Source organism: Microbacterium sp. SORGH_AS_0428 (assembly GCF_031453615.1).
Classification (GTDB): domain Bacteria; phylum Actinomycetota; class Actinomycetes; order Actinomycetales; family Microbacteriaceae; genus Microbacterium.
Genome location: NZ_JAVIZT010000001.1, coordinates 451821 through 913193 on the forward strand (window position 1 = coordinate 451821; position 461373 = coordinate 913193).

424 protein-coding genes, 7 tRNA genes, 3 rRNA genes, 6 pseudogenes and 1 riboswitch (2 of these 441 running past the window's edge) are annotated in these 461373 nt (G+C 69.6%); of the genes and pseudogenes, 139 read left to right on the forward strand and 301 right to left on the reverse strand.

Annotated features, from left to right (window positions below; genetic code table 11):
- Positions 1-58, forward strand: partial view of a PKD domain-containing protein gene (locus tag QE374_RS02265; protein ID WP_309731820.1) — the end only. The gene continues 476 nt to the left of window position 1, outside the view; only the last 58 of its 534 coding nucleotides appear in the window; the start codon falls outside the window, past its left edge; its stop codon occupies positions 56-58.
- A gap of 97 nt (positions 59-155) precedes the next feature.
- On the opposite strand, the gene QE374_RS02270 is transcribed toward QE374_RS02265, so the two are convergent.
- Positions 156-228: transfer RNA gene (locus tag QE374_RS02270), tRNA-Val, on the reverse strand.
- Positions 229-398: 170 nt separating this feature from the next.
- Between QE374_RS02270 and aceE the strand changes: the two genes are divergently transcribed.
- The 6 genes from aceE (at position 399) to QE374_RS02300 (ending at position 7969) form a co-directional block, all read left to right on the forward strand.
- Positions 399-3125, forward strand: coding sequence for a pyruvate dehydrogenase (acetyl-transferring), homodimeric type (aceE, locus tag QE374_RS02275; protein ID WP_309731822.1), 2727 nt, complete (start codon positions 399-401; stop codon positions 3123-3125).
- 2 nt (positions 3126-3127) lie between these two features.
- Positions 3128-4351, forward strand: a complete 1224-nt coding sequence (locus QE374_RS02280; RefSeq protein ID WP_137416865.1) for a CdaR family transcriptional regulator — start codon at positions 3128-3130, stop codon at positions 4349-4351.
- 85 nt (positions 4352-4436) lie between these two features.
- On the forward strand, positions 4437-5357 hold the full coding sequence (locus QE374_RS02285; protein ID WP_309731827.1) for an ACP S-malonyltransferase: 921 nt from the start codon (positions 4437-4439) through the stop codon (positions 5355-5357).
- The gene (locus tag QE374_RS02290) at positions 5354-6358 is read left to right on the forward strand and encodes a beta-ketoacyl-ACP synthase III (protein WP_309731829.1); all 1005 of its coding nucleotides are present in this window, start codon (positions 5354-5356) and stop codon (positions 6356-6358) included. The genes QE374_RS02285 and QE374_RS02290 overlap by 4 nt, the downstream gene beginning before the upstream one ends.
- A 68-nt stretch (positions 6359-6426) precedes the next feature.
- Positions 6427-6675, forward strand: coding sequence for an acyl carrier protein (locus QE374_RS02295; protein ID WP_019182110.1), 249 nt, complete (start codon positions 6427-6429; stop codon positions 6673-6675).
- Between the two features lie 55 nt (positions 6676-6730).
- On the forward strand, positions 6731-7969 hold the full coding sequence (locus QE374_RS02300) for a beta-ketoacyl-[acyl-carrier-protein] synthase family protein (protein WP_309731832.1): 1239 nt from the start codon (positions 6731-6733) through the stop codon (positions 7967-7969).
- A 134-nt stretch (positions 7970-8103) separates the two neighbouring features.
- Here QE374_RS02300 and QE374_RS02305 read toward each other — a convergent pair whose 3' ends face one another.
- Positions 8104-8607 (reverse strand): DUF3145 domain-containing protein, encoded by a 504-nt coding sequence (locus tag QE374_RS02305; protein ID WP_274288034.1) that lies wholly within the window; start codon positions 8605-8607, stop codon positions 8104-8106.
- Between the two features lie 241 nt (positions 8608-8848).
- Here QE374_RS02305 and QE374_RS02310 point away from each other — a divergent pair, with 241 nt between their 5' ends.
- The gene (locus QE374_RS02310; RefSeq protein ID WP_309731835.1) at positions 8849-10471 is read left to right on the forward strand and encodes an MFS transporter; all 1623 of its coding nucleotides are present in this window, start codon (positions 8849-8851) and stop codon (positions 10469-10471) included.
- A gap of 52 nt (positions 10472-10523) precedes the next feature.
- Here the strand turns inward: QE374_RS02310 and QE374_RS02315 are convergent, their stop codons facing one another.
- Positions 10524-11483 (reverse strand): ATP-grasp domain-containing protein, encoded by a 960-nt coding sequence (locus tag QE374_RS02315; RefSeq protein ID WP_309731837.1) that lies wholly within the window; start codon positions 11481-11483, stop codon positions 10524-10526.
- Positions 11480-12637, reverse strand: coding sequence for an alanine racemase (gene alr, locus QE374_RS02320; RefSeq protein WP_309731840.1), 1158 nt, complete (start codon positions 12635-12637; stop codon positions 11480-11482). Before alr ends, QE374_RS02315 begins: the two co-directional genes overlap by 4 nt.
- 166 nt (positions 12638-12803) lie before the next feature.
- On the opposite strand from alr, the gene QE374_RS02325 reads away from it, so the two are divergent.
- On the forward strand, positions 12804-13037 hold the full coding sequence (locus QE374_RS02325) for a histidine ammonia-lyase (protein ID WP_309731842.1): 234 nt from the start codon (positions 12804-12806) through the stop codon (positions 13035-13037).
- A 17-nt stretch (positions 13038-13054) separates the two neighbouring features.
- Here the strand turns inward: QE374_RS02325 and QE374_RS02330 are convergent.
- Positions 13055-13128 (reverse strand) — tRNA-Ile (locus tag QE374_RS02330).
- Between the two features lie 14 nt (positions 13129-13142).
- Positions 13143-14138, reverse strand: coding sequence for a DMT family transporter (locus QE374_RS02335; RefSeq protein ID WP_309731844.1), 996 nt, complete (start codon positions 14136-14138; stop codon positions 13143-13145).
- A gap of 44 nt (positions 14139-14182) precedes the next feature.
- On the opposite strand from QE374_RS02335, the gene def (QE374_RS02340) reads away from it, so the two are divergent.
- The gene (def, locus tag QE374_RS02340) at positions 14183-14749 is read left to right on the forward strand and encodes a peptide deformylase (RefSeq protein WP_309731846.1); all 567 of its coding nucleotides are present in this window, start codon (positions 14183-14185) and stop codon (positions 14747-14749) included.
- Positions 14750-14752: 3 nt separating this feature from the next.
- On the opposite strand, the gene QE374_RS02345 is transcribed toward def (QE374_RS02340), so the two are convergent.
- From QE374_RS02345 to dusB, 6 genes are all read right to left on the reverse strand, one after another.
- Positions 14753-16156: an SPFH domain-containing protein gene (locus QE374_RS02345; protein ID WP_309731848.1), complete on the reverse strand. Its 1404-nt coding sequence runs from the start codon at positions 16154-16156 to the stop codon at positions 14753-14755.
- A 190-nt stretch (positions 16157-16346) separates the two neighbouring features.
- A tRNA-Asn gene (locus QE374_RS02350) sits at positions 16347-16419 on the reverse strand.
- A gap of 52 nt (positions 16420-16471) precedes the next feature.
- Positions 16472-17242, reverse strand: a complete 771-nt coding sequence (locus tag QE374_RS02355; RefSeq protein WP_309731849.1) for an ATP-binding cassette domain-containing protein — start codon at positions 17240-17242, stop codon at positions 16472-16474.
- Between the two features lie 32 nt (positions 17243-17274).
- Complete coding sequence (gene dnaG / locus QE374_RS02360) at positions 17275-19128, reverse strand: DNA primase (protein WP_309731851.1); 1854 nt, start codon at positions 19126-19128, stop codon at positions 17275-17277.
- Positions 19128-20471: a deoxyguanosinetriphosphate triphosphohydrolase gene (locus QE374_RS02365; protein WP_309731853.1), complete on the reverse strand. Its 1344-nt coding sequence runs from the start codon at positions 20469-20471 to the stop codon at positions 19128-19130. The genes dnaG and QE374_RS02365 overlap by 1 nt, the downstream gene beginning before the upstream one ends.
- A gap of 7 nt (positions 20472-20478) precedes the next feature.
- Positions 20479-21639, reverse strand: a complete 1161-nt coding sequence (gene dusB, locus QE374_RS02370; protein ID WP_309731854.1) for a tRNA dihydrouridine synthase DusB — start codon at positions 21637-21639, stop codon at positions 20479-20481.
- Positions 21640-21690: 51 nt separating this feature from the next.
- On the opposite strand from dusB, the gene QE374_RS02375 reads away from it, so the two are divergent.
- Entirely contained in the window at positions 21691-22194 is a 504-nt protein-coding gene (locus QE374_RS02375; protein ID WP_309731856.1) for a glutathione peroxidase, read from the forward strand.
- A 1-nt stretch (position 22195) separates the two neighbouring features.
- On the opposite strand, the gene QE374_RS02380 is transcribed toward QE374_RS02375, so the two are convergent.
- Complete coding sequence (locus tag QE374_RS02380) at positions 22196-22870, reverse strand: DsbA family oxidoreductase (RefSeq protein ID WP_309731857.1); 675 nt, start codon at positions 22868-22870, stop codon at positions 22196-22198.
- Positions 22871-23106: 236 nt separating this feature from the next.
- Here QE374_RS02380 and QE374_RS02385 point away from each other — a divergent pair, with 236 nt between their 5' ends.
- Complete coding sequence (locus QE374_RS02385; protein ID WP_309731859.1) at positions 23107-24138, forward strand: PIG-L family deacetylase; 1032 nt, start codon at positions 23107-23109, stop codon at positions 24136-24138.
- 7 nt (positions 24139-24145) lie between these two features.
- On the opposite strand, the gene QE374_RS02390 is transcribed toward QE374_RS02385, so the two are convergent.
- Together QE374_RS02390 and recO are read right to left on the reverse strand one after the other, a co-directional pair.
- A complete protein-coding gene (locus tag QE374_RS02390; RefSeq protein ID WP_309731861.1) occupies positions 24146-24949 on the reverse strand; it encodes an isoprenyl transferase in 804 nt (267 codons plus the stop codon).
- Positions 24946-25674 (reverse strand): DNA repair protein RecO, encoded by a 729-nt coding sequence (gene recO, locus QE374_RS02395; RefSeq protein ID WP_309731863.1) that lies wholly within the window; start codon positions 25672-25674, stop codon positions 24946-24948. The genes QE374_RS02390 and recO overlap by 4 nt, the downstream gene beginning before the upstream one ends.
- 35 nt (positions 25675-25709) lie before the next feature.
- Between recO and QE374_RS02400 the strand changes: the two genes are divergently transcribed.
- Positions 25710-26411 (forward strand): TRIC cation channel family protein, encoded by a 702-nt coding sequence (locus tag QE374_RS02400; RefSeq protein ID WP_309731864.1) that lies wholly within the window; start codon positions 25710-25712, stop codon positions 26409-26411.
- Between the two features lie 92 nt (positions 26412-26503).
- Here the strand turns inward: QE374_RS02400 and leuA are convergent, their stop codons facing one another.
- The 9 genes from leuA to hrcA all read right to left on the reverse strand — a co-directional run bounded on the left by leuA (position 26504) and on the right by hrcA (position 35434).
- Complete coding sequence (gene leuA, locus QE374_RS02405) at positions 26504-28261, reverse strand: 2-isopropylmalate synthase (RefSeq protein ID WP_309731866.1); 1758 nt, start codon at positions 28259-28261, stop codon at positions 26504-26506.
- 132 nt (positions 28262-28393) lie between these two features.
- The gene (gene era / locus QE374_RS02410) at positions 28394-29290 is read right to left on the reverse strand and encodes a GTPase Era (RefSeq protein WP_309731868.1); all 897 of its coding nucleotides are present in this window, start codon (positions 29288-29290) and stop codon (positions 28394-28396) included.
- Positions 29287-30597 carry a hemolysin family protein gene (locus QE374_RS02415; protein ID WP_309731869.1) on the reverse strand — a complete coding sequence of 437 codons (1311 nt, stop codon included), beginning with the start codon at positions 30595-30597 and terminating at the stop codon, positions 29287-29289. The genes era and QE374_RS02415 overlap by 4 nt, the downstream gene beginning before the upstream one ends.
- Positions 30594-31070 carry an rRNA maturation RNase YbeY gene (gene ybeY, locus QE374_RS02420; protein WP_234072993.1) on the reverse strand — a complete coding sequence of 159 codons (477 nt, stop codon included), beginning with the start codon at positions 31068-31070 and terminating at the stop codon, positions 30594-30596. Before ybeY ends, QE374_RS02415 begins: the two co-directional genes overlap by 4 nt.
- Entirely contained in the window at positions 31067-32098 is a 1032-nt protein-coding gene (locus tag QE374_RS02425) for a PhoH family protein (protein ID WP_137419099.1), read from the reverse strand. Before QE374_RS02425 ends, ybeY begins: the two co-directional genes overlap by 4 nt.
- Positions 32099-32129: 31 nt before the next feature.
- The gene (locus tag QE374_RS02430; protein WP_309731872.1) at positions 32130-32477 is read right to left on the reverse strand and encodes an HIT domain-containing protein; all 348 of its coding nucleotides are present in this window, start codon (positions 32475-32477) and stop codon (positions 32130-32132) included.
- 23 nt (positions 32478-32500) lie between these two features.
- Positions 32501-33238: a 16S rRNA (uracil(1498)-N(3))-methyltransferase gene (locus QE374_RS02435; protein ID WP_309731874.1), complete on the reverse strand. Its 738-nt coding sequence runs from the start codon at positions 33236-33238 to the stop codon at positions 32501-32503.
- A 4-nt stretch (positions 33239-33242) separates the two neighbouring features.
- The gene (gene dnaJ / locus QE374_RS02440) at positions 33243-34352 is read right to left on the reverse strand and encodes a molecular chaperone DnaJ (RefSeq protein ID WP_274288012.1); all 1110 of its coding nucleotides are present in this window, start codon (positions 34350-34352) and stop codon (positions 33243-33245) included.
- A gap of 44 nt (positions 34353-34396) precedes the next feature.
- A complete protein-coding gene (gene hrcA, locus QE374_RS02445; protein ID WP_309731875.1) occupies positions 34397-35434 on the reverse strand; it encodes a heat-inducible transcriptional repressor HrcA in 1038 nt (345 codons plus the stop codon).
- A gap of 102 nt (positions 35435-35536) precedes the next feature.
- On the opposite strand from hrcA, the gene QE374_RS02450 reads away from it, so the two are divergent.
- On the forward strand, positions 35537-36952 hold the full coding sequence (locus QE374_RS02450) for a carboxylesterase family protein (RefSeq protein WP_309731877.1): 1416 nt from the start codon (positions 35537-35539) through the stop codon (positions 36950-36952).
- A 1-nt stretch (position 36953) separates the two neighbouring features.
- Here the strand turns inward: QE374_RS02450 and hemW are convergent, their stop codons facing one another.
- The 3 genes from hemW to lepA are packed head-to-tail and all read right to left on the reverse strand — an operon-like array spanning position 36954 to position 40714.
- Positions 36954-38168 (reverse strand): radical SAM family heme chaperone HemW, encoded by a 1215-nt coding sequence (gene hemW / locus QE374_RS02455; RefSeq protein WP_309731878.1) that lies wholly within the window; start codon positions 38166-38168, stop codon positions 36954-36956.
- A complete protein-coding gene (locus tag QE374_RS02460) occupies positions 38168-38818 on the reverse strand; it encodes a DUF1990 family protein (RefSeq protein WP_309731880.1) in 651 nt (216 codons plus the stop codon). The genes hemW and QE374_RS02460 overlap by 1 nt, the downstream gene beginning before the upstream one ends.
- A gap of 51 nt (positions 38819-38869) precedes the next feature.
- On the reverse strand, positions 38870-40714 hold the full coding sequence (gene lepA / locus QE374_RS02465; RefSeq protein WP_234073000.1) for a translation elongation factor 4: 1845 nt from the start codon (positions 40712-40714) through the stop codon (positions 38870-38872).
- Between the two features lie 52 nt (positions 40715-40766).
- On the opposite strand from lepA, the gene QE374_RS02470 reads away from it, so the two are divergent.
- Together QE374_RS02470 and rpsT are read left to right on the forward strand one after the other, a co-directional pair.
- Positions 40767-41504: an alpha/beta hydrolase gene (locus QE374_RS02470; RefSeq protein ID WP_309731882.1), complete on the forward strand. Its 738-nt coding sequence runs from the start codon at positions 40767-40769 to the stop codon at positions 41502-41504.
- A 117-nt stretch (positions 41505-41621) separates the two neighbouring features.
- Positions 41622-41882: a 30S ribosomal protein S20 gene (gene rpsT / locus QE374_RS02475; RefSeq protein WP_309731883.1), complete on the forward strand. Its 261-nt coding sequence runs from the start codon at positions 41622-41624 to the stop codon at positions 41880-41882.
- Positions 41883-41946: 64 nt separating this feature from the next.
- On the opposite strand, the gene holA is transcribed toward rpsT, so the two are convergent.
- The 5 genes from holA to QE374_RS02500 all read right to left on the reverse strand — a co-directional run bounded on the left by holA (position 41947) and on the right by QE374_RS02500 (position 49909).
- Entirely contained in the window at positions 41947-42972 is a 1026-nt protein-coding gene (holA, locus tag QE374_RS02480; protein ID WP_309731885.1) for a DNA polymerase III subunit delta, read from the reverse strand.
- A complete protein-coding gene (locus QE374_RS02485) occupies positions 42888-45290 on the reverse strand; it encodes a ComEC/Rec2 family competence protein (protein ID WP_309731887.1) in 2403 nt (800 codons plus the stop codon). The genes holA and QE374_RS02485 overlap by 85 nt, the downstream gene beginning before the upstream one ends.
- A complete protein-coding gene (locus QE374_RS02490; RefSeq protein WP_309731889.1) occupies positions 45290-45877 on the reverse strand; it encodes a ComEA family DNA-binding protein in 588 nt (195 codons plus the stop codon). Before QE374_RS02490 ends, QE374_RS02485 begins: the two co-directional genes overlap by 1 nt.
- 96 nt (positions 45878-45973) lie before the next feature.
- Entirely contained in the window at positions 45974-48562 is a 2589-nt protein-coding gene (gene leuS / locus QE374_RS02495) for a leucine--tRNA ligase (RefSeq protein WP_309731891.1), read from the reverse strand.
- 63 nt (positions 48563-48625) lie between these two features.
- On the reverse strand, positions 48626-49909 hold the full coding sequence (locus tag QE374_RS02500; protein ID WP_309731892.1) for an anthranilate synthase component I family protein: 1284 nt from the start codon (positions 49907-49909) through the stop codon (positions 48626-48628).
- Positions 49910-49951: 42 nt separating this feature from the next.
- Here QE374_RS02500 and QE374_RS02505 point away from each other — a divergent pair, with 42 nt between their 5' ends.
- From QE374_RS02505 to QE374_RS02540, 8 genes are all read left to right on the forward strand, one after another.
- Positions 49952-50632: a DedA family protein gene (locus QE374_RS02505; RefSeq protein ID WP_309731894.1), complete on the forward strand. Its 681-nt coding sequence runs from the start codon at positions 49952-49954 to the stop codon at positions 50630-50632.
- Positions 50633-50636: 4 nt separating this feature from the next.
- Positions 50637-51677, forward strand: coding sequence for a phosphatase domain-containing protein (locus tag QE374_RS02510; protein ID WP_309731896.1), 1041 nt, complete (start codon positions 50637-50639; stop codon positions 51675-51677).
- A 5-nt stretch (positions 51678-51682) separates the two neighbouring features.
- Positions 51683-52390, forward strand: coding sequence for an SOS response-associated peptidase (locus tag QE374_RS02515; protein ID WP_309731898.1), 708 nt, complete (start codon positions 51683-51685; stop codon positions 52388-52390).
- Between the two features lie 174 nt (positions 52391-52564).
- Entirely contained in the window at positions 52565-52894 is a 330-nt protein-coding gene (locus tag QE374_RS02520; protein ID WP_309731900.1) for a PadR family transcriptional regulator, read from the forward strand.
- Complete coding sequence (locus QE374_RS02525; RefSeq protein ID WP_309731902.1) at positions 52878-53255, forward strand: DUF1048 domain-containing protein; 378 nt, start codon at positions 52878-52880, stop codon at positions 53253-53255. The genes QE374_RS02520 and QE374_RS02525 overlap by 17 nt, the downstream gene beginning before the upstream one ends.
- Before the next feature lie 91 nt (positions 53256-53346).
- Positions 53347-54135 (forward strand): ABC transporter ATP-binding protein, encoded by a 789-nt coding sequence (locus tag QE374_RS02530; protein ID WP_309731904.1) that lies wholly within the window; start codon positions 53347-53349, stop codon positions 54133-54135.
- On the forward strand, positions 54132-54893 hold the full coding sequence (locus QE374_RS02535; RefSeq protein ID WP_309731906.1) for an ABC transporter permease: 762 nt from the start codon (positions 54132-54134) through the stop codon (positions 54891-54893). Before QE374_RS02530 ends, QE374_RS02535 begins: the two co-directional genes overlap by 4 nt.
- A 157-nt stretch (positions 54894-55050) precedes the next feature.
- Positions 55051-55917, forward strand: coding sequence for a 3-methyladenine DNA glycosylase (locus tag QE374_RS02540; RefSeq protein ID WP_309736581.1), 867 nt, complete (start codon positions 55051-55053; stop codon positions 55915-55917).
- A 9-nt stretch (positions 55918-55926) separates the two neighbouring features.
- Here QE374_RS02540 and QE374_RS02545 read toward each other — a convergent pair whose 3' ends face one another.
- The 19 genes from QE374_RS02545 to rplU form a co-directional block, all read right to left on the reverse strand.
- Positions 55927-57237 (reverse strand): GHKL domain-containing protein, encoded by a 1311-nt coding sequence (locus tag QE374_RS02545; protein ID WP_309731907.1) that lies wholly within the window; start codon positions 57235-57237, stop codon positions 55927-55929.
- A complete protein-coding gene (locus tag QE374_RS02550) occupies positions 57234-57956 on the reverse strand; it encodes a LytTR family DNA-binding domain-containing protein (RefSeq protein WP_309731909.1) in 723 nt (240 codons plus the stop codon). The genes QE374_RS02545 and QE374_RS02550 overlap by 4 nt, the downstream gene beginning before the upstream one ends.
- Positions 57957-57981: 25 nt before the next feature.
- Positions 57982-59013, reverse strand: coding sequence for a glycosyltransferase family A protein (locus tag QE374_RS02555; protein ID WP_309731911.1), 1032 nt, complete (start codon positions 59011-59013; stop codon positions 57982-57984).
- A gap of 141 nt (positions 59014-59154) precedes the next feature.
- Complete coding sequence (locus QE374_RS02560) at positions 59155-60195, reverse strand: glycosyltransferase family A protein (RefSeq protein WP_309731913.1); 1041 nt, start codon at positions 60193-60195, stop codon at positions 59155-59157.
- The gene (locus QE374_RS02565) at positions 60192-60827 is read right to left on the reverse strand and encodes a hypothetical protein (protein WP_309731915.1); all 636 of its coding nucleotides are present in this window, start codon (positions 60825-60827) and stop codon (positions 60192-60194) included. The genes QE374_RS02560 and QE374_RS02565 overlap by 4 nt, the downstream gene beginning before the upstream one ends.
- Positions 60824-63244 carry a glycoside hydrolase family 3 C-terminal domain-containing protein gene (locus QE374_RS02570; protein WP_309731917.1) on the reverse strand — a complete coding sequence of 807 codons (2421 nt, stop codon included), beginning with the start codon at positions 63242-63244 and terminating at the stop codon, positions 60824-60826. Before QE374_RS02570 ends, QE374_RS02565 begins: the two co-directional genes overlap by 4 nt.
- 98 nt (positions 63245-63342) lie before the next feature.
- A complete protein-coding gene (locus tag QE374_RS02575; protein WP_309731919.1) occupies positions 63343-66303 on the reverse strand; it encodes a glycoside hydrolase family 3 C-terminal domain-containing protein in 2961 nt (986 codons plus the stop codon).
- A gap of 76 nt (positions 66304-66379) precedes the next feature.
- Positions 66380-66787, reverse strand: coding sequence for a hypothetical protein (locus QE374_RS02580; RefSeq protein WP_309731921.1), 408 nt, complete (start codon positions 66785-66787; stop codon positions 66380-66382).
- Between the two features lie 141 nt (positions 66788-66928).
- Positions 66929-69286, reverse strand: a complete 2358-nt coding sequence (locus QE374_RS02585; protein WP_309731923.1) for a glycoside hydrolase family 3 N-terminal domain-containing protein — start codon at positions 69284-69286, stop codon at positions 66929-66931.
- A gap of 339 nt (positions 69287-69625) precedes the next feature.
- Positions 69626-69701: transfer RNA gene (locus tag QE374_RS02590), tRNA-Ala, on the reverse strand.
- A gap of 67 nt (positions 69702-69768) precedes the next feature.
- A complete protein-coding gene (rsfS, locus tag QE374_RS02595; RefSeq protein ID WP_137416807.1) occupies positions 69769-70146 on the reverse strand; it encodes a ribosome silencing factor in 378 nt (125 codons plus the stop codon).
- The gene (locus QE374_RS02600; protein WP_309731925.1) at positions 70143-71099 is read right to left on the reverse strand and encodes a hypothetical protein; all 957 of its coding nucleotides are present in this window, start codon (positions 71097-71099) and stop codon (positions 70143-70145) included. Before QE374_RS02600 ends, rsfS begins: the two co-directional genes overlap by 4 nt.
- Positions 71096-71692: a nicotinate-nucleotide adenylyltransferase gene (gene nadD / locus QE374_RS02605; protein WP_234073027.1), complete on the reverse strand. Its 597-nt coding sequence runs from the start codon at positions 71690-71692 to the stop codon at positions 71096-71098. The genes QE374_RS02600 and nadD overlap by 4 nt, the downstream gene beginning before the upstream one ends.
- 11 nt (positions 71693-71703) lie before the next feature.
- Positions 71704-71928: a hypothetical protein gene (locus tag QE374_RS02610; RefSeq protein WP_307318542.1), complete on the reverse strand. Its 225-nt coding sequence runs from the start codon at positions 71926-71928 to the stop codon at positions 71704-71706.
- A 50-nt stretch (positions 71929-71978) separates the two neighbouring features.
- A complete protein-coding gene (locus tag QE374_RS02615) occupies positions 71979-73238 on the reverse strand; it encodes a glutamate-5-semialdehyde dehydrogenase (protein WP_309731932.1) in 1260 nt (419 codons plus the stop codon).
- 9 nt (positions 73239-73247) lie between these two features.
- A complete protein-coding gene (gene proB / locus QE374_RS02620; RefSeq protein WP_309731934.1) occupies positions 73248-74075 on the reverse strand; it encodes a glutamate 5-kinase in 828 nt (275 codons plus the stop codon).
- Complete coding sequence (gene obgE / locus QE374_RS02625; protein WP_309731936.1) at positions 74072-75562, reverse strand: GTPase ObgE; 1491 nt, start codon at positions 75560-75562, stop codon at positions 74072-74074. The genes proB and obgE overlap by 4 nt, the downstream gene beginning before the upstream one ends.
- 75 nt (positions 75563-75637) lie before the next feature.
- Positions 75638-75895: a 50S ribosomal protein L27 gene (gene rpmA, locus QE374_RS02630; RefSeq protein WP_137416800.1), complete on the reverse strand. Its 258-nt coding sequence runs from the start codon at positions 75893-75895 to the stop codon at positions 75638-75640.
- Positions 75896-75915: 20 nt separating this feature from the next.
- Positions 75916-76224 (reverse strand): 50S ribosomal protein L21, encoded by a 309-nt coding sequence (rplU, locus tag QE374_RS02635; RefSeq protein ID WP_137416799.1) that lies wholly within the window; start codon positions 76222-76224, stop codon positions 75916-75918.
- A gap of 231 nt (positions 76225-76455) precedes the next feature.
- On the opposite strand from rplU, the gene QE374_RS02640 reads away from it, so the two are divergent.
- Complete coding sequence (locus QE374_RS02640; RefSeq protein ID WP_309731940.1) at positions 76456-76728, forward strand: DUF4031 domain-containing protein; 273 nt, start codon at positions 76456-76458, stop codon at positions 76726-76728.
- Between the two features lie 8 nt (positions 76729-76736).
- On the opposite strand, the gene QE374_RS02645 is transcribed toward QE374_RS02640, so the two are convergent.
- On the reverse strand, positions 76737-79208 hold the full coding sequence (locus QE374_RS02645; protein WP_396653311.1) for an Rne/Rng family ribonuclease: 2472 nt from the start codon (positions 79206-79208) through the stop codon (positions 76737-76739).
- Between the two features lie 282 nt (positions 79209-79490).
- Between QE374_RS02645 and QE374_RS02650 the strand changes: the two genes are divergently transcribed.
- From QE374_RS02650 to QE374_RS02675, 6 genes are all read left to right on the forward strand, one after another.
- Entirely contained in the window at positions 79491-80093 is a 603-nt protein-coding gene (locus tag QE374_RS02650) for a vitamin K epoxide reductase family protein (RefSeq protein ID WP_309731943.1), read from the forward strand.
- A gap of 78 nt (positions 80094-80171) precedes the next feature.
- Entirely contained in the window at positions 80172-80570 is a 399-nt protein-coding gene (locus QE374_RS02655) for a YbaB/EbfC family nucleoid-associated protein (RefSeq protein ID WP_309731945.1), read from the forward strand.
- Positions 80571-80574: 4 nt separating this feature from the next.
- Entirely contained in the window at positions 80575-80874 is a 300-nt protein-coding gene (locus tag QE374_RS02660; RefSeq protein ID WP_309731946.1) for a WXG100 family type VII secretion target, read from the forward strand.
- Positions 80871-81194 carry a hypothetical protein gene (locus tag QE374_RS02665; protein WP_309731948.1) on the forward strand — a complete coding sequence of 108 codons (324 nt, stop codon included), beginning with the start codon at positions 80871-80873 and terminating at the stop codon, positions 81192-81194. The genes QE374_RS02660 and QE374_RS02665 overlap by 4 nt, the downstream gene beginning before the upstream one ends.
- Positions 81191-82747 (forward strand): hypothetical protein, encoded by a 1557-nt coding sequence (locus QE374_RS02670; RefSeq protein ID WP_309731949.1) that lies wholly within the window; start codon positions 81191-81193, stop codon positions 82745-82747. Before QE374_RS02665 ends, QE374_RS02670 begins: the two co-directional genes overlap by 4 nt.
- A 49-nt stretch (positions 82748-82796) precedes the next feature.
- Positions 82797-83249, forward strand: coding sequence for a hypothetical protein (locus tag QE374_RS02675; RefSeq protein WP_309731951.1), 453 nt, complete (start codon positions 82797-82799; stop codon positions 83247-83249).
- 61 nt (positions 83250-83310) lie between these two features.
- Here QE374_RS02675 and ndk read toward each other — a convergent pair whose 3' ends face one another.
- Genes ndk through ileS form a run of 4 tightly spaced genes read right to left on the reverse strand, consistent with a single transcriptional unit; the run spans position 83311 to position 88885 of the window.
- Entirely contained in the window at positions 83311-83727 is a 417-nt protein-coding gene (gene ndk, locus QE374_RS02680; protein WP_243228034.1) for a nucleoside-diphosphate kinase, read from the reverse strand.
- 6 nt (positions 83728-83733) lie between these two features.
- A complete protein-coding gene (locus QE374_RS02685) occupies positions 83734-84141 on the reverse strand; it encodes a DUF4233 domain-containing protein (RefSeq protein WP_309731953.1) in 408 nt (135 codons plus the stop codon).
- Positions 84138-85502, reverse strand: a complete 1365-nt coding sequence (locus QE374_RS02690) for a folylpolyglutamate synthase/dihydrofolate synthase family protein (RefSeq protein ID WP_309731955.1) — start codon at positions 85500-85502, stop codon at positions 84138-84140. Before QE374_RS02690 ends, QE374_RS02685 begins: the two co-directional genes overlap by 4 nt.
- Positions 85499-88885 carry an isoleucine--tRNA ligase gene (ileS, locus tag QE374_RS02695; protein ID WP_309731957.1) on the reverse strand — a complete coding sequence of 1129 codons (3387 nt, stop codon included), beginning with the start codon at positions 88883-88885 and terminating at the stop codon, positions 85499-85501. The genes QE374_RS02690 and ileS overlap by 4 nt, the downstream gene beginning before the upstream one ends.
- 241 nt (positions 88886-89126) lie before the next feature.
- Between ileS and QE374_RS02700 the strand changes: the two genes are divergently transcribed.
- Entirely contained in the window at positions 89127-89651 is a 525-nt protein-coding gene (locus tag QE374_RS02700; RefSeq protein WP_309731959.1) for a GNAT family N-acetyltransferase, read from the forward strand.
- Here QE374_RS02700 and QE374_RS02705 read toward each other — a convergent pair.
- Positions 89648-90109 carry a MarR family transcriptional regulator gene (locus QE374_RS02705; RefSeq protein ID WP_309731960.1) on the reverse strand — a complete coding sequence of 154 codons (462 nt, stop codon included), beginning with the start codon at positions 90107-90109 and terminating at the stop codon, positions 89648-89650. The genes QE374_RS02700 and QE374_RS02705 overlap by 4 nt on opposite strands.
- A 57-nt stretch (positions 90110-90166) precedes the next feature.
- Between QE374_RS02705 and QE374_RS02710 the strand changes: the two genes are divergently transcribed.
- From QE374_RS02710 to QE374_RS02725, 4 genes and pseudogenes are all read left to right on the forward strand, one after another.
- Positions 90167-90535: a VOC family protein gene (locus tag QE374_RS02710; protein WP_309731962.1), complete on the forward strand. Its 369-nt coding sequence runs from the start codon at positions 90167-90169 to the stop codon at positions 90533-90535.
- Positions 90536-90668: 133 nt separating this feature from the next.
- Positions 90669-93255, forward strand: a pseudogene (gene valS / locus QE374_RS02715) (valine--tRNA ligase).
- 1 nt (position 93256) lies between these two features.
- Complete coding sequence (locus QE374_RS02720) at positions 93257-93508, forward strand: hypothetical protein (RefSeq protein ID WP_309731964.1); 252 nt, start codon at positions 93257-93259, stop codon at positions 93506-93508.
- 44 nt (positions 93509-93552) lie between these two features.
- A complete protein-coding gene (locus QE374_RS02725; protein WP_309731966.1) occupies positions 93553-95589 on the forward strand; it encodes a M3 family metallopeptidase in 2037 nt (678 codons plus the stop codon).
- Positions 95590-95593: 4 nt separating this feature from the next.
- Here QE374_RS02725 and QE374_RS02730 read toward each other — a convergent pair whose 3' ends face one another.
- From QE374_RS02730 to QE374_RS02765, 8 genes are all read right to left on the reverse strand, one after another.
- Positions 95594-96166: a hypothetical protein gene (locus tag QE374_RS02730; protein WP_309731968.1), complete on the reverse strand. Its 573-nt coding sequence runs from the start codon at positions 96164-96166 to the stop codon at positions 95594-95596.
- A 185-nt stretch (positions 96167-96351) separates the two neighbouring features.
- Positions 96352-97461: an epoxide hydrolase gene (locus QE374_RS02735; RefSeq protein WP_309731970.1), complete on the reverse strand. Its 1110-nt coding sequence runs from the start codon at positions 97459-97461 to the stop codon at positions 96352-96354.
- 68 nt (positions 97462-97529) lie between these two features.
- Positions 97530-98798 (reverse strand): ATP-dependent Clp protease ATP-binding subunit ClpX, encoded by a 1269-nt coding sequence (gene clpX / locus QE374_RS02740; RefSeq protein ID WP_309731972.1) that lies wholly within the window; start codon positions 98796-98798, stop codon positions 97530-97532.
- 146 nt (positions 98799-98944) lie between these two features.
- Entirely contained in the window at positions 98945-99622 is a 678-nt protein-coding gene (locus QE374_RS02745) for an ATP-dependent Clp protease proteolytic subunit (protein ID WP_137416780.1), read from the reverse strand.
- A 28-nt stretch (positions 99623-99650) separates the two neighbouring features.
- Positions 99651-100235, reverse strand: coding sequence for an ATP-dependent Clp protease proteolytic subunit (locus QE374_RS02750; protein ID WP_137416779.1), 585 nt, complete (start codon positions 100233-100235; stop codon positions 99651-99653).
- A gap of 33 nt (positions 100236-100268) precedes the next feature.
- Entirely contained in the window at positions 100269-100802 is a 534-nt protein-coding gene (locus QE374_RS02755; protein ID WP_309731974.1) for a tetratricopeptide repeat protein, read from the reverse strand.
- A 65-nt stretch (positions 100803-100867) separates the two neighbouring features.
- Complete coding sequence (gene tig, locus QE374_RS02760) at positions 100868-102316, reverse strand: trigger factor (RefSeq protein ID WP_309731976.1); 1449 nt, start codon at positions 102314-102316, stop codon at positions 100868-100870.
- 67 nt (positions 102317-102383) lie between these two features.
- A tRNA-Pro gene (locus QE374_RS02765) sits at positions 102384-102457 on the reverse strand.
- Between the two features lie 123 nt (positions 102458-102580).
- On the opposite strand from QE374_RS02765, the gene QE374_RS02770 reads away from it, so the two are divergent.
- From QE374_RS02770 to QE374_RS02780, 3 genes are all read left to right on the forward strand, one after another.
- Positions 102581-102651 (forward strand) — tRNA-Gly (locus QE374_RS02770).
- A gap of 310 nt (positions 102652-102961) precedes the next feature.
- A complete protein-coding gene (locus tag QE374_RS02775; protein WP_309731978.1) occupies positions 102962-103213 on the forward strand; it encodes a hypothetical protein in 252 nt (83 codons plus the stop codon).
- 503 nt (positions 103214-103716) lie between these two features.
- Complete coding sequence (locus QE374_RS02780; protein ID WP_309731979.1) at positions 103717-105090, forward strand: DUF222 domain-containing protein; 1374 nt, start codon at positions 103717-103719, stop codon at positions 105088-105090.
- 114 nt (positions 105091-105204) lie between these two features.
- On the opposite strand, the gene QE374_RS02785 is transcribed toward QE374_RS02780, so the two are convergent.
- The 4 genes and pseudogenes from QE374_RS02785 to QE374_RS02800 all read right to left on the reverse strand — a co-directional run bounded on the left by QE374_RS02785 (position 105205) and on the right by QE374_RS02800 (position 110336).
- Positions 105205-107391 carry a transglutaminase domain-containing protein gene (locus tag QE374_RS02785; protein ID WP_309736585.1) on the reverse strand — a complete coding sequence of 729 codons (2187 nt, stop codon included), beginning with the start codon at positions 107389-107391 and terminating at the stop codon, positions 105205-105207.
- A gap of 3 nt (positions 107392-107394) precedes the next feature.
- A pseudogene (locus QE374_RS02790) lies at positions 107395-107499 on the reverse strand (DUF2510 domain-containing protein); the annotation flags it as partial.
- A gap of 152 nt (positions 107500-107651) precedes the next feature.
- Positions 107652-108182, reverse strand: coding sequence for a gamma carbonic anhydrase family protein (locus QE374_RS02795; RefSeq protein WP_309731981.1), 531 nt, complete (start codon positions 108180-108182; stop codon positions 107652-107654).
- A 9-nt stretch (positions 108183-108191) separates the two neighbouring features.
- The gene (locus QE374_RS02800; RefSeq protein ID WP_309731983.1) at positions 108192-110336 is read right to left on the reverse strand and encodes an acyltransferase family protein; all 2145 of its coding nucleotides are present in this window, start codon (positions 110334-110336) and stop codon (positions 108192-108194) included.
- Between the two features lie 149 nt (positions 110337-110485).
- On the opposite strand from QE374_RS02800, the gene QE374_RS02805 reads away from it, so the two are divergent.
- Positions 110486-110971 carry a Dps family protein gene (locus tag QE374_RS02805; protein ID WP_274287956.1) on the forward strand — a complete coding sequence of 162 codons (486 nt, stop codon included), beginning with the start codon at positions 110486-110488 and terminating at the stop codon, positions 110969-110971.
- Between the two features lie 63 nt (positions 110972-111034).
- Here QE374_RS02805 and QE374_RS02810 read toward each other — a convergent pair whose 3' ends face one another.
- The 4 genes from QE374_RS02810 to QE374_RS02825 form a co-directional block, all read right to left on the reverse strand.
- Entirely contained in the window at positions 111035-111616 is a 582-nt protein-coding gene (locus QE374_RS02810; protein WP_309731986.1) for a flavin reductase family protein, read from the reverse strand.
- A 61-nt stretch (positions 111617-111677) separates the two neighbouring features.
- Complete coding sequence (locus QE374_RS02815) at positions 111678-112796, reverse strand: NAD(P)-binding domain-containing protein (protein WP_309731988.1); 1119 nt, start codon at positions 112794-112796, stop codon at positions 111678-111680.
- Between the two features lie 39 nt (positions 112797-112835).
- Positions 112836-113480, reverse strand: coding sequence for an SDR family oxidoreductase (locus tag QE374_RS02820; protein WP_309731990.1), 645 nt, complete (start codon positions 113478-113480; stop codon positions 112836-112838).
- A gap of 35 nt (positions 113481-113515) precedes the next feature.
- The gene (locus QE374_RS02825) at positions 113516-113926 is read right to left on the reverse strand and encodes a YchJ family protein (protein ID WP_309731991.1); all 411 of its coding nucleotides are present in this window, start codon (positions 113924-113926) and stop codon (positions 113516-113518) included.
- Between the two features lie 88 nt (positions 113927-114014).
- Between QE374_RS02825 and QE374_RS02830 the strand changes: the two genes are divergently transcribed.
- From QE374_RS02830 to QE374_RS02840, 3 genes are read left to right on the forward strand one after another with little or no spacing between them, the layout of a single operon-like run.
- A complete protein-coding gene (locus QE374_RS02830; RefSeq protein WP_309731993.1) occupies positions 114015-114938 on the forward strand; it encodes a VOC family protein in 924 nt (307 codons plus the stop codon).
- 29 nt (positions 114939-114967) lie between these two features.
- Positions 114968-115456 (forward strand): hypothetical protein, encoded by a 489-nt coding sequence (locus tag QE374_RS02835; protein WP_309731995.1) that lies wholly within the window; start codon positions 114968-114970, stop codon positions 115454-115456.
- Positions 115456-116490 carry an FUSC family protein gene (locus QE374_RS02840; protein ID WP_309731996.1) on the forward strand — a complete coding sequence of 345 codons (1035 nt, stop codon included), beginning with the start codon at positions 115456-115458 and terminating at the stop codon, positions 116488-116490. Before QE374_RS02835 ends, QE374_RS02840 begins: the two co-directional genes overlap by 1 nt.
- A 6-nt stretch (positions 116491-116496) precedes the next feature.
- Here QE374_RS02840 and QE374_RS02845 read toward each other — a convergent pair whose 3' ends face one another.
- The 4 genes and pseudogenes from QE374_RS02845 to QE374_RS02860 form a co-directional block, all read right to left on the reverse strand.
- Positions 116497-116862, reverse strand: a complete 366-nt coding sequence (locus QE374_RS02845; RefSeq protein WP_309731998.1) for a TraR/DksA C4-type zinc finger protein — start codon at positions 116860-116862, stop codon at positions 116497-116499.
- A 4-nt stretch (positions 116863-116866) separates the two neighbouring features.
- Positions 116867-117274 (reverse strand): hypothetical protein, encoded by a 408-nt coding sequence (locus QE374_RS02850; protein WP_309732001.1) that lies wholly within the window; start codon positions 117272-117274, stop codon positions 116867-116869.
- A gap of 52 nt (positions 117275-117326) precedes the next feature.
- Positions 117327-117917: a nucleoside deaminase gene (locus tag QE374_RS02855; RefSeq protein WP_309732003.1), complete on the reverse strand. Its 591-nt coding sequence runs from the start codon at positions 117915-117917 to the stop codon at positions 117327-117329.
- 45 nt (positions 117918-117962) lie between these two features.
- A pseudogene (locus tag QE374_RS02860) lies at positions 117963-118959 on the reverse strand (PHP domain-containing protein).
- An 87-nt stretch (positions 118960-119046) separates the two neighbouring features.
- Here QE374_RS02860 and QE374_RS02865 point away from each other — a divergent pair.
- Positions 119047-119955, forward strand: a complete 909-nt coding sequence (locus QE374_RS02865; protein WP_309736587.1) for a 5'-3' exonuclease — start codon at positions 119047-119049, stop codon at positions 119953-119955.
- On the opposite strand, the gene QE374_RS02870 is transcribed toward QE374_RS02865, so the two are convergent.
- The 3 genes from QE374_RS02870 to trpD form a co-directional block, all read right to left on the reverse strand.
- Positions 119886-121187 carry an MFS transporter gene (locus QE374_RS02870; protein WP_309732005.1) on the reverse strand — a complete coding sequence of 434 codons (1302 nt, stop codon included), beginning with the start codon at positions 121185-121187 and terminating at the stop codon, positions 119886-119888. The genes QE374_RS02865 and QE374_RS02870 overlap by 70 nt on opposite strands.
- 55 nt (positions 121188-121242) lie before the next feature.
- The gene (locus QE374_RS02875) at positions 121243-121731 is read right to left on the reverse strand and encodes an aromatic ring-opening dioxygenase LigA (protein ID WP_309732007.1); all 489 of its coding nucleotides are present in this window, start codon (positions 121729-121731) and stop codon (positions 121243-121245) included.
- 101 nt (positions 121732-121832) lie between these two features.
- Positions 121833-122897 (reverse strand): anthranilate phosphoribosyltransferase, encoded by a 1065-nt coding sequence (gene trpD / locus QE374_RS02880; protein WP_309732009.1) that lies wholly within the window; start codon positions 122895-122897, stop codon positions 121833-121835.
- A gap of 177 nt (positions 122898-123074) precedes the next feature.
- Here trpD and QE374_RS02885 point away from each other — a divergent pair, with 177 nt between their 5' ends.
- The 6 genes from QE374_RS02885 (at position 123075) to QE374_RS02910 (ending at position 129260) form a co-directional block, all read left to right on the forward strand.
- Complete coding sequence (locus QE374_RS02885) at positions 123075-123716, forward strand: heme-copper oxidase subunit III (RefSeq protein WP_137416759.1); 642 nt, start codon at positions 123075-123077, stop codon at positions 123714-123716.
- 19 nt (positions 123717-123735) lie between these two features.
- Positions 123736-124539, forward strand: a complete 804-nt coding sequence (locus QE374_RS02890) for a cytochrome c (protein ID WP_309732012.1) — start codon at positions 123736-123738, stop codon at positions 124537-124539.
- A gap of 37 nt (positions 124540-124576) precedes the next feature.
- Positions 124577-125656: a Rieske 2Fe-2S domain-containing protein gene (locus QE374_RS02895; RefSeq protein WP_309732014.1), complete on the forward strand. Its 1080-nt coding sequence runs from the start codon at positions 124577-124579 to the stop codon at positions 125654-125656.
- A gap of 44 nt (positions 125657-125700) precedes the next feature.
- Complete coding sequence (locus QE374_RS02900) at positions 125701-127485, forward strand: cytochrome bc complex cytochrome b subunit (protein WP_309736589.1); 1785 nt, start codon at positions 125701-125703, stop codon at positions 127483-127485.
- A 116-nt stretch (positions 127486-127601) separates the two neighbouring features.
- Positions 127602-128780, forward strand: coding sequence for an FAD-dependent urate hydroxylase HpxO (gene hpxO, locus QE374_RS02905; RefSeq protein ID WP_309732016.1), 1179 nt, complete (start codon positions 127602-127604; stop codon positions 128778-128780).
- A gap of 72 nt (positions 128781-128852) precedes the next feature.
- On the forward strand, positions 128853-129260 hold the full coding sequence (locus QE374_RS02910; RefSeq protein WP_309732018.1) for a rhodanese-like domain-containing protein: 408 nt from the start codon (positions 128853-128855) through the stop codon (positions 129258-129260).
- A gap of 12 nt (positions 129261-129272) precedes the next feature.
- Here QE374_RS02910 and QE374_RS02915 read toward each other — a convergent pair whose 3' ends face one another.
- The 6 genes from QE374_RS02915 to QE374_RS02940 all read right to left on the reverse strand — a co-directional run bounded on the left by QE374_RS02915 (position 129273) and on the right by QE374_RS02940 (position 135185).
- Entirely contained in the window at positions 129273-130064 is a 792-nt protein-coding gene (locus QE374_RS02915; RefSeq protein ID WP_309732020.1) for a protein phosphatase 2C domain-containing protein, read from the reverse strand.
- 3 nt (positions 130065-130067) lie between these two features.
- The gene (locus tag QE374_RS02920) at positions 130068-130502 is read right to left on the reverse strand and encodes a cytochrome c oxidase subunit 4 (protein WP_309732024.1); all 435 of its coding nucleotides are present in this window, start codon (positions 130500-130502) and stop codon (positions 130068-130070) included.
- Entirely contained in the window at positions 130503-132263 is a 1761-nt protein-coding gene (ctaD, locus tag QE374_RS02925) for a cytochrome c oxidase subunit I (RefSeq protein ID WP_274287935.1), read from the reverse strand.
- 2 nt (positions 132264-132265) lie between these two features.
- Positions 132266-133159 carry a cytochrome c oxidase subunit II gene (gene coxB, locus QE374_RS02930; protein ID WP_309732026.1) on the reverse strand — a complete coding sequence of 298 codons (894 nt, stop codon included), beginning with the start codon at positions 133157-133159 and terminating at the stop codon, positions 132266-132268.
- Positions 133160-133313: 154 nt separating this feature from the next.
- The gene (erpA, locus tag QE374_RS02935; protein ID WP_309732027.1) at positions 133314-133679 is read right to left on the reverse strand and encodes an iron-sulfur cluster insertion protein ErpA; all 366 of its coding nucleotides are present in this window, start codon (positions 133677-133679) and stop codon (positions 133314-133316) included.
- A 114-nt stretch (positions 133680-133793) separates the two neighbouring features.
- On the reverse strand, positions 133794-135185 hold the full coding sequence (locus tag QE374_RS02940; protein WP_309732029.1) for a dipeptidase: 1392 nt from the start codon (positions 135183-135185) through the stop codon (positions 133794-133796).
- A 48-nt stretch (positions 135186-135233) separates the two neighbouring features.
- Here QE374_RS02940 and QE374_RS02945 point away from each other — a divergent pair, with 48 nt between their 5' ends.
- Positions 135234-135800 carry a DUF3043 domain-containing protein gene (locus QE374_RS02945; RefSeq protein ID WP_309732031.1) on the forward strand — a complete coding sequence of 189 codons (567 nt, stop codon included), beginning with the start codon at positions 135234-135236 and terminating at the stop codon, positions 135798-135800.
- 49 nt (positions 135801-135849) lie between these two features.
- Here the strand turns inward: QE374_RS02945 and QE374_RS02950 are convergent, their stop codons facing one another.
- From QE374_RS02950 to dnaE, 5 genes are all read right to left on the reverse strand, one after another.
- Positions 135850-136887: a quinone-dependent dihydroorotate dehydrogenase gene (locus QE374_RS02950; protein ID WP_309732033.1), complete on the reverse strand. Its 1038-nt coding sequence runs from the start codon at positions 136885-136887 to the stop codon at positions 135850-135852.
- Positions 136888-136929: 42 nt separating this feature from the next.
- The gene (gene nrdR / locus QE374_RS02955) at positions 136930-137415 is read right to left on the reverse strand and encodes a transcriptional regulator NrdR (RefSeq protein ID WP_307318660.1); all 486 of its coding nucleotides are present in this window, start codon (positions 137413-137415) and stop codon (positions 136930-136932) included.
- Between the two features lie 12 nt (positions 137416-137427).
- Entirely contained in the window at positions 137428-138729 is a 1302-nt protein-coding gene (gene hisD / locus QE374_RS02960) for a histidinol dehydrogenase (RefSeq protein WP_309732036.1), read from the reverse strand.
- Positions 138730-138771: 42 nt separating this feature from the next.
- Positions 138772-139770, reverse strand: coding sequence for a hypothetical protein (locus tag QE374_RS02965; protein ID WP_309732038.1), 999 nt, complete (start codon positions 139768-139770; stop codon positions 138772-138774).
- 86 nt (positions 139771-139856) lie between these two features.
- On the reverse strand, positions 139857-143327 hold the full coding sequence (gene dnaE, locus QE374_RS02970; protein ID WP_396653342.1) for a DNA polymerase III subunit alpha: 3471 nt from the start codon (positions 143325-143327) through the stop codon (positions 139857-139859).
- Positions 143328-143439: 112 nt separating this feature from the next.
- Here dnaE and QE374_RS02975 point away from each other — a divergent pair, with 112 nt between their 5' ends.
- Complete coding sequence (locus tag QE374_RS02975; protein WP_309732041.1) at positions 143440-143910, forward strand: NUDIX domain-containing protein; 471 nt, start codon at positions 143440-143442, stop codon at positions 143908-143910.
- Positions 143910-144515 carry a cyclodeaminase/cyclohydrolase family protein gene (locus QE374_RS02980; protein WP_309732042.1) on the forward strand — a complete coding sequence of 202 codons (606 nt, stop codon included), beginning with the start codon at positions 143910-143912 and terminating at the stop codon, positions 144513-144515. Before QE374_RS02975 ends, QE374_RS02980 begins: the two co-directional genes overlap by 1 nt.
- Positions 144516-144686: 171 nt before the next feature.
- Here the strand turns inward: QE374_RS02980 and QE374_RS02985 are convergent, their stop codons facing one another.
- From QE374_RS02985 to murC, 9 genes are all read right to left on the reverse strand, one after another.
- Complete coding sequence (locus QE374_RS02985; protein WP_309732044.1) at positions 144687-145607, reverse strand: RluA family pseudouridine synthase; 921 nt, start codon at positions 145605-145607, stop codon at positions 144687-144689.
- The gene (gene lspA, locus QE374_RS02990; RefSeq protein ID WP_309732046.1) at positions 145607-146269 is read right to left on the reverse strand and encodes a signal peptidase II; all 663 of its coding nucleotides are present in this window, start codon (positions 146267-146269) and stop codon (positions 145607-145609) included. Before lspA ends, QE374_RS02985 begins: the two co-directional genes overlap by 1 nt.
- Positions 146270-146277: 8 nt before the next feature.
- Complete coding sequence (locus tag QE374_RS02995) at positions 146278-146883, reverse strand: DivIVA domain-containing protein (RefSeq protein ID WP_309732049.1); 606 nt, start codon at positions 146881-146883, stop codon at positions 146278-146280.
- A gap of 93 nt (positions 146884-146976) precedes the next feature.
- Positions 146977-147276: a YggT family protein gene (locus tag QE374_RS03000; protein ID WP_309732051.1), complete on the reverse strand. Its 300-nt coding sequence runs from the start codon at positions 147274-147276 to the stop codon at positions 146977-146979.
- Positions 147277-147282: 6 nt separating this feature from the next.
- Positions 147283-147753, reverse strand: a complete 471-nt coding sequence (locus QE374_RS03005; protein WP_137416736.1) for a cell division protein SepF — start codon at positions 147751-147753, stop codon at positions 147283-147285.
- A gap of 32 nt (positions 147754-147785) precedes the next feature.
- Complete coding sequence (locus QE374_RS03010; protein ID WP_309732054.1) at positions 147786-148475, reverse strand: YggS family pyridoxal phosphate-dependent enzyme; 690 nt, start codon at positions 148473-148475, stop codon at positions 147786-147788.
- A gap of 65 nt (positions 148476-148540) precedes the next feature.
- Positions 148541-149710: a cell division protein FtsZ gene (gene ftsZ, locus QE374_RS03015; protein WP_309732056.1), complete on the reverse strand. Its 1170-nt coding sequence runs from the start codon at positions 149708-149710 to the stop codon at positions 148541-148543.
- 180 nt (positions 149711-149890) lie between these two features.
- Positions 149891-150895, reverse strand: a complete 1005-nt coding sequence (locus QE374_RS03020) for an FtsQ-type POTRA domain-containing protein (protein ID WP_309732058.1) — start codon at positions 150893-150895, stop codon at positions 149891-149893.
- Positions 150896-150897: 2 nt separating this feature from the next.
- Complete coding sequence (gene murC, locus QE374_RS03025) at positions 150898-152304, reverse strand: UDP-N-acetylmuramate--L-alanine ligase (protein ID WP_309732060.1); 1407 nt, start codon at positions 152302-152304, stop codon at positions 150898-150900.
- 104 nt (positions 152305-152408) lie between these two features.
- Between murC and QE374_RS03030 the strand changes: the two genes are divergently transcribed.
- The gene (locus QE374_RS03030) at positions 152409-152774 is read left to right on the forward strand and encodes a GntR family transcriptional regulator (protein WP_309732062.1); all 366 of its coding nucleotides are present in this window, start codon (positions 152409-152411) and stop codon (positions 152772-152774) included.
- Between the two features lie 6 nt (positions 152775-152780).
- Here QE374_RS03030 and QE374_RS03035 read toward each other — a convergent pair whose 3' ends face one another.
- The 10 genes and pseudogenes from QE374_RS03035 to QE374_RS03080 all read right to left on the reverse strand — a co-directional run bounded on the left by QE374_RS03035 (position 152781) and on the right by QE374_RS03080 (position 163528).
- Positions 152781-153851 carry a glycosyltransferase gene (locus QE374_RS03035; RefSeq protein ID WP_309732064.1) on the reverse strand — a complete coding sequence of 357 codons (1071 nt, stop codon included), beginning with the start codon at positions 153849-153851 and terminating at the stop codon, positions 152781-152783.
- A complete protein-coding gene (gene ftsW / locus QE374_RS03040) occupies positions 153848-155086 on the reverse strand; it encodes a putative lipid II flippase FtsW (RefSeq protein ID WP_309732066.1) in 1239 nt (412 codons plus the stop codon). Before ftsW ends, QE374_RS03035 begins: the two co-directional genes overlap by 4 nt.
- A complete protein-coding gene (murD, locus tag QE374_RS03045) occupies positions 155043-156602 on the reverse strand; it encodes a UDP-N-acetylmuramoyl-L-alanine--D-glutamate ligase (protein ID WP_396653315.1) in 1560 nt (519 codons plus the stop codon). The genes ftsW and murD overlap by 44 nt, the downstream gene beginning before the upstream one ends.
- Positions 156584-157693, reverse strand: coding sequence for a phospho-N-acetylmuramoyl-pentapeptide-transferase (gene mraY, locus QE374_RS03050; RefSeq protein WP_309732070.1), 1110 nt, complete (start codon positions 157691-157693; stop codon positions 156584-156586). Before mraY ends, murD begins: the two co-directional genes overlap by 19 nt.
- Positions 157690-159102 (reverse strand): UDP-N-acetylmuramoyl-tripeptide--D-alanyl-D-alanine ligase, encoded by a 1413-nt coding sequence (gene murF / locus QE374_RS03055; protein ID WP_309732072.1) that lies wholly within the window; start codon positions 159100-159102, stop codon positions 157690-157692. Before murF ends, mraY begins: the two co-directional genes overlap by 4 nt.
- Before the next feature lie 17 nt (positions 159103-159119).
- Positions 159120-160901, reverse strand: a complete 1782-nt coding sequence (locus tag QE374_RS03060) for a penicillin-binding protein 2 (protein ID WP_309732074.1) — start codon at positions 160899-160901, stop codon at positions 159120-159122.
- 4 nt (positions 160902-160905) lie between these two features.
- Positions 160906-161514: a hypothetical protein gene (locus QE374_RS03065; protein WP_309732076.1), complete on the reverse strand. Its 609-nt coding sequence runs from the start codon at positions 161512-161514 to the stop codon at positions 160906-160908.
- Positions 161511-162464, reverse strand: coding sequence for a 16S rRNA (cytosine(1402)-N(4))-methyltransferase RsmH (gene rsmH, locus QE374_RS03070; protein ID WP_309732078.1), 954 nt, complete (start codon positions 162462-162464; stop codon positions 161511-161513). Before rsmH ends, QE374_RS03065 begins: the two co-directional genes overlap by 4 nt.
- Before the next feature lie 100 nt (positions 162465-162564).
- A complete protein-coding gene (gene mraZ / locus QE374_RS03075; RefSeq protein ID WP_234073091.1) occupies positions 162565-162996 on the reverse strand; it encodes a division/cell wall cluster transcriptional repressor MraZ in 432 nt (143 codons plus the stop codon).
- Between the two features lie 165 nt (positions 162997-163161).
- Positions 163162-163528: pseudogene (locus QE374_RS03080) on the reverse strand (DUF3040 domain-containing protein).
- Between the two features lie 65 nt (positions 163529-163593).
- Between QE374_RS03080 and QE374_RS03085 the strand changes: the two are divergent.
- Entirely contained in the window at positions 163594-164682 is a 1089-nt protein-coding gene (locus tag QE374_RS03085; RefSeq protein ID WP_309732081.1) for a polyprenyl synthetase family protein, read from the forward strand.
- A gap of 12 nt (positions 164683-164694) precedes the next feature.
- Here QE374_RS03085 and QE374_RS03090 read toward each other — a convergent pair whose 3' ends face one another.
- A complete protein-coding gene (locus QE374_RS03090; protein WP_309732082.1) occupies positions 164695-165039 on the reverse strand; it encodes an Rv2175c family DNA-binding protein in 345 nt (114 codons plus the stop codon).
- A 154-nt stretch (positions 165040-165193) separates the two neighbouring features.
- Between QE374_RS03090 and QE374_RS03095 the strand changes: the two genes are divergently transcribed.
- The gene (locus QE374_RS03095; protein ID WP_309732084.1) at positions 165194-166138 is read left to right on the forward strand and encodes a LysM domain-containing protein; all 945 of its coding nucleotides are present in this window, start codon (positions 165194-165196) and stop codon (positions 166136-166138) included.
- A gap of 68 nt (positions 166139-166206) precedes the next feature.
- Entirely contained in the window at positions 166207-168147 is a 1941-nt protein-coding gene (gene pknB / locus QE374_RS03100; protein WP_309732086.1) for a Stk1 family PASTA domain-containing Ser/Thr kinase, read from the forward strand.
- Positions 168148-168217: 70 nt separating this feature from the next.
- Here pknB and QE374_RS03105 read toward each other — a convergent pair whose 3' ends face one another.
- From QE374_RS03105 to QE374_RS03115, 3 genes are read right to left on the reverse strand one after another with little or no spacing between them, the layout of a single operon-like run.
- Complete coding sequence (locus QE374_RS03105) at positions 168218-169555, reverse strand: class II 3-deoxy-7-phosphoheptulonate synthase (protein ID WP_137416717.1); 1338 nt, start codon at positions 169553-169555, stop codon at positions 168218-168220.
- 4 nt (positions 169556-169559) lie between these two features.
- Positions 169560-170282 (reverse strand): lysophospholipid acyltransferase family protein, encoded by a 723-nt coding sequence (locus QE374_RS03110; RefSeq protein ID WP_309732088.1) that lies wholly within the window; start codon positions 170280-170282, stop codon positions 169560-169562.
- A gap of 2 nt (positions 170283-170284) precedes the next feature.
- Positions 170285-171235 (reverse strand): ROK family glucokinase, encoded by a 951-nt coding sequence (locus tag QE374_RS03115; protein WP_309732091.1) that lies wholly within the window; start codon positions 171233-171235, stop codon positions 170285-170287.
- 171 nt (positions 171236-171406) lie between these two features.
- Here QE374_RS03115 and QE374_RS03120 point away from each other — a divergent pair, with 171 nt between their 5' ends.
- Positions 171407-173242 (forward strand): AMP-dependent synthetase/ligase, encoded by a 1836-nt coding sequence (locus QE374_RS03120; RefSeq protein WP_309732093.1) that lies wholly within the window; start codon positions 171407-171409, stop codon positions 173240-173242.
- Positions 173243-173298: 56 nt separating this feature from the next.
- Here the strand turns inward: QE374_RS03120 and def (QE374_RS03125) are convergent, their stop codons facing one another.
- Genes def (QE374_RS03125) through QE374_RS03135 form a run of 3 tightly spaced genes read right to left on the reverse strand, consistent with a single transcriptional unit; the run spans position 173299 to position 178701 of the window.
- Positions 173299-173790, reverse strand: a complete 492-nt coding sequence (gene def, locus QE374_RS03125) for a peptide deformylase (RefSeq protein ID WP_309732095.1) — start codon at positions 173788-173790, stop codon at positions 173299-173301.
- Entirely contained in the window at positions 173787-175244 is a 1458-nt protein-coding gene (locus QE374_RS03130; RefSeq protein WP_309732097.1) for an AAA family ATPase, read from the reverse strand. The genes def (QE374_RS03125) and QE374_RS03130 overlap by 4 nt, the downstream gene beginning before the upstream one ends.
- A gap of 49 nt (positions 175245-175293) precedes the next feature.
- The gene (locus QE374_RS03135; protein ID WP_309732099.1) at positions 175294-178701 is read right to left on the reverse strand and encodes a pyruvate carboxylase; all 3408 of its coding nucleotides are present in this window, start codon (positions 178699-178701) and stop codon (positions 175294-175296) included.
- A 106-nt stretch (positions 178702-178807) separates the two neighbouring features.
- Here QE374_RS03135 and QE374_RS03140 point away from each other — a divergent pair, with 106 nt between their 5' ends.
- Positions 178808-179620: a ParA family protein gene (locus QE374_RS03140; protein WP_309732100.1), complete on the forward strand. Its 813-nt coding sequence runs from the start codon at positions 178808-178810 to the stop codon at positions 179618-179620.
- A gap of 96 nt (positions 179621-179716) precedes the next feature.
- Here the strand turns inward: QE374_RS03140 and QE374_RS03145 are convergent, their stop codons facing one another.
- From QE374_RS03145 to QE374_RS03155, 3 genes are all read right to left on the reverse strand, one after another.
- Complete coding sequence (locus QE374_RS03145) at positions 179717-180262, reverse strand: MerR family transcriptional regulator (RefSeq protein ID WP_309732102.1); 546 nt, start codon at positions 180260-180262, stop codon at positions 179717-179719.
- A 97-nt stretch (positions 180263-180359) separates the two neighbouring features.
- Entirely contained in the window at positions 180360-181052 is a 693-nt protein-coding gene (locus QE374_RS03150) for a MerR family transcriptional regulator (RefSeq protein ID WP_307318736.1), read from the reverse strand.
- Positions 181052-181540, reverse strand: a complete 489-nt coding sequence (locus QE374_RS03155) for an FHA domain-containing protein (RefSeq protein ID WP_137416707.1) — start codon at positions 181538-181540, stop codon at positions 181052-181054. Before QE374_RS03155 ends, QE374_RS03150 begins: the two co-directional genes overlap by 1 nt.
- A gap of 148 nt (positions 181541-181688) precedes the next feature.
- Between QE374_RS03155 and QE374_RS03160 the strand changes: the two genes are divergently transcribed.
- Entirely contained in the window at positions 181689-182354 is a 666-nt protein-coding gene (locus tag QE374_RS03160) for a copper resistance protein CopC (protein WP_309732106.1), read from the forward strand.
- 9 nt (positions 182355-182363) lie between these two features.
- Positions 182364-183764 carry a dihydrolipoyl dehydrogenase gene (lpdA, locus tag QE374_RS03165; protein ID WP_309732107.1) on the forward strand — a complete coding sequence of 467 codons (1401 nt, stop codon included), beginning with the start codon at positions 182364-182366 and terminating at the stop codon, positions 183762-183764.
- A 60-nt stretch (positions 183765-183824) separates the two neighbouring features.
- Here lpdA and QE374_RS03170 read toward each other — a convergent pair whose 3' ends face one another.
- Positions 183825-184451 carry a CYTH domain-containing protein gene (locus QE374_RS03170; RefSeq protein ID WP_309732109.1) on the reverse strand — a complete coding sequence of 209 codons (627 nt, stop codon included), beginning with the start codon at positions 184449-184451 and terminating at the stop codon, positions 183825-183827.
- Positions 184448-184666, reverse strand: a complete 219-nt coding sequence (locus QE374_RS03175) for a response regulator (protein ID WP_137416704.1) — start codon at positions 184664-184666, stop codon at positions 184448-184450. The genes QE374_RS03170 and QE374_RS03175 overlap by 4 nt, the downstream gene beginning before the upstream one ends.
- 66 nt (positions 184667-184732) lie before the next feature.
- Between QE374_RS03175 and QE374_RS03180 the strand changes: the two genes are divergently transcribed.
- Positions 184733-185464, forward strand: coding sequence for a glutamine amidotransferase (locus QE374_RS03180; protein ID WP_309732111.1), 732 nt, complete (start codon positions 184733-184735; stop codon positions 185462-185464).
- Here QE374_RS03180 and QE374_RS03185 read toward each other — a convergent pair.
- From QE374_RS03185 to QE374_RS03215, 7 genes are all read right to left on the reverse strand, one after another.
- Positions 185452-186501, reverse strand: a complete 1050-nt coding sequence (locus QE374_RS03185) for a YihY/virulence factor BrkB family protein (protein ID WP_309732112.1) — start codon at positions 186499-186501, stop codon at positions 185452-185454. The two genes, QE374_RS03180 and QE374_RS03185, sit on opposite strands and share 13 nt — an antisense overlap.
- Positions 186502-186562: 61 nt before the next feature.
- Positions 186563-187042 carry an A24 family peptidase gene (locus QE374_RS03190; protein ID WP_309732113.1) on the reverse strand — a complete coding sequence of 160 codons (480 nt, stop codon included), beginning with the start codon at positions 187040-187042 and terminating at the stop codon, positions 186563-186565.
- Position 187043: 1 nt separating this feature from the next.
- A complete protein-coding gene (locus QE374_RS03195; RefSeq protein ID WP_309732115.1) occupies positions 187044-187343 on the reverse strand; it encodes a DUF1905 domain-containing protein in 300 nt (99 codons plus the stop codon).
- The gene (locus QE374_RS03200) at positions 187343-188128 is read right to left on the reverse strand and encodes a glycosyltransferase family A protein (protein WP_309732117.1); all 786 of its coding nucleotides are present in this window, start codon (positions 188126-188128) and stop codon (positions 187343-187345) included. Before QE374_RS03200 ends, QE374_RS03195 begins: the two co-directional genes overlap by 1 nt.
- Before the next feature lie 5 nt (positions 188129-188133).
- Positions 188134-188538, reverse strand: coding sequence for a DUF2809 domain-containing protein (locus tag QE374_RS03205; RefSeq protein WP_309732119.1), 405 nt, complete (start codon positions 188536-188538; stop codon positions 188134-188136).
- Complete coding sequence (locus QE374_RS03210; RefSeq protein ID WP_309732121.1) at positions 188535-189527, reverse strand: aldo/keto reductase; 993 nt, start codon at positions 189525-189527, stop codon at positions 188535-188537. Before QE374_RS03210 ends, QE374_RS03205 begins: the two co-directional genes overlap by 4 nt.
- Positions 189528-189537: 10 nt before the next feature.
- Positions 189538-190563, reverse strand: a complete 1026-nt coding sequence (locus QE374_RS03215) for an FUSC family protein (RefSeq protein WP_309732123.1) — start codon at positions 190561-190563, stop codon at positions 189538-189540.
- A gap of 81 nt (positions 190564-190644) precedes the next feature.
- Here QE374_RS03215 and QE374_RS03220 point away from each other — a divergent pair, with 81 nt between their 5' ends.
- On the forward strand, positions 190645-191106 hold the full coding sequence (locus tag QE374_RS03220; protein WP_309732125.1) for a hypothetical protein: 462 nt from the start codon (positions 190645-190647) through the stop codon (positions 191104-191106).
- Positions 191107-191227: 121 nt separating this feature from the next.
- Here QE374_RS03220 and QE374_RS03225 read toward each other — a convergent pair whose 3' ends face one another.
- Positions 191228-191656, reverse strand: coding sequence for a MarR family transcriptional regulator (locus QE374_RS03225; protein ID WP_309732129.1), 429 nt, complete (start codon positions 191654-191656; stop codon positions 191228-191230).
- 59 nt (positions 191657-191715) lie between these two features.
- Positions 191716-192387, reverse strand: coding sequence for a GTP cyclohydrolase II (gene ribA, locus QE374_RS03230; RefSeq protein WP_309732131.1), 672 nt, complete (start codon positions 192385-192387; stop codon positions 191716-191718).
- A gap of 82 nt (positions 192388-192469) precedes the next feature.
- Between ribA and QE374_RS03235 the strand changes: the two genes are divergently transcribed.
- Positions 192470-192904: a class Ib ribonucleoside-diphosphate reductase assembly flavoprotein NrdI gene (locus tag QE374_RS03235; protein ID WP_309732133.1), complete on the forward strand. Its 435-nt coding sequence runs from the start codon at positions 192470-192472 to the stop codon at positions 192902-192904.
- Between the two features lie 104 nt (positions 192905-193008).
- On the forward strand, positions 193009-194070 hold the full coding sequence (gene gnd, locus QE374_RS03240) for a phosphogluconate dehydrogenase (NAD(+)-dependent, decarboxylating) (RefSeq protein WP_309732135.1): 1062 nt from the start codon (positions 193009-193011) through the stop codon (positions 194068-194070).
- A 45-nt stretch (positions 194071-194115) separates the two neighbouring features.
- On the opposite strand, the gene QE374_RS03245 is transcribed toward gnd, so the two are convergent.
- Positions 194116-194514, reverse strand: coding sequence for an NUDIX domain-containing protein (locus QE374_RS03245; RefSeq protein ID WP_309732137.1), 399 nt, complete (start codon positions 194512-194514; stop codon positions 194116-194118).
- Positions 194515-194561: 47 nt separating this feature from the next.
- Here QE374_RS03245 and QE374_RS03250 point away from each other — a divergent pair, with 47 nt between their 5' ends.
- The 3 genes from QE374_RS03250 (at position 194562) to QE374_RS03260 (ending at position 197127) form a co-directional block, all read left to right on the forward strand.
- Entirely contained in the window at positions 194562-196043 is a 1482-nt protein-coding gene (locus tag QE374_RS03250) for an SDR family NAD(P)-dependent oxidoreductase (RefSeq protein WP_309732139.1), read from the forward strand.
- The gene (locus QE374_RS03255) at positions 196037-196261 is read left to right on the forward strand and encodes a hypothetical protein (protein WP_309732141.1); all 225 of its coding nucleotides are present in this window, start codon (positions 196037-196039) and stop codon (positions 196259-196261) included. Before QE374_RS03250 ends, QE374_RS03255 begins: the two co-directional genes overlap by 7 nt.
- 92 nt (positions 196262-196353) lie before the next feature.
- Complete coding sequence (locus QE374_RS03260) at positions 196354-197127, forward strand: alpha/beta hydrolase (protein WP_309732144.1); 774 nt, start codon at positions 196354-196356, stop codon at positions 197125-197127.
- 15 nt (positions 197128-197142) lie between these two features.
- Here the strand turns inward: QE374_RS03260 and QE374_RS03265 are convergent, their stop codons facing one another.
- From QE374_RS03265 to QE374_RS03290, 6 genes are all read right to left on the reverse strand, one after another.
- On the reverse strand, positions 197143-197793 hold the full coding sequence (locus QE374_RS03265; protein WP_309732146.1) for an NAD(P)H-binding protein: 651 nt from the start codon (positions 197791-197793) through the stop codon (positions 197143-197145).
- A 139-nt stretch (positions 197794-197932) separates the two neighbouring features.
- Positions 197933-198913 carry a phosphotransferase gene (locus QE374_RS03270; protein ID WP_309736593.1) on the reverse strand — a complete coding sequence of 327 codons (981 nt, stop codon included), beginning with the start codon at positions 198911-198913 and terminating at the stop codon, positions 197933-197935.
- Between the two features lie 94 nt (positions 198914-199007).
- Positions 199008-200624 carry an ATP-binding protein gene (locus QE374_RS03275; RefSeq protein WP_309732148.1) on the reverse strand — a complete coding sequence of 539 codons (1617 nt, stop codon included), beginning with the start codon at positions 200622-200624 and terminating at the stop codon, positions 199008-199010.
- A 146-nt stretch (positions 200625-200770) separates the two neighbouring features.
- Positions 200771-201892 carry a VanZ family protein gene (locus QE374_RS03280; protein WP_309732150.1) on the reverse strand — a complete coding sequence of 374 codons (1122 nt, stop codon included), beginning with the start codon at positions 201890-201892 and terminating at the stop codon, positions 200771-200773.
- Between the two features lie 47 nt (positions 201893-201939).
- Entirely contained in the window at positions 201940-202455 is a 516-nt protein-coding gene (locus tag QE374_RS03285; RefSeq protein ID WP_309732151.1) for a hypothetical protein, read from the reverse strand.
- Positions 202452-203114 (reverse strand): TetR/AcrR family transcriptional regulator, encoded by a 663-nt coding sequence (locus QE374_RS03290; protein WP_309732152.1) that lies wholly within the window; start codon positions 203112-203114, stop codon positions 202452-202454. Before QE374_RS03290 ends, QE374_RS03285 begins: the two co-directional genes overlap by 4 nt.
- Before the next feature lie 78 nt (positions 203115-203192).
- On the opposite strand from QE374_RS03290, the gene QE374_RS03295 reads away from it, so the two are divergent.
- The 5 genes from QE374_RS03295 (at position 203193) to QE374_RS03315 (ending at position 207242) form a co-directional block, all read left to right on the forward strand.
- A complete protein-coding gene (locus QE374_RS03295; RefSeq protein WP_309732153.1) occupies positions 203193-204116 on the forward strand; it encodes an ATP-binding cassette domain-containing protein in 924 nt (307 codons plus the stop codon).
- A 1-nt stretch (position 204117) separates the two neighbouring features.
- Complete coding sequence (locus tag QE374_RS03300) at positions 204118-204870, forward strand: ABC transporter permease (protein WP_309732155.1); 753 nt, start codon at positions 204118-204120, stop codon at positions 204868-204870.
- A gap of 73 nt (positions 204871-204943) precedes the next feature.
- The gene (locus QE374_RS03305; protein WP_309732157.1) at positions 204944-205483 is read left to right on the forward strand and encodes a hypothetical protein; all 540 of its coding nucleotides are present in this window, start codon (positions 204944-204946) and stop codon (positions 205481-205483) included.
- Positions 205480-206589 carry a histidine kinase gene (locus tag QE374_RS03310; RefSeq protein WP_309732160.1) on the forward strand — a complete coding sequence of 370 codons (1110 nt, stop codon included), beginning with the start codon at positions 205480-205482 and terminating at the stop codon, positions 206587-206589. Before QE374_RS03305 ends, QE374_RS03310 begins: the two co-directional genes overlap by 4 nt.
- A complete protein-coding gene (locus QE374_RS03315) occupies positions 206586-207242 on the forward strand; it encodes a response regulator transcription factor (protein ID WP_309732162.1) in 657 nt (218 codons plus the stop codon). Before QE374_RS03310 ends, QE374_RS03315 begins: the two co-directional genes overlap by 4 nt.
- Positions 207243-207249: 7 nt before the next feature.
- Here the strand turns inward: QE374_RS03315 and QE374_RS03320 are convergent, their stop codons facing one another.
- Positions 207250-207918, reverse strand: coding sequence for a FadR/GntR family transcriptional regulator (locus QE374_RS03320; protein WP_309732164.1), 669 nt, complete (start codon positions 207916-207918; stop codon positions 207250-207252).
- Positions 207919-208082: 164 nt separating this feature from the next.
- Here QE374_RS03320 and QE374_RS03325 point away from each other — a divergent pair, with 164 nt between their 5' ends.
- Entirely contained in the window at positions 208083-209837 is a 1755-nt protein-coding gene (locus QE374_RS03325) for a 2-isopropylmalate synthase (protein WP_309732166.1), read from the forward strand.
- 8 nt (positions 209838-209845) lie between these two features.
- Here QE374_RS03325 and QE374_RS03330 read toward each other — a convergent pair whose 3' ends face one another.
- The 3 genes from QE374_RS03330 to thiM all read right to left on the reverse strand — a co-directional run bounded on the left by QE374_RS03330 (position 209846) and on the right by thiM (position 212807).
- Positions 209846-211357 carry a bifunctional hydroxymethylpyrimidine kinase/phosphomethylpyrimidine kinase gene (locus QE374_RS03330; RefSeq protein ID WP_309732168.1) on the reverse strand — a complete coding sequence of 504 codons (1512 nt, stop codon included), beginning with the start codon at positions 211355-211357 and terminating at the stop codon, positions 209846-209848.
- Positions 211354-212001 carry a thiamine phosphate synthase gene (gene thiE, locus QE374_RS03335; protein ID WP_309732170.1) on the reverse strand — a complete coding sequence of 216 codons (648 nt, stop codon included), beginning with the start codon at positions 211999-212001 and terminating at the stop codon, positions 211354-211356. Before thiE ends, QE374_RS03330 begins: the two co-directional genes overlap by 4 nt.
- The gene (gene thiM, locus QE374_RS03340) at positions 211998-212807 is read right to left on the reverse strand and encodes a hydroxyethylthiazole kinase (RefSeq protein ID WP_309732172.1); all 810 of its coding nucleotides are present in this window, start codon (positions 212805-212807) and stop codon (positions 211998-212000) included. The genes thiE and thiM overlap by 4 nt, the downstream gene beginning before the upstream one ends.
- Positions 212799-212890, reverse strand: a riboswitch (TPP riboswitch). (Overlaps the previous gene by 9 nt.)
- Before the next feature lie 191 nt (positions 212891-213081).
- Between thiM and QE374_RS03345 the strand changes: the two genes are divergently transcribed.
- Positions 213082-213660 (forward strand): NADPH-dependent F420 reductase, encoded by a 579-nt coding sequence (locus tag QE374_RS03345; protein WP_309732175.1) that lies wholly within the window; start codon positions 213082-213084, stop codon positions 213658-213660.
- 63 nt (positions 213661-213723) lie between these two features.
- On the opposite strand, the gene erm is transcribed toward QE374_RS03345, so the two are convergent.
- Complete coding sequence (gene erm, locus QE374_RS03350) at positions 213724-214491, reverse strand: 23S ribosomal RNA methyltransferase Erm (protein ID WP_309732177.1); 768 nt, start codon at positions 214489-214491, stop codon at positions 213724-213726.
- 297 nt (positions 214492-214788) lie between these two features.
- On the opposite strand from erm, the gene QE374_RS03355 reads away from it, so the two are divergent.
- Positions 214789-215751, forward strand: a complete 963-nt coding sequence (locus QE374_RS03355; protein WP_309732179.1) for a putative zinc-binding metallopeptidase — start codon at positions 214789-214791, stop codon at positions 215749-215751.
- 114 nt (positions 215752-215865) lie between these two features.
- Here the strand turns inward: QE374_RS03355 and QE374_RS03360 are convergent, their stop codons facing one another.
- The 6 genes from QE374_RS03360 to QE374_RS03385 form a co-directional block, all read right to left on the reverse strand.
- Positions 215866-218109, reverse strand: coding sequence for a TIM-barrel domain-containing protein (locus QE374_RS03360; RefSeq protein WP_309732181.1), 2244 nt, complete (start codon positions 218107-218109; stop codon positions 215866-215868).
- Complete coding sequence (locus tag QE374_RS03365) at positions 218106-219230, reverse strand: glycoside hydrolase family 15 protein (RefSeq protein WP_309732182.1); 1125 nt, start codon at positions 219228-219230, stop codon at positions 218106-218108. The genes QE374_RS03360 and QE374_RS03365 overlap by 4 nt, the downstream gene beginning before the upstream one ends.
- Positions 219231-219296: 66 nt before the next feature.
- Positions 219297-220541, reverse strand: coding sequence for a sugar ABC transporter substrate-binding protein (locus tag QE374_RS03370; protein ID WP_309732184.1), 1245 nt, complete (start codon positions 220539-220541; stop codon positions 219297-219299).
- Between the two features lie 43 nt (positions 220542-220584).
- Positions 220585-221400, reverse strand: coding sequence for a carbohydrate ABC transporter permease (locus QE374_RS03375; protein WP_309732186.1), 816 nt, complete (start codon positions 221398-221400; stop codon positions 220585-220587).
- The gene (locus QE374_RS03380) at positions 221393-222340 is read right to left on the reverse strand and encodes a sugar ABC transporter permease (RefSeq protein ID WP_309732188.1); all 948 of its coding nucleotides are present in this window, start codon (positions 222338-222340) and stop codon (positions 221393-221395) included. The genes QE374_RS03375 and QE374_RS03380 overlap by 8 nt, the downstream gene beginning before the upstream one ends.
- Positions 222337-223566 (reverse strand): ROK family protein, encoded by a 1230-nt coding sequence (locus QE374_RS03385; protein WP_309732190.1) that lies wholly within the window; start codon positions 223564-223566, stop codon positions 222337-222339. The genes QE374_RS03380 and QE374_RS03385 overlap by 4 nt, the downstream gene beginning before the upstream one ends.
- 182 nt (positions 223567-223748) lie before the next feature.
- Here QE374_RS03385 and QE374_RS03390 point away from each other — a divergent pair, with 182 nt between their 5' ends.
- From QE374_RS03390 to QE374_RS03405, 4 genes are all read left to right on the forward strand, one after another.
- Complete coding sequence (locus tag QE374_RS03390; protein WP_309732192.1) at positions 223749-224315, forward strand: hypothetical protein; 567 nt, start codon at positions 223749-223751, stop codon at positions 224313-224315.
- On the forward strand, positions 224257-227118 hold the full coding sequence (locus QE374_RS03395; protein WP_309732194.1) for a TIM-barrel domain-containing protein: 2862 nt from the start codon (positions 224257-224259) through the stop codon (positions 227116-227118). Before QE374_RS03390 ends, QE374_RS03395 begins: the two co-directional genes overlap by 59 nt.
- A 23-nt stretch (positions 227119-227141) precedes the next feature.
- On the forward strand, positions 227142-230042 hold the full coding sequence (locus tag QE374_RS03400; protein ID WP_309732196.1) for a TIM-barrel domain-containing protein: 2901 nt from the start codon (positions 227142-227144) through the stop codon (positions 230040-230042).
- A 248-nt stretch (positions 230043-230290) separates the two neighbouring features.
- Positions 230291-234253 (forward strand): helix-turn-helix domain-containing protein, encoded by a 3963-nt coding sequence (locus QE374_RS03405; protein WP_309732197.1) that lies wholly within the window; start codon positions 230291-230293, stop codon positions 234251-234253.
- A 500-nt stretch (positions 234254-234753) separates the two neighbouring features.
- On the opposite strand, the gene QE374_RS03410 is transcribed toward QE374_RS03405, so the two are convergent.
- A tRNA-Pro gene (locus QE374_RS03410) sits at positions 234754-234827 on the reverse strand.
- A gap of 115 nt (positions 234828-234942) precedes the next feature.
- Between QE374_RS03410 and QE374_RS03415 the strand changes: the two genes are divergently transcribed.
- The 3 genes from QE374_RS03415 to QE374_RS03425 are packed head-to-tail and all read left to right on the forward strand — an operon-like array spanning position 234943 to position 237249.
- Complete coding sequence (locus tag QE374_RS03415) at positions 234943-235524, forward strand: GNAT family N-acetyltransferase (protein ID WP_309732199.1); 582 nt, start codon at positions 234943-234945, stop codon at positions 235522-235524.
- Positions 235525-235548: 24 nt separating this feature from the next.
- On the forward strand, positions 235549-235935 hold the full coding sequence (locus tag QE374_RS03420; protein WP_234073156.1) for an RNA-binding S4 domain-containing protein: 387 nt from the start codon (positions 235549-235551) through the stop codon (positions 235933-235935).
- Positions 235936-235977: 42 nt separating this feature from the next.
- Positions 235978-237249 carry a DUF222 domain-containing protein gene (locus QE374_RS03425; protein WP_309732201.1) on the forward strand — a complete coding sequence of 424 codons (1272 nt, stop codon included), beginning with the start codon at positions 235978-235980 and terminating at the stop codon, positions 237247-237249.
- A 6-nt stretch (positions 237250-237255) separates the two neighbouring features.
- Here QE374_RS03425 and QE374_RS03430 read toward each other — a convergent pair whose 3' ends face one another.
- Positions 237256-237945: a YafY family protein gene (locus QE374_RS03430; protein WP_309732203.1), complete on the reverse strand. Its 690-nt coding sequence runs from the start codon at positions 237943-237945 to the stop codon at positions 237256-237258.
- Between the two features lie 90 nt (positions 237946-238035).
- Here QE374_RS03430 and QE374_RS03435 point away from each other — a divergent pair, with 90 nt between their 5' ends.
- Complete coding sequence (locus QE374_RS03435; RefSeq protein ID WP_309732205.1) at positions 238036-238764, forward strand: alpha/beta hydrolase family protein; 729 nt, start codon at positions 238036-238038, stop codon at positions 238762-238764.
- A 67-nt stretch (positions 238765-238831) separates the two neighbouring features.
- On the opposite strand, the gene QE374_RS03440 is transcribed toward QE374_RS03435, so the two are convergent.
- Both QE374_RS03440 and QE374_RS03445 read right to left on the reverse strand, forming a co-directional pair.
- Positions 238832-239248, reverse strand: coding sequence for an SRPBCC domain-containing protein (locus QE374_RS03440; RefSeq protein WP_309732207.1), 417 nt, complete (start codon positions 239246-239248; stop codon positions 238832-238834).
- Between the two features lie 6 nt (positions 239249-239254).
- Positions 239255-240190 (reverse strand): NUDIX hydrolase, encoded by a 936-nt coding sequence (locus QE374_RS03445; RefSeq protein WP_309732209.1) that lies wholly within the window; start codon positions 240188-240190, stop codon positions 239255-239257.
- Between the two features lie 258 nt (positions 240191-240448).
- Here QE374_RS03445 and QE374_RS03450 point away from each other — a divergent pair, with 258 nt between their 5' ends.
- Both QE374_RS03450 and QE374_RS03455 read left to right on the forward strand, forming a co-directional pair.
- A complete protein-coding gene (locus tag QE374_RS03450; RefSeq protein ID WP_309732211.1) occupies positions 240449-242263 on the forward strand; it encodes a ribonucleoside triphosphate reductase in 1815 nt (604 codons plus the stop codon).
- Position 242264: 1 nt separating this feature from the next.
- Positions 242265-242999, forward strand: a complete 735-nt coding sequence (locus QE374_RS03455; RefSeq protein ID WP_309732214.1) for an anaerobic ribonucleoside-triphosphate reductase activating protein — start codon at positions 242265-242267, stop codon at positions 242997-242999.
- Positions 243000-243001: 2 nt separating this feature from the next.
- Here QE374_RS03455 and der read toward each other — a convergent pair whose 3' ends face one another.
- From der to tyrS, 26 genes are all read right to left on the reverse strand, one after another.
- A complete protein-coding gene (der, locus tag QE374_RS03460) occupies positions 243002-244525 on the reverse strand; it encodes a ribosome biogenesis GTPase Der (RefSeq protein ID WP_309732216.1) in 1524 nt (507 codons plus the stop codon).
- Positions 244515-245204, reverse strand: coding sequence for a (d)CMP kinase (cmk, locus tag QE374_RS03465; protein ID WP_309732218.1), 690 nt, complete (start codon positions 245202-245204; stop codon positions 244515-244517). Before cmk ends, der begins: the two co-directional genes overlap by 11 nt.
- On the reverse strand, positions 245197-246324 hold the full coding sequence (locus QE374_RS03470; RefSeq protein ID WP_309732219.1) for a prephenate dehydrogenase: 1128 nt from the start codon (positions 246322-246324) through the stop codon (positions 245197-245199). The genes cmk and QE374_RS03470 overlap by 8 nt, the downstream gene beginning before the upstream one ends.
- Positions 246321-247094, reverse strand: a complete 774-nt coding sequence (locus QE374_RS03475) for a pseudouridine synthase (protein WP_137416647.1) — start codon at positions 247092-247094, stop codon at positions 246321-246323. Before QE374_RS03475 ends, QE374_RS03470 begins: the two co-directional genes overlap by 4 nt.
- Complete coding sequence (scpB, locus tag QE374_RS03480) at positions 247091-247699, reverse strand: SMC-Scp complex subunit ScpB (protein WP_234073166.1); 609 nt, start codon at positions 247697-247699, stop codon at positions 247091-247093. Before scpB ends, QE374_RS03475 begins: the two co-directional genes overlap by 4 nt.
- Positions 247689-248504 carry a ScpA family protein gene (locus QE374_RS03485; RefSeq protein ID WP_137416645.1) on the reverse strand — a complete coding sequence of 272 codons (816 nt, stop codon included), beginning with the start codon at positions 248502-248504 and terminating at the stop codon, positions 247689-247691. Before QE374_RS03485 ends, scpB begins: the two co-directional genes overlap by 11 nt.
- Positions 248488-249375 (reverse strand): ParA family protein, encoded by an 888-nt coding sequence (locus QE374_RS03490; protein ID WP_309732226.1) that lies wholly within the window; start codon positions 249373-249375, stop codon positions 248488-248490. The genes QE374_RS03485 and QE374_RS03490 overlap by 17 nt, the downstream gene beginning before the upstream one ends.
- 94 nt (positions 249376-249469) lie before the next feature.
- Positions 249470-251077: a M20/M25/M40 family metallo-hydrolase gene (locus QE374_RS03495; protein ID WP_309732228.1), complete on the reverse strand. Its 1608-nt coding sequence runs from the start codon at positions 251075-251077 to the stop codon at positions 249470-249472.
- Between the two features lie 121 nt (positions 251078-251198).
- Positions 251199-251795 (reverse strand): vitamin K epoxide reductase family protein, encoded by a 597-nt coding sequence (locus tag QE374_RS03500; protein WP_309732230.1) that lies wholly within the window; start codon positions 251793-251795, stop codon positions 251199-251201.
- Positions 251796-251860: 65 nt separating this feature from the next.
- Entirely contained in the window at positions 251861-252940 is a 1080-nt protein-coding gene (locus QE374_RS03505; RefSeq protein WP_309732231.1) for a hypothetical protein, read from the reverse strand.
- Positions 252941-254155, reverse strand: coding sequence for an aminotransferase class V-fold PLP-dependent enzyme (locus QE374_RS03510; RefSeq protein ID WP_309732233.1), 1215 nt, complete (start codon positions 254153-254155; stop codon positions 252941-252943). It lies immediately after the preceding gene.
- Positions 254156-254243: 88 nt separating this feature from the next.
- On the reverse strand, positions 254244-255167 hold the full coding sequence (gene xerD, locus QE374_RS03515) for a site-specific tyrosine recombinase XerD (protein ID WP_309732235.1): 924 nt from the start codon (positions 255165-255167) through the stop codon (positions 254244-254246).
- 1 nt (position 255168) lies between these two features.
- Positions 255169-255738 carry an NUDIX hydrolase gene (locus tag QE374_RS03520; protein ID WP_309732236.1) on the reverse strand — a complete coding sequence of 190 codons (570 nt, stop codon included), beginning with the start codon at positions 255736-255738 and terminating at the stop codon, positions 255169-255171.
- Positions 255739-255751: 13 nt separating this feature from the next.
- Positions 255752-257461, reverse strand: coding sequence for a CTP synthase (locus tag QE374_RS03525; RefSeq protein WP_309732237.1), 1710 nt, complete (start codon positions 257459-257461; stop codon positions 255752-255754).
- Positions 257462-257475: 14 nt separating this feature from the next.
- A complete protein-coding gene (gene recN / locus QE374_RS03530; protein ID WP_309732238.1) occupies positions 257476-259173 on the reverse strand; it encodes a DNA repair protein RecN in 1698 nt (565 codons plus the stop codon).
- Positions 259170-260093, reverse strand: a complete 924-nt coding sequence (locus tag QE374_RS03535) for an NAD kinase (protein ID WP_137416637.1) — start codon at positions 260091-260093, stop codon at positions 259170-259172. Before QE374_RS03535 ends, recN begins: the two co-directional genes overlap by 4 nt.
- The gene (locus tag QE374_RS03540) at positions 260090-260890 is read right to left on the reverse strand and encodes a TlyA family RNA methyltransferase (RefSeq protein ID WP_309732241.1); all 801 of its coding nucleotides are present in this window, start codon (positions 260888-260890) and stop codon (positions 260090-260092) included. The genes QE374_RS03535 and QE374_RS03540 overlap by 4 nt, the downstream gene beginning before the upstream one ends.
- Complete coding sequence (locus tag QE374_RS03545) at positions 260887-261036, reverse strand: hypothetical protein (RefSeq protein WP_243228166.1); 150 nt, start codon at positions 261034-261036, stop codon at positions 260887-260889. Before QE374_RS03545 ends, QE374_RS03540 begins: the two co-directional genes overlap by 4 nt.
- 39 nt (positions 261037-261075) lie before the next feature.
- Positions 261076-262107, reverse strand: coding sequence for an HAD-IIA family hydrolase (locus QE374_RS03550; protein WP_309732244.1), 1032 nt, complete (start codon positions 262105-262107; stop codon positions 261076-261078).
- On the reverse strand, positions 262107-263924 hold the full coding sequence (locus QE374_RS03555) for a primosomal protein (RefSeq protein WP_309732246.1): 1818 nt from the start codon (positions 263922-263924) through the stop codon (positions 262107-262109). Before QE374_RS03555 ends, QE374_RS03550 begins: the two co-directional genes overlap by 1 nt.
- 79 nt (positions 263925-264003) lie before the next feature.
- A 5S ribosomal RNA gene (gene rrf, locus QE374_RS03560) occupies positions 264004-264120 on the reverse strand.
- Positions 264121-264231: 111 nt separating this feature from the next.
- Positions 264232-267336, reverse strand: a 23S ribosomal RNA gene (locus QE374_RS03565).
- Positions 267337-267727: 391 nt separating this feature from the next.
- Positions 267728-269250, reverse strand: a 16S ribosomal RNA gene (locus QE374_RS03570).
- The 16S, 23S and 5S rRNA genes sit together here, the layout of an rRNA operon.
- Positions 269251-269782: 532 nt before the next feature.
- Positions 269783-270583, reverse strand: coding sequence for an alpha/beta hydrolase (locus QE374_RS03575; RefSeq protein WP_309732248.1), 801 nt, complete (start codon positions 270581-270583; stop codon positions 269783-269785).
- Positions 270584-270599: 16 nt separating this feature from the next.
- Complete coding sequence (locus tag QE374_RS03580; RefSeq protein WP_309732250.1) at positions 270600-271388, reverse strand: DUF4184 family protein; 789 nt, start codon at positions 271386-271388, stop codon at positions 270600-270602.
- 3 nt (positions 271389-271391) lie between these two features.
- Positions 271392-272696 carry a tyrosine--tRNA ligase gene (gene tyrS, locus QE374_RS03585; protein ID WP_309732252.1) on the reverse strand — a complete coding sequence of 435 codons (1305 nt, stop codon included), beginning with the start codon at positions 272694-272696 and terminating at the stop codon, positions 271392-271394.
- Between the two features lie 88 nt (positions 272697-272784).
- Here tyrS and QE374_RS03590 point away from each other — a divergent pair, with 88 nt between their 5' ends.
- Positions 272785-273381 (forward strand): hypothetical protein, encoded by a 597-nt coding sequence (locus QE374_RS03590; protein WP_309732254.1) that lies wholly within the window; start codon positions 272785-272787, stop codon positions 273379-273381.
- A gap of 6 nt (positions 273382-273387) precedes the next feature.
- Here the strand turns inward: QE374_RS03590 and QE374_RS03595 are convergent, their stop codons facing one another.
- The 20 genes from QE374_RS03595 to argC all read right to left on the reverse strand — a co-directional run bounded on the left by QE374_RS03595 (position 273388) and on the right by argC (position 296862).
- Positions 273388-274023 carry a SatD family protein gene (locus QE374_RS03595; protein ID WP_309732256.1) on the reverse strand — a complete coding sequence of 212 codons (636 nt, stop codon included), beginning with the start codon at positions 274021-274023 and terminating at the stop codon, positions 273388-273390.
- A 54-nt stretch (positions 274024-274077) separates the two neighbouring features.
- On the reverse strand, positions 274078-275013 hold the full coding sequence (locus QE374_RS03600; protein ID WP_309736594.1) for a phosphate ABC transporter ATP-binding protein: 936 nt from the start codon (positions 275011-275013) through the stop codon (positions 274078-274080).
- A 148-nt stretch (positions 275014-275161) separates the two neighbouring features.
- Complete coding sequence (locus QE374_RS03605) at positions 275162-276094, reverse strand: sortase domain-bontaining protein (protein ID WP_309732258.1); 933 nt, start codon at positions 276092-276094, stop codon at positions 275162-275164.
- Positions 276091-276789, reverse strand: a complete 699-nt coding sequence (locus QE374_RS03610) for a hypothetical protein (protein ID WP_309732259.1) — start codon at positions 276787-276789, stop codon at positions 276091-276093. Before QE374_RS03610 ends, QE374_RS03605 begins: the two co-directional genes overlap by 4 nt.
- 16 nt (positions 276790-276805) lie before the next feature.
- Entirely contained in the window at positions 276806-277900 is a 1095-nt protein-coding gene (locus QE374_RS03615; RefSeq protein ID WP_309732261.1) for a hypothetical protein, read from the reverse strand.
- A 137-nt stretch (positions 277901-278037) separates the two neighbouring features.
- Positions 278038-279105: a hypothetical protein gene (locus QE374_RS03620; RefSeq protein ID WP_309732263.1), complete on the reverse strand. Its 1068-nt coding sequence runs from the start codon at positions 279103-279105 to the stop codon at positions 278038-278040.
- A gap of 29 nt (positions 279106-279134) precedes the next feature.
- The gene (locus tag QE374_RS03625) at positions 279135-280232 is read right to left on the reverse strand and encodes a hypothetical protein (protein WP_309732265.1); all 1098 of its coding nucleotides are present in this window, start codon (positions 280230-280232) and stop codon (positions 279135-279137) included.
- A 41-nt stretch (positions 280233-280273) separates the two neighbouring features.
- The gene (locus QE374_RS03630; RefSeq protein WP_309732267.1) at positions 280274-282745 is read right to left on the reverse strand and encodes a hypothetical protein; all 2472 of its coding nucleotides are present in this window, start codon (positions 282743-282745) and stop codon (positions 280274-280276) included.
- 142 nt (positions 282746-282887) lie between these two features.
- Positions 282888-284354: a phosphate ABC transporter substrate-binding protein PstS gene (gene pstS, locus QE374_RS03635; protein ID WP_309732269.1), complete on the reverse strand. Its 1467-nt coding sequence runs from the start codon at positions 284352-284354 to the stop codon at positions 282888-282890.
- A complete protein-coding gene (gene pstA / locus QE374_RS03640) occupies positions 284351-285622 on the reverse strand; it encodes a phosphate ABC transporter permease PstA (RefSeq protein WP_309732270.1) in 1272 nt (423 codons plus the stop codon). The genes pstS and pstA overlap by 4 nt, the downstream gene beginning before the upstream one ends.
- On the reverse strand, positions 285619-286653 hold the full coding sequence (gene pstC, locus QE374_RS03645) for a phosphate ABC transporter permease subunit PstC (protein WP_309732272.1): 1035 nt from the start codon (positions 286651-286653) through the stop codon (positions 285619-285621). The genes pstA and pstC overlap by 4 nt, the downstream gene beginning before the upstream one ends.
- A 131-nt stretch (positions 286654-286784) precedes the next feature.
- Positions 286785-288449 (reverse strand): protein kinase domain-containing protein, encoded by a 1665-nt coding sequence (locus QE374_RS03650; RefSeq protein ID WP_309732274.1) that lies wholly within the window; start codon positions 288447-288449, stop codon positions 286785-286787.
- Positions 288450-288460: 11 nt separating this feature from the next.
- Positions 288461-288937: a hypothetical protein gene (locus QE374_RS03655; protein WP_309732275.1), complete on the reverse strand. Its 477-nt coding sequence runs from the start codon at positions 288935-288937 to the stop codon at positions 288461-288463.
- Between the two features lie 120 nt (positions 288938-289057).
- Complete coding sequence (gene argH, locus QE374_RS03660; RefSeq protein ID WP_309732277.1) at positions 289058-290488, reverse strand: argininosuccinate lyase; 1431 nt, start codon at positions 290486-290488, stop codon at positions 289058-289060.
- A 9-nt stretch (positions 290489-290497) separates the two neighbouring features.
- A complete protein-coding gene (locus QE374_RS03665) occupies positions 290498-291586 on the reverse strand; it encodes a heparan-alpha-glucosaminide N-acetyltransferase domain-containing protein (RefSeq protein ID WP_309732279.1) in 1089 nt (362 codons plus the stop codon).
- Positions 291587-291601: 15 nt separating this feature from the next.
- Positions 291602-292525, reverse strand: a complete 924-nt coding sequence (gene argF / locus QE374_RS03670) for an ornithine carbamoyltransferase (protein WP_309732280.1) — start codon at positions 292523-292525, stop codon at positions 291602-291604.
- A complete protein-coding gene (locus QE374_RS03675; RefSeq protein ID WP_309732282.1) occupies positions 292522-293763 on the reverse strand; it encodes an acetylornithine transaminase in 1242 nt (413 codons plus the stop codon). The genes argF and QE374_RS03675 overlap by 4 nt, the downstream gene beginning before the upstream one ends.
- Entirely contained in the window at positions 293763-294665 is a 903-nt protein-coding gene (argB, locus tag QE374_RS03680) for an acetylglutamate kinase (protein ID WP_234073195.1), read from the reverse strand. Before argB ends, QE374_RS03675 begins: the two co-directional genes overlap by 1 nt.
- Positions 294662-295819, reverse strand: coding sequence for a bifunctional glutamate N-acetyltransferase/amino-acid acetyltransferase ArgJ (gene argJ, locus QE374_RS03685; protein ID WP_309732283.1), 1158 nt, complete (start codon positions 295817-295819; stop codon positions 294662-294664). The genes argB and argJ overlap by 4 nt, the downstream gene beginning before the upstream one ends.
- Positions 295816-296862, reverse strand: coding sequence for an N-acetyl-gamma-glutamyl-phosphate reductase (gene argC, locus QE374_RS03690; RefSeq protein ID WP_309732285.1), 1047 nt, complete (start codon positions 296860-296862; stop codon positions 295816-295818). The genes argJ and argC overlap by 4 nt, the downstream gene beginning before the upstream one ends.
- 237 nt (positions 296863-297099) lie before the next feature.
- Between argC and QE374_RS03695 the strand changes: the two genes are divergently transcribed.
- Entirely contained in the window at positions 297100-298230 is a 1131-nt protein-coding gene (locus tag QE374_RS03695) for an AAA family ATPase (protein ID WP_309732287.1), read from the forward strand.
- A 1-nt stretch (position 298231) separates the two neighbouring features.
- Here QE374_RS03695 and QE374_RS03700 read toward each other — a convergent pair whose 3' ends face one another.
- The 5 genes from QE374_RS03700 to QE374_RS03720 form a co-directional block, all read right to left on the reverse strand.
- Positions 298232-300079: a hypothetical protein gene (locus QE374_RS03700; RefSeq protein WP_309732288.1), complete on the reverse strand. Its 1848-nt coding sequence runs from the start codon at positions 300077-300079 to the stop codon at positions 298232-298234.
- Positions 300076-302952 carry an MMPL family transporter gene (locus QE374_RS03705; RefSeq protein ID WP_309732289.1) on the reverse strand — a complete coding sequence of 959 codons (2877 nt, stop codon included), beginning with the start codon at positions 302950-302952 and terminating at the stop codon, positions 300076-300078. The genes QE374_RS03700 and QE374_RS03705 overlap by 4 nt, the downstream gene beginning before the upstream one ends.
- 105 nt (positions 302953-303057) lie before the next feature.
- A complete protein-coding gene (gene pheT / locus QE374_RS03710) occupies positions 303058-305577 on the reverse strand; it encodes a phenylalanine--tRNA ligase subunit beta (protein WP_309732291.1) in 2520 nt (839 codons plus the stop codon).
- A complete protein-coding gene (gene pheS / locus QE374_RS03715; RefSeq protein ID WP_309732294.1) occupies positions 305577-306623 on the reverse strand; it encodes a phenylalanine--tRNA ligase subunit alpha in 1047 nt (348 codons plus the stop codon). Before pheS ends, pheT begins: the two co-directional genes overlap by 1 nt.
- An 11-nt stretch (positions 306624-306634) precedes the next feature.
- Positions 306635-307267 carry a TetR family transcriptional regulator gene (locus QE374_RS03720; RefSeq protein ID WP_309732296.1) on the reverse strand — a complete coding sequence of 211 codons (633 nt, stop codon included), beginning with the start codon at positions 307265-307267 and terminating at the stop codon, positions 306635-306637.
- 51 nt (positions 307268-307318) lie between these two features.
- Between QE374_RS03720 and QE374_RS03725 the strand changes: the two genes are divergently transcribed.
- From QE374_RS03725 to QE374_RS03745, 5 genes are read left to right on the forward strand one after another with little or no spacing between them, the layout of a single operon-like run.
- Complete coding sequence (locus QE374_RS03725) at positions 307319-307924, forward strand: biotin transporter BioY (protein ID WP_309732298.1); 606 nt, start codon at positions 307319-307321, stop codon at positions 307922-307924.
- Entirely contained in the window at positions 307894-309018 is a 1125-nt protein-coding gene (locus tag QE374_RS03730) for a fatty acid--CoA ligase family protein (protein ID WP_309732300.1), read from the forward strand. Before QE374_RS03725 ends, QE374_RS03730 begins: the two co-directional genes overlap by 31 nt.
- Positions 309011-310135: a thiolase family protein gene (locus QE374_RS03735; protein WP_309732301.1), complete on the forward strand. Its 1125-nt coding sequence runs from the start codon at positions 309011-309013 to the stop codon at positions 310133-310135. Before QE374_RS03730 ends, QE374_RS03735 begins: the two co-directional genes overlap by 8 nt.
- Positions 310132-310818 carry an ABC transporter ATP-binding protein gene (locus tag QE374_RS03740; RefSeq protein ID WP_309732303.1) on the forward strand — a complete coding sequence of 229 codons (687 nt, stop codon included), beginning with the start codon at positions 310132-310134 and terminating at the stop codon, positions 310816-310818. The genes QE374_RS03735 and QE374_RS03740 overlap by 4 nt, the downstream gene beginning before the upstream one ends.
- Positions 310812-311408: an energy-coupling factor transporter transmembrane protein EcfT gene (locus QE374_RS03745; RefSeq protein ID WP_309732304.1), complete on the forward strand. Its 597-nt coding sequence runs from the start codon at positions 310812-310814 to the stop codon at positions 311406-311408. The genes QE374_RS03740 and QE374_RS03745 overlap by 7 nt, the downstream gene beginning before the upstream one ends.
- Before the next feature lie 2 nt (positions 311409-311410).
- Here the strand turns inward: QE374_RS03745 and QE374_RS03750 are convergent, their stop codons facing one another.
- The 8 genes from QE374_RS03750 to infC all read right to left on the reverse strand — a co-directional run bounded on the left by QE374_RS03750 (position 311411) and on the right by infC (position 317072).
- Positions 311411-312322: an amino acid ABC transporter permease gene (locus QE374_RS03750; protein ID WP_309732305.1), complete on the reverse strand. Its 912-nt coding sequence runs from the start codon at positions 312320-312322 to the stop codon at positions 311411-311413.
- Positions 312319-312966 (reverse strand): amino acid ABC transporter permease, encoded by a 648-nt coding sequence (locus QE374_RS03755; protein WP_309732306.1) that lies wholly within the window; start codon positions 312964-312966, stop codon positions 312319-312321. Before QE374_RS03755 ends, QE374_RS03750 begins: the two co-directional genes overlap by 4 nt.
- Before the next feature lie 69 nt (positions 312967-313035).
- Positions 313036-313950, reverse strand: a complete 915-nt coding sequence (locus QE374_RS03760) for a glutamate ABC transporter substrate-binding protein (protein ID WP_309732307.1) — start codon at positions 313948-313950, stop codon at positions 313036-313038.
- A 49-nt stretch (positions 313951-313999) separates the two neighbouring features.
- Positions 314000-314788 (reverse strand): amino acid ABC transporter ATP-binding protein, encoded by a 789-nt coding sequence (locus QE374_RS03765; protein WP_309732308.1) that lies wholly within the window; start codon positions 314786-314788, stop codon positions 314000-314002.
- 91 nt (positions 314789-314879) lie between these two features.
- Positions 314880-315680 carry an RNA methyltransferase gene (locus QE374_RS03770; RefSeq protein ID WP_309732309.1) on the reverse strand — a complete coding sequence of 267 codons (801 nt, stop codon included), beginning with the start codon at positions 315678-315680 and terminating at the stop codon, positions 314880-314882.
- Between the two features lie 75 nt (positions 315681-315755).
- A complete protein-coding gene (rplT, locus tag QE374_RS03775; protein WP_137416599.1) occupies positions 315756-316142 on the reverse strand; it encodes a 50S ribosomal protein L20 in 387 nt (128 codons plus the stop codon).
- Between the two features lie 29 nt (positions 316143-316171).
- On the reverse strand, positions 316172-316366 hold the full coding sequence (gene rpmI, locus QE374_RS03780; protein ID WP_055968051.1) for a 50S ribosomal protein L35: 195 nt from the start codon (positions 316364-316366) through the stop codon (positions 316172-316174).
- Positions 316367-316418: 52 nt separating this feature from the next.
- On the reverse strand, positions 316419-317072 hold the full coding sequence (gene infC, locus QE374_RS03785; protein WP_243227224.1) for a translation initiation factor IF-3: 654 nt from the start codon (positions 317070-317072) through the stop codon (positions 316419-316421).
- A 242-nt stretch (positions 317073-317314) separates the two neighbouring features.
- Between infC and QE374_RS03790 the strand changes: the two genes are divergently transcribed.
- Positions 317315-317692, forward strand: coding sequence for a DUF1844 domain-containing protein (locus QE374_RS03790; RefSeq protein ID WP_309736596.1), 378 nt, complete (start codon positions 317315-317317; stop codon positions 317690-317692).
- Between the two features lie 15 nt (positions 317693-317707).
- Here the strand turns inward: QE374_RS03790 and QE374_RS03795 are convergent, their stop codons facing one another.
- The 6 genes from QE374_RS03795 to QE374_RS03820 are packed head-to-tail and all read right to left on the reverse strand — an operon-like array spanning position 317708 to position 321995.
- Positions 317708-318484: an SseB family protein gene (locus QE374_RS03795; RefSeq protein WP_309732310.1), complete on the reverse strand. Its 777-nt coding sequence runs from the start codon at positions 318482-318484 to the stop codon at positions 317708-317710.
- Positions 318468-319214 (reverse strand): bifunctional 1-(5-phosphoribosyl)-5-((5-phosphoribosylamino)methylideneamino)imidazole-4-carboxamide isomerase/phosphoribosylanthranilate isomerase PriA, encoded by a 747-nt coding sequence (priA, locus tag QE374_RS03800; protein WP_309732311.1) that lies wholly within the window; start codon positions 319212-319214, stop codon positions 318468-318470. Before priA ends, QE374_RS03795 begins: the two co-directional genes overlap by 17 nt.
- A 58-nt stretch (positions 319215-319272) precedes the next feature.
- Positions 319273-319917, reverse strand: coding sequence for an imidazole glycerol phosphate synthase subunit HisH (gene hisH / locus QE374_RS03805; protein ID WP_309732312.1), 645 nt, complete (start codon positions 319915-319917; stop codon positions 319273-319275).
- On the reverse strand, positions 319914-320531 hold the full coding sequence (hisB, locus tag QE374_RS03810) for an imidazoleglycerol-phosphate dehydratase HisB (RefSeq protein WP_309732313.1): 618 nt from the start codon (positions 320529-320531) through the stop codon (positions 319914-319916). Before hisB ends, hisH begins: the two co-directional genes overlap by 4 nt.
- Positions 320528-321622, reverse strand: a complete 1095-nt coding sequence (locus QE374_RS03815; protein WP_309732314.1) for a histidinol-phosphate transaminase — start codon at positions 321620-321622, stop codon at positions 320528-320530. Before QE374_RS03815 ends, hisB begins: the two co-directional genes overlap by 4 nt.
- Before the next feature lie 19 nt (positions 321623-321641).
- Positions 321642-321995: a LysM peptidoglycan-binding domain-containing protein gene (locus QE374_RS03820; protein ID WP_309732316.1), complete on the reverse strand. Its 354-nt coding sequence runs from the start codon at positions 321993-321995 to the stop codon at positions 321642-321644.
- Positions 321996-322244: 249 nt separating this feature from the next.
- On the opposite strand from QE374_RS03820, the gene lexA reads away from it, so the two are divergent.
- Complete coding sequence (lexA, locus tag QE374_RS03825) at positions 322245-322916, forward strand: transcriptional repressor LexA (protein ID WP_309732317.1); 672 nt, start codon at positions 322245-322247, stop codon at positions 322914-322916.
- Positions 322917-322975: 59 nt separating this feature from the next.
- A complete protein-coding gene (locus QE374_RS03830) occupies positions 322976-325114 on the forward strand; it encodes a prolyl oligopeptidase family serine peptidase (protein ID WP_309732318.1) in 2139 nt (712 codons plus the stop codon).
- A gap of 4 nt (positions 325115-325118) precedes the next feature.
- Here the strand turns inward: QE374_RS03830 and hflX are convergent, their stop codons facing one another.
- On the reverse strand, positions 325119-326633 hold the full coding sequence (gene hflX, locus QE374_RS03835; protein ID WP_309732319.1) for a GTPase HflX: 1515 nt from the start codon (positions 326631-326633) through the stop codon (positions 325119-325121).
- Positions 326634-326708: 75 nt separating this feature from the next.
- Between hflX and QE374_RS03840 the strand changes: the two genes are divergently transcribed.
- Complete coding sequence (locus QE374_RS03840) at positions 326709-327350, forward strand: methyltransferase (RefSeq protein ID WP_309732321.1); 642 nt, start codon at positions 326709-326711, stop codon at positions 327348-327350.
- Between the two features lie 79 nt (positions 327351-327429).
- Positions 327430-328644 carry an MFS transporter gene (locus QE374_RS03845; protein ID WP_309732323.1) on the forward strand — a complete coding sequence of 405 codons (1215 nt, stop codon included), beginning with the start codon at positions 327430-327432 and terminating at the stop codon, positions 328642-328644.
- Here QE374_RS03845 and dapF read toward each other — a convergent pair.
- From dapF to QE374_RS03880, 7 genes are all read right to left on the reverse strand, one after another.
- The gene (dapF, locus tag QE374_RS03850; protein ID WP_309732325.1) at positions 328641-329498 is read right to left on the reverse strand and encodes a diaminopimelate epimerase; all 858 of its coding nucleotides are present in this window, start codon (positions 329496-329498) and stop codon (positions 328641-328643) included. The two genes, QE374_RS03845 and dapF, sit on opposite strands and share 4 nt — an antisense overlap.
- A gap of 53 nt (positions 329499-329551) precedes the next feature.
- Positions 329552-330463: a tRNA (adenosine(37)-N6)-dimethylallyltransferase MiaA gene (gene miaA / locus QE374_RS03855; protein WP_309732327.1), complete on the reverse strand. Its 912-nt coding sequence runs from the start codon at positions 330461-330463 to the stop codon at positions 329552-329554.
- A complete protein-coding gene (gene miaB, locus QE374_RS03860) occupies positions 330463-332007 on the reverse strand; it encodes a tRNA (N6-isopentenyl adenosine(37)-C2)-methylthiotransferase MiaB (protein ID WP_309732329.1) in 1545 nt (514 codons plus the stop codon). The genes miaA and miaB overlap by 1 nt, the downstream gene beginning before the upstream one ends.
- Positions 332008-332084: 77 nt before the next feature.
- Entirely contained in the window at positions 332085-333863 is a 1779-nt protein-coding gene (locus QE374_RS03865; protein WP_309732331.1) for a choice-of-anchor G family protein, read from the reverse strand.
- Positions 333860-334591 (reverse strand): hypothetical protein, encoded by a 732-nt coding sequence (locus tag QE374_RS03870; protein ID WP_309732332.1) that lies wholly within the window; start codon positions 334589-334591, stop codon positions 333860-333862. Before QE374_RS03870 ends, QE374_RS03865 begins: the two co-directional genes overlap by 4 nt.
- A 10-nt stretch (positions 334592-334601) precedes the next feature.
- Positions 334602-335222 carry a signal peptidase I gene (locus tag QE374_RS03875; RefSeq protein WP_309732334.1) on the reverse strand — a complete coding sequence of 207 codons (621 nt, stop codon included), beginning with the start codon at positions 335220-335222 and terminating at the stop codon, positions 334602-334604.
- A 20-nt stretch (positions 335223-335242) separates the two neighbouring features.
- On the reverse strand, positions 335243-335941 hold the full coding sequence (locus tag QE374_RS03880) for a SipW-dependent-type signal peptide-containing protein (protein WP_309732335.1): 699 nt from the start codon (positions 335939-335941) through the stop codon (positions 335243-335245).
- Positions 335942-336266: 325 nt separating this feature from the next.
- Between QE374_RS03880 and QE374_RS03885 the strand changes: the two genes are divergently transcribed.
- Positions 336267-338861, forward strand: a complete 2595-nt coding sequence (locus tag QE374_RS03885; protein WP_309732337.1) for a LuxR C-terminal-related transcriptional regulator — start codon at positions 336267-336269, stop codon at positions 338859-338861.
- A 10-nt stretch (positions 338862-338871) separates the two neighbouring features.
- On the opposite strand, the gene QE374_RS03890 is transcribed toward QE374_RS03885, so the two are convergent.
- The 11 genes from QE374_RS03890 to QE374_RS03940 form a co-directional block, all read right to left on the reverse strand.
- Entirely contained in the window at positions 338872-339576 is a 705-nt protein-coding gene (locus QE374_RS03890; protein WP_309732339.1) for a regulatory protein RecX, read from the reverse strand.
- Positions 339573-340619 (reverse strand): recombinase RecA, encoded by a 1047-nt coding sequence (recA, locus tag QE374_RS03895; RefSeq protein ID WP_243227207.1) that lies wholly within the window; start codon positions 340617-340619, stop codon positions 339573-339575. The genes QE374_RS03890 and recA overlap by 4 nt, the downstream gene beginning before the upstream one ends.
- 227 nt (positions 340620-340846) lie before the next feature.
- A complete protein-coding gene (locus QE374_RS03900; protein ID WP_309732342.1) occupies positions 340847-341068 on the reverse strand; it encodes a DUF3046 domain-containing protein in 222 nt (73 codons plus the stop codon).
- Positions 341069-341377, reverse strand: a complete 309-nt coding sequence (locus QE374_RS03905) for a helix-turn-helix domain-containing protein (protein WP_137416575.1) — start codon at positions 341375-341377, stop codon at positions 341069-341071.
- 140 nt (positions 341378-341517) lie between these two features.
- Entirely contained in the window at positions 341518-342060 is a 543-nt protein-coding gene (locus QE374_RS03910; RefSeq protein WP_309732346.1) for a CinA family protein, read from the reverse strand.
- A complete protein-coding gene (pgsA, locus tag QE374_RS03915) occupies positions 342050-342634 on the reverse strand; it encodes a CDP-diacylglycerol--glycerol-3-phosphate 3-phosphatidyltransferase (RefSeq protein ID WP_309732348.1) in 585 nt (194 codons plus the stop codon). The genes QE374_RS03910 and pgsA overlap by 11 nt, the downstream gene beginning before the upstream one ends.
- A gap of 27 nt (positions 342635-342661) precedes the next feature.
- Positions 342662-345361: a DNA translocase FtsK gene (locus QE374_RS03920; RefSeq protein ID WP_309732350.1), complete on the reverse strand. Its 2700-nt coding sequence runs from the start codon at positions 345359-345361 to the stop codon at positions 342662-342664.
- A 56-nt stretch (positions 345362-345417) separates the two neighbouring features.
- Positions 345418-345912, reverse strand: a complete 495-nt coding sequence (locus QE374_RS03925) for a GNAT family N-acetyltransferase (protein ID WP_309732351.1) — start codon at positions 345910-345912, stop codon at positions 345418-345420.
- Between the two features lie 24 nt (positions 345913-345936).
- The gene (locus tag QE374_RS03930; protein ID WP_309732352.1) at positions 345937-347613 is read right to left on the reverse strand and encodes a ribonuclease J; all 1677 of its coding nucleotides are present in this window, start codon (positions 347611-347613) and stop codon (positions 345937-345939) included.
- A 94-nt stretch (positions 347614-347707) separates the two neighbouring features.
- On the reverse strand, positions 347708-348685 hold the full coding sequence (gene dapA, locus QE374_RS03935) for a 4-hydroxy-tetrahydrodipicolinate synthase (RefSeq protein ID WP_309732355.1): 978 nt from the start codon (positions 348683-348685) through the stop codon (positions 347708-347710).
- A 166-nt stretch (positions 348686-348851) separates the two neighbouring features.
- Positions 348852-349688 carry a DUF559 domain-containing protein gene (locus tag QE374_RS03940; protein ID WP_309732357.1) on the reverse strand — a complete coding sequence of 279 codons (837 nt, stop codon included), beginning with the start codon at positions 349686-349688 and terminating at the stop codon, positions 348852-348854.
- A gap of 407 nt (positions 349689-350095) precedes the next feature.
- On the opposite strand from QE374_RS03940, the gene QE374_RS03945 reads away from it, so the two are divergent.
- Positions 350096-350635 (forward strand): NUDIX hydrolase, encoded by a 540-nt coding sequence (locus QE374_RS03945; protein ID WP_309732359.1) that lies wholly within the window; start codon positions 350096-350098, stop codon positions 350633-350635.
- A 1-nt stretch (position 350636) separates the two neighbouring features.
- Here the strand turns inward: QE374_RS03945 and QE374_RS03950 are convergent, their stop codons facing one another.
- Positions 350637-351401, reverse strand: coding sequence for an SDR family NAD(P)-dependent oxidoreductase (locus QE374_RS03950; protein ID WP_309732361.1), 765 nt, complete (start codon positions 351399-351401; stop codon positions 350637-350639).
- 36 nt (positions 351402-351437) lie between these two features.
- Here QE374_RS03950 and QE374_RS03955 point away from each other — a divergent pair, with 36 nt between their 5' ends.
- On the forward strand, positions 351438-351929 hold the full coding sequence (locus QE374_RS03955) for a DUF6578 domain-containing protein (protein WP_309732363.1): 492 nt from the start codon (positions 351438-351440) through the stop codon (positions 351927-351929).
- Here the strand turns inward: QE374_RS03955 and thyX are convergent, their stop codons facing one another.
- Positions 351930-352670 (reverse strand): FAD-dependent thymidylate synthase, encoded by a 741-nt coding sequence (gene thyX, locus QE374_RS03960; RefSeq protein WP_309732364.1) that lies wholly within the window; start codon positions 352668-352670, stop codon positions 351930-351932.
- Between the two features lie 93 nt (positions 352671-352763).
- On the opposite strand from thyX, the gene QE374_RS03965 reads away from it, so the two are divergent.
- The 4 genes and pseudogenes from QE374_RS03965 (at position 352764) to QE374_RS03980 (ending at position 355179) form a co-directional block, all read left to right on the forward strand.
- Positions 352764-353201 carry a thioredoxin family protein gene (locus QE374_RS03965; protein ID WP_309732366.1) on the forward strand — a complete coding sequence of 146 codons (438 nt, stop codon included), beginning with the start codon at positions 352764-352766 and terminating at the stop codon, positions 353199-353201.
- On the forward strand, positions 353194-353763 hold the full coding sequence (locus QE374_RS03970) for a DUF4395 domain-containing protein (RefSeq protein WP_309732368.1): 570 nt from the start codon (positions 353194-353196) through the stop codon (positions 353761-353763). The genes QE374_RS03965 and QE374_RS03970 overlap by 8 nt, the downstream gene beginning before the upstream one ends.
- A gap of 91 nt (positions 353764-353854) precedes the next feature.
- Positions 353855-354280: an OsmC family peroxiredoxin gene (locus tag QE374_RS03975; RefSeq protein ID WP_137416563.1), complete on the forward strand. Its 426-nt coding sequence runs from the start codon at positions 353855-353857 to the stop codon at positions 354278-354280.
- A pseudogene (locus QE374_RS03980) lies at positions 354273-355179 on the forward strand (TIGR01777 family oxidoreductase). The gene QE374_RS03975 and the pseudogene QE374_RS03980 overlap by 8 nt, the downstream one beginning before the upstream one ends.
- A 3-nt stretch (positions 355180-355182) precedes the next feature.
- On the opposite strand, the gene QE374_RS03985 reads toward QE374_RS03980, so the two are convergent.
- Positions 355183-355629 (reverse strand): hypothetical protein, encoded by a 447-nt coding sequence (locus QE374_RS03985; protein WP_309732371.1) that lies wholly within the window; start codon positions 355627-355629, stop codon positions 355183-355185.
- The gene (gene dapB / locus QE374_RS03990) at positions 355626-356438 is read right to left on the reverse strand and encodes a 4-hydroxy-tetrahydrodipicolinate reductase (RefSeq protein ID WP_309732373.1); all 813 of its coding nucleotides are present in this window, start codon (positions 356436-356438) and stop codon (positions 355626-355628) included. Before dapB ends, QE374_RS03985 begins: the two co-directional genes overlap by 4 nt.
- A gap of 37 nt (positions 356439-356475) precedes the next feature.
- Between dapB and QE374_RS03995 the strand changes: the two genes are divergently transcribed.
- Positions 356476-356946 carry a GNAT family N-acetyltransferase gene (locus tag QE374_RS03995; RefSeq protein WP_309732375.1) on the forward strand — a complete coding sequence of 157 codons (471 nt, stop codon included), beginning with the start codon at positions 356476-356478 and terminating at the stop codon, positions 356944-356946.
- Positions 356947-356956: 10 nt separating this feature from the next.
- Here the strand turns inward: QE374_RS03995 and QE374_RS04000 are convergent, their stop codons facing one another.
- The 3 genes from QE374_RS04000 to QE374_RS04010 form a co-directional block, all read right to left on the reverse strand.
- Positions 356957-357559, reverse strand: a complete 603-nt coding sequence (locus QE374_RS04000; RefSeq protein ID WP_137416556.1) for a histidine phosphatase family protein — start codon at positions 357557-357559, stop codon at positions 356957-356959.
- 59 nt (positions 357560-357618) lie between these two features.
- On the reverse strand, positions 357619-358644 hold the full coding sequence (locus QE374_RS04005) for an aldo/keto reductase (RefSeq protein WP_396653318.1): 1026 nt from the start codon (positions 358642-358644) through the stop codon (positions 357619-357621).
- Positions 358645-358862: 218 nt separating this feature from the next.
- A complete protein-coding gene (locus QE374_RS04010; RefSeq protein ID WP_309732378.1) occupies positions 358863-361142 on the reverse strand; it encodes a polyribonucleotide nucleotidyltransferase in 2280 nt (759 codons plus the stop codon).
- Positions 361143-361472: 330 nt separating this feature from the next.
- Here QE374_RS04010 and QE374_RS04015 point away from each other — a divergent pair, with 330 nt between their 5' ends.
- Positions 361473-361676 (forward strand): hypothetical protein, encoded by a 204-nt coding sequence (locus QE374_RS04015; protein WP_309732380.1) that lies wholly within the window; start codon positions 361473-361475, stop codon positions 361674-361676.
- Positions 361677-361728: 52 nt separating this feature from the next.
- Here the strand turns inward: QE374_RS04015 and QE374_RS04020 are convergent, their stop codons facing one another.
- On the reverse strand, positions 361729-363141 hold the full coding sequence (locus tag QE374_RS04020; protein WP_309732382.1) for a cation:dicarboxylate symporter family transporter: 1413 nt from the start codon (positions 363139-363141) through the stop codon (positions 361729-361731).
- 106 nt (positions 363142-363247) lie between these two features.
- On the opposite strand from QE374_RS04020, the gene QE374_RS04025 reads away from it, so the two are divergent.
- Genes QE374_RS04025 through QE374_RS04035 form a run of 3 tightly spaced genes read left to right on the forward strand, consistent with a single transcriptional unit; the run spans position 363248 to position 366393 of the window.
- The gene (locus tag QE374_RS04025; RefSeq protein ID WP_309732384.1) at positions 363248-364504 is read left to right on the forward strand and encodes an ATP-binding protein; all 1257 of its coding nucleotides are present in this window, start codon (positions 363248-363250) and stop codon (positions 364502-364504) included.
- The gene (locus tag QE374_RS04030; protein WP_309732385.1) at positions 364501-365181 is read left to right on the forward strand and encodes a response regulator; all 681 of its coding nucleotides are present in this window, start codon (positions 364501-364503) and stop codon (positions 365179-365181) included. The genes QE374_RS04025 and QE374_RS04030 overlap by 4 nt, the downstream gene beginning before the upstream one ends.
- Positions 365182-365226: 45 nt before the next feature.
- A complete protein-coding gene (locus QE374_RS04035; protein ID WP_309732387.1) occupies positions 365227-366393 on the forward strand; it encodes a hypothetical protein in 1167 nt (388 codons plus the stop codon).
- A gap of 79 nt (positions 366394-366472) precedes the next feature.
- Here QE374_RS04035 and QE374_RS04040 read toward each other — a convergent pair whose 3' ends face one another.
- The gene (locus QE374_RS04040; RefSeq protein WP_309732388.1) at positions 366473-368437 is read right to left on the reverse strand and encodes a GDSL-type esterase/lipase family protein; all 1965 of its coding nucleotides are present in this window, start codon (positions 368435-368437) and stop codon (positions 366473-366475) included.
- Positions 368438-368576: 139 nt separating this feature from the next.
- Between QE374_RS04040 and QE374_RS04045 the strand changes: the two genes are divergently transcribed.
- Entirely contained in the window at positions 368577-369170 is a 594-nt protein-coding gene (locus QE374_RS04045; protein WP_309732390.1) for a VTT domain-containing protein, read from the forward strand.
- A gap of 28 nt (positions 369171-369198) precedes the next feature.
- On the opposite strand, the gene QE374_RS04050 is transcribed toward QE374_RS04045, so the two are convergent.
- From QE374_RS04050 to QE374_RS04060, 3 genes are all read right to left on the reverse strand, one after another.
- On the reverse strand, positions 369199-369843 hold the full coding sequence (locus QE374_RS04050; protein ID WP_309732392.1) for an FMN reductase: 645 nt from the start codon (positions 369841-369843) through the stop codon (positions 369199-369201).
- Positions 369843-371045, reverse strand: coding sequence for an LLM class flavin-dependent oxidoreductase (locus tag QE374_RS04055; RefSeq protein ID WP_309736601.1), 1203 nt, complete (start codon positions 371043-371045; stop codon positions 369843-369845). Before QE374_RS04055 ends, QE374_RS04050 begins: the two co-directional genes overlap by 1 nt.
- 111 nt (positions 371046-371156) lie before the next feature.
- Entirely contained in the window at positions 371157-372056 is a 900-nt protein-coding gene (locus QE374_RS04060; RefSeq protein WP_309736603.1) for an alpha/beta fold hydrolase, read from the reverse strand.
- A gap of 85 nt (positions 372057-372141) precedes the next feature.
- Between QE374_RS04060 and QE374_RS04065 the strand changes: the two genes are divergently transcribed.
- Positions 372142-373257, forward strand: coding sequence for an acyltransferase family protein (locus QE374_RS04065; protein ID WP_309732394.1), 1116 nt, complete (start codon positions 372142-372144; stop codon positions 373255-373257).
- 6 nt (positions 373258-373263) lie between these two features.
- On the opposite strand, the gene efeB is transcribed toward QE374_RS04065, so the two are convergent.
- Genes efeB through efeU form a run of 3 tightly spaced genes read right to left on the reverse strand, consistent with a single transcriptional unit; the run spans position 373264 to position 376717 of the window.
- On the reverse strand, positions 373264-374568 hold the full coding sequence (gene efeB / locus QE374_RS04070) for an iron uptake transporter deferrochelatase/peroxidase subunit (RefSeq protein ID WP_309732396.1): 1305 nt from the start codon (positions 374566-374568) through the stop codon (positions 373264-373266).
- Positions 374565-375794: an iron uptake system protein EfeO gene (gene efeO / locus QE374_RS04075; RefSeq protein ID WP_309732398.1), complete on the reverse strand. Its 1230-nt coding sequence runs from the start codon at positions 375792-375794 to the stop codon at positions 374565-374567. The genes efeB and efeO overlap by 4 nt, the downstream gene beginning before the upstream one ends.
- On the reverse strand, positions 375791-376717 hold the full coding sequence (gene efeU / locus QE374_RS04080; RefSeq protein ID WP_309732400.1) for an iron uptake transporter permease EfeU: 927 nt from the start codon (positions 376715-376717) through the stop codon (positions 375791-375793). The genes efeO and efeU overlap by 4 nt, the downstream gene beginning before the upstream one ends.
- Before the next feature lie 141 nt (positions 376718-376858).
- Here efeU and QE374_RS04085 point away from each other — a divergent pair, with 141 nt between their 5' ends.
- A complete protein-coding gene (locus QE374_RS04085; protein ID WP_309732402.1) occupies positions 376859-377866 on the forward strand; it encodes a 2-oxoglutarate and iron-dependent oxygenase domain-containing protein in 1008 nt (335 codons plus the stop codon).
- A gap of 232 nt (positions 377867-378098) precedes the next feature.
- Here QE374_RS04085 and rpsO read toward each other — a convergent pair whose 3' ends face one another.
- Positions 378099-378368: a 30S ribosomal protein S15 gene (gene rpsO, locus QE374_RS04090; protein ID WP_137416542.1), complete on the reverse strand. Its 270-nt coding sequence runs from the start codon at positions 378366-378368 to the stop codon at positions 378099-378101.
- Positions 378369-378516: 148 nt separating this feature from the next.
- On the opposite strand from rpsO, the gene QE374_RS04095 reads away from it, so the two are divergent.
- The 3 genes from QE374_RS04095 to QE374_RS04105 all read left to right on the forward strand — a co-directional run bounded on the left by QE374_RS04095 (position 378517) and on the right by QE374_RS04105 (position 381046).
- Positions 378517-378741, forward strand: coding sequence for a DUF167 domain-containing protein (locus QE374_RS04095; protein ID WP_309732404.1), 225 nt, complete (start codon positions 378517-378519; stop codon positions 378739-378741).
- Between the two features lie 5 nt (positions 378742-378746).
- A complete protein-coding gene (locus QE374_RS04100; protein ID WP_309736606.1) occupies positions 378747-380033 on the forward strand; it encodes an MFS transporter in 1287 nt (428 codons plus the stop codon).
- A gap of 89 nt (positions 380034-380122) precedes the next feature.
- Complete coding sequence (locus tag QE374_RS04105; RefSeq protein WP_309732406.1) at positions 380123-381046, forward strand: DMT family transporter; 924 nt, start codon at positions 380123-380125, stop codon at positions 381044-381046.
- 43 nt (positions 381047-381089) lie between these two features.
- On the opposite strand, the gene QE374_RS04110 is transcribed toward QE374_RS04105, so the two are convergent.
- The 6 genes from QE374_RS04110 to QE374_RS04135 all read right to left on the reverse strand — a co-directional run bounded on the left by QE374_RS04110 (position 381090) and on the right by QE374_RS04135 (position 385964).
- Complete coding sequence (locus QE374_RS04110) at positions 381090-381650, reverse strand: YceI family protein (RefSeq protein WP_243227171.1); 561 nt, start codon at positions 381648-381650, stop codon at positions 381090-381092.
- Between the two features lie 165 nt (positions 381651-381815).
- The gene (locus QE374_RS04115; RefSeq protein WP_137416538.1) at positions 381816-382184 is read right to left on the reverse strand and encodes an FKBP-type peptidyl-prolyl cis-trans isomerase; all 369 of its coding nucleotides are present in this window, start codon (positions 382182-382184) and stop codon (positions 381816-381818) included.
- Positions 382185-382335: 151 nt separating this feature from the next.
- Positions 382336-383688, reverse strand: coding sequence for an NtaA/DmoA family FMN-dependent monooxygenase (locus QE374_RS04120; protein WP_309732407.1), 1353 nt, complete (start codon positions 383686-383688; stop codon positions 382336-382338).
- Positions 383685-384683, reverse strand: a complete 999-nt coding sequence (gene add, locus QE374_RS04125) for an adenosine deaminase (RefSeq protein ID WP_309732408.1) — start codon at positions 384681-384683, stop codon at positions 383685-383687. Before add ends, QE374_RS04120 begins: the two co-directional genes overlap by 4 nt.
- A 74-nt stretch (positions 384684-384757) precedes the next feature.
- Entirely contained in the window at positions 384758-385210 is a 453-nt protein-coding gene (locus QE374_RS04130; protein ID WP_309732410.1) for a hypothetical protein, read from the reverse strand.
- The gene (locus tag QE374_RS04135; protein ID WP_309732412.1) at positions 385128-385964 is read right to left on the reverse strand and encodes a PrsW family intramembrane metalloprotease; all 837 of its coding nucleotides are present in this window, start codon (positions 385962-385964) and stop codon (positions 385128-385130) included. Before QE374_RS04135 ends, QE374_RS04130 begins: the two co-directional genes overlap by 83 nt.
- A gap of 38 nt (positions 385965-386002) precedes the next feature.
- Here QE374_RS04135 and QE374_RS04140 point away from each other — a divergent pair, with 38 nt between their 5' ends.
- Positions 386003-386872, forward strand: a complete 870-nt coding sequence (locus QE374_RS04140; protein ID WP_309732414.1) for a fumarylacetoacetate hydrolase family protein — start codon at positions 386003-386005, stop codon at positions 386870-386872.
- 49 nt (positions 386873-386921) lie between these two features.
- Here QE374_RS04140 and QE374_RS04145 read toward each other — a convergent pair whose 3' ends face one another.
- From QE374_RS04145 to QE374_RS04190, 10 genes are all read right to left on the reverse strand, one after another.
- The gene (locus QE374_RS04145) at positions 386922-387395 is read right to left on the reverse strand and encodes a DUF4190 domain-containing protein (RefSeq protein ID WP_309732415.1); all 474 of its coding nucleotides are present in this window, start codon (positions 387393-387395) and stop codon (positions 386922-386924) included.
- Between the two features lie 77 nt (positions 387396-387472).
- Positions 387473-388936, reverse strand: a complete 1464-nt coding sequence (locus QE374_RS04150; protein WP_309732418.1) for an aspartate ammonia-lyase — start codon at positions 388934-388936, stop codon at positions 387473-387475.
- 115 nt (positions 388937-389051) lie between these two features.
- Positions 389052-389969: a phosphodiesterase gene (locus QE374_RS04155; RefSeq protein ID WP_309732420.1), complete on the reverse strand. Its 918-nt coding sequence runs from the start codon at positions 389967-389969 to the stop codon at positions 389052-389054.
- Positions 389970-390003: 34 nt separating this feature from the next.
- A complete protein-coding gene (locus QE374_RS04160; RefSeq protein WP_307319255.1) occupies positions 390004-390339 on the reverse strand; it encodes a peptidase in 336 nt (111 codons plus the stop codon).
- Positions 390339-391565, reverse strand: coding sequence for an inorganic phosphate transporter (locus tag QE374_RS04165; protein WP_137416529.1), 1227 nt, complete (start codon positions 391563-391565; stop codon positions 390339-390341). The genes QE374_RS04160 and QE374_RS04165 overlap by 1 nt, the downstream gene beginning before the upstream one ends.
- 199 nt (positions 391566-391764) lie before the next feature.
- A complete protein-coding gene (locus QE374_RS04170; RefSeq protein ID WP_309732425.1) occupies positions 391765-392889 on the reverse strand; it encodes a Gfo/Idh/MocA family oxidoreductase in 1125 nt (374 codons plus the stop codon).
- The gene (locus tag QE374_RS04175; protein ID WP_309732426.1) at positions 392886-393836 is read right to left on the reverse strand and encodes a sugar phosphate isomerase/epimerase; all 951 of its coding nucleotides are present in this window, start codon (positions 393834-393836) and stop codon (positions 392886-392888) included. The genes QE374_RS04170 and QE374_RS04175 overlap by 4 nt, the downstream gene beginning before the upstream one ends.
- A gap of 29 nt (positions 393837-393865) precedes the next feature.
- The gene (locus QE374_RS04180) at positions 393866-394690 is read right to left on the reverse strand and encodes a carbohydrate ABC transporter permease (protein WP_309732428.1); all 825 of its coding nucleotides are present in this window, start codon (positions 394688-394690) and stop codon (positions 393866-393868) included.
- Positions 394690-395646, reverse strand: coding sequence for a sugar ABC transporter permease (locus QE374_RS04185; protein ID WP_309732430.1), 957 nt, complete (start codon positions 395644-395646; stop codon positions 394690-394692). Before QE374_RS04185 ends, QE374_RS04180 begins: the two co-directional genes overlap by 1 nt.
- Positions 395647-395659: 13 nt before the next feature.
- Positions 395660-396961, reverse strand: a complete 1302-nt coding sequence (locus QE374_RS04190; RefSeq protein WP_309732432.1) for an extracellular solute-binding protein — start codon at positions 396959-396961, stop codon at positions 395660-395662.
- A 246-nt stretch (positions 396962-397207) separates the two neighbouring features.
- Here QE374_RS04190 and QE374_RS04195 point away from each other — a divergent pair, with 246 nt between their 5' ends.
- From QE374_RS04195 to QE374_RS04205, 3 genes are all read left to right on the forward strand, one after another.
- Positions 397208-398698 (forward strand): GMC oxidoreductase, encoded by a 1491-nt coding sequence (locus QE374_RS04195; RefSeq protein ID WP_309732434.1) that lies wholly within the window; start codon positions 397208-397210, stop codon positions 398696-398698.
- 47 nt (positions 398699-398745) lie between these two features.
- Positions 398746-400848 carry a S9 family peptidase gene (locus QE374_RS04200; RefSeq protein WP_309732436.1) on the forward strand — a complete coding sequence of 701 codons (2103 nt, stop codon included), beginning with the start codon at positions 398746-398748 and terminating at the stop codon, positions 400846-400848.
- Between the two features lie 345 nt (positions 400849-401193).
- Positions 401194-401979, forward strand: a complete 786-nt coding sequence (locus QE374_RS04205; protein ID WP_309732438.1) for a DUF559 domain-containing protein — start codon at positions 401194-401196, stop codon at positions 401977-401979.
- Positions 401980-402203: 224 nt separating this feature from the next.
- Here QE374_RS04205 and QE374_RS04210 read toward each other — a convergent pair whose 3' ends face one another.
- The 3 genes and pseudogenes from QE374_RS04210 to QE374_RS04220 form a co-directional block, all read right to left on the reverse strand.
- The gene (locus tag QE374_RS04210) at positions 402204-403232 is read right to left on the reverse strand and encodes a 6-phosphofructokinase (protein ID WP_137416521.1); all 1029 of its coding nucleotides are present in this window, start codon (positions 403230-403232) and stop codon (positions 402204-402206) included.
- Positions 403233-403350: 118 nt separating this feature from the next.
- Positions 403351-405498: a DEAD/DEAH box helicase gene (locus QE374_RS04215; protein WP_309732440.1), complete on the reverse strand. Its 2148-nt coding sequence runs from the start codon at positions 405496-405498 to the stop codon at positions 403351-403353.
- Between the two features lie 203 nt (positions 405499-405701).
- Positions 405702-407931, reverse strand: a pseudogene (locus QE374_RS04220) (heavy metal translocating P-type ATPase).
- A gap of 254 nt (positions 407932-408185) precedes the next feature.
- Here QE374_RS04220 and QE374_RS04225 point away from each other — a divergent pair.
- A complete protein-coding gene (locus QE374_RS04225) occupies positions 408186-409418 on the forward strand; it encodes an MFS transporter (protein ID WP_309732442.1) in 1233 nt (410 codons plus the stop codon).
- Here the strand turns inward: QE374_RS04225 and QE374_RS04230 are convergent.
- From QE374_RS04230 to QE374_RS04250, 5 genes are read right to left on the reverse strand one after another with little or no spacing between them, the layout of a single operon-like run.
- Positions 409387-410343 (reverse strand): bifunctional riboflavin kinase/FAD synthetase, encoded by a 957-nt coding sequence (locus QE374_RS04230; protein ID WP_309732444.1) that lies wholly within the window; start codon positions 410341-410343, stop codon positions 409387-409389. The two genes, QE374_RS04225 and QE374_RS04230, sit on opposite strands and share 32 nt — an antisense overlap.
- Positions 410340-410792, reverse strand: a complete 453-nt coding sequence (locus QE374_RS04235) for a hypothetical protein (RefSeq protein WP_309732446.1) — start codon at positions 410790-410792, stop codon at positions 410340-410342. Before QE374_RS04235 ends, QE374_RS04230 begins: the two co-directional genes overlap by 4 nt.
- 38 nt (positions 410793-410830) lie before the next feature.
- Entirely contained in the window at positions 410831-411199 is a 369-nt protein-coding gene (locus tag QE374_RS04240) for a hypothetical protein (RefSeq protein WP_309732449.1), read from the reverse strand.
- Positions 411196-412101 (reverse strand): tRNA pseudouridine(55) synthase TruB, encoded by a 906-nt coding sequence (gene truB, locus QE374_RS04245; protein WP_309732451.1) that lies wholly within the window; start codon positions 412099-412101, stop codon positions 411196-411198. Before truB ends, QE374_RS04240 begins: the two co-directional genes overlap by 4 nt.
- A complete protein-coding gene (locus QE374_RS04250; RefSeq protein WP_309732452.1) occupies positions 412101-412772 on the reverse strand; it encodes a uridine kinase in 672 nt (223 codons plus the stop codon). The genes truB and QE374_RS04250 overlap by 1 nt, the downstream gene beginning before the upstream one ends.
- A 22-nt stretch (positions 412773-412794) precedes the next feature.
- Here QE374_RS04250 and QE374_RS04255 point away from each other — a divergent pair, with 22 nt between their 5' ends.
- Positions 412795-413661: an A/G-specific adenine glycosylase gene (locus QE374_RS04255; protein ID WP_309732455.1), complete on the forward strand. Its 867-nt coding sequence runs from the start codon at positions 412795-412797 to the stop codon at positions 413659-413661.
- Positions 413662-413728: 67 nt separating this feature from the next.
- Positions 413729-414226 carry a flavodoxin/nitric oxide synthase gene (locus QE374_RS04260; protein ID WP_309732457.1) on the forward strand — a complete coding sequence of 166 codons (498 nt, stop codon included), beginning with the start codon at positions 413729-413731 and terminating at the stop codon, positions 414224-414226.
- A 4-nt stretch (positions 414227-414230) separates the two neighbouring features.
- On the opposite strand, the gene rbfA is transcribed toward QE374_RS04260, so the two are convergent.
- From rbfA to QE374_RS04285, 5 genes are all read right to left on the reverse strand, one after another.
- The gene (gene rbfA / locus QE374_RS04265) at positions 414231-414659 is read right to left on the reverse strand and encodes a 30S ribosome-binding factor RbfA (protein WP_137416508.1); all 429 of its coding nucleotides are present in this window, start codon (positions 414657-414659) and stop codon (positions 414231-414233) included.
- Between the two features lie 137 nt (positions 414660-414796).
- On the reverse strand, positions 414797-417562 hold the full coding sequence (gene infB / locus QE374_RS04270) for a translation initiation factor IF-2 (protein ID WP_309732459.1): 2766 nt from the start codon (positions 417560-417562) through the stop codon (positions 414797-414799).
- 59 nt (positions 417563-417621) lie between these two features.
- The gene (locus QE374_RS04275) at positions 417622-417894 is read right to left on the reverse strand and encodes a YlxR family protein (RefSeq protein WP_274287697.1); all 273 of its coding nucleotides are present in this window, start codon (positions 417892-417894) and stop codon (positions 417622-417624) included.
- Positions 417895-417928: 34 nt separating this feature from the next.
- The gene (nusA, locus tag QE374_RS04280) at positions 417929-418915 is read right to left on the reverse strand and encodes a transcription termination factor NusA (protein ID WP_309732462.1); all 987 of its coding nucleotides are present in this window, start codon (positions 418913-418915) and stop codon (positions 417929-417931) included.
- Between the two features lie 72 nt (positions 418916-418987).
- A complete protein-coding gene (locus QE374_RS04285) occupies positions 418988-420823 on the reverse strand; it encodes a lipase family protein (RefSeq protein ID WP_309732464.1) in 1836 nt (611 codons plus the stop codon).
- A gap of 86 nt (positions 420824-420909) precedes the next feature.
- On the opposite strand from QE374_RS04285, the gene QE374_RS04290 reads away from it, so the two are divergent.
- Together QE374_RS04290 and QE374_RS04295 are read left to right on the forward strand one after the other, a co-directional pair.
- The gene (locus QE374_RS04290) at positions 420910-421704 is read left to right on the forward strand and encodes a DUF1206 domain-containing protein (protein WP_309732466.1); all 795 of its coding nucleotides are present in this window, start codon (positions 420910-420912) and stop codon (positions 421702-421704) included.
- Between the two features lie 83 nt (positions 421705-421787).
- A complete protein-coding gene (locus QE374_RS04295; RefSeq protein WP_309732468.1) occupies positions 421788-422399 on the forward strand; it encodes a GPR1/FUN34/YaaH family transporter in 612 nt (203 codons plus the stop codon).
- A gap of 2 nt (positions 422400-422401) precedes the next feature.
- On the opposite strand, the gene QE374_RS04300 is transcribed toward QE374_RS04295, so the two are convergent.
- Genes QE374_RS04300 through QE374_RS04310 form a run of 3 tightly spaced genes read right to left on the reverse strand, consistent with a single transcriptional unit; the run spans position 422402 to position 425877 of the window.
- Entirely contained in the window at positions 422402-424159 is a 1758-nt protein-coding gene (locus tag QE374_RS04300) for a proline--tRNA ligase (protein ID WP_309732470.1), read from the reverse strand.
- 60 nt (positions 424160-424219) lie between these two features.
- Entirely contained in the window at positions 424220-425371 is a 1152-nt protein-coding gene (locus QE374_RS04305) for a hypothetical protein (RefSeq protein ID WP_309732472.1), read from the reverse strand.
- A complete protein-coding gene (locus tag QE374_RS04310) occupies positions 425362-425877 on the reverse strand; it encodes an RNA polymerase sigma factor (RefSeq protein WP_309732474.1) in 516 nt (171 codons plus the stop codon). The genes QE374_RS04305 and QE374_RS04310 overlap by 10 nt, the downstream gene beginning before the upstream one ends.
- A 219-nt stretch (positions 425878-426096) precedes the next feature.
- Between QE374_RS04310 and QE374_RS04315 the strand changes: the two genes are divergently transcribed.
- Both QE374_RS04315 and QE374_RS04320 read left to right on the forward strand, forming a co-directional pair.
- Entirely contained in the window at positions 426097-426786 is a 690-nt protein-coding gene (locus QE374_RS04315; RefSeq protein WP_309732476.1) for a GntR family transcriptional regulator, read from the forward strand.
- Complete coding sequence (locus QE374_RS04320; protein WP_309732478.1) at positions 426783-427802, forward strand: 1-aminocyclopropane-1-carboxylate deaminase; 1020 nt, start codon at positions 426783-426785, stop codon at positions 427800-427802. The genes QE374_RS04315 and QE374_RS04320 overlap by 4 nt, the downstream gene beginning before the upstream one ends.
- A gap of 183 nt (positions 427803-427985) precedes the next feature.
- Here QE374_RS04320 and ispG read toward each other — a convergent pair whose 3' ends face one another.
- Positions 427986-429116, reverse strand: a complete 1131-nt coding sequence (gene ispG / locus QE374_RS04325; RefSeq protein ID WP_234075467.1) for a flavodoxin-dependent (E)-4-hydroxy-3-methylbut-2-enyl-diphosphate synthase — start codon at positions 429114-429116, stop codon at positions 427986-427988.
- A gap of 242 nt (positions 429117-429358) precedes the next feature.
- Here ispG and QE374_RS04330 point away from each other — a divergent pair, with 242 nt between their 5' ends.
- Entirely contained in the window at positions 429359-431254 is a 1896-nt protein-coding gene (locus QE374_RS04330) for a chorismate-binding protein (RefSeq protein ID WP_309732480.1), read from the forward strand.
- A 6-nt stretch (positions 431255-431260) separates the two neighbouring features.
- On the opposite strand, the gene QE374_RS04335 is transcribed toward QE374_RS04330, so the two are convergent.
- The gene (locus QE374_RS04335; RefSeq protein WP_309732481.1) at positions 431261-432568 is read right to left on the reverse strand and encodes a site-2 protease family protein; all 1308 of its coding nucleotides are present in this window, start codon (positions 432566-432568) and stop codon (positions 431261-431263) included.
- Positions 432569-432658: 90 nt separating this feature from the next.
- Between QE374_RS04335 and QE374_RS04340 the strand changes: the two genes are divergently transcribed.
- The 3 genes from QE374_RS04340 (at position 432659) to pflA (ending at position 437701) form a co-directional block, all read left to right on the forward strand.
- Positions 432659-434269: a UDP-N-acetylmuramoyl-L-alanyl-D-glutamate--2,6-diaminopimelate ligase gene (locus tag QE374_RS04340; protein WP_309732483.1), complete on the forward strand. Its 1611-nt coding sequence runs from the start codon at positions 432659-432661 to the stop codon at positions 434267-434269.
- Between the two features lie 245 nt (positions 434270-434514).
- Positions 434515-436791, forward strand: coding sequence for a formate C-acetyltransferase (pflB, locus tag QE374_RS04345; RefSeq protein ID WP_309732485.1), 2277 nt, complete (start codon positions 434515-434517; stop codon positions 436789-436791).
- 7 nt (positions 436792-436798) lie between these two features.
- On the forward strand, positions 436799-437701 hold the full coding sequence (pflA, locus tag QE374_RS04350) for a pyruvate formate-lyase-activating protein (protein ID WP_396653319.1): 903 nt from the start codon (positions 436799-436801) through the stop codon (positions 437699-437701).
- On the opposite strand, the gene dxr is transcribed toward pflA, so the two are convergent.
- Together dxr and QE374_RS04360 are read right to left on the reverse strand one after the other, a co-directional pair.
- Positions 437695-438783 carry a 1-deoxy-D-xylulose-5-phosphate reductoisomerase gene (gene dxr, locus QE374_RS04355; RefSeq protein WP_309732487.1) on the reverse strand — a complete coding sequence of 363 codons (1089 nt, stop codon included), beginning with the start codon at positions 438781-438783 and terminating at the stop codon, positions 437695-437697. The genes pflA and dxr overlap by 7 nt on opposite strands.
- A gap of 4 nt (positions 438784-438787) precedes the next feature.
- Positions 438788-439732, reverse strand: a complete 945-nt coding sequence (locus QE374_RS04360; protein ID WP_309732489.1) for an FKBP-type peptidyl-prolyl cis-trans isomerase — start codon at positions 439730-439732, stop codon at positions 438788-438790.
- A 187-nt stretch (positions 439733-439919) separates the two neighbouring features.
- Here QE374_RS04360 and QE374_RS04365 point away from each other — a divergent pair, with 187 nt between their 5' ends.
- The 4 genes from QE374_RS04365 (at position 439920) to dhaM (ending at position 443114) form a co-directional block, all read left to right on the forward strand.
- On the forward strand, positions 439920-440645 hold the full coding sequence (locus QE374_RS04365; RefSeq protein ID WP_238343862.1) for a 1-acyl-sn-glycerol-3-phosphate acyltransferase: 726 nt from the start codon (positions 439920-439922) through the stop codon (positions 440643-440645).
- Positions 440646-440741: 96 nt separating this feature from the next.
- Complete coding sequence (gene dhaK / locus QE374_RS04370) at positions 440742-441737, forward strand: dihydroxyacetone kinase subunit DhaK (protein ID WP_137416488.1); 996 nt, start codon at positions 440742-440744, stop codon at positions 441735-441737.
- Between the two features lie 7 nt (positions 441738-441744).
- Positions 441745-442383 (forward strand): dihydroxyacetone kinase subunit DhaL, encoded by a 639-nt coding sequence (dhaL, locus tag QE374_RS04375; RefSeq protein WP_309732492.1) that lies wholly within the window; start codon positions 441745-441747, stop codon positions 442381-442383.
- Complete coding sequence (gene dhaM / locus QE374_RS04380; protein WP_309732494.1) at positions 442380-443114, forward strand: dihydroxyacetone kinase phosphoryl donor subunit DhaM; 735 nt, start codon at positions 442380-442382, stop codon at positions 443112-443114. Before dhaL ends, dhaM begins: the two co-directional genes overlap by 4 nt.
- Here dhaM and QE374_RS04385 read toward each other — a convergent pair.
- Positions 443057-444094 carry a sugar-binding domain-containing protein gene (locus tag QE374_RS04385; RefSeq protein ID WP_309732496.1) on the reverse strand — a complete coding sequence of 346 codons (1038 nt, stop codon included), beginning with the start codon at positions 444092-444094 and terminating at the stop codon, positions 443057-443059. The genes dhaM and QE374_RS04385 overlap by 58 nt on opposite strands.
- Positions 444095-444208: 114 nt before the next feature.
- Between QE374_RS04385 and QE374_RS04390 the strand changes: the two genes are divergently transcribed.
- The 3 genes from QE374_RS04390 to glpK all read left to right on the forward strand — a co-directional run bounded on the left by QE374_RS04390 (position 444209) and on the right by glpK (position 448393).
- Positions 444209-445918 (forward strand): glycerol-3-phosphate dehydrogenase/oxidase, encoded by a 1710-nt coding sequence (locus tag QE374_RS04390; RefSeq protein WP_309732498.1) that lies wholly within the window; start codon positions 444209-444211, stop codon positions 445916-445918.
- 119 nt (positions 445919-446037) lie between these two features.
- The gene (locus QE374_RS04395; RefSeq protein ID WP_309732500.1) at positions 446038-446796 is read left to right on the forward strand and encodes an MIP/aquaporin family protein; all 759 of its coding nucleotides are present in this window, start codon (positions 446038-446040) and stop codon (positions 446794-446796) included.
- Between the two features lie 85 nt (positions 446797-446881).
- Positions 446882-448393 (forward strand): glycerol kinase GlpK, encoded by a 1512-nt coding sequence (gene glpK, locus QE374_RS04400; RefSeq protein WP_137416482.1) that lies wholly within the window; start codon positions 446882-446884, stop codon positions 448391-448393.
- Positions 448394-448459: 66 nt separating this feature from the next.
- Here the strand turns inward: glpK and QE374_RS04405 are convergent, their stop codons facing one another.
- Positions 448460-448933 carry an OsmC family protein gene (locus QE374_RS04405; protein ID WP_309732503.1) on the reverse strand — a complete coding sequence of 158 codons (474 nt, stop codon included), beginning with the start codon at positions 448931-448933 and terminating at the stop codon, positions 448460-448462.
- Positions 448934-448980: 47 nt separating this feature from the next.
- Here QE374_RS04405 and QE374_RS04410 point away from each other — a divergent pair, with 47 nt between their 5' ends.
- Positions 448981-449970, forward strand: a complete 990-nt coding sequence (locus QE374_RS04410; protein WP_309732506.1) for an asparaginase — start codon at positions 448981-448983, stop codon at positions 449968-449970.
- Here the strand turns inward: QE374_RS04410 and QE374_RS04415 are convergent.
- The 10 genes from QE374_RS04415 to atpA all read right to left on the reverse strand — a co-directional run.
- Positions 449951-451192, reverse strand: a complete 1242-nt coding sequence (locus QE374_RS04415) for a saccharopine dehydrogenase C-terminal domain-containing protein (protein ID WP_309732507.1) — start codon at positions 451190-451192, stop codon at positions 449951-449953. The two genes, QE374_RS04410 and QE374_RS04415, sit on opposite strands and share 20 nt — an antisense overlap.
- 14 nt (positions 451193-451206) lie before the next feature.
- Positions 451207-452745, reverse strand: coding sequence for an APC family permease (locus QE374_RS04420; protein ID WP_309732509.1), 1539 nt, complete (start codon positions 452743-452745; stop codon positions 451207-451209).
- A 32-nt stretch (positions 452746-452777) separates the two neighbouring features.
- On the reverse strand, positions 452778-455555 hold the full coding sequence (locus QE374_RS04425; protein ID WP_309732511.1) for an FtsK/SpoIIIE domain-containing protein: 2778 nt from the start codon (positions 455553-455555) through the stop codon (positions 452778-452780).
- Positions 455556-455643: 88 nt separating this feature from the next.
- Positions 455644-456414 (reverse strand): protein phosphatase 2C domain-containing protein, encoded by a 771-nt coding sequence (locus QE374_RS04430; protein ID WP_309732513.1) that lies wholly within the window; start codon positions 456412-456414, stop codon positions 455644-455646.
- Between the two features lie 145 nt (positions 456415-456559).
- Positions 456560-457435 (reverse strand): DUF5684 domain-containing protein, encoded by an 876-nt coding sequence (locus QE374_RS04435; protein WP_309732515.1) that lies wholly within the window; start codon positions 457433-457435, stop codon positions 456560-456562.
- Between the two features lie 119 nt (positions 457436-457554).
- Positions 457555-458304, reverse strand: a complete 750-nt coding sequence (locus QE374_RS04440; protein WP_309732517.1) for a peroxide stress protein YaaA — start codon at positions 458302-458304, stop codon at positions 457555-457557.
- A 64-nt stretch (positions 458305-458368) separates the two neighbouring features.
- Positions 458369-458629: a F0F1 ATP synthase subunit epsilon gene (locus QE374_RS04445; protein ID WP_137416473.1), complete on the reverse strand. Its 261-nt coding sequence runs from the start codon at positions 458627-458629 to the stop codon at positions 458369-458371.
- A 2-nt stretch (positions 458630-458631) separates the two neighbouring features.
- Complete coding sequence (gene atpD / locus QE374_RS04450) at positions 458632-460086, reverse strand: F0F1 ATP synthase subunit beta (RefSeq protein ID WP_309732520.1); 1455 nt, start codon at positions 460084-460086, stop codon at positions 458632-458634.
- A gap of 17 nt (positions 460087-460103) precedes the next feature.
- Positions 460104-461009, reverse strand: coding sequence for a F0F1 ATP synthase subunit gamma (locus QE374_RS04455; protein WP_309732522.1), 906 nt, complete (start codon positions 461007-461009; stop codon positions 460104-460106).
- Positions 461010-461027: 18 nt separating this feature from the next.
- Positions 461028-461373, reverse strand: the final stretch of a protein-coding gene (atpA, locus tag QE374_RS04460) for a F0F1 ATP synthase subunit alpha (protein ID WP_309732525.1). The gene runs 1295 nt beyond the window's last position; only the last 346 of its 1641 coding nucleotides appear in the window; its start codon lies off the right edge, out of view; the stop codon is at positions 461028-461030.

Below are 461373 nucleotides of genomic sequence, written 5' to 3' on the forward strand. Positions count from 1 at the left end.
TCGCACGGCCCTCGTCGACAAGACCTGCGCACAGAACCCGCGCGGCCCCGGCTGCTGACACGTCGCCTTCGCGACGCGCGGGGCCCCTCGCTCGGTGGGCCTCCCCCGTGCTACCCCACACGTCGCCTTCGCGACGCGCGGGGCCCCTCGCTCGGTGGGCCCTGCCGGGATCGAACCGACGACATCCACGGTGTAAACGTGGCGCTCTACCAGCTGAGCTAAAGGCCCTTCGGGAACAGTCTAGGCGGCAGCAGCCCCGAGCCCGATCCGCCATGTCACCCGGGGGCGTCTACACACTCGCTAAGCTGGACGACGGTGCATTTGTCCACTGCCGACAAGGCTCGCACCAACCCGATGGTTCCTTCCGGCAAGACCTGCCGTGTGATGAAAGGCGTCTCGTGACTGTCAACCAACAGGATCCGTACTCGCAGGGCCCCCTCGACAGCGATCCGGAAGAGACCGCGGAATGGCGTGAGTCGCTGGAGCAGCTCGTCCAGGCCAAGGGCCGCGGGCGCGGTCGCGAGATCATGCTGAGCCTCCTTCAAGACTCGCGTGAACTTCACCTCGGTGTGCCGATGGTTCCCACCACCGACTACATCAACACGATCGCTCCCGAGAACGAGCCCGACTTCCCCGGCGACGAGGAGATCGAGCGCCGCTACCGCGCGTGGATCCGCTGGAACGCTGCCATGACCGTGCACCGCGCGCAGCGCCCGGGCATCGGCGTCGGCGGCCACATCTCGACGTACGCCTCCTCGGCAGCGCTCTACGAGGTCGGCTTCAACCACTTCTTCCGCGGGCTCGACGACCCCCACGGCGGAGACCAGGTCTTCTTCCAGGGCCACGCCTCCCCCGGCATGTACGCGCGCTCGTTCCTCGAGGGTCGCCTCAGCGAGCAGCAGCTCGACGGCTTCCGCCAGGAGAAGTCGGCAGCTCCCCTCGGGCTCCCCTCGTATCCGCACCCGCGCCTGCTGCCCGAGTACTGGCAGTTCCCCACCGTCTCGATGGGTCTCGGACCCATCAACGCCATCTACCAGGCGATGACGAACAAGTACCTCACCAACCGCGGCATGAAGGATCTGTCCGACTCGCACGTCTGGGCGTTCCTCGGCGACGGTGAGATGGATGAGGTCGAGAGCCGCGGTCAGCTCCAGGTCGCCGCGAACGAGGGTCTGGACAACCTGACCTTCGTCGTCAACTGCAACCTGCAGCGCCTCGACGGCCCCGTCCGCGGCAACGGCAAGATCATCCAGGAGCTGGAGAGCTTCTTCCGCGGCGCAGGCTGGAACGTCATCAAGGTCATCTGGGGCCGCGAGTGGGACTCGCTGCTCGCCAACGATGACCAAGGCGCGCTGCTCAACCTCATGAACGTCACCCCCGACGGTGACTTCCAGACGTACAAGGCCGAGAACGGCGCGTACATCCGCGAGAACTTCTTCGGCCGCGACGAGCGCGCCGCCGCCCTGGTCAAGGACTACACCGACGACCAGATCTGGAACCTCAAGCGCGGCGGCCACGACTACCGCAAGGTCTACGCGGCGTTCAAGGCGGCTGTCGAGCACAAGGGGCAGCCGACCGTCATCCTCGCCCACACCATCAAGGGCTACGGCCTGGGTCCGCACTTCGAGGGCCGCAACGCGACCCACCAGATGAAGAAGATGACCCTCGACGACCTGAAGCACTTCCGCGACGCGATGCACATTCCGGTCTCGGACGCGCAGCTCGAGGAGAACCCCTACCAGCCTCCGTACTACAACCCCGGAGCGCAGGACGAGACGATCCAGTACATGGTGGAGCGTCGCCGCAAGCTCGGCGGATTCCTGCCCGAGCGCCGCACCACGCACGTCGGCCTCGAACTGCCGGACGACAAGGCGTATGCGCTGCCGAAGAAGGGTTCGGGAACGCAGGAGATCGCGACGACCATGGCGTTCGTCCGGCTTCTGAAGGACCTGCTGCGGGTCAAGGGATTCGGCGAGCGGATCGTTCCGATCATCCCGGACGAGGCTCGCACGTTCGGTATGGACGCGTACTTCCCGACCGCGAAGATCTACAACCCGAACGGCCAGAACTACACCTCGGTCGACCGCGAGCTGCTCCTGGCCTACAAGGAGAGCCCGCAGGGCCAGATCATGCACGTCGGCATCAACGAGGCCGGCGCCATGGCGGCGTTCACCGCGACGAGCACCGCGTATGCGACGCATGGCCAGCCGCTCATCCCGGTCTACATCTTCTACTCGATGTTCGGCTTCCAGCGCACCGGCGACGCCCAGTGGGCCGTCGGCGACCAGATGGGTCGCGGCTTCATCATCGGCGCGACCGCCGGGCGCACGACGCTGACAGGTGAAGGACTCCAGCACGCCGACGGTCACTCGCACCTGCTCGCCTCGACGAACCCGGCAACCGTCTCCTACGACCCGGCCTACGGATACGAGATCGCCCACATCGTGCGCTCGGGCATCGACCGCATGTACGGCGGCAACCACCCCGACCCGAACGTCATGTACTACATCACGGTCTACAACGAGCCCATCGTGCAGCCGGCCGAGCCGGAGGGTGTCGACGTCGACGGCATCGTGCGCGGCATCCACCGCATCTCGGAGGGCTCCGGCGACGGACACCGCGCGCAGATCCTCGCCTCCGGCGTGGGTGTGCCGTGGGCGCTCGAGGCGCAGAAGCTGCTGAGCGAGGACTGGGGCGTGAGCGCCGACGTCTGGTCGGTGACGTCCTGGTCGGAGCTGCGCAACGACGGCCTCGCCGCCGAGGAGCACAACTTCCTCCACCCGGAGGCGGAACCGCGCACCGCGTACCTGACCGAGAAGCTGCGCGACGCGCAGGGTCCGGTGGTGGGTGTGAGCGACTTCATGCACGCCGTGCAGGACCAGATTCGTCAGTGGGTCCCCGGGCGCTACCTCACCCTGGGCGCCGACGGCTTCGGCTTCTCGGACACCCGCGCGGCCGCACGTCGCTTCTTCAAGATCGACGGTCCTTCGATCGTCGTGCGCACCCTGCAGGGCCTGGTGGATGAGGGACGCCTCGACCGCTCCGTCATCGGTCAGGCGATCGAGAAGTACCGTCTGCACGACGTGAACGCCGGAACGTCCGGCAACGCCGGCGGCGAGAGCTGAGAATGAGCCGATCCCCGGAGTCGTCGTCGGACAAGACGGAGACACTCGCCTGGTTGCGACGCATCTCCGGGGATCTGGCCACGGTCACTCTCAAGCGCCTCGAGGACACGCTGCCCTGGTACGCGGACATGCCGCCGGCCAGGCGGTCGTCGGTGGGCCTCGTGGCACAGGCCGGCATCACCTCGTTCATCCAGTGGTACGACGATCCGACGGCGACACCGTGGATCGCGGCGGACATCTTCGCCGCGGCTCCCCGCGAGCTGCTGCGGTCGGTGAGTCTGCAGCAGACGCTGCAGCTCATCCGCGTCACCGTCGAGGTCACCGAGGAGCGCGTCGCGGGCCGCGGTGAGGACCTGCGCGAGGCGATCCTGCTCTACTCCCGCGAACTCGCCTTCACGGCCGCCGACGTCTACGCGCGTGCCGCAGAGGCGCGCGGGCTCTGGGACGCACGGCTCGAGGCTCTCGTGGTCGACTCGATCCTCACGGGCGAAGCCGACGAAGAGCTCCCGAGCCGCATCGCCGCGCTGGGCTGGCACGGGCACGGCGAGGTCTCCGTCCTCGTCGGTACGACCCCGCCCCAGTTCGACGTCGACCAGCTGCGGCGCATGGCGCGCAAGCTCGGCGTCGACGTCCTGGTGGGCGTGCAGGGATCCCGTCTCGTGCTCGTGATCGGCCGCACCGACGCCGACCACCGCGCCGGTGGCGACGAGCAGTCCGAGCTCCCCTTCCCCGAGATCGCGCGGCGCCTCGAGCCCGGCTTCGGCACCGGCCACCTCGTTCTCGGTCCGACGGTTCCCGCCCTCGTCGACGCGGGTCAGAGCGCCCGCGCCGCCCTCGCCGGCTTCGCCGTCGCCCGCGCCTGGCGCAACGCCCCCCGTCCGGTCGAGGCCGACGACCTGCTGCCCGAGCGCGCGCTCGCGGGCGATCCGCTCGCCAAGCACACGCTCGTCGAGCGCATCTACCGCCCCCTCAAGGCGCACAGCTCCGACCTCGTCACGACCCTGTGGAGCTACCTCGACAACGGCCGGTCGCTCGAGGCGACCGCACGTGAGCTCTTCGTTCATCCCAACACCGTCCGGTACCGGCTGAAGCGCGTGTCCGACGTCATCGGCTGGGATGCGACGGGGCCGCGCGAAGCGTTGATCCTCCAGACCGCCCTCGTACTGGGTGCCATCGGAACGGACAACACGCGCCGCCGCGCGGCCGGGACACGCCGCCCGCGCTGATAATTGGCGGGTATCTGCAAAGGAACCCGCGTTTCTTGTCGCATGACATCCATACCCCCGTCGGGGAGATTGGCAGGATAGAACGGTGATCATCGGTCTTTTCCCCGGGCAGGGCTCCCAGACGCCCGGGTTCCTCTCCCCGTGGCTGGAGCTGGACGGCGTCGCCGCCCGGCTCGACGAGCTTTCCGAAGCCGCACAGGTCGATCTCGCCGCGGCGGGCACCGAGTGGGACGCCGACGCGATCCGTAACACGAAAGTGGCGCAGCCGCTCATCGTCGCCGCCAGCCTGATCTCCTGGCACGCACTCGTCGCGCGCGCGGCGGGCCTTCCCACTGGTGTCGCCGGGCACTCGGTCGGCGAGGTCGCCGCCCTCGCCGCATCCGGTGTGATCGACGACGTCTCCGCTCTGCGCCTGGTCGGGGTGCGCGGACGCGCCATGGCCGATGCCGCAGCGCAGGCCGAGACGGGGATGAGCGCCGTCCTCGGCGGAGACGAGGAAGCCGTCCTCGCCCGCCTGGCCGAGCTGGACCTCACCCCGGCCAACTACAACGGCGGCGGCCAGATCGTCGCGGCCGGCGCCACCCGCGCGCTCGCCGAGCTCGCCGCAGAAGCCCCCCGGGGCACGCGCGTCGTTGCGCTGCAGGTCGCGGGCGCGTTCCACACGCGCTACATGCAGCCCGCCGTCGAGGCGCTCGCGGCTGCGGCGGCGGAACTCACCGCATCCGACCCGACCCTCACCCTCTGGACGAACAAGGACGGCTCCACGGTCACCGACGGCGCGAGAGCGCTGGAGCTGCTGGTAGGCCAGGTCGCGTCCCCGGTGCGCTGGGACCTCGACATGGCCGCCTTCGCAGAGGCGGGTGTCACCGGCCTCATCGAGTTCGCGCCCGCCGGCACCCTCACCGGTCTCGCCAAGCGCGGACTGCGCGGCGTACCCGCCGTCGCCGTCAAAACCCCGGACGACCTGGATGCGGCCGTCGCACTGCTCTCGGAGGAGAACGCATGACCGCCCCCACCCTGCGCCAGACCACGGGTCCGCAGTACACGCGCATCCTCTCCTACGGCGCCGCACGCGGCGAGAACGCCGTTCCCAACGACGACCTCATCGAGCCGATCAACTCGAGCGACGAGTGGATCCGCCAGCGCACCGGCATCGTCACGCGCGTGCGCGCCAATGCGACCACGAGCGCCACCGACCTCGCAACGACCGCCGCGAAAGAGGCTGTCGAGCGCTCGGGCGTGGCTCCCGAGCTGATCGACCTCGTCATCGTCGCGACGATCAGCAACGTCCGACAGACGCCCTCGATGTCGGCAGTCGTCGCCGACCGGATCGGGGCGAACCCCGCGGCGGCGTACGACTCGAACGCCGCGTGCGCGGGCTTCACCTACGGCGTCGCCCAGGCCGATGCGCTCATCCGCGCGGGTGTCGCGCACTACGCCGTCGTGATCGGCGCGGAGAAGCTCTCCGACGTCGTCGATCCCACCGACCGGACCATCTCGTTCCTGCTCGGTGACGGCGCCGGCGCGGTGGTGATCGGGCCGAGCGACACCCCGGCGATCGGACCCACCATCTGGGGATCCGACGGCTCCAAGGCGGATGCGGTGGGCATGGATGCCACGCTCGTCGAGTTTCGCGACGGCACCTCGCCCTGGCCCACGCTCCGCCAAGAGGGCCCGACCGTGTTCCGGTGGGCCGTGTGGGAGATGGTGAAGGTCGCACGTCAGGCCCTCGAGGAGGCCGGCGTCGCCGCATCCGATCTCGCCGCGTTCGTGCCCCACCAGGCCAACATGCGCATCATCGACGAGTTCGCCAAGCAGCTGGGGCTGCCGGACACTGTTCTCATCGGTCGCGACATCGAGACCACGGGCAACACCTCTGCGGCCTCCGTTCCGCTCGCCACCCACCGCCTACTCGAAGAGCACCCCGAACTCAGCGGCGGCCTCGCGCTACAGATCGGCTTCGGCGCCGGTCTCGTGTTCGGCGCACAGGTCGTCGTGCTCCCGTGAGCCGAGACCCCGCGCCTCTAGACTGATTCGCGGTCAACGCCCCCAGCCATATCGAACAAGGAGACATCATGGCTTTCACCACTGACGAGGTCCTCGCAGGACTCGCTGAGCTCATCACCGACGAGACCGGCATCTCGGCCGACGAGGTCGCGCTCGAGAAGTCCTTCACCGACGACCTCGACATCGACTCGATCTCGATGATGACGATCGTCGTCAACGCCGAGGAGAAGTTCGGCGTCACCATCCCCGACGACGAGGTCAAGAACCTCAAGACCGTCGGCGACGCCGTCACCTACATCACCTCGAACCAGGCGTGACCCCCTGCGGTGGGGGCGCCCAGCCCCCACCGCCACCCCGACTCGGAGACCGAACATGAGCACCGCCCGCATCGTCGTCACCGGCATCGGAGCCTCCTCCCCTCTCGGAGGAACGGCCCCCGAGAGCTGGTCCGCCCTGCTGAACGGAGAGTCCGGCACCCGCACTCTCGAACACGACTGGGTGGAGCAGTACTCCCTCCCGGTGACGTTCGCCGCCGAGGCGAAGGTCCGCCCCGAGGAGGTGCTGGAGCGGCCCATCGCCAAGCGGCTCGACCCCTCTTCGCAGTTCGCCCTCATCGCGGCCAAGGAAGCCTGGGCGGATGCCGGTGCGCCGGATGTCGCTCCGGAGCGACTCGGAGTCGACTTCGCCACCGGAATCGGCGGCGTGTGGACACTTCTGGATGCGTGGGACAGCCTGCGGGAGAAGGGCCCCCGTCGCGTCATGCCGATGACGGTCCCGATGCTCATGCCCAACGCGGCGGCCGGCAACCTGTCGCTGCACTTCGGCGCCCGTGCGTTCGCGCGCACCGTCGCGAGCGCGTGCGCCTCCAGCACGGAGTCCATCGTCAACGCGATCGAGCACCTGCGCGACGGCCTCGCCGACGTCGTGATCGCGGGTGGAACCGAATCCGCCATCCACCCGATCACGATCGCTTCGTTCGCCTCCATGCAGGCGCTCTCCAAGCGCAACGACGACCCGGCCACCGCATCGCGCCCGACCAGCATCGACCGCGACGGCTTCGTCATGGGCGAGGGTGCCGCCGCGCTCATCCTCGAGACCGAGGAGCACGCTCGCGCGCGCGGCGCGAAGATCTACGCGTACGTCGCCGGCGGCGGCGTCACAGCCGACTCGTACCACATCACCGCCAACGACCCCGAAGGCGCGGGTGCCGCACGAGCGGTGGGTCTTGCGCTCGCGATGGCCGACGCGTCCGCGGACGACGTGACGCACATCAACGCGCACGCCACCTCGACGCCCGTCGGGGACCCCAACGAGTACACCGCCCTCAAGGCCGTCTTCGGCGACCGCATCGACGACATCCCCGTATCGGCGACCAAGGCGTCCACGGGCCATCTCCTCGGCGGCACCGGCGCTCTCGAGGCGATCTTCACGATCCTCGCGATCAGCGAGCGTCAGGCACCGCCGACGATCAACATCACCGAGCAGGACCCGGCCGTGCCCTTCCGCGTGTCCGGCTCGGCCCAGTCGCTGGGCGCGGGCGACCAGCTCGCGATCAGCAACTCGTTCGGTTTCGGCGGCCACAACGCGGTCGTCGCATTCTCGAACGTCTGAACCCTGACGTCGAAAGGCCCGGAGAGCAATCGCTCTCCGGGCCTTCGTCGTATCGGGCGGCAGTGCGCCTTCCCAGCGCCGGGACGAGGTCGACCGGCATCCGGTAGCAGCGCTCCCGCCGCCCGAGGTCTTGGTCAGCCGACCTTGTGCAGCCACACCACCGGGGCATCGTCGCCGGCTTGACGGAACGGCTCCAGCTCTTCGTCCCACGCGCCGCCCAGGGCGACGCTGAGCTCGCGCTGCAACTCCGCCGCATCCCCCGCCGCGATCTCCATCGCGTAGCGGATGCGGTCCTCCCCGATCACCACGTTGCCGGCGGTATCCGTCTGCGCGAAGTGCACGCCGAGGTCCGGCGTGTGCATCCACCGACCGCCGTCGCTGCGCGCACTCGGGTCTTCGGAAACCTCGAAACGCAGGTGCTCCCAGCCGTGCATTGCACTGGCGAGTGCCGCTCCGGTGCCATTGGGGGCTTCCCAGTAGAACTCGGCACGGCGGCTCCCCGGCAGCACCGGCTGATCGGACCATTCGAAGTTGACGGCGCGCCCGAGGACACGCCCGACAGCCCACTCGAGGTGGGGACACAACGCCCGTGGCGCCGAGTGGATGAACACCACTCCGCGCGCCATGTGTGCAGCCATTCTCTCTCCGATCATCAGGTGCGTCTTCCCCTACGACCTGACTCGGCGAATGAACTACGGGTATGCGGTTGTCCCGGCCATTATCTCCGGCCCACCCGAGAATCACAAGTCTGTAACTCTCTGAATGTCGACGCCGCGCCGAGCGTGTCGAGCGCACTTCCGTCAGCTGTCCTGTCGGCGCGACCGCTCGACGCGCTTTGCTGGAGGAGGCGTTCGTCGTGGGGCGCAAGAACAGGGAGACATGATCGAGGCATCCGACCCGGCCGCCGCAGCTGCCCCACCCAAGAGGGTGGGCGCGCTCGCGCCGCTCACCGTGCCGGCGTTCCGTGCGCTGTGGATCGCCGCCCTCATCAGCAACATCGGCAGCTGGATGCAGACGGTCGGGGCGCAGTGGTTCCTCGTCGAGCAGCACAGTTCCGCTCTGCTCATCGCCCTCGTCCAGACCGCGAGTGCCGCACCCGTCCTCCTGCTCGGGATCCCCGCAGGCGTGATCGGCGAGCTCCTGAATCGACGAACCCTTCTGATCTGGGTGCAGGCCACACAGGTCGTCATCGGGGGCACGCTGGTCGTTCTCACCATGAGCGGCGAGATGTCGCCGTATCTGCTGCTCGCCCTGACGCTCGTCCTCGGGGCGGCTTCGGCCGTGCAGCTGCCCGCGTACGGTGCGATCTCCGCCGAGATCGTGCCGACAGCCTTCATCCCCAATGCGGCGTCTCTCAGCTCGATCTCGGTGAACGTCGCACGGGCGATCGGCCCCGCCATCGCAGGGGCCCTGGTCTCGCTGCTCGGTGTGGCGTTCGTGTTCGCCCTGAATGCCGCATCCTTCGCCGTCTTCCTGGTGGTCCTTCTGACGTGGCGGGGATACCGTCCCTCGCCTCATGGGTTCGAGCCCTTCCTCGATGCCACGCGAGCGGGTGTCCGTTACGTCCGCAACGCGGGGATCATCCGTGCGCTCTATCTGCGCCTGGGGCTCTTCATCGTTCCCGCTTCGGCGCTGTACGCGCTTCTCCCACTTCTCGCGACCCAGCGCCTCGGCCTCGACGCCACCGGCTACGGCGTGCTTCTGGCCGGCGTGGGAGCGGGATCGATCGTGGGCGCGTTCACGATGCCGCGCGTACGGGACACGATCGGCGTGAACCGCACCGTGCTGTTGTGCGCCCTCGCGTTCGGAGCGAGCATGGTCGGGACCGCCGTGTCTTCGTGGGCCGCGCTCAGCGTCGTCATCCTGGCCGTGGGCGGTGCAGGGTGGATCGGCGTGATCGCGACCCTCAACGGTGCCGTGCAGTCCTTCCTCCCCACCTGGGTGCGAACGCGGGGCCTGTCGATCTATCAGATGGTGCTGTTCGGCTCGACCGCGGCGGGATCCGCGCTCGCGGGTGCTGTGGCCGGCTGGATCGGATCGGTGACAGCCTGTCTGGCAGCGGGTGTCGTCGTCGTCCTGGCGGCGCTGACACAGCTCGCTCTCCCGCTCGCGCCGACGGGACACATCGCTCGCGGTCGTGGTGAGCTCCCCCTGCCCGAGCTCGAAGCGGACGCCGACATCGACGAGAGCGCGCAGACGCTGGTCCTCGTGCGATATCGGGTCGAGGACGGGAATCGGACGGAGTTCCTCACCCGGATGGCGCTCGTCGAGCACAGTCGGCGGCGCACCGGCGCCCGCAGCTGGACACTCTACCTCGATCGGGAACAGCCAGGCGTGCTCGTGGAAGCCTTCCACGTCGGCAGTTGGCGCGAGCACCTGAGCCAGCATGCGGAGAGGCTCACCGGGTACGACCAGAAGGTCATCCACGACGCGCAGATGCTCGCACTCTCCGTCGACACCGAGCATCTGATCGCGACCGGTCCAGCATCGCCGTCCATGTGAGCGCGAGGCGCACCGGCACACGCCTCTCGCCGCGGCTCGAGCGGTCGCCCGCTCACCGCGCCACGGCAGCCTGCAGCAGCTGATCGATGAGGGCCGTGTAACCGAGCCCGACGGCCGCGAACATGCGCGGCACCTGCGAGTGCTCGGTCAGGCCCGGCGTGGTGTTCACCTCGTTGAGCACGACGCCTCGCCCGGTGACGAAGAAGTCGAAGCGCGCGACGCCGGCGCATCCGAGCGCGTCGTAGAGACGCACCGCATCCCGCTCCAAGCCCTCCAGCTCGTCCGACGTCACACGCGCGGGGATGATGAACGGTGCGCTGCCGTCGTACTTGGCAGCGTGATCGAACAGGGCCCGCTCCGCGACGGCGATCTCCAACGGCTCACCGACCCGCAATGCGCCCGAGGGGCCGCGGAAGACCGCGATGTCCACCTCTCGCCCGGTGATGAAGGGCTCGACCAGCACGCTGTTGCCGGCGCAGCGCGCTCGTTCGATGGCCACGGCCAGGTCCGCCGCGTCCGAGACCAGGGAGACGCCGTTGCTCGAGCCGCCCGACGTCGGCTTCACCACGAAGGGCGCGGCGAGGGGAACAGCGGTCACCTCATCACCGGGCTCGATCAGGATCCCCGGCGCCGTCGTCACTCCCAGCGCACCTGCGACGAGCTTCATCGCCCACTTGTCCATCGCCAATGCTCCGGCCCGCACCGGCGAGCCCGCGAACGGGACGCCCAGCATGGTCAGAAGGCCGGCGATCGCACCATCCTCGCCGTTCACGCCGTGCAGCGCCGGGAAGACGACGTCGCAGCCGTCGAGAAGACGCACGGCGTCGGCGGGCGTGAGAGATCCGGCGGCGCCGCGCCACTGCCCGCCGCGCTCGATGGTCAGCTCGCAGACGTCGTCGCCGAGCTCTCTCGCCGCCCGCGCCACCGCGGCGGCCGATGCGAGCGACACATCGTGCTCGTCGTTCGCTCCGCCACCGATGACCGCGATCCTTCGCTGCCGGAGTTTCGTCATTCAGGGGTCCTCTCGATGTGTGTCCGGCGCGTCACGCGGGAGACGCGTGCACCGATCCGGGTGACGATCTCGTGCTCGATGGTGTCCGACCATCTCGCCCAGTCGGCCACGGTGGGCTCCCCCTGGTCGCCGGGGCCGAAGATCGTCACGGTCTCCCCCGGGTTCAGAACGTCGTCGCCGGTGTCGATGACCGCCATGTCCATGGAGATCAAGCCGACGATCGGACGACGGCGACCCCGCACGAAGACCTCCGCCCGGTGGGAGGCGGCGCGGGGCAACCCGTCCGCATATCCCAGCGGGAGCAGGGCCAGGTGGGTGGGTCGGTCTGTGGTGAAGCGAGCGCCGTAGCCGACACCGACATCCGCGCCCACTCGACGCGCGCTGATGACCGGAGCGCGGAGGGCGAGGGCGAAGCGCAGCTCGCGCGAGGTCCGGGAGGGGTCGATCCCGTACAGGCCCGCTCCGATGCGATGGAGATCGTGATCGCCACCGACTCCCGTGATCGTCGCGGCCGTCGCCGCGAGGTGGGTGACGGCTGGCGCGAGCCCTCGATGGCGCGCGCTCCGGACGGCCGCATCGAAGCGCAGCCGCTCGCGGAGGTTCTGCGGGTGGTCGGGGCGGTCGGCGCACGACATGTGCCCCATGATCCCGACGATCTGCACATGCCCCTGCCGCTCCGCCGTCCGAGCGAGTTCGCAGAGGCTCCGCCACTCGGATGCGGGTGCGCCGTCACGAGTCATGCCCAGATCGGCATGCAGGTGCAGACGGGCCCGACGACCGAGGCGATGCGCGGCGCGGACGGTGGCGTGCAACGCGTCCGCGCTGGCGACACCGAGGTCTACGCGCTCCGAGACGGCCGACAGGAAGTCGGCGCCGATCGGATTCAGCCAACTCAGGACCGGGACGTCGACACCGCTGCGTCGGAGGGCGAGTGCCTCGTCGATCGACGCAACCCCGAGCGAGGTCGCACCCTCCTCGACCACCGCAGACGCGACAGGACCGTGCCCGAACGCGTCTGCCTTCAGCACCGCCATCAGCCGGCCGCGGGTCAGACGGGTGAAGTACCGCGCGTTGGCTCGAATCGCGTCCTCGTCCACGCTCAGCTCCGGCGTCGAGATGACCGCATCAGCGCGGGGTCGGGAGGCGTACGGCACCCTCAGAGTCAATCCATGCGCCCGTCACAGCGTCGTATCGAGTTCTCGATACGCTCGCGATACACCCGGTCTGTGGAACTCACCAACGCCGGGCGACCCGCCTCCTCTAGGGTGATGACCATCTCGAAGCAGACCGTACCGGTCTGCTACAGAGCGAAGGGACCTCATGGACGTCGCATTCCCGTCGGGATCGATCATGGTGAGGACCGCAGCAGACGAGGTCGTGATCCTGCACATCTGCGATGTGTGCGGTGCCGTCGTCGCGGAAGCAGAGGACACCGACCTGGCATTCCACAAGCGCTGGCACAGGATCACCGGCTCCGGAAGCTGGATCGACCCGTCGACCGGCCGACTCCACGGCTCCGGCAACACCGCCCCGCCGGGCGGGTCGCCGAGTTGAACCGTGGATCAGGCGAGTAGGGCGGGTGGGACTTGAACCCACGATCGTCGGGTTATGAGCCCGCTGCCTTGACCAGCTTGGCCACCGCCCCCTGTGGCGAAAAGCCTATCGCGGCGGCGCCGTGTCGCCGCGGCTGCCTCGCTGCAATGGCAGCTCCTGGCTGTCGCTGATGACCTGCGGGTGGTTTCGGGTGAGCGAGAACACGCCGTAGACCGCGATGAGCCCGGCAACGACGAATCCCGCGATGGCCCAGGCACCCGCGGTGGCCGCTTCCTGGAGGATGACGAGGCCGATCACGACGGCGACGATGGGATCTATCACCGTGAGACCCGCGATGACCAGGTCGGGCGGCCCCACCGAGTACGCGGTCTGCACGAAGTACGCCCCGAGCGTGACCGCGACGAGCAGACCCACGATGCACAGGATCGAGAGCCACCCGAAGTCGCCTTCCTGGATGTTCTTGATCACGACCTTCGCGAGGGTGGCGACGAACGCGTAGAGCACCCCCGCCGCGACGATGTAGAAGAGCGGACGCGCATGCTTGCGCATCCACAGCCACCAGGAGAGGGCGGTCAGGACGACCACGACCGCGAGCAGTCCCAGGATCGTCAAGAGCTCCGACTGCGAGATGGGCTGCTCGGTGGCGACGAACGCGGCGATGGTGACGAAGATGAGGATGCCACCCACGCACGCGATGATCGAGCGCACCGACGCCTTGGTCGGCTTGTGTCCGGAGATCCGAGCGTTCAGCAGCGTCGTGATCACCAGCGACACCGCCCCGAGAGGCTGCACCAGGATCAGCGGCGCGAAGGCGAGAGCTGTCAGCTGGCAGGTGATACCCAAGCCGAGCATCACCGTTCCGGCGACCCATGAGGGCCGCCTCAAGAGCTGGAGGAGCTGACCTCCGCTCAGCCCGCTCGCGCCCGATGCGTTCGCGAGGCGCTCGACCTTGACGACGCCTCGATGCTGATACTGCGCGCCGAGCGACATGAACACCGCACCGAGCAGTGCGATCGGGATGCCGATGAGGATGCCCGGGTCACGGAAGACGCCGACGAGGTCGTTGGCGACATCGTTCAGGATCACTTCCGCTGAGAGCACCTTATGACCCTAACGGCAGGCGTGCGCTGGGTAGGCTCTGACACGTGGCTGTCCTTCCGATTCGCATCATGGGCGATCCCGTCCTCCACTCCCCCGCCGCCCCCGTCGAGGAGGTGACCGACGAGATCCGCACCCTGGTCGCCGACATGTACGAGACCATGGATGCCGCGCCCGGCGTCGGTCTCGCCGCGCCCCAGGTCGGTGTGGGCCTGCGGATCTTCACCTACACGTATCAGGACGACGAGGGCGCCGAGTGGCGCGGCGAGATCATCAACCCGGAGCTGTGGATGACGCCGCTCATCCCCGGCGATCCCGACGAGGACGAGGAGTCCGAGGGCTGCCTCTCGTTCCCGGGCGAGCGATTCCCGCTGCGTCGTTCGGAACACGTCCGCGTGACGGGAACGGACCTCGAGGGCCGTCCGGTGTCGATCGATGTCGAAGGCTGGCGCGCCCGCATCCTGCAGCACGAGTTCGATCACCTCGACGGCATCCTCTACATCGATCGCCTCAGCGACTCGGACTGGAAGACGACGCAGAAGATCGCCCGCAAGCGCGGATGGGGACGCCCGGGAGCGTCCTGGCTCCCGGGCGTCGACGACCTCGAAGGCTGAGGCTCAAGCTCCGTCGGACGACGTCCCGGCTGCCGGCGGTGCGGGCGGGGTGTGCTGAGCCTGGGTGGCCGCCTGAAGCTGCTCCCCCATGGCCTGTCCGACGACACGGCCCTGGATGATCTCAGCGAGGTCGAGGCCCGTTGCGACCTTCACCGCGTCGAAGGTGGCGCGCAGACCCTGCGCGGACTCCGCCGCGAGGTGACTGCTGGCGCCCTCTCCGCCGAGGACCGTGACCGAACCGACCTTGTCGTATCCCTTCGCGAACTCGGCCATCATCGGGACGAGCGCCTCGAGAGCGCGCTGCGCGAGCAGTGCCTGCTGGTTGCGGCTGAGAGCCTCGGCCTCCGCCTCGATCGCCGCAGCGCGCGCCTCACCCTCGGCCCGGACGGCGTCGGCTTCGGCGTTCGCACGAAGGCGCGTCGCGGCCGCATCCTGCTCGGCGATCTGCGCCTGGGCCTGCGCCGCCTTGACCTTGGCGTACGCGTCGGCATCGGCTGCGCGCTCGCGCTCGTAGAGGTTGGCGTCGGCGACCTTCTTGATGTCGGCATCCAGTCGGGCCTGCTTGTTCTCGGCCTCCTGGAGCAGCACCGCCTGCTGACGCTCGGCGCGGGCAAGGGCCTCGGCCTGCTCGGCCTCGGCGTTGGCGCGGCCGACCTCCGCCTGTGCGGCCGCCGTGTTCTTGTCGAGCGCGGTCTGCTCGATCAGGTTCGCCTCCTGTGTGGCGATCTGACGCGCCCGAATCTCGCGCTCCGCGTTGATCTTGGCGACTTCAGCCTCGCGCTTCACGCGCTCCACCTCGGTCGCGCCCAGAGCGGAGATGTAGCCGTTCTGATCGGTGATGCCCTGAATCTGGAACGAGTCGAGGATCAGCCCCTGCGACGACAGATCGCTCTTGATGCCTTCGGCGATCTGGTCCGAGAGGCGCTGGCGATCGCGCATGAGCTCTTCGACCGTCAATGTCGCGACGACGCCGCGGAGGGCGCCTTCGAGCTGTTCGGTCGTGAACTGCTCGATCGCCTTGTCCTGCGAGGCGAAGCGCTCGGCCGCGCGGCGGACGGATTCCGGGTCGGAACCGATCTTGACGAGCGCGACACCGCTCACGTTGACGGTGACGCCGTTGGAGGACTGCGCCGTCGGCTCCATCTTGATCTGACGCGCGCGGAGGGAGATCATCTCACCGCGCTGGGTGAGCGGGTTCACGATCGCACCGCCGCCGGTGATCACCGTGATGCGAGAGTCTCCGCTGGTGCTGCGCTGCTTCTTACCCACGATCACGAGAGCCTCGTCGGCCTTCGCCACCCGGTACCAGGCGCGGATCAGGATCAGCACGATCACCAGGACGACGACGAGCACGATCCCGCCGACGATGGCCAGCAGCCCCATTGCTCCGAGTGCGGCGATATCCATGTGCATCCTTCCGGTCACGGCGACGGACGCCTCACCCCGAAGCGTCTCCCCCTCACCCTATCCAGCGGCTATGTTCATGCCGAGCCGGTTGTGGACGAGCGCAGCGACCGGGTACGCAGGCATGAAAAAAGACCCGGGGTGGAAGCCCGGGTCTCAGGTGAGAGCTGCGGTAGATGACGCAGTACTCTCGCTCCCCGGCTTGGACTCGAACCAAGAACCTATCGGTTAACAGCCGATTGCTCTGCCAATTGAGCTACCGAGGAATGCTGTCCTTCATGCGAAGGCAACCCCACTATCGTAGCAAACTCCGCGGGCTCACGACGACACGAGGCGGCGATCAGCCGACGACGAGGGCGTCCATTGCATCTTCTTCACGCCATGGCCGAATCCGACCGCATGACCACCCTGCATCACGAGCACATCGGCATCGAAGCTCGCGAGCGTCTCTGCCTCGTTCGCGACGAGCAGCAGCGAAGTGCCCCGCTCGCGGCGCCGCGCCTCGAAGGCGGTTCGCACCAGTTCGCGCCCTTCGACGTCGAGATTCGCCATGGGCTCATCGGCGACCACCAGCCGGGGATCGAGCACGAGTGCGCGTGCGATCGCGACACGCTGACGCATCCCCGAGCTCAGCTCGTACGGGAACTTGGATGCCGCGCCGATGCTGAGACCGAGTTCGTCGAGCAGCGTCACCACCCGCAGCTCGAGCGCACGAGCGTTCACCCGCCGCGCACGACTCGTGACGGGCTCCGCGACGATCTCCGCCACCGTCAGCCGCGGTGGCAGCTGGGCGCCGTCCTGCTGCCGCAGGTAGCCCGCGAAGACCGGAAGCGCGCGACGACGGCGACCGCCGTGTCGCACGGACACCCCTTCGACGACGGCATCGCCGCCGACGACGTGGACGCCCTCATCCGACTGCCCGGCCAGGACGGCTGCGAGCGTCGACTTCCCCGAGCCCGTCGAACCGACCAGGATGAGGGCGGCTCCGCGCTCCAGTCGGAAGGAGATCCCGTCGATCACCCTCTCGTCGCTACCTGCGTGAGCCAGCGAGATGTCGCTGCAATCGATGCTGAGCGCGGCCTGATCCATGCAGTCATCCTGCACGCTGAGCGCCCGAATCGCTACTGATCGAGAGTCAGTCGCAGTCGCGCCGCGTCGAGTTCGCGCAGGCGCAGGCGAACCTCGCGCCCCTCAGGCGAATCGGGGGCGAGCCGCTGGATGTCTCCCACCAGCTCCTGCTTCTGGCGGTCGATGGCACGAAGCCGGATGCGCAGCGCGAGGTCACGAGCGGAGATCACGGCGTGTTCTTCATCGCGCGCCGGAAAATCACCCGTGAGCAGTTCGGCCGCGAGCGACCGGTACGGCTCCCTCACGGCGTCGACCGCCGCGGCCGCCCATCCCGGACGGGAGTGATCGGGGACCGCCGCGATGCTCGATCGCACCGCCTCGAGGGCAGGATGCTGAAAGGTCTCATCCAGCGCCGCACGCAGCTCCGCAGGATCGAGGCGGTGCCCGTACTGCAAGAAGCCCATCACCGCGTCGCGCTCCAGATCGGCGGAACGAGGCAGCGAGGCGAGCGAGACGCGCACGGCGGGCTGCTGCGGGGCGTCGAGCGGGGCGGCCGGGGCGGCCGCGGGCTCCGGCGCACCGGCGGCGCGGGCTCGCTGGCGGGCCACTTCGCGGTGGACGTCTTTCAGGTCTTCGCCGAGTCGGCGCGCCAGAACATGCTCGTATCGCCGACGCAGCGGCTCGTCACGGATCTCCGCCAGCAGCGGGGCGGCGAGGTTGAGGCCCGCGAGGCGCCCCTCGACCGTGCGCAGGTCGAGGCCGGCGAGGCGCTGGTCGATGACGAACTCGAACATCGGGACCTTCGTGTCCATCAGCGCGCGCACCGCGCCGTCGCCGCGCGCCAGCCGCAGGTCGCACGGGTCGAGATCCGCAGGCCCCACGGCCACGAAGCTCTGCGCGTTGGCCGTGCGTGTCTCGGCGAAAGCGCGCACCGCGGCCTTCTGGCCTGCCGCATCCGGGTCGAACGTGAAGACGATCTCTGCGGCCGCGTCGTCGCCCATGATGCGACGCAGCACCTTCATGTGCTCGGCGCCGAATGCCGTCCCACAGGTCGCCACAGCGGTGGTCAGCCCGGCCAGGTGGCACGCCATGACATCGGTGTACCCCTCGACGACGATGACGCGGCGCTTCTCGCCACGGGCGATGTCGCGCTTGGCGAGGTCGATGCCGTAAAGGACCTGCGACTTGCGGTAGATCGGCGTCTCGGGCGTGTTGAGGTACTTCGGGCCCTTGTCGTCTTCGAGCAGGCGCCGCGCGCCGAAGCCGAGAACCTGACCGGTGACATCGCGGATGGGCCACACCACCCGACCTCGGAACCGGTCGTACACACCGCGTTGCCCCTGGGACACGAGTCCCGCCGTCAGCAGCTCCTCCTTCGTGAACCCCTTCGCCGTCAGGGCGTCGAGCATGCCCGACCATCCCGGCGGCGCGAAGCCCACACCGAAGTGCGCGGCCGCGCCCGCGTCGAAGCCCCTCTCACCCAGGAAGCGGCGCCCCACTTCGGCCTCGGGGGTCAACAGCTGTGCCCGGAAGAACTCGGCGGCCGCCGCGTTCGCCGCGTAGAGACGGGCGCGTCCGGACGTCTCGGGCGCCGCCCCGCCCTCTTCGTAGTGGAGCGTGTAGCCGATGCGTCCCGCGAGGCGCTCCACCGCCTCGGTGAAGGTCAGATGGTCCATCCGCCGAAGGAACGTGTAGACGTCGCCTGATTCACCGCATCCGAAGCAGTGGTAGAAGCCCACCTGCGGTCGCACATGGAAGCTGGGGCTCTTCTCGTCGTGGAACGGACACAGGCCCTTGAGGGAGCCCACGCCCGCGGACTTGAGCGCGACGCGCTCCCCCACGATGTCGGCGATGTTCGTGCGGGCCTTCACCTCCTCGACGTCGGCCTGCGCGATGCGCCCCGGCATCAGAGCCCCTCAAGAGGCTCGGGAAGGGCGTACAGGGAGCGGGCGATGGTTCGTCCTCCCGGCATCCAGACGTCGAGGGTCTCGGTGTCGATCTCGCCGACCAGACGGTGGTGCCAGCCCAGGGCGAAACGGTCCGTCAGACTCGCCACCTGGTCGACGATCACGCGCCGACGTGCGCCGTCGCTCTCGGCGCGGGCGAAGTCCTCAGCGTGCAGGGCATCGAGATGCTCCGGCGCCTCCCACAGGGCGGTCGCGAGCCGTTTCAGCAGGCGTCGCTGCTCGCGGTAGAGCCCCTTCCGCCCCTCGATCGTGACGACGAACGCTCCGATCGTGCCCTTGAGCACCGCCATCTCGGCCTCGACGACGCGCGGGACGACCACATGGCCGTTGTACCGCGTCAGCGCCGGTGCGTCGTACGCGTCGCGTGTCGCAGCGGTCGCGGCGCGCGCGAAACGGCCGATCAGGTCGGAGGTGAGGTTCTTCAATCTGGCGTGCGCCGCCCGGGTCCCGTCGAACGAGGCGATCCACTCCGGCAGGCTGGTCAGCCGGTAGAGGGCGTCCTCGAGCTCGTCGCGCGTGAAGTCGTAGCCGACCCACGTCTGGATGGCGCTCAACAGCGCCGTGTGCTGACGCGGGTCTGAGAGGCGGCCGGGATCGAGGTATCCGTTGATGACGGCGTCCTCGAAGTCGTGCACCGAGTAGGCGATGTCGTCCGAGAGGTCCATGACCTCGGCCTCGATGCAGCGCACCCGGCCCGGCGCGCCCTGGCGCATCCAGCGGAAGACGGGTTCGTCATCGGGGTAGACGCCGAACTTCAGCCGCCCCCCTGGATCGGGCACCGGGCTGTCGATGGTCCACGGGTACTTGCAGGTCGCGTCGAGGCTGGCGCGTGTCAGATTGAGCCCGTAGCTGCGGCCGTCGTCCGAGATCACCTTCGACTCGAGCCGGGTCAGGATGCGCAGGGTCTGGGCATTGCCCTCGAAACCACCGATGTCCTCGGCCCAGTCGTTGAGCGCACGTTCGCCGTTGTGTCCGAACGGCGGATGACCGAGATCATGGCTCAGGCATGCCGTATCCACGACGTCCGGCGCCAGCTGCAGGGCGGTCGCCAGCTCGCGCCCCACCTGCGCGACCTCGAGAGAGTGCGTCAATCGGTTGCGCGCGAAATCTGCCGGGCTCGCCGGGGAGAGCACCTGCGTCTTGGCCGCCAGCCGGCGCAGCGAGGCCGAGTGGAGGACTCGCGCGCGATCGCGGGCGAAGTCGTCGCGCTGCGAGCGGTGCTGCTCGGCGAAGAAGCGTTCCGCGTCGGTCGCCTCGTACCCGTCGGGGCGCGTCCCCGTCATGGAGTGTTCAGCCGCCACTGTGGTCGAGCTCCGCATCCGCCAGCGCGCCGGCGGCGTCGGTCGCCAGCTCCCGGCTGTCGAGCCAGCCCTCGGGAAGCGCCGGGCGCTTCGGGGTTCCCGCGCGACCGCGCTGACCCTCGGCCGCTTCGCCCGGATAGGGCGCATCGAGCTCCAGCGTGCCGAGGAGGTCGTCGATCTCCTGCAGCGAAGAGGCCGTCGCGAGCCGCGCGCGGATGTCGCCGCCCACGGGATACCCCTTGAAGTACCAGGCCACGTGCTTGCGGATGTCGCGGCATCCGCGATCCTCGTCCTCGAAGAACTCGACCAGAAGCTCCGCGTGACGCCGGAAGGCGCCCGCCACGAAACCGAGCGTCGCATCGACCGGCTGCGTTCCGGCACCGCCGCCGAACGCGCGGGCCAGATCGCCGAAGAGCCACGGACGCCCGAGACAGCCGCGACCCACCACGACGCCGTCGCAGCCGGTCTGCTCGACCATCCGCACGGCGTCCTCCGCCGACCAGATGTCGCCGTTGCCCAGCACCGGCACACTCGTGATGGCCTGCTTCAGCGTCCCGATCGCATCCCAGTCGGCGTTGCCCGAGTAGAACTGCGACGCGGTGCGCGCGTGCAGCGCGATCGCCGCAACCCCCGCATCCTCCGCGATCCGGGCAGCATCGAGATACGTGAGGTGATCGTCATCGATGCCCTTGCGCATCTTCACGGTCACCGGGATGTCGCCCGCGCCGTGCACGGCAGCGCGCACGATGTCGCCGAACAACCCGCTCTTCCACGGCAACGCCGCTCCCCCACCCTTGCGGGTGACCTTGGGGACGGGGCAACCGAAGTTCAGGTCGATGTGGTCGGCGCGATCCTCGTCTGCGAGCAGCCGTGCAGCCGCTCCCACTGTTGCCGGATCGACGCCGTAGAGCTGTACCGAGCGGGGCGTCTCGGACTCGTGATGACGGATCAGCCGCATGGTCGTCTCATTGCGCTCGACCAGGGCGCGCGAGGTGATCATCTCGCTCACGTAGAGGCCCGCGCCGTACTCGCGGCACAACCGACGAAACGCCGTGTTCGTGATGCCCGCCATGGGCGCGAGAACCACCGGCACCTCGACCTCGATGGGGCCGAGCCGCAGGGGGCGCGCGGGGGCGATTGTCGTGGTCACCAAATCATTCTCCCAGACCGAGGGACCGCGCGGCGGCGTACTGTAAGGCTCATGAGCGCGACCACCGCCGAAGACCTCCGCAGCATCCCCTTCACCGCCGCAGACGGCACCCAGAAGACCCTCGCCGAATACGGAGAGAACGTCCTCATGATCGTCAACGTCGCCTCACGCTGCGGGCTCGCCCCGCAGTACGAACAGCTCGAGGAACTGCAGCGCACCTACGGTGAGCGAGGCTTCACCGTCCTCGGATTCCCCTGTAACCAGTTCATGGGCCAGGAGCCGGGATCCGTCGAGGAGATCCTCGAGTACTGCTCGATGACGTGGGGCGTGACGTTCCCCGTGAACGACAAGGTGAAGGTCAACGGCCCCGGCGCCGCTCCCCTGTACAAGGCACTCAAGCGAGCGAAGGACGAAGAGGGCAAGCACGGCCCCATCCTCTGGAACTTCGAGAAGTTCGTGCTCACCCCCGCCGGAGACGTGCACCGGTTCCGCCCGACCACGAAGCCCGACGATCCGGCGATCGTCGAGGTCATCGAGCGGAACCTGCCCGCCTGAGTCAGGCCGTCTCGTCGCCCTGCCGCTCCGCCCACACCTGGCGGGCGATCTGCGCGAACGCCTCCGGCGGCTGCGCCCCGCTCACTCCGTAGCGCTCGTCGATCACGAAGAACGGCACGGCGTTGATCCCGTACGCCGCCGCCTGCGCCTTGTCGGCTTCGACGGCCTCGAGGTAGCGGTTGCTCTGCAGCGCCTCGCGCGCCGCATCCGCATCCAGTCCCACCTCGGCGGCCAGCGCCACGAGATCGTCCACCCGACCCACGTGGTGCCCTTCGACGAAGTAGGCGGCCATCAGGCGCTCGGTCATCTCCCGTTGCAGACCCTGCTCCTTCGCGAAGTGCAGCAGCTGATGAGCGAGCACCGTGTTCGTGTGCTGCAGCTTCTCGAAGTGGTAGTCCAGACCAGCCTCGGCCGCCACACCGGTGACACGGTCCAGCATCTGCCGAACCTGGTCGTGCGGCATCCCCTTGTACTCCGCAAGGAAGTCGACCTCGTTGCCGTGGAAGTCGACGGGCGTATCGGGCGAGAGCTCGTACGAGTGGAAGGTCACCTCCACCTGCGGGGCGTCCTCGTCCGCGGCGGCGGCCTTCAGTCCGGCCTCGAGATTGCGCTTTCCGATGTAACACCACGGGCACGCGATGTCACTCCACACGTCGATACGAATCGGGTCTGTCATGACGGGAGCAACGGCGGCGCTGCCCTCACTATTCCGATGCCCCGCGACCCGCAGCGACGAACGCTGAGAAGGTGTGAAGAATGGCCGCGTAAGCGGAGCGTGCTGTGCGAGACTTCTGGGGGCTGCCGTGGGGGTATGCCGGCACCTGAGCAACATGGGGAAAGAACGTGGGGACCCGAACCCCGGCGCGTGACGCGCGCCACGCACGACGGCGTCGACGCCGCACTGTCATCTGGGTGAGCTCGATCATCGCCGTCTTGGCGGTGGGCGGCACCACGGCTGCGGCCGTGGTCCTGCCGCAGTTGCCGCCGTCCTTCCCGTTCGCCGCGGAACCGACACCCAGCTCGTCGCCGTCGGTGATCCACTCACCGGATCCCGCACCGCTGCCGACCCCGGTGCAGACACCCGACATCCCGCCGCCGCCCCCGGCGCCGGTCTCCCCGCTCGCGCTCGGATGCGACACGACGACAGTGATGTCGGTGTGGGCGCACCAGGACGACGACCTGATCTTCGCGAACCCCTCGCTGCAGGATGCGGTGAGCAACGGCGAATGCGTGCGCACGCTCTACCTGACCGCCGGAGACGCCGGCAAGGGCACGAATTACTCGCGCTCGCGCGAGCTCGGAATCCTGCGCGCCTACAACTCGATGCGCGGCGCACAGGCGTTCTGGGACGAGACCAGCATCACCACGCTGTCGGGCGCACACGTCACCCTGTTCTCCCGGCAGGGCGACCCGAAGCTGAGCGTGGCCTTCCTTCGTCTTCCCGACGGCGGCCTCGATGCGGGCGGGTTCACCGCCACGGGCCACGGCAGCCTCCCGCAGCTGGAGTCCGGCGCGATCCCGGCGCTCGCCCCGATCGACGGTGCGCCGGCCCTCAGCGCGGCGGTGCTGCAGCAGACCGTCGCGGAGGCGATCACGGCGTGGGCGCCCAGCCGGCTGTTCACCCACGTCCCCGCCAACTCGCCCCTGACGCAGGGCGATCACCCCGACCACGGCGCGACGGGCGCGATCGTGCGGGCGGCAGCACAGAGCGTCGGATACCCCACGGATGCCATCCGGTACTTCGTGGGCTATCCCTCGCAGAATCTGCCCGTCAACCTCAGCGGCGATGCCCTCAACCGAAAGGTCGACACATACCGCATCTACGCGAAGGAGGATCCGGTGATCGCCTGCGCCGACAACACCGCCTGCCTCGCCCGCAAGGGGTTCGGCGCGTGGCTGCAGCGTTCCTATCCGAAGACGGACGCGGAGCTCGGAATCGGCTGAGCGCGCCTCACGTCCGCGGCGCGTCCACCGCGCCGCCGAAGCGGCGGTCGCGCCCCAGGTACATGTCGATCGCGCGCCACAGATCGCGGCGGCCGAAGTCGGGCCACAGGGTGTCGAGGAAGACGAACTCGGCGTACGCGGACTCCCACAGCAGGAAGTTCGAGGTGCGCTGCTCCCCGCTGGATCGGACGAACAGGTCCACATCCGGCATGTCGGGCTGGTACAGCCGGCGCTGGACGAGCTTCTCCGTCACGGCGGACGGCCGGAGGCGCCCGGCGGCGACATCATCCGCGATCGATCGCATGGCGTCGACGAGCTCGACCCGGCCGCCGTAGTTGACGCACATCGTCAATGTCAGGACCGTGTTCTCGCGCGTGAGTTCTTCGGCGTACTGGAGCTCTTTGATGACCGAGCCCCACAGCCGTGGTTTGCGTCCGGCCCACCGCACCCGCACACCCCACTCGTTGAGCTGGTCGCGGCGACGGTGCAGCACGTCACGATTGAAGCCCATCAAGAAGCGCACCTCGTCGGGCGAACGACTCCAGTTCTCGGTCGAGAACGCGTAGACCGAGAGGTGGGTGACGCCCGCCTGGATCGCTCCGGCGACCACGTCCAGCAGCGCCGCCTCGCCCGCCTTGTGCCCCTCGACACGGGTGAGTCCGCGGCCGTTCGCCCACCGCCCGTTGCCGTCCATCACGATCGCCACGTGACGGGGAACCGTGCCCCGCTGGTACGCGGGCGGGTACTCGCCCGTCCAGTCGACGGGTCGGTACGGCACCGCGTCCCGGTGCGTGTAGGGCTTCGGACTCATCGGGCTCTTTCCACGTGGGACAACGATCGGATGCCGCGCTCGAGGTGCCACTGCGCGTAGGCGGCGACGAGCCCGGAGGCGGAGGCGTGCGTGCGCTCGGTCGCGGCGTCCACGCTCACCCAGTCGCCGGTGAGCAGCGCACGGAGGTGGCCTGTGGTCTCGACATCCACGCGCGCGGATCCCGCGGGCGCGCATGAGCGGCACACCATGCCGCCGGCCTGGGCGACGAACGCGCTGTGCGGACCCGGGGCGCCGCATCGGGCGCAGTCGTCGAGGCCGGGGGCCCAGCCCGAGAGGGCGAGTGCGCGCAGGAGGTAGGAGTCGAGGATGCTGCGCGGCGCGTGGTCGGCGCGAGCGAGCGAGCGCAGACCTCCCACCAGCAGCAGATAGTGCGATGCGGATGCCTCGGCGTCGCCGAGTCGGTCGGCGGTCTCCGCCATCGCACTCGCGGCGGTGTAGCTGTCGTAGTCGCCGGCGATGTCGGCGCCGTAGGTGCCGAGCGACTCGGCCTGCTGGACGATGTCGAGCGAGCGACCCGCGTAGAGCTGGACGTCGGCCACCATGAACGGTTCCAGCCTCGCGCCCAGCCGGGACGACGTGCGGCGCACGCCCTTCGCGACGGCGCGGATCTTGCCGGTGCGGCGCCCGAGCATGGTGACGATCCGATCCGCTTCACCCAGCTTGTGGGTGCGCAGGACCACGACCTCGTCGCGATAGGTGGGCACACTCGATTATCCCGCCCAGCAGGGACAATGGATGCGTGACCGAGCCGCTCTTCGTGATCCCCCTGTGGGCCGATCTGACCGCCGTCGCCCTCGGAGGCGTGCAGGGCGCGCTCTTCGCGTCCGGTTTCCGCGGACAGCGCCGCCTCGATCTGCTCGGCGTCGCGATCATCGGCATCCTGTTCGGCATGGGGGGCGGTCTGATCCGCGATCTGCTGCTCGGCGTGGCCCCCGCCACCCTGCAGAGCGACTGGTACCTGCTCACGGCGATGGCCGCATCCCTCATCGGCATGCTGCTGGCGGGCCTCTTCCAGCGCCTCAATCGGGTCATCGTCTCGCTCGACGCGTTCGTCATCGGGCTCTTCGGCGCCTTCGGCACGAGCAAGGCGCTGGCCCTGGGACTCCCTGTCGTGCCGGCCGTGTTCGTCGGCGTCTGCGCGGCCGTGGGCGGAGGGGTGCTCCGCGACGTGATCATGGGCCTGCCGGTCGCGATCATGCACGTCGGGTCGCTCTACGCCGTGGCCGCGGCCGCCGGATGCGTCGTCCTCGCCACGCTGGAGGCGTTCGGCGTGAACCTCGTCGCCGCGGCGATCGTCGGCATCGCCGTGACGACCATCATCCGCATCCTGGCCGTGATCTTCGATCTCTCCCTGCCGGAGCAGCGGATGCTCTACCGCCGGAAGGTCGCGGTGGAGACCGCCGCGATCCCGATCGTGCGCCCCGCCGCCGAGCCCGAGTGAACGACCGCGAGACTGCACTCTCGTCACGAGATCACGGGTATTACCCGTGATCTCGTGCGGAAGATGCAGTCTCGCGGGGGCGGGATGCGGGATCAGGCGCTGGCGACCAGCTCGCGCTCGCGGGTGCGGATCGCGCGGTTGACGCTCGAGACGACCGCCTTCAGACTCGCCGTCGAGATGTCGCCGTCGATCCCGACTCCCCAGAGGCGCTCGCCGTCGACCTGCAGCTCGACGTAGGCAGCCGCCTGAGCGTCGCCGCCGGCACTCATCGTGTGCTCGACGTAGTCGTACAGCGAGATGTCGAAGCCACGGGAGCGCAGCACCTCGAGGAAGGCGGCGATGGGACCGTTGCCGTTCGCAGTCGCATCCTCGACGGTGTCGCCGTCGCGCAGGCGCACGTTCAGCTCGACGTCGCCGGTCATCTCGCTCGAGGTCCGCGTGCCGAGGAGCTCGAAACGGCCCCAGCGGGCGTCCTCCGACTCCGAAGGCAGGTATTCGTCGGAGAAGACCGACCAGATCTGGTCGCTCGTGACCTCGCCGCCTTCCGCGTCGGTCTTGGCCTGCACGACACCGGAGAACTCGATCTGGAGCTTGCGGGGCAGATCCAGCGCGTGGTCGGTCTTGAGCAGGTATGCCACCCCGCCCTTGCCCGACTGCGAATTGACACGGATGACCGCCTCGTAGGAGCGGCCCAGGTCCTTGGGATCGATGGGCAGGTACGGCACGGCCCACTCGATCTCGTCGACCGAGACACCGCGCGACGCCGCCTCGGCGGCCATCGCCTCGAAGCCCTTCTTGATGGCGTCCTGGTGCGAGCCGCTGAACGCCGTGAACACGAGGTCGCCGGCCCAAGGGCTGCGCTCGGGCACCGGCAGCTGGTTGCAGTACTCGGCCGTGCGCTTGATCTGGTCGATGTCGCTGAAGTCGATCTGCGGATCGATGCCCTGTGTGAACAGGTTGATGCCCAGCGCGACCAGGTCGACGTTGCCCGTGCGCTCGCCGTTGCCGAACAGGCAGCCCTCGATGCGGTCGGCGCCGGCCATGTAGCCCAGCTCCGCGGCGGCGACGGCCGTGCCGCGGTCGTTGTGCGGGTGCAGCGAGATGATGACGTTCTCACGGTGGTTGAGGTTGCGCCCCATCCACTCGATCGAGTCGGCGTAGACGTTCGGGGTGGCCATCTCGACCGTGGCGGGCAGGTTGATGATGACCTTGCGCTCGGGCGTCGGCTCCAGGACCTCGAGCACGGCGTTGCAGATCTCGGCCGCGAACTCGAGCTCGGTGCCCGTGTAGCTCTCGGGCGAGTACTCGTAGTACACCGCGGTGTCGGGGATGCGCTTCTCGTACTCGCGGCACAGCCGCGCTCCCTCGAGCGCGATGTCGATGATGCCCTGCTTGTCGGTACGGAACACGACCTCGCGCTGCAGCACGCTCGTGGAGTTGTAGAGGTGCACGATCGCCTGCTTCGCGCCGGCGATGGCCTCGTACGTGCGCTCGATGAGGTGCTGGCGCGCCTGCGTCAGCACCTGAATGGTGACGTCGTCGGGGATCAGATCCTTCTCGATCAGTTCCCGCACGAAGTCGAAGTCCGTCTGGCTCGCGCTCGGGAAGCCGACCTCGATCTCCTTGTAGCCCATGCGCACGAGCAGGTCGAACATGACGCGCTTGCGCTCGGGGCTCATCGGGTCGATCAGCGCCTGGTTGCCGTCGCGGAGATCGACCGCGCACCAGCGCGGCGCCTCGGTGATCCGCTTGGCGGGCCAGGTGCGATCGGGCAGATCCACACGGATCTGCTCGTGGAACGGACGGTACTTGTGCGTCGGCATGCCGGACGGCTTCTGAGTGTTCTCCATGGCTGCTTTCCTCGTCGGATGATGGGGGCCGTCGACGAGCTCCGCGACGAGAAGGGCCCTAGATCGAGGTCTCGTCGCGGCGACTAAGGAGAAGCACGGCCGCGCGCATGCGGACAGCTTACACCCGGCACCTCAGAAGCCGAGGCGCCCCAGCTGCTTCGGATCGCGCTGCCACTCCTTGGCCACGCGCACGTGCAGCGACAGGTACACACGGCGCCCGAGCAGCTGCTCGATCCCGGCGCGCGACGCCGCACCCACATCGCGCAGCCGCTGCCCCTTGCGTCCGATGATGATCGCCTTCTGGCTGTCTCGCTCGACGACGATGTCGGCGAACACGTCCGTCAGATCGGAATCCTCGCGCTCGGAGATGTCCTGGACGACGACCGCGATGGAATGCGGGAGCTCCTCGCGGGCATCACCCAGCGCCGCTTCACGGATGATCTCGGCGATGCGGTCCTCGGTGGTCTCGTCCGTCACCACGTCCGCGTCGTACAGCGCAGGGCCAGTCGGCATGAGCGCGAGCAGCTCGTCGGAGAGCACCCCCAGCTGCTCCCCCGTCAGAGCGGACAGCGGGATGACGGCGTCCCAGTCCTCGCGGAGGGAGTCCACCTCGATCAGTCGCTCGGTGATCTGCTCGCGGGATGCGGCATCCGTCTTCGTGACCACGGCGACCTTGCGTGCGCGGGGGTAGCCGTTCAGCGACTCCGCGATGCGGCGATCACCGGGGCCGACCTTCTCGGTCGCCGGCGCACAGAACGCGATGACGTCGACGTCGCCGAGCACGTCCTCGACCAGGTCGTTGAGGCGCTGCCCGAGCAGGGTGCGGGGTCGGTGCAGTCCCGGCGTGTCGACGACGACCAGCTGACCGGCGGGCCGATTCACGATGCCGCGGATGGCACGACGCGTCGTCTGCGGCTTCTCGCTCGTGATGGCGATCTTCTCGCCCACGAGGGCGTTGGTGAGCGTCGACTTGCCGACGTTCGGGCGGCCCACGAATGTCACGAAGCCGCTGCGGTGCTCGTCGGTCATCGTTCTCCCTTCACCGGCACGGGGATCGATCCCGTCCGGGTATCCGTCTGCGGTTCCGGGGCGCGTTCGACGAGGACCGTCGCAAGACCGCGTCCCCGTCCGCGGGAGGCCCCGCCCGTCAGGTTGAGGCCTTCGTACGTGACGCTGGCGCCGGGCTGCGGGACCCGACCCAGCACCTTGCCCAGAAGCCCGCCGATGGAGTCGACCTCGTCGTCGTCGAGTTCGAGGCCGAACAGTTCGCCGACGGCATCCAGGCCCAGGCGAGCGCTCACCCGGTAGCGGTCGGGGCCGAGCTCGACGACCTCCGTCGCCGGGGCGTCGTACTCGTCGGCGATCTCGCCCACGAGCTCCTCGATCACGTCCTCCAGGGTCACGAGGCCCGCGATGCCGCCGTACTCGTCGACGACCATGCACACGTGCACCGCGTCGCGCTGCATCTGCTGCAGCAACGGTTCGACGCGCATCGACTCGGGGACGAAGACGGGCACGCGGGCGAGCTGCGCCACCGACTGCGCACCCCAGTCCTGCTCGTCGCGGAACGCGCGGCGCACGAGGTCCTTGAGATAGAGGATGCCGCTGACGTCCTCGCCGTCGGCGGTGAGGACTGGGATGCGGGACACGCCGGTGTCCAGGAAGATCCGCAGCGCCTCCCGCGCCGTGTCGTCCTCAGCGAGCGTGACGAGGTCGGTGCGCGGCACCATGACCGCTCGGACGTAAGTGCCGGTGAACTCGAAGACCGAGTGGATGAGCTCGCGGTCGTCCTCTTCGATCAGATCGTGCATGGCCGCTTCGTCGACCATGCTGAGCAGCTGTTCCTCGGTGTCGAAGGATGCCCCGCGTGCGCCACCCGGGGTCACCCGGCTGCTCAGCGCGACGAGGCCGTGCGCGAGCGGACCGAGAAGGATGCGGACGCCCCTGATCACCGGCGCGGCTCCGCGTAGCAGACCCTCGGCGTGGCGGCGGCCCACAGAACGGGGGCTGACACCGACCGCCACGAACGAGAGGCCCGTCATGAGCACGACGGCCGCCAGAATCGCCCACCAGACGTTGTCGAACAGCTGGTCGAACGCGGCCGTCACGAGCACGGCGGCGCCGGTCTCCGCCAGCACGCGGATGAAGGCCACCGCGTTGGCGTGCGCTTCCGGGTCGGCGCTGATGCGACCGAGCGGTACGGCGTTGCGCCCGGACCCCGAGAGGTCGACGAGGTCCTGGCGGGAGGTGACGCCGAACGCCGCGTCGATCGCCGCCATGAGAGCGCCGAACGCGATGAGCAGAACGGCCGCGGTCAGCAGCAGAGCAGCGGTCATCCCCGCGCCCTGCGCCGCTCGGCGAGGGTGAAGGCGACGATGAGATCGCGCTGCAGACCGAACATCTCGGCCGCGTCGTCGGGCTCGGCGTGATCGAAGCCGAGCAGGTGCAGCAGCCCGTGCGTGGTGAGCATGATCAGCTCGTCCTGCATCGGATGCGGCGGCTTCGCCTCGCGGGCCTGGGTCTCGGCGACCTGAGGGCACAGCACGATGTCGCCCAGCAGGCCGGGAGGCGTCGGGGCTTCTTCGGAGCCGGGCCGCAGCTCGTCCATCGGGAAGCTCAGCACGTCGGTGGGTCCCGGCTCGTCCATCCACTGCACGTGCAGCGCTTCCATCGCACCCTCGTCGACCAGGAGGATCGCGACGTCGGCGTCCGGGCTGATGTGCAGCTCGGAGAAGTTGCTCTCCATGAGGCGCAGCAGCACGGTCTCGTCGACGTCGATGCCGGACTCGTTGGTGATCTCGATCGTCATGAGCGTCCTCGCTTCGGAAGGTGGTCGCGCGCGCCGCCGCGCCTCTGGGCACGATTGGCGAGCTCGCTGGCCTCGTCCCGCTCGCGCCGCGAGGCGAGGCGTCGCTCGTCGAACTCGGTGTAGGCGTCGACGATCTTGCCCACGAGCGTGTGACGCACCACGTCGTCGCTGGTCAGGTAGGAGAAATGGATGTCGTCGATGTCCTTGAGCACCCGCGTGACCAGGCGGAGGCCGGAGGCACCCTGCGGCAGGTCGATCTGCGTGATGTCGCCGGTGACGACCATGCGCGTCCCGAACCCCAGGCGGGTGAGGAACATCTTCATCTGCTCGGGCGTCGTGTTCTGCGCCTCGTCGAGCACCACGAAGGAGTCGTTGAGCGTGCGCCCGCGCATGTAGGCGAGCGGCGCCACCTCGATGGTTCCACTCGCCATGAGCTTGGGGACGAGCTCCGGGTCGAGCATCTCGTTCAGCGCGTCGTAGAGCGGCCGCAGGTACGGATCGATCTTGTCGGTGAGCGAACCGGGGAGGAAGCCGAGGCGCTCCCCCGCTTCGATCGCCGGCCGGCTGAGGATGATCCGGCTGACCTCCTTGCGCTGCAGGGCTTGGACGGCCTTCGCCATCGCCAGGTAGGTCTTGCCCGTGCCGGCGGGCCCGATGCCGAACACGATCGTGTTCTCTTCGATCGCATCGACATAGGCCTTCTGCCCGAGCGTCTTCGGGCGGATGACCTTCCCTCGCGACGACAGGATCGCCTCGCCCATGACCTCGGAGGGACGCATCCCGCCGTCGGTGTCGAGGATGCGGCGTGACGACGCGACGTCGGCGGGGCCGAGGTCCTGTCCGCGGCGGGTCATGACCAGCAGCTCCTCCACGAGCGTCTTCGCCGCGGCGACCTCGGCGGCCGAACCGGAGAGGGTGATCTCGTTGCCGCGCACGTGGACGTCGACATCCGGATGTTCGCGCTCGACCACGCGCAGGAGGCGATCCTGCGGTCCGAGAAGCTGCACCATGGCGATGCCGTCGGCCATCAGCTTCTCGACGGCTTCGGGCTGGGGCTGCTCAGGCACCGACACTCCCCTCCGAAAGGTCGCCGGCGAGGACGTGCGCGTGCACGTGGAAGACGGTCTGGCCTGCGCCGGCACCGGAGTTGAAGACGAGGCGGAAGTCGCCGTCCGCGTGCTCCGCCGCGACCTTGCCCGCGACCTCGACCATCTCGGCCAGCAGATCGGGCGCATGGGCCGCGAGCGAGACGACATCGCGGTAGTCGGGGCTCTTCGGGATCACCAGGAGGTGCACGGGGGCCTGGGGCGCGATGTCACGGATGACGAACACGCGCTCGGTCTCGACGAGGATCTCCGCGGGGATCTCGCCCTGCAGGATGCGGGTGAACACGGACGGCTCGCTCATTCCCCCAGTCTATGCGTGCGCGTTCACCACCGACCCAGGAGGGCCTCGATGGCGGCGAGGGCGGCCGGCCCCGCGGTGGAGGTGCGCAGGACCCCGGCACCGAGTCGCACCGGGTGCGCGCCCGCCGCGGCGAACGCGTCGAGCTCGGCGGCGTCGATCCCTCCCTCGGGCCCCACGACGAGCAGGATCTCCGGGGCATCCCGCAGCTCCCGCATCCTGGTGCTGAGCGATTCGGATGCACCGGGCTCCAGCACGAGGGTCGGGACGGCGGCGGCGCGCTGCGCGATCTGCGTGCTCGTGCGCACCTCGCCCACCTCCGGAACCCACGCGCGGTGGGCCTGCTTGGCGGCTTCGCGGACGATCTGCGTCCAGCGGGCGCGGCCCTTGACCGCCTTGGCGGCATCCCAGCGCGAGACGCTGCGGGCGGCCTGCCAGGGCACGACCTCGGCCACGCCGAGTTCCGTCGCCGCCTGCACCGCCATCTCGTCACGGTCGCCCTTCGCCAGCGCTTGGACGAGGACGAGGCGCGGCGCGGGCGCAGGGACGTCCTCGCGCCGATGGATCTCGACCGCCACGTCCCGCGGCGCGACCCTGACGCACGTCCCGGTCGCCCAGACTCCTCGCCCGTCGCCGATCGTGACCTCCTCGCCCACGCGCACCCGCCGCACGGTGGCGGCGTGGTGCGCCTCGGCTCCGGTCAGCGTGACCGTGCGGCCGGGATGCGCGTCGGATGCGTCGTCGAGGAGGAAGTGCAGCGCCATCGGATCACCCGTTGCGGAAACGGTCGCGCAGCTTGGCGAACAGGCCCTGCTGGAACTCCGACAGGCGGGGAGCCGGCGCCTTCGTCTTCTTGGCGAACTCCTCGATGAGAGCCCGCTCCTTGTGGTCGAGGCGGGTCGGGGTGACGACGTGCACGCCGATCTTCAGGTCGCCGCGCTGGTTCCCGCGAAGCGGAGTGATGCCGCGTCCCTTGATCGTCAGCACGTCGCCGGCCTGGACCCCGGCTCGCAGCTCGAGGTCGACCGGGCCGTCCAGCGCCTCGATGCGGGTGGTGGTGCCGAGGATCGCGTCGGGCATCGAGACGTCGAGGGTCGCGAGCAGGTCGTCGCCGTCGCGACTGAAGACCTCGTCGGCGGCCACCGTGATCTCCAGATACAGGTCGCCATGGGGACCGCCCGCCGGGCCCACCTCACCGGAACCGGGAAGCTGCAGTCGCAGGCCCGTCTCGACGCCCGCGGGGATGTCGACCGAGACCGTGCGCCGCGCACGCACCCGACCCTGGCCCTGGCACGTCGCGCAGGGGTAGGGGATGGTGGTGCCGTAGCCCTGGCACGTCGCGCAGGGCTGGTTGGTGACGACGTTGCCGAGCAGACTCCGGACCGTACGCTGGACGTGGCCGCTGCCGTGGCAGATGTCGCAGGTGACCGGCGACGTGCCGGGCTGGCAGCAACCGCCCTCGCACGTCTCGCACAGCACGGCGGTGTCCACCTCGATGTCGCGATGGGCGCCGAAGATCACCTCTCGCAACTCGAGCGTGACGCGAACGAGGGCGTCCTGTCCTCGTTCGGTGCGCGAACGAGGGCGCACCCGTCCCGCACCGCCGCCGCCGAAGAACGTGTCGAAGATGTCGCTGAACCCGCCGAAGCCCTGCGCCCCGCCGAATCCGCCGCTGTCGCCGCCCATGTCGTAGCGGCGACGCTGCTCGCTGTCGCTCAGCACGTCGTACGCGTGCGTGACCAGCTTGAACCGCTCCGCCGCATCCTCACCGGGGTTCACGTCGGGATGCAGCTGGCGCGCGAGCTTGCGATACGCCTTCTTGATGTCGTCCTGCGATGCGTCGCGAGGCACCCCGAGTACTTCGTAGTGGTCTGCCACTTCAGCCTTCCCGTCCGCGTGCTGCGGAATCGTCACGCACGCGCTCAGCGCGCGCGTTCGTCGTCTTCCAGCAGACGGCTCAGGTAGTGAGCCACGGCACGGACGGCCGCGAGGTTGCTGGAGTAGTCCATCCGGGTGGGTCCGAGCACGCCCACGCGCGCCTGCCCTCCGGTCGTGTCGTAATCGCTGGCGACCACCGACGCCTCGACGAGCCCGAACGCCTCGTTCTCGCGTCCGATGGATGCCGCGAGCCCCTGCTCGTCGGCCACCATCTCCCCCATCAGGCGCAGCAGAGTCACCTGCTCCTCGATCGCCTCCAGCAGCGGATAGATGCTGCCGCGGAAGTCGCCCTCGGCGCGGGCGAGGTTGGCGGTCCCCGCCATGACCAGCCGATCCTGACGGAACTCGTCGAGCTCCTCGCCGACGGTGCGCAGGAGCGCGCCGAGGGCGCGGTCGGCTCGACTGTCGGTCAGTGCCTCGGCCAGAGCCTGCGCGACGCGCTGCGTGCCCTCGCGCACCGGTTGGCCGGTCACGAGGACCGAGACCTGTGCACGGAGCGTCGCCACATCCGTCTCCTCGAGCGGCTCGGGACCGGCCATCAGACGCTGCGACACGCGACCGGTGTCGGTGACCAGCACGACGACCAGACGCGACCCGCCGAGGTGGACGAGTTCGACGTGGGTGATGCTCGCGCGCTCGAACGACGGATACTGCACGAGTGCGACCTGACCGGTGAGTTGGGTGAGGGCCCGCACCGTGCGTCCGAGCATGTCGTCCAGGTCCGCCGGAGCTCCGAGGAACGCCGTGATCGCCGAGCGCTGGGCGCTCGTGAGCGGGCGGAGCTCGGCGAGGTGGTTCACGAAGACGCGGTACCCCTTGTCGGTCGGCACGCGGCCGGACGAGGTGTGCGGTGCGGTGATGAGCTCCTCGTCCTCGAGCAGCGCCATGTCGTTGCGGATCGTCGCCGCGGACACGCCGAACGAATGACGCTCGACGATCGACTTGCTGCCGACGGGTTCGCGCGTCTCGACGTAGTCCTGGACGATCGCCCGAAGGACGTCAAGTCCCCGATCGCTGACCATGCGCACTCCCTCCTGGCACTCGAGGTCTGGGAGTGCCAATTCTAGCGCGCTCGCGAGGCGAGTCGCCGGACGGCCACCCGTAGACTCTCGAGAGGAGGTCGCATGTCGTATCCCGTCATCCACACCGAGACCGGAGCCGTATCCGGAACCCGCGTCGAGGGGATCGAACGATACCTCGGCATCCCTTACGCCGCGCCCCCGGTCGGAGCGCGACGATTCGCTCTTCCCGAGCCCGTCGCGCCATGGGACGGCGTGCGCGAAGCCACCGCGTTCGGGCCCACATCGCCGCAATCGCCGTACCCGGGTGAGATCGGCAAGCTCCTCCCCTCGACCATCATCCCCGGCGACGACATCCTGACCGTGAACGTGTGGCGCCCGGGCGAGGCCGACGGCGCCGCGGTCATGCTGTGGTTCCACGGCGGGGCACTCGAGCGCGGCACGGCGGCGATCAGCACGTACGACGGCACCCCGTTCGCGCGCGATGGCATCGTGTTCGTCTCGGCGAACTACCGACTGGGCGCAGAGGGGTTCTCGGTGCTCCCCGACGCCCCGCGCAACATCGGGCTGGCGGATGCGGCCGCGGCTCTTCGGTGGACATCTCGCAACATCGCCCGCTTCGGGGGCGATCCCTCGCGGATCACGATCTTCGGCGAGTCCGCCGGCGGTGCCGTCGTCGCCGCGCTCCTGGCCCGCGAGGACCTGCGCCCGCTTCTCGCGGGGGCGATCATCGAGTCGGGGCCGCTGGACGCCGCGACCACGGAGCGCGCGGCCCGACCCGCCCGCGACATCGCGCGCCGGCTCGGGACGACCGCCACCGCCGAGGCCCTGCGCCGCGTCCCGCCTCAGCGGCTGGTCGCGGTGAGGGACGAGCTGACGGCGAGCTCCACCCTGCTGAGGGCGGCACCGGGGTACAACGCGACGATCGATCCCGCGACGCTGCCGGAGAACCCGCGACGCGCCCTCGTCGATGCCGAGCGTCCGGTCATGATCGGCACGAACACCGATGAATACCGTCTGTGGTATCCGCCCGAGGCGCTCGCGAAGCTCTCACGACGTACATACGCTCTCCTCGCTCTCGCCAAGCGCCTCCCTCGCGGCGTGTGGCGCGCGTACCGGGCGGCGTTCCCCGCCGCCTCTCCGGGAGAGATCATCGGACAGGTCCTGACGGATCTGACCGTGCGGCAGCCGGCGATCGCGCTCGCGCGTGCGCGCACGGCACAGACCTTCGTCTACGAGTTCTCCTGGCCGAGTCCCGTGCGCGATCTCCGCGCCGCGCACGCCCTCGAGATCGGCTTCGTCTTCGACGCGCTCGGCGACGAGGGAGCAGTCACGATGGCCGGGACGGGAGCTCCGCAGGAGCTGGCCGCGCGGATGCACGCCGACTGGATCCGCTTCGCCGAGACCGGCGATCCGGGATGGCCCGCCTTCCGCGGCGATTCGCTGGTGCGCCGCTACGACGCCGTGACACAGGACGTGACGCTCCCGCGTGCCGAAGCGCTCGCGGCGCTCACCCGCTGACTCAGTCGGTCAACGCGCGCACGACCGCGTCGGCCAGCAGCCGGCCGCGCCGCGTGAGCACGATGCGCCCGCGCAAAGCGGCCGCGCCCTCGATGAGCCCGTCGGCGATGAGCCCGGCGACCGCACTGCGCCGATCGCTCGGAACAACCTCGATCGGCAGCCCCTCACGGATGCGGGACTCCAGCAGGATCCGCTCGAGCATGCGCGCCTGGTGATCGGGGACCTCCCTCGCCGCCGCCGGCGACGAGCCCAGCGAGAGCCGTTGCGCGTATGCGGCCGGGTGCTTCACGTTCCACCAGCGCACGCCGGCGACATGGCTGTGCGCGCCCGGACCGAACCCCCACCAGTCGGTGCCGCGCCAGTAGGCGAGGTTGTGGCGCGAGCGGTGGTCTGCGCCGCGTGCCCAGTTCGACACCTCGTACCAGTCGTAGCCCGCGTCCGCCATCGCGTCGTCGACGAGCTCGTACATCTCGGCCTGCAGATCGTCATCGGGCGCGGGCACGTCACCGGAGCGGATGCGGCGCGCGAGCTTCGTGCCGTCCTCGATGATGAGCGCGTAGGCGGAGAGATGATCCGGCTCCAGTGCCAGCGCGGCCTCGACCGATGCGCGCCAATCGGACAGGGACTCCCCCGGCGCGCCGTAGATCAGATCGACGCTCACGTCGAGCCCAGCCGCCCGCGCACCGGCCACGGCCGCAGCGACGTTGACGGGATCGTGCGTGCGATCGAGGGCGGCGAGCACGTGCGGCACGCTCGACTGCATGCCGATCGAGACGCGGGTCACTCCCGCCTCGGCCAGTTCGGCGAGGGACTCGTGAGTGACCGAGTCGGGGTTGGCCTCGACCGTGATCTCGGCCCCGTCCGCGATGCCGAAGCCCTCGCGGACGGCCTGCAGCATCCCCCCCAGCGCCCTCGATGACAGCAGCGTCGGCGTGCCCCCGCCGAAGAAGACCGTCTGCGCCGGCCGCGGGGCGCCTGCCAGCACCCGGGTCGCCAATGCGATCTCGCGACTCAGGTCGTCGGGGTAGTCGTCGCGTCGGTGACCGCGCAGCTCCTCGGCCGTGTAGGTGTTGAAGTCGCAGTATCCGCAGCGCACACGGCAGTAGGGGACGTGGATGTAGATTCCGAAGTCGGTGCCGGTATCCACCACCGTGCCCTCGGGGAGAGCTCCGTCGGCGGGCGCGATGTCGCCGTCGGGAAGGACCGATGGGGCCATCAGGCGGGGGTCGTGTACATGGGCGAGATCGCGCGCAGGTACCGGCCGAACAGCTCGCGCCGACGGCGGCGAACGAGCGCGGGGAGGAGGCGGTAGAGCGGCGCCACCGGGCGATCGAACGCGCGCACGGTGAACCAGACCTCGTCGTCGCCGCGCCACTCGATCATGAACGACTCCTCGCCGCTCACCACGGAGTCGCGCACCGTGCCGAGCGCGAACCCGATACGACGCTTCTCCTCGACGACGAAGATCACGCGCAGCTCGGCGTCGACGCGGTAACCGCCGACACGTCCGCGCACGTGCACCGACGATCCGGCTGCCACGTACGGCGTCCCGTCCGCATCGAAGCGCTGATCGGCATCGAGGCGGCTCGGCGCGATGGGCTGACCTTCGTCGTCGAACGAGACACCCGAGTAGCTCGGATCGGATGCGGGGCGCACTTCGGCGATCGAGATGCCCCCGTCGCGCAGGGCACTCCAGGAGAGCAACGCGTCGCCCGCCGAGCGGAAGCGCTCCTCCCCGCTGCCGAGCTTCCACGACTCCTGCGCGGGGATGCTCTTCTCCGGCGGGTATTGGAGGAGGTCGGGAGCCTGCGTCGCCCCGACGGCGGCGTAGTCGACGGTCTCGTCCCGGAAGGTCCCACGGCGCATGGTCTCCAGCGTACCGAGCCGGCCTGGATGCACGATCCGAATGTGAATCCCCTACTTCTTCGTCTCGACGTCGCCCGACAGCGCGGCGATGAACGCCTCCTGGGGCACCTCGACGCGGCCGACCATCTTCATGCGCTTCTTGCCCTCCTTCTGCTTCTCGAGGAGCTTGCGCTTACGCGTGATGTCGCCGCCGTAGCACTTGGCGAGCACGTCCTTGCGGATGGCGCGGATGTTCTCGCGGGCGATGATCCTCGCGCCGATGGCGGCCTGGATCGGAACCTCGAACTGCTGACGAGGGATGAGCTTGCGCAGCCGCTCGGTCATCATCGTGCCGTAGGCGTACGCCTTCTCGCGGTGCACGATCGAGCTGAAGGCGTCGACCTTCTCGCCCTGCAGGAGGATGTCGACCTTCACGAGGTCGGCGGTCTGGGATCCTGCGGGTTCGTAGTCCAGGCTCGCGTAACCCTGCGTACGGCTCTTGAGGTGATCGAAGAAGTCGAAGACGATCTCACCCAGCGGCATGTTGTAGCGCAGCTCGACGCGGTCCTCGCTGAGGTAGTCCATCCCCAGCAGCGTTCCGCGACGTGACTGGCACAGCTCCATCACGGTGCCGACGTAGTCCTTGGGAAGCAGGATGCCGACCTTGACGACCGGCTCGGACACCTCGGCCACGCGGCCGTCCGGGTACTCGCTCGGGTTGGTGACGGTGACCGTCTCGCCGGTGTCCGTCATGACCTCGTACGTCACGGAGGGCGCGGTGGTGATGAGGTCGAGGCCGAACTCGCGCGAGAGGCGCTCGGTGATGATCTCGAGGTGCAGAAGCCCCAGGAATCCGCATCGGAATCCGAAGCCGAGGGCGACGGAGGTCTCCGGCTCGTACTGCAGCGACGCGTCGGAGAGCTTCAGCTTGTCGAGCGCCTCACGCAGCTCCGCGTAGTCGCTGCCGTCGATCGGGTAGATGCCCGAGAAGACCATCGGCTTGGGGTCGGTGTAGCCGGGCAGTGCGTCGGTGGCGGGCTTGCGGTGGTTCGTGATCGTGTCGCCGACCTTCGACTGACGCACGTCCTTCACACCGGTGATCAGGTACCCGACCTCGCCGACGCCCAGGCCCTTGGTGGGGACGGGCTCGGGGCTGGAGACGCCGATCTCGAGCAGTTCGTGGGTGGCCTTCGTCGACATCATCTGGATCCGCTCACGCGGCTCGAGCTTGCCGTCGACCATGCGGACGTACGTGACGACGCCGCGGTACGCGTCATAGACCGAGTCGAAGATCATCGCGCGCGCCGGCGCCGCGGGATCTCCGACAGGTGCCGGGATGCGCTCGACGATCCGATCCAGCAGGGCTTCGACGCCCATGCCCGTCTTGCCGCTGACGCGCAGCACGTCTGCGGGGTCGCCGCCGATGAGTCCCGCGAGTTCGGCCGCGTACTTCTCGGGATCCGCCGCCGGCAGGTCGATCTTGTTCAGCACCGGGATGATCGTCAGGTCGTTCTCGAGTGCGAGATAGAGGTTCGCGAGCGTCTGCGCCTCGATGCCCTGCGCCGCATCCACCAGGAGGATCGCGCCCTCGCACGCGGCGAGCGATCGGCTCACCTCGTAGGTGAAGTCGACGTGCCCGGGGGTGTCGATCATGTTGAGCGCGTACGTGCCGTTCGCGTCGGACCACGGCATCCGCACGGCCTGGCTCTTGATCGTGATGCCGCGCTCGCGCTCGATGTCCATCCGGTCGAGGTACTGCGCGCGCATGTCGCGGTCGGCGACGACGCCGGTGATCTGCAGCATCCGGTCGGCCAGCGTCGACTTGCCGTGGTCGATGTGGGCGATGATGCAGAAGTTGCGGATCAGCTCGGGCGGAGTCGCGGACGGCTGCAGGGGCTTGAGGGCGCGCGGTGACATGTTCCGTCGATTCTACGGGGAGCAGCCGGCCGCCCGAGCCTAGGCTGGAGCGATGACGGTGCAGGTGGTCCTGGTACACGGGATCCGCACGTCCGCGTCGATGTGGCGCGCCCAGCGGGAGAGCCTGACGGCCGCAGGCATCGGCGTGAACGCCCTCGACCTTCCCGGTCACGGCACGCGCATGGCCGAGCCGTTCACGCTCGATGAGGCGTTCGCCACGATCGATCGCGCGGTGCGCGTCGCAGCCGAGCACGGACCCGTGCTGCTGGTCGGCCACTCCATGGGCGGGCTGCTGTGCATCGAGTACGCCGGGCAGGCCGATCCCCCGCCGATCGCCGGGTTCATCGCCGCATCCTGCACCGCGGTACCGCGCGGGCTCGGACTGCGCACGTACCGCACGCTGGCCCGCGCCTTCGACGCACTTCCCGATCGCGGGATGCGGCTCACCCGGTACGTGCTCTCCCGGACGCTTCCCGAGCACACCCGCGCCGACTTCGGGGCGGGCGGCTATGCCCTCGACGCCCAGGACGGGGCGCTCGCACAGCTCGCACAGCTCGACGTGCTGGCCTGCCTCGCCCGCATCCGCGTACCGCTCTGGTTCGTCAACGGGCAGTACGATCAGCTGCGCGTCAACGAGCGTCTCTTCCAGCAGATCGCACCTCACGCAGAACTCATCGTCATCCCCCGCACGAGCCATCTCGTGTCGGCCATGCGCCCCGAGGCCTTCGACGCGGTCATCGCACTGGCCGTCGCCACGATCGAGGCGGGTGCGAAGGACCCGGTCTGGTAGACTCCTTGTTTGGCTTGCGCGTGAAGGGTTTTCCCGCTCTTCACGACCGCCGCGAAGCGCCCCTCTACCGCTGACCGGCAACTTCCGAGCAGACTCCGAAACGAAAGTTCACGACACGTGGCAAACATCAAGTCGCAGATCAAGCGCAACAAGACCAACGAGAAGGCGCACGAGCGCAACAAGGCCGTCAAGAGCGAGCTGAAGACCGCGGTGCGTCGCACCCGCGAGGCCGTCGCCGGCGGCGACAAGGCCGCCGCCGAGAAGGCGCTCGTCGCGGCCACCAAGAAGCTCGACAAGGCCGTCAGCAAGGGCGTCATCCACAAGAACCAGGCCGCGAACCGCAAGTCCGCGATCGCGAAGCAGGTCTCCGCTCTCTGAGCCGCTTCCTCCTCGAAGGCCCGTCGCTGTCGCGGCGGGCCTTCGTCGTTGTCGAGGACGGGGCTCAGGCCGCGTAGGGGGCGCGCGTGGCGATGACCGTGACGAGGCGTTCGAGCGCGAACACGGCATCGCGGGAGCCGCCCTTGACCTCGGCGTCTGCGCGCGCGGTCGCCTGGATCGCCAGACCCAGCGAGTCCTGGGTCCATCCCGACAGGTCGCGGCGGGCGCGATCCACCTGCCAATCCTTCATGCCCAGCCGTGTCGCGAGCTGCCGGGACGGCTCGCGCGTTCCGGCCACCCGGGCCATCGTGCGAAGCTTCATCGCGATCGCGGCGACCATCGGAACCGGGTCGGCGCCCGAGTCGAGCGCCTGCCGCAGCGCGAGGAGCGCCTCTCCGTAGCGACCCGCGATCGCCGTGTCGGCGACGGTGAAGGCCGAGGTCTCCACGCGACCGCCGTAGTACCGCTCGACGATCTGCTCGGTGATGTCGCCGTCGACATCGTTCACGAGCTGCTGGCAGGCCGCGGCGAGTTCCGTCAGGTCGTCCGAGAAAGCGCCGACGAGCGCCCGCAGCGCGGCGGGCACGATGCGCCGGCCCGCTTCGCGGAACTCGCTCGCGGCGAAGTCGTATCGATCCGAATCGCGCTTGATGGCAGGACACGCCACCTCGACGCCGCCACCGGATCCGCTCCGGATCGCTTCCAGGAGCTTTTTGCCCCGTACGCTCGCGCCGGTGTGACGCAGCACGACCGTCGCACCTTCCTGCGGGTTCTCCAGGTAGGCCAACGCCTCCGCGAGGAAGGCGTCGGAGCACTTCTCGACGCTGCGGATGCGCACCAGTCGCGGCTCCCCGAACAGCGAGGGCGCGCTGACGGCCAGAAGCGTGCCGGCCGTGTAGTCGGACGCGTCGATGTCTGAGATCTCGAGGCTCGGGTCTTCGGCGCGCAGGTAGTCGCGGAGCCTGGCTGTGGCGCGCTCCGCGCAGACCTCTTCGGGGCCCGAGATCAGCACGATCGGCGCCGGCTCCGGCGTCCGCCACGATTGCTGCGGGATCGCACTGCGCGTCGGGGTGGACTTTCGGATCGCCATCCTCCCAGCCTACCGAGGGCGGTGGACGTCGCCTCCGCCCGCTCTCGCCACAGCGTCGTGCGCCCGTCGCTCATCCCCACGAGGATGAGGCCGTCGAGGTCGGTGCGCGCCACGGTCGCGCCCTGTGCGGACAGGATGTCGAGGATCTCCGTGCGGGGGTGTCCGTAGTCGTTGCCGGCTCCCACGCCGATCAGCGCGAGAGACGGAGCGACCTGACGCTGCAGTCCCGCATCCTGATCCGCGGAGCCGTGATGCGCGACCTTCAGGACCTCGTACCGCCCGCGCAGCTCTCCGCTCGCGCGCAGCGCCCGCTGCGCATCGGCGCCGAGGTCCCCGAGCATGAGCGTGCGGGGCACCTCGCCTCCTTGGACCTCCACCACGACGCTGGCGTCGTTGCCGGGTGACACGGTGCGGCCCGACGGCCACACGACCCGCCATCGCGCAGCTCCCAGCACGCCACCCATCCCTGCTGCACCGGCGACCACATCCCGCGCGCCGACCGCGAGGACCCGCGCGATGTCGCGCTCGTCGGCGGGACCGTGCATCAGAAGGCCCACGGGTGCAGGCACCGCGTCGAGGCCGCCCACGTGGTCGGCGTCGAAATGGGTCAGCACCAGCAGGTCGATCCGTGTGATCCCCAGCCTCGCGAGACAGGAGGCGAGCGCCTCGGGCTCCGGGCCGGTGTCGACGAGCATGACCGCGCCGGCTGAGCGGACCACGACGGCGTCCCCCTGTCCGACGTCGCACATGGCGATGCTCCAGTCCTGAGGCGTCGTCAGCGGAACGACGAAGGAGTCGACCACGAGGATCCCCGCCATCGCCGCGGCCGCGGCTGCGGTCGTCACCGCAGCGATCGCGCGACCGCCGCGAGCTACGCGCGCTCGTCCCGGCGGGAGCAGGAGCACCGTGCCGGCCGCTGTCACCACGACGAGGCCGACGAGCCCGGGCAGGCCTTCGGCCCACGGGAGGGTGCGCGCGGGCAGCGCGCCGACCACTTCCGCGATGCCCGCGATCCAGGCGGCCGGCAGCCAGGTGAGTGCGGACAGCCCCGCCTGCAGTACGGGAACCGGCCCCGCGAGGCACGCGGCCAGACCGAGCACGGTGGCGACCGGGGCGGCGGGAGCCGCGAGAAGATTCGCCGGCACCCCGTAGACGGCCACCCCGGGACTGACGAGCACGATGAGGGGGCCGCACGCGAGCTGCGCCGACAGCGGCACGGCCAGCGCCAGGGAGAGGGAAGCCGGCAGGAACCTGCCGAGACCCCGCGCGAGGGGCGGGGCGAGCACGAGCAGCGCCGCCGTCGCCGCCACCGACAGCGCGAACCCCAGTGACAGCGCCAGCCACGGATCGGCGGCCAGCAGCACGCACACTGCCAGGGCAAGGAGGGCGAGTCCGCTCCCCCGCCGCCCCAGCAGCAACGCGAACATGGCGATCGCGGACATCGTGGCCGCGCGGACGACACTGGGCTCGGGCGTCACCAGGACGACGAAACCCGCGAGCGCCGACAGCCCGGCGATCACACGCCCCGTGCGACCGAGCCCGCACCGGGCCGCAAGGAGGAACGCGAGCCCGACCACGATGGCGCAGTTCGCACCGGAGACCGCGGTGAGGTGAGTGAGCGATGCGGCGCGCATCTGCTGCTCCAGCTCCGCGTCGACGCCACCGGTGTCGCCGACGGCGAGCCCGGGAATGAGACTCGCGCCGGGCGCGGGCAGGCCCTCGGTCGACGCGGCGAGTCGCTCACGCAGCCAGGCGGATGCGGCCGCGACCCCCGCCGGCTGCTCCATCAGCTCGACCCGCTCCGCACGCACGACCAGCACGGCACGGTCGCCGGGTTCTGCCGCGAAGGCCCCACCGTCGATCCGGACGAGGGCACCGATCTCGGCTCCGCCCGGACGCTCGGACATCAGGACCGTCACCGGCACCCCCGCGGCGACAGGCTCGCGTCCGGCAGACACCGACACCGCCACCGCATCCGCTCGAAAGCCGAGTGAGGTCGTCTCGATCTTGCCGACGATCGAGAACCCACCGCTCACCTGATGACCGTCGCCCACCTCGAGCGCAGCCGCGCGGGGCGGATCCTGCACGGACACCGACACCGCCGGAATCGCCCCCAGCAGCAGGGCGAGCGTCACGAGCGTCCACGAACGCCTGCGCCCCGGTCGCCCGATCAGAGCAGCCGTCAGCGCGGTCGCCACGGCACCTCCGCCGCCGAGCAGAGCCAGGAAGGGCGCTGCCTCCGGCTGCGTGATCGCGAGGGCGGCGACGACCCAGGAGAGAACAGCAGCGGGCACCAACCGCCACGCGCGCCGATCCATCACACCGTCACGAGATCGCGGAGGCCGGCGAGCATCTTCTCGCCGATCCCGGGCACCCCGAGCAGATCGTCCACACTCGAGAACCGGCCGTTCTGCTCCCGCCAGTCCACGATCCGCTGCGCGATGGCCGGTCCGACGCGCGGCAACTCATCGAGCTGTTCCACCCCGGCGGTGTTGAGGTTGATCGGGCCGCCGCCTGCGTTCTCACCCCCCGACGCACCCGCGGGGGGCGCCTGCCCCACCTCGAGCACGACGAGCTGCTCCCCGTCGCTCAGCGGCCGGGCGAGGTTCACCGCCGCCGTATCGGCGCTCTCACCGAATCCGCCCGCCGCCGAGATCGCATCGGCGACCCGCGACCCCGCCGCCAGGACGTAGAGCCCGGGCGCGGCCACCGCACCCGAGACGTGCACATAGACCTCGGCGACCTCTGCCGCCGCAGTGGGCGTCACGATCGGTGCCGGCGGAGGCACCGCTGCGCTCCGGAGCACCCCCACCACGACCGTCACGGCCAACACGAGCAGCGCCAGCACGATGACCGCGCCGACGCCCAGCCGCACACGTCCTGCGGGATCGGATGCGGGCTTCACACGCCCACGCTAGGAACCCGCCTCCCGGCCCGAACAGGGGAACCCCCGCGGTGTGCATGCACCGCGGGGGTTCCTCCGATGGGGAGAGCAGCTCGCTCAGCGCGTGCTGAAGCTCACGACCTTCGGCGGACGAACGATCGCCCGCACGATCTCGCGCTCACCGAGTGCGCGCTGCACGCGGCTGTCCTCGCGCGCCAGCCGCTCGAGTTCCTCGCCGCCGATCTTGGCCGACACCTCCAGCGTCGCCCGCACCTTGCCGTCGATCTGGACGACGGCGGTGATGGTGTCCTCCACCAGCAGCGTGCCGTCGGCCTGACGCCAGGACGCGAGACCGACGGACGGCTCGTAGCCGAGCTGAGACCACATCTCCTCCGCGGTGTGCGGCGCGAAGAGGTCGAGGATCATCGCGGTGGCCTCGGCGGCCTCGCGGACGGCGGGGTCCGCCGCGCCCGCGCCGGAGTCGATCGTCTTGCGGGTCGCGTTGACGAGCTCCATGAGGCGCGCGACGACGACGTTGAACTTCGTCTGCTCGATCAGCGAGGGCGCGTCCGCCCACAGGCGGTGCGTGACGCGCCGCAGGGCCGTGTCGCCCTCGGCCCACACCGCATCCGTGGGGCTGGAGACCTCGCCCGCGATGCGCAGCGCACGCGCGAGGAACTTCGTCGCGCCGGTCGTCGAGACGTCCTTCCAGTCCTTGTCGTCCTCCACGGGGCCCGCGAAGGCCAGTCCGACGCGCAGCGCGTCGGCGCCGTGGGCGTCGAGCTCGTCCTGGAACAGCACGAGGTTGCCCTTGCTCTTGGACATCTTCGCGCCGTCGAGGATGACCATGCCCTGGTTGATCAGGCTGGAGAAGGGCTCGGTGAAGTCGACGTAGCCCATGTCGTAGAGCGCCTTGACGATGAACCGGGCGTACAGCAGGTGCAGGATCGCGTGCTCGACGCCGCCGATGTAGAAGTCCACCGGGGCCCACTTGGAAGCCTCTCGACCCGAGAAGGCGGCATCGGGATCCCCCGGCGACAGGAAGCGCAGGTAGTACCAGGAACTGTCGACGAAGGTGTCCATCGTGTCGGGGTCGCGACGCATGGGCTCGCCGGTCTCCGGGTCGCTCGCCTGGACCCACTCGGTCGCGCCACCGAGCGGTGAGGTTCCCTGCGGCAGAAGGTTGAGCCCCTCCGGGTCGGGCAGACGCACCGGCAGCTGGTCATCGGGCACCGGAACGATGCGGCCGTCGTCGCCGTGCAGCATCGGGATGGGGGTGCCCCAGAACCGCTGGCGCGAGATCAGCCAGTCGCGCAGGCGATAGGTCTTGGCCGCACGGCCCGTCCCCGCGGCCGTGAGCTCCTCGATGGCGCGCGCGATCGCGTTGCGCTTGCTGAGGCCGTTGAGGCTGCCCGAGTTGATCAGGCGACCGTCACCGCTGAGCGCGACACCGGTGCGCACCGGGTCGATGTCGTCGAGGGTGTCGGCGCCCTCGAGCGGGTCGATCGGGTTGCCGTCGGCGTCGAGCTCGATCACCGGCACGGCGCCCGTGATGGGCGCCGTCGTGTCGACGACGATCTTCACGGGCAGATCGAACGCGCGCGCGAAGTCGAGGTCGCGCTGGTCGTGCGCGGGCACGGCCATGACCGCGCCGTGCCCGTAGTCGGCCAGGACGTAGTCGGCGGCCCAGATCGGCAGGCGTTCCCCGTTGATGGGGTTGATCGCGTAGCGATCGAGGAACACGCCCGTCTTCGGCCGGTCGGCGTTCTGACGCTCCACATCCGTCGTCTGCTGCACCTGGGACAGGTACGCCTGGAACCGCTCGCGCGCGGCGGGACCGGCCCCCGCTGCCAACTCCGCAGCGAGGTCGGAGTCGGGCGCGACGACCATGAAGGTGGCGCCGTGCAGCGTGTCGGGGCGCGTGGAGAACACCGTGACCTTCTCGGCACGGCCTTCGATCTCGAAGTCGATATCGGCACCGACCGAACGGCCGATCCAGTTGCGCTGCATCTGGATGACCTTGTGCGGCCAGAAACCCTCGAGCTGGTTGAGGTCGTCGAGCAGACGGTCGGCGTAGTCCGTGATCCGGAAGTACCACTGGGTCAGCTTCTTCTTCACGACCAGGGCGCCGCAGCGCTCGCAGTGCCCGTCGATGACCTGCTCGTTGGCGAGCACCGTCTGATCGTGCGTGCACCAGTTGACCGGGCTCTCCTTGCGGTACGCCAGGCCTCGCTCGTAGAGCTTCTGGAACAGCCACTGGTTCCAGCGGTAGTACTCCGGGTCACTCGTGTGCAGAACGCGGCTCCAGTCGAAGGAGACGCCGTAGGCCTTGAGGCTCTCCTTCTGCTGGGCGATGTTGTCGTACGTCCAGGTGACGGGGTTCGCGCCGCGCTTGATGGCCGCGTTCTCGGCCGGGAGACCGAAGGAGTCCCATCCGATCGGGTGGAGCACGTTGTACCCGCGGTGACGCCAGAATCGGGCGACGATGTCCGAGTAGAGGTAGTTCTCGGCGTGCCCCATGTGCAGGTCGCCGGAAGGATACGGGAACATCGCGAGCACGTACTTGCGCGGGCGGGTGTCGTTCTCGCCGCCGGCGCGGAACGGGTCGCTTTCCGCCCAGCGCTGCTGCCACTTGTCCTGGATGGCGTGGGCGTCGAAGCCGCCGTCGGCGGACGCGCCTGCGGTGTCGGTCGAGGTCGTAGACACAGAGGGACCAATCGTGGAGTGTCGGGAAGGTGCGCAAGGCGCAAATTTCAGGATACCCGACCCCTAACCACCCCAGTCGGCCGGGAGCCTCGCCCCTGCCGCCCGCAGCGGCGCCGTGGCCTTCAGCGCCACCTCCGCGACCTCGGCGGCGACGTCCGAGGACCAGGTGATCCCGCCGCCCGCTCCCACGTAGGCGCCCCCCGGATGCACGACGAGGGTGCGGATCGTCATGGCCAGATCGAAGGCGCCGTCATCGCCCACCCACCCGGCACACCCGGAGAACGCACCCCGGGGTGCGCCCTCGATGTCGTGCAGCAGCGTCATCGCCGACAGCTTGGGCGCCCCCGTCATGCTGCCCGCGGGAAAGACCGCCGCCAGCATCTCCCCCAGCGTGACGCCCGGATGCGGCACCCCGCTGACCGAGCTCACGAGCTGATGCACGCGCGGATAGGTCTCGACCTCCAGCAGACGGTCCACGCTCACCGTCGCCGGATCGCACACACGCGCCAGGTCGTTGCGCATGAGGTCGACGATCATCACGTTCTCGGCCTGCTCCTTGGGGTCGGCCGCGAGCTCGGCCGCGAGCTCGGCATCCGCCTCGGGCGTCGCGCCGCGTGGACGCGTCCCCTTGATCGGGTGCGTGCTGACGCGCCCGTCGCGCGCGAGGAGGAAGCGCTCCGGGCTCGCACCCGCCAGCGCGATCCCGCCGCTTCGCAGCAGGAGTCCGTGATGCGAGGGGCTGTCGGTCCGAAGCGCCGCGTAAGCCTGGAGAGCATCGACCTCGCCGGGCACGTCGAAGCGCGTCGTGAGGCAAAGCAGATAGGCATCCCCGCGACCGATGGCTGCGATGGTGGTGCGGATGTCGTCGGCGTAGCGGACCGCGTCGACCCGCGCGATCGCCGCGCCTCGATCGGCCACCGCAACAGGATCGACCGGAGCCGCCGACGTGATGCGCGCGGCCCAGGCCTCGGCGTCCTCGCCGCTGACCCACGTCACGCCGGCGGCGTGATCGAAGGTCACGAGCGTGCGCACCCGCATCCAGCTCTCGCGCGGCATGTCGTCGGCGGCGACGGGGGCGCCGGCCGCATCCGCGCCGGCCTCGTACGAGAGCCATCCCACCCACCCGCTCCGGAACGGTCCGGCGGGATGCGCAGCGGTGCCACCCGCGGCGACCCGCACCGCACGGACCTGGGCGCCGTCGGCGGGGATGCCGCATCCGATCCAGCTGTAGCCCGCGCCGGCGTCGGGCCCCGCATCGAGCCAGAACGTGTGGTCGCGCTCGGCGAAGAGTGCGTGGACGGCTGCGGGATCGTTCGCGCCGTGCACGCGGACAGGATCAGCGGGCACGCTCCCAGGCTAGCGATACCGCGAGCATCTAGGCTCGACGGCGTGAACGATCTGCTCACCGCGATTCTCGATGCCGTGCGCGAGGTGGATCCGGTGCTGCGCGTCGTTCTCGCCGGCGTGGCCATCATGCTGGAGACGAGCGTGCTGGTCGGGCTCATCGTTCCGGGCGACACGATCGTGATCGTCGCGGGAACCGCGGTCGCCACGCCCCTGGAAGGCGTCCTCCTCGGCGCGGCCGTCGTGCTCGGGTCGCTGATGGGCGAGACGCTCGGGTACGTCCTGGGCCGTTATCTGGGGCCGTGGCTGCGCCGGTCGCGCCTCGGGCGCCGCATCGGCGAGGAGAACTGGGCCAGGTCGGAGCGCTACCTCGAGCGTCGGGGCGGGCCCGCCATCTTCCTGTCCCGCTTCCTGCCCGTGCTCCACTCTCTCGTGCCGTTGACGGTCGGCATGGCGCGCTTCCCCTATCGCCGGTTCCTCGCCTGGACGGCGCCGGCATGCATCATCTGGGCGAGCCTCTACATCGGTGTCGCGGCGGCCGCGGCGGGCACGTACCGCGAGCTGTCCGAGCGCATCCACTACGCGGGTTACATCTTCGTCGCCATCATCGTGGTGTTCGTCGTGTTGGTGTTCATCGGCAAGAAGATCATCGAGCGGGTCGAGCGTCGGCACATGGCAGAGCCCGCGTCCACCCCGGAGCCCCGGGCGACGGACGTGGAAGACTGAGGACGTGGCCGAATCCCGTCGTCCGACCCGTCCCGACAAGATCCTCTGGATCGCCCGACTCGAGCGCCGATTTCACGCGTGGCGTGAACGGGGCGCCCGTCGTCGTGGGCGCACGCCGGCGGTGGCGGCCTTTCCCGGCTACGGTTCCGAGCGCTGGGTGCGGGTGCTCGCACGCGTCGTGATCCCTCCGGTCGGCCGAGACAAGGGCGAGTACGCGGGCATTCGCGGATGGCGCAGCTTCGCCGCGATCCCGGTCGCGTACGGTCAGGTGCGGGTCACCGTGGGCGGTGAGATGCACGACGTCGTCGCCGACCGCGGCGGCGTCGTGGATGTGGTGCTCCCGGTGAGCCTGGAGCCGGGGTGGCAGACGCTCACGGCGCAGGTCGAGGGCGGTCAGACCACCACGCTGCGGGTGTTCATCGTCTCCGACGGTGCCCGGTTCGGTGTCGTGAGCGACATCGACGACACCGTCATGGTCACCGCCATCCCCCGTCCGATGCTCGCCGCCTGGAACTCCTTCGTCCTCAATGAGCACGCCCGGCAGCCGGTCCCCGGGATGTCGGTACTGCTCGAGCGCGTGACGCGCGAGAATCCCGGCGCTCCCCTCGTCTACCTCTCGACGGGCTCGTGGAACGTCGCCCCGACGCTCACTCGTTTCCTTCGCCGGCACCTCTTCCCCTCCGGCGCCATGCTGCTCACCGACTGGGGGCCGACCCACGACCGGTGGTTCCGCAGCGGCCCCGCCCACAAATCGACCAACCTCAACCGGCTGGCACAGGAGTTCCCCGACATCCGCTGGCTGCTGATCGGGGACGACGGACAGGCCGACGACGCGATCTACACGGAGTTCGCGGGGGCGCACCCCGCCAACGTCGCGGCCGTCGCCATCCGCCGCCTGACGCCCGCCGAGGCCGTGCTCGCCGGTGGCCGGACGGCCGTCAACGACCACTCCGCCGCGAGTGTGCCGTGGGTCAGCGGCGACGACGGAGCCGAGCTGCTCGACAGGTTGGAAGAGGCCGGTGTCGTACGCCCCGGCGTAGGCTGACCGGCATGTGTGGTCGGTTCGTCGTCGCCAACGTCGCGTCGGAGCTCGTCGGAGTACTCCGCGTCGACACGATCAACCCCTCGCTGCCGGCACCGTCGTACAACGTCGCACCGATGAGCACGGCGGCGATCGTCCTGGACTCCGCCAAGACCGAGCCGCCCACCCGGCGACTCGAGCCCGCGCGATGGGGTCTGGTGCCCGCGTGGGCGAAGGATCCGAAGATCGGGGCCCGCGCCTTCAACGCCCGTGCCGAGGAACTCGAGGACAAGCCGATGTTCCGCGGTGCGCTCATCAAGCGCCGCGCGGTCGTGCCGACGACCGGTTACTACGAGTGGAAGCAGCTCGCCGACGGAAAAGAGCCGCACTTCATCCACCCCGCCGACGATTCGCCCCTGTTCCTCGCGGGGTTGTACGAGTGGTGGAAGGACCCGAGCAAGGGCGAGGACGACCCCGACCGCTGGCTGCTGAGCTTCACCGTCCTCACCCGCGACGCGATCGGCGCTCTCGGTTCGATCCACGACCGCATGCCCCTGTTCCTCGACGCCGACTTCGCCGATGCATGGCTCGACACCGACACGGAGAACGTCGGTGACATCCTGGATGCCGCGATCGACGCGGCTCCCGAGCTCGCCCAGACCCTCGAGACCCGCGTCGTCTCCGCCGCCGTCGGCAACGTGCGCAACGACTCGCCCGCGCTGATCGAACCCGCGTGAGCGCCGCGATGTCGCGCTAGCAGAAACGCCCACCCGAGGTTCGAGCGCCGGCCCGCGGTCATCCACGCTGCCCCGCGTTGGAGGACAACGGTCGCATCGAATCACTCATCAGTGTTGCTGAGTACCGGTACTCAGTGTTACTTTGTAGTGGTAGTCAGCATTAAGGAGTAGCGCGTGGGCAAGCAAGACACAGAGATGCTCAAGGGCGTTCTCGAGGGCGTCGTTCTCGCCGTGCTCTCGTCGCGCCCCGCCTACGGCTACGAGATCACGGCCGATCTGCGTGAGCGTGGATTCGTCGATCTCTCCGAGGGCACCGTGTACGCCATCCTCGTGCGCATCGAGCAGCGAGGTCTCGTGGACGTGGAGAGAGTGGCCTCGGAGAAAGGGCCGCCCCGCAAAGTCTTCACGCTCAACGAACATGGGCGAGCACAGCTCGAGGAGTTCTGGACGACCTGGGACCTTCTCGCCTCCCGGATCGAAGCCCTCCATGAGAAAGCGAAGTGACATGGCCTGGTACGAGAAGATCATCGGCGATCTGAGCGCCAAGAAGCAGTGGCGTGAGTACCGCCGCCGTCTGGACGCCCTGCCCGAGCCCTACCGCCGCACGGCCGCGGCGCTCGAGCGTTATCTCCTGAATCTCGGACCCACGAACAACACCGAGAGTCTGATGCGCATGGTGACCGACCTCGTCGACCTGCTCGAACAGGGAGCTGCGGATCGGACCCCCGTACGCGACCTCGTCGGAAAGGATCCCGCGGGCTTCGCGGAGGAGTTCATGTCCAACTACGGCGACGACAGCTGGATCGGGCGCGAACGCACCCGACTCGCGCAGGCCGTCGATGAGGCTTCGCGCACCCAGGACTGACTGCCGACTCACGCACGCCCTCCGACACCCGGTCGGTCGGAGGCGATGGTCTCGTGCGCCCTTCGACCGGTCGAATCGGAAGGAACACCCCATGTCGGTCATCGACGCCGCCCCCGCCATCCGCGTGCGGGGACTCTCGAAGTCGTACGGCGCCGTCCACGTCTTGAAAGGCGTCGACCTCGATGTAGCCCCCGGAACGATCGTCGCCCTGCTCGGCTCGAACGGAGCCGGAAAGACGACCATCGTCCGCATCCTGTCGACGCTGCTCACCGCCACCGACGGGACTGCCGAGGTCGCCGGGATCGACGTCGCGACGAACGGCGTGCGCGTGCGACGTTCGATCAGTGTGACGGGACAGTTCGCCGCCGTCGACGAAGCGCTCACAGGTCGAGAGAATCTCCTTCTCATCGCTCGACTCCGCCACATCCCCGAGCCGCGCCGCGCCGCCGACGAGCTGCTGACCCGCTTCTCACTCGTGGAGGCCGGCGACAGGGCGGCATCCACCTACTCGGGCGGCATGCGTCGGCGACTCGACATCGCCATGAGTCTCGTCGGCGACCCTGCCGTCATCTTCCTCGACGAGCCCACCACGGGGCTCGACCCTCACGCACGCATCGACGTATGGGAGGCAGTCCGGGGGCTCGCCGCCTCCGGAACCACCATCCTGCTGACCACGCAGTATCTCGAGGAGGCCGAGAACCTCGCCGACCGCATCGCGATCCTCCATGACGGACGCATCATCGCCGAGGGGACTCTTGCCGATCTCCGCGCCTTGTTGCCCCCGGTCGCCCGGGAGTACGTCGAGCGACAGCCCAGCCTCGAAGAGATCTTCCTCGCCATCGTCGGCTCGGCCGGCGCCACCGCAACGGAGACATCATGACCACTCACGTCCTCACCGACACCGCCGTGCTCACCGGGCGGTCGCTACGTCACATCCTGCGCAGCCCCGACACGATCGTCACGACGGCGGTCATGCCGATCGCGATGATGCTGCTGTTCGTCTTCGTGTTCGGCGGCGCGATCGACACCGGCGGGACGGCCTATGTCGACTATCTCCTGCCCGGCATCCTCCTCATCACCGTGGCGTCCGGAGTCGCCTACACCGCCTACCGGTTGTTCCTCGACATGAAGAGCGGAATCATCGATCGGTTCCGGTCGATGCCGATCGCCTCCACGAGTGTCCTGTGGGGACACGTACTCACTTCGCTTCTCGCCAACGCGGTGTCACTCGTGCTCGTCGTGGGCATCGCTCTGCTGCTGGGATTCCGATCGACAGCCTCACTTGGCGCATGGCTGAGCATCGCGGGGATCCTCATGCTCTTCACGCTCGCGCTCACCTGGATCGCGGTGATCGCGGGCCTGGCGGCGAAGACGATCGATGGCGCGAGCGCCTTCAGCTACCCCCTCATCTTCCTGCCGTTCGTCAGCTCCGCCTTCGTCCCCACGGAAACGATGCCTGGGCCTGTGCGGTGGTTCGCCGAGAACCAGCCGGTGACCGCGATCGTCGACACCATCCGCGCACTGTTCGCGCAGCAGCCCGTCGGCGGCCAGATCTGGACGGCTCTCGCCTGGTGCCTCGGCATTCTGGTGGTCGCAGTGACGATCGCCATCGTCATGTTCCGGGGCACGCGTCGCTGAGCCGCGTGTGTCGAGGCGCCAGAATGGACGATGGCGCAGCAAGAAGGGAGGGCAGATGTCCTCGGGAAATCGGTTTCCGCTCGCCATCGGCACGCGCGGCGCCAGGAAACCCGTCGACACTGCTCGATCCCGTGCGAGATCGACAGCCTCCGTGGACGTGCCGGCGATCACGCTCGAGCGCGACGATTGGCACGGACGTGAACAGCGTCACGCCGAGCGGGCCGACGCACTCACTGCCGGACGTCGCGACCGGGCCGCTCGGGGCCGGACGCACCCGGTCGAGGACTTCCTGTTCACCTATTACGGCTACAAACCGGCGCTGTTGCGTCGCTGGCATCCGGGCACGGCGTATGCGCTGGCTGATGCGGCGCACGAGGCTCGTGCCGAATGGCGCTGGTACGCCCGCGGCGAGAACGGCTGCGTGCGTGTCGATGCGCGCGCCTTCGCCGCCGAGAAGCGCCTGCTGCTGACCGGTGTCGCCGCGATTCTGAAAGGCACCCGTGGGCGCAGCGCGCAGTACGGCTGCTTCGGGATGCACGAGTGGGCGATGCTCTACCGTTCTCCGGCACCACGCCATGCGGTGCCGTTGCGGCTGGGATCGACGGGCACGGACGCCGTGGTCGAGTCGCACGAGCTGCGGTGTACGCATTTCGACGCCTTCCGCTTCTTCACCGACGATGCGGTGCCCCGCAACCGTGCGCCGCTCGCGCGCGACACCCAGGCGGCCCACGAGCAGCCGGGCTGCCTGCACGCGGGCATGGACCTCTACAAATGGGCGGTCAAGCTCGGTCCGCTCGTGCCCGGCGACACCCTGCTGGACGCATTCGAACTCGCCCGCGACATCCGGGCGCTCGACATGCGCGCCTCGCCCTACGATCTGCGCGCCTGGGGCTACGAGCCCGTCGCCGTGGAAACGGCAGAGGGCAAGGCCGTCTACGTCGCCGAACAGCGAGCGTTCACTCGACGGGCGGAGCCGCTGCGCGAGCAGTTGCTCGCCCACATCCACTCGGCGTCGGCCGCCTGAACCGGCGATTCAGCGCGCCGCAGCGGCGACGTCCCGAGGAAGCAGCACCCGGAGCGAGAACCACTCGGCACCCCCGTCGACCGACACCGATCCGCCATAGGTCTCCGCTGCCGCCTCGATGTTGCGCAGCCCGTATCCGTGCCCGTCGCCGACCTTGCGCGTGACGATACGACCGTCGCGTCGACGCAGATGCCCGTCGAAGGTGTTCTCCACTCGCAGCATCACGAAGTCGTCGTGCGCGAAGAGCGAGAACTTCACCATCCGCTGCGACTCGGGAAGTCGCGCCGTCGCCTCGAACGCGTTGTCGAGCGCGTTGCCCGCGATCGCGGTGATGTCCAGCGGTCGCAGTCCCGCCAGCAGCCGCCCATCGGCGACGGTGGCGACGTGGATGCTCTGCTCCCTGGCGTACATGAGCTTGGCCGTCAGCACAGCGTCGAGCACGTCGTTGCCGGTGCGGACCTGCGTCGCGTAGTCGCGGATCGACGTCTCGAGGTCGTCCAGGATGCGCAGGCGCGACTGCGGGTCCTGCTCGGCGCGGATCGCATCGAGGTGGTGCTTCATGTCGTGGTACTTGCGGTTGACCTCGTCGATCGTGCGCCGCGACATCTCGTACTGCTGGTGCTGACTGGTCAGCAACCTCGCCATCGCGTCCGCTTCGCGCCGCGCCTGGAAACCACGACGCACCTCGTGCTGCACGTAGAGCGCGATGTAGCCGCACAGGTCCACGAGGGTGCGGATGTACAGGATCTCGTGACCGATGCGGCCGCTGAACGGCGTCGCGGTGGTCACGAAGCTGAGATTGGAGATGATGAACGTCGCGGTCGCGATCGAGAGCGCGGCGACGAGATCGGCATAGCCCACCTCGACGACCTCTCCTCGCACCAGGTGACGCCGCTCGGCGAGCCACGCGAGCCCCAGCATCCCGCCGTAGATCACGACCGTCATCGCGGCCTTCACCTCGGCGGGCGCATCCAGGTAGAACCGGTCGAGCTGCCAGTTGATGGATGCGGTGAGCTCGGCCAGCACGAAGGCCCGGGCCGTGAGGTAGCCCGCGGTCACCGGCGAGACGCGGAGTGTCGCATACAACATCGCGAACATCACCAGCACGGCGGCCAGCATCCCCGGGATCCACAACGCGAGCGAGAGGCGCCCCGCCGCTTCCTGCACGACCAGCAGCGCCAGAAGTCCCGCGGCGGACGCGGCCGCGGTGATCCACCAGCTCGCCCGCCGCGCCACGATCAGCACGAAGACGAAACAGGCGCCCCATTCCGCGACGGCCGTGAAGCTACGGGGGATGTCGGCGACGTAGAGCTCGTTCATGCCGTGATACCGCGCGTGCCGATGTAGCCGGCCAGGGCGGCGAGGAAGTCCTTCTTCCGCGGTCGGCTGATCTGCAGCCGCACCCCGCCGCGGATGCGGCAGTCGTTGCCCTCCACCCCGGTCACGTGGCGGAGGTTCACGAGGTAGCCGCTGTTGCAGCGGAAGAAGTCCTCGCCCTCCAGCTCCCCCTCCATCGCCTTCAGCGACGTCGCCACGGTGTAGTCGCCGTCGAGCGTGTGGATCAGGACGTTGTGCTTCGCGCTCTCCAGGTACAGGACGTCGGCGATGTCGAGGCGGTGCCGGTCCCCGTCGGCCGCGGTGAAGAGCATGTGCCGGCGTTCCCGCCGACGCAGGCGCACGAGACAGCGTCCGAGCTCCTGGGCGAAGACCGGGTAGGAGACGGGCTTGAGCAGGTAGCTCAGGGCATCCACCTCGTAGCCGCTCACCGCGTACTGCGGCGACGCGGTCACGAAGACGATGAGCACCTCGCTGTCGACCTCGCGGATGCGTCGAGCGGCCGTCATGCCGTCGACACGCGCCATCTGGATGTCCAGCAGCAGGATGTCCCAGTCGGGGCGGTAGTCCTCGATGATGTCGCGCCCGTCGCGGAACGCTCCGATGTGGAAGCGTTCGCCGTGCTCGCGCTGGAACCGATCCAGGTGCGACAGCAGGCGGTCGATGCTTGCCGGATCGTCCTCGACCACGCCGATGCGGATCATGCTCTGTCTCCTTCCCGGTCTGGTCTCAACTGAAGCCGACGTAGCGTCGGGCGAGGTGATACGCGGCCCTCGTCACGTGCCGCCCGGCGTATCCCGGCAGGTTGCTCCCTGCGCAGACGAGGCTCCGCCGCAGATGGCCGTGGATGCGGGGACTCTCCCGCTTGACCTCCCGCCAGAAGGCTCGGCGCACCGCGAGGTGCTGCGCCGTGCCACCCAGCGCGAGAGTGGCGCTGACGGTGGCGCAGAGCGCGCGGACGTAGTGCAGTTGCGCGGCGTAGAGCTGTGCCGGCACCCGTCCGGCCCGCACGTCCTCGACGCTCGGCAGCGTCTCGAGCGCGAGCCGGTTCACACGCAGCTGCTGATCGACGCGGGCGAGCATGACCTCCGGGGCGACCGACTGGCCCGCACGGCCGATGTAGTAGTGGTACAGCGTGACGGGCAGGTAGTACATGCGGCGCACGCGCGCGAGCGGACGCAGGACGTACAGGCTGTCGACGTAGAACGTGTGACGCGGCAGGTGCGGACCCACCTCACGCAGCAGTGCCGTGCGGTAGATGACGGCGTGCATCATGAGGTATTGCCGACGCGCGAAGCGCTGCGTGTCCTCCCAACCGAAGACGCGATCGGCCGGGAAGACGGTGTCGAAACGGGTCGGGCGCGGCACTTTGCCGACGCGATCGTGCACGAAATCGGTGAACAGCGCGTCGACCCCGCCCGACTCCTCCACCCGCTCGAGCACGTCGAGCACCCGTACGAGAGCGGCGGACGACAGCCAGTCGTCGGCGTCGAGCACCTTGACGTAGAGACCCCGCGCGTGGGCGACGCCGGTGTCGATCGCCGCTCCGTGCCCGCCGTTGACCTGGTGCACCACACGGATCCGGTCGGGGTACGTGTGCGCGTACGACGCGGCGAGCAGCCCGGTGGCGTCCGTCGAGCCGTCGTCCACGATGACGACCTCCACGCGCGCGTCGCTCGCGCAGAGCGCGGCGAGAGCTCGACCGAGGAACGCCGCGCAGTTGTAGGCGGGCACGGCCACCGTCAGCAGGGGCGATGACACCGAGGCACCCTCCGTCCGGCACCGCGCGCGGCGACGGAAGGCTGGGCGCACGGCGATGATGACGAGCCGGCCGCGGGGTCGGCCGGTCTCCCCCTCGATCGTAGACGGGACGCCGTTCACGTGCGGAAACCGCGGCTCGCCTCAGCTGAACCCGACGACGCGACGGGCCCAGTCGTACGCGAGGCTCGTCGCGCGGCGGCCCGCCTGGCCGGGGAGGTTGCTCACCGCCCCGAGAAGACTGCGACGCATCCGCGTGTACAGCCAGGGGTTCTCCGCGCGCACCTCTCGCCAGAAGCGATCGCGCTCGACGAGGTGACCCGCGGTCCCGGCACGGGCCAGCGTCGCGCTCGTGACCGCGCACACCCCCTCCACGTGGTGCAGAAGCGCCCGGTACAGCTGCGCCGGCACCTCGCCGCGCGCGACCGCGTGCGGGGAGGGAAGCGCGGCGAGAGCCAGCCTGTTCACCCGCAGCTGCTGTTCCACACGCCGCACCATGACCTCCGGGGCCACGGACTGCCCCGGCCGGCCCACGTGGTAGCGGTAGAGCGGGATCGGCAGATACCGCATCCGACGCACCCGCGCCAACGGCGTCACGACGTAGAGGTTGTCGACGTAGAACGTGTGCTCGGGCAGGCGCAGCCCGCTCGCGCGCACGAGGTCCGTCCGGTACACGATCGCGTGCATCATCAGCACATGACGGCGCCCGAACCGTTCCGTTTCCGCCCACTCGAACACGCCGTCGGACGGGAACACCGAGTCGAAACGAGCCGCACGCGCCGACTTTCCGACCCGTTCGTGCACGAAGTCCGTGAACACCGCATCCACGTCCGCGCCCTCGAGAGCGACGAGTTCGCGCACCAGGAGCGCGAGCGAGGGGATGTCGAGCCAGTCGTCCGCATCCAGGATCTTCACGAACGCACCGCGCGCGTCGGCCAGCCCCGTGGTGATGGCCCCGCCGTGCCCGCGGTTGGGCTGGTGGATCACCCGCCGGGATGCGGGGCGCCGCGCGGCCCAGTCGTCCGCGAGCACCCCGGTGGCATCCGTCGAGCCGTCGTCGACGACGATCACCTCGACGCCGGCGACCGCGTCGAGCTCCGACAGCGCACGCCCCAGATAGTCCGCGGCGTTGTACGCCGGAACCACGATGGACAGCGCCGGCACCACCGGCGGGCGGTCGGTCATCGCTCGACCTTGTCGCCGGGCTCCGCCACCACCTCGATCTCCGTCGGCACCTGGCGGAAGATCACCTTGAAGATCGGGTAGAAGACCCAGAACGAGATCGCGGCGTTGATGATCATCGTCAGAACGTCCGCCACCACGGATCCGCTCGATCCCCAGCCGAGCGTCACCATGAAGAAGTCGTAGATCGGGGCCTTGTAGAAGCCTTGCGCCGCGGCGGCGATGAAGGTGATCGCCACGTAAGCGACCGTGTACCAGCCGGCTGCGACCCACACCGAGGTGTTGGACTTGAAGGTGATGTTGCGCTGCAGGAAGAAGTTGATGACCTGCGCGATGAGGAGCGTGATCTGCACCGCCAGGAAGTACGCCAGCCCGCCTCCGCCGGCAGGAAGCGCGCCGGCCGCGTAGTCGAACATGTAGTACTGGCTGCCGTCGACGTTCGATCCGACGGGCAGCACCTGGAAACCGACGTCCGTGAGACCGGTGAAACTCGCGAAGGCCCAGCGGAAGATCGGCATGAGCGCCAGCTGCAGCACGGTGACGCCGTTGGACAGCAGCAGGAACATGATGAACTTCGACAGTTCCGGACGTGAGGTCTGGAATCGACCCCACCACTTCGAGATGGCGGTGATCATCGTGCACTCCTGTTCCCTGCGGCGGCGTCGAACGCCTTCTTCGTCGCCTTCTCATCGCGTCGACCACCGAAGTAGGCGGCGATCACGCGCCCGAGCCCGCGCAGCGTCTGCCCGTTCACGAGCGTCAGCACGGCTCCGGTGAGCCGGCGGGTGGCGAGCCCGCCGCTCATCTTGGAGATCACCCGGAACGGGCCGTTCAGCAGGAACAGCACGTTCAGATCGGGCGTGCCCGCGTCTTCCGCCTTGCGACGGCGTCCGTCGAGGATGCGGAAGCCGAGCCGCCCGAGCGGACTGCGCGCCTCGGCCAGCCGATCCATGGGGTCGTTCTCCCCTAGCGGGCCGGCGGGCCAGCGCGGGTCGGGGACAGAGCGCCCGAGAAGCGCTGCGAACTCGGCATCGGTCGCGGCCGCGCCCCCACCCGCGTGCGCGGCACCCGTGAGCGCCACACCGTCGCGCTCGACGGTCGCCGTGAGATCCAGGGCTTCCACGTGTGCGCCGACCGCGATCTCGTACGTGCCGCGCTCGACGATCCACGTGTTGGTCGCGACGTCGAAGACACGGAAGGTGCGCTCACCGAACGGCAGCGCGACGCGGAGCGACTGGCCGGGCTCCAGTCGCACCTTCGCGTAGCCCTTCAGCTCGCGACGGGGACGCGCGAGCGCGCTGCCCCCGGTGCGTCCGACATACATCTGGACCACATCGCTCCCGGCGCGAGCCCCGGTGTTGGTGACCGTGACCTCGGCGCCGTCGGCATCCACGACGAGATCGGAGTAGGCGAATCTCGTGTAGCTCAAGCCGTAGCCGAACGGGAAGTCGACCGGCACGCCGAACGTGTCGTAGTGCCGGTAGCCGACGAACGGCCCTTCGCGGTACTCCGCGGTGCGCGCGGCGCTCGGGAACGTCTCGGCCGTGGGGGTGTCCTCGAGGGCGCGGGGCATCGTCTCGGCCAGTCGCCCGCCGGGATCCACGGTGCCGGTGAGCACATCCACGACAGCCTCGGCGCCCGCCTGGCCGCCCAGGTATGTGTGCAGCAGCGCGGCGGTATCCGTCGCCCACGGCATCGAGACCACGCCTCCGGCACTGATCAGCACGACTGTTCGGGGGTTCACCCGGTGCACGTCGCGCAGCAGGCGAACCTGCTCGTCCGGCAGATCGAGAGTCGCGCGGTCCATCCCCTCCGACTCGGCGATCTCGGGGAGGCCGAGGCTCAGCACCACGACATCCGCGCGTCCGGCGAGCGTCAGAGCCTCCGCACGAAGCGCCTCGTCGGCGCGACCGTCGCGGCGGAATCCCTCCGCGACGCCCACGACGTCGAGGGTCGAGTCCGGCAGGACGCCGGCGAGTGTGGGCAACGTCGTGGGATTCACGAGCGAGGATCCGGCGCCCTGGTAGCGGGGCGCGGTGGCGAACGCACCGACGAGAGCCACCTTGGTCCCGGCCGCGAGCGGCAGCAGGTCGCCTTCATTGCGCAGCAGCACGGTGGACTCCGCGGCGGCCCGACGAGCGAGCGCGTGATGCGCGGGGAGATCGACGATCGCGGCCGCGCGCGCGGTCACGCGTCGCACCAGGTCGATCAGCTCCGCGACGCGGGCGTCCAGGTCCGTCACCGCGAGCCGTCCCGACTCGACCGCAGCCACGATCTCGCGCGCGGAGTCGAAGCCCGGCGAGGGCATCTCCAGCGCGGCGCCGGCGGCGACCGCGGCGACCGCATCGTTGGAGCCGCCCCAGTCGGAGATCACGGCACCGTCGAAGCCCCACTCCTCACGGAGGATCTCCGTCAGCAGATGGGCGTTCTCGTGGGCGTAGACGCCGTTGACGAGGTTGTAGGAGGACATGATCGCCCAGGGGGCTGCCTCGCGGACGACGATCTCGAAAGCGGTCAGGTAGATCTCGCGCAGCGTGCGCTCATCGACGACGGAGTCGCTGACCATGCGGCGCAGCTCCTGGCTGTTGACCGCGAAGTGCTTGGGGGTGGCCGCCACTCCCTCGGACTGGATGCCGCGCACGTACGCGGCGGCCAGTCGGCCTGCGAGCTCGGGGTCTTCGGAGAAGTACTCGAAGCTGCGGCCGCCGAGAGGGCTGCGCTTGATGTTGAGACCCGGCCCGAGCAGCACGCCGACGCCCTGCGAGGATGCTTCGCGGCCGAGGGCCGCACCGATCTGCTCGGCCAGCTCGTCGTCCCAGCTGCCGGCGATCGTGGCGGCGGTCGGGAAGCACGTGGCCGGTTCCGAGCCGTTGATGCCGAGGTGGTCGGCGGAACCGACCTGCTTGCGCACACCGTGAGGGCCGTCAGCAAGCCACACGGGCGGCAGCGCGACGCGTTCGATCGCTCGCGTCTGCCACGTGTTGGCGCCGCTCAGCAGGGCCGCTTTCTCGAGCAGCGAGAGACTCGCCACGAGCGAGGGGGTGTCTTTCACAATGGGTCTTTCTTGGTCGTTCGCGTCGCGCGTCGAGCGCGGAAGGGGTGAGTGGCCGCCGGGCCGGCGAGCAGATTCTCCGGCCCGGCGACCACGGCTCATCCGGCCGTCACGGTGCTGCGACGGTGACGACGCACGCGCAGCACGACCATGACGACGGCTCCCAGGATCAGCAGTCCCATCACCGACGTGATGACGATCTGCCAGACGACCCACGCCGGCGGCGTGTAGGCGACGGTCGCGCCAGGAGCGAGGCCGTTCATCGCGTTCGAGTTGGCGACCGTGAACAGGATGTTGTGAGTCGCCTGACGGATGTCCGTCACGGCCTTGGCCGAGCTCGAGTCGTTGAACGACTTGGAGGGCTGGAAGGTCAGCATCAGGTCGGTGCCGCCGGCGATGCCCTCGTTGGGGTTCATGTACGGGTAGAGGTTGAAGTCCGAGATGGCGAAGCCCTCGAAGCCCCACTCCCCCCGCAGAACCGTGTCCATGAGCGCCTCGGAGCCACCCGCCCAATGCGAGCCGATGCGGTTGAACGAGCTCATGATGCCCGCGGCGCCGATCGTCGTGGTGTCCAGCGTTCCCTGATCGTCGGCGAGGTAGGTGACCTCCATGGAGATGTTCTTGACACCGATCTCGAAGGGCTTCAGGTAGATCTCCCGGATCGCCTGCTCGTTCGCCCAGGTGGCGAGACCGTTGTTGACACGGTTCGTCTCCTGCTCGTTCATCGCATAGTGCTTGATGAGCGTGTAGACACCCTTCGTGCCGACACCGTTCGCGACAGCCGTGAGCAACTCGCCCGAGAGCACGGGGTCCTCGGAGTAGTACTCGAAGTTGCGTCCGCCGAACGGCGAGCGATGCAGGTTGACCGCCGGGGCGTACCAGCCGTTGATGTTCTTGAAGATCGCCTCATTGCCGAGCATCACACCCATCGCGCGACCCAGCTCCACATCCCACGTCTGTGCGATGAGCACCTCGGACGGGTAGGCGGTGCCGTTGATCGCGGAGTTGATGAAGGAGGAGAACCCCGCGGGGCCGTCCGGCTCGAGCGTCTGGGGCTTTCCGATCGAACCGATCGCCGCCGTCTGGTACGCGCCGTTCAGGAGCATCGCCGACATGTCGCCGACGCTCAGCGAGTCGAGCAGCTCGTCCCACTTCGGGTCGTCCTTCGCGAGACCGCGCATGTCGATCAGGGACAGGTCGGATGCGGCGCCCGTGGCGGGCATCTCGCCCTCGAACGCCTCAGCCTCGGCGTCGGCATCCCACGCGTCGAACCCTGCGGCGACCGCCTCGTCCGCCACGAGCATGTCGCCCGTCGGAGCGGTCGGGAAGGTGCCCGCGAAGTCGGCACGCGAGAACACGGGGATCTTGCCCGCCTCGCCGTCGGTGGTGAACTGGGCCGACACGTCGTCGAACTGGTTCGTGACCTCGGTCAGGTCGGAGGAGCGGTGATCGTCACCGGAGTAGACGACGTCCTCGGCGACCGTGTAGCGCACGGGCTCGGTCCCTGCGGCGACGGTGTGCGAGTCTGTCCGGACGGTGAGCTCGTACTCCCCCGCCTCGAGCACGTAGGCGCGCTCGTTCAGGTAGTCGTACGAGGCCATGTCCTCGACGGCGACCTCGATCGTCACCTGCTCGCTCGCGCCGGGCTCGATCACTCCGGTCTTGGCGAAGCCGCCGAGCACGACGGCAGACTTCTCGATGCCGCCCGGCGTGTAGGGGGCCGAGTAGTAGAGCTGCACCACGTCGCGGCCGGCGACCGAGCCGGTGTTGGTGACGTCCACGGTGACCGCGATGCTGCCATCCATCTCGCCCGCCTCGGTGCCGGTGATCGCCCACGCGAAGTCGGTGTAGCTCAGTCCGTAGCCGAACGGGTAGACGACGGCCTGGTCGTAGTCGATGAAGCCCTCGACCGCGGCGGTCTCGTAGTAGCGGTAGCCGAAGTAGATGCCCTCTGCGTAGTTGACGAAGGGCGCCTCGTCGGTGACCGTGGCGTTCGAGGTCGCGCTCTCGGTCACGGGAACCGGATACGACGGGGCGACGTTGTCGTAGATGAAGTTGCCGAAGTTGGCGAACGTCGGGTCCGCCGTGAAGTCGTCCGCCCAGAGGTCGACGGTGCGACCGGAGGGATTCACCTCGCCCGAGAGGATGCGTCCGAGCGCGTTGAACGCGGTCGCACCGGGCGAACCCGCCAGCAGCACGGCGTCGATGTCCGCGTCGCGCTGCAGGTCACCGAGCTCGAGCGTGGTCGAGGCGTTCACGACGACGACGACCTTCTCGAAGTTGGCCTGAGCGAGGGCGATCATGTCGCGCTCGTCCTTGTTGAGCTCGAGCTGGTGCTGACCGGGCTCGGCGTTGTCATCCCACGCCGACATGTCCTGGGTCAGGTCGCCGCCCTCGCCGCCGGGCCGGCCGATGAACACGATGGCCGCGTCGTTGAACTGCCCGAACGTGCCCGCCTGCGCCTCGTACTGCCCCACCGGCATCTCGCCGATGTTGTACGTGGAGATGTCAGGGCGGTCCATCTCGATGTGACCGCGCGGGTTCTCCGCGGCGAAGCTCTCGATGGCGCCGTACACGGCGTCGTTCACACCGAAGCCGGCGTTCTCGATGCCCTGACGTGCGGTGATCGCGGAGTTGGTGTCGACCGAGCCCGAACCGGAGCCGCCGTAGACGGGATCGGCGGCCGCGCGACCGAACATCGTCACCTGTGCGCCACCCGCCAGCGGCAGGGCCGCAGCATCGTTCTTTGCGAGCACGATGCCGCCGGCGCCGATCTGCTCGACGAGCTCCAGCGCGGCCGCATCCACCTCGTCGAGGGAGGCATAGTCGGCCGAGTAGTACTCGGTGTCCCACCCCTCGGACTCCTCCGAGTTGGTGAACGTGTAGGTGCCGGATCCGAGCTGCGACGCCACCCATCCGGTCGCGACGTTGAGCGCGACGTTGACGACGACCGTGAGGATCGTCACGAGGGCGAGGATCGGGATCCAGATCGCCAGGTACTTCTTGTTGGACATTCGGGCCTTCACGGCCGCGGCGCCCGAGGATGGGCGTGCGTTCACGACGGTTCTCCTTCGGTGGTGTGACGCGTTATCGGACAGCCCACCCGGCGGCTGAGCCGCCGGGTGGAGCCGGATATCAGTTGGAGGCCTCGGAGATGGTGCCGTCCTGGTCGATCTGGTAGGTCGTGCCCGACTCGGCCGAGACGGCCTCGATGACGTACTTGCCGTCCTTCACGTTGACCGTGCCGGTCACGCGCTCGGCGGCCTCGGACTTGACGAAGGGCATGACGAGCAGACCGTACTTCTCGGTCGGCTGCTTGACGTCGCCGGCGAGCATGATCTGCGTGAGGTTCGCGTTCTCGGAGAGCGCGTCCTCGACGGCCTGACGGGCCGTGGTCAGGTCGTCGGCCACGTCCACGTCGGCCGCCTGGTTCTGAGACGTGGCGGGGGCGGTGTCGCCCGACGAGCACGCGGCGAGCCCGAAGGTGCCGGTGGCGGCGATGAGGGTCGCGAGGACCGCTGCGCGCATCTTGGTGGTGTTCATGTCTGCTCCTTTTGTGTTCCTCCCGGGCGCTTCCACCGCCCGGGTCCTGCTGTGCTGCTCACCTGGGCGCGAAGGATCGGCTCGGGTGCGCATGGTGTCGGATGCGGTCGGCGACATCGGCCGCCGACCGCATCCGGGTTCTCACTCCGAGATCACCCCGGAGTAGTTGAGGCCGAAGCCGTAGTCGTACGCGTTGCCGTCGGCGTCGGTGTAGGGCGTCATGTCCTTCGCGACGTCCTCGAGCTGCGCCTCCACCGTGTCCATGTTCGCGGGGAACTGGATGGGCAGACGACCCTTGGGCTCGTGCAGGCCCAGCGCCACGTCCAGCAGCGCCGCGTCGCTCGTTCCGAACCCGACGATGAGTGCGTCGGAGTCGGCCTCGAACTCGGCCGGGATGGTCGCGTTGCTCGCCTTGAGCACCGTGATGAGCGGGATGTCCTTGCCGGACGCCGCGATGGCGTCGCGGGCACGCTCGAAGGCGTCGAGGTCGGACTCGTTCAGCACCTTGGACGTCTTGCCGTAGTACGAACGGTTCTCCTTGCTGCCGTCGGCCAGCAGGTCACCGCTGATCGAAGTCTGGCGCACGTTCTCGCCGTCCGCCGTGTAGGGGCGGTACTGCAGCGAGAGCGGGTAGAACTCCTTCGTCTCCGGGTCACGACCCGCGTTGGTGAAGGTGCCGCCGTTGTCGGGGCTGTTCAGGCCCACGAGCACCAGGTCGACATCGCTGAGGTCGGGAGCCGTGTAGCTGACGACCTGCTCGTTCTCATCGAGCACGACCTCGTCGGTCAGGACAGTGCCGAAGTACTCCTCGGCGACCTCGAGATCGATGCCGGCGTACTCCTTGTACTCCGCCGGACCGAAGGCGCCGGCGATCCCGACGTTGTAGGAACGCGGGATGTAGACCGTCTTGTCCGACCAGTCCTCGGCGTCGGCCGCGGCAACGGTCTCACCGTTGTTCTTGAGCATGACGACGGAGTCGAGCTGCGCGTCGTAGCCCGCCTTCACCTTGTCGTCGCTCGCGAGGATCTTCTTGGACTCCTCGATGTCGACGAACGGGTTCTCGTAGAGTCCCGGGTTCAGCATGAGCGTCAGGATGCGGGCGCCGGACTCACGGAAGCGGGTCTCCGCGTCGATCTCCTGCTCGCCCGCCTCGAACTCCTGCTGCCACAGGTCGGCGGCCTCGAGGATGTGCGTCGCGTCGTTGACGCCGCCGAACATGTCGTGACCGGTCTCCAGGACCTTCACGTAGCGCTCGGCCGGGGTGAGGTCTTCGGCACCCCACGCCATCGCGATGAAGGCATCCGGGTCGTTGACGCCCGTCATGACGCCCCAGTCGGTGACCACGACGCCGTCGTAGCCGTTCTCCTCGCGGAGGATGGCCATGCGGCCGGCGTCGTACGCCGTTCCCGTGCGGTCGTCGAAGAGCGGCTCGCCGTTCTCATCGAGCGCGATCGAGTACGCGGTCATCACCGCCGCGGAGTCGAGCGATCCGAGGAAGCCCTCGGTGTGCTCGGACAGGTTTCCGCCGGGGTACACGCCGTACTTGCCGGCCTCGGTGTGAGACTCGCGGCCGCCCTCGCCGGGCCCGTCGCCCGCCCAGTGCTTGATCATGGCGTTGACCGACTCGGAGCCCCACGTGTCTTCGCCGCCGGTTCCCTGGAACCCGCGGACGTACGCCGCGGCGAGCTCCTCGTTCTGGGCGACGTCCTCACCGAACGTGCCCGCGACGCGCAGCCAGCGAGGCTCCGTGGCGAGGTCGATCTGCGGGCTGAGGGCGGTCGCGATGCCCAGCGCACGGTACTCCGCGGACGCCATCTCACCGAACTCCTCGGTGTGCGACGCGTCGAAGGTCGCCGCGAGCCCGAGGCTGGACGGCCAGCGCGAGATGTCGGCACCATCGGCGTTGTATCCACCGGAGCCGGCGGTCGAGCGGGGGTCGGAGCTGAAGTTCACCGGCACGTACGGTGTGCCGTCGGTCGCCAGCGTCTCGACGTAGGCCTGCATCTGGTTGACCCACGGCACCGTCTCGTCGACGTTGCTGCCGGCGGCGTTGAGGACGTTGCGCAGGTTCGACTCGGAGAGATACGTCTCCTGCGCCTCGGTGAGTCCGTCACCCGGGCTGCGCTCGTGGGAGCTCACCAGCATGAGACCGGCGATCTGCTCGATCGACATCTCGTCGGCGAGGGCGGCAGCGCGCTCCTTGGAGTCGAGGCGCCAGTCCTCCCACGTGTCGAGCTCGCCGTTGCCGTTCATGTCCTTGAACGCGTAGGTCGCGCCGTCGTCCTTGACCTCGAGGAGCTCGATGGGACCCTCGGCGGAGTACGACAGCGTCTTTCCGCCGCGCGGGTTCTCGACGACCACGAAGTCCGTGGTGCCGTCCGAGACCTCGCGGGTCTTGTACGTGGACGAGTCAGCGTCGCCGAACGTGCAACCGGTCAGGGCGATGGCGAGCCCGAATCCGGTGATCACGGCGATCTGCTTGCGTGGCAGAGCCTTCATTGGCATTTCCCTTTCGTCATCGACGACACCCGCACGCGCCATGCGCGCGAATGCTGGCCCCGCCTCTGGGGCCGCACCGCCGATCTCCGCGACTGCGGGACTCTCGGACGGGTACCGAGAGTCCGTTCAGGGCGGTCTGGTGCTTCTTCGAGGCTGTCACCGAGGAAGTGGCCGGTCCGGGTTTGCGCATGATCGGTCGATTCCGCTGCACAACCTGTCATCCGCACCGGTGCACCGTGACCGGTTCGTTATCCGAGCGACCGGCGTCGACATACGATGCGAGCAACGCTGCCCGGAAATGACTGAAGGCCCCCGCTTCGCGGAGGCCTTCGTTCGTGTTGGTGGACCTGAGGGGACTCGAACCCCTGACCCCCTGCATGCCATGCAGGTGCGCTACCAGCTGCGCCACAGGCCCTCTGTCACCCGTCCGGGCAACTCATTCAGCTTACAACACGGATGAGTCGTGAGCGAAATCAGCCCGGTCACTCCGGGCGCGTCGGCACCGGCAGGTCGATGGGCACGGTCGGGCAGTCCTTCCACAGACGCTCGAGGCCGTAGAAGACGCGCTCCTGCTCGTGGAAGACGTGCACGACCAGGTCGCCGAAGTCGAGCAGGATCCAGCGCGATTCCTCGCGACCCTCGCGACGCAGACGCTTGACTCCGTGCTCGAGCAGCTGCTCCTCGATCTCGTCGGCGATGGCTGCCACATTGCGCTCGTTGCGCCCCGTGACGAGCAGGAAGATGTCGACGAGCGGCAGCGGCTCCGAGACGTCGAGGGCCACGAGGTCCTCGCCGCCCTTCGCGTCGGCGGCGCGCGCGGCGATCTGCAGCACCTCGACGGATGCGTCGGTGAGGGTCATGAGAAGAGTCCTGTCGAAACGGCGAACACCAGCACGCCCACCAGCGCGAGCGCGAGCGCCCCGGCGGTGATGGCGAGCACGAGCATGAGCCGGCTGCCCTTCTCGGGCGCCGGCGGACGGATGATCTCGTCCGCGCTCTTGATGGTGCTGATGGCGGCGCTGGCCGCGATGGGGGTGGGAGAGGATGCGGGCGGCAGCTCGCCGTCGACGAGAACCGCGTCGGCCTCCTTGCCGTCGGTGGTGCCGGGCGCGTGCCCGCGCGAACCGAGCCCCTCCGGCAACGCGAAGGTGCCGGTGATGAGCACCTCGCCGGTCGCCGCGATGGGCGAGGTGAACGCGTCCGCCGACGGCGTCTGCGAGAGGATCAGGGCGTTCGGTGTCGCGATGCTGCCCGTCGAGCCCTCTCGCGTCAGAAGGTGGTCGAACGAGGGCGGAAGCGCGACTTCGGGGACGCCGCCTTCGAGCAGCGCGGAGCCGAGCTGCGGCGACACCACGGGCGCGGGCTCGTCCGCAAGGGCCGCCTCGGCCGTGGCCAGCGGAGTCTCGTCGGCTGGCCGCTCATCCGCGCTGGGGGTGAACAGCGCCGTCATGCCGCCGGTCTCCGGAGCCGACGAGTCCTCGTCGGCAGGCTTCACCGTCGGCGCCTGTGCCTGCGCGGCGGTGTCGGGGGTGATGACCGGCACCGACGCGGTGCGGATGCGCTCCTGCTCACGCGCCTGGCGGCGGGTGAGAGGCGAGACGCCCAGGTCGACGCTGGCATCCGCGCGGGGGGCGGGCGGGACGACGGCCGGCGCGGCGGCGCGCGGAAGCGGGGCGGCCGGCTCCGGCTTCGGCTCGGGTTCGCTCGCGGGAGCGTCCTGCGGGTTCTGGATCGGGGTCGATCCGGTGTTGCGCAGGTCGCGCATCTGGCGCCGGGTCAGCGGCGGAGTGCTGGGCTGGTCAGGGTTGCTCATGCCTTACTCCGGTAGAGGTGATGCTTCGCAATGTACTGGACGACTCCGTCCGGAACGAGGTACCACACCGGTTGTCCGTTGTGCACGCGGTTCCGACAGTCCGTCGAAGAGATGGCCAGGGCCGGGATCTCGAGCAGACTCACGTTCTTGCTCGGCAGACCAGCCGCCGATAACGGGTGCCCGGGCCGGGAGACCGCCACGAAATGGGCGAGGTCCCACAGTTCATCATGGTCCCTCCAGCTGAGAATCTGCGCCACGGCGTCGGCACCCGTGATGAAGAAGAGCTCGGCATCGGGACGCTGCGCCTGCAGGTCCCGGAGGGTGTCGATCGTGTACGTCGGCCCGGAGCGGTCGATGTCGACCCTGCTCACGCTGAAGTCGGGGTTCGAGGCGGTCGCGATCACCGTCATGAGATAGCGATGCTCGCTCTCGGTGACCTGCGACTTCTGCCATGGCTCGCCCGTGGGGACGAAGATGACCTCGTCGAGGTCGAAGGATGCGGCGACTTCGCTCGCCGCGACGAGGTGTCCGTGATGAACCGGGTCGAAGGTGCCGCCCATCACCCCGATGCGCGGCGCTCGACCTGCACTCATCTGCCCGAGAGTCAGTGGCCGTGTCCGCGCGGCTCGAGATCTGCGGCGTGCTTCTTGGCGTACGCCTCGGCCTTGTGCGCGTGACGGTTGGCGACGTTGCGATACGACAGGGTCACGAGCGCGAGGGCGGTGAAGACGAGGAGCGCGAGGATCCCGTATCCGACGGTCTCCGCGGCGACGTTACCGTGGTGCTCGGCCTCCTCGGCGACAAGGGTGAGGAAGGGGGCGAGGCTCATCGGTTCTCCGATCGATCGGTGGGGCGCACGGGCGCTCCCAGCTTAGTCTGTCAGCCGCGTACCTGCCCGGAGCCGCGGACGACCCACTTGGAGCTCGTGAGCTCCCGGAGTCCCATGGGCCCACGGGCGTGGAGCTTCTGGGTGGAGATGCCCACTTCCGCGCCGAAACCGAATTCGCCGCCGTCGGTGAAGCGCGTGGATGCGTTCGCCATCACGACCGCGGAATCCACCTCGGCGAGGAAGCGCTCGGCGCTGACCTCGTCGTCCGTGATGATCGACTCGGTGTGGTGCGTCGAGTAGCGACGGATGTGGTCGAGTGCCGCATCCAGGTCGTCGACCACGCGCATCGCGATGTCGAGACTCAGATACTCCGTCTGCCAGTCCTGCTCGTCGGCGGGGACGACGTCGGGCGCGAGCTGCGCCACCGTCTCGTCACCGTGCACCGTCACACCGGCCTGCTGCAGGGCCGCCACCACCGGCCCGACGACACGCTCCGCCGCGCCCCGGTGCACCAGCACCGTCTCGGCGGCGTTGCAGACGCTGGGACGCTGCGCCTTGGCGTTCACCACGATCGTCTCGGCCCGCTCCAGCGGCGCGCTCTCGTCGAGGTACACGTGCACGACGCCGGCACCGGTCTCGATGACGGGCACGGTGGACTCGGTCACGACCGTCTCGATGAGCTGCGCGCTGCCCCGGGGGACGAGCACGTCCACGACGCCGCGGGCATGCATGAGCTCGGTGGCTCCGGCGCGCCCGAAGGCGTCGAGCGTCTGGATCGCCTCCGGATCGACGCCTTCATCCGCCAGCGCAGCACGCATCGCCCGCACGAGGGCCGCATTGCTGAGCTCGGCGGCGGTTCCGCCGCGCAGCACGACCGCGTTGCCGGATCGCAGCGCGAGCGCAGCGATGTCGACGGTCACGTTGGGCCGCGCTTCGTAGATGGAGCCGACCACGCCGAAGGGGACCGAGATCTTCTGAAGGTTCAGCCCGTTCTCGAGGGTCTTCTCCTCGAGCAGGCGTCCGACGGGATCCGGCAGCTGCGCGACCTCGCGCACGGCCTGCGCCAGAGCGCGTACGCGTGCGACGTCGAGGCTCAGCCGGTCCAGCAGCGCAGCGGAGAGACCCTGCTCGCGCCCGCGATCGAGGTCCTCGCCGTTGGCCGCGACGATCTCGTCCGTCGCCGCCTCCAGCGCGTCGGCGATGCCATCGAGCAGGCGACTCTTCTGTGCGTCCGAGAGCCGTGCGATCTGGCGCGAAGCGGTCTTCGCGAGCAGCATCCGCTCGCCTGCGGTGACGGTCGTCAGACTCATCCGCTCAGTTTAGCGACGCGTCAAGACCGGTCCGGTCAACGGGTGCTCCACCGGATGCGGGTTCGGCGCGAACCACGTGCCCACCTCGTCGCCGCCGAGAGCGGCGTCGACAAGGTCGATGCTCGTCACCAGCACGGCCACACCGGCGGCCGCAGCAAGGCGCGCCGCCGAGACCTTCGTCGCCGCTCCCCCCGTGCCGACGCTGTTGACGACGACGGAGCCGAACTCGTAGCCCGCGAGATCGTCGCCGTAGGGCACCTCGGCGATCGGTCGCGCCCCGGGCTCGTCCGGCGGCCGCGTATACAGGCAGGCGATGTCGCTGAGCAGCACGAGCGCGTCGGCGCTGATCAGCTGGGCCACCAGGGCGGCGAGGCGATCGTTGTCGCCGAAGCGGATCTCGTGGGTGGCGACCGTGTCGTTCTCGTTGACGATCGGCAGGATGCGCAGGCCGAGAAGACGTTCCATGGCCCGACGGGCGTTGGAACGGTGGGTCGGATTCTCGAGGTCGCCCGCCGTCAGCAGCACCTGGCCCGCGACCACGGCGAAGGGGCGCAGCGCCTCCTGGTAGCGATAGACGAGGATGTTCTGGCCCACCGCTGCGGCGGCCTGCTGCGTGGCCAGGTCGGAGGGCCGGGCGTCGAGCGCGAGGAAGGGCATCCCTGTCGCGATCGCTCCCGACGAGACCAGGACGACTTCGGTGCCGCGGCCGTGGGCTGCGGCCAGTGCCTCGACGAGCGGCTGGATGTTCGCCGCGTTCTCACCGCTGATCGACGACGAGCCCACCTTGACGACGAGACGCCTGGCCGCGGGCAGGTCGGCGCGCGAGCTCACGCTCACTCTTCGCCCTCGCGGATGCGCTCCGCCTCCAGCTCGGCGCGTGCAGCCGCCTTGGCGTCCATACGCTCGTGGTAGCGCTCGCGGCGCTGATTGGTCGTCCGGCGCCCGTCGAGATTGAAGCGCGGATCGGTGCCGCGCGGAGCCGTCATCAGCTCCGCGGCCGACGAGAGCGACGGATGCCAGTCGAACACGACGCTGTCGCCTTCGCCGATGACGACGGTCGCGCCGGGTGTCGCTCCAGCGCGGAACAGTTCGTCCTCGACGCCGAGCTTGTCGAGGCGGTCGGCGAGGAAGCCGACGGCCTCTTCGTTCTGGAAGTCGGTCTGCTGCACCCACCGCACCGGCTTCTCGCCGAGAACGCGATACACGGGCCCGTACGTGCCGCCCTCGACCCGCACGGAGAACTCCTTCTCGGAGCCCTTGGGACGGATGATGATGCGTTCGGGGGCGGGCTCGGCGGCGACCTCGGCACGGTGCTTCTCGACGATCTCGCCGAGCGCGAAGGTGAGCTCTCGCAGACCCGCGCGGCTGACCGTGGAGATCTCGAACACGCGGTAGCCGCGCTCCTCGAGATCGGGGCGCACGAGGTCGGCGAGATCGCGCGCCTCGGGCACATCGATCTTGTTCAACGCGACGACCTGCGGGCGATCCAGAAGCGGAACCTGCCCCTCGGGGACCTCGTAGGCTGCGAGCTCGGCGAGGATGACATCGAGATCGGACAGCGGGTCACGGCCGGGCTCCAGGGTGGCGCAGTCGAGCACATGGACCAGCGCGGTGCAGCGTTCGACGTGACGCAGGAACTCGAGTCCGAGTCCGCGACCGTCGCTCGCGCCCTCGATGAGTCCGGGCACATCGGCGACCGTGAAGCGCACGTCACCGGCCTGCACGACGCCCAGGTTCGGATGCAGCGTGGTGAACGGGTAGTCGGCGATCTTCGGCCGCGCGGCGGACACCGCGGCGATCAGGCTCGACTTGCCCGCGGAAGGATAGCCCACGAGTGCGACGTCGGCGACGGTCTTCAGCTCGAGACGGACGTCGCCTTCCCACCCGGGGGTGCCCAGCAGCGCGAAGCCAGGAGCCTTGCGCTTGGTGGTGGCCAGCGCCGCGTTGCCGAGTCCGCCACGTCCGCCGGGCGCCACGACGAAACGGATGCCGGGCTCGACCATGTCAGCGAGGACGGTGCCGTCCTCGTCCTTCACGACGGTGCCGACCGGAACGGGCAGCTCGACGGGCTCGCCCATCGCGCCGGAGCGGTTGTCGCCCATTCCGAAGCCGCCGTTCTCGGCGGTGCGATGCGGCGAGTGGTGATACGACAGGAGCGTGGTCACCTGCGGGTCGGCGACGAGGATGATGTCTCCCCCGTTGCCGCCGTTGCCGCCGTCGGGGCCGGCGAGCGGCTTGAACTTCTCACGGCGCACCGACACGCAGCCGTTGCCGCCCTTGCCCGCGCGCAGGTGAAGCGTCACTCGATCGACGAACGTGACCATGTGTGCGCCCTCCTGGATATGAAGCGAGGGGCGGGCCGAAGCCCGCCCCTCGCCGACGTCTGCGTGTGCGGCGGATTACTCCGCGGCGCCCACGATGTTGACGACCTTGCGGCCGCCCTTGGTGCCGAACTGGACGGCGCCGGCCGACAGTGCGAACAGCGTGTCGTCGCCACCGCGGCCGACATTGGCGCCGGGGTGGAAGTGCGTGCCGCGCTGACGGACGATGATCTCGCCCGCGTTGACGACCTGGCCGCCGAAGCGCTTCACGCCGAGGCGCTGTGCGTTCGAGTCACGACCGTTACGAGTCGAGCTCGCGCCCTTTTTGTGTGCCATTTCTTCGCCTCTTCCTGGACTTACTTGATGCCGGTGACCTTGACGCGCGTGAGGTCCTGACGGTGACCCTGGCGCTTCTTGTAACCGGTCTTGTTCTTGAACTTCTGGATCACGATCTTCGGGCCGCGCTCCTCACCGAGGACCTCGGCGGTGACCGTCACCTTGGCGAGCTTCGCCGCGTCGGTCGTGACCGCGTCGCCGTCGACGAGCAGGACGGCCGGCAGCTCGAGGGTCTCGCCGATCTTCGCCTGCTGGCGGTCGAGAACGACGATCGTGCCGACCTCGACCTTTTCCTGCCGGCCGCCGGCGCGCACAACTGCGTAAACCACTTCACACCTGTTTCGTCTTGGGAGCGCTCGGCTCCGATTGTCTGGAGGGACTCCGCCAGGGGCGGAGAAGTCCGGTGATGCATCGACTCGCACATCGTCAAGCCGGGTGCCCAGCGATAGGGCGACGCACCAAAGGAAGAGTTTACCCGATCGAGGGCCGAGGTGGCAAAAGGAGCCGGAGCGCGTGTCGCGCACGTCCGCACGCCTTCTGCGGCGCCCTACGATCATCGGATGGCGATCCTCATCGACGACCCTCGCTGGCCCGCTCACGGGCGGCTGTGGTCGCACTTGATCAGCGACAGCGATCTGGATGAGCTCCACGCCTTCGCCGCCGCCAACGGCATCCCTCGACGCGGCTTCGACATCGACCACTACGACGTCCCCGACGATGCGCACGAGCGCCTGGTGTCCGCCGGGGCCCACGCCGTGGACGGCCACACGCTCGTCCGAGCGCTGATCGCCTCAGGGCTGCGTGTCACCGCCCGCGAACGTCGCGGACGGTGACACCGGCCTCATTCGCCGTCGGGAACGTGCACGACGGGTGTGCCGGTGAGCGCCGCGGTCGTCACACGGCGACGTCCGCGACCCTGTCCCGGGGCCTTCGGCTCGGGTAGCGCATCCAGGACGGAGTCGAGCAGCAGCTCCTTCTCCGACTTGGGCTTCGCCTCGTGGCGCGGCTTCTTGCGCTTGGCGCGCGGCCGCTCCTCGACCTGCTCGACGACCTCCACCGCTGCGACCGAGACCTCGACGTCGGAGACGATCGCCTCCTCGGAGCCCGGGTGGATCGTGGATGCGGCGATCTGAGCCAGCGCAGACTTCACACCTGCGGTGATGACGTGCGCCTGGCCCGCCGGGGGCTGCGGCTGCGTGTTCTGTCGCGACCGACGTCCGTTGCCGTTGTTCGCGCCGCCGTTGCCGCCGCCGTTCCCGTTCCCGTTGCCCGCGCCGCCGCGGTGCTTGACGACAGGGTCGTGGTGGACGATGACGCCACGCCCGGCGCACACCTCGCAGGCTTCGCTGAAGGTCTCGAGCAAGCCGAGGCCCAGCTTCTTGCGGGTCATCTGTACGAGCCCGAGAGAGGTGACCTCGGCGACCTGGTGCTTCGTGCGGTCGCGACTCAGGCACTCGATCAGGCGGCGCAGCACGAGATCGCGGTTGGACTCCAGCACCATGTCGATGAAGTCGACGACGATGATGCCGCCGATGTCGCGCAGGCGCAGCTGGCGGACGATCTCCTCCGCGGCCTCGAGGTTGTTCTTGGTGACGGTCTCCTCGAGGTTTCCACCCGAGCCGACGAACTTCCCGGTGTTGACATCGACGACGGTCATGGCCTCGGTGCGGTCGATCACGAGGGAACCGCCCGAGGGCAGCCAGACCTTGCGGTCGAGTGCCTTCTCGATCTGTTCCGTGACGCGGAAGTCGTCGAACGGGTCTCCCCCGCCCTCGTATCGCTGGACGCGCTCCAAGAGGTCGGGGGCGACGGCCTCGAGGTACCCCTCGATGGTGTGCTGCGCCTCCTCGCCCTGGATGAGCATCTTCGTGAAGTCCTCGTTGAACACGTCGCGCACGATCTTCACGAGCAGGTCGGGCTCGGAGTGCAGCAACGCCGGTGCCTGGACGGACTCGTTCTGACGGCTGATGTGCTCCCACTGCGCGGTGAGGCGCTGCACGTCGCGCGTCAGCTGCTCCTCGGTCGCGCCTTCGGCCGCGGTGCGGACGATGACGCCCGCGGACTCCGGGAGCACTTCCTTCAGGATGCGCTTGAGGCGCGCGCGCTCGGTGTCGGGGAGCTTGCGGGAGATGCCGTTCATCGCGCCCCCGGGCACGTACACGAGGTACCGGCCGGGGAGCGAGATCTGGCTGGTGAGGCGAGCGCCCTTGTGCCCGACGGGATCCTTCGTGACCTGCACGAGCACCTTGTCGCCGCTCTTGAGCGCCAGCTCGATGCGTCGCGGCTGATTGCCGGTCTCCACCGCATCCCAGTCGACCTCGCCCGAGTAGAGGACGGCGTTGCGCCCGCGACCGATGTCGACGAAGGCCGCCTCCATGCTCGGAAGCACGTTCTGCACACGACCGAGGTAGACGTTGCCGATGAGCGACGCGTCCTGGTTGCGGGCCACGTAGTGCTCGACGAGGACGTTGTCCTCGAGCACGGCGATCTGGATGCGGCCGTTCTTCGAGCGGACGACCATCACGCGGTCGACGGCCTCGCGGCGGGCGAGGAACTCCGCCTCCGTGACCACGGGGCGGCGGCGTCCGGCATCACGACCGTCGCGACGGCGCTGCTTCTTGGCCTCGAGCCGGGTCGAGCCCTTGATGCGCTGCGGCTCGGTGATGACCTCGACGGCGCGCTGACGCGGCGGGCGGGCGGATTCTCCGCTGTCGGCACCGTCGCGCTCGGAGCCACGTCGGCGACCGCGACGGCGGCTCGATGACGACGACGGGGCGTCCTCGTCCTCAGGCTCGGGAAGGGCGGGCAGCGCCACGACCTCGGGAGCGTAGAAGTGCAGCTGGGTGGAGACGGCTGACACGAAGACCTCGGGCAGCAGGCCCAGCGAGACCGCCGTGACGGGACCGGGCTTCTCCGCGGGTTCCTCAGGCTTCGGTTCGACGACGGCGGCGGGCTCCTCGGCGGCGGCGACCGGCTCGTCGGATGCGGGCTCTGCCGCAGCCTCGGTCGGTTCATCCGTCGCGGAGTCGACAGGTGCGTCGTCAGCGGAGGGGGCCGCATCGGCCGTCGCGTCCGGCGTCCCCGCCGACTGCTCGGACACAGGTTCGGCCACCTCGTGCGCATCCGCATCCGCGTCGCCCACCGGCGCTGCATCCTCGGGCGCGGCGGGCGCGTCAACCGCGTCAGCCTCCTGCGAGAGCTCGCCCACCGCGGACTCCTCCGCCGCCGGGGCGGCCTCGTCCACGGGGAACGTCAGCTGCCCGTCGCCCTGCTCATTGCGATCATCGGACTGGTTTGCGTCATCGGCCTTCACCGGCGTACTCCTCACCGGGGCGACACCGCGCGTCGCCCGGCAAAATCTCGTGCGGCGCCGCACCAGCGGTGCCGTCGGCTCATTCGGTCTGCAGCCGGCACACGGCACGGGCTGCGCGGGCGGTCATTGCCCGAAGTCTGCGTCGATGACCCGCGCAGCGCGGCCGCGCAGAGCATCGACAGCCATTATCGCACTTCCGGCGCCGATCCGCGTCAGGCACGATGGCCGCGGCCCGTCGCCGCCCTCAGCGCGCGCATGAGAACGCGGTGCCATAATCCGAACATGTCCGACTCCCAGGCTCCCTCACGCCCGATCGCTCTGGCCGTCTGGCTCATCGTCGCCGGAGTCGTCGGCTGGATCGCAGCGTTCTCGCTCACGATCGAGCGCTTCCACCTCCTCGCCGATCCGAACGCCACCGCATCCTGCGATTTCAGCGTCCTCGTCCAGTGCACCGCGAACCTGCAGTCCTGGCAGGGCAGCGTGTTCGGGTTCCCGAACCCGATCCTGGGGCTGGGCGGTTGGGTCGCGCCCATCGTGGTCGGTGCCGCCCTCCTCGCGGGCGCACGCTTCAACCGCTGGTTCTGGCTGGCGTTCTGGGCCGGCATGGCCTTCGCCTTCGCCTTCGTGTGCTGGCTGATCGCGCAGAGCATCTTCTCGCTCGGGACTCTCTGCCCCTGGTGCATGGTCACGTGGTCGGTGACGATCCCCTCGTTCTTCGCCGTGACCCTGCACGTGTTGCGCAACGGCTCCGTCCCCGTCGGTGCGCGAGTTCGCGACGTCGCCGGCACACTGGCCGCCTGGGTGCCCCTCATGGCGGTCGTGGCCTACGCGATCATCGCCGTGCTGGCCGAGACGCGCCTCCACGTGCTCGCCACGCTTGTCTGATCCGGGCGCTGTCCACAAGGGTTCCCGACGAACTTCTCCGGCTCGCTAGGGTGATGGCGAGTCAGGGGAGGGAACTCGATGTCACTGGAAGCAGACAGCCTGGCCGCGCTCGAAGCGGCGCGGATGCAAGTGATCGCACAGACCGAACGGGCGCGCACCGCGGCCCATGACGCGGCCCGTATGGCCGACGACGTCCGTGACGCGCGGGCGAGCATCAGTTCCGTCGGCCGCGAGGTCGTCGTCAGCGCCCGCGCGGGCGGCGCGATCGAACAGGTCGACATCGCCGAGGGGGCGTTCGATCTGGATGCCCGGACGCTGTCTCGGCTGGTGACCGACACCGTGCGCGAGGCGCAGCGAGCCGCCGCGGAGGCCGCCCTGGCTCGCATGGCGGACTCGCTGGGGGCGGACTCCCCTCTCCTGGCACAGACCCGCGAGCAGGTGCAGGCCCAGTTCGGCGCCGGCACGGATCTGCGGTGACGCGATGCTGGAGCAGCTGACCGTCACGCCCATCCGCCTCGCGGACGCGGCCACCAACATCCGCGACGCGGCACAGGCCATCGACGACATCCTCGAGCGACTCGATGACGAGGCGAAGACCCTTCGCGCCGAATGGTCCGGTGAGGCACAGATCGCCTTCGACGCGTCGCGCCTGCGTTTCTCCGATGCGCTCGAGAGCCGAACGGAGACCGTGCGCAAGATCTGCGCCGCGCTCTCTGCACTCGCTGACGGCTATTCGCAGATCGACCTCGAGAGCGCGCGTGCGCTGGGAGCGGCATCATGACCGGGGCCGCGAACCAGCGGATCGTTCTGGACGGCGACGTCCTCACATCCCAGGTGAACACGCTGCGTGAAGCGTCGAGCACCTTCTCCACGGTGGCCGGCAAGGTCGACTCCCCCCTCTCGGGCGATGCATTCGGTCTGCTGAGCCAGGGAATCCTGGTGCCCGCGGTCCAGGCGCTCGCGGGTCGCTCGCGTGAACTGGTGACCACCGCACGCGAGCTGACCGAGAAGATGGCCGACGGCACCGACACCGCCCTGAAGGCCTTCTCGTCGCTCGAAGAGGATGCGGCGGACGCGTTCAACAAGGGGGACGAATCGTGAGCGGCGCAGCAGCCATCGCGGGCGAGATCCGAAGCGGGAGCTGGGCGGGCGGACTTCCCGCGTCCGGACCCGGCGGCGACGCCTGCGCGCAGATCCCGGGCTTCGCAGGGCTCCTGCTGCAGTACGTCCAGCCGTTGCGGGAGCTGTTCGACCAGCTCCTGGGCAACTCGGCCGAGGTGGCGGGCTTCGCGGCCAACTGGGAGGACTCGGCCAACGAGCTCGCGCAGCTCGCGCCCCAGTTCACGAGCGCTCGCAACGCGCTCGCCGAACTGGACGGGCGCACCGTGCGTGCGCTGCGCGAGCGCTATGAGGATCTGTCGGTGATCGCAACGGATGCGGCGGAGTGGACATCGGCGACCGCCGGCGCCCTCCGGCTCGCCGCCCGTATCGTCGATGCCACGCGCTCGTTCGTCTGCGACCTGCTGGTGCGTCTGTCGCGCTTCGCCGACGAGCTGTTCTCCTTCACCCTCAATCCGTTTGAGGCGGCCGACCGGATCAAGAACTTCGCCGAGGCCGCCTACGAACTCGTCGAGGCCGGCAGCCGCCTCGTCACAGATCTGCTCGAAGCGCTCTTCGCGCTGGCGTCCCTCATCCAGCGCCTCATGCCCCTGGTGGCCGAGGCCCTGGCCGAGTTGAAAGAGATCATCGCTCAGATGCTGCCCGCCATCGGCGGCGCCATCGGGTCCGTTCTGGGCACCGCCTTCGGCCCGTTGGGCCCGCTCGGGGGCAGTCTGGTGGGCTCCATCCTGGGCGGCGCCGGCGAGAACTTCCTCCAGAAGGACGCGGATGTCGAGGAGCTCGACCCGGCGAACATGACCGAGGAGCAACGCAAGGCATGGGAGGAGGCCCAGGGCGTCCGGAAACTGGACTCCCTCTCCGATCTCGTGTCGGTCAACGGGACGACCGACCGCATGGGCGGCGAGGATGCATCCGTCATCGATATCAAGCGTGTCGTCGGCCCGGACGGCAAGGAGCATTGGGTCGTCTCCCTGCCCTCCACACAGGACTGGCAGCTGATGGGAGATACGGGCGCGCTCAACGATCGCGACTCGAACGTCGCACTGATGATGGACAATCCGGCGTTCCGGACCGTCTACGAGCGAGCTGTGCTGGAGGCCATGAAGGACGCGGGCATCTCCCCCGGAGACGACGTCGTGCTCACCGGATTCAGCCAGGGCGGGATCATGGCCGCCAACCTCGCCTCGGACCCGACCTTCCCCTACAACACGGTCGGCGTCGTGACCAACGGATCCCCGATCGACACGTTCAACATCCCGCCGAACATCCCCGTCTACGCGTTCCAGCACGCCAACGACGCGGTGCCGATGCTCGACGGCAACGTGTCCGGCGCGACGGGGACCAACGTGAACCGCGTGATCCTGCCGCCGATGAGCAACCCCATCGAGGCGCACAACAACGAGAACTACACCAACTCCGTGGCGGCCTGGGAGGCGCAGTACCGCGAGATCTACGGCACGGCGCCTCCGGGACTCGACCTGCTCACGGGAGAGGTCGTCGAGCACAGCATGTTCACCGCATCCGAGGGCCGATGACACGGTCCACCGACGACGGCCGGTCGGACGGTCGCGGAGAGGGGGCGCCATGCGCTCGAGATTCCTCCGCCGTGTGACGGCGGCCATGGCGGCCGTCGTGGCGGTCCCCGCGGCACTCACGGGGTGCTTCGCGGCGCCGCCGGCGGATTCGTCCTACGAGCAGAAGATCCCTGCGGCGCTGGAGTCCGCGGATCTCGGACTCTCCGACGTGTGGGCGAGTCGGAGCACCGACGGCTTCGCCGTCGTGCTGAATGTCGGCGGGACGTCCTCACGCGAGGACGTGTCGCCGGACGATCTGCGGGAGATGCTCCAGATCATCCGATCCAACAACACGCTCGGCGGCGACAAGCTCGACTTCTCGTTGCGCACCGCGGACGACAGCGCCTTCGTGGACCTGGACGGCCCCGCGCAGTCGCTCGGCGCGCCGGCGCGGGTGAGTGCGAGCGACGGCCCCCTGGGGATCGTGCTCGACTGGGACCAGGTGAACAGCATCATCGGCTGACCACATTCACGACGAAGCCCGCCCCTCGCTGAAGGGGCGGGCTTCGTCGTGAGCGAGAGGGTCAGCCGAACCAGATGCCGAGCTCGCGCGCGGCGGATTCGGGGCTGTCGCTGCCGTGCACCAGGTTCTGCTGCACCTTGAGACCCCAGTCGCGGCCGAAATCGCCGCGGATCGTGCCGGGAGCAGCAGTGGTCGGGTCTGTGGTGCCGGCGAGGGAACGGAACCCCTCGATGACACGGTCTCCGGCAAGGCGGATCGCCACCGACGGGCCCGACATCATGAACTCGACGAGCGGCTCGTAGAACGGCTTGCCCTCATGTTCGGCGTAGTGCTGCTCGAGCCGCCCACGATCGGGCTCGACCAGACGCAGGTCGACGAGCGCATAGCCCTTCGCCTCGATACGGGCGAGGATGGCGCCGGTGAGCCCGCGGGCCACACCGTCCGGCTTGACGAGGACGAGGGTTTCTTCGATGGCCATGGTGGGTCAATCTCCGTTCGCAGTCGCGGATGCGGCGGCCAGACGCGCGTTGCGGCGGTCCAGCGATGCTCCCTTGATCGTCGCATACGCCCACATGCCACCGAAAATGAACGCGACCAGCAGGATGGCGGGCTCGAGGATCGCAGACGCTGCCAGGAGCACCTGCAGCGCCCATCCGAGAGCGATCCCCCATCGCCAGCGCACCACGCCGCTCGCGGCGATCATCACGACGGCGAAGACGGATCCCACGACGACCGCCCACCACGGCTCGACGCCGTCGGGAGTGGACTTGAGGCCGTAGATGACGAGCCAGGCGAGAAAGACGACGATCGTCTCGAAACCGAGCACGACCTGCGCGAGCGACTCCTGCGCACCGCGCTGACGCCGCACCCGCGGCGGACGCTTCGCGCTCACGCCGACCACCCGTCCTTCCAGGCCTCGGCCTCCGCGAGGGCGAGCGCCTCTCCCGCCAGCACGACGGAACCGGCGATGACCACGGCACGTCGATCGGATGCGGCGGCCCACTGCCGGGCGGCCTCGGCCGCATCCGCGAGGTCGGTGTGGACGGTCACGCGCAGGCCCTGCGCCTCGACGAGGTCTGCGATCGTGTCGGCGTCGTTCGCCCGCTCGGAGTCGGGAGCGGTGGCGAACACATGGGCCGCGACGGGGGCGAGGGTCGCAACGATCCCCTCCGCATCCTTGTCGCCGAGGACGCCGAGCACGACCCCCCACTCGTCGAAGTCGAACGATCCGCGCAGCGCCTCCACGAGGGCCGTGGCCCCGTGGGGGTTGTGGGCCGCATCGACGACGACCGTCGGATGCGCGCCCACCAGCTGGAGACGTCCGGGCGAGGTCGCCTGGCCGAGTCCGTCGGTCACGACGTCCGGGGCGAGCCGCTGGGAGCCCGCGCCGATGAGGGACTCGACGGCGGCGATCGCCAGGGCGGCGTTACGACCCTGGTGCTCGCCGTAGAGCGGCAGGTAGAGCTCCGAGTACTCACCGGCCAATCCCTGCACGTCCAGGAGCTGGCCCCCGACGGCGAGGCGATAGGACCGAAGCGCGAAGTCGGTGCCCTCGACCGCGATCGTCGCTCCCCGAGCAGCGGCGGTCTCGCGCAGAACGCGATCGACCTCGGGCTCCTGCGCGGCGGAGACGACCACGGCGTCCTGCTTGATGATGCCGGCCTTCACGCGCGCGATCTTCTCGATCGTGTCGCCGAGTCGGTCGGCGTGGTCCATGCCGACGGGCGCGATGACGGCGACGTCGCCGTCAGCGGTGTTCGTCGAGTCCCACTCGCCGCCCATGCCGACCTCGATGACGGCCACATCGACGGGGGCGTCGGAGAACGCCACGAACGCCAGCACGGTCAGCACCTCGAAGAACGTGAGCCGTGCACCGCCCTCGGCGACGAGCTCCGCGTCGACCAGCTCGATGAAGGGGAGGATCTCCTCCCATGCCTCGACGACCGCCGCATCCGCGATCGGTTCGCCGTCGACCATGATCCGCTCGGTGAAACGCTCCAGGTGAGGGCTCGTGAACAGCCCGGTGCGCAGCCCCATCGTCCTCAGGAGGCTCTCGATCAGCCGGCTCGTGGACGTCTTCCCGTTGGTGCCGGTCACGTGGACGACGCGGTATGTCCGCTGCGGATCGTCCAGCAACTCGAGCACGCGGCGCGTGCGCTCGATGCGCGGTTGCACCCACTGCTCGCCCTGCCGCTCCAGCAGCGCCGCGTAGACAGCGTCGGCACGATTGCGTTCGCTCTCGGTTCCGCTCATCGTGCGACCTCCACTCGTGCGACGCTCACCGTGAACGGACCCGTGTTCGCATACGCTCCCGCGGCGAACTCCCCGGTGTGCTCGACATCGGCGCTGTCGACGGCTCGTCGGATGCGTTCGACCCCGTCCGCGCCCGTGACCATCGCCTGAACCGCCAGGGTCTCCCCCGCGACGTCCGCCGCGTCGAACGCCGACGCCACGGCGTCCGCGTCGGCCGCATCCGCGAACGTCAGGACGAGCCGGATGCGGTCGCTGACTTCGAAGCCGGCCGCCTTGCGCGTGTCCTGCACGGCGCGGATGACGTCGCGTGCCAGGCCCTCTGCTTCGAGCGCGGGCGTCGTCGCGGTCGCCAGCAGCACGAAGCCGCCGCCACCGAGCACGGCCAGCGCCTCACCCTCCGGGCGCCCACTGGTCTCGAACACGAGGTCGTACTCCGCCGGCTCGAGCGCGATGCCGCCCGCCGTCACGACACCGTCGCGCTCGGACCAGTCACCGTCCTTGGCGGCGCGGATGACCTGCTGCACGAGCTTTCCGAGGCGGGGGCCCGCGGCGCGCGCGTTCACCGTGAGGCGGTGCGTGATGCCGTACTCCGTCGCCGTGTTCTCGCCGAGCTCGACCAGTTCGATCGCCTTCACGTTCAGCTCATCACGCAGGATGTCGTCGAACTGCCCGAGCGCGCCGGCGTGCGGCACGACGACGGTCAGCAGCGGCAGCGGCAGCCGCACCCGCTTGCCTTCACGCTTGCGCAGGGCGTTGGCCACCGAGGAGACCTCGCGCACCGCATCCATCGCCTCGCGGATGTCGGCGGCGTCGGCGAAGGCGGACGCATCCGGCCAGTCGGTCAGGTGCACGCTGCGACCGCCCGTGAGCCCCTGCCAGACGCGCTCGGCGACGAGCGGGATGAGAGGCGCCGCCACACGTGTGAGCGTCTCGAGCACCGTGTAGAGCGTGTCGAACGCCTCCGTCGAGCGAGCGTCGTCGCCGACGCCGACCCAGAAGCGGTCTCGAGAGCGACGGATGTACCAGTTCGTCAGCACCTCCGCGAAGTCGCGCAGGCGCGCGGCGGCCGTCGTCGAGTCGAGCACCTCCAGATCAGCGGCCACATCGCGCACGAGGTCGCCGGTGAGGGCGAGGATGTAGCGGTCCAGGACATCGGTCGAGTCGGTCCGCCACCGCGCCTCGTACCCCGAACCGTCGGGTCCGCCCGCGGCGTTCGCGTACGTGGAGAAGAAGTACCACGTGTTCCACAGCGGCAGCAGGAACTCGCGTACGCCCGCGCGGATGCCTTCCTCGGTCACCACGAGGTTGCCGCCGCGCAGCACCGAGCTCGACATGAGGAACCAACGCATGGCGTCGGAGCCGTCGCGATCGAAGACCTCGCTGACGTCCGGATAGTTGCGCAGCGACTTCGACATCTTCTGACCGTCGCTGCCGAGGACGATGCCGTGGCAGGAGACGCCCGTGAACGCCGGACGGTCGAAGAGCGCGCCCGAGAGCACGTGCATGACGTAGAACCAGCCGCGTGTCTGCCCGATGTACTCGACGATGAAGTCGGCGGGTGCGTGGGTGTCGAACCACTCGCGGTTCTCGAACGGGTAGTGCACCTGGGCGTAGGGCATGGAGCCCGAGTCGAACCAGACGTCGAAGACGTCCTCGATCCGCCGCATGGTCGACGCTCCCGTGGGGTCGTCCGGGTTGGGGCGGGTCAGCTCGTCGATGTACGGGCGGTGCAGGTCGACGTTGCCCTCGGGGTCGCGGGGCAGTCGTCCGAAGTCGCGCTCGAGCTCCTCGAACGAGCCGTACACGTCGATACGCGGATAGGCGGGATCATCGCTCTTCCACACGGGGATGGGCGAACCCCAGTAACGGTTGCGGCTGATCGACCAGTCGCGCGCTCCTTCGACCCACTTGCCGAACTGGCCGTGCTTCACGTTCTCGGGAGCCCACGTGATCTGCTCGTTGAGCTCGACCAGGCGCTCCTTGACGTCGGTGACCCGCACGAACCAGCTGGAGACGGCCTTGTAGATCAGGGGGTTACGGCAGCGCCAGCAGTGCGGGTAGGAGTGCTCGTAGCTGGCCTCGCGCAGCAGACGCCCCTCCTGGCGCAGCAGACGGATGAGGGGGCGATTGGCATCGAGCCACAGCTCGCCGGCGACGTCGGCGACCTGCGGCAGGAACCGTCCGCCGTCGTCGAGGCTCACGATGGTCGGCAGTCCGGCCGCATCCGCGAGACGCTTGTCGTCCTCACCGTAGGCCGGCGCCTGGTGGACGATGCCGGTGCCGTCGGTGGTCGTGACGTAGTCGTCGACCAGGATGCGCCAGGCATCCTGGGTTCCCCACGTCTCGGCGTCCGCGTAGTAGTCGAACAGGCGGTCGTAGGACACACCCGCCAGCTCCGCACCGACGATCCGTCGCTCCACGGCGTCGCGCGCCGCATCCGCCGACTCGTAGCCGAGATCCTTCGCGTGGGCGCCGACGAGGTCCGCGGCGAGCAGGTAACGGTGCGCGCTGGTCTCGAGGGCATCGTCGGGCGTTCCATCGGGGGCCCGGTGGACGTCGGCGGCGCCTGAGGGACCGGCGGGCAGCACGGCGTACTCGATGGCGGGACCGACCGCGAGCGCGAGGTTGGTGGGAAGCGTCCACGGCGTCGTCGTCCACGCGAGCGCGCGCACCCCGGTGAGCCCGAGCGCCTCGGCCTTCGCGCCGACGAGCGGGAACGTGACCGTCACCGAGGGATCCTGGCGCATCTTGTAGACGTCGTCGTCCATGCGCAACTCATGGCTCGACAGCGGCGTCTCGTCGCGCCAGCAGTACGGCAGCACCCGGTAGCCCTCGTACGCGAGACCCTTGTCCCACAGGCTCTTGAACGCCCAGAGAACGGACTCCATGTATCCGGTGTCGAGCGTCTTGTACCCGCGTTCGAAGTCCACCCACCGCGCCTGGCGGGTGACGTAGTCCTGCCACTCGTGCGTGTACGCCAGCACGGATTCGCGGGCCTTCGCGTTGAAGGTCGCCACTCCCATCCGCTCGATCTCGTCCTTCTCGGTGATCCCGAGCTGCTTCATCGCCTCCAGCTCGGCCGGGAGTCCGTGGGTGTCCCAGCCGAAGACGCGGTCGACCTTCTTGCCCCGCATGGTCTGGAAGCGCGGGAAGAGGTCCTTGGCGTACCCGGTGAGCAGGTGACCGTAGTGCGGCAGACCGTTGGCGAACGGGGGGCCGTCGTAGAAGACCCATTCGTCGGCACCCTCACGCTGAGCGATGGATGCACGGAAGGTGTCGTCGGCGGACCAGAAGTCGAGCACCTCGCGCTCGATCTCGGGGAAGCGCGGGCTCGGCGTGACGTCGGCAGCGGGCCCGAAGGCCGAGGAACGGGGGTAGGTCATCGTCATCTCGCAGGGGTCGAAGAACTCTTCCTGCCGGGACGGCCGTAGCCGCGGTACCACCCTGCTTGCCGGAGAAACGACCCCGACCACTTTCACTGCGGCGATGACGGGCCTGCCCCGCTCGGTTCTACTGGGCGCGAACGCCTTTCTTCCGAGAGCTCCCCGGTGATGGCCGGATCCGTGCTTGTACCTGCGATTCTAGCGCGCCGCGAGGTGGATCCAGGTCGACGAAGATGGATGCATGCAGATCGTGACCGACCGTCTGACACTGCGCCCGATGACCGAGGACGATCTTCCTGCGCTGCGGGCGATCCTGGGCGATGGCATCACGATGACCGCCTATGAGGGCGCCTTCGACGAGGACGAGATCCGCGCGTGGCTCTCCGGGCAGTTGCGCCGCTATGCGGAAGACGGCTTCGGTCTCTGGGCAGTCGTGCACGCCGGCGACATGATCGGCCAGGCGGGCATCACCCGGCAGCGGATCGAAGCCGACGAGGTGCACGAGGTGGGCTACCTCTTCCGCCGCGACCAGTGGCATCGGGGTTTCGCTGTCGAGGCCGCGTCCGCCTGCCGTGACTGGGCGTTCGACGAGCTCGGGGTCGACGCCGTCTGGGCGAAGGTCCGGAGCACGAACATCGCGTCCATGAACGTCGCCATCCGGCTCGGGATGCGGGTGCGTCGCGCCTTCACCACGCACTACCGCGGTGTGGACATGCCGCACCTGGGCTTTGCGATCGATCGCGCGCAGGCGCGAGCCACGGTCTAGGCAGACGCGTCGGGAGCGGCCCGCAGAGAGCGCACCATGCTCGTCAGGGCGGTGAAGGCGGCGGACTGCTCGGCGTCGGTCAGTCCCGACAGCATCCGAGCCTCGACCGAACGCACCGCCGCGCTGGCCTCATCGAGGCGCCGCCTCCCCACGGGGGTCAACCGAGTGGGAAGCGCCTTGCCCACGGCAGCATCGGCGGGACGGACGACCTCGCCGTCACGCTCGAGCGCCTGCAGCAGCACGTTCATGGACTGACGGGTCACGAACGTGCCCCGAGCCAGTTCGGAGTTGGTCGAGCCGGGCCGCTGGGCGAGCAGTTCCAGGCATGAGTAGTGCGTGATCGTCATGCCGAGGGGCCGGAGCACATCCTCCATCGCGGTGCGCAGCGCGCTCGCCGCCTGTTTCAGGAGATAGCCCAGAGACGTATCCAGGTGGATCTGCGGACGGGATTGACTCATGTCAGTATTCTGACATAGAGTGCGTGTCAGTTATCTGACATACAGCGAGGAGTTCCCATGCCCGTCACCGGCCCCGACTTCATCTCCCTCCAGGTGCGCGATCTCGATGCGTCGCAAGCCTTCTACGAAACCCACCTCGGACTCGTGCGCTCCCCCGCCGGTCCCCCTCATGCGGTGGTGTTCACGACGACGCCCATCGCGTTCGCACTGCGCGATCTTCTCCCCGACACCGACCTCTCGGGCGTCGATCAACCGGGCATCGGCACGGCCGTCTGGCTGCACGCGACCGGCGTCCGGGAGATCCACGACGGCCTGGTCGCCGCGGGACACACCATCGTCTCGGAGCCGGTCGAGGGCCCGTTCGGACTCACCTTCACCTTCGCAGACCCGGACGGCTACCGCATCACCCTCCACGATCGCGCCTGATACACGACTCGGTGCTCCCAGCACCGACGTGCCGCATCCCTCCTCGGATGCGGCACGTCGGCGTCCCGTTAGACTTGCCGCACCGCACACTCAGGCACGCTCACACGGTGCCGCACATATCGAGGAGACACCCATGGCCATTCCCGACAAGCCCGCACTCGAGGGCCTCGAAGCCAAGTGGGACCAGACCTGGTCCGCCGAGGGCACGTACCTCTTCGATAGAGAGGCCGCGAAGAAGTCCGGCCGCGGCGGCGTCTTCTCCGTCGACACGCCTCCGCCCACCGCATCCGGCTCGCTGCACATCGGTCACGTGTTCAGCTACACGCACACCGACGTGAAGGTGCGCTTCGAGCGGATGCGCGGCAAGACCGTCTTCTACCCCATGGGATGGGACGACAACGGGCTGCCGACCGAGCGGCGCGTGCAGAACTACTACGGCGTGCGCTGCGACACCTCGCTGGCCTACGACCCCGACTTCACTCCCCCGTTTCGCGGCGACGCGAAGAGCCTGAAGCCCGCCGACCAGGTGCCGATCAGCCGCCGCAACTTCATCGACCTGTGCGAAGAGCTCACTCTCGAGGACGAGAAGGCGTTCGAGGCCGTCTTCCGCCAGCTCGGACTCTCCGTGGACTGGACACAGACGTACCGCACGATCTCGAACGACACGATCCGCACGAGCCAGCTGGCGTTCCTCCGCAACCTGGAGCGCGGCGAGGCGTATCAGGCGCTCGCTCCGACGTTGTGGGACATCGACTTCCGCTCGGCCATCGCCCAGGCCGAGCTCGAGGACCGCGAGCAGCAGGCGTCGTACCATCGCCTCGCCTTCCACAAGACCGATGGCTCGGGTGACATCCACATCGAGACCACCCGCCCCGAGTTGCTGGCGGCGTGCGTCGCTCTCGTGGCCAACCCCAACGACGAGCGATACCAGCCGCACTTCGGTCAGACCGTGCGCACGCCCGTGTTCGGTGTCGAGGTGCCCGTGCTCGCCCATCCGTTGGCGCAGCAAGACAAGGGCTCGGGCATCGCGATGGTGTGCACCTTCGGCGACGTCACCGACATCATCTGGTGGCGGGAGCTGGATCTGCCGAACCGCACGATCCTCGGCAAGGACGGCCGCATCCTCCCCGACGCACCCGCGGCCCTTCGACACCGATGCGGCGAAGACCGCGTACGCGGAGCTGGCGGGGCTCACCGTCTTCAGCGCCAAGAAGAAGATGGTCGAGCTTCTGGAAGCATCCGGCGAACTGCTCGAGGTGTCGAAGCCCTTCAACCACCCGGTGAAGTTCTACGAGAAGGGCGACCGCGCTCTCGAGATCGTCTCGACCCGACAGTGGTACCTGCGCAACGGCGCCCGTGACGAAGCCTTCCGCGAGAAACTGCTCGCCCTCGGTGCGGGCATGCAGTGGCATCCCGACTTCATGCGCGTGCGCTACGAGAACTGGACCAACGGACTGACGGGCGACTGGCTCATCAGCCGCCAGCGCTTCTTCGGTGTTCCGATCCCCGTGTGGTACCCGCTGGATGAGAACGGCGAGCGGGTCGAGGGCGGCGTCATCACGGCCGACGTCGCATCCCTTCCCGTCGACCCGACCACCGACACGGCTCCCGGCTACGACGAGTCGCAACGCGGCGTCCCGGGCGGCTTCGAGGGAGAGAAGGACATCTTCGACACGTGGGCGACATCCTCGCTCACCCCGCAGCTGGCCGGCGGCTGGCAGCGCGACGAGGAACTGTGGGATCTCGTCGCGCCGTTCGACCTGCGCCCGCAGGGCCAGGACATCATCCGCACCTGGCTGTTCTCCACGATGGTGCGCTCCGCCCTCGAGGACGACCGCGCGCCGTGGACGGATGCGGCCATCAGCGGCTTCATCGTCGACCCCGACCGCAAGAAGATGTCGAAGTCCAAGGGCAACGTGGTCACGCCCGCCGACATCCTGGACCAGCACGGCACCGACGCAGTGCGCTACTGGGCGGCCTCGAGCCGGCTCGGCGCGGATGCCGCGTTCGACCCGCAGAACCCCACCCAGGTCAAGATCGGCCGACGCCTGGCGATCAAGGTGCTCAACGCGGCGAAGTTCGTGCTGTCGTTCCCCGTCCCCGACGGCGCCCAGGTCACCCATGCGCTGGATGCAGCGATGCTCGCCACGCTCGATCGCGTCGTGCGCGACGCGACGACGGCTTTCGAGGCGTACGACCATGCGCGGGCCCTGGAGATCACCGAGTCGTTCTTCTGGACCTTCTGCGACGACTACCTCGAACTCGTCAAGGAGCGCGCCTACGATCAGGGCGACGTGGGACAGGCATCGGCGGCGTTGGCCCTGCGCACGGCACTGTCGACGCTGCTGCGCCTGCTCGCGCCGGTGCTCTCGTTCGCGACGGAGGAAGCCTGGTCGTGGTTCGAGGACGGCTCCGTGCACACCGCCGCGTGGCCTGTGCCGCTCGCGCCGAACGACGGCGACACCGAGGCCGGCGACCCCGCCGTCCTCGCCGCGGCGAGTTCCGCGCTCATCGCCATCCGGCGCGCCAAGACCGAGGCGAAGGCTTCGCAGAAGACGCCGATCGCGCGCCTGACCCTCGGGGCGCCGTCGGCGATCGCCGCCGCCCTAGCGAGCGCCGAGGGCGATCTCAAGGCCGTGGGCCGCATCACGGATCTCGCTATCGTCGACGCCGAGACGGTGCACGTCGTCGACATCGAGTTCGCCCCGCAGGAGGTCTGATATGCAGCTCGGCACACGTTGGAGCGCCCGCACGGAACCGCCCGCCTCGGTCCCCGCCGCGCTCCGCGAGCAGATCGCCGCCGTGGAATCGGCCATCACGGAGTCGCAGTGGTCGTCGCAACCGACTCCGCGCTGGACGCTGACGTGGCTCGAGGGGCGCCCGGTCGCAGAACTCGACACGGGCGTCATCGTGTCGCTCGATGCCGACGGTGCAGCGGTCGTCCACCACGACGTCGACGACGAATTCGCCTGAGCTCAGACTCTCGGCCCTCCTCCGAGCGCCGATAGTCTGAGCGGATGGCGTCCGTCAATCCGCTGCTCTCCCCGTCCAGCCTGCCCTACGCGCTTCCCGACTACGCCGCGATCGAGCCGGAGCACTATCTGCCCGCGTTCGACGAGGCGTTTCGTCAGCACCGTGCGGAGGTCGAGCGGATCGCTTCCGAGACGGCCCCTCCGACGTTCGAGAACACGCTCGTCGCCCTCGAGCGCGCCGGCGAGACGCTCGACCGCGTGAGCCGCACCTTCTTCACCGTCTCGTCGGCGGATGCCACTCCCGCCATCCAGGCGATCGAGGAGGAGCTCGCGCCTCTGCTCTCCGCTCACGGCGACGCCATCCGACTCGATGAACGTCTCTACGCGCGGGTGAGCGCCCTGCACGAGGTGCGCGAGACTCTGGGACTGGATGCGGAGTCGTTCCGCCTGCTCACGCGGACCCACCGCGAACTCACCCTGGCCGGTGCCGGACTCTCCCCCGACGACAAGCGGCGTCTCGTCGAGATCAACACCCGACTGTCCACACTCACCACGACGTTCGAGAAGCACCTGCTCTCCGACACGAATGAGCTCGCGGTGCATGTGAGCGACGAGCGGGAGCTGGCGGGGCTCGCGGCCGGTGAGCGATCCGCCGCAGCCAGGGCGGCCGAGCAGCGGGGCCTGGACGGCTGGCTGATCACTCTGCCGCTGTTCACAGGGCATCCGTGGCTGGCGTCGATTGCCGGCCGGTCCCTGCGGGAGCGCATCATGAGCGCCTCGCGAGCCCGCGGCGGACGGGGCGGCGACAACGACAACGGCGCGACGGTGCGTGAGATCGTGCGTCTGCGGGCGGAGCGGGCGGCGCTTCTCGGCTTCGCCACGCACGCGGCCGCCGTCACCGCCGACCAGACCGCCGGCTCCCCCGAAGCGGTCGCCGCGTTGCTGCGACGCCTGGCGGAGCCCGCGTCCCGCAACGCCGCCGCGGAGAAGGCGGCTCGCGCGCAGGTCGCCGGCATCACGGACTTCGCGGCGCACGATTGGGCTTACGCGACCGAGCAGGTGCGCGCGGCGCAGCTGGATATCGACACGGCAGAACTGCGTCCCTGGTTCGAGGCGGAACGGGTGCTGCGCGACGGCGTCTTCGCTGCCGCCACCGCGCTCTACGGCATCACCTTCGGCGAGCGGCTCGACCTCGTGGCCTATCACCCCGGCGCCCGTGTCTTCGAGGTCTTCGAAGAGGACGGCGCGGGGCTCGGGCTCTACATCCTCGATCTCTACACGCGCGACACGAAGCGCGGGGGCGCGTGGATGAACTCCATCGTGACACCGTCCGACCTGCGCCGGTCGGCGCCCGTCGTGGTGAACAACCTCAACGTGTCGGACCCCGGCGAGGGACAACCGACCCTCCTGACCCTCGACGAGGTCACGACGCTCTTCCACGAGTTCGGCCATGCGCTTCACGGGCTGTTCGCCCACACGCGGTACCCGCACTTCGCGGGCACGGCCGTCTTCCGCGACTTCGTCGAGTTCCCGAGTCAGGTCAACGAGATGTGGATGCTCGCTCCTGGCGTCGTCGAGAACTACGCCCGCCACATCGAGACCGACGAACCGCTGCCCCCGGACGTGATCGAACGACTGAACGCATCCGGAACGTTCGATCAGGGGTTCGCGACGAGCGAGTACCTCGCCGCCGCCTGGCTCGACCTCGCCTGGCACTCGCTGAGCGTCGATGACGCGTCGGCCGAGATCGACGTCCTGGAGTTCGAGCGACGTGCACTCGAGGACATCGGCCTCACGGAGCCCGCGGTGCCCCCGCGCTACTCGACGACGTACTTCGCCCACATCTTCTCCGGCGGATACAGCGCCGGTTACTACTCCTACATCTGGAGCGAGGTCCTCGACGCGGACACGGTCGAGTGGTTCGGCGAGAACGGCGGCCTGGATCGGGCCGCAGGCGAGCGGTTCCGCCGCCGGCTGCTCGGCGTCGGCGGCGCGAAGGACCCGCTCGAGGCGTACCGCGACTTCCGCGGCCGTGACGCGGCGATCGACCCGCTGCTGCGACGGCGCGGCCTTCACGCCTGAGGGTTCAGCGCCAGCCGAGGAGGTCTCGGACGACCTTCCGCGATGCGGGAGAGCCGTCGTTCTCGATCCGCCAGAGCTTTTCGCGCGAGACGAAGACGCCGTCGGCACGGAAGCGTTCCTCGATTCCGTCCCAAGCACGCCGGAGCAGCGGTGCCGCGTCGTTGCTGTCGGACGCACCCCGCACGGATACGTGGGAGGCGATGAGCAGCTCTGTGGCCTCGGCGCAGGCTCGTGCGCAGACGATGACGAGTGTCGGCGTCACCGCCCGCCGGAAGGGGACGAGGAAGTCGAGCCCGCTGCCCTCAACCAACCACGTCATCGCCCCGCGCTTCCTGGAGATGGTCACATCACCCAGGTACAGGTTCCTGGCGGTCCACTCGGACCCCGATGCGAGCACCTGCTCTTCGAATCCGTCGTCACCGCCGGCGAAGCCTTGCAGTTCCAGCGCCCGCACTGCCGCGTCGCGGGCGCATGCGGCATCCGTCTCGACGACGAAGCGCGCCGCGCGGCCGGGCAGCCCGTTCCACCGCAGCGGACCAACTCGCGCGTCCCTGCCATGCCCGGAGATACCGCTCATCCCCGTCCCCAGAGCTCCCGAGCGACCGGCTGGCGCGAAACGCATGTCAGCGCCGCGACCGACGGTCCTGGTCGTGATTGCGAGTTCTCGCTCATGACGATGTTCCGCTCCCCCGTGCTCATCACGTCAGCCTACAAAGCCGACGTCCACCGGAAGATGCCGCTTGCGCCGAGAATCGGCCCGGCTCACCACACGGTTGCCGCGAAGTCGCGCACCCGTTCCGCCATGGCCGCGGGAACCTCGGCGATCGTGAAATGGCCGCCTTCGGGAAGCCGCTCGAACGTGCGCAGATCGCGGTAGAACCCGCGTGCAAGCGATTCGGGGTAGTCCCATTCATGCCGCTGGATGAAGACGGCGGCGGGAACCTCGACGGCGGGAATGGGACCGGGATCGTCCGCACCCTCGTAGTACGGGCGGAACGAGCTCGCGATGGAGGATGACAGCCAGTACACCATCGCCTCCGTCAGGATGCGCTCACGCGAGATTCGGCGCTCGACGAGCCGCGGATCGGCGTGGGGAGTGTCGCTCCAATCGACGAGCTTCTCGGCGATCCAGGCCAACAGCCCGGCCGGAGAGTCGTTCAGCGCCGCGGCCAGCGTGTCTGGCCGCGTCTCCTGCACCCGGCCGTAGGCTCCCTCGGTCTCATGGAACGCCGCGATACGTGCGAAGAAGGCGCGCTCGAGGGGGTCGGTGAGCGCGGCTCGCTCGGTGCTTGTAGGAAAGTGCGCATGGGTGACGAGGATGCCGGCGACCTGGTCGCGATGGGATGCCGCGATGAGGTCGCTGACGTTGGCCGTGACGTCCTCGCCGTACGTGAGATAGCGGGAGTAGCCGAGCACGTCGGTCATGAGCGTGTGCATCGTCGTGGCGAGCCGTCGCTCCGTGAGCGGGCCCGTCGCCGGCGCCGAGAAGCCGAACCCGGGGATACTCGCGACGACGACGTGCATGTCAGGCAGGAGGTCGGCGAAGTCGAGCTGCAAGGCGAAGGAGTGCGGCCAGCCGTGCATGACCAGAAGCACGGGAGCGTCCGGGGCGGCCGCTCGACGATGCATGAAATGCACGGCAGCGCCGTCGATCTCGGTGAGGAACTGCGGGTGCGAGTTCAGCCAGGCCTCACGTCCGCGCCAATCCCACTCCCGCCAGGAAGCCACTAGCTCGGCGAGATAATCCGCGGTCATCCCCGACCAGCTCCGCCGAGGCGAGTCGGGCAGCAGCCGGGTTCGGGCGAGGCGATCGTCGAGATCCTCGAGCATTTCATCCGACGCGTGGACGGTGAAGGGCTCGATGCGATTCATAACTCGACGCTAGACCGGGCTTAGGACATCCGCCGCGCTCAGCGGCGGGGACGCGTTCGAACGAGCCCTCAGGCGGTCTTGCGCTTCTGTCTCAGCACCAACGTGGGCGCGGCGCCCTCCTCCACTGCTGCGCGGGTGACGACGACCTTGGCGACATCCTCGCTGGAGGGAATCTCGAACATGATCGGACCCAAAACGTCCTCGAGGATCGCGCGGAGGCCGCGGGCGCCGGTCTTGCGGGAGACGGCCAGCTCGGCGATCGACTCGAGCGCGTCGCGCTCGAAGTCGAGTTCCACATCGTCCAGCTCGAACATGCGCTGGTACTGCTTGACGAGGGCGTTCTTGGGCTCCGTGAGGATCTCCATCAGCGCCTCGCGGTCGAGCGGCGAGACCGCAGCCACGACGGGAAGCCGGCCGATGAACTCAGGGATGAGGCCGAACTTGTGCAGGTCTTCCGGCAGCACCTCGCTGAAGAGGTCGGGCGCATCGTCCTTGCGCTGCAGCGGAGCGCCGAAGCCGACCCCGTGCTTGCCCACGCGCGCGGAGATGATCTCTTCGAGGCCGGCGAACGCGCCCGCCACGATGAACAGCACGTTCGTCGTGTCGATCTGGATGAACTCCTGGTGCGGATGCTTACGGCCGCCCTGCGGCGGCACGGACGCAACCGTGCCCTCCAGGATCTTCAGCAGCGCCTGCTGCACGCCTTCGCCCGACACGTCACGCGTGATCGAGGGGTTCTCGGCTTTGCGGGCGATCTTGTCGACCTCGTCGATGTAGATGATGCCCGTCTCGGCGCGCTTCGTGTCGAAGTCGGCGGCCTGCAGAAGCTTGAGCAGGATGTTCTCGACGTCTTCGCCGACGTAGCCCGCCTCGGTCAGCGCGGTGGCATCGGCGACGGCGAAGGGCACGTTGAGGCGCTTGGCGAGCGTCTGAGCGAGGTAGGTCTTGCCGCATCCGGTCGGGCCGAGCATGAGGATGTTGCTCTTGGCGATGTCGACCTCGTCGGCACGCTGATCGGCGGAGATGATCGTGCTCTGCGCTCGCACGCGCTTGTAGTGGTTGTAGACCGCGACGGACAGAGCACGCTTGGCCTGCTCCTGCCCGACGACGTAGTCCTCCAGGAAGGAGAAGATCTCACGCGGCTTGGGCAGATCGAACTCGGCGACCTCGCCGGATGTCTGCTCGGCCATGCGCTCTTCGATGATCTCGTTGCACAGCTCGACGCATTCGTCGCAGATGTACACACCAGGGCCTGCGATGAGCTGCTGCACCTGCTTCTGGCTCTTGCCGCAGAAGGAGCACTTGAACAGGTCGGCGCTCTCACCGATTCGTGCCATGATGCCTCTCTTCCCCCCGGATAGCTGCGCGGTACATCGAGCCTAACCGGAGTCGGGGACAACGGTCGTATTGCGCGTCAGGATGTGTGCAGACAGCACGACGCCCCGGTCCTCGCTCGGACCGGGGCGTCGTCTGTCGCACGATGTCAGCTCGTGAGAGCGGCGGGCGTGCGCTTGCGCGTGGTCAGCACCTGGTCGACGAGACCGTACTCGACGGCGGTCTCGGCGGAGAGGATCTTGTCGCGGTCGATGTCGCGGTTGACCTCCTCCTTGGTGCGGTGCGAGTGCTTCGCGAGGGTCTCCTCGAGCCAGGTGCGCATGCGGAGGATCTCCGCTGCCTGGATCTCGATGTCGGAGGCCTGGCCGTGACCCGCCTCGCCCATCGCCGGCTGGTGGATGAGGATGCGGGCGTTCGGAAGCGCCAGGCGCTTGCCGGGGGCGCCCGCAGCGAGCAGAACGGCCGCGGCCGAGGCGGCCTGACCGAGCACGACCGTCTGGATCTGCGGCGACACGTACTGCATCGTGTCGTAGATCGCCGTCATAGCCGTGAACGAGCCGCCGGGCGAGTTGATGTACATGATGATGTCGCGGTCGGGGTCCTGGGACTCCAGCACGAGCAGCTGTGCCATCACGTCATCCGCCGAGGCATCGTCGACCTGGACGCCCAGGAAGATGACGCGGTCCTCGAACAGCTTGTTGTACGGGTCCTGGCGCTTGTAACCGTAGGCCGTACGCTCCTCGAACTGAGGAAGCACGTAGCGGCTCGACGGCATCTGCAGTCCCTGCGGCGTGTGGGCCGCGGCGCCGAAAGTGGGAATGTTCATTCGGGTTCTCTCTTCTCGCCGTCGCTCGTCAGTTCGCCGTGCCGCCGCCGCCGACGACGTCGGTCGCGGACTCGCGGATGTGGTCGACGAAACCGTACTCGAGCGCCTCGTCGGCCGTGAACCAGCGGTCACGGTCGCCGTCCTCGTTGATCTGCTCGACGGACTTGCCCGTCTGCGCCGCGGTGATCTCCGCCAGGCGGTTCTTCATCGACACGATGAGCTGAGCCTGGGTCTGGATGTCGCTGGCGGTCCCGCCGAATCCGCCGTGCGGCTGGTGGAGCAGCACGCGGGCGTTCGGCGTGATGTAGCGCTTGCCCTTGGTGCCCGCGGTCAGCAGCAACTGGCCCATCGAGGCCGCCATGCCGATGCCGACGGTGACGATGTCGTTGGGCACGAACTGCATGGTGTCGTAGATGGCCATACCGGCCGTGATCGACCCACCGGGCGAGTTGATGTAGAGGTAGATGTCCTTCTGCGAGTCCTCGGCGGCGAGCAGCAGGATCTTCGCGCAGATCTCGTTGGCGTTCTCATCCCGCACCTCGGATCCGAGCCAGATGATGCGGTCCTTCAGCAGCCTGTCGAAGACGCTTGTCGCGACAAGGGGGTCGGCCATGTTCACTCCTGTTCGGTGATCGTGAGAACGAATCTACCGGCGCGGTTCGGACCCCTCGCCCGTGTTCGCCGTCGGCATACGCTCCGGCGCATGAACGAGTTCAGCGGCGTATCCGCGCACCGATCGCTGGTAGCGCGGGAGGTGCGGGGCCAGCGCCTCGAGCACGATGGCGAGGCCCTCCCGCTCCCGATGCGACGACGCCAGCGCGAGCGCGTAGAAGGCTGCTGCCGCTTCCCTCATCCCACCCGAACTGACCGTGCGATACTCCGCCTCGAGCAGCGCCAGGCTCTCGTCGAGCTTGCCGAGGTTGCGGATCGTGCTCGCGAGCTGAATGACGGCCCGGGTGCGCCGCTCGGGGTCGAGCCCCGCCTCGAGCGCCGCCCGGTACAGAGGCTCGGCCTTCTCCTCGCGACCCGCCGAGTCATAGGCTCCGGCCCGCTCGAACAGGGCGACGGCGTCTCCGCCATCCCGCTCGCTCGCAAGCCGTTCGATCGCGTCGATGCGCGCCTCGTCGCTGAGCGACTCGTCGTCCCATACGGCGTCGACACGTGTCTGCCAGTCGGTCATGATTCTTCTCCTCCGGGACGACGAAGGGCGGATGCTCCCGCATCCGCCCTTCGTGCTGGCGCGTCTTACTCGGCGCCGGCCTTCTTGGCCGGGGCCTTCTTCGCGGCGGGCTTCTTGGCCGCAGCCTTCTTCGTGGGCTTGGCCTGCTCGGCGGCAGCCTCGTCCTCGGCGTCGGCGGCAGCGTCGGCGATCTCCTCGGCCTCCTCGACGACGTCGGCCTCGGCGGCCGGCTCGTCCTCGACGGCGATGAAGCCGGTGAGGTCGACGGGCTTGCCGTCGGTGTCGACGACGCTCACGCGACCGAGCGCGATCGCGAGGGCCTTGTTGCGGGCGACCTCACCGATCAGAGCCGGCAGCTGGTTGCCCTGCTGCAGCGCGTTCACGAAGTCCTGGGGAGCCATGCCGTACTGGGCGGCCGACTGGATCAGGTACTGGGTCAGCTCATCCTGCGAGACCTGCACGTCGGCCTCTTCGGCGATCTTGTCGAGCAGAACCTGCGTGCGGAACTGCTTCTCGCTGGCCTCGGTGACCTCGGCGCGGTGCTCGTCGTCCTCGAGACGACCCTCACCCTCGAGGTGGGCGTGGACCTCGTCCTCGACCAGCTTCGGCGGCACGGGGATGTCGACCTTCTCGAGCAGCACCTCGACGAGCTTGTCGCGCGCCGCGGCACCCTGGGTGAAGTTGGACTGCTGGGCGACGCGCTCGGACAGGCTCGCGCGCAGCTCGTCGATCGTGTCGAACTCGCTCGCCATCTGGGCGAAGTCGTCGTCGGCGTCGGGCAGCTCGCGCTCCTTGACGGCCTTGACGCTCACGGAGACCTCGGCCTCTTCGCCGGCGTGGTCGCCACCGACCAGCTTCGAGCGGAACGTGGTGTCCTCACCGGCGGTGAGGGATTCGATGGCCTCGTCGATGCCCTCGAGCAGCTCGCCGGAGCCGACCTCGTAGGAGACGCCCTCGGCGCGGTCGATCTCGTTGCCGTCGATGGTGGCGACGAGATCGAGCTCGACGAAGTCGCCCTTCGCAGCGGGGCGCTCGACGGTCACGAGCGTGCCGAAACGGGCGCGGAGGTTGTCGAGCTCGGCGTCGATGGCCGCCTCGTCGGTGGCGACGGCGTCGACGGTGATCTCGAGGCCCTCGTAGGCGGGGAGGTCGAAGTCGGGACGCACGTCCACCTCGACGGTGACCTTCAGGTCGCCGGAGAAGTCACTGACCTCAGGGAGGGCGACGATGTCGGCCTCGGGGCGACCCACGACGCGCAGGCCCTGCTCGGCGACGGCCGCGCGGTAGAACCCGTCGAGGCCCTCGTTGACGGCGTGCTCGAGCACGGCGCCGCGTCCGATGCGCTGGTCGATGATCGGAGCCGGGACCTTGCCCTTGCGGAAGCCGGGGATCTGGACGTCCTGAGCGATGTGCTCGTACGCGTGAGCGATCGAGGGCTTGAGCTCCTCGGGCGAGACCGAGATCTCGAGCTTCACCCGGGTGGGGGTCAGCTTCTCGACGGTGCTAGTGACCATGCCTGTTGTTCTCCTCTGTTCCGCGCCAACGCACGGTGGCTGAAGGTCTGGGGTCTTGGGGGCCGTGTCGGGGCGACAGGATTTGAACCTGCGGCCTCCCGCTCCCAAAGCGGGCGCTCTACCAAGCTGAGCTACGCCCCGGGCGGGCGGGCACGCGAACGTGCACCGGATTCGGCCCCGAGAAGTCTAGCCGACGCTGCCCGCGCGTCGAATCGACGTTGAGAACTCAGCTATGCTTGCTGAGGTTGCGGCCGATGCCGCTCCGGGGATGTAGCTCAATGGTAGAGCCTCAGTCTTCCAAACTGATTACGCGGGTTCGATTCCCGTCATCCCCTCCGATAAGCGTGAAGGCCCGGCTCGTCCGGGCCTTCACGCTTATGTCGTGTGTGGCCGGGAATCGAAAGCAGGCGAAGCCTGCGTCTTCGATTGGGCCCACGCCGCCACGGGCTCCGCTCGCGGCGCATCTCATGAGCCCCTCTTGTGGATCAGCGCCGGGCCGTCCCGAGTACGGCCACGCGAGCGCGCCTCGCTGGCTGAGCCCTGAATCCTCGTACCAGGCGGGGCCCCAAACCGTAGCGCTCGGCAGAGACCACGAAGACTGAGCACTCGTCATGCTCATCTCCGGCAACCCGCCATACTGACCGCATGGGGTTCTCCGATCCGCACTACCCGCTTGGCCCGTACGGGCGCATCGGCTCCGTCGTGAACGTCGCGATGTCGGCGATCTTTGGTGCGGTGGCCATTGCAGTGGGGTTCGTCACCGGACAGGGCGGCGCGTTCGCGGCCGGCCTCGGCCTCTGGGCCATGTGCGTCTTCGCGTTCGTGCCGGTCATGCGCAGAGCGCTCAAGTACGAACGCGAGCGCCGACACGAATCGTCCCGTCCTTCTCCGGACTGACGTCGTCATACTGCCTCCTCCCTCGCAATAGCAGCCAGCACGGCCTCGAGCGGCTCTGCGGATCGGGCCGCTTCGTGGCTCGTCGGAGCACCTGGGACTCGCGGTCAGCCGAGGCTCCGCTCGCGGCGCATCCGGCGGGGGTGTGGAGAGTGCCGCGTCCACATCCGGCACCCTGCACGATCGGCCTTGCTCTGTCACCGGATGTGCGCGCGGACGCGCGAGAGTTCGGGATCCACTCCCGCGCGGCGCCGCAATGTCATCGAAGTGGCGACAGCGCGACCCCCGGCACGGCCAGTCCCGGCACGGACACTGCAGCGATCGGTCCCGCACTCGTGTCCCCGACAGTCGCAGAGCTGATCCGCGTGCCCCGCACGCCCCGGCGATGTCCGAGGTCGGTGCCACACTGAATCAGGTCGAAATCACCTGGTTCCGACCTGATTCACCCGCCGAGTGCCCCGGCGAAACAGGTCGCGCGAGAGCGCGCCTCGACGAGATGTGGGCACATGCGAGACGACGGAATGATCGGCTTCAGCGACGCGGATGCGGCGGCGCTGGCCGAGGCCGTCGACATGGTGCGCAAGGCCGACGCCGACATCGCTGCGGCGCAGGCTCGCCGGATGACGGCGCTGGCAGACGCCGAGCACCTGGCACGGCGTCTGGCCTCCCACTCGCGCGCGAACGTCCGCGTGCACGACATGGCCCAGCGCGCCGTCGCGTCCGAGATCGGCGCGGCGAACCGCCTCGCCGACAGAACGGTACAGCGGCAGATGAGCGCGGCGGCCGAGCTCGTCGACGACTACCCACAGACGCATGCGGCACTCGCAGCGGGCCGCATCCAACTGAGCCACGCACGCGTGATCGTCGACGCCGGAGCGATCCTCCCCCGCGATCGGCGCGCGCCCTTCGAGCGCGGCGCTCTCGCCATCTGCGAGACCGAGAGCGTCGGACGCGCTCGCGCACGGGTCGAGATCCTCGCCGAGCGGCAGCATCCGAGAACGCTCACCGAGTGCCACGCCACCGCCCGCGAAGGCCGGCGCGTCGTCATCACGCCGCTCCCCCACGGCATGAGCGAGATCATCTCCATCCAACCGGCCGTCATCGCCGACGCGATCCACGACCGCCTCACGCGACAGGCGCGGACCCTGATCGATCTCCGCAAGCAGGCCGCTGACCGCGCGAACGCAGCCCGTCGCGCCGGAGGCGAGCCGGATGCTGGCGACCTCCTGCTCGCGGGCGACACGCGCACCACCGACCAGATCCGCGCCGACCTCCTCGCCGACATGCTGCTCACGACACAGCCCGGTGCCGATCCGACACGCGACGACGACGGCCCGGGCACCCTCGGGGCGATTCGCGCCCACGTGCAGGTCGTGGTTCCCGTCGATGCCCTCACCGGCGGTGACGCCGAAGTGAGTGAGCTTGTCGGCAGCGGCCCGCTCGATACCCAGACCGCCCGGGCCCTCGCCGGCGGCTCCTGCACGGGCTGGGACCGCATCCTCACCGCCCCCGTTTCAGGCCAGGTCGTCGCGGTCGACAGGCGCACCGTCCCGCCTGCGCTACGTCGCACCGTCCACGCACGCGATCGGCGCTGCCGATTCCCCGGATGCCGCGTGCCCGCCATCCGATGCGAAATCGACCACGTCCGCGACTGGGCACGCGGCGGGCCGACCCACCTCGACAACCTGCAATGTCTCTGCCAGCGACATCACTCGATGAAGCAGTTCACGGCATGGCGCGTCCGGCAGTTACCCGGAGGCGTCATCGAATGGACCTCGCCGCTGGGCAGCATCTACATCGACGATCCGCCGCCACCCGTGCAGTTCATCGAATCCCCGGGTGACCCCGGGAACGACGGGTCCGATCGGCCACCCTTCTAGCGCGCCGCGCCTCGAACATCATCACCGCACGCGATCACAATCCTCGCGCTCGAGCGACGACCGTCGTTCAGAACCAGACGCTGCCCGTCACGAGCTCGTCCGGAGGCCTCCTGGTCACTGCGGCGTGGTCGCGTACGAGCTGATGAACGAATCCACCATCCAGTTCGCCTCCTCGGAGCGCGCCGCGCTGCCCTGGAAGCCGGAGTCGGGGATGAGGAGGAAACGGTTGGCGTCCGGCGAGTCGTTCCACGTGGAGTCGACGGCCAGCCACGCCCCATCGATGTTCACCTTGTTCCAGGCGTGCCGACCGGCGGAGTACACGGTGCCGGTGACGACGACGGAGTCCACATCCGCCGCCTGCATGAGCAGGTGATACGCGTCGGCATAGCTCGCGCACACACCCGTCTGCTTGAGCAGCACACCCGCCGCCGTCCACGCATCCTCATACCCGTCGGGGATGACCTCGACCCCCGTCGCGTTCTTCGCCTCGAGCGCCGCGTAGTCGTACTCGGCGTGAGCCGTCAGCCAGTCGTTGAGCGCGACTGCTTTGTCCCGAGCGGACATCTCCGGCGTCGTGACCGCGGCGACGGCCGCGTCCACCGCGGTCTTGATCTCGGCCTGCTGCGCCTCGATCGTGGAGTGGTCCTCGTCGTAGGTGACGTACAACGTCTTGTTGTCGTAGACGGCTGCCCCCTTCACACCGAGCGCATAGGGGTTCTGAGCGAGGGCCTCGTCCAGCGCGTCGTCAGCCTGAGGGGCTCCCGGCGCGGAGGTCAATGCGGAGATGTCCACTGCCTTCGACCCGGCGATCAGGTGCGCGGCGATGAAGCGCGTCAATTCCGTGCTGCCGAACACCGGATACGCCACATCGGGGTAGGTGTCGACCGTCTCGATGTTGGGATCGACCGGTGCCGAGACCAGCTGGAAGCCCGCCGCTCCCGTCGGCGGCGCTGCGGCAAGCGCCGCAGCGTTGAAGGCATCAGCCTCCGCCTGCAGGTCTGTCACCGCCGCCTGCGGCACATACGTCCACGTGCCCAATTGCGTCCCCCGCGCGAACATCGGCACCATGTACCACTCGCGGTAGGGGCGGGCCTTGGACGCGTCCACGTACGTGATAGCGGCGCGCGTCGCACCGTCCAGCGACGTGAACGGGATGGTCTTCGGAAGAGCCGCGACGCTCGGCACCGACGTGCCGATCTCGCCCCGCAGCGTGGCGGTCGCGATCTGGTAGGGCAGCGCGCCGACGCCTTGACCGATCGTGTCGAAGCTCTGGTACGGCGAGAAGCGCTTGCCGTCGGTGGCGATGACGCCGAAGTCCCAGCCCGACGTGCCGTAGTTCGGTCCGGGCAGGTATCCGGCGCCGTCTTCGTCAGCGCTCGATCCCTCGTACGCCTTCAGTGCATCGTTCTGACGCTCGGGCCAGGGCTCGTTCTGGAGGCCGCTCTCCGTCACAACCGACTCGCTGGTCCACGTCGTGTCGGATGTCGACCCGAGCAGCGTGTAGCTGCGCGGTCCGGTCACCTGGGCCTTGGAGGCGACGACCAGGTACTCGGTCGCGCCGTCGACGGCCTGCCAATTGAGGGCGAGGCTACCGTCGCCCGTCGGCGTGCCGAGGCTCGCGACCGGGGTCGCCAGTTCGCGCTTGACCGTGAACATCGTCACGATCGGCTTCGCGAGCGGGTTGCCCTCCCTGTCGGCGCGCTGAACGAGGTAGTACTCGTCGTGCAGAGACCACTCCGAGATCGCCGAGTCGGAGATGTCCCGCTGGCCGTCCCCTGAACGCGCGTAGGTCGAATCATTGGGAACGACGCGGATGCGGCGATCGTCGGACGGGTAGGACGTCGAGCTCGCCGGCTGAACCACCGTCGCGCCTGCCTCATGCGTCAGCGCGGCGTCGTAGTACACCTGGAAAGCCCAGTCGGGCGCCGCCCGGCCCTCCTCTCCCGACTGCTCGGTCTTCGGGCTGTTCGCCGCGTTGACGTCCTCGAGGAGGTAGTCCACGTCGAAGTGGAACTCGTGATCACGATCGAGATCCAGCATCGGGTCGGTGTAGTCATACTGCTCCGAGAGGTCGGTGTGCAGCGCCGCGGGCACGCCGTCGATCGGGCGCAGGAAGGTGAACATCCCGACCACGAGCGTGACCACCGCGACGAGCGCCACGCCGCCGGTCACGCTGAGCCCGATGATGAGGCCCTTGCGGCGCTTTCGCGGCGGACGCGCGGCCGGCGCGGATGCGGGCGCGGCGTGCACCGGGGCGGATGCGGGCGCGGCCGGCTCAGGCGCGGCGGTCGCAGGCTGCATCGAGACGTCAGGACTAACGTGCGACGTCCAGGACGTTCCGTCCCAGTAACGTCGCCCACCGCCGCCCGCGGGATCGGGGTACCAACCGGCCGGTGTCGATTCTGCCATGACGCCCTGATTCTCGAGATGCTGCGGGGACCTCGCACACGCTAACCGAGCAGAGGAAACTCCGTCGGAACCCTTGCGCGCACCAGGGGGTTCCACGCTAAAGGAGTCACCGCCCGCCACCCCGCCGCCACGGCGCGGCTGTGGACAGCTCGTCAGTCGGCCGAGGCGTGACGCTCGCTGTGCGCCAGGTAGGCCGCAGCGTTGCGCACCAGACCCGCGCGCTCCTCATCCGTCAGCGCGCGCCGCACCTTTCCGGGCACGCCCGCCACGAGGGAGCCGTCGGGGATCTCCGCGCCCTCGAGCACGACCGCTCCCCCGGCGATGAGACAGCCGGCGCCGATGCGCGCACCGTTGAGGACGACCGCGCCCATGCCGATCAGACTCCCGTCGCCGATCGTGCAGCCGTGCACGACCGCGTTGTGCCCGATCGACACGTCTTCGCCGACGACGACCGGATGCCCGCCGTCGACGTGCACGCTCACCGAATCCTGCACGTTGCTGCGAGCTCCGACCGTGATGGTGTCGCCGTCGGCGCGCAACACGGCGTTGTACCAGACGCTCGCGTTCTCCCCCAGGCGCACCCCGCCGATCAGGCGGGCACCGGCGGCCACGAATGCGGTTGCCGGCACCTCGGGCGCGGTGTCTCCGAGGGTGATCACGGATGCGGATTCCGAGACGGTCATGCCCCGACCCTAACCGGCGGCGCGTTCCAGTGCGGAGCGGATCGCCTCGGTGTACTGCGGCATGAGCGAGTCGACGAAGGTCACCGTGAGGTGGTCCTGATCCCGGTAGACGTCCGCACCGCCCACGACGGGGAAGCAGGTCGAATCGTCGCAGTACACGTCCGTGAAGTCGAGCAGCGTGACGCCCGGCGTCCCCTCCGCAGCCTCGCGCAGCGGATCCTTGGCGACGAGTACATCCGAGCGGGCGCCGTCGCACGCAGCCGCGTCGCGGGTTCGGAGGCACTTGTTGGGATCGGTCTCCCAGACCGGGTTGTCGACGACGGTGATCACGGGCACACCCGCATCCGTCAGCTTCGACCACGCCGAACGATAGCCCGCCACGGCCGCGTCATAGGACGAGTCGTGTCCGGACGAGGAGTACGGCGTCGTCGCGAGGGCGGAGGTGAAGACCACGTCCGGTTTCGCGTCCACGAGCGCCTGGTCGACCGCGGTGCGCCACTCGGAGCAGGCCGCGCCGAACGCACCCGGCGTCGACAACGGGGTGTCGTTCCACGGACACGCGCCCTTGAAGAAGGTCACCAGGCGCCACCCGTTCTCGTCCGCCATCCGCTGGAACGTCGACAGCAACTGGAACGCGTGGCTGTCGCCGATCAGCGCCACCGTGGGCGCATCCGCCGCATCGGAACCGAAGGTGCAGCTCACGGGCCGCGCATCGTTCAGCTGAACGAAGCACTGCTCGTCGGCGGGCTTGTCGACCCCGGCGAATCCCGGCGCCGGGAGGACGGTGTCGGATGTAGGCGCGCCCTGGCATTCCGGGTCGAGGACGGACTGCGCACCGAAGCAGGACGGCGGGTCGCTGCGCAGCTGTTCGAGCTGCGCCACGCCGTCTCGGTACGCGGGGGCATTCAGCGCCCAGGCCCCGCCCGCGGTGCCGGCCACCAGCACCATCGCGGCGAGTGATGCCCAGAGCGTCACGCGAGGGCGCCGGGAGGTGAGCACACGCCAGGAGCGCGCCGGATCCTCGACGAACTTCTTGGTGAGCCACGCGAGCACGAAGCAGATGGCCAGCAAGGCGACGCGGTGGTAGATGCTCAATCCCCAGAAGGGCACGGAGGGCGCGATGATGATCAACGGCCAGTGCCAGAGATAGAGCGAGTACGAGATGTCACCGGTGAAGCGCATCGGCGCGACCGACAGGATGCGGGTCGGATACCACCATCGGGCGGAGTTGGAGGCTGCGATCACGGCGGCGGCGCCGAGCGCCGGAAGCAGGGCCGCGTAGCCGGGGAACGGCGTCGCGGAGTCGAAGCGGAAGGCCGTGTAGACGAGGGCGATGATGCCGGCCCAGCCGAGCACGAAGCTCGCGGCCGCGTGACGCACACGCAGCGCCGGCACCAGCGCGATCATGGCACCGAGTCCGAACTCCCACATCCGCGTGAAGGTGACGAAGTACGCAGGCGCCGGGTCGTTGAGGGTGAAGACGATGCAGAACACGAGCGACGCGGCGCTCACCGCACCCAGTGCGATCAGGACGGCGCGGCGGCGACGGCCGGCGAAGAATCGCACACCGATCCATGCCGCAAGAAGCATGATCAGCGGCCAGAGCACATAGAACTGCTCCTCGAGCGAGAGCGACCAGTAGTGCTGCACCATCGCCGCTTCCCCGGAGTTGCCGAGGTAGTCGACGGAGGCGACGGCGAGGTACCAGTTCTCGACGTAGAAGGTCGACGCGATGATCTCGCTGACCTCCCGTTGCAGACCCGAGATGGGCATGAGGTACGGGGATGCGGCGACGATCGCGCAGAAGAGCAGAACCAGAAGCGAGGCCGGCAGCAGGCGCCGCGCGCGACGGGCCCAGAACTGCGCCAGGCGCACGGTTCCGGTCGCCGTCAGCTCGCGCATCAGATGCCCCGTGATCAGGAAGCCCGAGATCACGAAGAAGACATCGACACCGACATAGCCCCCGGGGATCCGCCCCGGCCAGAAGTGGTAGAGCACGACCAGCAGCACGGCGATCGCGCGCAGGCCCTGCACGTGCGGGATGAAGCGCGAGGGTTCCGCGTGCTCGGGCGACGCACCGGTCGGCTGACGACGGCGCGGGCGCGCCGGCTCGTCCAGATTCTGCGGAGTCCGGGCGGGGTCTGAGGCTGACACCCTCCGACGTTAGCCGCAGGTCCCCCGGAATCGCGTCTGCGGCACGATCTGCGATCGTGTGAGCCCAGCCTCATCTTGCTTGCGGAATTTCTCCGGCTGGTTAGCGTTTGATTCAGCAGATGCGACTGCCCGAAACGGAAGGCTTTGTCATGACGAAGAACCAGACCATCCCCGCCAGCGCTGCCGACCCGACCGTCGCCGCCGGAGCCGCGCAGTTCCTCACCCCCGTCACGCTGGGCCTGCAGGCCCTTGCCGTCACCGGCAAGCAGGCGCACTGGAACGTGCGCGGCGCGAACTTCATCGCCATCCACGAGCTCCTCGACTCCGTCGTGGAGCACGCACAGGGCTGGGCCGACGAGACCGCCGAGCGCATCGTCGCCCTGGGTCTGCCGGTGGACGCCCGCCTGTCGACGATCGCGGCGAAGGTCGCCCCGTCGTCCGTGCCCGCCGGCTTCACGCAGTGGGACGACATGATCCGCCACATCGTCGCCGACATCGACACGATCATCGTCGATGTCCAGACGGCGATCGACGGCCTCGATGAGATCGACCTCACGAGCCAGGACATCGTCATCGGCATCCGTGCCGGCCTCGAGAAGGACCGCTGGTTCCTCTCGGCCCACCTCGCCGAGTAACCGGAACGCACACCGAAAGACCCCCGTCCTCCGAGGAGGCGGGGGTCTTTCGGTGTGGAAGGGTCAGTCGATGCGCGAGTGGTCGCCGAGACGGTGCCACGAACGGTTGTGGTAAACCAGCGCGTCGCCGTGCTCACCGGGCTGCACGTCGCGGTTGATACCCGACTGCAGGGCGTGAGCGGCGATGACCGTGGATCCTCCCGCGTTCATGCGCTCGATGATGGCGCAGCGCACCCAGGCCCGGACGCCGTTGTACAGAGGCTCCCCGGTGACCAGGCGGCTCCAGCTCTCGGGGTCCGCGAAGCGGTCGATGCCGCTCGTCGACGCGAGCTTAGCGACACCGAGGTCGTCGCTGTCGAGGAGATGGACGACGACCGTGTCGGCCGCGAGGATCGCGGGGGTCGCCGACGACAGGGCGGAGACCGAGAAGATCAGCAGCGGCGGCTCAGCGCTCACCGACGAAACCGAGGTGGCGGTCAGCGCGACCGGGCCGTCCGGCCCCTCGGCCGTGATGACCGCGACGCCGCCCGGGTGGCCGCGGAACAGTGCCTTGAACTCGTCCGGCGACAGCGAGGCGCCGGCGAAACGGTCGCGCTCGGCGCCGTGCTCGTCGAGCGGGTTCGACAGGGGTGCGGGAGTGGTCATACGTCGACGCTACGACTTTCATGTTTCGGGCAGGGCACAGGCCGACACACAGCGCAACGCATCATCCGGCGATCGCCACCTCGGGCGTCTGGAGCACGCCGTCCGCCACGAGCTGACGCACGGCGGATCGGCCGGCCCGGTTGGCGCCGACCGTCGACTGCGAGGGTCCGTAGCCGATGAGGAACAGCCGCGGCTCGTCCAGGGCGCGTGAGTCTTCGACCCGGATGCCGCCGGCCGGCGTCCGCAGCCGGAGCGGCGCGAGGTGGTCCAGGGCGGGGCGGAAGCCCGTCGCCCAGAGGATCACGTCGGCACGCTCGAAGGTGCCGTCCGGCATCCGTACGCCATCGGGTTCGATCGCGCGGAACATCGGATGCCGCACGAGCACACCTCGTCGATCTGCTTCGCGTGCCCACGGCGTCCAGTGCATCCCCGTGACCGAGATGACGCTGCCGGAGGGCAGCCCCTGACGCACTCGCTGCTCGACGCCCGCGATCGCGGCGACACGCGCCGGGATGTCGAACGCGTCGTCGCGCCACTCCGGCTCGCGCCGGGTGACCCAGAACGTGTCCGTCACCCGCGAGATCTCCTCGAGAAGCTGCACACCCGACACGCCTGCTCCGACGATCACCACGCGCTTGCCGGCGAACTCCTCGGCGGAGACGTAATCGTGCACGTGTAGCTGCACACCGCGGAAACTCTCGCGCCCGGGCACAGCCGGCCAGTGCGGTCTCGTCCACGTGCCGGTCGCGTTGATCACGTATCGCGCCGCGAACGTGCCCGCATCCGTCTCGACCCGCAACCGGTCACCGTCACGCGAGACCGCGCGCACCCGCACGGGGCGGCGCACCCGCAGATCGAAACGCTCCTCGTAGGCGGCGAAGTACGGCGGAAGGACGTCGCGGCTCGACGCGGCGGGATCCGCCGGCGGAACGGGAAAACCGGGAAGCTCATGGATGCCGTTGACCGTCGCCATGCGCAGCGACTCCCATCGGTGCTGCCACGCTCCGCCCGGTGCCGATTCTGCGTCGAGCACCACGAACGTCCCCGCATCGGACGCCTGCGCTTCGAGCGGACGGAATCCACGGCGATGCAGGTGATAGGCGGCGGAGAGCCCCGCCTGACCGGCTCCGATCACGACGACATCCACGGGCACGCCGACGGCGGCATCGGATGTGGTCATGTCGCATTCAACGCCCGCGAGACTCGGCGCATTCCGCCCTCAGGCCGACAGCGCCTCAGCGATCGGCGTCTGGCCCGCTCCGAAGCGGATCGTGCGACGCACCGTCGTGGCATCGGCGAGGGTCTCGGCGATCACCGCGGCCACGTCGGCCCTGGCGATCTCTCCCCGCCCCGTCGGGTCGGTGGTGATGCGGCCGGTCGCGTCGTCAGAGGTCAAGGTCCCGGGGCCGAGCACTGTCCACTCGAGCGAGCTGCGCCGCAGGTGCTCGTCGGCCGCCAGCTTCGCGTCGGCGTACGGGAAGAAGGAATCGGAGGGATCGATGCCGTGATCCGGCGAGGAGCCGATCCACGAGACCATCACGAAGCGCGAGACGGAGGCCGTCTCGGCTGCGTCCATCGCTCGGATGGCGGCGTCCCGATCGACGGCGTAGGTGCGTGCCGCGTCACCTCCGCCGGCTCCCGCCGACCATACGACGGCGTCATGACCCGCGACGGCGTCGGACAGTGTCTTCGTGTCCGCGGCGGCGACGTCCAGAACCAGCGCGGTCGCCCCTGCTGCGTGGACGTCGTCGACGTGATCAGGGTTGCGAACGACGGAGGTGACCTCGTCTCCTCGCTCCGCGAGCAGGCGTGCCAGCAGGAGAGCGATCTTGCCGTGTCCACCGATGATGAGGATGCGAGACATGGTCCGTCCTTTCGCGTCGTGAGCGTGCAACCAGCCTACGTACCGCGCCCGGAGGGAGGGCCGGGCGGGTCGAGGATGCCGTCGAGGTACCACCATCTGGCGCTCTGCTTCACGAACCGGCTGCGCTCGTGCAGCACACCCGATGACGAGCCCTCACGCCACGCGGCACGGAACTCCACGGTGCCCTTTCGATCGTCCGGCGACCCTCCGACCGTGTCCAGGATCGTCAGGCCGCGCCAGCGCACGTCATGGTCGATGGTCAGCTCCGTCGGTCGCGTGCCGGGATGCCAGGTCTCGAAGAGGTACTCCGCGTCCTCTCGCACGAACGCCGTGTAGCGCGAACGCATGAGCGCCTCGGCGGTCAGCGGGGGTGTGCCCGCCAGGGCGGGGCCGCAGCATTCGCCGAAGGAGCGCACGCTCCCGCACGGGCACGGCTGGTTGTCCATCCGACGATCCTCACCCGCGGGCCGATCCGACGCAATATTCGCCGAGGAGTCGGCGTTACAGCCGGTGAGACCCCGAGGAACGAGCACCATGAACCGCACCCAGATCCCTGCCACCGGCGAGCTTCTCCCCGACGAGACCGCCATGGACGCGGTGACCCTCCGCGTCGGCGACCTCGAGAAGATGACGGGGTTCTACGGGTCCGCGATCGCGCTGGAGCCCATCGAGGAACGCGCGCGCGGACGCGAGGTCCATCGCGTCCTCGGGCGCGGTGGAGTCTCGATGGTGCGCCTGGTGCACACGCCGGATCTCCCCCTCGCCGCGCCCGGCTCCGCCGGTCTCTTCCACACCGCCTTCCTGTTCGACGACGCTGCCACTCTCGCCGCCACCGTCTACCGGACGGTGCAGGACGCTCGCGCCCGGTTCACGGGGTCGAGCGATCATCTCGTCAGCGAGGCGTTCTACTTCACGGATCCCGAGGGCAACGGAATCGAGTTGTACACCGACCGATCGCGCGATCTCTGGCGCCACGTCGACGGGGAGGTGCAGATGGACACGGTGTTCCTGGACCCGAACGATTACCTCCGCACCCACCTCACACAAGACGCCTTCGATCGGGTGTCCGCCGAGCCCGGCCGGGTCGGACACGTCCATCTCCAAGTGGGCGACATCGCGCCGGCGCGGCGCTTCTACGTCGACGCTCTCGGCTTCGCCCCCTCGTTCACCGCGATCCCGACGGCGCTGTTCGCATCGGCCGGGGGGTATCACCACCACGTCGCCATGAACACCTGGAACAGCGCGGGCGCGGGGCCCCGGGCAGCGAGTCTCGGCCTCGGCGAAGTGGCACTGGCGGTGCCCGATCGCGCGGCGCTGGACGCACTGGCCGACCGGCTGCGCCGCTCGGGCATCCCCTTCGACGACGACGGCCTCACGGTGACGGCCAGCGACCCGTGGGGCACGCGGGTCACCGTCACGGTCGGCGGCACCAGCACGGACGAGCTGCTGACGCGATGAAGCGGCGCGGCGCCCCGTACCCTGAACGGGTGGCCTCCGACACCGAAACTCTCCGCTTCACCACACCGCGCGGTCGCCTGCTCGTGCTCGCCGCCCTGTGCGCCGTCATCACCGCCATGGGCGCGGTCATCATCGCCCTCAACATCGACAACACGCCCAGCCTTCTGCTCGGCGTCGCGGTCGTGGGCATCTTCGGCCTGGGCGGCGGATTCTCACTGATCGGTCAGTTCCGCAACGGGACCGTGCTGCGCGCGGACGCCGACGGCATTCGCGTCGCACGCATGGGCGCCGCGCCCTGGAGCGACGTCGATCGGGTCGCCACCACGGCCAAGGGCGAGCTGGGCATCCGGATGCGTCGCACCGAGGCCCTCCTCTCCGGCGCGCACAACAGCCACACACGCGAGAGCCTGCGGGCGCAGCGGGAGCGCAGCGGCGGCTACGACCTGACCTTCACCGCGCACGATCTCGGGTGTCCTCCGGCAGACGCCGCCCGGGCGTTGCGCGCGCTCCAGCCCTGATGGCACGCCTGTCGCTGCCGGTCACGGTGCGCGCGACGCAGCGCGCACCGCTCCTGCTCGTCCTCAAGTCCGCCGTCGCGACCGTGGGGGCGTGGCTCCTCTCGCAGTGGCTCATCCCCGGCCCGCCGCCGGTGTTCGCGGCGATCGCCGCTGTCCTCGTGGTCCAACCGAGCCTGAACCAGTCGTTCACGCGCGCGATCGAGCGATCCGTCGGCGTCATCGCCGGAGTCCTGCTCGCCTCCGCACTCGGGCTCGCCTTCGGCAACGGCACGTGGGTCGTCCTGCTGGCCGCGTGCGCGGGACTCCTGGTCGCCTGGGCGCTGCGGCTGTCCCCCACCGCGTCCACGCAGATCGCGATCAGCGCGATCCTCGTGCTCTCGCTGGGCCCGGCGACTCCCGATTACGCGCTCGATCGCATCCTGGAGACCCTGCTGGGCGCGGCCATCGGCTTCGTCGTCAACATCGCGATCGTTCCGCCGGTCGCGATCGCACCCGCCCGTGAGGCGACCGATCGGTTGTCGGCAGAGCTCGCCGCATCCTTGGACCGCCTGGCCGACGCTCTCGAGACACAACGCTCCCCGGGCGAGCTGGAGGCGTTGATGGTCGAGGCGCGGCTCCTGCGACCCATGCGGGATGCGGCGGAGCGCGCCATCGGCGGCGGAGCGGAGTCGCTCGCGCTCAACCCCCGCAGCCGGCGCCACCGCACCGAGCTGGCGGAGCTTCGCGACCGTCTGGCCCTGTACACGCCGATCGTCACGCAGGTCACGGGCATGACGCGGGCGGTGTACGACCATTACGCGCCCGAGATCGTCACGGATCCGCAGGTGCGAGCCCTCGCGGAGCAGATGCGCCGCGCCGCGCACGACGTGGAGCGTACGCGCGCGTCGGCGGCCGCACCGGTCGACGAGCCGCCCGCGCTGACCACACCGCTGCAGATCCCGCGGCCGCCCTCTGCGCACTGGGTGCTCATCGGCTCGCTCCTGGAGGATCTGCACCGCATCCATCACAGCCTCGTGGAGCGCGAAGACGCCTAGGCACGCTCAGCGGGCGCGCTCGGCGCACGGCACGCACAGCGTCGCGGTCGGACGCACGAGGAGGCGCCCCACCGGGATGTCCCGACCGCATGACGCGCACACGCCGAACGCGCCCTGCTCCAGTCGCCGCAGCGCGTCGTCGATCTCACCGATCTCAGCGCCCGCCGCACGACGCAGCCCCTCCAGCCGCGACCACTCGTCGCTGAGAGTGGCGCCCTCGGGGTCGTGCTCGTCATCGGCTCCGGCCGGATCGTTGCGCGCCTCCTGCACGCCGCGGATGGCCTCGCCGCGCGCCGTCAGGCGCGCCGACGCGTCGCGGCGCGCCGATGTCAGCAGTTCCGCGAAGACGGCGGGATCGATCTCTTCGTTCACAGCCTCATCGTGCCGTGACGACCACCGTGAACTCGAGGGGCTGGATTCCGCCGTCCTTGTTCGTCATCGTGACACTCGTCGTGCCCGCCGCCAGGGCCCGGACGCCGGGGTTGAAAGTGGCGCTGCCGTCGTCCTTGCCCGCGACGAACTCGGCGACGTCTCCGTCGGCGACCGCGCCGGTGTAGCTGTCGACCGCGAGGTCGCCGGTGTCGATGTTGAGCGTCTGCCCCACCACCAGATCGACGCTCTCCCCCTGGAGCTCGCCCGCCGACATGGTCACGGGTGCGACGATGTCGCCGCCGATCGGTGTCGGATCCCCGGTCGGCGACGACGACGCTGCGGCGGCGCATCCCGCCATCAGAAGGGACGCGGTGACGACGGCTGCACCGGCCACGAGTCTGCTGAACTTCATGTGGTCAGTATCGTGGCGCGGCGGTCCGTCGCCGGTCACGATCGCGCAACGGTCAGTCGACGGCGCCGCGGGCGTTGTACACGACGGAGTCGCTTGCTCCGTACGCCCGGTAGACCTCGACGGCCTCGTCGTGACGGATGCCGATGGTCACGCGGATGCCGCGCCGCTCGAACTGGGCGGCCCAGTCATCGACGACGGGCCCCTCGTCGAAGCCGGTGAGCTCTTCCAAGACCGGGCCTTCGCCGGCGACCACGAGGGAACGCACACCGCTCCACATGGTGGCCCCGTAACACATGACGCACGGGCGCCAGTTGACCACGAGTTCGAGCTCGGCCCCGTCCGCGCCCAGGTCCCAGCGCCCGAGCGCGGTCTGCGCGAGACTCAGCGTCGTCACCTCGGCGTGCATCGAGGTCAGCCCCGAGGCCAGCACCACGTTGACCCCCGCCGAGACGAGGCGTCCGGTCGCAGAATCGACGACGATCGCCGCGAACGGTCCCCCGCTGCCCTCGCGCCAGTTGCGGTCGGCGAGGGCGTTGACGAGGTCCATCCGCTCCTCGGCGGTGGGGAGCACCTCGGGCAGCGAATCGAGCTCGTCGAGGAGCCAGGCGGGCAGGGAGGCGGAGATCGAGGAAGCGAGTGGCATGAGGACATCCTGTCGGGGGCACATGTCGGCTCTGTTACACGACGCTCAGCGCTCGCGCACCAGCCAGGACCGGAGCCGGTCGAGAGGCCACGTCGTGACGATCCTCTCCGCAGGCACGCCCGCGCGCTCGGCGCGTACCGCGCCGTGGTCCAGGAGCGAGAGCTGGCCCGGTGCGTGGGCGTCGCTGTCGATCGCGAACAGGCATCCCGCGTCCAGCGCGATCGCGATGAGCTCGTCCGGCGGGTCCTGGCGTTCGGGTCGGGAGTTGATCTCCACCGCGACACCGCGTTCGGCGCAGGCCGCGAACACGCGCTCCGCGTCGAAGTCGGACGGCGGACGCGTCCCGCGGGAGCCCTCGACGAGACGCCCGGTGCAGTGCCCGAGGACGTCCGTGTGCTCATCCCGCACCGCGCGCAGCATCCGCGCCGTCATCTCGGGACGCCCCATCCTCAGCTTCGAGTGCACGCTCGCCACGACGACGTCCAGCTGCGCGAGCATCTCCGGCGTCTGATCGAGGGCACCGTCCTCGAGGATGTCGACCTCGATCCCGCTCAGCAGCGTGAATCCGCCGCCGGAGTAGAGCGGAAGCTCGTCGAGCTGCCGGGCGAGCCGTTCGGCTGTGAGGCCGTTCGCCACGCGGAGCCGCGGCGAGTGATCCGTGAGCGCGACGTACTCGCGGCCCACGGCACGCGCCGCATCCGCCATCGCGGCGATGGGCGCCTGCCCGTCGGACCAGTTCGAGTGCGCGTGGAGATCGCCGCGAAAGCCGAGAGAACAGCGTGCTCGACTCCTCCGGGGCGACGCGTTCTCTCAGCTCCGCCAGGTAGTCGGGGACGGCGCCCGAGACCGCCTGCAGGATCACCTCGAGCGAGCTCTTGCCGATCCCCTTCGTGCGCCGCAGGGTCTCCGGGTCGCTCCGCGCCGCCGGCGGCAGCGCTGCCACCGCCTCGGCCGCCGCACGGAAAGCCTGCGATCGATAGCGCGACGCCCGCTCGCGCTCGAGCAGCGTGGCGATCTCGCGGAGCGCGTCGATGGGATCCATCGCCCCAGTGTGCCCGCGTCCGCTTCAGGTGTCAGGAGCACTCGCGAAGGCCGACGCACGTGGCAGGATGAGCGCGTGTCCCGCCTCATGCTCCTCGACACCGCGTCGCTGTACTTCCGCGCCTTCTACGGCGTCCCCGATTCGGTGAAGGCGCCCGACGGGCAGCCGGTGAACGCCGCTCGCGGACTGCTCGACATCATCGCCAAGCTCGTCAGCACCTACGAGCCGACGCACGTCGTGGCGTGCTGGGACGACGACTGGCGCCCCGAATGGCGCGTCCAGCTCATCCCGAGCTACAAGACCCACCGTGTGGTCGTCGAGGTGGAGACCGGCCCGGACGTCGAGGAGATGCCCGACCCGTTGGAGGCGCAGATCCCGCTGATCCGCGAGTCCCTCGACCTGCTCGGCATCCCGATCGTCGGTGCCGCCGCGCACGAGGCCGACGACGTCATCGGCACCCTGGCGACGGATGCGGGCATGCCCGTCGACATCGTCACCGGGGACCGCGACCTCTTCCAACTCGTCGACGACGCGGCTGCGGTCCGCGTGGTCTACACGGCGCGCGGCATGAGCAACCTCGAGATCGTGACGGACGACGTCGTCCGCACCAAGTACGGCGTCGCACCGCACCAGTACGCCGACTTCGCTGTGCTCCGCGGCGATGCATCCGACGGCCTTCCGGGGGTCGCGGGCATCGGGGAGAAGACGGCGGCCACGCTGCTCGGCGCACACGGCGACCTCGCGGGCATCGTCGCCGCGGCGGTGACCGGTGAGGGGATGAGCGCCGGGGTGCGCGCGAAGATCGCGGCCGGAGCCGATTACCTGACCGTCGCCCCCACCGTCGTGCGCGTGGTGCGGGACCTGGATCTGCCGATGTTCGACGCGACCCTTCGCGAGGTCTCCCCCGGCGCCGCAGCCTTCGCCGATCAGTGGGGTCTGGGAGCAGCGTTCGCCCGCGCCACGAAGGCCATCGCCGCGAGGATCGCCACCGCGTAACCGACCGCGACGACCAGCATGAGCACCAGCGGACCCTGCCATCCGCCGGTCGCCTCGTGCAGCGCGCCGGCGATCGGGGCGCCGAACGCGCCGATGCCGTAGCCTCCGCCCTGGACGAGCGCGGAGATCGTGGTGGCCTCCGCATCCGTGCGTGCCACGGTGACGACGGCGGAGAAGATCGCGACGAATCCGCCCGCGTGCGCGAGCGCTCCGAAGGACAGCCACACCCACATGAGCTCAGGCGCCCACAGCATGCCCGCGGTCAGCGTCAGCCAGCATGCGCTGATGGTCAACGGAACCACGATGCGCGGGGTGTAGCGGGCGAGCACGGGCACCAGGAACGATCCGGCGATGGCCACCCCCTGGAAGATCGAGGCGAGCGCGCCGGCACCGGATCGGTCCAGCCCCAGCTCGTCGGCGCCGATCGAGGGCAGCCACGTCGAGAGCGCGTAGTAGATGGTCACCTGCAGCGAGAACGCGCCGAGCAGCAACCAGACCACCGGTCGCCGGAACACGCCGCCCCTCGCAGAGACGACCGGGAGCGGGCCCGTCAGAGCGGCGACGTCGTCGACGGCGCGCACGCCGGCGGATGCGGCGGAGGGCGCGCCGGAGAAGCGTTCGCCCCACAGCGCGCCCCGCCGCCGCTCCCTCGCGAGGTGGACGCTCCACACGGCGACCCCGGCGAACGTCAGCACGGACCAACCCACCAGCGCCAGGTTCCAGCCGACGAGCTCTGCGATCGGAGCGGTCAGCAACGAGGTCACCAGCGAGCCGGCGTTGAGGGTCGCCGTGTACGACGCGGTCACGAAGGCGACGCGGTCCGGCGGCACGTCACGACGGATCACGACGGGGATCACGACGTTTCCGATCGTGATCGCCGCGCCGATCACGATCATCCCCGTCAGCACCGCGGGATACCCGGGAAGCGCGCGGATCGCGGTGCCGAGCAGAACGCCGCTCAGCGTCACGAGCAACGCCAGCTCGGCACCCGCGCGACGGATCACGAGGGCCGCGATCGGGGTGAGCAGCGCGAACATGAGCACCGGCGCGGTCGTCAGCAGCCCCGCGGATGCCGCCCCGATGCCCAAATCGTCCTCGATCTGACGGATCACAGGCGTCGGGGCGACGATCGGGCCGCGCAGGCTCAGCGCCGCGACGAGCAGACCGGCGACGACGAGGAACGGGAATGCCCGCCCCGCACCCCCAGCATGGGGCGGGGCGGGCGGGCTCATCCGTCCAGTCTATGAACGCGGGTCGGATCGGGCGTTGCGCCGCCCCGCGACCGGATCAGGCTCCGGAGACGTTCGTGCGGCGAACGACGACCGGAACCGCGGCGAGCCGGTAGATGGCCGAGCCGAACAGGATCGACAGCACGCCGATGCCCATCGCGAACGCGGCGACGCCGAAGGACACGACCGAGGTGAACAGCGAGGCGCGCAGGAACGAGGCGTTCATCATCGTGGCGCGCACCGGGTCGTCGCGGTCGAGTTCGGCGTAGGTGGCACCGTTGGACGCCTCGAGCGCGTGGTGCTGGATGATGTCGGCCTGCACGTAGGCGGTGAAGGGACCGTCGACGACCTGCCCTTGGAAGGCCATCGCGTCGTCGGGGACGACGATGTTCTCGGCACGAAGCTGCGACGAGACCATGACCCAGACGGCGATGCCCACGACGATGAGGGCAACGCCGCCCAGGATTCCCAGGATTGCGGCGATCTTGACGAAGCCGACCTTCTTGGCGGGCGCCTCGATGGTGTCGGCGGTGGTGGCGGTGGACATCTCTGCTCCTCGGTGGGTTCGAACGGTGGTGCTTCGAACCTAGGGGTGCGCTGTGAGCCGCCGATAGACAGGGCGCCGTGAATATCGGCCCGCCAGGACGCTCAGCCCGCCGCGAGCTCCTGTGTCGTCGCCGCCCACGTCGCGAGCGTGCGCTCGGCCGCGCCGCTGTCGATCGCCGCTGCCGCCTCGTCCTTCGCCTCGGCGAGGCGCTCGAGGATCGGTCGCTGCACCTCGGCCGCATCCTGCGACAGGCGGTACGACACGAGCCCGGCCGCCGTATTGAGCAGCACGATGTCGCGCACCGGACCGGACTCGCCCGCCAGCACCCGGCGCACGACCTCGGCGTTGTGGGCGGGCGAGCCGCCGATGAGCTCGGAGATGTCGGCCAGAGGGATGTCGAGATCGCGCGGATCGAGGTCGTGCTCGTGCACGTCTCCGCGCGAGATCTCCCAGATCCGGCTGTGTCCGGTCGTGGTCAGCTCGTCCAGTCCGTCGTCGCCGCGGAACACGAGCGCCGTCGCGCCGCGGGTGCGGAACACGCCAGTGATGAGCGGCACCCGATCCAGATGGGCGACGCCCACGGCGTTGGCCTCCGCGCGCGCCGGGTTGCACAGCGGCCCCAGGAAGTTGAAGACCGTCGGAACACCGAGCTCCGCACGCGTGGGGCCCGCGTGGCGGAATCCCGGGTGGAACGCGGCGGCGAAGGCGAACGTGATGCCGGCGCGCTCGAGGGTCGCGGCGACCGCATCCGGGCTCAGGGTGAGGTCGATGCCCAGTTCGCGCAGCACGTCGGAGGACCCGGAGGAGGAGCTCGCGGCCTTGTTGCCGTGTTTGACGACCGGGACCCCGGCGGAGGCGGCGACGATGGCGGCCGTCGACGAGATGTTCACCGTGCCGAAGCGGTCGCCGCCGGTTCCGACGATGTCGAGCACATCGGCGGGCACGGGAAGCGGGAGGGCGGCCGCGAGGATCGCGTCGCGGAAGCCCACGATCTCGTCCACGGTCTCGCCCTTGGCGCGGAGCGCGATGAGGAATCCGGCCAGCTGAGAGGGTGTCGCCTCGCCGGCCATGATCTGCTGCATCGCCCATGTCGCATCCGACACGCTGAGGTCGCCACCCCCGAGCAGTTCCGTGAGGATGTCGGACCAGGTGCGCGCGGGGAACATGGTTCCCGATCCTACCGAGCGCGTCCGACGGCGACGTAAACGACCCAGCCGGCGAGGATCACCAGATCCCGAGCGTCTTCACGGCGGGCTCGCCCCAATCTCTTAGGTCGCCCTAAGCTGCGACAAGGTCCGTTCGGGGGCGCGAGGTGCAAGAGTCAGCCGTGAATATCGGTCATAATGGTGAGCGTGACGACGCCAGCGACATATAACCAGGCCCTCCGTTCGGTCAAACGGCCAGATCCGGTCGCCGTGGGGACAATCGTCTGGCTCGGCAGCGAGGTCATGTTCTTCGCGGGCCTGTTCGCGATCTACTTCACCCTCCGCAGCACCTCCCCCGACCTGTGGGCTCAGGAGACCGAGCTGCTGAACGTTCCGTTCGCGGCCGTGAACACCATGATCCTGGTGCTGTCCAGCTTCGCGTGCCAGTTCGGCGTCTTCGCGGCCGAGCGCTTCCAGCCATACCGCACCGGTTCGATCTGGAACCTGCGTCGCTGGGGCATGGTCGAGTGGTTCTTCCTCACCTTCTTCATGGGCGCGGTCTTCGTCTCCGGCCAGGTGTGGGAGTACGCCCAGCTCGTCACGGAGGGCATGCCGATCTCGGCGAACGCCTACGCCTCCGCGTTCTACCTGACGACGGGCTTCCACGCCCTGCACGTCACCGGCGGTCTCGTCGCGTTCCTCCTCGTCATCGGCCGCGCCTACGCGGTCAAGAACTTCGGGCGCAAGGAGATGACCACCTCGATCGTCGTGTCCTACTACTGGCACTTCGTCGACGTGGTCTGGATCGCCCTGTTCCTCGTCATCTACTTCCTGAAATAAGAAGCCGGAGTCCAGCACCATGGCACGTGAGAAGAAGCGGCGCACCTCCGGTCGTCGAAGCCCCCTGGCCGCCGCCGCCCTGATCGGCATCGGCCTCCTGATGACCGGTGGCATCTACGCCGGCGCGTCGGCCGCGATGGCAGCGACGACCGAGACGCAGGCGGCTGCGTCCCAGCTCACCGTGGAAGACGGCAAGAAGCTGTTCCAGGCGAACTGCGCCACCTGTCACGGTATGGATCTCCAGGGCACTGAGAACGGCCCGTCGCTCTACGGCGTCGGCGAGCTGTCGGTGCACTTCCAGGTCTCGACCGGCCGTATGCCCCTGCAGGCGCAGGCACCGCAGGCGCCGCAGAAGCCCGTCCAGTTCACAGACGAGCAGACCGAGGCGATCGCCAAGTTCGTCCAGTCGATCGCGCCCGGCCCGACCTACCCGTCGTCCGAGGTCCTCGACGGCGAAGGCGATGTCTCCGCCGGAGCTGAGCTCTTCCGTATCAACTGCGCCATGTGCCACAACGTGGCCGGCGCCGGCGGTGCGCTCACCGAGGGCAAGTACGCCCCCGACCTGCACACGACCAGCGCGCTGAACATGTACGCCGCCATGGTCACCGGCCCGCAGAACATGCCGGTCTTCAACGACATGAACCTCACCCCCGAGGACAAGCGCGACATCATCTCGGCACTGCTGTACATGCAGAAGACCGAGTCCCCCGGTGGCTTCTCGCTCGGCTCACTCGGCCCCGTCTCGGAGGGCCTGTTCATCTGGATCTTCGGCATCGGCACGCTGATCGCCATCACGGTGTGGATCACCGCGAAGTCCAACTGATCTTTTTGACGAACTGACGGAACGTACGAGGAGCACCATGGCACACGAGGACGACGCGCTCGAGCACGAGAGGGCTTCCTGGAAGCCCTCCAGCGGGCTCGCCGTGACGGTGTCCGACCCGGTGAACAACCCCGGTCTGCCGCCCCACCGCGAGCGCGTGACCGACAAGGACCCCGCCGCGCTGAAGCGCGCCGTCCGCACCGTGTACACGCTGTTCTACCTGTCGGTGGCGGCTTCCGTGTGGGCCGTGGTGGCCTACATGGTGTTCCCCATCGAGAGCGGCTCCATCGCGGCCATCCGCGACAACAACCTCTTCATCGGACTCGGTATCGCCTTCGCGCTGCTGGCCATCGGCGTGGGCGCGATCCACTGGTCGAAGGCGATCATGTCCGACAAGGAGTTCATCGAGCCGCGCCACGCGACGCGCGGCCGTGACACCACCCGCGAGGCGGTCGTCGAGGCTCTCACTGTCGCCAACGAGGAGTCCGGATTCGGACGCCGCGCGATGATCCGCAACTCGCTGTTCGCCGCTCTCGTCGCTTCCGTCGTCCCCGGCGTGGTCCTGTTCCGGGGCCTCGCTCCCGAGTCGAGCCCGGAGAACCCGTACGCCGGCGACCCGGTGCACCTGCTCAGCCACACCATGTGGAAGCAGGGCATGCGTCTCGCGCACGACCCGAGCGGTCGCCCGATCAAGGCATCGGATGTCACCCTCGGCTCCGCGTTCCACGTGATCCCGGAAGAGCTCGCCTCCCTCAGCCACCACGACGGCTATCTCGAGGAGAAGGCGAAGGCGATCGTGCTGCTCATGCGCATGCCGCAGGACGTGCTCATCGAGGCGGAGGACCGCAAGGACTGGTCGTACGACGGCATCGTCGCCTACTCCAAGGTCTGCACCCATGTCGGGTGCCCCGTCGCTCTCTACGAGCAGCAGACGCACCACCTCCTCTGCCCCTGCCACCAGTCGCAGTTCGACGTCTCCGACGGCGCGAAGGTCATCTTCGGCCCGGCCGCACGTCCGCTGCCGCAGTTGCCCATCGCGGTCGACGACGAGGGCTACCTCGTCGCCCGCAGTGACTTCACCGAGCCCGTCGGTCCGAGCTTCTGGGAGCGCCATTGAGCACCGCAACCCACCCCACGGAGAACGTGACGACGGAACCCGCGATGCCCGCAGGGTCCTCGGAGCGCAGCAAGCCCCTCGGCGGCCGATTCGTCGGTGCCGCCGCGAACTATCTGGATGAGCGCACCAGCCTGTCGGGTCTCGTCAAGGAGCTCGGTCGCAAGATCTTCCCCGACCACTGGTCGTTCATGCTCGGCGAGATCGCTCTGTGGAGCTTCGTCGTCGTGCTGCTGTCGGGCACGTTCCTGACGTTCTTCTTCCAGGCGTCCATGGTCGAGACGCACTACTACGGTGCGTACGAGCCGATGCGCGGTATCGCGATGTCCGCCGCCCTCGAGTCCGCCCTGCACATCTCGTTCGATGTGCGCGGCGGCCTGCTCGTGCGTCAGATCCACCACTGGGCCGCGCTCGTGTTCGTCGCCGGTATCGGCGTCCACATGCTGCGCGTGTTCTTCACCGGCGCGTTCCGCAAGCCCCGCGAGCTGAACTGGGTGATCGGTTTCATCCTGTTCATCCTCGCGATGGCGGAAGGCTTCACCGGCTACTCGCTCCCCGACGACCTCCTCTCCGGTAACGGTCTGCGCATCATCGACGGCATGGTCAAGGGCATCCCGGTCGTCGGCACCTGGATCTCGTTCCTGCTCTTCGGCGGCGAGTTCCCCGGCACCGACATCGTCGGGCGCCTCTACACGCTGCACATCCTGTTGCTGCCGGCCATCCTCATCGCACTGCTGGCGCTGCACCTCGTGCTCATGATCATCAACAAGCACACCCAGTTCGCCGGGCCCGCCCGCACGAACAGCAACGTGGTGGGCTACCCGATGGTCCCGGTGTACGCGTCCAAGATGGGCGGATTCTTCTTCCTGACCTTCGGTGTGATCGTCCTGATCGCCTCGCTCTTCACGATCAACCCGATCTGGAACTACGGCCCGTACGACCCCTCCCCCGTGTCGGCCGGTACGCAGCCGGACTGGTACATCGGCTTCGCCGACGGTGCGCTGCGCCTCGTCCCGCCGCACCTGGAGTTCGTCTTCCTCGACCGCACGTGGTCGTGGAACATCCTCCTGCCGCTGGGCATCCTGGGTCTGTTCATCGTCCTCGTGCTGATCTACCCGTTCATCGAGGCATGGATCACGGGCGACAAGCGCGAGCACCACATCGCGCAGCGTCCGCGCAATGCGCCGACGCGCACGGCCATCGGCGCGGCGGGTGTCACGTTCTATGCCGTGCTGTGGGCAGCCGCTTCGTCGGACATCATCGCGACGCACTTCCATCTGACGATGGAGGGCGTGATCCACACGCTCCAGGCCCTGCTCATCGTCGGCCCGATCATCGCCTACTTCGTGACGAAGCGCCTGTGCATCGCGCTCCAGAAGAAGGACCGCGAGATCGCGCTGCACGGCTACGAATCCGGCCGCATCGTGCGCCTTCCCGGTGGTGAGTACATCGAGGTGCACCAGCCCGTCGACGAGTACGAGCGCTGGAAGCTGGTGGACTTCGAGGTCAACGAGCCGCTCGTCGTGCGCCCCAACGCGCAGGGACGCATCCCGTGGCACCAGAACATGCGCGCATCGCTCTCGCGCTGGTTCTTCGAGGACCGCCTCACCCCGGTCACGCAGGCCGAGGTGGATGCCGCCCTCGCGCACCAGCACCACGAGATCGACCACATCGACGCCGAGGAGACCGCCGAGCTCGAGGGTGCCGCCCAGCGGGCCGCCGCCGAGGGCCGGCCGACCGTCGCCCTTCACGACAAGGCGGAGGTGGAGTTCCCCGCGCCGAAGTTCCTCGAGGGTGCTGAGAAGCCCGAGACGGACGACGACAAGAAGTGATCTCGTCCAGATGAAGAGAGGGCTCCGATCCGAGGATCGGGGCCCTCTCTTCATCTGTGCTCCGCGATGTTGGTGTCTGTAACATTCCCGTGACAGCGCCTCGCTAGCGTATCGATGTGCGAGTCATCATCATCGGAGCAGGCATCGGCGGAACGAGCGCGGCGATCGCGCTCGCCCGCCTCGGCCACGACGTCCACGTCTACGACCAGATCCGTGAGAACCGCCCCGTGGGCGCCGCGCTGTCGCTGTGGCCGAATGGCGTCAAGGTCCTCAACTGGCTCGGCCTCGGCGACCAGGTGGCCGCTCTCGGCGGCCGCATGGACTACATGGCCTACGTCGACGGGCTCGCCGGAGACGAGATGTGCCGCTTCAGCCTCGACCCCGTGACCCAACAGACGGGGCAGCGCGCCTACCCGGTCGCCCGCGCCGACCTGCAGGCGCTGCTCATGGACACGGTGGGTGCCGACCGCATCCATCTGGGGATGCGGATGACCGGACTCTCCGAGGCGGATGACGTGGTCGCCGTGACATTCGAAGACGGCAGCACCGCCCGAGCCGATCTCGTGATCGGTGCAGACGGCGCACGGTCGCTGACGCGCGAGTACGTACTGGGTACGCCGACGGATCGCCGTTACTCGGGGTACACCAACTTCAACGGTCTCGTCCCGGTCGATGCCCGCATCTCCCCCATCGACCAGTGGACCACGTACGTCGGCGAAGGCAAGCGCGTCTCGGTCATGCCGGTCGCCGGCGACCGCTTCTACTTCTTCTTCGACGTCCCGCAGCCCTCGGGGATTCCGTACGACCGCAGCGAAGGCGTCGCCCCGCTGAGGGAGGCCTTCGCCGGGTGGACCGATGGCGTGCAGGTGCTGCTCGACGCGATCGACCCCGCAGCGTCGCTCAACCGGGTCGAGATCTGGGACATCGATCCGTTCCACACGTGGACGCGCGGGCGCGTCGTCCTCCTCGGCGACTCCGCGCACAACACCGCTCCCGACATCGGCCAGGGCGCCTGCTCGGCCCTCGAGGACAGCTTCGTGCTCGGTCTGGTCTTCGCCACAACGACTCTCGGCGTCGCGGACGCGCTCCGTCGATATGAAGCGGCCCGCACGGCGCGTGCCGGCGACCTCGTGCTCCGGGCGCGCAAGCGCGCGGCCGAGACCCACGGCTTCGATCCCGAGACGACCGCCGCCTGGTACGCGGGACTGCGTCAGGAGACCGGTGAGAACGTCATCCGCGGAATCGTCGGCAACATCGTCGACAGTCCCGTCACGATCGGTGGCCTCCTGACCTGACCGGCAGGATCCCGCCGCTCTGCGACCGTTCTGGCCGCTGTCGTTCGGCCTGGCGCTCCATAGAGTCGAGCCATGCAGGATGCACGCAGCTACTTTTCGACCAAGCTCGCCCACGAGACCGATGCCTCGGACGTCTTCGCCGCGCGGCGCGCTGGCGAGGACATCGTCCTCGTGGACGTGCGCAACGCCGCCGCCTGGGACCAGGGGCACATCTCCGGCGCCGTCCACCTTCCGTACCGCGAGATCGCGGAGCGCGCAGCGGAGCTCATTCCCGCCGGGTCCTCCGTCGTCGTCTACTGCTGGAGCCCCGGCTGCAACGCGGGCACCAAGGGTGCTCTCGCTTTCACCGAGGCCGGCTACGAGGTCAAAGAGATGATCGGCGGATACGAGTACTGGGTGCGCGAGGGATATCCCGCGGAGGACGCCTCCGGCCCCCTCCCGCGACACCGCGACCCGCTCGTCTCGATCGTCACGCCCTGAGAGCGCCGGCGCTCAGGCGGAGATGTCCAGGTTCTCCTGAAAGAGCTCGCCCGCCGAGCCGCTGAACGTCGCGGGCTCCGCGGCGGCTTCTCCGTCGAGCACGTCGCACACCACGGCGGTGACGTTGTCGCGTGAGCCGCCGTCGAGAGCGAGCGCCACGAGTGCCGCTGCCGCATCGGCGACGCTGCGATGCCGCAGCAGCGTCAAGCCGATCTCCTCGTCGTCGAGGTAGTCGCTGACGCCGTCGCTGCACAGGAGCCAGCGATCGCCGAGCACCGTGTCGCGCTCCGCGATCGACACGACGTCTTCCTCGCCCCCGCCGAGTGACGCCGTGATGATGTTGCGGCGCGGGTGGGATGCCGCAGCCTCAGGCGTGAGCAGGCCGCTGTCGACGAGCGCCTGCACGTAGGAGTCGTCCCGCGTCTCGCGACGCAGCTGCGCGTGGCGGAGGAGATAGGCGCGGGAGTCCCCCGTGTGGGCGAGAAGCAGACGGTCCTCGGGGGCGACGAAGACGCCGGTGAACGTCGTCGCCATGCCCTGCAACGAAGGATCGCGCTGCACATGGGCGCGCAGGTCCCAGTTCGCTTCGCGGATCTGCACCAGCAACTGCTCCGCATCCTTCGCCGCCAGCGGCCACGGCACGAGCCGGTGCACGAAGGCCGCCGAAGCGAGATCCCCGGAGGGGCCTCCCCCGACGCCGTCGGCGACGGCGGCCCCCCAGGATGCGGTGAACGCCGCATCCTGGTTGGACGTGCGGTATCGGCCGATGTCTGAAACGGCGGCCGCGTCGAGCCTGATCGGCACGGATCAGTGGGCGAAGTACCCGCGGTAGTACTCGTACACCCAGCCGACGATCGCCACGGCGAAGATGCCGAGACCGATCGGGAGCATCCAGGTGCCGACCGCGAGACCGATCGCCGCGACTGCAGCGGAGGCTGCGAGAACCAGCGGCCACCAGGACCAGGGGCTGAACTCGCCGAGCTCGGGATCGCCGTCGTCGATGTCGGCCGTCAGCGTGTCCTCGGGGAGCTCACCCTGCTGCGCCTTGTAGACCCGGTGCGTGTAGAACCCGATCATGAGCGCCATGAGGGCACCGAACAGCAGAGCGACCGAGCCGACCCACTCGATGGCGTTGTGCCAGGCGAGATCAGGATGGGCGAGGATGTTCCAGCCGGTGTAGACGACGTCGATGAAGACGAAGAACCCGACCAGGATCCACCACAGGTTGATATTGGTGCGCACTTACTTGACCTCTCCGTCGGCCGCATCGACGACCGGGGCGTCAGGGGCATCCTTCGCGGGTCCCACGCCCACCGGGACGGCGGCCTCGGGGTGGTTCAGATCGAAGGCGGGACGCTCGGAACGGATGCGCGGGATGGACGTGAAGTTGTGGCGCGGGGGCGGGCAGCTCGTGGCCCACTCCAGCGATCCGCCGTAGCCCCACGGGTCGTTGACGGTGACCTTGGGCGCCGTGCGCGCGGTGATCCAGACGTTCAGCAGGAACGGGATGACCGATGCGGCGAGGATCATCGACCCGATCGTCGACACCTGGTTCTGCCACGTCCAACCATCTGCCGACGAGTAGTCCGCGTAACGGCGGACCATGCCGTCGACGCCCAGCCAGTGCTGGATGAGGAAGGTCATGTGGAAGCCGATGAACAGGATCCAGAAGTGGATGTAGCCGAGACGCTCGTTGAGCATCTTGCCCGTCCACTTCGGCCACCAGAAGTAGAACCCGGCGAACATCGCGAACACCACGGTTCCGAAGACCACGTAGTGGAAGTGGGCGACGACGAAGTACGAGTCGCTGAGTGCGAAGTCGAGCGGCGGCGAGGCGAGGATGACGCCGGTGAGGCCACCGAAGACGAACGACACCAGGAAGCCGAGCGAGAACACCATCGGCGTCTCGAACGTCACGGATCCTCGCCACATGGTCCCGATCCAGTTGAAGATCTTCACACCCGTCGGTACCGCGATGAGCATCGTCATGAAGGCGAAGAACGGCAGCAGCACCGCGCCCGTCACGTACATGTGGTGGGCCCAGACGGCGACCGACAGCACCGCGATGGCGATGGTCGCGTAGATCAGCGTCTTGTATCCGAAGATCGGCTTACGGCTGAACACGGGGAAGATCTCCGACACGATGCCGAAGAACGGCAGCGCGATGATGTAGACCTCCGGGTGACCGAAGAACCAGAACAGGTGCTGCCACAGCAGGACGCCGCCGTTGTGCGGGTCGTAGATGTGGGCGCCGAGCACGCGGTCCGCAGCAGCAGCGAAGATCGCCGCGGCCAGAACGGGGAACGCGAGCAGGATCAGGATGCTCGTGACGAGCGTGTTCCACGAGAAGATCGGCATGCGCCACATGGTCATACCGGGTGCGCGCATCGTGACGATCGTCGTGATGAAGTTCACCGCGCCGAGGATCGTTCCGAAGCCCGAGATGCCGAGCCCCAGCATCCAGAGGTTTCCTCCGGCGCCTGGTGTGAAGGATGCGCTCGCGAGCGGCTGATACGCGAACCAGCCGAAGGATGCGGCGCCCGCGGGCGTGAGGAATCCGGCGACGGCGATCGTGGAACCGAAGAGGAACAGCCAGAAGGCGAACGCGTTCAGTCGCGGGAACGCGACGTCCGGGGCACCGATCTGCAGGGGCAGGATCGCGTTCGCGAAGCCCGCGAACAGCGGCGTCGCGAACATGAGCAGCATGATCGTGCCGTGCATCGTGAACAGCTGGTTGTACTGCTCTTTGGTCGGGATGATCTGCATCCCGGGCTCGAACAGCTCGGCGCGGATGATCAGCGCCATCACGCCGCCCAGGAGGAAGAACAGGAACGACGCGATCAGGTACATGTACCCGATGGTCTTGTGGTCAGTGGAGGTGATCCACTTGACGATGATGTTGCCCTTCTGCTCGATCCGCGAGGAGCTCAGCAGAGCGGCCTGGCGCGGCGGCAGGGTCGTGGGGCGGGAAGGCGCTTCCTGAAGCGGGGCTGTCGTCGCCATGATCACTCGTCTCCCTTGGCGGTTGCGCCGGTGCCCGGCAGGTTGCCCAGTCGGTCGTAGGCGTCCTGGATGTCGCCGGTCTGACCCTTGTCGCGCAGGCTCTCGAGGTACTGCTCGTACTCGGCGTCGCTGACGACCTTGACGTTGAAGAGCATCATCGAGTGGTACTCGCCGCACAGCTCGGCGCACTTGCCGGCATACGTGCCCTCACGGGTCGGCGTGAACGACCAGTAATTGTCACGGCCGATGTACATGTCCTTCTTGTACAGGAAGTCGATAATCCAGAAGGAATGGATGACATCGCGGGACTCGAGCTTGATCTTGACGCTCTTGTCGACGGGCAGGTACAGCGTCGGCAGCTGCGACTGGTCGACGTTGCCCGCGGCGTCGGTCTGGGCCTGGATGCCCATGGACCAGACGGCGTCGTCGCCGGAGGCTTCCTCGCCGTTGTACTGGAAGTCCCACGCCCACTGCTTGCCGATCGCGACGATCGACACGTCGGGGTCGTCGGTCTGGGTCTCGAGAGTTGCCTGGTCGCGCGCGGTGAAGGCGAAGAAGCCGACGACGAGGATCAACGGCACGATCGTGTAGAAGATCTCGATCGGCATGTTGTAACGCAGCTGGACCGGCAGGCCCGTCTGGCCGCGCCGACGACGGTAGGCGATCATCGCCCACAGCATCAGACCCCACGTGATCACGCCGACGGCGAGCAGGACGATCCAGGAGTTGACCCACAGACCGGCGACCATGTCGGTGTGGTTCGTCGCAGCCTGGCCGTCTTCGGTGAATCCGGGAAGGAAGCCGTGCAGCTGGGTCGGGCTGCATCCGGCGAGGATGGCAGCCGTCGCGATCCCCAGCGGAAGAACGGCTAGTCGGATTCGACGTTTCGAAGGCACGGTGCACCTTTCCAGGTCACGAATAAAGCTTCCTTCAGTCTAGAGCAAGCTCACACCTGATTCAGGCCACCCGTCCAGCCCGGAACGACGAATCGGCGCGGCGGGATCGCGTGAAAGCGAGCCCGACCGCGCCGATTCACGGCGTGTCGCGGGGTCAGTGGAAGCTGTCGCCGCAGGCGCAGGATCCCGCAGCGTTGGGGTTGTCGATGGTGAACCCCTGCTCCGAGATGGTGTCCTTGAAGTCGATCTTCGCGCCGTCGAGGTACGGGACGCTCATGTCGTCCACGACGACCTCGACGCCGTCGAAGTCGACCGTCTCGTCGCCGTCGAGCAGGCGCTCGTCGAAGTAGAGCTGATAGATCAGTCCGCTGCATCCACCGGGCTGGACGGCCACACGCAGACGCAGATCGTCGCGGCCTTCCTGCTCGAGCAGGTTCTTCACCTTGGCGGCGGCGTCGTCGGTGAGGGCCACGCCGTGTGCGCGGGCCGTCGCTTCGTTCGACAGGGCGGTGTCGGTCATGACTCTCCTCGTGTACTGCGGGGTACGGTGCGGTGTCGTCGGGTGCGAGGCGATGCTCCCGCAGCGAGACGGATCACGCCGATTCTACGCCGCGGAACTGCATCGGGGGCGGGTTCAGCGCCGTTCGTTCAACGACTCCAGCAGAGCCGCCTCGGCCAGCACGGCGTGCCGGAAGGTGTCGAGGTGCAGCGACTCGTTCGGGCTGTGAGCCCGGGAATGCGGATCCTCCACGCCGGTCACCAGGATCTGCGCGCCGGGGAACTGCTCCACGAGATCGGCGATGAACGGGATGGATCCGCCCACGCCGACATCGACGGGGTCGACCCCGTAGCCGGTGGCGAGGCTCGTGCGGGCCACCTCGACGGCCCAGCCCTCGGTGTCGACGAGGAAGCCGTCGCCGAGATCGATGTCGGAGAAGGTCAGCTCCGCGCCGAACGGAGCGTGACGACGCAGGTGCTCCTCGATCGCGGCATACGCCTCGCTCGCCGATTGCCCGGGAGCCACACGGGCGCTCACGACGACGGAGATCTCCGGCGCCAACGTGTTGGATGCGGCGGCGACACTCGTCGCGTCGATGCCCGTCACCGTCACGGACGGCTTGTTCCAGATGCGCGACAGGATCGTGCCGCGTCCGATGGGCGTGACGCCGGCCGGAAGACCGGCCTCCGAGCGCAGGGTCTGTTCGGTGTACTCCGGCGTGGGCGCGTCGCGCTCCGTGAGACCCGCGACGGCGACGGCGCCCTCGTCGTCCCAGAGCGTCGCGAGCAGTTTGATGGCTGCCATCGTCGCGTCGGGGACGGCGCCGCCGAACATCCCCGAGTGCGAAGCATGCTCGAGGGTGCGCACCGTGAGTGTGAAGCGCGCGTTGCCGCGCAGCGACACCGTCAGCGCGGGAGTGACCGCATCCCAGTTGCCCGAGTCGGCGACGACGATCACATCGGAGCGCAGCTGGTCGCGGTGATCGGCGAGGAACTGTGCGAAGGAGCGGGAGCCGTACTCCTCTTCTCCCTCGATGAACAAGGCGATGCCGAGCTCGAGGTCGTCTCCGTACACCTCGTGGATCGCGCGCAAGGCGGCGATGTGCGCCATCACCCCCGCCTTGTCGTCCGCGGCGCCGCGTCCGTACAGGCGCCCCTCGCGCACCGTGGGCTCGAAGGGGGGTGTCTCCCAGAGGGCGTCGTCTCCGGGCGGCTGCACGTCGTGATGGGCGTAGAGGAGCACGGTCGGCGCACCGCCGCGCGCGGTGCGCGTGGCGAGAATGGCCGGCTGACCTACCTCATCCGTCCCGGGCACGGCCGAACGGGCGATCTCCACCGAATCGAAGATCCCGATCCCCTCCGCAAGCGCGGCGATCGCCTCGGCGCTGCGCACGAGCGCGTCCTGGTCGAAGGCGGGCCACGCGATCGAAGGGATGCGCACGAGCGCACCCAGATCAGCGAGGGCGACGGGGATGCCGGCGGCGGCCGCTTCGTGAACGGCCCCGTTCCTGGGATTCTCGGAGGTCATGCGGGTAATCTTAAGGCGCACCCCTCCCCCGTTCTTTTGAGGACCATCGTGGCCAAGACCTCTGCCGACTCCGCCGCGCACGACGCGCCGAGCACTCCGACAACCGGCAAGGGGCGCGCGACGCCCACCCGCGCCGAGCGCGAAGCCGCGCGCAAGCGCCCCCTCGTCGCCGACACGAAGGAGGCCAAGGCCCGCGCCCGCGCCGAGCTGCGAGAGCGGCAGGAGAAGGCGCGCATCGGCATGGCCAACGGCGATGACCGTTACCTGCAGGCCCGCGACAAGGGTCCGCAGCGCCGCTTCGTCCGCGACTGGGTCGACTCCACGTGGCATGTCGCGGAGCTCGTGATGCCGATCATGGTCGCGGTGCTCCTGCTCATGTTCGTGGGCATCCCGGCGCTCCAGATTTACGCGTACCTGGTCCTGTGGGCCTTCATCATCGTGGCGGTCCTCGACATGGTGATCACCTCGATCCGGGTCAAGCGCGCCGCACGTGCGAAGTTCGGCGAGGACCGCATCGAGAAGGGACTCGGCTTCTACGGCGCCATGAGGACGGTCCAGATGCGCTTCATGCGTCTGCCCAAGCCCCAGGTGAAGCGCGGACAGCGTCCCGCCTGATCGCATCGAGAAAGCGGCCGGCCCCTCGGGGACCGGCCGCTTTCTCGTCTCAGTGCACGCGCGACGGTGCGGCGGCCAGGCCTCTGTTGATCTGACGCGCCCAGAACGGTCCCCGGTACAGGAATCCTGTGTAGCCCTGCGTCAGGGTCGCGCCGGCATCCAGTCGGTCCTGGACATCCTGCGCGGTCTCGATCCCGCCGGCCGCGATCACGCAGAACTCCGCGGGCACCTCCTCGCGGACGATCCGCAACGCCTGGATCGCGCGCTCGCGAAGCGGAGCGCCCGACAACCCCCCGGCGCCCGCAGCCTCGACGATCTCCGGCGCCGTGCGCAGCCCCTCGCGCGAGATCGTCGTGTTGGTGGCGATGACCCCGTCGAGCCCCAGCTCCACCGCGAGACGCGCCACGGCGCGGATGCCGTCGTCGGAGAGGTCGGGAGCGAACTTGACCAGCAGCGGTGTCGTTCCGGATGCGGCACGCACCGCCTGAAGCAGGGGCCGGAGCGTGTCGATCTCCTGCAGGCCGCGCAACCCCGGCGTGTTCGGCGACGATACGTTGACGACCAGGTAGTCGGCGAGAGGTGCCAGCAGACGCGCGCTACGGACGTAGTCGTCGACGGCATCGGCGACCTCGACGACGCGGCTCTTGCCGATGTTGACGCCCAGAACGGGGCGTCTGCGCCGCCGCCGTAGCCGGCGCAGTCGCGCAGCCGCCGCATCCGCCCCGGCGTTGTTGAAGCCCATGCGATTGACGACGGCGCGGTCGGGGATCAGGCGGAACAGACGCGGGCGGGGGTTGCCCTCCTGCGGCACGGCCGTCACGGTGCCCACCTCGACGTGTCCGAAACCGAGGGCGTACAGGCCCGCGGCGGCCACCGCGTTCTTGTCGAAGCCCGCGGCGACCCCGAAAGGCGAGTCGAACTGGAGCCCGAGGGCGCGCACCCGGGTCTGCGGGGCCGGGCGCGTCAACGCGCGAGCGATGGGCGTGAGCGGACGGACGCCCATCGCGCGGATGACGAACATCGCGGCGTGGTGCGCCGTCTCAGGATCCATGCGGGACAGAACGCGGCGGAAGAGCAGGTCATACATCGACAGCCAGGCTATCGCTGCCGAGCCCGGCGCCGCGCACCGTCAGTCGGCCACAGGCTCCGAAGCGGCGGCTGCACGCAGCTCGTGATCGGCGCGCAGCTGCGCGATCGACGACTCGAAGTCCTCCAGCGACTCGAAGGCCTGATAGACGCTCGCGAACCGCAGGTAGGCGACCTCGTCGAGTTCGCGCAGCGGATCGAGGATCGCGAGCCCGATCTCGTTGGTGTCGATCTGCGAGCTGCCGGTGCGTCGCAGGATCTCCTCGACACGCTGGGCCAGCAGCGCCAGGTCGCCGTCGGTCACCGGCCGTCCCTGGCACGCCTTGCGTACCCCGGAGACCACCTTGTCGCGGCTGAAGGGCTCGATGACCCCCGAGCGTTTGATGACGTTCAGGCTCGCTGTCTCGACGGTCGAGAAACGCCCGCCGCACTCCGGGCACTGGCGGCGACGACGGATGCTGAGTCCGTCATCGGTCGTGCGGGAGTCGATGACGCGGGAATCGGGATGGCGGCAGAACGGGCAATGCATGACCAGGCCAGATTAGTCCTCGAAACGAGCCTCGACGGCCTCGCCGTGCGCGGGCAGCGCTTCGGCGCGGGCGAGCGTGACGATTGCGTCGCGCACGTCGGCGAGGGCGGCGCGGTCGTACTCGATGACCTGTTGGGGGCGCAGGAACGTCGACGCGGACAGACCCGCCGCGTATCGTGCCTGCCCGCCGGTGGGCAGGACGTGGTTGCTGCCGGCGAGGTAGTCGCCGAGGCTGACGGGGGCGTGATCACCGACGAAGACGGCGCCCGCGTTCACGAACTCGTCCACGCGGGGATCGGCCAGGTGGATCTCGAGGTGCTCGGGCGCGTAGGCGTTGCTGAAGGCGATCGCCTGATCGATGTCGTCGACGAGCACGATCGCCGATTGCGGACCGGACAGCGCCGCAGCGACCCGCTCCGCGTGGCGGGTGCGCGGCTGGCGGATGGTGAGCTCGGCGCCGACGCGCTCGGCGAGTTCGGCGGACGCGGTGACGAGCACGGCCGAGGCCTGTTCGTCGTGCTCGGCCTGGCTGATGAGATCGGCGGCCACGAGCGTCGGCTGTGCCGAGTCGTCGGCGACGATGAGGATCTCGGTCGCGCCGGCCTCCGCATCCGTCCCCACGAGTCCCGCCACGGCGCGCTTCGCCGCAGCGACGAAGTTGTTGCCGGGGCCGGTGACCACATCGACCGGGTCGAGATCGAGCGAGCTCACGCCGTAGGCCAGAGCACCGATCGCGCCCGCGCCGCCCATCGCGTAGACCTCGTCGACGCCCAGCAACCGTGCCGCCGCGAGGATCACCGGGTGGATGCGGCCGCCGAACTCCCGCTGCGGAGGCGACGCGAGCGCCACGACCGACACGCCCGCCACCTGTGCGGGCACCACGTTCATGACCACGCTGGAGGGATAGACGGCCTTCCCGCCGGGCACGTACACACCGACGCGCCGAACCGGCTGCCACCGTTGCACCACCCTCGCGCCGGGCGCGAGCTCGGTCGTCGTGGACGGGGGGACCTGGGCCGCGGATGCAGTCCGCACCCGGACGATGGCCTCGTCGAGCGCCGCGCGCACCTCGGGTGCGAGCTCTGCCAATGCCTCGTCGAGGTGGGAGGCCGGAACGCGCACCGCGTGGTCGGTGACGCCGTCGAAACGCTCGGCCTGCTCGCGCAGGGCCAGCTCGCCGCGCGCGGCGACATCATGGACGATCTGCGCCGCCGCCGTCAGAGCCGCTTCGCGCGCCATCTCCGCGCGCGGGACAGCGGCCAGGAGCTCGCTCGCGGAGAGCGTGCGACCGCGCAGGTCGATCGTCTGAAGCATCCCTTCAGGCTACCGTCTCGAGGATCCGGTTCCGCGCGTGGATCAGCCGCGCGTGACGCCGGAGACGTCGTGCAGGTAGCCGATGCGACCGTCCTCGTGGCGGACCACGAAGACCTCCCCGCGATCCTCGATGACGAGCGCCCAGGCGGTCGCGTCCACGCGGAAGATCGGCACGCCCATCTCGTCCAGCACCTCGCGCTCCTCGGGCACGAGTGCCCAGAACGCCTGCGACACGGGGATCTGCTCGGTCGCGGGGTCCGCCGCCGGGGTGAAGCCCTGGTCGTAGGCGGCCGTCTGCGCGTGGGGATCGGCGTACACGTCGCCCGTGGTGGCGAACAGCGCAGCCGCCTCGTCATGGGAGGGCTCGGCGGTCTGTGCGGGCTGCGTCCACCCTGCCTCGGAGTGCGCCACCGGGTAGGTCGCGGCGGGCGCAGCCGCGTGCGTGACGGGTTCGGGTGCCGGCCGCTGCGCGATCGGGCGCGCCCCCCGCGCGACGCGGTGGGAGACGGTCTCCGTGCGGTACTCGAAGTCGTCCTTGAGGCCGGGGATGAAGGGGGCGATCGCCGTGAAGACGACCCCGCCGGCCATCAGAACGAGCTCTACCCAGTGGACCCAGCTGCCGAGACCCGGAAGCGCGAAGGACTCCCACACCATCTGCACCCACACGAGGGCCGAGACGGCGAAGGCGACGGAGGCGAACTGGTCGATGCCGAGCGAGCCCACCCGCCGGATGCCCTGGGGCGAGAGCCGGCGCAGGACGATCAGGAACACGGCCACCGTGGGCAGACCGATCGTCAACACCCACGCGATGCCCATCGTCCATACCGAGACCGGGGCGAAGTAGCTCAGGGAGAAGAAGGAGACGATGAACGCGACGGCCCAGATCCCGAGCAGCACGACCTCACGGATCGAGAACGGCCAGACTCCGTACTGCGGGGGCGCAGCCTGCGCTTCGTCATCGTCGAACGCGTCGAACTGGTCGTCCTCCACGGCGTCGACGAATTCGTCGTCACCGGTCACGACGGGGTTCTCATCGGTCATGTCGCATCCTCTCGGCGCGGGCAGGGGAAAGAGCGAGTCGATCCTAACGGCGGCGGCTATGAGAGGTCACAGCGTCCACCGGACGGTCAACCGAGGCAACTGGGACCGAGCAGACCCTTGAGGTCGCCGAACAGGTCGGCGCTGATCGCAACCGGATGCGGCACCTCGAACACTTTCGCGGTACCCGCCCGGTGCAGCTTCAGCGTCACTTCGGTCTCGCCGGGATGGCGGTGCAGCACGGCGGCCAGCTCCTCCACGACGGACTGGGTCGCCTTCTGCTCCGGCACCACCAGGACCAGCGCGGACGTGGCATCCACCGCTCCCAGATCGGGACTGAAGCAACTCTGGGCGTGCAGGTTCAATCCGTCGTCGCGGCGCGACACGCGCCCGCGGACGACCAGGATCGAATCCGCCTGCAGCACCGACTGGAACTCCGTGTAGGTGCGGCCCATGAACATCACGGTGACCTCGCCGTTGAAATCCTCGACGGTGATCATGCCGTACGGATTGCCGCTCTGCTTGGCCACACGGTGCTGGACACTCGTGACCAGGCCCGCCACCGTGACCTGATCGCCGTCCTGCACGCTCTCCGAGGAGAGCAGGTCGTGGATCGAGGTCGAGGCGTGCTTGGCGAGCGGGATCTCGAGGCCGGCGAGCGGATGGTCGGACACGTAGAGCCCGAGCATCTCCCGTTCGAAGGCCAGCTTGTCCTTCTTGGTCCACTCGGGCCTCTCCGGGACCTTCGAGACCTGCTGCGGCTCGTCGTCTCCCCACAGGCTGTCGAAGTCGAACCCGACCTCGCCGTTGGCCTCGCGGCGCTTGTCGAGGACGGCCTGCTCGGTCGCGTCCTCGTGGATCTCCAGCAGCGCGCGCCGCGTGTGGCCCATGGAGTCGAACGCGCCGGCCTTGATCAGCGACTCGACGGTGCGCTTGTTGGCGACGTGCATCGGCACCTTCGCGAGGAAGTCGTGGAAGGAGGCGAAACCCTCCTTCTCCCGGGAGGCGACGATGCCGTCCACCACGTTCGATCCGACGTTGCGCACCGCTCCGAGTCCGAAGCGGATGTCGTCGCCGACGGCGGCGAAGAAGTTGATCGACTCCCCCACATCCGGCGGCAGGACCCGGATCCCCATGCGACGGCACTCGTTCAAGTAGATCGCCATCTTGTCTTTGGAATCGCCGACGCTGGTCAGCAGCGCTGCCATGTACTCGGCGGGGTAATGCGCCTTGAGGTAGGCGGTCCAGTAGGACACCAGCCCGTAGGCCGCGGAGTGCGCCTTGTTGAAGGCGTAGTCGGAGAAGGGCAGGAGGATGTCCCACAGCGCCTTGACCGCGCCGTCGCCGAACCCGCGTTCCTTCATTCCGCCCGAGAAGCCTTCGTACTGCTTGTCGAGTTCCGACTTCTTCTTCTTGCCCATTGCGCGGCGCAGGATGTCTGCCTGACCGAGCGAGAAGCCGGCCACCTTCTGCGCGATCGCCATGACCTGCTCCTGATAGATGATCAGGCCGTAGGTCGTGTCGAGGATGTCGCGCAGGGGCTCTTCCAGCTCGGGATGGATCGGGGTGATCGGCTGCAGGCCGTTCTTGCGCAGGGCGTAGTTGGTGTGCGAGTTCGCCCCCATGGGCCCGGGGCGGTACAGCGCGATGACAGCCGAGATGTCTTCGAAGTTGTCGGGCTTCATGAGCCGCAGAAGAGACCGCATGGGCCCGCCGTCGAGCTGGAACACGCCGAGCGTGTCGCCGCGGGTCAGCAGGTCGTAAGCGGGCCGGTCGTCGAGCTCCAGATGCTCGAGGTCGAGTTCTTCGCCGCGGTTGCTGCGGATGTTGTCGAGCGCGTCGGAGATGATCGTGAGGTTTCGCAGCCCCAGGAAGTCCATCTTGATCAGCCCGAGCGTCTCGCACGACGGATAGTCGAACTGCGTGACGATCTGGCCGTCCTGCTCGCGCCGCATGATCGGGATGATGTCCAGCAGCGGCTCCGACGACATGATGACGCCGGCCGCGTGCACTCCCCACTGACGCTTCAGGCCCTCGAGCCCCAGCGCACGGTCGAAGACCGTCTTCGCCTCGGGATCGTTCTCGATGAGCGTGCGGAACTCGCTGGCCTCCTTGTACCGCGGATGCTCCTTGTTGAACATGCCGCCGAGCTCCATGTCCTTGCCCATGACGGCGGGGGGCATGGCCTTGGTGAGCTTCTCCCCCATGGAGAACGGGAAGCCGAGCACGCGGCCCGCATCCTTCAGCGCCTGCTTCGACTTGATCGTGCCATACGTGACGATCTGGGCGACGCGCTCCGAGCCGTACTTCTCGGTGACGTACTCGATCACCTCGCCGCGGCGACGGTCGTCGAAGTCGACGTCGAAGTCGGGCATGGAGACGCGATCGGGGTTCAGGAAGCGCTCGAAGATGAGCCCGTGCTCGAGAGGGTCGAGGTCGGTGATCTTCATCGCGTAGGCGACCATGGACCCGGCACCGGAGCCGCGGCCGGGACCGACGCGGATGCCGTTGTCCTTGGCCCAGTTGATGAAGTCGGCGACCACGAGGAAGTACCCGGGGAATCCCATCTGCAGGATGATGCCGGTCTCGTACTCGGCCTGCTTGCGCACCTTGTCGGGGATGCCCTGCGGGTAACGGTAGTGCAGGCCCTTCTCGACCTCTTTGACGAGCCAGCTGTCCTCGGTCTCGCCGTCGGGCACGGGGAATCGCGGCATGTAGTTGGCGGAGGTGTTGAACTCCACCTCGCAGCGCTCTGCGATCAGCAGCGTGTTGTCGCACGCCTCCGGGTGGTCGCGGAAGAGCTGACGCATCTCCTGCGCGGTCTTGATGTAGTAGCCGTCGCCGTCGAACTTGAAGCGGTTGGGGTCGTCCAGAGTGGACCCCGACTGCACGCACAGCAGAGCCTCGTGGGCGTCCGCCTCGTGCTGGTGGGTGTAGTGCGAGTCGTTGGTCGCGACGAGAGGGATGTCGAGGTCCTTCGCCAAGCGGATCAGGTCGCTCATGACGCGCCGCTCGATGGAGAGTCCGTGGTCCATGATCTCGGCGAAGTAGTTCTCCTTGCCGAAGATGTCCTGGAACTCCGCCGCGGCCGCGCGCGCCGCGTCGTACTGCCCCAGACGCAGGCGCGTCTGCACCTCGCCCGACGGGCAGCCCGTCGTCGCGATGAGCCCCTTGCCGTAGGTCTGCAGGAGCTCGCGGTCCATGCGAGGTTTGAAGTAGTACCCCTCCATGCTGGAGAGCGAGCTCAGCCGGAAGAGGTTGTGCATGCCCTCGGTGGTCTGGCTCCACATCGTCATGTGGGTGTACGCACCCGAGCCCGACACATCATCGCTCTTCTGGTCGGGCGAACCCCAGGCCACGCGCGATTTGTCGCTGCGGTGGGTGCCGGGGGTCACGTATGCCTCGAGCCCGATGATCGGCTTCACGCCCGCGCCCTGCGCGGCGCGGTAGAACTCGAACGCCGCGAAGGTGTTCCCGTGGTCGGTGACCGCGATCGCCGGCATCCCGTACTCGGACGCCGCCTGCGTCATCGCGCCGATCTTGGCGGCGCCGTCGAGCATCGAGTACTCGCTGTGCACATGGAGGTGAACGAAGGAGTCTGCCACCTGTCCAGGGTACGCGCAGCCCCCCGACATCGGACGCCCGATCGGCTCCTTCGACTAGCGTTGCGCCATGGCCACCCCCGAGTTCATCCTCGAACTGCGCCGCATGGTCGGCACGCATCCGCTCACCCTCACGGGCGTCACGGCCGTCGTCGTGCACGAGGGGCGCATCCTGCTGGGGCGGCGCAGCGACAACGGTGCGCTCACCCCGATCACAGGGATCGTCGATCCGCACGAGGAGCCCGCAGACGCCGCGCGCCGGGAGGCCGAAGAGGAGGCGGGCGTCCGCATCCGGGTCGACCGGCTCGCCTGGGTGCACCAGATTCCACGCGTCGTCTACGCGAACGGCGACCAGACGGACTACCTCGACCTCACCTTCCGGTGCACCTGGCTCGACGGCGACCCGTACCCCGCCGACGGCGAGATGACCGAGGTGGGCTGGTACCCGCTCGACGATCTCTCGGGCCTGGATGACGAGATGCGCGCGCGCGTCGCCGCCGCTCTTGAGGACGGTCCGACACGCTTCGCCGGCGGCCGGTGATGGCGACGGACGCGTGGCACGAGCGCACGCTCGACGCGTTCCTCCGGGGCCTTCGCCAGGCGACCGGCGACCCCGGCGGCGGCGCCGCGGGCGGCGTCGTGGCGGCGATCGGCGCGGCACTCGGGACCATGGTGTGCAACTACACGCCCGATGAGCCCCGCGCCCGCGAACGCGCGCGTGCTCTCGATCTGCTGGGCGATCGGCTCGTCGCGGCCGCCGAGGCCGACGCGCAGGCCTCGGCGAGCCTGGGCGCGGCGCTCGCGCTGCCCGACTCCCCCGACCGCTCGCCGACGGTCTTCGACGCCGCGACGGGTGCCTGCGCCGCATCCGCTGCCCTCGGCGAGCTCGCCCTCGCCCTGGCGCGTGAGCTGGAGACGGTGGCGGATGTGGGCAACCGCCACCTCATGTCCGATCTGGCCGTCGCGTCCGACATCGCCGCCGCGGGTCTCGGCGCCGCCGCGACGAACCTGCGCGGCGGGCTCGCACTGGCCGCCGCGCACGGCGACCCCGCCGGGCTCGAGGCCGCGCACCGTTCGCTCGTCCAGGCGCTGGTCGCCACCGGCGCCGACATCCGCGCGCTGGCGGACCGTCTCGGCGAGCCCTGACCCTCTCCTCTGCCCCCGTCTCCCTCCCCCCCGCCCCCCCTTCCCGCGAGACTGCATTTCCCGCACGAGATCACGGGCAAACCCCGTGATCTCGTGAACGAGATGCAGTCTCGCGGGAAAGAACAGGGCGGGAGCGGCGCCCGTAGGCCGCAGCGGGACGTAACCCGCGGGTCAGTCCTGGCGGAGGATTGCGAGAGCGGCAGCGAGATCCGGCGCGTACTCGGACGTGAAGGTGACCCATTCCCCGGTCAGCGGATGCGTGAACGAGAGCTCGCGGGCGTGAAGCCACTGGCGAGTGAGGCCGAGGCGCGCCGACATCGTCGGATCGGCGCCGTAGAGCGGGTCGCCCACGCACGGATGCCGGTGCGCGGCCATGTGCACGCGGATCTGATGTGTGCGCCCGGTCTCCAGGTGCACTTCCAGAAGGGACGCGCCGGGGAACGCCTCCAGCGTCTCGTAGTGCGTCACCGAATCCTTGCCCTCGGGGCGGACTGCGAACTTCCACGAGTGCGAGGGATGCCGGCCGATCGGCGCGTCGATCGTGCCCGCGAGAGGGTCGGGGTGCCCCTGCACCACGGTGTGATAGATCTTCTCGACCTCGCGCTCCTTGAACGCGCGCTTCAGCGCGGTGTAGGCGCTCTCGGTCTTCGCGACCACCATGAGCCCGCTGGTGCCGACGTCCAGCCGGTGCACGACGCCCTGTCGCTCGGCGGCGCCGGTCGTCGCGATCCGGTAGCCGCCGGCCGCGAGGGCACCGAGCACGGTCGGGCCGTCCCACCCGAGCGACGGGTGTGCGGCCACCCCGGAGGGCTTGTCGACCACAACGATGTCGTCGTCGTCGTGGACGATGCCGAGATCCGGCACGGCCACGGGGACGATCTCCGGCTCACGCTTGGGCTCCCAACTCACCGTGAGCCAACCGCCCGCGCGCAGACGATCCGAGCGTCCGACGCTCCGGCCGTCGAGTTCCACGCCGTCAGAATCGGCGATCTCCGCCGCGAACGTCCGCGAGAAGCCGAGCATCTTCGCGAGCGCGGCGTCGACACGGACTCCGTCGAGCCCGTCGGGAACGGGCAGGCTGCGCGACTCCATCAGCTCTCGCGGCGGTCGTCACCCGCCGTCGGCGGAGCACCCGCCTCGGGGTCAGCCGTGGGGAACAGCGGATCGCGCAGCTCCCCGGTGCCGGCCGGCGTCGCATCCACCGTCTCGGACGCGTCGTCCGCCCGCGCCTCGGTGTTCGAACGACGCTCGCGCGTCCCGTCGAAACGCAGGCCCACGAGCACGAGCAGTGCCACGGAGATCATCATCGTCACGATGAAGATGTCGGCGACGTTGTAGATCGCGGGCATCATCCAGGGCGTGGAGATGTAGTCGATCACGTGGCCGACCGCGAATCCGGGTTCGCGGAACAGTCGGTCGGTCAGGTTGCCGAGGACGCCTCCGAGCAGCAGGCCCAGTACGACCGCCCACAGCCGCGAGCGGATGCGGCGAGCGATGACCACGATGGCCACCGCGACGGCCGCCATGGCAATCGTGAAGATCCAGGTCACGCCCTCGCCGAGCGAGAACGCCGCCCCGGGGTTTCTCACGAGGTAGAAGATCAGGAAGTCCCCGATGATGGGCACCGGCTGCTCCGGAGGCAGCTGGGCGATCGCGAGGAGCTTCGCAAACTGGTCGGCGGCCAGCACCAGCACCGCGAGAGACGCGATGATGATGCCGGCCGCCGCCTGACGCAGGGGTCGTCGGTCCGACAAGGCCTTACTCAGAGACCGATGGCCGAGACGGGCGTGTTGGACGAACCGCTGGGCGAGGTCTCGAGGTCGCGGAGCTTGCCCTCGATGAAGCTGCGCAGCTCAGCGCGGTAGTCGCGCTCGAACTGGCGGAGCTCGGTGATGCGGGCCTCGAGCGCCTTGCGCTCCTTCTCCTGGCGGGCGATCTCGTCGCGCCCCTTGGCCTCGGCCTCGGCGACGATGGTCGCGGCCTGAGCCTGGGCGTCCGCGATGAGCTGGTCGCGCTGCGCCTTGCCCTCGGCGACGTGCTCGTCGTGCAGACGCTGTGCGAGCTCGATGATGCCGGCGGTGGCGGCGGCGCCCTCGGCGGGAGCCGGAGCCGGGGTGGGGACGGGAGCCGGAGCGGGCGTCTGTGCGACGGGCTCCTCGACGACGGTCTCCGCAGCTGCGGGAGCGGCGGGGGCGCCGGACTCGAGAGCCGCGATCTTCGCCTTCAGCTCGTCGTTCTCGGCGATGGTCTTACGCCATTCGACGACGATCTCGTCGAGGAAGTCGTCGACCTCGTCCGGGTCGAAGCCCTCCTTGAACCGGACGTGCTGGAACTGCTTGGTGACGACGTCATCCGGAGTCAATGCCATGATGATTCCTCTTTCGGGGCGTGGCGGCGTGCCGATTTCAGGGGGATGATGCCCGCGGACGGGCCGCTTCAGCCAAGCATAGTCGGCCGTGAATCACCTTGCGAGGGAACCGGTGACCGACAGCAGGATGAAACAGAGCAGCATCGTCAGCGTGAAGGCGAAGTCGATCGCGATCGGGCCGACGCGCAGCGGGGGGATGAAACGACGGAACAGCTTGATGGGCGGATCCGTGACCGTGTAGACGAGCTCAGCGGCCACGAGCCCCGCACCACGCGGGCGCCATTCACGGTTGAAGATGGGGATGTAATCCAGCACCAACCGCGCGAACAGCACCAGCAGATACAACAGCAGCAGGATGTTCGCGATCGAGGCGACGAGGCGGACGACCTCCACGACGCGTTACTGCTGTGCAGCGAACGGCGTCGCTTCGGGGTCGGCCTGCGCCACGGCGCCGTCACCGGAGACGGCGACGTTCTCAGGCGAGAGCAGGAAGACCTTGCTCGTCACGCGCTCGATGCGGCCGTAGAGGCCCAGCGAGAGTCCGCTCGCGAAGTCGATGAGACGGCGCGCGTCGGCGTCGCTCATCTGCGAAAGGTTGATGATGACCGGCACGCCCTCACGGAAGTTCTCGGCGATGATCTGGGCATCGCGATACTGCTTGGGGTGCACGGTGAGGATCTCGGTCACCGCGCCAACCGACGGCTGACGCACGACCGCGGGGCGGTGGATGGGGGTCACGGGCGCGGCTTTCTCGACGACCTGCTCGGGCTTGCTGCGGCGCTCACGCACCGGAGCGGGCTGCTCCTCGTAGACCTCTTCCTCGTCAGCGAGGCCCAGGTAGACCATGGTCTTCTTCAGCGGGTTCGACATCGCATCCTCCGTTTTGCTCGTCCTCTTCGAGGCTAACCGTGTAGCGGGCGCGGACCCGTGATTGCCGACCCGATCCGCAGGTGTGTCGCGCCCGCGGCGATCGCTTCGACGAAATCACCGGTCATCCCGGCGGAGATCCAGTCCGCCGCGGGCTCCATCCGGCGCACGCGGGCGGCATGTTCGGCCACCCGGGCAAAAGCGGCAGCGGGTTCCTCGTCCAGGGGTGCCACAGCCATCACCCCGCGCAGGCGCAGCGTGTCGCAGCCGAGGACGTGCTCGACCAGCGCCTCGAGATCGCCCGGGTCGACTCCCCCGCGCCCCGGGTCGTCGGTGAGGTTGATCTGCACGAGCACGTCGAGCTCGGCATCGCCCGCGCCCGCCGCGCGCTGCAGTGCGTCGGCGAGGCGCGCGCGATCGACCGTGTGCACCGCGGATGCGGCATCGCGGATGGCACGCGCCTTGTTCGTCTGCGCCTGGCCGATGAAATGCCAGACGAGGTCCGCGAGGTCGGACGTCTCCTCACGCTTGGCCGTCAGCTCCTGCTGGCGGTTCTCCCCCACCTCGCGCACGCCGAGGGCGTGCAGCTCGCGCACGAGCGACGCGGGATGGAACTTGGTGACGACGATCCGGGTGATGTCGGTCGCGTCGCGGCCCGCAGCTCGCGCCGCATCCGCGATGCGCTCGTCGATCGATGACAGACGGGATGCGAGGGTGTCGCTCACTCGTCCTCCAGGAGAATCGGCACGGGCGGGTCGCGGATGTCCGCGACCCGCCCGTTGCGCGTGGCTTACTTCAGGAAGTCGGGGATGTCGAGGTCGTCATCACCGAAGGCGGAATCGTACGAGGACGACTCCGACACTCCCGCGGTGACCGGCACGGCCGGCGGCTCCTCCGCGGCGGGCACCGGGGTCGAGGCTGCCTCCTCGGCGGCGACGACGGGCGCAGCGGGCGTCGTGAGCGGGTTGACCGCGGGCCGCGTCGCCGTGACGGGCTCGAGGCGCGGGCTGGGCTCGCCGCCGTCGAATCCTGCCGCGATGACCGTCACGCGCACCTCGTCGCCCAGCGTGTCGTCGATGACCGTGCCGAAGATGATGTTCGCTTCGGGGTGCGCCGCCTCCTTCACGAGCTGCGCCGCATCGTTGATCTCGAAGATGCCGAGGTTCGAACCGCCCTGGATCGACAGCAGCACGCCGTGCGCGCCTTCGATCGAGGCTTCCAGCAGCGGCGACTCGACGGCCAGCTCTGCGGCCTTGATGGCGCGGTCCGCCCCGCGAGAGGACCCGATGCCCATGAGGGCCGATCCGGCCCCCTGCATCACGGACTTCACGTCGGCGAAGTCGAGGTTGATGAGACCCGGTGTCGTGATGAGGTCCGTGATGCCCTGCACACCGGCGAGCAGCACCTGGTCCGCGGTGGCGAAGGCCTCGATCATCGAGATACCCCGGTCGCTGATCTCCAGCAGACGGTCGTTGGGAACGACGATGAGGGTGTCGACCTCTTCCTTCAGCTTCGCGACGCCCGCCTCGGCCTGGCTCTGCCGGCGGCGACCCTCGAAGGAGAACGGCTTGGTGACGACACCGATGGTCAGGGCGCCGATCGACTTGGCGATGCGTGCCACGACGGGCGCGCCGCCCGTGCCGGTTCCGCCGCCTTCGCCGGCGGTCACGAAGACCATGTCGGCACCGGCCAGCGCCTCCTCGATCTCCTCGGCGTGGTCCTCGGCGGCACGTCGTCCGACCTCGGGATCCGCTCCCGCTCCGAGACCGCGCGTGAGTTCGCGACCGACGTCGAGCTTGACGTCGGCGTCGCTCATCAGCAGCGCCTGGGCGTCGGTGTTCACCGCGATGAACTCCACTCCGCGCAGACCCAGCTCGATCATCCGATTGACGGCGTTCACTCCACCGCCACCTACCCCGACGACCTTGATGACCGCGAGGTAGTTCTGGTTCTGGCTCATCCCAGCCCTTTCGTCTCGTTGAACCGACGTCCCTACCGAAGCGTTGAACCTTAAACCTCATGTAAAGGGTTAAAGTATTGCCCGGTATGCAATTCCTGAATCGAAGGTATGCGCCGCACGCCGTGGCGGCCGCAGGCGCGCGGGCGTGTCGCCCAAGTCCTGCGGGATTCGCCACCGGCGTCAGCGGATGACGGGGACCTCGGGCGAGGAGACGTCGTAGACGGCCACGCCGTCCGGCGGGCGGGTCGCCGTCAGCTTCTGCAGCACGAGGGCCTTGAGAGCCGACTCGTCCGCGCTCCCCCACACCACGCGCGTGTTGGTCCCGCCCAGGGTCAGCGTCACATCGTCGGCGGTCTTGGCCTCGACCTGCGTCACCTGGGCACGCAGGTCGGCGGGCAGGGCGCGCATCGTCTTGCCGATCGCGGCGAACGCGACCCCGTCCTCACCCCCGGCGGCATCGACGAGCGGGTAGCCCGCGGGCGGTGTCGGCGAGGTCGACAACGCGACGCCCGCGGCATCCACCAGGGTGTAGCCGGCCGCACCGGAGATCACTCCGATGGGCGTGCGCTCCACGATGCGCACCACGAGCTCGTGGGGCGGACGCGCTTCCAGCGTGTAACTCTCCACGAGCGGGAAGGCGACCAGAGCCGCCTTGATCGAAGACGCGTCGATGGCGGCGAGCGGGGTGCCGCGCTGATCGTCGAGGGCGGCCTCGACGTCGCCGGCCGCCAGCTGTGACGTGCCCACGACGGTGATCTGCTGCACCGCGAACAGCGGACTGTAGGCGGCGCCGACGGTGGCGATCGTGACGAGCACGAGCGATGCGGCCGCGCTTATCCAGATGATGCGTCGACGGCGCTGGCGGACCGTGAATCGCCGGACCTCGGCTCGCAGCGCCTTGCGACGGGAGCGGGCCGCGCGCCAGACGTCGCGCCATCCGACGGGTGCCGTGTCGGTGTCGGCGCGTGCGACATCCTCACCGCCGTCGGACCTCCCCCTGTCGGTCTTCGAGATCGCGGGCGCACCGGGTGCCAGCAAGAGCGGCGCGATGGGTGCCGTCTCCTGGAGATCCTCGTCCTCGGCCGGCCGCGGGGCCTCGTCGCGCCGCGGCGTCGCCGGGCGGGCGCGCAGCGGTGAGTCGGCGGGCTTCCCGCCCTGCGGCGGCAATGGCGAGGGGCGACGCATCCTCAGTCCTCGGGCGTCGCCGAGGCGGAGAGCGCGCTGAGCACCTGCGGGATGATCTGGTACACGTTGCCGCAGCCGAGCGTGATGACGAAGTCGCCCTCGCGGGCGATCCCGGCGGTGTAGTCGGCCGCAGCCTGCCAGTCTGCGACGTAGTGCACGCGGGCGGCGTCGACGAAGGCGTCGCTGACGAGCTCCCCCGTCACGCCGGGGATGGGATCCTCCCTGGCTCCATAGACATCCAGCACGACCGTGTGGTCGGCGAGCTCCTCGAGCACGCGGGCGAACTCGCCCGACATGAGCTGCGTGCGCGAGTACGTGTGCGGCTGATGGACCGCGATCAACCGCCCCGAGCCCACGACCGTGCGCGCGGCGCTCAATGCGGCCTGCACCTCGGTCGGGTGATGCGCGTAGTCGTCGTAGACGCTCACACCGCGCGCGACACCGTGGAGCTCGAACCGGCGCACCGTGCCCGAGAATCCGCCGACGGCTCGCACCGCGTCGGCGAAGGCGTACCCCAGCGCGAGCAGGACGGCGATCGCGCCGGCGGCGTTGATGGCGTTGTGCTCCCCCGGCACGGAGAGCGCCACGCGCTCCGCCCGCCCCTGGAAGCTCACGGTGAACGACACGGTCGCGGCGGCATCGATGTCCGTGACCCGTACATCCGCGCTCTCGTCGGCGCCGAAGGTCAGCACCTTCTCATGACGGATGCGGGCGCGCACTTCGCGGGCCCCGGGGTCGTCGGACGAGATCACCACGGCGCCGGACGCGTCGTCGGCGAAACGGACGAAGCCGTCGAAGAAGGCCTCGCGGCTCCCCCAGTGATCGAGGTGGTCGGGGTCGACGTTCGTGATGAGCGCGATCGCGGTGTCGTAGAGCAGGAACGTGCCGTCGGACTCATCCGCCTCGATGACGAAGAGGTCGTCGGCGCCGGAGCCGCTGGAGGTGCCCAGCTGCGCGATGACACCGCCGTTGACGTAGTTCGGGTCAGCGCCGAGCGACTGCAGCGCCGTCACGATCATCCCGGTGGAGGTCGTCTTACCGTGCGCTCCCGCGACGGCGACGAGCGGGCGCGACCCGATGAGCCAGTGGAGCGCCTGCGAGCGATGGATGACGCTCAGCCCGCGCTCCTTGGCCGTCACGAACTCGGGGTTCTCCGGCCAGATGGCGCCGGTGTGCACCACGGTGTCCGCGTCGCCGAGGTGAGCGGCGTCATGGCCCACGTGCACCTCGGCACCGGCCGCGGCGAGCTCGCGCAGAGCACGGGAGTCGGAGCGGTCCGAACCGGAGACGCGGATGCCGCGATCGAGGAACATCTTCGCGAGTCCGGACATCCCGGATCCGCCGATGCCGATGAAATGGGCCGCCGTGATGTCGGCGGGCAGGGGAAGGCTCAGGTCGGGTCTGATCATGACCGTCAAAGTCTACGTTCGCCCCGTACGAGCGCGGCTCCGGCGCGCGCGGGCGGAGCCGGTCCGCATTGACGGCGCTCCACGCCGACGCTACGAAGGAGAGCATGCTCTCGCTGAACGTCGATGCGACCCTTGCCGAACCGCCCTACGCGCAGTTGCGCTCGCAGATCGTCGGCGCGATCTCCGGCCGTTCTCTTCTCGCGGGCGCGAGGCTGCCTACCGTGCGGGCGCTCGCGGACGAGCTCGGCGTCGCGCCCGGGACGGTGGCGCGGGCGTACAAGGAACTCGAAGCGGACGGTGTGATCGAGACGCGGGGCCGTGCCGGAACGTTCGTGTCGTTCGCGGAAGACCCGCTGCGCCGCCAGGCCCAGCAGGCGGCGACGGCGTACGCCGCCCAGGTCCGTTCGCTCGGCATCACCGACGACGACGCGCTCACGCTGGTGGCCGACGCGCTGCGCGCGACGAGCTGAGCCCGTTCAGACCAGCGCGCGGTCGATCAGCGCGATGACGTTCTCCGTGCCGTGTCGCGTGCCGACACCGACCGATGCCTCCCGCATCCGAGCGATGCGGGCGCGATCCGAGATCAGCGGCAGGATCTCGGAGCGCACGCGGTCGGCATCCAGGTCGGCATCCGGGATCACCACCGCGGCTCCGGCGGCGACGGCGGATGCGGCATTCAGGCTCTGCTCACCGTTGCCGACCGCGTACGGCACATAGACGGCGGGGATGCCGAGCGCACTGATCTCGCTGACCGTCGCCGCTCCCGAGCGGGAGACGATCGCGTCCGCCACCGCGAAGGCGTAGTCCATCCGGTCGATGTAGCGCCGCACGACGTAGCCGCGCACCGCGGGATCGGGGAGCTCGGAGCGCTCCCCCGTGATGTGCAGCAACTGCCAGCCCGCGGCGAGCACGTCCGGATAGGCGGCGCCGAAGGCGTCGTTGAGCCGCTGTGCGCCGAGGGAGCCCCCGAAGACGAGCAGCGTCGGACGAGCGGGGTCGAGGCCGAACGACGCGGCGGCCTGAGGTCGCAGCGCCGCAGTGTCGAGCGACACGATCTCACGGCGCAAGGGCATCCCGACCACCTCGGAGCGGCGCAGCGGCGTCCCCTCGAAAGCCACTCCCACAGCGGCGGCGCGGCGCGCGCCGAGGACGTTCGCCAGCCCCGGCTTCGCGTTCGCCTCGTGCACGACGACGGGAACACCCGCGCGGCGGGCGGCGACGTACGCGGGAGCCGCGGCGTACCCGCCGAATCCGACCACGACGTCGACGCCGCGGTCGCGGAGGTAGCCGCGCACCTGCGCCACGGCACGCCGCCACCGGGCGGGAAAACGCAGCGCCGCGGCGTTCGGGCGACGCGGGAAGGGCACCTTGTCGACGATGAGCAGCTCGTAGCCGCGCGCAGGGACGAGCCGGGACTCCAGCCCTTCACGGGTACCGAGCACGAGGATCCGGGCGTCCGGTTCGCGCTCGCGCAGCCCGTCGGCGACCGCGAGCAGAGGGTTCACATGACCGGCGGTGCCGCCGCCGGCGAGAAGATACGTCGTCACCGGGCGATTGTGCCACGCGGCGACGGGGACGCCGCTGAGCGCGTCTTGTGCGGGATGGTGCGCGCGAACGAAAGGAGCACACCGCAGGCTATGAGCACGGACATGAGCGAGGTCCCGCCCTGCGACAGGAACGGTAAGGGGACGCCGAAGACGGGCAGCAGTCGCAGCACGACGCCGATGTTGAGCAGCGCCTGGCCGATGATCCAGACGGTGATCGCGCCGGCGGCGATCCGCACGAACGGATCGTCGGTCTTGCGCACGATGTGGAACGCCCCGACCGCGAAGATCGCGAAGAGGATGAGCACGACGATGCAGCCGATCAGTCCCAGCTCCTCGCCGACGATCGCGAAGATGTAGTCGTTGGCCGCCGCGGGCAGCCAGCTGTACTTCTCTTTCGAGTTGCCCAGGCCCACCCCGAACACGCCGCCCCCGGCCAGTCCCCAGATGCCGTGCAGCGGCTGGTAGCAGTCGCCGTAGTAGTCGGCCAGGCAGTCGTTGGAGAGGAAGCTCATGTACCGACGCATGCGGTCGGGGCTCGAGATCGCGAAGTAGGCGACGCCGCCCGCGAACAGCAGGAGCGGAAGCAGGAAGACCCGCAGCTTCACGCCGGAGAAGAACAGGCCGGCGAGCATGATGAGCACGAGGATGATCGCGGTGCCGAGGTCGTGTCCGGCCATGACGGTGCCGATGACGGCGATACCCACCGGGACGGCGGGGATGAAGACGTGGCGCCAGTCGGCCAGCAGTGTTCGCTTGCGATAGAGGATGTATCCCAGCCAGATCGCCAGCGTGACCTTCAGGAACTCCGATGGCTGCGCCTGCATGCCGGCGATGCGGATCCAGTTCTGATTGCCGTCGTTCGTGATGCCCAGCGGCGTGAAGACGAGCAGCTGGAAGACGGTCGCGCCGATGAGAGCCGGCCACGCCATGCGCTTCCAGAACCGCAGGGGCATCCGGGAGGCCAGGAACATGAGAGGGATGCCGATCACCGCGAAGACGCCCTGCTTGATGACGGCGTCGTAGGGACCGCCGCCGGCGTCCTCGCTCGTCGCCGACGTGGCCGAGAGCACCATCACGAGCCCGAAGCCGGTGAGGATCAGCGCCGTCGACGCGATGAGCAGGAACTCGCTGGGAACCGGCGCGAAGACGCGTCCGAGGGAGACCCGTGCGGCCAGTCCCCGCTTCGCGGGCTCAGGCTCCTGCGGGAGGGGCCTGGTCCTCGTCGTGTCGACCACCCGCGTCCCTTCCGATCCTCGTGCGCACGGCGTCCGCGAAGCGCGTCCCGCGGTCCGCGTAGGAGGTGAACTGATCGAAGGATGCGGCGGCGGGGGCGAGCAGAACCACGTCCCCGTCGTGCGCGATCTCCGTCGCCAGCTCGACGACCTGCGCCATGACGTCTTCAGTCTCGGTGTCAACGACCTCGAAGACGGGAACCGCGGGCGCGTGTCGCGCGAACGCCGCCAGCACCTCGGTGCGGTCGGCGCCGATGACGACGGCGGCTTTGGCCAGGACGCCGCGCGTGGCGACGAGGTCCGAGACGTCCACGCCCTTCAATTGACCGCCGACGATCCAGATGGCGCCGGGGTAGGCCGCGAGCGAGGATGCGGCGGCGTGCGGATTCGTGGCCTTGGAGTCATCGACCCAGGTCACCCCGGCGGATGTGGCGACGATCTCGATGCGGTGGGGGTCGAGACGGAACCGGGCGAGCGCCTCACGGATGGCCGCGGGCTCGGCGCCCACCGACCGGGCGAGCGCCGCCGCGGCGAGGACGTTGGCGACCATGTGGGGCGCGGCGAGCTGCTGCCGGGAGAGCTCCTCGAGAGTCGTGAGCTCGAGGGCGCTGTTGCGACGGTCGTCGAGGAAGGCCCGATCGACGAGAATGCCCTCCACGACGCCGAGGTCGCTGGGACCGGGCATCCCGAGGTCGAAGCCGATGGCGCGCGCGCCTTCCACGACGTCGGCTTCCTCGACCATGAGCCGCGTGGCCTCGTCGGCCTTGTTGTAGACGCAGGCCATGCGCGTGTGGGAGTAGACGACGGCCTTCGCATCGCGGTAGGCGGCGAACGAACCGTGCCACTGCAGGTGGTCGTCGGCGAGGTTGAGGCACACGCTGGCCCACGGCGACACCGGTTCTGGCCCCGTCTGCAGCGAGAGATACCAGAGCTGATGGCTGGACACCTCAACCACGAGGACGTCGAAACCGGCGGGGTCGCGCACCGCGTCCAGCACCGGCACCCCGATGTTGCCGACGGGCGCGACGCGGTAGCCGGCGCTCTGCAGCATCGTCGCGGCCAGTCGGGTGGTCGTGGTCTTGCCGTTGGTGCCCGTGACGAGGATCCACTCGTGCGGGGAGCCATCCGGGCGTCGCACCTTGTCGCGTACACGCCACGCCAGCTCGAGGTCGCCCCAGAGCGCAACCTGCTCGGACCGGGTCCAGGAGATCACCGGGTGGTGCGGCGCGAAGCCGGGCGAGGCCACGACGAGCTCGGGGCGGTGCGCGATCAGCGCCTCCGGAACGGTGTCCAGCGGCCCGGTCCACAGATCTGCACCGATGACCGGCAGCAGTCGCGCGTACTCCTCCTCGGCGCTCTCGCTGACCACGAGCACGTCGGCGCCGAGCTCGGCCAGCGTGTCGGCGACCGAGAAGCCGGTCATCGACAGGCCGAGCACGACGACGCGCAGTCCCTTCCAGTCGGCGTGCCAGCTGTTCAGGGTGTCCAGACGAGCGTTCGTCACGATCGCACGAGCCATTCCACGTAGAACAGTCCGACGCCCGTCAGCGCGAGGAGCCCGGCGATGATCCACATCCGCACCACGATCGTGATCTCGGGCCAGCCGCGCATCTCGAGATGGTGGTGCAGCGGGCTCATGAGGAACAATCGTTTGCCGCGCGTGAGCTTGAAGTAGAAACGCTGCAGGATGACGGACCCCGACGCGATGACGTACACACCGGCGATGACGGCGAGCAGGATCTCCGTGCGGGTCAGGATCGCGAGAGCGACGATCACGCCGCCGATCGACATGGATCCCACGTCGCCCATGAACACCCGCGCCTTGGGAGCGTTCCACCAGAGGAAGCCGACGAGCGCACCGATGAAGGATGCGGCGATGATCGCGAGATCGAAGGGGTCGCGCGTCTGGTAGCAGGCGTCCTGCAGTCCGCGACTGATCGCGTCGAGGTCGCACGGCTGCTTGAACTGCCAGAAGGAGATGAGGGCGAGGGCGCTGGTGACGAAGATTCCGGAACCGGCGGCGAGCCCGTCGAGACCGTCGGCGACGTTGACCGAGTTCGAGGCGGCGACGCCGAGGAAGGCGATCCACGCCAGATAGAGCACCCACCCGACGATGGCGCCCAGCGCCATGAAGGAGAGCACCGGGATGTCACGGAACAGCGAGACGAAGGGACTCGCCGGCGTCTGGCCGTCGATGTTCGGGAAGCTCAGCCCGACGATGCCGAACGGGACGACCACGAGGATCTGGCCGATGATCTTGCGCCAGCCGGAGAGTCCGAGGCTGTTCTGGCGACGGACCTTCATGAAGTCGTCGATGAACCCGACGACGCCGAAGCCGACCATCATCCAGATGACGAGCAGACCGGAGATCGTCGGCGGGTTGCCGCCCGCGTAGGTGCCGATGAAGTAGCCGACGAGGCTGCCCACGATGAAGATCGTGCCGCCCATCGTGACGGTGCCGCGCTTGGCGCCGTGGCTCGGGTTGTGCTCGTTCTCCGGGGTGCGGATCACCTGCCCCCATCCCCACGCCCGGAACAGCCGCAGGAAGACGGGCGTCAGGAAGAGGGTGAAGGCGAGCGAGATCGCGGCGGCTGTCAGGAGTGATCTCACGAGAACGATTCTCCCAGACGGTCGCCGAGGAAGCGGAGCCCGGCGGAGTTGGACGACTTCACGAGCACGCGGTCGCCGTCGCGCAGCTCCCCCATGAGGTAGGCGTACGCCGCATCCGCGTCGTCGAAGAACACGGCCTCGTCGCTCCACGATCCTTCGGCCACAGCGGCGAGGTACATGCGCCGGGCTGCCTGTCCGATGATCACGATGCGCGGGATGCGCAGGCGGACGGCGAGCTCGCCGATGCGGTCGTGCTCCTCCCCCGCGTACTCGCCGAGTTCGCTCATCGCTCCCAGGACGGCCACCATCCGCTCGTCCGGCGCCGTGATCTGCGCGAGCGTCCGCAGCGCCGCGACCATCGAGTCGGGACTCGCGTTGTAGGCGTCGTTGATGATGCGCACGCGATCCGAGCCCAGCGGCTGCATGCGCCAGCGCTCGGCGAGCTCCACCGACTCCAAACGGGTCACGACGTCATCGATCCCGACGCCCAGAGCGGTTGCGGCCGCTGCCGCTGCGAGGGCGTTCATCACGTGGTGCGCGCCGAGGACGCGCAGCGCCACCGGACGGCTCTCGCCGTCGACCGTGAGGACGAAACGAGTGCCGGATGCGGTGACTTCGACGTCGCTGCCGCGCACGGCGGCATCCTCGCCGAGACCGAACCAGCGCACATCGACGGCTTGTTCGGCCGCTATGGGGGCCATGGCGCGTACGCGGGTGTCGTCGACGTTGAGCACGGCGAGTCCGCCCGGGCGCAGCGCCCGCACGAGCTCGCTCTTGGCGTGGAAGGTCGCCTCGATCCCGCCGAAGCCGCCGGCGTGGGCCATGCCGACCATCAGCACGACGCCCATGTCGGGTTCGACGAGCCCCGCCAGCTGTGCGATCGCGCCGGGAGCGCTCGCCCCGAACTCGCTCACCAGGAAGCGGGTGTCGTGGGTGACGCGCAGCATCGTGAGCGGGGCGCCGACCTCGTTGTTGAACGAGGCGCGGGGAGCGACGGTCTCGCCCTCCGGCTCCAGGATGCGGGCGAGGAGGTTCTTCGTGGTCGTCTTGCCGTTGGAGCCGGTGATCCCCACGATCCGCAGGCGCCCGCCGGCGCGCACTTCGGCGACGACGGCGCGCGCGAGGTCCGCGAGGGCGGCGACGGCGTCGGGCACGACGATCTGGGACACCGCGGTGTCGACCGGACGCTCGACGATCGCGAGGACGGCGCCGAGAGCGACCGCGGCGTCGACGAACAGGTGCCCGTCGGTCGCTTCGCCGGGCTTGGCGACGAAGATGCCACCGGGGCGCATATGGCGCGAATCGGTGTCGACGTCGCCGGAGACGACGGTGTCGGCGTCGTCGGCGCCGGCGGGGAGCAGAGTGCCGCCGAGGATCTCGGCGATGCGGGAGAGTGTGAGTGCGATCATGTCCTGGAGGGCGCCGCTCAGCCGATCTTCGGCAGCAGCTCGGGCTGCGAGTCGGAGGGCAGGACCCGGTAGGTCTTCAGCACCTGGGTCATCGCCTTCTGGAAGGCCGCAGCGTTGGCCGCAGACGAGCGTACCGCAGTGGGCTGATCGAGGGTGACGGCGACGATGTACTGCGGGTCGTCGACCGGGGCCATGCCGATCATCGTCGTGAAGTAGACGCCGCTCTTGTAGCCGGAGCCGTCGGAGATCTCACCCGTTCCGGTCTTGAGTCCCACCCGGTAACCGCTGATCGCGGTGGCCTTGGCGTTGCCGCCCTGCACCGCGACGTTCTCGAGCAGCTCCCGCACCTGTCCGGCCGTGCTCGCACTCACGACCTGCGTGCTCGCGCCGGCATCCGAGTCTTGGACGGTGCCGTCCGCGTTCGTGCACGATTCCACGAGCGAGAGCGGGATCTTGGTGCCGTCGTTCGCGATGGCCTGGTACGCGCCCATCAGCTGCGGCAGGGTGGTTGCGACGCCCTGCCCGAACGAGGTGTTGTAAAAGGTCTGGTTGTCCCACTGGTCGACGGGGCGCAGCGTCCCCTTCGCCTCGCCGGGGAAGTCCACGCCGCTGATCTGGCCGATGCCGAACTTCTGCAGGTAGTCGTAGCGCGTCTGGGCGGGGACCATCTCGGCGAACTTCGAGATCCCGACGTTGGATGAGTCGATGAGCACACCCGCGAGCGTGTAGTTCAACGCGCCGTGCGGGATCGCGTCCTGCACGCGGGCGCCGTTCGGGAAGGTCTCGCGACCGGACGCGGTGACGGTCGAGGTCGGCGTCGCGGCGCCGGTGTCGATGACGGTCGCCGCCGACAGCGCCTTGAACGTCGAGCCGGGCTCGAACGTGCCGCGGAAGATCCGGCTGGAGCGATCCTCCGGAGCGGTCGCAGAGACGTTGTTCGGGTCGACCGTCGGCCATTCCGCCGCAGCGCGGATCTTGCCGGTCTTGGCCTCGACGACCATGATCTGCCCGTGCTGAGCGCCCTGGTTGGTCGCCTGCTCCGCGATCAACTGCTGCAGGTAGTACTGCAGGTCGCGGTCGATCGTGAGAGTGAGCGTGCCACCGTCGACGGCGGGTGTCACCTGCTCGGTGCCGGGGATGATCACGCCGTCCTTGCCCCGTTGGAAGACGCGCTCGCCCTCGGTCGGTGCCAGACACGAATCCTGGGCGGACTCCAGTCCTTCCAACGGCTTCCCGTCGGAGCCCACGAAGCCGACGAGGTTGCCGGCGACGGCGCCGTCCGGATACGTCCTGGCGGGATGCGGCCGCATGGTGAGATACGGGATCCGCAGATCCAGCAGCTGCTGGTACTTCTCGGTCGAGAGCCCGTTCTTGAGCGATGCGTACTGCGACTTCGGGTTGACGGCGAGGGCGTCGGCGACGATCTTCTGCACGTCCTCGGCGCTTTGGCCGGTGATCTGGGCGATCTCACCGGCCACGGTCGGCCAGTCGACCTCGATCTCCTCGCCCGCGGCATCCGTGCGCTCGATCGGTCCCACGTTGCTGGGATCCAGCTCGGCGTCGTAGGTGAGGATGCTGCCCGCCAGGACGTTGCCGTTCTCGTCGACGATCGATCCGCGCGTGCCGTACAGGGTGGTCTTGCCGCCCATGGCGATGCGCAGGGAGTCGTCGATGTGCTCTCCGGCGTTCACGACCTGGATGTCGACCAGGCGCACCACGAAGGCGACGAGGACGGCCAGCACCACGGCCAGGGCGATGACGGTGCGGCGACGGGGGGTTCGCGTGCTTCTCGTCGTCATGGTCTCAGTGTGTGGCAGGGGTGGGCAGTCCGTCGGTCAGCGCGGGGGGTGTCGCCGGATCGGCGCCCGTGCCCGTCTCGGTCTCGGCCGCCGGCGGGGCCTGCACGCCGTTGATGGTGGCATCCGGCGCGGTGACGAGCGGAGTCTGGGTGATGAGCGCGTTCGACACGGCGCCGCGCCCCAGCGGGTCGATCGTCGACGTGTAGACAGATGCCTGCTGCGCTCCCAGCACTGCTCCGTCACTCAGGCGGAGGTAGCTCGGCGATTCGTTGATCACCATGCCCAGCGCTGCCGCGTTCGCGGCGAGGTACTGGGGCGAGCTGAGGCCGGCGACCTGGTCGTAGAGGATCTGCTTCTGCACCGTCAGATCGCGCTGCTGCTGAGTCAGGCTCGCGAGCTCGAAGGAGCTCTGCGTCGACAGGACCGACAGCACCATCTGCGCACCCGCGATCGCGAGCGCCCCCGCGACGGCGATGATGCCGTACACCAGTCGCGGCCGACGCCGGCGGGCCGGTGCCTCGACGGGGCGCAGGGTGCGCTCGGTCCGGGGTCCGGTCTCGGGTCGCTGCTCGAGAGGCTCGATGGCCCAGGCTGCGCTCGTGGTGGTGCTCATACGATCTCCCGGACTCGTTCGGCGGCACGAAGTCGTACCGGTGTGGCGCGCGGATTCGACTCGCGCTCGGCGTCGGAGGCGAGTTCGGCCCCCTTGACCAGCAGGCGGAACTGCGGCGCGTGCTCGGGCAGCTCGACGGGCAGCCCCGCGGGGGCGGTGGAGCTGCTCGCACGGGCGAGCTCGCGCTTGACGAAGCGGTCCTCGAGGGACTGGTAGCTGAGCACGACGATGCGACCACCCACCGCGAGCAGCTCGAGAGCCGCGGGAAGCGCCTGCTCGAGGGCGGCGAGTTCCGCATTGACTTCGATGCGCAGCGCCTGGAACACCCGTTTGGCCGGATGCCCCGCGTTGCGCAGCGCCGCGGGCGTGGCGGCGTCGAGGATCTCGACGAGACGGCCCGAGCGGACGATGGGCTCCGACTGGCGGGCGGCGATGATCGCGCGCGCATAGCGGGCCGCGAGTTTCTCCTCGCCGTAGCGCTCGAAGATCCGGCGAAGATCGCCCTCGCCGTAGGTGGCGACCACGTCCGCGGCGGTCACACCGGCCGACTGGTCCATACGCATGTCCAGCGGCGCGTCCTTCGCGTAGGCGAAGCCGCGCTCGGCCTCGTCCAACTGCAGCGAAGAGACGCCGAGGTCGAAGAGGATGCCGTCGATGCGCTCGACGCCCGCCGAGGCGACGGCGGCCCGGATGCCGTCGTAGACGGTGTGCACGAGGGTCGTTCGGTCGCCGAATCGGGCCAGCCGTTCGCCCGCGATGCGCAGAGCGTCGGTGTCGCGGTCGAGGCCGATCAGACGGAGTCCGTCGAATCGTTCGAGGAACGCCTCGCTGTGCCCGCCCATGCCGAGAGTCGCATCGACGAAGACGGCCCCCTCGCGATCGAGGGCGGGTGCCAGCAGCTCGACGCAGCGCTCGAGCAGGACCGGGGTGTGGATGTCGCTGAAGTCCATGATGCGAGGCCGGGTCCCTCGATCCTGATCCCCATCCGCTCCGACCTGACACCGGGGAAGTGCGTCAGGGCTCGAGCGGCTGGGAATCAGGGTCGAGGGCTCAGAACAGGCCCGGGATCACCTCCTGCTCCATCTCGGAGTACGTCTCTTCGTTGCTTTCGGCGTAGGAGTTCCACGCCTCGGCGTCCCAGATCTCCGCGTGCGCACCGACGCCGGTGACGACGAGCTCGCGCTCGAGACCGGCGTACGTGCGCAGCGCCGGCGGGATCGTGATGCGGTTCTGGCCGTCCGGCTTCTCGGCGCTCGCGCCCGAGAGGAACATGCGCAGGAAGTCACGCGCCTGCTTGTTGGTCAGCGGTGCCTCGCGGATGCGCTCGTGAACCTTCTCGAACTCCTCGGTCGCGAAGACGTAGAGGCAGCGGTCCTGGCCGCGGGTGATCACGACGCCGCCGCCCAGGTCGTCGCGGAACTTGGCCGGGAGGATGACCCGCCCTTTGTCGTCGAGCTTGGGGGTGTGCGTGCCGAGCAGCATTCGCGCATCCCCCCTCCTTCGTCCGGCCCACGTGTGAGGTGATCACCACTTTACTCCACTTCCCTCCACTTCACTACACATTCGGCGGCAGATCTGGGCGGGCGCTCCCCGGGCACGAAAAAAGCGCCGACCCCGAAGGGTCGGCGCTTTGTGAGAAGCGGTGGGTCAGCGGCCTTCTTGGCGGCGGGTCCCATCGGTCGTTCATGCGATCCATGAATCCGGCAGAGGGCCGAGACGGCGAGCCGCCGGCACGAGGAGCGGCACTGGGACGGGCGGTCTTGGACGGGGTGAGCGCGAAGATCACGCCTCCGAGCATCACGATGAACCCGATGACGCCCACCACGATCAACTGGGTGGAGAGCCCGACGATCAAGCCACCCAGCCCCACCAGCACGAGGATCGTCCCGTAGACGATGTTGCGGTAGCTGAGCGCGCGGCCGCCCTGCGGCGCGCTGACGACGTCGGCGTCATTGCTCATGAGATGGCGTTCCATCTCGTCGAGCAGGCGCTGCTCTTGTTCGGAGAGAGGCATTCGTCCCCCTAGGGTCACGGCGATGCTTGGATTCTACGCGCCGCCTGTCGAACTAGGCTAGGCCCGTGTCGAGGACCACAGACGCGATCGAAGCGGTTTCCCAGCGACTGGATACGTTCTTCGGATCGCAGGAGCAGGCCGCGCGGGCGATGGGACCCGATGCTCTGGCCTTCGTCGAGGATGTGCGCGACACCGTCACCGGCGGTAAGCGCCTCCGCGCGCGGTTCTGTGTGACGGGATGGCGAGCCGTCGCCGAGCGCGTCACACCCGGCGCCGCGCCCCCCGAGGCCCTCGTCGCGACCGCCGCGGCGCTGGAGGTCTTCCAGGCAGCGGCGCTCGTCCACGACGACCTCATCGACAACTCGGACACCCGCCGTGGCCGTCCCTCCATGCACCGCGCGCTCCAGGCGCAGCACTCCGCGCGGTCCTGGGCGGGCGACGCCGCCGGCTTCGGCCGTTCGGCGGCCCTCCTGGGCGGGGATCTGCTGGTGGCTTTCAGCGACGACCTCCTGGAGGAGGGGCTCGCTCTTACGGACCAGGCGGCCGCCGCCCGCGCCGAGTACGCCCGGATGCGGCGCGACGTCACCATCGGGCAATACCTCGACATCGCCGAGGAGTCCGCCTTCGCCGTGGCCGACGACGCGACGCACGCCGATCGTGCGCTGCGCGTGGCCTCGCTCAAGTCCGCGCGCTACAGCGTGGAGCAGCCGCTGCGCATCGGGGCGGCACTGGCCGGCGCCGATCGCACGCAGCTCGATGCACTGAGCGCATTCGGACATCCGGTCGGGATGGCGTTCCAGCTGCGCGACGACGTGCTTGGGGTGTTCGGCGATGCCGCCGAGACGGGCAAGCCGTCCGGGGACGATCTGCGCGAAGGCAAGCGCACGGTGCTCATCGCCTACGCCCGCGAGTCGCTCGGGCCGGGCCCCCGACGCACCCTCGACGAGCTCCTGGGCGACCCCGGACTCGACGAGCAGCAGATCTCGGCGCTGCAGCGCACGATCATCGACAGCGGCGCCGTCGACCGCGTGGAGCGGCTCATCACCGCCTACGTGCGCGAGGCCGACCGCGCTCTGTCCGCCGCCCCCCTGGCTCACGCGACGGTCAGCGAGCTGCGCGATCTCGCGCGGGCGGCGACCGAGCGGCGCTCCTGAGGTCGAACGGGCTCAGCCGAGGGCGCGGGCGACGCGGCGCACTTCGCTCTTGCGTCCCTGACGCAGCGACGTGATCGGCGCCTGCCCGATCGAATCCTCGTGGGCAAGGAGCCAGTCGATGGCCTCGTCGTCCGTCAGTCCCGCATCCCGCAGCGCGAAGACCGTGCCCCGCAACGACGACAGGGGCGCGCCGTCGACGAGGAAGATGCTCGGCACCCGGAACGAGCCTTCGCGACGCGAACCGATGAGATAGCCCTCGTCGAGCAGACGCCGGACACGGCTCAGCGACTCACCGGTCAGCTCGACCAGATCGGGCAGTGCAAGCCATTCGGTGGGGACAGGGGTGTCGGAACTCACCCGTCCATGTTCTCATCCGCGCACGGCGCATCGCGCCGAGCGCTCGTCGAAAGATGGGAGAGATCTCATCTGTCACACCCGTCACTTCCGTTGACCTCGGTACACACGCGTGTCAGGGTGGCGGAACCCCCGGATGTGAAAGAGGAGGACGACCATGCTCGTGGACGTCTCCCGCCACCCGCGCGCCGTCATCGGCGCCTCCGCCCTCGTGAGCACCGTCGCGCTCACCCTGATCGCCGCGCCTGCGCACGCGTCCACGAAGGAGCTGTCGCGCCAGGGTGCGCCTCACCCCGCTCAGACGCCGACGCCGAACACGCACACCGTCGCGGCCGGAGAATCCGTCGCCGCGATCGCCGCGCGCTACGGGCTCGCCACGGCCGACGTGCTCTCGTGGAACGGCCTGTCGTGGGGGGACTCGCTCATCCATCCCGGTCAGGTGCTGTCGCTCGTCGCGCCTGCCGCACCGGCGCCCGTTCCGACGCCGGCGCCCGCCGCCGGCACCCCCTACACCGTGGTCGCCGGCGACACGATCAGCGGCATCGCCGCACGCCACGGCTCCACGGCAGGGGCGGTCCTGGCCGCCAACGGCCTCACGTGGGATTCGATCATCTATCCCGGACAGACAATCACTGTTCCGGCCGCGTCCGCCGCGCCCGCACCGTCACCGGCCGCCGTCGACGCGGTCGGACTGGAGCTGGACGCCGAGCAGGCCCAGAACGCGCGCACCATCATCCGCATCGGCCGCGAGATGGGCGTTCCCGAGCGCGGGATCGCCATCGCACTCGGCACGGCCATGCAGGAGTCGTGGCTGCGCAACCTCGACTGGGGCGACCGCGATTCGCAGGGCCTGTTCCAGCAGCGCCCGTCCACCGGGTGGGGCACGGTGGAGGAAGTGCGCGACGCGGAGCGCGCCACCCGCGCATTCTTCGGCGGACCCGCCGACCCCAACGGCAGTCGCACGCGCGGCCTTCTCGACATCCCCGGCTGGGAGTCGATGAGTTACGCGGATGCCGCTCAGGCCGTGCAGATCTCGGCGTATCCGGATCGTTACGCCCGGTGGGAGCAGCCTTCTCTCGCCTGGCTGGCCGCCCTCGGGTAGGGCGCGGGGGCGGGATCAGCGGTGAGCCGCTGCCGGGGCTCACAGCGACCGCTCCGTAGACTCTCACCGTGAGCACGAGCCAGCGCACCGACCCGCTGATCGGCCGTCTCGTCGACGGCCGATACCGCGTGCGCTCCCGCATCGCCCGCGGCGGCATGGCCACCGTCTACGTCGCGACCGATCTGCGCCTGGAACGACGCGTGGCCCTCAAGGTCATGCACGGCCACCTCAGCGACGACACCGTCTTCCAGAGTCGCTTCATCCAGGAGGCCCGTGCGGCCGCACGCCTCGCCGACCCGCACGTGGTCAACGTGTTCGACCAGGGTCAGGACAGCGACATGGCGTATCTCGTCATGGAGTACCTGCCCGGCATCACGCTGCGCGAGCTCATGAAGGAGCAGCGCCGCATCCCGGTCCCGCAGACCATCACGATCATGGATGCGGTGCTGTCGGGCCTCGCCGCCGCGCACCGCGCCGGTATCGTGCACCGCGACGTCAAGCCCGAGAACGTTCTCCTCGCCGAAGACGGCCGCATCAAGATCGGCGACTTCGGGCTCGCGCGTGCGACCACGGCGAACACGGCGAGCGGGCAGATGCTGCTCGGAACGATCGCATATCTCGCACCCGAGCTGGTCACGCGCGGCAGCGCCGATGCCCGCAGCGACATCTACGCCCTCGGCATCCTGCTTTACGAGATGCTCACCGGCGAGCAGCCGTACAAGGGCGAGCAGCCCATGCAGATCGCGTATCAGCACGCCACCGATTCGGTTCCCCGCCCGAGCGTGAAGAACCCGGCGGTCCCGGAGCAGCTCGACGAGCTGGTGCTGTGGGCGACGGAGCGCTCCCCCGACGCCCGGCCCCTCGACGCGGATCAGATGCTGCAGCGGCTGCGCGAGATCGAGCGCGAGCTCGGCATCGCGCCGCAGGTCGCGCGCACACTCGCGGTGGGCACGGCCGTGAGCGACGACCGCCTGGACTCCGGAGAGCTGACCAAGGCCCTCCCGCTCGGGGGCACCGGCCCCACGATCGTCGCCGAGGACGTCGACAACGCCACGCTGCTGCGTCGGCGCGCGCGCCGACGATCCGCGAAGGGGGCGTGGCTGCTGACGCTGGTCGTGCTGCTCGCGGCTCTCGCGGGCGGGATCGGATGGTGGTTCGGCTCCGGCCCCGGCTCGCTCGTCGCCGTTCCCGCACTGGAAGGGCAGAGCTTCGAAGCCGCGCAGGCAGAGATCGTGGACCGCGGTCTGCGGGTGGAGCGTTCAGACGAGTACAGCTTCGACGTGGCCGCTGGCGCGGTGATCCGCACCGAGCCCGGAGGCGGCGAACGCGTCGAGAAGGACTCGCTCGTGCGAGTGGTCATGTCCCAGGGCCCCCAGCCGCACGACGTCGGCGCGCTCGCCGGGATGACGGTGGATGCGGCGACCGCCGCGATGCAGCAGGTGCGCGTCGCCGTCGGCGATCCGCAGTACGTGTTCACCGACGCGGCCGACGGTACCGTCGTGGCCGCGGCCGTCTCCCCCGCCGCCGGCGGCGACGCGTTCGACTGTTCGAACGGCTGCACCCTGCACGAGGGCGACAGCGCGAGCTTCACCGTCTCCCGCGGCCCGGTTCCCGATGTGTCGGGGATGAGCGTCTCGGACGCGACGAAGACCCTCACGGCACTCGGTCTGACAGTCTCCGGTGACAGCGCGTCTCAGACGAGCGACACGATCGATGAGGGCCGAGTGATCGGGATCTCCGCCCGTGAGGGCGGCGGCGACTGGCGACCGAACGACACCGTCCAGCTCATCGTCTCGGACGGCCCTCCCCTGTTCCCCGTCCCCAACGTCGTCGGCATGACACTGAGCGAAGCGAAGAAGACGCTCGAGGCGGCCGGGTTCAAGGCGAAGTACGCGGGCTACTGGGATGCCGCGCCGAACGTCGCGAAGGTCGTCTCGCAGGATCCGACCGATGAGGACAGGATCCGCAAGAACGCGAACGTCAGCCTCGTGCTCAGTCTGACCGGCTGAGCAGCACCGCTTCTCGGACGAAACGAGAGAGCCGCCCCGCACGGATGCGGGGCGGCTCTCTCGTTCGGGCTCAGCGCTTCTCGAGCTCCTCCGCCACGAGGAAGGCGAGCTCCAGACTCTGCATGTGGTTCAGGCGCGGATCGCACAGGCTCTCGTAGCGGGTCGCAAGGGTGGCCTCATCGATCATCTCCGAGCCTCCCAGGCACTCGGTCACGTCGTCGCCCGTGAGCTCGACGTGGATGCCGCCCGGGTGGGTGCCCGTGGCACGGTGCGCTTCGAAGAATCCGCGCACCTCGTCGACGACGTCGTCGAAGCGCCGCGTCTTGTAACCGGTGGGCGTCGTGATGCCGTTGCCGTGCATGGGGTCGGTGACCCACAGCGGTGTCGCACCCGCATCCTTCACGGCCTCCAGCAGCGGCGGCAGCGCGTCACGGATCTTGCCCGCGCCCATCCGCGTGATGAACGTGAGGCGGCCGGGCTCCCGCTCGGGGTCGAGCTTGTCGATGAGCGCCAGCGCGGTCTCGGGCGTCGTCGAAGGACCGAGCTTCACGCCGATGGGGTTGCGGATCTTGGAGAAGTAGTCGACGTGAGCACCGTCGAGATCGCGCGTGCGCTCCCCGATCCACAGGAAGTGAGCCGATGTGTTGTAGGGCGTGCCCGTGCGGGAGTCGATGCGGGTCAGCGGCCGCTCGTAGTCCATGAGCAGACCCTCGTGGCCGGTGTAGAACTCGACGTGGCGCAGCTCGTCGAAGTCGGCTCCCGCCGCCTCCATGAACTTGATGGCGCGATCGATCTCCGCCGCCAGGCCCTCGTAGCGCTGATTGGCGGGGTTCTCGGCGAAGCCGCGGTTCCAGCTGTGGACCTCGCGGAGATCGGCGAAGCCGCCCTGTGTGAACGCTCGGATGAGGTTCAGCGTCGACGCGGCCGTGTGGTAGGCCTTCTCGAGCCGGCGGGGGTCGGCGGTGCGCGAACCCTCCGTGAAGTCGTAGCCGTTCACGATGTCGCCGCGGTACGCCGGCAGCGTCACGTCGCCGCGCGTCTCGGTGTCGCTCGAGCGCGGCTTGGCGAACTGCCCTGCCATGCGCCCCATCTTCACGACCGGCATCGACGCGCCGTAGGTCAGCACCACCGCCATCTGCAGCAGCGTCTTGATCCGGTTGCGGATCTGCTCGGCCGTGGCACCGGCGAACGTCTCGGCGCAGTCACCGCCCTGCAGCAGGAATGCCCGCCCGGAGGCGGCGGTCGCGAGGCGATCGCGAAGGCGGTCGACCTCGCCCGCGAAGACGAGAGGCGGAAGGGTGGCGAGTTCGGCCGAGACGGCCGCGACAGCGTCGGCGTCGGGCCAGGAGGGCTGCTGCTTGATCGGCAGTGAGCGCCAGTGATCGAGCGGGTCCAAGCTGTGGGGCATTCGCTCAGTCTAGCGACGCCGCGGGCGTGTCGAGCCCGCGTGACGAGGACGTCGCCAGGCGGTCTTTGACCGTGGATGCGTAGACGTCGTCGTAACGCTGCGCGCCCAGGCGTTGCAGGGCGACCATGATCTCGTCGGTGACCGACCGGAGGACGTAGCGGTCGCCCTCCATCCCCGCGAACCGCGAGAAATCCAGCGGCTCGCCGATCACGATGCCGACGCGACCGATGCGCGGCAGGCGCCGGCCGATGGGCATCACGGTGTCGGTGTCCACCATCACGACCGGGATGACGGGGACGCGGGCCTCCAGCGCCATGCGCGCGATGCCCGTGCGCCCGCGGTACAGGCGTCCGTCGGGGCTGCGCGTCCCCTCCGGGTAGATGCCCAGCAGGTCACCCCTGCCGAGCACCTGCAGACCCGTGTTGAGCGAGCCCTCCGAGGCCTTGCCGCCCGAGCGATCGATGGGGATCTGCCCCGTCGCCTTGAAGAACACTCGCGTCGCCCAGCCCTTGATGCCGCGGCCGGTGAAGTAGTCGCTCTTCGCGAGAAAGGTCATCGGCCGGTCGATCATCAGCGGCAGGAAGATCGAGTCGGCGAAGGACAGGTGGTTGCTGGCGAGGATGGCCGCGCCGTTTGCGGGGATGTTGCGCCGGCCCACGATCCACGGACGGAAGATCGCCTTCACGATCGGTCCGATCACGATGTACTTCATCAGCCAGTAGAACATTGTCAGCCCCCTGCGACCGCCCGACGTCGTGCCAGATCCGCGACACCGATGACACCGGCGTCGTTCGTGAGACGGGCCACCTGGAAATCGGCGACCGGACGATAACCATACGCGGGCATGGCGGCGGCGAAAGCCTCACGCATCGGCTCCAGCAGCACGTCGCCGAGCTGGGACACTCCCCCGCCGATGACGAAGCGCTCCGGGTCGAGGATGGCGGCGAGCCCGCCGCACGCCGTGCCGACGGCCACCGCGATGCGGCGCAGCGCTTCGAGCGCGCCGGGATCGCCCTGCTGGACGAGTCGGGAGATGGCGGATCCGGTGAGCCCGCCCTCCTCACGCGAGGCCGCCGCCAGGCGCGCACCGATGCCGAACTCCGCGTCGACGGCGATCTCACGCGCCTCGAGCTGGAGAGCGCGACCCGATCCGTACACCTCGAGGCAGCCGCGCTGACCGCATCCGCACGTGCGCCCCTCGGGAACCAGGCGCATGTGACCGAGCTCCGCGGCCACGCCGTGACCGCCGGAGAGCAGATTGCCGTCGACCACGACAGCGCCGCCCACCCCGGTGCCGAGCGTCAGCATCACGACATCGCGCAGATCCTCGCCGGCACCGAAGCGGTACTCCGCCCAGCCTGCCGCGTTCGCATCGTTCTCGATGTGCACGCGCGCGCCGGTGCGCTGCTCGATCCGCTCGCGCAGGGGTTCGTCGCGCCAGGCGATGTTGGGAGCGAAGTACACGGTCGAACGCTCCCGGTCGATGAAACCGGCAGCCGCGACGCCGGCCACGATCTGCTCGCCCGCCGACAGCTCCGTGATCATCTGCGACACGGCGACCTCGATGCCCGTCACGTCCGTGGGGGTCGCGACACGCGCCCTGCGCACGATCACGCCGCGCTCGTCGACCACGCCACCGGCGATCTTCGTTCCGCCGATGTCGATTCCCACTGCGAACACTGTCGTCCCTTCGTCCGGTAAGGCCTCCAGAAGCTTAGTCGGCGCAGCGCAGATCGCCTTCCGCAGGGCCGGAACAAGTCGTCGCGACGATCGCGACGGTGGGACTCAGTTCCACGCATGCGTAGACTTGCGTCTCATAGCAACCCGTCCGGTACCGAAGGAGCTGCCGACATGAGCGCAACAGTGTTCGAAGTGCCCGCGATCGTCCCCGCCGACCCGCACGCCAATGTGAGCGACCTGCTCGTGGAGCGCGTGCGCGCGACTCCCGACCGCCCGCTGTTCGCCGTCCCCGACGGAGACGGTTGGCGCGACATCACGGCACGGGAGTTCGAGCGCCAGGTCGTCTCGCTCGCGAAGGGCTTCGTCTCGGCGGGCGTGGCGCCCGGCGACAAGGTGGGCTTCCTCGCCCGCACGACCTACGACTGGACCCTGGTCGACTTCGCGCTGTTCTACGCGGGGGCCGTCATGGTGCCGATCTACGAGACGAGCTCGCCGAGCCAGATCGAATGGATCCTCTCCGACTCCGGCGCGGTGGCCTGCCTCGTCGAGACGGCCGAGCACGCGGCCCGCCTTGCCGAGGTGCGCGACAAGCTCCCCCTCGTGCGCTCCTCGTGGCAGATGTTCGCCGGCGACCTGGACACGATGATCACGGCCGGCTCCGCCGTGCCCGACGAAGAGATCGAGCGCCGGCGCGCTCTCGCCGAATCCGCCGACATCGCCACGCTCATCTACACGTCGGGATCGACCGGCCGGCCCAAGGGATGCGTGCTGACGCACGGCAACTTCGTCGAGCTCGCGCGCAACTCCGCAACGTCGTTGAAGGAGGTCGTCAACACCCCCGGCGCCTCCACCGTCCTGTTCATCACGACGGCGCACGTGTTCGCGCGCTTCATCTCGATCCTCAACATCCACGCGGGCGTGAAGACGGGCCACCAGCCCGACACGAAGCAGCTGCTGCCCGCGCTCGGCTCCTTCAAGCCGACCTTCCTACTCGCCGTCCCGCGCGTTTTCGAGAAGGTCTACAACTCGGCGGAGCAGAAGGCGGAGGCCGGAGGCAAGGGCAAGATCTTCCGCTCGGCCGCACAGGTCGCGATCGATCACTCCGCCTACCTGCAGGACGGGCGGCGCATCCCCCTCGGCATGAAGATCAAGTTCGCGCTGTTCGACAAGCTGGTCTACAGCAAGCTCCGCGACGCCATGGGAGGCCAGGTGCGCTACGCCGTGTCCGGTTCCGCGCCCCTCGGTCCGCGCCTCGGCCACTTCTTCCACAGCCTCGGCGTGCACATCCTCGAGGGTTACGGCCTGACCGAGACAACCGCGCCCGCCACCGTGAATCTCGCCACACGGTCCAAGATCGGCACCGTCGGCCCCGCGATCCCCGGCGTCGGCATCCGACTCGCGGAGGACGGTGAGATCCAGGTCCGCGGCGTGAACGTGTTCAAGGAGTACTGGCAGAACCCGGAGGCGACCGCTGCGGCGTTCGACGGCGACTGGTTCAAGACCGGAGACCTCGGCTCGCTCGATGAAGACGGCTACCTGACGATCACCGGCCGTAAGAAGGAGATCATCGTCACCGCCGGCGGCAAGAACGTCGCACCCGCCGCCCTCGAGGACCCGATCCGGGCCAATCCGATCATCGGACAGGTCGTCGTCGTGGGCGATCAGAAGCCGTTCATCTCGGCCCTGGTCACCCTGGACCCCGAGATGCTGCCGACCTGGCTGGAGAACAACGGCCGTCCGAAGGATCTGACCCTCGCCCAGGCGGCGCACGACCCCGCCGTCCGCGCCGAGGTGCAGCAGGCCATCGACAAGGCGAACGCCGGCGTCTCCCGCGCGGAGTCGATCCGCAAGTTCGTGATCCTGCCCACGGAGTGGACGGAGGCCAGCGGCCACCTCACGCCGAAGCTGTCGATCAAGCGCAACGTGATCCTCGCGGACTTCGCCGACGACGTCGAGCAGCTGTACCGGGCGCCCGAGGAGACGACGCAGAACGTTCCGCTCCCCTGAACGAGACAGAAGGGGGCCCGCATCCGATGTCGGATGCGGGCCCCCTTCTTCGTGGCTCAGAACCAGTCGCTCTCGCGAACCTCGCGCAAGGCCACCCGCCGGCGCTCCTTGTCCAGCCGGTCGAGGTACAGCATCCCGTCGAGGTGGTCCGTCTCATGCTGCAGCGCCTGCGCCATGAGACCGTCGCCCTCCAGCACGAGCTCGTTGCCGTCGAGATCGATCCCGGCGACCTTCGCGTGCGGATACCGCCGGACGTCGTGCCAGAGACCCGGCACCGACAGGCATCCCTCGCCCGTCAGCTGCGGCTCCCCCGAGACCTCGACCAGCACCGGGTTCAGGATGTAACCGATCTCTCCGTCGACGTTGTAGCTGAACGCGCGCAGGCCCACACCGATCTGCGGCGCGGCCACCCCGGCTCGGCCCGGCAGCTCGACGGTCTCGACCAGATCGCGCACGAGCGCCTGCACGCCCTCATCGATGTCGACGATCTCACTGGCGCGGCTCTTGAGCACGGGGTCCCCGAAGAGCCGGATGGCGCGCACCGTCATGACGCGGCCGCCACGCGCAGTCCCTCGACCGCGACGGCGGCGAGCTGGCGCGCCGCGGCACGTGTCGCAGGCTGAAGATCACGGAAGGAGATCGCGCTCCCCGTGGCGATGCGCGCGTCGTAGGGCACGCGCACGACCTGCCGCACCCGCGAGCGGAAGTGCTCCTCCAGCTCGTCCAGGCGCACCAGCGGCGCACCCGGGCGCGACGCGTTCAGTACGACGACCGCGGAGCGCGCCAATGCCGTGTAGCCGTTCGTCTCCAGCCACGTGAGCGTCTCGGAGGCCAGCCTGGCCTCGTCGACGCTGAGTCCGGAGACGATGACGAGTGCATCGGCGGCTTCCAGCGTCGCATCCATCACCGAGTGCACGATGCCGGTGCCGGTGTCGGTCAACACGATCGAGTAGTAATGCGCGGCCAGAGCGGCGACCTCGCGATAGTCCGCGTCGTCGAACGCCTCGGACACGTGTGGATCGGTGTCGGAGGCGAGCACGTCCAGGCGCGTGTCGTCGCGGGCGACGATCGCCGAGATCTCGTTGAAGCCGTGGATCGGTGCCGCCTGGCTGGCGAGATCGCGCACGGTCTTGCCGCTCGGGCGACCCACGCGCTCGGCGAGCGTGCCGCGGTCGGGGTTCGCATCCAGCGCGATGACCCGGTCGTCGCGGGCATCCGCGAGCGCCATCCCGAGCAGCGCGGTCACCGTCGTCTTGCCCACGCCGCCCTTGCGAGAAAGGACCGCCACGAAGCGTGCGCCGCCGTCGAGGGGCGCGGCGATCCGCTCATCGAGCGCACGCCGCTCGCGGGAGCGGCGGCTGTCGCCCAGGCGCACGCGGCCGCCGCTGAGGGTGTAGACCAGGTTCGGCCACGCCCCCTCGGGCTCGCGCCTGGGTAGCCGGTCGGTCTCCAGCAGCCGGTCGGCCGTCAGCAGGTCAGCGCTCTCGCGCTTGGACTCCTCCTGGTCGACCCGGCGCGCAGCAAGGGTGACGGGAGCGGGCGTGGCATCAACGGGTGCGACGGGTGTCGGCTCGGATCGCGTCGGGACCGCGGGCGTCGAGGGCGTCGACGGCGCCACGGGCTCGTTCGTCGCGACGGGAACACGCACCCGCGTGGTCGGGGTCGACGTCACGGGCTCGGGCGCGCGCACGACCGCAGCGGGGGCTTCCTCCGTCGCGGGAGGCTCGATCTCCGCGTCGTGGACGTCAAGGTCGGAGGTGCGCACGGGCGCGAACTCGCCCGTGTCCTCCAGGGTTGCGATGACGACGGGCTCGGCCACGGGGACCGTCTCGTCGGCGACGACGTCGTCGTCGAGTCCGTCATCGTCATCGGCGACCGGCAGGGTCACCGCGACCTGCGCGGTCTGGGTTCCGAGAATGTCGATGCCGGCAGCGTCGACGCGGACCGGTTGGTCCAGGATGTCGTCGTCGTGGCCGGTCATCTGATCGTCACGATCAGGCATGGCTTAGGTACTCCCAACGGGTCGCCGGAGAGCCGGCGCCCACCTCAGGCTAATGCGCGCCTTTGACCACGACCAAAAGGTCGCCCGCGTCGACTTGCTGGGTCGACCCGATCGCGAGCCTCTCGACGACGCCCTCGATGGGGCTCGTGATGGCCGCCTCCATCTTCATGGCCTCGATCGACGCGACCGCCTCACCCGCCCGCACCCGCGCCCCCGGAGCCACCTTGAGCGTGACCACGCCGGAGAACGGCGCGGCGATCTGACCGGCCTTGGAGGTGTCGGCCTTCTCCGCGGGCGCAGCCTCGACCACGATGGAACGATCCCGCACGAAGACCGGTCGCAGCTGACCGTTGAGCGTCGTCATGACGGTGCGCATGCCCTTGTCATCGGGTTCGCCGATGGCCTCGAGGCCGACCCACAGCTGCACGCCCCGTTCGATCTCCACGACGTGCTCACCGCCGGGGGTCAGCCCATACAGGTAGTCCGCCGTGTCGAGCACAGCCAGATCGCCGTAGGTGTCGCGCGCCTCGTGGAAGGTGCGGGTGGGGCCGGGGAACAGCAGCCGGTTGAGGGTCGTGCGCCGTGCCGTGCCGGGCTCGACCAGCGCCGCCGCATCCGTCTCGTCGAGGGCGCCCGCGGTGTCGGCGACCGTGCGGCCGGCGAGCACTTTCGTGCGGAACGGCTCGGGCCATCCGCCCGGCAGATCGCCCAGCTGACCCGCCATGAACGACACCACCGAGTCGGGGATGTCGTAGTTCTGCGGGTTCTCCGCGAAGTCGGCGGGGTCGGCGCGGACCGCGGCCAGGTGCAGAGCGAGGTCGCCGACCACCTTCGATGACGGCGTCACCTTCGGGACGCGCCCCAGGATGTCGTTTGCCGCCGCGTACATGTCCTCGATCAGCTCGAAGTCCTCTGCGAGGCCGAGGGCGATGGCCTGCTGACGCAGATTCGAGAGCTGACCGCCGGGGATCTCGTGCCGATACACACGCCCCGTGGGGCCGGGCAGTCCGGATTCGAACGGGTGGTAGAGGTGGCGCACCGCCTCCCAGTAGGGCTCGAGATCGGCGACCGCGCCGAGCGGGATGCCGGTGTCGCGCTCGGTGTGGGCGAGGGCGGCGACCAGAGCCGAGAGCGACGGCTGGCTGGTGGTTCCCGACATCGGCGCGGCGGCGGCGTCCACCGCATCGGCCCCTGCCGCACTGACGGCCAGAAGCGTCGCCAGCTGGCCGCCCGCCGTGTCATGGGTGTGCACGTGGACGGGGACGTCGAAGCGCTCGCGGAGTGCGCTGACCAGACGCGCCCCGGCGGCGGGGCGCAGCAGGCCCGCCATGTCCTTGATGCCGATGACGTGCGCTCCGGCGGCGACCATCTCGTCCGCCAGGCGCAGGTAGTAGTCGAGCGTGTAGAGGTCCTCGTCCGGATCGAGCATGTCGCCCGTGTAGCAGAGCGCCGCCTCGGCGACCGCGGTGCCGGTGGCGAGGACGGCGTCGATCGCCGGACGCATCTGCGCCACGTCGTTGAGGGCGTCGAAGATGCGGAAGATGTCGACCCCGGATGCAGCTGCCTCCGCGACGAAGGCGTCGGTCACCGCCGTCGGATACGGCGTGTAGCCGACGGTGTTGCGCCCGCGCAGCAGCATCTGGATCGCGATGTTGGGCAGGCCCTGCCGCAGCGCATCGAGGCGCTCCCACGGGTCCTCGCCGAGGAAGCGCAGCGCGACGTCGTAGGTGGCGCCGCCCCAGGCTTCCACGGAGAGCAGCTGCGGGGTCGACCGGGCGACATAGGGAGCGACGGTGGCGAGATCCTTGGTGCGCACCCGCGTGGCCAGCAGCGACTGGTGCGCGTCGCGGAAGGTCGTGTCGGTGACCGCGAGCCGCGTCTGAGCGCGCAGGTCGGCGGCGAAGCGTGCCGGCCCCAGCTCCTGCAGGCGCTGGCGGGACCCGGCCGGCGCGGGGGCGCGCAGGTCGAGGTGCGGGAGCTTCGCCGTCGGCGACGCCGTCACCGGCCTCGTCCCGTGCGGCTGATTGACCGTGACGTCGACGAGCCAGTTCAGGATCTTCGAGCCGCGGTCCTTCGATTCCCGTCCGCGCAGCAGTTCCGGGCGCTCGTCGATGAAGGACGTGCTGATATCCCCGGCGGCGAACGCCGGGTCGTCCAGCACCGCCTGCAGGAAGGGGATGTTGGTGGAGACGCCGCGGATGCGGAACTCCGCCAGCGCGCGGCGCGCCCTGGCCACGGCCGCCGGGAAGTCGCGACCGCGGCACGTCAGCTTGGCCAGCATCGAGTCGAAATGCGGACTGATCTGCGAGCCCGCCGCCGTGGTGCCACCGTCCAGCCGGATGCCGGCGCCGCCCGGCGAGCGGTACGTCGTGATCTTGCCCGTGTCGGGCCGGAACCCCTGCGTCGGGTCCTCGGTCGTCAACCGGCACTGCAGAGCCGCGCCGCGCAGCGGGATCTCGGGCTGCGTGAGGCCCAGCTCGGTCAGCGTGGCTCCCGCGGCGATCCGCATCTGCGCCTGCACGAGGTCGACGTCCGTGACCTCCTCGGTCACGGTGTGCTCCACCTGGATGCGGGGGTTCATCTCGATGAAGACGACCTCGCCCGCGCGAGGGCCGGTCGTCTCGAGGAGGAACTCCACGGTGCCGGCGTTCTCGTAGCCGATCGATCGGGCGAAGGCGACGGCGTAGCGGTGCAGGTCGGCGCGCACGCCGTCGTCGAGGTTGGGCGCCGGCGCGATCTCGATCACCTTCTGGTGGCGGCGTTGCACGGAGCAGTCCCGCTCGTAGAGATGGACGGTCTCCCCCGTACCGTCGGCGAGCACCTGCACTTCGATGTGCCGTGGGCGCTGGACGGCCTGCTCGAGGAACATCCGCGGGTCGCCGAACGCGCTCTGCGCCTCCCGCATCGCCTCGGCAAGTGCGGGGCCGAGCTCGCCGGCGGTCTCGACGCGCCGCATGCCGCGCCCGCCGCCGCCGGCGACGGCCTTCGCGAACAGCGGGAATCCGATCTCCTCGGCCGCCGCGAGAAGCGCGTCGACGTCGTCTGACGCCTCGCTCGATCGGAGCACCGGCACCCCCGCATCCCGCGCGTGCTGCTTGGCGGTCACCTTGTTGCCCGCCATCGCGAGCACGCGAGCCGGCGGACCGATGAAGGCGATCCCTTCCTCGGCCGCGCGCGCGGCGAGCTCCGGGTTCTCGGAGAGGAAGCCGTAGCCGGGGTAGATGGCGTCCGCACCGGACTCGACGGCCACGCGGATGATCTCCTCGACGTCGAGGTACGCCCGCACCGGGGCGCCCTTGGTGCCGATCTGGTAGGCCTCGTCCGCCTTCAGCCGGTGCAGGGAGAACCTGTCCTCGTAGGGATAGATGGCGACCGTGCGGGCCCCGACTTCGAACGCCGCGCGAAAGGCGCGGATCGCGATCTCGCCGCGGTTGGCGACCAGGATCTTTCGGAACATGGGGACCTCGCATCCGTCGTGAGGCGGGGGTGTCCGGCGGCCGGGGGCGCCGCCTCACACATCGTTGAGTGTGCTCACAGCCTAGGGGACGGTAACGTAGGGAAGCGTGCACGTCCTTTCCGTCAGTTCCCTCAAAGGCGGCGTCGGCAAGACGACCGTGACACTCGGTCTCGCCTCGGCGGCCTTCGCGCGCGGCGTGCGGACCCTCGTCGTGGACCTCGACCCACAATCCGATGTCTCCACGGGCATGGACATCCAGGTCGCCGGCCGCCTCAACGTGGCCGACGTCCTCGCCAACCCCAAGGACAAGGTCGTCAAGCAGGCGATCACCTCCAGCGGCTGGACGAAGGTGCACCCGGGCACGATCGACGTCATGATCGGCAGCCCTTCCGCCATCAACTTCGACGGACCGCATCCCAGCGTGCGCGACGTGTGGAAGCTCGAGGAGGCCCTCGCCACGGTCGAGGCCGACTACGACCTCGTCCTCATCGACTGCGCGCCTTCCTTGAACGCGCTCACGCGCACCGCCTGGGCGGCGAGCGACCGCGTCGTCGTGATCACGGAGCCGGGTCTGTTCTCGGTCGCCGCCGCCGACCGCGCCCTCCGCGCGATCGAGGAGATCCGCCGCGGTCTGTCCCCGCGACTCCAGCCCCTGGGCATCGTCGTGAACCGCGTTCGGCCCCAGTCGATCGAGCACCAGTTCCGCATCAAGGAGCTACGCGACATGTTCGGTCCGCTCGTGCTCTCGCCCCAGCTGCCCGAGCGCACGTCGCTGCAGCAGGCGCAGGGTGCGGCGAAGCCCCTGCACATCTGGCCCGGAGATTCCGCTCAGGAGCTCGCGGCCGACTTCGACGCACTGCTGGACCGGATCATGCGCACGGGGCGTATCGCGACTCCCGAGGACACGCCCGCGCAGTGACCGTCGTGTGAGCGCCGTCGACCGAGGGGTCGGCGGCGCTTCTTGCGTGTCGCGCCGGGACCAGCGCCGCTGCGCGCGGGCGGAGTCAGACGGACGTCAGGCCGAGCGGCGTGTCCGGCGAGCTGCGAGCTCGTCGGAGGGGTCCGGCACCTGCGGATCGAACGAGACGAGCGTGGACTCGACCTCGCGCAGGACCTTGCCGACCGCGATCCCGAAGACGCCCTGGCCGCGGCTGACGAGGTCGATGACCTCGTCGTTCGAGGTGCAGAGGTACACCGACGCCCCGTCGCTCATGAGGGTGGTGCCGGTGAGGTCGCGGATGCCCGCCACGCGCAACTGCTCGACCGCGGTGCGGATCTGCTGCAGCGAGATGCCGGTGTCGAGGAGTCGCTTGACGAGCTTGAGCACCAGGATGTCGCGGAAGCCGTACAGGCGCTGCGATCCTGACCCCGACGCACCGCGGACCGTGGGCTCGACGAGCTCGGTGCGTGCCCAGTAGTCGAGCTGGCGGTAGGTGATGCCTGCCGCGCGCGCGGCGACGGCGCCGCGATATCCGACCTCGTCGTCCATCTGGGGCAGACCGTCGGTGAAGAGGAGGTCGGCAGCGAGGGGGATCTCGCCGAGCGGTTCGCCAGCGGTCATGCGGGCGCCTCCTTCATGTGTCGGGTTACCTCCACGCTAGAGGAGGCCTCCCCGTCCGGCAATGACATCCGCCTCGAAGCTTCGGCGTGTCGCACCATCATCCGTCGAGCCGTTCGAGCGAGGCGCGCACGAGCGCCTCGCGAACGTCGGCGATGCGCCTGGCGAGCTCCGGAGCCGTCTCCGCGGCACGGCCACGCGAGGCCGCGTCCGTGCGGCGGCGCAGCGGCGCGAGCGCCGACTCCACGAGCGAGACGTCACGATCGGCGCTCTGTTTCACCGCGCGCAGGTGTCGCGGTTCGATGCCGTGACGGTCGAGTGCGACGAGCGCACGCAGCATCGCGAGCGCCTGCTCGTCGTAGGTCTCGCCGCCGACGATGAGTCCCGTGCTCAGCGCGTCGTTGAGCAGCTGGGTCCCGGCCCCCGCCGTCCGCAACAGCTCGTCACGGCGGTATCGCCGGGCGGCAGGGACGATCGATCGCGGCACGCCGCCCGCGGGAGAGGCGGGGTCGCGCCCCGCATCCAGGTCGTCGAGGTACTCGCGGATGACCACGAGAGGCAGGTAGTGGTCGCGCTGCAGGGTGAGCGCCAGGCGCAACCGCTCGAGGTCCTTCGGCGTGAACTTGCGATAGCCGGTCTCGGTGCGTCGCGGTGTGACGATGCCCTGCACCTCGAGGAAGCGCAGCTTCGAGGAGGTCAGCGCCGGGAACTCGGGGGTCAGCCGCGCAAGCACCTGCCCGATGCTGAGCAGGCCCGTGGCCTCACTGCGGCCGCGGGCGGAGACCGCCGCCATCAGCCTTCGACTGCCGGAAGGTCGGCGGGCGAGACGAAGAAGTTGAGGCGGAACTTGCCGATGCGCACCTCGGCGCCGTTGCTGAGCGTGTCGCGATCGACGCGCTCGCCGTTGACGTAGGTGCCGTTGAGCGACCGCTGGTCGACGATCTCGAAGGCACGTCCGACGCGGGTGATCTCGGCGTGACGGCGCGAGACGGTGACGTCATCGAAGAAGATGTCGGCGTCCGGATGCCGGCCGACGGTCGTGACGTCGGTGTCGAGCAGGTAGCGGGCTCCCGCCGTCGGACCGGAACGCACGATGAACAGAGCGGCACCCGAGGGAAGCGCCTCGATCGCCTCGAGCTCGGGTTCGCTCAGCTCGCTGCCGAACGGCACGAACGACAGGTCCGAGTCGTGCCCGAAGGTCTGCGTGGTGTCGTGCGCCGGAACGGCTCGGTCGCTTTCGCGACGGATGCTGTCCGGGCGGGGCCTGTACTGCTCGTCCACGTCGTCCTCCTCCCACCCAGCCTAACCGATCGGACCCTCTGCCCGACATCGCCGAGAGAAGCGGATTCTGCGCGCGGCATGCATCGGCCGCATCGTGCGTCCCGCCACGCACAGCCGGTCGAAAGCACGCGGCGTTAGGCTCGTCGCCGTGACTTCCCAGACCTCTCGCCGCCGTCCCGTGCGCGCACTCGTCGCCGCCCTCGCCACGCTTCTGATCGCTTCCGGCGGCGTGCTGTTGGGCACAGCGCCCGCGTTCGCCCACGACGAGCTCGTCTCCTCGGACCCCGCGTCGGGCTCCACGGTCGACGCGCTGCCCGCCGCACTCACCCTCACTTTCAGCGGGGACCTGCTCTCCGACGCGTCCACCACCGTCGTCCAGGTCACGGATGCCGCCGGCACGTCTTTGGCAGACGGGTCACCGACCGTCAGCGCCAACGTCGTCACCCAGCCGCTGACCGGTTCGGCCAGCGGCGACGTCTCCGTCGCGTGGCGTGTCGTCTCCAGCGACGGTCATCCGATCGCCGGCGAGTTCGCGTTCACCTCGAACGAGGCCCCGACGGCGACCCCGACCCCGACCGAGACCGCCGCCGCGACGCCGGAGACCACCGCCACGCCCGAGCCCGAGATGACCGCCCTCACCACGCCGGCCCCCACCTCCGACCAGTCCGCGCCGATCTGGCCCTGGGTCGTGGGAGCCGTCGTCGTGCTCATCGCGATCGGCCTCGTGGTGTGGCTTCTGGGTGCCAGGGCACGCCAGCAGAAGCAGGCCGCGAGCGAGCGGACGGCAGGCCGTTCGAACTCCTCCGAGCGATAGGCTTGACCCATGCCTCATTACGACGTCGTCATCCTCGGCGCGGGCCCCGGCGGGTACGTCGCGGCCGTGCGCAGCGCACAGCTCGGCCTCTCCACCGCCGTCATCGAAGAGAAGTACTGGGGTGGTGTGTGCCTCAACGTCGGCTGCATCCCCTCCAAGGCGCTTCTCAAGAACGCGGAGCTCGCCCACACCTTCGCCCACAAGGCCAAGCTGTTCGGCATCACCGGCGAGGTGAACTTCGACTACGGCGTGGCGTTCGACCGCAGCCGTGACGTGGCGGAGGGCCGCGTCAAGGGCATCCACTACCTGATGAAGAAGAACAAGGTCACCGAGTACGACGGCCGCGGGACCTTCGTCGACGACCACTCCATCGACGTCGCGAAGAGCGACGGCTCGACCGAGCGCGTCACCTTCGACAACGTCATCATCGCCACGGGCTCGACGGTGCGTCTGCTTCCTGGTGTGACCCTCAGCGAGAACGTCGTGACCTACGAGGAGCAGATCCTCTCCCGCGAGCTCCCGTCCTCGATCGTCATCGTCGGTGCCGGCGCGATCGGCATGGAGTTCGCGTACGTCATGTCGAACTACGGCGTGAAGGTCACGATCATCGAGTTCCTCGACCGCGCGCTTCCCAACGAGGACGCCGACGTGTCGAAGGAGATCCAGAAGCAGTACCGCAACTACGGCATCGACATCCTGACCTCCACCAAGGTCGAGTCGGTCGTCGACTCCGGCGACAAGGTCACCGTGACCTACACCGACAACAAGAGCGGTGCGCAGAGCTCGATCGAGTCCGACAAGGTGCTCATGTCGATCGGCTTCGCCCCGCGCGTCGAGGGCTTCGGCCTCGAGAAGACCGGGGTCGCCCTCACCGACCGCGGTGCCATCGCGATCGACGACTACATGCGCACGAACGTGCCGCACGTCTACGCCATCGGCGACGTCACCGCCAAGCTGCAGCTCGCCCACGTCGCCGAGGCGCAGGGTGTCGTCGCGGCCGAGACGATCGGCAAGGCGGAGACCATGGCGCTCGGCGACTACCGGATGATGCCCCGCGCGACGTTCTGCTCGCCGCAGGTCGCCTCCTTCGGCCTCACCGAGGCGCAGGCGCGCGAGACCGGTCGCGAGATCAAGGTCGCGACCTTCCCGTTCATGGCCAACGGCAAGGCGCACGGACTCGGTGAGCCCGTCGGCTTCGTCAAGCTGATCGCCGATGCGGAGCACCTCGAACTGCTCGGCGGCCACATGATCGGACCGGACGTGTCGGAGCTGCTGCCCGAGCTGACGCTGGCCCAGAAGTGGGACCTCACCGCACTCGAGCTGGCGCGCAACGTGCACACGCACCCGACGCTGTCCGAGGCGCTGCAGGAGGCCTTCCACGGCCTCGCGGGCCACATGATCAACTTCTGATCCTCACATCGAACGCAGAAGGCGCCCTCCGCGAGGAGGGCGCCTTCTGCGTTCGATGATTCAGCGCCCGAGGGCGCGCCCGAGCTTGGAATCGGATGCGGACACCGTGCCGCCCGCGGCGGTGACGAGCGCGTCGGCGGCGGCGAAGAACGTCGCCCGCCAGGCGGGATCGGCAGGAGCAGCCGGCCCGAGCTCCACCTCCCATTCCCGCCACGCCCTCTCGGCGCCCGTCGCGGCCTCGCTCGCGCGCACGCGATCGTCCACGACCTCCGCGACGACACCGCCGTCGGCGTCGCGAAGCAGGTACGCCGTGCGACTGTTGCGGATGCGGGCGATCTGCACGAAGGGGCCGGAGGCCCAGTTCGCGACCGCATCCGCGACCGCATCCGGCACGACCAGCTGGTCGTCCGCGATCGGCCAGCCCCATTCATGGCGCCCTTCGGGCGCGCTCGACTTCACGTGCCAGCCCGCATCGTGACCGCCTGTGCGGCGGCGGATGGCCACCTTCGCACGCGCGAGGTCGAGCGCCGGCGTATCGAAGTACCTGGCGTCGAGGTCACGCTGCTGCGCGGCGTCGACGCTCGCCACATCGGGCAGGGTCGACCAGTCGGGCAGCGGCGTGTCCGCCCCGGCGTCGTAGGTGCGCTCGATCTCGACCGAGCGGGTCGGCTCCTGGGGTGCGCTCACTCGTTGCGGTCTTCTTCGTCGGGATTGACCGGTTCGGTCGTCTCGACGAAGGCGAAGACCTCCTGCTGCGGCCCGTCGGCGTCTGCGTCGGCCGCCTGGCGCTGGTAGACCAGCTGCCCTTCGCCGTAGGGAACGATGAGCGCGTCGTCGACGCCTTCTTCCAGAGGGATGACCTGCCCGTCGAGGGGGCCTCCGGTCAGTCGTGCGATAGCCATGGCGCCCAGCCTAGACCTCGCGAAGACGCCGCCCACCCGCCGCGCACGGTGGCCTAGAATCCCGACGTGAGACCCTTCGTCCTGCTGGCGACGCGGGCCGAGGACGGTCCCGCCGACGAGGAGTACGCGCTCATGCTCCGGCACTCCGGCCTCACCCCCGCCCAACTTCGACGGGTGCGCCTCGAGGCGGAGCCGATGCCTCGCCTCGACCTCGACGAGCTCTCGGGCATCATCGTCGGCGGCGGGCCCTTCAATGCCTCGGACCCGCCGGAGCGGAAGTCGTCGGTGCAGCTGCGGGTGGAACGCGAGATGTCGTCCCTCCTCGATGATGTCGTCGCCCGCGATGTGCCGTTCCTGGGCGCCTGCTACGGTGTCGGGACCCTCGGGGCGCATCAGGGCGCGACGATCGATCGCACGTACTCCGAGCCGATCTCCGTCGTTCCCGTCTCCCTCACCGCTGCGGGCCGCGCCGATCCCCTCTTCGCGGGGATGCCCGACACTTTCGGGGCGTTCGTCGGCCATAAGGAGGCTGTGCGCCACCTCCCCGAGCATGTGACGCTGCTGGCCGCCTCGCCCACGTGTCCGGTGCAGGCTTTCCGCGTCGGATCCAACGTCTACGCGACGCAGTTCCATCCGGAACTCGATGTCGCGGGCATCTCGACGCGTATCCGCGCCTACGCCGGCTACGGCTACTTCGCCGACGGCGAGCTCGACGCCACCCTCGCCGCCGTGCGGCGAGCCCCTGTCACGCACCCGTCGCGCATGCTGAGGACCTTCGCCGAGCGCTACGCGCGCTGAGCCTTCTCGAGGACCTTGTCCTGCTCCGCCTGGACGGCGGCCTGGGCGCGCTGAAGTTCGTCGGCCGCGATACGCACCGCATCCTCGGCTCGCTGACGTCGGCGCTCGGCGAAGGTGGACGCTCCGAAACGCTCCCGCATCCGGTCATCCGCCTCGCGTGTGATGGTGACGATGACCGAGGCGGAGATCAACATCACCTGCGCGGACAGATTCACCCACAGCAGCAAGGCGACGATCGACGCGAACGATGCCAGCAGGGGGTTCGAGCTCGCTCCGCCGACGAACAGCCCCGACAGCTCCTGCAGCACGGTCAGGCCGGCACCGCCCACGGCCGCGCCCGACAGCAGGGCGCGACGCGGCGCCTTGACCCCCGACATCGTCCAGAACATCAGCAGGACCACGAGCGCATCGAGCACGAAGACGACCAGCACTCCGACGGTGCGGGTGCCGAGCTGCGCGGCGGTGGAGTCCTCCGCGACCCCGAGCCACGACAGCACCGTCGTCACCGACAGCGACCCGACGAAGGTGGCAGCGGCCGACAGCACGAGCAGGAGGGCGATCGCGACGGCGAGCCCGAGGTTGCGCAGGAGCACCCAGAGGAAGAACACGTCCTCGCCCGAGGTGTCGGCGATCGTGCGCACGGCCATCCGCAGGGATCCGATCGCACCGATCGAGGCTCCGACCAGACCGACGAGCGAGATCACGCCCGCGATCGTGAGACCGGCGGGCGCATCGATCTCCGACAGATCGATCAGTCCGTCCCCGTCGGTTCCGACGAGTCCCGGAACCGCGGAGTTCACCGCATCCGCGAGGGAGCTCAGGGCGGCGGGGTTGCCCGCCAGCCACATCGCTGCGAGGGAGAAGCCGAGCAGCACGGCGGCGAAGATGCTGAACAACGCGCGATAGGTGACGCTGTCGGCGAGCTGCGCACCGCGGCGCTCGCTGTAGCGCAGGAAGGCGCGGACCAGAGTCCTGCGCAACGCCCAGGCTGTCGCACGGGCCAGGAGCGGCTGCGGGGAGGCGGAAGTGCTGCTCATCGCGCCAGGCTAGCGTCCGCGCAGCTCAGCGCCGCTCGGTTGACAGGGGTCGCGCGCGTGCTTAGGCCAGGGCGATGAGGCCGATGACGGTCCAGGCGCCGAGCAGCATCCACGGGCCGAAGGGGATGCGGGTGCGGCGGCTGCCTCGGCGCGAGAGCAGCAGCCCGACGCTGAAGAGGCCTCCGAGCAGAAACCCGGCGAACAGTCCCAGCAGCAGCGCATCCCATCCGAGATACCCGAGCGCGATTCCGAGCAGGCCCGCGAGCTTCACATCGCCGCCGCCCATCCCGCGAGGCTGCACGAGGCGCAGCAGGAGATAGAAGACGAAGGCGATCGCGCCGCCCGCGACCGCCTGCAGGAACGGGACCATGTCTGCGCGCCCGATGGAGGCGAGAGCCAGAGCCGCGAGGAGGAACGGATACGCCGGAAGCACGAGCGCGTTCGGAAGCCGGTGCGTGCGCACATCGATCACCGCGAGCACGACGCTCAGGATCGCGAGAGTGCCATAGGCGACCAGGAGTGCGAGCCCGGCGGGGTCCATCTCACGCGTCCAGGACCGTCAATTCGACCGTGATGTCGTCGCCCTCACCCGCGGCGGCGGCTCGGCGCACTGCGCGCTTGACCGGCAGGTGATAGGTGCCGCTGGTCGCATCCGGAAAGATCGACGTACGCCAGGACACACCGGAGACCTCGACCGCAACCCTCACCGCCCCGAACCCGCTCGGCGGACGCGGCACCTCGCGGATCATCTCGCTCGCGTCGAGCGGCAGCGCGACGAAGAACCACTCGGCGTCGCGGCGCGCCTCCCACCGGAACAGCGGCGCCCGGAACGTGAAGTGCATCAGCCCAGCGTAGGACCCGAGCCTCTCGCATCGGCGCCTTTCCCCAGGCGTCGCGAGCGCACCGGCGGGCGGACCGCCGCGCGGAACCGACCGCGCGGCCAGCTCGCGGTGAAGGTGGTGAGCACCTTCCCCAGCCGCTCCGCCAGCCCACCGAGACGCACGAGAGGACGCGACGAGACGGGCATGCGCAGCTGCCGATCCCAGCGCACGCCGTCGGAGCGGCGGAGGTGGATCGTCAGGTCCAGGTCGTCGTGAACGCGCGGATCGTCGCGGCGGACCTGATCGCGCACGCGCGCCCAGAGCTCGGCGCGCATCGCGAAGTTGGAACCGAACACCAGGGGGATGCCGAGCCAGAGGTTGACCCAGAAGCGCCCCCCGCCGATGTACCAGTGCTCGCCGAGGTAGTGCACGAGACGAGTGGACCCGTAGAACTCGGCGCCGCCCGTGAGCACACCCAGCTCCGCGTCGGCAGCGAAGGCGCGGTCGATGCGCAGCAGCCAGTCCGGATGGGGGCGCGAGTCCGCATCCAGCCGCGCGATCACGTCGGCATCGCTAGAGGCGGCGTCGTAGCCTGCGGCGGCGGCCGGCCAGATCCCGACGACGCTCTCCACGATGACCTCGACGCCCGCGGCGCGCGCGACCGCCGCAGAGTCGTCGCTGCTCGCGTTGTCGACGACGATGATCCGGTCTGCCCGTCGCTGCTGTCGGGCGAGCGCGTCCAGACACGCCACGAGCATCTCGGCGTCGTCGCGGCACGGAATGACCACAGCGATCCGCGTCCCCATACCCGTCATGCTCCGCGCTCGGCCGGCGGCCGACCGACAGCCGCGCCGAAGAATCGGTCGACCGTGGCCACGGCGAGCACCGTCACCGTGTAGACGACGAGATCGCGGGCGTCGAACACGGTGCCGAGCACGAGCATGATCGGCCAGAAACCGTCACCCCACGCGACAGGCAGACCGGTGAGCTGGAACAGCTCGATCGCCGAGCACCACACCCAGGCGACGAGCGCCGGCACCCAGGCGGCACGGCGCGGGACGATCACGACGGCGAGCAGGTAGACCAGCAGCGCGTACAACGCGTCTCCTGCGATGTCGCTCGCCGCGCCGTCCGGTGCGAACCGGTGCACGCCGAGCCCGACCATGATCGTGACCACGGCGGCGACCGCCGCGACGACGCGCCGGCGGACGATCACCAGTGCGGGTGGATGTCGGCGCGCAGACGCCGGTCGTAGACGTCGCGGACGACGGCGTCGAAGGCATCCAGGTCGAATCCGCCGTTGAGGAGCGTCGCCGCGCGTGCATTGGACTGCGCCTGCGCGGGCGTGCGCGCGCCGGGGATGACGCTCGTGACTCCGGGCAGCGCCGCGATCCACGCGAGGACTGCCGCCGGCAGGGGGGCCGCCTCCCCCAGCGCCGCGGCGAGTTCCTGGGCGGCGGCGAGCCCGGTCTCGTAGTCGACGCCGGAGAACGTCTCACCCCGGTCGAACGCTTCGCCCTGGCGGTTGTAGCTGCGGTGGTCGTTCGCCGCGAATCGCGTCTGGCTCGTGTAGCGACCGCTGAGCAGACCGGATGCCAGGGGTACGCGCGCGAAGATCGCGACCCCTGCGTCGGCGGCCGCGGGCAGCACCTCGTCGAGCGGCTTCAGCCGGAAGGGGTTGAGGATGATCTGAACGTTCGTGACCCCGGGCCGCGAGATCGCGCTCAGCGCCTGGGCGCTCGTCTCCACGGAGACGCCGTAGGCCGCTATGGCGCCGTCGTCGACGAGTCGGTCGAGCTCGTCGTAGGTCGACGCATCGTCGATCACGCTGGAGGGCGGGCAGTGCAACTGCACCAGATCGAGCGTGTCGACGCCGAGATTGCGGCGGGAGCGGTCGGTCCAGGCGCGGAAGTTCTCGGGCGAGTAGTTCGCCTTCTCCTGCGGCAGACGCCGCCCCATCTTCGTCGCGACCGTGATCTCATGCTCGCCCCGCTCGCGGAGGAACCGGCCGATCAGCTGCTCGGAACGTCCGTCACCGTAGACATCGGCGGTGTCGAAGAGGGTGACACCGGCATCCGCCGCCGTGGCCAGCACGGCAAGCGCGTCGGCTTCATCGACCTCGCCCCAGTCTGCTCCCAGTTGCCACGTACCCAGTCCCAGTGCGGAGACGGACCTGCCGGTGTTGCCAAGCGGACGCTGCTGCATGCGGCCCAGCCTAGGCCCCCGCTCGGCGTCGGCGAGCCGTCGCGGAGACGACGGCGACGGCTGTTCCCACAGCCACGCCGAGCAACGTGTCCACCAGGCGGTCGCGCAGGAGCGGGCCCGGGTCGACGGGCACGGCGAGCTCGATCATCAGCAGGGCGAGCGGGGTGATGAACACCATCGCGAGTCCGTAGTTGCGTCCCACGAAGAGCTCCGCGCACACCTGGAGAGCGATCGCGACCGCGAGCACCGCCAGCGGCGGCAGCGGCGGCATGAGAAGCGCCGCCGCGAGGAGGATGCCGACGCAGGTACCGATCAACCGCTGGGAGCCGCGCACGATGCGGGCGGTCGTGCTCGCGCCCCCGAGCGCGGCCACGGCGGCGACCATCGCCCAGTACCAGTGGGTGCCCACCAGCGCGAGTCCGACGATTCCGGCCAGGAGCGAACCCACACCCACCGTCACCGCCATCTCGGCGGCGACGCTTCGCCGCTCGCGGGACTTCGGCTCAGAGCTCGCCGAAGGTCCTCGGCGCACGATCGCGATCAGCACCGTCAGCACGACGGCGAAGCCCGCACTCGCCGTTCCCACGAGCGCCCCCTCGGCGAGCGTATGCGCGGTCGCCGGGAGCGTGGCGCACGCCCCGGCGGCGAACACCGCGAACAGTGCGCCCGGCGGATGCCACCGGTACGCGTGCGCGAGCAGCGTGACTCCTGCGGCGAGCGCCGCCACGACGACCACCCGCACCGTCTCCGGCGCCGCGGTGACCGAGAGCGTCGTTCCGAGAAGCATCGCCGTCACCTGGACTCCGCCGGCGGCGAGCTGCATCAGCACGCGGTCGCGATATCCGTCGAGCCGGCCGTACAGGGATGCGAAGGCGCCGAAGCTCGCGTACACGCTGAGATCCAGCCGGCCGATCGCCCACAGGACCAGCAGAGGAACGGCCACGGAGACGGCGACGCGCAGGGCGACGCGATGCTCACCCTGGCGCGGTGCGACCGTCACGAACCGGGCGCCCGCCTCCCGCATCCGCTCACGCATCCCTCCAGGCTACGCCCGGGTCGCCGCATTTCCCGGCTCCCTCTGCCCCCTCGCCTGCGGGAACACCGATACGGTGCGGGTATGAGCCTGTCGGTGGCCGGAACCGTCGTCGCGGCACTCGTCCTGCTGCCGAACCTCCTCCTGCTGCGCCTGCCCGGCGCGCTCCCGGATCCGCCGCGTCAGCTCGCTCTCCGCGCGGCGACAGTGCTGGAGCGGCTCGGGCAGGTCGGCTGCCTCGCCGCCGCGCTTCTCGCTCCGGGCTCCGGCACGCGGACCTGGCCGTGGTCACTCCTCGTCGCTCTTCTGGTCTCGCTGTACGTCGGACGGTGGGTAGCGCTCGTGGCATGTGGTGCGCACAAGCGGGAGCTGTTCGCGCCGTGGGGTGCGATCCCGGTCCCCATGGCGGTCATCCCCGTACTGGCCTTCGCCGTGACGGCCGTGTGGCTCGACGCTCCCTGGCTCGCCGTGGCGAGCGGTGCGCTCGCGCTCGGGCACATCCCGGTCTCGCTCGCGGCCGCGAGATCGTGCCGGAACACTCCGTGAGCACCCTCGCGCCCGGTGCATACCCAGCGACGTCGTGCCCGACTCGGTCATCGGGGATGCGGCGAATGCGCCCCGGTACCTCGGGGGCCGTGACCTCCGGTGCCGAGGCGGCCCGGCGCGACTAGAGCGCGGCTTCGACCCCGGGCACGAGCTTCGCGGCGATCGCGGCGAGGGCGGTGCGCTCCGAATCGTCGAGCCGATCGAGAACCAACGAGCGGATCTGCTCGACGTGGGCGGGAGCCGCGTGACGCAGGATGCCCCAACCGGCGTCGGTCAGCCGGGCGGACTGGGTGCGACCGTCACCGCCGCACGTGGTGCGCTCGACCCAGCCGCGGCGTTCGAGGGCGTCGATGGCATGGCTGAGCCGCGACCGGCTGAGACCGGCGATGCGCGCCAGATCGGTCATCGTCGCCGGCTGCCCGACGCTCCCGGCGAGCGTCACGAGGATGGCGTAGTGCGCGTGGTTGATGCCGCCTTCGTCGCGCAGCCGGCGATCGAGTGCCTGCGGCAGGAGCTGCACGAGCCGGATCAGCGGGAGCCACGTCGCCATCTCGTCCTCCGTCAGAGCCCGGGTCGGACGCGCCGGATCGGATCGGGTCGCCGTCTCCATCACGCCGCGGGCAGGTCGATGGCGTGCGCAGTGTGATCGCGCTTGGCGGCCAGGTAGCGCGCGTTCGAAGCCGACAGGTGCACCGCCGTGCGCACGCGGTCCGTGACCTGGATCCCCAGGCTCTCGAGCTGGGCCGCCTTGTCGGGGTTGTTGCTGAGGAGCCGGATACGCTCCGCTCCGACGCTCCTCAGCATCTGCGCGGCGGCGGTGTAGTCGCGCTCGTCCTCACCCCGCCCGAGAGCCAGGTTCGCCTCGTAGGTGTCCAGTCCCGCATCCTGCAGGGCGTAGGCGTCGAGCTTGGCGTACAGACCGATGCCCCGCCCCTCCTGGCGGAGGTAGAGCAGGAAGCCGCCGTCGGAGGCGATCCGTTCGACCGCCTCGCGCAGCTGCGGACCGCAGTCGCACCGTTCGGAGCCGAACACGTCGCCGGTCAGGCACTCGCTGTGCGGACGCACGAGCGGTGCGTCACCGCCGGCCGCGCTGCGCGCGAGCGCGCCCCGCCAGTCGCCGAGTCCGAGAAGCAGGTGCTCCTTGCCGTCGACCAAGCCGTCGAACGTGAGCACGTCGGCGCCGGTCGCGTACCCGTCGGAGAAACGGAGCGGCACCTGCACCTGAACCCGGATCTCCGCCGGGGGAACCGGGACCGCGGAGATGTGTGAATTCTCAACCATGTGATGCTCAAGCCCGACGTCCGGCCGAGTATTCCCGGTGCCGGGAGAAAGCCGCATCCGAGTCCGGGACGACACTGGAGCCATGGCCCAGATCCCGGTCTACTACTACTCGTCGGTGTCGAACCTCACTCGCCGCTTCGCGGAGCAGGTGGCTGCGCGCGACGGCCGCAGCGTGAGAGACCTCGCCGATCCGGAGGTTCGACGCAGCGAGGCGCCGGGGCGTTGGGTTCTGCTGACCCCCTCCTACAAGGCGGGCAACGCGGACGAGGTGACCCTGCCCGCGCCCGTGCGCACCTTCCTGCGCTCCGCTGCCAACCGACGTCGCCTGGTCGGCATCATCGGATCGGGCAATCGGAACTTCGGCGCCTACTACCAGGCGGCGGCGCGGGAGCTCGCCGCGATCAGCGGGCGTCCCGTCCTCTTCGAGTTCGAACTGTCCGGGACCCCCGAAGACGTCACGCGCTGCGCCGAGATTCTGCGCGAGATCGACGAGGCACTCGATTCGGCGAACGACTGACGCGCATTCGACGCGCGATCGGCGCCCGCTGTGGTCTGCGTCCCTAGACTCTCGATAGGGCCGGCCGTCGCCGGCGCGCTCGCCGGAAGAGAACGAGGAACACCATGCAGCTCGCGATGATCGGACTGGGTCGAATGGGCGCGAACATCGTGCGACGACTCATGAAGGACGGCCACGACTGCGTCGTCTACGACGTCAACCAGGATGCGGTCGCCGGCCTCGAGTCCGAGGGTGCGACGGGTGCGGGTTCGCTCGCGGAACTCGCCTCCCAGCTGCAGACCCCGCGCACGGTGTGGCTCATGATCCCCGCGGGCCTCACGGGCGGCGTCGTCGACCAGCTCGCCGACGTGCTCGAGCCCGGTGACATCATCATCGACGGGGGCAACTCGAACTACCGCGACGACGTCCGCCGCGCCGCGGCCCTCAAGGACACCGGCATCCACTACGTCGACGTGGGCACGAGCGGCGGCGTGTTCGGCCTCGAGCGCGGCTACTGCCTCATGGTCGGCGGACCCGATGAGGCGTTCACGCACATCGAGCCGATCCTGAGGACGATCGCGCCCGGCGTGGGCGACGTCGAGCGCACCCCCGGGCGCTCCGGCGACCTCGCCCCGGAGGAGCGCGGCTACCTCCACTGCGGCCCCTCCGGCGCCGGCCACTTCGTGAAGATGGTGCACAACGGCATCGAGTACGGCATCATGGCCGCGCTCGCCGAAGGACTGAACATCCTCCACAACGCGGATGCGGGAACGCGCGAGGCCAGTCACTCCGCCGAGGTCGCGCCCCTGGAAGAACCCGAGTTCTACCAGTTCGACATCGACACCGCGAAGGTGTCGGAACTCTGGCGCCGCGGATCGGTGATCTCGTCGTGGCTGCTCGATCTGACCGCAGCGGCACTCGAGGCGAACCCGACGCTCGACGGCCTCGCCGGCCGGGTATCCGACTCGGGCGAGGGACGCTGGACGGTGAAGGCGGCCGTCGACACCGGAGTGCCTGCACCCGTGCTCGCCGCATCCCTCTTCGAGCGCTTCGCCTCGCGCGGCGAGGATCACTTCGCCAACCAGGTGCTCTCCGCGATGCGCCTGCAGTTCGGCGGCCACCAGGAGCTTCCCGCCGGTGATGTGCTGGAAGCCGGCGGACAGAAGGCCGACAGCTCGCAGGCCTGAGGGCTGCCCGTCGGTCGCCCGCTCGGTGGGGGCGACCGATGAGGCTCAGCTCAGGAAGTACTCGCGCGCGAGAGGCGCGACCTCCAGCTGGTCGACCTCGTCCGCTCCCACCCAGCGCAGCTCCGCGATCTCGGCCGACGCGACCGGCGTCTGATCTCGGATGTCGGCGGCGAAGACCTCCGCGACGACCTCGAATCCCGGCTCGTTGGCCGCAGCCGCCGCGAACGAGCCCAGCGGCTCGAGCTCTGCGGCATCCAGCCGGAGTCCCAGCTCCTCGCGGATCTCGCGGACGAGCGTCGAAGCCGCATCCTCGCCGTCCTCCGGCTTGCCGCCCGGCTGCATGAACGCGGTCGTCCCGCTCTTTCGCACGAGCAGGAGCCTCCCGTCGGCGTCGCGGATCACCGCGGCGGACACATGGATGCGGCGAGGTTCGGCAAGGGTCACCCTGGCACGCTAACAGCCCCGCACGGGCGCCCGACGTAGAATCTCGTGTGCCCGACGCGACCTCTGCCCCCACCGATCCACAGCCCAGCGGCATCGATCCCGACGATCTCGCCACCACGCTGCGCGTACTGGAGGAGCTCGCACAGGTGGACCAGACCCATCCGGACTACGTCACGGTCCGGCGCGCGACGGCTGCGATGTTCAAGGCCACCAAGAAGGTGCGACGCCGCGAGATCCGCGATGCGATCGCCGCGGCGGACCGCGCAGTCGTTCACGCGACGGCGACGGGGGCACCCGATCGCATCGACGACGAGACGCGCGGCATCCCGATCAGCACCTCGACCACGACGCCCACCGCGGGGACCCTGCTCAAGGCACGCGGCTGCTACATCTGCAAGAAGCCGTACACGGTGGTCGACGCGTTCTATCACCAGCTCTGCCCCGAATGCGCCGCGATGAGTCATGCGAAGCGCGACGCGCGCACCGACCTCACCGGCAAGCGGGCCCTGCTGACCGGCGGCCGGGCGAAGATCGGGATGTACATCGCGCTGCGGCTGCTGCGCGACGGCGCGCACACCACGATCACCACGCGCTTCCCCCGCGACGCGGTGCGCCGCTTCAGCAGCCTTCCGGATGCGGCCGACTGGATCGACCGGCTGAAGATCGTGGGCATCGACCTGCGAGACCCCGCCCAGGTGATCGGGCTCGCCGAGGACGTGGCCGCGGCAGGGACCCTGGACATCCTCATCAACAACGCGACCCAGACCGTGCGCCGCTCCCCCGGCGCCTACCAGCCGCTCGTCGATGCGGAGCTGGCACCGCTGCCCGAGGGACCGCTTCCCGAGCTGGTCACCTTCGGGCACACGAACGACCAGCACCCGCAGGCTCTCGAACGCTCGGTCAGCGCGCACCCGATCCTCGCGGCCGCCGCCGCGCGCGCCGAGGAGCTCACGGAGCAGGCCATGGCGGCCGGATCCAGCTCGCTCGAGCGCCTGGCAGCGGGCACCGCGATCGACGCGGGCGGACTCATCCCCGACCTCGACCACGTCAACTCGTGGACGCAGCGGGTCGAGGATGTCGATCCGCTGGAGATGCTCGAGGTGCAGCTGGCGAACACGACGGCCCCTTTCCTGCTCATCTCCAAGCTGCGACCGTCGCTGGCGGCCAGCAGCGCTCGTCGCACGTACATCGTGAACGTGAGCGCCATGGAGGGCGTGTTCAACCGCGGTTACAAGGGCCCGGGGCATCCGCACACGAACATGGCCAAGGCCGCCGTCAACATGCTGACCCGCACGAGCGCGCGCGAGATGTTCGAGAGCGACCGCATCCTCATGACGAGCGTCGACACCGGGTGGATCACGGACGAGCGCCCGCATCCCACGAAGGTGCGCCTGGCCGAGGAGGGGTTCCACGCCCCGCTGGATCTCGTCGACGGAGCGGCCCGCGTGTACGACCCGATCGTGCGCGGTGAGGCCGGCGAAGACCTGTTCGGCGTGTTCCTCAAGGATTACGCCCCCGGCGCATGGTGAGACTGCCCGAACCCGGCACCCGCGTCGTCGTGCGCTACCTGCTGCCGACCGGCCAGGCGACGGATGCGCTCGGCGAGCTGCTCAGCGCCGATGAGGACATGGTGGTGGTCGACGGCAAACGCGGCGTCGAGCGCATCCGTCGTGTCGACATCGTCGCCGCGAAACCGGTGCCGCCGCCGCCCGCGCCCCGTATCCGCCGTCCCTCTTCTGGCGCATGAACGACGCGCATCCGCTCGGAGAGCCGGACACGCGCCTCCTGTCCGATGGCCGGTCGCTCACACTCCGTCGCGCGGGTTCGGGACCGTCGACCGTGGTCTTCGAATCCGGCATGGGCTTCTCGAGCGCCGCGTGGGGTCGCGTGCTTCCCGCTGTCTCCCGCGTCGCGAGGACGATCTGCTACGACCGAGCCGGGATCGGCGAGAGCGAGGCGGATGCGGCACCGCGCACCCTCGACCGGTTGGCCGATGATCTGGGCGCTCTGCTGGCTCCTGAGAGGCGCCCCCTGATCCTGGTCGGACACAGCTGGGGCGGGCCCATCGTGCGCACGCTCGCCGCACGGCGCGTGCTCGATGTGCGCGCTCTCGTGCTCGTCGATCAGACCGACGAGCACATCGACTCCTACTTCACCCCCGCTCTCGCCGAGCAGATGGCGGCGCGGCCTGCCCGGTTCTCCTCCCTCAGCGCGCGTGCCAGCATCGCTCTGCTACGTCGCCGGGCGCTTCGGGCGCAGCCGGCAGCGGTGAAGGCGCAGCTGCGACGCGATCTCGCCGCCCTGGAGCACACGATGGCGCCCGAGCTGGGGCACTTCCTCCCCTCGTTGTCCGCACTGCGCGAGGATCCGGCACATGCCGAGGCGCTCCACGGCATCGGCGCGAGCGTCATCACCGGCACACGCGCCGGAGTCGGCGAACGCGGCCGTCGGCGGGAGATCAACCGGGCGCACGCCGCAACGGCGCGGCAGCTGGGCGGCCGCCTCGTGCCGGCGCGCCGTTCGGGGCACAACGTGCCCTTCGACCAGCCGGAGCTCATCGTGACGGAGATCCGCCGCGTGCTCGCCGAGGCCGGTCCCTCCGCCGTCGGATGAGACCGGCCGTCCGGGTCAGCCGATGGCGGTGAAGCGCCGCCGGTGGTGAGCGGGCGTCTCGATCTCGTCGAGGATGGCCAGCGCGAGGTCTGCGGCGGAGATGGTCGAGGTACCGTCCGCGGCCCGCAGGAGCACGTCGCCGCCGAGCGTGTACCGGCCCGTCGATGCCGTGCCGAGCCAGGAGCCGAACTCCTCCGGCGGGCTGACGTAGAACCAGTCGAGCCCCTCGGGGCCGGTGGTGAGCAGCTCGAGTGCGTTGAGGCCGGTCTGCACCTCCGGCTTCACCTCAGCCGGCATGTGCTCATGGGTGGTGTCCCACAGGCGCGGCCCGCCCTCCTCGACGAGGAGCGAAGACGCGCCGCCGATGTAGCCCAGGCGCGTGGCGGTGCCGGCCAGGCGCTCGATGAGCGACGCGACGATGCCCTCGACCTTGCCCGCCATGTCGCCGCGCGGAGACAGTGCGACCACCACGACGTCACGGTCGGCGATCACGCTCTCGCGCACGTCGTCCTCGATGACCGAGCCCTGGACGTATTCGACGCCGTCGACGAGATCCGCCGGCGAGGTCCGACTGAGCGAGGTGACCGAGTGCCCGCGCCGCTGCGCTTCTGCGACGACTGCTGCGCCCGCATAGCCGCTCCCACCGAGAACCGTGATTCGTGCCATCGACGTGTGTCCTTTCCTCCCGGGCCGGCCGTCGGCCGAACCTCTGGGGTGAGGCCGCGGCTTCTTCCGCGGCCTGCTCACCACCCGGCAACGACCCCGCTCGCCCGACGATTCCCGCGCTCGCGCACGCATCGCCGATTCATAGCGTGCGCGCCGGTTCCGCCGCTTCCAGGGCGCGCAGGGCGTCGTCGAGCAGGCGAGCGACCGAAGCCCGGTACTGCGGGAGCCACTCGCCCTCGAAGCCGCGGATGTCGATCTCGGTGACGAGGATGAGGCGGTAGTAAAGGCGGTACAGGGCGAGCCGGATCGCCCCCGTCGGCGAGACGAGTTCGGCAGCGAGGACTCCCCCGGCATCCGTGTCGCCCGCGATGATCTGCTCCTCGGCACGCTCCTCGGCCATCTGGTTCGCCCCGACCAGATCGAAGAGCGGATCGCCCCACACAGCGCGTTCGGTGTCGATGAGTCCCACGATCCGCAGGTCGTCGTCGAGGAAGATGTTCGCCGGCCAGAGATCGTTGTGCACGACGACCGGATCGGTGACCGCCTCGAGGACGTGCCCGTGGCGCGAGAGCGCGGCACGAATCCTCGCCTCGGGCACGATCGTGCCCGATTCGGCCGCGTCGCGGAGGATGCCGTCGAACATCGCGGTGATCGCGGTGCGCCAGTCATCGTGCCGCATACCCGTCTCCCGCGCGGGATACCCGAAGGCCGGAGCCGGCACCCGGTGCAGCTCGGCCATGAGAGCGCCGAGGGCGTGACGCACGCGGACGGTGGCGGCCGCATCGAGCTCGAGATCGTTCCACACCCGGCCGGGCAGGTGGCGGGTGACCACGATGTCAGCATCCACGACCGATCGGGAGAAGTCGGTCATGACGACCTCGGGCACGGGAGCACGTTCCGCCAGCATCCCGTAGACGAGCGCCTCGGATGCGGCGATCCCGCGTTCGTAGCGGCACAGCCTGCGCGGATCGGTCGGGGTCGCCTTCACGATGAGACGAGCACCGTCGGTGAGTGTCACGGCCAAGGTGGCGGCGAACGTCCCGCCGGTCAGTGCTTCGCTGCGCGCGATCTCGCCGAGCGGCTCGAGAACGGCGGCGAGCTGTGCGGGAGTGAGCGACATCGGTGGCACAGGCGCGGACCTTTCGGGTGGAGCAGCCGGCGTCCGCGAGACGCACGGCCTTCTCACGCTAGCGTCCGCGACCCTCCGATGCCCGTCAGAGGGCCGGGATGCAGATCGTGACCTCCGTTCCGCCGGCCGCGCTCCGGGCGAGAGAGGCCACTCCCGCGTGCGCGGTCACGATGTTGTGCACGACAGACAGCCCCAGCCCGAAACCCTGCACCGCGTCTCGATGCGCCAGAGGCGCGCGATAGAAGCGGTCGAACGCACGGTGCTGCTCGACCTCGCTCATGCCGGGTCCCTCGTCACTGACACGGATCCGGATCTCGTCGTCGACTCGATCGCACTGCGCGAGCACCTCGGTGCCCTCGACTGCGAACTTCACCGCGTTCGAGAGCAGTTCCGATACCGCCTGTCGGATGCGGCCCGTATCGGCCATGGCGACTGCGGTATCGGCGACCTCCGCGCGGATCGCGAGGCCGCGCCTGGCCGCATCGGGCCTTGCGATGCGCACGCACTCGCCGACGAGACCGGCCACATCCGTCGGCTTGAGCTGAAGCTCCATACGGATGTCGGCGGCGGTCAACAGCTCCGATACGCGGGTCATGACCCGGTCGACGCTGCGCAGGATGATGTCGATCCGCTCCTGCGCACCGGGGTCGGTCTCGGCGACCCGCTCGCTCAACAGATCCAGATGCCCGATCAGCGGGGTCATGGGCGTGCGCAACTCGTGCGACACGGTGTGGAGGAAGTCGTCCCGCATCTGCTCGGAGTGCAGCACCTCGGTGACGTCCTCCGCGACCACGAGGGTGCCGAGCGCGGAGCCGTCGGGGCGTGCGATCTTCGATGACGAGCGGATGTAGGCGCGCTGATGCCCCGGGGGGCCGACCCAGGCGAGCGTCGGGGCAAGCTCGGTGCCGTCGACGACGGCCTGCAGGATCCGGTCGCTGCGGCGCAGGGGGGTCGTGCGGTCGGCGGCGAAGACGCCGCCGGAGTTGATGGGCTCGCCCGGGCTCGCGAGCTCGTAGCCCTCGTGGCGGGCGACCTCGTGAGCGCGGGGGTTGGCGAGCAACAATGCCCCTTCCGGGTCATAGACGGCGATCGCGGTCGGGACCGTGCCGATGACCGCGTCCACCAGCATCTTGCCGTCGGTGACGCGGGCGAGCGCCTGCTCGCGCGCCCGATGCGCAGCGCTCAGGCGGGCGGCGTGACGGCGCAGGGCCCGGGCGCCGAGGGCTGCGACGACGATGATCATGAGCAGTGCGATGAGCGTCCCGACGTCGAAGAAGACGTCTGCGAGGGTTGCCGGCCACTGGCCCGTCATCACGCAGGGGATGACGACGAAGAGCACCATCAACAGGACCGACACCGTCGGCCACGGCCGTGGAAGCAACGCCAACCCCAGCACGGGCAGCGCCACCACGAAGACGGTGAGCGACGTCTGAGGCAACAGTTCCTGCCGCAGCGCGGCGAACACGACGACATTCACGCTCAGCACCGAGGCGACCAGCCAGGTCCGCGTCACCCGGCGCGCCAGTGCGGCTGCGAGCCAGCCCGCGGCGAGCAGGAGCGCGATCACGACCCACAGCGCGACGGGCAGCGAGCGTCCGAACTGGACGTCGTACACGATGAGACCGGCGATGAGTCCGGCGAGCACGAGGCCCTGCAGCCACAGCAACGACTTGGCCGCGAGTTCGACGATGAAATCCGTCATGGGGTTCTGCGCTCCTCGGGTGGGCCGATGACGAGGTGCCCTGTCACGACGGGAGAGGCGCCCTTCCGGAATGCCCGAGATCTCAGGGACGCATCAACGGTATCCACCGAGACCGCTCTCACGACAGCGCGACGACGCAGCGGCGATCAAGACCTGACGTCGCGCAGTTCGCCGCCGGAGAGAACGAGCGAGAGACCCCGTCGTCCACGGCTGAAGGGAACGGACACCACGGCGACCAGCACGATGATCCCGCTGACGATGCCGACGAGGCCCACCACGGTCTGCACCGGTCCGGCATCGGCGCCCGGCAGTTGGTCCACAACGGTGGCGATCGTGTAGGGCAGCGCCACGACCGACGCGCGATGAAGTCGCCGCCACCATCCGGAACGATCCGGCGGCCACGCCGGCGTCAACCACACGAGCCGCTGTCCGATGGAGGCTCCCGCACCCAGCACCGCGGGCAGCACCACGACGAGCACGATCGTGCCGGCGCCGACGACGATGACACTCGCGACCGAGACCGCATCCGAGGGTTCGCGCCCGCCGGCGATCGCGAGCTGCGGCGCGATGAGCGTCAGCGAGAGCAGCCCGCTCACGACATTGACCGCGACAGCGTCGAGAATCATCCCGAACCACCGTCGCCAGACGGTGACGGGCCGCGGCAGCGAGCGGTCCCGGCGCAGGGCCCCGGAACTCGGCATCCAGGACAGCAGGAGTGGAGCGAGGAACACGCCGATCGCTGCGCCGGCCGTGTTCGTGATCAGATCGTCGACGTCGGCGACGCGATACGCGCAGTCGTAGAGCCCCCAGACCCCCGTCAACTGCGTCGTCTCGATCAGCAGCGACAGCGCGGCCCCGAGCGCGATGGACACGACGGGTCCGCGATTCCAGTAGCGCCGCGCGATGATGCCGAAGGGAATGAACAGCGCGACGTTCAGCGCGACTTGAAGCGTGGCGCGGCTCGTGAGAGCGGAGACGACGGACAGGCCCTGCGTCTCACGCAGGATGTCGCCGACGGAGTGTCCGGGGACGAGCTCGATGCCGGCGCTGCTCACGCCGCAGTTCGCCGCGACGTCGGGCAGCGGCAGGAGCGTGTAGGCGACGAGCGCCACCGCGTAGACGCTGGTCGCCGCCGCGCCCAGAAGCCTCGGGAACGAGAGCCGGCCGTAGCGACGGATCTGAATCAACAGCATCGGGCCGAGGACGGCGAAGAAGATCAGCGAGCCCCCGATGAGGCCGAACCACGCCTGCCACGTCCACCCGGTCATCCGATCCATCCTAGGAGGCACACCGCGCGCTTCCCGGTGCGTCGCACTCAGCCGTGGGAGAGCAGTTCCAGCGCGATGACCCCGACCGCGAGCACGGCTTCCCCAGCGAGGATCATGATGCGCTGCATCCGGGGAACGGCGAGCCGTCGGACGGCCAGCAGACCGATCGCGACGAGGGTGGCGGTCGTGATGAGCATCGCCGCCAGCAGACCCGTCGAGCCGTCATAGAGCCCGAGCGCCGCGAGCCCGATGCACACCAGAGGCGGGAGTGCGACGGTCGCAGCGCCCAGGGTGCCGGTCACCATGTGCCGATGCTCGGCACGCTCAGGCACGCGCGAGTGCACAACCATGTGGCTGAGCAGGTCGGCGACATAGACCGCGCACACGGTCGCAGCGACGGTGATGGCGAGCGTTGCGAGCGCGAGACCCGCATCCGGATGCGCATCGTGAGCGCGCAGCGCGATGATCACCGCAAGGGCGGTGAAGGCGACGTAGATCCGTTCCTTGAGGGATGCGGCGCGCCGGATGCGCGTCTGAGCGTCATCGTCGCGCGCTTCCGTCATGCCCGGCTCCCGTCGGGCGCATACGCGCGCAGGAAGGCGTGCGCGCCGTCCGTCATGATCCGATCCACGCGGTCGAGCTGGGCGCGGCGGCGGCCGGGCTCGTTCAGGACGCGCAGGGTGGTCAGGGCGTGGAAGTGATCGGCGGCGAGCTCGGGATCAGGGGCGTCGAGGAGGCCGGCTCGCGCCAGCAGCTCGAGGCGTTCGGCGAGCGCGCGGTTGTGTGCCGCTTCGAGCGGGTGGTCGTCGAGCTCCGGGAGCAGCGTCTCGTTCTCGGTGATGAGCCGCACGGCGGCGGCGTAGTCGGAGGCGGCGAGCTGGGAGCGGCCGAGGTCGAGGGCGAAGGCGACGAGCGCGCGCTCGGTCGCGGCGGGGTCGGCATCGGCGAGGACCGGCGGAAGGTGACGCTCGATCAGCTGTCGGAGGGTGATCAGGGCCGCCTCCCCCGCCTGCTCCACGACACCCAGCAGGAGCCGCCGCTTGTCGCCGTAGTAGTCGTAAACGGTGCGCTTGGACACGCCCGCGCGCGCAGCCACCGCGTCCATGCTGGTGCGCTCCACGCCATCGCGCACGAACAGTTCGCGGGCGGCGGTGAGGATCGCGGAGCGCTTGTGGGCTTGGCCCTCCCGGACCTGCTTGACCTGCGTGTCGGGCATCGGCATCCCCTCTTCCTGCGACTGCACCGACAACTCTACACTGACGAGTGTAGCCACTACACCACACGGTGTAGTGTGCCACACATGGTCCTCAGTTCTCCGCTCTCACTCCAGGCACACGCGCTCACCAAGCGCCACGGCGCGATCACCGCCGTCGACGGCCTGTCGTTCGAGGTCAGACCGGGCGTCGTGACGGGCTTCCTCGGCCCCAACGGCGCCGGCAAGTCCACGACCCTGCGCATGTTCCTCGGGCTCGATCGACCATCATCGGGAGCCGCGACCATCGGCGGTCTCCGCGCAGCCGAGCTGCCTCACCCGGCGCGCGTGGTCGGGGCGATGCTCGATGCCCGAGCCGTCCACCCGCGACGCTCCGCCGGCGAGCACCTCTGGGCAACGGCCCGCGCTGCCGGCATCCGTCGGTCGCGCGTCGACGAGATGCTGGAGACGGTCGGGCTCGCCGACGCCGGCGGCCGACCGGCCGGAGCGTTCTCCCTGGGCATGAAGCAGCGCCTGGGGATCGCGACCGCCCTGATCGGCGACCCGGGGATCGTGATCTTCGACGAACCGCTCAACGGACTCGATCCCGAGGGCATCCGCTGGGCGCGCGCGCTCATGCGCGAGCTCGCGGCAGAGGGACGCACCGTGCTCTTCTCGAGCCACCTCATGGGCGAGATGGAGCTGACCGCGGACCACCTGATCGTCATCCATCGCGGGACACTGCTCGCAGACGAGTCGCTGCCGGCGTTCATCGCCTCCCGGACGACATCCTGGGTCCGCGTCCGCACACCGGACCTCGCGGGTCTTGCCCGCGTCCTCACGAGGGCAGGCCTGTCCACGACCCCGGTTCCCGGGCAGCCCGACGCGCTGCGAGTGCGGGACACATCGCCCGATCAGGTCGGCCACCTCGCCGCCACGGCCGGCGTCGAGGTGTCGGAGCTCACGCTCGTGCGCGACTCCCTCGAAGACGCCTTCCTGCGCATGACCACCCTCGACCGTAAGGCGGCGTGAGATGAACCTCTTCGCATCGGAGTGGATCAAGACCCGGAGCGTGCGAAGCACCTGGATCCTCGCCGCCTCGACGGTCGTCGTCACCGCACTCGTGAGCCTGCTGGGCATCAGCGGTCTGAGCGCCGACTGGCAGGCCGAGCTGCCCGGAGACTTCGACCCCGTCGGCGTCAGCTTCAAGGGGATCCTCGTCGGGCAGCTGCTCATGGCCATGCTCGGGGCGCAGGCCGTCACCAGCGAGTACGCCTCGGGGCAGATCATCAGCACCCTTTCGATCGCTCCCCGGCGCGCCCGGCTGTTCACCGCGAAGGCCCTCGTGACCACCTCTGTCGCCGCGGTCGTGGCGGTCGGCACGGTAGCGGCGAGCTTCGTCGCCGGTCAGGCGGCGCTCGCCGCCGCCGGCCTGCCGACGGCGAGCACGAATGACGGCGACACCGTGCGCGCCCTCGTCTGCGCCGTCGCGTACCTCGTCCTGTCGGCCGTGCTGGGCCTGGCATTCGGCACGCTCACGCGCAGTTCCTCCGGGGCGCTGGCGATCGTCGTGGGCGTCGGCCTCCTGGTACCCGCCCTCGCACCGGGCCTTCCGGGGATCGCGGGCCGGTTCGCGGGGACCTTCTGGCCGACGACCGCAGGCCAGGCGTCCTACACGGCGGCCGGCACCGGCGTGCCGCCTCTGGTCGGCCTGGCGGTGATGGCCGTGTTCACCGCGTGGATGACGGTGGCAGCCGTGACGACGCTCCGCGTGCGCGACGTCTGAGTCCACACGATCTCCACCCTGCTTCCACCCGTGGGTGGTCGTCCGGCGCCTCGTGTGCGACGACGCTGGCGTCATGACCTTCTCCACCGTCCTCAACGTCCTGCTCCTTCTCGTCCTCGTCGTCTGGCTGGGGTACCGCCAGTCGACGTGGCGCCCCATCCGCTCCGGCCGGATGTGGCGGATGCCGATCATCCTCGGCGTCGCCGGAGTCGCCGTCATCGCCCAGACCGTCGATCACGTCACGACCCTCGACGTCATCGCGTTGACGGTCGAAGCGGCGATCGCTCTCGGCGTCGGCGCGGCGATGGGGCGCATCGCCCGCATCAGGCCCATCGCGCAGCCGTCCGCGCGGATAAAGGGTGCATCGCTCGAATCTCGAACCGGATGGTGGGGCATGGCACTGTGGCTGATCGTGATCGCCAGTCGGATCGCGATCGATGTCGCCGCCGCGTCGAACGGGGCGTTCGTCGCCTCATCCATGGGCGCCATCCTGCTTCTGCTCGCAGCCAACCGGGCGATGCGGGTGCTGGTGCTCGAATCCCGGACGCGGCGACTCGTCGGCGGCGACGGGGATACTCCTGCACCGACGGCGCGGTCCATGATGGGGTCATGAACACGGGGCGCCGGTCGGCGCGGGCAGCGCTGCACCTCGTGGGGGCGGCCCTGGTGACGTTCTGGCTGTTCGCGGGGGCGCGTCCGGCGGACCCCTGGACCTGGATCGGGGTGCTGGCGGTGCTCGCCTGGCTGGGCGGAGCACTGCTGCGCGGCGCCCACCGGGCGTCCGCGGCACTCGCGGCGGTCGCGCTGGCGGCTGCATCCGTCGCCGTCATCCCCACCGGAGGGGTCACCTTCACCCCCGTCGTGGTCGCCCTGCTCCTGCTGTGGGCCGATGACACCCTCCCCGCCTGGGCCGCGATCACGGCCTCCGTCGCGGCGCCGCCGCTGATGGCGATCGGCGCGATCGGACAGGTACCCGGCATCCCCACCCTGCTGGCTTTCGGCGGCGGCATCGTCATCGCCTCGCTGGCGGGGGCGAGTCGGCGCCAGACGCGCCGCTTCCTGCGTCAGGAGGCGATCTTGCGACAGCAACAGCAGGAAGCTGCGGAGCAGGCCGCGCGGGCAGCCCTCGCTCGCGATCTGCACGACGTCCTCGCGCACACCCTCGGCGGGCTGGTCATCCAGCTCGATGCGACCGAGGCGCTCATCGAGCGCGGAGACACGGATGCCGCCCTCACTCGCTCGCGAAGCGCCCGGCGGCTGGCGGGCGAAGGTCTGGACGAGGCGAGGCGGGCGGTCGCGGCGTTGCGCAGCGGCGCCGGACGCGATGAACGCGTACGGCCCGGCGAGGTCATGGATGCTGTCGGAGAGCTGCTTCGCACGCATCGCTCCCTCGGCGGATCCGCGACCTTCGAGACGGACGGAACGCCGTGGGAGACCTCCGACGCTCAGGCGGCGGCCGTGGTGCGAGCCGCGCAGGAGGCGCTCAGCAACGCACGACGCCATGCTCCCGGGCATCCGGTCGATGTCAGCATCCTGTGGAGCACCGATCGTGTGCTGCTCACCGTCGCCAACGACGTGGCTGACGCGGGCGGGACCCCGTCGGGCGGGTTCGGGTTGCGCGGTATGCACGAGCGCGTCGCCGCCCTGCCTCACGGCGGTCGGGTCGACATCAGCCAGGACGGATCGCGCTTCCAGGTCCGGTTGGAGGTACGCCGGTGAGTCCTCAGCCGATCAGGGTGCTCGTCGCCGACGATCAGGCGATCGTGCGAGACGGTCTCGTGACGATCCTCGGTCTGCTCGACGACGTGTCGGTCGTCGGCGAGGCGACCGACGGCGTCGAGGCGATCACCCTCGCCCTGTCCGAGCGCCCCGACGTCGTTCTCATGGACCTGCGGATGCCGGGCCTCGGCGGCGCCGACGCCACAGCGCGGTTGATGCGGGATGCACCGGAGATCGCCGTGCTCGTGCTGACGACGTACGCCGACGACGACTCGATCGCCGACGCACTGCGCGCGGGCGCCCGCGGATATCTCACGAAGGATGCGGGGCGCGCAGAGCTCGAGTCGGCGATCCGCTCCGTCGCGCGCGGTCAGTCGGTCTTCGCGTCCGACGTGGGAGCCCGCCTCGTGCGAGCCGCGATCGGGGCGACGTCGCCGCCTGCGGGGCGTCTGACCGACCGCTTTCCCACGCTGACGGCCCGGGAGGGAGAGGTTCTCACCCTCCTCGCCCGAGGCCGGAACAATCACGAGATCGCCGCGGAACTGTTCGTCTCGGTCGCGACCGTGAAGTCCCACATCAACACGATCTTCGCCAAGCTCGGCGTCCGCGACCGGGCGGCAGCGATCGCCCTCGTCCTCTCCGGCGGCAGCTGACCGCACCTCAGGACAGCGCCGCCTTCAGCGCGTCGAGGTGCGTGCGGCTCGCGCGGACCGCCGCATCCGGCGTCCGTTCCGCGATCGCTTCGACGACGGCGGCGTGCGCGTCGTGATCCTGTCGCTCGGAGGCCGTCGGCCGGATGCGGAGCATCTCGATCATGGTGCGCCGAACGCGCGGCACGAAGCCGTCGAACAACTCGACCAGTACCTCGTTGTGCGATGCCACGACGATCGCCCGATGGAGGGCCATGTCCGCATCCACATGCTCATCGACGCTCTGCCCGGGCAGCGTCCGCGCGTCGAGCGCGCGCCGTATGGCGCGCAGGTCGGCGGGCGTGCGCCGCTGCGCGGCCAGCATGGCGGCTTCGACCTCGATCGCCGTGCGCGCCTCGATCACGGTCACGATGTCGGCGCGCCTCAGCACGTCACTCCACTCGTCCGCGACGTCCAGGGCCGTCACGTAGACGCCGGACCCGTGGCGCGAGTCCAAGACGCCGCTGCCCGCGAGCCGCCGGATCGCCTCGCGCACGGTCGAGCGCCCGACGCCCAACTGCGCCGCAAGGGTCGTCTCGCCGGGGAGCTTGCCCCCCAGGGACCACTCCCCCGCACGCACGCGCGTCAGAAGCAGATCCGCCGCCTGGTCCGCCAGCGGCGTCCGCGACACCTGAGACATCGCAACTCCTCAACTTGTCTGAGGACTATGGTAACGTCCCCGACATGCACATGCTCGGATTCCTTCTTCTTCGCCGCCACGGCGGGGCGTAGCCAGACCGGCTCCCCGTCGTGGAGCCGAACACCGCGCCGGTCTGACTCCCCCAGACCTGAGGACCTCCGATCATGACCATCTCCACCCCCGCCTGGAACCGACAGCGCCCCTCGGGCATGCCGTCGCATCGCTACACCGACGCCTACTCGCGCGTCGAGGTTCCCCTCACCGATACGGAACGCCGCTGGCCGGACCGCCGCATCACCAGCGCCCCGCTGTGGGTGCCCGTCGACCTGCGCGACGGCAACCAGGCCCTGGCCGAACCGATGGACCCGGCCCGTAAGCGCCGGTTCTTCGAGCTCATGGTGCGCATGGGCTACACCGAGATCGAAGTCGGCTATCCGTCCGCCTCCCAGACGGACTACGACTTCGTGCGCCTCATCGCCGACTCCGACCTCGCGCCCGACGACGTCACGATCGTCGTCTTCACGCCGGCGCGGCGTGATCTGATCGAGCGGACCGTCGAGTCGATCCGCGGCATCCGCAACGAGGTCGTCATCCACATGTACACGGCGACGGCGCCGGTCTGGCGCACGACCGTGCTCGACAAGGACCGCGACGAGCTGCGCGAGCTGATCCTCGCCGGCGGCAGGGACGTGTGGGAGCTCGCGGGCCACCTGCCGAACGTCCGCTTCGAGTTCTCCCCCGAGGTGTTCAACCTGACGGAGCCCGACTACCTCATCGAGGTGTGCGACGCGATCACCGAGCTGTGGCAGGCGAGCTGCGAGCGCCCCGTCATCCTGAACCTGCCCGCCACCGTCGAGATCGCCACCCCCAACGTCTACGCCGACCAGATCGAGTACATGCACACGCGTCTCGCCCGCCGCGACGGGGTGATCCTCTCCGTGCATCCGCACAACGATCGCGGAACCGGCGTCGCCTGCGCCGAGTTGGCCGTCCTCGCCGGCGCCCAGCGCGTCGAGGGCTGCATCTTCGGCAACGGCGAGCGCACGGGCAACGTGGACATCGCAACTCTCGCCCTGAACCTCCACGCGCAGGGCGTCGACCCCATGATCGACTTCTCCGACATCGATGAGATCCGCCGCACGGTCGAGTACTGCAACCGCATCGACGTGCATCCGCGCCATCCGTATGTCGGCGACCTCGTCCACACCGCGTTCAGCGGCACCCATCAGGATGCGATCAAGAAGGGCTTCGCCGAACACCGCGCCAGAGCTGCGGCCGAGGGGCGCGACCAGCGCGAGATCGCGTGGCGGGTCCCCTATCTGCCCATCGATCCCGCCGACATCGGACGCAGCTACGACGCGGTCATCCGCGTCAACTCGCAGTCCGGCAAGGGCGGCATCGCCTACCTGCTGGAGACCGAGTACGGCGTCGTGCTTCCCCGTCGACTTCAGATCGACTTCTCGCGGCACGTCCAGCAGCTCACCGACAGCACGGGCGAAGAGGTGACGGCGGAGGAGATCTGGTCGCTGTTCACCGACGTCTACCTGAGCGGCCCGGAGCACCCGCACATGCCCATCGAGACCGCGCACGTCGACGAGGGCACAGCCTCGACCGAGATGATCGTGCGCGTGGACGACCACGCCCACCGTTCCACGCACGCGGGAGTCGGCCCCGTCGAGGCGGCCGTGCGCGCGCTGGCGGACTGCGGCGTCGAGCTCGAGATCCTCTCGCTGCATCAGAGCTCGCTCACATCGGGCGCGGATGCCGAAGCCGTGACACTCATCGAGTACCGCGGACCGAGTGGCCCGGCGTGGGTCGCAGGACGCGATCGCTCGACACTCGCGGCCACCCTGCAGGCAGTCGCCCGCGCCGCGGACCGGTTGACGGCTCTTCGGCGCGTCGCCGCCGCATCGCGGTGACCCGATCGTCAGCCGGGTGATGCTCCGTCGCCGCGGGCTGCCGTTCTGTCCGCAGCGAAGAAAGCGAGCTCGTGACGGGAGGATGCCAGGAACGCGTCGTGCATCGCCGCCCGGGTCGCCGCATCGGCTCCCGCGGCGGACCCGGCGACGATCTCGATCGCCCGGCGCGTGGCGTGCGCGAAGTCCGGATCTGCGTAGGTGTCGAGCCAGGAGCGATACGCATGCCCCTCGTGCGACCGCGTCTGCAATCGCTCTCCGACGTCCTGGTAGATCCAGTAGCAGGGCAGCAGGGCTGCGATGAGCACGCGATAGTCGCCGCGGGCCGCGGCCGCCAGCAGGTGATCGAGGTAGGCCGTCGTGACCGCGTCGGGGTGCTCTCCGAGCCCGGATTCGCCCGCGAGCCAGTGATCGTGCAGCTGCAGCTCGCCGACGATCGCATTCTGCGCGCTTCCTGCCCAGAACGCGCGCTCCGCGGAGTCCGGCGCACGGCGCGCGGCATCGGCGAGGACGCGAGCATAGTCGCGCAGGTACAGCGCATCCTGGGCGAGATAGCCGAGGAACGCGTCCCTCTCGAGCGTGCCCTCGCCCAGCCTCCGCACGAACGGCAGTTCGTCGATCTCGGCACGGATGCCGGCGATGTCCTCCCACCATCCGGTCTCGATCTCGTGCGCGGTCGGCCGGGTGTCGAGACCGCCGCGTTCCCAGAGCCCCGCGAAGTGGCTGATCGGACCGTTGCCCGAGCCGACCTCGAGCTCCGCACCGTGGCGGATGCTCTCGACGAGCCACCTCTTCGACTCCGCCGTCGCCCGCACCCACTCCCCGGTGGCTGCCGCGCGGGTCGCCACCGCCGATGAGAGCGAGCATCCCGTGCCGTGCGTGTTGCGGGTGCGGATACGGATACCGGCGAACTCGGTGCTGGCGACCTCGCCGTCGACGATCTCCACGAGCGCGTCCGGCAGCCGCTCCCCCGACAGGTGCCCGCCCTTGGCGAGCACGCGCACGCCGTGCGCGCGAGCCACGGCACTCGCCTGCGCGAGCACATCGCTCCACGCCGAGGCCTCGGGTGCACCCGCGAGGATCGCGAGCTCGGGGATGTTCGGGGTCACGAGGTCGACGTGCGGCAGCAGCCGCCGGAGGGCGTCCTCGGCATCCGCGTCCAGTAGGCGATCGCCGCTCGTCGCGACCATCACCGGGTCCAGCACGACGACCGGCGGGCGGATGCGGCCGAGCCATACGCCCACCGTCTCGATCACCTCTGCGGTGGCGAGCATGCCGATCTTCACCGCATCGATCCGCACATCGTCGGAGACGGCGTCGAGCTGCTCGGCGAGGAACGCGACGGGCGGCACGTGCACCGAACGCACACCGTGCGTGTTCTGCGCGACGAGCGCGGTGACGACGGCCATGCCGTAACCGCCGTTCGCCGCGATGCTCTTGAGGTCCGCCTGGATACCGGCACCGCCCGTCGGGTCGGTTCCCGCGATGCTCAGCACCCGCGGGACGGCACGCCCGGCACTCATGCCGCATCCCATGCCGCGCGCAGCATACGAGCGGCATCCGCGGGGGCGCCCGCTCCGCAGATCGCAGAGACGACGGCCGCGCCCGCGGCGCCGGCTCGACGCAGCGGACCCAGGTCGGCCGCCGAGACTCCGCCGATCGCCACCGCCGGCAGCGCGCTCGCCGCGACGAGCCGCGCGAACCGCTCATGGTCCAACGGTGGCGGCGCATCGCGCTTCGTGGCGGTCGCGTGAAGCGCACCGATGCCGACGTAGTCCACGGCGCCGCCGCCGGATGCGGCGGCGAGCTGCTCGGGAGTGGCGGCGCTGAGACCAAGGATCGCGTCTTCGCCGATCAGTGCGCGCACCGCCTCCGGCGGAAGATCGGTCTGTCCCACGTGCACTCCCGACACGCGCACCCCCGCCGCACGGGCGGCGAGGAAGACGTCGACGCGGTCGTTGACGAACAGCGCGACGCCGTCGGGCAGCACGGCCGACACCCTCGTCACCGTGTCGAGGAAATGGCGCGCGGAAGCGTCCTTCTCGCGCAGCTGCACCGCCGTGACACCGTTCGCCGTCGCCTGGCGCACCACGTCGACGATGTCGTGGCCCGCCGCCGCGGCGATGCCCGCGTCCGTCACGAGGTACAGCGACAGGTCCGCGTTCACGCGATCACCGCCCGGCTCCGCAGCGTGTCGGTGTCGAGGCCGGCGAGCGCGTCGAGGAACGCGACGGCGAAGCCACCCGGTCCCGTGGCACGCTCCGCGGCGACCTCGGCGGCGACGTTGTAGACCGTGACCGCGGCGATCACCGCCGCGAGACGGTCCTCGTCGACGCCGGCGAACGCGGCCATGACGGCGCCGAGGGCGCATCCGCCACCGGTGACGCGCGTCAGCAACGCGTCGCCGTTGCCGAGCCGCACCTCGCGGGCACCGTCCGTGACCACGTCGACCGCGCCGGAGACGGCGACGATCGCACCGGTGGCCTGTGCGATGCGCCGGGCGGCGGCGACCGCATCCTCCACGCCGTCCGTCGCGTCGACTCCGCGTCCACCGGCGCCCGAGCCGTCCAGCGCGATGATCTCGGATGCGTTGCCGCGCACGACCGCGGGACCCGCGGCGGCGAGCTCGGCGGCGAGCGCGGTGCGCACCGGAAGCACGCCGATCGCCACCGGGTCGAGTACCCAGGGAGTGCCCGCGTCGCGCGCGGCCGCGACGGCCTCGCGCATCGCCTCACGCTGCTCGGAGCCGGGTGTGCCGAGATTGACCAGGACCCCCGAGGCGAGGCGCGCGAACGGTCCGGCCTCCTCCGGGATGTCGACCATCGCGGGCGCGGCTCCGAGGGCGAGAAGGACGTTGGCGGTGAAGCCCGTGACCACCGCGTTGGTCAGACACTGCACGAGCGGGCCGCGTTCGCGCACCGCCCCCCAGGCCTGGATGGTGGATTCGATCAGGTTCTCTGGCGCGCGCGTCATGTGCGACATCCCTCCGCTCGTACTGACGAGATCAGGTTCGACGGGTGTGATCTCAGCCCCGTGGGGCACCCCGTGTCGTGTGTGTGGGTTCAGGTTAGCGGACGGCCGGGCACGTGACCCCCGGTCGGCACGGGACGACGTGGTGCATCTGCCGCCTCACGTGCAGGTCTGCGCCGCGGAGTCGATCGAGCGCGTATGAATGCCGCGGAGACGGTTGCGGCCGCGGCCGGATGGGACGATCGTCGGTGCCGTAGGTGCGAGGAAAGGACATCTCATGACGGAGTTCAGCATCATCGGCACTGGCAACATGGCCAACGCGATCGGCGGCGTGCTCGCGGACGGCGGAAGCAGTGTGACGTATATCGCCAAGGATCAGATCGGCGCCGCCCCGCTCTCCGGCGAGGTGGTCGTGTTGGCCGTGCCCTACCCCGCTGTGGCGAGCATCCTCGACGCCTATGGCGCTCAGCTCGACGGCAAGGTCGTGGTCGACATCAGCAACCCGCTCGACTTCGACACCTTCGACTCGCTCACCGTCCCCGCCGGCAGCTCGGCCGCCGCCGAGATCCAGGCGAAGCTGCCGGATGCGCGTGTTCTCAAGGCGTTCAACACGACGTTCGCCGGCACGCTCGCCTCCAAGAAGATCGGCGACCAGACGACGACCGTCCTCATCGCGGGCGACGACGCCGCAGCGAAGCAGACCCTGTCCTCTGCCGTCGAGGCCGGCGGTGTGGGTGCGATCGACGCCGGCTCGCTGTCGCGCGCGCACGAGCTCGAGGCCTTGGGCTTCCTGCAGCTCACCCTCGCCGCCGGGGAGAAGGTCAGCTGGACCGGGGGCTTCGCCCTCGTGCGCTGAATCGAGCACCCCGCACCGCACTCTCGACGATATGAGACGGTGCGGGGTACGGTCCGATCCGCGTCAGGCGCGAGCGACCTCCCGCCACAGCCGCGCCCACTCCTGCGCGTTCAGGTCGCGGGGCAGGGCGTCCGGGCGGATGCCGGCCGAATCGAGTCGACCCCGCGCCGCGGGCCGCGGCATCCGCGCGGCGGCGGCAAGGACGGCCGCGATGCCCCGGCCTCGGGCCGTGAAGACATCGCCCACAAACCGCTCATACGCGCGGCGGTCCGCATCCGGCACGAGCGGCGACCTGCGGCGGGCGATCGCCAGGATGCCACCATCCACGGAGGGCATCGGACGAAACGCCCGCGCCGGCACTCGTCCGTGCAAGGTGAAGGCGAACCACGGCGCCGACTGCGCCGAGAGGAGGGTGCCGCCGCCGACCCCGGCGCGTTTGCGCGCGACCTCCCACTGCGTCAGCAGGACGGCATGCTGCCACGAAGGCCGCTGCAACAGCCTCCGCATGATCGGCGTCGTGAGGTGGAACGGCAGGTTGCCCGCGATGACGGGCGCGTCCAGCGGGTGGCGCAGGACGTCGGCCCGCTCGACGCGCACCGACGGATACGACCGGCGGAGTGCGGCAACGCGGCGCTCATCGATGTCGATCGCGGTGAGCGGCCGCCCGAGACGGGCGAGACGCGCGGTGAGCGCACCGCCGCCGGCACCGATCTCGAGGATCGGGCCGTCGGATGCCGCGACGAGCGCGACGATGCGATCGATGGCGGGTGGGTGGATGAGGAAGTTCTGGCCGAGTTCGTGGCGGCCGCCGTGGACGGAACGGGTACGCATGAGCGCTCCAAAGGAAGATTCGGAGCACCGCGGCGCGCGGGTACGAGAAAGGACGCGCTGCCGGGGTGCGAGGACATCCCGGAAGACGGCGCGATCACGCGAAGATCAGCGACGCGCCGTCAGGCGCGGCGGTCGCGGATCGAGTAGACGAACGCCGTCATCGGCGCTGCGTTCAACGTTCCCATGGGCACGAGTCTACCGGGCAGCGGGCGGACCGCATCCGTCCGGGACCGCAAGCCCGCGCCGCCGATCAGTCCGCTCTGCCACGCTTGCCGGGTGAAAGCCTTCCGATGTCGTGTGTGCGGGAACGCCCTGTACTTCGAGAACTCCGTCTGCACGTCGTGCGGCACCCCGCTCGGCTTTTCACGCACGGAGGGTGAGATCGTCCCGGTCGACGACACGGGCCGGTACGTGGATGCTTCCGAGACCGTGTGGCAGGTGTGCCGGAACCTCGATCTGTCCGGCTGCACGTGGCTGGCCGCATTCAAGGGCGGCCAGTGCTCTGCGTGCGACCTCACCCGCGTGCGCCCCAATGACGCCGATCTCGAAGGGCTCTCCCAGTACCCCGTCGCCGAGCGCGCCAAGAGATGGCTGCTCTTCGAGCTCGACCGGCTCGGATTCGCGGTGGTCGGGAAGGCGGAGGACCCCGAAAAGGGACTGTGTTTCGATCTGCTCTCGAGCGTGCAGGAGAACGTCGTCATCGGCCACGACGCGGGCGTCATCACGATCGACCTGGCCGAGAGCGACGACGCGTACCGGGTCAAGGTGCAGAAGCAACTGGGCGAGCCCTACCGCACGATGCTCGGCCACTTCCGTCATGAGGTCGGGCACTACATCGAGTGGCTGCTCGTGGAGAACACCGACCGCTCCGCCGAGGCCCGCGCGCTGTTCGGCGACGAGCGCGTCGACTACCAGGCCGAGATCGACCGTCACTACTCCGAGGGGCCGCCGGCCGACTGGCAGGCGCGCTACATCTCGACGTACGCGACCATGCACCCGTACGAGGACTTCGCCGAGACGTGGGCCCACTTCCTGCACATCACGGACACGCTCGAGACCGCCGATCAGTACGGGCTTGCCGTGTTCGTGGGAATCGACGCGTTCGCCTCGTTCCGCGACATCGTGACGCAGATCTGGATGCCGCTGTCCACCGCGCTCAACATGATCAACCGCTCCATGGGCAAGTCCGACTTCTATCCCTTCGTCCTGCCGGACCCGGTGCTCGACAAGCTCGACTTCGTCGCGTCGCTCCGGCCATGACGGCGAGAGCCGGCGCTGCGTCGATCAGCCGCCGCCGAGCCCTCGCCGGTACTCGCTGGGGGTGAACCCCCGAGGCTGTGTCCGCCGAGCTCACCGGCGTCCGCCTCCCGCGAGTCAGCCCCGGCCCGTGAGAACCTCGGACAACGCGGGCCACGCGGCGGCGCGGACGAAGAGCGGGACCCAGGAGCGCGACGATACGTCCGCCGTGACCACTCGACCCCCCGCCCACGACGCGCCCGTGCGGGCCTCGATCCACTCGCCCGCGGGAAGGTAGACGTCCCATGCCGTCGCGCCGGGTTCGAGCACCGGGGCGACGAGCAGGTCGGGCCCCAGCATCCACTGCAGCGGATGCTCCCACACCCGCGGATCGGCGGGGTGGTCGAAGTACAGCGGGCGCATGAGCGGCACCGACGTCTCGACGGCGGATGCGGCGGAGGCGGCCAGGTACGGGATCAGGCGCTCGCGCAGTTCGACGAGCCCGCGTACCTCTCCGATCACGGCAGCGTCACCCGTGCGCTCGGCGATGTTCCACGGCGTGCGGTCGTTGGAAGGCAGTTTGTGGTGGTTGAACTCCGAGTGGTACTGCATGATCGGCACGAACACGCTCGCCGCCATCGCCCGCACGTAGAGCTCGGCATCGGGAATCGGCCCGGAGAATCCGGCGATGTCCCAGCCCCAGTAGACGATCCCGCACGAGGCGGCCGACAAACCTGCGAGCATCGACCAGCGGAACGCCTCCCAGGTGGAGTTCTCGTCGCCTGCCCAGAATGCGCCGTGCGCCGCCGAGCCCGTGAAGCCCGCGCGGCTGAACGTCACGGGCGCCTTGCCCGCCGACTCCAGGAGCCGGCCGTAGGCCGCGGCGTACGCCACGGGGAAGCGGTTGTTCGATGCGCCGCCCGACGAGCCGTCGAGGTACACGAGGTCCTCGCCCCACGCGTGCTCGCCGCCGTCGGTCTTGAAGCCGTCGATCCCCACCTCCTCCACCAGGTACCGACGCTTCTCGGTCCACCAGTCGGCGGCGCGTTCGTCGGTGAGGTCGGGCATGAGCGAGAGCGGGAACCACCATCCACGATTGCGATACGGGCGCAGCGTCCCATCGGGCGCGGTCTCGCGGATCAGCACGTCGTGCGCGAGCGCGGCGCGGGCGTCGGCGGCGGCCTGTCCCCTCGGATGCGGGCGGAGCTTGATCAGCGGGATCTGCCAGAGGTGCACGCGCACGTCGTGCGCGTGCAGCGCGTCCACCATTCCCTTGGGGTCGGGCCACGCGCCCTCGGCGGGGAACGTGAAGTCGGCCAGGCGCATCGGGCCGCCGTCCTCGCGTACCCGGTACTCCGCGTCGCGGAAGATCGTGAAGCTCTTCTCGTCGCTCCACGCCTCGATCACCACGTTGCGCACGGGAACACCGTGCTCGCGATGCAGCGCCATCTGCCGCTCGATCTCGGACTGCGTGTTCCACTCGTTGCCGCTGGCCCAGAGCCCGAAGACCCAGTCGGGCAGGGCACGGGGGCGCCCTGTCTCACCGAGGAACGCATCCAGCACCGCGGTAGGCGTGCCCGCATACAGCGCGAGCGTGAGCACGTCGCTGTCGGTGGACGCCGCATCCACCTCGGCCTCGACCGTCAGACCCTCCGGTGACGTCTCGCCGACGTCGAACCACACGCGACGCGACGTGCGGACGTGGAACCCCCAGCCCTGCCCGCCCACGACGTGCGCGAACGGCATCGGCAGGTACGTGCGCCGGTGTGCGCCCTGGCTCTTGTACTGCTCGAACACGACCGAGTCCAGGCGCGTGCCGCGGTGATCGAGCGCGTCATAACGCTCACCGAACCCGGTGACATGCTCACCGGGTTCGAGCGGGAGCACGAAGCGCACGCGGTGGACACGCACGCCGTCATCGAGGACCTCGATCCCCTCGTGCACCGCGACCGCGGAGCCCTCGATCGCGAGCACGCCCGCGGAGGCAGGGCGCCATCCGGCGACGCGGGTCTCGAACCAGCGCGTGCGCTGGATGCGGCCATCCGCCCCGGTGGCGGCGAATCGATAGCGCAGCACGGTGTGCGCAGCGGGGGCCTCGAGCTCGACCTGCCAGCCCCCGGCCGCGCGGGCCGTCCGGGCCTGCGCCGAGGCGAGATGGCCGCCGTCGACGGCTTGGCCGCGCGACGATCGCGCGACGCGCGCGAGCGGCACCGAGCGGGCGTCGCCGCCGTCGACGTGCAGTTCGAGGGCCACGCCGTCGATGTCGCCGGACGTGCGCACACCGAGCCGCAGGGTCTGGCCAGCGACCGGCTGCACCGGACTGCGCTGCTCGGTGTCGTCGGAGTAGGGATGCCCCGAACCGGACGGGCGATGGCGGATCATGCTGCGAGCTCCGCGCGATCGACGCCGAGCTCGGCGGCCAGGCGCAGCACCATCGCGTGGCTCCACAGCAGCGGTGTCGCGACCGGCCCCCACCGATCGATCCACTCCTGGCGGTACTCGGGGGCGAGGAGGTGCCCGTCGACCTGCTCGGGCAGCATTCCCGCGTCGGTGGCTGTGGACGCCGCCCATTCCAGCAGGCGCCGTGCCTCGGCGCGATCGCCGACCGCGGCGTAGGCGAGCCCGAGGAAGCATGACAGCAGAGGCCAGCGGCCGCCGCCGAAGAAGGTGTCGGCGCGGAAGCGGTACACACCGCCGTCGACCTCGAGCTGATCCGTCACCGCCTGCAGCGTCGCCGCTGCGAGCGGCGAGGCCGGATCGATCACCCCGAGCGGGGCGATGAGCGAGCTGAGGCTCGCGTCGACGGCATCCGAACCGATCCACTTGACGAGGTGCCCGTCGACCACGGCGTCGCGCTCGATGCGTGCGGTCACGTCCTCGGCTCCCGCCCGGGCGCGCTCGGCGCGCTCGCCGGTCACCAGGCCCGCATCGGCGGCGGCGCGCAGACCGGCCGCGATGCAGCCGAGCGTCGAGCCGTGCACGGCCTCGTCGTGCTCCTCCCACCAGTCGTAGCACGGACGCTCCCAGGAGCTGAGCAGGTACTCGACCGTGAGCGCGGCGGCATCGGCCCATCGCGCGGGGTCGATCGCGTGACGTTCGACGTGCGCGGCGGCGGCCCAGAGCCACGTCCCGTAGCCGTCGAGCTGGAAGTCCCACCAGTCGTCCGCACCCAGCCCGCCGTCGAATGTGAAGCGCGCGGGCAGCATGTGCTCGTCCGGGAGCGGCGTGCCGGCGTCGGCCGCCTCGACGATGTCGCGGATGCGGTCGGCGTGCAGGTCCACGACCATCGCGCACCAGTCGTGGAACGCGGATGCGGAGCTCACCTCGCCGGCCGCCGACGCGCCGTCGGCGATGAACGATCCGTCGCGGAACCAGCAGTACCCGCGGTAGGCCGAGAACGACGGCGAGGCGGGGTAGGCGCCGTTGGGCTCCTGGAGCGAGGTGATGACGGCGCGAGAGCGGTCGAGGAGCGCGCCGAGATCGACGCGAGGTGTCGTGGTCATGGGTCCGTTCCGTGGAAGTCGCGGTGACCGGGGGCGGGCGCTCCGCCCCCGGTCAGAGGGCGGGTGTCAGCCGAGCAGCGGCGTGATGCGGGTCTCGGCGTCGGTGAGCGCCTGCTCGACCGTCTTGCGGCCGGCGGCCGCCTCGGTCAGCTCCTCGGTGACGATGTCCTGCATCTCCGCCTGGCCGTCGCCGATCGAGGGCGCGAGCGCGACCTCTTCGAGCGAGTCGAACACGGCCTGGCGGTTGGTCGGCGGCGTGATGTCGAGGTAGGCCGACAGCGCCGTCTCGTCGGCGATCGGCGGGAGCTCCCATCCGGCCTCCAGGCGCGTGTCGACCGTGGTCTTCGAACTGGTCAGGAACTCGGCGAACTTCGTCGCCGCATCCTTGTTCTTCGTGCCTGCCGAGACGGCGACGGCGTTCGAGAACAGCGCGCTCGCGTGCTGCGTGTCGCCGGGCTCGACCGCGATGTCCCAGCCGATCGAGGCGTCCGCGAGGGTGCCGAACATCCAGATTCCGCTGTGCCACATCGCGAGCTTGCCCCCCGCGAACAGGCCGCTGTCGAAGTCGGGGGTGCCCGCACCCTGCTCGGCGGTCGGCATCGTCGTGCCGCTCTTGCCGATGAGCCATTCGGCGGCCGCGATGCCCTCGGGGCTGTTGAACCCGAGCTCGCCGTCGGCGGTCAGGAACTCCCCGCCGGCCTGCGCCACGGCCTTGTAGAACTCGTGGTACGAGATCGGCTGGTAGTCGCCCCACACCCCGGCGGCGGCATCGGTGAGCTTCTCGGCCGCGGCCTTCTCGTCCGCCCAGGTCCAATCCGACGTCGGGTACTCGAGGCCTGCCGCATCGAAGAGGTCCGTGTTGTAGAACAGCACGACGTTGGAGAACGAGCTGGGCAGCGCGTACTGCGTGCCGTCGGTCGCGTACGCGTCGGCGAGCGAGCTCTGGTAGGCGCTCGTGTCGACGCCCTCGAGAGGCGCGAGCACTCCGCTCTGCTGGTAGGCGGCGTAGTTGGCGAACTCGATGTCGAACACGTCCGACGACGTGCCGCCCGCGAGGTCCGTCTGCAGCGCCGTGAAGTAGTCGGCGTAGGGCAGCGTCGTGACCTCGACCGTGATGCCGGCGTTCTCCGCCTCGAACGCGTCGACGATCTTCTGCAGGTTGTCTTCGTTCCCGCCGGCCGAGATGAAGTTGGTGTACGTGATGGTGACGGCTCCGCCGTCCGAGGGCGTCGTCGAGCCGGAGCATCCGGTCAGGGCGAGGCCGGCGGCGGCGAGGACGCCGATCCCGGCGAGGGGTGCTGTGCGGTTCATGCGATATCTCCTTCGATATGGATGCGGGTGGGAGTGGTGCGGGTCATTTGATGCCGCTCGACGCGACGCCCTGGACGACGTAGCGCTGAGCGAACAGGTAGATGGCGAGCATGGGAAGGATGCTGACGACGGAACCGGCCATCATCACGTCCCACTGGGTGGTGTACTGGCCCTGGAGCCCGGCGAGCGCGAGCGGCAGGGTCTTCAGCTCGGCCGAGCGCAAGATGATGAGCGGCCAGAGGAAGCTGTTCCAGCTGTTCATGAACGAGAACACCGCGAGCGTGGCGAGGGTGGGGCCCACCAGCGGCAGGACAACGGTGCCGAAGATGCGGAAGTGGCCCGCGCCGTCCAGCGTCGCCGCCTCGTCGAGTTCACGTGGCACGGCGTTCATCGCCTGACGCAGGAGGAAGACGCCGAACGCGCTGGCGACGCCGGGCAGCAGCACGCCGAGGTAGGTGTCGACGAGGCCGAGGTCTCGCATCTGAACGAACAGCGGCACGATCAGCACTTGGATCGGGATCATCATGGTGGCCAGGTACAGCGCGAACACGACGCCGCGCCCGCGGAACGGCAGACGGCTGAAGGCGTAGGCGGCGAGCGAGCTCGTCACCAGCTGCAGCACGGCTGTGACGACGGCGAGTCCGATCGAGTTCGCGATGATCCGGGCGAACGGCAGCTCCGCGAACAGTGTCTGGTACGCCGAGAACGACGGCTCGTCGGGGATGAGCTGCGGCGTCGCATCCAGTCCCGCCCCCGGCGAGAGCGACGTCGACAGCGTCCACAGGAACGGGAAGAACATCACGAGGGCGCCGAGGATCAGCACCGCGGTGAGCAGTCCGCGTCGGGTTCTCTCACGCATAGGTCACCCACCTCTTCTGCCCGACGATCTGCACGACGGTGACGCCGAGCACGAGGATGAACAGCATCCACGACAGCGCGGAGGCTTCACCCGCGGCCCCGTATCGGAAGGTCAGGTCGTAGATCTGCTGGACGACGACCGTGCTGGATCCGGCCGGACCGCCGCCGGTCATCGCGTACACCTGGTCGAACACCTGGAATCCGTTGATGAGCGAGATCACGACGACGAAGAACGTCGAGGGCGACAACAGCGGCAGGGTCACGTTGAACAGGCGCCGCCACGGGCCCGCGCCGTCCACCTTGGCCGCCTCGTACATCTCGGTCGGGATGGCCTGGAGACCGGCGAGCAGGATGATCATCACGAACCCCAGGTCCTTCCATGCCGACGCGAGGATGATCGACGGCATCGACCACGCCGGATCCGTCCACCACCCGGGGCCGTCGATGCCGAACACCGCGAGCGTGGCGTTGACGATGCCGACCGAGGGGTTGAGCAGCCAGCGCCATACGAGCGCGACCACGATCCAGCTCGTCACGACGGGCAGGAAGTACACGCCGCGCAGGATGTTGCGACCGCGCAGACGTACGTTGAGCGCGAGCGCGAGCGCCAGTCCGCCGATGTAGACCAGCGGCAGGTAGCCGACGAGGTAGTAGAAGGTGTTGAAGAATGCGCGCTGGGTGGCCGGGTCCTGGGCGAGGTGCACGTAGTTGTCGAGCCCGACCCAGGTCATCGGGGCGAGCAGGTTCCACTTGTGCAGGCTCGTCCACAACGCCCCGAACATCGGATAGATCGTGAACATCGCGAGCGGGATCGCACTGGGCAGCAGGAAGGCCAGGACCAGGAGCGCGTAGCGCACGCGCCCCCGACGGCGGCGCACGGGCGGAGTCTCGATCGCCGCGCGCCGCTCTTCGGCGGGAAGTGGCCGGAAGGTCAGGGTCATGTCGGCTGCCCGTCCTCACCGGGCTCAGTCGCACGGGCGACAGCGAGCCGCTCTCGAACGAGCCGGCCCTGCTCGCCGGATCGACCCTGGTCGTCGAACGGGGTTGAGAGCACGAGAGACGCCGCACCCTGGGCCCAGCGGTCGTCCTGCCAGGTCTCGACGGCCACCGGCACGGCACGGTTGCGCGGGATGAGGCCTGCTCGGAACGCCGGCTCGAACCCGAACGACCAGTGCCGCCACGATTCCACGCCTTCACCGAGCACGATCACGATCTCCGGGTCGACGACGTTCACCACGCCGGCCAGCACGCGCCCGAGCAGATGCCCGGCGTGGGAGAAGAGCTCCTGCGCACCGGGGTCGCCCGCGTCGGCGAGCGAGCGGAGTGCGGCGATGCCGGCATCCCGACCGATCAGCGCCTCGGCGCGCGCGCGACGCACGAGCGCCGCCTGGCCGACGAGGGCCTCGAGACATCCGTGTCCACCGCACTGGCAGAGCGGGCCGTCCTCTTCGACCGGGACGTGGCCGATCTCACCGGCTCCCCCGCTGCGTCCGCGCAGCACCCGCCCGTCGGTCACGAGTCCCGCACCGATGCCCGTGCCGATCGTGAGGACGAGCACGTTCTCGTGCCCGCGTGCCTGGCCATGCAGCGCCTCGGCGATCGCGAGCGCGTTGACGTTGTTCTCCACCAGGACGGGCAGATCGAGCTCGCGCCGCAGCGCCTCGCCGAGCGGGACGCGCTGCCAGCCGAGCTGCGTGGAGTCGACGGTTCCCACGGCCTGCTCGTCGACGTTGCCGGGCACGCCGACGCCGATGCCGAGCAGCGGCGCGCCGTCTCCCCCGCGGATGAAGGCGCGCAGCTTCTCGCTCAGGCGCGTGATCGCCGTTCCGGCGGCCGCATCGAACGGCTCGGTCGCCGATCGCACGACCGTTCCGTCGATCCCGACCTCGACGACCGTGATGTGGTCGGCGACGACCTTGACCCCGATCGCGCGACCCGCGTCGGCCACCAGACCGAGCAGGCGCGCGGGGCGACCGCCGCTGGACGGGCTGTGGTCGAGTTCGGCGAGCAGCCCGTCGGCGATCAGCTGACGCGTGTGCTGCGTGATGAGGGCGGGCGAGACGCCGAGTTCGCGCGCGAGATCGGCGCGGGAGGTGGGACCGCTGCCGCCGATGAAGGCGAGCACAGCCGAGCGGGTGACGTCGGCGCGGGCAGAGGATGACGGCAAGAGAACCCCTTTGTTCAGGTCTGAACGAACTCTAGATCGGTCTCGTGCCGGTCGTCAACTCGACGCATGTCGATGCGCTTATCCGGCGTTGCAAGCCAGACAGATTGATACGCGCTCTTGACCTGCGGGGCATAGGTGGTCCATATTCTCCACTAAATACAGACCTGAACAAAGGGGTTCCCATGTCTGACGCTGCCCGCACAACGCAGGCACCGCTGCTCGCAACCGTCCGCAGCGCGCTGCATGCGGGACCGCGCCGCGCGATGGTGCTCGCCGCGGGGCTCGCGGCGGCCCTGATCGTCGCCCTGCTCACGGCCGTTCCGGCCCACGCCGACACGCTCAACGGCGTGTGGCACGACCCGTACGGCGACGACGAGCTGTACGCCTCGCAACCGACCGAGCGCTCCCCGCGCGATCCGATGGCGGGCGAGAACGTCACGGTCAGGGCGACGACCTGGCCGATCGCCTCGGGCCAGTCGGTCTGGGTGACATGGAGCGTCAACGGCGTCGCGCAGACCCCGCGCGGCGCGAGCTACGACTACAACGCCGGCAACAACACGTACTGGAAGGTCGATCTCGGATCATTCTCGCGGGGCGACGACGTGCAGTACACCGATCCACGCCGACGTGAACGGTGGCGGGCAGCGCGACATCGGCCCCTTCTCGTTCGCGACCACCTCGTGGAGCACCGTGACCGACGTGACCGACGTGATCGACAACGGCACGTCGGTCGACATCGTCACGGGTGACAGCGCGGGAGACTTCACGCCCAAGGTGCGCTTCGCCTTCCCCCGTCCCGATGGCTACGACGTGCAGATCGCACCGACCGGCTCCGGGCTGAACCTCAGCGGGCCGACCGGATACACGATCACCGACGGCGCCTCCCAGGTGACGATCGCCACGAGCCAGCTGGTCCTCAAGATCGACAAGAACCCCTACCGTCTCTCGGTGTACAAGGGCGACGGCACGACGCTCATCACCCGTCAGTACGACCCGGCGCAGTTCCGCAACATCGGCTGGGCCAGTGACGGCAGCTCGACCGTGACGAAGATCGAAGACCATTACCTGACGCCCGCCGGCGAGCGGTTCGAGGGCTTCGGAGAGCGTTACGACCGGCTCGATCACCGCGGCACCGACGTGCACAACTACGTCTACAACCAGTACCAGGACCAGGGTGCGACCCGGCGGACGTACTACTCGGTGCCCTACTTCGCGAACTCCGCGGGCTACGGCGTGCACATCCCGAGCACCCGCTACGCGATCTTCAACCTCGCGACCCACCGGTCCGACATGGCCGGGTTCACCGTCGACACCGGCGGCGCGCTGGACTCGACGCTCACCTACCAGTTCTTCACGGGCGATCAGACCGCGATGCTCGACGACTACACCGCTGTGACCGGGCGCCCGCTGCTGCCGCCCAAGTGGGCGTTCGGACTCTGGGGGTCGGCCAACGAATGGAACACGCAGGCCGAGGTCGACGCATGGCTCGACCAGGTCGACAGCTCCGGCATCCCGCACAGCGTGCTCGTGCTCGAGCAGTGGAGCGACGAGGCGACCTTCTACCTGTGGAAGGACGCGCAGTACACGCCCACCGCGGGAAGCGGCTCGCTCGACTACGCCGACCTGACCTTCCCCGCCGGAGGCGCATGGAGCGACCCGAAGCAGATGATCCAGGACGCACACGATCAGAACGTCAAGGTCATCCTGTGGCAGATCCCGGTACTCAAGGAGAACTTCTCCTCGAATCCGTCGACCGCCCCGCAACAGCACCTCAACGACAAGGCCTACGCCGAGGCGCAGAACTACCTGGTGAAGGACGGTGCAGGCCAGCCGTACCGCATCCCGACGGGTCAGTGGTTCGGTGACAGCACCGTGCCGGACTTCATCAGCACCGCGGCGACCAACTGGTGGATGAGCAAGCGCCAGTACCTGCTCGACGACCTCGGCGTCGACGGCTTCAAGACCGACGGCAGCGAGGCGCTCTTCGGACGCGACCTGCAGGTGGCCGATGGACGCCGCGGCGACGAGATGCACAACGCGTACCCCAACGAGTACACGCGCGCCTACAACGACTACGTCCAGGCGAAGACCGACGGCGACGGCACGATCTTCAGCCGGGCGGGCACCTCCGGCGGCCAGAGCCAGTCCATCTTCTGGGCCGGCGACCAGGCCTCCACGTTCGGTGCCTTCCAGGAGGCGGTCCGCGCGGGCCAGAGCGCGGGACAATCGGGCGTGCCCTTCTGGGCATGGGATCTGGCGGGCTTCACCGGTTCGTTCCCGAGTTCCGAACTGTACCTCCGCTCGACGTCGCAGGCGGCGTTCTCGCCGATCATGCAGTACCACTCCGAGAAGTCCGACCCGAGCCCGTCCGAAGCACGTACGCCCTGGAACGTTCAGGCGCGGACGGGCGACACGAGCGTCGTTCCGACATTCGCGAAGTTCGCGAACGTGCGCATGAACCTCGTGCCCTACCTCTACACGGAGGCCGACGACAGCGCCACGACCGGGGTGCCGATGATGCGGGCGATGAGCCTCGCGTTCCCCGGCGACGCCGCGGCCGCCGCCTACGACCAGCAGTACCTCTTCGGGTCGCAGCTGCTCGTGGCCCCCATCACGACACAGGGCCAGACCACGAAGGATGTCTACCTGCCCGCGGGCGAGTGGTACGACTTCTGGAACGGCGGGCGCGCGATCGGCAACGGCGTGAAGCAGTACTACGCCGGCACCGACAGCATCCCCGTGTACGCCAAGGCGGGGGCTGTCGTGCCGCTCAACCTCAACGACGCGTACCAGCTCGGCGGAACCATCGGCAACGACGTCGACACCTACGACAACCTCACCTTCCGCATCTACCCGTCGACGTCGAGCACCTACGACTACTTCGAGGACTCGGCGGACGCCCACCGCGCGATCTCGGTCACCGCCGACCGCGTGGCACGCACCGTATCGGTCTCGGCACCGTCGCTGACCACCGCGGCGACGTACCAGGTGTCGGGAACCAAGCCGTCCGGCGTCACCGTGGCCGGCTCGGCGCTCTCCGAGGTCGCCTCGGTCTCGGCGCTCGCCTCGGCGAGCACCGGGTGGTTCTGGGATTCCGTGCAGCAGCTCACCTACGTCAAGGTCGGCGCGAGCACCTCGACCCGTGCGATCGTCCTGAGCGACGTCGACAAGGCCGCCTACGAGGCCGAGTTCGCGGCGCACACCGCGGTCAGCACGAACACCGACCACGCGGGCTACAGCGGCGTCGGCTTCGTGGACGGATTCGCGGAGAGCGGTGACGCCGTGCAGTTCGATGTGTGGGCCGACGCGACCGGGACGCACCAGCTGCGCTTCCGCTACGGCAACGGCGCGACGACCTCGGCCGTACGCACCATCCGCGTCGATGGCACGTCCATCGGCACCCTCACCCTGCCCTCGACCGGATCGTGGGACACCTGGGGCACCGCGTCGATCGGCGCGCCCCTCTCCCCCGGCCGGCACACCGTGCGCATCGAGTACGCGAGCGGCGGCTCGGGCGGCATCAACCTCGACAACCTCGTGCTCGCACGCTGAGCCGGATTCCACGGAGAACACGCATGAACAACCTGACCCTGCGACGACGCGTCGCGAGCGTCGCGATCGCGGCCATCGCCGCGGCATCGCTCACCGCCATCGGCGGATGGGCGGATGCTGCGCCCGCCGCCGCCGCACCCCTGGGCGTGCAACGTGCCCAGTTCACCTCGGGCTCGAGCTACCTCGTCGTCGAGGTCCTCGACGACGACCTGGTGCACTTCGAGCTCGCCGGGGCCGGGACCGCGCCCGGGACGACGGGTCCGCTGTTCACCACCCCGCAGATCGCGAAGACCGACTACGCGGGTCCGAACACCTACACCCGTAGTGGCGGGACGATCCAGACGGCGGGGCTGCGGCTCGAGGTGGACACCTCCACGCTGTGCGTCACGTCGACCGATATCACGCGCACTCCCAACCTGGTGCTGCAGACGACGTGCCCGGTCGATCTCACCCAGGCCTGGAAGGGCCTGAACATCACCAAGTCGTCGATGGAGAACGCGTACGGGCTCGGCCAGCAGTTCTTCACCGGCGCGAGCGCCGACGGCGACTGGGTGGGGCGCGTGCGCTCCCCCGGAGGCACGTACGGCAACGCGATGGTGTACGACGCCGAGAACGGCCCGGTCGGCAACACGCAGATCCCGGTGCTGTTCGCGGTCGGCGACGACAACGCCAACTACGGGCTGTTCGTCGACCAGCTCTACAAGCAGGAATGGAACCTGACGGGCGACCCGTGGACCATGCGCACGTGGGGCGACCAGGTGCGGTGGTACCTCATGTCGGGGCCGGACCTGCCCGATCTGCGCCAGGACTACATGGAGCTGACCGGCACCCCACCCGTGCCGCCCAAGAAGGCGTTCGGCCTGTGGGTGTCGGAGTTCGGGTACGACGACTGGTCGGAGTTGGACAGCACGCTCGCGGGGCTCCGCGCCGCGGACTTCCCCGTCGACGGGGCGATGCTCGACGTGCAGTGGTTCGGCGGTGTGACGGCCGACTCCGATGACACCCGCATGGGCACTCTGGACTGGGACACCACGAAGTTCCCGAACCCTGCGGCCAAGATCGCCTCGCTCAAGGCCGACGGCGTCGGGATCATCCCGATCGAGGAGTCGTACGTGGGCAAGAACCTCCCCGAGCACGCCGACATGGCGGCGGACGGCTACCTGGTGCGAGAGGGATGCTCGACGTGCGCACCGGCCTACCTCACCGGCAATCCGTGGTGGGGCAAGGGCGGGATGATCGACTGGACGCAGCCGGCGGCCGGCGCCGCGTGGCACGACGAGCAGCGCCAGCACCTCGTCGACGAAGGCGTCATGGGCCACTGGCTCGACCTCGGCGAACCCGAGATGTACGACGCGAACGACTGGACCGCGGGGGTCCTCCCTGGAAAGCACGCGCACGCCGACTACCACAACGCCTACAACCTGCTCTGGGCGCAGAGCATCGCCGACGGGTACGAGCGCAACGATGAGACGGCCCGTCCGTTCCTGCTCTCGCGCGCGGCGGCCGGCGGCATCCAGCGTTTCGGCACGGCCATGTGGTCGGCCGACATCGGCTCGACGATGAAGGCGCTCGCCTCGCAGCAGAACACGCAGATGCACATGTCGATGTCGGGCATCGACTACTACGGATCGGATGTGGGCGGTTTCCGCCGCGAGATGCTCGATGCGGACGCCGACGAGCTGTACACGCAGTGGTTCGCCGACAGCGCCTGGTTCGACACACCGTTGCGCCCGCACACCGAGAACCTCTGCAACTGCCTGGAGACGACCCCCGACGCGATCGGCGACGTCGCCAGCAACCGGGCCAACCTCGTGCGCCGCTACGAGAACGCCCCGTACACGTACTCGCTCGCGCACCGCGCCAACCTCTACGGAGAGCCGGTCGCCCCGCCGCTCGTGTACTACTACCAGAACGACGACAACGTCCGTGAGATGGGCCACCAGAAGATGCTCGGCCGCGATCTGATGGTCGCGATCGTGGCGGGCTCGGGTGAGCGCGAGCGCGACGTGTACCTCCCCGCGGGCGAGTGGATCGACATTCACACGAACGAGCGGATCGTCAGCACGGGCCAGTGGATCGCCGATGTGCCCCTGTGGCGCAACGGGGTCTTCACGCTCCCCGCCTACGCCCGTGCGGGCGCCATCATCCCGCAGGCGTTCGTCGACGCGGAGACGAAGGACATCACGGGCTTGCGTGCCGATACGGTCGTCCACGACGAGCAGATCACCACGGTGTACGCGAGCGACACGGCGTCGACCTTCACGCTGTACGAGGACGACGGCGCGAGCACCGCGTACGAGAGCGGCGCCGTGCGCACCACACCGATCAGTCAGTCGATGTCCGGCGGCGTCGCGACCGTCACGGTGGGTGCCGCGTCGGGAACCTACGCGGGCGCGCCATCGTCACGACCCACGGTCGTCAAGCTCGTCACGGACGGCACGCAGGCCGCATCCGTCACGCTGGGCGGCAGCGCGCTCACCGAGTACGCGAACAAGGCCGCGTTCGACGCCGCCAGCAGCGGCTGGTACAACGCGGGCGGCAGCACGGTGATCGCGAAGGCGGCGAGCAGCTCGGTCGCATCGGACAAGACGTTCGCGTTCACGCTCGGTGAGGAGGCCGTGTGGGCGACGTTCGCGTGCGAGTTCGCGACGACGACCTTCGGTCAGTCGGTGTACGTCGTGGGCAACATCCCGCAGCTGGGTAACTGGTCGCCCGCGAGCGCGATCAAGCTCACCCCGAGCGCGTACCCCACCTGGACGGGCGTGATCGGCGACCTCCCGCCGTCGAGCGCGATCGAGTGGAAGTGCATCAAGCGTCAGGAAGCCGGCAACCCGAACACCGCGGACGCCTGGGAGCCCGGCGGCAACAACGTCCTGAACACGCCGCCATACGGCTCGGCGGGTATCACGACCGGCGCGTTCTGACGTCCCTCGACCGTGAGGCTGCCGGGACGGCGGCCTCGCGGTCGAGGGCGTTCGGGGGATCTGGGTCTGAGGTCGGCAGACCCCTTCAGCGGCTCCGGTCGGGATGCGCCCTACGGGCACTCCACGCCCCGGGAGGCGGCGCCTCTGTCTGCGAGGGCTCCGCCTGAGTAGTCCAGTGGTGGCCACACACAGGTCGACGCCCGGGGAAATCTATGTACACAAAGTCCACAATCTGCTTGACTACTGGTATGGACAGTGAAGATCAGCTCAAGCCGTTCCTCAACGTTCGCGAGACCGCGAGGCTCCTTGGAGTGCACGAGAACACCGTCAGGAACTGGGTCACAGCAGGCACCCTCGTGTCAGCTCGTGTTCCCGGCTCGACGCAGCATCGTTTTGCTCGAGAAGAGGTCCTGCGCCTTCAGAAGGAACGCGGCTCAAGCGCGTCGTCGGTCGCACCCGCCCTCCGCACGGACGGGCCGGAGCTCATCACCGCCAACGAACTGAACTCCTGGGCTGCCCGCGATGATGCGAAGACGGCCTTTCCCGAGCTGATGCGTCGTCTTCTCGCAGTGACTCCGGGAATCAGCAATCTGCAAGTCCGTGCCCACGAGGGTGTGGCTGCCTCTGGTTGGGACGGCACCGCCACGTCCGCAGGCAGCGCGTACCTTCCAGTCGGCGAACTGCGCTTCGAGTTCGGCACGGATGCCAATCCGAAAGGAAAGGCTCAGAGCGACTACGACAAGCGGGCGCTCGCGCTCCCGGCTGACGCGAGTTCAGTCTTTGTCTTCGCCACGCCGAGGAACTGGGCTGGCGGTAGCGCGTGGGCTTCCGATCGCGCCGCCGAGGAGAAGTTCTCTGATGTGAAGGCCGTCGATGCTCACACTCTGGAGAGTTGGCTCCAAGAATCACCTTCCGTACATCGTTGGATTTCGGAGCGATTAGGCTACCGACCGCGAGACGCACAGACCATCGAACGGTGGTGGCAGGCGTTTCAGGGTCGCACGACAGTGGCGCTCCCGGCTGGCTTCTTCGCGGCTGGACGCACCGCTGAGGCGGACGAGTTGCGTGCAACCCTTACTGCTGCAGGATCCGACGATGCGATCTTGGCCATTCAAGCGCCGTGGCGCGATGAGGCCCTTGCCTTCACGTTCGCCGCCTTGACTGCGCAGAGCGACCTTCTGTACCGGTCCATCGTTGTCACCGACAGCGCCGCCTGGCAACGACTGACCGACTCGCGGTCTTCTCTGATTCTCGTTCCGTTGTTCTCCGACGTCCCCGACCTCGCGGCCGCCGTTGACAACGGACATCGGGTGATCTTGATCGCCGAGCCTGGCGACATCATTCGAAACGCCAAGAAGATTGAGCTCCGCAAGGTAGACCGCGCAACCGCTCGCGAGGCGCTCAAGGCAGTCGTGTCCGACTCAAAGAAGGCGGAGGCGATGGTGGCCCTCGCGCGTCGCAGTGTGCCCGCGCTCATTCGTACGATCGCACGCGAGCCGCGCTTCCGAGCCCCAGAGTGGGTCACCAACACCGACCAAGCCGCTATCCTCGCACCGCTCGTTCTGGTTGGTTCGTGGACGAACGATGAAGGCGACCTCGCGGTGATCGAAAGACTGACCCGACGATCACGCGACGATATCGATCGCCTTTTGAAGAGTCTCGCAGGCCGTGCGGATGCACCGTTCGTGCGTTCGGGCGGCACCTGGCGTGTCACCTCGCCGGCAGAGGCTGCGCTTCTCGTCTTACCGACGCTGACTGATGGTGAACTAGCGAGGTGGGCCGAGGTTGTCGCAGATGTCCTGTTGACACCGGACCCCTACCAGGGCATGGATGCCGTTGCTCGTCTGACCGCGAGCACCCAAGGCACCAACCCTACCCATTCGGAGACCCTCAGGAAGAGCATGGCGGACGGACTAGCGCTCGCCGCTGCGAGCGACGTCGAGCTTACCGCTGACCTAGCCATCCAGGGGCGGGTCAGCCGGCTCGTTCACGATGTACTTCAAGCCGCAAACGCCGACAATACAGGAACGACCTGGGCTCGACTGGCCAGTGTCCTACCCAGCTTGGCGGAAGCCGCCCCGGAGGTATTTCAGGATGCGGTCGAACTCGACTTGGACCGCACCGATCCGATTCTTCGCACGATGTTCCAAGACAGCGGCGCGGACACACTTTTCGGACCATCCTCGCCACACCCCAACTTACTGTGGGCACTCGAGACGCTGTGCTGGTCGCCGGCCTACTTCGGTCGGTCGGCAGCGCTTCTTGGAAGGCTGTCCGCGCTGGATCCCGGTGGTCGGCTAAGCAATCGTCCGATCGAGAGCCTGCAGAATGTCGCCGCAGGCTGGTTGCCTCAGAGCGGCGCGAGCGTCCATGACAAGCTCGCCGTCGTCGCGCGTCTCATGCAGCGTGAACCCGATGTCGGCTGGAAACTTGCCCTGGGCGTCTGGCCTGAGCGTCACGCAGTCGCTTTCCAGCCCCACTCTCCGAGGTATCGCGACTGGTCGCCCATCCGGCAATCGGTCACCTACGCGGACTGGGGACATTTCGTTCATGAACTCGTGGTCCTCGTCACCGCCGCTGCTGGGACCGACGCAGCACGCTGGAAAGAGCTTGTTCCGCAGATCGATGAACTGCCACCCCAGGAACGGGTCGCAGTCCTAGCTAAGCTCCGGAAGGTCATCGGCGCTCAAGACTGGTCGCCCGAAGACGTGTATGCGGTTTGGGAAACGCTGAGCAGCGAGGCAGATCGGCACGAGGAGTACTCCGACGCCGAGTGGGCTATGCCCGCTGAGGAGGTGGTCATGTTCCGCGAACTTGCCGACGCCCTCGCGCCCGCCCAAGACGGGCGACGGTTCTCCAGCCTCTTTGACTGGCGTGCTCACGTACCTAATCTCAAGCTGGGCGACGAAGGATACGACATCGAACTCGCGCGACTTCAACGCGAGGCGCTCGACTACGTACTTGTGCTCGGCTCAGACGCGTTGCGCTCGCTCACCATCGATGTCAAGACACCCCATGTCGTGGGACAGCTGCTCGCAAGCACAACCAACGCACCAGATCAAGAGATTCTGGGGTGGCTGAGTTCATCGGAGCCCAAATTGAATCAAGCGGCGTTGAACTACGCGAGCGTGAAGATCCACGAAGGCGGGATGCAGTGGCTGAAGGATTCCTTCGCAAGCCCGGCGCTTCAGGAGGCCGAAGCTCGAGAGATTCTGATGGCCGCAGTGCCCCTCTCCCGCCAGTACTGGACGCAGCTGTCCTCGCTGGGCGAAGGACTCGAAGAGGCCTACTGGCAGCGAGCTCAACCCTTCGCCGCGGCCCCTGACGATCGGGCAGAGGGCGTTCGGCGGTTCGTTCAGCATGGTCGGCCCTGGGAGGCGATGACGCTTCTGAACGCCATGCTGCACGAGCATCAGGAACCGGAGATCAGTCTCGTCAAGGAGGTGTTCGACGCGCTACGTCGAGGAGCGGAGCCCCCCCATGACACCACGATGAGCGGCTACTACGTCGGCGAACTTCTGCAATACATGGAACATCGGGTGCCCGACGACGATGCGCTCCCAGGTTACGAGTTTATGTTCTTTGACCTTGTCCACGACCATGAGCCTTCGGGCGCCCTCTATCGGGCACTGAGCAAGGATCCCACTGATTTCGTCAACATGGTGAGCACCATCTTCCGTGCGGAAGGGGAGCCCAAGCGAACGCCCACACCACAGGAGCAGGCGTTCGCGCACCTTTCGTTCTCAGTGCTCCACGAATGGCGCACGCTCCCCGGACTCGCGGACGACGGCAGTATCGACGCCGACCACCTCACGGAATGGGTACGCGCCGCCCGCCTTGCCCTAGCGGATAGTGGGCGAGCATCGATCGGCGACGAGCAAATCGGGCAGGTACTCGCATCCAGCCCTGTTGGGTCGGACGGGGTATGGCCAGCGGAAGCCGTTCGGGAGATCATCGAAAACGTTGGCAACGCACGGATCGACACGGGTTTGCACATCGGCAAGACCAATCAACGTGGTGTGACTTCGCGTGGCGTGTTCGATGGCGGCGATCAGGAACGCGTGCTCGAACAGCAGTACCGGGATATGGCTAGCAAGATCGCCACACGGTGGCCACGCACGGCTCGCATCCTGCGGGGCATCGCAGACAGCTATCAGCATGAAGCTCGCCGTAACGACGCAGAAGCTGAACGAATGGGCGACGACGGATAAGGGTCGCCTCCTCGACCACGATGGATCACTGGGGAGCTTCCGCGATCAACTTCCGCACGACTCGATCCACGCCGGAAAGACCCCGCCGACTGGCTGGCTCCGCCAACCGGACATGTCGCTCAAGCACTTCGATGTCGTCGAGCGTCTCGATCCACTTTCGGATGACCTCCGGGGCCGACTTGACGGAGTGCATCGCGAGGGCCTCGGCTAGTTCCTCGCGTATGAAGTCAGCTTGAATGCGCTGCGACGCGCGGCTGACCGCGGGAACATGGCCGGCGGCCAGGAGTGCGGCAGGGAGGTCAACGTGCCCGACGGTGGTGTCGGGTTGGAGGACACTCTTAAGTACCGTTCCACCCATGCTCTCCGGTCGGGATGCGCCCCACGGGCACTCCACGCCCCGCTACGCGGGCGGCGGAGCCTCCGCCCGCGGGGACCCCGCCTGTGATCGCTCGCGGCAACGAGAAAGGGCCCGCCATATGGCGGACCCTTTCTCGTTCCGGTCGGGATGACAGGATTTGAACCTGCGACCCCTTGACCCCCAGTCAAGTGCGCTACCAAGCTGCGCCACATCCCGGAGCCGCCCGCGCGCGGGCAACTCAACCATCTTAGCCGGTCCGAGAGCATGCCGCGAACGCGCCCGGCGGCGCAAGCGGTGGATGCGTGTCCGCAGCCGGGAGTACGGTCACGGCATGAGCCAGATCCAGGTGCTTCCGGCCACGAGCGAACGCTTCGACGAGGTCGAGAACGCCCTCACCGGAGGCGGCGACGGCCGGGCGTGTCAGTGCCAATGGTGGATGATGCCGGGCAGCCGCTTCAGCGCGCTCAGCGTCGAGGAGAAGACCGAGATCCTGCGCGCGGAGACGGCCGCATCCGTCCCGCCGGGACTCGTCGCCACGGTCGACGGCGTCGACGCGGGCTGGGTGCGCGTGGGGCCCCGACCCGACCACGAACGGCTCGCGCGCACCAAGCTCTACGGCAAGACCTCCCCCGAACCCTGGACCGACGCCAGCACATGGGCCATCAGCTGCTTCTCCGTGCGCAAGGAGTTCCGCGGGCAGGGCCTCACCCGTCGCCTCCTCGACGCGGCCGTCGCCTTCGCGCGCGACAACGGCGCCCGCCTCGTCGAGGCCTACCCGATCGACACCGCCGCCACCAAGACCTCGTCGAACGAGCTCTACCACGGCGCACTCACGACCTTCCTCGACGCGGGATTCGTCGAGACCGCGCGGCCCCGCGCCGACCGGCCGATCGTGGCACTCGACCTCGGCTGAGCCCGCATCCGCCAGGATGGAGGGATGACGGATGCGGCATCCCCCGTTCGGGTCGACTCGTGGCTCTGGGCCGTCCGCGTCTACAAGACACGATCCGCCGCTACGACCGCCTGCCGCGCCGGGCACGTCCGCATCGGCGGCGACCGCGCGAAGGCGGCTCAGCTGGTGCGCCCCGGCGACGAGGTGCGCGTGCGGATCGCCGGCTTCGACCGCATCCTCGTCGTGCGCCAGACCATCGTGAAGCGGGTCAGCGCACCGCTCGCCGCCCTCGCCGCCGAAGACAAGACGCCCCCGCCTCCGCCGCGCGAGCTGACCGCGTTCGTCCCGGTCCGAGACCGCGGCGCGGGGCGTCCGACCAAGCGCGAACGGCGCGACATCGACCGGTTGCGGGGGCGTTCCGCCGACGACTGATCCGGCCCCGGCGATGTCGGAGGTGGGTGCCAGACTTCAGGCATGGAGGATGCAGCGGCGATGAGCCCCGAGGACGCCGAAGCGGCGATGCTCGAGGGCCTGCTCGCCGGTGTCGAGAAGACCCGCGCATCCATCGCCGCCCTCGAAGCGCTCGAGCTCAACCTGCTCGCGACCGCCCGGCAGATCGCCGCCGACCGCACCTCTCGCCTGTCCGATCCGTCGGCCCGGGCGCACGAGATGCCGCTGCGCGACATCGCCGCGGAGTTCGCCACCGCCCTGCACGCGAACGACCGCGGCATGCAGAACGAGCTGCACGACGCCGCCGACATCGCCCGCCGACTGCCGCGCTCCCTCGCCGCCCTCGCCGAGGGCCGCATCTCGCGCCGCCACCTGCGCGCGATCCATGAGGCGTCCACCGGGCTCGACGGCCCCGAGCTCACGGCCTACGACGAGCGTGCCGCGGCGGCCGCCTCCGAGATGTCCGTCAACCGTCTGCGCCCGGTCCTCCGCCGGCTCGCCGAGCAGGCTCAGCAGCGTCCGCTCACCGAACGCCACCGCGAGGCCCGCGCGCACCGCGGCGTCTTCGTGCGCGACCTGCCCGACGGCATGGCCGAGCTCACGGCCGTGCTTCCCGTCATCGAAGCTCACGGCGCACACGACCGGCTCACGCGGATGGCACGCCTCGTTCGAGACGCCCACGACGCCGAGGCCGATCCGCGCACGATCGACCAACTGCGCGCCGACATCCTCAGCGATCTCCTGCTCACCTCGACCACCGCCGACACCGCCGACGCACCACACGCGGGCATCGACGCCGTGCAGGCGCACGTGCGCATCACGATCCCCGCCACCACGCTGATCGGCACGACGTATGCGGGCGCCGAGCTCATCGGCGTCAGTCCCGTCGACGCCGAGACGGCTCGTCGACTCACCGGCGGCGCGAGCGCATGGACGCGCGTGCTGACCCATCCGGTCACCGGCAACGTCGTGGGCGTCGACCGCTACCGACCCAGTGAAGACCAGCGACGCCTGCTCCGGGTACGCGACGAGCGGTGCCGCTTCCCCGGATGCCTCATGCCCACCCACCGCTGCGACATCGACCACACGGTCGACTGGGCCCACGGCGGATCCACGCACGTCGACAACCTCGCGCACCTGTGCCGCCGACATCACTCGCTCAAACACGCCACACCGTGGCGCGTCAGGCTCGGGCCCGACGGCGTGCTCGAGTGGACCAGCCCGCAGGGCCGACACCACCGCGACTCCCCCGCATCCCGCGTCGTCTTCACGGATGCGGCCGACCCGCCCTTCTAGCGAGGGTCACGCATGCACCGGGCTCGCGGTCGCCGGAGGTTCGCCCACCTCGGCGATGCGATGGCCGGTGCACGGCATCCGCGTCACGCGCGCGTTCTCGATCTGCGAGATCGTGAACCACCGCACCGCACCGCGCAGAAGACACCACCCGACGAGATACCACCGGCCGTCGCGCGACGCGAAGAGGATCGGTTCGACATCACGCGTCGTCGTCGCACCGTCTCCGGCCGTGTAGCGAAAACGCACGACTCGCTGCTCAGCCATCGCCTCCTCGATCGCAGATCGGGTGGCCCGAGAGGGTCGCGGCGGTCGGTCGACCCAGACGCGGCCTGCCAGGTCGGTGGCTCGCGCGCGTGTCACCGGGTCCAGCACGTCGACGATCTTGCGGATGCCTGCCGCCGCCAGGTCGGAGAACGGAGCATCGGATGCGGCGGCGACAGCCGACATCAACGCCACCGCCTGCGCCGGCGACAACGTCACGGGCGGCAACGAGCTCCCCGCGAGCATCCCGTAGCCGCCACCGGGTCCCGGGCGCGACCAGAGCGGGGCGCCGCTACGCTCCAGCGCATCGAGATCCCGCTTGATCGTGCGCTCCGAGACCTCGAACTCGCTCGCCAGCCAGGACGCCGTGCAGCCGCGCGTTCCGCTTCGCCGCAGCATCTCTGAGATGGCATGGAGCCTCTCAGCCCGCCTCATCCGACGCTCCCTGCCACCCGCATGATCGAATCATAATCATGACAGAAACAGTGACATCCCGTTGACCGATCATGCTGCGACAGTCATCCCATGACCAAAGAGATTCACACCCCCGTCCTCCTCGTCGCGGGCCACTGGCTGGGCGCGTGGGCCTGGGACGACGTCCTGAGCCACCTGCGCGCGGCCGGCATCCGCCCGACCGCCCTGACCCTCCCCGGACTCGACGACGCCGACCCGGATCGCCTGCAGCGGACTCTGGAGGACCAGACCCGTGCGATCGCCGACGCACTCACCCACCTGGACGCACCCGCCGTGATCGTCGCTCACAGCGGGGCGAACGCCCCCGTCACCCTCGTTCTCGACCGATACCCGGAGCTCGTGCAGCGTGTGATCTGGGTCGATTCGGGGCCGATCGGCGACGGCAGCGTCTTCGCACCGGATCTTCCCCTGACGCAGCGGGAGCTCCCATTGCCTCCCTTCGAGCGGCTCGCGCAGCAGGCGAGTCTGGCGGGACTCACTCCGGGGATCCTGGACGAGTTCCGCGCGAGAGCGCTGTCAGAGCCGGCGGGCGTGCTCACCGCTCCGGCGTCGCTTCGGAATCCCGCGCGTCACGGCGTGCCGACGACGATGGTGTGCTGCTCCATCTCGTCCGCGCAGGTGCGGGGGCTCCTCAGCGCCGGGCACCCGATGTTCGCCGCCGTGGGCGAGGTGACGGATGCGGAGTGGGTCGACCTTCCCACCGGGCACTGGCCGATGTGGAGCCGGCCGCGCGAACTGGCGGAGATCATCACCGCGGCCTCCCTGCGCCGCAACGGGTGAGGTCGAACGACTGCGATGTCAGCCGCGCTCGCCGTCGCTCACTCGTGGAGAAGAGCGCCTGGCGCGATCACTCGCCGCCGCACGCCCGCGCCAGCTGCGTGAGGTGGAAGCTCCACCCCTCCTCGTGCTCATTTGCGAGCGTCGACGGCACACCTGCGTGGCGAAAGCCCGTCTCCGTGATCGTGACGGAGGTCGCCGAGTCATGCGCCTCCAGTCGGAACGTCACCTCGAGCGACGCCGACCATCCGTCCTCTCGCCAGCGGAACGCGAGAAGCTCCGGCTCAGTGCATCGAGTGACGACCCCGTGAGCCTGCCGTTGCTGCCCCGCCTCGATCCAGGTCTCGAGGACCGGCGCGCCGACCACGGCGTCGAAGCGTAGATCCGGCCACCACGTCGCCCGATCGACGGTGAGTGCGCGCCAGACGACGTCCGGCGTGGCCGCGACGACGTGTGCGACGGAGACCGAGTCCCGCGGAGCACTCACCGCCGCTCACTCCTCGAGGAGGTCCAGCAGCCAGCGCGTTCCCCGCACGGAGGCGCCGACCGCCTCGCAGCGCGCGGCGAGCTCGCGGTCGCTCGTGACAACCGTGACCCGCGCTCCCCACTCCGCCTCCTCGCGCGCCGTCCAGACGATCGCGTCGTCGCCCGCGGCCTCGGCGCGGATCTCCAGCACGACCGGCGTCCGGTAGGAGGCCGCGTAGAACACCTCGGCTCCCGGAGCGGCCTCACGAGCCTTCCCCTCCAGCACGACCTTCACCTCCGGATACCAGCGGTCCTCCGCCAGCCCGAGGGCATCGCCGGGGATGCCGCGCACGGCCAGCGCGCGAAGCCGTTCGACGAGCCGCTCCGCCGCGCCCGCGCGATCCTTCCACCATCCGTCCGGCACCGAGCCGACGACGTTGGCCGCATCCACCACGACCTTCGGTCGCACCGCCAGCAGGTCGCGCAGCCGAGGCCAGGATGCGGCAAAGCCGGGGTGAAGCGGATAATCGTCGACGTCAGCGACCGGCACCCACGACAGCTCCACGCTCTCGGGATCGCTGATCACAGGATCGAACGCCCCGACGACGTCGGCGACGACCGTGGCATACGACCAGTAGCCGAGGTCGAGCACACTCATGAGCCGGGGCCTGACGGCGCCATCCGGCACACCGGCTTCCTCCGTCGCCTCGCGAAGAGCGCCGTCCAGGGCGGACTCTCCCTCGTGGCGCGCACCTCCGGGCAGCGCCCACGTACCCCCGTGGTGGCTCCACGACACGCGGTGCTGCAGCAGCACCCCGCGCACGGGGTCGACAGCGAGCAGCCCCGCCGCTCCGAAGCGACCCCAGTAGCGCTCCCCCGTCGGCGCGACGACCCAGGCATCCCCCGGATCCCGCGGTCCCAGCGGCCGACGAGGCTCTCCGGGGGCGGGGGGTTCGATCGTCACGCTGACAGCCTCGCACACCGTGAGGATGCCGACGCGCCCGTCGACACATTCGAGAAAGCCGAACCGCCTCCTACACCCGCTCCGAGGTCGCGCCCGGGACCGACGCGCGTGACTGTGGGCACCCACAACGCGCAGGGCGCGGAGTTCCGGCGAGGTCTGTTATTCCACAACATATGGGTTCGACACCGCATCGGGCCCCTACATACAGTGGTCACACCACCGCAGATCACCTTCACCCCACGGCTAGAAGGAGCCTGCATGTCCACGTCCACCACCGCCCGCTCGATCTCCGTCGCCCCGACGATCGACGAGTACCTCTCCCGCGGAGACTGGCGCGTCAACGCCAATGCCAACCAGGGATACTCCCTCGGCGGCATGATGCTCAACACCTCGGGCAAGGTCATCGCGAACTACTGGCTCGACCAGGTCTACGCCCCCGAGGCGGGCGCGGCGCATCGCGACGGCGACATCCACATCCACGACCTCGACATGTTCGCCGGCTACTGCGCCGGCTGGTCGCTGCGCACTCTGCTCGAACAGGGGTTCAACGGCGTTCCCGGCAAGGTGTCGTCCGCCCCGCCCCGGCACCTGTCGAGCGCGCTCGGACAGATGGTGAACTTCCTCGGGACCCTCCAGAACGAGTGGGCCGGCGCGCAGGCGTTCAGCTCGTTCGACACCTACCTGGCGCCCTTCGTACGCCTGGACGATCTCGACGCCGAGGCCGTCCGGCAGGCGATCGAGGAGTTCGTCTTCAACCTCAACGTCCCCTCCCGGTGGGGCACCCAGACCCCGTTCACCAACCTCACGCTCGACTGGACGTGCCCCGACGACCTCGCCGACCAGCGACCGATGATCGGCGGACAGGTGTGCGACTTCACCTACGGCGAGCTCGCCGCCGAGATGGCGATCATCAACCGGGCGTTCATCGACGTCATGACCGCCGGGGACGCCGACGGACGGGCGTTCACCTTCCCGATCCCGACCTACAACATCACGAAGGACTTCGACTGGGACGACCCCGCCGTCGACGCCCTGTTCGCGATGACCGCCAAGTACGGGCTGCCCTACTTCCAGAACTTCGTGAACTCCGACCTCGACCCGCACATGATCCGGTCGATGTGCTGCCGCCTCCAGCTCGACCTCACACAATTACTGGCGCGCGGCAACGGCCTGTTCGGCTCAGCGGAGCAGACCGGATCCCTCGGCGTCGTCACCGTGAACTGCGCGCGCCTCGGCTACCTGCACCCGGGCGACGAAGCGGGTCTCATCGCACGCCTCGACGAACTGCTCGAGATCGCCCGCGACAGCCTCGAGGCCAAGCGCGTCGTGATCCAGCGGCACATCGACGGCGGCCTGTTCCCCTACACCAAGCGCTATCTCGGAACGCTCGACAACCACTTCTCCACGATCGGCGTCAACGGACTCAACGAGCTCGTGCGCAACTTCACCGGCGACGCCGAAGACATCACCTCGGATGCGGGACACGCCCTCGTCGCCCGCATCCTGGATCACATCCGCGACCGGATGGTGGAGTTCCAGGAGGCGACCGGCACGATGTACAACCTCGAGGCGACGCCCGCCGAGGGCGCCACATACCGCTTCGCGAAGAGCGACATCGCCCGCTACGAGGGCATCCGCCACGCGGGCACCGACGACAACCCGTACTACACGAACTCGTCGCAACTGCCCGTGGGCTACACCGACGACGCGTTCGAGGCCCTTCTGCTGCAGGAGGATCTGCAACAGAAGTACACGGGCGGCACGGTACTTCACCTCTACATGGGCGAAGCCGTCTCCTCCCCCGCGGCCTGCCGAACGCTCGTGCGTCGCGCGCTCGAGAAGTTCCGGCTGCCGTACATCACCATCACGCCGACCTTCTCGATCTGCCCGCGCCACGGATACCGCTCGGGCGAGCACACCGTGTGCCCCGAGTGCGGGGCCGACTGCGAGGTGTGGACGCGGGTCATGGGCTACTTCCGCCCGGTGTCGTCCTTCAACGTGGGCAAGAAGGGCGAGGCCGCCGAGCGCGTCGCGTTCGCCGAGTCGCGCTCCCTCGCCTCGGCGGCGGTGTGAGGTGATCCCCGCCGCGATCGACCCCGCCACCCTGCGCATCGCCGGCCTCACACGGCTGTCCACGGTCGACTGGCCCGACAAGCTCGTCGCGACCGTCTTCCTGCAGGGGTGCCCGTGGGACTGCTTCTACTGCCACAACCCGGCGTTGCGCGCGCCGCGCGCGCCCGCGGCGATGAGCTGGCAGACGCTGCGGGCGTTCCTGAAGAAGCGGCGGGGCCTGCTCGACGGCGTCGTGTTCTCGGGCGGCGAGCCCACGATGCAGCCCGCACTGCCGGCGGCGATCGCCGCGGTGCGGCAGCTCGGATTCGCGGTCGGACTCCACACGGCGGGGATCTACCCGGCGGCACTCGCCCGCATCCTGCCCTATGTCGACTGGGTGGGCTTGGACATCAAGACGAGCAAGCGGCTCTACGAGAAGGTCACCGGCTACTCGAACAGCGCCGAGCGCTCATGGGGGTCGCTGTCGGTCGTGCTGGCCGAGTCTGCGGCGCGCGCCGGCACGAACCGCCCGCTCGACTACGAAGTGCGCACGACGGTGCACCCCGAGGCGGCGGATGCGGCCGAGCTCGCCGTTCTCGGTCACCGGCTCGCCGACGCCGGCGTCACGTGCTGGGCGCTCCAGCGCTTCCGCAGCGAAGGGACCCGCATCCCCCTGCCCCGCGTCGGCGAGGCCTCCTACGAGGTCTCGCTCGACACGGTGCCGGGTGAGCGGTTCGCGCGGTTCGCCGTTCGCTGAGCTCAGCGCTGGCGGCGCTCGCGCACCCGCATGTTGATGACGATGGGCGTGCCCTCGAAGCCGTACAGCTCACGCAGGCGGCGCTGGATGAACCGACGGTAGCCGGGGTCCAGGAAGCCCGTCGTGAACAGGACGAATGTCGGCGGACGCGTGCCCGCCTGCGTGCCGAACAGGATGCGGGGCTGCTTGCCGCCGCGCACGGGATGCGGGTGCTCGGCGACGAGTTCGGAGAGGAAGGCGTTGAACTTGCCCGTCGAGATGCGCTGATCCCACGACTCGAGGGCCGTCTCGAGCGCCGGGACGAGCTTCTCGAGGTGGCGGCCGGTGCGGGCGGAGATGTTGACGCGCGGCGCCCATGCGACGTGCGCGAGATCCTGTTCGATCTCGCGCTCCAGGTACCGGCGACGGTCGATGTTCGCCATGTCGTCGTCGTTCAGGCGGTCCCACTTGTTGAAGGCGAGCACGAGCGCGCGGCCCGACTCGAGCACCATGTCGATGATGCGCACGTCCTGCTCGCTGAGGGGCGCGGACACGTCCAGCACGACGACGGCCACTTCGGCCTTCTCGAGGGCGGCCGAGGTGCGCAGCGACGCGTAGAAGTCCGCACCCTGCTGCAGGTGGACGCGGCGGCGGATGCCGGCGGTGTCGACCAGACGCCACAGCTTGCCGCCGAGCTCGACGATCTCGTCGACCGGGTCGCGGGTGGTGCCGGCGAGCTCGTTGACGACGACGCGCTCCTCGCCGGCCGCCTTGTTCAGCAGCGACGACTTGCCCACGTTCGGGCGCCCCAGGATCGCGACGCGGCGCGGGCCGCCGATCTCGTGCTTGGCGACGGCGGAGACGTCCGGCAGCACCTTCACGAGTTCGTCGAGGAGGTCCGCGACACCGCGGCCGTGGATGGCGGAGACCGGATGCGGCTCTCCCAGCCCGAGGTTCCACAGTGCCGCAGCTTCCGGCTCCTGGCGCGCGTCGTCGATCTTGTTGGCGACGAGCATGACGGGCTTGCCGCTGCGACGCAGGAGCTTCACGACGTGCTCGTCGGTCGAGGTGGCGCCGACCATCGCATCGACCACGAACAGCACGACGTCGGCGAGATCGATCGCAACCTCGGCCTGGGCGGCCACCGACCGGTCGATGCCCTTGGCGTCGGGCTCCCAGCCGCCGGTGTCGACGAGCGAGAAGCGGCGGTCGAGCCACTCCGCCTTGTACGTCACGCGGTCGCGCGTCACGCCGGGGGTGTCCTCGACGACGGCCTCGCGACGCCCGAGGATGCGGTTCACGAGCGCGGACTTGCCGACGTTCGGGCGACCGACGATCGCGACCACCGGCAGCGCCGGCAGGTACTCGATGCCGTCGCCGGAGCCGACGAGGCCCGCGAGCACCTCGGCGTCGTCGTCATCGAGGTCGTAGTCCTCGAGCGACGCCCGCAGCGCGATCGCGCGCTGCTCGGCGAGCGTGTCGTCGATTCCGGCGAGGGTCTCCTCGAGCTGATCTGGTCCGGCTTCGTACTCGTCCTCAGCGCGCATCGCGCACCTCCTGCATTTTCTCTGCGACCGCGAGAACGGCCGCCACTGTCTCATCGAAGTCGAGGTGCGTGGAATCCACGACCTCGACCCCTTCGGCCGCCGACATGAAGTCGACGACGGTGGAATCTGATGCGTCACGGCGGCGCAGCGAGTCCGCGACGGCCGCCGCGTCCTGACCGCTCACCTCGGCGCTGCGCCGGGCGGCGCGGACCTCGGGGGCTGCCGTGAGCAGGATGCGCACCGGCGCATCGGGGGCGACCACCGTGGTGATGTCACGCCCCTCGACGACGACACCGGGTCGTCCGGACTCGGCGACGAGGGCACGGAAGCGGGCGTTCACCGTGTGGCGCACGACGGGGACGCGGGCGACGCCGCTGACCGCCTCGGTCACGCGGGTCTCACGGATCGCCTCGGTGACGTCCGTGTCTCCCACCCGCACCCAGTAGTCGTCCGGGTCCAGCGAGATGCTGCCGTCGAAGTCGCCCATCGCCTCGAGCACCGCGGTGGCGTCGGAGGTGTCGACGGAGCGGTCGAGCGCGTGCCAGGCGAGCGAGCGGTACACCGCCCCCGTGTCGAGGTAGCCGTAGCCGAGGCGGCGGGCGACCTCTTTGGAGACCGAGGACTTGCCGCTGCCGGCGGGGCCGTCGACGGCGACGATGGCGACGTCGGAATCACTCATTGGCACTGCTCGCAATCCTCCACCCGCGCGCCTCGAGGCCCGCAACGGCGGGTGCGGCGATCGCGGGAACGACACTGATCTCTGCCAGGCCGAACTGGGCGCCGGGCGAATGCTCCAGGCGCAGGTCCTCGACGTTCACCCCGAGCTCGCCGAGCTCGCCGAACAGGCGGCCGAGCTGGCCCGGGGTGTCGTCCACCATGACGACGATGGTCTCGAAGCGACGGTTCTGCCCGTGCTTTCCCGGCAGCCGCTCGACGCCCTGGTTGCCGCGCAGGATCGTGTCGGCGACACCGCGTCGCGCGCCCGGCGCATCCGGCTGCCGCAACGCGTCGGCGACGGCGGCGAGATCCGCAGCGAACGCGTCGAGCACGTCCACGACGGGAGCGGCGTTGGCGCCGAGGATCTGCACCCAGAGCTCGGGTGCGGATGCGGCGAGCCGGGTGGTGTCGCGAACACCCTGCCCGGCCAGGCGCAAGGCGTCCTCGGGTGCTGCCGTGAGCCGCGCGGCGAGCAGGCTCGAGACGAGCTGCGGCACGTGCGAGACGAGGGCGACAGAGCGGTCGTGCTCCTCGGGTGCCATCTCGATCGGCATGGCACCCAGATCGAGCGCGAGCCCCTCCACGAGCGCCAGATCGGCGGCGGCGGTCTCCTCATCGCGGCAGACCACCCACGGCCGTCCGACGAACAGGTCGGCGCGCGCCGCGATGGCGCCGCCGCGTTCGCGACCGGCCATGGGGTGCGAGCCGATGTAGCGCGTGAGGTCCACGTCACGGGCACGGAGTGCGCGCAGCGGCTGGCCCTTGACGCTCGCGACATCGGTCACGACGGCATCGGGATAGGCCGAGAGTTCTCGCTCGACGACGTCGGCGATCACGTCCGGCGGCACGGCGACGACGATGAGTCGGGGGGCGTCGCCGGGCGCCGCGGCACGACCGGCGCCGTAGTCGATCGCCAGGCGGAGCTGGGCGGGTGAGGTGTCGTCGAGCACGACGTCGACGTCCAGGGCACGGAGGGCGTGACCGATGCTGGCGCCCAGCAGGCCCGCGCCGACGACACGGACCGTGCCCGAGGTGCGCGCGGCGACCCGCGCGGGCGCGCTGATGCCGTTCGACTCGCTCACTGGTTCTCCTGCTCTCCGGGCGGGTCGGACACCTGGTCGCGGCGCGCGAGCGTGAGAAGCGCACCCCGCTCGATCTTAGTCAACTCCCGCATCCGCCCCGCCGGGAGTGTTCCCAGGTGGAGGGGACCGAACTGTCGGCGCACGAGCTCGAGGACGGGATGCCCGACCGAGGCCATCATGCGCCGCACGATGCGATTGCGGCCGGAGTGGAGCGTCAGCTCCACGAGGCTGCTCGTGGCGGAGGCGTCGAGCAGGCGCGCCTTGTCCGCCCGGATGAAGCCGTCCTCCAGCTCGAAGCCGCGCGTGAGCGCTGAGATCGTCTGCGCCGACACCCGGCCGTCGACCTTCGCGATATAGACCTTCGTGACACCGAACGAGGGGTGTGCCAGCACGTGCGCGAGCTCCCCGTCGTTGGTCAGCAGGAGGAGACCTGACGTGTCGGCGTCCAGGCGACCGACGTTGTAGAGGCGCTCCTCGAAGTCACGGGTGAACTCACGGAGGTCGCGGCGGCCGCGATCGTCGCCCATCGAGCTCACGACGCCCGTGGGCTTGTTGAGCATGACGTACCGCTTGGACTGGTCGAACTCGACCGCGACGCCGTCGACGTCGACGAGGTCGGCCTCGGGATCGATCCGGCTGCCGAGCTCCGTCACGACGGTGCCGTTCACGCGCACCCGACCCTCGACGATGTACTGCTCCGCCACGCGGCGCGAGGCGACGCCCGCGTTCGCGAGCGCCTTCTGCAGGCGGACGCCCTCGGTATCGGTCATCGTGCGATCTCCTCGAAGCCGGTGCTGCCGTCATCGAGCAGCGGTGAGATGTGGGGAAGCTCGTCGATCGTGTTGATGCCGAGCTTCTCGAGCAGCGCATCGGTCGTGCCGTACAGGATGGCGCCGGTCTCCCCGTCGTGGCCGACCTCGGTGATGAGACCGCGCCCCACGAGCGTGCGCACGACCGAGTCGACGTTGACGGCGCGGATCGACGCGACCTGGCCGCGGGTGACGGGCTGCTTGTATGCGATGACCGCGAGGGTCTCCAGGGCCGCCTGCGAGAGACGAGCGGGCTGCTGGGTGCCGAGGAACTCGGTGATGACGCGGTCGTACTCCTCGCGCACGTAGAGCCGCCACCCGCCCCCCACCTCGCGCAGCTCGAAGCCGCGGCGCGGGCCGCCGTCCTCGCCGTCGTAGTCCGCGACGAGCGCCGCGATCGCCTTGCGTACCGCCGGGACGGGCGCGCTGACCGCGGCCGCGAGGGCGACGACGCTGTGCGGCTCGTCGAGGATCAGCAGGACGGCTTCGAGACGGCGCGCGACCGAGCCCACATCCTGCGGCCAGGCGGTGGTCTCCGATTCCTCGGTGCGGATGTCATCGGTCATAGTCGGCTCCCAGGGTGGCGAGGTTCTCCTCGGACCAGCGTTCCGCGCTCCAGCGCAGGGTCAGCTCGCCGAGGGGCTCCAACTGCTCGAACGACAGTGCCGCGTGGCGGTACAGCTCGAGGATGGAGAGGAATCGTGCGACGACGATGCCGGAGGCGTCCACTCCGGCGATCAGTTCGCGGAAGGTCAGCGTGCCGCGCTGGCGCAGCAGGGTCACGACGATCGCAGCCTGCTCGCGGATGCTGACCAGCGGCGCGTGCAGGTGATCGAGTCCGACCGTCGGGATCTCCTTCGGCGCCATCGCCAGCATGGCGAGGGCGGCGAAATCCTCGGTGCTGAGCGTCCAGACCAGCTCAGGCGCGGCCTGGCGGTACCGCTCGTCGATGCGGACGCTGCGCGCATGCCGTCTCTCTTCGCGCTCCAGCGAGCGCGCGAACCAGGCGGAGACCTCTTTGAAGGCGCGGTACTGCAGCAGCCGGGCGAACAGCAGGTCGCGCGCTTCGAGCAGAGCCACGGCCTCCGCGTCCACGAGCTCGCCCTGCGGGAGCAGCCCCGCCACTTTCATGTCGAGCAGGGTCGCGGCGACGACGAGGAACTCCGACGCCTCGTCCAGCTCCGCATCCGGGCCGAGCTGGCGAAGGTAGGCGATGAACTCGTCGGTGACGACGCTGAGCGCCACATCTGTGATGTCGAGCTCGTGCTGCGAGATGAGGGTCAGCAGCAGATCGAACGGGCCGTCGAAGACGCCCAGCGATACCCGGAATCCGTCGGTGGCCGCGTCCTGCGGCTCAGGCGACGGCGCCACGGGCGACCAGCTCCCGCGCGAGACGCAGGTAGGCCTGCGCCGCGGCGTGCTCGGGAGCGAACTCGGTGATGGGCATCCCCGACACCGACGCGTCGGGGAACTTCACGGTGCGCCCGATCACGGTCTCCAGCACGTCGTCGCCGAACGCCTCGACCACGCGTTCGAGCACCTCGCGCGAGTGGAGCGTGCGCGGGTCGTACATCGTGGCGAGCACCCCGTCGAGGGTGATCGAGGGGTTCAGCCGGTCGCGCACCTTGTCGATCGTCTCGATCAGCAGGGCGACGCCGCGCAAGGCAAAGAACTCGCACTCGAGCGGGATCAGCACGCCGTGGCTCGCCGTCAGGGCGTTGACCGTCAGCAGCCCCAGCGAAGGCTGGCAGTCGATGAGGATGACGTCGTACTCCCCCGCCACATGGCGCAGCACGCGGGCAAGGATCGTCTCGCGCGCCACCTCGTTGACGAGGTGCACCTCGGCGGCGGAGAGGTCGATGTTCGCCGGAAGCACGTCGAGACCGTCGACGGAGGTCGTGACGATGACCTCGCGCGGGTCGCGCTTGGTGTCCAGCAGCAGGTCGTAGATCGTTGGCACGTCGTGCGTCGTGATACCCAGGCCTGCCGACAGCGCACCCTGCGGGTCGAAGTCGACCGCCAGCACCTTGCGCCCGTAGTGGGCGAGGGATGCGGCCAGGTTGATGGTCGTGGTCGTCTTGCCGACCCCGCCCTTCTGATTGCAGAGGGCGATGATGCGCGCGGGGCCGTGGGCGGCGAGCGCCGGCGGTGTCGCGAACCCCTGATAGGGGCGACCGGTCGGGCCGAGGGGCACGTCGCCCTTCGTGCCTCTACCCGCCTGCTTCACTGCGCGCTCCGCCACCGTACTCCCGCTCTGCTTGGTCGTTCGATCGATTCTAGCGACGGCAGACCGCGGGTTCGGGGAGGGCGCACCGAGCCCCCTCCCCGAACCGCGCTCAGACGGTGCGCCGGCGACGCGCGGCGGCTGCCAGCACGACGGCACCCGCGAGAAGTGCCAGGACACCGCCGCCGAGCCAGACGCCGGAGATCTCCGAGCCGGACGCGGCCAGCAGGTGGTCGCCCTCCTCGGTCACCTCGGGCGCCGGGACGACCGGGTCGACGATGGGCGCGACACCGTTGACGGCGGACGTGTCGTTCGCGAGCGTCGCCGTGACGCTCGCGATCGCGCCGAGCATGATCCCGAGCGCCTCGGTGTTGATGTTCGACATGTCATCGGCGGGCGTGTGATAGTTCGGGTCCATGATGATGCCCTCGGTGCCGCCGAACAGCGCCACCTGTTCCGCCGTCTTGACGTCATCGGCTCCCGTGAACAGGCCGGATGCGGGGATCCCCGCCAGGATGAACGCGTTGTAATCGCTGCGGGCGTCGAAGGCGGTGTCGATCCACGGCTGCCCGATCGCATCGAAGTAGCTCGTGAACGCCGCCTCCGTCGCGATCGATCCCTCCGGGACCTCCACCGGCGCCTCGTACGTGGACTGGTCGGCGTCGTAGACGGCGATCACGTAGTTGGGAGAGGCGACCATGTCGAAGTTGAGGTAGGTCGCGATGGCATCCGCATCGGCATCGGTCAGTTCTTCGACGTAGTGCGCCGATCCCAAGAGCCCGATCTCCTCTGCGCCCCACCAGGCGAAGCGGACCGTGTTCTCCAGCTCACCCGACGCGGCCAGCTGAAGGGCGACCTCCAGGATCGCCGCCGAGCCCGAGCCGTTGTCGTTGATGCCGGGGCCGTCCTCGACGGAGTCGAGGTGCGCACCGAGCATGACGACGTTGTCGTCGCGACCGGTGGGCGTGTCGGCGATGATGTTGAACGTCTCGACGGAGTCGATGTGCTGCTGCAGATCGAGATCCGCCAGGACGGGTCCGTCGGCGAGCGCCGCGAGCAGGTCCTGTCCCTCGCTCTGCAGGATGCCGACCGTCGGCGCGAGGTCAGGGGTTTGCGCGCCGAGGGTGCCCTGGAGCGGACCCGGCTCGTTGTTGTAGATGATCACGGCCTCCGCGCCGGCGGCAGCGGCCGCGGCCGACTTCTCCGCGAAGGAGCAGCTGCCGCGCGAGACGAGAGCGATGGCGCCTGCGGCGTCGATACCGGCCCAGTCGTCCGCTGTGCATCCCAGCGGGGCGGTCGGGGCGATCAGCGGCAGGTCGCTGAGCCCGCCGGCGGGCGTGCCCGGGGTGAACTCCATGGGGATGCCGAAGGGATCTGCGGCGCTGTAGCCGTCGACCGTGAGCGTGTACGCGTCGATCGTCTGCAGGTCCGCGTCGAAGTACTGGCGTTCGGGCGTGTACCCGGCGGCCGTCAGCGCCTGCTCGATGTAGGCCGCGCTGGCTTCATAGCCGCTCGTGCCCGCCGCCCGATTGCCGCCGTTGGCGTCGGCGATGTCCTGCAGCTGCTGCAGGTGGCCGACGACGGCGTCCACCGTCACCCGCTCTTCCAGATCGGCGGGATCGACGGCGGCAGCCGGCGCAATGCCGACGGTCACCGCCAGAGCTGCGCCGATGCTGATCCCGATGCCGATACGGGTGGCTCGTGGCCGTGATGTCGTCACGTGGTGTCCTCTCGCGTTTCCCCGGTGCGCCCGACGCTAGTCGGAATCGGCGGCGATCGCTTAGACAATTCACAGGTTCGTAACGTGACACGACGCCCCGGACCCGACGTGGGGGCTCCGCTCAGAACAGCGAGCCCAACACGTCCAGTCTGAGCTGGGCGACGACGGCGATGAGCGCGACGTCGAGGATGGCGACCAACGGCGCCCAGCTCGCGAGCCATCGGCCGACCGGCCGCATCCGAACGCCCCACAGCCCCGCGCGGGCGGTCCAGCCGAGCGTGACCCAGAAGAGAGGGATGGTGACGAGCCACACGACCATGCACCACGGGCAGAGCGAGCCGTACTCGAAGACGCTCCGATAGGCCAGGAAGTGCACGAACACGAAGGCGGCGGCGACGAAGGCCAGGTAGGTGCGCCAGTACCAGCTCCTCAGGCCCGTCGCACCGGCGAGCGCCGTCACACCGGCGTAGATCGGGCCGAGGAACAGCACGACCCCGATGATCGAGTTGCTGAAGCCGAGGAGGTTGCCCCCGGGAGAGAGCAGGTTGGGCCCGCACGTCACGATCACGCTCAACTGGCACGACACGAGCGGGTCGACGCCGCGCAGCTGCCCGATGTACTCGAGATACAGCAGGAACGAGACCGCCCAGCCGAGAAGGCCGGCGATGATCCAGAAGACGGCGAGCGCGCGGGAAGGGGGCGCGGTGGGAACGCTCATGCGCTCAGTGTGCGCGCGGCGGGTGCGACTGACGGGGCGCAGTGGCCGTGACTAATGCGTCCGGTTCACCGCATCCCCTGCAGCTGATCGACGGACACGACGCCGGGATGCAGCGCACCGTCGGCGATGAGGGTGGGAACGGTCGCCGTGCGGATCTCCTCCTCGACGATCCGCTTTCCCTCGGCGACGATGTCGTGCACCCGATCGGATGCGGCGAGCCGCGCGACGTCCTGGATGCCGGCGGCGTCGTAGCCGGCGTCCGCGAGCCACTCCTGCAGCTGGGACTCAGCCTGCTCCGGCGATGCCTGCTCGTTGAACCACGTCTGCCAGGCGACGCCGTCGGGACGCTCGCCCGTGAAGATGTGCTCGAGGATCCGCCAGTCCGTGCCTCCCTGCGCGGGGACGTCGGCCTGCTCCGTGAGGCGGATGGCGGTGAGGTAGTCGGTGATCAGCGGCGAGTTCGCGAACTTCGGGGCGGCATCCGGTCCGATCGGGTACGGGAGGTAGGCGAGGTTCTGCTCGTCGGGGAAGCCGGCGCTCTCGATGTTGCGGAAGAGCTCGGCGCAGAAACGGCAGCCCGGGTCGATCACCTCGACCGCCACGGGAAGCCCATCGCGGTACCCCCCGGCGTAGCTCGCCGCCTCGGGGAGGTACTCGCGCGCATCCCAGTCCTTCAGCCGGCTCGGGAGTGCGTCGAAGGTCTTGCCGAGCGAGCGGAACTCCGCGGCGAACGCACCGAGGACATCCCCCTTGGCCAGCGCCGAACCGAAGTCATCCGCGCCCGCGTCGATGCTGCACGCGCCCGCCGAGAGGCTGCACGCCTGTGTGTCCTGGGGGTTGCAGGTTCCGTAGACGAAGAGGTTGAGGCCGCTCTTGCCGACGATGTACAGGCTCAGAACGAGCGAGAGCACCATGATCCACGCGGTCACCTCGATCGCGATGCTCGCCGGCCTCACGAGCCGCGGCGCCCGCACGGCGAGGGGCGCGAGCATGCTGTTCTTCACGTCCTCGCGGAACGACGTGTCGCAGGGGCGGAACGTCACGCGCCGGGTGACGCATCGCCAGGCCGTGCCGAGCAGGCGCCGGTACTTGGCGGAGACGGCCGCCAGAACCAGCAGCACGATGAACGCGGCGATGCACAGCATTCAGAGCCCCCTCAGCATCCGGCCGAGCACGTCGAGGCAGCGTGCGACGTCCTGTTCGGTGTTGTGCGCGCCCAGACTGAACCGCACCAGCGGCTCGACCCGTTCGCGTTCGCGCAGCCAGTAGTGCGCACAGAAGTATCCACTGCGTGCGGAGATCCCCGCCTTCGAGAGGAACACCGCCAGTCGGTTGCTGTCGACGCGGTGGGCGCGAAAGGGCACGAGCGCGCCGTCGGAGTCACCGAAGACGCTCAGGTGCGGAATCTCGTCCAACCCCTCCCGCAGCGCACGCGTCAAGCGTCGCTCACGCTGCTCGACGGACTCCCCTGCGGTGCGCGAGTACGACTGGCGCCACCGCAGCGCCGCGCCGAAGGCGAGGATCTCACCCCAGGCCTGCAGGCCGGGTTCGAGGCGGGTATGCGGCTCGTCGAGCAGCACGAAGTCGTCCGCGGAGACCTCCGCCACCTGACCGCCGCCGACGAATCCCACCTCGAGCGACATCAGCAGGGCATGCGTCGCGACGACGACGCCCAGGGACGGCCCGTACGCCTTGTGTCCAGAGAAGCAGATCGCATCGGCCGCGAGAGAGCGCAGGACCTCGGGCGCGTGGGCCATCGCCTGCGCGGCGTCGACGATGACCGCCCCGCCGAGACGGTGGACGTCGGCCACGAGACCCGCCAGATCCGCGGTGACGGCACCGTCCACATTGTTCTGGGCCGAGACGACGACGAGGGCATCGGCGAGGTCGGCGTCGCGGTACATCAGTGCACCGAGCGCGTCGCGCTCGAGCACGACACGATCGATGCCGCGAGCGCGGGCGAAGGCGATGGTACTGAGAAAGACCGCGTTGTGCTCGGTGACCGTCGTCACGACTCGGCGGAATCTGCCGGCGGGCAGCTGTGTCAGCAGGAGGTTCAGGCCGTACGTGGTGTTCAACGTGAACGAGACCGCATGCGTGCGGGAGGTGAGCCCGAGCGTGCGCAGCACCGCCGCGCGCGTGTCGGCGACGCCCGCATCCACCTCGCGCGCGCTCTCGTAGGAGGCGCGGCCGCCGCACGCGTTGCGGGTGCGGAAGTACTCGTCGAACGCCTCGATGACGGGCGTGGGGCGCATCGACTGGCAGGCCGCATCCAGGTACACGGTGTCGGCGGGCAGGTAGGCGAAACCCGGACGGTCCGACGCTCCCTCCCCCATCGTGGTGCGGCGCAGTCTCCTCACCCCTCCGATGATCCGCGGGCGCAGGGCGTGCCGCCCACGGCGGAGCCGTGACTATCCCGGGTGCGCGGGAATCGAGAGCGCGTTCGGCTCAGCGCGCCCGCGGGTGAGCGGCCGCGTAGACGTCGCGGAGGGCGTCGACGCTCACGTGCGTGTAGATCTGGGTCGTCGCCACCGAGGAGTGGCCGAGCAGTTCCTGCACCACGCGCACGTCGGCTCCGCCCTGCAGCAGGTGCGTCGCGAACGAGTGACGCAGCGTGTGCGGCGAGACGTGCGCCTCCAGTCCCGCCCCTTCCGCCGCCTGCTGAAGCACAGCCCACGCGCTCTGCCGCGACAGCGCCGCTCCGCGCGCCCCCAGAAAGAGGCGCGGCGTGCCCCGGCCGCGGCGCGCGAGCTCGGGGCGGGCACGCGTGAGGTAGGCGTCGACCGCGGCGCGGGCGTAGGAGCCGACCGGCACGATCCGCTCCTTCGATCCCTTTCCCCGCACCCGCAGGACCTCGCCGTGCGCGAGGTCGTCCACATCCAGCTGCACGATCTCCGAGACGCGCGCACCGGTCGCGTACAGCAGCTCGACGAGCGCCCGGTCGCGGAGCTGGACCGAGGTGGCCTGATCTGCCTCCCCCGGCGCGGGGCCCGACGCATCGAGAAGCCGTTCGACCTGATCGATCGTCAAAGCTTTGGGAAGCCGCTGCGCGAGTTTGGGCGGTCGGAGATCCTGCGCCGGATCGTCCTCGCGGATCCCCTCGCGCACGAGGAACCGGTGCAGCCCGCGGACCGAGGACTGCAGCCGGGCGAGGCTGGATGCGGCCGGTCGAGGCTCCGCCGACGCCTTCTCCGCGGCGAACGCGGTGACCATCGCCGCATCCACCTCGTCGACGCCGTCGACGCCGCGCTCCGCGAGCCACGCGACATAGGTCGCCAGGTCGCGGCGGTACGCGTCGACGGTGTGGGAGGCCAGCCCGCGCTCGATCGTCACGTGGCGCAGGTACACCTCGACCGCGCGGCCGATGCGCATCTCAGCGGGCCAGGTCGTCCCGGCGGAGCCGTTCGGCCGCGGCGAGCACACCCGAGATGAGGATGCCGTTGCGCACGCCGCCTGCGAGGATCGCTCCGACGACCTCGGCCAGCGGCACCCACCGCGTGACGATGTCCGCCTCCTCGTCGGTGCGCTCGTGCGCGCTGAGCTGGACGAGGTCGCGCGCGAGGAAGACGTGGACGATCTCGTCGCTGCCGCCGGGGCTCGTGAACAGGCTCACGAGAGGCTCGAGGCTGCCCGCGGCGAGATCGACCTCCTCCGCGAGCTCGCGACGGGCCGTCTCGGCCGGGCTCTCCCCCGCCACATCGAGCAGTCCGGCCGGGATCTCCCAGTCTCGGCGACGAATCGGATGCCGGTACTGCTGGATCAGCAGCACTCGGTCCTCGTCGTCAACGGCCACGACAGCGGCCGCCCCGGTGTGGTCGACGTAGTCGCGCACGATCTCGCCGTCGCCGTAGCGCACGACATCCGAGCGCACGTCCCAGACGCGGCCGTGGAAGACCACGCTCGTGTCGACGACCTCGCCGTCGAACCGCTCGTCCTCGATCACGGCCGCGCCCCGATCACGCGTTCTCGACGTCGAACAGCTCGCTCGCGCGGTGGCGATCCAGCGCCGCGCCGACGAGCCCGCGGAACAGCGGATGCGGCGCGGTCGGCCGCGAACGCAGCTCGGGGTGGGCCTGTGTCGCGATGTAGTACGGGTGCACGTCGCGCGGCAGCTCGACGTACTCGACGAGACCGAGGTCGGGGTTCAGGCCCGAGAAGACGAGCCCCGCCTCGGCGAGCTGCTCGCGGTAGGCGTTGTTGACCTCGTAGCGGTGGCGGTGGCGCTCGGAGGCGCGGGTCGAGCCGTAGACCTCCGCCGCGATCGAGCCTTCGGCGAGGTCCGCCGGGTACAGACCCAACCGCATCGTGCCGCCCAGGTCACCGTGGTCGAGGATGTCGACCTGCTCGGCCATCGTCGCGACGACGGGGTGCACGGTGTCGGGGTCGAACTCGCTCGAGGACGCGCCTTCCAGGCCCGCCATCGTGCGGGCGTACTCGATGACCATGCACTGCAGGCCCAGGCAGATGCCGAGCGTCGGGATGCCCTGCTCACGCGCGAAGCGGAGCGCGCCGAGCTTGCCCTCGATGCCGCGGATGCCGAATCCGCCGGGGACGACGATACCGTCGACGTCCGCGAGCGCGGCCGCGGCACCCTCGGGCGTCTCGCAGGTGTCGGAGGGGATCCAGCGGATGTTGACGTGGGTCTCGTGCGCGAAGCCGCCCGCCTTCAGCGCCTCCGTCACCGACAGGTAGGCGTCGGGAAGGTCGATGTACTTGCCGACCAGTCCGATGGTGACGTCGTGCTTGGGGTTGTGCACGGCGTTGAGAACCTGCTGCCAGCGCGACCAGTCGACCTCGGCCGCCTTCTCGCTGAGACCGAGCCGGCGTGCGATGTACGCGTCCAGGCCCTGCTCGTTGAGGGTGGAGGGGATGTCGTAGATGCTCGGCAGGTCGACGGTGTTGATGACGCCCTCGACATCGACGTCGCACATCAGGGCGATCTTGCGCTTGTTGGCGTCGGTGACGGGGCGGTCGCTGCGCAGCACCAGGGCGTCGGGCTGGATGCCGATCGAGCGGAGAGCGGCGACCGAGTGCTGCGTGGGCTTGGTCTTCTGCTCGCCCGACGCGCCCATGAAGGGCACGAGGGACACGTGTACGAAGAACACCGTGTCGCGGCCGAGCTCGTGACGCAGCTGGCGCGCCGCCTCGAGGAACGGCTGGGACTCGATGTCGCCGACCGTGCCGCCGACCTCGGTGATGATCACGTCGGGCTTGGGCGACTCGCTGGCCTGCAGCCGCATCCGGCGCTTGATCTCGTCGGTGATGTGCGGGATGACCTGGACCGTGTCGCCGAGGTACTCGCCGCGACGCTCGCGGGCGATGACCTGCGAGTAGATCTGACCGGTCGTGACGTTGGCCGCCTGGCTCAGCTCGATGTCGAGGAAGCGCTCGTAGTGCCCGATGTCGAGATCGGTCTCGGCGCCGTCGTCGGTGACGAAGACCTCGCCGTGCTGGAACGGATTCATCGTTCCAGGGTCGACGTTCAGGTACGGGTCGAGCTTCTGCATGACGACGCGCAGGCCCCGAGCGGTGAGCAGATTGCCGAGGCTGGCTGCGGTCAGGCCCTTGCCCAACGAGGAGACGACACCGCCCGTCACGAAGATGTGCTTGGTGGTGTCGTCGTTGTTCGTACCGTGGGAGAGGCCTGAGCCGGAAGAGTTCGTCACGGGCTTCTATCCTATCAGTGGGCGGGGCCGGCGAGGGCGAGCAGCTCGCGCGCGTGTGTGAGTGCTGCGTCGGAGTCTGCCAAACCCGAGAGCAGTCGCGCCATCTCCGCTTCCCGCTCGGCTCCCGTCAGACGCCGGACGCTGGACTGGGTGACGGAGCCGTCGTTCTGCTTCACGACGCTGAGATGGTTCGTCGCGAACGCCGCCACCTGGGCGAGGTGGGTCACGACGATCACCTGCGAGGTCTCGGCGAGGCGGGCCAGGCGCCGACCCACCTCGATGGCGGCGGCGCCGCCGATTCCCGCATCCACCTCGTCGAAGACGAACGTGGGCACCGGATCGGTCGCGGCGATCACGACTTCGATCGCGAGCATGACGCGACTGAGCTCGCCGCCCGACGCCCCCTTCGACACGGGGCGAGGAGCCGCTCCCGGATGCGGGGCGAGGAGGATCGCGACCTCGTCGCGTCCTGCGGCGGATGCGGGCGTCTCACTCACCTGCACGTCGACGCGGGCGTCGGGCAGGGCGAGGGCGTGCAGCTCCTCGGTGACATCGGCGGCGAGGCGCCCCGCCGCCTTGCGACGCGCCGCGGTCAGCGCCGTGGCCGCGGCGTCGAGGCGCTCGACGACCTGCGCGCGCTCGGCGCTCAACCGCTCGACGCGCGAGTCGTCGTCGTCGAGCTCGGCCAGGCGGTCGGCGCCGTCGGCGGCGAGTGTCAGTGCGGCTTCCAGGCTGCCGTGGGCGCGCACGAGCGCGGCGAGCACGCTGCGGCGCTCCTCCACCGCGGCGAGCTCGGCAGGTCCCGTCTCGTCGAGATCGGCGAGATAGCCCGCGACGGTGCCGGCGAGATCGACGATCCGGTACGAGATCTCGGCGGCCTGCTCCGCCATCGCCGCGACGGCGGGGTCGGCGTCGGAGACGCGTTCCAGGGCGCGACGCGCCTCGGCGACGAGCATGGATGCATCGGGGGCGTCGTGTTCGCTGGCGAGCGCCTCATGTGCGAGAGCCGCCGCGGCTCTGAGCTCTTCCACGTTGGCCAGCAGCTCGGCGCGCGCCGCCAGCTGCACGTCCTCCCCCGGCTGGGGGGCAGCGGCCTCGACCGCGGCGAGATCAGCGCGCAGCTGCTCCGCCTCGCGCAGCCGCTCGTCGCGGCGCTGGACCAGCTCGGTGAGTTCCGCATCCAGTTCACGCACCCGGTCGTACGCGCGCCGATACTCCGCCAGCGGGGCGGCGACGCTCTGTCCCGCGTAACGATCGAGGGCATCGCGTTGCGCCGCCCCGGAGCGCAGGCGAAGCTGGTCGGACTGTCCGTGGACGGCGACCAGGAGATCGGCGAGGTCCGTGAGCACGCCGACCGGTGCCGACCTGCCGCCCACCGTGGCGCGGCTGCGTCCCTCGGCGCTCAGAGTGCGGCCGAGGAGAAGCTCGGCGCGGTCGCCTGCGACCGGGTCCAGGTCTCCGCCCGCCTCGCGGACGCGGTCGGCGGCAGCACCGTCGGCATCCACGAGCCAGACGCCCTCGACCGCCGCGGCGGAGGCGCCCGAGCGAACGACCCCGGAGTCGGCCCGCGCGCCGAGCAGGAGCCCGAGCCCGGTGACGACCATCGTCTTGCCCGCGCCGGTCTCGCCCGTGATGGCGGTGAAGCCGGGGCCCATGGGCAGCGTGGCGTCGGCGATGACGCCGAGCTCTCGCAGGCGTATCTCCTCGATCACGCCGTGACCTCGCCCGCCGGTCCCCGCCATCCGGTGACGGGCAGGTGGAACTTCTGCACGAGGCGCTCGGTGAACGCCGGCGGATGCAGGCGCGCGAGACGCACCGGCTCCGAGGAGCGGCGGGCGACGACGCGCGCCCCCGGCGGCAGTTCGTGCGAGCGACGGCCGTCGCACCAGAGGATGCCGGTGCCGTGCGTCCGGGCCAGCACTTCGATCGCGACCGCGGCCTCCGGTCCGACAACGAGCGGCTTCGCGAAAAGCGCGTGCGCCGACAGCGGGACCACCGAGATGGCTTCCACCGTCGGCCAGATGATGGGGCCGCCGGCGGAGAAGTTGTAGGCGGTCGAACCGGTGGGGGTCGCGATGACGACGCCGTCGCATCCGAAGCTCGAGAGGGGGCGCCCGTCGATCTCCATGACGACCTCGAGCATCCGCTCGCGGCTCGCCTTCTCGACGGTCGCCTCGTTCAGCGCCCAGGTGCTGTAGATGACCTGCCCGGAGGCGTCCTTGACCCGCACCGACAGGGCGAGGCGTTCTTCGACCCGGTAGTCGCGGGCGATGACCCGCGCCACGGCCTCGTCCATGTCGTCTCTCTCGCTCTCGGCGAGGAAGCCCACGTGCCCCATGTTGATCCCGAGCACGGGGGCGGTGCCGCTGCGGACCATCTCGGCCGCGCGGAGGATCGTGCCGTCGCCGCCGAGCACGATCGCGAGCTCGATCTCGTGCAGGGGCACGTCGACGCCCAGCACGGCCAGGTCGGCGCAGCGCGGCAGCACTTCGGCGAGCTCGTCGCGATCGTCTTCGGCCAGCACGGGGGTGGCGCCCGCGGCGCGCAGGGCCGAGATCACCCGATCGGCCGCCTCGACGGTGTCTGCGCGGCGCGCGTGGGCCACCACGAGGATGTGGCGCGGATCGGTCATCGCACTCCCGTCAGCTCGGTCACAGTGCTCTCCCATTCTGACGGAATGCGCCCGCCGGTGCGCCCGAGATGCACGAGGTACTCCTGGTTGCCGTGCGTCCCGACCACGGGAGAGGCGATCAGGCCCGCCGTCTGCAGGCCCGCGTCCCACGCCTGCCAGAGCACGGTCGAGATCGACTCCGCCCGCTGGGCCGGGTCAGTGACGAGACCGCCGCGCACGGCGGTGCGGCCCACCTCGAACTGCGGTTTGATGAGCAGCACGATGTCGCTCGTGTCGGTGACCACCGAACGCACGGGTTCGAGCACGTGGGACAGGGAGATGAACGACAGGTCTCCCGTGACGATCTCGGGCGTGTACGGCATCCCCGCGGCCTCGGCGAGGGCGGCGGAGTCCATGAAGCGGACGTTGAACCCCTCCACGGCGATCACGCCGGCATCCCGGCGCACGCTCTCGGCGAGCTGGTCGTGCCCCACGTCGACGGCGAGCACCGGCTCGGCGCCTCGCTCGCGGAGCACCTGGGTGAACCCGCCCGTACTCGCGCCCATGTCCAGGGCCGCGCGTCCGGCGACGTCGATCTCGAACGCGTCGAGCGCGGCGAGGAGCTTGTGTGCGGCTCGACTCACATAGTGATCGGATGCGGCGACGGCGATCTCGGCGGACTCGGGGACGCGATGCGAGGGCTTGACCACGGCGGTGCCGTCGACCGAGACGAGGCCCTGCGTGATCAGCGCCGCTGCGTGTGTGCGCGAACGCGCGAGCCCGCGCGCGGCGACGGCGGCGTCGAGACGCTCGGTCATCCGGCGTGCGGTCCGGAGTCGAGGCGGCGAGCGATGTCGTCGAGCAGGACCGCGTAGGCTGCGGCACGGTCTCCGAGGGGCTGCTGCTCGATCACCTCGAGTGCGGGCAGCAGATCATCGGCCGGCTCCGTGGGTTCTGCGTGCATCACCCCAGGATACGGCTCACCCCCCGTACGGACGGTGCGTCAGGGCCGATGGAACGGATCCGCGTACAGCTCCTCGGGCACCCGGAAGCCGAAGATCGCCCGACCTGTCGACCAGATGGCCGCAGCACCCGCGCGCACGAGATCGATCGGACGCGAGCCCGCGGACAGGATGCGGAGGTCCGCCCCGTCCACGGCGACGCGCGCATCGCCGACGATGGTCACGTCGCCCTTGACCTTGGTCTGCGGGTAGGGCTCGTGCAGTTCGCGGAGGTCCCCGAGGATGAAGTCGGGTCGCGAAGTGGAGGGTGCGGCCAGGACGTGCTTGGGCCGGTCGATGCCGGTGAGCACGAGCGCCGACGGGATGCCGGCGGCCTGCGCGCCCGCGATGTCGGTGTCGAGACGGTCGCCGATGAAGAGCGCGCGGCGCGCGTCGAACCGGGCGAGTGCCTCTTCGAAGATGGGTGTCTCGGGCTTTCCCGCGACGACCGCGAGACGGCCGATGGCGGTGTGGACCGCGGAGACGAGCGTTCCGTTTCCGGGTGCGATGCCCCGGGCCTGCGGGATGGTCCAGTCGGTGTTGGTGGCGATCCAGGGGATCCCGCCCTCATCCTCGGGCGTCTTGAGGGCGAAGGCAGCCTCGGCGAGATCCGCCCACCCCACGTGCGGCGCGAAGCCCTGCACGACGGCGGCCGGGTCATCCTCGGCCGAGCGCGTGACGACGAAGCCGGCCTTCTCGAGCTCGACGACGAGGCCCTCGCCGCCGACGACGAGGATCGTCGCGCCGGCGGGGACACGGGTGCGCAGCAGTCGCACCGCGGCCTGCGGGCTCGTGACCACGTCGTCGGCGGTCACGGTCAGACCGAGCTCGCTCAGGTGCGCGGCGACGCTGGCGTCGGTGCGAGATGCGTTGTTGGTGATGAAGCCGAGTCGACGTGTCGCCGCGACGGTGTTCAGCGCGTCGACGGCGTACGGCAGCGCACCCGCGCCGGCGTACACGACGCCGTCGAGGTCGGCCAGCACGGCGTCCACTCCTTCGAGCGGAGTGGGAGCGGAGCGACCGAACAGTGCCATCAGCGCTCCTGGTCCTGGTCGTCGTCCACGGTCGTGGAGCTCTGCGCGTCGGCGGCCGCATCCGCGGCGGCGAGGAGTTCCTCCACCTCCGCGGCGATCGAGTAGTCGTCCTCGTCGTCCTGGTCTGCGTCGTCGTCGATGTTCTCGTCGGTCTCGGCCTGGACTTCCTCGTCCGCGTCGGCCGCGTCGACGGCGGCGTCCTCGGTGAACTCCTCGTCGAAGATCTCCTCGACGTAGATCTCCTCGTCGGATCCGTTGCCCGCTGCCTCGTCGAGTGCTTCGGCGGCGATGTCCGCCCGCCGCGTCCACTCGGCAGCTTCCTCGTCGCGACCGAGCTCTTCGAGCACCGCCGCGCGGGCTGCGAACAGAGCGGGGCTCCACTCGAAGGCGCGGTCGGGGTCGAGCTCGGGGATGTCCAGTTCGGCGAGGGCACGCTCGGTCTCACCGAGGTCCAGCCGCGCGCCGGAGAGCGCGATCGCGAGGGAGACCCGCACCGCGACCGGGAGCGTGTTCCGCTCGACGGCGCGACCGACCTCGATCGCACGGTCGGGCCGCCCGACACCGCGCTCGCTGTCGACCATGAGCGCGATCTGATCCTCATTGCCGGAGATCCGACGGTAGGTGCGCAGCTCGCGCAATGCGAGCGCGTAATCGCCGGTCGCATAGGCGGTGATGGCGACGCTCTCCCGCACGACGGCGATCCGGCCGGCACGACGGGAGGCCGCGAGGGCGTGCTCGTGCGCGCGCTGCGGGTCCTCGTCGATCAGGCGGCCGGCCATCACCAGGTGGCGAGCGACTTCCTCGGCGTTCTCCTTGCTGAGCGTCTTGAGTTCGTTACGGGCGCTGGGATGCAGATCGCGCGCCGTGATCTCCTCGGGAACCTCCGGCTCCGCCACCTTGGCCGCGCGGACCGCATCGCGCTGCGGCGGACGCGAGGAGCGGTCGGAGTCGTAACCGCCGCGGTAGGGGCGGTCACCACCCTCACGGGGACGGTACGGACGGTCGCCGCCTTCGCGCGGACGGAACGGACGGTCGCCGCCTTCGCGCGGACGGAACGGGCGGTCACCACCCTCACGAGGACGGAACGGGCGGTCGCCGTCCTGACGGGGACGGTCGGACTGCGCACCATCACGCGGACGATACGGGCGGTCGCCGCCTTCGCGGGGACGGAACGGGCGGTCGCCGTCCTGACGGGGACGGTACGGGCGGTCGCCGCCTTCGCGGGGACGGTACGGGCGGTCGCCGCCCTCGCGGGGACGGAACGGGCGGTCGCCGTCGCGACGGGGACGGTCGGACTGCGCGCCATCGCGCGGACGATACGGGCGGTCACCGTCCTGACGGGGGCGATACGGGCGGTCGCCACCCTCGCGCGGACGGAACGGACGATCGCCATCGCGACGGGGACGGTCGGACTGCGCGCCATCGCGCGGACGATACGGGCGGTCACCGTCCTGACGGGGGCGATACGGGCGGTCGCCGTCCTGACGGGGACGGTCGGACTGCGCGCCATCACGCGGACGATACGGGCGGTCACCGTCCTGACGCGGACGATACGGGCGGTCGCCACCCTCACGGGGACGGAACGGACGATCGCCATCGCGACGGGGACGGTCGGACTGCGCACCATCGCGCGGACGGTACGGACGGTCGCCGTCCTGCCGCGGACGGTAGGGACGATCACCGTCCCTACGCGGACGCTCCGAGCCCTGGCCATCCTGGCGCGGACGGTAGGGACGGTCGCCGCCCCGGTTCGGGCGGTCTCCGCCGCGGGCGCGCGAAGACTCCCGACGCTGCTCGTTGTCGTCGTTGTTCGTCATTCGCTCTCTCCTCGCGACGTAAAACCCCTGGGAAAAACAGAAATGGCCACCCAGCTTTGGGTGGCCATTTCTAAAAGGAGTCCGGCGGTGTCCTACTCTCCCACAGGGTCCCCCCTGCAGTACCATCGGCGCTGAGAGGCTTAGCTTCCGGGTTCGGAATGGGACCGGGCGTTTCCCTCTCGCTATGGCCGCCGAAACACTATTGATGTTTCAAGTCATGCACACAACAAAAGAATGTTGTCTGCGGTTCTCGACCGTACATCGAGAACCACTCAGTGGACGCGAACAGCTTCAGTTCAAACGAAGTGTTATCAAGTCATCGGCTTATTAGTACCAGTCAGCTACACGCATTACTGCGCTTCCACATCTGGCCTATCAACCCAGTAGTCTGGCTGGGAGCCTCTCACCCGAAGGTATGGAAGTCTCATCTTGAGGCCGGCTTCCCGCTTAGATGCTTTCAGCGGTTATCCATCCCGAACGTAGCTAATCAGCGGTGCTCCTGGCGGAACAACTGACACACCAGAGGTTCGTCCAACCCGGTCCTCTCGTACTAGGGTCAGATCCTCTCAAACTTCCTACGCGCGCAGCGGATAGGGACCGAACTGTCTCACGACGTTCTAAACCCAGCTCGCGTACCGCTTTAATGGGCGAACAGCCCAACCCTTGGGACCTACTCCAGCCCCAGGATGCGACGAGCCGACATCGAGGTGCCAAACCATGCCGTCGATATGGACTCTTGGGCAAGATCAGCCTGTTATCCCCGAGGTACCTTTTATCCGTTGAGCGACAGCGCTTCCACAAGCCACTGCCGGATCACTAGTCCCGACTTTCGTCCCTGCTCGACCTGTCAGTCTCACAGTCAAGCTCCCTTGTGCACTTACACTCGCCACCTGATTGCCAACCAGGTTGAGGGAACCTTTGGGCGCCTCCGTTACTTTTTGGGAGGCAACCGCCCCAGTTAAACTACCCACCAGGCACTGTCCCTGAACCGGATTACGGTTCGAAGTTAGATATCCAGAGTGACCAGAGTGGTATTTCAACAATGACTCCACAAACACTGGCGTGTCTGCTTCACAGTCTCCCACCTATCCTACACAAGCCACACCGAACACCAATACCAAGCTGTAGTAAAGGTCACGGGGTCTTTCCGTCCTGCTGCGCGTAACGAGCATCTTTACTCGTAATGCAATTTCGCCGAGTTCGCGGTTGAGACAGTTGGGAAGTCGTTACGCCATTCGTGCAGGTCGGAACTTACCCGACAAGGAATTTCGCTACCTTAGGATGGTTATAGTTACCACCGCCGTTTACTGGGGCTTAAATTCGCAGCTTCGCTTACGCTAACCGCTCCTCTTAACCTTCCAGCACCGGGCAGGCGTCAGTCCGTATACATCGTCTTGCGACTTGGCACGGACCTGTGTTTTTAGTAAACAGTCGCTACCCACTAGTCTCTGCGGCCACCACACCCTTTTCGGAGCAAGTCCGTATAAGTGGATGGCCCCCCTTCTCCCGAAGTTACGGGGGCATTTTGCCGAGTTCCTTAACCACGATTCTCTCGATCTCCTTGGTATTCTCTACCTGACCACCTGAGTCGGTTTGGGGTACGGGCAGCTAGAACCTCGCGTCGATGCTTTTCTCGGCAGCATAGGATCACCCACTTTTTATCCGCATCGTGTCTCAGCCGAACGAGTCGCGGATTTGCCTACGACTCAGCCTACGCACTTGCCCCGGGACAACCATCGCCCGGGTTGGGCTACCTTCCTGCGTCACACCTGTTAATACGCTAACCGCACCAGCATGGGGTCGAGCGTTCACCAAGACGGCATCACCCCGAAGGGATCCACACATTCCTGGCTAGGACTCTTAGCACCACTGGATTAGCTTGGGCGGTTCTTCGCCGGTACGGGAATATCAACCCGTTGTCCATCGACTACGCCTGTCGGCCTCGCCTTAGGTCCCGACTTACCCAGGGAAGATTAGCTTGACCCTGGAACCCTTGGTCTTTCGGAGGACGTGTTTCTCACACGTCTTTCGCTACTCATGCCTGCATTCTCACTCGTGTAGCCTCCACGGCTGGTTCACACCGCCGCTTCGCTGGCCACACGACGCTCTCCTACCCATCAACACGGCTGGACCACGAAGGCCTACCAATAATGTCAATGCCACAACTTCGGTGGCGTGCTTGAGCCCCGTTACATTGTCGGCGCGGAATCACTTGACCAGTGAGCTATTACGCACTCTTTCAAGGGTGGCTGCTTCTAAGCCAACCTCCTGGTTGTCACAGCAACTCCACATCCTTTCCCACTTAGCACGCGCTTAGGGACCTTAGTTGGTGGTCTGGGTTGTTTCCCTCTCGACTATGAAGCTTATCCCCCACAGTCTCACTGCTGCGCTCTCACTTACCGGCATTCGGAGTTTGGCTGACGTCAGTAACCTTGTAGGGCCCATCGGCCATCCAGTAGCTCTACCTCCGGCAAGAAACACGCAACGCTGCACCTAAATGCATTTCGGAGAGAACCAGCTATCACGAAGTTTGATTGGCCTTTCACCCCTATCCACAGCTCATCCCCTCAGTTTTCAACCTAAGTGGGTTCGGTCCTCCACGACGTCTTACCGTCGCTTCAACCTGGCCATGGATAGATCACTTCGCTTCGGGTCTAGGACACGCGACTGAATCGCCCTATTCAGACTCGCTTTCGCTACGGCTACCCCACACGGGTTAACCTCGCCACGTATCGCTAACTCGCAGGCTCATTCTTCAAAAGGCACGCTGTCACCCCTACTAAGGAGGCTCCAACGGTTTGTAAGCAAACGGTTTCAGGTACTATTTCACTCCCCTCCCGGGGTACTTTTCACCTTTCCCTCACGGTACTTGTCCGCTATCGGTCATCTGGGAGTATTTAGGCTTATCAGGTGGTCCTGACAGATTCACACGGGATTTCTCGGGCCCCGTGCTACTTGGGATACTCTCCACGCCAGAACACGCATTTCGACTACGGGGCTGGCACCCACTATGGCTGGCCTTTCAAGACCATTCGTCTATACGCTTCTGTCACGTCGATCACCCGGCAGGATGATCAAGAAAGTCCCACAACCCCCAACGTGCAACGCCTGCCGGCTATCACACACGCTAGGTTTAGCCTCTTCCGATTTCGCTCGCCACTACTCACGGAATCACGGTTGTTTTCTCTTCCTGTGGGTACTGAGATGTTTCACTTCCCCACGTTCCCTCTACCCGCCCTATATATTCAGGCGGGAGTCACTAGGTCGGCACGCCGCCCAGCGGGGTTTCCCCATTCGGACACCCTCGGATCAAAGTGTGCTTATCCACTCCCCGAGGCTTATCGCAGATTGCTACGTCCTTCTTCGGCTCCAGATGCCAAGGCATCCACCGTTTGCTCTTAAAGACTTGAAATCACATGAGTTTGAATCGTCAACTCGAAAATTGACTAAATGATCTAAAAAAGATCACCTGTGAAATGAATCCGAAGATTCATCTCTAAGATGCTCGCGTCCACTGTGTAGTTCTCAAAGTACGGGCGGTACCAACCCCCACTGCACAAGCAGCAGAAGAAGGCCCAGAGGTACAGCCGCAACCCCCAAAGGAGTCACACCCGGTCCCTCAGGACCCAACAGCGTGCACGCCCTCACCCAAGAACCCAGCTCCGTTCCAAACCCGAAGGTCGTACTAGAAACCAGACACTCACATGAGAGCCTCGTCAAATGTTCCACCCATGAGCTCCCAGCGAAGAACGTATGCCTTCGAACTGGGTTCTGGAAGTCCGAAGACTTCAGATGCTCCTTAGAAAGGAGGTGATCCAGCCGCACCTTCCGGTACGGCTACCTTGTTACGACTTAGTCCTAATTACCGATCCCACCTTCGACGGCTCCCTCCACAAGGGTTAGGCCACCGGCTTCAGGTGTTACCGACTTTCATGACTTGACGGGCGGTGTGTACAAGACCCGGGAACGTATTCACCGCAGCGTTGCTGATCTGCGATTACTAGCGACTCCGACTTCATGAGGTCGAGTTGCAGACCTCAATCCGAACTGGGACCGGCTTTTTGGGATTCGCTCCACCTCACGGTATTGCAGCCCTTTGTACCGGCCATTGTAGCATGCGTGAAGCCCAAGACATAAGGGGCATGATGATTTGACGTCATCCCCACCTTCCTCCGAGTTGACCCCGGCAGTATCCCATGAGTTCCCACCATTACGTGCTGGCAACATAGAACGAGGGTTGCGCTCGTTGCGGGACTTAACCCAACATCTCACGACACGAGCTGACGACAACCATGCACCACCTGTATACGAGTGTCCAAAGAGTTCTACATTTCTGCAGCGTTCTCGTATATGTCAAGCCTTGGTAAGGTTCTTCGCGTTGCATCGAATTAATCCGCATGCTCCGCCGCTTGTGCGGGTCCCCGTCAATTCCTTTGAGTTTTAGCCTTGCGGCCGTACTCCCCAGGCGGGGAACTTAATGCGTTAGCTGCGTCACGGAAACCGTGGAATGGTCCCCACAACTAGTTCCCAACGTTTACGGGGTGGACTACCAGGGTATCTAAGCCTGTTTGCTCCCCACCCTTTCGCTCCTCAGCGTCAGTTACGGCCCAGAGATCTGCCTTCGCCATCGGTGTTCCTCCTGATATCTGCGCATTCCACCGCTACACCAGGAATTCCAATCTCCCCTACCGCACTCTAGTCTGCCCGTACCCACTGCAGGCTGGAGGTTGAGCCTCCAGTTTTCACAGCAGACGCGACAAACCGCCTACGAGCTCTTTACGCCCAATAATTCCGGATAACGCTTGCGCCCTACGTATTACCGCGGCTGCTGGCACGTAGTTAGCCGGCGCTTTTTCTGCAAGTACCGTCACTTTCGCTTCTTCCTTGCTAAAAGAGGTTTACAACCCGAAGGCCGTCATCCCTCACGCGGCGTTGCTGCATCAGGCTTTCGCCCATTGTGCAATATTCCCCACTGCTGCCTCCCGTAGGAGTCTGGGCCGTGTCTCAGTCCCAGTGTGGCCGGTCACCCTCTCAGGCCGGCTACCCGTCGACGCCTTGGTGAGCCATTACCTCACCAACAAGCTGATAGGCCGCGAGCCCATCCTGAACCAAAAAATCTTTCCAAACGTTGACCATGCGGCCACGTCTCGTATCCAGTATTAGACGCCGTTTCCAGCGCTTATCCCAGAGTCCAGGGCAGGTTGCTCACGTGTTACTCACCCGTTCGCCACTGATCCACAGAGCAAGCTCTGCTTCACCGTTCGACTTGCATGTGTTAAGCACGCCGCCAGCGTTCATCCTGAGCCAGGATCAAACTCTCCGTAAAAGAAAAATGCATACACACAACGGAAAAAGAAGTGCGCAGCGAGTTTGAACTGACCAAAAGGATGCCATCACTGACAATCCATAACGCCAACCCCAAAGGGTTGGACTTGATCCAAAGGAATCTCACCCAGCCGAAGCTGGAACGAGGTTATTTGGCATTTGACAAGTGCACGCTGTTGAGTTCTCAAGGAACGGATGCTCCCACCATCGGACCTCTCGGTCGTCACCATGGGGCAACTATTCGTTTCTCCCGGCTCGGTGTCGGATCGGCGCTTCGCTCTTGACAGAGCAGTGGTCCCAAGATCTGACTCGTGGAGTTCGGGATCCTCATCCTACTCGCATCTGCGACAAGATCTCAAGTCGAGATCTTCAGGATGAGGGGTGGTTCTCCGCTTGAGGGGGCGCCGGGCCTCTCGGCCTCTCCGCTCTTCCCTGTGGGGCGAACAAGTAATAAGTTACGTGGGTTCCGGCCGTCTGCCAACTCGAGCGCACCTCCCGGGCGTGTCGCGCATGTTTCCGCGGTCCGCGTGGGATCACTCCCCCGCCAGATACTCGATCGCCGCCGCACGGAACACGCGTGAGCCCGGGGCGTTGAAGTGGTGTCGATCGGGGATCTCCAGGAAGGTGCCGTGCGGCGCGGCCGCGGCCAGGGCACGCGAGCCCTCGATGATCGCGTCCTGGGTACCCGTGGCGAACAGCACCGGCTGCGTGGGAGCGAGCGCGGGATCCGGGTCCGCGGTCCCTGAGGAGCGCAGCCCCTGCGCGATGGCCCAGAGCGCACGCAGATCGTTTCCCGGCACCCGCTCGGTGAGGGCGATGTAGTCCTGGGTGACGCGATCCGTGACCGGCGTGCCGTCCTCGATGAGGGCTCTGACCTGATCCAGGTCGAGACGCCCCAGCGGGACGCCGTCGGGCACGCCGCCCAGCACCCCCCGCAGCACGCGCTCGGGGAGATCGCGAAGGACCTCCCACCCCACCCGGGCTCCGAGGGAATAGCCCACGTACACCGCATCGTCGATGAGGTACGTGTCCATGACCGACTCGACGTCACGGGCGAGCTCGCGCAGGTCGTAGTCACGAGCCTCGTGCGGCTTGTCGCTCGCACCGTGCCCGCGCTGATCCAGACCCACCACGCGGAATCCCGCCCGCTGCAGGTCACGCACCCATCCCGTGCTCACCCAGTTGTCGCGCGTGCTCGAGGCGAATCCGTGCACGACGACCGCCGTCGGCGCGTCCGGCTCCCCCCACGAGTATGTGGCGATGCGATGCCCTTCACCCACCATCACGTAGCGGGGTTCGGGCATCTCGGTCAGGGCGGGCAGCGCGGCGGTCACGCCTCGATTCTGCTCCCTATCGCGACGCAACGCCGCGCGAGCGGCGCCAGACGACGAACCCGCAGAGCACGAGCGTGGCCGCGGCCCACACGGCGCAGGCCTGCGGCAGCACGCGATAGGCCAGGTGCGCGACGGTGAACTCGGAGGTGAGCGGACCGTAGGCTGCGAGCCCGATCACCCAGGCCGCGATCAGGACAGCGGGAAGCGACGCCACCCAGACGACACCCACCCATCTCGGGGTCCGCGGCGCGTACGGAACACGGGGACGACGGCGCAACCACAGCAGCGCCCACACCGCGATGATCCCCAGACCGATCGCGCTGGAGCCGTGCTGGAGCCACTTGATGCCAGGGAGCGGCCCCCAGGGCTCCTCCAGCGCCGGGAAGAGCTGCGAGCCCAGTCGACCCTCGTGCGTGAACGCGTCCCAGGCGATGTGGCTCGCGACGCCGATCATCAGCGAGGCCGCCAGCAGGAGCGCCGCGGTCGCCGACGCACCGAACGTCTCCCGCCAGATCGTGCGTACCGGAGCATCCCATCCCGCCGGCAGCCGCTCGGCGAGCGGCCCGGGTGCGAGCTCCCGCGCGGCCGGGCGCAGCAGGGCGCGCCACAGCAGCAGCAGCGCGAGCGCCAGCATCGCCGTCACCGGGAGCCATCGGAGGTCGTGCGTGAGGCCGTACGTCACGGGGAGCCCGCGCACGAACAACGGAAGATCCGGCGTCATCGCCCCCACCGCGACCGCCGCGGGAGCCAGCGGCGTCCGCACGAACGGCAACGCGAGCACCGCGTGGCTCGGGGTGAACGGCATGTATCAGCCCCGCGGGACGAGTCCCGCGAGCGTCTTCTTGCCCCGGCGGATGATCGAGACGCCACCCGGGAGCCCGGCACGGATGGTCGCAGACTCGTCGGCGACGCGTTCGCCGTCGAGGCTGACACCGCCCTGTGCCACGGCACGGCGCGCCTCGCTCAGCGAGGAGACGAGCCCCGTGGCGACCAGCGCCCGTGCCACCGTCATCTCCGGCTCGATCTCCGCGTGGGGCAGTTCGTCGATCGCCGCGCGCAGCGTCGCCGCATCCAGAGCGGTCAGGTCGCCCTGCCCGAAGAGTGCGTCGGATGCGGCCACGACCGCCTCCGCCGCCGCGAGTCCGTGCACGAGCGCCGTGACCTCCAGCGCGAGACGCTTCTGCGCCGCCCGGCGGAAGGGCTCGGCCTGCACCTGGTCGGCGTAGCGGTCGATCTCCTCGCGGGTGAGGAAGGTGAACACCTTCAAGCGGTCGATGACGTCGGCGTCGTCGGTGTTCAGCCAGAACTGGTACATGCGGTAGGGACTGCACATCTCGGCATCCAGCCAGACCGCGTTGCCTTCGCTCTTGCCGAACTTCGTGCCGTCGCTGTTGGTGATCAGCGGGGTGCCGATCGCATGGACCGAGACCCCCTCGACGCGATGGATGAGATCGGTGCCGCTGGTGAGGTTTCCCCACTGGTCCGATCCGCCCGTCTGCAGGACGCAGCCGTACTGGCGGTGCAGCTCGAGGTAGTCGAGCCCCTGCAGGATCTGGTAGCTGAACTCCGTGTAGCTGATGCCCGCCTCGGAGTTCAGGCGGGCGCTGACCGCATCCTTCTTGAGCATCGTCCCGACGCGGAAGTGCTTGCCGACCTCGCGAAGGAAATCGATCGCCGACAGGGGGGCGGTCCAGTCGAGGTTGTTGACGATCCGCGCCGCGTTCTCGCCTTCGAAGCTGAGGAAGCGCTCGACCTGCGCGCGCAGGCGCAGAACCCATTCCTCGACGGTCTCTCGGGTGTTGAGCGTGCGCTCGGCCGACGGACGAGGGTCGCCGATGAGCCCGGTGGATCCTCCCACCAGCCCGAGCGGGCGATGGCCCGCGAGCTGCAACCGGCGCATGACGATCAGCTGCACGAGGTTGCCGAGGTGCAGGCTGGGCGCCGTCGGATCGAAGCCGCAGTAATACGTGATCGGTCCCTCGCCCAGCACGGCGCGCAACGCCTCGGGATCGGTGGACACATGCACGGAGCCGCGCCAGACCAGTTCGTCCCACACGTTCGAGAACGAGGGGTCGTTGGCGGGGGCGGTCGCGCTCACAGCGGGCGTAGACACGCCTGCCAGCGTAGCAACTGGCCGGGGCTCCGCCGCCTCCCGGCGCGGGAGGACGAGGGGAGTCGGAGGCGGCTGGGACACTGGCACCATGTTCACCCTCTCCCCCGAGCTGATCGTCGCCGGCGTCACGAGCCTCGCGCTGCTGCTGGCCCTGGCGGCAGCGCTGATCCTGGTGCTCGTCGCGCGTCGGCGCCCCGCCGATGCCGCCCTCGCGGTGGCGACGGGGCTCGTGCTCGTGGGGCTGGTGAGCGTCGTCGTGCTCCCCGTGGAGATCCCCCTGATCATCGGACTCCCCCTCGCCCTGCTCGGAACCGCCCTCGCGGTGACCGGCGGCGACCCTGTGACGCGCCGCATCCTCGACATCGCCACCCACGGTCAGGTCCGCGAAGGGGATGCGGGCGGCATCCTCGTCTTCCGCTCGCGCACCGGCGAGGGCCCGGAGCCCGGATTGGAGGAAGTGCTGCGCGGCGGCACCACGATCGGTTACCTCGAGCGGCTCGCGGTCGTGCTGTCGCTGCTGGCGGGGTTCCCGGAGGCCGTCGCCGTCGTCGTCGCCATCAAGGGCATCGGCCGCTTCTCCGAACTCGCCACCTCGGCCGCCCGCGAGCGCTTCATCGTCGGGACGCTCGCCAGCCTGCTGTGGGCGGGAGTGGTCGGCGCACTCGTGCGCCTCGCGATCTTCTGACGCGTCTCACCGTCGCCATTGCACGAAGCCTTCGACGAGGCCCGCGGCCCCGGAGGCGGTGAGCAGCTGCGACACCGCGGATTGCGTGATCTGCTCGCGCGCGGCCAGCTCCCGCTGAGTCAGACCCATGCAGCGTCCGTAGACGACACGGCGCGCCCGCTCCCCCATCGCGTTCACGAGTTCGTCGCGGGCCCAGACGTACGCGTTCGCCAGACGCACCTGCTCATGCACCGCCGCATCCTCGTCCTGCGCAGCGGCGATCCAGGTGCGCACCGCCGGCATCGCACGCACCTGCTTCGCGTGGAGGGTGTCGATGGCCTGTCGTGCCGCCCACCACCCGGGCCCCTCCGGCAGCTCGGAGCCGCGTGCGGGGATCGTGTACACGGGCCCCACTCCGACCCCGAAGCGCAGTGCGAGCCCGTCGGGCAGCGCGAGGGTGACGAGCAGGATGCTCTGCAGCGCAGCGGGCAGATCGGGGAACTGCCCTTGGAACTCGTCCCCCACCGTCGGCTCGAGGGCGCGTTCGGCGACACCGAGGTCCGTGTGCACGCGGGCGAGTACGTCCTCGATGACGCGCTGCGCACCGGCTCGGTCGGCGAGGTCTCGGGACCCGACGATGTCGGCGGTCACAACGCTGATCATTCCCGAATGATAAGCTATTAGCTAATCTGCTGTCAAAATAAGCGAATCCCTAATTTATCCGAACCGTCCGTTGACGTAGTCGAAGGTCCGCGGGTCGACGGGCTCGGCGAACATGGCATCGGTGTCGCCGTACTCCACGATGTGCCCCGGCTGCCCCTGGGATGCGAGGAAGAACGCGCACTGCTGGGACACCCGCTGAGCCTGCTGCATGTTGTGGGTGACGATCACGATCGTCACCTCCTGCGCCAGCTCGAGCATCGTCTCCTCGATCACGCGCGTGGAGGTGGGATCCAGTGCCGAGCAGGGTTCGTCCATGAGCAGCACCCGCGGACGCACGGCCAGAGAGCGGGCGATGCACAGACGCTGCTGCTGCCCGCCGGACAGCCCTCCGCCCGGCGAACGCAGTCTGTCCTTGAGCTCCGTCCAGAGCCCCGCCTTCGTGAGGCAGCTCTCCACCAGATGGTCCCTGCGGTCGCGGTCCGCTCGCACGCCGGTGAGCGTGAGCCCGGCGAGCACGTTGTCGTAGATCGACATCGCGGGGAACGGGTTCGGCTTCTGGAAGACCATCCCGATGCGCTTGCGCGCCTCCACGACCGGCAGCGTCGGTTCGTAGATGTCGGCACCGTCCAGGAGCACCTCGCCCGCGAGAGAGGCGGACGGAACAAGCTCGTGCATGCGATTGAGGATGCGCAGGAACGTCGACTTCCCGCATCCGGACGGCCCGATGAGCGCCGTCACCATCCCGGACGGCATCATCAGCGAGACGTCCTGGAGCACCTGGTGCTCACCGAACCAGGCCGAGATCAGGCGGGCATCCAGCTGAGCCGGGGCCGGAGCCGGCTCGGGAGCCGTGACGCCTGCCGGGCCCGAGGGCGATGCCACGGGAACGATCGTCGTCGCATCCCGAGCGGCGCCTGCGGCACGCCCGAGGAAGCGGGGGCCGAGGACTCGACCGGCCCGGCGGGCGAGCGCGCCCGGGGCCGACTCCATCGCACCGGACGACGATGAGGCGCCCGCCCCGCGCGCCGCGGCGCCGACCTGATCGCCGGTGCCCCGCATCGGGAAGACCACCTCGGTGATCGTCTCGTCGGGCACGGAGGCCGGGGAATCTGGAGGTGTCGACATGGAGGCTCTCCGCTCAGATGAGGTTGGGAAGAAGGAAGGCGACCTGGGTGGCGGTCAGAAGGCTCGCCAGCACCATCAGGGGGAAGAACACCACCCAGGACTTGCGCCAGCCGAAGCGCCGCAGCGACCAGACAGCGCCGACCTCGCCGGCGACGAGGAGCTGGAGCGAGAAGATGAGCGCCCAGACGGTGCGCGTGTCGGTCGCGAGCGGGGCGTCCTGGACCGGCAGCGTGAGGCGCGTCGTCTGCCGGGCTCCCGCGGGCTGGGACTCCCCCACCATCACCGCGTCCAGGTACTGCACGCCGACCGGGGTCAGCGGACCGCCGCGCGCGGTCACCAGGATCAGCCGGCTCTCGCCCGGCCGGGGATTCGACGGCGCGGGATCCCCCGCGTACCGCGTCCCCATGACCTCGAAGGTGTGCGCGCCCTGCCCCGTGGTGACCGAGAAGCGATCCCCGGGCGCGAGCCGCGAGAGACCGCCGAAGGGCCCACCGTAGGCCAGCGCGCGTCCCATCAGGACGCTCACGCCGCGCTGCCCGGGAAGCACGCTGTCGCGGCGATGGCCGGGACCGCTCATCAGGACCCCCGACGACGTCCCCTCCACGACCGTGTCGTACAGGCCGATCTGCGGGATGTCGATGATCGCCACCGGTGCGCCGTCGGGAAGCAGGACATCGAGATAGTCGCCCTCGCTGACCGGTGCCGTGCCTCCGGCGAGCTCCCCCCGGAATCGCTCGGTGAGCTGCTGCTGGGCGGCGTGGTAGCTCACGTTCCCGACGATCAGCAGCGTCGCCAGGAACGTCACGATCAAAGAGGCGAGCATGACCAGGATGCCGCGCACGATCGCCTGCGCCAGCGTCAGCGGCGGGCGGGCGGCGCGCGGCGCGCGACGAGGCGGCGAGGGCGTCCTGCGCGGTGGGGCGGGAGCGACTGCGGCGGCACTCATGCGGCGATCGTCGCCGTCGCCGGGGGCCGCACAGCGACACGCAGAAGCACCATGGCGACGGCGATCACGACGAGGCCGATGGCTCCGAGCCAGGGAAAGACGTAGACGATCCCCGCCCTGCTGACCGGCGCCGTCTGCGAGCCGGCGATGACCTCGGGGGGAACGATGGTGACACGGGCCACGACGAGCGGCCACTGTCCCGTTCCCTCGAGAGAGGTGCCGACGACTCGCGTCTCACCGGGCTTCAGAGCACGCACGTCGACCTCGTCGCCCGAGATCCGCGCGCCCGTGACGGTCGCGAGGCTGAAGTCGGCGGAGAGATCGATCGTCTCGACCGAGAGGTTGCGCACCGTGATCCACGTGTCCGCGACGCCTCCCCACGGGTTCATCGTCGGACGCGATCCGCCGTTGATGTCGCCCACGTAGAGTCCGCCGGCGATGAGCATGTCACCGGCCGCGGGCGGGGCGGCCACGGTGTTCGCGGCGACGGCTGCCGGCGCGGCGGGGGCGGTCCCGCCGCGGCCGGTGCCGCCGGGAGCGGTGTTCGCGGCACCGGCCGCCGGGGTCGGGCCGATGACGGGCACGCTGATGCCGATGCCGTCCGCGTCCGCATCCTGCGCCTGCGCGGGCGTGGCCAGCAGGGAGAGCGCGAGCATCACGAGTCCTGTCGCCGCCCACATCCGCGCGGCATGCATACGTCGTGGCGACACCTCAGACACCCACGCCGACATCGGAGCCTCGATCGGCGGCCGCGCGTCGCGCCTCGGCCTGCGTGAACGCGATCCACTCCGCTGCCCGCTTCTCATCACGCCGACGACGCCAGCGCGTGAACAGGACGACGATCGCGGCGAGCAGCAGAGCGGCGATGAGGACCCACGGCAGCGCCCAGGCGCCGGCGGAACGGTCGATCTGCGGCGCGGGCGGAGCCTGTTCGCTCGCACCGCTGGCATCGCCCCGCGAGTACAGCGAGGCGGCCGCCTCGACGAAGACGTACTGACCGACGGGGCCGATGTCGTACGTGACGGTGCGACTGGCGCCCGGGAGCAGCTCGTCGAGGTTCTCCAGCCGTCGGTCGGTGAGCTCGGTGCCGAAGAAGCTCTTGACCACGAGGACCAGGGTGGGAGCGAGCGCGACGTTGCCCTGGTTGGTGACCGTGAGCGTGACGGCGGTGGAACCCTCGAACGGGTTGAGCGCGGGGTTGTACGTCGCGGTCATCCCCGTGATGTTCAGCAAGGACTGGAGTTCGCCGGGCACCCGGACGTAGAGCCGGGTGCCGACCCGTCGATCGACCAGGATCTGGTCCGACGGCGTCTGGGCCGACACCAACAGGCCGCCCGCGTGGTCGCCGGGCCCCGCGTCGGCGGGGACGGTCATCGTGAAGCGCACCGGTCGCGACTGGCCGGGCGCCAGCTCGAACTGCATGCGGGTGGACCCGTCCTCCAGCACCACCCAGGAGCCCGCGTCGGAGGGCGCCGCATCCGCGTCGAGCAGAGCGAAGTCGCCGCTCTCGGTGTTGAAGGCGTCGGTCGCGTAGACCGAGACCCGCTGCACCGTCGAGCCCGTGTTGGCCACCGTGTAGCAGTCCGAGACCTGCTGACCGGGAGCAGCCTCGTACGAGAAGCGAGACCGGCCGTCGACGGTGCCGTCGTCGGCGCAGGGGGCGCCGGCGATCGACTCGGTGTCGTCGGCGCGCGCGGGTACGGGCGTCGCTGTGATCGCGAGGACTGCGCAGACCACGACGACGAGTACGGCGACACTCGCGCGCAGAGGGAGAGGAAGACCCGTTCGGGTTCGGGTTGCGTGCACGGACAATTCACTCCATATCGGGCTGTCCGCCTCGCGTACCGGAGCTGAACGCGAGACGAACGAGGAAGGACGGGTGCCGTGCCCGAGCGCTGCTCGGACACGGCACCCCGGGGCGGGCGCTGGTCGCCCGCCCCGACTCACTTCGAGACGAGCGTGACCGTCATCGTCGAGGTGTAGGTGCCGGCGGGCGTGCCCTTCGGCGCCGTGAAGGTCAGTGCCCCGGAGAGGTCGGTCTGACCGATGCCGGAACCGGCGACGGCTTCAGCGAACAACGACGAGCTCTGCGCCCCGGCCAGGAACGTCGCCTTGCTCACGCCCGACGACGTGCTCGATGCACCGATGGAGGGAACGATGCCGAGGGCCGACGCGGGCACGCTGTTCGAGCCGCTTCCGAAGTCGGCGACGGTGGTGTTGACGGTCCAGCCCGGCTTGCTCACGAAACGCTCGTCCGTGACCGAGAAGGTCGGCAGGCTTCCGGTCGAGATCGAGCGGCCGTCGGCGTCGAGCGTGGGGTTGCCGAGCGTCGCCTTGGCGCCGCTGGGGACGGTGAGCGAGAGCGCCCCGTCCACGGGGCCGGCGACCGCGGTGGTGATGCCGATCTCGCCCGTGCCACCCACGGGGTCGCTGCCGCCCCCACCGGGGATCTGCTGCGGCACGTCGTAGGTGTAGTCGCCCGTGCCCGCGACCACGTGGACGGTGTTGTAGGCGCCCATTCCGACGAACGTCACGCCGTTGTTCTTGGTGAACGCGAAACCGAGGCTGTAGTCACCGCCGGCGGCCTTGACGGCTCCGAAGGTCGTGGCGGGGAACTGCGCCATGCTCGCCGTGGGCTGGAGCACCCGGTTGTCGGGACCGGGCACCAGCAGACCGAAGTCGATCTTCGAGGACCAGTCGGCGATCGAGGTCTCCTTGCCCTTGGGGGCGATGAAGACCCAGACTCCTTCGGCGTCGGCCGGGGCCGCCGCGAAGCGGGCCTCGACATCCGTGGGCGAAGGCGACGCGACGAATCCGTCGTCGTAGTGAAGAACGGTGGTGCCGTTCTGCAGGACGCCGTCGAAGTCGTAGATGTAGTACGGCTCCGGAGTGCCGTTGGGGGTCCAATCACCCACGGCCGCGGTGGCGGACGTGGCGCCCAGACCCACGGCACCGATTCCGATGGCGACGGCGAGGCCGGCGGCCGCGACGCGCGTGAGGTTGATCTTCATGAGGTTGATGTCCTTTTCGAGAGTGCGGGTCAGAGGGACGCGTAGGCGTAGATGGGTGCCGTCTGGGACGGCGCGAGGAACCCGAACTTCTCCTTCACGCGACGGGGGGACCCAGAGACGCCGGAGGTGAAGTTGGTGAGGCTGGAGCTGACCGAAGGGTTCACGAGGCCCGCCAGCGCCGGGTCGTACTTCGCGTCGCCGACGGTGATACGCGCACGCTCGACCACGAGGTAGGTGTCGCGTCCGAACGTCGTGTTGGCGTAGTAGGAGGCGTTCGGAACCGTGGTGGCTCCCGAGCCGGACACCGCAGCGACCCCGGCGACCGCACTGCCGAGGGTGACTCCGGACGCGGCGGCGACCGTGTTGACACCGGCGGCTCCGGTGACCTGGGCCGTCCAGCTCGCGACCGAGAACGGGATGATCTCTCCGTCGTTCAGCACCGTGGCGTCGTTCTCCGCCGTGGTGTTGTTGGTGTCGATACCCGCCTTCAGCGTGGGGTTGCCGATCGCGCTGAGGAAGAACGAGCGGGTTCCGGATCCGGACTGCGGCAGACGCGGGTTCACGGCGACGCCGTCGATCGAGGTGAGCGTGCCCTCGAAGACCTGCTTGAGCTGGGAGGCGGTGAGGTTCGCCCACGCGGCGGTTCCGCCCTTGTAGACGTAGGAGACCGCGTCGCGGCCGAACGGCACGTAGGCCAGCTTGCCATCCGGGTTCTGGTTGGCACCCGGACCGGACGAGGACCGTGCGATGTCGACCTGGCCGGTGATGGTCTTGCCGTTCCACGCGCCGCCGGTGATCGAGGCGCGCAGCGCGGAGACGCCGTTGCCCGAGCCGGAGGGGCGCTGGAAGTAGGGGCCGCCGGGCTTGGTCTGGATCTGGCTGCCCGTGCCGGTGGAGGGGAACGCGTCGAACGAGCCGATCGTGTTGCCACCCGCCGTCACACGCACACGCGTGCCGGTGATGCTGGTGCCGTTGGCGAGGGCGTTGGCCGCATCCTGGAGGGTGTCGGAGCCGACGAGCACGTAGCTGTTCGAGACGACCTCGGCGTTGGCCGAGCTTGCCACGAGGCCACCGGCCACCACGACGCCGAGCGCCGCGGTGATCGCGGCAAGGCGCTTCAGTTTCATGGATTGCTCTTTCTGTTCGGGTTGGAAGGTGCGAGGGGAAGTCAAGGACGCCGGCCGAGCCGACCGACGAAGGGCACGGCGCCGGCGGCGAGCGCGCCGGCGAGCGCGCTCAGCGGGAGGGCGCTCACGAGGGGACCGTTGTCCGGATCGTCCGGCGTCGCGCCCGCGGACAGCGCCGCGGCGACGGCACCTGTGGCAGCCGGCGCGGCGACGGCAGGAGCCGGCACGCCGGCGGCAGCGCCGCCGGCCGCTGCGGGCGCGACGGCGGGAGGCGCCGATGCGGGCGGAGCGGCGACGGCCGGCGGAGTCGCCGGCTGGCCGGCCGCCGAGATCGCGGCGGCCGCGACCAGTGCTCGCTCACGCCAGCTCGCCGGAAGAGGCGCGTACCCCGCGGGCAGCTGACCGAACGCGTCGCCGGGTGTCTGCCCGTCCCGCGCGGCGTACTGGATGAACTGCGCGTAGCTCTGACGGACGGAGCCGGACAGGAGCGTCGGGTTCGTCGCGGCGTACACGGGCAGGGTGAGCGGGTAGGCCGAGGGAGCCTCCCGCACCGCTGCGGACGCCGCATCCAGCGCGTAGACCTGCGGTTGGGCGGGCGAGGCGGTCATGGCGGCGGCGGCGGCGAGCATCGCTTCCGAGGTCGGACGCACGAACTCACCCGACGCGTTTCGCAGGGATGCCGTGACGCTCTGATAGCGCTCCGCCGAGGAGCCGTCGGTGAGGGCGAGCACCTTGCGCTCGCCTGTCAGATCGCGCGTCTTGCGCTGCCACTTGGCCGGCACGCTGATCGGGTCCCACTCCCCCACGTTCAGACCGTCCCCGCGCAGGGCGTTGTAGGCGCCGGCGGCGAGATCGTTCGTGTACGGACGCCAGGTCACGGTGTTCAGCGCCTTGTCCGTGCCGCTGTACGCCTCGGCGGGGTCGACTTTGGGGAAGTTGTCGCGCGGCACGGCCATCCCTACGCCGTTGGGATGGATCTCCGGATTCGTCGACGCCCACGCATTGACCCGCATCCCCCACGGGTCCGGAACGCCGGCGAGGAAGTCCCGGGCCTCCGCATCCGCTGCGATGTACTCCCAGACCGCGCGGGCGTACTCCGAGCGTCCCAGCGGCACCATCACGTCTGCCACGGCGGGGCTCACGATCGACTGATCGGCCCACTCCGGGTTGAGCGCGCGGAAGTCCGGATCGAAGAGGAGGTTCTGCGGGTTCGCCCCCAGTCCCTGCTTGTCGGAGTTGGTGGGCAGCGCATCGGTGTAGGAGGAGGTGAGCAGCTTCGCCAGGAGCCGGGGGGTGAGCTTCATCTCCGTGAACGGCTGCCTCGCCATGGCCTGCTCCTCGGGCCCCGCGGAGTCCGAGGGGTATCTGTCCACCGCAAAGGTGACCGCGACGGACGTGAGGGCGAGCGGTGCGTAGATCAGTCCGTCGGTCTGCCCCTCCGCCGGCCGCAGAGCGTTCGAGGTGAGTGCCAAGGGCGCGTCGGCCGAGGTGTTGGCCGTCGCCGCCGCATCCGCATCCGTCGTCGTGATCAGCGTGTAGACGTCGCCGCCGTCGGATCCGCAGAGCTGCGGCTGCCACGACGAGACGGCGTCGGCGATGAGCTCCGTGCCCGCGAGCTGCTGCTCGCCCGCACCGATCGCGCAGTGGTTGCCGACCGGAAGGAACTCCAGGCGCACGGCCAGCCGGTGCTTCCACTCGTCCCAGAACAGCGGCGAGTCCCGGTTGTACCCCGGCCCGCGCGGCACGGCCACCAGCCAGCACGAAGTGCCGGTCACGGTGCCGTCCGCGGCGGTCTGCGGCGAGCCGCATCCGAGTCCCGGCGACTGCATGACGGTCTGCGTCTCGAAGGTGACCGATCCGGTTCCGTCCGCGGAGGAGCCGGCCCAGGCGACCTCGTTGGTCGTGTACTGCGTGAAGTACTTGTTCGTGTTCAGGTCGACGCCGGGCACGATCTTGCCGTCGACCACGCGCGCCACGGTGTCGTTGCGTCCCGTCTCCGGGTTCTTCATCGCCGAGACGAAAGGGATGCCGGTGTAGGGCACATCACCCGTGGTGACCGAGTACTGCTGATCGGCGGGGGCGATCGCATCGACGGAGTCGACGTTGCGGTCGCGACGTGCGCCCTCGGCGTTCGTGCCACCGAACTGGCAGGTCGTGCGATCCGGTGCGAGGACGCCGTTCTCGAGCGTGTCACCCCAGCACTGCATGAGCTGCAGGTAGTTCTCTCCGCCGTTCTGGCTGTTGGGCACCGTCGAGGCGGCCGCACCCTGCCACGAGACGCGCACCGCCTGCGCGCCCAGGTTCTTCGTCTGCGAGACACGCAGCTCCAGGGCCGGGAACGGCGCGTTCTGGTAGTCGGGGTCCTGCTCGTGCGCCGAGACGATCGCCGCGGAGTCGGTCTCCGCCCGCGCGGCGCCTGCGCCGATCACGGAGAGGGAGAGCACGGCGGCGAACACCACAACACCCGCCGCTGCCGCGCGCACCGCCGTGGCGCATCGCCCGAATCGGACCACGTCATACTCCTTGGATCTCGCCGCCAGGGCGGCAGTGCTAAAGCTAGGAAGTCGCGAAGAATCGGCTCTGTCGCGGCTGGGAACGGCAGGATCTCGCCGCGGTCGAGTCGTCGTGCGGCCGGTGAACGGCGGGTGACGCGAGTCAGCGACGGCGCGCGCGGCGCACCAGGAGCGGCGGCACCAGGACCGCGATGACGAACAGGATCGCCGCGATCAGCATGCCCACCTGAGACGCTCCGAAGCTCGACGCGGCCAGCGTGAACGGAGACGACACGGCCGCAGCCCCGCCCGCGCCCGCGGCACCCGAGACCAGGTTGCCGTTCGCGTCGTACACGGCCTCGGTCGTCGTCGCTGCCGCGGCGGGAGAGCCGGCGGCGGCAGCCGCGTCCGTGGACGCGCCGGCACCACCCGCGGCGCCGCCCCCGCCACCAGACTGCGCCTCGCCCGCGGCCCCCTTGTTGTTGCACGAGTCGGAGTTGAACTCCCCCACCGCGGAGCCCGGGATGCGGGTGATCTGCTGGAAGGCGGCTTTGACGAGGTTCATCGGCAGCGGCGAGTATCCCAGTGCCCCTGCCTGCTTCTGCCCGTCGCAGACCACGTACTTGACGAACTCGCCCAGCGTGTATCCCTTCTCCGTCGTGAACACGCCGCCGACCGCTGTCGGCACGATCATGTAGGAGTAGCTGGACATCGGGTACGCGGACGGGTCGGGATTGCTGTAGACGTCGTTGAGGATCTGGGTCAGGTAGTCGGGTGAGGACTGGTCCTCGTTGATGCGCGCCAGTCGCAGCGCGATCTCCACGTTCTCGGCCGTGGGTCCGACGAAGTTGCCCGCGGCGTTCTGCACCTGGACGACGGGGAAACCCATGCCCTTCGGGTACGAGTACTCCACGTAGGTGATCGAGCCGACCCCGTTGTCGTTGCCCACGTAGCCGGAGACGCCGAGCGAACCGCTCTGGCGCTTCGCGTCGGGCAGCTTGTCAGCCGGGAACTGCGACGTCATCCCTGTCGTCCAGATGCCGGGATACTGCGTCGACATCCATTTGGTGAACTGCGCGGTCGAGCCTGAGCCGTCCGAACGCACGACGGGCACGATCTTCATGTCCGGCAGCGTGAGCGACGCATTGAGCGCCTGGATGGCGGGGTCGTTCCATCGCGAGATCTGCCCGGTGAAGATCTTCGTGACCACCTCGCCCGAGAGCTTCAGATCCGTGACGCGCTTGCCGCTGATCACCAGGTTGTACATGAGCGCGGTACCACCGGCGACGATCGGGAGATACGCGTAGGGACGATCCGAGCGCTCGGGGGCGGAGCCGTCCTCGGGCGCCGCTTGGAAGGGGATCTCGCTCACCGCGAAGTCCACCGTTCCCTTGATGAAGTCCGCGCGTCCCGCGGAGGAGCCCGTGCCCGAGAAGTTGACCGTCATCCCGTAGTTGTTGGCGACGTTGCGCCGCCACTGGTCGAGCGCATTCGAGGACCACGTCGAGCCCGACCCGGAGACCACCACGTACGTCGCCGCCGAGGCGGGGACGGAGGTCGCGACCAGCGATGCCACGACGGCAAGGGCTGCGACGAGGCCCGCGAGGGGGCGACGGGAACGGGCGATCACGGGTTCTCCTGCGTGGGTGTCGTCGCAGCGAGAATCGCCGGCGAGTCCGTACGGGTGCGGTGGGTGATGCGGATGAGGTCGTGCTGCGAACGGTGCGCCGCGCGACGGCGCTGACCGTCGGAGAGCACCCCGGCGCCGCGTCCTCCGATCAGGCGCGCGACGACGAACAGGCTCAACACCAGCAGGATCAGCACCGCTGCGGTGCCGAAGCCTCGGGCGACCATCTGGGGCTCGGGCGACTGGACGAAGGTGAAGACCTGCAGCGGGAGCGAGATCATCGGCCCCGAGAACGGGTTGGTGTTCAGCTCCGCGGTCACGCCCGAGGTGAGCAGGACAGGGGAGGTCTCTCCGATCCCGCGCGCCGTGCCGAGGATGACGGCCGTGGCGAGCCCGGACCGCGAGGTCGGCAGCACGACGGTCCACACGGTCCGCCAGCGTGACGCCCCCAGCGCGTAGGAGGCTTCGCGCAGGTGATGGGGAACGAGACGCAGCACCACGTCGGCGGAGCGGATGACGATCGGCAGCATCATGACCGTGATCGCCACCGCGGCCGCGAACCCCGAACGCTCCTTGGTGATGAGCGTGATCAGGGCCGCGTAGACGAACAGGCCCGCCACGATCGACGGCAGAGCCGTCATGGCGTCGGAGACGGTGCGCACGAAACGCGCGAACGGGCCGCCGATCTCGTTGAGGAAGACGGCGGTGATGATGCCCAGCGGCACGGTGATCACCAGGGCGATGCCGATCTGGATGAGGGTTCCCACCACCGCGTGGGCGATCCCGCCGACATCCAGGGGATCGAGCGGTCCGGCGAAGCGCATGGTCTCGACGAAGAAGTTCGGGTGCGACAGGGCGGGGATCCCCCGTCCGACGGTGTACAGGACGACGAACACGAGTGCGGTCAGGACCACGATCCCGGCGGTGGCCATGAGCACGGTGGCCAGGCGGTTCGCCACGGCGAGTCGATCCGCGCGCAGGCCGACCAGCACGGCGTACACCGCCACGAAGACGATGTAGGCCACCACGATCCATCCGATGATCCCCGACAGCGGCGCGATCCAACCGAACAGCAGCGTCGCGACGCAGATGCCCGCCAGCAGCGCCCCACCCAGATCGAAGCCGTCCTCCAGCGCCGCGGTGCCGGGCCGACGCCGCTCGGGGCGGGCGCGTCCCGCGGGCGCCGAGGGGATGCGGGTGCGTCCCCCTCCGCGGGAGACCGGATCCGCGGGCATCTCCCCCACCCGCTCCTGCGCGTCGACGAAGCTCATCCGTTGCTCTCCGCCCCCGAGCGCGAGCGCGCGACGATCGATGATGCCGTGAAGTTGATCACCAGGGTGATCAGGAACAGTGCGAGTCCCGCCGCCATGAGCGCGGAGAGGCCGAATTCGCTGGATTCCCCGTAGCGCAGGGCGATGAGCGCCGACACGGAGTTCGTTCCGGTCTTGAGGACCTGCCAGTTGATCGTGAAGATCGGCGAGATGATCATGTAGACGGCGATGGTCTCGCCCAGGGCCCGACCGAGTCCCAGCATCGTGCCGCCGATGATGCCGCCGCGCCCGAAGGGGAGCACGACGGTGCGGATCATCCCCCATCGCGTCGACCCCAATGCGAGAGCGCCTTCGCGCTCCCCGATCGGGGCCTGCGAGAACGCCTCCCGCATGATCGACGTCTGCGTGGGCAGCACCATCAGCGCGACCACCATGCCGGCGATGAAGGCCGATGACGTGAAGGCGCTGGCTTCGGTCAGGGATGCTCCGTCGGAGTCCGTGACGGCGAAGACGGGGATCCATCCGAACGTGGACGAGATCCACTGCGCGACCGGGACGGCGTTCTCCTGGAGGTACTGCACGCCCCAGAGACCGAAGACGACGCTGGGGACCGCGGCCATGAGATCGACGATCGTGACCATCGCCCGCTTCACCGAGTTCGGGAGGATCTCGCTGATCAGCAGCGCCGTGCCGAACGCCAGCGGGAACGACAGGAGCAACGCGATGACGGCGATCGTGACCGTGCCGAAGAGCACGGCGGCGATGCCGAAGGAGTCGGGCACGCCGTCGCGCGGGTTCCACTCCTGCACCCAAAGGAAGGACGGGCCCGCCGACACGAGAGCCTGGCCGCCGCGCGCGGACAGGAACACGCCGACGGCCAGCATGATGGCGACGGTGACGCCCCCCGCGGCGAAGCACACGGCACGGAACACGCGATCGGAGAACACCGGCAGCGATCGCAGGGATCGACGTGGCGCGGTGGACGTCGTCGTCTCGCGTGGCGGGATGATCTCCGTCACGGCGTCGGTCATGCATTCCTCCGGGTCATGGACATGCGCGAGCACCCCAGATGCTCAGCCACAGCGTCGCGGCGACCGGTGAACGACGGCTGCAGTGGGAGTGTCCGAGACGTGTCGAGCTGATGCTGCGCGCGTGCCGCCGGTCACCCGGCGCCGGGCGCCGTCGGCTCGCTCGTCGCCGTCCCGGTCGGAGCAGGTGTCACAGCGGGGCTCGGCGTCGGCGTGACGGGCGCCGCGGACGGGATCGTCATCGTGACGACCGATCCGACGAGCGCGATCTGGTTCGGCGCCGGCGAGGTGGCGGTCACGAACGACGCGGATGCCGCATCCTCCTGCCCGGTCGCAACGGCGAATCCCGCACCGACCAGCGCCGCCGTCGCCTCCGCGGACGAGAGGCCCCTCACGTCCGGCACGGTGTTGACACCGCTGGCGATCCGCAGCGCGACGGCGGCGCCGCGTGTGCGGGACTCGCCCGCCGGCGGATCCGAGCCCAGGACGGTTTCGGCGGGCATGGGCCCGTTCTCGGTCGTGATCGTTCCGGTCGCGAGGCCCGCCGCATCCAGCGCCGTCCGCGCGTCCGCCAGCGTCCGGCCGACGAGCGGGGGCACCTCGTGCCAGACCGCCTCCACGCTGGGCGACGATGACGGCGTGGGCGACACCGGCGGCGCGCCGACGGGCACGGTGGTGGACGTTCTGGTCGGCACCGCCGAGGGCGCGGATCCCGCTGCGGCCGACAGCGCCACCACTCCGACGATGGCGGCGACACCCACGCCCGCGGCGACCCACCCCGGCCAGGGCGACGCACGAGCGCGAAGCTCCGCGGCGGGCGGTGGCGCATCGGGCTGCGCCACCGCATCCGTCGCACGGGAGACGGGCGGGGCGGGCCGATACGGACGCGTCACCGCCGTGCCCGCGGGTTCGGCGACGGGACGGGCTCGCGCCGCAGCGGGCCCGAGCGCCGCCGCCAGGGCCGTCCTCATCGCCTCGGCACCCGCGAACCGGTCCTCGGGATCCTTGAGCATCGCGGTGGTGATCACCCGGTCCCAGGCACGCGGGATGCCGCGACGCCGGGCGGAGGGCACCGGCGGCGGTGCTGCCACATGAGCGCGCGTGATCGCCGAGACGTCGCCGAAGAACGGGTCGCTGCCCGTGAGGGCCACGAAGAGCGTGGCGCCCGCCTGATAGATGTCACTCGCCACCTCCACGGGGCGCCCGAGCAGTTGCTCGGGAGCGGCGTAGGCGACGGTGGCGACGACGCCGTCGCCCATGCCGGAGCCGCTGAGGAGGGCATCTGTACCGCGTGTCGTGCGACCCGCGACGTCCGCGAGGCCGAAGTCGAGCAGACGCACGCTCGCCGCGAGGGTCCCGCCGTCTGCGATCGCCTCCGGGTCGAACATCACGTTCTGGGGCGAGACGTCGCGGTGCACGACGCCGACGGCGTGCAGCGCGTCCAGCGCCTGCAGCAGCCTGTCCGCGAGCACGGCGACGGCCGCCGATGGCAGCGCGGAGCCCGCACGCACGTAGTCCGCCAGCGTGACGCCCGCGACCAGCTCCAGCGCGATCCACACCACGGGAGGATCCAACTCCGCGACGCCGGAGTCGTAGATCTCGACGAGCGCGGGGTGGCTCGCCGATTGCGCTGCGCGCACCTCTTCGAAGAACGCCTCGCGCATGGGCGGGTCGGCGGCCAGATGCGGATGCAGCAGCTTGAGTGCCACATCCTGGTCCCGTCTCGTGTCGAACGCGCGATAGACCGCCGCTGTGCCGCCACTGCCCAGCAGTTCACGCAGCCGGAAGCGTTCTGCCACCAGTCGTCCTGTCACGGCACGTACTCGCCCGCCGCGCTCCGCGCGACCGTGCCCTTCTCCGTCGCCTGCATCGCCTGCAGCAGCCGCACCGCGAGAGCGCCCGCGTTTCGCGCGACGGAGCGGTTCTCGTACCGTCGCGCGCCGATCATCACGATCTCGTCCTCCAACACCGCGAACCATCCCGTCGTGCGCAGTCCGGTCTCCGGCGACGCCGAGACGACCAGTTGGTCGGCGGCACGGACGATGCGGCGGATGTCCTCACGGATCACCGCCTCGGATGCCGCGAAACGCGTCCCGCGACCCAGCTCACGGTGGTTCTCGGTCAGCAGCCGCCAGCCGCTGACCGCCTCGCCGACGCCGTCTTCGAACCGCGCGACACGGTAGCGGTCGCCGTGCATGGCCACGGCGTCGTCCACCGAGCGCATCCAGTCGGCGGCGGACCGGTGGGACCGCGCGGGGAATCGTGCGTACAGGAAGTGCGCGGGCATCGTCGTCTCCTACGGGCTCTGCTAGCGAGAGCGCGTGGGAAGCGTGACGTGACGAGGTCGACGTCTGGCATCCGCCGGATGAACGGCGAACGACGAGCGGGCGGTGGAGGGGTTACGCGCTCAGAGGCCGAGCTCGCGCGCGAGCGCCTGCGTGCGGGAGACGAGCTCGCCGCGCTGCTCGGCGACGCGACGCGGCGATGTTCCGCCGACGCCGTCGCGGCTGGCCAGCGACCCCGGCACCGTCAGAACCTCGCGCACGCCGGGTTCCAGGCGAGGTGAGACGGCGGCCAGCATCGCGTCGTCCGCCTCGTGCAGTTCGATGCCGCGCTGCTCGCACGCCTGCACGAGCGCACCCGAGATCTCGTGCGCCTCACGGAACGGGACGCCGCGCTTGACGAGCCACTCGGCCACGTCCGTGGCGAGCGAGAACCCCTGCGGCGCGAGCTCCGCCATCCGCTCCGTGTCGAAGCGCGCCGTCGCCACCATGCCGGCGAAGGCGGGCAGCACGAGCTCGAGGGTGGCGACGGAGTCGAAGACCGGCTCCTTGTCCTCCTGCAGGTCGCGGTTGTACGCCAGCGGCAGCGCCTTGAGAGTCGCGAGCAGGCCCGAGAGGTTGCCGATGAGTCGGCCGGACTTGCCGCGCGCGAGCTCGGCGATGTCGGGGTTCTTCTTCTGCGGCATGATGCTCGACCCCGTCGAGAAACCGTCGTCGAGTCTCACGAAGCCGAACTCGCGGGTGTTCCAGACGATGATCTCCTCGGCGAAGCGGGAGAGGTCGACGCCGATCATCGCGGCGATGAAGGCGAACTCCGCCACCACGTCGCGCGAACTCGTGCCGTCGATCGAGTTCTCCGCCGGCCGGTCGAGCCCGAGGTGCTCGGCGACCAGCTGCGGATCGAGTCCCAGCGTCGAGCCGGCGAGCGCTCCGCCGCCGTACGGGGACACCCGGGCGCGGACGCCCCAGTCGCGGAGGCGCTCGAGGTCGCGGACGAGCGGCCAGGCGTGCGCCTGCAGGTGGTGAGCGAGCAGCACGGGCTGAGCGTGCTGCAGGTGGGTGCGCCCGGGCATGGCCGCGTCCGCATGCGCCTCGGCCTGGGAGACGATCGCATCGATGAGCCTGACGACGTCGCGGGCGATGACGGCGGCATGATCGAGCAGGTAGAGGCGCACGAGCGTGGCGATCTGGTCGTTGCGACTGCGCCCGGCACGCAGCTTGCCGCCGAGCTCGGGCCCGACCTCGGCGATCAGTGCCTGCTCGAGTGCACCGTGCACGTCCTCGTCACCGTCCGCGGGCACCAGACGGCCGTCGGCGACGGCGGCCGCCAGGGCGTCCAGACCCGCGTGCATGCGTCGCGCTTCATCGGCATCGAGGTATCCGGCGGCCTGGAGGGCGGCGGCGTGCGCGTGCGAGCCGGCGAGGTCGTAGGGCGCGAGGATCCAGTCGAAATGCGTGGATCGGCTCAGCGCGGCGAGCTCGGGCGAGGGGCCGGAAGCGAAGCGGCCTCCCCACAGGGAACCGCGGTGGGTGGCGTCGTGGGGCGCGTCGTTCACCGGACCAGCCTACCGAGCACGCTCGGCGGCCGTGCGCACGCTGCGGCGCGCGACCCAGGCGAACAGCCGTTCGAGCGGGCCACGACCTATCGTCAGCGCCCAAACCGTGCATCCGGTGACGACCGCGATCGTCACCGGCCAGAACGGCGCGAGCTCGCGGAACTCCCAGAGCGCCCCGGTCTCGCCGAGTGCGAACAGAGCCCACACGGCCCAGATGAGCAATTGCGCCGTGTACGCCGTCAACGGCATCGACCCGGTCGCGCGCAGCGGCAGCAGCACCCACGTCACGGGGGTGCGTGCGATGAGCAGACATCCGCCCAGGACCGCGACGGCGGTGGCCGCGCCGCCGACGACCTCGGGCAGGCCGCCCGAGTGCGGGTACGTGCTCAACGCGACGCCCCAGTAGTCGGACGCGACGGTCACGGGTGCGGCGAGGCCGCCCGCGCCATAGGCGAACAGCGCGGTCCCGATTCCCATCACGACGAGGATCGCCGCGATGCGCACATCACGTAGGTCCATGCGCCCGAGCGCGAGACCGAGCACGAGGAACCCGATCCACAGCGGGAACGGATACGCCCAGCCGACGACCAGCGCGACGCTCTCCCCCGCCGCCGTGTCCCAGAACGGAAGCAGCCCGAGCGCAGCCTGGACGAACGGCATCACCGCCAGAAGCACCGCCGCCACCACGAACAGGGCGCCGGCGCCGAGTCGCAGCAGCGGCAGGGCCAGCAGGAACAGGACGGCGTAGGCCGGCAGGATCACGTAGACCGGCACGCCCGTGAGGATGAGCAGGATGCCGAGCACCCAGATGAGTCCGGCGCGCACCAGCAGCCGGCCGCGCGCCACACGCAGCCGCTCTCCGGACACGGGGGACGTCCCCCCCGTCGTCAGGGCGATCGACACTCCCGCGAGGACGGCGAACAGGATCGATGATCGACCGTTCACGATGTCCGCCCACGTCTGCGGTCGGGTCAGGTCGAAGGGCTCCTCGATCGTCAGCAGATGGGCGGCGAGCATCCCGATGACCGCGAGGCCGCGCGCGAGATCGATCCCGCCGAGTCGGTCAGGTCCGGTCAGTCGCGCCAGCGCCCGCCTCATTCCCGCGGGGTCCGATCAGCCCTGGCGCAGTAGCCAGACGAGCAGCGCCTTCTGAGCGTGCAACCGGTTCTCCGCCTCGTCCCACACCACGCTCTGCGGCCCGTCGATCACCGCGGCATCCACCTCGTAACCGCGATCGGCCGGGAGGCAGTGGATGAAGATCGCGCCGGGATCGGCGAGTGCCATCGTCTCCTCGGTCACCTTGTAGGCGCCGAGGTCGCGAAGCCGGGCGAGCTTCTCCTCCTCCTTGCCCATCGACACCCACGTGTCGGTGACCACGATGTCGGCACCGGCCGCGGCTTCCAGCGGATCCGTGAGCAGGGTGAGCGAGCCCCCGGTCTCGGCGGCGCGGCGGTCGGCGTCGGCCACGACGTCCTCGCGAGGCGCGTAGGACTCGGGAGACGCGACGCGCACATGCATCCCGGCGGTGACACCCGCCAGCGCGTACGAGTGCGCCATGTTCGAGCGGCCGTCGCCGAAGAACGCGAGGGTCAGCCCCTTGAGCTCGCCCTTGTGCTCGCGGATCGTCAGCAGATCGGCGAGCAGCTGGCAGGGGTGGAAGTCGTCGCTCAGCGCGTTCACGACGGGCACGCGGGTGCCGCGGGCCATCTCTTCGAGCCCCGCCTGCGCGTAGGTGCGCCAGACGATCGCCGCCACCTGGCGCTCGAGGACCCGCGCCGTGTCGGAGGGGGTCTCCTTGCCGCCGAGCTGGCTGTTGGCGGTCGAGATGATCAGCGGGGAACCGCCGAGGTCGGCGATGCCGACGGCGAACGAGACGCGCGTACGCGTGGAGGACTTGTCGAAGATCACCGCGACGGTCTGCGGACCGGCGAGCGGCTTGGCCGCCCAGCGATCTGCCTTCAACTCCAGTGCCAGGTCGAGGATCTCCGCCTGCTCGGCGCTGGTCAGGTCGTCGTCGCGCAGCAGGTGACGGGTCATGCGTGGGCCTCCGTGTCGGGCGATGCGCTCTTGAGCAGCAGCGCGTCGGCCACCGTGGCCAACGCGGCGGAGAAGAGCCGGGTGAACTCGTCGATCTCGACATCGCCGATCGTGAGCGGCGGTGCGATGCGGATCGTCTGATCATTGGGTGCGTTGACGACGAGCCCGTGCTGCTGCGCCGCGGCGACGACCGCCGGCGCGACGGGATGCGTGAGCGCCACGCCCAGGAGCAGTCCCTGCCCGCGCACGCCCTCGATGAGCTCGGACTCGATCCCCGCGATCGCCTCCCGCAGCTGTGCGCCGCGCACGGCCGCCGCCTCGACCAGACCCGCACGCTCGATCTCCTCGAGCACGGCACCGGCCACGGCGGTGCCGAGGGCGTTCCCGCCGAAGGTCGAGCCATGGGTTCCGGGGTAGAAGAGGTCGCCGGCCGCGCCGAAGGTGATCAGCGCGCCGATCGGGAATCCGCCGCCGATGCCCTTGGCGACCGTGATCGCGTCGGGGGTGATGCCGGCGTGCTGGAATCCGAACCACGCACCGGTGCGACCCGCACCGGTCTGGATCTCGTCGACGATGAGCAGCGCTCCGTGGCGCGCGGTGATCTCCCGCGCCGCCTCGAGGTAGCCCGCTGGCAGCGGCAGGACGCCCGCCTCGCCCTTGATGGGCTCGACGAACAGGGCGGCCACGCGCTCGTCCATCGCCGCCTCCAGCGCCTCGATGGTCGAGTCGAGGAATTCGACGCCGGGAACCATCGGCAGGAAGGGCTCCTGCATGGCCGGCTTGCCGGTGAGTGCCAGGGTGCCCATGGTGCGGCCGTGGAAGGCGCCGTTGAGCGCCAGGATGCGGGGGCGCTCGGTACCACCGTGGAGGCGGGCGAGCTTGAAGGCCGCCTCGTTGGCCTCGGCGCCGGAGTTGCCGAAGTACACCCGTCCCGTCTCGCCCGCACCCGACAAGCGCTTCAACCGCGCTGCGAGCGCGAGCTGCGGCGGCGTCGCGAAGTAGTTCGACACGTGCGCCAGACGCGCCGCCTGCGCGGCCACAGCGTCGACGAACACCGGGTGGGCATGGCCGAGGGCGTCGACCGCGATGCCGGCGAGGAAGTCGAGGTAGCGTCGGCCTTCGTCGTCCCAGAGATAGGCGCCCTCACCGCGCACGAACAGCGCCATACGGTCGCCGACGTTGCGGACGAGGTCGCGTCCGGCGTCGTCCTGCCACGGGGTCACAGTCTGTTCGGCCATCACGCCACCACCTCTGTTCCGATGCCTTTCTGAGTGAAGAGTTCGACGAGCACCGAATGCGGCACCCGCCCGTCGATGATCGCCGCGGTGGGCACGCCCCCCGTGACCGCGTCGAGGCAGGCCTGCATCTTCGGGATCATCCCCGACTCCAAGCGCGGGAGCATCTCCTCCAGCTCCGCGGAGGTCAGATGCGAGACCAGGGAATCCCGGTTCGGCCAGTCCGCGTAGAGGCCGGGCACGTCGGTCAGCACGACGAGCTTGACCGCACCCAGCGCGACGGCGAGAGCCGCCGCAGCCGCATCCGCGTTCACGTTGAGGGAGTGTCCGGTGTGGTCGAGATCGGGCGCGATGGAGGACACGACGGGGATGCGTCCGGCCTCGAGCTGGTCGATGATCGGCTGCGGGTCGACCGAGACGACATCGCCCACCCGGCCCAGATCGTGCTCGACGCCGTCGACGACGACGCCGCGGCGGCGGCCGCCGAACAGCCCCGCATCCTCACCCGAGAGCCCCGTCGCGACCGGACCATGGGCGTTGATCTTGGCGACCAGCTGCGGGTTGATCTGACCGGTGAGCACCATGCGCACGACCGTGATCGCCTCGGTGGAGGTGACGCGGTAGCCGCCCTTGAACTCGCTCGGGATGGCGAGCCGATCCAGCATGTTGGAGATCTGGGGTCCGCCGCCGTGCACGACGACGGGCTTCACGCCGACGTAGCGGAGATAGGCGATGTCGGCGGCGAAGGCGTCCTGCAACTCGTCGGAGACCATCGCGTTGCCGCCGTACTTCACGACCACGATCTGCTCGCGGTAGCGCTTGAGCCACGGCAGCGACTCGATGAGCGTCTCCGCCTTGGCGCTCGCGGCGGCGGGGTCGGTGTCTTGCAGATCGATACCTGTCATGAGGAGTACGCGCTGTTCTCGTGGACGTAGTCGTGCGTGAGGTCGTTGGTGCGGATCGTCGCCTCGACGTCGCCGACCTTGAGGTCCACGACGAGGTCGGTCGCGCGCGGAGTCAGATCGACCTTTTCGCGCGGGGCGTCGGGGCCGCCGGCGGAGCAGACCCGCACGCCGTTCATCCAGACATCGACGTCATAGGGATCGAAGGCGGCCTCGGTCGTGCCGATCGCGGCCAGCACCCTCCCCCAGTTCGGATCGTTGCCGAAGATCGCCGCCTTGAACAGGTTGTTGCGGGCGATGGAGCGGCCCACCTCGACGGCGTCGTCCTCGGATGCGGCGTGTACGACGCGGATGGTGATGTCGTGACTCGCCCCCTCGGCGTCGCCCTGCAGCTGCCGCGCCAGGTCGTCGCACAGCGCGACCAGCCCCGCGCGGAAGGCCGCAGCATCCGGCTCGATCCCGCTCGCGCCGCTGACGAGCAGACTCACCTGATCGTTCGTCGACATGCACCCGTCGGAGTCGAGGCGGTCGAAGCTCACGTGGGTCGCGGCGCGCAGGTGCGCATCGGCGTCGGATGCGGTCAGCACCGCATCCGTCGTGATGACCACGAGCATGGTGGCCAGGCCCGGTGCGAGCATGCCCGCGCCCTTCGCGATGCCGCCGATCGTCCAGCCGTCGCCGGCGTACACGCTCGTCTTCGCGACGGAGTCGGTGGTCATGATCGCGTGTGCCGCGTCCAGACCGCCGTCGGCGGACAGCGCGGCGACACCGGCCTCGACGCCCTCCAGCACCTTCGCACGGAACGTCTCGTCCCCGGTTCCGATCAGACCGGTCGAGCACACCAGGACGTCGCCGGGTGCGACACCGAGCAGCTCCGCCGCCTTCTCGGCGGTCTGGTGCGTCGTCTGGAACCCGAAGGCTCCCGTGAAGCAGTTCGCGCCGCCGGAGTTGAGCACGATGGCCTCGACGACGCCGTCGGCGATCACCTGCTCCGACCACAGGATGGGGTTGGCCTTGGCCCTGTTGGAGGTGAAGACTGCGGCGCCGATCTTGAGAGGTCCGCGGTTGACGACGACGGCCACATCCGACTTGCCGGTCGACTTCAGCCCGACGGCGACACCGGCCGCCTCGAATCCTGCGGGGGCGGTGACGGTCACGGGGCGACTCCGTTCACGGTGAGCGCGCGGTGTTCGGGAAGGCCGAGCGCGATGTTCATGGACTGCACGGCGGCACCCGCCGTGCCCTTGACGAGATTGTCGACGGCCGCGACGACGACGACACGGTTCGCCGCGCGGTCGATGGCGAGTCCGAGCAGCGCGGTGTTGGCTCCCAGAACGTCCGCCGTGCGGGGGAACGCCCCCTCCGGCAGCAGCTGCACGAACGTCTCGTGCGCGTACGCCGCCTCCCACGCATCCCGGATCTCGGCGTCGGTGACGCCGGGCGCGATCGGCGCGGTGGAGGTGGCGAGGATGCCGCGCGACATCGGGACGATGACGGGGGTGAAGGAGATGCGCACATCACCGCGGGCGCCGGCTGCGGCGAGCGCCTGCTGGATCTCCGGGATGTGACGATGGGTGCCGCCGACGGCGTACGGGTTCGCCGTGCCGAGGATCTCGCTCGCCAGCAGGTGCGGTTTGAGGCTCTTGCCCGCCCCGGAGGGGCCGACGGCGAGGACGCTGACGATGTCGCCCGGATCGATGACGCCGGCAGCGACGCCCGGGGCGAGGCTCAGGGAGACCGTCGAGGCGTTGCAGCCGGGAGCGGCGATGCGCGAGGCTCCGACGAGCCGCTCACGCTGCTTGGCGCCGCCGACGAGCAGCTCCGGCACGCCGTAGGTCCACGCTTCGTGGAACTCGCCGCCGTAGAAGGCGGCCCAGGCATCGGCGGAGGTGAGCCGGTGATCTGCCCCGGCGTCGATGACCAGCGGGACGTCGGCGAGGGCATCGGTGTACTGACCCGACTGCCCGTGCGGCAGCGCGAGCACGACGATGTCGTGACCGGCGAGCACCTCCGGCGTCGTCGGCTGGAGCTCGAGGTGCGCGAGCGAGCGCAGGTGCGGCTGCTGCGAGATCAGCGGCGTTCCGGCATTCGAATGCGCGGTGACCGTGCGGATCTCGACGTCGGGGTGCGCGGAGAGGATGCGGAGGATCTCGCCTCCTGCATAGCCGGACGCGCCGGATACGGCGACCGAATAGGGCATGGGTTCCACCTTAGAGTCTGGGAGCTGTGCGCTCGCGCGCACCGGCGGCATCGGCGACGCCCGCGCACCCGGACCGGTGCGGCACGCATCGCCTAGATTCGGCGGTCTCCCAGACGTCGGCGCACGACCACGCGCTGTGCGCTGTGGAACCGGGCCGAGGACATGCGCCGACGATAGCCGTGCGCACACCGCATCCGCAACTCGGCGCACGTCGGACGCTCCCGTCAGACTGGAGCGATGCTGCGCACCATCGCCGTCTCCGGGTACCGCTCGCTCCGCGACGTCGTCGTGCCGCTGGGTGGGCTTACGGTCGTCACGGGCGCGAACGGCACCGGAAAGTCGAACCTCTACCGCGCCCTGCGCCTTCTGGCGGGAGCCGCCACCGGCGGCATGATCGAGGCGGTCGCACGCGAGGGGGGACTGTCGTCGCTGCTGTGGGCCGGTCCCGAGGGCGGCGGCGATCAGGGCACCCTGCGGCGCGATCCCGTGGCCGTGCGGTTGGGCTTCGCGTCCGACGAGCTGGGCTACCTGGTGGATCTGGGTCTTCCCCAGACCGACGGTCGAAGCCTCTTCTCTCGTGACCCGGAGATCAAGCGCGAGCAGGTGTTCGCCGGCGCGGTCGCGAAGGCCTCGTCCCTGCTCATCGCTCGCCGGCGCAGCGCCACACGCGTGCGCGAGGATGCGTGGATCACGCTGGATCAGTCACTCGCCCCGTTCGAGAGCATCCTCGTCGACCTCGCCGACGGCGACACCGGCCCCGAGCTGCTGTCACTGCGACGGACGCTCGCGAGCTGGCGTTTCTACGACCACTTCCGTGTGGACGCCGAAGCCCCCGCGCGGTCTCCCCAGGTGGGCACCCGGGCGCGCGCCCTCTCGCACGGCGGCGAGGACATCGCGGCGCTCTGGGCGAGCGTGCGCGAAGCGGGCGCGGGCGACGCCCTCGACGGGGAGGTCGAACGTGCCTTCCCCGGAATGCGGGTGCAGATCGACGCCGAGGACGGGCGGCTCCGGATGCGGCTTCGTCAGCCCGGCCTGCTGCGCGCGCTCGACGTCGCGGAGGTCAGCGACGGCATCCTCCGCTATCTCCTGCTGTGCGCCGCCCTGCTTCCCGCAGCCCCCGGCCCTCTCATCGTCCTGAACGAGCCGGAGGCGAGTCTGCATGAGAGCCTGCTGGCGCCTCTCGCGCAGCTCATCGTCTCCGCGTCGCAGCGCACGCAGGTCATCGTGGTCACCCACGCGGCCGGGCTCGCTCGCCGACTCGAGGATGCCGGAGCCCTCGCGCACCGGTTGGGGCGTACTTCCGACGGCACCTTCGTCGAAGGACAGGGATTCTTCGACGCCCCCGCCTGGAACTGGGGCAGTCGCTAGCTCAGGCGCGCACGAGCACGGATGCGGCCAGCGCACGCGCGCGTGCGCGGCGGATGGCCAGTACTGTGGCCAGCGCACCGACGGCGCCCCACAGCACCAACCCGATCGCGGCGTTCAGCACCGCATGCAGCGAGCCGCCGACGAGTGCTTGTGCCCCCTGCAGGGCGAGGCTCAGCGGGAGGCCGGCCAGCGGCCCCGTCGCGGCGGGCGTGGTTCCGGGCGCGGCGAGGGTGCCCGCGGCGATCACCTGCAGTCCGAGCAGCACGAGCGACACGACGAGTCCGGCGCGCGGGAAGAAGGCGACCAGCCCCTGGTGCACGAGAGCGAACGCGATGGCGGTGACCGCGGTCAGCCCCGCCGCCACCAGCGCGCGCTCGGGCGCCACCCCCGACAGCGCGACGGCACCCCAGACGAGAACGGCCTGCGCGAGCGCGACGGCCACGATGACCACCGCCGCGGAGCGCGCGAGCCGCACGGCGGATGCGGCGGAGGTCAGCGCTGAACGGGCGAAGGGCAGCAGCGCGAGCATCACGCCGATGGCTCCGATCCACAGCGCCACCGGCCCGAAGACGGCCATCGCCGAGGCGACGCCGCTGCGGGGTCCGGTCGTCGATGTGCTGTCGACGCCGATCGGTCTCGCAACCACCTGGGCGATCTGCTTCTGCTGGTCGGCGTCGTAGCGCGGAATCGCCGCCTGCGCCGAGTCCAGCCCGGCCGCGAGCTGCGCGCTCCCCTGCCCCAAGGTCCCGAGCGCCTCGGCGAGCTGGCCGTTTCCCTGCGCGAGTCCGTCCGCCCCGGATGCGGCGGCTCCGAGGGCGTCCGACAGCCGGCCGAGGCCGTCAGCCACGGGTCCGCTGACCGCCGAGATCGCGCCGGCACCGACGGCGACCGCCGCAGCGGTCTCCGCATCCCTGCCGAGTGCGTCGGCCTGGCCCACCAGCAGCGCCGAGACGCCGTCGGCGGCATCCTTCGTGGGAGCGAGCAGTGCCTCGAACTCCTGCTGCTGAGCCGGCGTCAACTGCGCGGAGAAAGCGGCCAGCGCAGCGAGGCGGGTCTGCACATCCTGCTGTGCGCCCTCGGCCACGCCCGCATCGAGCGCGCGCTCCGCGAGACGCAGCGAGAGCTCTCCCGACGCGACGGCGCCCGCTGTCGTGAGCGCGCCGAGGCCTCGCGCGCCCTCAGGCAGTTCCGAGAGGACACCGTCCATGCTCCGCAGCCCGTCGGCCAGTTGGCCCGTGTACGTCTGCAGAGCGCCGGCACCGCTCTGCGCCTGAGACAGCCCACCGGTGATGGCGGAGGCGCCCTGGGCCATCTGATCCATGCCGGAACCGATCTGCGACATGGCCGACAGCGTTCCGGTGACGTACTGCTGGGTGAGCTGGGCTGCGACACCGGCAGGCAGACTCGCCGACAGCGCCTCGGCGACGATGCCGCCGAGGTAGCCGTGCTGAGTGCTCGTCTGCACCGTCAGCTCGGCCGCCTGCGGCGCGCCGGAGCCGATCGTCGACACGTGGGCCGAGAAGTCGGACGGGATCGTGACGGTGGCGAGCACGTCGCCGTTCGCGAGCGACTCGCTCGCGGTCTGCGCATCCGTGAGCACCCACTTCACGGAGGGGACAGAGGTGATGAGGTTCTCGGTCAGGAGCTTGCCCGCAGCCACCGGCGTGGGTCCGGTGAGGATGGGCGAATCCTGGTTGACCAGCGCCACGGGCGGACGCTCATCGGTCGAGGGCACCAGGGTCAGAACGATCGCGAGCGGCGCGAGCACCACCAGGACGAGCACGGCGGCGAGCTGCCAGCGCCGCTGGCCGCGGGCGGGGGCCGCGATCAGGCTCCACAACGTCGTCATCGCCGTCCTCCTTCAGCGGTGGCCCGCGCGAGCGCGTCGACACGCACGACCGGCCTCTGCGGCGACGCATCCAGAACGGCTCCGCTGGAGCCGAGGACGATCGTGGTTCCTGGCCCGATCGCCCTGACCACGATCTGCGCCAGATCCTGCGCACCGGCTCGGTCGCCGAGGTCGATCGCCACGAGTCCCAAGCCGCTGGTCGCAGCGACGGCCACGTCGGCGGCCCAGCGTTCGGCGTCGCTCAGCTGTCCCATCGGTGTCCTCTCACTCACGTCGTGCGCCGACGTCCCCGACACGACCGCCAGCAGTGCGTCGAAGGTCGCTGCGGCACGCATCACCGCCTCGTGCGCCCGGAGGACACCGACGCCCTCAGCGCGAAGGCTTCTACGCAGGTGCTCCGCCAACGAGCTCGCGTCCGCCCGCTCGGGGGCGGCGGGCACGTACGCGGCGTGCGCGGCCGCCGCCGCCCGTTCGAACGGCAGCAGATACCCGTGGACGACGAGATCGCCCTCGACATCCGCCGTACGCCCGGCGACGGCGGCCACGAAGCGTGCGGCGACCGCGGTGGGACCTTCCACCAGCACGACCGCTCCGCGCGGCGCGACGAGATCGGAGACGCCCTCGCCGCCGATGCGCACCCCGTGGGCGAGCACCCCCGCACCGGCGCTCCCGCCGTCCTCACGCCCCGCGAGCCAGGTGCGCTGCGCCCGCATCCGCTCGACGGCCTCGCCCTCGATGTCGGCGTCGGGCAGCAGCCGGCCGAGCCACGCCGGCAGCCACCATGCCCGGTGGCCGAGCAGCGCCATGATCGCCGGGATGAGGGTCATCCGCACGACGAAGGCGTCGATCAGCACACCGGCGGCGAGCGCGGTCGCCAGCGGCTGGATGATCGCGTTGCCTCCCGGCACGAACGAGAAGAACACCGAGAACATGATCAGCGCCGCGGCCGTCACGACCCGGGCCGAGGCGCTGAAACCGCCGAGGACGGCGCCGTGCGCGTCTCCCGTCGCGGCGTAGTGCTCCCGCATCCGTGAGACGAGGAACACGTGGTAGTCCATCGCCAGGCCGAAGAGCACGGCCATCACGAGGATGGGCAGGAAGCTGATGACCGGACCGACCTTGCCCACCCCCAGCAGATCCGCTGCCCAGCCCCATTCGAACACCGCGGAGGTCACCCCGAGGGCCGCGGCGACCGACAGCAGGTAGCCCACCGTGGCCGACAGCGGCACCGCGATCGAGCGGAACATGATCGTCAGCAGCACGAGGCACAGCCCGACCACGACGATGCCGAAGGGCAGCAGCGCTTCGCCCAGCCGATCGGAGATGTCGATCGCCAACGCCGTCTGCCCCGTGACGGCGTATCCGAAGCCGTGCGCGGCGGCGAAGGCGGGTTCGTCGTCGCGGAGCGTGCGCACGAGGTCCGTGGTCGCGTCGGAGGAGGGCGAGCTGGCCGGTGTGATGCTGAGCACGGCGAGGTCGACGGCCTCGTTCGTGAAGGCCTTCGAGACGGCCACGACGTCGGGGACGTCCGAGAAGGCGTCATCGAGTGCGTCGAGCGCGTCCTGCACTTCCAGGGTCCCGGAGATGTCGGCGGTGATCAGCAGCGGGCCGTTGAACCCGGGGCCGAAGCCCTCGTCGAGCAGGTCGTACGCGATCCGCGCCGGCGACGACGGCGGGTCGTAACCCGCATCCGGCAGGGTCAGTCGCAGGCTCAGCGCGGGAGTCGCGACCACCATCAGAGCGATCACGACCACCCCGATCGTGGCCACCGGCGTCCGGGTCGCGAGCCGCACCCAGCCCGCCGGTCGTGAGGAGCGCGTCCTCGAGCGGTGCCGCACCCGCGGACGCACCGCCCGGCCCAGAACCGCGAGCACCGCCGGGAGGAGCGTGACGGCGACCGCCAGCGCGGCGAGCACCGCACCCGCCGCCCCCAGGCCCATGACGGTGAGGAAGGGGATCCCCGCGACGGCGAGACCGAGCAGCGCGATCATGACCGTGAGCCCCGCGAACACGACGGCGGTTCCGGCGGTCGCGATCGCGACGGCGATCGACTCGCGCGCATCCATCCCCTCGGCCAGCTGCGCCCTGTGGCGCGAGACGATCAGCAACGCGTAGTCGATGCCGACGGCCAGTCCGAGCATGGTCGCCAGCAGCGGCGCCGTGGACGAGACCGGGGCGAAGGCCGCGACGATGAGGATCGAGCTGGACGCGACGGTGACGCCGATGACGGCCGTCACCAGCGGTACGCCCGCGGCCACGACGGCGCCGAAGGTGATCGCCAGCACGACGAACGCGATCGCCATGCCGGCGATCTCCGTCCAGTCCACACCGCCCTGCGCGCTCGCCACCAGCCCCGAATACGCCAGTGTCGCGCCGCCGGATGCGGCCGGCTGCGCGGCCTCCTCGATCGCCGCGACGAGGCTGTCGTCGATGTCGGTGGCGGCGACGCTCAGCTGCACGGTGATGAAGGCCATCTCGCCGGTGCGCGAGATCTGCGCGGGTTCGCCGGAGGATGCGGGGGTGGCACCGGATGCGGACATCGCGACCGGACACGTGACGCCCGCCACGTCCTCGACCGTCGCGAGGTGCTCGCACGCCGTCGCGATCGCGTCCGACTGGGCCGTGACCGGGGTCCCGCTGGGCGCGACGATCACGACGCGCGCGCTCGCGCCGCTCAGCTGCGGCAGGCGCTGCTGAAGCTGATCGAGAGCCTGCTGCGACGGCGTACCGGGGATCTCGAACGTCGATGCGAGCGTGCCGCCGAGCGCCTGCGACAGCGCCCCGCCGCCGAGCGCGAGCACGAGCCAGGCCGCGATGACGGCCCAGCGCCAGCGCACGGCGAAGCGGCCCACGCGGAAAAGAAACGATGACATCCCCAGACGCCCTTCCCCAGGCACGCGCATCATCGCGCGCACGTGCTCAGGGTAGCGGCACCGTTTCCGTGCGCCACAGCATGTGACGCACGGGCGACGGGGAACTCAGTCGCGCAGGACGGCTCCGAACCGCTCAGCGGCCACAGCCACGCCCGCGAGCTTCGCGTCGGTGGCCTCCGCCGAGGTCAGCGTGCGGTCGTCCGCGCGGAACCGCAAGGCGAACGTCAGGCTCTTCGAGCCCTCGTCCACCCCCTGGCCCCGGTAGTCGTCCACGAGCCGCGCCGACTCGAGCAGGGCTCCGGCTCCGTCGACGAGCGCTGCACGCACATCGGCGGCCGCGACGTCGGCGGGAACCACGAGCGAGACGTCCTGCGTCGCCGCGGGATAGCCCGACAGCGACGCGGCGACGACACGCGAGCCCGCGGTCTCGACGAGGAGATCGAGATCGAGCTCGGCCACCGTGATGCGGCCGGGAAGGTCGGCGGCCTCGGAGACGGCGGGAAGCAGCTCCCCCACGTACCCGACGGCGGTGTCTGCGACCGAGACGATGCCGGTGCGACCCGGGTGCAGGGCGGCACGCCGGCCTTGCGCGATCGTCACCTCGACACCCGCTGCGGCCGCGATCACGCGCACCGCGTCGAGCGCCTCGCTGAGTCCCGCGGCCTCCGCGGAACGCCCGGGCTGCTTGGGCGCGACGGCGCCCGCCACGAGGACGGCCACGTGGCGGCGCTGCGGCGGGATAGAGCCGTCCAGCTGCGCGAGCGTCGCCGCATCCGGGCGCACCGCCAGCGGCGGGACGAACGAGGTGCCATCGGTGACGCCGGGTTCGGGAAGGAACACCGACCCCGCCTCGAACAGGCTCAGATCCACCAGTCCGCGCGCGACGTTGCGGTGCGCGACCTGGAGCAGGCCCGGCACCAGGGAGCGGCGGAGATACGCCGCCTGCGAGTCGAGCGCATTGGCGAGCTTGATGCTCGGCACAGAGGACCCGTCGACGCTGCCGTGGAGGTCGTTCTGCTCACGCGCGACGAACGGGAACGACGGCGTCTCGACGTAGCCCGCGGCGGCGAGCGCGTTCGAGACGCGGCGCCGACCCTGCTGCGCCGGTGTCCAGCCGCGTCCCGAGGGGGCGACCGGGAGCACGGAGGGAATGCGGTCGTATCCCTCGATGCGGGCGACCTCCTCCGCGAGCGTCCACGCGTCGGTCAGGTCGGGGCGCCACGTCGGCGCGTCGACGAACCACATCGAACCGGTGTCATGCACCGTGGCGCCGATCAGCTCGAGGGCGGCGACGATCTGCTCACGCGTGTAGTCGACGCCGATGAGGCCCGGCACGAAGTCGTACTCGAGCGCGATCGCCTCGCGCTCCAGTTCCGCCCCGAGCGCCGCGCCGGTCGCGTCGGCGGTGCCGCCGGCATACTGCACCATGAGCTCGACCACGCGCTGGGCGGCCGCGTACGGGACCGCCGGGTCCACTCCGCGTTCGAAGCGGCGCGAGGCCTCCGACGGCAGCTTGTGGCGACGGGCCGTGCGGGCGATCGAGATCTGATCGAAGATCGCCGCCTCGATCAGCACGTTCGTCGTGGCATCGCTCATCTCGGTGGCGGCACCGCCCATGACGCCGGCGAGGCCGATGGGACCCGAGTCGTCGGTGATCAGCAGGTCCTCGGCGTCCAGCGTGCGAACGGTCCCGTCGAGGGTCTCGAGCTTCTCCCCCGCCTGAGCCCGGCGCACGGTGATCCCGCCGGTCAGCTTGTCGAGGTCGTACCCGTGGATCGGGTTGCCGAGCTCGAGCATGACGTAGTTGGTGATGTCGATCAGGATGCCGAGCGAGCGGATGCCGGCGAGGGTCAGACGCGTGATCATCCACGGCGGCGTGGGTCGCGAGGCGTCGACGCCCCGCACGACGCGGGCGACGAACTCCGTGACACCCGCGCGGCCGCGGATCGGGTTCTCATCGGACACGGCGAGCGGGAAGCCCGTCCCCGGCTCGTCGAGCGGGCGCTCGGCGGGGTCGCGGAAGGCGGCGCCGGTCGCGTGCGAGTACTCGCGGGCCGCGCCGCGGATCGAGAGCGCGTAACCGCGATCCGGGGTCACGTTGATGTCGACGGCGATGTCGTCGAGACCCAGCAACGAGATCGCATCGGTTCCGACGGGCGCGTCGATGCCGAGCTCGACGAGGCGAAGGATGCCGGAGTGCTCGCTGCCGAGCCCCAGCTCCTTCGCCGAGGCGATCATGCCGTCGGACACGTGGCCGTAGGTCTTGCGTGCCGCGATCGGGAAGGGACCGGGAAGCACCGAGCCGGGCAGGGTCACGACGACCTTGTCACCGGGGAAGAAGTTGCGGGCGCCGCAGACGATGCCATGGACATCGGCTCCGCCGTCGGCCGCCGTCTCACCCTCGGGCGCGACGCGCACCTGACACCACCGGATCGTCTTGCCGTTGGACTGCGGCTCCTCCTCGAACGAGAGCACTTCGCCCACGACGATCGGCCCCTGCAGCTCGAACCGGTGGACGTCCTCCTCCTCGAACCCGACGCGCACGAAGGCGGCCAGCACGTCCTCGGGAGTGGCCTGGGCAGAAACCTCGACGAACTCACGCAACCACGACAGCGGAACGCGCATCACACCACCATCCCGAACTGCTCGCTGAATCGCACATCACCCTCGGCCATGTCCCTCATGTCCTGGACGTCGCTGCGGAACATGAGGGTCCGCTCGATACCCATGCCGAAGGCGAAGCCGGAGTACTCCTGCGGGTCGATGCCCGCCGCGCGCAGCACGTTGGGGTTGACCATGCCGCACCCTCCCCACTCGATCCAGCGCGCGCCGCCCTTGAAGGTCGGGTGCCAGAGGTCGAGCTCGGCGCTGGGTTCGGTGAAGGGGAAGTAGTTGGCACGGAAGCGCGTCTTGGCCTCCGGCCCGAAGAGCTGGCGCGCGACGTGGTCGAGCGTGCCCTTCAGGTGCGCCATCGTGATCCCCTTGTCGATGACGAGTCCTTCGAACTGGCTGAAGACCGGAAGGTGGGTGGCATCGAACTCGTCGGTGCGGTAGACCCGGCCGGGGCACACGACGTAGATCGGCAGCTCGCGCTCGAGCATCGACCGCACCTGCACGGGGCTCGTGTGGGTGCGCATGACGAGGTGGCGATCGACCGGGTCGACGAAGAACGTGTCCTGCATCTGACGCGCGGGGTGATCGACGTCGAAGTTGAGCGCGTCGAAATTGAACCACTCGTGCTCGAGCTCCGGCCCTTCGGCGATCTCCCACCCCATTCCGACGAAGATGTCGCCGATCTGCTCCTGCAGGAGGGTGAGCGGATGCCGCGCGCCCACGCGCGTGCGGGTGGGAACCGCCGTGATGTCGACCCGCTCGGCTTCGAGACGCGCCGCCGTCTCCGCCGTCTCGATCTCCGCCTCGCGGGCGGCGAGCGCCTGGTTCACCCGGCCCCGTGCCTGACCGACGAGCTTGCCGAACTCGGCCTTGCGCTCGTTCGGGACGTCGCGGAGACGGGCGTTCAGCCGCGCGAGCGGCGAGCCCTCCCCGGCGTGGGCACTGCGCGCGGCTTTGAGGGCGGCGGAGTCGGCGGCTGCGGCGATGGCGGCCAGGGCCTCGTCGACCGCGGTGCTCACCGCATCGGGAGTGATCTCGTTCTGGGGTGCGTCGGACACGGTGATCGAGTCTACCGGCGCGCTGAGGGCTCCGAAGCGGCCGGGAGATCCGCTGCCGCGGTGATGAGTGCGAGCGCGGCGGCGAAGGGATCCGGTCGCCGGCTCGTCACGCCATCCGGTGTGAGAGCGGCCTCGCGGGCGGCGACCCCGAAGGCGTCGGCTGCGGTGCGCTGCTGCTCATGGAAGGTGTACCCGACGACGAAGTGCGTGACCGCGTCGGCCACGACCTGCGGCGCGTGCCCCGCATCCGGATAGCGCTCGGCGAGCACCAGGTGAAGGGGCGATTGCACCAGGCCGAGCGCAAGAGAGCTGGACACGACCTCGGCGCCGTCACGATGCGCGAGCAGACGGTCGTGAAGCCGCTCCCCCAGCACGCGCGCAGCCTCGCCCAGCTGCCGTGTCGCGCCGGTCTCACGGTCTGCGCCCACGGGAGCGAGGATGCGGGCGCTGACAGCGGCGAGCAGTTCCTGCTTGTTCTCCACGTGCCAGTAGAGGGCGCTGGGCTGAACGCCGAGCTCGTCCGCGAGCCGGCGCATCGACAGATCGGGCAGCCCGACGCGATCCAGCAGCGCGAGAGCCGCATCCACGACGTCCGTCTTCGAGCGACGGGGCGCGCGCAGGGAGTTTGAGCCGTCGGCCGTCATGCGGGTACTGTACCTGAACAGTGTTCACATGAACGCCGTTCAGGAGGATCCATGACCGCGCTCGCCCCTTCGGTGCGCCGCCGACTCGACGCCACCGACATCGCCAGAGCCGGCGTTTTCGCCGCCGTCATCGCCGTGCTCGGCGTGCCCGGCGCATTCACCATCTTCGGCGCGGTGCCCATCACCGCCCAGACGCTCGGTGTCATGCTCGCCGGCGCCATCCTCGGCCCCGCCGTCGGGGCGCTCTCGGTCACGGCGGTGCTGGCCCTGGTCGCCGCAGGCCTCCCGCTCCTCGCGGGCGGACGGGGTGGGATCGGCGTCTTCTTCGGACCCACGGGCGGCTACCTGCTCGGGTGGATCGTCGGGGTCGTGATCATCGGACTCATCGTGCACGCCGCCGGACGCCGGCCGGTGTGGTGGCGCACCTTCCTCGGCACCCTGGTGGGCGGCGTGCTCGTGGTCTACGCCGTCGGCGTCCCGGTGCAGGCCCTCGTGCTGCGGATCGGACTCGGCGAGGCAGCGCTGTCGAGCCTCGTGTTCCTGCCGGGCGATCTCCTCAAGGTGGTCGCCACGACGTTGATCGTCGGCACCCTCGTGCGCGGATATCCGCGAGCCTTCCGGCGTCAGTGGCGCTCTCTGCCGGCCACCGCCGCGTGAGCGGCGTCGTCGTCCCGATCGAGGCGGGTGACGCCTCCTCGCGCCTCGAACAGCTGAGACGATCGGGCCAGGTTCCCCTCGTGCTCGATAAACGCTGGCCCGCACAGGTGCGCGCCGGCATCCTCTCGCTCCTCGCGCGCACTCCCCTTCCCGCGGGCGCAGAGTGGGCAGCTCTGACATCCGGCAGCTCGGCCGCGCCTCGCGTCGTGGTGCGCACGCATGCGTCCTGGGCGAGCTCGTTCCCCGCGGTGGAGCGGCTGCTCGGCACGCGGCCCGGAGACGCCGTGCTGCTGCCGGCGCCGCCGAGCTCGTCGCTCACGCTCTTCTCCTTGGCCCATGCTCTGGCCGGCGGCCCAGCACCCGAGTTTGCCGCCACCAGCTCCCGCGCGACCCTCTTCCACGGAACCCCCACCCACTTCGGCGCGATCCTCGCCTCGGACGGCGCCCCGCAGCTGCGTGCGGCGCTCGTCGGAGGGATGACGCTGCCGGCCGACATCCGCGCCGAAGCCCTTGCCCGCGGCATCCGCGTCGTGGAGTACTACGGCGCAGCGGAGCTGTCGTTCGTGGCATACGACGATGACGGGAGAGGTCTGCGCGCGTTCCCCGGCGTCGAGATCGCGGTGCGCGACGAGGTCATCTGGGCCCGCTCTCCGTACAGCGCGCTCGGCTACCTCGGCGAGCCCGGTCCGCTCCGGCGCGATGGCGAGTGGGTCAGCGTCGGCGACCGCGGGGAGCTCGAGGATGGCAGGCTGCGGGTGGCGGGACGCGAGGACGAGGCGATCCAGACGGCGGGCGCCACGGTCATCCCGTCGGAGATCGAGCGGACCCTACGCACCCTGGACGGCGTCGCGGATGTCGCCGTGGTCGGCCTGCCCGCACCCGGCGTCGGCCGGCTCGTGGCCGCCCTCATCGAACCCGTGCGACCCGGCTGCCTGGATGCGGCGATGCTCCGCGCCGCGGCATCACACCTCTTCGCGCCGGCGCACCGGCCGCGTCTGTGGTTCGCGGGTACGATCGCCCGCACCTCGTCCGGCAAGATCGCCCGCGCCGAGGTGGAGCGACAACTGTCGTCGGGAGAGGTGCCCCGTGTCTGACGTGCTGATCGTGTCGGCGCGCCGCTCCGCACTCACGACGCGGGGCCGGGCGTTCGCGGGTGTGAGCGCCGATCGCCTGGCCGCACCCGTGCTGCGCGCTGCCGCCGATGACGCCGCGCGCACGATCGGCGCGCCGTTCGAAGTCGCTGATGTCATCCTCGGCAACTGTCGCGGCCCGGGCGGCAACACCGCCCGCCTCGCCGCGTTGGCCGCCGGCTTCGGCGCGCACACTCCCGGTGCGACGGTGGATCGGCAGTGCGGCAGCGGGCTGGCCGCGGTCATCGATGCCGCACAGGCGATCGCCGCCGGCGACGAGCGCCCCCGGGTGGCGGGCGGGGTCGAGAGCGCCTCGACGGCGCCGGAACGACGCATCGACGGGACGTCCTTCGCACGGGCTCCCTTCGCCCCCGCCGGCTGGCCGGACCCCGACATGATCGATGCCGCCGATGCGCTCGCCCGCCTCGACGGCATCGACCGTGAGCGTCAAGACGCGGCAGCCGCCCGCAGCCACCGGCGCGCAGCCGCGGCCCGCGAGTCGGGGCGTCTTGCGGCGGAGATCGTCCCGATCGACGGGGTGAGCGCGGATGACTCCGTCGGCGGCGCACTGGCCCTGCTCCCCCGGCTCACGCCCTTGCGCGAGAACGGCACCGTGACGGCGGGCACGGCCACGCGCATCGGCGACGGGGCGGCAGCGGTCGCCCTCGTCGGCGCAGCGCGGCACGCACACGTACCAGGACTCCTGGTCCGCTCGCACGCCGTCGTCGGCGTCGACCCCGCCTACCCCGGGCTCGGTGCGGCACCGGCCATCGAGGCGGCGCTGGCCGCATCCGGCACCGAGCTCGCGTCTGTCGCGGCGTTCGAGATCGTCGAGGCGTTCGCGGCGCAGTCGCTCGCGGTACTGGGGCGGCTCGGACTCGCCGACGACGATGCGCGGGTGTGCGCCGACGGCGGCGCTCTCGCGCTCGGCCATCCGTGGGGCGCGAGCGGCGCCGTCGCGCTCGTGCGGCTGTTCTCACGACTGGTACGCGCCGGGCGCCCGTCCGGGAGCATCGGTGTCGCCGCAGCATCCGTGGGCGGCGGCCTGGGGATCGCGATGGTCGTCGAGGTGGTGAGGTGAGCGTGATCCGACTCGACCGGCTCGGCGTGCGCCTCGGGGACATCGAGGTGCTCCGCGACCTCGATCTCGATCTCCACGCCCGCACGGTCGCCGTCGTCGGCGACAACGGCTCCGGCAAGTCGACCCTCGCGCGCGTGGTCGGCGGCCTGGTCGCGCCGTCCACCGGATCGGCCCGGGTGCTGCAGCTCGACCCTGTCCACGACGCCGCCGAACTCCGCCGCCGCGTGGCGATCCTGTTCAGCAACCCCGACGCCCAGATCATCATGCCGACCGTCGCCGAGGACGTCGCCTTCTCACTACGCGGGCAGACGATGAGTCGCATCGAGCGAACGGACCGGGTGACGGCCGCTCTGGCACGTTTCGGGCTCGCCGAGCTCGGCGACCGCTCGGCGCACGACCTGTCGGGAGGGCAGAAGCAGTTGCTGGCGTTGTGCGGCGCGTTCGTGCGCGAGCCGGAGCTCGTCGTCGCCGACGAGCCCACCGCCTATCTCGACGGCCGCAACGCCCGGATCGTGGCCGACCATCTCCTCGCGGACACCGGGCATCGTCTGCTGCTTGTCACCCACGACCTCGCCCTCGCCGAGCGTTGCGAGGCGGCCGTCCACGTGGCGGGCGGTCGCGTGGTCGCCGTCGGCGAGGCGCGGGACGTCGTGCGCTCCTACGCGACGAGCCTCGGATGTTGAGCCTGTACCGACCGGGCACCGGGCCCTGGCACCGGATGCCGGCCGGACGCAAAACGCTCCTGCTGCTCGCGCTCGTGCTCGGGGTGTCACTGCTGCCCGCCACCTGGCTGTCGTGCGCCATCGCCGCGGGTCTCGTCCTGCTCTGCTATGCGGCACCCGGCATGGGGTGGGCACGGCTGGGACGCCAGATCTGGGCGCTTCGGCTGCTCGTCGTGATGAGTTTCATCGGACAGGTGATCTTCCTCGGTCTCGAAGCGGCCTCGATCGGCACGGTGCGCATCGCTTCCGCCGTCGTGCTGGCAGCACTTCTGGCCCTGACGACGCCCGTCTCCGCACTGCTGGAGGTCTTCGAACGTGCACTGTCGCCGCTGCGCCTCGTCGGACGGGACCCGAGCCGCGCCGCCCTCCTGCTGGTCGTCGCGTTCGGCGCGGTTCCCACCCTCGTGCGCCTGGCGCATCAGGTCCGCGAGGCGCAGCGTGCGCGAGGGGCCGGCCGCGGCATCCGTCCCTTCGCCGTGCCCTTCCTCGTTCTCGCCCTCAAGCACGCCGACGACGTCGGCGAGGCGTTGACCGCGCGCGGCGTGCGCTGAGTTCAGAGAGCGCTGGAGTCGTACTTGCCCGCCCCCCGCTGCGCCGCGATGACCTCCGTGTCGGTCGTGGCGCGGCCCAACGGGGCGGCCTGAGGCCCGCGACCCGCCCGCTGCGACGAGCGCATCCGGATCTCGACCCACTTGGCGATCCCGGCAAGCACCAGGCACAAGGCGATGTAGATCGCGGCCGCCACCATCCCCGCCTGCAGGATCGGGCGGTCGAACTGCGCCTGGGTGCCGATCAGACGGGCGTAGTACAGCAGCTCGTTGTACGTGATGATGTAGCCGAGCGCCGTGTCCTTGAGCGTCACGACCAGCTGAGCGACGATGACGGGGAGCATCGCCCGCACCGCCTGCGGCAGCAGGATGAGGCGCATCACGCCCGCCTTGCGCAGCCCCAGTGCGTATCCGGCCTCGCTCTGGCCGCGCGGCAGCGACTCGACGCCGGCGCGGATCACCTCGGCGAGCACGGAGCCGTTGTAGACGGCGAGTGCGATCACCACGGCCCAGTACGCCTCGAGGCGCACGCCGACGACCGGAAGGCCGTAGTAGAGCAGCATCATGAGGATCAGCACGGGCACCGCTCGGAACAGCTCGATGATGGCCGTGGCGGGCCACCGCACCCAGGCGTGGTCGGACATGCGCCCCAGGGCCAGGACGAATCCGAGGACGACGGAGGCCACCGCGGCGGCGGCGAACGCGGCCAGGGTGCGACCCGTGGCCGCGAGGATCTGCTCCCACACCGTCGTGAAAGTGAAGATGTACCACTTCTCGGCGGAGAACTGACCTGTGACGATGAGTCGGTAGACGACGAAGCCGCCGAGGCCGAGGATGACGAGGACCGTGATCGCCGCGATGATCCGGTTGCGGATGATCGCGCGACGGCCCGGCAGGTCGTACAGAACGGAGCTCATCGCGCCACCCTCCATCGGTTCTCGAGTCGTCGCTGCACCACCGAGAGCGCCAGCACCATCACGACGAAGATCGCCGCGACCCACAACAGGACGACGAGCGCGTTCTCACCCCGCTCACTGAGGTTCGCTCGGATGACGCCGAGTTCGGCGACCGAGAAGCCGGCGGCGATGGTGGTGTTCTTGAGCAGTGCGATGAGCACGCTCATCATGGGCGGCACCACCGAGCGGAACGCCTGCGGCATGATCACGAGCGTCATCACCTGCCCGAACGTCAGCCCGAGCGCGCGGGCCGCCTCGGCCTGACCGACCGGCACCGTGTTGATGCCCGAGCGCAGGACCTCCGCGACGTAGGTGGCGGTGTAGATCCCGAGCGCCCACATCGCGAGCACGGTGTAGCCCGGGTTCGGCAGATCCAGCGCGGGGTACCCGAAGGCGAAGAAGAAGAAGATGACCGTGAGGGGCGTGTTCCGCACGATGTTGACGTACACCGTGCCGACACCGCGGGCGATCGGCACCGGGGAGACGCGCATGGCACCCACGAGCGTCCCGAGCACCAGCGCGATCAGCGCGCCCGCGAAGAAGAGCAGCAGCGTGTTGCGCAGCGCGATGCCCCAGATGTCGAGGTTGTCGACGATCACGTTCATCTCAGAGGTCCTTACCGTGATCCGGTGAGGGCGGTCCCGCGGCGGAGACCGCCCTCACCTCAGGGTCTGTCAGCCGGCTGCGTCGACCGCGGGCTGCTCGACGGTGATCCCGGACGCACCGAGGTTCTTGTCGAAGATGGCCTGCCAGATGTCGCCGCCGTCGGTGAACATCTCGTTGATGTGCTCCAGCAGGACGGTGTCACCCTTCTCGAGGCCGACGCCGTAGCGCTCCTCGCTGAACGGCTCGCCGACGACCTTGAGCTCGTCCGGGTAGAGGGCCGCGTAGCCGATCAGGATGGCCTGGTCGGTGGTGACCGCATCCACCTGGCCGTTCAGCAGCGCCTCGACGCAGGCCGAATAGACGTCGAACTCCGTCGTGGGCACTCCCGGAAAGTTCGCCTTGATGTTCTGGATCGGCGTGGAACCCGTGGCCGAGCACACGTTGGTGTCGGGGCCGAGATCCGCTTCGCTGGCGATGTCGCTGTCGCTGGCGACGAGCAGGCCCTGGCCCGTGATGAAGTACGGGCCGGCGAAGTCGATCTGCTCCTTGCGCTTGTCGGTGATGGAGTAGGTGCCGACGTAGTAGTCGATGTCGCCGTTCACGATCGCCTGCTCGCGGTTCGCCGAGGCGATCGGCTGGAACGTGATGTCCTCCTCGCCGTAGCCCAGGGATGCGGCGATCCAGCGGGCGATGTCGATGTCGAAGCCGGTGCGCTCATTGGTGGTCACGTCGAGGAAGCCGAGACCCGGCTGGTCCTCCTTGACGCCGACGATCACGCCGCCGCGCTCGGTGATGCGGTCGAAGGTGGGGCTGCCCTCGAGCGAGACGTCGGTGGCGGTCTCGAACCAGACCGAGCTCTCGTCGGTGCCTTCCGAGCCGCCGGCGGCGCCCCCGGGCGTCGGCGATCCGCTGTTGCACGCGGTGAGGCCCAGGGTGGCGACGGCCGCGAGTCCCAGAAGGGCGGTCAGTCGTGTGGTGCGCATTTCTCTCTCCTTGCTGTGGGGGGATTGGTGCGGGAAATACGTGCGGGGGTCAATGGGTGATGAGCTTGGAGAGGAAGTCCTTCGCTCTCTCGCTCTTCGGGGAGGTGAAGAAGGCGTCGGGCGCGGCCTCCTCGACGATGCGTCCGTCGGCCATGAAGACGACCCGATCGGCGGCCTTGCGCGCGAATCCCATCTCGTGCGTCACGACGATCATGGTCATGCCGGACTCGGCGAGCGAGGTCATGACGTCGAGGACCTCGTTGATCATCTCCGGGTCCAGCGCGCTGGTGGGCTCGTCGAAGAGCATGACCTTCGGCGTCATCGCCAGAGCGCGGGCGATCGCGACACGCTGCTGCTGGCCGCCCGAGAGCTGGGCAGGAAGCTTGCTCGCCTGATGCGCCACGCCGACGCGCTCGAGCAGCGTCTTCGCCTCGCGCTCGGCGTCCGCCTTCTTCATGCCCTTGACCTTGATCGGGCCCAGAGTGACGTTCTCGAGGATCGTGAGATGGGAGAAGAGGTTGAACGACTGGAAGACCATGCCGACATCCGCTCGGAGCGCCGCGAGCTGCTTCCCCTCACTCGGAAGCTTCTCGCCGTCGATCGTGATCGTGCCGCTCGTGATCGTCTCGAGCCGGTTGATCGTGCGGCACAGCGTCGACTTGCCGGATCCGGACGGTCCGATGACCACGACGACCTCGCCGCGGTTGACGGTGAGGTCGATGTCGGTCAGCGCCTGGAAGTCGCCGTAGTGCTTCTGGACGTCGGTGAGCACGACGAGCGGGTCGCCGCGACGCACGGTGATGTTCGAAGTCGGGGGTGCGGCATCCGAGGGCGTCATCTGGACAGACTATGAATCGCCCGAGCGCACCCCGGGGGCTCTTGACCGATCTCTCACGGACTTCTAACGTTCGCCCGACGCGGGCGACGCGTCAGCTGCGCTGCGCGAAGGCGGACTCGTAGAGGCACACGCTCGCCGCCGTGGCGAGGTTGAGGGACTCGGCGCTGCCGTAGATCGGAAGCCGCAGGGCCGCATCGGCGAGCTCGAGCGCCGTGTCCTCGAGGCCTCGCGCCTCGTTGCCGAACAGCCACGCGGTCGGCTGCGCGAGCAGGCCCGCCGCCCGGGCCTCGAGCAGGTCGTCACCCTTGACGTCGGCGGCCACGACACGAAGTCCCGCCCCGCGGATGGCGGTGACGGCGCTCTCGAGCTCACCGGCACGAGACAGCGCGATGTGGAAGAGCGATCCGGTGGTGGCACGGACCACCTTGGGGTTGTAGGGATCGACCGTGCGGCCGGTCAGGATCACCGCGTCGGCGCCCGCGGCGTCGGCAGCGCGGATGATGGTCCCGAGGTTTCCCGGGTCGCGCACCTCCTCGCAGATCGCGAGCAGGCGCGGACCCGCGGCGAGCACATCGCGCAGCGAGGTGGGGAACTGCCGAGCGACGGCGACGATTCCCTGCGGCGTCACGGTGTCGGCCATCGCCTCGAGCACCGGCTCGGCGGTGTACTCGATGTCGAGCCCGGCCTCGGCCGCGGCATCGCGCAGGTCCTGGTGACGCTCGAGAGCGGTCGGGGTCGCGAAGAGCTCGACGATGCTCTCGGGCCGGAAGGCGAGGGCTTCGCGGACGGCCTGCGGGCCCTCCAGAAGGAACAGGCCCGTCTCGTCGCGGGCTGCCCGCTTGGCGAGCTTGGCGACGGCGCGAACGCGTGGGGATCGGGGATTCTCCAGCACGTTCCCAGTCTAGGGTGACGCGGGTACGCCGAAGGGGCGCCCTCCGTGCGGAGGACGCCCCTTGGGGTGATCTGATTACGCCGAGGCCTTGGCGGCGTTGACGTCGGTCGGCAGAGCCGCCTTCGCCGTCGCCACGAGCGACGCGAACGTGGCGGGCTCGTTCACGGCGAGCTCGGCCAGGATGCGACGGTCGACCTGCACACCCGCGAGGCCGAGGCCCTGGATGAAGCGGTTGTAGGTGATGCCGTTCTGGCGAGCAGCGGCGTTGATGCGCTGGATCCAGAGGCGGCGGAAGTCGCCCTTGCGCTTGCGGCGGTCACGGTACGCGTAGACCAGCGAGTGGGTGACCTGCTCCTTGGCCTTGCGGTACAGGCGCGAACGCTGACCGCGGTAACCGGAGGCGCGCTCGAGGATGACGCGACGCTTCTTGTGGGCGTTTACTGCCCGCTTGACTCTAGCCATTTCTTTCCCTTACTTACGTGCGTCGGCGATCAGAGGCCGAGGAGCTTCTTGGCCTGCTTGGCGTCACCGGGAGCCAGGACCTGCTCCTGGTTCAGGCGACGGGTGCGACGGCTCGACTTGCCCTCGAGGTTGTGACGCATGCCCGCCTGCTGCTTCATGAGCTTGCCGCTTCCGGTCAGCTTGAAGCGCTTCTTGGCACCCGAGTGGGTCTTCTGCTTCGGCATCTTCTCTTCCTTCGTTGTGACTCCCGCGTGGCGCGGGATCAGGTGTGTGGCCTTACTCGGCCGCGTCTGCGGTGGCAGGCTCCGGGGCGTCCCCGGTGCGTGCCTGACGGGCGGCTTCCTTGTTCGCCGCGCGCTGAGCGTTCTGCTCCGCCTTCGCCTCGGACTTGTTCTTGTGCGGGGCGACCACCATGACCATGTTGCGTCCGTCGATCGTGGGGTTGGACTCCACGGTGCCGAACTCGGCGACGTCCTCCGCGAACTTGCGCAGCAGACGCACACCCTGCTCGGGACGCGACTGCTCGCGGCCGCGGAACAGGATCATGGCCTTGACCTTGTCGCCCGCCTGCAGGAAGCCCTCGGCGCGCTTGAGCTTGGTGATGTAGTCGTGAGCTTCGATCTTCAGGCGGAAACGCACCTCTTTGAGGACGGTGTTGGCCTGATTGCGACGCGCTTCCTTGGCCTTCTGCGCAGCCTCGTACTTGAACTTGCCGTAGTCCATGATCTTGACCACGGGGGGCTTCGAGTTCGGGGCCACCTCGACGAGATCGAGGTCGGCCTCCTGGGCCAGGCGCAGCGCCACCTCGATGCGGACGACGCCGACCTGCTCACCCGCGGGTCCGACGAGGCGGACCTCGGGAACGCGGATGCGGTCGTTGGTGCGGGGATCGCTGATGCGGAACTCCTCTGACGTAGCGGATGGGGCCACCGGGATGTCGACGACATTCCCGGGCGGAAGAAGACCACGCCACCCGGCACGACGCGAAGCGCCGGCTTTCTCGCACCCTGACTGCCCCCTCACGAGGAGGCGGAGTGCAATGACCCGGTAGCCTGGAGCGGCAAGCGCGGGTGGGATGTGATCCTCTTTCGATCGGAGCAGACGCTCCGGTGCTCGCCCACTTTAGCAGAAAGAGCAACGTGGACTCGACTCCGTACGACCAGGCCGCCGACATCGACGCGCAGGCACGCGCCAACCAGGAGCGCTGGGAGCGTCAGGAGGCGGCGGCCACTGCCGCATCCCGCGACATCGCAGACGTCCCCGCGGTGGAGGTCATCACCACGACCGCCGTGCACCTGCTCAGCGCCGCGGCCGTCAAGGTCGGCCTCGCCGACGACCCCGAGACGCAGACCGACCTCGACGAGGCACGCAAGCTCATCAACGCCCTCGCGGGTCTCATCACCGCGGGAGCACCCGAGATCAGCGACATGCACGCCCGTTCGTTGCGCGACGGCCTGCGCTCGGTGCAGCTCGCGTTCCGCGAGGCGTCCGTGATCCCCGACCCGATCGGCAAAGGCCCCGGCGAGAAGTGGACGGGCCCCGTCACCTGAGCGGAAGCGGTCCGCTCAGCGCGACCGGCGGAGCTTGACGGTCAACGAGTCGACGAGCACCGCGATGCGGTCATCGACCGACCAGCGGCGCGCGAGACGGGCCAGGACCGCATCGAGCTGCTCCTTGTCGAGGCCGTCGATGAGGTGGAGCTCGACGATCAGCTCGGGACCGCGCAGGCGGGCATCGGGGTCGCCCGCGGTGACCGAGAGGTCGAGCACGGCGAGTTCGCCGCCGATGCTCTCCTGCAGACCAGCGAAGACCTCGGGCGAGACGGGGCTCGGCTCCCACGCGTGCCCCTGGCCGATGGCCCAGACGGCCGGCCGGCGCAGCACGAACTCCGTGGGCGATCCCGGGTCGATGACGATCAGATCGGTGTCGTCGCCTGCGGCAGCGAGAGCGGTGCGGATGCCGTCAGCCGGCACGGGCCTCGCGGTCCGATCCCACCGGGCCATGGTCTCGACGGAACTGAAGACCGGAAGGACGCGGCGGCCGTCGGGGCCTGCGACGGTCACGATCGACAGCTCCTGCGTCTTGTCCACGCGCAGTCCGCTGGGGGCCGTGCCCTCCTCCCCCTTCTCGGCGATGAGGGGGATCAGCAGGCGCGCACGGCGATAGGCGTCGACGACGGCGACGGCGTCGCCCTCGCCCGCACGGAAGGCCGTCAGGGCGGCCAGCAGCGCCGCATCCGCCGAGCCGTCGTCACCCGCGTGGTTGTTCGGCTGGAAGCGGCGCCCCTCCCAGGGGACCCCCGCGGAATCGTGTCCGCAGCTCGCGTCAGCGTCCTGCGACATCCAGCGCCTCGGCCAGCGTGAACGCGCCTGCGTAGAGGGCCTTGCCCACGATGGCGCCCTCGACGCCCAGCGGCACCAGCTCGCGAAGCGCGGCGATGTCGTCGAGGCTCGAGATCCCGCCCGAGGCGACGACCGGCTTCGGGGTACGCGCCGTGACCTCGCGCAGCAGTTCCACATTGGGCCCGCGCAGGGTGCCGTCCTTCGTGACGTCGGTCACGACATAACGGCTGCAGCCCGCATCCTCCAGGCGGTCCAGCACGGCCCAGAGGTCGCCGCCCTCACGCGTCCAGCCGCGCGCGGCGAGCGTCGTGCCGCGCACGTCCAGACCGACGGCGACAGCCTCGCCGTAGCGGCCGATGACATCGGCCGCCCATTCGGGGTTCTCCAGCGCCGCCGTACCGAGGTTGATGCGCGCCGCACCCGACTCGAGGGCGGCGTCGAGGCTCTCGTCGTCGCGGATCCCGCCCGACAGCTCGACCTGCACGCCCTTCACCTGCTTGATGACCCGACGCATCACAGCCGTGTTGTTGCCGCGTCCGAACGCGGCGTCGAGATCCACGAGGTGGATCCACTGCGCGCCCTGTCGCGCCCACTCCACGGCGGCATCGACCGGGTCGCCGTAGCTGGTCTCGCTACCGGCCTCGCCCTGGGTGAGGCGGACGGCCTTCCCGTCGGCGACATCGACCGCCGGCAGAAGGATGAGTTCAGGGGTGGACGCGAAATCGTTCATGGCTCCTCGTGCGCTCGCGCACCCGGCGGATCCCCGGCGTGCGGCACGAGGTAAGAGACTACTGGGGTCGCAGCGTGCTGATCCAATTGGCGAGCAGACGAATACCCGCGGCCCCCGACTTCTCGGGGTGGAACTGTGTGGCGCTGAGCGGTCCGTTCTCCACGGCGGCGAGGAACGGAGAGCCGTGCGTGGTCCACGTCAGAACCGGCTCGGCGAACGGCGCCTGCGGCGGCATCGTCCACTGCTGCGCCGCGAAGGAGTGCACGAAGTAGAAGCGCTCGTCCTCGAGCCCCGCGAACAGGCGCGAGCCCGCGTCCGGTGAGACCGTGTTCCAGCCCATGTGCGGCAGCACGGGTGCGTCGAGCTCGGTCACCGTCCCCGGCCACTCCCCCAGCCCGTCGGTCGCGTCACCGCGCTCGACCCCGTGCTCGAACAGCACCTGCATCCCGACACAGATGCCGAGCACCGCTCGACCGCCGGCCAGCCGCCGACCGATGAGCTCGTCACCTCTGCTGGCGCGCAGCGCCTCCGCCACGGCTCGAAACGCCCCCACACCGGGCACGAGCAGTCCGTCCGCGTCCTGGATGAGGCCGCGGTCGGCCGTGAGCCGCGCGTCGGCGCCGGCTGCGGCCAGTGCCTTGACCGCGGAGTGGACGTTTCCCGACCCGTAGTCGAGCACTGCGACCAGAGGCGCGTCGGTCACAGGGCACCCTTCGTGCTCGGAATGCCGTCGACGAGGGGGTCGAGAGCCTTGGCCTGACGGAACGCGCGTGCGAACGCCTTGAACTCCGCCTCCGCGATGTGGTGGGGGTCGCGACCGCCCAGAACGCGCACGTGAACCGTGAGTGCGGCGTTGTAGGCGATGGCCTCGAACGCGTGGCGCACCAGCGACCCGGTGAAGTGACCGCCGATGAGGTGGAACGCGTATCCTTCGGGTTCCCCGTCGTGGACGAGGTACGGACGACCGCTGATGTCGACGACCGCCTGCGCGAGCGCCTCGTCGAGCGGCACGAGGGCGTCGCCGTAGCGCGCGATGCCGCTCTTGTCTCCCAGGGCGGCGCGGATCGCCTGACCGAGCACGATCGAGACGTCTTCCACGGTGTGGTGGGCGTCGATGTGGGTGTCGCCCGTCGCCTGCACCGTCAGATCGGTGAGCGAGTGCTTGGCGAACGCCGTCAACAGGTGGTCGAAGAACGGGACGCTCGTCGAGATCGAGCTCTTCCCGGTGCCGTCGAGGTCGAGCGAGAGCTCGATCTGCGACTCGCTCGTGGCGCGGCGGAGCTCGGCGGTGCGGTGCGATGCGGGCTGCGCGGTCATGCCTGCGAGTCTATCGACGCCATGGCAGCCAGGAACGCCGTGGTCTCGGCCTCGGTCCCCGCGGTGACACGAAGGTGACCGGGGATGCCCACGTCACGGATGAGCACACCGCGCTCGTAGAGCGCCTGCCACACCGCAGCGGGATCGGTGACGCCGCCGAAGAGCACGAAGTTGGTCCACGATTCGTGTGGACGGTACCCCATCGTCGTCAGCTCGCGGCGGATGCGGTCGCGCTGGGCGACGATCTCGTCGACCATGCCGAGCATCGTGTGGGCGTGACGCAGCGCCGCCTCCGCGGCCGCCTGGGTCAGCGCGCTGAGGTGGTACGGCAGCCGCACCAGACGAAGCGCGTCGACGACGGCGGGATCTGCAGCCAGGTACCCGACTCGCGCACCAGCGAAGGCGAACGCCTTGCTCATCGTGCGGGAGACCACAAGTCGCTCGCGTCCGGGAAGAAGCGAGATCGCCGAAGAGGTGTCCCGCGGCGCGAACTCCTGATAGGCCTCGTCCACGATGACGATGCCGCGGCTGGCCGCGTACACCGCCTCGATGACGTCGAGCGTCATGGGCGTGCCGGTGGGGTTGTTGGGCGCGCAGAGGAAGACCACGTCCGGGTCCGCCTGACGCACCTGCTGCGCGGCGGATGCGGCGCTCAGGCTGTAGTCGTCGGCGCGGCTGCCGGCGACCCAGTCCGCCCCCGTTGCCCGGGTGAGCAGCGGGTACATCGAGTACGTGGGCGCGAAGCCGAACGCGGTGCGCCCAGGACCCGCGAAAGCCTGCAGGATGTGCTGCAGGACCTCGTTGGATCCGTTCGCCGCCCAGATCTGCTCCGCTGCGAGACCGCCGCCGAGGTAGCCGGCGAAAGCCTCGCGCAAGCGGGTGAACTCGCGGTCAGGGTAGCGGTTGACCTGTTCGAGAGCTCTGCCGATCGACGCGAGGATGTCGGACGCCACGTCTGTCGGGACGGGATGCGTGTTCTCGTTGACATTCAACGCCACCGGGAGCGGCGCTTGGGGGGCACCGTAGGGCTTGAGCCCGCGCAGGTCGTCGCGGATCGGCAAATCGTCGAGGCTGATCGTCACGCGGTCCATCGTAGAACCGCGCAGGACCTCACTCGCCCGAGGCGTACTCCGTCGGGATCGCCAGACGCTGACCCGCGCTCACCTGCGCGCCCGGCAGAGTGTTCAGCCGCATGATCGCGTCGACGACGTCGCGGGGGTCGTGCTGCGGGGCGACCTCCTCTGCGATCGACCACAGCGACTCCCCCGCCATCACGGTCACCATCTCGAACGACCCGGTGGCCGCGCCGGGCTCGCGGGAGGCGAGTGCGGATCCGCCGCTGATCACACCGACGGCGAGCGCCGCGACGACGGGCAGAGCGACGAGCCAGGCGAGCACCCGACGACCGCGCGCCGTCAGGCGCAGGCGGGTGGCGACGGGGGCGGCGAACTCGATCGTGCTCATGACGACTCCTTCAGGACGGGAAGAGATTCGTACCCGGCCCCCCGGCCGGGAGAGCCGGGTACGAACTTCTCTTCCGAAGCTATCTTCGATTTACGGTACTGTCAAGCGATCGCGAAGCCGGTCGAGTTTCGAAGACGACACGCCCTCCATAAGGACGGGATCGCCGCCGATCCCCGCTACGGTTTCGCTGAAGAGACCGAATCACCGACCTCCGACATTCGAACGGAACAGACCCGACGGGAGTGCCGCATGGCCACCAACCAGAAGCCGCAGACCCGCCGGCGCAAGAGCCTCAGCGACAAGCAGCTCGCGATCCTCGAGGTCATCCAGCACTCCATCGCGCGCCACGGCTACCCGCCGAGCATGCGCGAGATCGGCGACGCGGTCGGGCTGAAGTCGCTCTCGAGCGTCACGCACCAGCTCAACCAGCTGGAGCTCTCCGGCTATCTCCGTCGCGACCCCGGCAAGACGCGTGCGATGGAGGTCCTGATCGATCTGCCGGGAACCGCCGCCGAGAACCCGGCCGATACCGCGCCCGCCGTGGGCGATGCCGCGCTGGTGCCGCTCGTGGGCCGCATCGCGGCGGGTGTGCCGATCACGGCCGACCAGCACGTCGAGGAGATCTTTCCGCTGCCCCGCCAGCTCGTGGGCAAGGGAGATCTGTTCATGCTGAAGGTGTCCGGGGACTCGATGATCGACGCCGCGATCTGCGACGGCGACTGGGTCGTGGTCCGTTCGCAGCCGACGGCGGAGAACGGCGACATCGTCGCCGCGATGCTCGACGGGGAGGCGACCGTGAAGACGTTCCGGCGCCGCGACGGACACGTCTGGCTGCTGCCGCGCAACACGGCCTTCGAGCCGATCCTCGGCGACGACGCCGTCGTCCTCGGAAAGGTCGTCGCGCTGATGCGCGCGGTCTGACTCGCCGGCTCGCCTGATCCCCGCTGGGCGTGCCCGGAGCAGCCGCGTAGCGTGGGGGCATGACCGCCTCCAGCACCTATGGTTCCTGGCCCTCGCCCGTCTCGGCCGCCGACGTCGCGAGTTCCTCCACGCGCTTCGACGGTGCGCGGTTCGTGGGCGACGAGATCTGGTGGGCGCAGTCGGTACCTGAGGAGGGCGGCCGCATGTCGGTGCGCCGCCGACAGAGCGACGGTCGGACGGTGGACGTCCTTCCCGCTCCGTGGAGCGCTCGGTCCCGGGTGCACGAGTACGGCGGCGGCGCGTGGTGCGCCGCCGAGGACGGCCGGCTCTTCTTCGTGGAAGGGAGCGATCAGCGCGTCTACACCCTCGGCTCCGGCGGCGCTCCGACCCCGTTGACGCGGGAGGAGGACGGCACGGCGTTCGGGGGTCTCGTATGGGCGGCCGGCCGCCTGCTCGCGGTGCGCGAGCGCACTGCGACATCCGGCGGCGAACGCGCGATCGTCGAGATCTCGCTGGACGGCACCGGCGCGCGGGTCGTCGCACACGGTGACGACTTCGTCGCCCAGCCTGCGCTGTCTCCCGACGGGCGCCGTCTCGCATGGATCGGCTGGAACCACCCCGATCTGCCGTGGGATCGCGCCCGCCTTCATGTCGGGCGTCTGCGCGACGGCGTGGTCGCCGATGCGATCGACGTCACGGATGGCGCGACGTCGGCGCTCCAGCCGGTGTGGACCGGTGCCGACGAGCTGCTCTACCTCGATGACACGTCCGGCCGGTGGCAGGTGCAGCGCGTGGAACCGGACACCGGCGAGCGCAGTGCCCTGACCCACGACGACGCCGACACGGGCGGCGCACTCTGGACGCTCGGGATGCGGTGGTTCGCCCCGCTCGAGGACGGACGGATCGTCGCTGTGCGCACGAACGGGGAGGAGACGGTCGTGGTGATCGATCCCGCGGACGGCACGACGCGCACCGTCGGGGTGGACGGCGCCTCCCAGACCTTCCTCGAGGATGCGCGCGGCACGCGTCTGCTGATCACGACGGCGTCCGCATCCGCCCCGCTCGGACTCTGGCTCGTGGATGCGGACGGCCAGGCGGCGCCGGAACGTCTCGCCGGCGACGATCTCTCCGCGCTCGCGCCGTGGTTGCCCGCACCGCGCGCGGTGACCGCCGACGGACCGCACGGCCCCGTGCACGCCTACTTCTACCCGCCGACCCATCCCGAGCTCCAGGGGCCCGAGGACGAGCTCGCCCCCTGCCTCGTGTGGGTGCACGGCGGACCGACCGCCCACGTGGGCCCCGCCGCGTCCCGCAAGATCGCGTACTTCACGAGCCGCGGCATCGGGATCCTCGACGTCAACTACTCCGGCTCGACCGGCTACGGTCGCGCCTACCGTGAACGACTGCGCGGACAGTGGGGCGTCGCCGACGTGGACGACGTGATCGCGGCCGCCCGGCACGTCGCCGCAGCCGGTCTCGCAGACCCGGACCGGCTCGCGATCGAGGGAGGGTCCGCCGGCGGCTGGACGGTGCTCTCGGCGCTCACGCGCGGCGACGTCTTCGCCGCGGGGGTCTCGCGCTACGGCGTCGGCGACGCACGCGCGCTCGTGGCCGACACGCACGACTTCGAGTCGCGCTATCTCGACGGTCTCATCGGTCCGCTGCCGGAGGCGGAGCGGGTCTACGTCGAACGCTCGCCGCTGACGCACCCCGAGCGCTTCCGCGTTCCGTTGCTGATCCTGCAGGGCGCAGAGGACCGGGTCGTCCCGCCGGCGCAGGCGGAGGCCATCCGCGACGCCCTGCGCCGACAGGGCGTTCCGCACGCCTACGTCCTGTACGAGGGCGAGGGGCACGGGTTCCGGCGTCGGGAGACGACGATCGACGCGCTCGCCTCGGAGTTGGCCTTCCTCGGCCAGGTGTTCGGCTTCGCCGCGGACGCCCCCGAGATTCCGCTGTCGATCGGCGCGTTGCGCATCACGGACGGCCCGGACGGGCGGGAGCTGTTCATCGACCCCGAGGGCGATTCTGCGCACGCGGAGCGCGACGTCCGCGTCGCCGTCTCGCGCGAGCCGCTGCGCCCCCTCTTCGCCCGCCCCCGCACCGCCGAGTGGGCCGAGGCCCTGCGAGCGGCGGGGTTCACCGCGACGGCGGACGATCCGGACCTGTTCGTCCTGCTCCCCGCCCTCGACGGGGAATGAGCCCTCAGGCGAGGAAGGCTTCGAGCCTGCCGGCCAGCGCGGCGCCGACGCGAGCGTGGAGGGCTGTGCCCTCCGCCTCGTGTGTCTCCTCGTAGATCATCCCGTGCTCGTGCACGGCCGAGACCAGATCGCCGCGATCGTACGGCAGCAGGACCCGCAGCTCGACCTCCGGCAGCGGAAGCGCATCCTCGATGACCTGCCGGAGCTCGTCGATGCCCTCGCCCGTGCGAGACGACACGAACACCGCTGACGGCACGAGTCCCCGCAGCAGCAGCCGCGCGTCGTCGTCGATGAGGTCGGCCTTGTTGAACACGACGATCTCCCGCGTGTCCCGCGCCCCCACGTCGCCGATCACGTCGTGGACGGTGGCGAGCTGAGCGGCGGGATCGGGGTGCGAGCCGTCGACGACGTGCACGATGACGTCGGCGTCGCCCACCTCTTCGAGCGTCGACCGGAACGCCTCGACCAGCTGGTGCGGGAGGTTGCGCACGAAACCGACGGTGTCAGTCAGCGTGTAGATGCGGCCGTCCTCGGTCACCGAGCGTCGGACGGTGGCATCCAGGGTGGCGAACAGCGCGTTCTCGACGAGGACGCCCGCGCGCGTGAGGCGGTTAAGGAGACTCGACTTGCCGGCGTTCGTGTACCCGGCGATCGCGACGGCGGGGATCGTGTTGCGCTTGCGCTCGGCACGCTTGGCGTCACGGGCCGGTGCGAAGTCGCGGATCTGACGACGCAGTTGCGCCATCCGGGTGCGGATGCGGCGGCGATCGAGCTCGATCTTCGTCTCACCGGGTCCGCGCGAACCCATGCCGGCGCCACCGGCGCCGACCTGGCCGCCGGCCTGCCGGCTCATCGACTCGCCCCACCCGCGCAGACGCGGCAGCAGGTACTCGAGCTGGGCGAGCTCGACCTGCGCCTTGCCTTCGCGGCTCTTGGCGTGCTGGCTGAAGATGTCGAGGATCACCGTCGTGCGATCGATCACCTTGACCTTGACGACGTCTTCGAGCGCGCGCCGCTGGCTCGCGGCCAGCTCGGTGTCGGCGATGACGGTGTCGGCGCCGACAGCGGCGACGATGTCGCGCAGCTCCTCCGCCTTGCCGCGGCCGATGTACGTCGCGGGGTCAGGATGCGGTCGGCGCTGCAGCACGCCGTCGAGCACGACGGCGCCCGCCGTCTCGGCGAGGGCAGCGAGCTCGCGCAGCGAGTTCTCGGCGTCCTCGGTCGCGCCCTGCGGGTGCACGCCCACGAGGACGACGTTCTCGAGTCGCAGCTGGCGGTACTCGACCTCCGTGACGTCCTCGAGCTCGGTCGACAAGCCGCCGACGCGACGCAGCGCCTGACGCTCCTCACGGTCGAACTGGTCACCGTCGTCGAATCCGTCGGCGACGGTCGCCGCATCCTGCAGCGCCTGCGCTCCTGCCACGGGGCCGCGCATCCGTGCGCGAGAATCAGCTCGCGAGAGCACCCGGTCGACGTCGTCGAGCCGCTGCTCGTCGGTGGACGGGGGTGTTTCTGTCATCGTTTCCTTTCGGGGCGTCTCGCGCCCGCTCACTCTAGCCTCCCGCCTTCGGAGACTTACCGCTACGCTTCGTGTATGGGGAGTGACCACTACTTCACCGCGTCACCCGCCAGTCCCGAGAACCTCCGCACCATTCGTGTCACCGTGGCCGGTCGCGACATCGACGTGACGACCGCCGGCGGAGTGTTCAGCCCGGATCGACTGGATGCGGGCACCGCCGTGCTGCTGAGCAACACACCGCCGCCCCCGGCCGGCGGCCACTTCCTCGACCTCGGATGCGGCTGGGGCCCGATCTCGATCTCACTGGCGCTCTCGTCGCCACACGCCACGGTGTGGGCTGTCGATGTCAACCAGCGCGCCCTCGATCTCGTCCGCCGCAACGCCCAGAACCTCGGCCTCACCAATGTCAACGCTGTGACGCCGGATGATGTTCCCGAGGACATCGCTTTCCGCACCATCCGCTCGAACCCGCCGATCCGCGTCGGCAAGAACGAGCTCCACGGCATGCTCGAGCGGTGGATCCCCCGGCTGGACGAGCGCTCCGACGCATGGCTCGTCGTCGCCCGCAACCTCGGCGCCGATTCGCTGCAGCGCTGGCTCGCCGCATCCTTTCCCGCCGGCTTCAGCGTGCACCGCACCGCGACGGCGCGCGGTTTCCGCGTGCTGAAGATCCGCCGCCACGGCGCCGAGGCGACCGCTCCCATCCCGCTGCCGTGACGGTGATACGCTCGGCTCACAACGACTGATGGGCTGAGGGCGCAGTTCGGGCGGGGGATGCGCCGATCGGAGTTCCGTCATGCCCGCTTCCTCCTCCGTCGGCATCCGCTCGTACCGTGCCCTGCCGCGCATCGCCGGATGGGACTACCTCGTCGCCACGAGCCTGGGGCGTCTTCCCCTGTCGATGGTGCCGCTCGCCGTCCTGACCCTCGTGACCTCTGCCACGGGGTCGATCGCCGTCGGCGGTTTCGCCGCCGCCGCTGCCGCGATCGGTGAGGCCGTCGGTGCTCCGGCCTCCGGTGCGATCGCCGACCGCATCGGGCAGCGTCCGGTCCTCCTCGTCGGCGTCGTCGTGCACGTCGCGCTGCTGCTCGTCCTGACGTGGGGCGCAGGGCACGTCTCCGACGCCGGGACGGTCGCCCTTGCCGCCGGAATCGGGCTGAGCCTGCCGCAGGTCGGCGCGTTCTCCCGCACCCGATGGCTCTCCCTCGCGCCGGACGATCTGCCGACCGCCTTCGCCTTCGAGGGCGTCATCGACGAGATCTCGTACATCTTCGGTCCCGCCATCGTGGGCCTCACCGCCGCGTTCGTGTCGCCGCAGGCGGCGACGCTCCTCGCCGGGGCGCTCGTCGTCGCCTTCGCGACGCAATTCGCCGTGCACCGCACCCACCGAAGCGTGCCGCGACGGCGACAGGCGCCGCCCCGGACGGCAGCGCCCGCCGGACGCCGGACGCTGCTGGTCACCGCACTCGTCGGAATGCTGGCGATGGGTACGTTCTTCGGCGCGAGCCAGACCGGTCTCACCGCTTTCGCGGAGCGCGTGGGCATCCCGGATGCGGGTGCGCTCCTGTACGCCGTGATGGCGGTGGGCTCGGCCATCACGACGCTGTCGATGGTGCTGATACCGGAGCGCATCGGTACCTGGACGCGATGGAGCGTGGCCGCGTGCGGGATGACGTTGGGTGCGTCGCTCATGCTCTTCGCCGACGACGTCGTATGGATCATCGGCGCGGGACTCGTCGCCGGCGCGTTCCAGGGCCCGCTGCTGCTGACGATCTTCCGGGTCGTGGGCGACGCCGCCGATGAAGGGCGCGCCGGCATCCTGTTGACCCTCACCACGAGCGGCATCGTGCTCGGCATCGCCACGGGTTCCGCACTGTCCGGGCTGCTCGCGCAGAACCTGGGGGCTGCCGCGGGGTTCGCGCCCGTGCTCGCGGCGACGCTCGTCCTGCTCCTGATGGGCGTCGTGGGCGCCGCTTCCGCCAGGGGTGGAGCGCGCACCGCATCCCGCTAGGCGAGCGTCACTTCGCCGTGGAAGACCAGTGACGCGGGCCCCGAGAGCAGGACGTGCCCGTCGTGCATGCGCACACCCAGCGTGCCGCCGGGCACGTCCACGACCCACGCCTCGGGCGCGGCAGGGCCTGCCCAATGACGCACGGCGAGTGCGGCGGCAGCCACACCGGTGCCGCAGCTGAGGGTCTCCCCGACACCGCGCTCGAAGACCCGCATCCGGATGCCGCCCACGCCACCCACGACGAGAGGGTCGCTCGGAACGACGAACTCGATGTTCGCACCGGCGGGCGGCTGGGGGTCCAGCAGGGGCTGCACCGTCAGATCGAGTGCTTCCAGCTCGGCCTCGGAGGACAGTGCCACGACGACGTGGGGATTGCCCACATCGACCGGCTGGCCCGGACGCGCCACGTCCAGGCCGCGGGCACGCACGAGAACATCACTCTCGTCGACGACCCACTCCCCCAGGTCCACTTCGAAGCCGCGTTCGCTGCGCGTGAGCGTCTTGACGCCGGCGCGGGTGCCGATGTGCAACGGCGCGTCGAGCGTCGCGAGGTTCTGCTCCTCGAGGAAGCGCGCGAACACCCGCGTGCCGTTGCCGCACATCTCGGCCTTCGACCCGTCGGCGTTGCGGTAGTCCATGAACCACTCGGCGCCGGCCCGAGCGGCGTCCGTGCCCTCGGGAATCCGGGTGGAACGCACGACACGCAGGAGTCCGTCTGCGCCGATGCCGAATCGGCGATCGCACAGGACCGCGATCTGATCGTCGCTGAGATCGAGCTCTCCGTCGGGATCGGAGAGGATCACGAAGTCGTTCCCGGTTCCGTGGCCCTTGGTGAACGAGAGCGTGCGCGACATGCCGCCAGTCTACGGGCGGGGCAGGGCCGGGCCGTCCGCGCGTCGAGGCGTCGTCACGCCTCGACGATATCCGCGACCGCCATGCCCGCCGTGATGCGGCGGGCTGCCGTGTAGCGACGGAACCAGGAGACCTGACGCCGTGCGTACCGCCGGGTGAGCGCCTGCGTCTGCGCGATCGCCTCGTCGCGACTCAGCCGGCCGTCGAGCTCGCCGAGGGCCTGCGCGTAACCGATGGCCCGCCGCGCCGTGACCCCGGCGTCGAGCCCCCGGTCGCGCAGGGCCGCGACCTCGTCGAGGAGGCCGTCTCGCCACATCTGATCCACGCGAGCGTCCAGCCGCGGCACGAGCACGTCGCGCTCCTCGTGAGTGATCAGCAGGTGGGTGCGCGGGTGCCAGAGACGTGGGTCTTCGGGCAGCACCGCACCGTGCGTCGCGGCACCCTGTGCCAGAATCTCGAGCGCCCGCACGATCCGCCGGCCGTTGTGCGGATCGACGCGTTCCGCGGTCACCGGGTCCGCAGTGCGGAGGCGCTCGTACAGTGCTCCGGGGCCGAGCTCGTCCAACTCCGCCTCCAACGCCTGGCGCAACGCTTCGTCCCGCGGAGGGAAGCGGAAGTCGTAAGCGACCGCGGAGACATACAGCCCCGAGCCTCCGACGAGGATCGCGTCGGCGCCGCGCGCGTTGATCGCCTCGATCGCCTGCCGGGCGCGCGGCTGGTAGTCCGCCACGGCGGCTTCCTCGGTCACCTCGAGCACGTCGAAGAGGTGATGCGGGATTCCACGGCGCTCGGCGACCGGAAGCTTGGCCGTTCCGATGTCCATGCCGCGATACAGCTGCATGGCGTCGGCGTTGACGATCTCCGCCGCCAGCCCTCGTGCGCGAAGCTCCTCGGCCAACGCGAGCGAGATCCCGGTCTTTCCCGTGCCGGTGGCCCCGGCCACGATCCACAGCCGGGGCGCGGACATCACTGCTCCCGGCGAAGCGACGGCAGCCCCAGGGAGACCGCCTTCGGGGCGGAGCCCGCGGGGGCGGGCACTCCGCAGGAGTCGGCTTCCGCGCGATCCCACGCGTCACCCGATCGGGTGCGACGGATCACGAGCGGAGCGCCGTCGGGCGAATCGGCCAGGAGGTGGAAGGGAGCCGCATGCGTCACCACGACCGAGACGACGTCGCCGGGGCGCGGCACCGGCGAGGCCTCAGGCACCTCGAAGTGCACGAGCCGGTTGTCTTCGGCGCGTCCGGTGAGACGGCGCGTGGCGGCATCCTTCTTGCCCTCACCGGCCGAGACGAGCACGTCGAGGCGGCGACCCACCTGCTTCTGGTTCTCCTCGAGGCTGATGCGCTCCTGAAGGGCGACGAGGCGCTCGTAGCGCTCCTGCACGATCTCCTTCGGCACCTGCTCGTCCATCGTGGCGGCAGGAGTGCCCTCGCGGATCGAGTACTGGAACGTGAAGGCGCTCGCGAACCGCGCCTGTTCGACCACTCGCAGAGTCTCCTGGAAGTCCTCTTCCGTCTCGCCCGGAAAGCCGACGATGATGTCGGTGGAGATCGCGGCGTGCGGAATCCGCGCACGCACCCGGTCGAGGATGCCGAGGAAGCGCTCCGAACGGTACGAACGGCGCATGGCCTTGAGGATGCGGTCGCTGCCGGACTGGAGAGGCATGTGCAGCTGCGGCATCACGGCGGGCGTCTCGGCCATCGCGTCGATGACGTCGTCCGTGAAGGCGGCGGGGTGAGGGCTCGTGAACCGGATCCGCTCGAGGCCCTCGATCTCTCCCGCGGCGCGCAGGAGCTTGCCGAAGGCCTGACGGTCACCGAACTCCACGCCGTAGGAGTTGACGTTCTGCCCGAGCAGCGTGACCTCGATCGCGCCGTCTTCGACGAGCAGCCGGATCTCGCTCAGGATGTCGCCAGGGCGACGGTCCTTCTCCTTGCCGCGCAGGCTCGGAACGATGCAGAACGTGCAGGTGTTGTTGCAGCCTACGGAGATGGAGACCCAGCCGCTGTAGACGCTGTCACGCTTGGTGGGCAGCGTCGACGGGAAGACGTCGAGGGACTCGAGGATCTCGAGCTCGGCCTCCTCATTGTGCCGTGCCCGCTCGAGGAGCTTCGGCAGCGACCCCATGTTGTGGGTACCGAAGACCACATCGACCCACGGCGCCTTGTCGACCACCGTCTGCTTGTCCATCTGCGCGAGGCAGCCGCCGACAGCGATCTGCATCCCCGCATGGGTGCTCTTGCGGGACTTCAGGTGCCCCAGGGTGCCGTAGAGCTTGCCCGCGGCGTTGTCGCGCACCGCGCACGTGTTGATCACGACCACGTCGGCTTCGGCGCCGGGCTCGACGGGGACGTACCCCGCCGACTCCAGCGACCCCGAGAGTCGCTCTGAGTCGTGCACGTTCATCTGGCAGCCGAAGGTGCGCACCTCGTAGGTCCGCGCGCGTCCGTCGGCGTCGAGCGCCGCGGGCGAGGCGGCGATGAGGGTCGGAGCGCTCGAGGGGATCGTCATGATGGGAGCCATTCTACGTTCGCGCTCCCGGCCGGAGGGATGCGGGACACGTGGCGCCGTCTCCCGCATCCCCGCGCTCAGGGAGCGGCCACCGGTCCCGCCGATGCCGTGCCCAGGGTGACGGTCGCGATGCTCGCGGGGGTGGCGAACGGCGCGAACCCGAGGCGCAGGGCTGAGACGCGGTACTGCGCTGTCGACTCGGGTCCCGCGGCGGCGTAGCCGACGCCCGGAGGGGCGTTCGCCTGGTCGGGCTGCACGTTGACCATGATCGACAACACGGAGGGCAGCGCATTGACGACACTCCCCAACGCCGTGAGGACGGCGTTCACCGCGGTGGAGAGCGTGGTGCCCAGCGTCGTGATCGCGGCGAGCACCGTAGTCGTGATCGAATTCGCCGCTGCTGTCACCAACGTCGGCCCGAGCGCCGTCACGGTGGAGACGAGCGAGGACACCGTCGGCAGCCCCAATGCGGCGAGAAGCGTGTTGATCGGCCCTGTCACGCCCGCCGCAGCGGCGGACACCGTGAAGGCCGCCGTGCCGTCCAGCACGGCTCCGATCGTTCCTGTGAAGTCGATGCCCACGTTGAGCACGTTCAGGCCGGGCAGCACCAGGGGAGGAAGAGGCGGAACCGAGGGGACGGTGACCCCCGGCGCTGCGACGACGGCATCCAGATCGATGGTCACAGTGGCGGCACGCACGGCGGCGGTCACGGCGGCGACGACCTGCGAACTCCAGTTGTCCAGGAGAGTGCCGACTCTGGTCACGATGGGGTTGAGGACCGTGTTGTTCAGCACGATCTCGGTGTTGGGTGCCGCGTTGTTCAGCGAGGGCAGCAGCGCATCCAGATCGACATCGATCAGGCCGGACTGCAGATCGACCGTCACGACACCATCGGTGAGGGGCGTCGTGAGCAAGGTGCTCACGGAGCTCGCGAGGTTCAAGCCCGTGATGGTCACCGCGCCACCGATGGATGTGGTGAGCACGGCCGGCAGCGCCAGATCGAGTCCTGCACCGAGGGTGTTCGACAGCACTCCCGACGATCCCGTCAGTGAATCCACTGCCGTCTGTATCGAGCTGACACCCGAGTTGACGTTCGTCACGAGCGCCGAAACCGCCGGCGAATCCAGTCGCAGCCCCAGCCCGGCGATGCCGTATGCACGCGTCACGATCGGCGCGGAGGGCGCGATCCCCCACAGCTGCTCCCGCAGCGCCGCGCAGCCGTCGAGCACAGAGCTGGCCGCCACGGCCCCCACCTGCAGTTGGGCGTCGGCGATGCCCGCGATCGGCGGGAGCAACTGCCCGATGCGCACCGTGGCGGGCGACGGCAGATCCGCGGGAGGCGTCGTACCCGACACCTGGACGGCGCCGGAGTTGTTGATCAGACCGGACGCCCCCGCGGCCGAACCGAAAGTGTCGACGCGGGCATACTGATTCGCCGCGCCGAGCGCGGCCCCGGGGAGCGGGACGGAGAATCCCGTCAGATTCACACCGACGATGCTCAGCAGCGAGAGGTCGAAGGGATTGGCGTAAACGTAGCTCGAGGGGGGCATGGAGCCGAGATCGGCTGCATCCGCGGGCGAGATGTCCGCCCCGTCCTCGTCGAGCGCCAGTGTCATCTGCTCGAGATCGGCCACCGGATCGAGGCTCGTTCCGAGAAGGCTTCCCGACAGGAAGCGTCCGTAGGAGGTCGATTCGAACCCGGTGTCCTGACCGCAGATCAGCGACGACGTGCCGACGTCGTCCGCGTGGACCCACTCGGCGTCCGTCCACGACGCCGACGTCGCGGTGATGCTCGAAGGAATCAGAAGAGCGGCCGACGCAGCGATCGACAACGGCACCAGTTTCCGCGTGTTCATGCCCCCACCTCCCGACGGCACAGCCGCAGCGCCGCGCCGAAGCCCAAGAGCCCTGCCGCGATGGCGCCGACGGCCAGCAGCATTCCCACATCCGTCCCGGTGGTGGCCAGACCTCCCGCGCCCGGGGAGTCAGCGGGCCGGTCCACCGCCACGGCGGTCAGACCGACGCCCATGCGCCCCGTCAGACCCATGAGACTCGTGTCCGCGCGCGCTGCCGCGTCGTCGTCGACCGACAGTGTGACGAGCAGGTACTCCGGCGAGGTGGGTGTGAGCGGGCGCAGCTCGAAGACAGGAGAGGAGGCGGTGAAGTCGTCCGCCGGAGTGGCGACAGCGACGGCTCGTTCGCCGGACGCGCAGACCGGCGCCGTGTCGAGGGAACTCCACGGCACGTCGCAGACGGCGACCGACATCGTCAGCCCGCGCGGATGATCCACCAGCTCGCCCTCCTTGCGCAGCTCCAGAGCGAGGGTCGCGCGCGAAGCATCCTCGAGACGTGCTCCCACCTGCCAGAACGCTGCTTCCCCGGGGCTGATGTCGAGGAACTCTGCGGGATAGGGCTCGCTCGACAGGACGAGGCGTCCGGGAGCGCCAGTGGGCGGAACATCGATCAGTGCGGCGTTGGCCTTGGCAGCCAGCAGCACTCCGCCGGCGACCATGAGCGCAGCGGACAGAACGGCGACGAGCACGCCGACCGATCGTCGCCACGCGGGTAGGAAGACCTCTGACACGGACAACTCCTCAGTCTCGAATGACGGCCGCATCCGGATCTCCGCGCGGCGGACGGGATGCGGAGGGCCACAACACCCAGGCGATCGCCGCGGCGAGACCGATGGCCAGGACGATGCTGACGAGAGGCGACTTGGCCCAGATGATGACCCACCCTGCGTACGGGGTGGAGACCAGGACGCGCGGCGCCTCCTCGACGATGTAGCGCGCGGAGTCCACGAACGAGTTCGCGTCTCCGCGGAGGGTGAGCTCCCGCGCGGACGGCCGTCCCGCGACGTCGTCGATCTCGACGATGCGGTGGGTGACCGGCGTCACGCCGTCCTCCTTCAGGACCGTCACGACGTCGCCGACCTTCAGCTCGGCGGCGGCGACGCGCTGCACCACCGCAGCGGCTCCCGTGGGCATCGTGGGACTCATCGACCCCGTGACGAAGACGATGACCGACAGCGACAGGATCGAGGACACCGCGAGCCAAAGCAGCGTGAGAGCGCCGAGGACGCCGAGAGCGGCGAGCAGGGCATCACGGAAGCGGCGCGGCCGCTCCGGGGAGGAGCCCGCAGGCTCCGCCCCGGCCCCGTCGTCGCCGGCGGAGGCAATGAGTGTCGCGCGTGAGCGACGGGGTGCGGTCGTCATGACGGTCGTGTCCTGTTCGCTCAGGACTCGGCCTGGAACTCCCAGGCGGGCGCGATCGACAGGCCCATGTAGTCGTCGATCGTCGTGCCGCCGGCCAGCGGAACCGGGTCGGGCAGGGTGACCTCGAAGCAGTAGTACTGGACGGAGCCCGCGGCCGCTGCCAGAGCCTGCGCGGCAGAACCGCCGGTGGTGGCGAGCGGGCCGTCGGCGATGAGGGCGGGCGCACCGGGGGCGCCGCTGAAGGCCGAGGCGTCACAGGTGAAGGCGGCGTCGTCCGTCACGACGCGAACGTCCAGCGCCGCGAACAGGAGTCCTGCCGGATCGTCCGCGGCGACGCCTGCGGCCGGAACGGCCGGCTGTAGGTCGACGTCGCCGGCGACGGATGTCGTGGACGTGCGCAAAGCCACCTGCGCGTACACGCTGTCTCCGGGCGTGAGCGCTGTCGCGTCGATGCCGGTGTTCTCGAAGACGATCTCACCGCCCGGGTTGTCCGCCTCATCGGTCCAGGTGCCCGCCCCGAACGGCGCGACGGTGTTCTGCTGGACGGAGAAGGTCGATGTCCCCACGCCCGGACCACCCGCTCCATCGCCGCCGAACACCCACTCGGTGTCCGTCCACGCCGCGACAGTCGCGGTGACGCCGAGCCCGAGGGCCGCCGCTCCCGCCGTGATCGCGAACACCTTGCGCCGCGTGTGGCTGCGCTTGTCTTGCGTCTGCATTTCGACCCCAACCTCTTCGTGTGTGCGCCGGAAGCGTCGTCGCGTCCGGGAGACCCGCAGATCCACTCCGGACGCTAGGACGCGTCTTGCGGGCTGTCGCCCGGAGCAGGTGGATGTCGGTACCGGGCTGCGCAGTCCGCCGGTAGCCGGGAGGTCTCGGCTACCGCCCCACAGATCTGCTCTGCGTAGTACCGGCACGACAATTGCGTAGTGGCCTCAGCGACACCCCGTTGCCGAGGCCGCCGGCCTCGGTATCGTGGAGGGCGAGCGTCGGAGTTGATGCACCCCCGGCGCCCGCCTTATCCGGTGTCCTGGGGGGAGAGCCGTGCGAGACGAGACAGCGGATGAGGCCGCATCCGGACCGGACTCCGGGGATCGGCGAGAACTGCAGGAGGCGGCGGAATCGATCGAGGCCGGGGTCAGCGTCGTCGTCGCCGGCCCGCTCGGCACCGGGAAGACCGTGCTGACGCGTCGACTGGGGGAACGCCTGACCGAGCGAGGCTGCCAGCCGTTGTTCCTTCACCCCGCCCCTCTTCCCGGCGAGGCTCCCTTCGAGGCGCTCGATGCGGCGAACGACGAGCGGGCTGAACTCGTCCGCCGCGGCGCAACGCCCGCGGGCACCGTCGTGCTGGTCGACGATGCACAGGATCTGGACGAGGCATCGGTGACGGCCCTGTCCCGCGCCGTCTACGCACGGCGAGCAGTCGTGCTGTTCGCGCTCTCGGTCCCGCGCGTCGCCGATGCGGCGGGTGCGGGTGTCGCGACGACGACCATCCTCGATCTCTGGCTGCGCGGCTTCGCGCAGCGCATCGACCTCACGCCCGTCTCGGAGCGGCGGGCGCGCATCATCGTGGACCGCCTGTCCCGTGGACTGCTGGATCGGATCACGACGGAGGCGATCGTCTGGCAGGGAAACGGCTCGCGCACTCTCCTGCGCGAGCTGACCCGGACGGCCGTGGCCGCCGTCGAATCCGACGTGGACCCGCTTGAGGCGATCCGATCGGCCCCCGCGCAGGGTGGTCTCTCCGCGGCGACCGACGCGCACATACGTGAGCTGGACGTGGACCGAATGCGCACGCTCGTCCTCATCGATCGCGCGCCGGGTCTCCCCTACGGCGACGCCGTACGCTGCGTCGGACGATCCTCGCTCGACGGCCTGCTCGCCAGCGGGTTCCTGACCGAGGACGGATCGGCCATGCGTCGTCTGCACGCCGTGACGCCTCTCGCCCGCGCGGCAGCGCGTCGATTGGGCGGGGAGTACGCGATCGCTCTCGCCGACCGCAGCGTCGCGGATCTCCTACCCCGCGCGGGAGAGCCGGTGGACGAAGCACTCGCCAATGCCGTCGCGTCTCAACTGTTCCTTCATCCGCACGCGGCAGCCGCGCTCGCCTCGGAGACCAGGGAAGAGGTGCTCGTCGGCGCGGCGCGCAGCGCCAACGATCACGAGGACTACGGAATCGCCGCGGCGTACGCTGCACTGGGGCTGGAGGGAGGTGACTCGGAACGGCTGCGGGTCGAGCACTTCTATGCGCGGACGATGCTCGCCGATGCCGTGAGCGCCCCGCGCTCGGTCGGCGGCCTGTCAGGTGCGGCTCGCGTCCGCGCGGCGATGCTCCGGACTCGCCTTGCGACCCGCAGCCGGCACGCGCCCGCGGAGGAACTCGAGCGAGCTCTCGCGGATACGATCGCCGGCGCAGAGAGCTCCGCCGGGGAGCACCTTGAGCATCAACTCCTCGAGGCGCAACGAGCGACCGCCGAGATGCGGTGGGAGGACGGGGTCCGCGCAGCCGAAGCAGTCATCACCGATGCGCCTGCAGAGGTCGGAGTCCGTGTCCGTGCCCTAATGACTCTCGTCGTGACCACGGCCATGCGCGGCGACGGCGGCGCGACGCGGCGCGAGCTGGAACGCGTCCGACTGGTCCTGGACACGGATCACGACGGGCCGGTCGACGGGATCGCCCGCGCCTCGCTTCTCTGCGGCGCTCTCATGGCCGCACAGATCGTGGGCGAGGACCCGTCACCCCTCGGGCCGCATATCGCCGAACTGAGACGACTGGCCGTGCGCACCGGTTGTCGGCGGCTCACCGCGCTCACCGGGCTCGCGACCTCGCTGGCCCTGGCGCTCGATGCCGACACCGACGCGGCGGTGACGGAACTGCGGATGGCGCGGCGTCGACTCCACCCGGCTCCGCAGGATCCACTGGTTCCCTTCCTGAAGCTGTGCATCGCGTATCTCCTGGCGTTGCGCGGTCGAGCCGACGTGGCGGAGGAGATCCTCGCCCGGATCGGCGCGGTGTGGGGCACGGCCTCGCCCGTTCTCGAGCAGTCCTTTGCGGCGACCGAGAGCGTGGTCTCCCTCGTGGCGGGGCGTACCAATCTGGCGCGCGACGCGGCACGACGCGCCCTCGAGCTCTCTAGCCGGCTCGACGCTCCACCCGTGCGTGTGAGAGACCTCTACCGCGCGATCGTGCTGGGAATCGAACCCGATCGGATGCGACACGAGATCACAGCTGCGGCGGCGGAGTCGGACGCCGCCATTGTCGAGAGTCTCGTTCTGCTCGCCCTCGGCTCCGACGAGGGGAACACCACGGACGCTCTCGAACTCCTGCGACGCACGGTCGCGTGGGCCGGCTCGACGCCGGGCTCCTCCGGGCCGACGACGGCGCCCGCAATGTCGAGCACGAAGAGGACCCTCGCCGTCCTGACCCGACGTGAGCGCGAGATCGCCCATCTGATCGACGAGGGGATGAGCAATCGCGAGATCGCGAGCCGGTTGTTCCTGTCGGTGCGAACGGTCGAGTCCCATATCTTCCAGGCGCGGCGGAAGATTGGTGCGCGCACGCGTCGCGAGCTCGGCCGTTTCGTCACGCGCGGGCTGTCGCCGCAGAACGATCGGTGGCGCGCGGCACCGACCGCCTAACCCGAGCCGATCAGTCGAAGCGCGGGCCGCGGGCCGCCGGGCGACGCGCCTCCGCGAGCGCCTGGCGCGCCGCGGTCATCGCGACCGACGAGGGATAGCCTCGGCGAGCGAGCTGACCGACGAGCCTGCGCAGGGCGGCGTCGTCGTCGCGCCCTCCGATCGAGGTCGCTTTGCGCCGCGCGAACTCGAGAGCACGCTTGGCATCATCGTCGCCCACCGCACCCAGTGCGGCATCGGCGACGTCGCGCGGAACGCCGCGGCGCGCCATGGCCTGCGCGATCGCGACGCGCCCCTCACCCTTCCGGGAGACGCCGATGTGCACCAGCTGTTCAGCCAGGGCCGCATCGTCGAGATACGACAGGCGGAGGAAGTCCGTCACGATCTCCTCGACGGCGTCGCGCGACAGATCGCGCTGAGCGAGGAACGTGCGGGCTTCTCGTTCGGAGAGCGAGCGCGACCGGAGCTTGCGCAGGAGCGCATCGGACGCCGCCTGCGCGAGGGCCGCGTCATCCACCTCGGTATCGGTGTCGACGTCGTGCGACGCATCGAACGGCGAGGCGTCGCGCACACCGTCGGAATCGGGGGCGAAGAACGGACCGCTCCCCCGCGGGACCGACTCCTCGCGGGACCTCGCGGCGTCCGCCGCGCGTGCCCCGAAGAGCGGGATCACCGGGGCGAGGGCATCCGCCTCGCCCCGGTCGTCCTCGTGGGTCATGCCGGGCGTCGCTGAGCCAGCTCGTCTTCGACGGGCACCTCGACGACGGGGCCGATACCGAGCTTGGTCTTGATCTTCTGCTCGATCTCCGCGGCGACGTCGGCATTGTTGCGCAGGAAGTTGCGGGCGTTCTCCTTGCCCTGTCCCAACTGCTCGCCGTCGTAGGTGAACCAGGAGCCAGACTTCTTCACGATGCCCTGATCGACACCGAAGTCGATGAGGCTTCCCTCGCGGGAGATGCCGGTACCGAACAGGATGTCGAACTCGGCCTGCTTGAAGGGCGGCGCCATCTTGTTCTTCACGACCTTGACGCGGGTGCGGTTACCGACCGCCTCCGTGCCGTCCTTCAGCGTCTCGATACGACGGATGTCGAGGCGAACCGACGCGTAGAACTTGAGCGCCTTTCCACCCGCGGTCGTCTCCGGCGAACCGAAGAACACACCGATCTTCTCGCGGAGCTGGTTGATGAAGATGGCGGTCGTCTTCGTCTGGTTCAGACCACCCGTCAGCTTGCGCAACGCCTGCGACATGAGGCGCGCCTGCAGACCGACGTGGCTGTCGCCCATCTCGCCCTCGATCTCCGCCTTGGGCACGAGGGCCGCGACCGAGTCGATGACGACGAGGTCGATGGCGCCCGAGCGCACCAGCATGTCGGCGATCTCGAGCGCCTGCTCACCCGTGTCGGGCTGCGACACCAGGAGCTGGTCGATGTCGACGCCGAGCTTCTTGGCGTAGTCGGGGTCGAGCGCGTGCTCGGCGTCGATGAAGGCGGCGATTCCGCCCGCACGCTGCGCGTTGGCGATCGCATGCAGGGTCAGCGTGGTCTTACCGGAGGACTCCGGACCGTAGATCTCGATGATGCGTCCGCGCGGCAGGCCGCCGACGCCGAGTGCGACATCCAGCGCGATGGAACCGGTCGGGATGATCTCGACCGGGGCGCGGTCTTCGCTGCCCAGTCGCATGACCGAGCCCTTTCCGAACTGCCGGTCGATCAGGGCGAGTGCCGATTCGAGGGCTTTCTCGCGGTCTGCGGGTGAGGGCATGAGGGTTCCTTCTGCTCGATGTCGGTCGCCTGTAGGCTGCCGCGTCCACCCGGCACAGTGTCCGGCTTCGGCGGCAAGGCGTACGTGTCGTTGCGACATCTCCCACGGTAGGCAGGGCCTCCGACATCGCGTCGGAACACTCCGCATCCGTGGACAGACATCCCTCGGACGCCGTCTGTGCAGAACACTACGCGTGAATCGAACAGATCTTCGACGACACGCCGTCGTTATCGACGCGGTTCGAGCCGCCCCACTCCGTACCGCCGGTTCGGCGGGACATCCATCTCCGCGCACAGGGCGAGCCAGACGTCGCGCGTCGACTCCCCCGCGGCCAACGCCTGCGCCGCGGTGCGATCGCCCGCACCGGCGAGCACCAGATCATCCACCAGATAGCCGCCGCGCGAGCCGAACTCGTCCCGGACGGCGCGATCGAATTCGCTGCGGCGCATTCAGCGCAGCGAGAGTTCGGGGGATGCCATCGCGACCAGCTCGTCCGGAACCACGTCCGGGAAGGAGTTGATGCCTTCCAGAACCGACAGCCGGTCCGAGACCTCGCGCATGATCGTGGAGATGGGAACATCCAGCGCCTCGGCGACGGCGCCGAGGATCTCGCTCGAGGCTTCCTTCTGCCCGCGCTCGACCTCGCTCAGGTATCCCAGCGCGACACTCGCGCGACTGGCGACCTGTCGAAGGGTGCGGCCCTTCTGCTGACGGAGCTCACGAAGGACTTCGCCGATCTCATGACGTACCAGGATCATTTCGAGCCCTCCTTTTACCGAATCCGTCGTGCACCGGGTGCATAACGCTACAACAGTGCGTGCGGCCAATCTAATCCCGCGCCGCTGGGTGACGGATGAGAATCGCACAACGTAACCCAGTGGTAACCCGATCTGTTCCCTCAGAGCGCCTCGAGCACCATCCGCAGCGCGCGCCGCGCGGTGCGCTGACGGATCTGCTCCCGGTCGCCGTCGAGCTGCAGCAACTCGACTCTCGTGCCCAGCGGCGTCGACACCGCCACGAACACGGTTCCGACGGGTTGCCCGTCGGAGGACGTGGGCCCGGCGATCCCGGTCGTCGCGACACCGACATCCGCACCGGCGCCGTCCACCGCGACCGCCTCCCGCACGCCCTCGGCCATCTGACGCGCCACCTTCGCCTGAACCGGTCCCCCGAGCTCCAGCACGAGCGGGTCGACGCCGAGCAGGCTCTGCTTGAGCGCGGTGGCGTAGGCGACGATCCCGCCGCGCACGACCTTCGATGCACCGGCGACCGCGACCAGCTGGCTGCACACCTCACCGCCGGTCAGCGATTCGGCGATGCCGATGGTCCAGCCCAGCTCGCCGAGACGCTGGACGATGTGCTCCGCGTCCGTACGTCGCCCGCCGACGATCGAGGTCTGCTCATCGAGCGTGCTGTCGTCCATGAAGCGCTCAGCCGACATGGGCGCCCCCCGCACGACGTGCTCGGCGCCCCCGCACCTCGCTGACCACGTAGTCGATTCCGCTGGCGATCGTGAGGATGACGGCGATCCACATGGTGACCGTGTTCACGACGTGGATCCATTCCCCGACCAGCGGAGCCAGCGGCGCGAGCGCGAGCGAGAGCGCGATGGCCTGAGCCACCGTCTTGAGCTTTCCCATCCAGGCCGCAGCGAGGACGTGGTCGCTGACGACCGCGAACCGGTACACGGTGATGCCGACCTCGCGAACCAGCACCACGATGGTCACCCACCACGGCAGCTCGCCGAGAATCGACAGGCCCACGAAGGCGCATCCGGTGAGCGCCTTGTCGGCGATCGGATCCAGAAGCTTGCCGAGGTCTGTGACGATCTCGTAGCGCCGGGCGAGGTAGCCGTCGATGCCGTCCGTGGCGATCGCCACGACGAACAGCACAGTCGCCGCCCATCGCATCGCACCGCCCTCACCGGCATCGGCCAGCAGAAGCCAGAGGAAGACCGGCGCACACAGGATGCGCACGATCGTGATCGCGTTGGGAAGCTGTCGGGGAACCGCCACGATGCGAGCCTAGCGAGCGGGGAGCATTCAGTCGCGCCCGGTGAGGCTCCAGGCGTCTTCGGAGCCCTCTTCGCCGTCGACCACCTCGAGTCCGTCGAACTGCGAGTCCACCGCATCCGGTCCGTAGCGGTCGTCGACGGCCCCGCCGGCGGGCGGGTCCTCGCCGCGGAGGCGAGCGAGGACGCCGGGCAGCTGCTCGGGCGTCACCAGCACGTCGCGGGCCTTGGAACCTTCGGACGGACCCACGATCTCGCGGGACTCCATGAGGTCCATGAGGCGTCCCGCCTTGGCGAAGCCGACGCGCAGCTTTCGCTGCAGCATCGAGGTCGATCCGAACTGCGTGCCCACGACGAGTTCCGCCGCCGCGAGCAGGAGCTCGAGGTCGTCGCCGATGTCGGCGTCGATCTCCTTCTTCTCGGTGACGGCCGCCACATCCGCCCGGTACTCGGGACGGGCCTGGCCGGTGACGTGCTGCACGACCTTCTCGATCTCGGGCTCGCTGACCCAGGCGCCCTGCACGCGGATCGCCTTCGAGGCGCCCATCGGCAGGAAGAGGCCGTCTCCCTGACCGATGAGCCGGTCGGCGCCGGGCTGGTCGAGGATGACGCGGGAGTCGGTGACGCTGGTGACGGCGAAGGCGAGGCGCGACGGCACGTTGGCCTTGATAAGGCCCGTGACGACGTCGACGCTCGGGCGCTGGGTCGCCAGCACCAGGTGGATGCCGCTCGCACGCGCCAACTGGGTGATGCGAACGATGGAGTCCTCGACGTCGCGCGGCGCGACCATCATGAGGTCGGCGAGCTCGTCGACCACGACGAGGAGGTAGGGATACGGCTTCAGCACGCGCTCGCTGCCCGCGGGCAGCTGGATCTGACCCGCCACGACCGCCTTGTTGAAGTCGTCGATGTGTCGGAATCCGAACGACGCGAGGTCGTCGTAGCGCATGTCCATTTCCTTCACGACCCACTGCAGCGCCTCGGCGGCCTTCTTGGGGTTCGTGATGATGGGCGTGATCAGGTGCGGGACTCCGGCGTAGGACGTGAGCTCGACGCGCTTCGGGTCGATGAGCACCATCCGCACCTCGGACGGCTTCGAGCGCATGAGCAGGCTCGTGATCATCGAGTTGACGAAGCTCGACTTTCCGGAGCCGGTGGAGCCCGCGACCAGGAGGTGAGGCATCTTCGCGAGATTGGCGACGACGAAGCCTCCGCCGACGTCCTTTCCCACACCGATCGTCATGGGATGCGTGGACTGCAGCGCGTTCTGGGAGCGCAGCACGTCGCCCAGCGTCACGATCTCGCGGTCGGTGTTGGGGATCTCGACGCCGATGGCGCTCTTGCCGGGGATCGGCGCGAGGATGCGCACCTCGTTGGAGGCGACGGCGTAGGCGATGTTGTTGGTCAGCGCGGTGATGCGCTCCACCTTCACGCCCGGTCCGACCTCGACCTCGTACTGCGTGACGGTCGGCCCGCGCGAGAAGCCCGTGACCTTCGCGTCGACCTTGAACTGCTCGAACACGCCCATGATGGCGCGCACGACCGCATCGTTCGCCTCGGAGCGCGTCTTCGGTGCCGATCCCGCGGCGAGGGCCGCGACCGAGGGCAGAGAGTAGGAGGCGGCAGGCGGAACGCGATCGCCGCTGCCGCCGAAGCCCTCGATGCCGTCGAGAGTCGGCTGGGGACCGGAGTCGCCGTCGTCCTGCAGGCCCGCAGCGGCGCGGCTGTCCGCGACCGCTCGTTCGGCCGCGGCGATGACCGAGGGATCGATGACCTCGGTGAGCGCCTCCGGCGCCCCCGGCAGCGGCGGTGCGGGACGCGCGGGCTCGAGGGCGTTGTCGAAACCGCCGGCGACCGGGCTGTCGGTGAACAGGAGCTCGGTCAGATCCTGCGAGCCGGCGCCCTCGTCGGGGTCCTGCTCACGTCCGGTCTTGTTCCGACGCCACCACGGCATGGCCTCTGTCGCATCGTCGTCTCCGGCGACAGAGCCGGCTGCGTCCTTCGAGCGCTCGGCCTTCTCGGCCGGGTCCTGCCGCTCCGCTCCGAACATCCATGCGTACAGGTCGCCGAGGCGACGACCGATGCGGTTCGGGGGCGTACGGGTGAGGATGAGCACGCTGAGCACGGCCAGCAGGGTCAGCACGATGCCCGCGCCGACCGGCTGGAGCAGCAGCGCGAGAGGCTCCCCCGCCATCCAGCCGAAGAGGCCACCCGCGGTGCTGAGCGCGGGAAGGCCGGCCGACGGCTGCGGGCGCCCGCCGAGAACGTGGCAGAAGCCCGCGATGGTCAGGACGAAGAGCGCGAAACCGATTCCGATGCGGCCGTTGTCGTGCACCGATGCGGGATGGCGGAACAGCCAGCCGGCCAGCAGGACCAGGAAGACGGGCAGGATGAAGGAGACCCGGCCGACCAGCCCGCCGATGGAGTAGGCGCTGATGGCCGCCGAGACCTCGGTGCCGATGAAGAACCACTCGATCACGGCCCCGGCGACGGCGAGAAGGACGAGCAGGAACGGGAACCCGTCGCGACGCTGATCCTTCTCCAGCGTCTCGGGCCCGAACGTGCGGAACAGCCCGCCCGTGAGGTGCGCGAGTCCCATCCAGGCGCGGACGGCGACCGAGGGCCGATCGTCCTCTCCCACGTAGCGCTTGGGAGCGGGTTCCGGTTTGCGCGCGCGCGACGAACCGCCCTTCGCGGGGGCGCGACGCGTCGAGGCGGTACTGCGTGCCATGCTCCCACGGTAGATCCGACCTGCGACAGCGGTCGGTAGCCACGCGGCGAAGCGCCTCAGCGCAAGCGACGCACCATGGTGTCGCGCCCCTGGGCGGGAGAGGTCACGGCGAAGCCCTCGGAACGGTAGAGGGTCGCGGCGAAGTTGTCGCGCTCCACGCTGAGACTGAGGCGCGCGTAGCCCTCGGCCCGTGCCGCCGCCACCAGCTGCTGCAGCAGAGCGCGCCCCACCCCGTGGGCGCGCCACAGGGGGCGCACCCCGATCACGAGCTCCGGCACTCCCGTGCCGATGTACCCGAACCCCGGCTCGGTTCGCGGCAGCATCCGGTACCAGGCGGCGCCGATCCCTTCACCCTCCGGGCTCACCGCGACGAGACCCGTGTCGCCCGGCCGCTTCCACCCCGAGATGTATCGGGCGTGCTCCGGGGCCGCGAGGATCTCATGCCGCGGACGTGCCGCACCGGGCCGCCAGTTCGCGGCCTCGACCACCATGTCCGCGAGCAACACGCCGTCCGCCTGTTCGGCGGGGCGGATCCGGAAGCTCGCGGGCATGCCCGGATCATAGCGATGAAGCGGTCAGGCCTCGATCACCAGCGGCACGATCATCGGGCGCCGACGCAGACGCTGGTTCACCCAGCGGCCGATCGTGCGGCGGACGACCTGCGAGAGGGCGTGCGTGTCGCGCACGCCCGAGCCCGCCGCCTCCGCGAGCGCCGCGGCGATCTTGGGCTTGACGTCCTCGAACACCGAGTCGTCCTCGGCGAAACCGCGCGCGTGGATCTCCGGTCCGGTGATGATGCGCCCCGTGGAGGCGTCCACCACGACGATCACGGAGATGAAGCCCTCTTCCCCGAGGATGCGGCGGTCCTTGAGGTCTGCATCCGTGATCTCGCCCACGGTGGAGCCGTCGACGTAGACGAAGCCGATGTCGCGCTGACCGACGACGCGAGCCTCGCCGTCCTTGAGGTCGATGACCGTGCCGTTCTCGGCGAGGATCGTCCGTTCGGCGGGGATGCCGGTGTCCTGTGCGAGCTTGGCGTTGGCCATCAGATGGCGGTGCTCGCCGTGCACGGGCAGCACGTTGCGCGGCTGCAGGATGTTGTAGCAGTACAGCAGCTCGCCCGCGGCTGCGTGGCCCGAGACGTGCACCTTCGCGTTGCCCTTGTGGACGACGTTGGCGCCGAGCTTGGTCAGCCCGTCGATCACGCGGTAGATCGCGTTCTCGTTGCCGGGGATCTGGCTGGAGGCGAGGATCACGGTGTCGCCGGGGCCGGGCTCGATCTCGTGGTCGAGATTGGCCATCCGCGAGAGCACCGCCATGGGCTCGCCCTGAGAACCGGTCGACATGTAGACGATGCGATCGTCGGGCAGGTCGCGCGCCTTCTTGTAGTCGATGAGCACACCGTCCGGCACCTTGAGGTAGCCGAGGTCCTGGGCGATCGTCATGTTGCGCACCATGCTGCGCCCGAGGAAGGCGACCCGACGCCCGTGGGCGGCCGCCGCGTCGATGACCTGCTGCACGCGGTGTACGTGGCTCGAGAAGCTCGCCACGATCACCCGGCGCGGTGCACGACCGATGACCTGGTCGAGCACGGGACCGATGGAGCGCTCCAGCGGGGTGAACCCGGGGACGTCGGCGTTGGTGGAGTCGACGAGGAAGAGGTCGATTCCCTCCTCGCCCAGGCGCGCGAAGGCACGGAGGTCGGTGAGACGGCCGTCCAGGGGGAGCTGGTCCATCTTGAAGTCGCCGGTGGCCAGCGCCATGCCTGCGGGCGTGCGGATGGCGACGGCCAGGGCGTCGGGGATGGAGTGGTTCACCGCGACGAACTCGAGATCGAAGGGCCCGACCTGCTCGCGCTGACCCTCCGCGACCGTCAACGTGTACGACTTGACCCGGTGCTCCTTGAGCTTCGCCTCCACGAGGGCGAGCGTCAGCCCCGAACCGATGAGGGGGATGTCGTTCTTGAGCTTCAACAGGTACGGCACGGCACCGATGTGGTCCTCGTGGCCGTGCGTCAGCACGATTCCCACGATGTCGTCGAGCCGGTCGCGCAGGGGCGCGAAGTCGGGGAGGATCAGGTCCACGCCCGGCTGATGCTCCTCGGGGAAGAGCACGCCGCAGTCGACGACGAGGATCTTCCCGTCGTACTCGAAGATCGTCATGTTGCGACCGACCTCGCCCAGTCCTCCCAGGGGCGTGACGCGCAGCGTCCCCTGAGCGAGTGCGGGCGGATCGTAGACAGTGTTGGCCATACGTACCTCTCCGGATGCGGCCTGCGCCGCATCCGTGTTCTGCCCGCTGAAATGAAGGAGCGGGCTATGGGGCTCGCCTCGTGGCGAGCGGTTGTCAGCGTGTGGTTCCGTGCACCTTCGGCAGCGCGCCGCCGGCAGCGGCGTTGCGGTCGGGACGGAAGTTGGAGAAATCGGCACCGGGGACGTCGCGCACCAGGGCGAGCTCGTCCTCGATGATGGCGGCCTCCCACTCCTCCGGCCCCACGAGAGGCAGGCGGACGCGGGGGCTCGAGATGCGGCCGAGGCCGTGGAGGATGTACTTCGCGCTCACGGTGCCCGGCACGTGCGTCATGACGGCCCGAACCAGCGGCTCGAGTCGCTTGTGCTCGGACGTCGCCGTGGCGAGGTCGCCGCGGTTCACCGCATCCACGATCGCACGGTAGGGGGCCGCCGCGATGTTCGCGGTGACGCCGATGAGACCCGACGCTCCGATCGCGAGGTGCGGCAGCACGTTCGCATCGTCGCCCGAGAAGTACATCAGGTCGGTCTGGTTGAGCACGCGGCTCACCTCGCTGAAGTCGCCCTTCGCATCCTTGATCGCCAGGATGTTCGGATGCTTGGCGAGGCGCAGGATCGTCTCGTACTTGATCGGCACGCCGGTACGGCCCGGGATGTCGTAGAGGATGACGGGCAGATCCGTCGCGTCCGCCACGAGGCGGAAGTGCGTGAGGATGCCGGCCTGGGTCGGCTTGTTGTAGTACGGCGTGACGATCATGATGCCGTCCGCGCCGGCCTTCTCGCTCGCCCGGTACAGCTCGATCGCGTGAGCGGTCTCGTTCGAACCGCCGCCGGTGATGATCTTCGCTCGGCCGGACGCGACGCTCTTTCCGACCTCGACGAGACGGAGCTTCTCCGGGTCGGTCAGCGTCGAGGTCTCCCCCGTCGTACCGGTGACCACGATGCCGTCGGCTCCCGCGGTGATGACGTCGTCCATGTGCTTCTCGACGGCGGGCCAGTCCACCTCGCCGTCGGCGGTCATGGGAGTGACCAGCGCGACGAGCACCTGTCCGAAGGGGTTGCCCGTGTGCGTCATGTTCCCAGGCTATCGGTTCCGGCCGCCGCGACCCCACCGCATGAGCGCCGATCACCTTTCGCAGGCGGCGCGCGGATGCTGCGACATCTGCACGACCGCTGGGGCTGGTGCGACCCCGCGCGGCATGTGGGGCAACGGGAGACTCAACGACCGTGCAGATGTCACGTCACCGAAGGGAGGCGATCCGCATCCGTGACAACGTCGCCGAGATCGCGCGCTGCACGCGCTGCCAGTCGTGCACGACGAGCGCATAGTCGAAGCGCAGCGTCTCGTACCCCTGGGCAGCCGCCTCGGCATCACGCACCAGGTCCTTGTGGCGCAGGCTCGCGCCGTCGTGGTTGAGGCGGCCGTCGACCTCGATGATGAGCCTGCCGTCGACCAGGAAGTCCACGACGCCGACCCCTCGGACGAGGACCTGGCACTCCAGCGAGACGCCGAGCAGACGCAGTCGCAACCGGAGGAGCGATTCCAGCCCGCTGTCGGCATCCGGACGAGCGAGGTCGACGAGCCAGCGGAAGCGGGCAGGGAGACGCCTTCGCACCTCGTCCCTGTCCGCCCGGTCGAGCAGCCCGAGGCGCCACGCCGACTCGAACGCGGCGAAGAAGCTCTCTCCGCCGCAACAGGCCGCCAGATGGACGAGCGCCTGCACGATCGGCACGATGCCGAACGCAGACGCGCCCGCATCCCGGTGCACGATGCAGGCGCAGGACGGATGCGGGTGCGCGCGACCGTCGGGGCCGAGCCAGACGTGCAGTGCCGGCCGGTCCTCCAGCACCCACACACCGAGGACGCGGAGCGCCGCGGCACACGCGAGCTCCCCGCCGTGGGCTGCAGCGTCTCGGACATCGGGGTGCGCACCCAGCGCGTACACGCCTTTGCGCACCCGCTCGATCGCACCACGATCGGCGGCGCGAGCCAGCATGCTGCGCGACGCACCGATCTGGCCGGCGCGCGCGACTCCGCCGAGTGCGCGCAGCCTGTCGGCGATCGATGCGGAGTCCATCCGTCCACCCTGTGCGTCCGCGCCCCGGACATGACGCTCCTCCGGCGGATGCGGGACGACTCACCGTTCGAGGCGCCGTGGGGAGGTTCGATCGAGCTCGCACCGCGGGGCGGCACGCCGCGCCCATGCGACATCTGCACGGAGCGTGGTGTCAGAGTCACCTCGCGGGGCACCGAGAGCACTCGCAGCGCGTCCCGTCGTGCAGACGTCGCGGTACCCACCGCCGGCACCGTGTCGACGGCGTGCGGCCGGCGCCTTCGCGGATTCGCCTCCAGGTGCGGCGACATCTGCACGACCTGTGGTGCGCCTGTCGTCCCACGGGGCCCATGCGACTCTCGGTCACCGATCCGTCGTGCAGACGTCGCGGTGGCGCGGGTTCGCCGTGGGCGCCGCCGTAAGGTGGCCGCATGGTCTGGCATACGTCCGCAAGCCGCGTCGTCTACGAGAACCGCTGGATCCGGGTGAGGGAGGACGACGTGACCGGCCCGGACGGCGAGGGGATCTACGGCGTCGTCGAGATGCAGCATCCCGCCGTGTTCATCGTGGCACTGGACGACGAGGACAACGTCTGTCTCGTGTCGATGCAGCGCTACACCACCGGCCCCTCGTGGGAGGTGCCGGCGGGAGGCAGCGACGGCGAGGATCCGCTCCTCGCCGCTCAGCGGGAGCTCGCCGAGGAGACAGGCCTGGTCGCGGCGGAATGGGAGCATCTCGGCACCATGAACGCGCTGAACGGGGTCGCCGTCGCGCCCGAGCACGTGTTCCTCGCGCGCGGCCTCGCCCCCGCACCCGACAGCGCCCTCGCGCAGGACGAGGAGGGCATCGACGAGGTCGCGCGCGTCTCGTTCGCCGAGGCCCTCGCGATGGTCGCGGACGGCCGCATCAGCGATGGCGAGACCGTCGCAGCGCTCGCATACGCGGGCATCCGGCTCGGCCGTTTCGTCTGACTCAGCGGCCCCGCCGACCGAGTTTCGCGGCGAGTCGATCAGGGGCCACGCTCGCCAGCGCGGCGAGCGCGCGGTAGCGAACAGTCGGCACCGACACGGCCTTGCCGCGTGCCGCATCGCGCAGCGAAGGCGTCACCACGTCGGCGGGGTTCAACCACATCCAGCCTGCGATCCCCTCCTGTCCGCGGGCGAGACCGAGCCGCTCGTGGAAGTTCGTGTGCGTGTAGCCCGGGCACACGGCGGTGACCGTCACGCCGCGCGCCGCATAGGACGCATCGGCCCAGCGGCTGAACGACACGAGCCACAGTTTTGAGGCGCCGTACGTGGAGCGCGGGATGAACGCGGCGATGGAGGCGATGTTCAGGATGCGGCCGCTGCCGCGCGCGAGCATCGGGCCGAGCGCCGCGTGCATGAGCCGCATCGGCACCTCGACGTGCACGGCGAGGTGCCGCACCTCGTCCTCGATGTCGTTGCGCTCGAAATCGAGGGGAAGACCGAATCCGGCGTTGTTGACGAGGATCTCCACGGGCCGGTCCTGATCCGTCAGCCGGTCGATGACCGCGCGCCGCTCCTCCGCGTCCAACAGGTCTGCGACCAGCACCTCCGCCGCGACGCCGGATGCGGCGCGCACCTCGCGGGCGACCGCCTCCAGTGCCTCGGCGTCGCGGCCGACCAGCACGACGTCGGCGCCGCGCGCGGCGAGCTGCCTGGCGTACTCCGCGCCGAGTCCGGAGCTGGCACCGGTGATGAGAGCCGTCTTCGCCATGGGCCGAGCCTACGCGCCGGCGCCTATCGTGAACCCATGGTGGACGTGCTGCTCTGGGAATGGGAATGGGCGTGCTGCGGCGAGCCTTTCGCCGTGGGCGACCGCGTCGGGTTCGGGGTCGTGGAGGCGGACGAAGGGGTGCGCGAGCTCTGTGCGCCGGCGGCCGCCCCCGAGTTCGTCGAGACACACCACGAGCGCGAACCCGAGCTGCAGATCTCCGGCGTCGTGCGCGCCGTGTCCGCGCTCACGGTGGCGCACCGCACGACGCGCGTTCCGCGCCGGGGACGGGCATCGGAGACGGCGCGTTTCTCGGCACCGGGCGCGGAATGGGCGATCGAGGTGCGACCGACCCCGTACGTCCTGACATCCGAACGGTGTCCCGGCACGGCTCGGCTCGACCCGCTGCCCGGCGTCGGCCGCACGATCGACGAGGATGGCGACGAGAGCGCGGCCCCCGGACCGGATCCGGCGGACGGCGAGATCCGCCGCCACCTCGACGGCTATCTCGTCACGATCGACGAGGACTGATCACGGCGCGACGCGGCCGTTGGCGTTGAAGGCGGCGTGGGTGAGCGGCATGAGCTCGGTCCAGAACGCCTCCATCTTCTCGGCGCACATCTCGATCTCGCGCTGCGGGAACGACGGGAAGTGGGTTCCCTCCACCTTGGTGCGCAGCGAGAGGAAGTTCATGAGCGCACGGGCGTTCATGGTGACGTACATCGAGGAGTAGATGTTCAGCGGCAGTACGATCCGCGCAACCTCGCGGGCGACACCGGCGTCCAGCATCCGCTGGTAGGCCTCGAAGGCCTGGATGCTGGCGGCGCGGGTGGTCTCGTCGACCAGCTCGAACTGCTCGTCGGTGCCGGCGAGGAACTCGTACGCGCCGGGCTTGCCCACCTGGATGAGGTTGCGCTCGCGGGCCGGCACATAGAAGACAGGGCGCAGCTCGCGGTAGCGGCCCGACTCCTCGTTGTACGAGGCCATCCGGTGGCGCATGAACTCGCGGAAGACGAAGATCGGCGCCTGCACGTAGAACGTCATCGAGTTGTGCTCGAACGGTGAGCCGTGACGGTCGCGCATCAGGTAGTTGATGAGTCCGCGATCGCGCGCGGTCGCCTGGTCGCCGGATGCGGCGGACTCGAGCGTCTGCTCCCCCTGCGTCGACACGCGCGCGGCGAAGAGCACGTCGGAGTCGGAGGCGCTGGAACGGACGAGCTCGACCGTCACGTCGCTGCGGAACTGGATCTCGGCACTGGACGCGTCACTCACCCCCTCAGCGTATCCCGGCGCTGTGTTACGTACATGCGTCATCTTCGGCGGAATCGATGCCCGCGCATGCAGGCAGGTCTAGCCTGGGATGTCGTGGACCCCCTCATCGCCGTCGCCGTGCTGGCCGCGCTCCTCGCGGCGACCGTCGGCCTCGGTCTCGCCCTCCGCTGGCGTCAGAACCGGCCACGTCGCGTGGACCCGGACGAGGTGGTGGACCCGGCGCGTCTCGGCGCTCCCGCCCTGGGCGAGGTGGCCACGCTGCTGCAGTTCAGCACCGAGTTCTGTGCCCGTTGCCCCGGCGTGCACCGCACGCTCTCCGACATCGCCGCGGATCTACCCGGTGTGGTGCACCTCGACGTGGATCTCACGCACCGCACCGACATCGCCCAGCACTTCCGCGTCCTGCAGACGCCGACGACGCTCATCCTCGATCACCGGGGCACCGTGCGCACGCGGTTCGGCGGAACACCGCGCCGCGACGTGGTGGAGTTGGAACTCGCCCGCGTGACCGAGGAGTCGACCCGTGTCTGACCGTTCGCCCGCCCGGATCGATGTGCGCGGCCCCCGCTTCGCCGCCTCCCTCACCGCCGTGCTCCTGCTGATCGCGGTGCTTCTCGGCCTCACCGGCGCCTCGGCTGCTCCCTCTGCGGGAGCGTACGGGTGGTTCGCCTACCAACCGCTTGCCGAAGGAACGCTCACCTCTGCGCCCCTGGGAGCGGTGCTGACCCACCGGGCGGCCGATCCGGGCTTCATCCTTCTGGCCGTGATCGCCGCTCTCTTCCTGTGGGGTGTGGTGTCGCCGCGGACCGCACCGTGGGGCGTGCTGTACCGCAGACTCGTGCAGCCTCGCCTGCGCCCGGCGACCGAGTTCGAAGACCCGCGCCCGCCGCGATTCGCCCAGGGCGTGGGGCTGTTCGTCACGGTGATCGGACTGGTGCTGCATCTTCTCGGGGTGCCCTGGGCGCTCCCGATCGCCGCCGCGGCCGCGTTCGTGGCCGCCTTCTTGAATGCTGTGTTCGGCCTCTGCCTCGGCTGCCAGCTCTACCTGATCCTCGCCCGCGCGGGCATCATCCGCACCGCCCGCCCGGTCTGAGCACACGCCGGTGTCAAGACCGGCGCCTTCGCAAAGTTCCGACGGTTACGCTGTGCCCCGAGGGCCGAAACGCGGCCGGAGGGAGACGACCATGAGTGTCACCAGCGAAGCCAGCACCAGCTGGAAGGGAAGCCTCGCAGAGGGATCGGGCGAGGTCGCCCTCGAGTCCTCCAACCAGGGTCCCCTGGCCGTCAACTGGAAGGCTCGCAGCGAGGGCTCGACCTCGGTGACAACGCCCGAGGAACTGCTGGCCGCCGCGCACTCGTCGTGCTTCAGCATGGCCCTCTCCCACGCGCTGACCGAGAACGGCACTCCTCCGGAGAGCATCGAGACGACCGCATCCGTCACCTTCGTTCCTGGCACCGGGATCAGCGGCAGCCACCTGAACGTCAACGCGAGCGTGCCGGGCCTGTCGTCCGAGGACTTCGCCCGCATCGCCGCTGAGGCGAAGACCGGATGCCCGGTCTCGCAGGCGCTCGCGGGTATCGAGATCACGCTCGAGGCGACGCTTGCCTGAGCCCCGTCACGTCGTCGTCGGCGGCGCCTCCGGGCTCATCGGCGGCGCTCTCGTGAGGTCGCTGCGCGCGGACGGGGTGCGGGTGAGAACGCTCGTGCGCCGTCCGGCGCAGAACGCCGACGAAGTGCCGTGGCTGCAGGACGCCGCCCCGCTCGATCCGGCGGTCCTGGAGGGGGCGGATGCGGTGGTGTCCCTCAGCGGGGCCAGCGTCGGGCGGTTCCCCTGGACTCGCTCGTACAAGAGCACGCTGCTGTGGTCGCGGCTCACCCCCACGCGCACGCTGTCGCGGGCACTGCGTGCTCTGGGCGCGGGCGCTCCGGCATTCGTGTCAGCATCCGCCGTGGGCTACTACGGCTCGGCGCACGGGGTCCGCCAGGACGAGACATCGGGCCCCGGCGAGCGGGTTCCTGTCGCGACTGACCGTCGACTGGGAGCATGCCGCCCGCGAGGCCGGCGACGAGGCCCGCGTGACGCTGTTGCGAACCGCCCCGGTGGTGCACGAGCAGGGTGTGCTCAAGCCCCTTCTGCTGCTCACCAGACTGGGCCTGTCGGGACCGATCGGCCGCGGGACGCAGGTCTGGCCGTGGATCTCGCTCGACGACGAGGTGGGGGCGATCCGCCACATCCTCGCCGAGCAGATCACCGGACCGGTCAACCTGACGGGACCGACTCGCGCGACCGCCAACGATCTCGGCTTCGCGCTCGCCCGACGCATGAACCGGCCCTACGCCCTGCGGGCGCCGGTGTGGGCGGTGCGCGCGGCCCTCGGAGCGGACGCCACCGAGGCACTGCTCACCAACGATGTCGATCTCGTGCCGCAGGTTCTGCTCTCGACCGGCTACCGCTTCACGCATCCCACGGTGGAGGATGCGGTCGCCGCGGCGGTTCCCGCCGCCTGACGCTCAGCCGCGGTCGCGCCGCTCCAACCGGATCGCGGTGCGCACCGCGGCGCGAGCGCGCCGCCGGTCGCCCGATCCGTCGTAGGCGAGTCCGAGCCGGTACCAGGCGCGCCAGTCGTCCGGCGCCTCCTCGACGTCCTGGCGGTAGGCGGGGAACACCGCGTCCGCCTCGTCGCGCAACACGCGCCCGCTCGGCCGCGTCTCCAGCGCCTCCGTGGGCAGCGCGTCGTCGGCCTCCAGCCGGCGGCCGAGCGCCTGCGCGCGCACGCCGAACCACAGTTCCCTTCCCACGGCCCACACGGCGATGACCGGCAGGACCAGCAGGGCGACACCCGCGGCGACTCCCAGCGGCATCCCGCTGGTCAGCAGAAGCCAGGCGCGCTGGCCGACGAACACGGCGTAGAGCGCGAACGCCGCCACCATGACGGCGACGCCGATGCGTGCGCTCATGGAGTCGTCGCAGCGATCTGACCGGAGGCGGCGCCGTCGGTCACCCCGGCGCCCGTGGTGCGCGTTCCAGGCAAGCGGATGCCGATGTCGAGGAAGCTGTCGAGTCCCACGCGCACGCCGCGGGCGTCGCGGGCGGCGGCGAGCGCGATGCGGATGCCGGGGGCGTAGGCCAAGGCCGGCTCGATCGTGTCGTGCACGATCGAGAGCGACTCACCCGGTCCCGACAGGACCACCTCCTGGCGCGCGACGACGCCGGGGCGACGGAGCGAATGGATCGGGACGCTGGCGACCTGCTGTCCGCGTGCCCGCTGGTCGACGTGCGGCGCCTCGACCGGGCCGGTGCTCTGGCGGGCGGCGGCGATCATCTCGGCCGTGCGGACCGCGGTGCCGCTGGGCGAGTCGATCTTCGTCTCGCGGTGGGCTTCGACGATCTCGATCGAATCGAAGAAGGGCGCCGCGGCGGCGGACAGAGCCGAGCCCATCACGGAGCCGAGAGAGAAGTTCGGGATGAACACGACGCCGACGTCGGCCGCATCCGCCAGGGGACGCACGAGCGCGATGCGCTCCGCGGACCACCCGCTCGTGCCCACCAGCACGTTCTTGCCGCGCTCGATCGCCGCGCGAACGACGTCGATGGAGATGGCCGGAACGGACGCGTCGACGACCAGGTCCACATCGTCGATGGCCTGGATGTCGTCGCGAGACGAGAGGGCGGCGACGAGCTCGAAGCCCTCTTCACCCTCGACCACGCCGCGGATGATGCTTCCCAGCTTGCCGGTTGCTCCCACAATGGCCACACGCGTCGTCATGTCTCCACCCTAGGCGCACCCCGGCTACGCTCGCGGTATGCCCACCCTGCGTGCCCTTCCCGCAGACGACCCCGTCAGTCACGAGCTGCTCACCCTGTACTTCGCCCGTCGCGCGGAGGGGTTCCCCGGCGGCGGATACCGCACGGTGTTCCCCGATCCTGCGGCCTTCGAGGAGCCGAACGGCGTGTTCCTCGTTCTCTTCGACGACACCGGCGACGCGATCGGATGCGGTGGCATCCGTCGCATCGCCGACGGACCCACGGGCGTCCGCTACGAGCTCAAGCACCTCTTCGTCCGGCCCGAGGCGCGCGGCAGCGGCGGCGGCCGGCTGCTCGTGACCGAGCTCGAGGAGCGGGCCCGCGCCTTCGGGGCGGCAGAGCTCGTGCTCGACACCCACCACTCGCTCGAGGCAGCCGGCTCGCTCTATGCGCGCAGCGGCTTCACCGCCATCGAGCCGTACAACGACAATCAGAACGCCACGCGCTGGTACGGCAAGGCGTTGAACTGAGCCCCGAACGTCAGACGGGCGGAACCTCGGGGAGGCCCGTGCGCAGCTCGAACGGTAGATGGGCGAGGTCGTTGTGCGAGACGAGCGTCCACGGCCTGCCGTGGCGCTGCGCGATGACCGTGAGTCCCGCGTTGGCCTGATTGAGCGTCATCCAGCGCCAGTCCGGCGCGCCCAGCACCTCGCGCACGAACCACCCGATCACCGCGTTGTGGGTGATGATCAGCTCGTGCACGTCGCCCTGCTTGCGCACCAGGAAAGCCGCGAGGGCGTCGGCCATCTGCGCTCGACCCGCATCCACCGCGGCCTCCGTGATACCGCCGAAGAACGGCTCGAAGACCGCCGGGGTCTCCTCCGTCATCCCGGTCGGTACGCAGTCGAACAGCAGCGAGGAGGCCTCCGGCGTGATCGAGGGCATGCGTTCGGCCACCGCGCGGGCCGTCTCCGCGGCGCGCACGAGCGGCGAGTGCCAGACGGCATCGAACGGAACGCCCGAGAGTCGGTCGGCCAGCAGCTCAGCCTGGCGGCGGCCACGCGGCGACAACGGTCCGTCGTCGATGCCGTGCTCCGCATCCTGATGCTCGCCGTGGCGGACGAGATAGATGTAGTGAGTCACGCCTGTCGCTCCGTCGAGTAGGTCGAACGCCTCATCGGCGTCTCATCCACCCTAACCCGCTACTCCGACGCGCGCGCGATCTCCGACAGCTGACTGCGGGTGAGACGGAGCCCCACTCCCTGCAACACCTCTTCGACGTGAGCGGGCGCGTAGGCGTTCGCGATCGGTGCGGCAACGATCCGCTGCGCGAGCAGCCACGCCACCGCGACCGCCGACACCGGCACACCGAACTCCGCCGCCACCGCATCCAGGGCCTTCAGCGTGCGACTGCCGCGCTTGGTCAGGCTGCCGGCCAGCTGGGCCGCTCGGACCGAGGTGACGGCCTTGTCGCGCGTTCGCCGGGCGCCGGCGAGGAACCCGTGCTCCAGCGGGTGCGACGGTGTCACCGCGACTCCCTGCGCACCGGCGACGAGTCGCAGGTCGCCGTCGAAGTCCTTGCGGCGCAACACGTTGTAGGGCACGTCGAGCACCGTGAACCGCGGGAGTCCGGCCGACGAGAGGATGCGAGCCTCCACGAGCTGCTCCGCTCGGAGGCCGTAGGCGCCGATGGCCCGCACCTTTCCTGCCTCGATCAGCCACTCCAGCGTGGCGAGCGTGTTCTCGAGCGAGCCCACTCCTGCGGTGCCGTCGATGTAGAGCACATCGATGTGGTCGGTGCCGAGCCGCACCAGCGACGCCTCGACCGAGCGGATGAGGTTGACGGGGCCGAGGCCCGGGTGGTCGGGGTGGGCGCCCACGCGGGTCATGAGCACGAGGTCGTCGCGAACGCGGCGCTTGCGCAGCCACTCGCCGATGATGTGCTCGCTGCGCCCGCCGGCGAAGCTGTCGGCGGTGTGCACGGCATTACCGCCACGCTCGACGTACGCGTCGAGGATCGTGTGGCTCGTGTCGATGTCGACGTTCCAGCCGAACTCCGCCCCGCCCAGAATGAGGGGGAAGATGCGCTGTCCACTCTCGCCGAGATCGGTGCGGATGCCGGCACCGACGCCGGGGCCCTGCACGGGGATGGGGGCCGAAGGATGCATCTCGGCCACATCCGTCGGCGCGATCGGATGCGTCGCCGTGCCGATTCCGAAGATTCTCACGCGCACCCCTTCCGCATTCTCGTGTCGCGGAACGCGGAATCCGTGGATCTTCCGCGTGGCTCGACGCGTACTTAGACAGTAAGTGAGCCCGCGGTCACCGGCTCCCGCCACGGCGACAGATCGATAAACATTGCATAACTCTTTTGTCACGGCTTCGCCGCGGACGGCAGAGGCCCCCGCCGCGATATCGCGACGGGGGCCTCTGCAGCGTTCGGCGATCAGCCCTCTGCGGGGGCCTCCGGACCGGGGTTGGCCGCGTCGCGACCCTCCTGATCGGCAGCCTCTTCGAGCACCGGCTCGAGCGACAGCTTGCCGCGGTCGTCGATCTTCGTGATCTTCACCAGCAGCTTCTGACCCACGTTGAGCACGTCGTCGACGTTCTCGACGCGCTTGCCACCGGCGAGCTTGCGGACCTCGCTGACGTGCAGCAGACCGTCCTTGCCGGGCAGCAGCGAGATGAAGGCGCCGAAGGTGGCGATCTTCACGACGGTGCCGAGGAACTGCTCGCCGACCTCGGGGTTGGTCGGGTTGGCGATCGCGTTCACCTGGGCGCGGGCGGCCTCGGCCGAGGGGCCGTCGGTCGCGCCGATGTAGACGGTGCCGTCCTCCTCGATGGAGATCTGCGCACCGGTCTCGTCCTGGATCGCGTTGATCGTCTTGCCCTTCGGGCCGATCAGCTCGCCGATCTTGTCGACGGGGATCTGCACGCTGATGACGCGCGGCGCGGTGGGCGCCATCTCGTCGGGAGCATCGATCGCCGCGTTCAGCACGTTGAGGATCGTCAGACGCGCGTCCTTGGCCTGGGTGAGAGCTGCCGCGAGGACCGACGACGGGATGCCGTCGAGCTTCGTGTCGAGCTGGATGGCCGTGACGAACTCGCTCGTACCCGCGACCTTGAAGTCCATGTCGCCCAGCGCGTCCTCGGCACCCAGGATGTCGGTCAGCGCCGCATACCGCGTCTGGCCGTCGACCTCGTCGGACACGAGACCCATCGCGATACCCGCGACCGGAGCGCGCAGCGGCACACCGGCGTTGAGCAGCGACAGCGTCGAGGCGCACACGGAGCCCATGGACGTCGAGCCGTTGGAGCCGAGGGCCTCGGACACCTGGCGGATCGCGTAGGGGAACTCCTCGCGGCTGGGCAGCACCGGAACGAGGGCGCGCTCGGCCAGGAAGCCGTGACCGATCTCGCGACGCTTCGGGCTGCCCACACGGCCGGTCTCACCGGTCGAGTAGGGCGGGAAGTTGTAGTGGTGCATGTAGCGCTTGCTCGTGGTGGGGCTCAGCGAGTCGATCTGCTGCTCCATCTTGAGCATGTTCAGCGTGGTGACGCCCAGGATCTGGGTCTCACCGCGCTGGAAGATCGCCGAACCGTGCACGCGCGGGATGACCTGCACCTCGGCGTCGAGCGCACGGATGTCGGCCAGGCCGCGTCCGTCGATACGAACACCCTCGGCGAGGATGCGGCCGCGCACGATCTTCTTGGTGACCGACTTGTACGCGGCGGAGAACTCGAGCGTCGCCGCAGCGGGCAGCTGCTCGGCCTCGACCGCGGCGACGAGCTCTGCCTTGACGGCATCCTTCACCGCGTCGTCCGCGTTCTGGCGCTCCTGCTTGTCGGCGATCTGGTAGATCGGGACGAGCTTGTCGTAGGCGCGCTCGGCGACGAAGTCGTACGTCTCCTGGCTGTAGGGCGGGAAGACCGGGTACGGCTGGATCTCCTTCGCGGCGGTGTTCGCCACGACGTTCTGCGCCGCGACGAGCTCCTTGATGAAGGGCTTGGCGGCCTCGAGGCCCTGCGCGACGATCTCCTCGCTGGGCTTGGTGGCGCCGGCCTTGATGAGGTTCCAGCTGTGCTCGGTGGCCTCGGCCTCGACCATCATGATCGCGACTTCGCCGTCGTCCAGGACGCGACCGGCGACGATGAGGTCGAAGACGGCCTCCTGCAGCTGCTCGGCCTTCGGGAACGCGATCCACTGGTCGGCGTGCTCGCCGTGACCCGGGATGAGCGCGAGGCGCACACCGGCGATGGGACCGGAGAAAGGCAGCCCCGAGATCTGCGTCGACAGGGATGCGGCGTTGATGGCCAGCGCGTCGTAGAACTCGCCCGGCGCGATCGAGAGCACCGTGACGACGATCTGGACCTCGTTGCGCAGGCCGTCGACGAACGACGGGCGCAGCGGGCGGTCGATCAGGCGGCAGACCAGGATCGCCTCGGTCGAGGGGCGTCCCTCGCGACGGAAGAACGAACCGGGGATCTTGCCGGCGGCGTACGAGCGCTCCTCGACGTCGACGGTCAGCGGGAAGAAGTCGAAGCCCTCACGAGGGTGCTTCCCGGCGCTCGTCGCCGAGAGGAGCATCGTCTCCTCGTCGAGGTAGGCGGCAACGGCACCCTGTGCCTGCTGCGCCAGTCGCCCGGTCTCGAACCGGACGGTGCGGGTGCCGAATCGGCCGTTGTCGAGAACGGCTTCGGCGGCGGTGATTTCCGGACCTTCCAAGAGGTCCCTCCTTCTTTGTTTAGGCTCGCCACCCCGTGTGGGCGACGAGCGGACATGCGAAGGAGCAGGGCTGCGGTTATGGGCGCGCGGCATGACTGCAGAGAGCCTGCGCTGGCCACCAGTAGAAGACCACCCGGCGTGCGACGCACGACGAGGAACCCACCACAGGGGACCAGCTTCCCGCCGGCCTGCTCCGTGAACTCGTATGGAGTTGGCGATCGCAGAGAGCGATCCGCCTCAGCCTACCAGGGCAACCTGTTCTCACGCCGGTCGACGCCGCCTATCGTGGAACGCACAGCCGCGCCAGCGGAACCGACGAGAGGACAGGTCATGACCCACGACACCACCCCCGGCTCCGACCGCGACGCAGAGCCGGGCACCGAGCCTGCAGCCTCCGGCGAGGAGCAGCTCGTCGAGGACGGGCTGCTCGATGGCACCCCGGAGACCCCGGACCCGCGCGAAGAGGCTCAGCTGCAGGCGCAGCTCGAGCGCGAGATGCGCTTCGACGGCTTCGAGCAGGGCATCGAGGGCTGACAAGCGACGAGGAGGGCCCCGGCGCACGGCGCGCCGGGGCCCTCCTCGTCGTTCAACGGGTACTGGTTGCCATCTCCTTCGCGGCCGCATCCCCCTGCGCTGCGACGGGCGCCTTCTGTCCCGCATCCACACCGTGTCCGCCGGTCAGGGTGGACTCGTCGAAGGGCCGGGCACCCGAGAGCACCTCGCGCACCCGCGCCTTGTCGATCTGCCGGGTCCAGGTGCCAATCAGCACGGTCGCCACCGCGTTGCCGGTGAAGTTCGTGACCGCACGCCCCTCCGACATGAAGCGGTCGATGCCGACGATGACGCCCACCCCGCCGACGAGGTCGGGGCGGTAGGTCTGCAGGCCCGCGGCCAGGGTCGCAAGCCCCGCGCCCGTGACGCCCGCAGCGCCCTTCGAGGCGATGATCATGAACACGAGCAGGCCGATCTGCTCCGGGATGGACATCGGGGCGCCCATGCCCGTCGCGATGAACAGCGAGGCCATCGTGAGGTAGATCGCCGTGCCGTCGAGGTTGAAGGAGTACCCGGTGGGAACCGTGATGCCCACGACCGGCTTCGAGACGCCGAGGTGCTCCATCTTCGCGATGAGTCGGGGAAGTGCGGATTCCGACGACGACGTACCGACGATCAGGAGGTACTCGCGGCCCAGGTACTTCATGAGCGAGAAGATGTTGACCCGCGCGACCGCGTACAGCAGGGACCCCAGCACGCCCGCGATGAAGACGAAGCACGTGATGTAGAACGCGACCATCAGAAGACCGAGCCCGAGGATCGCCGCGACGCCGGTCGAGCCGACGACGGCGGCGATGGCGCCGAACGCGCCGACGGGCGCGAGCCAGAGGATCATGCCCAGGATGCGGAACACGAGCGTCTGCAGGTGGGTGACGGCGGTCATGATCGGCTTGCCCTTCTCCCCGAGCCCCTGCAGCGCGAAGCCGACCAGGAGCGCGATGAAGAGCACCTGCAGCACGCTGCCGCCGGTGAACGCGGCGAAGAAGGACTCCGGGACGATGTGCAGCAGGAAGTCGACGGTGGAGGTCGCCTCACCGGTCGCCTGATAGGTCGAGCCGGACATGTCCAGGCCTTCGCCCGGGTGGATGATGTTGCCGACCACGAGGCCGATCGCCAGCGCGAAGGTCGACATCCCGAGGAAGTAGACCAGCGCCAGGCCGCCGATCTTGCCGACGGTCGCCGCTTTGGCGATGGATCCCACGCCCACCACGATCGTGCAGAAGATGATCGGGGCGATCATCATCGTGATGAGCGAGACGAACGCCGTTCCCAGCGGCTTCAGCCCGACCGCGAACTCGGGGAAGGCGAGACCCACCACGGCGCCGGCGACCACGGCGATGATCACCGAGACGTACAGCCAGGTGTGCTTGTCCCATTTCTTGCGACCGGGGCGGCCTGTCAGCCGCGGCAGGGTCACCGTCGTCGTGCGGGGAAGTCGCAGAGCCATCATCGTCTCCTTCTCGATCGGGCCGCCTCATCGTGGCCACGCTCGTACCCTCGCGCCCACTGACGGACCGGGTCGAGTTGTGGTCGTATTGGTCACGGAGGATGCGGTGAGACCGACGAAGTTCCCGAGGAGCGCGGCCACGCGCCTGTTCCTGCTGATCGCCGCCGCTGCCGTCGCGGCGGCGGCCGTGCTCAGCGCCGTACTCGTGCTGGATGCCCAGCGCGCGGAACGCGCGGAGGCCGAGCGCGCGACGCAGATCGTCGCGCGTACCCTCGCCGAGGACCCGTTCGTTCGAAGCAGCATCAGCTCCCCCGCCCCCTCAGCAGTCCTCCAGCCGTTCGCGGAGTCGGTCATGGCCGCCAGCGACCTCGACTTCGTGACGATCATGTCTCCGGACGGCGTGCGATTCACCCACCGGGATCCGGCACGGATCGGCGAGCGCTACATCGGCACGATCCCCGCCTCCCCTGAGTCGCTCACCGAGGAGCGCGCGGGGACGCTGGGCCCGTCGGTGCGCACGATCGCCCCCGTGATCCAGGGCGACGAGGTCGTGGGGTGGGTGTCGGCGGGGGTGACGCTGGGCAGTATCGGAGACGGGATCGCTGCCCGACTGCCGTTCGCGCTGGCGGTCGCGCTCGTCGTGCTCGCCGCAGGCCTGGTCGGCGCGGTGCTCGCGCGCGGCCAGGCGCGGCGCGTGACGGGCGATCTGGCCGCATCCGAGATCCGCGACACGCTCTCGAGCGCCGAGTCGATGCGCACCCTCGGCGAGGCGCTGCGAGCGCAGACGCACGAGCACGGCAACCGCATCCATACCGCCGTCGCCCTGCTCGAGATGGATCGGCGCGAAGAGGCGATCGCGCTGCTCACCGACTCCGCCCAGGCCTCGCAGGAGCTGGTCGATCAGGTCACGGCGCGCACCGACGGCGACGCCACCGTGGGCGCCCTGGTGCTCGGCAAGGTGTCGCAGGCGGCCGAGCGCGGGGTGCTCCTGCGCACGCAGATCGCTCCCGACGCGCCCCGCTCGGTGCTCTCCGCCGTCGATGCCGTCACGGTCGTGGGTAACCTGCTCGACAACGCCGTGGATGCGGCGGCCTCCGGTCCCACGCCGCGCACCGTCGATTTCACGATGACGCGGTCAGGGCGAGACCTGATCCTCACGGTGACCGACTCGGGCGCCGGCGTGCCCACCGAGCTGCGCGAGAGGGTGTTCGAGATGGGATTCAGCACGAAGCCCGCGGGGGCGGAGGGTCGCGGTGTGGGCCTGGCCCTCGTTCGGGACATCGTGACGGCGGCGGGCGGCAGCATCCGCATCGACGACACCGACCCGAGCCGCTTCGAGGTGTTGCTGAGGGGGCGCGGATGATCCGGGTGCTTGTCGTCGACGACGACGCGTTGACCCTCGAGCTGCACGGACAGTACGTCGGGCGCCTGGACGGCTTCGAGGTCGGCGGACTGTGTGCCGGCGCGGCAGCCGCCGTGCGCGCGCTCATCGGGCCTGCGCCGAGGCCCGCCGTCGACCTCGTGCTGCTGGATATGACCATGCCGGACGGGAGCGGGCTGGATGTGCTGCGCCGCATCCGCGCCGCGGGCAGCACGGTGGACGTGATCGCGGTGACCAGCGTGCGCGACGCCGAGACCGTGCGTGCCACTGCCAGTCTCGGGGTCGTGCAGTACCTCGTGAAGCCGTTCGCCTTCGGAGTGTTCCGGGAGCGGCTCGAGCAGTACGCGCAGGCACGCGAGCTGCGCACTCCGCGTGGGCGGGCGACACAGGCCGAGATCGATGCGCTGCTCGGGGCCGGTCGCACGGCCCCGATCCCGGTGACGCCGAAAGGCATCTCGCCGGACACGCTGGATGCGGTGGGCCGGGCACTTCGCGGGGGCGAAGCGCTCTCGGCCGTCGAGACGGCGCGTCTGCTGGGCCTGTCACGGGTCTCGGCCCGCCGCTATCTGGAGCACCTGGTGGAGATCGGTGCGGCCGAGCGACGTGCGCGCCACGGCCGCCCGGGCCGACCCGAGAGCGAGTACCGCTGGGCGATGTGACTCATGGGGTTGGTGTGACGCCTGTGACGCAATAGCGTGTTCCGCATGATCGTCGAGCGCACGCCCCGCCCGCGGGCGTTGCGCCCGGCCGCGCTCGCTGTCGCCGTCGCGATCGTTGCGCTGTTCGCCGGGTCCGCCGCACCCGCTCAGGCTGCCGACACCCCTTCGTGGAACGACGTGCAGAACGCGCGCGACGACCAGGCGGCCGCGGCCGAGCTCGTCGCCCGCATCGAGGCCGAGCTCGACGCCGCGCAAGAGCGCAGTGCCGCCACCGCCACCGCGGCGCTGGATGCGGCGCGCATCGCTGAGGACGCCCGCCGACGCGCGGACGACGCCGCGCAGCGTTCCGCTGCGCTCGATGCGCAGGTGGACGCAGCGCGGACGGAGGCTGAGGCGCAGCGCGCTCGCGCCGGCGCTCTCGCGTCCTCCATGTACCGGCTGCAGTCTGACGGACCGCTGGCGGCCCGACTGCTGACCGCCGCCGACCCGGACGACCTGCTCGACCGCCTCGGCCTGCTCGAGACGATGGGAACCGCGTGGGCCGGCCGCGCGGCGCAGGTGCAGAGCACGGCGCAGGTCTTGGCCGCACTGGACGATCAGGCCACCCTGGCGCGCGCCGCGCGCGAGGACGCCGCCGCGGCGGCCGAACGCGCCGCAGCCGATGCGCAGTCCGCCGCGGATTCGGAGGCGGCCGCGGTGACGGAGCTCACCACGCAGGCCGACACCCTCTACGCGCAGTTGGCAACCCTCAAGGGCACCACGGCCGACCTGGAGCGCCGGTACCGGCTGGCGAGCCAGGTTGCGGCGCAACCCGCCAATCCCGCCCCCGGCTCCCCCTCGTCCGGCTCTCCCGCGCCACCGGCGCCGCCCGTTCCCTCCCCTCCCGCGAGCGGTGCCGTCGTCGTCGACCCCGCGGGAGCACGGGACTATGCGCGCGGTGCGATCGGCGTCTACGGCTGGGGCCCGGATCAGTTCGAATGTCTCGTGTCGCTGTGGAACCGGGAGTCCGGCTGGCGCGCCGACGCGCTCAACCCGTCCAGCGGCGCCTACGGCATCCCTCAGGCGTTGCCCGGGGGCAAGATGGCGAGCGCGGGCGCCGACTGGCGCACGAACGCCGCCACGCAGATCAACTGGGGACTGTCGTACATCTCCGACCGTTACGGCTCCCCCTGCGGAGCGTGGGGGCACTCACAGGCCACCGGCTGGTACTGACGCGCGTTTCGGCTCGCTCCGCTCGCTCAACGACCAGGGGCGCCGGTCGTTGAGCGAGCCGCAGGCGAGACGAAACGCGTCAGGCAGAGGAGGAGGCGCGGCGCGAGCGTCCGGCGCCGGGCATCTCGACGTAGTCGGCGTGCTTGGCATCCAGCCCGTCACCGGCGGTGCGCCCCCGCATCCGACGCCACAGCCAGGGCAGCGCGTCGCGGCGCAACCAGCCGCCCGCCGGGGGCTCGTCGTCGTGGAGAGCCGCGTCCAGATCACCCAGGGCCTCCGCATCCGGGATTCCCAGCACCTCGGCGGCGCGATAGGCGAGGAAGCGGTGGCCGCGCGAGCGCAGGTGCACCTTGTCGTCGGCCCACATCTCCAGCGCGCCGATCTCGGGCAGTGCGTCCAGGTCGAGGAGCATGCAGCCGTGGACACGCGCGATGCGGCGAAGCTCAGAGGCGTACTGGGCGAATCGGCGGGCGAAGAGTCCCGCGGCCCGACGATGCGGCAGGAACGGCGTCACCAGGAGAACATCGCAACCCGCCGCCCGCAGCGCGACGACACCCTCCTCCAGTTCCGCGGCGAGCGCCCGCGGCGCCGCGCCATGGCCGACGAGGTCGTTCGCGCCCATGAGGATCGACACGAGATCGGGGCGCAGTTCGAGCGCCCGCGGGATCTGCGTCGTCGTGAGATCGCGCACGCGACGCGAGCGGACCGCGAGATTGGCGTAGCGGAAGGGGTCGCGGCCGCGGTGCTGCTGCGCCAGCAGCGGCGCGAGACGGTCGGCCCAGCCGCGGTACTGGCCGTGCGGTGCGCGCGAGGTGTCGCACAGGCCCTCGGTGAGCGAATCGCCGAGGGCGACGAACCTCGCCCACCGACGCGGCGTGGGAAGCGGCGCGGGCATAGCGGGACGTGTGTCGCCGCGGGCCAGAAGACGGTCATCGATCCGGCGCAGCTCCCGCGCTTCGTCGTAGTGCCCGAGGAGCTGACCGTACAGCGACGCCCAGGTGCGCTCGGCGACGGCGTCGCGGGCGGCGACCGAGAAAGCCTGCCTCTTCGCGTCGTCACCCAGCAGGTCACCGACGCGAGCGCGCAGATCCGCGAGGTCACCGGGGCGGTAGAGCCATCCGTCGATGCTCGAGCGGACGAGGTCGACGGGACCGCCCGTCCCCGTGGCGACGACCGGGACGCCGCTCGCGTGCGCCTCCTGGATCGTCTGGCCGAAGGTCTCGCTCTCGCCGGGGTGCACGAACACGTCGAACGACGCCATCGCCTCGGCGAGCTCGGTGCCCGCGAGATGACCGAGGAACACCGCACCGGGAAGCTGCTGCTCCAGCTGTGCGCGGGAGGGACCGTCTCCCACGATCACCAGCCGCGCGCCGTCGACACCCGCCAGCGCGGCGAGATCCTCCACCTGCTTCTCGGGGGCGAGGCGCCCGACGTAGCCGATGATGCGCTCGCCGGGTGCGATCCGGCGGCGGAACTGCTCGCTGCGACGGTCCGGCCGGAATCTCTCGCCGTCCACGCCGCGCGCCCACATCCGCAGGCGGTCCACCCCCATCCGCTCCAGCTGCGCCACCGAGGAGGTCGAGGGCGCCAGGGTGAGGGTCGCCCGACGGTGGAGCCGCGCGACATGGCCGGCGGCGAGGGCCGCGGCCTGCGGCATCCGGTAGCGCTGCGCGTAGGCGACGACGTCGGTCTGGTAGATCGCGACGGATGCCGTGCGCAGCGACTCCGCCGCGTTCACGCCCTGCCAGCCCAGCACGAAAGGCGAAGCGAGGTGGACGACGTCGGGGCGGAACTCGCGGAGGATCGCCGCGATCCGTGCGACGCGCGCGAAGACGACCCGCACCTGCGGATACGACGGCAGCGGGAGCGAGGCGAGCAGCTCGGTGCGGGAGGCTGCGACCGCGTCGACGGACTCGGCCGCGCGCGGGGCGATCACGAGCGTCTCGTGACCGTCGGCGGCGAGGTGCCGGAGCACCTGCAGGACGGAACCGGTCACACCGTTCATGTGCGGAAGGTAGGACTCGGCGATCAGCGCGACTCTCACGAGACCAGGGTGCTCCCGCAGCTGCGCCCGAATGGTGCGAACCCCGGCGGATCGTCGAGAGTTCACCCGATGCACCACGGCTCGTCACCGGACGTGCCCCGTTGGGTCGCCGTTCACCCGCCGCTGCGATGCTTCCCCCGTGGCGGAGCCTTTCCTGACCGATCTCGCATCGAGTCCGTGGGCGCTGCCGCTCATGGCTCTGCTGGTGTTCGCCGATGCGCTGCTGGTGGTGATCCCGGGCGAGGTCGCGGTGACCGCCATGGGCGCGCTGGCGGTGTCGACCGGGCAGCCGCCGATCGTCGCGGTCGTGGCCGTCGCCGCTGCCGCGGCATTCGCGGGTGATGCCGCGGGATACCTGCTGGGACGCACGGTCGGGATCGAACGCTGGCGCTGGATGCGGCATCCCCGCGTCGCATCGGCGTTCGCGTGGGCGCGCGGGCGCCTACACCGCAGCGCCGCGACGGTCGTGTTCACCGCGCGCTTCATCCCCTTCGCGCGCGTCGCCGTCACCCTCACGGCAGGGGCTACCGGGGTGCCTGCGGTGAGGTTCCTCGGCGCGTGCGCTCTCGCGGCGCTCGGCTGGGCGGCCTACCAGAGCCTGATCGGCGCGGCCGTCGGCGCCGTCGTGCCCGGCGGCCCCGTCGTCGCGGTGATCGTCTCCGTCGCCCTCGCGCTGGGCCTGGGCTTCGCCGTGGATGCGATCGCGGCGAGACGTGTGAGGGCGCCGCGATGACGCGGCGCCCTCACACGATCAGGGGATGTCACTCCCCCGACAGACCTCCCAGCAGGTGGCCGAACGAGCGGCCCTCGCCGAGGTAGTTGGCCGGATCGAACGGGTCGGCGTCGACGACGGGGCTGCGGCGGGCGATGGCCTCGGCCAGCTCCCGCGCCCCCTTGTCCACGCGGCTGGAGAGCGTCGCCACCTGATCTCCGCTGCCGCCCCAGTCGGCGGAGGCGGCGAACACGCCGGTCGAGACCGCATCCGCGTGGAGATAGGCGAACAGCGGGCGGATCGCGTAGTCGATCGCCAGCGAGTGGCGGGCGGTGCCCGCGTTCGCGCCGATGAGCACCGGCTTGCCGCGCAGCGCGTCGGGATCCAGCACGTCGATGAACGACTTGAAGAGCCCCGAGTAGCTGGTGGAGAAGATCGGAGTCACGACGATGAGCGCGTCGGCCGACACCACCGTGTTGATCATCGTCTCCAGCGCCGTGGGTGCGAATCCGGTGAGCAGGTTGTTCGTGATGTCGTGCGCATAGTCGCGCAGCTCGAACACGTCGGCGGTGATCTCCATGTCCCGCTCCGCCAGCTCGCGCGCCGTGGCGGCGAGCAGGCGGTCGGCCAGCATCCGGGTCGACGAGGGGTTCGACAGTCCCGCCGAGATGACGGCGATACGTCGGGTGCTCATCAGGCGCTCCGTGTGGCAGCGGCGCCGAAGGCGGCACCGACCGGCTGCGGGGTGTCCTGGTAAGGAGAGCCCGAAGTCAGGTTGTCACCGCGGTTGGCGCGCGGGGTGGCCTGACGGGGCTCGGCGTCGCCGTACGTCTTGCGCACCAGGTTCTCGTGGGTGGGCGCGTCCGGCACGTCGGCGGGACGGTTCTTCGCGAGCTCCTTGCGCAGCACCGGCACGACCTCGCCACCCAGGATGTCGAGCTGCTCGAGCACGATCTTCAGAGGCAGACCCGCGTGGTCCATGAGGAACAGCTGGCGCTGGTAGTCGCCGAACAGGTCGCGCATACCGGCGTAGCGGTCGATGACCTGCTGGGGCGAGCCGACGGTGAGGGGCGTCATCTGCGTGAAGTCCTCCATCGACGGGCCGTGTCCGTAGACGGGGGCGTTGTCGAAGTAGGGACGGAACTCGTTGACGGCGTCCTGCGAGTTGGCGCGCATGAACACCTGTCCGCCGAGGCCCACGATCGCCTGCTCGGGCGTGCCGTGTCCGTAGTGGGCGTAGCGCTGACGGTACAGCGCGATCAGGCGCTGGTAGTGCTCGGCCGGCCAGAAGATGTTGTTCGCGAAGAAGCCGTCACCGTAGTAGGCGGCCTGCTCGGCGACCTCCGGCGTGCGGATCGAGCCGTGCCACACGAAGGGAGGCACACCGTCGAGGGGACGCGGGGTGGCGGTGAAGCCCTGCAGCGGGGTGCGGAACTTGCCCTCCCAGTCCACGACGTCCTCACGCCACAGCTTGTGCAGCAGCGCATAGTTCTCCAGCGCGATGGGCAAGCCCTGACGGATGTCCTTGCCGAACCAGGGGTAGACAGGGCCGGTGTTGCCGCGTCCGAGCATGATGTCGGTGCGGCCGTTGGAGACGTGCTGCAGCATCGCGAAGTCCTCGGCGATCTTCACCGGGTCGTTCGTGGTGATGAGAGTCGTGGCGGTCGACACGAGCAGCCGCTCGGTCTGCGCGGCGATCGCTGCGAGCGTCGTGGTCGGCGACGACGACCAGAAGGGCGGGTTGTGGTGCTCGCCGAGGGCGAAGACGTCCAGCCCCACCTCCTCGGCGTGCTTGGCGATCGTGATGGTGTTGCGGATGCGCTCCGCTTCGCTCGGGGTGTGACCCGACACCGGGTCCTGGGTGATGTCCGAGACCGTGAAGATGCCGAACTGCATTCCCGGCCAGGTGGTGTTCTCGCTCACGATTCCTCTTCCGCTTCCCGGGTGCGTGCCCGCATCCGTTTCTATGCGATTGAATATATCCCCTATAACGCGTCGGGGTCGAGGTTATTCCCGGCGATCGGCGGCCGATTCGTACAGATGACGCAGATCCCTGCTCAGTTGGTGGGGCACCGTCTCGCTCGGCGAATGACCGGTGTCGTAGACGACCGCCCGCGCCCCGATCCGCGACGCATAGGCGCGATAATCGAACTCGGGCCAGAGATCGTGCGTGCCGGTGGCGACGAGCTTGGGCAGGTCGAGGCCCGCGACGGCGGCCGTGACATCGGGCATCGTCATCATGAGGCCCACGATGTCGGTCACGCTCGAGCGTCGGGTCAACGCGAACCGCTCGCGCACGAAGCGCAGCCTGCCCGGCGGCACGCGATTGAGGTTGTTGCGGATCCCCCAGAGCATGAGCCCGGCACCCGCGCGCGGCCCCGCCGCATCCGAAAGGCGTCCGATGCGCTTGACGCCGCGGAACACCTGCCCCGTGGCCGGCGGGCAGGTCACGAGCGCGAGAGTCGCGAAGAGGTCGGGGCGCGCGACGAGCGCGAGCTGGGCGACGAGGCCGGCGAAGCTGTATCCCAGCACGTGCACGGGGGCGGACCCGGTCTCGAGCACCGCGATCATGTCGTCCACGAACAGCGGGTAGTCGTAGTGCCGCCGGGGCGGTAGGAGGTTCTCCGGCCCCGCGGCCGCCGATTCGTACTGACCCGCCAGATCGTAGGACTCGACCCGGTAGCCCGCGGCGGCGAGCAGCGGCATGACGAGCACGAAGTCCTCCTTCGACCCGGTCACCCCGGGAGCGAGCAGAACCCTGGGGCCGTCCGCCGGGCCGAGCGAGACACGGGCCAACGGGCCCGACGGGGCCACGACGACATCGCGCACGGCGTCCGGCGGGAACAGATGCCAATCCACGTCGCCGAGAGATCGGTCCTGCCAGGCAGCATCCTCGCGCACGACCATCGACACCCCCTCACCGGTGGCCACACCCTACTGCCTCCCTGTACGGGCGACACGCGCACCACGCGCACCGGTAGGGTCGCACGCGATGAGCCTTCCGCCGACCCCCGCGCCCGCGCGCCCGAAGCGCCGGGTGCCGTTCTGGGACAACGCGCGCTTCGCATCGATCGTCCTGGTCGTACTCGGGCACGCCACGCAACGCCTCATCTACGACTCGGATGCGGCCCTCGCGCTCTACCTGGTCGTGTACGCCTTCCACATGCCCGCCTTCGCCGTCATCTCGGGGTACTTCTCGAAGGCGGGCGTTCCGGGCAAGCGGCAGATGGCCCGCGTCGTCACCGACATCCTGCTGCCCTACCTCATCTTCGAGACCCTCTGGACGATCACCAAGTTCCTCGTGGAGGGGGCGGCCAACCCGAACCCGACCCAGCCCTCGTGGACGCTGTGGTTCCTGCTCGCGCTCGGGATCTTCCGCGTCGTCCTGCCCTACCTCGCCCTCCTGCGCTGGCCGCTGCTGTGGGCCCTGGTGGTCTCGATCGGCGTGGGATACCTGCCGAACATCGACTCCACGCTGTCCCTGTCGCGCACGATGGGACTCCTGTTCTTCTTCACCCTCGGCTGGTGGCTGCGCGAGCACGACATCGTCGAGCGCTTCTCACTGCTGGCTCGTCCGTGGTGGAGCCGCATCGCCGCTGCCGTGGTGCTGGCCGGTGCCGGCGCGGTCGCGTGGATCTTCATCGACCTGTGGCGGGCGATCGATCTGCGCACCTGGCTCTTCTACGAGGACGCCTACTCCGACCTCGGTGGCGAGCAGTGGTGGGCCGGCGGCATCCGGCTCGCGCTGATGGCGATCGCCCTGGTGCTGACCGCCGCCTTCCTCGCGCTCGTGCCCCGGCGGGCCGCGTGGTGGACCTCGTTCGGGCAGTACACGATGTACGTCTACCTGCTGCACTCCTTCGTGCTCTACCCGTTCCGGGAGTCGGGCGTCCTGCGCGGCCTCGATCCGACCTGGTTCTGGTTGCCGGTCGTCTGCGCCGCATCCGTGCTCATCGCGTTGGCACTCGCGACGGCGCCGGTGCGCCGGGTGTTCCGCCCCCTCGTCGAGCCGCGCTGGTCGTGGCTGTTCGCCGACCGCACCCTGGCACGTCGCGAAGGGCACCGCAGCGATCCGACCGGTTCGCGCCGCGCTCCCGAGCGCCGCTGAACCCGCTCAGGCGAAGAGCTCGGCTCCTACGAACGAGCCCTCCCGGACACCGCCCGGCACGGCCCAGATCCCGGAGCCGACGTGACGCAGGTACTCCGTGAGGAGGTCCCGCGCGAGCGCCTTCTGCACCGTGATGAACTGCTCGGGCGAGCGCTGGTAGGACAGGAAGAACAGCCCCGCCTCCAGCGCGCCCCGCCCGTCGTTGCCGTCGACGAAGTTGTAGCCGCGACGCAGGATGCGGATCCCGCCGTTGTTGTCAGGGTGGGCGAGGCTGACGTGGGAGGCGCGGTCGATGCGGGGCGCGCCGGACGCATCCTTCGCCGAGAAGTCCGGTGCGGTGAACTCCTCCCCGCCCGACAGCGGAGCGCCCTCGCGCTTGTCGCGCCCGATCGTGCGCTCCTGCTCCATGAGCCGCAGGCGGTCCCATGTCTCGATCGTCTGGCGGATGCGGCGGGCGACGAGGTAGCTGCCGCCGGCGAGCCACGCGGGTCCCTCATCCCCGACCCACACGTGCTCCGCGAGCGCCGCGGTGTCGGTGGCGAGGATGTTGGCCGTGCCGTCCTTGAAGCCGAACAGGTTGCGGGGCGTCGACTGGGCGGCCGTCGTCTTCGATGTGCGGCCGAAGCCCAGCTGCGCCCAGCGGATGCGGGCGCGTCCGAACGCGATGCGGCTGAGGTTGCGGATGGCGTGGACGGCGACCTGCGGGTCGTCGGCGCAGGCTTGGATGCAGAGGTCGCCGTCCGAGTTCAGCGGGTCCAGATCGTCGCCGACGAAGCGCGGCAGCGTCGTCAGCAGATCGGGGCGACGATCGGCGATCCCGAAGCGGTCGACGCCGTCGCGCTCGAAGAGCCCGGGGCCGAATCCGAAGGTGATCGTCAGGGAGCTCGCGGGCAGCCCGAGCGCCTCCCCCGTGTCGTCCGGCGGAGCCTGGGGCGAACCTCCCACCGCGCCCGATGCGCTGACGTCGAGCCCCTGCGTCATGCGCGATGCCGCGTACGACCAGTCCTGGAGGAGCGAGACGAGGTCGTCGCGCGTCAGGTCGTCGTCGAGGTCGAAGGCGGCGAAGTGCAGGTGGTCCTGCACCTGGGTCGTGATCCCCGCCTGGTGATCGCCGAAGAAGACGTGGACGCCGTCCGCATCGGCGGCGGATGCGGAGCCTGCGACCGCCGTCGCCACTCCTGCGCCGCCGGCACCGCCGATGGCGAGGCCGGCGGCGCCGGCGCCCAGCAGACCGAGAAGGCCTCGTCGGCTGAGCCCGGAAGGGGCGCCGACGGGCTCGATCGGCTGGGCGTCGGACTGCTGTTCGTTCACGAGAGGACGGTCACCGTCAGACGCGACAGCGGCTCGGCGAGCGCGTTGATGAGATCGGTCAGGGTGCGCTTGTCGGCCTCGGTCAGCGTCGAGTATGCGACGAACGAGGTGTCCGCGCTGCCGTAGGTCGCCAGCTGCGCCTCGAGATCGGCGTAACCCTTGTCGATGGCCGTCACGAGCTTCTGCCCGTCCGCTCCCTTGCTCTCTGCGAAGTCGCGCACGAGCGAGTAGGCCATCTTGGAGCCCTCGACGTTGGCGGCGAAGTCGTAGAGGTCGGTGCCGCTCCACCAGTCCTCTTCGCCGGAGATCTTGCCGTTCGCGACCTCATCGAGCAGCGCGATGGCGCCGTTCGAGATGCCCGCGATGCCCTGCGCGTCGAGCGCGCTGACGAAGTCGTCGGAGTGGACGTAGTCGTTGAGCTCGGCCACATCCGCCACGAGCTGGTCGGCGTGCTCCGTGCGCTGCGCGGGCGTGGAGGGCGTCCAGTCCTGCCAGGCGGGGGTGGCGCCGTCGGCGTTGAGCGCGTCCTGCGCGGGAACCCAGAGGTCCTTCTCGATGCGGTGGAATCCGGTCCAGTCCAGACCCTCGGCGACCGCATCCACCTCGCGGTAGTCGATCTTGGGGTCGAGATCGCCCAGGGACTCGGCGACCGGCTCGATACGCTCGTAGGAGGAGCGCACCTGCGGGAAGGACGTCCGGGCGGTCGCGTCGTCACCGGCGACGTAGGCGGCCGTGAAGGCGGCGACAGCGGGGACGAGCTGCTCGACCTGGTCCTTCACGAAGGCGGCGTACAGCGAGACGGCCTGCTGCTTCTGCGCGGCGTCGTCGCCGGACGCGGCGATCGCGTCGCCGGTGACGGTGAAGCCGGCCCGCCCGACGCCGTCACCGACCATGCCGGGCTTGCAGAGGGTGAAGTAGTTGCCGGGCTGCGCGACGACCGTGAGCGTCCGCGAGGCACCGGGAGCGATGTTCTCGACCTCGCCGACGATGCGCAGGCCGTCTTCGGCAAGCAGATAGAACTCGCTGACCTGCGAGCCCGTGTTGGTGACGTCGAAGGCCAGGGTGCCACTGGTCGCGGTCGCCGTGGGCAGATCGCACGCGGAATCGCTCGCCGTGACGGCGAGGGCGTCGGATGCGGCCACGTCGGCCTTGGCGACGCATCCGGCGAGCGCGAGCGAGGTGATGACGAGCGCTGCGGCGCCGCCGATCAGACGAGGAGCTGTCATGGGGTTCCTTGATGTGCGGGAGCGACGGCTTCTTGCGCTCGGTGGGACCGCGGATGCGAACGCGCTCCGCGGAAGAAGAGGGTGCCGACCACGGCGATGTAGACGCCCCACGCGATGACCTGCAGCCACGTCATCTGCGGCATGAATCCGACGGTGGCCTGCAGCAGCACCGCGACGGGGCCGCCGGGGGCGATGATCGCCGACAGATCGAAGGCCCACCCGAAGGGGAATCCGGCGAGGCCGACGCCCACGACACCGGTGGCCGCGTCGATGGTGGCGGCGTCGGAGAAGGGCCCCGGGAGCACGCCCGCCTCCTGCAGGTCGTGCACGCCGTAGGCGAGGACGCCGGCGGCGACGATGATGAGCAGGGCGCCGGTCCAGGTGAAGAACACCCGCAGGTCGAGACGGATCATGCCGCGCGAGATGAGCGCACCCAGCACGACGGCCAGGGCGAGGCCGAGGACCGCGCCGCCGAGGGCCGCCGGCGCATCGCCGAAGGACTGCACCATCGACCACAGCAGCAGGGTCGTCTCCAGCCCCTCGCGGGCGACGGAGATGAAGCCGATGACGACGATGCCCCACAGCGCCCCCGTCGCGAGCGCGCGATCGACGTCGCCCTCCAGGGCCCGCTTGAGGCCCCGGCCGGCCCGCTGCATCCAGAAGATCATCCATGTGACCATCGCGACGGCGACCAGCGACAGACCTCCGCCCAGGATCTCCTGCGCCTCGAAGGTCAGCGCGTAGGCGCCGAACGTGAGGACGGCGCCGACCACGAGTGAGAGCAGGACGGCCAGTCCGACGCCCATCCACAGCCGCGGGAGGACATCACGCCGGCCGAGCCGGGAGAGGTAGGCGGCGAGGATGCCGACGACGATGGCGGCCTCGAGGCCTTCACGCAGACCGATCAGCAGACTCGACAGCACCGCGGCATCCTTCTTTCTGGTAAGGCTTACCTAAGCCCGGAGCGAGATTACTCCTGTTACGACCGGAGGCAAATTCCACGCCGTGCGGTAACGCTCAGCAATATTTCTCCGCGGTGCGGCGCCGGGACGTACCTTCGGTGCATGACCACGCCTTCCCTTCCCGTCCTGGACTTCTCCCGCCTTTCCGACGGTCCGGATGCGGTCGCCGCCTTCCGCGACGACCTGCGCCGGGCGACGCACGAGGTGGGCTTCTTCTACCTCACGGGGACGGGCGTCGATGACCTGGCGTTGCGCCTCGAGAAGGTGGCGCGCGCTTTCTTCGCACTGCCTGAGGCCGACAAGCTGGCGATCGAGAACGTCAACAGCCCGCACTTCCGCGGGTACACGCGCATCGGCGGCGAGCGCACCCAGGGGCAGGTCGACTGGCGCGAGCAGATCGACATCGGGCCCGAGCGCGCGGCCGTCACCGACCCCGCCGCTCCCGACTTCGAGCGCCTCACCGGCCCCAACCTCTGGCCCGAGGCGCTTCCGGAGTTGCGCGAGGTCGTGCAGGAGTGGCACGACAGGCTGAGCGAGGTCGCGATCACGCTGCTGCGCCAGTGGGCGCTGGCGCTGGGAGCCGCTGAGGACTTCTTCGACCCGTACTTCGCGGATCCGGGCACGCTCATCAAGATCGTGCGCTACCCCGGCAGCCGCGAGCCGGAGCCGCAGCAGGGCGTCGGCGCCCATAAGGACTCCGGTGTCCTGACCCTGCTCTGGGTGGAGCCGGGCAAGGGCGGGCTGCAGGTCGAGCGCGACGGCGGATGGGTCGATGCTCCCCCGGTCGACGGCGCGTTCGTCGTCAACATCGGCGAGCTCCTCGAGTACGCGACCCAGGGGTATCTCATCGCCACCAACCACCGGGTCGTCTCGCCGCGCTACCCCGAAGACCGCATCTCGGTGCCGTTCTTCTTCAACCCCGCACTCGATGCCCAGCTGCCCCTCATCCAGCTCCCGTCGGAGCTGGCGGCACGTTCGCGGGGTGTGACCGAAGACCCCACGAACCCGATCTACGCCCGCTACGGCGAGAACGCGCTGAAGTCCCGGCTGCGCGCGCACCCGGACGTGGCGGCGATCCATCACGCGGATCTCCTGGCCGCCCGCGCCTGACCCACCCCCTCACCGCGCCCGGGCGCCCGCATCCGCCGCTCCCGCATCCACCCACTTGACCGCGAGACTGCATTTCCCTCACGAGATCACGGGTAAACACAGTGATCTCGTGCAGAAGATGCAGTCTCGCGGTCTTTAGGGGGATCCGGATGCGGTGGGCGCACAAAAGCGAAGGCCGCCCCACACCGTGGGGCGGCCTTCGAAGAAAGCGATATACGCGATCGCGCTGCGATCAGCGGCGCAGACCGAGACGCTCGATGAGCGAACGGTAGCGGTTGATGTCGATGTCCTGCAGGTAGCCCAGCAGGCGACGACGCTGACCGACCATGAGGAACAGACCACGACGCGAGTGGTGGTCGTGCTTGTGCTCCTTGAGGTGCTCGGTGAGGTCCTTGATGCGCTGCGTCAGCATCGCGACCTGCACCTCGGGGGATCCGGTGTCACCGGGGTGCGTCGCGTACTCTTCGATGATCGCCTTCTTGACGTCGTTCTCGAGTGCCATAGATGGGATCCCCTTTCTCCTCGTTGCGCGGCGCCCTCCGGCTGATCCGGGGGCTCTCTTTATCCGCGGCCGATCGAACGGCAACCTCGAAAGTCTACCAGCGTTCAGCGCGGGCCCCAACCGCTCCCGCCGCGGTACGCTCGCACCCGTGCAGTTCACCGTCCGCGTCAAGCCCGGCAGCCGACGCGGCCCCCTCGTCGAGTCGGACGCAGACGGTGCGTTGACCGTCCACGTGCGTGAGCGCGCGGTCGACGGCGCAGCCAACGCCGGCGTCATCGCCGCCCTCGCCGCGCACCTCGGCGTTCGCCGCGCGGCCGTCACGATCCGCACGGGTCACGCCGCGCGCATCAAGCGCATCGAGGTCGCCGAGTGAGTCGGATGCGGCTCGCGCGCCACCTGATCGATGTGCGCCCGCTCACCACCAGCGCACCGTACGCGCGGATGTGGATCGGCTCCACGCTTGCGGGCCTGGGCGGGCAGCTCACGATCGTCGCGGTCATGCTGCACGTCTACGCGCTCACCGGCTCCGACTTCGCCGTGGCGATGGTCGCGGTGGCGGGCCTGGTGCCGATGGTCCTCGCCGGGCTCTACGGAGGGATGCTCGCCGACGCGTTCGATCGGCGCATGGTCGCCCTGGTCGCCGCCTGCATCACCTTCGCCTCCACCGCGCTCCTGGCCGCTCTCGCCTGGTCCGGCGACGAGACCGTCTGGTGGCTCTACGCCCTGAGCATCGTCAACTCCGCCGCGAACTCGGTCGTGATGGCCACGAAGTCGGCGATCACGCCGCGACTGCTGCCGCGCGAGCTGCTGCCGGCCGCGGCCGCCCTGAACGGCGTGACCGTCGGCATCATGGTGATGGCCGGCCCCGCACTCGCGGGCGTGCTGGTGGCGACCGCCGGCTACGCCTGGACCTATTCGATCGACGTCGTGCTGATGACCTCGTTGTTCCTGGGCCTGTGGACCCTGCCGAGGCTGCGCCCGGAAGGCGCGATCGTCAGGCCCGGTCTCGACTCGCTCCGCGACGGCTGGGCGTTCCTGCGCCGCGCGCGCAACATCCGGATGCAGTACCTCCTGGACATCATCGCGATGACGTTCGGGCAGCCCCTCGCCCTCTTCCCCGGGATCGGCGCCGTGCTGCTCGGCGGCGGGCCGGTCACGACCGGCATCCTCACCGCGGCGGTCGCCGCGGGGGCGTTCCTGTCGAGTCTGTTCTCGGGCCCGATCGGCCGGGTGCGCCGCCACGGCGTCGGCATCGAGCGCGCCATCCAGGTCTACGGCGGCGCGATCGCCGTGTTCGGACTCGTGCTGGTGGCGGCGGCGCTCGGATGGTTCGCGGGCGGTGACGTCAACGTGGTCCTGATCGCCGCCGCCTGCATCGTGCTTGCCGTCTCGGGCGCCGCCGACAATGTCAGTGCCATCTTCCGCTCGACCATGATGCAGTCCGCTGTGCCCGACACGATGCGCGGGCGTCTGCAGGGGATCTTCGTCGTGGTGGTCGCCGGCGGCCCCCGCATCGGCGCGCTCTACGCCGGGAGCCTCGCGACCCTCACGGCGCTGTGGTTCCCGCCACTGCTCGGCGGCATCGTCATCATCGCGCTCGTCGGGGTGCTGGTGCGTCTCAGCCCCGGCTTCCGCGCGTACGACGCGCTCGACCCGGTGCCCTGAGCGACGACTCGCTGCCGTTCTCCGGCGGCTTTCGGACACCGCATCCGAGAACGATCCGACATGTCCGATGCCGTCACTAGAGTCGGTGGGTGCTTCCCGTCGTGCGCCCCGCCGCCCCGCCCCGCCAGGCGGTCATCGCCGTGCAGTTCGTGCTCACCGGCATCATCTGGGGCTCCAGCTTCCTGTTCATGAAGGTCGCGCTCGGCGGACTCTCCCCCGCCCAGGTCGCCTGGTCACGGCTCGTACTGGGGGCTGTGACGCTCGGGATCTTCGTGGCCGTACGCCGGGAGACGCTGCCCCGACGACTCGTGGTGTGGGCGCACATGCTCGTGCTGGCGCTCTCGTTCTGCGTCGTTCCGTTCCTGCTGTTCTCCTGGGCGCAGCAGCACGTCACCTCGGGGCTCGCGAGCATCTACAACGCGACGACGCCGATCATGACCGCCGTCATGGCGTGGGCCGTGTTCCGCGTCGAGAGGCTTCGCATCGTCCAGATCGCGGGAATCCTCATCGGCATCCTCGGGGTGATGGTCATCATCGCGCCCTGGCAGGGCCTCGCTCCCGACCAGAGCCTCATCGCGCAGTTCGCCATCCTCGGCGCCACGGCGTGCTACGGCTTCAGCCTCGCCTACATGCGGCGCTTCACGTCCGACAGCGGGATGAGTCCCCTGGTCTTCTCGTTCCTGAACATCGGGCTCGCGGCGGTGATCATGCTCGCTCTGACACCGCTGATCGCTCTGGCACCCGTACGGCTGGACGGGGCGATCGTCATCTGCCTCGTGCTGCTCGGCTGCCTCGGCACCGGCGTCGCCTACATCTGGAACCAGAACGTCCTCCGCGCCTGGGGCCCCACACGCGCCTCCACCGTCACCTACATCACGCCCGTCGTCGGCGTCCTGCTCGGCGCCATCGTCCTCGGCGAGACGGTGTCGTGGAACGAACCGGCCGGGGCGCTCGTCGTCTTCCTGGGCATCCTGCTCGCACAGGACAGGCTGCGGCGCCGAGCCCGGACATGACGAAGGGGACGGATGCGGTCGCATCCGTCCCCTTCGTGCGCGATCAGGCCGCGACCGTGCCCTGCAGGTCGAGCTCGATCGTGACGTCCTTGCCGACGAGCACGCCGCCGGTCTCGAGCGCGGCGTTCCAGGTGAGGCCGAACTCCTCGCGGTTGATGACCGTCTTGGCCGTGGCCCCGGCCTTGTAGTTGCCCCACGGGTCGGTGCCGAAGCCGCCGAACTCGAGCTCGAACGTGACGGGCTTGGTGACGTCCTTGATGGTCAGGTCGCCGTCTACGAGGAAGTCGCCCTTCTCGTAGCGCACGCCCGTCGAGACGAAGGTCATCGTGGGGTAGTTCTCGACGTCGAAGAAGTCGGCCGAACGCAGGTGGCCGTCGCGGCCCTCGTCCTTGGTGTCGATGGAGGCGACGTCCACCGTGGCCTCGACCTTCGCCTCGAGCGGGTTCTCCGGAGCGATGATCGTGGCGCTCTTCACACCGAAGGTGCCGCGCACCTTCGAGATCATCATGTGGCGCACCGCGAAGGTGACCTCGCTGTGCGAGGCGTCCAGGGTCCAGGTGCCGGCCTTGTATCCGGGGATCTCGATTGCGTTCGTGTCGGTCATTTTCGCTCCAAAACCAGGGCCGCGCGTTTCGCGGCGTCGAGTCCAGTCAACCGCATCCCACGGGAACGTATTCCCTTGAATGCAAAATTCTGACGAGAGTCTTAAGAACTTCCGGTGGACCACGAGGAAGGGCCCCGGATGCCCGGGGCCCTTCTCGAGATCGCGTCAGCCGACCTTCAGCAGGTCGATGATGAAGATGAGCGTCTTGCCCCCGAGGAAGTGACCGCCGGCGGGGCCGTAGGCCAGGTGCGGCGGGATCACGAGCTCACGGCGACCGCCGACCTTCATGCCCGGAATGCCGTCCTGCCAGCCCTGGATGAGGCCGCGCAGCGGGAACTGGATGCTCTCGCCACGACCCCAGGACGAGTCGAACTCCTCACCGGACTCGTACTCGACGCCGGCGTAGTGCACCGTGACGTTGTCGCCCGGCTTCGCCTCTTCGCCGTCTCCGACGATGATGTCGCGGATGACGAGCTCGGTGGGAGCGGGTCCTGCGGGAGCGTCGAACTCGGGCTTCGTGCGGTTGTCAGTCATGCCTCCATCCAAGCACGTCGGCGCCGCCCGCGAGGTGCGGCCGGTCCTCTTGACAGCACCCGGCGAGGGGTGGATCCTGACATCAGAACAACTCAGCGCTCGGGAGTCACGCAGGCATCGCCGCGGCACCGGGCGCTGAGTCTTTCCCGTCTCAACCCAGACGCGCTCCGGGGCGCTCCCGCATCCGCTCGCGCAGCGTCGGACCGGCGGGCTCGGGCAGGAGGCCTCGTTCGCGAAGGCGAGGAAGCACCAGCTCCCCGAACGCCTCGACGTCGCGCGTTCCGAACACCGGCTCGAACAGGAATCCGTCGAGCCCCGTCTGGTCGGCGAGCTGCTCGACCCGGTCCGCGACATGTTCGGCATCACCCACGATCCGGAATCCGCGGGTGCCCTTGCCCCGCAGATCGTCGAGGATCTGCCGCACGGTCGGCGCCGGGGCGCCGTCGCGACCGAGGAAGCGCTCGATGTTGCTCGTGCCCATCTGACCGACGATGCCCCCGGCGGCCACGACCTCGGCGAGAGTCTTGTCGGGATCGAGCTTCAGCAGATCGATGCCGGTGTTCCCGGCGTACAGCGCCGCCACGACCTCGTCCGACTGCATGCCGTGGAACTCGCTCCAGAGCTGCTCGGCACCGGCCTGCGTCTCATCGACGATCGCCGTGAGACCGGCCATGATGCGGATGTCGCCGGGATCACGCCCCGCTTCGGCGGCACGGCGACGGATGTCGGCGACGGCCGCCGCCGTGTGCTCGGGCGTCGTGGCCTGCACGAACACGCCCTCGGCATGGGAGGCCGCGAGCGCGCGTCCCTTCGGGGAGGTACCTGCCTGGAAGATGACCGGGGTGCGCTGCGGCGACGGCGGTGCGCCGAAGTAGCCGCGCGAGCGGTAATGTGCACCGTCGAACTCGGTGCGATGAATGCGGGACGGGTCGATGTAGACGCCCGAGACGGCATCCGCCACGAGCGCGTCGTCGTCCCAGGACTGCTCCCAGTAGCTGCGGGCGAGCGACACGTACTCCTCGGCCATCTCGTATCGCGTGTCGTGCGGCACCATCTCCGGATGCCCGAAGAGCTCCGCAACGGCGTTCTGCGATGCGCCCGTCACGACGTTCCAGCCGATGCGCCCGCGGGTGAGGTGGTCCAGGGTGCTGAAGCGGCGCGACAGCGGCAGAGGGTGGTCCATTCCCGTCGTGGCCGTCACGACGAAGCCCAGCTTCTCCGTCTCGCGGGCGAGGATCGGGATGATCGTCGAGGGATCGAGGCCTGAGAAGTTGATGGCGGCGGACAGGCAGGCCGCGCTGATGTCGCCGTTCTGCATCGGGTAACCGAAGCCGTCCGCGAAGAAGAGGAAGTCGTAGCCGGTGCGGTCCATGATCTTCGCCATGCGCACCCAGCGCTCGGGATCCAGGTAGTCCGCCGCGTCGCAGAGCGGGTGCGCCCAGCTGTACGTTCCGCCGACCTGCGGCGCGTAGACCTCGAAGACGCCGAAGTGGAGATTAGTCACAGCTCCTCCCCCAGCCACGCCTCGATGTCGGCCTTCGCACGCGCCTTGAGCGCGTCACCGGCGAGCGTCGTGTCGATGGAGCTCCACGCGCACGCCGCCAGCTGCCGGTCCGTGAGGCCGATCTGCTCGCGCGCGACGACGTACTCGTCGAGCAGTCCCGGGCCGAACAGGATCGGGTCGTCCGCGTTGATGGAGCACCGCACACCCGCATCCAGCAGCTGCGGGAGCGGATGGCGTGCGAGGTCGTCGACCACATCCAGCAGCAGGTTGGAGGTGGGACAGGTGTCGAGACAGATCCCCCGCCGTGCGAGCTCGGCCACCAGCGCCGGATCCTCGATCGCCCGGACGCCGTGCAGCACCCGCGCCGCACCCAGGTCGTCGATCGCCTGCCAGACCGATTCGGGGCCCACCAGCTCGCCCGCGTGGGGCGCGGACTGCAGACCGGCGGCACGGGCGATGTCGAACGCGGGCGCGAAGTCGGCGGCGGGATAGCCCCGCTCCTCGTTCGCGAGCCCCAGGGATACGACACCCCGGCCCGCGCGCGCCGCCGCCGCCTCCGCGAGCGCGATCGCCTCGGCGAGGGGTTCGGTGCGATCGACGGTGACCATGAGGCCCACCTCGACGCCGTGGCGCTCACCGGCGATGCGGACGGCATCGAGATGCGCGTCCAGTGCCGCCTCCACGGTCCCGAAGGCTGCGAGATAGAACTGCGGGCTCACGCCGAACTCGACGTACACCGCGCCGTCGGATGCCGCATCCGCCACGGCCTCGTCGATCAACCGCACGAGGTTCTCGGGGCGCGCAAGGACTGCGAGCAACCCCTGGTACATGTCGGCGAACGCCGTGAACCCGGAGAAACCGGTCACCGGCGGGATCTCGACCGACATCTCCTCGGCGAGCTCGGCGAGCGTCGCGGGCCTCATGGCCGCCTCGAGGTGGACGTGGAGATGCCCCTTGGGGAGGGCGGCGAGATCGCGAAGGGCCGAGTCGGCCATGGACGCTCCTGACGTCGAGTGAACTGTTCGGTTCACGATAGCGACGCGGTGTTTCGCTCAGATGACGTCCGGCCTCAGAGCGCGAACAGGGCCGCGCGGGCGGCGACCGTGCGCTGCAGCAACGCGCTCTCCTCCGCACTCGCGCGGGGGTCCCGCCCGCTGATCGCACGTTGTCGCGCCGCCGCCAATGCGGTCGCATCGGCGATGAAGGTGCGCATGATCGGCACACGGTCGCCGCTGAGCGTGCGCGCCCAGGCGAGAGCGGTGCGGCGGCCGGCGGCGGTGGCGAGCATGTCGACCTCCTGCGGGGTGAACCAGCCCACGGCCGCGTACTCGCCCAGACGCGCCCGCGTCAGGCGCGCCTCCTCGCGCCGCAGGAGCACGATCGCGACGACGAAGATCACGAAGAGGGGAACCTGCAGCACCGCGTACAGGGCGAAGAAGTCACCCAGGAGGGCGGAGCCGTTCCACAGCGCGTGCAGGGCGATGGCGCCCGCCGAGCCCCACGAGCCAGGGTCCGAGCGCACCGCCGAGTCGGGCACCGCGGCGGGCGGCGAGTCCCAGCGCGAACCCGGTGACAGCGGTGAACATGACGTGCGCGAAGGGCGAGAGGATGCCGCGCACGAAGAACGTCGCGGAGGCCTGCGTGAATCCGCCCTCGATGAAGGCGCTCGCGAAGTACTGGATGTTCTCGGTGAAAGCGAATCCCGCACCGATCAGCCCGCCGTACACGATGCCGTCCACCGGCCCGTCGAAGAAGCGTCGGGCGGCGGCGAAGATCAGGAGCACGCCGAGGCCCTTGCCGATCTCCTCGACGATCGGCGCCTGCACGACCGACTGCAGCAGGAGCGCGAGCTCCGAATCGTTCCGACCGAACGTCAGCAGCAGCACGAGATCCACGCCGAGAGCCAGTGCGACCGCCGCGATGGCTCCCCACCCGAGCGCGAGGATCACGAGGCCCTTCGGCTCCGGTTCCCAGCGGTCCACGATACGCAGGGCCCACAGCACGCCCGCGAGCGGCAGCAGCGCGAGGATCGCACCCAGGAGCGAGGCCACCGGACCGATCGCCTCCAGGAAGTAGCCGACCAGCACCACCAGGAGCACGACGAGCAGCGCGCCGACCCAGATGTAGAGCCCCCACGCGCGGCGGACCGGTGCACCGACGGGCGGCTGCGACGTCGCGGGTGCCGCGATCGGCGTCGGAGCGGCGTGCACGGGCTGCGCCAGGGCGGAATCGAAGGCCGGCGGGGTGAGGGTCGGGCGGCCGTCGGGGGTCGTCATTCCCTCAGCCTACGGTCGCCGCCGGTAGCGTGGAGGGCATGCGCTTCGCCCACCTCCGCACCGCTGCGAATCCGGAGCCGAGACTCGTCGTCGTCGACGAGGACTCCGCCGCCTTCGTGGACGCCCTCTTCCCCGACGCCCCGAGAACGCTCGAGGAGCTCATCCTCGGCGGAGACGACCTGCTGGCCCGCGTGCGAGACGCCGCGGCGTCCCCCGCCGTGCCGCGCTTCGGGTTCGCGGAAACGGAGTTCGCGTCGGCGGTCCTGGCGCCCCCCGTCATCCTCGCGGTCGGACTCAACTACGCCGCGCACTCGGGCGAGCTCGGACTCAAGACCGACCAGACCCCGACGGTCTTCGTGCTGTGGCCGAACTCGCTCACGGGGCACGAGCAGACCACGAGCTGGCCGCGCAGCCTCAGCGAATCCGTCGACTACGAGGCGGAGCTCGGTGTGATCATCGGCCGCCCCGCGAAGAACGTCCCGCAGGAGAAGGCGCTGGACCACGTGTGGGGCTACACCGTCGTCAACGACGTCACGGCGCGCGACATCCAGTTCTCCGAGGCGCAGTGGTCGCGCTGCAAGTCGTTCGACGGTTTCACCCCGACCGGCCCGTTCGTGGTGACCGCCGACGAAGTGCCCGACCCGCAGGATCTCCACATCTGGACGGTCGTCGACGGCCACACCGTGCAGGACGCGTCGACCGGGCAGATGATCCGACCGGTCTCGACGCTGGTGTCGCACCTCTCCCAATCGGTGACACTGCTGCCCGGGACCCTGATCTCCACGGGCAGCCCCGGCGGCGCGGGCTACTCCCGGGATCCGCAGATCTTCCTGCGCGACCGCTCGACGGTGACGGTCGGCATCGACGGTATCGGCGCACTCACGACGCACTGCCGCATCCTGGACTGAACGACGATGGCCCCCACCTGCGGGTGGGGGCCATCGATCCGTCCGCGCGTCATCGCATGTCGTCGCAGTACTGCGTCACCCCGCTGATCTGGTAGACGCCATCCGGGTTCGACGAGCAGTACTCGATCGCCTGCTGCAGGGCACCTGCGAAGCTCACGATGAGGATGATCCCCACGATGATCCCGATCACCATGAACACCGCGCTCAGGATGATGGCCCACACGGCGGGGAGGTTGCGTACGCCGGCCTTACGGCTCTGCACCAGCGCGACGATGCCGAGGATCAGACCGATCAGCTGCGCGAAGAAGGCCAGGATGAGCGCCACGATGCCGAGCGTCCTGCCCGGCACCGGTGCGCCCGGAGTCGGCGGACCGGGAACCGGGCCGGCAGCCGGCGGCGCCGTCGGATAGGCCGGAGGCGCCTCTGCGGCGGCGGGCGGTGCCGTCGGATACGCCGGAGGGGCGGCGGGGTATGCCGGCGGGACCGGCGGGGTGTTCTCGGGCGATCCGGTCGGGTCGGTCATGATTCCTCCTGATTCGGCGCGGGCACGGTGCGCGCTCCGACGTTATCGGCTGCGCCGCGTGGTCGCACGGACGACACTCAGTCCTGCGTCGGAGTGAGGCTCGTATCGATGATCGGGATGGCGGCCGTGATGGCCTCGAGCCCCGACAGTCGCGCGGGCGAGAGCTGCTTGAGCACCTCGTCGCGCGGCATGAGTCCGGCCTCGACCACGAGATCGGCGACGTTTCGGCCGGTGAGTAGCGCCGTCTTCGCGAGCGCCGCCGCAGCCGCGTAACCGATGAAGGGCGTGAGCGCGGTGATCGCCCCCACCGAGGAGCCGACCATGGCGCCCAGGCGGTCGTGATTGGCGGTGATGCCCTCGACGCAGTTCACCCGCAGCGTCCACATGGCCTGCCGCATCCAGGTGATCGACTGGAAGATCGAGTGCGCGATCACGGGTTCGAAGGCGTTCAGCTGCAGCTGGCCGCCCTCGACCGCCATCGTGACCGTCATGTCCGCGCCGACGACCGCGAAGGCGACCTGGTTCACGACCTCGGGGATGACGGGGTTGACCTTGCCGGGCATGATGCTGGAGCCCGCCTGACGCGCGGGCAGGTTGATCTCCCCGAGACCCGCCTGCGGACCGCTGGAGAGCAGCCGCAGATCGTTGCAGATCTTCGAGAGCTTGATCGCGTTGCGCTTGAGCGAGGAGGAGAACGACATGAACGAGCCCGTGTCGCTCGTGGACTCGACCAGGTCATCGGCCGTCGCGAGGTCGAGCCCGGTGATCTCGCGCAGATGACGGAGCACGGCGGGCGCGTAGTCCGGATGCGTCGTGATCCCCGTCCCGATGGCGGTCGCCCCCATGTTGACCTCGTGCAGCAGCCAGGCGTTCTCGCGCAGCCGGTGCAGGTCCTCCCCCAGCGTCGTGGCGAAGCCGTGGAACTCCTGCCCGAGTGTCATCGGCACCGCATCCTGCAGCTGCGTCCGGCCGACCTTGAGCACGTCGTGGAACTCGCGCGCCTTGTCGAGGAACGCCTGGCGCAGCAGGTCGAGCTCGACCAGGAGGCTCTGCAGGGTGAGCGACAGCCCGACCTTGATCGCGGTCGGGTACACGTCGTTCGTCGACTGACTGCGGTTGGTGTGATCGATCGGCGAGAGGAACGCGTAGTCCCCCTTCTCCCGGCCGGCGAGTCCGAGCGCCACGTTGGTGATGACCTCATTGGCGTTCATGTTGGTCGACGTGCCGGCACCGCCCTGGATCACGCCGACGACGAACTGGTCGTGATGGCGCCCCGAGATCACTTCCTGCGCGGCGCGGTCGATGAGCGACGCCCGTTCCGCATCGAGCACTCCGATCTCCCGATTCGCGCGGGCGGAGGCCTGCTTGACCATCGCGAGCGCCACCACGAGGTCGGGGTAGACGGAGATCGGGCGCTTGGAGATGTCGAAGTTCTCGAGAGCCCGGGCCGTGTGGATGCCCCAATAGGCATCTGCGGGGATCTCGAGGCTTCCGAGGGAGTCGGTCTCGGTACGGGTACGCGTCGTTGCGTGCTCTGGCATGCGTTGTCCTTGTGGGTCGTCGGCCGGTTGCGTGACTGAGCCTAATCGCCGTGCACGCGCAGGCCACCGGACACGGCGTACACCCCGGACCCGGGATCCACCCGGGCGGCGAGCGTCAGTGGGGACGCTTGCGCGAGAAGGCCTCGAGCCTCTCCGCGGGGGTGAGAGCGGCCATCTGCGCAACCCACTCCGGCGTGAAGAAGTCCGCCGTCTCGGCGTCGACGACCGGGACGACGGCGTGCGTGACGGTGTCGTCGTAGACGTGCACGAGGTGGAACGACTGCCCCGCATCCATTCCGTTGACCTGGTCTGCAGGGCGGGCCAGATCCATCGTGTAGCACGTCGCAGCAGCGACGCTCACCGGCACCCCGGCGAAGGTGCCGGATGTCGAGTGGTGGAGGTGCCCGGCGAGGATACCGCGCACGTCGCTGCCGCGGACGATGTCGGCGAGGCGGCGCTGCTCCCGGAGTTCGAGGATGTCGAAGAAAGGGATGTGGCTGGGCAGCGGCGGATGATGCAGCGCCAGGAGCGTCCCCAGCGGTGCGGGCGTCGCCAGCACGTCGGCGAGCCAAGCCAGCTGCGCGTCGTCGATCTCGCCGTGATGCCACCCCGGCACGGTGGAGTCCAGCACGATCAGGCGCAGGCCGTCGAGGTCGTGGACGGCAGTGACCGGCTCGTCGCTCGCCGCACCGCCCAGCAGTTCGGTGCGCAGCGGCGCGCGCTCGTCGTGGTTGCCGGCCACCCAGACCAGCGGCGCCCCCCAGCGCTCGGCCGCGGGCTCGAGCACCTCGCGCAGCGCGCGGTAGGCCTCCGGCTCGCCCAGGTCGGTGAGGTCGCCCGTGCACACCACCGCGTCGGGGCGGATGCGGGTGCGATCGATCGCGGCGATTGTGCGCCCCAGGTTCGCCAGCGTGTCGTAGCGCCCGCCCAGCGGCGCATTGCCCGCGAGGAAGTGCGTGTCGCTCAGGTGGACGATCGAACGCACAGCGGGCGGATGCTGCCCGAACTGCACGGCGGCGGGTGCGGCACTCATACCGCCACCATATGGCCCGCCGCCGACGCTGCGATCAGTGGCCGATGACGATGAGCAGGAGTCCCGACAGCACCGCCAGCGCGCAGAAGCCGAAGGCCGCGCACGCGACGGCGAACGCCAACCGCTTCTGCGCGTCGGTCAGCGGCGAGCGCTTGGCCGCCTTCGCCGCGGCCTTCTCTGCCTTGGCGCGCTGCTTGTCGGTCATGACCGTGATCGCATCGGTGAACTCGGCCGGAGCGACCACCGGCGCACGCCCCGCGCGCACCAGCATCCGGAGTCCGAGCGCGTAGCTTCCGACCACGGCGACGGCGGCGATGAGGGCGGCGAAGAAGACCTGCACGAAGGCGAGCCAATCGATCTGGACGTCCATCAGCGCTGTCCCTTCTCCTGACGGGCCCGCTCGCGCTCCAGGCGACGCTGGCGACGCGTGGGGGGCGGGTTGCGCTTGACCTTGACGGCGCGACCGGAGTCGGCGACCTCGCTCATGGCGTTGGCGGCGGTGACCTCGTCGCGGCGCGAACGCAGGAAGAGCAGGAGCACGATGATCACGGCCAGGACCGCATCGATCGCGATGCCCCACGGGCCGAGCCACGCGACGATGAGGGCGGCCGCCGCGCCGACGATGCCCGCGGCGGGAAGCGTGAGCAGCCAGCCGATCGTGATCCGACCGACTGTTCGCCAGCGCACCTTCGCGCCGCGGCGACCGAGCCCCGACCCGATCACCGAGCCCGAAGCCACCTGGGTGGTCGACAGGGCGAAGCCGAGGGCGCTCGAGGCGAGGATCGTCGCGGCGGTCGAGCTCTCCGCCGAGAATCCCTGGGCGGGCTTCACGTCGGTGAGGCCCTTGCCGAGCGTGCGGATGATGCGCCAGCCGCCCATGTACGTGCCGAGGGCGATCGTGAAGGCGCAGGCGAAGATCACCCAGAGCTGGGGATCAGCGTGGGCCGAGTCCTGCCAGCCGGCCATGATCAGCGCGAGGGTGATAACGCCCATCGTCTTCTGCGCGTCGTTGGTGCCGTGGGCGAGGGCGACGAGCGAGGACGAGAAGATCTGCCCCCAGCGGAACCCGTCACGCCCGTCCGGCTTGCCGTCGTAGCGCCGGGTCATGGCGTAGGCGAGCTTCGTCGCGGCGAAGGCGATCACCCCCGCCGTCACCGGTGCGATCAGCGCCGGAAGGATGACCTTGCTGAGCACGACGCCGAAGTCGATCGCATAGGCGCCGATGCCCACGAGCGTCGCGCCGATGAGCCCCCCGAACAAGGCGTGCGACGAACTCGAGGGAAGACCCAGCAACCACGTCAGCATGTTCCAGGTGATGGCACCGATGAGCCCGGCGAAGATCAGCGGCAGGAAGGCCCCTGGCGAGATCTGGTCCTCGCGCACGATGCCGTGCGAGATCGTCTTGGAGACCTCGGTCGACAAGAACGCGCCGACGAGGTTGAGGCCCGCCGCGAGCAGCACGGCCACCTTCGGCTTCAGCGCACCCGTCGCGATGGGCGTCGCCATCGCGTTGGCGGTGTCGTGGAAGCCGTTGGTGAAGTCGAAGAAGAGCGCGAGTCCGATGATCAGGACGACGATCAGTGCTGCGGTTTCCACCGTTCGCTTTCGGGGAGAGGGAGAAGGAGGGGGAGCCGAGCGAACGGCGGCGCGAACGAACAGTTCACCGTGAAGTCGGCATTCGTTAACCCGACCACACGGAATCCTTACATCGCCCGCCCTCCCGGTCAACTCAGGGCGCCGGGCGAAACCCGTCGCCTCGCTCCGATGCGCCGGGCACGATCTTCGTGGGCGCGCCTCAGGATGTGGCGACGGCCTCCCACGAGGCGGAGCGCACCGAGGCGCGGACGGCGTCGACGATGTCGGCGGCGCGCGCGCCGTCGTCGAAGGTGGGAAGGCCGTCGGGGTCGCCACCGCGCACGGCCGCATAGGTGTCCGCCACGAACGCCGCGAACGCATCGCCCCACCCCTGCGCGTGTCCGGCAGGGAACGCGTTCAGTCGGGCCTGCTCCGGCGAGGGCTCCGCCTCCGCGCGCCGCAGGATGCTCGCCCCGTTCGTCGTGCCGAACCACACCGTCTCAGGCGTCTCCTGGTCGAAGACGGCACTCGCAGATGTGCCGTCGATCTCGAACCACAGCCGGTTCTTGCGCCCCGCGGACACCTGCGACACCACGACGCTGGCAGGAATGCCCGACCGCGTGCGCAACGCGACGATCGCCGCATCCTCGGTCTCGACCGGGGCGCTGGGCCGTTCGGCCGTCGCGACGCCGCCGAACGCGTGATCACTGCCGACAGGACGCTCCGGGTGCGCGAGCGCGAACTGCGCGGATGCGGCGCTGAAGCGCTCCCCGCTGACGAACTCGACCAGATCGCACCAGTGCGAGCCGATGTCCGCGAAGGCGCGCGAGCCGCCGCCGAGCGCGGGATCGACCCGCCAGTTCGCGGTGCGCGCATCCAGCATCCAGTCCTGCAGATACGTGCCGTGCATGAGCAGAACCCTTCCCAATCCCCCCGTCGTCACTCGAGAACGGATCTCGCGCACGAGCGGGTGGTAGCGATAGACGAAGGGGACTGTCGCGACGACCCCCGCATGCCGGGCGAGGTCCGCCAACTCGTGAGCCTCGGCCCCATCGAGCCCCAACGGCTTCTCGCACACCACCGCGACGCCGGCCGCCAGAAGCGCCCGCACGTAGGGCGCATGGGTTGCGTTGGGAGTGCACACGTGCACGACGTCCGGGGTATCGGCCAGCAGCTCCGCGAGATCGAGATAGCCCCGACCGCCCCAGCGCCCGGCTGCTTGCGCGCCCCGCTCCGCGCGGGAGCCCAGAACACCCGTCAGCCGACCCCCGACCGTGCGGACGGCGCGCGCATGGACCTCCGCGATCATCCCGGTCCCGATGATCGCGACGCGCAGTGCGTTCACGCGGCGAACGTCTGCTCGACCCACCCGCGACTGCGCCGCGCACTCGCATCCGGGTCGCCGTGCAGCTGGTCGACCTCGATGACCAGCCAACCGTCGAAGTCGTCCCCGAGCTGCGCCAGCACACCGGCGATGTCGATGTCGCCGCTGCCGGGCTCGAGGAAGAACGGCTGCGAAGCCACGCGCTCGTACGGCCCCGGGTTCGCCCGGTTCTCTGCGACAAGGGCCGCCGAGTGGTCCTTGATGTGCAGGTCGATCACGCGGTCACGATGACGCGCGACCATCCCGACCGGATCGATGCCCGCCCAGACCAGGTGACCCAGATCGAACGAGGCGCCGAGCACCTCCGGGTCGACCTCGGCGAGCACGGTCTCGATCTCCTCCTCGGTCTCGATCCAGGTGCCGACGTGGTTGTGCAGCCCCGCACGAACGCCTTCCGCCCTCAGGATGCGCCCCGCCTCGGCCAGCATGTCGGTCTGTCGCAGGAGGCGATCGCGGTCGGCGAGGTATCCGACCGCCGCGCGCTCTGACCAGCGCGGCAGCCGATAGTCGACCATCGGCGCGAGGAAGACCGTGTCCAGACCGAAGTACAGCGATTCCTCCGCCTTGCGGCGCACGGGGTTGAACCAGCGCGCCCACTCGGCGCTGCCGGGCGTGATCTCCAGCCCCTCGTCCTCCGGCAACCCGATGGAGGCGTAACCCGGCGCGACGCGCAGACCCGCGCGTTCGATCATCGCCGCGTAGCTCTGCAGGGTCTGCGTGTCCAAGACCTCCATCATCGTGGCGTCGAATCCGGATGCGGCCACGGCGGCGAGCACCTCCGGGTAGTCGGCCACGAAAGACGGCTCACCGTAACGCCAGCGCCCCGTGCTTCCGGGGACGGCGGGATCCGGCGGCAGGTTGGTCCACTGGATGGGGTTGAGGGCGACCTGTGAGCGTCGGATCGTCATGCGGGGACCTTTCGGAGCGGGGCGCGGGCTCATTTGAGACCCGTGGCGGCGATGCCCTGCACGAAGTACTTCTGCAGGAACAGGAACAGGATCAGAACGGGAAGCAGTACCACGACCGCTCCCGCCAGAAGCACGCCGAACTCGGTGGTCCGATTCGCCTGAGCGGCGACGGCGAGTCCGACGGGCAGGGTGTAGGTGCCCTGCGACTGCGCCATGACGAGAGGCCAGATGAAGGCGTTCCACGAAGCGAGGAAGGTGAGCACGCTCACCGTCGCGAGCGCCGGCGCCAGCAGCGGAAGGAAGATCTGCCCGAAGATGCGCAGTTCACCCGCTCCGTCCAGCCGCGCCGCCTCCATGAGGTCTTCCGGGATCGAATGGGCGAACTGTCGGACCACGAACACGGCGATCGGCAGGACGAGCATGGGAAGCGCGATCCCGAACAGCGTGTCGACCAGCCCGAGCTGGACGGCGACCATGAACTGCGGAACGAAGATCGCGACGATCGGGACCATCATCGTGGCCAGGACCAGCGCGAAGACGAACCCGCGACCGCGGAAGTGCAGCTTCGCGAGCGTGTATCCGGCGAGCGAGCTGAACACGAGGTTGCCGGCGACGACGAGCGCGGAGACGATGACGCCGTTGAGGAAGTACTGGCCGAAGCCGCGCTCGAAGAGGGTCGTGAAGTTGGCGAGGTTGCCGAAGGATTCCGGGAGCCACGCGCCGGGGTTGGCGGTGAACTCCCCCTGCGTCTTGAACGCGCCGAAGAACACCAGGACGAACGGGATCAGCATCGCGACGCACACGACGGTGATGAGCAGGTAGAGCAGCGCGCTGCCCAGTCGGGAGGTACGCATCAGTGTTTGGGCCTCAGCATCCGGAACTGCACGACACTCACCGCGGCCACCAGCAGGATCAGCACGAAGGAGCCCGCCATGGAGGCGGCGATGTTCCCGTAGCCGAACTGCTGATAGACCCAGAGGGAGATCGATCTCGTCGAGTCCAAGGGGCCGCCGCCGGTCAGGAGGTAGGGCTCCTCGAAGATGTTCATGTACATGACGGTGATGAGCACCGTCACCAGCAGGGTCGTCGGTCGCAGCAGCGGCAACGTCATGTGCACGATCCGTCGCCAGGGGCCCGCGCCGTCGATGGCTGCGGCCTCGTAGACCTCTTCCGGCACAGCCTGCAGCCCCGCGAGGAACAGCACCATCGCCGTTCCGACGTTGCGCCAGACGGTGAGCAGGATGACCGAGGTGACCCCCCACGCCGGATCCCCGAGCCAGTTGGGCCCCGCGATGCCGATCGCGGCGAGCGCCTCGTTGACCGGCCCCTCATAGGTGAGGGCGTACTTCCAGATCACGGATGCGGCGACGATGTTCGCGATGACCGGGAGATAGATGGCTGCCCGAAAGACCGGACGCAGGCGCCGGATGCCGCTGCCCAGCAGGATGGCGAGGGCGAGCCCGATGCCGATCGTGAGCGGGACGCCGATCACGACGAAGAGGACGGTGTTGCCGATCGAACGCAGGAAGTCCGGGTTGGTGAGCAGCGCCGTGAAGTTCTCGGTGCCGACGACCTCGACCTGGAGGGGGTCTCGGATGTCGCGCAGTCCGATGTCGGTGAAGCTGAACGCCAGCGCGAACAGCCCCGGGACGACCGTGAACAGTCCGACGACGATGAGCGTCGGCAGCAGGAAGATCCAGGCGACGAGGCCTTGACGCGGCCTCGCGCCGCGGCGGCCCGACGGCCGGGCGCCCCCCGCGGGGACACGGCTCGCGCGCGTCTCCCCGCGGGTGAGTGTGGAGCTCGTCATGGTCGTCCGGCACTCACTCGACGCCGGTGCCGATCGCGTCGGCCTTGGCCTGTGCGTCGGCGAGCACTTCGGCGGGCGTGGCCTGCCCCCGTGCGGCGCGCTCCATCTCGGAGCCCAGCATCGCGGAGACCTCGAGCCAGCCGGGTACTGCGGGCACCGCGCTCGCCATCGGGATGGCCTCCTTGATGACCGCCAGGAACGGGTCGTCGGCGATGACCGGCTCGTCCCATGCCGCCTCGACGGCCGGCAGGTTCCCGAAGCGCTCGTACCACGCGACCTGGTTCTCGGGCTGCGACATCCAGCGCACCAGCTTCCACGCCGCATCCGCGTTCTTGGCATCCTCGAAGACGGCGAGGCTTCCGCCCCCGATCGCCGAGGTGCTGCCGCCGGGGCCGGCGGCGTTGAGCGCGACGCCCAGGTTCTCGCTCGACCAGCCGTCTCCGTTGGCCTCGTCGAGCCACGACGGGAACCACGGTCCGTTGACGTAGGCCCCGATCTGGCCCGTCGTGAACCACGGCACGGTGTCGAGGAAGGTCGGGCCGTCCGGCGATGCGTACCCGTCCAGGATCAGGTTCGTGAAGGTCTCCAGCGCCGCGAGGTTCTCCGCGGTGTCGATAGTCCACTCGGTGTGGTCGTCGGAGATGAGCGAGCCGCCTGCCTGGATGCTGAAGTCGTTGAACTGCTGCGCGGTGTACTCGTTCCACTCGACCGAGAGGCCGATCGGGAACTTCACCCCCTGCGCCTGCATGGCCTTGGCGAACGCCGGGTAGTCGTCCCACGTCGCGGGAGCCTCGACGCCGGCCGCATCGGCCAGGTCCTTGCGGTAGTAGAACGCCTGGGCATAGGTGTACCAGGGCACGGCGTGGGCGGCGCCGTCGTACTGGGCGGCGTCCCACATGTTGTCGAAGAAGTCGTCGCCGTCGACGAGGCCGTCGGGGACGGTGGCGAACGCGTCGGTGGCGAGCATGCTCGCCTGCGACTGCGACAGCAGGAACGTCGCATCGGGGACGTTGCCCGCCGCGACGGCTGCTGCGACCTTCGTGGCGAACTCCGACTCGGGGATCGCGGTCACGTTGACGGTGACGTCGGGGTTCTCCTTCTCGAACTCCTCGAAGAAGGCCGGAAGCGCCTCCCCCTCCGCGCCGGCCGCCCAGAACTCGATGGTGCCGGTCGCGGCGTCGTCGCCGACGACGGTATCGGCCGCCGCTTCGGAGCCGCCGGATGCCCGACCGCACCCGGCGAGGACGATGGCGGTCAGGGCGACTCCTGAGACGAGAAGCGTGCGCCGGAGCGGACGTGAAGGCAGTGCAGACATGGTGGTACGGCCTTTCGGGATGCGGGTGGGTGCGCCCGTGGAGCGGGTGGGGCGCCGGCGGCAGATGCCGAGCCGCGGCCAGGCTATGGGCACGTCGCGAACCGTTCCGGCCGATGTTGACAGAATTAACATCGGCGTCACAGCGAACCAGAATTCGTTACGAGCGCGAAACTTTCTCCACGCATCAGGCGTCTTTTGTTTCGCAATAGTCGGCTTATACCGATCATCGACATATCCGGAGGAACCGTGGACGCGGACGTACTCATCGTGGGCAGCGGCATCATGGGGGCTGCTGTGGCGGCCGAGGTGGGCCGCCTGCGCCCCGGGACGCGCATCACGATCGTCGAGGCCGGCCCGGCGGGAGAGGGTACCCCCGCACGTCATCTCCACGACTCCGCGGATGCGGGGACACGAGACGCCTATCACGCCCACGTCGCGGCGGGCGTACAGTCCATGTACGTCGGCGCCGCGACGGCGGGTACCTTCGATGCCCGCAGCGCATCCGCGTTCGGACTGTACGACTTCGCCGCGCTCGGACACGACGCGACCGAGATGCCCGCAGCCGCGAGCGCGTGGAACGTCGGCGGGATGGGATCGCACTGGACCGCTGCGTGCCCGACGCCGTGGGGTCGCGAGATCCCGACGGCGTTCGCATCCGAGTGGGATGCCGACTACGCGCGCGTGCGCAGCATCCTGCGGATCGGCTCCGACCGATTCGGCCCGACGCCCGCCGGCACCGCCGTCCTCGAAGCGCTGGCGCGGGCGTTCGGCGACGTCAGCGCCCCCGGACGCGGCCCGCAGATCATGCCCATGGGCGTCTTCCGCGCCGACGGGGCCGAGCGTCGGCGCACCGACCCCGGAGTCATCCTCCCGGAGCTCGACGGGTCGTCGGAGACGGTGACTCTGCTCTCGGGCACGCTCGCGCGGCGCATCCTTCTCGACGGACAGCGCACCCGAGGGCTCGAGGTCGAGGATCTGAGCACGGGCGAGCGCCGCGAGCTCCGCGCGGACTACGTCGTCGTCGCCGCGGACGCGCTGCGCAGTCCGCAACTCCTGTTCGCCTCCGGGGTGCGACCCCGCGCTCTCGGTCGCTATCTCAACGAACACGCGTTCATCACCGGGAGGGTCTTCGCCGAGCCGCACCATCTCGGCATCGACGAGGTGCCGCCGCTCGGCGAGGGTGAATGGATGACGGACTCGCTCTGGCTGCCGCACAGCGACGACGCGCAGCCTTTCCACTGGCAGATCAGTGTCGGACCGCTGTTCTCCGAAGACCTTCAGGATGCCGTGGCGATGGCCGTCGGCATCAGCGTCTACGTCCCCACCGAGGTCAGGGAGACGTCGCGCATCGAGTTCTCCGACACCGAGACGGATGCGCTCGGCATGCCGCGCGCCCGCATCTACTACGACTACAGCGACACCGACCTGGCCCTCATCGAACGCGCGACCCGCGAGCAGCGGGTGGCGTTCGAAGCGGTTGCGGGACCGGACGCCATCGGCAACACGCTGCTGCTGCCGCCCGGCTCATCACTGCACTACTCGGGGACCGTACGCATGAGCGAAGCGGATGACGGCACCGGTGTCGTGGACCGCGACGGCGCCGTGTGGGGAACCGAGGGCCTGTTCGTCGCCGGAAACGGCGTCCTGCCGGGGGCGGTCGCCGCCAACATCACGGCGGCAGGCACCGTCACGGCGGTGCGCGCGGCGCGCGCGATCGTGCGCCGACTCGAGGACTGAACCCTTCGTCGCGGCCCGAGCTGCCCGCATCCGACTAGCGTGGAACGGTGACCGACTCCGCCATCCCCGCACCCCCGCACGCCGCCCGAAAGGTCCGCTCCCGCTCGCACCACGGCGACGTGTTCGACGACCCGTACGAGTGGCTGCGCGACAAGGACGACGCGAGCGTCGTGGCGCACATCGAAGCCGAGAACGCCTACACCGATGCGCGCACCGCGCACCTCGCCGGCCTGCGCGAGCAGATCTTCCAGGAGATCAAGGGGCGCACGCTCGAGACCGACCTCTCCGTGCCGACCCGCCGCGGCCAGTGGTGGTATTTCTCCCGCACCGAGGAGGGCAAGCAGTACGGCATCCACTGTCGCGCGCCGCTCGCCTCCCCCGACGACTGGACGCCCCCGGTCCCCGAGGGGGCACTCGAGGGCGAGCAGGTGCTGCTCGACGGCAACGCGGAGGCGGACGGCGAGGAGTTCTTCTCCCTCGGCACCTTCGAGGTCTCCACGGACGGCCGACTGCTGCTGTACGGCGTCGACACGTCCGGAGACGAGCGGTACACGCTCCGCGTGCGCGACCTGGAGACGGGCACGACGCTGCCCGACGTCATCGAGGGCACGTTCGCGGGCGCCTCGCTGTCTCCCGACGGGCGCTTCATCGTCTACTCGACCGTCGACGACGCGTGGCGGCCCGACAAGGTCTGGCTCCATGAGCTGGGGACCCCGGTCACCGACGACGCCCTGCTCTTCCACGAGAGCGACGACCGTTTCTGGGTCGGCGCCGGCTTCACCCGCAGCGACCGTTTCCTGGTCATCGGCGTCGGCTCCTCCATCACCTCCGAGGAGTGGCTGCTTCCGGCCGACGACCTGGGCGGCGAGCCCCGCGTGATCTGGCCGCGTCGGGAGGGCGTGGAGTACGACAGCGACCACGCCGTAGTCGACGGCGAGGATGTGCTCTACATCCTGCACAACGACCGGGCGGTGGACTTCGAGCTCGTGCGGGTGTCCGCATCCGATCCACAGGGCGCGCGCGACGTCGTCGTGCCGCACCAGGGCGGCCGCCGCCTGCTGGGGCTGTCCACCTTCCGCGACTGGGCCGTGCTCGCGTACCGTCGCGAGGGACTCGCGCGACTCGGCATGCTGGACTACACCGACGGCGCGGTGGCCGAGCTCGAGTTCGACGAGCCGCTCTACTCGGTCGGCACAGCAGGCAACCCCGAGTGGGCCCCTCCCCTCATCCGCCTGGGCTACGGCTCGTTCGTGACGCCGTCGACGGTGTTCGACTACGACCCCGTCAGCGGCGAGCGCATCGTGCGCAAGCAGCAGCCGGTGCTGGGCGGCTACGACAGCGCCGACTACGCCCAGGCCCGCGTGTGGGCCACCGCCCAGGACGGCACCGAGGTGCCGGTGTCGCTCGTGTGGAAGCGGTCGTTCGGGGATGCGGGAGCTGCGCCGCGCCCGGTTCATCTCTACGGCTACGGCTCGTACGAGCACTCCATCGAGCCGGCCTTCTCGGTGGCGCGCCTGTCGGAGCTCGATCGCGGCGTGATCTTCGCGGTCGCCCACGTGCGCGGCGGCGGTGAGATGGGCCGGGAGTGGTACGAGAACGGGAAGCTGCTGGCCAAGCGCAACACCTTCACCGACTTCGTCGACTGCGCCCTGCACCTGATCGATCACGGCTACACGTCGCCCCAGCTCCTCGTCGCCGAGGGCGGCTCGGCCGGCGGACTGCTGATGGGCGCCGTCGCGAACCTCGCACCCGAGCTGTTCGCCGGCATCCTCGCCGACGTGCCGTTCGTGGACGCCCTGACGACGATCCTCGACCCCTCGCTCCCGCTGACGGTCATCGAGTGGGACGAATGGGGCGACCCGCTGCACGATCCCGAGGTGTACGCCTACATGAAGACGTACTCGCCGTATGAGAACGTGCGCGAGGGCGTGGCGTATCCCCGCATCCTGGCCGTCACCTCGTTCAACGACACCCGCGTGCTGTACGTGGAGCCCGCGAAGTGGGTGGCGCGACTGCGCGAGGTCGGCGCCGACGCGCTCCTCAAGTGCGAGATGGTGGCCGGCCACGGCGGTGTGAGCGGGCGCTACAACGCCTGGCGCGAGCGCGCATACGAACAGGCCTGGATGCTCGACGTGCTCGGCCTCGCCTGACCCGCCGCCGCGACCGACAGGAGACGCCGCGGCCTGTTCCGGGGCCCGACCCCCGGCATGTCCCCCTTCCCGCAGCGCATGTCCCACTTCCCGCACTTCTCGGCACCGAAAGTTGCGGCAAGTGGGACATGCTTGCCGGGAGGCTCCTCCACAGGCTGGGTGAGAGCCGCGAACGCTGTGCACAGCGCCTGCCCGCCCGTCCGCGCGCCGGATGCTCGGGGTATGCCGCCGGCCGATCCCCTTCCCCCCGACCTTCCGCCTCACTTCGCCGTCGCCGACGCGGTGGCGCTCGGGCACTCGCCTCACCGGCTTCGCCGGTCAGCGTTGCGCGTCCCCTATCGCGGCGTGCGTTCTGTTGCGGATGCGGCTGCGACAGATGACATCCGTGGGCGATGCGAGGAGTACGCGCCGCGGATGCGGCCGTGGCAGTTCTTCGGAGGGGAGACGGCGCTCGCGCTCTACGGGGCGCCTCTGCCCGAATGGCCCCATGCCACGGGCGTACACGTCTGCGCGCACAGGCCTGCGAGAGAGCCGCGCATCGCCGGCGTCACCGGTCACCGTCTTCAGCACCGCGAACCGGCGACGCGCGAGCACGCGGGACTCCCGGTCGAGCACCCGGCACGTGCATGGCGCCAGGCCGCCACCACGTGGCGGGTCGACGACCTCATCTGCGCGGCGGAGTTTCTCGTATCGGGATCGCGGCCGCTCTCGAGCGCGGCTGAGTTGAGGGACGAGATCGAAGCGATGGGCGACGTGCGAGGCCGCCTCTCCGCAGCCCTACGAGATGTGCGCTCCGGCACCCGCTCGCCGCGAGAGACGCGGCTGCGTCTGCTGCTCCAGCGAGGCGGTCTCCCCGAGCCCGACATCAACTGGACGCTCTACGACCCACGCGGTCGGCATGTCGCGGAGCTCGACCTCGCATATCGGCGCTGGCGAATCGGCGTGGAGTACGACGGGCGTGTGCACGCGCAGGATGCGCGCCAGTTTGCGAAGGACGCCGATCGGTGGGATGCGATCCGCGCCGAGGGCTGGGAGCTCGTCCGCATCCTGAATCACCACATGCGTGGCGACGGCCGTGTGGCGGTCGACAAGGTCCGCCAGGCCCTCGCGCGCGCCGGCTGGCGGCAGTGACCCGCCATCCATGTCCCGTTCTCCGCAGGATTCGGCTGCCGAAACTGCCGCAAGTGGGACATACTCTGCCGCAAGTGGGACATGCTCTGCGGCAAGTGGGACACGCCGGGACTTGCGCCACGAGGAGAAGGGGCCGCAACGCAGGAGATCTCCGCCCGACGGGATGATCCGGAGCGGATCGTCCTGCGCAACGGAGATCTCCTGGTGAAGGGGTGAGCGGCGGCTCAGCCGAAGAGTGCGGCGGCCTCTTCGTAGCGGTACTGGGGGACCGTGTTCAGCTCGCCGAGGGCCTCCGCGAACGGGACCCGCACGATGTCGGTGCCGCGCATGGCGACCATCTGGCCCCATGCGCCGTCGACGATCGCATCGGCGGCGTGCAGGCCCAGGCGCGTCGCGAGCACACGGTCGAAAGCGGACGGCGATCCGCCGCGCTGGATGTGGCCGAGCACCGTCGCGCGGGTCTCGATGCCGGTGATGCGCTCGATCTCCGGGGCGAGGACCTCGCTGATGCCGCCGAGGCGCGGGCGGTTGAAGGCGTCGAGGCCCTTGTCGCTGAAGGCCTCGTCCATGCCCGTGAGCTTGAAGCCCTCGGAGACCACGACCAGCGGCGCGCGTCCGCGGTCGTGGGCGCGGCTGACCTGGTCGACGATCTCATCGATCGACATCGGAACCTCGGGGATGCAGATCACGTGCGCACCCGCGGCGATACCCGCGTGCAGCGCGATCCAGCCCACGTGACGGCCCATGACCTCGGCGACCATGCACCGCTGGTGCGAGTCGCCCGTGGTGCGCAGACGGTCCATGGCGTCGGTGGCGATGTTGACGGCCGTGTCGAAGCCGAACGAGTAGTCGGTCGCTCGCAGGTCGTTGTCGATCGTCTTCGGAACGCCGAGCACGTTGATGCCGTCGTTCGCGAGGCGGTTGGCCGCCGCGAGCGTGCCCTCGCCGCCGATCGCGATGATGCCGTCGATGCGGTGCCCGTACAGGGTCTTCGCGATGTTCTCGGCGCCGCCGCGGGGACCCTCGTAGGGGTTCGTACGGCTGGTGCCGAGGATCGTGCCGCCCACCTTCGACAGGCCTTTGACCTCGTGCCGCGTCAACGGGAAGAAGTCGCCGTCGACCACTCCGCGCCATCCGTCTCGGATGCCGACGAACTCGAGGTCGTAGGTCGTGGTGCCTTTGAGCACGACGCCGCGGATGACCGCGTTCAGTCCGGGGCAATCGCCGCCGCTGGTGAGAATACCGATCTTCATGCTGGAGTCCCTGCTTTCCGGGTGATGGTGCTCCGGGGAATGGGGCGACATTGCCTCACCGACACTATCGCCCCGAAGCCCTCGGGCGCACACCCGGGGCCGTGCATATGGATGCGGGTCAGCCTCCGAGCGCGGACCGCGTCAGATGCATGAGCGCGGACAGCTGCACCGAGTCGCTCGAACCGGGCTCGACGGCGTGGCCATCGAGCGCCCGGAGGGAGAGACCCTGCTTGGCGTCGATGAGTTCGGCGATCTTCGTGTCGATCGTGTGGGCGGCGATGATGCGCCACGCCGTGACCGGCTCGTCCTGTCCGATGCGGTGCACGCGGTCGATCGCCTGCGTCTGCTCGGCCGCGGTCCAGCTCAGCTCCGCCAGCACGACGTTGGAGGCTGCCTGCAGGTTGACGCCGACACCGGCGGCGGTCAGGGAGCAGACGGCGACGGCGACGTCGGGGTCGGAGTTGAACGCGTCGATGGCCGCCTGGCGCGCGATGGCCGTCTGGTCGCCGCGCAACGACACGGTCTTCAGGCCGGCCGCGGCGAAGTGCGCCTCGGCTGCATCCATGACGTCGATGTGCTTCGCGAAGAAGACCACCTTGCCGACGGAGCGCTGCAGCTGCACGGTGTAATCCGCCGCGAGCAGGGCCTTGGCCTGGCCGATGCGGCGCACCATCGTGAAGACGTTCTCACTGCCGGATGCGGCGGCCTTGGACTCGTCGAGCTCGTGCTGGGCGACCAGGCGCACGATGTCCTCGTCGATCTCGCCGATCGACAGGCCGCGCTCACCGCGGGCTTCGATGATGCGGCGGTACCGCGCCGCCAGACGCTCGCCGAGCTCCCGCTCGGCGTGGCGGATGGAGCGTCCGTACTCGTCGTCCAGCTCGACGGGCAGGTCTGCGACGAGCTTGTCGGGAAGATCCGCCGCCACGTCGGTCTTGCGCCGACGGACGATGCCCATGGAGATGACCGCGCTGCGCGCCTGCGGGTAGAAGGCCTTGTCGGCGGGCGTCAGTCCGGTCTCATCCAGCTTCGCCATGAGCTCGGCACCCGGCTTCTCGCCGTTCGTCCAGCCCAGGAAGCGCCAGATGGCATCGAAGTCCTCGACGTCGTTGATCAGCGGCGTGCCCGTCAGCGCCAGCATGAGCGGGTCCCGTCGTGCCTCGCGGATGCGGCCCGCCAGGGCCAGCACGTTGCGCGAGCGCTGCGAGGTGAGGTTCTTGATGAAGTGCGCCTCGTCGACGACCATGCCGCCGAGCCCGATCGTGCTCAGCCACGACAGGTGGCGGTCGAGCACCTCGTAGTTGACGATGAAGACGTCCGCGAACGCGTCGATGTTCTCGCCGTCGCCCTGGATGACGGTGGCGCGCCGCTGCGGCGTCCACCGGTGCACCTCGCGCGCCCAGTTCATCTTGACGACGTTGGGCACGACGACCAGCAGCGGATAGGCGTTCGCGACGGACGCGGCCAGTACCGACTGGGCCGTCTTGCCCAGGCCCGGCTCGTCGGCCAGCAGGAAGCTGCGGTGCCCCTCGCGGACGGCCTCGAGGAAGCGCGACTGGTGCGCCATGACCTCGAGCCCCTTGGGCGAGAGACGGTCGAACTCCGGGACGGGAGGGAGGTCCATGGAGGCCGCTCCCCCGCCGGCGCCGGTCTCGAAAGCCTTGTACAGGGGGCCCATGAGCTCCCAGTCGTCCAGGCGACGACGCGGCGTGCTGCCGCTGGAGCGCGGGGTCAGATCCGGCGCGAGGAACGGGTTCGCCATCTGGCGGGCCTCGACCTGCGGCGGCACGACCTGCCGGGATGCGGCTGCGGCGGGGATCACCGCGACGGGCGCGGCCGGTGCGGCATCCGTGATGATCAGCTCGTCGGGAGCGAGCTCGGCACCCGACTCCAGCAGCCAGTCGCGCCGCATCCGCTTCGCGACCGGCGAGGTCGCCTGGTCCACTTCGAGCAGCTGGATGAGCGAGGTGTCGCGGGCGGCGGTCTTGGCGAGGATGGTCGCCACGCCGTCGAGACGCTTGAGCAGCTCGGCACGCGAGGCGTCGCTGAGCGTCGTGTCGGACTTCACGCGCGCGCGTTCCTCGCGGACCAGGAAGGCGATGACCTGGAACTTGACGCGGTTGGTGGGGCCCAGCTTGCCGCGCTGGGCCTTCGCCTCGACCTCGCGCACCTTGCGCGCGAGGATCGGGATGACGGGGGCCTCGTCGTCGCGCTTGGCGGACGAGGACTTTCTACGGCGTTGCGCCGCCGGTGCCGTGGTCGGCATGCTCCTCCTGAGCGTCGGGTCCGCAACGGACCGTCGACCGGTGTTTCGAGTCTCACGGGCGGCTCGGTGCCGGCTCGTACGTGAGAGAGTCGACCGGGCCTGACGTGGATGCAGGGATCCGGGCCGACGCTGACAGTTTAGAGCATCCCGGGGCGCGGCGCAGCGACTCGCGCCGGCCCGACCTCCCCGCGGCCCCATCGTCGTCAGCCGGCCCGGCGCAGCCGGAGGCTGTTGAGCACGACGAACAGGCTGGAGAAAGCCATCGCGGCACCGGCGATCATCGGGTTCAGCAGGCCCGATGCGGCCAGCGGCAGGGCGGCGACGTTGTATGCGAAGGCCCAGAACAGGTTGCCGCGGATGACGGACATGACCCGACGGCTAAGCGAGAGAGCCGTTCCGACCTGCGTGAGCCGCGACCCGGTCAGCGTGATGTCGCCGGCATGCCGGGCCGCATCCGTTCCGGCGCCCATCGCGATCCCCAGATCGGATGCGGCGAGCGCCGCGGCGTCGTTCACGCCGTCACCGACCATGGCCACCCGGTGCCCCTCCGTCCGCAGCTGCGTGATGGCGGCCAGCTTGCCCTCGGGGCCGACCTGGGCCCTCACCTCGCCGATTCCCACCTCCGCCGCGACCCGGCGGGCGACGGGCTCGGCGTCGCCGGTGAGCAACACCACGCGCATCCCCCCTCCCGGACAGCTCGGCGACCGCCTCGGCCGCGTCTTCGCGCACCGCGTCCTCGAGTTCGAACACGGCAGCGGCGTGCATACGTCCGTCGTCGCCGGCCCAGCCCACGACGACGTTGGTCCCGATGCTCTCCTCGAGCGCGACGGCGAGTTCGAGCGGGAGATCCGCTCCCGCATCCGCGGCGAGCGCGGCGTTCCCGGCGAAGGCGCGAACCCCCTCGACCTCGCCGACCACGCCGCGCCCCGGGACGGCAGCGAAGCCGGCCGCATCGGGGGCGTCCGCGGTGGCGAGGGCTCGGGCGACCGGATGTTCCGAACCGGCCTCGAGGGCGGCCGCGACGCGGCGAGCCCGCACCTCGTCGACGCCGGTCGCGACGACCGCACGGCGCACGCGCATCCGCCCCGTGGTGACCGTGCCGGTCTTGTCCAGCACGACCGTGTCGATGCGCTGCGCGTTCTCGAGGGCGTCGGGGCCGGTCACGAGGATGCCGAGCTGCGCACCGCGACCGGTGCCGACGAGGATCGCCACGGGGGTGGCGAGTCCGAGAGCGCACGGGCAGGCGATGATGAGCACGGCGACGGCCGCGACGAATCCCTCGGCGACCGAGCCGCCCGCCAGAATCCAACCGACCAGGGTGAGCACCGCGAGTCCGATGACGATCGGCACGAAGACCGCGGAGATCCGGTCCGCCAGGCGCTGCACGCGGCTCTTGCCCATCTGCGCGTTCTCGACGAGGCGGGCGATGCGGGCCAGGCGCGTGTCGGCGCCCACTGCATCCGCGCGCACCCTCAGCGCACCTCCGTGCACGATCGTGCCGCCGGTCACGGATGATCCGGGCACGACCGCCACCGGAACCGCCTCACCGGTGAGCATGCTCTCGTCCACATCGGCACGGCCGTCGACGACCGTGCCGTCTGTGGCCACCGTCGCACCGGGTCGCGTCACGAACACATCCCCCGCACGCAGCGCCTCCATCGGCACGGTGCGCCCGTCGACGAGTTCCGCCTCGGGAACGGTCAGCTCGCCGAGCGCGCGCAGCGCCGCACCGGCTGCGCGGCGCGAGCGCTGCTCGATGTAGCGCCCGAGCAGCAGGAAGACCGTGACGGCGGCCGCCACTTCGAAGTACACGAGGGAGGTGGCGTCGTGCACCGGACCGATCAGGACGACCTCGTGACGGATGCCCCAGCGCCCGGCGGACCCGAACAGCAGAGCCCACAGGCTCCACCCGAAAGCGGCGAGGGTGCCCATCGTGATGAGCGTGTCCATCGTGAGCGCGCCGTGGCGGAGATTCGCGAACGTCGCCCGGTGGAACGGCCACCCGCCCCACAGCACCACGGGAGCCGTGAGCAGGAGCGACAGCCACTGCCATCCGGGGAACTGCCAGAGCGGCACCATCCCGAGCGCGACCACGGGGATCGAGAGCGCGATGCTGACGATGAGCCGTGTACGCAGGGTGGTGGCACCGGGTGCGTCTTCCACCTCGTGCACGTGACCGGCTTCGCCGTCGCCGTGCGTGTGCAGGGGCCGGATGCGGGCGGTGTAGCCGGCCTGCGCGACCGCCTGCACGAGCCTCTCCTCGGGCAGATCGGAGGGGTAGCTCACGTGGGCGGATTCGGTGGCGAGGTTGACCGACGCCGCGACGCCGTCGACCGCCCCGAGTCGCTTCTCGACCCGCGCCACGCAGCTCGCGCAGGTCATGCCGTCGATATCCAGGACCGCCTCGCGGGTGGTTCCGTCGTTGTCACGCATCGTGCCATCCTCCTCGCCCCTCGCAACGATATACCCCCCTAGGGTATTCCGCGAAGTGCGCTCGACGTGCGTGGGAGGGCGTAGCGTGTGCACTATGGCGAGCCGTCCGAACAGCCCGGCGAGCGCCGCTGTCGTCATCGGCGTCGCGGTTCTCGCCTCTTTCGTGTCGTTCCTCGACGGCACCATCGTCAACGTGGCGCTGCCGGCCATCGCGCGCGAACTCGGGGGCGGCCTGGCCACGCAGCAGTGGGGTGGTGGATGCGTACCTGGTGACGCTGGGGGCCTTCATCCTCGTCGCCGGCTCCCTGAGCGACGCGTTCGGCAGGGTGCGGATCCTGCGCATCGGGCTGCTGATCTTCGGCGCGTCGTCGCTCGCTCTGGCCTTCGTGCCCAGCGCCGGCTGGCTCATCGCACTCAGAGCGGTCCAGGGCGTCGGCGGTGCACTCCTCGTTCCCAGCTCGCTCGCGCTGCTGACTGCGCGCTTCGAGGGCGCGGAGCGCTCCCGCGCGATCGGGATCTGGACGGGGGCGACCACGGTCGCCACCCTCATCGGCCCGCTCGCGGGCGGCCTCCTCGTCGATCTCCTCACCTGGCGCTGGGTGTTCGCGGTGACCGTGCTGCCCGTCGTGCCCACACTCCTGCTCCTCACCCGCATCCCGGAGCTGCGCACGCCCGGCGCGCGCATCGATGCGCTGGGCGCCGTGCTCAGCACGGCCGGTCTGGGGGCGTTGGTGTTCGCCCTCATCGAGCAGCCTCGGCTGGGAGCAGACTCGCCCTGGGTGTGGGCAGGCGCGATCGGCGGTCTGCTCCTGCTGGCCGGATTCATCTGGCGACAGCGCATCGCACCCTCCCCCGTCATGCCGCTGTCGTTGTTCCGCGCGCGCAACTTCTGGGCGGGCAACCTCACGACGTTCTTCGTCTACGCGGGCCTCTCGCTCAACGGGCTCGTGCTCACCATCTACCTCCAGCAGACGGCAGGCCTGTCGGCGACCGTCGCGGGGCTCGCATCCCTGCCTCCGACGCTCCTGATGATCGCATTCAGCTCACGTGCCGGAGCCTGGGCAGGCAAGCTCGGGCCCCGGTGGTTCATGACGATCGGCCCCGCGGTCATGGCGGCGGGATCCCTCCTCCTGCTGAGCGTCGGCCAGCCCTTCGACTACCTCACACAGGTGCTGCCCGGCATGGTGCTGTTCGGGATCGGCCTGACGCTGACCGTCGCGCCGCTGACGGCAGCGGTGCTGGGCTCCGTGACCTCCGAGCGCTCCGGCATCGCGTCCGCCGTCAACAACGCCGTGGCGCGTGTGGCGGGGCTCCTCGCCGTCGCGGCCATCGGAGTGCTCGTCGGCGATGCGCTGGATCTGGCGGGTCTTCACACGGCGATGGTCTTCGTCGCCGTGCTCATGAGCGTCGGCGCCGTCGCGTCCGGGCTCGGCATCCGCGGCGGTACGGACTCGGCTACGCGCCGAGCATCCGACGCACCTGCGTGACGTCGTCGTTCATCTGGGCGATCAGCGCATCGATCCCCTCGAACGCCACCATCCCTCGCACGCGCTGCACGAACTGCACGTCGACCTCGTGGCCGTAGAGGTCGATCCCCTGCTCGTCGAGAACGTGCGCCTCCACCTGGCGCGTCGGCACGTCGTCGAAGGTCGGGTTCGTCCCCACGGAGATCGCGGCGGGATATCGCGTCCCCGAACGCAGCCCCGTCGCCTCATCCACGAGCCATCCGGCGTAGACGCCGTCGGCGGGCACGAATCCTTCCAGCGACGGACTCAGGTTCGCGGTCGGGAAGCCCATCTCGCGTCCCCTCTTGAGGCCGTGCACGACCTCACCGCGAACGGATGCGGGACGACCGAGCAGCTTCGCGGCCCCCTCCACGTCACCCGCGGCCAGCAGCTCCCGCACCCATGTGGACGACACCCGGCGGCCGCCGTCGATCGCGCTGACGTCATCGACGACGCCCACGCTGAACCCGAACTCCTCGCCGAGCCGTTCGAGCATCCCCGGATCTCCCGCTCCGCCGCGACCGAACCGGAAGTCGTTGCCGACGAGGACGGCGCAGGTGTCGAGCGGATCCACGAGGACGCCCCGGACGAACTCCCGCGGCTCCAGCTCCGCCAGCGCAGCGTCGAAGGTGAGCACCATCGCCGCATCGATACCGGTCTCCGCGAGCAGCCGGAGCTTCTGCGCGACGCCGACGAGGTTCTCCGGACAGCGATCCGGCCGCAGCAGGGCGAGCGGGTTGCGGTCGAAGGTCACGGCGACGACCTTCGCACCACGCGCCGCCGCCTCCACTTTGGCGCGTTCGAGGAGGACGCGATGCCCCGCGTGCACGCCGTCGAACTTGCCGATCGCGACGACGGACGGGCCGAAGCCCGCGGGGACCTCTTGGGGTCCGTGGAAGACGATCACCAGACAGACCTCTCGACCCGGGCGGCGGCGGGCGCATCGACCACGTGACCGGGCCGATGGGTGAACAGCCACCAGACACCGACGAAGGGAAGGATCAACGGCACGAAGACGTAGCCCGAGCCGAACCAGCTCCAGACCGTCTCCTCCGGGAACAGATCGTGCCGGAACAGGCTGACGGATCCCACGACCAGCACACCGATCATCTCGAAGACGATGGCGACCCACGCGACCGCGTACCAGAAACGCGACTGCGAGAAGACGAGGGCGGCCGTGGCGAGGATGTAGACCGCTGCTGAGATCGCCGACAGAGTGAATGCCAACGGCGCTGCGTCGAAGCGCTCCACGATCTGGACGAGCGACCGGCCCGTTGCGGCGAGCGCCAGCACCGCGTAGACCGCGACCAGCACGCGGCCGAGGCCGGTGATGCGGGGGCGGTTCGCGGGTGCCATGACCTCACAATCCTAGATCGAGGCGCACGCCGCCCGGCTCAGGCGCCGATCCCGCTCCAGATCACCTGCATCCGCCAGACCATGACCGCGACGGAACCTGCGGCCACACCCATCACGACCGTGCTCCAGCGGCTGCGCTCGAGCAGTGCCCAGAAGACCCCCGCCGGGGGAAGCAGCGCCGCCGAGACGAGGTACACCCAGAACTCGAGCGTGCTGCCGGAGATGGGGTTGCCCGCGAACGGCGCCACGATCGCCACGACGATCTGCGCGATCAGCAGGAGCTCCACGAGAGCGAGCGCACCGACGCTGACATCGCTCGGGCGCCGACCGGCCAGTCCCAGGATGACGCACACGAGTGCGGCGAGGGCGGCGACGGCGACCTGCACCAGCGCGAACCAGAGGATCATGCGAGTTCCTCCGGCATGTTCATCGCGCTCTTGAGATCGCCGCCGCGACGCTCCAGCACGCCGATCAGGGCGCCATCCGGGCCGATCGCCGCCGCCGGGGTCGCGGCGACTCTCGAGGCGGCGCCGCTGAGGCGCTTGCCGTGGCGCAGATCGCGCGCCTCGTCGTCGCTGACGGCGAGCGTGGGCAGCGCCATGGCCGCAGCGGCGGCGGGCTGCAGCAGGGCGTCGGGATCGATGTGCTCGAGGTCGACGGCGCGCGAGACATCGAACGAGCCGATACGGGTCCGCCGCAGTGCCGTCAGGTGTCCGCCGACGCCGAGCGCGGTTCCCAGATCACGCGCCAGCGCGCGGATGTAGGTGCCGCTGGAGCAGTCGACCACCGCATCCAACTCGATCACCTCCGCGGCGCGACGGACGGCGAGAACCTCGAAACGAGAGACGGTGACGGCGCGCGAGGCCAGCACGACATCCTCGCCCGCCCGCGCGAGATCGTAGGCGCGTCTTCCGGCGACCTTGATGGCGGAGACCGTGCTCGGAACCTGCTCGATGTCCCCCGTGAGAGCGACGATGCCCGCACGGATCTGCTCGTCCGTCACGGCTTGGAGCGTCGGCGCGTCAGCGCGACTCACGACCGTACCGTCGGCGTCGTCGGTGTCGGTGCTCGCTCCGAGCAGGATGGTGGTCTCGTAGGTCTTGTCCAGCCCGACGACGTAGGTGAGCAGCCTGGTCGCGGCGCCGACACCCAGGACGAGCAGTCCGGTGGCCATCGGATCGAGGGTGCCCGCGTGACCCACCTTGCGCGTGTTCAATGCGCGACGCGAGCGCGAGACCACGTCGTGGCTCGTGAGTCCGCCGGGCTTGTCGACCAGGAGGACGCCGGTGGCCGCCGTCTCACCGGCCATCAGCAGAAGTCCCGGAAGACGCGGACCGGGTGCCGCGGGTCGGTGTTGTCGACGATCACGCTCGCGCGGCCACGCGGGTCGCCGTCCTGGAGGTAGAGGTCGAAGCCCGCGCGGTAGCGCGCGTTCGAGGCGGCTCGAGGGTCGGGGTCGCTGCCGTCGCGTCGGGCCATGCGCTCGAACGCCACATCGAGGGGCACGTCGAGCCACACCGACCAGTTCCAGACGTCGCGCAGCTCCGGCCGCAGAAGGAAGAGGCCGTCGACGACGAGGATCGCATCGGCGGGCGCAGCCTCGGCCTCCGGCTCGACCGCACGGTCGGCTTCGAGGTCGTGCGTGGCCCGCACGAAGGGCGCACCCGCGCGAAACGGCCGCAACAGACGTTCGAGCAGCGCGTCGGTGTCGTAGGAGTCGCGGTAGTGGCCTTCCGGGGACGTGCGGCCCCGCGCGTAGCGCTGTGCGCGCGGGCGGTGGAAGTCGTCCGCTGCTGCGCGGAACACCGTCGAGCCGTCTTCGCGCAGGACGTCCCCGAGCGCATCGGCGAACAGGGTCTTGCCCGCACCGTCGCGACCGTCAACCGCGACCAGCAGCCGGCCTCGACGATGGTGCTGGCGCAGCTCCGCACGCAGCTCACCGAGCAGCGTTTCCTGTTCTTGCGAGATCGGTGGGCGCATGTCTCCAGCCTAGGCTGGAGGGATGCCGGATCTCGCCCCAGCGCTCGCCGCCTGGTACCGCGACAACGCGCGCGAACTTCCCTGGCGCGCGCCGGGATTCGGCGCGTGGGGCGTCCTCGTGAGCGAGTTCATGCTCCAGCAGACCCCCGTGAACCGGGTGATCCCCCATCTCGAGGTCTGGTTGGCTCTGTGGCCGACGCCCGCGGCGCTCGCGAAGGCGGCGCCGGCCGACGCCGTCCGCCAGTGGGCGAATCTGGGCTACCCCCGTCGCGCGCTGTGGCTGCACCGGGCGGCGGTCGAGATCCGCGATCGGCATGACGGCGTCGTGCCGCGGGAGGTCGACCAGCTCCTCGCCCTCACCGGGATCGGCGATTACACGGCGCGCGCGGTGGCCGTCTTCGCGTACGGCGATCATCACCCCGTCGTCGACACCAACACGCGGCGCGTCATCGCCCGTGCGGTCGGCGGCCAGGCGCAGCCGGGACCGCCCTCCCGGCGCGACCTCGCGGCGATGGATGCGCTTCTGCCCGCGGATGCGGCCGCGGCGGCCGTGGTGAACGCCGCCGCCATGGAACTCGGCGCACTCGTGTGCACGGCACGGGGGCCGCGGTGCGACGAGTGTCCGCTGCGTACGCTGTGCGCGTGGCGCGCGGCGGGCTACCCCGACACGGGCGACACCCGCCGTCGGCAGGCACGTTACGAGGGCAGCGACCGACAGGCGCGCGGTGCGGTCCTCAAGCAGCTGCGCGAGGCATCCGATCATGCGGTCGTCATCGAGGAGGTGGTCGCGGACTGGCCCGACCCGCTGCAGCGCGATCGCGCGATCGATTCCCTGGTGGCGGACGGGCTCGCGGAGGCCGTCGACGGCGAACTGCGCCTCCCGCGCTGACCTCACGTCGGTTAATCCCGGCCCGCCGGCGGGCGCTGCGCGTGTCGCACGATGTACGGTGCGGGGCGTGGAGACGCTGATCGTCTACGAGTCGCTCTGGGGTAACACGCGTCAGGTGGCGGAGGAGGTCGCCCGCGGCGCACGCGAAGGCTCCGATGCGCTGACATTGTGCGCGGTCGCGGATGCGCCGTCGTCACTCACCCCCTCACTCACGCTGCTCGTCATCGGCGCCCCGACTCACGCGTTCTCCCTGCCGACTCCCTCGAGTCGCGCCGAGGCGCGCTCCGAAGGCGCGGCCTCCTCGCACACCCCGGGAATCCGCGAGTGGCTCGCAGGGCTCACGGTGAAGACGCCACCGCCCACCGTCGCGGCCTTCGACACCCGGCAAGGGCGATCGTTCCTCGTCGGCTCGGCGGCCAAGTCGATCGCGCGTGCCGCCAAGCGCCGGGCGCTCATCGTCTCCGAGACCGCCGACTTCGTCGTGACGTCGCGCGAAGGCCCGCTCGAGCAGGGAGAGCTCGAACGGGCCTTCGCGTGGGGACGCGCGCTGACCGCGCCCCGGTGAGGAATCAGTCCTCGTCGTCCTCGCGGGAGACGTAGGGGTCGGCGTCTCCGGCGTACTGAGCCGATGCCGCAAGCCCCGCCACAGCGCTGTCGCGCTCGCGCGCCTCGCGCAGCAGGTCTTCGATGTGACCGGCGTTCTCCGGAACACCGTCGGGGATGAACTCGAGCGTGGGCGTCAACCGCACGCCGAGCTTGCGCCCCACCTCGCTGCGCAGCATGCCCGTCGCCGCGGTCAGCGCCGCAGCGGAGTCGAGGCGCTCCTGCTCGGTCCCCAGCACCGTGTAGAACACGGACGCGTGCTGCAGGTCTCCCGTCACACGCACGTCCGTGATCGTCACGAAGCCGAGACGCGGGTCGCGCAGCCCCTTCTCCAGCCGCTCGGCGATGAGCACGCGGATGCGGTCGGCGAGCCTCGCCTGCCGTTCACTGGCCATGTCCTTCTTCTCCCTCTCTCAGTCCTTCGACGGTGGACTCGGAAACTGCGGAGGACTCGGATGTCCGTCCGAGGCAATCGGGGTAGGAGCCCCGCTCTTGCCGAGGACGGACATCCGAGTCCGTGGCAACCAGAGGATCAGCCGCGCGGCTTCTCCACCATCTCGGTCGTCTCGATCTCGTCGCCGATCTGGATGTCGTTGTACTTGCCGAGGCCGATACCGGCTTCGTAGTCCGTGCGCACCTCGGTGACATCGTCCTTGAAGCGGCGCAGCGACTCGATCGCCAGACCGTCGGCGATGACGACGCCGTCGCGGATGACGCGGGCCTTCGCATTGCGGGTGATGGTTCCCGAGCGCACGATGACACCGGCGATATTGCCGAACTTCGAGGAGCGGAACACCTCGCGGATCTCGGCGACACCCGACTGGACCTCTTCGTACTCCGGCTTGAGCAGACCCTTGAGGGACTGCTCGACGTCATCGATCGCGTTGTAGATGACGGAGTAGAAGCGGACGTCGACGCCCTCGCGCGCGGCGCGCTCGCGGGCCTTCGTGTCCGGACGGACGTTGAAGCCGATGACGATCGCGTTGTCGATCGTCGCCAGGTTGATGTCCGACTCGGTGATGGCACCCACACCACGGTGGATGATGCGCAGCTGGACGGAGTCGTCGACCTCGATCTTGAGCAGCGACTCCTCCAGCGCCTCGACGGCACCGGACACGTCGCCCTTGATGATGAGGTTGAGCGACTCGACCTTGCCCTCTTCGAGCGCGCGGGTGAAGTCCTCGAGCGAGATGCGCTTGCGGGCCTTGGCCAGCTGGGCGTTGCGCTCGGCTGCCTCGCGCTTCTCGGCGATCTGACGAGCCAGGCGGTCTTCGTCGGTGACGATGAAGACGTCGCCGGCGCGCGGGACGGAGTTCAGACCCTGCACCTGCACCGGGCGAGAAGGCCAGGCCTCCTCCACCGGGTCGCCGTTCTCGTCGATCATGGCGCGTACGCGGCCGTAGGCCGTTCCCGCGACGATCGCGTCACCGACGCGCAGCGTTCCGGACTGGATGAGCACGGTCGCCACCGATCCGCGGCCCTTGTCGAGCTTCGCTTCGATCGCGACGCCGCGCGCAGCCTTGTTCGGGTTCGCGGTGAGGTCGAGGCCGGCATCCGCGGTCAGCAGGACGGCGTCCAGCAGCGCCTGGATGTTGGTCCCCTGGCGAGCCGAGACGTCGACGAACATGACGTCGCCGCCGTACTCCTCGGCGACGAGCCCGTACTCGGTGAGCTGCTGACGCACCTTGGCCGGGTTGGCGTCGGGCTTGTCGACCTTGTTGACGGCCACGACGATCGGCACCTGAGCGGCCTGCGCGTGGTTGAGGGCCTCCACCGTCTGCGGCATGATGCCGTCGTCGGCGGCGACCACGAGGATCGCGATGTCGGTCACCTGCGCACCGCGGGCACGCATGGCGGTGAACGCCTCGTGACCCGGGGTGTCGATGAAGGTGATCGCGCGCTCGATGCCCTCGTGCTCGGTCCACACCTGGTACGCACCGATGTGCTGGGTGATGCCACCGGCCTCGCCCGCCACGACGTTGGTCTGGCGGATCGCGTCGAGCAGTCGGGTCTTACCGTGATCGACGTGACCCATGACGGTCACCACCGGGGGACGGATCTCGAGGTCGTCCTCGCTCTCCGCCTCCAGCTCGGCCTCGAGGTCGAGACCGAAGCCCTCGAGGAGCTCTTTGTCCTCGTCCTCGGGCGAGACCATCTGGATCTTGTAGCCGAGCTCCTCGCCGAGCACCTCGAAGGTGGCCTCGTCGAGCGATTCGGTCGCCGTCGCCATCTCACCCAGGTTGAACAGGATGGTCACCAGCGTGCCGGGCTGCACGGTGTACCCGCGCAGCGCCTCGAGCTTGTCCGCGAAGTCGGCGATGGAGGCACCGCGACGCAGGCGGATGATCTCGCCGTTGCCCTTCTGGACGTTGACGCCGCCGACGACCGGCGCCGACCGCATCTCGAATTCTTGCCGCTTCGCCCGACGCGACTTGCGCTGACGCGACTTGCCGCCGCCCTTGCCGAAGGCACCGGCGGTGCCACCGCCGGGACCACGACCGCGGCCACCGCCGCCACCGGGACGACCGGCGAAGCCGCCGCCCGCGGGAGCGCCGGGACGCTGGAAGCCTCCGGCACCGCCGGGACGACCGGGGCCGCCGGGACGCTGCTGGAACGGAGCGCCGGGACGGCCGCCGCCACCGGGACGACCGGCACCGCCGGGACGCGGGGCGCCGGGGCGAGGGGCACCGGGACGCGGTGCCTGCGGACGCGGGATGTTGCCGGGCGACGGGCGCTGACCCATGCCCTGCGCGCTCGCGAAGGGGTTGTTACCGGGGCGCGGGCCCGCGGGCCGCTGACCCATGCCCTGCGCGCTGGCGAACGGGTTGTTACCGGGGCGCGGCGCGCCGCCCGGACGCGGCGGGGTTGCACCACCGGGCTTGGGAGCCGCACCGGGCTTGGGCGCGCCCGGGGTCGCTGCGGCGGGCGTCGCACCCGGAGCGGATGCGGCGGGAGCCGCCGGAGCAGCCGGCGCGGATGCGGCGGGTGCCGCAGACTCAACCGGCGCCGGAGCAGGCGTCTCTACCGCCGCGGCCGGGGCTGCGGGCGTCGGAGCCTGCGGGCGCGGTGCCGCGGGACGAGCCGGACCCGGACGGGCGCCGCTCGTGGGCTTGGGTGCGGCGGCAGGCGCCGCGACTCCGTCTGCCTCGAGGGCAGCACGGAGCTTACGAGCCACCGGGGGCTCGATGGTGGATGAGGGGCTCTTGACGAACTCGCCGAGCTCCTTCAGCTTCGCAAGCGCGACCTTGCTGTCGACGCCGAGCTCGGAAGCGATCTCGTGCACGCGTGGTTTTGCCACAATTCTCCTGTCTTGGGGGCCTACCCAGGACAGGGCAGACCGTTAGTCGCGGACGGGTCTCATTTCGAGCCGTTCACTTTGTGTCCATAGCCGTTCAGCCGTTTCTCGATGGTCTGCGTGTCAAGCGGGCCTGACACACGCAATGCCCGCACGAACGCACGGCGCCTCAGGGCGGCATCCATGCATTCGGGCGTCTCGTGGACCCACGCGCCTCTGCCCGGCAGCGCCCCGCGCTCGTCGATGACGAGCGCGGAATCCGCGCAGACCACCCGCAGGAGGTCTTTCCGGGGAGCACGCGTGCGACATCCGACGCACGTTCGTACGGGTTCCATCTTACACCTGTCGACCGAGGGGGTCAGGGACGCGTCAGCTCTCCAGGATGCTGTCGGGCTGGATGTCGATCTTCGCTCCGGTGAGCTTCGCGGCGAGCCGGGCGTTCTGTCCTTCTTTGCCGATCGCCAGCGAGAGCTGGTAGTCCGGAACGAGCGCGCGGACGGCCTTGGTGCTCTGATCCAGGACGAATGCCGACGTCACCTTCGCGGGTGAGAGAGCGTTGGCCACGAAGGTCGCGAGATCGGCGTGGTAGTCGACGATGTCGATCTTCTCGCCGTTCAGCTCCTCGGTGACGGCGCGCACACGGCGGCCGAGCTCGCCGATGCAGGCGCCCTTCGCATTGATCGACGAGTCGTCGGTGCGCACAGCCATCTTGGTGCGGTGGCCCGCCTCGCGTGCGAGCGCGACGATCTCGACCACGCCGGCGGCGATCTCGGGCACCTCGAGCGCGAAGAGCTTGCGCACGAGGCCCGGGTGCGTGCGGGACACGGTGATCGCCGGCCCCTTCGTGCCCTTGGCGACGGAGGTGACGTAGACGCGGATGCGGGAGCCGTGACGGTACTCCTCGCCCGGCACCTGCTCCTCGGGCGGCAGGATCGCCTCGACGGTGCCGAGGTCGACGTGGACCATCCGAGGGTTCGGGCCCTGCTGGATGACGCCGGCGACGATGTCGCCCTCCTTGCCGCGGAACTCTCCCAGCACGGCGTCGTCGGCGATGTCGCGCAGCCGCTGGTTGATGACCTGCTTGGCAGCGAACGCAGCGATGCGACCGAAGTCCTCCGGCGTGCTCTCCTCTTCACCGACGATGACGCCCTCTTCGTCGCGCACGGGGATGAACACTCCGACGTGGCCGGTCTTGCGGTCGAGGTGGGAGCGTGCACCCTCGGGCAGCTCGCCGGTCGGCGAGGTGTGCTTCGCGTAGGCGGTCAGGATCGCCTGCTCGATGATGGCGACGAGTTCGTCGAAGGGGATCTCCCTCTCGCGCTCGACGGTACGCAGCAGTCCGAGATCGATATCCACGGTGACCTCCTATATTCAGCTCTTCGCGGCGGGCGACGCCGCCGCATCCCCCCTACGTTACCCGATCCGGCCTCATCCGCCGCAGTCGTCGAAGACGCTCTCCGGCACCACTTCGGCGCGTAGCGAGTTCGTCCAGCGCACCAGCGAGGTCAGCATTCCGGAGCGCGGCTGCAGGATGTCCTGATGCCCGCGCCCCGCCACCGGCACGGCCCGCACGCGCTCCCCGGCGTCGCACAGCCTCGACACCAGGTCGCGTTGCGTCTTCGTGGGCAGGACTTCGTCGTTCGTCCCCCACGCGATGAACAGGGGCGTGCCCCAGGGCCCGGTCGGAACGTTCTCCGCCAGCCGGCGTCCGAGCGCGCCGCGGGTGAGTTCGGCGGTGTCGAACGGGGTGTCCTCGCTCAGCCCCAGCGCCGTCAGAGCCGAGACCATCACACCCGGCTCGCTCAGGCACCGCTGCGTCATCTCTCGAATGAAGGAGCGCGCGCCAGTCGTCACATAGTCCTCGAGCCGGACATCCGAGTACGTGTCGGCGTACGGCACGATGACCCAGGAGACGAGCACGGTCAGCATCGCGCCCGCGTCGCCCCCTGTCAGCTCGCTCGCCAGAGCGACGGGGTCGGCGGCGGGGGCGAACGCGGCTGTTCCGAGCACGTCCACGCCCGGCGTGTATTCCGGCGCGAGCATGGTCGTCCACAGCGCCGCATGACCACCCTGCGAGTGCCCCCACACGACGGTCTCCGGCGACAGCACGAGATCGTCGATCTCGCCCGCGGCCAGCACCGCATCCAGCGCCGAGCGCGCTTCTCCCGTACCGATCAGGTAGGGGAAGTCACCCGGCGCACCCTGACCGCTGTAGTCGGGTGCGACGACGACCCAGCCGCGGGCCAGCATGCGCTCGAGGGCGGGGATCGCCCACTTCGTCGCTGTTCCGTCGGCGAGGCTCGGCGCGCAGCCGCGCGCCACGCCCGTCGTGCCGTGGTTCCACAGCAGCACCGGACGCGGACCGGGCGGCGGGTCGTCGGGGATGATCACCATTCCGCTGCCGATCGCGGGCGCTCCGGTGGATGAGCGCGTCGTGTACAGGATGCGCTGCACCTCGCCGCGACTGGGCTCGCGGCCGCCGTATTCGCCGACCCGGATCAACTGTCCGTGCCCCTCGGGAACGTGCGCGGGCGGATCGTAGAAGGCGTCCACGACGGGCGCGCCCTCGCGGAGCCAGTCGTTCAGGCCGAACCCGCCCACCGTCGTGGCCACCAGCACGAACGACAACGCATAGCGGCCGGACGCACGAAGGACCCGGCGTCGGCCGGAGGGAGCCGCCCGCACCCGGTCTTCGGCCTGAGCGCGTCCCTTCCGGCTCCGGATGCCGCGGGCGATGAGCCCGATGCCGAAGACGATGGTGCGCACACCGAAGACGACCGCGACGACGAGCAGCGTGACGTCGGGCCAGGTCAGCGAGAGGACACCGAACGCGACCTGAGCGCCGCCCCACACGGCCGAGAGCACGCGAACGCTGACCACGCCGCGGGCGAGCGCGTCACCGACGGAGGCCAGGCCCCCGACGACGAGCAGCACCGCGAGGGTCGGGGGCAGCAGCTCGATGCTGCGTCCGAGCCAGACGAGGATGACGATCCCGCCCGCGATCCACAGAAGCGCGATCAGACGTGTCCACCAGGTGGGCCCCGCGCGACGGGAGACCAGCTCGAGCACGCCGGAGACGATGACGCTCAGTCCGACGTACAGCCCCAGCAGCACGAGGGAGGCGAGCGGGCGGATGACGATGAGCAGGCCGAGCACGACGACGACGACCCCGATGAGCAGCACGACGCGCGCGGGCGCCGCATCCAGCAGACCCGGCAGAGCACTGACCCGCAGTCGGCGGCGCAGCGGAACGTGTTCGGGCATCGGGACATTGTAGGCGCGCGGCGCTCCCGGACCGGCATGCTCCGCAACCCCTCGGCTCCTGAGTCGCGAGATCGTATTCTGCGTCGATGAGCACCCCGAAGAAGACCGCCCGGCGCATCGAGAGCGACCCACGGCTGCGCACGCTCGCCAAGGCGGGCTACGCAGCGACCGGCCTCGTCCACGTACTGCTGGGCAGCATCGTGCTCGCCGTCGCGTTCGGCGGCGACGGGGATGCCGACCAGTCCGGCGCGTTCCAGGCACTGGCGGCCTCGCCCGCGGGGCTGGTCGCGCTGTGGGCGGTGGCGCTCGCGCTCCTCGCCCTGGCACTGTGGCACGCGGTGGCCGCGTTCGCCGGGGCCGGCGAGAAGGGCTCGTGGTCTCGACGTCTGTCCGAGGCAGGTCAGGCCGTGGCATTCGCTGCACTCGGCGTCATCGCGATCTCGGTGGCCATCGGCGGCCGATCGGATGGAGACGCGAGCGTCAAGGAGACGAGCAGCGGAGTCCTCTCGCTGCCGGGTGGGGCGCTCATCCTCGGCGCGGTGGGAGCCGGGGTCCTCGTGGCGGGCATCGCGTTCGGGGCGATCGGGGTCCGACGCAGCTTCCGGAAGAAGCTGTCGGTGCCGACCGGGGCGATGGGGACGCTGGTGGTGACGCTGGGCGTGGTCGGCTATGTGGCCAAGGGCGTGTCGCTCGCGACGGTGGGCGTCCTGCTGGGGGTGGCGGCGATCCGCGTCGATCCGCAGGAAGCGGGCGGCCTGGACGGCGCGGTGCGGTCTCTCCTCGAGCTTCCCGCAGGCCCGGTCATCGCGATCGCGGTCGGCGGCGGACTGATCGCCTACGGACTGTTCTGCTTGTTCCGCGCGCGATACGCCCGCCTTTGAGGCACCCCAGATCCGAGCGTGATGTTGCCGATGTCCGCGCAGGGGCGGCAAGCTGGCACGATACCCGTCGACCAAGGAGCGAGATGACGTCCTCCCCCGCTTTGCGCGGTTACCCGTTCCAGCCGGCAGACCCGGGACTCATCGGGCTGCTCGGTTTCGTGATCGCGACGCTGACCGCACAGCTCGCGCATCTCGGACTGCAGGATGAGAACCCCGTGTTCTGGGTCGGGGCAGCCTTCGGCGGCGTCGTGCAGGTGACGGCCGGAATGCTCTCCTACTTCATCGGCGACGACTTCCACTTCATCGTCTACAACGCCTTCGGCTGGTACTGGATCGTCGTCCCCGGCTTCCTCCTGGGCGAGGAGCTCGGCTTCTTCGAGGTGACCGCACAGGCGCGCGGGCTCTTCTCGCTGATCTTCGCGGTGCTGGCACTCCTGTTCGCGGTGCCGGGAGCGCTGCACAACAGAGTCCTGCCGGTCACGCTGATGTGCGTCGCGGGCGGGCTCGGACTGCAGTCCGCCGGCGCGTTCACCGCCGAGCCCGTCCTGGGGTCGGTCGGATCGGTGCTGCTGCTGGCCGCATCCGCGTTGGCGCTCTACATGCTCGTCGAGAAATTCCTGTGGCGAACGATGCACCGCCGCGTGCTGCCGCTCGGCCGCCCGTGGCTGCGGGGCGAGCCCGTGTCCGAGAGCTGAGCTCAGCTCTCCTGCAGCAGTCGGTACGCCTCGCCGAGAGCCACCTTCTCGCGGGAGCCCGTCCGACGGTCCCATACCTCGACGAGCCCCTCGGCCGCATCACGGCCGACGACGACGACGCGCGGCACGCCGACCAGCTCTGCGTCCCCGAACTTCACACCGGGCGAGACCTTCGGCCGGTCGTCGTACAACACGTCGAAGCCCCGGGACTCGAGCTCAGCGCTGATCTGCTCTGCAAGCTCGAACGCCACGGCATCCCGCCCCGCGGCCACGACATGCACGTCGAACGGCGCGACAGAAGCCGGCCAGATGAGGCCCTTCTCGTCATTGTTCAGTTCGGCGATGATCGCGAGGATGCGGGTCACGCCGATGCCGTAGGAGCCCATCGTGACCGTGACGAGCTTGCCGTTCTCGTCGAGGACTTTGAGACCCAACGCGTCGGCGTACTTGCGGCCGAGCTGGAACACGTGCCCGATCTCCATGCCGCGCGCGAGCGTGACGGGGCCCGAGCCGTCGGGCGCCGGGTCGCCCTCGCGCACATTGGCGACGTCCACGGTGCCGTCGGCGAAGAAGTCGCGGCCCGCGACGAGCGAGTGCACGTGCTTCTGGTCGATGTTGGCGCCGGTGACCCAGCTCGTGCCGTCGGCGACCCGGGGGTCGAGCAGGTAACGGATGCCGGTGGCGGACTCTTCGCCCAGCACGGCGCCCTCGGGCGACCACGGACCGATGTACCCCTTGACCAGCAGCGGGTGGGCGGCGAAGTCCGCCTCGGTGGCCGGTGCGACCTCTGCCGGCGCGAAAGCGACCTCCACGCGCTTGTCGTCGACCTCGCGGTCGCCGGGGAGCCCGATGACGACGAGTTCGCGCGAACCGTCGAGGTGCGTGAGCGCGAGCACGACGTTCTTGAGCGTGTCGGCAGCGGTGTACTCGCCCTCGAGCACCGCGTTCATGTGGTCGACGAGAGTCGCGATCGTCGGGGTGTTCGGCGAGTCGAAGACGACGGGCTCCGGCAGGCCTTCGATCGGACGCGCTTCAGGCACCGCCGTCGTGTACGCCTCGACGTTGGCCGCGTACCCTCCGGCGGAGCGCACGAACGTGTCTTCGCCGACAGGGGTCGGGTGCAGGAACTCCTCGGATCGGGATCCGCCCATCGCGCCCGCATCCGCCTGCACGATGACGTACTCGAGACCGAGCCGCTGGAAGATGCGCTCGTACGCGTCGCGCTGCGCCTGGTAGGAGACGTCGAGTCCCGCATCCGTCGCATCGAACGAATAGGCGTCCTTCATCGTGAACTCGCGGCCGCGCAGGAGACCCGCGCGGGGTCGAGCCTCGTCGCGGTACTTGTCCTGGATCTGGTAGATCGTCAGCGGAAGATCCTTGTAAGACGAGTACAGATCCTTCACCAGCAACGTGAAGGCCTCTTCGTGCGTGGGGGCGAGCAGGTAGTCGCCGCCCTTGCGGTCCTGGAGGCGGAACAGCAGGTCGCCGTACTCTTCCCAACGACCCGTGGCCTCATACGCACCGCGGGGCATGAGCGCCGGGAAGTGCACCTCCTGCGCGCCGGCGGCAGCCATCTCCTCGCGGACGACCGTCTCGATCTTCGCCTTCACGCGCAGCCCCAGCGGGAGCCACGCGAAGATGCCGGCCGCCTGCGGGCGGATGTAGCCGGCACGGATCAGCAGCTTGTGGCTGGCGACCTCGGCGTCGGAGGGGTCCTCGCGGAGCGTGCGGAGGAAGAACGTTGACAGACGTGTGACCACGATTCCCAGTCTACGGATGCGGCGGGCCGCCGTGAGCGCGAGGGTCACGGCGGCCCGGGCTCAGCCGACCGCCTCTTCCAAGGCTTCGATGATGCGCACTCCGAGCTCGCCCAGGGCATCATCGCTCGGGCTCGCGCCGTCGACCGGCGCCCCGACCCGAACCAGGTTGACCCCGTCGGACACGACGACGTACTTGTTGTGACCCTCCCACGGATCGTCGTCGGGCAGCGTCCACGCCGAGTAGTCCCCACGCACGGCGAGAGGCGATGCCCCGCTGACGGACGCGAAGTCACTCGCGTTGGTCGCACCACCGGAGATCGTCCTGACGGACACGTTCCCGCCGGCACCCACCGTGAAGGTGCAGCCGCCCACAGCCCCCCGCCGAGAAGGAATCTCCCCGGGATAGATCTGAGACGGCGATTGTCCCTGAGGCGGGGAGACGACCGCGACCGTCACCGGCGCCCCCAGGACGCCCGCGACGTCGACATACGCGGTCACGTCATCGCAGCTCACCGCCGGCCACCACTCATCGACCGGCTCGGCAGGTGCCGGGCTCGGCCACTGCGTGGCGCGCTGGAACGCCGTATCCATCAGACCCGCCGGGTCCGGACCGCTCTGTCCCACCGCGACGGCGGAGACGGACATCCACACACCGTCGCGGACCCCGGTGAGCGTGCAGCTGTTGGAGGCCGCGTCGCAACGGGAGGCCTCCTCGAGACCCCCGAGGAACGGCTCTACAACACTCAGTGGGTATGCCCACATGGTCAGCTTTTGCTCGCCGTACCCGGGGTCGTTGCTCCACGTGCAGCTCAAACCCCCTTGAGCGGCGAGAGAGCCGTCCGCCCACGCCCCCGCCATCGGCTTCATCGTCACGCCGAAGAACTCGCCGACCTCGTCCGTCGTGATCGCGTTCGCGCAGACTCCGCCGAAGGGCTGGACCCCGCGCGCGCCGGCGGGAGCTTCCTCCGTCGGCGTCGGCGTCGGCGCGGTGGTCGCGGTGGTCTCGATCGGGGTGGCGACCCGGTCCGGGCTGCCCATCGCGGTCAGCGCGACCGCTCCCACCACCGCCGCGACGAGCACGACCGCGGCGCCACCGGTGATCGCCTGCATCCGACGCCGCCTCGCGGCACGCATCCGTCCCGCGCCCGCCGTCACCAGCGCGCGGAGTTCGTTCTGTTCACCGGCGGACAGCCGCTCATCGTTCACGCCCATGACGCCTCCACCTCCGCCATCTCGTCGCGGAGCTTCGCTTTCGCCCGCGCCAACCTCGACTTCACGGTTCCCGCAGCGACACCCAACGTCTCGGCGACCTCCCGCTCCGAATAGCCCTCCAGCACCGCCAGCACGACAACGGCCCGCTCCCGCTCCGGCAACCTCCGCAAAGCGGCCAGCACCCCGGTCTCATCCGACGCCGCCGGCGCATCGACATGACGCTCCGCCGGCGTCTTCGCCAGCAACGCCCGATACCGCCTGGCCGAACGCTCCAGATTCCGCGCCGCATTCGCCACCGTCACCAACAGCCACGGCAGCACGGAGCCGTCCACCACACGCACCGAGGCACGCTTGCGCCACAGCTCGAAGAACGCCACCGCCACCGCATCCTTCGCATCCTCGTGATCCCCCAACAACCGGAACGCATGCCGGAACACCCGCCCCTGATGCAGATCGAACACATGCCCCAACGCCGACTCATCACCGGCACGCACCCGTTGCCACAACGCGGCTTCAGCATCTCTCACACTCTGAAGTGTCCGGCATCGCGCGTTCGGTTCCCGAACTGCGCAGATTCATCCGAACCCGACGGCGTACGCACGGCGAAGCGTCTTTCGCGCGCCTCCCCGGCCCCTCACGTTCACGTCAGCACCGGGGGCCGTGCAGATGTCGCGGGACGGCGCGCCGATTTGACCGGCACCCTGTCATCGTGCGCAATATATTGCATGCCGATCCCCACGCAGACGCTTCCCCCGCGACCCCTGTTGCGCGACGAGGTCTACGTGCGGCTGCGCGACGCGATCGTCGACGGCACCCTTGCGCCCGACGAGCAACTACGCGACACCGAGATCGCCGCGTGGCTCGGAGTGAGCCGGACGCCCGTCCGAGAAGCACTGCTCGAGCTCGGTCGATCCGGGCTCGTTCGAGCGCTCCCGGGGCGCTCCACCGTCGTCGCACCGATCGACCCGCAGAGCGTCCGTGACGCGCAGGCGGTCGTTGCCGCCATGCACCGGCTGGCGATCGAGACGGCGATTCCCCGCCTGACCGCCGACGACATCGAACGGATGCGGGAGGCGAACGCCGCGTTCACCGCCGCGCAGTCGAGCGGCGATGTCGAGGCCGCCCTCGCCGCCGATCATGCGTTCCACGACGTCGCGATCACCGCATCCGCAAACACCGCGGTGCGCACCGTACTCGGACAGTACGAACCGGTCCTCCAACGCGCAGAGCGCCTGCGCTTCGGTTCGACCGAGGGGCACGCCTCGGCTGCACGCCACGCGCGTCTCATCGAGCTCTGCGCCGCCGGCGACGTCGCGGGCGCCGCTGCTCTCGCCGAGCAGACCTGGCGGAGCCTCGCCATCGACCAGACGTATCCGACCCCCGACACCGCCACCCCCGAGGAGCCCTCCGCATGAAGCTCGACCAGTTCCCCCGCCACCCGCTCACCTTCGGGCCCAGCCCGCTGCAGCACCTGAAGCGCCTGAGCCAGCACCTCGGCGGCGCTCAGGTCTGGGCGAAACGCGAGGACGTCTCGAGCGGCCTCGCCTTCGGCGGCAACAAGGTGCGCAAGCTCGAGTACATCGTGCCGGATGTGCTCGCCTCGGGAGCGGACACCCTCGTCTCGATCGGCGGCTACCAGTCGAATCACACCCGCGCGGTCGCCGCGGTCGCCGCTCACCTGGGCCTGAAGGCGCGCCTGGTGCAGGAGAAGTGGGTGCCCTGGGACGACCCGACCAATGACAAGGTCGGCAACATCCTGCTCTCACGCATGATGGGGGCCGATTCCCGGCTGGACGACGCCGGTTTCGACATCGGGATCCGCGATTCGTGGCGGCAGGCCCTTGCGGAAGTGGAGGATGCCGGCGGCACGCCGTATCCGATCCCCGCCGGCGCCTCGGAGCACCCGCTGGGCGGGCTCGGTTTCGCCAACTGGGCGTTCGAGGTCGCCGAGCAGGAGAAGCAGCTCGGCGTCTTCTTCGACACGATCGTCGTGTGCACGGTGACCGGCTCCACCCACGCCGGCATGGTCGCCGGCTTCGCCGCGCTGGAGGACCTCACCGGCATCAAGCGCCGGGTGCTCGGCATCGACGCATCCGCCACGCTCACGAAGACGCGCGACCAGGTGGGCCGGATCGCGCGCGCGACGGCAGAGCTGATCGAACTCGGCCGCGACCTGCGCGACGACGAGATCCAGGTTCTCGAAGGATGGGCGGGTGAGCTCTACGGGATCCCCGTCGACTCGACGATGGAGGCGATCGCACTCGGCGCTCAGCTCGAGGCGATGATCACCGATCCCGTCTACGAGGGCAAGTCGCTGGCCGGGCTCATCGACCTCGTCGGATCCGGCGACATCCCCAAGGACTCCACGGTGCTCTACGCGCACCTCGGCGGCCAGCCGGCGATCAACGCCTACCACTCCCTCTGGAGCTGACGCCGCACCGCCGACCGGCCGCCGCCATCCCTGCCCGAGTTGCGTCGCAGTTGCGCAACCGCGTCAGTCATTGCCAGGCGCATCTGCGCAAACCTGTGGCATCTGCGCACATGCGACGCAACTCGGGCGGCCGAATGCCGGCGCGCGAGACGAGGATGCGGCCCGCGAGCGGATGCGGGCGGGTCAGGCGGTGACGACCTGCGCGGTGCCGAGGGGGGCGTCGGGGCCCATCTCGGCGGCGATGCGATTCGCCTCGGCGATCAGGGTCGCGACGATCTCGCTCTCGGGCACGGTCTTCACGACCTCGCCCTTCACGAAGATCTGCCCCTTGCCGTTGCCGCTGGCCACACCGAGGTCGGCGTCACGCGCCTCACCGGGTCCGTTGACGACACAACCCATGACGGCCACGCGCAGCGGCACGGTCATGTCCTTCAGCCCTTCGGTGACATCGTCGGCGAGGGTGTAGACGTCGACCTGCGCGCGGCCGCAGGAGGGGCACGAGACGATCTCGAGCTTGCGCTCGCGCAGGTTCAGCGACTGCAGGATCTGGTGGCCGACCTTGACCTCCTCGGCCGGCGGCGCGGAGAGCGAGACCCGGATGGTGTCGCCGATGCCCTCTGAGAGGAGGATGCCGAACGCGGTCGCCGACTTGATGGTGCCCTGGAAAGCAGGACCCGCCTCGGTGACACCCAGGTGCAGTGGCCAGTCGCCTCGCTCGGCGAGCAGACGGTACGCCTTCACCATCACGACCGGGTCGTTGTGCTTGACCGAGATCTTGAAGTCGTGGAAGTCGTGCTCCTCGAACAGCGACGCCTCCCAGACGGCACTCTCCATGAGCGCTTCGGGAGTCGCCTTGCCGTATTTCTCCAGCAGACGCTTGTCGAGCGAGCCCGCATTGACGCCGATGCGCAGAGACACACCCGCGGCCGACGCCGCCTTGGCGATCTCGCCCACCTTGTCGTCGAACTGGCGGATGTTGCCGGGATTGACCCGGACCGCGGCGCATCCGGCGTCGATCGCCTGGAACACGTACTTCGGCTGGAAGTGGATGTCGGCGATGACGGGGATCTGGCTCTTCTTGGCGATGATGTGCAGCACGTCCGCGTCGTCCTGACTCGGAACCGCCACTCGCACGATCTCGCACCCGGAGGCGGTCAGCTCCGCGATCTGCTGCAGCGTCGCGTTGATGTCGGTGGTCTTGGTGGTCGTCATCGACTGCACGCTGATGGGCGCGTCTCCGCCGACGAGCACCTTGCCGACCCGGATCTGACGGCTCTTACGGCGCGGGGCGAGGATTTCCGGGACGCGCGGCATCCCGAGGTTCACGGCTGGCACGCGATCAGCCTACGCGCCCGCTGCTGTGTGGGGACCGAGGCTTGCGCCCACGTCGACCCCACGTCGCGGAGCGCCCATGGGCGGATGTGGTACTTTCTCGCCATGCACACGAACCGCACCTGGTGGCACACCGCGTAGGCGGTGTGCGTGTGCGACACGGACCGCCCCCGGGCGGTCCTTCTTCATGAGGCGGCCGCTTTCTGGACGAAGGAACGACCAAGATGGACAACGCCGCCTCCCTGCTCAGCGAGCTGACCGCATCCGCCGCGCCGTTCGCGCTGATTGCGCGCGACACGCACACCGTCGAGGTGCTCACCGGCGACGTCGTGGACGTCGAACTGCTCGCCGACATCCCCCTGCACGACGCCGACGGCACTCCCCGCGAGGTGCTGGCGCTGGTGCCGTACCGGCAGGTGCGCGAGCGCGGCTTCGTCTGCCACGACGACGGTGCGCCGTTGCGCTGTCTCGTCGTCACCGACCATCGCTCACTCCCCCGCGCCGAGGTGCTCGCTGCGCTGCCCACGGCCGCGATTCCCCTCGAGGATGCGGGCTTCGAAATGTCGGACGAGACGTACGCGGACATCGTCCGCACCGTCATCGCCGACGAGATCGGTCGCGGCGAGGGCGCCAACTTCGTCATCCGTCGGGACTTCACCGCGTCGGTGGCGGCCGATCCGCGTGTGACCGCGCTCACCTGGTTCCGCGCTCTGCTCGAGCACGAACGCGGCGCGTACTGGACGTTCGCTGTCGTCACCGACGGACACGTCGCGGTCGGCGCGAGCCCCGAGGCCCACGTGAGCGCTCAGGGCGGCATCGTCACGATGAACCCCATCTCCGGCACCTTCCGGCACCCCGACACCGGCGCGACGGTCGAGACGCTGGCCGAGTTCCTCGAGTCGACCAAGGAGACCGAAGAGCTCTTCATGGTGGTCGACGAGGAACTCAAGATGATGAGCGCCGTCTGCTCCGACGGCGGCCGCATCACGGGTCCGCACCTCAAGGAGATGTCGCGGCTCACTCACACCGAGTACATGCTGCGCGGCTCGTCGCGACTGGACCCTCGTACGATCCTGCGCGAGACGATGTTCGCGCCGACGGTGACCGGCTCGCCCATGCAGAACGCCTGCACCGTCATCGCACGACACGAGACCGAGCCCCGCGGCTACTACTCGGGCGTCGCGGCGCTGTTCACCCCGACGACGGATGCGGCGGGCACCGAACACGACCTCGATGCCCCCATCCTCATCCGCACCGCCTACCTCGTCGACGGTCGCCTGCGGGTGCCGGTCGGCGCGACGCTCGTGCGCCACTCGGACCCGGACGGCGAAGTCGGCGAGACCCACGGCAAGGCCGCGGGCGTGCTGGGCGCCATCGGCGCCGTCCCCCGCACACGCGTCGCGGACCCCGACGCGCCCGCCGCCGCCCGTCCTCTCGCGGACGACCCGGAGATCGCCGCCCTCCTCGCCTCGCGCAACGCCCGCCTCGCGGCGTTCTGGCTGAACCCGCAGAGCGGCTCCTCCGACGGCCCGTTCGCGGGTCGCACCGCGATCGTCGTGGACGCGGAAGACCGCTTCACGACGATGCTCGCGCACCAGCTGCGACACCTCGGTCTCGAGACGACGATCGTCGATTGGAGCGCCGCGGACGCCGCCGCGCTCGACGCGGCCGACCTCGTGATCGCGGGACCGGGCCCCGGCGACCCCCGCGACGACGACAGTGACCGCATCCGTCGGATGCGCGAGATCGTCGGCGCCCGGTTGGACACGGGCCGACCGCTGCTCGCCGTGTGCCTGAGCCACCAGATCCTCGCCGATCGCCTCGGCATCGCGCTGGCGCCCCTGGCGCGCCCTCATCAGGGCCTGCAGCTCGAGGTGGACGTGTTCGGGGAGCCCGCATCCATCGGCTTCTACAACACCTTCACCGCACGCGTCACGCCGGGAACCTCGCTCGTCGACGACGTCGAGGTGTCGGCCGATCCGATGTCCGGCGATGTCTATGCGCTCCGCGGAGCCGGATTCGCCTCGGTGCAGGGGCACCTGGAGTCCATCCTGTCCCGTGACGGGATGCGAACCCTCGAGCGACTCATCTCCGCCGCGCTGGGAGCGCCGGTCGCCTGAGGCGGGTCAGATCAGCGACAGCGGGTTGATCAGATCGGCCAGGATCAGCACGCCGCCCATGACCGCGAGCGCCGCCACGACGACGAACGTCAGCGGGACGAGCTTGGTCGCGTCCACGGGCCGGGGTGCAGGGCGGCGCGCGATGCGCGCCCACCATCTCTTGATGCCGTCCCAGAGCGCGACGACGACGTGCCCGCCGTCCAGCGGCAGCAGCGGCACGAGGTTGAAGACGAACAGCGCGATGTTGAGCGAGCCCAGCAGCCCGATGATCCCGGCGACGCGATTGACGATCGGCGAGGATGACGACGCCATCTCCCCGGCGATCACTCCCGCGCCCACGACGCTCAGCGGACCGTTCGGATCGCGCTCGGCGCCCGTGACGAGGGTCGATGCCGTCTCGGCCACCATCACCGGCAGCTTGACGATGATGCCGGCCACCGCGCCCACGTTCTCGATCGCCGCCTGGGGGCCCGCCCACAGCGGCTGAGCGACCAACGCGCCGGTGGGTCGCACACCGATGAAGCCGATCTCGGTGCTCGGGTCGTCCGCCTTGGGCACCGCCGCCGGTGTGATCGTCACGGTGCGCTGCGTGCCGTCCCGGTCGATGACGAAGTTCATCGCCCGCCCCGGCGACGCCTGGATGAGCGCGGTCGCCTCGGTGAAGTCGGCGACCGCCTGGCCGTCGATCGAGACGATCGTGTCGCCCGGCTCGAGGCCCGCCTGCGCGGCCGGCGCCGCGGAGGACGCGCACTCCTGGGAGGTGGAGGACGCCGGCACGCACTCGCTGAGCGATGACACGGTCGTCGTCGCCGTCTGCACGCCGAATCCGCTGAAGAGGATCGTGAAGAGCACGACCGCCAGCAGCAGGTTCATGAAGGGCCCGCCCAGCATGATGATGACCCGCTTGTAGACGGGGAGCCGATAGAAGGTGCGCTCCTCGGCGCCGATCAGCGTCTCCGCGTTGGCCTCGCGGGCATCCTGCACGAGCGTGCGGAAGAAGCGGGACGAGACCCGCCCACGGGCCCTGCGACCGGGCGCTCCCCCGGCGTCGCCCGCGTCCTCTTCCACCGCCGGCGCGGGCGGGTACATACCGGCCATCGAGATGTAGCCGCCCAGCGGCAGCAGCTTGACGCCGTACTCCGTCTCTCCTCGGCGACGCGAGAACAGGGTCGGGCCGAAGCCGATCATGTACTGACCGACGCGCACACCGAACGCCTTGGCGGGCACGAGATGACCGATTTCGTGGAGGGCGATCGAGACGGCGAGGCCGACGATGAGCACCACCACGCCGATCACGAAGGCGAGGATCGTCACCGCACCACCGTAGCGGCGACGGCTTTGAGCGAGCCGTGCACGCCCGCGGCGAGCCACGAGCACGGACCGCGTCTGGTTGAATGGAGGGCCATGTCATCCCCCGCGAATCTGCCCCCGGTCCTGCGCCCAGAGAACCCTCCGACGCGGGCCTTGGCCGAGCTCGCGAGCCGCTTCGGCGCAGAGGTCCGCGGCGACGCACGGGGTGTCGAGCTGCACGGGATCACGCTCGCGACGGCCGACCTCCGTCCGGGCGAGGCGTTCGTCGCCCTCCAGGGCGTGAACCGCCACGGTGCGGAGTTCGCGGCCCAGGCGATCGACCGCGGCGCGGTCGCGATCATCACGGATGCGGCGGGCGCCGACATCATCGGCACGGCCGGTGTCCCGGTTCTCGTGCTCGAGAACCCGCGGGCGCGGATGGGTGAGCTGTCCGCATGGGTCTACGGCACCGGCGTCGACGACGAGCTTCCGCTCCTGTTCGCCACGACGGGCACCAACGGCAAGACGAGCGTCTCCCACCTCCTCGAAGGCATGCTTTCGCAGCTCGGTGTCGTCACCGGGCTCTCCTCCACGGCCGAGCGCCACATCGCGGGCCAGGTGATCGTTTCACGCCTGACGACGCCCGAGGCATCGGAGTTCCATGCGCTCCTCGCGCTCATGCGGGAGAGGGGCGTCGAGGCGGTCGCCGTCGAGGTGAGCGCGCAGGCGCTCAGCCGCCACCGCGTGGACGGGATCGTCTTCGACGTCGCCGCCTTCACGAACCTCACCCATGACCACCTCGACGACTACGCCGACATGGAGGAGTACCTCGAGGCGAAGCTTGCCCTGTTCCGTCCGGACCGCGCCCGTCGCGCCGTGATCTCGCTCGACTCGGCCGCCGCGGCGGACGTCGTGGCGCGGTGCGAGATCCCCTACACGACCATCGCGACGCCCGACATCGCCGCGGACTCCGAGCTCGCCGCCACCGCCCAGTGGCGGGTGGAGATCATCGACGAGCGCCAGGAGGGAACCCGGTTCGCGCTGCACGGTCCTGCCGGCGAGCGCCTCGAGACGGTGGTTCCCGTCATCGGTCGCCACATGGCGGCCAATGCGGCACTCGCGATCGTCATGATGTACGAGGGCGGCTACTCGTGGCAGCGTCTCGCGGACGCGTTGGACGGCTCACGCATCGAGGCCTACCTGCCGGGTCGCACCGAGCGGGTGTCGGGCGATGCGGGACCCGCCGTGTACGTGGACTTCGGGCACTCGCCGGACGCATTCGAGAAGACCCTCGCCGCCGTCCGTCGCGTCACCCCCGGCCGCGTTCTCATGCTGTTCGGCGCCGACGGCGACCGCGACACCACGAAGCGCCACGACATGGGGCGCACCGGCGTGGAGGGTAGCGACATCCTCGTCATCACCGACCACCATCCGCGCTTCGAGGAGCCGACCTCGATCCGGGCGACTCTGATCGAGGGGGCCCGGCGCGCGCGTCCGGACGCCGAGATCCACGAGTTCTCCCCGCCCGAGCGCGCGATCGTCGAGGCCGTCGCGCTGGTCGGCGAGGGCGACGCGATCCTCTGGGCAGGCCCCGGTCACCAGGATTACCGCGACATCCGCGGGCAGCGCACGCCGTACTCCGCTCGTGAACTCGCACGCCGTGCGCTGCGGGACGCCGGGTGGCCCGTTCCCGAGCCGCGCTGGCCCGTTCCCTACGGCGACTGAAGCCGCGATCGTCCGCACTGCGGCGGCGCCTGCCGTGCGCAGGACCTTAGTCCCTGGCGTGCCCAGAGCCTTGTTGTTCCCACACAAGGAAGCCAGTGGTCTGACCTCTCTGATTATTCACGGCGTGCATGCTCCGAACGCCGCCTCAGCGCGGGTCTAGCGTGACAACAGGCCCGCCGGGCGGGCGCCCGAAGACGAGCACCACCCCGACGCGACCGGCCCCACGAGGACAAGGAAGCGACATCATGAGCATCGTCACCCCCGCAGGAGTATCCCGCGACGCGCAGGACGCCCAGCCCCAGGCCTGGGACGGCTTCACGGCCGGCCCGTGGCAGGACGGCATCGACGTGCGCGACTTCATCCAGCGCAACTACACCCCGTACACCGGCGACGGCTCGTTCCTCGCAGGACCCACCCAGCGCACGACACGGGTGTGGAACACGCTGGCCGCCATGTTCCCCGAGGAACGCGAGCGCGGCGTCTACGACATCGACCCCTACACGCCCGCCACCATCACGGCCCACCAGCCGGGTTACATCGCGAAGGACGACGAGCTGATCGTCGGCCTGCAGACCGATGCGCCGCTCAAGCGCGCGATCATGCCGAACGGCGGATGGCGGATGGTCGAGGGCGCCCTGAAGACCTACGGCTACGAGGTCGACGAGACCCTCAAGGCGATCTACACGCAGTACCGCAAGACCCACAACGAGGGTGTCTTCGACGTGTATTCCCCCTCCGTGCGCGCCGCCCGCCGGTCGCACATCATCACGGGCCTCCCCGACGCCTACGGCCGCGGCCGCATCATCGGCGACTACCGGCGCGTGGCGCTCTACGGCGTCGACGCGCTCATCGCCGCGAAGAAGATCGACAAGCTCGGGCTGGACACGACGCCGTTCACGGAGGACATCGTGCGTGCCCGCGAAGAGCACGCCGAGCAGATCCGCGCCCTGGGCGAGCTGAAGCAGATGGCGGCCTCCTACGGCTACGACATCTCCGGACCCGCCACGACCGCCCGCGAGGCCGTCCAGTGGCTCTACTTCGCCTACCTGGGTTCGGTGAAGGAGCAGAACGGCGCGGCGATGTCGCTCGGTCGGACCTCGACGTTCCTCGACGTGTTCGTCCAGCGCGACCTCGAGCGGGGACTGCTCACCGAGAGCGACGCACAGGAGATCATCGACGACTTCGTCATCAAGCTGAGGATCGTGCGATTCCTTCGTACTCCCGAGTACGACCAGCTGTTCTCGGGTGACCCGACGTGGGTGACCGAGACGATCGGCGGCGTCGGCGAGGATGGCCGACCGCTGGTGACGCGCACCTCGTTCCGCTACCTGCAGACGCTCTACAACCTGGGTCCGGCACCCGAGCCGAACATGACCGTGTTCTGGAGCGAGCAGCTGCCCGAGGGGTTCAAGAACTTCTGCGCGCAGGTCTCGATCGACACCTCGGCCGTCCAGTACGAGTCGGATGACCTCATCCGCGCCCAGTGGGGCGACGACGCGGCCATCGCCTGCTGCGTGTCCCCCATGCGCGTGGGCAAGCAGATGCAGTTCTTCGGCGCTCGCGTGAACCTCGCCAAGACCCTCCTGTACGCCATCAACGGCGGCCGCGACGAGGTCACGGGCGAGCAGATCGCCCCGGAGGAGACGCCCGTCGGCGACGGCCCCCTCGACTACGCCGACGTGGATGCCCGCTTCGACCGGATGATGGACTGGCTCGCGGCGACCTACGTGGAGGCACTGAACTGCATCCACTGGTCGCACGACAAGTACGCGTACGAGCGTCTCGAGATGGCGCTTCACGACAAGGACGTGCTGCGCACGATGGCCTTCGGCATCGCCGGGCTCTCGGTCGCCGCGGACTCCCTCTCCGCCATCAAGTACGCCACCGTCACTCCGATCCGCGACGAGCGGGGCATCGTCGTCGACTACCGCACCGAGGGCGTCTTCCCCGCCTACGGCAACGACGACGACCGAGCGGACGCGATCGCCGTCGAGCTCGTCGAACGGTTCATGGCGAAGCTTCGCCGTCACCCCATGTACCGCAACGCGCTGCCGACGCAGTCCGTGCTGACGATCACCTCGAACGTGGTCTACGGCAAGGCCACGGGCAACACCCCCGACGGACGTCGCGCCGGCGAGCCGTTCGCACCGGGCGCCAACCCGATGAACGGGCGCGACACCCACGGGATGCTGGCCTCGGCCCTCTCGGTCGCGAAGGTGCCGTACACGGAGGCCCAGGACGGAATCTCGCTGACCAACACGATCGTGCCGGCCGGCCTCGGCCGCACGGCGGACGAGCGTTCGCGCAACCTGGCGGGCCTGCTGGACGCGTACTTCAGCTCCAACGGGTACCACATGAACGTCAACGTGCTGAACCGCGAGACGCTTCTGGACGCCATGGAGAACCCCGAGGCCTACCCGCAGCTGACGATCCGCGTGTCCGGCTATGCCGTGAACTTCGTGCGGCTGACGCGCGAGCAGCAGCTCGATGTGCTGTCCCGCACGTTCCACGGGGGGATGTGAGGCAGCCATGACCGTGCTGCTGGGCACGCCGCTCCCCCGTGATGCGGTGCAGCTCGATGCTCCGGCCATGGAGGCCGGCACCACCCGTCGCGGTGGTGCCGGCCTCCACGGCCTCGACGTGGCCGACATCGACCGCGCCGGACGCCTCGCCGCGATGCGCACCGGCGAACTCGGCTCCGTGCACTCGTGGGAGCTGGTCACGGCGGTCGACGGCCCCGGAACGCGCCTGACCCTCTTCCTCAACGGCTGTCCGCTGCGGTGCCTGTACTGCCAGAACCCGGACACGTTCGCGATGAAGGACGGCGTCGCGGTGACGGCGGATGCGGTCCTGGAGCGCCTCCGCCGGTATCTCGGCGTCTTCCGCGCCACCGGTGGCGGTCTCACGATCTCCGGCGGCGAGGTGCTCATGCAACCCGCCTTCGCGGCCCGGCTGGTCCGCGGCGCCAAGGCGATGGGAATCCACACGGCACTCGACACGTCCGGCTACCTGGGAGCGCACGCCACCGACGAGCTTCTCGCCGACACAGATCTGGTCCTGCTGGACGTGAAGTCCGGCGACCCGGATACCTATCGCCGCGTCACGGGCCGGGAACTCGAGCCGACCCTCGAGTTCGGCGAGCGCCTGGCGCGCCGCGGTGACGTCGAGGTGTGGGTACGGTTCGTCCTCGTCCCCGGTCTCACCGACGACGTCGAGAACGTCGCCGCGGTCGCGCGCTACGCCGCATCCCTGAACGGGATCCGGCCCGGCACCGTGACCCGCGTGGAGGTCCTGCCCTTCCACCAGATGGGTCGCGACAAGTGGCACGAACTGGGACGCACCTATCCCCTCGAAGACACGCCCGCACCCGAGAAGGAGCTCATCGAACGGGTGCGCGGACAGTTCGCGGCAGAAGGGCTGACGGTCTACTGACCAGCGGCGAGCACAGCCGCATCCGCCGCGCGCCGCGCCCAGCTCTCGGCATCGACCAGGCCCTCGCGACTCAGTGTCGCGGGGGCCTCGTGCGCGTCGACGACGCGGCGGACGATGTCGACGATGTCGAGGAATCCGATGCGTCCCTCGTGGAACGCGTCGACCGCCTGCTCGTTGGCCGCGTTGAACACCGCGGGATACGTGCGTCCGGCTTCACCCACGCTCTTGGCGAGCGCGACAGCCGGGAACGCCTCATCGTCGAGCGGCTCGAACGTCCAGGCCGAGGCGCGGGTGAAGTCGAGGGGTGCTCCGACACCGCTCACCCGGTGCGGCCAGTCGAGCCCCAGCGAGATGGGCAGGCGCATGTCCGGAGGCGAGGCCTGCGCGATCGTGGATCCGTCCACGAACTCGACCATCGAGTGCACGATCGACTGCGGATGCACCACGACATCGATCTGCGCGTAGGGGATTCCGAACAGCAGGTGCGCCTCGATGACCTCGAGCCCCTTGTTCACGAGGCTCGCCGAGTTCGTGGTCACCACTCGTCCCATGTCCCATGTCGGATGGGCGAGCGCCTCGGCCGGCGTGGCTGCGGCGAGCTGCGCGCGCGTGCGGCCTCGGAAGGGTCCGCCGGATGCGGTGAGCACGAGCCTGCGCACCTCGGAGGGCACTCCCGAGCGCAGAGCCTGCGCGATCGCCGAGTGCTCGGAGTCCACGGGGACGATCTGGCCCGGCTCGGCCAGCGCGGTCACCAGCTCGCCGCCGACGATGAGCGACTCCTTGTTCGCGAGCGCCAGCGTGCGCCCCTCCTCGAGAGCGGCGAGGGTGGGTCCCAGCCCGACGGAGCCGGTGATGCCGTTGAGGACGACATCCGCGTCGACGCCGCGGACGAGCGCCTCCGCCTCGACGGCTCCGAGGGCCGTGTCGGCGACGCCGAACTCCGCCGCCTGGGCGGCGACGCCCGCGCGGTCGGTGCCCGCCGCCAGGCCCACGACGCGGAAGCGATCCGGGTTGTTCCGGATCACCTCCAGCGCCTGGGTGCCGATCGACCCGGTAGAGCCGAGGACGACGACGCGCCGCACGGGATCAGCCCTCGGTCGGCTTCGTGGAGACGATGTCGATGACGAACACGAGCGTCTCCCCCGCCAGCTGCTGCTGCGACGATCCGGCCTCGCCGTAGCCGCACGACGGCGACATCGACACCAGCACCTGCGAGCCGGCCTTCTGTCCTTCCAGCGCTCGCTTGAAGCCGACCACGACGCCGTCGGTCGAGAAGCTCGCGGTCTGACCGCGGTCGTAGCTCGAGTCGAACGTCGAGCCGTCCGACCACTTCACACCCGCGTAGTTGACCTCGACCGTGTCGCCGGCACCGACGGTGTCGCCGTCGCCCTCCTTGAGCACCTCGACACGCACGCCGTCCTCAGGAGACGACGCGGGGATGGTGATCGTGGGCTTGTCGTCGGAGAAGGTCACGCTGGGAGCCTCGCCCGCGAACGGCTCCGCCTGGCACCACTGCGCCTCGGGCGTCGACGAGATGAGGTCCACGACGAACACCTGCGCCGCGCTGTTGCTGCTCGCGGGCAGCGTCGCGACCACGCGGGTTCCGGGAGTGGCGCAGCCGAGCACCTTGCCCAGCACGCTCTCGGCGGCGACCGGCTGGGGCTGCACGGGCGTGCCGTCGTAACCCACGGAGCCCTGCAGCTGCCCGGTGGCCGCGTCGAAGGCGGAGAGCGCATAGGTGACGTAATCGCCCGCGGCGATGGGGGTACCGGTGCCCTCGGTGACCACGGTGCGCTCCACGTCGGAGATGTCCAACGGAGCGGTGAACGTGGCGGTCGGCTGCTGACCCACCTCGCCCGAGACGCTGACCGCGTCGGAGGCGGCGCCCGAGGCGGCGACATCGGCGCAGAGATCCGCTGCGGCGCTCGCGGAGGGGGCGGAGGTCGCGTCGGGCGAGGATGCGGCGGAGCATCCGGCGAGCGCGAGGGCGCTGACCGCGAGTGCGGACAGGATGGAGAGCGGACGGCGCACGGGAACCTCCAGAATCGGTGCGGGGCTGACCCATCATCCCGCATTCGCCCATGCCCTCGCTGAGAGGGTCCGGCGAGGCCTCATGCGCCGGAGGGAATGGAATCAGCAGTAGCCTCTTACGGTGACAGATGCGCAGAGCCGCGACGCGGAGAACGTCCCCGATCCCCGCGCATCCGAATCCAAGCCGGTGACGGATGTCGGCTTCGCGTACTTCCTCGGCCGCCGCGTGCTGGCCCCTCTGGCACGCGTCGCATATCGGCCGCGCATCGAGGGACGCCAGAACGTGCCGCGCACGGGGCCTGTCATCTTCGCCGCGAACCACCTCTCCTTCATCGACTCCTTCGCCATTCCCATGGCGGCTCCTCGCCCGGTCCAGTTCCTCGCGAAGTCGAGCTACTTCGACGGACCGGGACTCAAGGGCTGGCTCTCGCGGCAGATCTTCCTCGGACTCGGGGCGAACCCCGTCGAGCGCGGTGCCGGCCAGGCGGCGCTCGACGCGCTCGACCAGCAGAAGCGGATGCTGGAGGCCGGAAAGGCCATCGCGCTGTATCCCGAGGGCACGCGCTCACTCGACGGCAGGCTCTACAAGGGACGCACCGGCGTCGCCTTTCTCGCCCTCCAGACCGGCGCACCGGTGGTGCCCGTCGGCCTCATCGGCACGAACGAGGCCATGCCCGTGGGGGCGAAGTTCCCGCGCACGAAGCCGCGCGTCACGATCCGTTTCGGCGAGCCGCTCGATCTCTCGGCGCACGGTCCCGCCAGCTCCGGGCGCGCGCGTCGCGCGGCGACCGACGAGCTCATGGCGGCGATCCACGCTCTCTCGGAGCAGGAGCTGGCCGGCACATACAACGAGGTCCCCGCGCACGGCGCCATCGAACGAATCAAGCGGGTCCTGCCTCACGAGCGCCTCTGACGGCACACTTTCTCATTCACGGCTTCCGGCACTTGACGCTCAGCCCCACCGGGTGGAGATTCAGAGCGTCTGCGAAGCCACAATGAGGAGGCATCCGTGAAGAAGTTCATCAACGACCCGGCCCAGGTACTCTCCGACGCTTTGACCGGCATCCGACTCGCGCATCCCGAACTGCGCGTCGACTCCGCCAACCGCGTCATCTTCCGCGGCGAGGCGACGCGCCCCGGCAAGGTCGCGCTCGTCTCCGGCGGCGGCTCCGGCCACGAACCCATGCACGGCGGGTTCGTGGGTACGGGGATGCTCGATGCGGCGTGTGCGGGCGAGGTGTTCACCTCCCCCACTCCCGACCAGATCCTCGCGGCCACCGTGGGCGCGGACTCCGGGGCCGGCGTTCTGCACATCGTGAAGAACTACACCGGCGACGTCCTCAACTTCGAGATGGCGGCAGAGCTCGCCGCGGCAGAGGGTGTGCGCGTCGAATCCGTCGTCGTCGCCGACGACGTCGCGGTGCAGGATTCCACCTGGACCGCGGGGCGACGGGGCGTGGGCACGACGGTCGTGCTCGAGAAGATCGTGGGCGCCGCCGCCGAGGAGGGCATGGACCTCGACGCCCTTGCTGCTCTCGCGACCCGCGTCAGCGAGAGCGGGCGCTCCATGGGCGTCGCGCTGACCAGTTGCACCGTGCCTGCGGCGGGCAAGCCGACGTTCGACCTCCCGGAGGACGAGATGGAGGTGGGCGTCGGCATCCACGGCGAACCGGGACGTTCGCGCGTGCCGCTCGCCACCGCCCACGAGATCGCCCGCATGCTCGTCGACCCGATCGTGCACGACTTCGGCGACGCGCGCGGCGATGCCATCGTGCTGCTCTCCGGCCTCGGCGCCACTCCCCTGATCGAGCAGTACCTCCTGTACGGCGAGATCGCGCCCCTGCTGGCGGACGCGGGCTTCGACGTGCGCCGCGTGCTGGTCGGCGACTACATCACGAGTCTCGACATGGCCGGCGCCTCACTGACCGTCGTGCGTGCCGACGACGAGTTCGTGCGCTTGTGGGACGCTCCGGTGGTCACGCCGGGCCTGCGCTGGGGAGCGTGAGCGCGCGATGACCGCAGCCACCCTCGAGACGCTGACCGCCTGGATCTCCGGCTTCCGTGATCAGATCGTCCAGCACCAGGCCGAGCTCACCGAGCTCGACTCCGTCATCGGCGACGCCGACCACGGCTCCAACATGGCGCGTGGAATGGAGGCCGTCGTGGCGGCGATGCAGGCGACTCCGCCGGCAGATGCGGCGGCGCTGTTCAAGACCGTCGGGATGACCCTGGTCTCGACCGTCGGCGGGGCGAGCGGGCCGCTGTACGGCACGTTCTTCCTCCGCCTCGGGGGCGCGGCGGGCACCACCGCCGAACTGGATGCCGCCGCTCTCGGCGCGGCGCTGCGCGCCGGCGCCGAGGGCGTTCGCACGCGCGGCAAGGCGGAGACCGGCGACAAGACGATGCTGGATGCGATGCTTCCCGCCGTCGATGCGTGGGACGAGGCGGTGGCCGCGGGATCGGATCTCCCGGCAGCCGCTTCCGCCGCAGCCGATGCGGCCGACGCCGGCCGTGACGCCACCATCCCGCTTGTGGCGCGCAAGGGTCGCGCGAGTTATCTCGGCGAACGCAGCGCGGGACATCAGGATCCCGGGGCGACATCCACCGCGCTGCTGTTCACGACGCTCCGGGATGCGGTGACGGCCGCATGATCGGCTTCGTCGTCGTCTCCCACAGCCGCCCGCTCGCGGAGGCCGCCGTGGCCCTCGCCACACAGATGGTCGCGGAGGGTCCGCCCCCGATCGAGATCGCCGCGGGCTCCGCAGACGGCGGGTTCGGCACCGATGCAGCAGCCATCGCCGCATCCATCGACCGGCTCGACGCGTCCGAAGACGTCGTCGTACTGATGGATCTCGGCTCCGCCGTGCTGAGCGCCGAGATGGCGCTCGAGTTCGTGGAGCGGCCGGACCGCGTGCATCTGAGCGCCGCGCCCTTCGTCGAAGGGCTCGTCGCCGCCGTCGTGCTCGCGGCGACCGGTGCCGACTGGACGAGCATCCGGGCAGAGCTCGGCGGCGCGTACGCGCAGAAGGCACGCCACCTGGAGTCCGGGTCCGGGGAACCGGCGCCGACACCGGCGACGGCGCTCCGACCGCCGTCGGACGGTGACGAGGCATCCTTCGAGGCGGTCATCGTCAATCCCTCGGGGCTGCATGCGCGGCCCGCGGCGACGTTCGTGAAGACGGCGGCGAGGTTCGACGCACTCGTGGAGATCGAGAACGTCGACGCAGCGTCGGGCCCGGTCTCTGCCGCCAGCCTGCTCGCGCTCATCGCCCTGGGTGTCGGACGCGGTGCCCGCGTGCGCGTGCACGCGCGGGGGCGTGAGGCTCAGCCGGCGATCGACGCGCTGCGCGCCCTCGTCGAGGACGGCTTCGGCGAGGTCTGAGCACTGCGCGTGCTCGTACGCGAGAGACTCATGAGCCTGCGCGCGACGGTCTCCTCCAGCACGAGGTCGGTGATGAGCCCCGCCGCCAGGGCACCCTGCAGCGCATCGATCTTCGACAGACCCGACATGACGCAGAAGCGCCGCGGGATGCGGCGGACGTCGTCGAGATCGGGGCCGCTGGAACGCAGATTCAACGACGGGATGTCGGAGGAGCCATCGATGCGATAGAACATCGTCGCGCAGTCGCCGACGACGCCCTCCTGCTCGATCAGCGCCAGATCACGCTGATCGAAGTAGTCGCCGGAGTAGACGTGGGAGGGAACGGCGGCGCGGGGCGATCCGAGACCGAACACGAACAGGCCGACGCGGCGCTGCATCTGCAGGACGGCGCGCACCGACCTCTCGCGCCACATCGCCTCCTTCGTGGCCGCCTCGTCGAAAAGCGCGGGCACCGGGAAATGGTGCACGGACGCCGACCACGCGGCACCGAATCGCGAGAGGATCTCGCCGGCGTACGGGACGCCGAAGGTGTGCCCGTTGGCAGCCCCGTTCATCTGCACCACGTGCGTGTCGTGGGTGCGTTTGGTCGGCAGGTGTCGGGCGATGGCCGACAGCGTCGATCCCCACGCGATTCCGACGGTCATCGAGGAGTCGACGTGCTCGCTCAGGATGCGCGCCGCCGACAACGCGGTGCGGTCCAGACGCTCGGCCTCGCCGATGTGACTCGTGGTGGGAACGATGTGGACGGTGATGCCGAACCTCTCCGCCAGCCGCTCCTCGATCTGGCTGCGCGCCGCGAGCGGGGAGTGCACCGAGATCGACACGAGGCCCGTGTCGCGGGCATGGGAGATCAGCCGGGAGACCGAGGAACGCGAGGTGTGCATCTCGCGTGCGATCGCCTCCATCGTGAGGTCCTGCAGGTAGTACAGCTGTGCTGCGCGCAGCGCGTCGCGCACCTTCATCGACCCGGCCTCCGCCATGATCATCCCTTCGCCCGTCGCCCCATTCTGCACGTTTGTGCAGAGAACTTGCGACGAGTTCCCATTTCCATGCAACCTGCCAAGGTTCCATCGATACGAAAGGTCGACGACGACATGTCGCTCTCTCCCTCGCTGCGACCTCAGGTCGCACAGATCCGCGACGCTCAGGATCTCGACGTTCTCATCGTGGGCGGCGGCATCAACGGCATCGCCACGCTCCGCGATCTCTCCCTCCAGGGCGTCAAGGCGGCGCTGGTCGAGCGCGGAGACTTCGTCTCCGGCGCATCGAGTGCGTCCAGCCACATGGTGCACGGCGGCGTGCGCTACCTCGAGAACGGCGAGCTGCGCCTCGTCAAAGAGGCGGTCACCGAACGCAACGCGCTTCTGAAGACGGCCCCGCACTACGTCCGGCCGCTGCCGACGACCATCCCGATCTTCAAGACCTTCTCGGGGATCCTGTCCGCGCCCTTCCGACTGCTGGTCACGCATGGACGCGGCAAGCCGAACGAGCGCGGCGCGCTGCTGATCAAGATCGGCCTCGTGATCTACGACACCTTCTCGCGTGACGGCGGCTCCGTCCCGCGGCACCGGTTCGTCGGCAAGAAGAAGTCGCTCGCCGACTTCCCCGAGATGAACGACGGACTGGCCTACACGGCCACCTACTACGACGCCTCCATGCACGACCCCGAGCGCCTCGCACTGGACGTGCTCTCGGACGGCCTCGAGGATGGCTCCGCGATGGCGGCGAACTACGTCACGGCGATCGGCGCGGACGAGAACGGCGTTCTCCTGCGCGACGAGGTCACCGGCACCGAGTTCACCGTTGCGGCCAAGGTCGTGCTCAACACGTCGGGCCCGTGGACGGACCTCACCAATGCAGCCCTCGGCACCCCGACCCGTTACATGGGCGGCACCAAGGGCTCACACATCGTGCTGGACAACCCGGAGCTGCTGGCGGCCACCCGCGGTCGGGAGATCTTCTTCGAGCACTCGGACGGCCGGATCGTGCTGATCTACCCGCTCAAGGGGCGCGTGCTCGTCGGGACCACCGACATCGACGCCGACCCCTCCAAGAAGGTCACCTGCACCGACGACGAGATCCAGTACTTCTTCGATCTGGTGCGCCACGTCTTCCCGACGATCGAGGTCGACCGCTCTCAGATCGTCTACACCTTCTCCGGCATCCGCCCGCTGCCGCGTCACGACGACACGGCCCCCGGGTTCGTCTCCCGCGACTACCGGATCGTCGACGGCACACTGGGCAAGACGCCGACCCTCAGCCTCGTGGGCGGCAAGTGGACCACCTTCCGCGCCCTGGCGGAGCACCTCAGCACCCGTGCGCTCGAGAAGCTCGGACGTACGCACCGCGTGAGCACGCAGGGCCTGGCGATCGGCGGCGGCAAGGGCTACCCGATGACCCCCGAAGCCCGCCGCGCCTGGGTCGCCGAGCGCAGCGGCCGCCACTCCGCCTCGCTCGTGCTCAGCCTGCTGGACCGGTACGGCACACGCGCCGAGGCCGTCCTCGCCGACCTCCCGGCACAGCCGACCGAGCTCGCGCACGCGCACGGCTACTTCCGCGAGGAGCTCGCCTACCTCGCGCGCACCGAGCAGGTCGTACACCTCATCGACCTGCTGCTGCGCCGCACGGACATCGCCTTCGTCGGCGGGCTGAGCTCCGCCACCCTGCAAGAGGCCGCCGAGGCGATCGCCGAGCCGCTCGGGTGGGACGACGCACGCGTGAGCGAAGAGGTCGCTCACTCCACCCAGGTCCTTCGGGAGGACCACCGTGTCGACCTCGCGAAGGGCGGACGACTGGCTTCCTGAGAGAACGTGCGGGCGCGCCCTCTGGTGCGCGCCCGCACACCGCTCTAGTTTCGGAGCAACCCGATGTCCCGCCGCACGAAGGGGCGACAGGCGGGCATCACTGAAAGGTCAATGTAGACATGAACGAAGTCAATCTCGGTTTGTACTTCCTCTCCGAAACCGTGGGAACGGCGATGCTGCTGTTGCTCGGTTGCGGTGTGGTTGCGAACGTCGCTCTGACGAAGACGAAGGGCAACGGCGGCGGATTCCTCCTCGTCAACTGGGGCTGGGGCCTCGCGGTCTTCGCCGGTGTCATCGTCTCGGCGTACTCCGGTGCACAGCTCAACCCGGCCGTGTCCATCGGTCTTCTCGTCCACGGGGACATCAGCGTCGCGCAGTTCGGGATCGCGGTGCTCGCCCAGATGCTGGGTGCCATCATCGGCGCCGTCCTGTGCTGGGTCGCCTACAAGCAGCACTTCGACGAAGAGCCCGACCCGGCGAACAAGCTCGGCGTGTTCTCCACGGGGCCGGCGATCCGCTCCTACGGCTGGAACCTCATGACGGAGATCATCGCGACCTTCGTGCTCGTGTTCGTCATCTTCGGATTCCGTAACTACGGCGTCGCCGACATCGGCGTCCCCGGCGGCCTCGGCGGCCTGGCGGCCGTGCCGGTGGCGCTGCTCGTGGTCGGAATCGGCGCCTCCCTCGGTGGCCCGACCGGATACGCGATCAACCCCGCCCGCGACCTGGGCCCGCGCATCGCGCACGCCATCCTGCCCATCAAGGGCAAGGGCTCCAGCGACTGGTCCTACTCGTGGGTGCCGGTCGTCGGTCCGCTCATCGGTGGCACGCTCGCCGGCCTGCTCGCACCGGCCCTGCTGGGCTTCGTCGTCGCCTGATCCGACCCACTCCCGGGTGGGCGGAGCACCCGCGCGCCGCCCACCCTCCCCACCATCCGAACCAATAGACAAGGAAGTCCATCCAATGGCTGACTACGTCCTCGCCATCGACCAGGGAACCACCTCGACGCGCGCGATGATCTTCGACCGCAAGGGAAGCGTGATCTCCGTCGGGCAGAAGGAGCACGAGCAGATCTTCCCGAAGGCCGGCTGGGTCGAGCACGACCCCGCCGAGATCTGGCGCAACACCCAGGAGGTCATCGGCCTCGCGCTGAGCCGCGCCGACATCACGCGCCACGACATCGCCGCGATCGGCATCACCAACCAGCGCGAGACCGCGGTGGTCTGGGACAAGAACACCGGAAAGCCCGTCTACAACGCCATCGTCTGGCAGGACACCCGCACGCAGTCGATCGTCGATCGTCTCGCGGACGGCGACACCGACCGCTACAAGGACATCGTGGGCCTGCCGCTTGCGACCTACTTCTCCGGAACCAAGATCGTCTGGATCCTCGAGAACGTCGAGGGTGCGCGCGAGAAGGCGGAGGCCGGCGACCTGATCTTCGGCACCACCGACACCTGGGTGCTCTGGAACCTCACCGGCGGCACCGAGGGCGGCGTGCACGCGACGGACGTCACGAACGCGAGCCGGACGCTGTTCATGGACCTCGAGACGCTCCAGTGGCGCGACGACATCCTCGCCGACTTCGGTGTGCCGCGCTCGATGATGCCGGAGATCCGGTCCTCGTCCGAGGTCTATGGCACCGCGGAGTCGTCCTCGCTGCTGCGCGAGACCCCGGTCGCCGGCATCCTGGGCGACCAGCAGGCCGCCACCTTCGGTCAGGCCGCCTACGACCCGGGTGAGAGCAAGAACACCTACGGCACCGGCAACTTCCTGATCTTCCAGACCGGCGAGGAGATCGTCCGCTCCAAGAACGGGCTGCTGACGACGCTGGGATACAAGCTCGGCGACGGTCCGGCGCACTACGCGCTCGAAGGCTCGATCGCAGTGACCGGTTCCCTCATCCAGTGGCTGCGCGACCAGCTCGGGATCATCTCGTCCGCGCCCGAGGTCGAGAAGCTCGCCGAGAGCGTCGACGACAACGGCGGCGTGTACTTCGTGCCGGCGTTCTCCGGCCTGTTCGCTCCGTACTGGCGCCCGGACGCCCGTGGCGCGATCGTCGGCATGACCCGCTACGTGAACAAGGGCCACATCGCCCGCGCCGCGCTCGAGGCGACGGCTTTCCAGTCGCGCGAGGTGCTCGATGCGGTCAACGCCGATTCCGGCGTCGACCTCACCGAGCTGAAGGTCGACGGTGGCATGACCGCGAACGACGCCCTCATGCAGTTCCAGGCCGACATCCTGGGCGTGCCGGTCGTGCGCCCGGTCGTCGCCGAGACCACGGCTCTGGGCGCCGCGTACGCCGCGGGCCTGGCCGTCGGCTTCTGGGACAACCTCGACGACCTGCGCGCCAACTGGCAGGAGGACAAGCGCTGGGAGCCCAACATGGATCCCGAGGAGCGCGACCGTCAGCTGCGCCTGTGGAAGAAGGCCGTGACGAAGTCCATGGACTGGGTCGACGACGACGTGCGCTGAGATCTGCACGACGAGACGCCCCGCGGGTTCCGAACCCGCGGGGCGTCTCTTCGTTCACGCCGGCGCTCAGCCGGCTGCGGTGACCTGCGCCTGGTGCCGCACCGGGAAGTTCACCGAGTTCGCGATGAAGCACCAATCGTGGGCCGTGGCGTGCGCGGCCTCCGCGGCGGGGATCATCGACGCGTCCGCCACGACGACACGGGGCGTCAGCAGCACGTCCGTGAAGCGCCCTGCTCCCGATCCGTCGTCGGTCATCGTGCCCTCGGCGGCGTCTTCGTAGGAGACGACGACGACCCCCGCCACGACGCACGCGTGCAGGTAGGACAGCAGGTGGCACTGGCTGAGCGCGGCGAGGAGCATGTCCTCGGGGTTCCACCGCTCAGGGTCGCCCCGGAACGGCTTGTCGGCGGAACCCCGCAGCTCCGGCTTGCCGTCTATCGTCAGAGTGACGTCGCGGTCATAGTCGCGGTAGCCGCTCGTCCCGGTGCCGCGATTGCCGGTCCAGAGCGCGTTCAGACGGTAGTGGTGGGTGCCAGGCATGGGCACAGTCTGTCATGGCGGATGCGGGCGCCGACTACGCTGAGAGGATGCCCGAGACGTTCTCCGCCACCGCCGCCGTCGAGCTCGCCGTCGTGGAACGCAGCGGGTTCGTGGAGTCCCGTCACACCGGATCCGCAGTGGTCCTCTCCCCCGACGGCACCGTGCTCGCCGCGCACGGCGATCCCGCATCCGCCGTGCTGCCGCGCTCCACCCTCAAGCCGCTGCAGGCCCTCGCGTGCGTGACCGCCGGGGCTGCGCTGGAGGGTGAGCGGCTCGGCCTCGCCACCGCCAGCCACGCGGGGACCGAGCGGCACGTCGCCGTGGTGCGCTCCATCCTGGAGGACGCGGGCTGCACCGAGGACGACCTCGGATGCCCGCCGGCCTGGCCCGCCGATACGGCCACACGGGATGAGATGGTGCGCGATCACGCGACGCGGTCCCGCATCCGGATGAACTGCTCCGGCAAGCACGCGGCGATGCTGCTCGCCTGCCGCGCGACCGGCTGGGACACCGAGGGCTATCTGGATCCCGCGCACCCGCTGCAGCAGCACATCCGCGAGGTCGTGGAGCGGCTGACCGGCGAACGGCCGGTCGCGGTGGCGGTCGACGGATGCGGCGCTCCTGTGCCGGCGCTGACGCTCACGGGCCTGGCGCGCGCCCTGCATCGTATGGGGACGTCATCGGAGAGCTCCCCGTTCGCCCTGCACCGCAGCGCCGCGACGCTCATGGCCGCCGTGCGGGAGAACCCGTGGACGATCGACGGCCCGGGCCGGCCGGACACCGTGATCATCGAGCGCACCGGCGTGTTCACCAAGACGGGCGCCGAAGGACTCGTCGTCATGGTGGCCCCCGACGGGACCACGGCGGCCGTCAAGATGCTCGACGGATCCTCGCGCGCCACGGCGACGGTGGGCCTGCGTCTGCTCGAGCGCGCGGGTGCGCTCGCGACGTCCGACGCGGATGCGGCGCGCCGCGACCTCTCCCTCGCCGTTCACGGCGGCGACGCGATCGTCGGCGTCATCCGTCCGACGGTGTGATCTCCTTCTCCACCATCCCCCACGGCGAGCCGTAGCCCGCGGGAGCGGGCGCCGCCAGCAGGTCGAGGAACGGCCTCGCATCGAAGGCCTCCGGGCCGAGCACGCCCTCGCCCGCCCAGTCGCCTCGCGCCAGGAGCTCGAGGGCGATGACGGGATTGATCGCAGTCTGCCAGACGACGGCCTGCGAGTTGTCCTGGCGCATGGTCTGCTCGTTGTCCGCCACGTGGTACAGGTAGGTCGATCGCGGCTCGCCGTCTTTGCCGGTGCCCCGCACCCACACGCCCGCGCAGGTCTTGCCGGTCATGCGGTCGCCGAGCGTCGCCGGGTCGGGAAGCGCCGCTGCCACGACATCGCGCGGAGACACCTCCACACCCTTCACGGTCACGGGGTCGGTGCGGTCGAGCCCCGTCTTGTGGAGCACCTGCAGCACTTGGATGAACTCGTCACCGAGGCCGTACTTGAACGTGACGCGCTTCGCGTTCGTCCAGCGCGGCATGAGGAGGACTTCCTCGTGCTCCACGTTCACGCACTCCACCGGCCCGATTCCCTCGGGGAAGTCGAAGACCTCCGGCTCCGAGAACGGAGCGGTCGTGTACCACCCGCGATCCTTCTCGTAGATCACGGGCGGGTTCAGACACTCCTCGATCGTGGTCCAGATGGAGAACGAGGGGGCGAAGTCATAACCCTCGACGACGAGGTTCGCGCCGTCGCGCACGCCGAGCTCGTCGATCTCGTCGAACAGTTCGTCCTGCGCGTAGCGGGCGAACACGTCCGACAGCCCGGGCTCCACCCCGATGCCCACGAGCGCCAGCCGCCCCGCCTCGCGCCACTTCTCGGCGGCGGCGAACTGCTCGTCGCCGAGCTTGACCCCCGGAAGCTCATACGGCTTCTCCGGATGCGGCTTCGACAGGCTCATCGCCATGTCGAGGTAGGTGGCGCCGGCATCGAAGACGCCGCTGAAGATCGGCATCACGAACCGGGGGTCGACCGCGTTCAGCACGTGTGTGGCGCCACTGTCGCGCACGAGGGCCGCGACGGATGCCGCATCCGAGGCGTCCACCTGAGCGGCGCTGAATCGGGGATCGGCGAGCTCTGCGACGAGCGCCTCGGGCCTGGCCGGATCGTAGTCGGCGATCACCACGGCGTCGAAGAAGTCGCGACGGACGGCGATCCGAGCCGCCGCGGAACCGACGCCTCCGGCGCCGATGATGAGGATGCGCATGCTGTTCTCCTGTCTCAGATCAGACCGCCGTCGACCGAGCGTCCGTAGTCGCCTTCATCCGGGACGAGGACCTCGGTGTCGCGGTTGAGGCTCTCGCCCCGGAAGAACCTCTTCGAACGCGGGAAGAGGAACCACACGAACATCAGCACGACGCCGACCGCGAGCGCGCCGATCCCGATGACGAAGGTGCCGCCGATTCCGAACAGGACCGTGTAGCCGTAGTCGACGTCCCACATGTCGATCGCCGACTGGATGAATGCGTAGGTCAGCATGAGGGCGCCCAGCAGCGGGAGGAGCCCCTTGACCACGAACGCACCCGCCGAACGGAAGAGCTCCCGCCGGAAGTACCAGACGCAGGCATATCCGGTGATGGCGTAGTAGAACGCGATCGCGAGACCGAGCGAGAGGATCGAGTCCTGCAGGATGTTGTCGCTGATCAGCGACATCCCCACGTAGTACACGACCGCGACGACCCCCATGACGAGCGTCGAGAACGACGGGGTGCGATAGACCGGGTGCACGTCCTTGAACCGTGCGGGAAGCGCGCGGTAGACCCCCATCGCGAGGGTGCCGCGCGCGGTCGGCAGGATGGTGGTCTGGGTCGATGACACGGCGGAGATGAGGACGGCGACGACGAGCACCCATCCGAAGGGGCCGAGCAGTCCGTCCTTGATGGCGAGGAAGAAGTCGTCGGCGTTGCTCTCGTTGCCCAGCCCCACGCCGTCCTCGCCCAGCCCCGCGTACATCATGGCCGCGATCGTCACCGAGACGTAGGTCACGAGCAGGATGACCGTGGTCAGCAACGCCGCGCGCCCCGGCGTGCGCTTGGGGTCCTTGGTCTCCTCGTTCAGGGCGAGACAGGTGTCCCATCCCCAGTAGATGAACAGGGCCAGCAGCACCGCCTCGGTGAATCCGCTCCAGTCGGCGAACCCGAAGGGGTTGAGCCACGAGATGTCGAAGGGCGTCGGGTTCGGGGCGCTGCCCGCGAAGAACTGCCAGAGCGCGGCCACCACGAAGATCGCGAGTGCCAGGTACTGGATCGCGAGCAGGATGTTCTGGATCCGTTCGCCGATCTCGACGCCACGCCAACTCACCCAGGTCATCGCGGCGATGAACGCCACCGCGACCAGCAGGATGCGCCAGTCGTTGTTCTCGAACTCGAGTCCGAACAGCGCCCAGAAGTAGATCGAGGCGATCTGGGCGAGGTTCGCCAGCACCACCATTCCCGCGACCGCCACGCCCCAGCCGCCCATCCAGCCCACCCAGGGCCCGAACGCCTTGGTGCCCCAGGTGAAGGTCGTCCCGCAGTCGGGGACCGCGCGGTTCAGCTCGCGGTAGGCGAAGGCGATGAACAGCATCGGGATGAAGGCGATGATGAAGGCGATGGGCGCTTGGGCCCCCACGGCGAGCACGACGAAGCCGAGCGTGGCCACGAGCGAGTACACCGGCGCCGTGGACGCGAGCCCGATGACGGTCGAGCCCCAGAGCCCCAGCGTTCCCGCCGCGAGTCCCTTCCCGTCCGGGCGCTGCAGGTGGATGGGGGTGGTTGTCATGCCCAGACGTTAGGGGTCGGATCCATCGGCGGTCAAGCGATCCGCCGCGCTCGGACCGGATCGATGCCCGGAAGCTGCACACGCACGGGCTGCGACCCCTCGCGCACCAGCCATGCCCGACCCCGCCCGGGAGCGCAGAACGGCGGCAACGCGCGATCGCCCGTGAGCATCCGGTACTCCGCTGCACAGTCCGCATCCACGAGCAGATCACCGCGTGCGCGTACCGCCTGCAGCACGGGCCAGGACCGCTGCCACGCTTCAGGGTCCGCGACGATCGCACGCGCGGCGCCCGGGGTCGCGCGGTCTGCGTCAGCGATCGCGACGATGTCGCACCCTCGGGTGGCGAGAGCCGCCGCGACCCGTCGCGCCTGCATCCCGTCTCGGATGACCACGCCCACCGCGCCCGCGCCGCCCGGGTACGGGGGCGGCTCCGCGGCCGCCTCACGCCGTGGCGGCTCCACCCACGGGACCTGGATCAGACGGCCGTCGAGCGCGCCCCGGCCCGCCGGGGCCTGCGCATCGAAGAGCTCGGGCGCGCCTCCGGCACCGAGATGGTCGATCTTGCTCGGCATTCGCAGCAGCACGCGCCTCGGAAGGAGATCGGCGATGCGCGCGAGCGGCCCCATGGCCCGCCCGGTGGAGATCGCGAAGCGCCGGCCCAGGGCGCGCGCGGATCGACAGGACCGCTCGATCATGGCCAGAGCAGCGGCTGCGTAGTCGGGCGGGAGGGCAGCCAGCACCGCATCCAGATCGTCCAGCACCACGAGAGCGTCGTCAGCCCCCTCGAGCTCACACAGCGCATCCCAGAACCCCTCGGGGTCACGGGGAAGCCACCGAGCGGGAGTCTGCGCGGCGAGGGCCGCGAGCGCCGTGGTTCGCCCGCTCCCGGGCCCGCCCAGAACGAGGACGCCGGCGTCATCCGGCTCCAGTCGCGCAGCGCGCTGACGCTGATTGTCCGGTTCGTCCACGAGCCCGACGACGGGGCGTTCGGCACTCACCGGCGCCTCGGACAGGGGCCAGCGCTGCGGAAGCGGGGGCTGCCACGGTCGCCGCGGCGCAGGCTCGGTGCGGCGGCGTTCGCAGATCGTCGCCACATCCGCCGGGGTGGTCCGCGCTACCCGCAGGGCGTGCGGCTCCCCATCGCCGGCGCGCCGCACGAAGGCTGTGCCGCGGGATGCGGGATCGCCCGGGATCTCGGCGGCCGCATGGGTGCCGATGACGAAGCGGCTGTCGGCCTCGTCGACGACCCGGAGGCTCACACGGAGCGGACAGTTCGCCAGCAGGGACTCCCGGACCACACCCGCGGCACGCTGCGTGCCGAGGATCAGATGGATGCCGAGCGCGCGCCCACGCGCGGCCAGATCGGCGAACAGCGTTCCGAGTTCGCGGTGCGCGTCCAGGAGGGCTGCGAACTCGTCGACCACCACCACAAGACGTGCGAGACCGACGCCGGCATCGGCGACGTCGCGCGCGCCGGCCGCCGCCAGAGCGCGTTCGCGGTGCCGGATCTCCGCCCGCAGGCTCTCCAGCGCGCGCTGCGTCGCATGCGGGTCGAGGTCGGTGAGCACGCCCGCGACGTGCGGCAGAGCCGCGAGCGCGTCGAACGCGGTCCCTCCCTTGAAGTCCGCCAGCAGGAACGTGACCTCCCGCGTGCTGCGCGTCGCGGCCAGCTGGGCCACCCAGGTGACCAGGAGTTCGCTCTTGCCGGAGCCCGTCATCCCGGTCACGACGGCGTGCGGACCGTCGGCGACGAGGTCGACGATCGCCGGTCCGCTCCCGTCAGCGCCGATCGTCACCGCCAGACCACGCCCCGCCGGCGGATGCGGGAGTTCGCTCGCCGCGACGACTGACGGCAGCTCCCGCCTGCCGGGCAGCGCACGGTGACGCTCGCCCAACGTGGACGCGAGTCGCGCGGCTTGAACGGCCGAGAGCACGTCGAGGCGGACCTCGACGGCACGCCCGGCGTACTCGAGGCGGCCACGGGCGACGTCGTCGAGCGTGAGCACCGCCGCGCACCGGGTCGGAGTCGGTTCATGCGGTTCGACGACGAGCACCGCCGCCTCCTCCGCACCCCGCGCCTGCGCTGCGTCGACGTCGAGGTGACACGGCACCCCGGACTCGACGCGGTGGGGCAGTGCGGCGATCCACGGGTCGGCCGCCTGGGCCACGACGCGGAGGGAACCGGGCGGGTGGGCGCAGCACAGTTGCAGCACGAGCGCCCGGACCACTGCCCCCGCGACGACCCGCGGACCCCGCACGGCGATTCCCGCGCTCAGCGGAATCGTCACGGGCGCGTCCGCGAGCGTCCCGGCGCGCGCGATCAGCTCACGGGAGAGTTCATCGTCGGCGGCGCTGACCCTCACGTCGCTGACGACATCGCCGCGACCGACGACGAGCACCCCGCTGCGCGACGGGTGCGGCCGCCACAGCTCCCCCGGTTCGTCGATGTAGCCGTCGAGAGTGGGCGTCGCACGTGACGCCTCCGCGCGCTCCAGGCTGTGACGCTCGTCGATCTCCTCGCGGATGCGCAGCGCGAGGGCGCTCCGGCTCCGCTTCTGCTCTCGTGCATCGCGGCGGGCGGCCCGCGATGCGTCCAGCACGCCCGCGACCGCGATCACGGGCCCGAGCAGCGCGAACCACAGGACGCCCGGGTAACCGGTCACCTGCCAGAGCACGAGAGCCCCCAGGACCGGGGCCAGCGAGGCCAGCCACGGGATCGGCGGACGACGTCGGGGCGGATCCGGCGGCGGCAGCGTCAGGTGCGCCGACGACGCAGTACCACGTGCGGCGGCGGGTTGAGGAGTGAACACCACCTCAGTGTCGAGGGACGGTGGACACCGCGGAGGCGGCAGACCCTCCGGGGTGCATGCAACGCGGAGAGGGAGCCTCTGTGGAGAGTCAGTCGGTGCGTGTGACGTTCAGGACGATCACGGTGACGTTGTCGCGCCCGCCGTTCTCGAGCGCGGCGTCCATCATGGCCGCTGCCGCTTCCGCCGGATCCTCGTGCTCCCGCAGGAAGTGCTGGATGCCGTAGTCCGTGAGTTCTTTGGTCAGGCCGTCCGAGCACACGACGAAACGGTCGCCGTCGAGCACGTCGAGCCGGATGTAGTCCGGTCGCACGCTGTCGCTCGGCCCCACGGCACGCGTGATCACGTTTCCGTAGGGGTGGTGCTCGGCTTCTTCCGGGCTGAGTCGGCCGGCTGCGACCAGCTCCTGAACGACGGAGTGGTCGGTCGTGATCTGGACGAGGGTGTCGTCGCGCAGCAGGTACACGCGGGAGTCGCCGATGTTCAGGCTCACCCAGTGCGGCTCGCTTCCGGTGAGCTCGAGGAACACGCCCGTCACGGTCGTACCGGTGCCGTCGTCGGTGGCTTCGGGGTGCGAGGCGATGTCTTTGACGGCCTTCGCGAGCGCCTTCTCGATGGTCTTCGGGGTGACGGAGCCCGAACCGACGACCGCTTCGAGACGGTTCACGGTGCTGGAACTGGCGATCTCCCCTCCGATGTGCCCGCCCATGCCGTCGGCGACGACGAACAGCGGATACTCGGCGAACACAGCGTCCTGATTGATCTCACGGCGGCGTCCGACATCCGTCAGAGCCGCCCAGGCGAGCTCGATCGATCCCTGCGGCAGCGGCACAGTGCGCCGCCGGGTCGCAGCCTCGGGCACGCGGTGTCCTTCCATCGGGGGTATGGGCACGCCGATGTCGGCGCGGTCCTCACATCCTAACGACTGCGCCCGGCGGATCGGAGCCGGCGGGCCGGATGCGGCGAGCCTCCGTTCGCGGGGAACGGAGGCTCGCTCGAGGAGATGCTCAGCCGCGCGGGGGCTCAGCGTCGTCGGATCCGGGCGTCGTCGGCGGGGCCGGCGGTGCAGTGGGCGGCGCCGGCGGGGTCGCGGGGTCGCTCGGTGCGGGAGCGCCGCCGGCGGGCGGCGGGGTGTACGCCGGCGGCGGGTAGGCGCCCGGCTGCGGCGCGGGCGGCGGAGCGTAGGCGCCGGGAGCGGCGTATCCGCCCTGCTGCTGAGCAGGCGGCGGGTACGCGCCGGGCTGCTGCGGGTACGCGCCGGGCTGCTGCGGGTAGGCACCGGGCTGCGTGTAGCCGGCCGGCGGGGGGTAGGCGCCGGGTGCGCCGTACGCGCCCTGCGGGGCGGGAGCGCCCGGCTGCACGGGGATGCCCGACCAGACGACGTTGTCCGCAAGGAAGCTGCGGCTCCACGGCGCCGGAGGGATCTGCGGGTTCCAACGCGACTTGTCGTACGCCACGATGCCGAGCCAGACGATGCTGAGGAAGAAGTAGAGGACGACCCATGCGCCCTCCTTCTGCAGCTTCTGTCCGACGCGGTACGCGGCCATGACCACGTACACGGTCGATGCCAGCGAGGGGAGAAGGGCGAAGAAGGTGCCGATGTAGGGGATCAGGCTCAGCACGAAGGTCGCACCGAAAAGCACGAGAAGCCACCAGGGGTTGAGGTCGCCGAGCTTCACGAACACCATCTCGCGGTACACGGGCACCCAGCCCCGCCACTTGCCCTCGACACCCGCCTTCTCGAAGAGCTTGTTGTAGAAGATCGAGGAGACGACATAGGCGGCGAGTCCGATCAGCAGGAAGACGCCGAAGAAGACGGCGAAGAATCCCAGAAACGCGGCTCCGGAATAGCCGTAGTCATAGTCGTACGCATAAGGGTTCACGGGGAATCCTCTCGGGTCAGAGGCATGACTGCCTCGCGGAACTACCCGTCCCGCGGCTCACATCGTAGCGAGCCTGAGTGTTCCCTGGCAGGGGCTTGCGTGAAGTTGGGGATGAACCCTCATACCGTGAGGCGTAGCTCACCGTTCTCAGCGTCGGCGACCGCGAATCGGGCCGCTTTCGCCCAGCGCAGGAACGCGCCACGGGACGCGATGCGCGGGCGGTCTTGCGCGAGCCGACGGACGAGGTCTCCCTTGGCGTGCTTGTTGAAGTGGTTGAGTGCCCGCACCTCGCCGTCCTCGCCCGTGGTGACGACGCGGACGTAGGCGGACGCGCACCCCTGCGGAACCGGGCCGAGAGCGACATACGCCTCGGACCGCAGGTCCAGGACGAAGTGCGCATCGGCCTCACCGAGAGCGGAGGTCACGGCCTCGGCCCAATGGCGGCGCAGCGGCGCGAGGCCCGGCAAGGACGCGCCGGCCCCCAGCCGATAGGCCGGGAGCGGATCGAGGGCGCCGACCGGCCCGAAGGGGGCTGAGTGGATCAGCACATGCTCTCCCAGCCATCGCCGGGCCCGCGCATCGAGAGACGAAGCGTCGAGGGCGTCGAACAGCACCCCCGTGTAGCGGTCGACCGCCGGCATCGTGGGCGATGACCGCAACGATGCGTTGACCGCCACCTCGCCCCGCTGGCGCGGGCTCAGCTTGAGGACCTTCGCGGCCGCATCCTCGTCGCGCGAGAGTTCCACGAGTGCCGCGACGACCGCTTCGCGCTGCGGCGCCAGCTGCGGCAGCCTGAGACGCGCCGCGTCCCACGGTGCACCGGCGCCACCGGCGCGCTTGGTCTCGGATGGCGGCAGCAGCACGAGCATGGTCACTCCAGGAGAACGACACACGCCGCCCGCGATAGCGGACGGCGTGTGTACGGGATTCGGGTCAGGAGACGAGTGCCGCGTTGCCGGCCACGATCGTGACCTGGTCGTGCTCGACGGAGATGAAGCCGTCGTGCGCGTTGGCGACGATCTTGTTGCCGCCGGGCTCGGTGATGCGCACCTGTCCCTCGGCGAGGATCGCCAGCACCGGCTCGTGACCGGTCATGAAACCGATCTCGCCCTCGATGGTCTTCGCGATGACCAGGTCGGCCTCACCGGACCAGACCTCGGCATCCGCGGAGACCAGACTCACCTTGAGCGGCATGATCAGCCGTTCTCCTTCTGGATCTGCGCCCACTTGGCCTCGACGTCGGAGATACCGCCGACGTTGAAGAAGGCCTGCTCGGCCACGTGGTCGAACTCGCCCTTGACGATCGCGTCGAACGACTCGATGGTCTCCTTGATCGGGACCGTGGAGCCCTCGACGCCGGTGAACTTCTTCGCCATGTAGGTGTTCTGCGAGAGGAACTGCTGGATGCGACGTGCACGCGACACGACGATCTTGTCCTCCTCGGAGAGCTCGTCGACACCGAGGATCGCGATGATCTCCTGCAGTTCCTTGTTCTTCTGAAGGATCTGCTTCACGGAGGTGGCCACGCGGTAGTGGTCCTCACCGATGTAGCGCGGGTCCAGGATGCGGCTGGTCGAGGTCAGCGGGTCGATCGCGGGGTACAGGCCCTTCGATGCGATCTCGCGCGAGAGCTCGGTGGTCGCGTCGAGGTGCGCGAACGTGGTCGCCGGAGCCGGGTCGGTGTAGTCGTCGGCGGGGACGTAGATCGCCTGCAGGGAGGTGATCGAGTGTCCGCGCGTCGAGGTGATGCGCTCCTGGAGCACACCCATCTCGTCGGCGAGGTTCGGCTGGTACCCCACGGCCGAGGGCATACGACCCAGAAGCGTGGAGACCTCGGAACCGGCCTGCGTGAAGCGGAAGATGTTGTCGATGAACAGCAGCACGTCCTGCTTCTGGACGTCGCGGAAGTACTCCGCCATCGTCAGAGCCGACAGCGCGACGCGAAGACGCGTCCCCGGCGGCTCGTCCATCTGGCCGAAGACGAGGGCGGTCTTGTCGAAGACGCCCGCCTCCTCCATCTCACCGATGAGGTCGTTGCCCTCACGGGTGCGCTCACCGACACCGGCGAACACCGACACACCACCGTGATCCTGCGCGACGCGCTGGATCATCTCCTGGATGAGGACGGTCTTGCCGACACCCGCACCGCCGAACAGGCCGATCTTGCCGCCCTGAACGTACGGGGTGAGCAGGTCGATGCTCTTGATGCCGGTCTCGAACATCTCGGTCTTCGACTCGAGCTGGTCGAAGCTCGGCGCCTGACGGTGGATGCCCCACCGCTCGGTGATCTCGACCTGCTCGCCGGGGGCGGCGTTGAGGATGTCGCCGGTCACGTTGAAGACCTTGCCCTTGGTGACGTCGCCGACGGGAACCGTGATCGGGCCGCCGGTGTCGCGCACCTCCTGGCCGCGGACGATGCCGTCCGTCGGCTTCAGCGCGATCGCGCGCACGAGGTCGTCACCCAGGTGCTGGGCGACCTCGAGCGTGATCTCGGTCGACTCCTCGCCGATGGTGATGGTGGTCTTGAGCGCGTTGTAGATGTCGGGGATCGAGTCGTGCGGGAACTCGATGTCGACGACGGGGCCGGTCACGCGCGCGACGCGCCCGACGACGGCGACGGACGCCTGATCGGCCGTTGCGGTGGTGGTCATGGTGTCTTCCTCGTTTTCTACTTGCCGGACGCCAGGGCGTCGGCGCCGCCGACGATCTCGGCGATCTGCTGCGTGATCTCGGCCTGACGCGCGTTGTTGCGCAGGCGGGTGTAGTCGGTGATGAGCTTGTCGGCGTTGTCGCTGGCCGACTTCATCGCCTTCTGCGTGGCGGCGTGCTTGGCCGCCGACGACTGCAGAAGGGCGTTGAAGACCCGGCTCTGGATGTACACCGGGAGCAGGGAGTCCAGAACGGCCTCGGCATCCGGCTCGAACTCGTACAGCGGATAGACCGCCGCCGCGGACGACGAGGTCTCCTCGGCCGCCTCGACGACCTCGAGCGGAAGGAGACGCACGGTCTCCGGGCTCTGGGTCATCATGCTGACGAAGCGGTTGTACACGAGGTGGATCTCGTCCACGCCGCCCGCTGCGCCACCGCGGCGGAAGGCCTCGAGCAGCGTGTCCGCGATCTCCTCGGCGGTCGAGAAGTGCGGCGTGTCGGTGTCGCCCGTCCATTCCGCGGCCGCCACGAGCTTGCGGAACTGGAAGAACCCGACCGCCTTGCGACCGACGAGGTAGAACACCGGCTCGCGGCCCTCACTGCGCAGAAGCTCGCCCTGCTCCAGGCCCGCACGGATGATCTGCGAGTTGAACGCACCCGCCAGTCCGCGGTCGGACGAGAAGATCACGACGGCGGAGCGACGGATCACCTCGGGCTCACGCGTGAGCGGGTGGTCGACGTTCGAGTACGTCGCGACGGCCGAGACGGCCCGCGTCACGGCCTGCGCGAAGGGCGAGGACGCGCGCACGCGCGTCATCGCCTTCTGAATGCGCGAAGCCGCGATGAGCTCCATCGCCTTCGTGATCTTCTTGGTCGTCTGAGCAGAAGCGATCTTCTGCTTGTAGACCCTGAGTTGAGCGCCCATGATTTACGGTTCCGTACGTCAGCCGCGACGGCCCTTGACGATCTTCTCCTGGTTGATGTCCTCGACCTCGGCGGCAGCGAACTGCTCGTTGCCGGGGGCACCGATGGCCTTGGCGCCGCCGGAGGTGAATTCCAGGATGAACTCGTCAGTGACCTTCTCGAGCTCGGCGACGGTCGCGTCGTCGAGCACGTTGGTGTCGCGGAGGGTGTCGAGGATCTGCGTGTTGCGACGCAGGTGGTCCAGCAGCTCACGCTCGAACTTCAGCACGTCCTCGACCGCGATCTGATCGAGCTTGCCGTTGGTGCCGGCCCAGATCGAGACGACCTGCTCCTCCACCGGGTACGGCGAGTACTGCGGCTGCTTC

What these genes read in the sequence shown, in the direction of transcription:
- QE374_RS02280 (WP_137416865.1), top strand. Translation starts at nt 3,128, where the DNA reads ATGAGCCGATCCCCGGAGTCGTCGTCGGACAAGACGGAGACACTCGCC.
- QE374_RS02290 (WP_309731829.1), top strand. Translation starts at nt 5,354, where the DNA reads ATGACCGCCCCCACCCTGCGCCAGACCACGGGTCCGCAGTACACGCGC.
- QE374_RS02295 (WP_019182110.1), top strand. Translation starts at nt 6,427, where the DNA reads ATGGCTTTCACCACTGACGAGGTCCTCGCAGGACTCGCTGAGCTCATC.
- QE374_RS02300 (WP_309731832.1), top strand. Translation starts at nt 6,731, where the DNA reads ATGAGCACCGCCCGCATCGTCGTCACCGGCATCGGAGCCTCCTCCCCT.
- QE374_RS02305 (WP_274288034.1), bottom strand. Translation starts at nt 8,607, where the DNA reads ATGGCTGCACACATGGCGCGCGGAGTGGTGTTCATCCACTCGGCGCCA.
- QE374_RS02310 (WP_309731835.1), top strand. Translation starts at nt 8,849, where the DNA reads ATGATCGAGGCATCCGACCCGGCCGCCGCAGCTGCCCCACCCAAGAGG.
- QE374_RS02315 (WP_309731837.1), bottom strand. Translation starts at nt 11,483, where the DNA reads ATGACGAAACTCCGGCAGCGAAGGATCGCGGTCATCGGTGGCGGAGCG.
- QE374_RS02325 (WP_309731842.1), top strand. Translation starts at nt 12,804, where the DNA reads ATGGACGTCGCATTCCCGTCGGGATCGATCATGGTGAGGACCGCAGCA.
- QE374_RS02345 (WP_309731848.1), bottom strand. Translation starts at nt 16,156, where the DNA reads ATGGATATCGCCGCACTCGGAGCAATGGGGCTGCTGGCCATCGTCGGC.
- QE374_RS02355 (WP_309731849.1), bottom strand. Translation starts at nt 17,242, where the DNA reads ATGGATCAGGCCGCGCTCAGCATCGATTGCAGCGACATCTCGCTGGCT.
- dnaG (WP_309731851.1), bottom strand. Translation starts at nt 19,128, where the DNA reads ATGCCGGGGCGCATCGCGCAGGCCGACGTCGAGGAGGTGAAGGCCCGC.
- QE374_RS02365 (WP_309731853.1), bottom strand. Translation starts at nt 20,471, where the DNA reads ATGACGGGGACGCGCCCCGACGGGTACGAGGCGACCGACGCGGAACGC.
- QE374_RS02375 (WP_309731856.1), top strand. Translation starts at nt 21,691, where the DNA reads ATGAGCGCGACCACCGCCGAAGACCTCCGCAGCATCCCCTTCACCGCC.
- QE374_RS02380 (WP_309731857.1), bottom strand. Translation starts at nt 22,870, where the DNA reads ATGACAGACCCGATTCGTATCGACGTGTGGAGTGACATCGCGTGCCCG.
- QE374_RS02390 (WP_309731861.1), bottom strand. Translation starts at nt 24,949, where the DNA reads ATGAGTCCGAAGCCCTACACGCACCGGGACGCGGTGCCGTACCGACCC.
- leuA (WP_309731866.1), bottom strand. Translation starts at nt 28,261, where the DNA reads ATGGAGAACACTCAGAAGCCGTCCGGCATGCCGACGCACAAGTACCGT.
- era (WP_309731868.1), bottom strand. Translation starts at nt 29,290, where the DNA reads ATGACCGACGAGCACCGCAGCGGCTTCGTGACATTCGTGGGCCGCCCG.
- QE374_RS02415 (WP_309731869.1), bottom strand. Translation starts at nt 30,597, where the DNA reads ATGACCGCTGCTCTGCTGCTGACCGCGGCCGTTCTGCTCATCGCGTTC.
- ybeY (WP_234072993.1), bottom strand. Translation starts at nt 31,070, where the DNA reads ATGACGATCGAGATCACCAACGAGTCCGGCATCGACGTCGACGAGACC.
- QE374_RS02425 (WP_137419099.1), bottom strand. Translation starts at nt 32,098, where the DNA reads ATGGCCGACGGCATCGCCATGGTGCAGCTTCTCGGACCGCAGGATCGC.
- QE374_RS02430 (WP_309731872.1), bottom strand. Translation starts at nt 32,477, where the DNA reads ATGAGCGAGCCGTCCGTGTTCACCCGCATCCTGCAGGGCGAGATCCCC.
- QE374_RS02435 (WP_309731874.1), bottom strand. Translation starts at nt 33,238, where the DNA reads ATGGCGCTGCACTTCCTCCTCGACGACGCATCCGACGCGCATCCCGGC.
- hrcA (WP_309731875.1), bottom strand. Translation starts at nt 35,434, where the DNA reads ATGGTCAGCGATCGGGGACTTGACGTCCTTCGGGCGATCGTCCAGGAC.
- QE374_RS02450 (WP_309731877.1), top strand. Translation starts at nt 35,537, where the DNA reads ATGTCGTATCCCGTCATCCACACCGAGACCGGAGCCGTATCCGGAACC.
- hemW (WP_309731878.1), bottom strand. Translation starts at nt 38,168, where the DNA reads ATGGCCCCATCGGTCCTTCCCGACGGCGACATCGCGCCCGCCGACGGA.
- QE374_RS02460 (WP_309731880.1), bottom strand. Translation starts at nt 38,818, where the DNA reads ATGCGCCGTGGGACCTTCCGGGACGAGACCGTCGACTACGCCGCCGTC.
- lepA (WP_234073000.1), bottom strand. Translation starts at nt 40,714, where the DNA reads ATGTCACCGCGCGCCCTCAAGCCCCTGCAGCCGTCCGCGACTCCGCCC.
- QE374_RS02470 (WP_309731882.1), top strand. Translation starts at nt 40,767, where the DNA reads ATGACGGTGCAGGTGGTCCTGGTACACGGGATCCGCACGTCCGCGTCG.
- holA (WP_309731885.1), bottom strand. Translation starts at nt 42,972, where the DNA reads ATGGCGATCCGAAAGTCCACCCCGACGCGCAGTGCGATCCCGCAGCAA.
- QE374_RS02485 (WP_309731887.1), bottom strand. Translation starts at nt 45,290, where the DNA reads ATGGATCGGCGCGCGTGGCGGTTGGTGCCCGCTGCTGTTCTCTCCTGG.
- QE374_RS02515 (WP_309731898.1), top strand. Translation starts at nt 51,683, where the DNA reads ATGTGTGGTCGGTTCGTCGTCGCCAACGTCGCGTCGGAGCTCGTCGGA.
- QE374_RS02525 (WP_309731902.1), top strand. Translation starts at nt 52,878, where the DNA reads ATGAGAAAGCGAAGTGACATGGCCTGGTACGAGAAGATCATCGGCGAT.
- QE374_RS02530 (WP_309731904.1), top strand. Translation starts at nt 53,347, where the DNA reads ATGTCGGTCATCGACGCCGCCCCCGCCATCCGCGTGCGGGGACTCTCG.
- QE374_RS02535 (WP_309731906.1), top strand. Translation starts at nt 54,132, where the DNA reads ATGACCACTCACGTCCTCACCGACACCGCCGTGCTCACCGGGCGGTCG.
- QE374_RS02545 (WP_309731907.1), bottom strand. Translation starts at nt 57,237, where the DNA reads ATGAACGAGCTCTACGTCGCCGACATCCCCCGTAGCTTCACGGCCGTC.
- QE374_RS02550 (WP_309731909.1), bottom strand. Translation starts at nt 57,956, where the DNA reads ATGATCCGCATCGGCGTGGTCGAGGACGATCCGGCAAGCATCGACCGC.
- QE374_RS02560 (WP_309731913.1), bottom strand. Translation starts at nt 60,195, where the DNA reads ATGACCGACCGCCCGCCGGTGGTGCCGGCGCTGTCCATCGTGGTTCCG.
- QE374_RS02565 (WP_309731915.1), bottom strand. Translation starts at nt 60,827, where the DNA reads ATGATCACCGCCATCTCGAAGTGGTGGGGTCGATTCCAGACCTCACGT.
- QE374_RS02580 (WP_309731921.1), bottom strand. Translation starts at nt 66,787, where the DNA reads ATGAACACCACCAAGATGCGCGCAGCGGTCCTCGCGACCCTCATCGCC.
- QE374_RS02585 (WP_309731923.1), bottom strand. Translation starts at nt 69,286, where the DNA reads ATGAAGGCTCTGCCACGCAAGCAGATCGCCGTGATCACCGGATTCGGG.
- rsfS (WP_137416807.1), bottom strand. Translation starts at nt 70,146, where the DNA reads ATGACCCTCACCGACGCATCCGTCGAGGTGCTGCAGATCGCCGCGCGC.
- QE374_RS02600 (WP_309731925.1), bottom strand. Translation starts at nt 71,099, where the DNA reads ATGAGCAACCCTGACCAGCCCAGCACTCCGCCGCTGACCCGGCGCCAG.
- nadD (WP_234073027.1), bottom strand. Translation starts at nt 71,692, where the DNA reads ATGAGTGCAGGTCGAGCGCCGCGCATCGGGGTGATGGGCGGCACCTTC.
- QE374_RS02610 (WP_307318542.1), bottom strand. Translation starts at nt 71,928, where the DNA reads ATGAGCCTCGCCCCCTTCCTCACCCTTGTCGCCGAGGAGGCCGAGCAC.
- QE374_RS02615 (WP_309731932.1), bottom strand. Translation starts at nt 73,238, where the DNA reads ATGAGTCTGACGACCGTCACCGCAGGCGAGCGGATGCTGCTCGCGAAG.
- obgE (WP_309731936.1), bottom strand. Translation starts at nt 75,562, where the DNA reads ATGGTCACGTTCGTCGATCGAGTGACGCTTCACCTGCGCGCGGGCAAG.
- rpmA (WP_137416800.1), bottom strand. Translation starts at nt 75,895, where the DNA reads ATGGCACACAAAAAGGGCGCGAGCTCGACTCGTAACGGTCGTGACTCG.
- QE374_RS02640 (WP_309731940.1), top strand. Translation starts at nt 76,456, where the DNA reads ATGGCGATCCTCATCGACGACCCTCGCTGGCCCGCTCACGGGCGGCTG.
- QE374_RS02650 (WP_309731943.1), top strand. Translation starts at nt 79,491, where the DNA reads ATGTCCGACTCCCAGGCTCCCTCACGCCCGATCGCTCTGGCCGTCTGG.
- QE374_RS02655 (WP_309731945.1), top strand. Translation starts at nt 80,172, where the DNA reads ATGTCACTGGAAGCAGACAGCCTGGCCGCGCTCGAAGCGGCGCGGATG.
- QE374_RS02660 (WP_309731946.1), top strand. Translation starts at nt 80,575, where the DNA reads ATGCTGGAGCAGCTGACCGTCACGCCCATCCGCCTCGCGGACGCGGCC.
- QE374_RS02665 (WP_309731948.1), top strand. Translation starts at nt 80,871, where the DNA reads ATGACCGGGGCCGCGAACCAGCGGATCGTTCTGGACGGCGACGTCCTC.
- QE374_RS02675 (WP_309731951.1), top strand. Translation starts at nt 82,797, where the DNA reads ATGCGCTCGAGATTCCTCCGCCGTGTGACGGCGGCCATGGCGGCCGTC.
- ndk (WP_243228034.1), bottom strand. Translation starts at nt 83,727, where the DNA reads ATGGCCATCGAAGAAACCCTCGTCCTCGTCAAGCCGGACGGTGTGGCC.
- QE374_RS02690 (WP_309731955.1), bottom strand. Translation starts at nt 85,502, where the DNA reads ATGAGCGGAACCGAGAGCGAACGCAATCGTGCCGACGCTGTCTACGCG.
- ileS (WP_309731957.1), bottom strand. Translation starts at nt 88,885, where the DNA reads ATGACCTACCCCCGTTCCTCGGCCTTCGGGCCCGCTGCCGACGTCACG.
- QE374_RS02700 (WP_309731959.1), top strand. Translation starts at nt 89,127, where the DNA reads ATGCAGATCGTGACCGACCGTCTGACACTGCGCCCGATGACCGAGGAC.
- QE374_RS02705 (WP_309731960.1), bottom strand. Translation starts at nt 90,109, where the DNA reads ATGAGTCAATCCCGTCCGCAGATCCACCTGGATACGTCTCTGGGCTAT.
- QE374_RS02710 (WP_309731962.1), top strand. Translation starts at nt 90,167, where the DNA reads ATGCCCGTCACCGGCCCCGACTTCATCTCCCTCCAGGTGCGCGATCTC.
- QE374_RS02720 (WP_309731964.1), top strand. Translation starts at nt 93,257, where the DNA reads ATGCAGCTCGGCACACGTTGGAGCGCCCGCACGGAACCGCCCGCCTCG.
- QE374_RS02725 (WP_309731966.1), top strand. Translation starts at nt 93,553, where the DNA reads ATGGCGTCCGTCAATCCGCTGCTCTCCCCGTCCAGCCTGCCCTACGCG.
- QE374_RS02730 (WP_309731968.1), bottom strand. Translation starts at nt 96,166, where the DNA reads ATGAGCGGTATCTCCGGGCATGGCAGGGACGCGCGAGTTGGTCCGCTG.
- QE374_RS02735 (WP_309731970.1), bottom strand. Translation starts at nt 97,461, where the DNA reads ATGAATCGCATCGAGCCCTTCACCGTCCACGCGTCGGATGAAATGCTC.
- clpX (WP_309731972.1), bottom strand. Translation starts at nt 98,798, where the DNA reads ATGGCACGAATCGGTGAGAGCGCCGACCTGTTCAAGTGCTCCTTCTGC.
- QE374_RS02745 (WP_137416780.1), bottom strand. Translation starts at nt 99,622, where the DNA reads ATGAACATTCCCACTTTCGGCGCCGCGGCCCACACGCCGCAGGGACTG.
- QE374_RS02750 (WP_137416779.1), bottom strand. Translation starts at nt 100,235, where the DNA reads ATGGCCGACCCCCTTGTCGCGACAAGCGTCTTCGACAGGCTGCTGAAG.
- QE374_RS02755 (WP_309731974.1), bottom strand. Translation starts at nt 100,802, where the DNA reads ATGACCGACTGGCAGACACGTGTCGACGCCGTATGGGACGACGAGTCG.
- tig (WP_309731976.1), bottom strand. Translation starts at nt 102,316, where the DNA reads ATGGTCACTAGCACCGTCGAGAAGCTGACCCCCACCCGGGTGAAGCTC.
- QE374_RS02775 (WP_309731978.1), top strand. Translation starts at nt 102,962, where the DNA reads ATGGGGTTCTCCGATCCGCACTACCCGCTTGGCCCGTACGGGCGCATC.
- QE374_RS02780 (WP_309731979.1), top strand. Translation starts at nt 103,717, where the DNA reads ATGCGAGACGACGGAATGATCGGCTTCAGCGACGCGGATGCGGCGGCG.
- QE374_RS02785 (WP_309736585.1), bottom strand. Translation starts at nt 107,391, where the DNA reads ATGCAGCCTGCGACCGCCGCGCCTGAGCCGGCCGCGCCCGCATCCGCC.
- QE374_RS02795 (WP_309731981.1), bottom strand. Translation starts at nt 108,182, where the DNA reads ATGACCGTCTCGGAATCCGCATCCGTGATCACCCTCGGAGACACCGCG.
- QE374_RS02805 (WP_274287956.1), top strand. Translation starts at nt 110,486, where the DNA reads ATGACGAAGAACCAGACCATCCCCGCCAGCGCTGCCGACCCGACCGTC.
- QE374_RS02810 (WP_309731986.1), bottom strand. Translation starts at nt 111,616, where the DNA reads ATGACCACTCCCGCACCCCTGTCGAACCCGCTCGACGAGCACGGCGCC.
- QE374_RS02815 (WP_309731988.1), bottom strand. Translation starts at nt 112,796, where the DNA reads ATGACCACATCCGATGCCGCCGTCGGCGTGCCCGTGGATGTCGTCGTG.
- QE374_RS02820 (WP_309731990.1), bottom strand. Translation starts at nt 113,480, where the DNA reads ATGTCTCGCATCCTCATCATCGGTGGACACGGCAAGATCGCTCTCCTG.
- QE374_RS02825 (WP_309731991.1), bottom strand. Translation starts at nt 113,926, where the DNA reads ATGGACAACCAGCCGTGCCCGTGCGGGAGCGTGCGCTCCTTCGGCGAA.
- QE374_RS02830 (WP_309731993.1), top strand. Translation starts at nt 114,015, where the DNA reads ATGAACCGCACCCAGATCCCTGCCACCGGCGAGCTTCTCCCCGACGAG.
- QE374_RS02840 (WP_309731996.1), top strand. Translation starts at nt 115,456, where the DNA reads ATGGCACGCCTGTCGCTGCCGGTCACGGTGCGCGCGACGCAGCGCGCA.
- QE374_RS02850 (WP_309732001.1), bottom strand. Translation starts at nt 117,274, where the DNA reads ATGAAGTTCAGCAGACTCGTGGCCGGTGCAGCCGTCGTCACCGCGTCC.
- QE374_RS02855 (WP_309732003.1), bottom strand. Translation starts at nt 117,917, where the DNA reads ATGCCACTCGCTTCCTCGATCTCCGCCTCCCTGCCCGCCTGGCTCCTC.
- QE374_RS02865 (WP_309736587.1), top strand. Translation starts at nt 119,047, where the DNA reads ATGCTCCTCGACACCGCGTCGCTGTACTTCCGCGCCTTCTACGGCGTC.
- QE374_RS02870 (WP_309732005.1), bottom strand. Translation starts at nt 121,187, where the DNA reads ATGAGCCCGCCCGCCCCGCCCCATGCTGGGGGTGCGGGGCGGGCATTC.
- QE374_RS02875 (WP_309732007.1), bottom strand. Translation starts at nt 121,731, where the DNA reads ATGTCCACCGCCACCACCGCCGACACCATCGAGGCGCCCGCCAAGAAG.
- trpD (WP_309732009.1), bottom strand. Translation starts at nt 122,897, where the DNA reads ATGTTCCCCGCGCGCACCTGGTCCGACATCCTCACGGAACTGCTCGGG.
- QE374_RS02885 (WP_137416759.1), top strand. Translation starts at nt 123,075, where the DNA reads ATGGTGAGCGTGACGACGCCAGCGACATATAACCAGGCCCTCCGTTCG.
- QE374_RS02890 (WP_309732012.1), top strand. Translation starts at nt 123,736, where the DNA reads ATGGCACGTGAGAAGAAGCGGCGCACCTCCGGTCGTCGAAGCCCCCTG.
- QE374_RS02895 (WP_309732014.1), top strand. Translation starts at nt 124,577, where the DNA reads ATGGCACACGAGGACGACGCGCTCGAGCACGAGAGGGCTTCCTGGAAG.
- QE374_RS02900 (WP_309736589.1), top strand. Translation starts at nt 125,701, where the DNA reads ATGCCCGCAGGGTCCTCGGAGCGCAGCAAGCCCCTCGGCGGCCGATTC.
- QE374_RS02910 (WP_309732018.1), top strand. Translation starts at nt 128,853, where the DNA reads ATGCAGGATGCACGCAGCTACTTTTCGACCAAGCTCGCCCACGAGACC.
- ctaD (WP_274287935.1), bottom strand. Translation starts at nt 132,263, where the DNA reads ATGGCGACGACAGCCCCGCTTCAGGAAGCGCCTTCCCGCCCCACGACC.
- erpA (WP_309732027.1), bottom strand. Translation starts at nt 133,679, where the DNA reads ATGACCGACACCGCCCTGTCGAACGAAGCGACGGCCCGCGCACACGGC.
- QE374_RS02940 (WP_309732029.1), bottom strand. Translation starts at nt 135,185, where the DNA reads ATGACCTCCGAGAATCCCAGGAACGGGGCCGTTCACGAAGCGGCCGCC.
- QE374_RS02950 (WP_309732033.1), bottom strand. Translation starts at nt 136,887, where the DNA reads ATGTATGACCTGCTCTTCCGCCGCGTTCTGTCCCGCATGGATCCTGAG.
- nrdR (WP_307318660.1), bottom strand. Translation starts at nt 137,415, where the DNA reads ATGCATTGCCCGTTCTGCCGCCATCCCGATTCCCGCGTCATCGACTCC.
- hisD (WP_309732036.1), bottom strand. Translation starts at nt 138,729, where the DNA reads ATGCTTCAGACGATCGACCTGCGCGGTCGCACGCTCTCCGCGAGCGAG.
- QE374_RS02965 (WP_309732038.1), bottom strand. Translation starts at nt 139,770, where the DNA reads ATGACCGATGAGAACCCCGTCGTGACCGGTGACGACGAATTCGTCGAC.
- dnaE (WP_396653342.1), bottom strand. Translation starts at nt 143,327, where the DNA reads ATGCTCGACGGCGCCGCCAAGATCGGCGCGATGACGCAGGCGGCGTCC.
- QE374_RS02975 (WP_309732041.1), top strand. Translation starts at nt 143,440, where the DNA reads ATGGCCACCCCCGAGTTCATCCTCGAACTGCGCCGCATGGTCGGCACG.
- QE374_RS02980 (WP_309732042.1), top strand. Translation starts at nt 143,910, where the DNA reads ATGGCGACGGACGCGTGGCACGAGCGCACGCTCGACGCGTTCCTCCGG.
- QE374_RS02985 (WP_309732044.1), bottom strand. Translation starts at nt 145,607, where the DNA reads ATGGAGTCGCGCAGCCTGCCCGTTCCCGACGGGCTCGACGGAGTCCGT.
- QE374_RS02995 (WP_309732049.1), bottom strand. Translation starts at nt 146,883, where the DNA reads ATGGCATTGACTCCGGATGACGTCGTCACCAAGCAGTTCCAGCACGTC.
- QE374_RS03005 (WP_137416736.1), bottom strand. Translation starts at nt 147,753, where the DNA reads ATGTCGAACCCGCTGAAGAAGACCATGGTCTACCTGGGCCTCGCTGAC.
- ftsZ (WP_309732056.1), bottom strand. Translation starts at nt 149,710, where the DNA reads ATGAGCCAGAACCAGAACTACCTCGCGGTCATCAAGGTCGTCGGGGTA.
- QE374_RS03020 (WP_309732058.1), bottom strand. Translation starts at nt 150,895, where the DNA reads ATGCGTCGCCCCTCGCCATTGCCGCCGCAGGGCGGGAAGCCCGCCGAC.
- murC (WP_309732060.1), bottom strand. Translation starts at nt 152,304, where the DNA reads ATGATCAGACCCGACCTGAGCCTTCCCCTGCCCGCCGACATCACGGCG.
- QE374_RS03030 (WP_309732062.1), top strand. Translation starts at nt 152,409, where the DNA reads ATGCTCTCGCTGAACGTCGATGCGACCCTTGCCGAACCGCCCTACGCG.
- murD (WP_396653315.1), bottom strand. Translation starts at nt 156,602, where the DNA reads ATGGCTCGTGCGATCGTGACGAACGCTCGTCTGGACACCCTGAACAGC.
- murF (WP_309732072.1), bottom strand. Translation starts at nt 159,102, where the DNA reads ATGATCGCACTCACACTCTCCCGCATCGCCGAGATCCTCGGCGGCACT.
- QE374_RS03060 (WP_309732074.1), bottom strand. Translation starts at nt 160,901, where the DNA reads ATGACGACGAGAAGCACGCGAACCCCCCGTCGCCGCACCGTCATCGCC.
- QE374_RS03065 (WP_309732076.1), bottom strand. Translation starts at nt 161,514, where the DNA reads ATGAGCACCACCACGAGCGCAGCCTGGGCCATCGAGCCTCTCGAGCAG.
- rsmH (WP_309732078.1), bottom strand. Translation starts at nt 162,464, where the DNA reads ATGGACTTCAGCGACATCCACACCCCGGTCCTGCTCGAGCGCTGCGTC.
- mraZ (WP_234073091.1), bottom strand. Translation starts at nt 162,996, where the DNA reads ATGCTGCTCGGCACGCACACCCCCAAGCTCGACGACAAAGGGCGGGTC.
- QE374_RS03095 (WP_309732084.1), top strand. Translation starts at nt 165,194, where the DNA reads ATGCTCGTGGACGTCTCCCGCCACCCGCGCGCCGTCATCGGCGCCTCC.
- QE374_RS03105 (WP_137416717.1), bottom strand. Translation starts at nt 169,555, where the DNA reads ATGCCCCACAGCTTGGACCCGCTCGATCACTGGCGCTCACTGCCGATC.
- QE374_RS03110 (WP_309732088.1), bottom strand. Translation starts at nt 170,282, where the DNA reads ATGTTCTACTGGCTGATGAAGTACATCGTGATCGGACCGATCGTGAAG.
- QE374_RS03120 (WP_309732093.1), top strand. Translation starts at nt 171,407, where the DNA reads ATGAGCGCAACAGTGTTCGAAGTGCCCGCGATCGTCCCCGCCGACCCG.
- def (WP_309732095.1), bottom strand. Translation starts at nt 173,790, where the DNA reads ATGACGGTGCGCGCCATCCGGCTCTTCGGGGACCCCGTGCTCAAGAGC.
- QE374_RS03130 (WP_309732097.1), bottom strand. Translation starts at nt 175,244, where the DNA reads ATGCCTGATCGTGACGATCAGATGACCGGCCACGACGACGACATCCTG.
- QE374_RS03135 (WP_309732099.1), bottom strand. Translation starts at nt 178,701, where the DNA reads ATGTTCCGAAAGATCCTGGTCGCCAACCGCGGCGAGATCGCGATCCGC.
- QE374_RS03145 (WP_309732102.1), bottom strand. Translation starts at nt 180,262, where the DNA reads ATGACCGCTGGCGAACCGCTCGGCGAGATCCCCCTCGCTGCCGACCTC.
- QE374_RS03150 (WP_307318736.1), bottom strand. Translation starts at nt 181,052, where the DNA reads ATGGCGGCGGTCTCCGCCCGCGGCCGCAGTGAGGCCACGGGCCTGCTC.
- lpdA (WP_309732107.1), top strand. Translation starts at nt 182,364, where the DNA reads ATGCCTCATTACGACGTCGTCATCCTCGGCGCGGGCCCCGGCGGGTAC.
- QE374_RS03175 (WP_137416704.1), bottom strand. Translation starts at nt 184,666, where the DNA reads ATGGCTATCGCACGACTGACCGGAGGCCCCCTCGACGGGCAGGTCATC.
- QE374_RS03185 (WP_309732112.1), bottom strand. Translation starts at nt 186,501, where the DNA reads ATGAGCAGCACTTCCGCCTCCCCGCAGCCGCTCCTGGCCCGTGCGACA.
- QE374_RS03190 (WP_309732113.1), bottom strand. Translation starts at nt 187,042, where the DNA reads ATGGACCCCGCCGGGCTCGCACTCCTGGTCGCCTATGGCACTCTCGCG.
- QE374_RS03195 (WP_309732115.1), bottom strand. Translation starts at nt 187,343, where the DNA reads ATGCACTTCACGTTCCGGGCGCCGCTGTTCCGGTGGGAGGCGCGCCGC.
- QE374_RS03200 (WP_309732117.1), bottom strand. Translation starts at nt 188,128, where the DNA reads ATGGGGACGCGGATCGCTGTGGTCATTCCGTGCCGCGACGACGCCGAG.
- QE374_RS03210 (WP_309732121.1), bottom strand. Translation starts at nt 189,527, where the DNA reads ATGCAGCAGCGTCCGCTTGGCAACACCGGCAGGTCCGTCTCCGCACTG.
- QE374_RS03215 (WP_309732123.1), bottom strand. Translation starts at nt 190,563, where the DNA reads ATGCGTGAGCGGATGCGGGAGGCGGGCGCCCGGTTCGTGACGGTCGCA.
- QE374_RS03220 (WP_309732125.1), top strand. Translation starts at nt 190,645, where the DNA reads ATGAGCCTGTCGGTGGCCGGAACCGTCGTCGCGGCACTCGTCCTGCTG.
- QE374_RS03225 (WP_309732129.1), bottom strand. Translation starts at nt 191,656, where the DNA reads ATGGCGACGTGGCTCCCGCTGATCCGGCTCGTGCAGCTCCTGCCGCAG.
- ribA (WP_309732131.1), bottom strand. Translation starts at nt 192,387, where the DNA reads ATGGTTGAGAATTCACACATCTCCGCGGTCCCGGTTCCCCCGGCGGAG.
- QE374_RS03235 (WP_309732133.1), top strand. Translation starts at nt 192,470, where the DNA reads ATGGCCCAGATCCCGGTCTACTACTACTCGTCGGTGTCGAACCTCACT.
- gnd (WP_309732135.1), top strand. Translation starts at nt 193,009, where the DNA reads ATGCAGCTCGCGATGATCGGACTGGGTCGAATGGGCGCGAACATCGTG.
- QE374_RS03255 (WP_309732141.1), top strand. Translation starts at nt 196,037, where the DNA reads ATGGTGAGACTGCCCGAACCCGGCACCCGCGTCGTCGTGCGCTACCTG.
- QE374_RS03265 (WP_309732146.1), bottom strand. Translation starts at nt 197,793, where the DNA reads ATGGCACGAATCACGGTTCTCGGTGGGAGCGGCTATGCGGGCGCAGCA.
- QE374_RS03270 (WP_309736593.1), bottom strand. Translation starts at nt 198,913, where the DNA reads ATGTCGCTCACTCCCGCACAGCTCGCCGCCGTTCTCGAGCCGCTCGGC.
- QE374_RS03275 (WP_309732148.1), bottom strand. Translation starts at nt 200,624, where the DNA reads ATGACGGATTTCATCGTCGAACTCGCGGCCAAGTCGTTGCTGTGGCTG.
- QE374_RS03280 (WP_309732150.1), bottom strand. Translation starts at nt 201,892, where the DNA reads ATGACCGGGTGGACGTGGCAGGCGTGGTTCGGCCTCATCGGGGGCTCG.
- QE374_RS03285 (WP_309732151.1), bottom strand. Translation starts at nt 202,455, where the DNA reads ATGACGGAAGCGCGCGACGATGACGCTCAGACGCGCATCCGGCGCGCC.
- QE374_RS03290 (WP_309732152.1), bottom strand. Translation starts at nt 203,114, where the DNA reads ATGCCGATGCCCGACACGCAGGTCAAGCAGGTCCGGGAGGGCCAAGCC.
- QE374_RS03295 (WP_309732153.1), top strand. Translation starts at nt 203,193, where the DNA reads ATGGTCCTCAGTTCTCCGCTCTCACTCCAGGCACACGCGCTCACCAAG.
- QE374_RS03300 (WP_309732155.1), top strand. Translation starts at nt 204,118, where the DNA reads ATGAACCTCTTCGCATCGGAGTGGATCAAGACCCGGAGCGTGCGAAGC.
- QE374_RS03305 (WP_309732157.1), top strand. Translation starts at nt 204,944, where the DNA reads ATGACCTTCTCCACCGTCCTCAACGTCCTGCTCCTTCTCGTCCTCGTC.
- QE374_RS03310 (WP_309732160.1), top strand. Translation starts at nt 205,480, where the DNA reads ATGAACACGGGGCGCCGGTCGGCGCGGGCAGCGCTGCACCTCGTGGGG.
- QE374_RS03320 (WP_309732164.1), bottom strand. Translation starts at nt 207,918, where the DNA reads ATGTCTCAGGTGTCGCGGACGCCGCTGGCGGACCAGGCGGCGGATCTG.
- QE374_RS03325 (WP_309732166.1), top strand. Translation starts at nt 208,083, where the DNA reads ATGACCATCTCCACCCCCGCCTGGAACCGACAGCGCCCCTCGGGCATG.
- QE374_RS03330 (WP_309732168.1), bottom strand. Translation starts at nt 211,357, where the DNA reads ATGAGTGCCGGGCGTGCCGTCCCGCGGGTGCTGAGCATCGCGGGAACC.
- thiM (WP_309732172.1), bottom strand. Translation starts at nt 212,807, where the DNA reads ATGACGCGCGCGCCAGAGAACCTGATCGAATCCACCATCCAGGCCTGG.
- QE374_RS03345 (WP_309732175.1), top strand. Translation starts at nt 213,082, where the DNA reads ATGACGGAGTTCAGCATCATCGGCACTGGCAACATGGCCAACGCGATC.
- erm (WP_309732177.1), bottom strand. Translation starts at nt 214,491, where the DNA reads ATGCGTACCCGTTCCGTCCACGGCGGCCGCCACGAACTCGGCCAGAAC.
- QE374_RS03360 (WP_309732181.1), bottom strand. Translation starts at nt 218,109, where the DNA reads ATGATCCGCCATCGCCCGTCCGGTTCGGGGCATCCCTACTCCGACGAC.
- QE374_RS03365 (WP_309732182.1), bottom strand. Translation starts at nt 219,230, where the DNA reads ATGACCACGACACCTCGCGTCGATCTCGGCGCGCTCCTCGACCGCTCT.
- QE374_RS03370 (WP_309732184.1), bottom strand. Translation starts at nt 220,541, where the DNA reads ATGAACCGCACAGCACCCCTCGCCGGGATCGGCGTCCTCGCCGCCGCC.
- QE374_RS03375 (WP_309732186.1), bottom strand. Translation starts at nt 221,400, where the DNA reads ATGCGTGAGAGAACCCGACGCGGACTGCTCACCGCGGTGCTGATCCTC.
- QE374_RS03380 (WP_309732188.1), bottom strand. Translation starts at nt 222,340, where the DNA reads ATGACCCTGACCTTCCGGCCACTTCCCGCCGAAGAGCGGCGCGCGGCG.
- QE374_RS03390 (WP_309732192.1), top strand. Translation starts at nt 223,749, where the DNA reads ATGTCTGACGCTGCCCGCACAACGCAGGCACCGCTGCTCGCAACCGTC.
- QE374_RS03400 (WP_309732196.1), top strand. Translation starts at nt 227,142, where the DNA reads ATGAACAACCTGACCCTGCGACGACGCGTCGCGAGCGTCGCGATCGCG.
- QE374_RS03405 (WP_309732197.1), top strand. Translation starts at nt 230,291, where the DNA reads ATGGACAGTGAAGATCAGCTCAAGCCGTTCCTCAACGTTCGCGAGACC.
- QE374_RS03415 (WP_309732199.1), top strand. Translation starts at nt 234,943, where the DNA reads ATGAGCCAGATCCAGGTGCTTCCGGCCACGAGCGAACGCTTCGACGAG.
- QE374_RS03420 (WP_234073156.1), top strand. Translation starts at nt 235,549, where the DNA reads ATGACGGATGCGGCATCCCCCGTTCGGGTCGACTCGTGGCTCTGGGCC.
- QE374_RS03425 (WP_309732201.1), top strand. Translation starts at nt 235,978, where the DNA reads ATGGAGGATGCAGCGGCGATGAGCCCCGAGGACGCCGAAGCGGCGATG.
- QE374_RS03430 (WP_309732203.1), bottom strand. Translation starts at nt 237,945, where the DNA reads ATGAGGCGGGCTGAGAGGCTCCATGCCATCTCAGAGATGCTGCGGCGA.
- QE374_RS03435 (WP_309732205.1), top strand. Translation starts at nt 238,036, where the DNA reads ATGACCAAAGAGATTCACACCCCCGTCCTCCTCGTCGCGGGCCACTGG.
- QE374_RS03450 (WP_309732211.1), top strand. Translation starts at nt 240,449, where the DNA reads ATGTCCACGTCCACCACCGCCCGCTCGATCTCCGTCGCCCCGACGATC.
- der (WP_309732216.1), bottom strand. Translation starts at nt 244,525, where the DNA reads ATGCGCGCTGAGGACGAGTACGAAGCCGGACCAGATCAGCTCGAGGAG.
- cmk (WP_309732218.1), bottom strand. Translation starts at nt 245,204, where the DNA reads ATGAGTGATTCCGACGTCGCCATCGTCGCCGTCGACGGCCCCGCCGGC.
- QE374_RS03475 (WP_137416647.1), bottom strand. Translation starts at nt 247,094, where the DNA reads ATGACCGATACCGAGGGCGTCCGCCTGCAGAAGGCGCTCGCGAACGCG.
- scpB (WP_234073166.1), bottom strand. Translation starts at nt 247,699, where the DNA reads ATGACCGATGACATCCGCACCGAGGAATCGGAGACCACCGCCTGGCCG.
- QE374_RS03500 (WP_309732230.1), bottom strand. Translation starts at nt 251,795, where the DNA reads ATGAGCGTTCCCACCGCGCCCCCTTCCCGCGCGCTCGCCGTCTTCTGG.
- QE374_RS03505 (WP_309732231.1), bottom strand. Translation starts at nt 252,940, where the DNA reads ATGCTGTGCATCGCCGCGTTCATCGTGCTGCTGGTTCTGGCGGCCGTC.
- xerD (WP_309732235.1), bottom strand. Translation starts at nt 255,167, where the DNA reads ATGCGCATCGGCCGCGCGGTCGAGGTGTACCTGCGCCACGTGACGATC.
- QE374_RS03535 (WP_137416637.1), bottom strand. Translation starts at nt 260,093, where the DNA reads ATGACCGATCCGCGCCACATCCTCGTGGTGGCCCACGCGCGCCGCGCA.
- QE374_RS03540 (WP_309732241.1), bottom strand. Translation starts at nt 260,890, where the DNA reads ATGACCGAGCGTCTCGACGCCGCCGTCGCCGCGCGCGGGCTCGCGCGT.
- QE374_RS03545 (WP_243228166.1), bottom strand. Translation starts at nt 261,036, where the DNA reads ATGCACGCAGAACCCACGGAGCCGGCCGATGATCTGCTGCCCGCACTC.
- QE374_RS03550 (WP_309732244.1), bottom strand. Translation starts at nt 262,107, where the DNA reads ATGGCACTGTTCGGTCGCTCCGCTCCCACTCCGCTCGAAGGAGTGGAC.
- QE374_RS03555 (WP_309732246.1), bottom strand. Translation starts at nt 263,924, where the DNA reads ATGACGAACAACGACGACAACGAGCAGCGTCGGGAGTCTTCGCGCGCC.
- QE374_RS03580 (WP_309732250.1), bottom strand. Translation starts at nt 271,388, where the DNA reads ATGCCGTTCACCCCGAGCCACGCGGTGCTCGCGTTGCCGTTCGTGCGG.
- QE374_RS03590 (WP_309732254.1), top strand. Translation starts at nt 272,785, where the DNA reads ATGTTCACCCTCTCCCCCGAGCTGATCGTCGCCGGCGTCACGAGCCTC.
- QE374_RS03595 (WP_309732256.1), bottom strand. Translation starts at nt 274,023, where the DNA reads ATGATCAGCGTTGTGACCGCCGACATCGTCGGGTCCCGAGACCTCGCC.
- QE374_RS03600 (WP_309736594.1), bottom strand. Translation starts at nt 275,013, where the DNA reads ATGGAGTCGGCCCCGGGCGCGCTCGCCCGCCGGGCCGGTCGAGTCCTC.
- QE374_RS03605 (WP_309732258.1), bottom strand. Translation starts at nt 276,094, where the DNA reads ATGAGTGCCGCCGCAGTCGCTCCCGCCCCACCGCGCAGGACGCCCTCG.
- QE374_RS03610 (WP_309732259.1), bottom strand. Translation starts at nt 276,789, where the DNA reads ATGCATGCCGCGCGGATGTGGGCGGCGACAGGACTCGTGATGCTCGCG.
- QE374_RS03620 (WP_309732263.1), bottom strand. Translation starts at nt 279,105, where the DNA reads ATGAAGATCAACCTCACGCGCGTCGCGGCCGCCGGCCTCGCCGTCGCC.
- QE374_RS03625 (WP_309732265.1), bottom strand. Translation starts at nt 280,232, where the DNA reads ATGAAACTGAAGCGCCTTGCCGCGATCACCGCGGCGCTCGGCGTCGTG.
- pstA (WP_309732270.1), bottom strand. Translation starts at nt 285,622, where the DNA reads ATGAGCTTCGTCGACGCGCAGGAGCGGGTGGGGGAGATGCCCGCGGAT.
- pstC (WP_309732272.1), bottom strand. Translation starts at nt 286,653, where the DNA reads ATGACCGACGCCGTGACGGAGATCATCCCGCCACGCGAGACGACGACG.
- QE374_RS03655 (WP_309732275.1), bottom strand. Translation starts at nt 288,937, where the DNA reads ATGCCCGCGCACTTCCTGTACGCACGATTCCCCGCGCGGTCCCACCGG.
- QE374_RS03665 (WP_309732279.1), bottom strand. Translation starts at nt 291,586, where the DNA reads ATGAGGCGGGCGCTGGCGCGACTGACCGGACCTGACCGACTCGGCGGG.
- argF (WP_309732280.1), bottom strand. Translation starts at nt 292,525, where the DNA reads ATGACCCGTCACCTGCTGCGCGACGACGACCTGACCAGCGCCGAGCAG.
- QE374_RS03675 (WP_309732282.1), bottom strand. Translation starts at nt 293,763, where the DNA reads ATGGCCGAACAGACTGTGACCCCGTGGCAGGACGACGCCGGACGCGAC.
- argB (WP_234073195.1), bottom strand. Translation starts at nt 294,665, where the DNA reads ATGACAGGTATCGATCTGCAAGACACCGACCCCGCCGCCGCGAGCGCC.
- argC (WP_309732285.1), bottom strand. Translation starts at nt 296,862, where the DNA reads ATGCCCTATTCGGTCGCCGTATCCGGCGCGTCCGGCTATGCAGGAGGC.
- QE374_RS03695 (WP_309732287.1), top strand. Translation starts at nt 297,100, where the DNA reads ATGCTGCGCACCATCGCCGTCTCCGGGTACCGCTCGCTCCGCGACGTC.
- QE374_RS03700 (WP_309732288.1), bottom strand. Translation starts at nt 300,079, where the DNA reads ATGACGACGTTGTGGAGCCTGATCGCGGCCCCCGCCCGCGGCCAGCGG.
- QE374_RS03705 (WP_309732289.1), bottom strand. Translation starts at nt 302,952, where the DNA reads ATGTCATCGTTTCTTTTCCGCGTGGGCCGCTTCGCCGTGCGCTGGCGC.
- pheT (WP_309732291.1), bottom strand. Translation starts at nt 305,577, where the DNA reads ATGCGCGTTCCGCTGTCGTGGTTGCGTGAGTTCGTCGAGGTTTCTGCC.
- QE374_RS03720 (WP_309732296.1), bottom strand. Translation starts at nt 307,267, where the DNA reads ATGACGGCCGACGGCTCAAACTCCCTGCGCGCGCCCCGTCGCTCGAAG.
- QE374_RS03725 (WP_309732298.1), top strand. Translation starts at nt 307,319, where the DNA reads ATGACCGCGCTCGCCCCTTCGGTGCGCCGCCGACTCGACGCCACCGAC.
- QE374_RS03745 (WP_309732304.1), top strand. Translation starts at nt 310,812, where the DNA reads ATGTTGAGCCTGTACCGACCGGGCACCGGGCCCTGGCACCGGATGCCG.
- QE374_RS03750 (WP_309732305.1), bottom strand. Translation starts at nt 312,322, where the DNA reads ATGAGCTCCGTTCTGTACGACCTGCCGGGCCGTCGCGCGATCATCCGC.
- QE374_RS03755 (WP_309732306.1), bottom strand. Translation starts at nt 312,966, where the DNA reads ATGAACGTGATCGTCGACAACCTCGACATCTGGGGCATCGCGCTGCGC.
- QE374_RS03760 (WP_309732307.1), bottom strand. Translation starts at nt 313,950, where the DNA reads ATGCGCACCACACGACTGACCGCCCTTCTGGGACTCGCGGCCGTCGCC.
- QE374_RS03765 (WP_309732308.1), bottom strand. Translation starts at nt 314,788, where the DNA reads ATGACGCCCTCGGATGCCGCACCCCCGACTTCGAACATCACCGTGCGT.
- rplT (WP_137416599.1), bottom strand. Translation starts at nt 316,142, where the DNA reads ATGGCTAGAGTCAAGCGGGCAGTAAACGCCCACAAGAAGCGTCGCGTC.
- rpmI (WP_055968051.1), bottom strand. Translation starts at nt 316,366, where the DNA reads ATGCCGAAGCAGAAGACCCACTCGGGTGCCAAGAAGCGCTTCAAGCTG.
- QE374_RS03795 (WP_309732310.1), bottom strand. Translation starts at nt 318,484, where the DNA reads ATGTCGCAGGACGCTGACGCGAGCTGCGGACACGATTCCGCGGGGGTC.
- priA (WP_309732311.1), bottom strand. Translation starts at nt 319,214, where the DNA reads ATGAACGATTTCGCGTCCACCCCTGAACTCATCCTTCTGCCGGCGGTC.
- hisB (WP_309732313.1), bottom strand. Translation starts at nt 320,531, where the DNA reads ATGACCGCGCAGCCCGCATCGCACCGCACCGCCGAGCTCCGCCGCGCC.
- QE374_RS03815 (WP_309732314.1), bottom strand. Translation starts at nt 321,622, where the DNA reads ATGGACCGCGTGACGATCAGCCTCGACGATTTGCCGATCCGCGACGAC.
- QE374_RS03820 (WP_309732316.1), bottom strand. Translation starts at nt 321,995, where the DNA reads ATGAGCACGATCGAGTTCGCCGCCCCCGTCGCCACCCGCCTGCGCCTG.
- lexA (WP_309732317.1), top strand. Translation starts at nt 322,245, where the DNA reads ATGGCCACCAACCAGAAGCCGCAGACCCGCCGGCGCAAGAGCCTCAGC.
- QE374_RS03830 (WP_309732318.1), top strand. Translation starts at nt 322,976, where the DNA reads ATGACCGCCTCCAGCACCTATGGTTCCTGGCCCTCGCCCGTCTCGGCC.
- hflX (WP_309732319.1), bottom strand. Translation starts at nt 326,633, where the DNA reads ATGACAGAAACACCCCCGTCCACCGACGAGCAGCGGCTCGACGACGTC.
- QE374_RS03840 (WP_309732321.1), top strand. Translation starts at nt 326,709, where the DNA reads ATGGGGAGTGACCACTACTTCACCGCGTCACCCGCCAGTCCCGAGAAC.
- QE374_RS03845 (WP_309732323.1), top strand. Translation starts at nt 327,430, where the DNA reads ATGCCCGCTTCCTCCTCCGTCGGCATCCGCTCGTACCGTGCCCTGCCG.
- dapF (WP_309732325.1), bottom strand. Translation starts at nt 329,498, where the DNA reads ATGTCGCGCACGCTCTCGTTCACCAAGGGCCACGGAACCGGGAACGAC.
- miaA (WP_309732327.1), bottom strand. Translation starts at nt 330,463, where the DNA reads ATGTCCGCGCCCCGGCTGTGGATCGTGGCCGGGGCCACCGGCACGGGA.
- miaB (WP_309732329.1), bottom strand. Translation starts at nt 332,007, where the DNA reads ATGACGATCCCCTCGAGCGCTCCGACCCTCATCGCCGCCTCGCCCGCG.
- QE374_RS03865 (WP_309732331.1), bottom strand. Translation starts at nt 333,863, where the DNA reads ATGAACACGCGGAAACTGGTGCCGTTGTCGATCGCTGCGTCGGCCGCT.
- QE374_RS03875 (WP_309732334.1), bottom strand. Translation starts at nt 335,222, where the DNA reads ATGACGACCGCACCCCGTCGCTCACGCGCGACACTCATTGCCTCCGCC.
- QE374_RS03880 (WP_309732335.1), bottom strand. Translation starts at nt 335,941, where the DNA reads ATGCAGACGCAAGACAAGCGCAGCCACACGCGGCGCAAGGTGTTCGCG.
- QE374_RS03890 (WP_309732339.1), bottom strand. Translation starts at nt 339,576, where the DNA reads ATGACCCACGAGGACGACCGGGGCGAGGCGGATGCCCTCGCCCCGGTG.
- recA (WP_243227207.1), bottom strand. Translation starts at nt 340,619, where the DNA reads ATGCCCTCACCCGCAGACCGCGAGAAAGCCCTCGAATCGGCACTCGCC.
- QE374_RS03900 (WP_309732342.1), bottom strand. Translation starts at nt 341,068, where the DNA reads ATGCGCCGCAGCGAATTCGATCGCGCCGTCCGGGACGAGTTCGGCTCG.
- QE374_RS03905 (WP_137416575.1), bottom strand. Translation starts at nt 341,377, where the DNA reads ATGATCCTGGTACGTCATGAGATCGGCGAAGTCCTTCGTGAGCTCCGT.
- QE374_RS03910 (WP_309732346.1), bottom strand. Translation starts at nt 342,060, where the DNA reads ATGTCGGCTGAGCGCTTCATGGACGACAGCACGCTCGATGAGCAGACC.
- QE374_RS03920 (WP_309732350.1), bottom strand. Translation starts at nt 345,361, where the DNA reads ATGGCACGCAGTACCGCCTCGACGCGTCGCGCCCCCGCGAAGGGCGGT.
- QE374_RS03925 (WP_309732351.1), bottom strand. Translation starts at nt 345,912, where the DNA reads ATGCCCGCGAGCTTCCGGATCCGCCCCGCCGAACAGGCGGACGGCGTG.
- QE374_RS03930 (WP_309732352.1), bottom strand. Translation starts at nt 347,613, where the DNA reads ATGGCCAACACTGTCTACGATCCGCCCGCACTCGCTCAGGGGACGCTG.
- dapA (WP_309732355.1), bottom strand. Translation starts at nt 348,685, where the DNA reads ATGACGCACACGGGCAACCCCTTCGGACAGGTGCTCGTCGCGCTGGTC.
- QE374_RS03940 (WP_309732357.1), bottom strand. Translation starts at nt 349,688, where the DNA reads ATGGACTCCGCATCGATCGCCGACAGGCTGCGCGCACTCGGCGGAGTC.
- QE374_RS03945 (WP_309732359.1), top strand. Translation starts at nt 350,096, where the DNA reads ATGGTCTGGCATACGTCCGCAAGCCGCGTCGTCTACGAGAACCGCTGG.
- QE374_RS03950 (WP_309732361.1), bottom strand. Translation starts at nt 351,401, where the DNA reads ATGGCGAAGACGGCTCTCATCACCGGTGCCAGCTCCGGACTCGGCGCG.
- QE374_RS03955 (WP_309732363.1), top strand. Translation starts at nt 351,438, where the DNA reads ATGGTGGACGTGCTGCTCTGGGAATGGGAATGGGCGTGCTGCGGCGAG.
- QE374_RS03975 (WP_137416563.1), top strand. Translation starts at nt 353,855, where the DNA reads ATGAGTGTCACCAGCGAAGCCAGCACCAGCTGGAAGGGAAGCCTCGCA.
- QE374_RS03985 (WP_309732371.1), bottom strand. Translation starts at nt 355,629, where the DNA reads ATGAGCGCACGCATCGGCGTCGCCGTCATGGTGGCGGCGTTCGCGCTC.
- dapB (WP_309732373.1), bottom strand. Translation starts at nt 356,438, where the DNA reads ATGACGACGCGTGTGGCCATTGTGGGAGCAACCGGCAAGCTGGGAAGC.
- QE374_RS03995 (WP_309732375.1), top strand. Translation starts at nt 356,476, where the DNA reads ATGCCCACCCTGCGTGCCCTTCCCGCAGACGACCCCGTCAGTCACGAG.
- QE374_RS04015 (WP_309732380.1), top strand. Translation starts at nt 361,473, where the DNA reads ATGACCCACGACACCACCCCCGGCTCCGACCGCGACGCAGAGCCGGGC.
- QE374_RS04020 (WP_309732382.1), bottom strand. Translation starts at nt 363,141, where the DNA reads ATGGCTCTGCGACTTCCCCGCACGACGACGGTGACCCTGCCGCGGCTG.
- QE374_RS04030 (WP_309732385.1), top strand. Translation starts at nt 364,501, where the DNA reads ATGATCCGGGTGCTTGTCGTCGACGACGACGCGTTGACCCTCGAGCTG.
- QE374_RS04035 (WP_309732387.1), top strand. Translation starts at nt 365,227, where the DNA reads ATGATCGTCGAGCGCACGCCCCGCCCGCGGGCGTTGCGCCCGGCCGCG.
- QE374_RS04050 (WP_309732392.1), bottom strand. Translation starts at nt 369,843, where the DNA reads ATGAGCACCCGACGTATCGCCGTCATCTCGGCGGGACTGTCGAACCCC.
- QE374_RS04055 (WP_309736601.1), bottom strand. Translation starts at nt 371,045, where the DNA reads ATGCAGTTCGGCATCTTCACGGTCTCGGACATCACCCAGGACCCGGTG.
- QE374_RS04060 (WP_309736603.1), bottom strand. Translation starts at nt 372,056, where the DNA reads ATGGTCGTGCGCGAGGATGCTGCCTGGCAGGACCGATCTCTCGGCGAC.
- QE374_RS04065 (WP_309732394.1), top strand. Translation starts at nt 372,142, where the DNA reads ATGAGCCTTCCGCCGACCCCCGCGCCCGCGCGCCCGAAGCGCCGGGTG.
- efeO (WP_309732398.1), bottom strand. Translation starts at nt 375,794, where the DNA reads ATGACAGCTCCTCGTCTGATCGGCGGCGCCGCAGCGCTCGTCATCACC.
- QE374_RS04085 (WP_309732402.1), top strand. Translation starts at nt 376,859, where the DNA reads ATGACCACGCCTTCCCTTCCCGTCCTGGACTTCTCCCGCCTTTCCGAC.
- rpsO (WP_137416542.1), bottom strand. Translation starts at nt 378,368, where the DNA reads ATGGCACTCGAGAACGACGTCAAGAAGGCGATCATCGAAGAGTACGCG.
- QE374_RS04100 (WP_309736606.1), top strand. Translation starts at nt 378,747, where the DNA reads ATGCGGCTCGCGCGCCACCTGATCGATGTGCGCCCGCTCACCACCAGC.
- QE374_RS04110 (WP_243227171.1), bottom strand. Translation starts at nt 381,650, where the DNA reads ATGACCGACACGAACGCAATCGAGATCCCCGGATACAAGGCCGGCACC.
- QE374_RS04115 (WP_137416538.1), bottom strand. Translation starts at nt 382,184, where the DNA reads ATGACTGACAACCGCACGAAGCCCGAGTTCGACGCTCCCGCAGGACCC.
- add (WP_309732408.1), bottom strand. Translation starts at nt 384,683, where the DNA reads ATGGCCGACTCGGCCCTTCGCGATCTCGCCGCCCTCCCCAAGGGGCAT.
- QE374_RS04135 (WP_309732412.1), bottom strand. Translation starts at nt 385,964, where the DNA reads ATGACGACCCCCGACGGCCGCCCGACCCTCACCCCGCCGGCCTTCGAT.
- QE374_RS04140 (WP_309732414.1), top strand. Translation starts at nt 386,003, where the DNA reads ATGCGCTTCGCCCACCTCCGCACCGCTGCGAATCCGGAGCCGAGACTC.
- QE374_RS04145 (WP_309732415.1), bottom strand. Translation starts at nt 387,395, where the DNA reads ATGACCGACCCGACCGGATCGCCCGAGAACACCCCGCCGGTCCCGCCG.
- QE374_RS04150 (WP_309732418.1), bottom strand. Translation starts at nt 388,936, where the DNA reads ATGCCAGAGCACGCAACGACGCGTACCCGTACCGAGACCGACTCCCTC.
- QE374_RS04155 (WP_309732420.1), bottom strand. Translation starts at nt 389,969, where the DNA reads ATGAGTGCCGCACCCGCCGCCGTGCAGTTCGGGCAGCATCCGCCCGCT.
- QE374_RS04160 (WP_307319255.1), bottom strand. Translation starts at nt 390,339, where the DNA reads ATGGACGTCCAGATCGATTGGCTCGCCTTCGTGCAGGTCTTCTTCGCC.
- QE374_RS04175 (WP_309732426.1), bottom strand. Translation starts at nt 393,836, where the DNA reads ATGACGATCCGACGCTCACAGGTCGCCCTCAACCCCATCCAGTGGACC.
- QE374_RS04180 (WP_309732428.1), bottom strand. Translation starts at nt 394,690, where the DNA reads ATGCGTACCTCCCGACTGGGCAGCGCGCTGCTCTACCTGCTCATCACC.
- QE374_RS04185 (WP_309732430.1), bottom strand. Translation starts at nt 395,646, where the DNA reads ATGACGAGCTCCACACTCACCCGCGGGGAGACGCGCGCGAGCCGTGTC.
- QE374_RS04190 (WP_309732432.1), bottom strand. Translation starts at nt 396,961, where the DNA reads ATGTCTGCACTGCCTTCACGTCCGCTCCGGCGCACGCTTCTCGTCTCA.
- QE374_RS04210 (WP_137416521.1), bottom strand. Translation starts at nt 403,232, where the DNA reads ATGAAGATCGGTATTCTCACCAGCGGCGGCGATTGCCCCGGACTGAAC.
- QE374_RS04215 (WP_309732440.1), bottom strand. Translation starts at nt 405,498, where the DNA reads ATGCCGACCACGGCACCGGCGGCGCAACGCCGTAGAAAGTCCTCGTCC.
- QE374_RS04235 (WP_309732446.1), bottom strand. Translation starts at nt 410,792, where the DNA reads ATGGCACCCGCGAACCGCCCCCGCATCACCGGCCTCGGCCGCGTGCTG.
- QE374_RS04240 (WP_309732449.1), bottom strand. Translation starts at nt 411,199, where the DNA reads ATGATCCTCTGGTTCGCGCTGGTGCAGGTCGCCGTCGCCGCCCTCGCC.
- truB (WP_309732451.1), bottom strand. Translation starts at nt 412,101, where the DNA reads ATGGCCGGTGAGACGGCGGCCACCGGCGTCCTCCTGGTCGACAAGCCC.
- QE374_RS04250 (WP_309732452.1), bottom strand. Translation starts at nt 412,772, where the DNA reads ATGCGCCCACCGATCTCGCAAGAACAGGAAACGCTGCTCGGTGAGCTG.
- QE374_RS04255 (WP_309732455.1), top strand. Translation starts at nt 412,795, where the DNA reads ATGCCGGATCTCGCCCCAGCGCTCGCCGCCTGGTACCGCGACAACGCG.
- rbfA (WP_137416508.1), bottom strand. Translation starts at nt 414,659, where the DNA reads ATGGCCAGTGAACGGCAGGCGAGGCTCGCCGACCGCATCCGCGTGCTC.
- QE374_RS04275 (WP_274287697.1), bottom strand. Translation starts at nt 417,894, where the DNA reads ATGGAACCCGTACGAACGTGCGTCGGATGTCGCACGCGTGCTCCCCGG.
- QE374_RS04285 (WP_309732464.1), bottom strand. Translation starts at nt 420,823, where the DNA reads ATGCCCGAACACGTTCCGCTGCGCCGCCGACTGCGGGTCAGTGCTCTG.
- QE374_RS04290 (WP_309732466.1), top strand. Translation starts at nt 420,910, where the DNA reads ATGAGCACCCCGAAGAAGACCGCCCGGCGCATCGAGAGCGACCCACGG.
- QE374_RS04295 (WP_309732468.1), top strand. Translation starts at nt 421,788, where the DNA reads ATGACGTCCTCCCCCGCTTTGCGCGGTTACCCGTTCCAGCCGGCAGAC.
- QE374_RS04305 (WP_309732472.1), bottom strand. Translation starts at nt 425,371, where the DNA reads ATGGGCGTGAACGATGAGCGGCTGTCCGCCGGTGAACAGAACGAACTC.
- QE374_RS04315 (WP_309732476.1), top strand. Translation starts at nt 426,097, where the DNA reads ATGCCGATCCCCACGCAGACGCTTCCCCCGCGACCCCTGTTGCGCGAC.
- QE374_RS04320 (WP_309732478.1), top strand. Translation starts at nt 426,783, where the DNA reads ATGAAGCTCGACCAGTTCCCCCGCCACCCGCTCACCTTCGGGCCCAGC.
- ispG (WP_234075467.1), bottom strand. Translation starts at nt 429,116, where the DNA reads ATGCCGCGCGTCCCGGAAATCCTCGCCCCGCGCCGTAAGAGCCGTCAG.
- QE374_RS04330 (WP_309732480.1), top strand. Translation starts at nt 429,359, where the DNA reads ATGGACAACGCCGCCTCCCTGCTCAGCGAGCTGACCGCATCCGCCGCG.
- QE374_RS04340 (WP_309732483.1), top strand. Translation starts at nt 432,659, where the DNA reads ATGTCATCCCCCGCGAATCTGCCCCCGGTCCTGCGCCCAGAGAACCCT.
- pflB (WP_309732485.1), top strand. Translation starts at nt 434,515, where the DNA reads ATGAGCATCGTCACCCCCGCAGGAGTATCCCGCGACGCGCAGGACGCC.
- pflA (WP_396653319.1), top strand. Translation starts at nt 436,799, where the DNA reads ATGACCGTGCTGCTGGGCACGCCGCTCCCCCGTGATGCGGTGCAGCTC.
- dhaL (WP_309732492.1), top strand. Translation starts at nt 441,745, where the DNA reads ATGACCGCAGCCACCCTCGAGACGCTGACCGCCTGGATCTCCGGCTTC.
- dhaM (WP_309732494.1), top strand. Translation starts at nt 442,380, where the DNA reads ATGATCGGCTTCGTCGTCGTCTCCCACAGCCGCCCGCTCGCGGAGGCC.
- QE374_RS04385 (WP_309732496.1), bottom strand. Translation starts at nt 444,094, where the DNA reads ATGGCGGAGGCCGGGTCGATGAAGGTGCGCGACGCGCTGCGCGCAGCA.
- QE374_RS04390 (WP_309732498.1), top strand. Translation starts at nt 444,209, where the DNA reads ATGTCGCTCTCTCCCTCGCTGCGACCTCAGGTCGCACAGATCCGCGAC.
- QE374_RS04395 (WP_309732500.1), top strand. Translation starts at nt 446,038, where the DNA reads ATGAACGAAGTCAATCTCGGTTTGTACTTCCTCTCCGAAACCGTGGGA.
- glpK (WP_137416482.1), top strand. Translation starts at nt 446,882, where the DNA reads ATGGCTGACTACGTCCTCGCCATCGACCAGGGAACCACCTCGACGCGC.
- QE374_RS04405 (WP_309732503.1), bottom strand. Translation starts at nt 448,933, where the DNA reads ATGCCTGGCACCCACCACTACCGTCTGAACGCGCTCTGGACCGGCAAT.
- QE374_RS04410 (WP_309732506.1), top strand. Translation starts at nt 448,981, where the DNA reads ATGCCCGAGACGTTCTCCGCCACCGCCGCCGTCGAGCTCGCCGTCGTG.
- QE374_RS04415 (WP_309732507.1), bottom strand. Translation starts at nt 451,192, where the DNA reads ATGCGCATCCTCATCATCGGCGCCGGAGGCGTCGGTTCCGCGGCGGCT.
- QE374_RS04420 (WP_309732509.1), bottom strand. Translation starts at nt 452,745, where the DNA reads ATGACAACCACCCCCATCCACCTGCAGCGCCCGGACGGGAAGGGACTC.
- QE374_RS04440 (WP_309732517.1), bottom strand. Translation starts at nt 458,304, where the DNA reads ATGCTCGTGCTGCTGCCGCCATCCGAGACCAAGCGCGCCGGTGGCGCC.
- QE374_RS04445 (WP_137416473.1), bottom strand. Translation starts at nt 458,629, where the DNA reads ATGCCGCTCAAGGTGAGTCTGGTCTCCGCGGATGCCGAGGTCTGGTCC.
- atpD (WP_309732520.1), bottom strand. Translation starts at nt 460,086, where the DNA reads ATGACCACCACCGCAACGGCCGATCAGGCGTCCGTCGCCGTCGTCGGG.
- QE374_RS04455 (WP_309732522.1), bottom strand. Translation starts at nt 461,009, where the DNA reads ATGGGCGCTCAACTCAGGGTCTACAAGCAGAAGATCGCTTCTGCTCAG.